We start from the raw sequence: 458829 nt of genomic DNA on the forward strand, positions 1-458829 counted from the left end.
CGGATTCTGCACGATCACCGGCTGGCCCGAAGCGCTGATCTGGCCCGTATCGCGCGACAGTTGCATGGCGCGATCGATGTTCGGGTTGGCCGTGATGTCCACGCCGAATTTCTCCATCAGCATGCCCATCGGCTCCAGGTAGACCAACGGCGAGTAATGTGCGCGCTTGCCGCCCGGTTTGATGTCAAATTTGGGATAACCCTCGGGCGTCAGGCTGGTGTCGGCGCGCACGCCGGCGACAAAGGCGGCGCGTTCCGCTTCCGACACGTCGGGCGCGTAGTTAATGGCTTCGATCGCGGGGAAGTGCTGGCCGATGTTCAGGCTGGCGACGTATTGACGGAATTGCAGCCGGCTCAGCTTGTCCGTGGTCTGGAACAGCGCGACGAGGCCGCGCACCACATCCGAGTAGGACTTCACGCGCGCGGAAATGCTGTATTGCGTGGCGCGCGTGAGGTTATCGAAGCGCAGTTGCGCGTCGTCCTCCTCGCTATTGGCTGCCGCCGCGTAGAAAGTCATGCCCATGATCAGGGCCAGGGTCAGGCCAACGCCCCACAGCAACGAGCGTGTCGACAGCCAGCCCTTACTCAGGTCCCCAAGTGTTCGCATCAGGAAAAGTTCAATTTATATTGCATTGCAGCAGCATACTATTAAAGCGGCCGGGAACGAACCTCTTCAGCCCTCACTGCTCCAACGACCAGGCAGGAGGGAATGATCATGCGAGCCAGAACCCCTATATTACCGGCAAGCGGGCGCTCCCGGTATGTTCTTTGCACTGCGGCATTTTCGTTATTGACAGGCGGTAGTTTTGCGGCTCCGATCGACCATCAGGAGCTGGACGCCGTGCTCGTCGCGCCATTTTCCGCGCCTGGCGCGGGCGCGCGGACTATCACCATGCACTTTACCTGGCCTGGGACGCAGCGCGCGGCTGTGGTTTGGACGCTCGAATTGCTTTCTCAAGACGGCCGGCTGGCCAGGCGCTGGCAAGGCACGGCGCGCCTGACGCAGGGCGCTGCCAGGGTGCCGTTGCGATGGACGCCGCCGCGCATGCTGACGGCGGGGGTGTATACGCTGAGGCTGCTTGCGCGCTCAGGCCCTGAAGAAGTTGAGCAGAAAAGGCCGGTAGCGGTTGGCAAGCTGCGGCCCTTGGCTGTCGCGGGGCTGGTCGGCGTGCGGGTTTCCACAACAGGCCAGGTCACGGCGCAGGCGACAGGGGCGCTGGGTGCGACGGCGGAGCCGCGAGATGCGACGACTGGGACGGCGCAGGCGGCGCGGCCGGCGCAGGTGGCGGGGGAAATGACGGCGGCGGAGTCGGACGAGTTCGATGTCGTGCTGGGCAACCTGCATAGCCAGACCGGCCACAGCGACGGCGGCGGCGCCATCCCCGGCTGCCATGGCGCGCAAGAACCGCAAAGCGCGGCGGCGCGTCCGGCGGAGGCATATGGCTTCGCGCTGCGCCACGGGCTGGACTTCCTGCTCACGTCCGAGCACAACCACATGTACGACGGCAGCGAAGGCACAGACGCCAATGCCGATCCGGAGCAGGCGCGGGAACTGTACAGCGACGGACTGGCGCAGGCCACGGGTTTCAATGTTGCGCACCCGGGCTTCGCCGCACTGTACGGCATGGAATGGGGCGTGATCGCCAATGGCGGCCACCTGAACATCCTGAACAGCCCAGTGCTGCTGAACTGGGAGCGCACCGGCGCGGGCGACGTGATCGGCGACCTATTCGCGGCCAAAGGCGACTATGGCGCGCTGTACACGCTGATGCGGCAGCGCGGCTGGCTCGGGCAATTCAATCATCCCGCGCAGAATCAGTTCCGCGTCGACGGCAAGCCGCTGGCGTGGACCGAGGATGGCGATGCGGCGATGGCCTTGTGCGAAGTAATGAACAGCTCCGCCTTTTCCGCCAGCATGAACGAGGGCGAAACCCGCCACAGCTTCTACGAGGACAGCTGCAACCGCCTGCTGGAAGCGGGCTATCACATCGCCTTCAGCAGCAATCAGGACAATCACTGCGCCAACTGGGGCGCAGACTACGGCAACCGCACCGGCGTACTGCTGCCGCAAGGCACGGCTCTGACGCCCGCCAGCCTGCTCGAAGCCATCGCCGCGCGCCGCGTGTTCGCGACCATGGACAAAAACTCCCTACTCGCCCTCACAGCCAACGGGCACATCATGGGCGAGCGCTTCGACAACCGCGGCGTGCTGACGCTGTCCATCCGCTTCGCCAGCAGCAGCGGCCGCAGCGTGGCGGCGCTGGAAATCATGGAAGGCGTGCCGGGCCGCAATGGCGAGGTGAAGTCGCTGCCGGGCGTGGCCCGTGGCGAGACCACCATCACGCCCTCGCCCGGCCAGCATTTCTACTATGCACGGATCACGCAGGACGATGGCCGGCAGTTATGGTCCGCGCCGGTGTGGGTGAACCAGCTCGAATAGTCCTACTCCAGATGCACGGGACGGATCTGGCGATCGAGCACCTGCTGCACGGAATGGGCCTGCTGCGCGGCTTCGCTGCCGGCGCCCGCGCGGCGCTCGCATTCGCCGAGCAGCTTGCGCGCGACACCAGCGTCCAGCTTTGCGCCTGCGGGCGACACGGCAAGCTGGCCGAACTTCACGGCAACCCGGCACAGGCCCGCCGTGTCCGCGTTCGCCAGCAAATCTGACGCCGGCAGCTTCGCGGCCCAGGCAGTGTCGGCGGGCTTGCAGGAGCCGCCCAGCTTGAAATAGGCCTGCTCCAGCTCGCCTGCGCGCGGCAGCAGCGCTTCGGCGTCGGCGATCGTGAATTGCTGGCCATCGCCGCAATTGTCGAGTATGCGACGGATCGCGGCAGGGACGCCCGCCCGGGCGGCCTGGCGCGTCCAGTTGGCGGCGGCGGCACGGTCGCGCGATTCAAAATGCTGGGACAGGCGCAACATGGCGGCCGTGTCGCCAGCCTTGGCCTGCTGTTCGGCAAACGCGACGCATTTCGGCGGGTACTTTTCCGGGGCAAGGCGGGGACAATCGGGCTCCGGTTCGCGCAGGGCAAACACCAGCCCGCCAATGACCGCGACAACGCCCAGCAGGGCCACGCCCCAGTGCCATGATTTCACACGTCCCCCAACAGTAAGCAAAAATGCCAATTGTAAAGATTTTCAACAAACGCTGCGCCACGCTTGGTGCCCGTGCTATATAGTGAAACCAGACAAACAAAGGAGCAGCAAATGCGTTGGGACGGCAACAGGGAGAGTGATAATGTGGAAGATGTGCGCGGCGATGGCGGCGGCGGACGCGGTGGTTTCGGCTTCGGCGGCAGGTCCATCGGCATCGGCACGCTGCTGATCGCCCTGGTCGGCTCATACTTCCTTGGCGTAAGCCCGGCAACGCTGCTGAACCTGCTCAGCGGCGGCGGTCCGGTGGCCGTGCAGCAGCAACAGCGTCCGCATGCAACCGATCCGAACGACCGCCAGGCCAAGTTCGTGCGCGTGGTGCTGGCCGACACGGAAGACACCTGGGGCGAACTGTTCAAGCAGCAAGGCGCGCAATATGAGCGTCCGAAGCTGCAGCTGTTTAGCGGCCGCACGCAGACATCCTGCGGCGCAGGCCTGACCGCCACCGGCCCGTTCTACTGTCCGGCCGACCACAAGGTGTACATCGACCTGAGCTTCTATCGCCTGATGGAGGAGCGCTTCGGCGTATCGGGCGAGTTTGCGAAAGCCTATGTGATCGCGCATGAAGTGGGTCATCACGTGCAGAACCTGATGGGCATTGCCGCGAAAGTCGATGCGGCGCGCAGCCGTGGCTCGGAACGCCAGGCAAATGCGCTGTCGGTGCGCATGGAATTGCAGGCAGACTGCTTCGCCGGTGTGTGGGGCTATCACGCCAACCGCGCTCGCTCTATCCTGGAACAGGGCGACATCGAAACGGCGCTTTCCGCCGCCACCGCCATCGGCGACGATACGCTGCAGCGCCAGGCCGGCGGCGAGGTGGTGCCGGATTCCTTCACCCACGGCACCTCCGAACAGCGTGTGCGCTGGTTCACCAAGGGTATCAAGACGGGCGATATCGCCCAGTGCAATACCTTCGAAGCGCGTCAGCTCTGATTGCGCCGCGGCCCCTGACCGTCAGCGCGGAACCTTGCTGAATCTAACGGTCTGTTCCAACTCCCACTTGCCGCCCTTGAGAAATTCACTGGTGGCCTGGTAGCTGTTGTCGTCGATGCGCGTCCAGCTGGCGCGATAGGTCAGCTTCGCATTGGGCATCTGGAACTGGGCATCCGGGAAGACCAGGCGCTTGTCGTCGCCCATCATCAGGCCCCGCGAATAATTGCCGTTGTTCTCGTAGTAGATATAGGCAACCTGCTTGCGCTCATGGTCATAGTAGTAGAGCGACTCGCCCACATAATCCGGACGGCCGGCCGAGCGCACCACGTGGTGGTCGCGCAGGTAGTGGCCGTTCAGCAGCCAGTCGAAGCAATGCGTATCGGTAGTTTTCCCGTCGGGCATGGTGCCGCGCCAGCATTGGCCGGCGAGGAAGGCCATTGGGGCCAGTTTGGATGACGGCGCACCCGCGCCACCAGCCACTGCCAGCGCGACCGGTGCGACCGATGCCGACGGCGCGGCAGCGCCGGGCGGCCCGGCCAGGCAGTTCACAAGCTGCTTCAGCGACCAGTCATTTCCCTTGGCGAAGAAGTCATAGGTCTTATCCCATTCCGGCCCCGTGCCCCAGCCCAGCATCTGTGCCACCACGCGCGTGCCGCCGTCCGGCTGGCGTTCCAGGCGGACCACTTCCTGCAGGTTCCCGTCTTCGGCCTGCAACTGCTTGCTGAAGCTGTCCGTCAGCTTGATCTTGTAGGTCAGGAGCTCGTTTTCGATCACATTGGTGATGCCCAGGCGGATCGTGCCCGGCCCGCCCACGCCCACCTTGGCGTCGTAATTCGACTGCATGCTGCCGCCGTTGCGGAAATCGAGCTTCACGGCCGGCGCCACCCAGCAGCGCGCGCCCTCCTCGGTTGAAAACGCCTTCCACACGCGTTCGGGCGGCTGGGCGACTGTCGCCTCGACCAGCAGCACACGCTCGCCGGACGCCGATTTCTGGTGCGTGACCACGGTCTGCGCCTGCGCCGCGGCGGCCGCGGTTCCTGCGGCGGCGAGGAGAATAAGGGTGGGTGTTTTCATGCGGACCAGTCTATGCCGCTGAGTGCAAATTGGCAAGATTGGTGTACAGTACACACTCTGAATCGCGAAGGAGAAAGCATGCGTTCGTACCGAAAACTGGCCGGCGGCATGGTACTGGGACTGGCGGCTTTGGGCCAGGCCCACGCCCAGAAAACAGACCCCTATCAGTGGCTGGAAGACGTGAGCGGCGAAAAGCCGATGGCCTGGGTGAAGGAGCAGAACGCAATCGCGTTGAAGGAGTTGCAAACGCGGCCCGAATACCCGGCCGTCAACGCTCGCCTGCGCACCATCCTCAATTCCAAGGAGCGCATTCCCTTCGTCGCCAAACATGGCGACTACCTGTACAACTTCTGGCGCGACGCCGATCACGCGCGCGGCATCTGGCGCCGCACCACCATGCAGCAGTACCAGAAGCCGGAGCCCGAATGGGAAACCGTGATCGACCTGGACAAGCTGGCCGCCGATGAAAAGGAAAACTGGGTGTGGCATGGTGCGCACTGCATGTATCCGAAGGGCGACCGCTGCCTGATTTCGCTGTCGCGCGGCGGCGGCGATGCGCACGTGGTGCGCGAGTTCGACACCACCACGCGCAGCTTCGTCAAGGATGGCTTTACGCTGGCCGAAGCGAAAAGCGATATCGGCTGGATCGACAACGACACCATCTTTGTTTCCACCGATTTCGGCGAAGGCTCGCTGACCACGTCCGGCTATCCGCGCATCGTGAAGGAATGGAAGCGCGGCACACCACTCGCCTCCGCGCGCACCTTGTACGAAGCAAAGCCGGAGGATCTTGGCGTGGGCGCCTACAAGGATTTCACGCCCGAATACGACCACCAGTTCATCTCGCGTCAGATCGGCTTCTACAGCAGTGAACTCTTCCTGCGCGAAGGCGACAAGCTGACGAAGATCGACAAGCCGGACGACGCCACCGCCTACACCGTGCGCGACCAGGTGATCGTCGAATTGCGTTCGGACTGGACGTGGGCGGCCAGCGCTACCCGCAAGGCGCCCTGCTGGCCATGGACTTCCGCAAATTCCTGGCCGGCGAGCGCCAGTTCGAAGTGCTGTTCACGCCCACGCCCACCACTTCGCTGGACGGCGTGGCCGCCACGAAGGCCAGCCTGTTGCTGAACGTTCTCGATAATGTAAAGAACCGCCTGGTCGAATACACGCGCGCCGATGGCAAGTGGATACAGCGCACGGTCAACGCGCCCGCTTTCGGCACGCTGGAAGTGCATTCGGTGGATGCCATCGCTTCCGACGACTACTTCCTCACCGTGACCGATTTCCTGAATCCGACCACGATGTACCTGGCCCACAGCGGCAGCGACGAGCGCAGCGCGCTGAAGTCCCTGCCCGGCTTCTTCGACGCCAGGCCTTACACGGTGAAGCAGTTCCAGGCTACGTCCAGGGATGGCACGCAGGTGCCCTACTTCGTGGTCATGAACAAGGAAGCCAAATTAAACGGCAAGAACCCCACGGTGCTGTATGGCTACGGCGGCTTTGAAGTATCCATGAAGCCCTTCTACAGCGGGACCACGGGCGAGGCCTGGCTGAAGCAAGGCGGAGTATACGTGCTGGCGAATATCCGCGGCGGCGGCGAGTTCGGCCCGCGCTGGCACCAGGCGGCGCTGAAGGAAAACCGCCAGAAGGCTTTCGACGATTTCATAGCCGTGGCCCAGGACCTGATCAAGCGCAAAGTGAGCAGCCCGCGCCACCTCGGCATCATGGGCGGCTCCAACGGCGGCCTGCTGGTGGGCGCGGCGCTGACGCAGCGGCCGGACCTGTTCAACGCTGTCGTGTGCCAGGTGCCACTGCTGGACATGCAGCGCTACAGCAAGCTGCTGGCCGGGGCGTCGTGGATGGGCGAATACGGCAATCCGGACGATCCGAAGCAATGGGCCTATATCAGCAAATACTCGCCCTACCAGAACGTGTTCCAGGACAAGCACTATCCGCGCGTGCTGTTCACGACCTCCACGCGCGACGACCGTGTCCACCCGGGCCATGCGCGCAAGATGGTAGCCAAAATGCAGGCGCAGGGGCATGATGTCCTGTACTGGGAAAACACGGAAGGCGGCCACGCCGGCGCGGCAAATAACGACCAACAGGCACAAATGTGGGCCCTGACTTATACCTTCCTGTTACAACAGCTGAAATAAAACAACACCCTGTGCAAACGTGCGCAGGGCGTACTTGAATTGTTTTAGGCTTGTTCGGCTAAACTACACAAAATTGCCTTACTGACACTTTTGTTAACTTCGCGGCGCCCAACCCGGTATAAAGAAGGATCCCGCAAATGAACGATATGACCGAACTGCCAGAAGAGTTGGATCTGCGCCTGATCCTCTCGACTCTGATGGCACTCAAGAAGGGGCGATTTCTCCGCCCGCATGCCCTCCGACTGGACGGGCGTCTCCGGCAAGATCGCCGACACCCTCAACGAAATCATCGAAAACAATGAACGCATCGTGAAAGCGGTGACGGACGTGAGCCGCGTGGTAGGCCGCGAAGGCCGCCTGACGCAGCGCGCAGCAGTACCGAATGTGTCCGGTGGCTGGCAGACGATCATCAGCTCCGTCAACACGCTGATCGATGACCTGGTGCGCCCTACCACCGAGATGGCGCGCGTGATCGGCGCCGTGGCAAAGGGCGACCTGTCCCAGACCATGGCGTTGGAAGTGGACGGCCACCCGCTGAAGGGCCAGTACCTGCGCGCGGCAATGACGGCGAACACGATGGTGGAACAGCTGTTGTCCTTCTCCTCCGAGGTGACGCGCGTGGCGCGCGAAGTGGGTACCGAGGGCAAACTGGGCGGCCAGGCGCAGGTGAAGGGCGTGGCGGGCACGTGGAAGGACTTGACCGACTCCGTGAACTCGATGGCGGGCAACCTGACATCGCAGGTGCGTAATATCGCAGAGGTGACGACCGCGGTGGCGAACGGCGACTTGTCCAAGAAGATTACCGTGGACGTGCGCGGCGAGATCCTGCAGCTGAAGGACACCATCAACGTGATGGTGGACCAGCTGCGTTCCTTCGCATCGGAAGTGACCCGCGTGGCGCGCGAGGTGGGTACCGAGGGCAAGCTGGGCGGCCAGGCATATGTGCCGGGCGTGGGCGGCACCTGGAAGGACTTGACCGACAACGTGAACTTCATGGCGTCCAACCTGACGGGCCAGGTGCGTAACATCGCGGCGGTGACGACCGCGGTGGCAAACGGCGACCTGTCCAAGAAGATTACCGTGGACGTGAAGGGCGAGATTCTGGAACTGAAAAACACCATCAACGTGATGGTGGACCAGCTTTCCTCCTTCGCATCGGAAGTGACGCGTGTGGCGCGCGAGGTGGGTACCGAGGGCAAGCTGGGCGGCCAGGCGCAGGTGAAGGGCGTGGCCGGTACGTGGAAGGACTTGACCGATTCCGTGAACTCGATGGCAGGTAACCTGACCGGCCAGGTGCGTAACATCGCGGAGGTGACCACCGCCGTGGCGAACGGCGACTTGTCCAAGAAGATTACCGTGGACGTGAAGGGCGAGATCCTCGAACTGAAGAACACCATCAACGTGATGGTGGACCAGCTGAACTCATTCGCATCGGAAGTGACGCGTGTGGCGCGTGAGGTGGGTACCGAGGGCAAGCTGGGCGGCCAGGCAAACGTGCCGGGCGTTGCGGGTACCTGGAAGGACTTGACCGATGGCGTGAACTCGATGGCGGGTAACCTGACGGGCCAGGTGCGTAATATCGCGGAGGTGACCACCGCCGTGGCAAACGGCGACCTGTCGAAGAAGATCACCGTGGACGTGAAGGGTGAGATTCTCGAACTGAAAAACACCATTAACGTGATGGTGGACCAGTTGTCCTCCTTCGCGTCGGAGGTGACGCGTGTGGCGCGTGAGGTGGGTACCGAAGGTAAGCTGGGCGGCCAGGCGTATGTGCCGGGCGTCGGCGGCACCTGGAAGGACTTGACCGACAACGTGAACTTCATGGCGTCCAACCTGACGGGCCAGGTGCGTAATATCGCGGCCGTGACCACCGCCGTGGCGCGCGGCGACCTGTCCAAGAAGATTACCGTGGACGTGAAGGGCGAGATCCTGGAACTAAAAGACACCATCAACGTGATGGTGGACCAGCTGTCGTCCTTCGCATCGGAAGTGACCCGTGTGGCGCGTGAGGTGGGTACCGAGGGTAAGCTGGGCGGGCAGGCAAACGTGTCCGGTGTGGCGGGTACGTGGAAGGACTTGACCGAGAACGTGAACCAGCTGGCGGCAAACCTGACCAACCAGGTGCGAGCCATTGCGGAGGTGGCGACCGCCGTGACGCGCGGTGACTTGTCCCGTTCCATCCAGGTGGAAGCGCGCGGCGAGGTGTCCTACCTGAAGGACAACATCAATGAGATGATCCGCAACCTGAAGGAAACCACGCAGAAGAACGCGCAGCAGGACTGGCTGAAGACCAACCTGGCGCGCTTCACGCGACTGCTGCAAGGCCAGCGCGACCTGCAGGCGGTGACCAAGCTGATTCTGTCCGAGCTGGCGCCGCTGGTGTCCGCTCACCACGGTGTGTTCTACATGATGGACTCGCAGACTGCCGACGCGCGCCTGCGCATGATCGCCAGCTACGGCTACCGTTCGTCGCGCAAGCTGCCGACCTCCTTCCTGCCGGGCGAAGGCCTGGTGGGCCAGTGCGCGCTGGAGAAGGTGCGTATCTGGCTGACCGACGTGCCGCGCGATTACATCGTGGTGAGCTCAGGCCTGGGCGCCGCGCCGCCGACCAATATCGTCGTGCTGCCTATCCTGTTCGAACAGCAGGTGAAGGCGGTGATCGAGATCGCGTCGCTGGACCGCTTTACGGAAACCCACCTGTCCTTCCTCGACCAGCTGATGGAATCGATCGGCGTGGTGCTGAACACCATCGAGGCGAACAGCCGTACCGAATCGCTGCTGACCCAGTCCCAGTCGCTGGCGCAGGAGCTGCAGCAGACCAACCAGGAGCTGGCGGAGAAGGCGCGCCTGCTGTCCGAGCAGAACATCGAGGTTGAACGCAAGAACCGCGAAGTGGAACAGGCGAAACTGGCGCTGGAAGAAAAGGCGACCCAGCTGGCCCTGTCCTCCAAGTACAAGTCCGAGTTCCTGGCGAATATGTCGCACGAGCTGCGTACGCCGCTGAATTCCCTGCTGATCCTGGCGCAGCAGCTGGGCGACAACCCGGAAGGCAACCTGTCGTCCAAGCAGGTGGAATTCGCCAAGACCATCCACGGCTCGGGCTCCGACCTGCTGACGCTGATTAACGACATCCTGGACCTGTCCAAGATCGAATCCGGTACCGTCACGCTGGACGTGTCGGAGTACCGCTTCGCCAACCTGCGCAGCTATGTGGACCGTACCTTCCGCCACATGGCCGAAGCCAAGCACCTCGGCTTCACGGTGGACCTGGGCGAGAACCTGCCTACTTCCCTGATGACGGACGTGACGCGCCTGCAGCAGGTGCTGAAAAACCTGCTGTCCAACGCCTTCAAGTTCACCAACCACGGCCAGGTGTCCCTGGTCATCGGCACGGTGACCGCCGGCTGGAGCAGCGACCACCCGAACCTGGCGCATGCCGATGCCGTGCTGTCCTTCGCTGTCAGCGACACGGGCGTGGGTATCGCGTCCGACAAGCTGCAACTGATCTTCGAGGCATTCCAGCAGGCCGACGGTTCCACCGCACGTAAATACGGCGGTACGGGCCTGGGCCTGTCGATTTCGCGCGAACTGGCCCGTCTGCTGGGCGGCGAGATCCGCGTGGAATCGGTAGTGGGCAGCGGTTCGACCTTTACGCTGTTCCTGCCGTATAACCGCTCCGGCTTCGTATATTACGAGACCAGCCGCCAGCAGCCGCAGCGCGCGCCTGCCCTGCCGCAGCCGCCCAAGGTGATCTATTCGCCGGCGCAGGAAGCCGAGTCGGCGCCCGCTGCCGGATATGCGGAATCCGACGAATCCTACGGCACCACACTCGACGACCGCAACATCACAACGCCCGGCGACCCGTCGGTGCTGATCATCGAAGACGATGAACGTTTCGCCAAAGTGGTGCTGGACTTCGCCCGCGAGAAGAACTTCAAGGGCATCGTCACGCACCAGGGCGATTCGGCCCTGAGCCTGGCGCGCGACTATCTGCCGTCCGCCATCCTGCTCGACCTCGACCTGCCGGACATCGACGGCTTCACGGTGCTGGACCGCCTGAAGCGCGATCCGAGCACGCGCCATATTCCGGTGCATGTGATGTCCAGCATGCGCGAGCGGGAACGCGCCCTGCGCTGCGGCGCCATCTCCTACCTGAACAAACCGGTCAGCAAGGAAGCGCTGAACGAAGAGTTCATGCGCATCCAGCGCTTCCTGATGGGCGGCAAGCGCAGCCTGCTTGTGGTGGATGACGAAGAGGCGCAGCGCGATTCCATCGTCAGCCTGATCGGCGATACGGACGTGGACATCACGGCCGTCGGCACGGGCGAGGAAGCCCTGGCGGCGCTGCACAATAGCCGCTTCGACTGCATGGTGCTGGACCTGACCCTGCCCGACATCACCGGTTTCGACCTGCTGGACATCATCGGCAAGGATACCAAGCTGCGCGACCTGCCAATCGTGATCAACACGGCCAAGGACCTGAACCGCAAGGAAGTGACAAAGCTGAAGCGCTACGCCAAGACCATCGTCATGAAGGATGCGCGCTCGCCGGAACGCCTGCTGGATGAAACGGCGCTGTTCCTGCACCGTTCGCAGGCCAGCCTGCCGGAGGCCCAGCGCCGCATGCTGGAGGAAGTGCACGCGGCCGATGGCGGCCTGGCGGGCCGCAAGGTGCTGATCGTCGACGATGACCTGCGCATATCTTCGCGCTGTCCACGCTGCTGGAGCGCCAGAAGATGCAGGTGTCGTTCGCCGAGAACGGCCGCGACGGCATCGAGGTGCTGGAGCGAGATCCTACGATCGAGATCGTCCTGATGGACATCATGATGCCGGAGATGGACGGCTACGACACGATGCGCGCGATCCGCCGCATTCCGAAGTTCCGTTCGCTGCCCATCATCACGCTGACGGCGAAGGCCATGAAAGGCGACCGCGACAAATGTATTGCTGCGGGCGCATCGGACTACATCACCAAGCCGGTGGACGTGGCGCAGCTGTTGTCGCTGATGCGCGTCTGGCTGCATTGACGGACTGTCTTGATGGCGGGAGATATGGGAGCGATAGACCGGCTGCGGCGCAGCACAGCGCCCGAACTCGAAGAGCTGGAACTGGAACTGCTGCTGGAAGGGATGGTCCGCCGCTATGGCCACGACTTCCGCATGCACGAACGGAGCCAGCTCAAACGCAGGCTGTATGCGCTGATGCAGCAGCGCGGCCTGCGCACGCTGTCGCAGCTGCTGGACCGGGTGCTGCACGACCCGGCCACCTGCAGCGCGCTGCTGCGCAGCCTCTCCGTGCCGACCGCCACCCTGTTCGATGATCCGGCTGAAGCCGTGCTGCTGCGCGAAGCGGCGCAGGCCAGCCTGCTGCGCCACCGCCCTGCCGCGCGTGTGGCTGGCCGATTGCGCCGGCGCCGGCCAGGCGTGGACGCTGGCCATCATCCTGCATGAACTGGGACTGCTGGCGCGCACCGAAATCCACGCCACCGTGTCCAACGATGAACTGCTGAACGAAGCAGCCGACGCATCGCTGCCGGCCGAGGCGCTGGCAGCGGCGCAGCAGCATTATGTGCAGGCCGGCGGCAAGGGCGAGTTGTCCGACTACTTCACGATCCACGACGGGCGCGCCGTGCTGCTGCCGGCCATGCGCTGCCGCATCAGCTGGGCGCAGTACAACCTGGTGACGGACGCCTCCTTCAATGAATTCCAGATGATCGCCTGCCAGCGCGCCATGCCCGCCTTCGGACCGCTGCTGCGGGCGCGCGTACTCAATCTCTTCCACGAGAGCCTGTCCCTGTTCGGCGTGCTCGGCATCGACCGCAAGCTCGATGACACCGACGAACTGGCCAGGGACTATCAGTTGCTCATCCCGCCCCACCCCTGGTACAAGCGCCTGTATTGATGGCGCTGTGCGCGGCGCCGCAGCCTCGCGGCGTCCATGTGCAATTTTGCACAACGTTCGTGCATGCCCACGTCTTTAACTGGATTGTCAAACGGTGCACACTCGCCGGAAAACAACCATAGGAGACTTTGATGCAGACTCGGAAGTTCGTGCTGAAGCGTTCCGTCGCCGTCGTGATGATGGCCCTGCCCGGCTTTTCGGCGGGCCTGGCGCAAGCCCAGACCGCAGCTGGCGAAACAGCCACCGGCGACATCGACAGGGTGGTCGTGACGGCACGCCGCCGCGAGGAACTGATCCAGGATGTGCCGGGCTCAGTGACCGCGCTGTCCGGCGCGCAGCTGGAGAAGCTGGCCCTGCCCGACATCACGGCGCTGACTGACATCGTCCCCAACACCACGCTGAAGGCTTCGCGCGGCACCAACACCACGCTGACCGCCTTCATCCGCGGCATCGGCCAGCAGGACCCGGTGGCCGGCTATGAACAGGGTGTGGGCATCTACCTGGACGATGTCTATCTCGCCCGTCCGCAAGGTGCGCTGACCGATATCTACGACCTGGAACGCATCGAAGTGCTGCGCGGCCCGCAGGGCACGTTGTATGGCCGCAACACGATCGGCGGCGCCGTGAAGTATGTGACGCGCAAGCTCTCCAACAAGCCGACGCTGGACGCCAAGCTGACCTTTGGTAACTACAGCACGCGCGACCTGGTGGTCAAAGCCAGCTCGCCAGTTCTCCGATTCCTTCCGCATCGGCGCTACGCTGGCCACCTTCAACCGCGATGGCTTCGGCAAGAATGTGCTGAATGGCCGCGAAAACTACGACAAGGATGTGAAGGCCGGCCGAATAACGGCCGAATTCACGCCGAACGCCGACCTGTTCGTGCGCTTCGCGGCCGACCGCACGGAAGACGATACCCAGCCCAAGCAGGGCTACCGCCTGACGCCGGGCCCGGCCCCGGCCAATATCCAGCCGCTGGCTGGCGACTACGATACGCGCGCCAACCTGTACAAGGTGAATGGGCGCGAGCAGTCCGTCATTACCAAAGGCGCGTCGCTGCTGGTCGAGTACAACATCTCGCCGGTACTGGCCTTCAAGTCCATCACGGCCCACCGCTCCTCGGAATCGATCGCGCCGATCGACTTCGACTCGCTGGAAACCCCGCTGTTCGAAGCGCCGGCCATTTATAGGGACAAGCAGGACAGCCAGGAATTCCAGCTGACCTATACCGGCGACAAAATCCAGGGCGTGGCCGGCGTGTTCTGGATGAAGACCAATGCCTTCAATGAATTCGACGTGCTGTACAACGCGGCGGGCGGCCTGTCGCTGTACACGCTGGACGATATCGATTCGAAGAACTGGGCCGTGTTCGCGGACGCCAGCTACAACGTCACGCCGACCTTCAACGTCAACGTGGGCGGCCGTTATACCCGCGACGAACGCGAGGCGCGTATCTTCAAGCGAACCTACCTGGGCCTGGCGGGCTCGCCGACCCTGGGCAATCCCGCCGCCGTCGGCCTGCCAGCCAACACGGACCTGGGCAAGGGTGACCTGAACCGCACCGACTCGAAATTCACGCCCAAGCTGGGCTTCGGCTGGAGGTTCGCGCCGGAGCATAATCTGTACGGCACTTATTCGTCCGGCTTCAAGGGCGGCATGTACGATCCGCGCATGGACCTGGCGGCGACCGGCGGCCCGAATACCCCGGCCTCGCTGGAAAAGCGCCGCGGCGTCGATCCCGAGGAAGTGGACTCGGTCGAACTGGGCGTGAAGTCGTCGATGAACGGCGGACGCCTGCAGACCAATGCGGCGATCTTCTACACCGACTACAAGAATGTGCAGATCCCCGGCTCGATCCCGACCTTCGGCGCGAACGGCCAGGTGAACGGTTTCGCGGGCACGCTGACCAACGCCGGCAAGGCCAAGATCAAGGGCCTGGAACTGGAAGCCATCGCGCGCGTGACGGATGCCTTCACCCTGAGCGGCATGCTGAGCTACATCGATGCCGAGTACAAGGAATGGATGGTCGCCAGCGGCGCGAACCTGGTGAATATCGCGAGCAGCGCGGAATTCCAGAACACGCCGAAGAAGTCCGGCAGCGTCACGGCGGGCTACGACTGGCCGCTGGCTCTGGGCGGCAAGGGCGGTACGCTGTCTTTCGCCGGCACGCTATCGTACAAGAGCAAGGTGTACCAGGCCGAGATCATCCGGCCCAGCGGCGTGGCCTCGCTCGATCCGCTGGTGGCGCAGAACCAGATGCTGGCACAGGGCGGGTTCTCGCTGTGGGATGCGGGCATGGTGTGGACCAGCTCCGACCGCCGCCTCCAGGCCGGCCTGCACGTGCGCAATATCAACGACAAGCGGTATAAGGTGGCGGGGTATGCGTTCGGCGGGTTCTTCAACACCGTAACCACGTATTACGGCGATCCGCGGACCGTGAAGGCGACGTTGGCGTACAAGTTTTAGGCCGCGTGGGCGGCGGATCAATGATCCGCCCTACAGCCCCTTCGGGGCCCAAACAATGAATCGGCCGGGGTGCGTAGGGCGGGATCATTGATCCGCCGTGCGTCCCGTCACGCGGCCTTCGCGGGGGCCGCGGGCGCGTCGGCCGGCATCCCAAACAATTCCGGCCGCGCATCCGCGAAATCGCGCAACAGATTCCACACCGCGCGCACGCGCGGCAATCGGTACAGATCCACAGGCGCCACCAGCCAATACGCCCGTTCCGCAAACACCTCATCCTGCAGCACCGGCACCAGCCGCCCATCATTCGGCACCGCGTAAGGCGGGGCCATAAAGAGCCCCAGCCCCGCCGCGGCCGCCTCCGCCTGCGCCATCATCCCCGTACAGCACAAGCGCCGCCTCGGCACCACGCCCAATTCATCGATGAAGTTCAGCTCATTGGACGCCAGCCGGTCCTGCACATAATCGACAAAATCATGCCCCTCCAGGTCCGCGCGCGAGCGGATCGGCGCATGCCGCTCCAGATACGAACGCGAAGCGTACAAGGTAAGGCGGAAGGACGCCAGGCGCGTCATCATGTAGCGTCCCGTATTGGGCGGGTCCAGCGTCACGCCCAGGTCCGCCTCGCGGTTGGCCAGGTTGGCAAAGCGCGGCTGCACCAGCAAGTCCACCGAAAGATCCGGCTGGTCCTGCAGGAAGCGCGCCAGCAAGGGCGTGATCACGCGCACGCCCAGCACCTCCGGCACGCCCAGGCGCACCACGCCGCGCACCGCCACGTCATTGCCGCTCAACTGGTCCTGTGCAGCCAGGACGGCCGCCTCCATCGATTCCGCGTGCGGCAGGACCGCCTGTCCCATCTCGGTCAGCTCATAGCCCTCACGTGAGCGGTCGAACAGGGTCGCGCCCAGCTGCTGTTCCAGCCGGTCGATGCGGCGCGCCACCGTGGTGTGCTCGACTTCCAGGCGCCGCGAAGCGCCGGACAAAGTGCCGGAGCGGGCCAGCTCCAGGAAGAAACGCAGGTCGGTCCATTCAGGGAGGGATTTCATATTGCGCAATTGTGCATCAATGCACATTGTAATGACAATATTTTTACGCCCGGTCCGTGGCGGCTGTGCAAAATTGCACACGCATTGGGCGCTGCCGTCTCTTCAAAGCGGCCGGCAAATCCCGCACACTGCGCCAACCTAATCATGCGGAGGGCTTGCGCCACATGTATTCCAACATCAGCTTCCACAGCAGCGACGGACTGCGCCTGTATGCGCGCGACTACGCAGGCAGCGGCGGCGAAGCGCGCCTGCCGGTGATCTGCATCCACGGCCTCACGCGCAACTCGGCGGACTTCGAAGACGTGGCGCCATGGATCGCGTCGCAAGGCCGCCGCGTGCTGGCCGTGGACGTGCGCGGCCGCGGCAACTCGGAATACGACAAGAACCCCGACCGCTACCACCCGATGGTGTACGCGAACGACGTGGCCAAGCTGGCTCACGATCTCGGCATCGCGCGCGCCGTCTTCATCGGCACCTCGATGGGCGGCATCATCACCATGACCCTGTGCCTGCGCCATTCCAGCCTGATTGCAGCGGCGGTGCTGAACGATGTGGGCCCCACGCTGTCCACGCGTGGCCTGCAGCGCATCGCATCCTATGCGGGCCGTGGCGGCGAGCTGACCACATGGGCCGAAGCGGCAGACTACATGGCCGGCATCAACCGCCCTGCCTTCCCGGACAATAGCGACGACGAATGGCAACGCTGGGCGCGCCGCGCCTTCGCCGAAACAGAGAATGGCAAGCTGCGCCCGCGTTACGACGCCAATATAGCGCTGCCGATTCGCAACCAGAAATTAAAAGCGGATTCCTTCGCCGCGCGCATGGCTTTCCGCCGCCTGGCGCGCAAGCGTCCCACGCTGCTGATACGCGGCGCGCTGTCCGACCTGATCGAGCCGGAACAGGCAGCCGCCATGCGCGCCGCTGCGCCGAATATGCTGTACGCGGAGGTGCCCGGCGTGGGCCACGCGCCGATGCTCAGCGAACCGGCCGCGCAGGATGCGCTGCGCGCCTTCCTCGCGCAGGTGGATTGAACTATAGTTGTGGCACAAAAAAAACACAGACGGAGACTTCATGAAGAAACTACTGCCCATCGTGCTGGCGCTCGCACCGCTGTTCGCCGCCGCCCAGGACCTCAAGGTCGCCCTCATCGCCGGCAAGACCGGCATCCTCGAACCGTATGCGAAGGAAACCGAGACCGGCTTCATGATGGGCCTCGAATATCTCACCGGCGGCAAGATGGAAATCAATGGCCGCAAGCTGAAGGTTATCGTGAAGGATGACCAGAGCAAGCCTGACCTGGGCCGCGCCATGCTGGCCGAAGCCTATGGCGACGACAAGGTCGATATCGCCGTCGGCACTTCCTCCTCCGGCTCCGCCATCGCCATGCTGCCGGTGGCCGCAGAATACAAGAAGGTACTGGTCGTGGAACCAGCCGTGGCGGACGCGATCACGGCCGAGAAGTGGAACCGCTATGTGTTCCGCACCGCGCGCAGCTCCATGCAGGATGGCCTGGCCGCGGCGACCACGCTGAAGTCCGGCAGCGTGGGCTTCCTGGCCCAGGACTACGCCTTCGGCAAGGACGCCATCAAGGCCGGCAAGGAGGCGCTGGCCGCAACAGGCAGCAAGGCCAAGGTGGTGGCCGAAGAATACGCGCCGCAGAACGCAACCGACTTCACCGCGCCGGCCCAGCGCCTGTTCGATGCGCTGAAGGACAAGCCCCAGCCGCGGGTGCTGGCCATTGTGTGGGCCGGCCCCAATCCGCTGAACAAGATCGCGGACATGAAGCCCGAGCGCTACGGCATCGCCCTCGCCCCCGGCGGCAACATCCTGCCCGTGCTCAAGACGTGGAAGGCGTACGCGGGTACGGAAGGCACGATCTATTACTACTACGACTTCCCGAAGAACAATATGAACGACTGGCTGGTGGCCGAGCACATGAAGCGCTTCAAGGCCCCGCCTGACATGTTCACCGCCGGCGGCTTTACCGCGGCCAGCGCCGTCGTCACCGCACTGCAAAAAGCCGGCGGCGGCAACACGGACAAGCTGATCGCCGCGATGGAAGGCATGGAGTTCGATACGCCCAAGGGCAGGATGAACTTCCGCAAGGAAGACCACCAGGCCATGCAGCCGATGTACCACTTCCGCATCAAGAAGGACCAGAAGAATGAATGGGACTTGCTGGAACTGGTGCGCGAGATTCCGGCTTCCGAGCTGCCCCTGCCCATCAAGAACAAGCGCTGAACGATGGCGCTTGAGCATCCCCTGCTCGCCACGCGCGGGCTGACGATCCGTTTCGGCGGGCATGTGGCAGTGGACGGCGTTACCGCTGATTTCCACGCCGGCCAGCTGACCGTGATCGTCGGCCCCAATGGCGCGGGCAAGACCACCTATTTCAACCTGATGTCCGGCCAACTGCCCGCAACGAGCGGCCAGGTGTTGCTGCGCGGCGAGGACATCACGCGCCACGGTCCGGCCCACCGCACGCAGGCCGGTATTGGCCGCGCCTTCCAGCTGACCAATCTGTTCCCTAACCTGAGCGTGCACGAGAACGTACGGCTGGCCGTGCAGGCGCGCGCCAAAGCGGGCATGAAGCTCTGGTCGATCTGGTCCGCGCACCGCGCCCTGATCGAGCGCGCCGACCACTTTCTGGAGCGCGTGAACCTCGCATCGCGGCGCGACACAGCCGTCGCCGCCCTGCCCCACGGCGACAAGCGCAAGCTGGAAGTGGCCATCATGCTTGCGCTGGAACCTGATGTGATGATGTTCGACGAACCCACCGCAGGCATGAGCGTGGACGAAGTGCCCGTAGTGCTGGACCTGATCCGCCAGGTGAAGGAACAGCGCAACAAGGCCGTGCTGCTGGTCGAACACAAGATGGATGTGGTGCGCTCGCTGGCCGACCGCATCATCGTGCTGCACAACGGCGCCCTGGTCGCGGACGGCGAGCCGGCAGCCGTGATGTCCTCGGACATCGTGCAGGAAGCCTACCTGGGAAGCGCAAGCCATGACTGACGCACTGCTCAAGCTCTCCGGCGTGCACACGCATATCGGCGAGTATCACATCCTGCAAGGCGTCGATCTCGCGGTGCCGCGCGGCGGCCTCACGGTTCTCCTCGGCCGCAACGGCGCGGGCAAGAGCACCACGCTGCGCACCATCATGGGCCTGTGGAAGCCCAGCCGCGGCAGCATCAGCTTCAAGGGCCGTGAGATCGGCGGCATGTCCACGCCTGCTATCGCGCAGGGCGGCATCGCCTATGTGCCCGAATCGATGGCTGTGTTTTCGGCGCTGACGGTGCGCGAGAACCTCTACCTCGCGGCGCGCAGCGGGCCGATGGACACGGCCCGCCTGGAATGGATCTTCGGTTTCTTCCCGGCGCTGAAGAAGTTCTGGAACTACCCGGCGGGCAACCTGTCCGGCGGTCAGAAGCAGATGGTCGCGATTGCGCGCGCCATCATCGAGCCGCGCGAGCTGCTGTTGGTGGACGAGCCGACCAAGGGACTCGCGCCGGCCATCATCCAGAGCCTGGCCGATGCCTTCCGCCAGCTCAAGGAGAGCAATACCACTGTGCTGCTGGTCGAGCAGAACTTCAATTTCGTGCGCCGGCTGGGCGACAGCGTGGCCGTGATGGACGATGGCCGCATCGTCCACGCCGGCGCGATGGCCGAACTGGCGCAGGACCGCGCCCTGCAGGAACGCCTGCTGGGACTGGCCCTCGATTCACACCAATAAGGAGCGTCCATGAGCGACACAACGCTGCCTGCCGTCCCGCGCGATATTGCGCCGATGCTGCTGGTGCCGGCCCTGATGCTGGCCACCCTGCCCTTTGTCGGCAGCATGCCCACCTGGGCCACGCTGACCGTGGCGGGGCTGGCGATGGGGATGATGATCTTCATTATGTCCAGCGGGCTGACGCTGGTGTTCGGCCTGATGGACGTACTCAATTTTGGCCACGGCGCTTTCGTTTCCGTCGGCGCTTTTGCGGCCACGCTGGTGCTGATACCGATGCGCGGCTGGCTGGATGCCGATTCGCTGGCCGCGAACCTGGGTGCGCTGGGACTCGCCGCGCTGCTGGCGATGGCGGTGACGGCGGTGCTGGGCTGGCTTTTCGAACGCCTGATCATCATGCCCGTCTATGGACAGCACCTGAAGCAGATCCTGATCACGATGGGCGGGATGATCGTGGTCGAACAGCTGATTGGCGTGCTGTGGGGGCCGGAGCATCTGCCCATGCCGCTGCCGACGGCCTTGCGCGGCGCGCTGCTGATGGGCGACTTCGCGATCGAAAAATACCGCCTGCTGGCGGTCGTTGTTGGCCTCGTCGTGTTCGTGGCGTTGCTGCTGGTGCTGAACCGGACCAAGATCGGCCTGCTGATCCGAGCCGGCGTGGAGAATGGCGAGATGGTGGAGGCGCTGGGCTATCGCATTCGCAGGCTATTCGTGGCCGTGTTCGCGACGGGGTCCGCGCTGGCGGGGCTGGGCGGCGTGATGTGGGGGCTGTACAAGGAAACGCTGACGGCGTCGATGGGCGCGGAAGTGATTGTGATGGTGTTCATCACCGTCATTATCGGCGGCCTGGGTTCCGTCACCGGCTGCTTCATTGGCGCGCTGCTGATGGCGCTGACCACCAATTACGCGGGCTTCCTGGCGCCGAAACTGGCGCTGGTGTCCCATATCGTTCTGATGATTGCCGTGCTGCTGTGGCGCCCGGCGGGGCTGATGAGGAAATAAGATGCTGCATTCAATTCTGTCCGGCGATCTGCCGCGCAGCCGCGTGCTGGGCGGTCTGCTGGTGTTTTGCTTGCTGGGACTGGCGCTGGCGCCTTTCTTCACTTCCGGCGCGCGGCCCTTGAATACTGCGGCAACGATCTGCGTGTATATAGTGCTGGTCGCGTCCTATGACCTGCTGCTTGGCTATACGGGCATTGTGAGCTTTGCACATACGATGTTCTTCGGGATTGGCGCTTATGGCGTTGGCCTGGGCTTGTCCGGCGAGGAGGCCGGATGGGGCAGCATGGCGCTGGGACTGTGCGCCGCGCTGGCGCTGACGCTGGTGCTGGCATTGCTGATCGGCCTGTTCGCGCTGCGGGTGCGGGCCATCTTTTACGCGATGATCACGCTGGCGGTGGCGTCGGCGTTCGCGGTGCTGGCTTCGCAGCTGTCCGACTGGACCGGTGGCGAGGATGGCAAGACGTTCAGCGTGCCGGAACTGCTGTCGCCGGGCTTCCAGCTGATGGACGGAGAGCTGTTCGGTCGGTCGGTTGATGGAAAGCTGATTACTTATTACATCGTGTTTTTCGGTTGCGTGCTGCTGTTTCTGGCGCTGCTGCGGGTGGTGAACTCGCCGTTTGGGCGGGTGTTGCAGGCGATTCGCGAGAATGAGTTTCGAGCGGAGGCGCTGGGGTATCGCACGGTCGTGTATCGCATCTGGGCCAATGTAATCGGGGCGCTGGCTGCGGCGCTGGCGGGCGCGCTGCTGGCCTTGTGGCTGCGCTATGTGGGGCCGAAGACGACGCTGGGATTTGAGGTGATGACGGATATTCTGCTGATCGTCGTGATCGGCGGTATGGGGACCATGTATGGAGCGGTGCTGGGAGCGGTGCTGTTTATCCTGGCGCAGAATTATCTGAAGGTGTTGATGGGGCAGGCGTCCGAGGCGCTTGCGGGCGTGCCGGTGCTGGCGGCGGCGCTGCATCCGGATCGGTGGTTGCTGTGGCTGGGGGTTTTGTTTGTGCTTGCGATTTATTTTTTCCCGTCCGGGATTGTGGGTCGGTTGCGCAGCGGCAGGACGTTGGCCCGGCGCGCGACGGCCGGCCAGCGTCGCGTCAAGGTTTGACGTCGCCGGCGCGCATGCACGGCGGATCAATGATCCGCCCTACAGCCCCTTCGGGGGCCAGATCCGTTAACGGCGCGTAGGGCGGATCATTGATCCGCCGTGCGTGAGGGCGACGCGGCGGTCGGGACGGACGCGGTGCGCGCGGCGCCTCTCACGCGCCGGCGGTGGCGCTGGGGCGGCCGGCGATGCGGTCGCGCCAGGCCTGGAGGTTGTGCATGCCCTCCTCCGCCGCGCGGAACTTCATCAGGCCGCGGGCAAATTCGTGGGCGCAAAAGGCCGTGATGTCGGCGATGGTAAAGCGCTGCCCGGCGACATACTCCTGCCGGCCAAGCACCGTATCCAGCCAGCGCGCGGAAGACCGAAACCGCTCCCCCTGCGCCGCGCCAAACTCCGGCACCTGCGGCTGTTCAAGCGAAGCAAAACCCCGATGCGTATGGCGAATGCAATTCGACGCAGCCATGAACAGATCCAGCTCCATGCGCCGGTCCGCCATTTCAATGAAGGCCCGCTCCGCGAAATCCTCGCCCATCAAATTCGGCTCCGGCTGCAAGCCTTCAAGGTAAGTACAGATCGCCCGCGTCTCGCACAGATAACGGCCATCGTCCAGCTCCAGCGCTGGCACGCGGCCAAAGGGATTGCGGGACAAATACGCCTCGCCGCGATGCTCGCCCTTGCCGATGTCGATCATCACTTCCTCGATCTGCAAGCCCTTCTCGGCCATGAACATCGCCACACGGCGCGGGTTGGGCGCGCGGTGCGCCATGTACAGTTTCATGCGGTCTCCGTCTGCTGTTATCGGGATTGCCCCGTTTCCAGCATTTTGCGCGCTTCGGCCGCAAATTGCTCGGCTTTTTCCGCGCTGTCCGCACGGTCCAGCACATTCGACGGCGGCAGTTCGATGCCGCGCTGCACGGCGGGGACGCTCACGCACCTGGTCGATCCAGCGCTGCAGGTGCGGCATGCCATCCGTGTCCACGCCGGACCAGCGGTAAGTACGCACCCAGGCCCAGTTCGCGATATCAGCGATCGAATAATCGCCGGCCAGGTATTCGTTGTCTGCCAGCCGGTGATCCAGCACGCGGAACAGGCGGCGCACTTCGCCCTGGTAGCGGTCGATCGCGCCCTGCAGCTTTTCGGGGAAGTAGCGGAAGAACACATTGGCCTGGCCCATCATCGGTCCAATGCCGCCCATCTGGAACATCAGCCATTGCAGCACCAGCGAACGCCCCTTGGGGTCGGACGGCATCAGGCGCCCCGTCTTCTCGGCCAGATAGATCAGGATAGCGCCGGACTCGAACACGGCGAAGTCGCCATTGGCGCGGTCCACGATGGCAGGAATGCGGCCGTTCGGATTGATGGCGGTGTACCAGTCCAGCTTCTGCTCATTGCTTCCGAGGTCGAGCACCTTCATGTTGTATGGCAGCTCCAGCTCTTCCAATGCGATGGAAATCTTGTGGCCATTCGGCGTGGCGGCGGTGTAGAAATCGATCATGGCAATCCCTCACGAAATGATCGCCAGATCTTAGCCCGATTCCGGAATTCGCGTTCAGAGCACTCGTGCCCAGGTCTGGCCGACCAGGTCCTTGCCAAAGCTGTGGTGCGGTTCTTCCTCGATGAGCTCAAAGCCGGCCTGCTCGTAAATCCGGCGCGCGTCCAGCAGCACGCTGTTGGTCCACAGGATCATCCGGCGATAGCCGGCATTGCGAGCGAAGCGCAGGCACTCCTCGACCAGGCGGCGGCCGATGCCCAACCCGCGCGCAGACGGTTCGACGTAGAGCAGGCGCAGTTTGGCCGTTTCCGCGTCGTGGCGGACCACGAAGACGGAGCCGGCCACCTGGCCATCCTTCTCCGCGATCCAGCAACGGTCCGAGCGAGGGTCGAATTCGCGCACATACTTCGCGACGATTTCCGCCACCAGCGCTTCGAATTCCGCGCTCCAGCCGTATTCCTGGGCGTACAGGGCGCCGTGCCGGTGCACCACCCAGCCCATATCGCCCGGCTGCGGATCGCGCAGCAGCCAGCCGGGCGTCCCATCGCCCAGCAAGCCCTGGATGCGCATCATCGCGTCGACCAGCTGCTGCCGACCGCCGGCGGACAGCCGCTCCAGCATCGCCGTCACTTCACGCCGCGACGCTTCGTTCAGTGGCACGAAAGCGGCGCGGCCGGCAGCCGTCAGCTGCAGCTGGGTGGCACGCGCATCATCCGGCGCGCGCGACTTCTCGACCAAGCCCTTCTTTTCGAATCGTGCGATGACACGGCTGAGGTATCCTGAATCCAACCCCAGCTCGCGGCACAGGATGGACGTGGTCAGCGGCGGCCGATGCGCCAGCTCGTAGAGGATGCGGGCTTCCGTCAGGGAGAATTCGCTGGCCAGCAGGTGCTCGTCCAGCAGCCCGATCTGGCGCGTGTAGAAACGATTGAAGTGCCGTACTCCTTCGGCAAGATTTTGTGTGCTCATGGCACATTATTACCTGCTCCAGGCAGGCATATCAAGCATATGGACAAAAAAAACCGGCAACTCTGGAGGAAGCCGGTCAAAAACGCTTTTTAGGGCGCGGGGATTGGAGGAAGAAAGAGGTGACTCAGTAAATAACCTCTCGCTACGGGTTAGACTTTGCCAGCCGTTCCTTAGAGAATGCTTAGGACTTCCTTAGAATTCAATTAAGGAAAGTTTTACACTCGGGGTCAGGCACGAAATGGAACATGAGTCTGCTTCGTAAGCGAACTCATGTTCCATTTCGTGCCTGACCCCAAATAAAAAAAAGCCCGCTTTTGAGGCGGGCTGAAGGGATTCAAATCGGGAGAGATTTGAAAGTGCACAGAGATCATGACTCATCATTGTGACGGGCCAATGACCGGGGAAAAACAAGAATTCCAGTCATTAAGATAGTACAACTTTGTTAATATAAACTCTCCAATAGTCACAGATGCGAAAAATAATTTGGGTAGTTAACGCTGGTGCCATGCTATCCACGGTTTTGGCGCTTTCATCTTGCACTGGACCAACTATCATCCAGGCGCCGGCGACCGCTCCGGCGCAGCCGTCAAGCAGCGTTGCTCCGCCCTCTTCCGCCGATCCCTTTGCCGCATTCGAACAAGCGCGCGCTGCCGGCCAGGAGGTGCTGGCCATCGATCACGTGAAATCGGTGGTGGCAATTACGGTGCGGCGCGGCGGCACGCTGGCGCGCCTTGGGCACGACCATGTGATCGCGTCGCACACGCTGGACGGCTATGTGGCGGCCGGCATGCTGAAGGCGGTGCTGCGATTCAAGCTGAGCGAAATGTCGGTCGACGAGGCCCCGCTGCGCGCCCAGGCGGGCCTGCCGCCGCCACCGTCGGCGGACGCGATCTTCGCCACGCGGCGCAATATGCTGGAGCATGTGTTGGAGGCGGAAAAGTATCCCTGGCTGCTGGTGCAGGCCGAGCAGGCGCCCGGCAATCCGGCGCTGCTGAATGCGGACATCACGCTGCACGGGGAAACGCGCCGCTACAGCGTGCCGGTAACGCTGGAGCGCAAGGATGGCACGCTGCGCGCCACCGGCTCGTTCAACGTGAAGCAAACGGATTTCGGCATCAAGCCATTTTCCGTAATGGGCGGCGCGATGGTGGTACAGGACCAGGTCGAGCTGCGTTTCGATATCAGCGCGCGATAATCAGGCGCAGGCCGAGTCCCACGAAGATGGCGCCGGCCACACGGTCCAGCCACATGCCGGCGCGCGGATTGCGATTGATCCATTTGCCCACAGCGCCGGAGAAATAGCCCAGCAAGCCAAACAGGATGCAGGCCTGCAGTGTGAAGATCAGTCCCAGCTGGGCTGTTTGCCAACTGGCATCGCCGCGTGCGGTGACGACAAACTGCGGCAGGAACGACAGGAAGAACAGCACGACCTTCGGATTGATCGCATTGGCGAACAGGCCCTTGCCAAAAAGACGCAGCAGCGAGTCGTCCGGCATGCCGCTGCCCTCCACGCGTGCGCCGCCGCGGCTGCGCAGGGCGCCGATGCCGAGCCAGATCAGATACAGGCCGCCGAACACTTTCAGCGCCGTAAAGGCCAGCGGCGACGCGGCAATCAGCGCGGAAACCCCCAGCGTGGCAAGGATGGTGTGACTGAGGCAGCCCAGGGCGCAGCCAAGGCCGAAGACCATGCCCTGCTTGCGTCCACGCGACATGCCCATGCCCAGCACCATCAGGTTGTCCGGCCCCGGGGAAACGGTAATCAGCAAGGCGGCTGCGAGGAAGCCGGCAAATTGTTCTGGCGAGATCAGCATGGACACCCCTTTATTTTTATCGAAGCCGCATGATACCAGTGCGCCGGCGGGACCCGGAACCGCGCTCCCCTTGCGCCCGATGCGGCCGCGCGGCTACGATAGGCATATGACGACACAACGCGCCTGGGTGCGCATGCCATCCGGGCGGCGCCTTGACCTTCTCGATCCGACTCCCTTCGACTGGGACGATTCCGACCTCGCCCTCGGCCTGGCCCGCACCTATCGCTGGGGCGGCCATTCGAAGTGGCCGCTGCCGCTGTCCGTGGCGCAGCACTCTATTACCGTGATGCTGCTGCGCCGCGCCGCGTCGACAGAGCCGCTGTCGCCCCTGCAGGAATTGCGCGAGCTGCTGCACGATGCGGAGGAAGGCCTGGTCGGTTTCGACGCGATTTCCGTGATCAAGCCCTTCCTGGGCGAAGGCTTCAAGGTGCTGACCTCGCGCCTCGAACATGCCGTCTTCCTGCGCTACGGCTTGCCCGCCTGGACTGCCACCGAACACCGCCTGCACAAAGTGGCGGACCGCCTTGCCGCTGCCAGCGAGGCAGTGCATGTGGTGGGGTGGACGCCGACGGAAGTCCGCAAAACCCTGAAGATCACCGTCGATCCGCTGGAGCGCGATCCCCTGCAGGCAGCCTATGGCGGCACCGCCTGGGAGCCCTGGCCCCCCACCCTCGCCTGCGAGCGCTTCCTCGCCGAGCTGCATGCGCTGCTGGGCAAACTTAAAGGCTGATACACATGACAGTCAAACGCATGGACAATATCGGCATCGTGGTGGAAGACCTCGATGCCGCCATTGAGTTCTTTACCGAACTTGGCCTCCAGCTCGAAGGACGCGCCCCGATCCAGGGAGACTGGGCGGATGGCGTCACCGGACTGCGGGGCATGCGCGTCGAGATTGCCATGATGCGTACGCCGGACGGCCATAGCCGGCTCGAACTGTCCCGCTTTCTCGCGCCGCCCGTGGTGGCCGATCACCGCGTCGCCCCGGTCAATGCTCTTGGCTACCTGCGCGTGATGTTCGCCGTGGAGGACATTGACGATACGCTCGCCCGGCTCGGCAAGCGCGGCGCGCAGCTGGTTGGGGAAGTGGTCCAGTATGAAGACATCTATCGGCTCTGCTACATTCGCGGTCCCGAAGGCATTCTCATCGGGCTTGCACAGGAGCTGAGGTAACTTTGTTGCGCAACTGTGCATCGCCGCTCACGCCGCCGAAGATGTAGGAGAACGCAACGGTTAGTATCCGGCCCTGCTGCCTGCTGTAGTTGTACTGCCGTACCGTGCCGGTGATCAGTGTGTTCCTCGCCCGGTAGCTGTCAAAGATGTCGCGAATGCTGGACCTCAGCGTTAGCTTAGGCGCCAGGCGCCAACTCCACGACGCATTCGCCTGCCAATTCGGTTCACTCTCGCTGAGGCCAAGCAACTGACGGCCTGAATAGTTGCCATCCAGTTGCATCGTATGGTCCTTGAAGCCGTGGTATTGCGCCCTCAATTGCAGGTTCCGCGAAGCGACCTTGTGCTCGGTCTCGAGCGAAGCCAGGAAGATTTGCGTCATGCGCCTGAAGCTGGCCGTGGCATCGAGCTGCCAGTCACGCGATGGTTTGACTTGCAGGTTCCAGCTGATGCCGCCATTACTCTTGGCGCCGAAGTTGACCGCCTTGTTAATGAGGGTCACACTGTCCGGCACCGCGACGTAAACGCGGCCCAGCAACGGGCTGTCATTTTCCCGGAAAAGCGACAAATTGCTGTTGACCCAGGACCATGAGTCCGTATATTTGATCTCGTATTTGTCGTTGTGCGTAGGCGCCAGCCGCGGGTCACCCTGATTGTAATTCTGCTCGTTCACATACTGCAGGCTCGGGTAAAGGTCGCCTGGCGATGGGCGGGTAATCCGGCGCGAGTATGCCCCCGTCACAGCTGCGCCACGCTCGCCCCAGCCATATTGCAGGTGCAGACTGGGCAGCATTGAGCTGGTGCTGTCCTGCACCAATTTGACCTGATTCAGATAGTCAATCTGACGCCGTACCTCCTCGTAGCGCAGGCCCGGATCCAGGCGCCAGTGTTCACTGATGCGCAGATTCGGAGCGAAGTACAAGGCGTACGAGCGCTCAGTAGAATTGAAACCGCTGTTGCGGGCCTGGTCGAACACTTCCTCGCCCGTCAGCGGATCAATGTTGAAGAAGTCGGCATCCGTCCGGCCCCTGCTCCATCCCAGCTTGGCTCCCAGTTTGGCATTGAGGGCGCTACTGATTCGTTTAGTGTAATCGGCACTCAGCTCGGTCAGCCGGCTCGTTGTATCGTTACCGTAGATGCTATCCGGCCGCAGGCCCGCTGGCGGCGCTATCAGATAGCTGTCGCGATTGCGATTGCTGTTATCCGAGTCCGAACCCGAATTGCGCAGGTCGACCTTGAGTTCCTCGGAGGCGCTGAATTTGCGCTCCCAGCCAAGTGCCGCCTGGTAGCTGGTGTATTCCGAGTGCGAGTCACTGTGGCGCGTGTAGGCTTCGTAGGGGATGATGCCGTCGAGGTAAGTGCGGTAGTGGCCTTCCGAATTGCCGCCGAATCTTGTTCTGCTGAAGTTTAACGCGGCAGTAAGCCGGTTTGTCTCGCCCAGGTTGTAGCGGAATGTCGGACTCACGGCGAGCATGGTCGAAGGGGAATGACTCGTGTATTCGCGCTGAGTCTTCCACACGGAGATTCCATCGTCACGGCTGCTGACCGACGAGCCTTGCCGATCGAACACATTGCGCATCAAGCTAACAACGCCCTCCAACTGCGCCCGGCCAGTCACATAGCTGCCACTCAGCATCGAGCCGCCCCGACCTTCCGCTCCAACATTGATCGAAACCACGCCGTGCGCGGCAGGCGGACGCTCTCGCCGCGTCACCAGGTTCAGGATCGGCCCGCCGCCCCCCTGGGAGCCGAACTCTGCACCCGGCGTCGTAATCACCTCGACGCTTTTCAGCGCTGCGGCGGGATAGCTGTTCAAGGCATTGCCGGCGTTCGGGCCCGAGAACATGGCCGAGGGTTTTCCATCAACGAACACCTGGACGTTCTGGTTGCCGCGGATCGACACTTTTCCATCCAGATCGACACTCACGTTCGGGACGTTGGCAATCACGTCCGCCACCGATGCGTTCGGCGTAATCACTTCCGATTGCACATCAAAGACGGAGCGGTCGATTTGCTCGGTTGCTCGCCTGGCCGTCACGGTCACTGTCCGCATCTCGCGGCTTTCGACCCCTTGAGGCGCGGGATCGCCCTTCTTTTGCTCAGCCGACGTGGCCCTGACAGCGGGCGCGGCGCCCTTAGCATCAGATGCCGCAGCAGCAGGCTCACCACCGGAATTCCTTAGAACTTGCCGCGACGTAGCCGAATCTTGGGACTGCGCTTGCGCCATCGGCGCAAAACTTGGCTGGCCGATAAGGCTAACAAGCAGCAAGAAGCGCCTAACGGAACTGGAGGAATTCATCGATGACGTCATTGCGTGGCAATTTATTTATCTGATCCAGTAGCAAACTGCAGATACGGAAAGCACGGTAGCCCCAGCCGCGGAATCACTGCCCCGCCCTTACAAAAAACCTGGCAAAAAATGGAATTACAATCGATAGCGGTGCAGATGATGCCTGCCAAGGAAATATTAATAGCATTTAGGAGTTGCAAGATTAACATCGGAGCGCGCGTGTTTCTTGCTTCGCAATAAATAATCAGCAAGATGAACAAAATAATCATCGCGAGAACGACGGCACAATTCGTCTCTCGGGTGACAAAGAATGAATTTTGCAGATGGGCGGTATGTTATTTTGTGGAGTTAGCACTCCGCGAGAATCCGAGGATAGGCAAACATCCCCTTAAAAGGCTAACGGTGGCCCCACAAAATCTTGAATTTGCACTTGCTATGAGAGATGGCGGCACTAATGCGATGGCCGCATTGGATGCAGCATTGCGCGTTGCACTTGTCGGTATTTCAGAAAGTGATGCGATCGGAGTGTAAATCCTGAGGTATACGTTCAGATATGTAGCGACCTAACTAGCGTTGTTGGCCATTGGAACTACATTAACTACGTACTTCGAAGGGCAAAGGCCTGGTCATCCAACTGTTGCGCCAGGTGTAATCAGAGAGATTTTTTGCAGATGATTCCCTCCAATAAGCGAGCCGGGACGTTTAGCAAATCGGTGTTGGTGCTGAATCAGGATGCTAGAGTTATCTAAAACCGCAAACTCGGAGATTTTGGTATGAACGCGAAAGTCAAAGTGCTCGCCCTCCTCATGCTTGTTGCGTCTTCGTTGGGTATCGCTATCTGGGTAATGGCGCCTTGGTTTGAATCCGTTCCACAAAGAGACATGTGCCGGATGCCGGATTATAGTGAGCTGAAAAGGAGCAGCGCCGACGCGGTCGCCTTTCAAAACTGCGTGAATTACACGGCAAAGCTATTCCTGGAAAAGGACTATGCCGAAGTCAAAGATCTGGCGAAGACTTTCCTTACCCTTCTGTCGGCAGCACTTGTGGCGTCAATCACGTTTTCTGAGAAGATCGTCGACATTCACAGTGCAAAGAAGACACCTCTCGTGGCCATGTTCGGATGCTGGTTGTTGTTGATGCTTGCGATAGTGTTCACCAGCAGCGGTCTCGCAAGCATGGCGCTCGCTGCTGGCCTCGCGACCTATCATCCCGGTGCCGACTTCTGGCCCTTAGAGACCCATTCCCTTAGGCTGCTTATTTTCGCTAGCATTGCATTCGGCTCAGCGCTAGCCTCGCTTATAGTTGCTGGCGCCATATCGCTCTCCGACAAGAGGAGCGCCGCCGCCGTCGGCACGATGGCTCTTGCTACCGCGCGTTCCACAGGGGATGCGTTAGCCTATGAGGAGTGCAAGAATGCTGCGGATGTAGCCTAATCTCACTTTGCAGGTGACAGAGTTTAGCTGGCTTCAAGAACATCTGGCTGTAGTCGGCTGCCACACGCGGATAAGGCCGACCGAATTCTCGGGCACAAATTGCCTATGAAATCCCAGCGGATAACGGTAGCCTAAATTATGACTCAGGAGTATTTATGAGAGTGGTTTCAATTCAGAAATCTGCGCTACTCACTGAACTGAAAGACCAGAGCTCTTGCTGCTGGGTGATTTAAGGCACCGCTCGCTTGTGGCCAGGAGCGGACTGCGTGCAGCCCCCGGCGGTCACCAGTTCACGGCACCGAAGCCCCGCGCGAACTGGTAGGTGTAGTAGAGGCCGACCGTGTCGCGCCGCTGCTGCCGTTCCGGGACGCTCTCGAACGCGAACGTCCGGCGCGACGTCAGGTATTTGAGCGTGACAGCATGGTGGCCAGAGACCCGCCAGGTCAGCGAGGCGTCGCCGCGGAACACGCGGTCCGCCCCGTCCGGCCCCGGACTGGTCAGCTTGCCGTCGAAGAATTCAAGCGCCGCGAGTTCGAAGGCGAACCTGTCGATGCCGATCAGGCGCAGCGTCAGCATCGCTTGCGGCGCGAAACCGTAATGGTATTGCCCGCTCGTGCTGGCGAGATTGGTACCGATGGAGGTGTAGCCGATGCCGGCCGATACATGGCCTTGCAGCGCGTAGTGGTCGCTCAGCCACAACTGCGCATTGCTGCCCAGTGACAGTCCTGTGCTTGCCACCCGGAACACCTGCGGCGCCAGATAATCGTAGCTGCCGTACAGCCCCGCGATGCCGCGCAGGTTCCTGCCGGACCCGTAGGACGCGCCGAACAGCATGCCCCGTGACGTAAGGCTTTCGACACCCTGCACGTTCGACATCCTGACGCGGAACAGGAAGTAATCGAAAGGCCGGCGCCAGGTATAGTCGGGCTGGCCCGGCAAGCCGTAGTCGAGCGCGAAGTCGGCCGCGACCTCGTTGCGCCGAGGCGCCAGCGAGGGGCCGACGTTGTTGCTCGTGATTCCGCCTACGCCCAGCTGCAGGCGGCCCCAGATGGCCGGGCTTTTGCTCACCCACGGCGCGGCGCGACGGCCTCCGGCGACATGGCGGTTGAATCCGAGCGGCGGCGATACTGCGGCGGCCGCGGCTTCGCGCCATTGCGGCGAGAGTCCATACCCCTCGTCCAGCACCAGGTTCGCCATCCGGTATAAGGCTTCGCCCAGGAAGCTGCCGCCGAAGCTGGTCGTGATCTGGTCGTTGCGTGACGGCGTCGTCGTCTCACCGGCGATTTCCCAGACGGCGCTGCCGGCGAAGGCAAAGCCCATCGATTCCCAGAACGTCAGCCCGTTACTGCGCGCGAGGCCGAAGTAGACGGAGCCCTGGTAAGGATGGCCGAGTTGGTTGATCTCGAACGGGTCCCGGTCGACGACCCCAGCTGCTGCGCAGGTTGCGTCGGATCGATCCGACGCTCACGTCATAGTCGTCCGGCCGGACGAACGCATGGTCGACCCGGTTCAACACAAGCTGGAATCCCAAGATCTCCAGTGCCGCCGCGCCATAACTTTTATACAGACGATCATTCTGCGGCGGAGCCGGCGCGGCGTCCCGCACGATGTCCTGCTGCGGATCGTCGGCGGACGTGGCATTACCGGAGCCGGCGGCCAGCGCCAATAGCGCTACGCCGGCGCACCGGCGCGGTTCGAAACCGTTCCTCGATTTCTTCATGTCCTTCGCCACCAATTGAGGATTCCTCCAGCGATGTCGCCGGATGGGCTGTTAAATTAAATATATCGAATACTTACAGTCAATGGCGCACAGGACCGATAAGTCAGAACAACACGTCCCAGGTCGCGGTCAATATCTTCGCGTTCCTGGTGAAATCGTAGGCGCTGGAATCCTTGACCGAATCCCACTGCAGTCCATGCGGTTGCGGAGGTCCCAGCGCACGCACGCGAACCACCAGGCGGCACACCAGAATTAGTCATTTGTTCCTTCGCCGCCATCATTCCGGCGATGTAAGCCAAGGAGATCTCAGCAAAAATATTTCAAACAGGCGGGATTCAAGTCCCGTCGGCTATGGGGCAAAGCACTTGGAGTGACAAAGTGTGAACCTTTCAGATGGGCAAGATGGTACGCTGTATCACGTCGGCCGAGTACGGCCAGAACCGGACAACCTACTTCAGTCACCCGCGCAGGTACGGACATTAATGTTCATGCAAATTGCTAAATTGCCTTTCAAGTTTGCCATTGTGGTTGTATTCATATGGTCGATCAGCATGCTCTTCGCTTTGCCCGCGAACGCTGCGGAGCCAGAATATGCGTTCCATAAGCATCGGCTGTGCAAGCCCTGCGCGATGCCCGGCATTCCTGTTGCATTGCCGCGTCAAGGTATGGTATTTGCGCGTAGTGCTTTAATGAGTGACAGCACCTGGTGGTATTTAGTTGATATCCAACAAGGAGTGGTGATTCAGCTTCGCGTCCGCGTAGATACTTCCACGCCAAAGCAGAGCGCCGTCGAGCAGGTTAGTCGGCACGTGTCGGAGTCAGATCTGCTCGAAATCGCAAAGCTGACTAATCGCATCTGGAGTAGCGAGAAAATGCTGCCGACGCGCGTCGTGCCTGACATCGCTTGGGACTTATGGTTATTCGACAGCGATGAAGTGCGTCGAGATTTTGGACCTGGCTTACCCGACGGTCTGGCCGGTGAAGCTGAGCAACTCTTGCAGCGACTTGTCGATGGTCGCTAATCGACTCAGTTCGGCCATTTGCGAACTTTCCGATTTTCTTTTGAACAAGCATTTCATGAAGCGATATTTGGTTCTTCTCTTGGTGTTGATAGCTCGGTCGGCAATCGCTGAGCACGCAATAGCGGTGGACTCTGTTGCAGTTAAGTTGTTCTATCAGCACAGCGGCAGATTGTCGCCGCCTTTGTTGGAATCTGATTATTTGGTTAATGTTTTTATTGGTGAATACTCTCTAGAAAATGACAAAGCGGTCGAGCCTTCTAATACCGCAATCGTCGATGTATCCGTTTCACTTCCCGCTGGCGAGGATGCATTCGGTGACGTCGAGCTTATCGTCACTGATTTGGATACAAAGAAGGTAATGCTACGTCAAGTTCGTAGTACAGGAGCATTCGATAGGACCGGGATTTCTCATGTCGCATTTCTCTACCCTGAGATCGGATGTTCTCGCTTGCAGTTCGAAGCAAGTGCAAAAACAGCCAAGTTTAAGGATCGATCAAAACCTAGAAGTATTATTCTTCCATTCGGTTGTCATAGCGGCTAATAGGCCGAGACCGGCCATTAACGTACACCTGAGTATGTGAGCCTTACGGACCCTACTATGCTTAATGAGCTTGAGACAAAGAGGATCGATAACGTTGTAGGAGCCTTCATTGCGCGTCGACGTCCGCCTTTGCATTTTACGAAAAGAAGTTGATCTTGATTTCCGGCTCCGGGGCCAGAGCGTCGAAATATTCGAGATCCGGCCAGTGTGGCAAGGCGATGGCGAGATGCGTGAAATTCCAATCGCCAAGGCGACCTTTGTGAGAACGCGCGGCGTATGGCAACTGTATTGGCAACGCCAGGATATGAAGTGGCATATTTACGAACCATTGCCGGAGGCACGCTCCATTGAAGAGGTCATTGCTGCAATTGACGCAGACACCTACGCCTGCTTTTGGGGATGACTTGCAACGATTAACGCCGGTGTGCGTGCTTGGCCGTGTTCGGCCAGGAACGGACGCCGGCGCTGACACATGAAGCATCAACGCTAAGAATGAGTTATTCGAGAATCGTAAACTGTTACGACAAGTCGGTGACGCTTGCCGGTCGAACGATAAAAGCTGTTCATACCGAGTACAGTTTTGCAGCACTTCGGTTCGATAATGATGATATTACTTGCTTTGCTGTCGAAGAAGTCTCAGTGGGAAGGTGGTTCGAAGTATTCCCGCTCTGCCTCCATGAACTTAGGGGAGAATTACCCTTTCACTTGGACAGAACTGAGCATTTCGTTTACTGTTGTCTCTAGCGAATTGTTGTGGAGAGAGGAGTGGCTGGAACCAGCTTCTGATAATGCAGGTTTTCTGGGAACGGGGCCAGGATTCCCCCAGCATGCAGCTGCGCTTGGAACAGCACCAGCCGGAAACGAAAATATAGTTAAGGTATTGGCAGGAATCAAATTTTCCGCTTTGGATGGTCGTTCACTTGTTGTAAGCAGTTCGGAGAATACGCCTTTCAAGACCGATTTGGCGACGGACAACATCGAAGTTGAACAAATCATGCGATACCACACTTGCGGATAGCGGCCAGGAGCAGTTACCGCATTAGCCTAACGTAAGAACGACGCACTGCAATTCAATGACTAGACAACTGCTTATCCCGCTTTTGGCGGCTTCGCTTGCCATGTCTACTGCACCGCATTCTGTTCATGCGGAGGACAGTTTTGGCATTGATGACGGCAACTTGCGGCCAGTGCCATCTGCCGTAGCCGCGGCTCTGCGCATTCATCTTAGGAATACGGACTACGAAGAATGCGCAAATGGAAAGTTCATCGGAAGCGCAGTGAACCTAAAGGGGAGCGCTCGAAAACCCGACTGGATTGCGAAGACAGCTGATGGATGCGCCTGGGGGGCTGCCACTGCAAAAATTTGGATACTAAAACATGACAAGGCTCGATATCGCGTCGTGCTTGACGATGGCGGGCAAAGCGTAGTCCTGTTAAATACCAAGACGTATGGACTTCGAGACCTCAGAATGCCTAGCGGTACGGCCGGACATTATTCAGATGCGATACTAAAGTTCGATGGTAGGCGATACACAGTGTTCAGGTCGTGCGTCATTGATTTGCAGGATCCTGAGGAAAACAAGAGGCATCCCGATGGGCAATGCCATTTGAACTAACTTGAGGCCCGCAACGCCCAATTGCCGACGTAATGATTATTTTGAAGTTATATGCAGCTTAATCTGCCTAAATTTGTCCTTACACCAGCGCTCGTCTGCTGGACCCACCGCCCGATATGGTACCAGATAGACAATAGCTAGAACTATCCAAAAAATATGAGCGATTCCACTTTCTATGACCTTGCGTCCAACGCGCTTTGGGCCGACTTTCAAGAAGAATTATCTTTTCCATCATCACGCCCATTACTTGCTCACTATACCTCCATCCAAACATTCGAACAGGTCGTTACTAGACGGGAGTTCTGGTTTTCCAACCCTCTTTTCATGAATGATCTTGAAGAGCTGAAGTTTGGCATGATCGAAGGCGCAAGCGAGCTGCGTAAAAGCGAAGCAATTCGCACTGCATGCCGCACGCCTGAAAACCACAAGAAACTTTTAGAAAGCTTTGATTCCTTCTTCAATGATTATGAGTCCAAGCACGTTCTAAACACATACATACTTTGCTTTTCAGAGCACAACGCCGACGACAACGACGGATTACTCTCCATGTGGCGTGGCTACGGAAATTCAGGCTCAGGCGCTGCACTCGTAATCAATACTGCGAACATGAACGCAAACCTTGATTCGCCGCTTATTGTTGGCAAGGTACATTACGCATCAAAGGCCGAGCGAAAACGATGGATAAGCGAAAAGTTAGATAGTCTTGCAGAGGTGATCTCGACTTACGCGGAATCAAAAGATGACTTCTATAACGCAGCTTGGGCTTGGCTTCATCGTTTAAAGACGTTCTCCCTTTTCACGAAGCATCACGGATTTCATGAAGAGCGAGAATGGCGTATTGTCTATATGAACGATAGGGATAATGACCAAATCTTCAAAAAATACTTCGGCCACCTTGCAACCAACAGAGGAATTGAGCCTAAACTTAAGCTTCCCATCCAACCAATACCTGAACTAAAAGCAGAAGATATTTCTCTTGAGACTTTGGTTGATCGAATAATACTTGGTCCGTCCATATCCAGCGTGCTCGCCGCGAATTCTCTGCGACAAATGTTAAGGAATGTCGGGGAACATAAATTGGCGGAGCGAGTCGTTGCTTCAGAAATTCCTTTCAGGGCAACCTAGCTAGGGGTGTGAGGTGGCAGACGAATTGTTTCCGGCTGAAGCCGGCCAGTAGCGGACGACCACCGCAAGATCGAATGAGTTACATCGGACATGGCTTTCACGACAAAATATATGCATTTGGCCCTAGTTGCGGCATCACTTGTAACCTGTGCCCAACCTCGCCCAGTTCGCGCCGACGACGACTTCGGAATTGAAGACATAAACTTGCGCGCGGTGCCGCGAGCCGTATCCAAGGCCTTAAGTGAACATGTCCGACGCACCGACTACAAAGAATGTGCGCAGGGGAAGTTTGTCGGAACCGCTGTCGACCTGGTGGGCTTCGGTCAGAAAGGGGACTGGATTGTGAAAACAGCGGATGGATGTGCTTGGGGAGCCGCGACAGCGAAAATTTGGGTTTTGAAAAGAGAGAATGCCGGCTATCGTGTTGTGCTAGACAGTGGTGGTCAAGGCGTAATCCTGTTGAAATCGGAGGCAAATGGACTTCGTGACTTGAGAATGCCTAGTGGGACGGCTGGACATTATTCAGATGCATGGCTTAAATTTGATGGTTGGCGCTATAAAGTGCATAGATCTTGCGCCATTGACTTACAGGACGCTGAGGAGCTCAAAGTGCATCCCGATGGTCAATGCCACATAAATTAGCTTAGGGCCCGTAGCATCCAATGTCGGCCGGCCCAGACCGGCCAGGAGTGGTCGTTGACGCCAATCGTTTGGTACTGACCCGCACCGTTTGGTTTGGGATAAAGTCTGTGCTTATTTCACCCCTTCCATTCACGACGAAAAGAAAAGAATAACGGATGACAGAAGAAATTTCTTTTAAAGGCCCCTTCAAATTCGTTGGCGAGCCATGCATATTTGATGCAGGTCACAAAGTTAACGGCGTATATCTCTGGTGCGTGAAAAGCAGTGACAAGGTATTTCGGGTTTACTATGTTGGCGAAGCTGAGAACATCAACGTAAGAATGAACGTCCATTTGCAATATCAACTGAACGGGAAATACATTGCGCACTGTCCGGAGCGTCTGCGGGAAAATATCAAAGTTCTGATGCATAGAGCGGCCGAAGGGATGCTTCATAAATTTTCTCACATCGACGCGGGAGAATTTAATCGCAAGTTTATTCAGGAGTCTTGGATATTTTTTGCCGAACTTCCAGTGACAGGCAACAGCAGCGATGACAAATGGTTGAGGTGTAGATTTGAGACGGGCCTAGCTCGAATCATCGAGGATGGCGGTCAGAACATTCTGACAGTTGGTCATTTGCGGTATTGGAAAGGCGAAAAATCCAAGGTGCTGATAAACACGGGTGAAAGCACTATTGAATATCTATCTTCCGTTACCATGGATATTTAGCATTGGGCATCCACCGAATCCTTCCAGGCGTGGCCGGCTGGAAAGTAAAAAAGGGTTGATTTGGAACCACAGACTTAAAACCGAGACGAATTTTCAAAGATTTAATAAGACGTGGTCGTCTAATTTTCTGGATGATTCAATGTCATTTAATTCCCTCCTATGGCGTGATCGCTGCGCAGGCAACATACCAACCAATGGAGAGATTGAAAATTACTGTTTCGGTCCAAAAGCCAAAAGCATTGAAGAGCGATAAAACTTATGGCGGTGCTATTTCCCGATTTGGAAGCAGCTAAAGCTGCAAAACAGAAACCCACAGAAGGCGAAGTATTTCTCCTGGAATTCTTGGAAACGCATTTTGACGACCAAGTAGAGGTGTACTTTCAACCCTGTTTCAATGGAGATAGGCCGGACATTGTCCTCATGTCGCCCACTATGGGTGTCATCATCATTGAGGTCAAAGACTGGAATCTAGACCTCTACAGCATTGACACGAACAACAGGTGGGTCGTTAGCCTTTCTGATCGCCCAAAACAGATCAAGTCGCCATTCCAGCAGGCTTACCGCTACAAGAAAAATTTCTTTGAAATCCACGTCAACGGACTTTTGGAAAAGAGCCTAAAGAATGAGAAATTTTTCAGGCTGATCAAGACATACGTTTACTTTCATAATGGAAGCAAAGTAGATCTTGAGCGCCTATATCAACCGCACCTGGATCGCCTTCACGAGCAAGCCCGTGAGAATGAGCAACGGCTCAAAGCCAATCCCGATTACTTTGACTCCTACGAGAAGTCGCGTAAGTGGATTGAACGCGGCAAGTTCAGGTTTGAACGCGATCTAGCTTTGTCACTCCATAGAGACAAGCTCAAGAAGATTGCCTTCCCTATTGCAGCCAAAGGCAGCCTTTTTGAAGAGTCCGTCTACACGGAGTTCAAACGGCTGCTCAACCCGCCTTATCACTATGCCAGCGAAGGCAAGCCCCCCAGCTACTCAGACAAACAAGCCAAGTTGATTCAAAGCGAATCCAAAGCACGAGCTAAGATTTGCGGCCTTGCGGGATCGGGAAAAACCGTTGTGCTCGCTGGGAGGGCCGTCAATGCTCACAAGAGGCACGGCGGTAGAGTGTTGGTGCTGACCTTCAACATCACATTGGGCAGCTACATCCACGACAAGATCAGTGCAGTGAAGAGAAGACTTTCCCTGGTCTGCCTTTGACATCAACAACTACCACCGATTCATCACAATCGCATTGAACAATTCGGGAATTGATGTCGTCATTCCTGAACACCTGCAATATGAAGGCAAAGATCCTATTACTGCACGGCGGATTGCCACGGAGCGCGATCACTACCTAGAGGCAACCTACTACAGCAACCAGCAGGTCTTTGAACGCGATGAAATCAAGACGATCTATAACACCATCCTGATTGACGAAATCCAAGACTACAAGCCAGAGTGGATCAAGATTATCCGTTCAAACTTCCTCGCTGAAGATGGAGAAATGCTTCTTTTCGGTGATGAGAAGCAAAACATCTACAATCGTGCTTTGGATGGAGAGCGACGTTCTAAAGTCGTAGAAGGTTTTGGCACGTGGATCAAGTTGACCAAGAGCTATCGATATACCTTCCAATCCCCGATCATTCCTTTGGTTGACTCATTTCAAAAATCATTCCTGCTTAAAGACTACCAGCTTGATTCAGACGAGTCCTTTCAACTGAGCCTTACCAGCATTGGATTGCAGGCTTACACCACGTTTGATCGGAAAAAAATAGCCGAGCTCGCTGCTCATATCATTAAGATTGCTAAAGAGTACAGCATTCACCCCAATGACATCTCCGTCATTTCTTCCCAAGAGATTGTCTTGCGAGAACTTGACTATGTCCTAAGAAACTCTAATTCGCACAAGGAGCGCACCCTGTGTACATTTCCTTCACTGGAAGTATCAGAGCACCCGAAATATGTCAAGAAATATCAGGAAATCAGTGCCTCAAAAAAGAAAGGTTTCAATCTCAACAGCGGCGTTTTGAAGCTCAGTTCAACGCATAGCTTCAAGGGCTTTGAGTCCCCGCTGATCTTTTTGCTCGTCAATAATAATGACGCCCCTGAAATGGTCTTCACTGGCTTGACCCGTGCAAAGGAAAACGTGGTGATCTTCCTTGAGAACGGAAGCCGTTACTTTGACTTCTTCACTAAGCATATGACCAAGCTTGAGGGCAATGGCGACACCCGCATTCAATAAACGCAAAGCTCACGGGAAGATGAAAAGCTAGAACAGCGAAAAGACGCTTCGAGACAAGAAAATCTTCACTATCGCACGTTGCAAATCGTCGTAGGGTGCGGCCAATGGTGCGAACTTCCGCAATGGGGCGGGAGCGGCCGGTTGAATCCGCAGACGATAACAGAAGTTTGGCCATACAAGGCAATCATGAAAAAAGTATTTCTACTGATATCGATGCTATTAGCGTTTAAATATTCGTTCGCGGGCAACATTTACGAACAGAAGCTCTATAAACAGCTGAAGGAAGTTTCAGCGTCAGTGCATTCCGATAACAATTTCCCCATCTTTGCAAAAAACGTCGCAAACCTCACACAAGTTTTGGATCAATACAAACGTAGCGGTGGTGAAGATCAAAATCTACTGATGGCTAGCGACGAATTCCTGAAGGCATTGAACTCCTGGGCAAAAGCGAAATTAGGAGAGCGTTCACAAGAGACGTACGCGCAAAACATGCGTGTGCATCAAGCGTCGCTGAAAATAGCGACGGGCCAAATTTTATTATATGAGAACAGATTAAAGGCTATTCCAATACATTAATTGATTACAATACCATTTTATTAATATTTCATTATACTACTACGGGACATCAGAAGCGCCCCGCCTATCAATTTCCGCCAAGAGGCCGGGAGCGGACGGCCAGGACGGAGAGCAATCGGCCAAGAGTTGCCAAGCACTCGGATTTGGGGCAGCCCAGGGCTCCAAGCCCGCCATATCACTTCGATGCTTCGGTCTAATTTGCCATAAATGGCAATGGATCGGTCTAAAGAGGGCTCGACTGGCAGGGGCGCACGGTTTTGTAGACCGAATTCGTCCCTGCAAAGAAACTTCTCGACCGCTTTGGATTTTCGACCGTTCGGAATGGGACCGTGTTAGAGAGCTCGATTTGACTTTTAGACTGCCTAGACTGCGGTTCGCTGCACCTTACGCGCCACAGTTGAAGTCGGTCAGGACAGAACAGGCAGGTCGGCCAGGAACTGGTGAATTTGCGCGACGACGGCGGCGCCTTCGCCGACCGCTGCGGACACGCGCTTGGTCGACCCTGCGCGCACGTCGCCGATGGCGAACACGCCGGACACGCTGGTTTCCAGCGCGAGGCGCGCTTGTGCATCGGGTCCGCAGACTTCGCCGGTAAGGATGAAACCATTGCGGTCGACGGCCACGTCGGAGCCGGCCAGCCAGCCGGTATTCGGTTCGGCGCCGATGAACAGGAAGACGCGGCGCACCGGGTAGCTGGCCTCGTCCTTGCTGCGCAGATCGCGAATGCGCAACCTTTGCAAGCCGTTTTCATCGCCTTCGAGCGCGGCGATTTCCGCATGGGTGTGCACCACGATATTGGGAATGGACTGGACACGCTCAATCAGGTAGCTGGACATGGTCGAGGCCAGGCTATCCTTGCGGATCAGCATATGCACTTTCGCGGCATGGCCGGACAAAATAGACCGCCGCTTGTCCCGCCGAGTTGCCGCCGCCGACCACCACCACTTCCTCGGACTTGCACAGCTGCGCCTCCACGGAGGAAGCCCAGTAGTAGACGCCCTTCCCTTCGAACTGCGCCAGGTTGTCCAGCGCCAGCTTGCGGTAGCGCGCGCCGCAGGAAAGGACGACGGTACGTGCCTGCAGACCCGCAAGGCTGCCGCACAGTTCCACGCGCAAGGTTGCGCCGTCAGTGAGCAGACGACCCGCCGGCGCGGGGATGCGATCTCCACTCCAAAGCGCTCCGCCTGTACATAGGCACGGCCAGTCAGCGCAGCACCCGAAATGCCGGTCGGGAAGCCGAGGTAATTCTCGATGCGCGCGCTGGCGCCGGCCTGGCCGCCGTAGGCGCGGCCTTCCAGCGCCAGCACCGACAAGCCCTCGGACGCTGCGTACACGGCCGTGGCCAGTCCAGCCGGCCCGGCGCCGACCACGATTACGTCCCATACCTTGTCTTCACTCATGGGCCGCAAGGCGCCCACGCAGCGGCCCAGTTCCACCACCGTGGGATTTTTCCTGACGCCGAACTCCGGAACGATAACCAGCGGCCATTCTTCCGGCGTGGGCGCATACCCGGGCCGCTACTTGCGCGGCGCGCTCATCGTCCGCCGGATCGAGAACGGTATGCGGATGGCCATTCAAAGTCGAGAAAACTTTGCAGCGCGTGGATGCGGCCAAGGCCGCGCGGGCCGATGATGACCGGGCCGCCGGAATTGCGCGCCAGCCAGGATACGCTGCGCAGGATCAGCGCCCGCACCAGCAGCTCGCCCAATTCAGGGAAGGCCAGCACCAGCGCGCGGAAGGCATCGCAGGACACATGCAGCACATGCAGCTCGCCCACCGCCACGCCATCGCTCATGGCAGGACGGTCGGAAAGCTGGCCCACGTCGCCGGTGAACTGGCCGGGCAGCAGGGTCACCATCAACTGGTCGTTGTCGAAGCCATCGTGGCAATAGTCGCGGATTGCTCCCTGCAGCACGACCATGATGCCCGAGGTCAGGCGGCCGGCCCGGAATACGGTCTCGCCATCAGCGAAGCGGCGCTCGATGGCGTAGCGCCGCACATGCCGCATCTGCTGCTCGTTCAGAGTGGGATAGACCTGGCGACGGCGCCTCTCAAGATCCTCGGTCGGCAGCGGTGGCTGCGCATCGAACTCGTTGTTGGCCATGACGGCTCCCTGTGGCCGGCTTCAGCCGACTTTTTGCACACGCTCCGGCAGAGGCGCGGCGGATTCCGCAAGTTGGCGCGCCCTGCGGTGCATGGCGCGGCGGCCCAGCCAGAGCACGAGGCCGGTGATCATGAAGAGCAAGGGCGTAAGGCCGGTAATGGAGATCAGTATACGCCCCGGCAGGTGGAAGGCTTCTCCGGTATGCAGCGGGAACATCCAGTTCAGGAAGGTGTCGCCGGACGGCGCGGTCAGCGGGTTGCGCACACGCAGGACGGAGCCGCTGTAAGCGTCCACGCTGATGCGGGTATTGCCGTCGCCCTTGCGCACTTCTGCCGCCTGGCGCATGCGGATTTCGAAGGGCGCCTTGACCGTTCCGAGGGTGACGCGCGAGATGCGGCCTTCGGGCACGGCGCTTTGCGCGGCGGCCATGGCGGCCGAAGCGGAAATAAGTTTGCGTCCGTCAGCGTCGCCGTTGGCCAACTTCTCGTTCGCCTCCAGGGTGGACACGGCGCCGATCACGGGGCGCACCACGTCCGGCAAGTTCATCACCATGCCGGAGAAGCCGAGCATGGCCAGCATGGGCGTCACGAAGAAGCCGGCCGCGCGGTGGAAGCTGTAATTGAACTGGCGCGAGGTGAGATGGCCGCGCACGGTCAGCGACTTGCGGAAGGATGTCCAGTTCGCCTTCGGCCACCACAGCGCGAGGCCCATCACGGAGGTCAGGAACAGCATGCAGCCTGTTACGCCGGTCACCCATTTGCCGCCCTCGCCCGCCAGCAGGTAGCGGTGCAGGTGGAACAAGGTGGGCATCAACAGCGGCCGCGACAGGCCAAACTCGCCATAATTGCGCTCACCAAGCACTTCAAGCGTATATTGGTCCAGCATCACCTGGCGCTGCAGGTCGGTGCCGAACAGGGTCTTCTGACGCGCGGCGGGACGGTACCAGGCGACGAAGACATCATGCTCATCGTCCGGCAGCATCAGGTTGGTCGGCTTGCCGTAGCCAGGGAGCTTCGACAGGCGGGACAGCGCGGCTTCCACCTTTTCCGGCGTGACCGGTGCCGCATTGGCCGGCACAGCGCGCGACTGCAGCAGCGACGGGTTGAGCGCCGCGTCGAGCTCGTGATTCCATGCCAGCAGCACGCCGGTCGAACCTGCGGAGACGAACAGGACGCCGAACAGCAGCGCGAGATAGAGGTGGATATCGCGCAGCCAGCTGCGCAGGGAGCCTGAGATCATTCAGTCATTATAAATGCGAATCACTATCATTCACAACCTTTCTCACAAAGACGTGGTAGGCTGCTTGTTTTAAAAGGCTTTTCATGACTTATCCACTCCGCCTGTGGATAAGCATGTGGAAAACGGGGCCTTGACAAGCGATTTCGCCCTTAACTGCGCGGATTCCTACAGATTGCCCATTTCAAAGGCATAAATTTTCACCCATAAAATCAATGACTTAGCACAGGCATTTGTATGCTCCACTGCAACACTTCAAACTGCTGAAAAATATTTTAATAAGCGATACAATTCGCGCCTTTGTTTACTTTGACAAAAATGCTGCTGAGGAATAGTGTGGGCAGTAGGAAGACGCATTGATGATGACTATATTGCGGGAAAAACGCATGGACGTAAAAGTTCCTGAAGAAGATTCCAGCGAAGGCTGGATGATTGAAGACGATGCCCATTCCTCCCCCGACGAGCAGGCGCAAGCTGCCACGCCGGCGCCGTGGCGCGTGCTGATCGTCGACGACGATGTCGACGTGCACGTGGTCACCAAATTCTCCCTGAGCAATGCCTGCTTCCAGGGCCGCCGCCTCAGCTTCCTGCACGCCTATAGCGGCGAGGAAGCGCTGAGCACGCTGCGTAATAACCCGGACGTGGCCCTGATTTTGCTGGACGTGATCATGGAAACCAGCGATGCCGGACTGCGCGTCGCCAACCAGATCCGCTCTGACCTGAAGAACCAGCTGGTGCGCATTGTCCTGCGCACGGGCCAGCCCGGCCAGGCGCTGGAGCACGGCATCATCCTCGACTACGACATCAACGATTTCTGGTGCAAGACGGACCTCACCACGCGCAAGCTGTTCACCACAGTGATTTCTTCGCTGCGCAATTATGCCGAGCTGAAGAACTTGACGGAGCAGCAGGAAGATGCGGCCAAAGTGCTGAACGCACTGCAACATGGCGAAAGCTGGTCCGGTGAGCTATCGGTCGGCCTGCCGGCGACCAGCGTCAGCATCCAGGCGCGGCCTGGCGCCGAACCCGGCGATTTTTCCGTCCAGGGCAAAATCCTGAGCTAAGTTGCTGATTGTAAAGGTTTTCTGCGATTATCCACACTGTTTGTGGATATCTTTGTTGATAAGGTGCTATTGACAAGGCAAACAGGCTTTAATGGCGGCCTTTTCAACAAACTGCACGTTGCGCAGGCAGAAAACTTTCCCATTAAAATCAATGGCTTATATTCTCACCAATTGTTACACGGATACAATGGCAGAGCCACCGCGGACATTGCTGACAGTCAAGCGCTGTGCATAACCACCCGTTGCCGCTGTTTGCATTGCAGCATTACAAGATGGGAGCGACGGAGGGGAATTCAGTGAGAATTTTTCCGGCGCTGGGCCGGCTGGAGCAGTACGCGTTCAATGACGTCGGGCTGGATGTTGTGGGATTTCATGTACTCGATGGCGCAAAGCGTGCTGAAACTCTCCTGAACCTTGATACCGCGGTCCACGATCTGGCTGCTGAAGCGGTCTGCCCGCTGGGTCTGAAGTTGCAGGGTGTCCATGGGAATCCTTTGGCGTCAGGGTTGGGTGGTGCTAGTATTGCCTATTAATACTGAAAGTCAATGACAGGCTCCCAACTTCAACGGCCGAAATCTCTGGCTGACTTGTTTTTCTCCTTCACCGTGTTGGCGCTGCAAGGTTTCGGCGGAGTACTTTCTGTGGCTCAGCGCGAGCTGGTCGAGCGCAAGCGCTGGATGACGGACGAGGAATTCCTCGAAGAATGGGCGGTGGCCCAGATCATGCCGGGACCAAACGTGGTCAACCTGTCGCTGATGCTGGGTCATCGCCACTTCGGACTGCGCGGCGCGCTGGCGGCGCTCGCCGGCTTGCTGGCCGTGCCCAGCCTGGTCGTGCTGGCCGCGGCGACCATTTATACCCATCACTCGAACAATCCGCACCTGGTCGGCGCGCTGCGCGGCATGGCGGCCGTGGCGGCCGGCATGATTGCGGCCACCGGCATCAAGATGCTGCCGACGCTGACGCGTCATCCCCTGCCTTTGTGGATCACGTTGCCGCTGGTCGTTGCGGGCGTGGCGGCGGGCGCCTGGCTGCGCCTGCCCCTGCTTCCTACTTTGTTGGTGGTTGGCGGCCTTGGCTGCTGGCTGACCTATAGGAGGCTGCCCTGAGCGCGCCGCTGCACATCGTGCTGGCCTGGCACGACTGGCTGGACCTGTTCTGGCATTACTTCCTGCTGTCCTTCATGAGCGTGGGCGGCGCGATCTCGACCACGGCCGAGATGCACCGCTACCTGGTGGAGCAGCACGGCTGGCTGACGCAGGCGCAGTTCAATGAGTCGATTGCGATCGCCCAGGCGGCGCCGGGACCGAACGTGCTGTTCGTGGCGCTGATGGGGTGGAATGTGGGGCTCGATGCGGGGAGCCACGCGGCGGCTGTGCTGGGGGTGCTGTGCACGATGACGGGCATCCTGGTGCCGAGCAGCGCGATTACGCTGCTGGCGTCCGCATGGGGACACCGTAACCGCGAGCTGCGCGCCGTGCGCGCGTTCAAGCAGGGCATGGCGCCGCTGGTGATTGCGCTGCTGGTGTCGACCGGGATTGTGCTGGGGGCGGTGGATCGGGATTTTGCGGCGGATTGGCGGCTGTGGGTGCTGTCGATCGTGGCCGGGGTGGTGATCTGGCGCACGCGCGTGCATTTGCTTTGGCTGCTGGCGGTGGGGGCGGTTTTCGGGGTGGGTCGGGGTGGGTGTGACCGGCGCCGCGTGACGGGATGCACGGCGGATCAATGATCCGCCCTACACGCCTCGTCGGCGCCCGCGACCGTCATGCGCCCGGCGGCGCACGCGACCGAATCCAGGTTGACACGCCCCACGGACCGGTGCACCGGACGGCACCCGGTATGGGAATACATCGCACGCACGATCACCGTACGGCGGTCCTCGGCTGCGCTTGACCGACCGCGGTGCGTAGGGCGGATCATTGATCCGCCGTGCATGCGGTCACGCGGCCCGTTTATTTGGCGTTCTGGTAACCGCCGTACGTATTGACCGGGCTCCACTCCGGCAACACGGGCGGCATTTCCGGCGCGAACTGGCCGAAGTCCTTGCTGGCGTAGACCACCTTGCCATTGACGATGGTGAGCGCGCTTTCGAGGTCGCGGATCTCGATGCTCGGGATGCTGAAGTAATCCTTCGGCAGGATCACGAGATCGGCATACTGGCCCTTGGCGATGGTGCCCTTCAGCTTTTCCTCGCCGCTCATCCACGCGCTGCCCTGCGTCATCAGCTTCAGCGCCTCGTAGCGGGACAGAACATCCCTGCTCTGCCAGATCTGCAGCCCGCCCGCCGTCTTGCCGGTCACGGCCCAGTAGATCGACGGCCACGGTCCGTAGCTGGACACGCGCGTGCCATCGGTGCCCAGGCCCACGGGAATCTGCATCTGCAGCATCTTGCGGATCGGCGGCATCTGGCGCTGCTGGGGCGCCATACTGCTTCCAGTAATGCTCACCCTGGAAGTACATGCGGTTCTGCACGGCGACGCCGCCGCCCAGCTTCTTCACACGTTCCAGTTGCGCGTCCGTGATGGTTTCGGCGTGGTCGAAGAACCAGCGCAGGCCGTTCAGCGGGATGTCCTTGTTGACCTTTTCGATCACAGCCAGGTCGCGTTCGATCGATTCGCCGTAGGTGGCGTGAATGCGGAACGGCCAGCGGTTCTTGATCAGCAGGCGCAGTACGGCTTCCATCTCGTTTTCCATCTGCGGCGGCATGTCCGGACGGGGTTCGAGGAAGTTCTCGAAGTCGGCCGCGCTCCAGACCAGGTTCTCGCCGCCGCCTTCGGTCACGTAGCCGTTGGCGTAGAACATATGCTCGTTCTTGTCCGGCTTCGTCAGCGTGAGCCAGCGCTGGTAATCCTCCAGCTCCTTGCCCGGCTTTTGCGCGAACAGATAGTAGGAGGTGCGCACAGTCAGCTTGCCGTTCTTCGCCAGCTCCAGGCTCACGGAGTAATCGTCCGGATAGGCTTGCCCGCCGCCGCCCGCATCGATGGCGCTGGTCACGCCGAGGCGGTTCATTTCGGCGTAGTAGTGCTGGGTGGAGTTGACCTGCTGCTCGCGCGGCAATGCGCCGGTCTTGGCCAGCGTGGAGTACAGGATCAGGGCATTCGGCTTGGCGATCAGCAGGCCGGTGGGATTGCCCGCCGCGTCCAGCTCGACGACGCCGTCCTTGTACTGGGTGGTCTTGTCATACTTGAGGACCTCGATGCCCTTCTTGTTCAGGAAGCCGAGGCCATAGAGATAGAGGATGAAGACCGGCTTGTCCGGCACCGCTTCATTGATTTCGGCCAGCGTAGGCAGGCGCTTTTCCTCGAACTGGAATTCGTTCCAGCCGCCGACGACCTTGATCCAGGCGCCGTCCGGCGTGCGCGCGGCCTGCTCCTTCAGCATGGACAGCGCTTTCTTGAGCGAGGTGACGCCGTCCCAACGCAGCTCGGCGTTGTAGTTCAGGCCTTCGCGGATGATGTGCAGGTGGGAGTCGTTCAGGCCGGGGATCACGGTGCGGCCGCCCGCATCGATCACCTGGGTGCCCTGCTTCTTCAGTTTCATCACCTGGGCATTGCTGCCGACGGCCGTGATCATGCCGTCCTTCATGGCGACGGCCTGCGCGAAAGCGCCCTCCTTCACCATGGTTGCCACCTTGGCGTTAGTGACGATCAGGTCTGTCGCCATCGCCTGGGACAGGCCTGCTGCCAGCAAGGCAGCGGATAGTATCAGTCGTTTCACATTACTCTCCTCTGCATTCCCGGCGCGCAGGCCGGGAGGGTTACTCCTTGATCGATTCGATAGCGAACGTCAGGGACAGTTCATCGGCCACGTACGGTGCGTACTTGCCGGCGTTGAATTCGGAACGCTTGATGGTGGCAACTGCGTTGGCGCCGCAAGCGTCTTTCTTCAGGATAGGATGGGCCATGCACTGGAAGGAGGTCACTTCCAGCTTCACCGGCTTGGTCACGCCCTTAATGGTCAGGTTGCCTTCCACCGAAGCCAGCTTGTCGCCGTTGAAGTTGAACTTGGTCGACTTGTAGGTGATGGTCGGGAACTTGGCGGTGTCCAGGAAGTCTTCGCCCTGGATATGGCCATTGAATACCTGCGAGCCGGTGCTGACGGACTTGGCGTCGATGGTCACGTCCACGGAACCGGTCTTGGCGGCGCGGTCGATCTGGATCTTGCCGCTGGTGCTATCAAAGCGGCTCAGCTGGTTCGAGTAGCCGAAGTGGCTGTACTCGAAGCGCGAGAACGAGTGAGTGTTGTCGATGACATAGGTTTCGTTGGCGGCGTTGGCGGCGAGCGAGAAACCGGCGGCGAGGGCCAGGGCGATCAGTTTTTTCATTGTTAAGTGCTCCACTAGTTGAAGGATGGAGCGGATTATGCATGCGGCCTGATTGCGTGTAAAACGCATAAATTGCCTTCTATCAATCGAATAAATCGATAGTAAAGCAGGGCCACCGCGGCGGCAATTCCCCGTTCGGGGGATGCTGTGAAGGACGGGCACAGTAATTGCACACAGGAGACAATCAGACCCAAATTATCACCAAAATGAGCGCTTCTGCACCAAACATGGGCACTAACGGCTCCGCGCCGGTTCAACGCATCGTCAAGATAAGGCGCGACTACAACACCTGGGTGGCCAATGAAACCATCGAGGACTACGCCCTGCGCTTCACGCCGCGCGCCTTCCGCAAATGGTCCGTGTTCCGGGTCGCGAACACTGCCTTCGGCGCCATCTCCTTCCTTGTGCTGGAAGCGATCGGCGGCACCATCGCCGTGCACTACGGCTTCATCAACGCTTTCTGGGCCATCCTCGCGGTGGGACTGATCATCTTCCTGACCGGCCTGCCCATCAGCTATTACGCCGCCAGATATGGCGTGGACATGGACCTGCTGACGCGCGGCGCCGGCTTCGGCTACATCGGGTCCACCATTTCCTCCTTTGTCTACGCCTCCTTCACCTTCATCCTGTTTGCGCTGGAAGCGGCCATCATGGCTTATGCGCTGGAACTGTATTTCGGCCTGCCCCTGTGGCTGGGCTACCTGGTCAGCGCGCTGGCGGTGGTGCCGCTGGTGACCCATGGAGTGACCCTGATCAGCCGCATCCAGATGCTGACCCAGCCCATCTGGCTCGCGCTGATGGCCCTGCCCTTCATCGCCATCGCCATCAAACGCCCGGAGCTGCCGGCCGAGCTGCTGCAATTTGCCGGGACGGATCCGTCAAACGCCCACTTCAATACCCTCGCCTTCGGCGCCGCCACCGCTGTCGGCGTGGCCCTGATCACGCAGATCGGCGAACAGGTGGACTTCCTGCGCTTCATGCCGCCGCCACAGGGCCGGCGGCTGCGCTGGCACCTGGGCGTTCTGGCGGCAGGCCCGGGCTGGATCGTGCTCGGCATCCTGAAGATGCTGGCCGGCGCCCTCCTGGCCCTGCTGGCCATTGAGGGCGGCGCCTCGCTGGCACAAGCAGTCAATCCGACCCCAGATGTACCTGGCCGGCTTCAGGGAATTCTTTGGCGGCACGTGGGCCGCCCTGCTGGCAACCGTGGTGTTCGTGGTCGTCTCGCAGATCAAGATCAATATGACCAATGCCTATGCGGGTTCGCTGGCGTGGTCCAACTTCTTCGCCCGGCTGACGCACAGCCATCCGGGCCGCGTGGTGTGGGCGTTCTTCAATGCGCTCATTGCGGTGCTGCTGATGGAGCTGAACGTATTCCAGGCGCTGGACCAGGTGCTCGGGCTGTTTTCCAATGTCGCCATCGCGTGGATTGCGGCCGTGGTGGCGGACCTTGTGATCAACAAGCCCCTGGGTCTGAGTCCCGCCGGCATCGAGTTCCGCCGCGCCTACCTGTACGACATCAATCCGGTTGGCGTTGGCGCCATGCTCCTGGCTTCCCTGCTCTCGGTAGCCGCCTTCATTGGCATGTTCGGCGCCACGGCGCAGGCTTTCTCGGCCTTCATCGCCCTCGGCACCGCCCTCATTGCCTCGCCGCTCATTGCCGTCCTGACGCGCGGCCGCTACTACATGGCCCGCCAGCCGCATCACCCGGCGGCGCGCAGCAATACCTGCAGCATCTGCGAAAAGGAATACGAACAGGAAGACATGGCGCATTGCCCCGCTTACCAGGGCTCCATCTGCTCCCTGTGCTGCTGCCTCGACGCGCGCTGCGACGATGCCTGCAAGCCGCATGCGCGCATCTCGGTGCAGTGGCTGGCGGCGATGCGCTGGCTGCTGCCGAAGTCCGCCTGGCCTTATCTGGTGAGCGGCCTTGGCCACTACCTGCTGCTGATGGCCGTCACGCTGCTCTTCCTTAGCAGCCTGCTAGGTCTGCTCTACCTGCATGAATCGTCCGCCCTGATCCAGGCCGGCGACACAGGCTTGCTGCCGCCGCTGCAGCTGGCTTTCCTCAAGCTGTTCGGCGCGCTGCTGCTGGTCAGCGGCATTGTGGCCTGGTGGCTGGTGCTGAACAGCGAAAGCCGCCGCGTGGCGCAGGAGGAAGCGCAGCAGGCGAAAAAGCTGGCGGACCAGGCGAACCAGGCAAAGAGCCGCTACATCGCCGGCATCAGCCATGAAATCCGCACTCCCCTCAACAGCATCCTGGGCTACGCGCAGCTGCTGGACAACGATCCAGCCATGCCGGCGCACCGGCAGCAAGCCATCCGCGTGATCCGCGGCAGCGGCGAGCATCTGCTGTCGCTGATCGAGGGCACGCTGGATATCGCCCGGATCGAAGGCGGCAAGCTCAGTGTCGACATCCGGCCGCTGCGCTTCGAAGACTTCATCGGCCAGCTGGTGCGCATGTTTGAACAGCAGGCGGCGAGCAAAGGCCTGGCCTTCCGCTACGAGACGCAGGGCGCCATCCCTGCCGTGGTGCGGGCCGACCGCAAGCGGCTGGGGCAAATCCTGATCAATATCCTGGGCAATGCGGTCAAGTTCACCCGCCAGGGCAGCATCGTGTTCCGGCTGCGCTATCAGCGCGACATCGCCCATTTCGAAGTGGAAGATTCCGGTCCCGGCATTCTCGAAGAGGAAATGGAGCGCATCTTCGAGCCCTTCTCGCGCGGCAGCGCGGGCAATGGGGCCGACAGCACCGGCACCGGGCTCGGGCTGCCGATCAGCAAACTGCTGACCGAACTGATGGGCGGTGAACTCAGTGTGCGCAGCACCGTGGGCAGCGGCAGCACGTTCAGCGTGCGCCTGCTGCTGCCGCGCGTGCACGGCGAGGCGCCCGAGGGCGAACCGGCGCCGGTCCAGCGCTTTGCTTACGCGGGGCGGCGGCGCCGCATCCTGGTGGTGGACAATGACCGCAACGACCGCGAGCTGCTGGCCGAGATCCTGACGCCACTGGGCTTCATCGTCGGCCAGGTCGCCTCGGGCCAGGAATGCCTGCAGCACCATGCCACGTTCGCGCCCGACCTGATCCTGATGGACCTGGCCATGCCGGGCATGGATGGCTGGGAAGCCAGCCACCTGCTGCGCACCGAACACCAGTGCCAGGCGCCGATCGGCATCGTTTCCGCCAACGCCTACGACAAGGGCTTGCCCAATCCCGCCGGCATCGGCGCGGACGACTTTTTCACCAAGCCGGTGCAGGTGGCCGAACTGCTGGAATGGATCGGGCGGCGGCTGCAGCTTGACTGGCTTGGCCAGGCGGCGGCTGGCAGCGGCCCTATGGCGCATGCCGCGCCGCCTACCCGCGCCTCCGCCTCGCCTGTCTTGCCGCCGCCCGCCCAGCTCGACCCGCTGCGCGCGATGGTAAAGGCCGGCTATGTGCGCGGCATCAGCCGCCAGCTGGACGACATCGCCGCCCTGGGCGCCCCCTATCAGGATTTTGTCGACATCATGCGAGCCCACGCCCTGCGCTTCGAACTCGAAGCGATGGCGCGCCTGCTCGAACAAGGAGCCTGCCATGCTACAGCCGATTGAAAGACCACCCGGCCAACTGGTGCTGGTGGTGGACGACATGCCCGAGAATCTCGCCGTGCTGCACGACGCGCTGGACGAATCGGGGTACTCTGTGGTGGTCGCCAGCAATGGCGCCACCGCGCTGGAACAGGCGCATGCCCTGGCGCCGGACATCGTGCTGCTGGACGCCGTGATGCCCGGCATGGACGGCTTCGAAGTTTGCCGGCGCCTGAAAAGCGATGAGCAGACCCGCCCCATTCCCGTGATCTTCATGACGGGCCTGACGGAAACCGAGCATGTGCTGGCGGCCTTCCAGGCCGGCGGCACCGACTATGTGACCAAACCGATACGCCAGAACGAAATGCTGGCCAGGATCCAGACGCATATGCAGACCGCGCGCCTGGTCACGCAGGCGCGCAGCGCCCTCGACGCCTTCGGCTATGCAGCACTGGCGGTCGGCGAGGACGAGCGCATCATCTGGCAGACGCCGCTCGCGCGGCAATGGATGACGAGTTATTTCCCATCGCAGGGCAACGCTTTCATGCCGCCCCACGTGTCGCCCTGGCTGCAGGGCGCAGTGCGCTCGATCGCGCTGGGGGATGAGCCGCTGCCCCTGGTGATCGCGCAAGGCACGCGGCGCCTGATCCTCACCCTGGCCGAAGAAGTGGAAGCGGCGCAGTGGACCATCGTGCTGCGCGAAGAGTCGGACGCGGCCCAGGTCCAGTCGCTGATGGCCCGTTTCTCCCTGACGCAGCGCGAGGCCGAAGTGCTGCACTGGGTCAGCAAGGGCAAGACCAACCGCGACATCGGCGACATCCTCGGCACCAGTCCGCGCACGGTCAACAAGCACCTGGAGCACGTGTTTTCGAAGCTGGGCGTGGAGACGCGCACGGCGGCCGCTTCGCTGGCCATGCTGCGGCCTAGACCGACAGGTGGCGCTTGACGTCGTCGCTGTCCATCTGGGCCTGCTGGCCGGCCGCCACCACTTCACCGCGCGACAGCACCACGAAGCGGTCGGCCAGCGCGTGCGCGAAATCAAAGTACTGCTCGCACAGCAGGATGGCCATGTCGCCCCGTTCGCGCAGCAGGCGGATGACGCGCTCGATATCCTTGATGATGGAGGGCTGGATGCCCTCGGTCGGTTCATCCAGGATCAGCAGCTTGGGCCGCTGCAGCAGCGCGCGGGCAATGGCCAGTTGCTGCTGCTGGCCGCCGGACAGGTCGCCGCCGCGCCGCTGCAGCATGTCCTTCAGCACCGGGAACAGTTCATAGACCTCGCCGCTGATGCGCGCCGCCTCGCGCCCCGACAGCGTGGCCATGCCCATGCGCAGATTGTCTTCCACGCTGAGCCGGGCAAAGATTTCGCGCCCTTGAGGTACATAGGCGATACCCGCCGCGGCGCGGGCATGGGGCGCGAGCCGCGTGATGTCGCGGCCGGCGAAACGCACGGTGCCCGCCGCCAGCGGCAGCACCCCCATCAGGCATTTCAGCAGCGTGGTCTTGCCGACGCCATTGCGGCCCAGCAGCGCCAGGCACTGGCCGCGCTCAAGCCCCAGCGACACGCCGCGCAAGGTATGGGAAGAACCGTAGTACTGGTTCAGATTATCGGCTTGCAGCATCATCGTCCTAGCGTCCCAGATAGACTTCAATAACACGTTCATCGGCCTGTACCTCGTCCATGCGTCCCTGGGCCAGCACCGCGCCTTCGTGCAGCACGGTCACCTTGCCTTGCTGCGCGATCTCGGCGACAAAGCCCATATCGTGTTCCACCACCATGATGGAATGCTTGCCCCGCAGCTCATTCAGCAATTCCGCCGTGCGCGCCGTTTCGGCATCGGACATGCCAGCCACCGGTTCGTCGAGCAGGATCAGTTGCGGATCCTGGATCAGCAGCATGCCGATTTCCAGCCACTGTTTCTGGCCGTGCGACAGCAGGCCGGCCAGGCGCTGCGCCTCCCCTTCCAGCCGGATCAGGCGCAGGATGGCGCCGATCTTGTCGCGCTGCTCGCCGCTCAGGCGCGCTAACAGCGTGGGCCGCACACGCTTGTCCATCTTCATGGCCAGTTCCAGGTTTTCGAAGACGGTGTGCGACTCGAACACGGTGGGGCGCTGGAACTTGCGGCCGATGCCGGCCTGCGCGATCTCGTATTCCGTCAGCGCCGACAGGTCATGGCGCTGGCCGAACCACGCGCTGCCGGAGCTGGGCCGGGTCTTGCCGGTGATGACATCCATCATCGTGGTCTTGCCCGCGCCATTGGGGCCGATGATGCAACGCAGCTCGCCCACCGAGATATCGAGAGTCAGCTTGTTCAGCGCGCGGAAGCCATCGAAGCTGACCGTCACGTCCTCCAGGTAGAGGATGGCGCCGTGGCTGGTGTCCAGCCCTGTGTTCTGTGCGACCTTCATGCTGCTTTCTCCAGTTCTTTCTTCTCTTCCTTTGGCGCGGCGCGGCGTCCGGGCAGGCGCAGGCCAAGCATGCCTTTTTGCATCAGCAGCGTGACCAGGATGAACAGCATGCCAAGCGCGAACAGCCACAGGTCCGGGAAGGCGGCGGTGAACCAGCTTTTCAGCCCGTTCACCGTGAAGGCGCCAAGGATGGCCCCCAGCAGCGTGCCGCGCCCGCCGACAGCCACCCAGATCACCATCTCGATCGAATTCGCCGGCGACATTTCGGAAGGGTTGATGATGCCGACCTGCGGCACGTACAGCGCGCCGGCGATGCCGCACAGGATGGCGGACAGCGTCCACACGAAAAGCTTGAACCACAGCGGGTTATAGCCGATGAACATGAGGCGCGATTCCGAGTCGCGCACCGCCTGCAGCACGCGCCCCAGGCGCGTGGTCACGATCCAGCGGCACAGCAGCAAGGCGCCCAGCAGGCAGGCCAGCGTGACCAGGTACAGCACGGCCTTGGTGCCCGGTGCGGTGATGCCGTAGCCGAGGATGCGCTTGAAATCGGTGAAGCCGTTGTTGCCGCCGAAGCCGGTATCGTTGCGGAAGAACAGCAGCATGGCGGCATAGGTCAGCGCTTGCGTGATGATCGAGAAGTACACGCCCTTGATACGCGAGCGGAAGGCGAAATAGCCGAACACGAAGGCCAGCACACCCGGCACCAGGATCACCAGGGCCAGGCAGTACCAGAAACTGTCCGTCATCGCCCAGTACCACGGGTACTCCTTCCAGTCGAGGAAGACCATGAAGTCAGGCAGCGTGCTCTGATAGACGCCCTCGCGGCCAATCGCGCGCATCAGGTACATGCCGTGCGCATAGCCGCCCAGCGCGAAGAACAGGCCATGCCCGAGCGACAGGATGCCCGTGTAGCCCCATACCAGGTCCAGCGCCAGGGCCGCCAGCGCATAGCACATGAACTTGCCGACCAGCGCGATCATATAGCCCGGCACGTGCAGCGCATGGCCGGCCGGGAAGGCAAGATTCAGCGCCGGCAGCAGGGCCGCCAGCAGCGTAAAGCCGGCAACCGCGCACCAGGCGGGACGGGAAAACAGCGATGTAGTCATTCGACACTCCTGCCTTTGACAGCGAACAGCCCTTGCGGCCGGCGCTGGATGAAGATCACGATGAAGACCAGGATGCCGATCTTGGCCAGCACGGCGCCCGCCACCGGTTCCAGCAGCTTGTTGACTTCGCCCAGCCCCAGCGCGGCGATCACGGTGCCGGCCAGCTGGCCAACGCCGCCCAGCACCACCACCATGAAGGAATCGATGATGTAGGACTGCCCCAGGTCCGGCCCAACATTGCCCAGCTGGGACAGCGCCACGCCGCCCAGGCCGGCGATGCCGGAGCCCAGGCCGAAAGTGAGCATGTCGATGCGCCCGGTCGGCACGCCGACGCAGCCGGCCATGCGGCGGTTCTGCATGACGGCGCGCACGAACAGGCCAAGCCGGGTGCCGTTCAGCAGCAGCCAGACGCCGGCCGTCACCAGCACAGCGAACACGATGATGGCAATGCGGTTATAGGGCAGGACCAGCGAGCCAAGCACCGTCACCCCGCCGGACATCCAGGCCGGGTTGGCCACTTCCACGTTCTGCGCGCCGAACAGGGTGCGCACGGCCTGCATCAGCACCAGGCTGATGCCCCAGGTGGCCAGCAGGGTTTCCAGCGGACGGCCGTACAGCCAGCGGATCACGGTGCGCTCCAGCGCCATGCCAACCAGCGCCGCCACGACGAAGGCCGCCGGCAGCGCCGCCAGCAGGTACAGGTCCGCCGCTTCCGGCAGGTAGCGCCGGAACAGCGACTGGATCAGGTAGGTGGCGTAGGCGCCGATCATCAGCAGCTCGCCATGCGCCATATTGATGATGCCCATCAGGCCGAAGGTGATGGCCAGGCCCAGTGCCGCCAGCAGCAGCACGCTGCCCAGCGAAATCCCGTAGAACAGGTTGCCCACCAGCTCAGTGCGCGCCTGACGCCCGTCGATCGCATTCAGCGCCACTTCCGCGGCGCTGCGCACGGATGCATCAGCTTCGGCCGGGCCGCCGTCGGCGCCCTTGTCCAGCATGGCCTGCAGCAGCGGACGCTGGGCGCTGCCGCCCTGCTCTGCCAGCACCGTGGCGGCGGCGCGGCGCACCGCGGGGTCAGGCGCGTGCAGGTCCGCGATGGCGACCAGCAACTGCAATACCTGCCGCACATCTGCATCCTGCTCGGCCGCCATGACGCGCCGCGCCAGCGCCAGCTGGGCGGCGTCCAGTTCCTCGCCCAGCCAGGCGCGGGCTGCGGCCAGGCGGCGCTCCGGCTGCGGCGCCAGCAGGTCCATGCCGGACAAGGCTGCCGCAATGGCCGCGCGCAGGCGGTTGTTGACGACGATCGCTTCCGCGCCGGCGGGCGCCGTGGCGGACGGGCTGGCGACGATCACTTGTCCATCGGCTGCGGCATACAGCGCGCCGTCCTGCAAGGCACGCAGCACTGCCGCCGCTTCCGGCGTGCCCAGCGCCCCAATCGCCGCGACGGCTGCGACCCGCGCTTCGGGATCGTCGCCGGCCAGCGGCTGCAGCAGGGACGGCGCAATGGCCGCCTGCGCGGCGCCGGCCAGCACGATCAGCGCAATGCCGGCCAGCAGCCGGCGCAAAGCGGAATACATCATAAGGAAAATCTCCGGTGATCCAGACCACCGGGCGGCGCCGGGCCGCCCGGCCGTGTGACGCCTTACAGCTTCTGCTTGCCTTCGTTACCCGGAATGAAGGGGCTCCAGGGCTGGGCGCGGATCGGTTCCTTGGTCTTCCACACCACGCTGAACTGGCCGTCGCCCTTGATTTCGCCGATCATCACCGGCTTGTGCAGGTGGTGGTTGGTCGGGTCCATCGTCAGGGTGAAGCCGGACGGCGCGCTGAAGGACTGGCCGCCCATGGCCGCGATCACCTTGTCCGTATCGGTAGACTTGGCTTTCTCGACGGCCTGCGCCCACATGTGGATGCCCACATAGGTCGCCTCCATCGGATCGTTGGTCACGGCCGATTCGGCGTTCGGCAGTTTCTTGGCGGCGGCATAGGTCTTCCACTTCTTGATGAACTCCGAGTTGACCGGGTTCTTCACCGACTCAAAATAATTCCATGCCGCCAGGTGGCCGATCAGCGGCTTGGTGTCCACGCCGCGCAATTCCTCTTCGCCGACGGAGAAGGCCACCACCGGCACGTCCGTCGCCTTCAGGCCGGCATTGCCAAGCTCCTTGTAGAACGGCACGTTGGAGTCGCCATTGATGGTCGAGATCACCGCGGTCTTGCCGCCGGCGGCAAACTTCTTGATGTTGGCGACGATGGTCTGGTAATCGGCGTGGCCGAACGGGGTGTAGGTTTCCTGGATGTCGCTGTCCTTCACGCCTTTGCTTTTCAGGAAGGCGCGCAGGATCTTGTTGGTGGTGCGTGGGTAGACGTAGTCCGTGCCGAGCAGCACGAAGCGCTTGGCACCGCCGCCTTCCTTGCTCATCAGGTATTCGACGGCGGGGATGGCCTGCTGGTTCGGCGCGGCGCCGGTGTAGAACACATTCTTCTCCAGTTCCTCTCCTTCATACTGCACCGGATAGAACAGCAGGCCGTTCAGCTCCTTGAACACGGGCAGCACGGACTTGCGCGACACCGAAGTCCAGCAGCCGAAGACTGCGGCCACCTTGTCCTTGGCGATCAGCTGGCGTGCCTTTTCGGCGAACAGCGGCCAGTTCGAGGCGGGGTCCACGACTACGGGTTCCAGCTTCTTGCCCAGCACTCCACCCTTGGCGTTGATTTCGTCGATCGTCATCAGGGCCACGTCCTTCAGCGAGGTTTCGGAGATGGCCATGGTGCCGGACAGGGAATGCAGGATGCCCACCTTGATGGTGTCGGCGGCCTGCGCGGCGAAGCTCCCGCCCAGCAGCGCGGCGCCGGCGGCGATACGGGTCAGGGTGGCGATGAAATGACGGCGGTTTTGCATGATATTGCCCTCTTCTGTTTTGTAGATGGATGTGGTCAGTACTGGACTTGCAGCGCTACGACGAACTTCGACTGGTCGGCGGCGGCCACGGTCTTGGTCTTCGAATACGTTGCGCTTAACTGGGCGTTGTAGGCGTCGGTGATGTAGTTGACGCCGGCGTCGTACTGTTTGACGTCGAGGTTCGTATCCGGGTTGAATTTCTGGTAGCGCGCGAAGGGCTGCACCTTGCCCTGGCCCGGCGCCAGGTTGAATACGTAGCCGAGGCCCGTCGACCATGCCTTGCCCTGCTCGGCCAGGATCACGTCGCCATTGCGGTATTTGTAGTAAGCCGCTTCCACCGACACGGCGCCGCCGGGCAGGCGCTTCTCCAGCAGGAAGTCGACGTTCCACGCGCTGTAGTTGCCGGTCTTCGCCACGGTCAGCACGCCATCCTTCTGGTAACGGCCCGCGAGGCCGATGGCGAGAATATCGTTGCTGCCCAGGTAGTTGCCGGTGCCGTAGTAGCCCGGTTCCGCATCCCAGAAGTCAGTACTGCACACGGCCGGCGTACATCAGGTTGTCCTTGGCGTTGACGCCTGCCGCCTTGGCCTGGTTCTGCGTCAGGCTGCCGATGCCGAAGGTGTGGCCTTCAAAGGCGCCGAAGGAATAACCCAGCTTGCCCTCGGCGGCGTTGCCCCACACCGACTACGCCATCGTCGCGGCCGCGGAAGATGCCGCCGTTGTAGCCGTAGCGCGATGCCACGCCCGCCCAGTAGCCGCCGCCCAGCGAATAGTAGGGGCCGGCCATATTGGCGCGGTCGCTCGGCGACAGCAGGCGGCCCGCCCACACGTTCAGCTCCGGCGAAAAGGCAAATTGCGCCGCGGCGTCCAGCACGCGGATCTGGTCGCCGTCCCACTCGGTGTTGAGCATGCCCTTGATGTTCTTGTTCAGCGAGGCGCCGAAGAACAGGCGGGCGCTGTCCAGGTTGAAGTCGTTCGAACGCGACGTGCCGTTCGGCGCGCCGTCTTCGACGCTGGAATAGCTGCCGCGCGCGCCGAAGCCCACGGTGACGGATTTATCTTCGCCGATGGGGATCGTCGCTCCGGCGTGGGCCTGCGACGCCGCGATTGCGCCGAGCAGAATGGAGAGCTTGAACTTTGTGTGCATGCCTGTCCTCGTTTCACAAGTTTGAAAGTGTTGCTTCTTGTGAACGAGATTAACGAGGACAGGCTGGGAGGCCCATACGTCAAGTGACGTAGTGGCGGATTTGCCGCACACCCACGGCCTAAAACAGGTGTCTGCCACGATGTGGCAGACACCAGATTCACGCCTTGGGTTCTAATTACTGCGCCGGCGAGACGCCGGCCGGCGGCACGCTCTTGCTCACGCTGGTCACCTCTTCCGCCAGCAGCACGTTATAAATCGCCGCGCCGACGATTGCGCCTGCGATGGGCGCCACCCAGAATAGCCACAGATCTCCCAGCGCGCCAGTCTGTGCAAACAGCGCCGGGCCGGTGCTGCGGGCCGGATTCACCGAGGTGTTGGATACCGGTATCGACACCAGGTGGATCAGGGTCAGGCAAAGTCCGATTGCCAGGCCACCGAAGCCCGGCGCCGCGTTCCTGGCCGTTGCGCCAAGGATCACGAGCAGGAAGATCGCCGTCATCACCAGTTCGCAGACAAACACGGCGGCCATGCTGTAGCCGCCCGGCGAATTGGCGCCATAGCCGTTGGACGCAAAGCCGCCGGCGCCCGCAAATCCCGGCTTGCCCGAAGCGATCAGGTACAGCACTGCCGCCGCTGCAATCGCGCCCAGCACCTGCGCGATGATATAGCCCGGCAATTCAGCCGCCGGGAAGCGCTTGCCGATCACCAGTCCGACCGAGACGGCCGGGTTGAAGTGTCCACCCGAAATCGGGCCGAATGCATAGGCGCCGGTAACGACCGTCAAGCCGAACGCCAGCGACACGCCGAGCAGCCCAATGCCCAGGCCCGGAAACGCTGCCGCCAGCACCGCGCTGCCGCAGCCGCCCAAGGTCAGCCAGAAAGTCCCCAGGAACTCCGCCGACCACTTCTTCACATTACCCATCTCCGCCTCCTTGCTGGTTTACACCGGAACGAAACTTATGGTTATTAATAGATTAACACGTTCGCTGGCGGTTGAGGGGGTGCTATGTCGATCCGAGTCAGTCGGCCGTCTTGTCTCTTTTGGGCTGTTTATCGTGTCTCTTTCTGTCTCTTTTTGTCTCGGGTCCTCGCCGCCGGAAAAAGAGACAAAAAGAGACAAGAAGAGACAGGATGGGAAGGGCAAAAGAGACAAGACGGCCGACTGACTCCGGAACCAATCGGCATACCTGAAGTCTTACGGTCAGGGAGGGAGCCATCATGGACGAGACGAACCGCGATCCTTTGCCGTATGCCAGCTATTCGCAGCTGGCTATGTTCTTACGAACTTCCGGCAGCACGCTGAGCATCTCAGACGCCCTGGCGCGAGCAGTGCAGCTTTGGATCAAAACGCAGCAAGAGGCGGAGGCTCCGTTGACCGGCTACCAGTGGAAGTGCCTCTTCCTACCCACCGGCACACGCCTGCGCATGCGCTGCGCGGAGCAATTGTTTTACGCTGAAATAGTGGGCGACGAGATCGTTTTCCGTGGACGCGCGGTGTCGCCGCGACAGATGGTGACTGCGGCGGCAGGCGAGCCACGCAATGCCTGGCGGGATTTGTGGGTTCGCCGTCCACAGGACCACGCATGGACGCAGGCGGACGCAATGCGGCGCGCGGCGTGCAGGCAGGAAGCTGCAACCGTGTCCGCTCCGTCGCCAACGGAAGCGATTCAGCTTGCGGCGAAGAGCATGAGCGAAGCATTGCAGACCGCCTTGCTGCTTGTGGACCAGAGCAGGCGGCAGGCGGAACAGCAGGTCGAGCGCCGCGTGCCCAAGCACCGGCGGCGCGAGGACCAGTTGGCGGATGAATGCCTGGAAAACTAATCGCTGCGCGACTGGGCCTGGGAAACGTTGCTGTTGGCCGGCACGCTCTGCGTGAGCCAGACGTTGCCGCCGATGGTGGAGCCCGCGCCGATGGTGATGCGTCCCAGCACGGTGGCGCCGGCGTAAATGACCACATCGTCCTCGACGATCGGGGTGGCGCGGCGTACCCTTGATCAGGTTGCCGGAATCGTCCGCCGGGAAGCGCTTGGCGCCGAGGGTCACGTGCTGGTACAAGCGCACGCGCTCGCCGAGGATGGCGGTCTCGCCGATCACCACGCCGGTGCCGTGGTCGATGAAGAAGCTGGCGCCGATCTGGGCGGCGGGGTGGATGTCGATGCCGGTCAGCGAATGCGCGATATCGCTGATCATGCGCGCGATAAAGGGCGAGCCGAGGCGATGCAGGCTGTGCGCCAGGCGGTAATACAGGATCGCGATCGTACCCGGATAGCACAGCATGATCTCGGCAATCGAGGTCGCCGCCGGGTCGCCGGCATAGGCCGCGTGCACGTCTGACACGATCAGCGCGCGGATCGCCGGCAGCGACGCGGCGAACTTGCGCGTGATTTCGATTGCGCACTGCCCCTGGTACTCTTCATTGCAATCGGCCGGATCGGCGGTGAACAGCAGCCCGCGCCGCACCTGGTCGGCCAGCAGATCGAGCGTCGTGTTCAGCGTATCGCCGACGAAATAGTCGATGCTCTCGTCCGTCAGGTTGGGCCGTCCGTAATGCGTGGGGAACAGCGCCGCCGCCAGGCCATTCAGGATCTGCTCCAGGGCCGCCCGCGAAGGCAGCTCGCGCACGCGGCGCTGATGACGGATATTGTGCGTCGCCTCGCGCGACGTGCGCAGCTGGCGGACAACCTCGTCCAGGTCCCAGCGCGCTGCGCCGCTGGCGGCGCCATAAGAGTCGATAGCCATGGTGGGTCGGAATTCTTGTGCAATCGTTCAGCTTACCGAGCGCCTGCACGGAATTGAAAGAATAAATTCGCAGAAGCTTATGCCTCAAGCATATATAACGAGTTTCACTTAAAATATCGGCCTCACAAGAACAAGGCCCTGAATGAAGAATCTCCTGCTTACCCTGCTGCTGGCGGGATTGACGATGGTCGGCCCGCTCGCCATCGACACCTACCTGCCATCCTTCCCCGCCATTGCGCAAACCTTCAACGCCAGCCCGATGGCCATCCAGCAGACGCTGAGCCTCTTCCTGTTCACCTTTGCCTCGATGATGCTGTTCTACGGCACGCTGTCCGACTCGTTCGGACGCCGTCCCGTGATCCTGTGGTCGCTGGTGCTCTATGTGCTGGCATCGCTGGGCGGCGCACTGGCCGCCAACTTCGGCTTCCTGCTCACCTGCCGCGTGCTGCAGGGCCTCTCGTCCGGCGCCGGTTCCGTGATCAGCCGCGCCATCGTGCAGGACCGCTTCGACGGCCTGGAAGCCCAGAAAATCCTCGGCAACATCATGATGGTGTTCGGCCTGGCGCCCGCGCTGGCGCCGGTGCTTGGCGGCTGGCTGCAAGTGTCCTTCGGCTGGCGCTCGATCTTCTGGTTCCTCACGGCCTTCGGCATCGTCATGTTCCTGGCCGTGTGGCGCTGGCTGCCGGAAAGCCTGGCGCCGGAAAAGCGCCATCCACTGCATCTCGGCCAGATCGCCGCCAACTACTGGAAAGTGCTGCGCCACCGCCAGTTCCTGCTGCTCTCCGTCGCCCTGGGCCTGGCCTTTGGCGGCTTTGCGCTTTACATCGGTTCCGCAGCCTATTTCATCATGAATATCCTGCATTTGCCGGAGACCGCCTTCGCCTGGCTGTTCATTCCCCTGATTTCGGGACATGTGCTGGGCGCGATGCTGAGCGGGAAGCTGGCGCACAGAATGTCGCGCAGCGCGCTGGTTCGCCTCAGCTACTGCCTGATGTTCGTGGCGGCGCTGATCAATGTCGGCTACAACTGGTTCTTTGCGGCCGAAGTACCGTGGGCCGTGCTGCCGCTGTTCCTGTATTCCTTCTCGCTGGCGATTGCCATGCCGCCGCTGACGGTGATCGCGATGGAGCTCTTCCCGAATAACAGCGGGCTGGCTGCGTCGATGCAGTCCTTCATCCAGATGCTGCTGTTTGCGCTGGTATCCGGCCTGGTCGCGCCGCTGCTGTTCGACAGCGCGCTGCACCTGGCGGGTGGCGTGCTCGTGCTCCTGCTCCTCAGCTGGGCCGCCTACGCGCTGGCCCATCCCAACAAAGCCTGATCACGGCCAGGGCGCCGGCGTCACCTCGATATACTGCGGGCCGCCCTGCTCCGGTTCCGGCGCGGCCTGTGGCGGCGGCTGGCTGAGGCGCTGCGCCGGCGGCAGGCCCAGGCCCAGGATCTCCTTGCGGCCCTCCACGAAGTCGGACGTGGTCAGCGGATGCTCCTTGTCCGGCCAGTTGGCGATCGCCCAGTTCTGCACCTCTTCAAAGCGCCGCCATGCCTCCGCGACGAATTTGCGGCGTTCTTCCTCGAAATCCATTGCAGCCTCCCTTGCAGTTTTGTCTACTCTACACCAAGGACGCCAACTGCGCCGCCGGTTTGCCTTGACATTCTCTGCCTAGGCAATATACTTTAGTTCATCTCTGAAGGGTATCCAAAATGGAAGCAAGCTGGAACACGATGCGCGGAGGCTTTCTGGCCTATCTGCTGAACGAGTCGAGAAACGCTGTCATGCGCGAACTGGACAAGGAACTGGCGCCGATCGGCATTACCAACGCCCAGTTCCGCGTAGTGGTCGGCATCGCCCACGACCGCGCCCGCACCCTGAGCGAGTTCGCCCGCTTCCTGGACATCGATACCGGCGCCATGAAGCGCCTGCTGGACCGCGTCGAAGAAAAAGGCTGGATTCGCCGCACCCGCTGCCCGAACGATCGCCGCACCCTGATCCTGGAGCTGACCGAAGCCGGCCGCTCCATCTATCCCGAGATCATGGCGGTCGTGACGCGCGTGCACCAGCGCATGCTGGAAGGCCTGTCCCCGGTCGAGGAAACCCAGCTGCAATACTTCCTGCAAAAAATTACGGCCAACGCCGAGCGTTGATTTTTTTTAATCATATATCTGCCTAGGCAGCGTTATTCCCAAAGGAAAGACCATGAAAGCCCCCTTCTCCCTTGCCGGCATGGCTGCCATCGCGGCCCTTGCAGCCGGCTGCGCCAGCGACGGCGGCCTGAAATCGCAGGCGACTGTCGTCAGGGCCGATGCGCTGGCCGCCAGCGCCACCCTGGCCCAGGCCAGCGTCACTCCCGCCGCCTGGCCGGCCGCCGAATGGTGGACACGCTATGGCGACGCCCAGCTGGACCGCCTGGTGGATGAAGCGCTGAAGGGCAGCCCCACCCTGCGCATTGCCGAAGCGCGCGTACGCCAGGCCGTGGCCATCGAGGGCCTGGCCAATGCCAACCTCGCGCCCCAGCTGTCCGCCAACGCGCGCAGCACGCGCCAGCTGTACAGCGAAAACAGCAATGTGCCCAAGCCGTTGGCCGGCAGCTGGCAATGGGCCGAACGAAGCGACACTCAACTTCTCCTACGAGCTGGATTTCTGGGGCAAGAACGAAGCCAGCCTGCAGGCCGCCATCGGCCGCAAGAACGCCGCCCAGATCGACGAACACGCCACGCGCCTGGTCCTCATCGTCGGCATCACGCAAACGTATCTGCGCCTGTCGCAAGCCCACGCCCAGCTGGAACTGGCGCAGCAGGTGCTGAAGCAGCGCGAACACGTGCTGGACCTGACCCGCCAGCGCGTGAACGCGCAGATCGACTCCAGCGTGGACCTGAAACAGGCGGCGTTTGCGATTCCCGTCGCCCGCGAGCAGATCGCCGCGGCGAAGGAGTCCATCGCCCTGCTGCAAACCCAGCTCGCCGCGCTGACCGGCGCCGGCCCGGACCGAGGCCTCACGATTTCACGTCCGCAGCTGCAGGCCATCAAGCCTGCAGGGCTGCCGTCCGCCCTGCCCAGCGAACTGCTGGCGCGCCGTCCGGACGTGGTGGCCCAGCGCTGGCGCGTGGAAACCCAGCTGCAGGACATCAAGGCCGCCCGCGCCCAGTTCTACCCCAGCTTCAACCTGGCCGGCCTGATTGGCCTGCAAAGCCTGGGCTTCGGCAAATTCCTGCAGGGCGGCAGCCAGGTTTCCGCGCTGGGCGCCGGCCTGTCCCTACCCATCTTCGACGGCGGCCGCCTGCGCAGCAGCCTCGCGCTGCGCAACGCCGATTACGACGTGGCCGTCGAACAATACAACCAGACCCTGGTCGATGCCCTGCGCGATGTGGTCAGCCAGCTGACGTCCATCCAGTGGCTGCAGGAGCGCGCCGCGCAACAGGCGGAAGCGCTGGCTACCGCGAAGCAGGCCTACGACCTCGCCGTGCGCCGCTACGAATCGGGCGTCGGCAACTACCTGCAGGTGCTGGCGGCGGAAAGCCAGGTCCTGTCCCAGCAGCGCAGCCAGATCGATTTCGACGCCCGCGCTTTTGACCTCGATATGAATCTCGTCCGCGCGCTTGGCGGCGGCTACTGAAAGGAGCACATCATGAAAAAGCAGATCTTTGCAGGCGCCGCGGCCGTTCTCGTGGCCAGCATCGCCGGCGCAGCATGGCTGATGAACACCGAGCCGGCCAGGCAATCGACCGAGGACGCCTACGTCGAGGGCAATATCATCCAGGTCACACCGCAGGTGGGAGGCAGCGTGACCCAGATCGCGGCCGACAATACGGACTTCGTGAAGGCCGGCCAGCCGCTGGTGCGCCTGAACGACGTGGACTCGCAGCTGGCCGTGTCGCGCGCCGAAGCCCAGCTCTCGCGCGCCGTGCGCCAGGTGCGCGTGCAGTTTGCGAATGCCACGCAGAACAAGGCCAATGTGACGCTGCGCGCCACCGAACTGGCCCGCGTACAGGCCGACCTGGCGCGCCGCAGGCAGCTGTCGCAAAGCGGCGCCGTTTCCGGTGAAGACGTGCACCACGCCGAGGACGCCGTGAAGACCGCGCAAGCCGCGCTCACCGTCGCGGAGCAACAGCTGGCCAGCTCGCAGGCGCTTGTGGACGATACCTCGATCACCAGCCACCCCGATGTGCAGGCCGCCGTGTCCCAGCTGCGCGACGCTTACGTGACGGCTGCCCGGACCACGGTGCGCGCCCCGGCCAGCGGCTATGTCAGCAAGCGCAATGTGCAGATCGGCCAGCGCGTGAATGCGGGCAGCGCCGTGATGTCCATCGTGCCGCCCGAGCAGATGTGGGTCAATGCGAATTTCAAGGAATCGCAGCTGCGCCGCATCCGCATCGGCCAGCCGGTGCAGCTGGTGGCGGACGTGTATGGCAAGAGCGTGCGCTACACGGGCCGCGTGATCGGCCAGGAAGCCGGCACCGGCAGTGCCTTCTCCCTGCTGCCGGCGCAGAACGCCAGCGGCAACTGGATCAAGGTGGTGCAGCGCGTGCCGGTGCGCATCGCCCTCGACCCGAAGCAGCTGGCCGAGCACCCTTTGAAGATCGGCCTGTCCATGCATGTGGAAGTGGACACCTCGCAGCCTGGCAGCGCCACGCCGCCTGCCGCCACGACCGCCTACCGCACCGACGTATTTGAGCACGAACTGCAGGATGCGGATGTGGCGATTGCCCGCATCATCGCTGCCAACGTCGGCGGCAACAAGCTCGCCCGGGTGAACTGAAATGAACGCCGCCGCTCCGGCCCCGCGCATGAAGCTCCTGCTGGCTACGATCCTGGTGCTGAACTTCATCGAGTTCCTGCAGACGGGCATGATGTCCTTCGGCGCCAGCGCCATCCAGGGCCAGGTCAATGCCTCGCCCGAGGAATACAGCATCGTCACCGCCGCCTATGCCGCCGTGGCCATCGCCGTCATCGCCAATATGCGCTGGTTCATCGAACGCCTGGGCTGGCGCAAGTTCATTCACGGTTCCATCGTCATCTATATCGCCGGCGCCGTGATCTGCGCGCTGAGCGAAACCTTCCCGCAATTCCTGCTGGGGCGCCTGGTCATGGCCCTGGGCGGCGGCGCCTTCATGACCAGCGCGCGCATGCTGGTCAATGTGATTCCTCCCACTCCGGCGCGCATGAAGGGCATTCTCGCCTTCGTCACCGGGCTGACCATTGCCAACGCCGCCGGCGCATGGACCGTGGCCGAACTGTTCGAGGCGGACTGGTTTGCCGGCATCTTCATCGTGCTGATTACGCTGGCCCTGCTGGCCGCGCTGCTGGCCGCCTTTGGCGCACCGGACGAGCCGCTGCCCGAGTCCGAGCACAGCGCCTCGCATTTCGGCCCCCTGCTGGCTGTCGCCGCCGGCAGCTTCCTCTTGCTGTTCGCTTTCCAGCGTGCGCTGTATGACTTTTACAGCAGCCTGCCCTACCTGCTGGTGCTGGGCGCGGCCGGGCTTGCGGCGGTGCTGTGGTTCGTGCGCCACCAGCACGACAGTGAACGTCCGCTGCTGATGCTGAAGCGCCTGGTGCAGAAGCGCTACCTGGCGGCGCTGGGCGTGTTCACGCTGGCTTATGTCGTCCTGGGCGCCAACAATGTGATGCTGCCTTCGCTGATGCAGCGCGCCATGGGCTTCAGCTGGCATTCGGCGGGCATGGTGCAGTCGATCGGGCTGACGTCCGCCTTCTTCATCTTCATCGTGAAGATTCGCATCCTCAAGGTTTCGCCGGCGCCGCAGAAGTTCTATGCCGCGTCCTTCGCCTTCCTCGCGATCAGCGGCTGGCTGCTGTCCGGCCTGACCACGGAGGCCAGCCTGTGGCGCAATGTGCTGCCGGCCATCGCCTTCTTCGGCATGTTTGTCGTGGTGGTGCAGGCCACGACCGCGATCCACGGCTTCGCGGAACTGGCGCACGATGAAGTGGCCTTCATGCACGGCCAGCAGGTGAAGAACATGCTGGTGCAATTCGGCAGCGCGCTGGGCATTGTCGGCGCCACGCTGCTGCAGCAATGGCGTACGGCGGAGCATTTGTCCGTGCTGAACCAGCGCTTCGCCACCGGCGACCCGGAACTGGGGCATTTACTGGAACAGTTGACGGGCGCCTTCAGCGCTTCACAGGGTGCGCAAGCCGGCGCGGTGGCGCTTGGCCAGCTCGCGCAGTTGCTGAATCAGCAGGCGGCCCTGCTGTCCCAGCTGGAATACTTCCATATGCTGGCCCTGATGTCCGCCGTGATGGCGGTGGTCATGTACTTCCAGCGCACCATCACGCTCTTCAAACCGGCTTGATCACATAGGCGCAGCGGCGCGCGCCGGACAGGATGTGCTCCGCGCGCTCGACGCTGCAGTCCGGGCCGAGCACGCGCCGGAACACGTCCAGCTCCGAGCGGCAGAATTGCTGGCATTCGCGGGCGGCGGCGCAGATCGGGCAATGGTTTTCGACCAGCAGCAGCGTGCCGTCGTCGCGCTTCTCCACTTCAGCCATATAGCCTTCCACGTCGCGCGCCAGGGCCAGCGCGTTCACCCGTTCAGGCAGGGCGGCGTTATCGTCGATGGATTCACGGTAGAAGGCCTCGCTGGCCTGCTCGCGCGCGGTGATCAGCTTTTCCATGCCCTGCTCGCCGAACAGCGAGCGCACTTGCGTGATCAGCTGCAGCGTGAGATCGGCGTGGCGGTCGGGGAAGCGCGCGTGGCCCGCTTCCGTCAGCAGCCAGCGGCGCGACGGGCGCCCCACTTTCTCGGCCACGTCTTCATAGCTCACCAGGCCTTTTTCCTGGGCCGCTTCGAGATGGCGGCGCGCGCCCATCGAGGTCAGTTCCAGCATGTCCGCCAGTTGCTGGGCGGTCTTCGGGCCGCGCGTTTTCAGCAGGAAGAGGATTTGGTCGGCGGTGTTCAAATACTTGCTCCGGTTACGTTTTCGTTTGCTTTTGCGCCGGCGGGTGACGGCGCCAGCTCCCCGCGCCATCCGCGCAGGCGCCAGCCGGCCCAGATGCTCAGCACCGCGCCGAGCACCAGGATCAGGCGTGTGTCGGCCAGCGTCAGCACGGAGCCGGCAAGCGCCATCAGGATATTAGCAAAACAGAAGGTCATCGACAGCAATCCCATGACCGCGCCCTGCCCGTGCGCGGCGAAACGCTCGGCGCACCAGGCTTGCAGCGTGGCGTTATAGAAGGCGTTCGGGATGCCGAACAACGCGATGGCGACCAGGCCTGTCCACATATTACCGAGGGCGACGCCGGCCACCGCCGCGCCGACCAGCAGCGCAAACACGCTGGCGCGCTTGAGCGGATCGGCCTTGCTCGGACGGCCCGCGATCACAGCGGCCAGCGTCATGATCGCGCACAGCGCCATATTGGTGGTGGCGATGCCGCGCGCATCGTAGCCGCCCTGCTCCACCAGCCAGAGCGGGTAGTATTCATAGAAGGCCGTTACGCCGCAGGTGGCGGCAAGCTGGATGATGAACAGCGTGCGCAGGTCGGTGTGGCGCAGCAGCTTGACCACATGCCGGTCGCGCGCCACCTGCCACCACGACGGACCTTCCGCCGCGGCTTCCTGCCGCGGCACGGTTACCGCGACCAGCACGGCCGCCAGCACCAGCGCGGCGACGGCCGCCAGGAACGGCACCGCAATGCCGAAGCCCAGCGTGAAGCCCGCCATCACCGGCCCCACCAGCCAGCCCAGATGCAGCGCGCCATTCACCAGCGACAGTGCGCGCAAGCGCAGCGGTCCTTCCAGGCGCTCGGCAATCAAGGCCCGCGCCACGGCGGCATTCCCTTCCAGCAGGCCGGTCACGAAGCGCGCCAGCACGAACAGCGGATACGACTGCGCCACCAGCGCGGCGGCGGTCAGCGCGTGCCCCACCGCCGCGCCGAGCGCCGTCACCAGCAACAGCGGACGACGCCCGAAACGGTCCGACAGGGGACCGGTCAGCGCGGTGCCGATCAGCAGCCCGATCGGGTTGATGGTCAGCGCAATCCCGAACAGCAGCTTGGGCGGCAGGCCCAGGAAATTATTCAGCGCATTCGGCGCATCGCCTGCAAACAGCGGCGGCAAAATCGGATACGGCAGCGACGCGCCCACGGTCGATAACAGCGCCAGCAGGCAGGTGGCGGCGATGAGGAGGATGTTGTTCATGGGGTCCACTATAGGCGACAACCCACAATAAGTAAACAAAATAGATTACTTAATATCAAAGCGCCGCCGCAGCATCCTTAAACCAACGGCAAAAAGCAGGTGTCAGCCACGATGTGGCTGACACCAGGTTCACGCCTTGGGTTTTAACAGCCTTGCCAAACCGCTCCACAGTAGGCAATGTGGCGCCATGGAACTCCACATCACCATCGAAGGCCGCAAGGATCTGGCGGGTCAGCTTTACCGTCAACTGGCCGACGCCATCAAGACCGGCCGCCTGGCGGACGGGCAGCAGCTGCCGCCCTCGCGCCTGCTGGCAGAGCAGCTTGGCATCTCGCGCAAGACCGTCTCCGAAGCATACAGCCGGCTAACGCTGGACAAGCTGCTGGAAGGCCGCATCGGCGCCGGCAGCTATGTGCGCGCGCCGGCCGGGACACGCACCAGGCCCGAGGCCACAACCAAGCTGTCGGCCGCCGAAACCATCCGCAAGTGGGAAGAACTGTCCACGCCCCTGCGCCAGCCGCCCGAAAGCCGCTCCCGCTACGACTTTGTCGGCGGCCGCTCCACGCCGGGACACTTCCCGAAAGAAGAATGGCGCCGCTGTGTGCTGCACGCCCTGCGCGAGGAAGAAACGATGCGTGGCCGTTACAGCAGTACGGCCGGTCTGCCTGCGCTGCGCGAAGCCATCGCACGCCACATCTCCTTTTCACGTGGCGTGCGCTGCACGGCGGCCGACATCGTCGTCACCAACGGCGCCCAGCAGGCGCTCGACCTGCTCGCCCGCGTGCTGCTGGAACCGGGCAGCGTGGTCGCGATGGAAGACCCCACCTACCCCGTCGCGCGCCAGCTGCTGGCCAGCCACGGCGCCCGTATCGCCAGCGTGCCGGTGGACGATGAGGGCATGGTGGTCGATCAGATACCCGCCGATGCGCGCCTGATCTACGCAACGCCCGCCCACCAGCTCCCGCTCGGGATGCCCATGAGCGGGGAGCGCCGCCAGGCGCTGCTGGAGCGCGCCGCACGGATCGGCGCCATCGTCATCGAGGACGATTACGACAGCGAATTCCGCTACGAGGGCCGTCCCACCGATTCGCTGCAAAGCATGGACACGCAGGGCGTGGTCGCCTTTGTCGGCACGTTCTCTAAAGTCCTGCTGCCGGAGCTGCGGCTGGGCTATGTGGTGCTGCCGCCGGCGCTGCAGAATGCCGTGCTGAATGCGAAGCACCTGCAGGACTGGCATACGAACACCCTGAACCAGCATGCGCTGGCCAAGTTCATTGAGGACGGCTACCTGCAGAAGCATATCCGGCGCTGCCACGATATTTACAGCTCGCGCCGCGCGCGCTTGCTGCAGGTGTTCGAACGGGAGCTGTCAGAATGGTTCCGCGTTGTGCCGGCAACGGCGGGGTATCACTTGTCGGCGCTGGCGGTGGCGGACGTGGACATTAATTTGCTGATCCGCCTGGCGCATCGGGCGGAGGTGGGCTTGTATCCGCTTTCGGTCTTTTACCACGACCTGCCGCCGCGCGCGGGGCTGTTCATGGGGTATGGGGCGATTGATACGATGGATATCGAGACGGCATTGCTGCGCGTCAGGGATATATTGCGCCAATTGGGAGGCACGGCGGATCAATGATCCGCCCTACGCGTCCCGTGAACATTTCGAATCGGCCGCGCGTCCCGTGATCATTTGCGATTCGGCCACGCGTACCGCGATCATTTTCGATTCGGTCGCGCGTCCCGGGATCATTTTGCTAATCGGCCGCGCGCTCCGTAATTATTATGCGAATCGATGGTGCGTAGGGCGGATCATTGATCCGCCGTGCGTGCGGTCACGCGGCGCTGCGCGTCAATTGCGGCAACGACGCCATCAAATCCGAAAACCGCTGCCCCTGAATCATCACATGATCGCGCAACAACTCCGCCGCGCGTTCGCCGTCGCCGGACAAAATGGCCTTGACCACCCCATCATGCTCCGAATACGAATGCCCGATCCGGTTGCGCACGCGTAGCTGCAATCGGCGGTAAGGACGCAGCCGGCGGTACAGGCTGCGCGTCTGCTCCATCAGGAACTGGTTATGTGAGCAGGCGTAGATCGCCTCGTGGAAAGCCTCGTTGCGATAGTAATAGTCATCCGGCTCCTGCGCTTCGGCCGCGGCCTTGCAAGCCTCGTGCGCCGCCAGCAGCACCGCCTGGTCCTCGGGCGTCATGCGGCGAGCCGCCAGCCGTCCGCAGGTTGCCTCCAGCTCGGACATCACCTCGAACATTTCCAGCAACTGCTGCGGCCCCAGCTCAGCAACAATCGCACCGCGGCGTGGCCGGATAACCACAAGTCCCATCGACTCCAGCTGGATCAGCGTCTCGCGGATGGGGGTGCGGGACACGCCAAAGCGCGTCGCCAGCTCGGTTTCGTCCAGGTGCTGCCCCGGCTGCAGCTCGCCCATCGCGATCATTTCCTCGATGGTTTCTCTCAGGGTGGATGAGTGTTTCGTCATGATACTGGCCGTTACTCTGTATATGTAAGCTCATTATAAGACGTAAATATCGCTTGACAACGTATGCAGTGAATATATTCTTGTATACATAAAAAGCGTAACCGCATACTTACCCACTCCTTGGAGGATGACATGACGAATATGACCCGTAGGGCAATTCTTGGCGCGCTCGCAACCAGCCCCCTGTGGCTGCAAACGGCCTGGGCCCAGAGCGCGAACATCAAGATTTCCCACCAGTTTCCCGGCGGCACCCTCACCGAGGGGGACTTCCGCGACCGCCTGACCCGCATGTTCGCAGCGGAAGTTGAAAAGCGCACCAAGGGCGCGCTGAAGTTCGCAATCTATCCCGGCTCTTCGCTGATGAAGACCAACGCCCAGTTCTCCGCCATGCGCAAGGGGGCGCTGGACATGTCGCTGGTGCCGCTGTCCTATGCCGGCGGCGAAGTACCTGAAGTGAATATCGGCCTGATGCCCGGCCTCGTGACTTCCTATGAACAGGGCTACGGCTGGAAGAACGCGGAAATCGGCAAGGAACTGACCAAGCTCCTGTGGGACAAGGGCGTGGTGCTGGTCAGCTGGATCTGGCAGGCTGGCGGCGTGGCCTCGCGCACGAAGGCCGTGGTTGCCCCGGAAGACGCGAAAGGCATGAAGATCCGCGGTGGTTCGCGCGAGATGGACCTGATCTTGAAGGCCGCCGGCGCCGCCGTGGTGTCGCTGCCGTCCAATGAAATCTATGCCGCCATGCAGACCGGCGCGATGGACGCGGCCCTGACCTCCTCCACTTCCCTGATCTCCTTCCGCCTGGAAGAAGTGTCGAAAGCGCTGACCACCGGCCGTGGCGGCGCCTACTGGTTCATGTTCGAACCGCTGATGATGTCGCGCGCCGCCTACGAGCGCCTGCCGAAGGACCAGCAGGCCGCCATCATGGCGGTCGGCGCCGACCTGGAAAAATTCGCGCTCACCGCCGCCAAGGCCGACGACGACCAGGTCGCCGCCGTGTACCAGAAGGCCGGCGCCAAAGTGGTGGACCTGGACAAGGCCACCGTCAAGAAATGGCAGGACATCGCGCGCACCACCGCCTGGAAGGACTACGGCGAACGTAACGAGAACTGCGCCAGGCTGCTCAAACTCGCGGAGAAGACGCTGTGAGCCACGGTTTCGAGCTGAACCCGGCCAAAGGGCCGGCCCTGCCGACAGCGCCCGGGCTGTCCGCAGTGGGTGGTTTTATCAACAAGGTCAATAACGGGCTGGTGGCCTTGTCCATGATCGCCATGGTGCTGACGGCGCTGATCCTGACCTACTCGGTCGTCTCGCGCTACTTCTTCCACGCGCCAACCGACTGGCAGGATGAAGCCTCCATCTTCATGCTGGTCGGCGTGACCTTCTTCTGCTGCGCCTATGTGCAGTCGTATCGCGGCCATATCGGCATCGAAGCGCTGGCGTCCATCCTGCCGCCGAAGGTCAATGCCGTGCGCATGTTCTTCGTGGACCTGCTGTCCTTCGTGTTCTGCGCCTTCTTCTCGTGGAAATCCTGGACGCTGTGGCACGAAGCCTGGGGTGGATGGCCAGACCACCACCTCCACTTTCGCGCCGCCGCTGTGGATTCCCTATTCCATGATGGCCGCCGGCATGACCCTGCTGTCCCTGCAAATCCTGCTGCAGGTTCTCGCACGCATCACCGATAAAGGAAGTGCATCATGAGCGAGCTGTCCCTGGGCGCCCTGTACGGCGCCGTCACCCTGGTCGTGATGTTCTCCGGCATGCCGATCGCGTTCGCGCTCGGCGTGGTGGCTACGTCCTTCATGTACTTCTTCATGCCCGCCTCTTCCCTGGACACGATCACGCAGAACGTGTACGAGGAAATGGCGTCGATCACGCTGCTGTCGATTCCGCTGTTCATCCTGAAGGGCGCAGCCATCGGCAAATCGCCGGCCGGTAAGGACCTCTACTCCGCCATCCACACCTGGCTGCACAAGGTGCCGGGCGGCCTGGGTATCGCCAATGTGTTTGCCTGCGCCCTGTTTGCCGCCATGGCCGGCTCCTCGCCGGCCACCTGCTCGGCCATCGGTTCGGCCGGCATTCCCGAGATGCGCAAGCGCGGCTATTCGCCCGGTTTCGCGGCCGGCATCATCGCCGCCGGCGGCACGCTGGGCATCCTGCTGCCGCCGTCCATCACCATGATCCTGTACGCCGTGGCTGCCGAGCAGTCGCTGGGCCGCCTGTTCCTGGCCGGCATCGGCCCGGGCGTCCTGCTGGTGCTGCTGTTTGCCGGCTATGCCGTCTACCGTGCCCGCACCGAATACAAGCTGGCAAAAGAGATCTACGAAAAAGGCGGCGTGAAGTCGGCCTACCTCGAGGACGAACACTTCACGCTGCGCGAGAAAGTGGAAATGCTGCCGCGCGTGCTGCCCTTCATCGTGCTGTTGATCGGCGTGATGATTGCCCTGTATGGCGGCTTTGCCACCCCGTCCGAAACGGCGGGCCTGGGCGCCCTGCTGGCCATCGTGCTGATTGCCATCGTCTACGGCGCGTGGAGACCGAAGGAACTGTCGCCGATCCTGACTTCGACCATCAAGGAATCGACAATGCTGTTGCTGATCATCGGCATGTCGCTGCTGTATTCCTATGTGATGAGCTACCTGCACATCAGCCAGGCCGCCGCCAGCTGGGTGGTGGGCATGCACCTGTCGAAGTGGGTGCTGCTGGCGACCATCCTGCTGCTGGTGATCGTGCTGGGCTTCTTCCTGCCGCCCGTGTCCATCATCCTGATGACCGCCCCCATCATCCTGCCGCCGCTGCGTGAAGCGGGCTTTGACCTGATCTGGTTCGGCGTCGTCATGACCATCGTGATGGAAATGGGCCTGATCCACCCGCCGGTGGGCCTGAACATCTTCGTCATCAAGAACATTGCGCCGGATATACCGCTGAAGGATGTGATCTGGGGCGTGATGCCTTTCCTGCTGCTGATGGTGGCCGCGGTAGTCCTGCTGTGCATGTTCCCCGGCATCGCCACCGGCCTGCCTGATATGGTGATGGGAGCGAAATAATGAATGCCCCGACACGTGTATGGGACTCGTTGCAGCGTAACCGCGCCGATCGCCTGGCGCGGGCGCAGTCGGCTCTCGGCAGCGACCTGGCGGGCAAGGCCCTGCCGGCCGCGCGCATCGAAGACTTGCTGCACGCCGTGCTGGAATGCGGCGACCGCGTCTGCATCGAAGGCAATAACCAGAAGCAGGCGGACTTCCTGGCCGGCGCCCTGTGCCGCCTGGACCCGCAGCGCATCAACAACCTGCACATGCTGCAATCGGTGCTGACGCTGCCCGAACACCTCGATGTATTCGACCGCGGCGTCGCCTCGAAGCTGGACTTTTCCTTCTCCGGCCCGCAGGCGGGCCGCGTGGCGAAGCTGGCTTCGGCCGGCAAGCTGAATATCGGCGCCATCCACACTTACCTGGAACTGTTCGGCCGCTACTTCATCGACCTGCCGCCCGCGCGTGTCGCTGGTGGCAGCCGAAGCGGCCGACCGCAAGGGCAATATCTACACCGGCCCGAACACGGAAGATACGCCCGTCATCGTGGAAGCCACCAGCTTCAAGAATGGCATCGTCATCGTCCAGGTCAACAGGATCATGGACGAACTGCCGCGCATCGATATCCCGGGCGACTGGGTCGATTTCGTCGTGGAGTCGCCCTCGCCCTACTATATTGAGCCGCTGTTCACGCGCGACCCGGCCCAGATATCCGAGATCCAGGTGCTGATGGCCATGATGGCGATCAAGGGCATCTATGCCGAATACCAGATCCAGCGCCTGAACCACGGCATCGGCTTCGACACAGCCGCCATCGAGCTGCTGCTGCCGACCTATGCCGAGTCGCTGGGCCTGCGCGGCAAGATCGCCACCAACTGGGCTCTGAACCCGCACCCTGCCCTGATCCCGGCGATCGAGGCAGGCTTCGTGGACTCCATCCATTCCTTCGGCTCCGAACTGGGCATGGAAAACTATATCCGCGCCCGGCCGGACGTGTTTGCCGTCGGTCCCGATGGTTCGATGCGCAGCAACCGCGCCTACTGCCAGGCGGCGGGCCACTATGCCTGCGATATGTTCATCGGCTCCACCCTGCAGATCGACTTGCAGGGCAACTCGTCCACCGCCACACTGGGCCGCATCGCCGGCTTCGGCGGCGCACCGAACATGGGCGCCGATGCGCGCGGACGGCGCCACGCCAGCCCGGCATGGCTGAAAGCCGGCGAGCAGGCGCGCGCCGGCACCGGCGCCATCCCGCGCGGCCAGAAGCTGGTGGTGCAGATGGTCGAGACCTTCCGCGAGCATATGCAGCCGGCCTTTGTCGAGAAGCTGGACGCCTGGGAACTGGCCGAGCAGGCGAAAATGGCCATCCCGCCCGTGATGATCTACGGCGACGATGTCACCCACATCCTTACCGAGGAAGGCATCGCCAACCTGCTGCTGTGCCGCACGGCCGAAGAACGCGAACAGGCGATCCGCGGCGTGGCGGGCTATACGCCGGTGGGCCTGGCGCGCGACAAGCGCATGGTCGAGAACCTGCGCGACCGCGGCATCATCCAGCGCGCCGAAGACCTGGGCATCGACAAGCGCCTGGCCACGCGCGACCTGCTGGCCGCGAAAAACATGAAAGACCTGGTGCGTGCCTCCGGCGGCCTGTATGACCCGCCCAAGCGCTTCCGCAACTGGTAGGAGCCGATATGGAAACTCTGAATTACCGATTCGAACAGGGCACGCGCAAGCTGGCGGCCGAGCCAAAGGTTGTCGGCGTCGTCAGCTCGGGCAACCTGGAAGTGCTGATCGAAAGCGCCGCGCTGAATGGCGGCTGCGAGATCGCGATCCAGACGGCCGCCGTGGGCTTCGGCCCGATCTGGCAAGCCGTAATGCAGGACTTCCAGCAGCGCTGGCAGCTGGCCGATACGCGCATCGCCATCAACGATATGGGCGCCACGCCGGCCGTGGTCAGCCTGCGCCTGGACCAGGCGGTGGAAACCATGCTGGGAGAGGCCAAATGAGCAGCTACCTGGAAGCGAATGCGCGCGAGCGGCTGTCGCTCTTCGACTCTTTCGAGGAATTCATCGGGCCGGCGCAACGCGTGGTCAGCCCGCACCTGGGGCAGCTGAATGCGCCCGTGTCCTTCGATGACGGCGTGGTCGTCGGCCGCGCCACGCTGGCCGGGTCGACCGTGTTCGCCGCCGCGCAGGAAGGCGGCTTCATGGGCGGCGCTGTCGGCGAAGTGCACGGCGCCAAGCTGGTAGGCATGCTGCGGCGCGCAGTTATCGAGAAGCCGGACGCGGTCGTGCTACTGCTGGAAACCGGCGGCGTGCGCCTGCACGAAGCCAATGCGGGCCTGATCGCGGTGTCCGAAGTGATGCGCGCCGTGCTGGATGCACGCGAGGCGGGCATTCCCGTGATCGTGCTGATTGGCGGTTCGAACGGGGCTTTTGGCGGCATGGGCATTGTGGCCCGCTGCGCGAACACGCTGATCATTTCGGAGGAAGGCCGCCTGGCCATGTCCGGCCCGGAAGTGATCGAGACTGCCAACGGCGTCGAGGAATTCGATTCGCGCGACCGTGCGCTGGTATGGCGCACGACGGGCGGCAAGCACCGCTACCTGATGGGCGATGTGCATCGCATCGTCGACGACAGCATCCCGGCCTTCCGCGCTGCCGCCATCGAAGCCATCGCAGCCGCCCGCAACGGCACGGTCGAACTCACGCTGGAGGCAATGGAAGCCGAACAGGCCATGCTGGAGCAGCGCATCGCCCGCTTCGGCGCCCTGCCCGATCCGCTGGACGTCTGGGGCGCAATGGGCGTGTCCTCGCCCGCCGACGTGCCGATGCTCGACGTCGCAGCCTTCACGGCCGCCGCCAACCCACACCGCCAGGGAGTATGACGATGGACTGGAAAACACTGGCAAACGCGCTCTTCCCGCAGGGGCACGATATTGTCGAACATGAGCACTTCCTGAGCGGCACCGCGCGCGTGAACGGCGACACTGTGACCGTGATCGGCACCACCGAACACGCGCCGATCGGCGTGGAAATCGCACTGGCGCAGGCCAAGGCCATCCTCGCCACTGTGCGCTCGCATCCAGGCCGCGCGATCGTGATGCTGGTCGATACCCAGGGCCAGCGCCTGCGCCATCGCGACGAGATGTTGGGCATCAACAGCTATATGGCCCACCTGGGCAGGTGCGTGGATCTCGCGCGCCGCCGCGGGCATCGCGTGATCGGTCTGGTGTACGACCAGGCCTTGTCCGGCGGCTTTATCACCAGCGGACTGATGGCCGATGCCTGCTACGCACTGCCTGACGCCACCATCCGCGTGATGGGCTTGCCCGCCATGGCGCGCATCACCAAGGTGCCGGAAGAAACGCTGGTCGAACTGGCGAAGAGCAATCCCGTCTTCGCGCCGGGGCCGGAGAATTACCTGCGCATGGGCGGCTTGCAGGCGATCTGGGACAGCGATCTCGCTGCCTCCCTGGCGTCCGCTCTGGCCGGCGCTCCCCGCGCCGACGAGCGCAGCGCCCTCGGCCTGGCCCGCGGCGGCCGCAAGATGGCCCAGCCGGTCATCGACGCCATCATGAGCGGCAACCATGTTCGCGCGGCATGACCTGATCTGGCTCTCCGCCGCCGGCTGGTCCGCCCAGCTGGCGGCCCTGTCGCCCGTCGCGTCCTCCTCCCCCGCGTCCCCCGCCGGTGCTGCGCCCGACGCGCTGCTGCGCTGGCGCGACAATGACTGGCCGCTGATCGTCCGCCGCCGCGAGCCGGATGCGGCCGCCGACATCGTCTGCGCCGGCCTCGCCGCCCCGCCCGAACCGGCTACCGGCGCCAAGCTGCGCATTCCGTTGCGCGTCAACGCCAGCCACATCGCCCGCCACGAGCGCCCGCTGGCCCTGCTCGCCGCCCTGCATGCCGCGCCGTCCGCCTGGCAGTCCGCGTTCGCCACGCTGGCCGACCGCGCGGCCGGCTATGACATGCGCGTCTACGGCTCGTTCGCCCTGCAGGCCCTCACCGGCCTGCCCTACCTGCGCCCCAGCTCGGACATCGACATTGCCTTCTACCCGCGCAATGCTGCGCAACTGGACGCAGGCGTCACCCTGCTGGCCGCCTCCGCCGCCCATCTGCCGCTGGACGGCGAAATCATCTTCCCCAGCGGCCAGGCCGTGTCCTGGAAAGAATGGCACGCCGCCAGCGACAGCGCCGCGCGCGTGCTGGTCAAGGCCGCCAGCGCCGTGCACCTGCGCACGCCGGAAGCGCTGCGCGCCGAACTGGAGCCCGCATGACCACCGCCAGCATCGCCACTACGACCAGCGTCCGCACGACGCAGGCCGCGGCAGCAGGCGCGACTCGCCCCCACGCCGCGCTGACGGCCTCTGAAGCCACCGCGCGCCGCCGCACCGTGCGCGCCTTGTCCCGCGAAGTCGCCCTGCGCGCCGTGCGCGCCCTGTATATCGAACTCGCGCTCTACCCGAAGCCCGGCCTGGTCTCCTTCATCGACACCGGCAGCCACACGGACATGAACGCGCAAACCTTCCTGCGCAGCCTGTTTTCGCTGCGTCACTACTTTGCGCGCATCTGCGAAGCCGGCCATGAAGGCGCGCCGTTCGCGGAACTGAAGAAACTGGGCATGGAAGCCGAAAAGCGCATGCTCGCCGCCACCCGCGGCATCAACACCCACCGCGGCGCGATCTTCTGCGTCGGCCTGCTGTGCGCGGCCATGGGACGGCTGCGCGCCCAGAACATGACGCTCACGCCGGCCGCCCTGCGCACCGCCCTGCTGCTGCACTGGAGCGAGGAACTGTCAGCCCACACGCAGGCCAGCGGCGACTCGCACGGCCTGCAAGCGGCGGCGCAGCACTCAGCGTCCGGGGCGCGCGAAGAAGGCGCGCTGGGCTTCCCGTCCGTTTTCGAAGTCGCTCTGCCCGCGCTGCAACGCACGCTGTCCCGCGGCGCGCCCATGCTGCACGCCCGCATCGACGCGCTGTTCACGCTGATGGCCCACATCAGCGACACCAATGTCTACCACCGTGGCGGCGCAGAAGGAGCGCGCACAGTCCGCGACTGCGCCGAACGCTTCATCGGGCGCGGCGGAACCGAACATCCGCAATGGCGCGAGGCGGCGCTGGATTGCCATCAGCGCTTCGTCGAACGCCGCCTGTCGCCCGGCGGCGCGGCGGACCTGCTGGCTGCCACCTGCTTCGTTCACAGCCTGGTGAGCCTGCCGCCATGAGAAGCCGCCTGCTCATCCTCTGTCCCGGCCAGGGCGGCCAGAGCGCGGCCATGTTCGACCTGGCCCGCGGCGACGCACGCGCCGCCGCGCTGCTCGACGCGCTGGCCCTGCCGGCAGACGGGGACATCTTCAGCAACCGCCGCGCGCAGCCGGCCATTGTCGCCGCCGGGCTGGCAATGTGGACGGCCCTGCGCGACGATTGTCCCACGCCGGCGCTGGTTGCCGGCTACAGCATCGGCGAGCTGACCGCCTACGGCGTCGCCGGTGCGTTCAGCGCTGATACCGCCGTCGCACTGGCCGTCCGGCGCGCAGAATTGATGGACGAATGCGTCGGCGAGCCCCAGGCGATGGTCGCCATCACCGGCCCCCTCGCGGCCACCCTGCCGCCGCTGCTGTTGCCGCACGGCTTCCGGGCGGCGATCCAGACGTCCGAAGACAGCATCATCGCCGGCGGCCCGGCTTCCGCCATCCCCGCCCTCACGGCCGCGGCGGGGCCGGTCGCGCGGGTGCAGGTATTGCCAGTGGCCGTGGCGTCGCACACGCCCATGATGGCCGGCGCAGTCGTTCCCTTCGCGGAAACGCTGCTGGATGCCAGATGGGCAGCCATGAACGCGCCGGTGGTCGCCGGCATCGACGCGCAGCCGATGCTGGCGCGCGCCGGCGGCGCGGGAGTGGAGGATGCGATCGAGCATCTCGCCCGCCAGTTGGCCGAGCCGGTCAGATGGATGGATTGCATGGACGCCATCGCCGAACAGGGCATCACGGCCGCCCTGGAGCTCGGCCCCGGCAGCGCGCTGTCGAAGATGCTGTCAGCCCGCCATGCGCACATTGAGTGCCGCTCGGCGGCGGACTTCCGCACGCTGGACGGCATCAGGCGCTGGCTGGAAAGGATGGCTTAGCGGCGGTCGTTCTGCTGCACCCACGCCACGATATTGGTGGCGTCCATTGCGCCCGGCTGGCGCGCGATCTCGCGGCCATTGCGGAACAGGGCCAAGGTGGGGATGCTGCGAATGGCGAACTGGCCAGCCAATTGCTGCTCGGCCTCCGTATTCACCTTCACCACGCGGTAAGACGGCTCCAGCCGCACGGCTGCCTGCTCGTAGAAAGGCGCCATCGTACGGCAAGGTCCGCACCACGGAGCCCAGAAATCCACCAGTACCGGAATATCGCTGCGCTCCACATGCTTGAGGAAACGCGACGTGGAAAGATCGACCGGATGGCCGGTGAACAGCTCCTTGCTGCACTTGCCGCAAGTCGGACTTTCGCGCAAGCGTGCCGACGGCACGCGGTTGACCGCGTCGCAATGCGGACAGACGATGTGCAGGTTTTCCATGATTTATCCGCTTTCGTTCTTCAGGATGCCGCGTATATTGGTCACGGCCAGGCAGCAGTTTAATACGATCAGCGCCCAGGCGTCATCCTGCCAGCCCCACACTACCCACAGCACGTTACTGCCCAGGAAGACCCGGAAGCCCAGCATGCGCCGCTGCGCCGAACGCGAACCGACCAGCCACGCGGCCAGCAGGGACGCCGCCATCGCCGGCCATTGCAGCAAGTCGATCAGATCGCTCATGAAACGAGGATAGCGCAGCACGTGAATCGGCGGCGCATGGCTCGGCAGGCATATAATCGCTGAGTGCACCGGATACCGGAGGGAACATGCTGTTCGTGAATACCGAGCGTTTGCGCGTGGCCTATCGTGAGCATGGCAACCCCGATGGCGAGCCGCTGATCCTGCTGCACGGCTGGCCGGACGATGTCCACACCTGGAATCCCATCCTCCCCAGGCTGGAACGCTGGCGCGTGATCATGCCCAGCCTGCGCGGCTATGGCGAAACCCGCTTCCTGCAGCCGGACACGCCCCGCAGCGGCCAGCTGAGCGCCCTCGCCCAGGATGTGCTGGACCTTGCCGAAGCCATGGGCATCCGCCGCTTCCACGTGGCCGGCCATGACTGGGGTGCGCGGGCCGCCTACAACGCCAGCCTGCTCGAACCGGAGCGGGTAAAAAGCTGCGTGGCCATCTCGGTTGGCTGGGGCACCAACGACCCGGGGCAGGCTATCAGCCTGGTCCAGGCACGCAATTACTGGTATCACTGGTATATGGCCACGGAGCGCGGCGCCGAAGCCTTGCGCAAGGAACGCCGGGAATTCGCCCATCTGCTGTGGCGCACCTGGTCGCCCTCATGGCATTTCACGGAGGGCGAGTTCCATGACACCATGCACGCCTTCGATAATCCCGACTGGGCTGCGGTGACCATCCATTCCTACCGCCACCGCTGGGGCCTGGCGCCATCCGATCCTTATTACTCGGAGCAGGAGGAACGCCTGCGCCACGAATCCGTCATCAAGGTGCCGACCCTGGTGCTGCACGGCACGGAAGACGGCGCCAATTCGCCGCAAACCTCGGAACACAAGGAGCACTTGTTCAGCGCCACCTACCAGCGCATCCTGCTGAGCGGCGTCGGTCATTTCCCGCAGCGCGAAGCTCCCGACGCCGTCGCATCAGCCATTGTGGAGTGGCTGGACCAGTATTAAGCCGCCATGCCGGTGTGCTGCTCCACCAGCACGGGCACCCGCTGCCTGGCGTTGTGCATTATCCCGAGCTGGTTTTCAATGGCAACGCGCATCAGCCGCATGCTCATATCCAGCAGCGCCTGCGCCAGTTGCATGTTCAGGGTGCTGGCTTGCAGGGCGGACTGCAAGGAAGCGCGGGACATCTCGATCAGGTAGTCTGGATACATTTTATTCTCTCCCTACAGGTGGAAGGTGGACCGGTGAAAGATCCAAGACTACGGTCATGCGATCCTGCCGCGCTTGATATTTATCAATAGTGCGCCATGCGAATCATTTCGCCGACGGGAAGAACAGTTGCTGGCCCGCAGGCTTGAATGCCGCGATTTTCGCCTGCCCTTCCGGCGACGTGATCCAGTCGATCAGCTCGCGCGCGCCCTTGTAATTGATGCCGGGATGCTTCGCCGGGTTGGTCGCGATAATGCCGTATGGGTTGAACATTTTCGGATCGCCCTCCACCATCACTTCCAGCGCCGTCTTGACGCGATAGGCGCCATAGGTAGCGCGGTCGGTCAGCGTGTATGCCTGCATTTCGCCCGCCATCGTCAGCACCTCGCCCATGCCAACGCCGGCAGACACGTACAGCGCCTGCGGCGGCTGCGTTCCGACCTGCTTCCAGTAAGCCCTCTCCATGATGTCCGTGCCCGAATTGTCGCCGCGCGAAATGAACTTCGCCGGGCCTTCGGCCAGCTTGCGGAAGGCAGTCAGCACGTCCTTGCCGCCCTTGATGCGGTCCGGGTCATTGGAAGGGCCGACGATGATGAAGTCGTTGTACATCACGTCACGGCGGTCGATGCCCCAGCCTTCGGCCACGAACTTGTCCTCGGCCTGGCGCGCATGCACCAGGGTCACGTCCACGTCGCCGTTTTTCGAGAGCTCCAGCGCCTTGCCGGTGCCGACGGAAATCACGTGCACCTTGCTGCCCGTCTTTTGCTCGAACGCCGGCAAAAGGTAGGCCAGCATTCCCGAGTTCTCCGTGCTGGTGGTCGTGGAAAGACGGATCACCTGCTGGGCGTGGGCGGAGCCGCAAAAGACCAGCGCGGCGGCAAGGATGGACAGTATCTTCTTCATCTTATCTCCAGTCTGCCCTCGCGCAGCTTGAGCCGCCGCACCTCGGGCAAGTTGATCAAATCACGGTCATGGCAGGCCATCACCACGCTGCTGCCGGCGTGGATCAGCGTCGGAATCAGCGCGATCACCTGCTCGCGTGCTTCACCATCGAGATTGGCGGTCGGCTCGTCAAGCAGCAGCAGGCGCGGTTGCAGGACACGTGCGCGGGCCAGCGCCACGCGCTGCTTTTCTCCGCCGGACAGTGTAACCGGGTTGCTGGCCGCCAGATGGCGCACACCCGCCCATGCCATCGCTTCGTGCACCGCCTGCGCGATGGCGCCGCGCGCATCGCCGCGCGCCTTCAGGCCATATGCGATATTGTCCGCCACGCTGGTGCTGAACATGATCGGATGCTGGTGCACGTAGACGATGGCCTTGCGCAGCGCGGCCGGGTATGGCGACAGGCTTACGGGCTGGCCGTCGAACTGCACATCCTCCGCCTCCGCCGTGGCCAGGCCGGCCAGCACGCGCAGCAGGGTGCTCTTGCCGGCGCCGTTCACGCCCGTCAGCACATAGGCGCTGGCCCGGTCCAGCGCGAAGCCGTCCAGGTCAAACAGCGTATGGCTGTCGTAGCGCTTGACGAGGCGGCCGATCGAAAGCAGCGCACTCATGGCCGCCCTTTCGCCGCGTGGGCATCGCCCTGCAGCAGCATCAGCGCGCCATTCATCGCCAGCGCAATCGTGATCAGCACGATGCCCAGCGCAATGCCCTGCGCGAACTCGCCCTTGCTGGTCTCCAGCGCGATGGCCGTGGTGATGGTGCGGGTCTCGCCGGCGATGTTCCCGCCCACCATCATGGCGCAGCCGACTTCTGAAATCACGCGTCCGAAGCCGCTGATCACGGCCGCCATCACACCGAAACGCACTTCATACAGCAGCGTCGTCATCACCCGCCAGCGCGAGGCGCCGTGGGCGATGGCCGTTTCGGCGTAGCGCGGATCGGCGGCCTGCACGGCGGACAGCGTGAACGCCAGCAGCACCGGCATCGCGATCACGACCTGTCCGGCCACAATGCCGGACTGGGAAAACAGCCATTGCAATCCGCCCATCGGACCGTGGCGCGATAGAAGCATGTAGAGCAGCAGCCCAATCAGCACCGTCGGCAGCGACAGCGCCGCCTGCACCAGCCAGATCACGAGGCGCCGCCCGGTAAACTGCTTCATGGCGATGGCGTAGCCGCCGATGATGGCAAACGGCGTTGCGATCAGCAGGCCAAGCACGCTGGTGCTGACGGAGACCCAGATGATGCGCCACAGCACAGGGTCTCCGGTAAAAAGCATGATGAAGGCGGCTTGCACCGCATTCAGCAGCGCCATCAGTGCGCGCCCTCCAGCAGTTGTCCGCCGCCGAAGCTACCCTGCTCCGCCAGCGTGCCGCCGCGCGTCACGCGCACCGCGCAGTACTTGAATTCCGGGATCTTGCCAAAGGGATCGAGCACCGGGTTGGTCAGCTTGTTGATGGCCGCTTCGTAATAGCAGAACGGCACGAACACGGCGCCACGCGGCGAGCTCTCGTCGGCGCGCGCATACAGGCTCACACTGCCGCGGCGCGAGGCGATGGTGATCACGTCACCGGCCTGTGCGCCCATCTGCGCCAGGTCGAAGGGATGGACCAGGGCCACAGGATCGGGTTCGATGGAGTCCAGCACGGCGGCGCGGCGCGTCATGCTGCCCGTGTGCCAGTGCTCCAGCTGGCGGCCGGTGATCAGTACCAGCGGATAGTCGTGGTCGGGGCGTTCATCGGCGGGGATGATGTCCGCCGGGACGAAACGCGCGCGGCCCGATTCGCGCGGGAAGCTGTCCGTGAACACGACGGGCGTGCCCGGGTCGCCTTCTTCCGTGCAGGGATAGGTGACGGCGTGCTCGCGCTCCAGGCGCTGCCAGGTGATGCCGGCAATGCTGGGCATGACCTTGCGCATTTCATCGAACACTTCGGCCGGGCCTGCATAATTCCACTCCAACCCCACGCGGCGCGCGACCTCCTGGACGATCCACAGGTCCTGCCGTGCATCGCCCGGCGGCGGCACGGCCTGGCGGCCGATCTGCACCAGCCGGTCGGTGTTGGTGAAACTGCCCGTCTTTTCGGGGAAGGCGCTGGCGGGCAGGATCACGTCCGCCAGGTAAGCGGTTTCGGTGAGGAAGATGTCCTGCACCACGAGGTGGTCCAGCGCGGCCAGCGCGGCGCGCGCATGGTCGGCATCGGGGTCGGACATCGCCGGATTCTCGCCCATGATGTACATGCCGCGCACCGAGCCGGCCTTGATGGCGTTCATCACTTCGACCACCGTCAGGCCGGGCTGGTCGTCCAGCGTTCCCGGCGCCACGCCCCACGCCCGCGAGAAACGTTCCTGCACGGCGGGATCGGTCACACGCTGGTAATCCGGGAACATCATTGGAATCAGGCCCGCGTCGGACGCGCCCTGCACATTGTTCTGCCCCCGCAGCGGGTGCAGGCCGGTGCCGGGACGGCCGATCTGGCCCGTCATCAGCGCCAGCGCGATCAGGCAACGCGCATTGTCGGTGCCGTGCACGTGCTGGGAAATGCCCATGCCCCAGAGGATCATGGCCGCTTTGGACGTCGCGTAAAGCCGCGCCACGTAACGGATGGTCTCCGCATCGATGCCGCAAATAGGGGCCATCGCTTCCGGGCTGTAGCCTTCCACGTTCCTCGCCAGCTCTTCGTAGCCGATGGTGCGGCTGGCGATGAAATCCTTGTCCACCAGGCCCTCCGTCACGATCACGTGCATCATGGCGTTCAGCAGGGCCACGTCGGTGTCCGGCGTGAACTGCAGGTAGCGATGGGCCGTCCGCGCCAGGTCGGAACGGCGCGGATCGCAGACGACCAGCTTCATGCCTTCGCGCGCCGCGTTCTTGATCCAGGTCGCTGCCACCGGATGGTTCACCGTTGGATTGGCGCCGATCAGGATCACCACTTCAGCCTTCATCACGTCCCGCACCGGGTTGGAGACGGCGCCGGATCCTATGCCCTCCAGCAGCGCTGCCACCGAGGATGCGTGGCACAGGCGCGTGCAGTGATCGACGTTATTGCTGCCGAAGCCCGTGCGCACCAGTTTCTGGAACAGGTAGGCTTCCTCGTTGCTGCCTTTGGCGGAGCCGAAGCCGGCGAGCGCCTTGCCCCCATGCGTGTCGCGGATCTTCGCCAGGCCGCCGCCGGCCAGCGCCAGCGCCTCTTCCCAGCTCGCTTCACGGAAGACTTCCAGCACGCGGTCGGGGTCCATGGTGAAGTCGCCGGACTTGGGCGGCGCATCCTCACGGCGGATCAGGGGTTTGGTCAGGCGGTGCGGGTGATGGGCGTAGTCGAAACCGTAGCGGCCTTTCACGCACAGCCGACTGCTGTTGGCGGGACCGTCGCGGCCTTCGACGTACTGGATGCGGTCGTTGCGGATGTTGTAGGTCAGCTGGCAGCCGACGCCGCAGTACGGGCACACGGAATCGACCTTGCGCTCCGGCGCGGCCAGCGCGGCATCGCGGGCCGGCATCAGCGCACCGGTCGGGCAGGCTTGCACGCATTCGCCGCAGGCTACGCAGGTGGAGCCGCCCATGGCGTCGTCCATATCGAACACGATTTTCGCCTGGTCGCCGCGGTAGGCCAAGCCGATCACGTCGTTCATCTGCTCGTCGCGGCAGGCGCGCACGCAGCGGGTGCACTGGATGCAGGCGTCCAGGTTGACGGTGATGGCGGCGTGCGAGGCATCCTGTCGCGGCTGGGCGCGCGGGGCGAAGCGCGGCTTGCCTAAGTTCAGGCGCGCGGCCCATTCGTCCACTTCATTGTGGCGGGTGTGGCCAGCTTCTGGCATGTCCGACTGCAGCAGTTCCAGCACCATTTTCTGTGCCGCCAGCGCACGCGGACTGTCGCTGCGCACCTTCATGCCTTGCGCAGGCGCGCGGCAGCAGGATGGGGCGAGCACGCGCTCGCCATCGATTTCGACCATGCACGCACGGCAGTTGCCGGCCGTATCCATGCCTTCCTTGTAGCACAGGTGCGGGATGGCGATGCCTTCCCGCTGCGCGGCCTGGATCAGGGTCTCGCCCTCGCCTGCTGCTACCTCCCGGCCATTCAGTTCGAAGGCGATCATAGGCCGGCCTCGTGGGGGAAGTATTTGATGACGCAGTCGACGGGGTTCGGCGCCGCCTGCCCCAGGCCGCAGATCGAGGCGTCGCGCATCACCTGGCTCAGTTCCGCCAGCAGATCGGTATCCCATTGCTCATGCTCGATCAGCTCCACCGCCTTGGCCGTGCCCGCGCGGCATGGGGTGCACTGGCCGCAGGATTCGTTGCGGAAGAATTTCATCATATTGCGCGCGGCCGCGGCGGCGGTGTCGCGTTCATCGAGGATGATCACGGCGGCGGAGCCAATGAAGCAGCCGTAGGGCTGCAACGTGTCGAAGTCGAGCGGGATGTTGTTCATGCTGGCAGGGAGGATGCCGCCGGAGGCGCCGCCTGGCAGGTAGGCGTAGAGCTTGTGGGCCGGGTCCTGCATGCCGCCGCAGTATTCGTCGATCAGTTCCTGCACCGTGATGCCGGCGGGCGCCAGCTTGACGCCGGGCTGCTTTACGCGGCCTGACACCGAGAAGCTGCGCAGGCCTTTGCGGCCGTTGCGGCCCTGGCTTGCGAACCAGTCCGCGCCGCGCTCGATGATTTCACGTACCCAGTAAAGAGTTTCGAAGTTGTGCTCCAGCGTCGGCCGTCCGAACAGGCCGACTTGCGCCACGTACGGCGGACGCAGGCGCGGCATGCCGCGCTTGCCTTCGATCGACTCGATCATGGCCGATTCTTCGCCGCAGATGTAAGCGCCGGCGCCTCTTCTTAAATGGATTGCCGGCAGTGGCGCGAACGGCGGGTTCGCGCGCAGCTTGTCCAGCTCATCCTGCAGCATGGCGCGCGCGGCGTGGTATTCGTCGCGCAGGTAGATGTAGATTTCGTCGATGCCGACGGCCCAGGCGGCGATCAGCATGCCTTCAATGAAGCGGTGCGGGTCGCGTTCCAGGTAGTGACGGTCCTTGAACGTGCCCGGTTCGCCTTCGTCAATATTCACGGCCATCAGCCTTGGCCCCTCTTCGGCGCGCACGATGCGCCACTTGCGGCCCGCCGGGAAGCCCGCACCACCCAGGCCGCGCAGGCCGGAGTGTTCGAGTTCGCCAATGATCCCCTCCGGTGCGCGCATACCCGTAACGCACTCGCGCAGCAGCGCATAGCCACCGTTCGCCAGATAGCTTTCCAGCCCGATGTGCGCGACCTCCGCGTCCGACGCGTCTACCGCGCCCTCGCCGCCAGCGCGGTCCACATCCTTCGGCGCCCCCGCAAGCGTGCCACCCGCTTCCAGCGCCGCACCGTCATGTCCGCTGGCCGCCGGCCCAGTCGTCACAGCAGGCGCCCCGCTGCCGCCGACGATGTACTCTTCGCGGGGCTCAGCCGCCTGCAGCACGGAGGCCGCGGCGTTGTCCCCGCCGGCGGGCCGCGCTTCGGACGCCACGCCAGTCGGGCCGGCGGTATCGACGCGCGGACCGACAACTGCGTCCGCGCGCGAGGCGGCGGTCGCGTTGGCGGATGGCGCGGCGCCTGGGTTGGCCGGCGATGTGCCGGCTGCGTGGCCGGATGGCGCGGCGGCGGCTTCGCGCGTGGCGGCGGCTTCGCAGGTCGCGGCGGCGGGGCGGGCAACGGGCGGGCTCTGGGAAGCCGCTTGGGCGGTAGCATCGCGGGCGGCGTCGGCGAGAGACGCGCAGGTGGCGTGGGGAATCGCGCGCTGGCCGACGAGGGCGGCGGGCGCCTGCTCGCAGCGGCCGATGCAGGGCGCGGGAATCACGCGCACCGAAGGGCCGAGCAGCGCGGGCAGGCGCTCGAGCAGCGAAGCGGCGCCGGCGAGCTCGCACGAGAGGCCGTCGCACACGCGCACGGTCAGTGACGGCCGATCAAGCGAGGCGGAGGCTGAGGCGGTGGTGGCGGCAGGCGAAGCGGCAGAAGCGTCCTCGCGGACGATATCGAAGTGATGGTAGAAGGAAGCGACTTCGAAGACCTCGGCCTGCGACAGCCGCATTTCCTGCGCCAGCGCCGCCAGGTGCGTCGTGGACAGGCAACCGTAAGCGTCCTGGATCAGATGCAGATGCTCGATCAGCAGATCGCGCCGCCGCGGCGAAGAGCCGAGCAGCACCTGCACCTGCGCCAGGGCCAGGGGATCGACGCGCCGCCCCTTGGGCGCCTGCCGTTTTCGTTCGCGGCTTGGACCGCCGCCCTGCACTGCAATCGGAATTACCGGATGATTCACTGAAACGTCCCCATTCTGATTATGCTCTGCACAGCATATTGCTGACTCCGCTCCTGTTGACTGAGCGTATCATGCGCGACCTCGGGCAGGAATATGCTATTTTGAACATATTATGTTTAAAGTGAGAATCCAGCCGCACTGGGAAATTGCCTTCAATGCAGAAGCGCCGCTGGACACGGCCGCCCTGCTGGGATTGCTGAAGGAAATCCAGGAAACCGGCTCCATCGCCCAAGCCGCCAAATCGGTCGGCCTGTCCTACCGCTATGCGTGGGGACTGCTGCGCGATGCCGAACACCAGTTCAGCGAACCTTTGCTGGCCACGGGACGGGGCCGGGGCACCCATCTCACGGCCCTGGCCGAGAAACTGGTGTGGGCGGACAAGCGCATCAGCGCCCGCCTCTCTCCCACGCTGGACTCACTGGCTTCCGAACTGGAAGCCGAACTGGGCAAGATCGCCACCGACAAGCTGCGCACCGTGCGCATGGACGCCAGCCACGGCTTCGCAGTCGCCGAACTGCTCAACCACCTGCAGGAAATCCGCCTGCCCGTCGAACTGCGCTACCGTAATAGCACGGACGCGGTAGCCGCCCTCTCGCGCAAGGAGTGCGACCTGGCCGGCTTCCACGTGCCCACCGGCCGCCACGAGCAGGCCACGGTGGCTTGGTACCTGCGCTGGCTGGACCCGCACAAGCATTGCCTGATCCACCTGGCCGAACGCCAGCAGGGCCTCTTCGTCGCGGCGGGCAATCCGCTCGGCATCGGCCGGCTTGAGGACCTGGCGCGGCGCCAGGTGCGCTTCGTGAACCGCCAGGCTGGCTCCGGCACACGCATGCTGCTGGAAATGATGCTTGCCGAAGCGGGCATCTCCCCGCATGACATCAACGGCTACGCCAGCGCCGAATTCACGCATTCGGCTGTTGCCGCCTACATCGCCAGCGGCATGGCGGACGTGGGCATCGGCGTGCGCACCGCCGCCCAGCGCTTCGGCCTGGACTTCATCCCCCTGGTCAGCGAGCGCTATTTCTTCGCCTTGCCCCTGACTGCCGCCGACGATCCAATGCTGCAGCAGCTGATCGCCGTCCTGCAATCGCCCGGCTACCATCAGGTGGTGGACGCGCTGCCCGGCTATGACGCCAGGGCCACCGGCGCCATCCTCACGCTGGCGCAGGCGTTTGGCGGACACGCAGAATCTGCAAGGTGAGGAGGCGGCCATGCGATCCCTCCAGCTCGCAGTCACCGTCATCCTGGCACTGCACGCGCTGGCCCTCGTGCCGCAGTGGCAGCGCCACTACTTCCATCCGCGCCTGCTGCGGCGGACCATGCTCGGAATGATGCTGGGGATTGCGCAAGGCTTCGTCATCATCATCGCCATCCAGGAAATGCCGCGCGACCTGCGCTCCGTGTCGGACTGGCTGGGCGCGGGCGTGCTGCTGCACCTCTATCTGGCAATCCAGAATCTGCTGGCGTCCTACGCCTTTGTGCGCCTGCACCGTCCCAGCGCCGTGCTGGCGCAGCGCATGTATGGCGGCGTGAAGCCGCTGGCGGTGCTGAGTTCCGTATTTTCGGCGGTGGCGGGCATCGCCGCCTTCGGCCTGCTTTAATCGGCCAGTGGAACGATGAGGTGGGCGCCGTCGTTGCCGGCGCGGTTCAGCTCCGGGCTGACGCGGTGCCACTCGAAGTGTTCAGGACCGAGGGCCATGGTGCGGGCCAGCATCTCGGCCTGCTCGGTGCTCAGGTCCGGATCGAGCCAGGTGGCGGCGTCCGCCGCGTTCAGCACCAGGGGACGGCGGTCGTGGATATCGACCATGCCGCCGGACGCGTCGGCCGTGATCAGCACGAAGCCCGATTCCGCCTTGTGTTCCTTGAAGGGGCCGAAGTTGGCCAGCGCCAGCATGAACAGCGGTTCGCCGTCCTTGCGGTGGATGTGCCAGGGCTGGCGCGCGCCTTTTTCACCGGTCCATTCGTACCAGCCATGGGCGGGCACCACGGCGCGGCCGGTCCTGAGCAGCTTGCCCCAGTAGTTATTGGTGATCTTTTCCAGGCGGGCGTTGACGGCGATCGGGATCTTGCCGGCGGCCCAGGCGGCGCGGTAGCCCCAGTGCAGGTCGTCCACCTGGGGCTCGCCGCCCGTCATGTGCATCACGGGGCGGTAGGTGCCCGGCGCCGCGTTGTAGGTTGGCTCGGCCGCGCTACGGTAAGCCGCATCGGCCCAGCCAAAGGCTGCGATGTAGCGTCTTGCAATATCGTTCTGGTCGAATCGTCCGCACATGCGGACATCTTACTGCATGCCACCACCCGCCGCGCTGCTTGCGCCGCGCTCGGGCCAGACGATATCGTTATCCACCGTGTACAGCTGGCAGGGCAGCTTGCTGGCCGCATTGCAGGCGGCCAGCGCGCGCTCATTGGTGCCCTCGCCCTCCTCGGCCCAGCCCCAGGCGCCGGTCGGCGACACGGCGAAGGCGCGCGGCGAGTCTTTCTTCAGGAAGTCCAGGTACTGCTGGCGGCCACGCTCCGGCAGATAAGGCACGGCGCCGGCGTCATCCAGCGCGGCGTAATTGGTCGGCCGCTGCGGTGGCGGTTCAGCCACGGCATAGACCTCTTTCACCGGCATGCCGATATGGGCCAGGAACCGGTCCACCTCCGGCTGCCAGATCGGCTGGCCGTCGCGGCTGCCCAGCATGGTGTGGGCGTCGTGCTTGAAGGGGCCGTAGGCGATCAGCTGGGCGTGGCCGCCGGCCGCCGTGAAGGCGCCGTGCATGCGGCTGACCAGTTCTGGGCCGAAGTAGCTGTCGTTGGCGCCATACATCCACATCGATTCGATCTTGTTCTTGCGGCCATATTCGCCGAAGGCTTTTACCAGCTGGCTTTTCCAGTCGCAGGCATTGCCGTGGACTTTCAGGCCGCCGGCAAAGTTCATGATGCCGCGCACGCCGGGCAAGTCCTGCGTGCTCAGCGCCACGCTGGCCAGGCCGCCAAAGGATTGCCCGGCGATGACGATGCGCTCACGGTCGATCCAGTCCTGCTGTCGCGCCCAGGCCACCACATCCGCGATATCGCCGGCCTGCACATAGCCGTTGGCCGTCATGTTGCAGCCGTACTCGATGAATTTGCCGGTCGAATGGGCAAAGCCGGCGCGCATCGGCACCACGACGGCATAGCCCTTGCGCACGAAATGCGTGGCCATATAGACAAAGCGGTCTCGGTTCTGCAGCTTGGGATCGCCAGGCGCCTTGCCGTGGTTGATGATCAGCAGGGGGAATGGGCCATCGCCGGCGGGCTTGTATACCGTCGTTTCCAGCTGGACGCTCTGCTGGCGGCTGGCCGGCACCATGATCACCTGTTCGTGCAGGCGCGAATCCAGCGGGAGTTGCTGGGCAGCGGCAGGCAGCAGGAACAAACCGGCCACAGCCAGGCTGGCGAGACTGGAAAGCAGGAATTTGATGATTCGCTCCGGAACACTTTGCACGAGGAAAGAGTCCAGATTTTGGGGTTCTTGCTCAGCGATTGCAATCCCAAAATTTCAATGCTGCTGACGAGCTATTTACTTGTGAAAAAACCAACGGCGCAAAACAGGTGTCTGCCACGATGTGGCAGACACCAGGTTCACGCCTTGGGTTCTAATTTACTGCGCCAACTCGCCGATAACCTTGCGCATGGCGGCCAGGATCTCGTCGGATAAAGCGAGGTCGGATTTCATCACCGAGCGCGACACCGCCACGCCGCCAACCATGGCCGCGACGATGGTCAGCGCACGCGCATGGGCTTCCTCGTCGCCGAGCTTGCCGCCCAGTTCCTTCTCCACAAAGCGCACCATCTGCAGATAGCCTTCCCGGAACTTGCCGCTGACGGCCTCGTCCTGGCGCGCGACTTCGCTGGCGGCGGCGGCCATGGCGCATCCGCCGCTGAGGTTGTCGCGCTGGCTGCCGGACAAATAGAAATCCATCACTTGCTCCAGCGTGCGCGGCGTCGAGTACAGGCGCTCGCGTGCCTGGGCCGCGTTATAGCCCATCGCCTCGGCCGCCAGCTCATCTTTCGAGGAAAAATGCGCATACAGCGCACCGTGCGTGAGGCCGGCGGCCTTGCTGATTTCAGCCACGCCCACGCCGTCGATACCTTTTTCCTTGAACAGCCGCGACGCTGCCTCAATCAGCGCCTGCCGGTTCTCGGCTGCCTTCTCCTTGCTGATCTTCATGCGGAAAACTCCTTGACCTTAATAATTGCAGTCACTATGATACATTTAATTGCAGTCGCAATGTAAAACTTTTGACAGAGGCAGCCATGAATAAATTTCTGATAAGCATCCTGCTCGCGGCAGCGGCCGGTGCGGCCAGCGCGGCGGGTCCCAGTAACACCGCGACCGACTACGGCGCGGCCGTGGCGAATGGTCCAGCCAGCCAGCGCATCACCGTCGGGCCGGACACCCGCAGCGTCAACGTGACGGACGGCGACGTGGTCGAATTCGTCATCGGCGGCCAGAGCTATCTGTGGCACTTCCAGACCTTCCCGAATGTGAACGTCCTGACACTGGACCAGATCATCCCGGCAGCCAAAGGCGTCAAAGTGTATGTGGCCCGCAACCCTCTGTATAAAAACGGGTACTGAACCGCGGCGTTGCCATGCGGAATCGGGTAAACTGAGGCCTCTTGCCGAAGGGAAATTCGATCATGGCTATCTCAGCACTCAGCGCCGGTCTGTCCGGTCTCCAGGCCAATCAGCAGGCGCTCAATGTTGAGGCGCATAACGTTGCCAATCTGAATACCCAGAATTTCCAGCCGCAGCAAGCCAGCTTCCAGGAAGCCGCGCCGGCCGGCAACGGGACGGCGGTCACCATTTCCACCGCCGCGCGCGGCATGGCGGCATCGGAAGGCGCCACGCAAGCGCCTTCCGGCACCGATCCGGCCAGCTCCCTCACCAATTCCCTCGTCTACAAAGCCGGTTTCGAGCTGTCCGCCAAGGTGGTCCAGGCTGCCGATGAGCGCATCGGCACACTCCTGGACATCAAGGCATGACGCGGCCCTCCGTCCGCGCTATGCTGACGGAATGGACTTCGCACTTCCCCTGAAGGACCGCCAGCAGGCGGCTGAGCTGCTGGCCGAACGCCTGGCTGAATACCGGGGCAGGAACCCGCTGATCCTGGCGATCCCGCGCGGCGCCGTGCCGATGGGCCGCGTGCTGGCCGACCAGCTGGACGGTGAACTGGATGTGGTCCTGGTGCGCAAGATACCGTCCGCAATCGATCCGGAACTGGCCGTAGGCGCCGTCGACGAACACGGCAACCGCGAACTGGCGCCCTACTTCTCGCGCACCTACACCAGCATGGAATGGGTGGAAGTCCAGACGAAGGAACAGATGGAACTGATGCGGCGGCGCCGTGAAAGCTATGGCGCCGCGCGGCCGGCCGCCGATCCGGCAGGCCGCATCGTCATCATTGTCGACGATGGCCTGGCCACGGGCTCCACCATGGCCGCCGCCCTGCGCGCGCTTCGCAAGCAGCATCCGCAAAAGCTGGTCGCCGCCGTGCCGGTGGCCGCCGAGGATTCGCTGGACGTGATCGCGCCACTGGCCGACGACATCGTATGCCTGGCCACGCCGATGAATTTCATGTCCGTCAGCCGCCACTACAAGTCCTTCCCCCAGGTGGAGGAAGAGGAAGTGCTCCGGCTCCTCAACGCCTAAACCAGGGTGCCGCTCCCGATCAGGGTACGCAGCACCTCAGCCTTGCGCTGCGCATCCAGCGCCTGTTCGACATATTCCTCCGCAGCCCGCGTATGCGGTCCCCCGTGTGCGCTGCGCGCCATCTGGCGATACAGCTTTTCTTTCTCGTGCAGGGCGCGCACCGCGCTCCACAACGCATCCTCGACCTTGCTGAGCATGGAGTTGGACAGGTTGCGTTCCGAGAATGCGTGGCCGGTATGACAGCGGTAATGCGGCGGCAGCGTGCCATTGATCTGGAACAGGGCGCCGTTACAGTCCGGACAGGTGAAAGCGGATGGTTGGCCGATCTTTGCAAGTTCGTCCATGCCCATGTCCTCCGACACAAAACGGTTCTCAACATTGACCCACTCGGGCACCGGCGCCGCGAGTTGCGCGCCGGCGCGGTTGGCATCCACGATGGCCGACAGTATCGGGGCGATTTCCCTGGCGCGCATCACCCGATCCACGTCAGCGAATTCAATGGCGCTGGCCGGCATGTCCGGCGCCGCTGCGTCTTCCGGCAACTGGACGATGGCCTGGCCGCCGCAAGTCTTGATGGCCTGCATGCCAATGGTGCCGTCATCCAGCCGGCCGCTGAGGATCACGCCGATGGCGCGCGGCCCGAAGGCCGCCGCCGCGGAGCGGAACAGCGGATCGATGGCGGGGCGGCAATGGTTCTCGCGCGCGGATCGGCTCAGCAGCGCATACGCGCCGTGGCCGTCCCGCAGCACCATCAGGTGCCGGTCCGGCGGCGCCACCAGCACCCGGCCGGGCAGCAGCGCTTCATGGCTATGCGCATGCTTGATGGGCAGCTGGCATTGCTGCGCCAGCACCGAAGGCAGGATGCTGTCGCGCACGCCAATATGCATGACAATGAGAACTGCGGCGGGAAATCCGGCGGGTAGGCCGGAAAGGACTTGCTGCAATGGTTGTTGGCCTCCGGTGGAGGCCCCGATGACGACAATGTCATCCGTGAATTGTGCCGAGGGAGTCATTCCTCATACTGCGTCCCGCGGATGTGCCGGTCTGTGCGGCAGCGCACAGACCCCTCGTGACGGCCGTCTGCCAGGCCGGCGCTCAAGCCATGGGCGGCAGCAACCCCGCCAGCTTGCCGCACAGGACATCGAGCGACAGCGGCTTGTTCATATGGGCCGAGTAGCCGGCCGCCAGCGCCGCCTGCATATCCTTGTCGCGCCCGACGCCGCCGGTGGCGATGGCGGTCAGCGTGGCCATGCCCGGCATGGCGCGCACTTCGCGGATAAAGTCATGGCTGTCCATGCCCGGCAGGGCGACGTCCGCCATCAGCAGGTCGAAACGCTCCAGCTCCAGCAGCGCCAGCGCGTCGGCCGGCGTGCCCGCCAGCCACACGGCGCCGCCGTCCAGCTCCAGCAAGGTCTTGAACATGACGGCGGCATCGGCCTGGCCATCGAGCAGCAGGATGTTGCGGCCGGACACGCAGGACACCAGCGGCGACATCTCGCCGCTCACCGGCTGCGCGGCCGTGCGCGACAGCGGCAGCCATACGGTAAAGGTGCTGCCCTCGCCCAGGCCCGGCGAACTGGCGTCCACCCGGCCGCCATGCAGCTCGACGATCTGGCGCACCAGGGCCAGGCCGATGCCCAGGCCGCCCTTGTTGCGCGCGGCCGCCGCGCTGCTAAGGCTGTACATATCGAAGATGTGGGGCAGCGCTTCCGCGGCGATGCCTTCGCCCGTATCGCGCACATCCACGCGCGCCTCGCCCTCCTCCACCGCCAGCGCCACGGTGGCCGTGCCGCCGGCCGGCGTGAAGCGCAGCGCATTATGCAGCAGGTTGAGCAGCACCTGTTCGATGCGCACCGCATCCACATAGACGACGGCTGGCGTGGCCGGGCACTCGTAGCGCAGGTCCACGGTTTCCGTTTCTCGGCCGGAGCGCAGCAGGCCAATCAGGCGCTGGGAAATCTGGCCCAGGTCTTCATCGTGGCAGGACATGGCCAGCCTGCCCGTGTGCAGGCGCGACATATCCAGCAAATCGTCGATGATGCGCGCCTGGTTGGCCACGGCATTGCGGATGATGGCCGCCGAGCGCAGCGCCGGCGACGACTGCTGCACGGCGGGCATGCGCGCCAGCAGTTCGGCATTGATATAAATGAGGTTGAGCGGATGGCGCAGCTCCTGCGACATCACGGCCAGGAATTCGTCGCGCGCTTCGGCCATCGTGTGCAGCGGCACTCCTTCGGCGCCGGCCCTGCCGGCCGCCACGCGGCGTACCCATTCCTCGCTGGCGCGCAACTTCTCCTCGGCTTCCTTGCGGGTAGTGATATCGAAGAAGGTCATCACCGCGCCTTCGATCTTGTCCTCCGTGGTGCGGTAAGGCAGCAGGCGCACGATGTACCAGCGGCCATCGTTGCTGCGCACTTCGCGCTCGACCGGGCGCAGGGTCTCGAAGGTGGCCGACACGTCTTCGGCCAGGTTGGCGTAATCCAGCCGGTGCGTAATATCCAGCAACGAGCGCCCGATGTCGGACGGGATGATGCTGAAGATATCGGCGGCGCGCGGCGTGAAGCGCTTGATGCGCAAGGCGCGGTCGACGAAGATGGTGGCGATGTCGGTGGAGGCGATCAGGTTGTTCAGGTCATCGTTGGCCTTGCCCGTTTCCTCGACCTTGACCTTCAGTTCGTAGTTGACGGTGATGAGCTCTTCGTTCACCGACTGCAGTTCTTCCTTGCTGGTTTCCAGCTCCTCGGTGGCCGAACGCAATTCCTCGTTAATGGCCTGCATTTCCTCGTTGGAGGCGCGCAGCTCCTCATTCGAGATTTCCGCATGCTCGATGGTTTCCTGCAGCTTTTCCTTGCTGCGCTGGAGTTCCGCCTCCAGCTGGTTCAGCACCACGTCCTCGTGCTGCTCCTTCGCCTCCTGCGGCATTTCGTTCATGGTCTGTTCGATTTCCTCGAACAGGACCAGGGCGAAGTCGGACCCTGCCACTTCGTCGGTAAACGGGCGGCACGATAACGTTGACGATGAAGCCCTTGTTGTCTTCGCGCTTGACCAGCACGCGCTGGCCTTCCACGCTATTGCGGGTCTGCATCGCCTGGTACAGCGCCGTGCGCACTTCCAGCCGCAGCTCCGGCAGCACCAGCGCCAGCACGTTGCGCGATGGCTCGCCGCCTACATGGCGCAGGAAGCGGCCCGCGGAATCGGACATGTGCACGATGTTCGACTCCTGGTCCACCACCACGCTGGGCGGGGCAAACTTGCTCAGGGCGCGCTGGTGAACGTCCGAGTACGAAAACTGACGGCGGCCGGAGCTGACGGGCATCAGCAGCTCGGGCACGCGGTTGACCGGGCCCGTGGTCAGCGCCGGCAGATAGCGCATGGAGCGCGACAGCGGGCGGGCGCGGTAGATGCGGTTCTTCTTATCGAAGGGCACGAAGAATTCGGAGGCCGCGTCGGCCGATTCGGAACTGCCCAGGAACAGGAAACCGTCCGGCTTCAGGGCCGAGTGGAACATTTCCATCACACGCAGCTGCACATCCCGGTTCAGGTAGATCAGCAGGTTGCGGCAGGAGATCATGTCCAGCTTGGAGAACGGCGGATCGCGCAACAGGTTGTGTGACGCAAAGAGGATGCGGTCGCGCACCGCCTTGCGGATGCGGTAGCGGTCTTCCTCCTTGGTGAAGAACTGGCGCATGCGCGAAGTGGGCACGTCCATCACAATGGAGGCCGGGTAGACGCCGGCGCGCGCCACGGCAATCGCATGCTCGTCGATGTCGGAAGCGAAGACCTGGATCTCGGCCGGCTTGGCCAGCTGCGCCGCATGATCGGCCAGCATCATCGTCATCGAGTAGGCTTCCTGGCCGCTGGCGCAGGCGGCCACCCACACGCGCACCTGTTCGGAGGGCAGCTTGTCCCTGAACAGCAGCGGCACGACATCGCGCTCCAGTGCTTCGAACGATTCGCGGTCGCGGAAGAAGTTGGTCACGCCGATCAGCATGTCCTGCAGCAGGGCCTTGAATTCGCCCTGGTCTTTTTCCAGCAGCATGCAATAGTCCGGCAGCGACGTCACGCCGCGCACCTGCAGGCGGCGCTCAATGCGGCGCAGCACGGTGGCCCGCTTGTAGTGGCGGAAGTCATGGCCGGTGTTCGCGCACAGCATGGTGATCACGCGCTGCAGCGCTTCCTCGTCGTCCTGGCGGGCTTCGTCCATCGGCTCGGCGGCCACGGCGCCGTCGCCATCGCCCACGTCCGGCAAATGGATGTGGCGCGCGGTGCGCCACAGGTCGACCAGCTTTTGCGGGATATCCGCCACGGGCAGCACGAAGTCCACCATTTCGGTGGCGATGGCCGCGGCGGGCATGCCTTCGTGCTCGGCTTCCGCGGGGTCCTGGGCGATGGTGACGCCGCCCTGCTCCTTGATGCGTTCCAGGCCCACGGCGCCATCCGAGCCCGTGCCGGAAAGCACCACCGCCATTGCGCGCTCGCGGTGCACTTCGGCCAGCGTGCGGAAGAATACATCGATGGCGATGTACTGTCCGCGCGGCTTCACCAGTTCACTCAGGGTCAGCATGCCGTCGTTCATCGACAGGTGCTGGTTGGGCGGAATCACGTACACGTGCTCGCGCTCGATCGCCACGCGCTCCGTCACCTGCACTACCGGCATGCTGGTGGCGCGCTGCAATACATTGTCGGCCGAACTCTGGTGCGTGGGCGAGAGATGCAGGATGACGACGAAAGCCATGCCGTTATTGGCCGGCATGTGCTCCAGGAATTTGATCAGGGCGGGCAACCCGCCGGCGGAGGCGCCCAGTCCCACGACCGGGAAATTGAGATGGCTCGGAGTCAGTTGCTGCGTATTGCGCGGGCGGCCATCGTCGCTTTGGGGCATATCGTTTTCGTCAAAGGTGCTGAGATAGCAAGTCTACTCCATAATCGGGCGACTCAGCGCCCCGTCATGTGGTAAAACACTGCGTAAAAAGGAGCAGGTGATGAGCACAGGAGACCACGAGCCGCGCCGGCATGACCGCCGCGCCAGCGACCGCGAACACAATCGCCGCAGGGACGACACGCCGCGCTACCTGGATCCCGGCGACACGCCATGGAGCCTGTGGTGGCGGGTGATCAAGGCGCGCTACCAGCGCATCGCGGCGCGCGCCACGCGCCATGTGATGCAGCGCCCCCTGCGCATCGGCATTTCAGCCCGCATCTACCATCCCGAGCCGGGCGCCACCGGCCTGCGTTCGAAGAACCTGCAATACCTGGAGGAGTCCATTGCGCAGTGGGTGATGTCGCGCGACGTGCTGGTGTTCATGGTGCCCACCGTGAACACGGAAGGCCTGCTCCACCCGTCCAATATCCGCCTGCGCGACTACGCCAAGCACCTGGATGGCCTGGTGCTGCAGGGCGGCGCCGACGTGTCCCCCACCAGCTATGCCGAAGCGCCGACCCGCCCGGAATGGAGCGGCGACCGCGCGCGCGATATGTACGAGCTGGAACTGCTGCATGAATTCGTGGAAGCGGGCAAGCCGGTGCTGGGCATCTGCCGCGGCTGCCAGTTGATCAATGTGGCCTTCGGCGGCACGCTGTACCAGGACATTGCAACGGACGTGCCGGAAGCGCACGAACACGTATCCGACCTCTATGACCGGCACCGCCATGAAGTCACTTTTCCCGAGGATTCCTCGCTGGCGCGCATGTTCCGCGGCCAGGAGCGCGGGCTGGTGAACTCCATCCACCACCAGGCCGTGAAAACGCTGGGCAAGGATATGCAGGTCGAAGCCCTCTCGTGGCCCGACAAGATGATCGAGGCGATCCGCTACCGCAAGGCGCCATTCGTCATGGGCCTGCAATGGCACCCAGAGTTCCACCGCGCAGGGGGTGTGGAACTGCTGGACTGCACCGCCATCCTGGACAATTTCCTGCGCGTGGCGCGCGAGACGCGCTTCTGACCGCTGCCCTCAGGTGGCTTTGGCCTTGGCGCGTTTGCGCAACTTGCGCAACCGGCCCAACGTGACATCGGGTAGTTCCGGTTTCTCATGCTCCGTTTCATAGCGAGCATTGACGTAGACATTCAACCTATCACCACGCTTTGGATTGTGGTTTTCGTCCTCCGAGTCTGGCAAGCGGACGGACAAGCTTTTCAACGTAACATCCATAAGACCTCTCCTTCAAACTGCTGTACAGCGTAGAGGCTTCTGCATGTCCCTTCTGTTCGAACACGAACAGTAGCTGTCGAAAAATTTTACACCCGGAGACGATCCTTGGTTGAGGAAAATTTGTACTTGTTTGTCGTCAGGCAAAACCGCGGAACCGCCGCAGCGCAGCATCCACCACGCCCTCCACGCTGCCGCTGGAATTGAATTCCTCGCGCAGGTAGTGGGCATCGCTGCCCGTATGGGTTACCTGGACAAGATGATTCAATGCAGCACCGCCGCCCAGATTCTCTGCATAAACGTCCATCCGGCGCAACGTGGTGAGGATATCTTCTCGTAAGGAAAGACTTTCATAGGTTTTCGGGTGGACGATGGTGCCATCCAGCCCGAAGCGGCAAGCCTGGAAACGGTTGTAGTTGTATACAAGATAGTCGTCTTCCGCCGGCGGCGGTTCGCGCCGGTCCAGCAGGTAGGCGCACAGGGCTTGCAGATAGCAGGCCAGGGCCGCCGCCCTTTCCACCGTCAGCGGCGTATCGCACACGCGCAGTTCGATGGTGCCGTATTCCGGCTTGGGACGGATATCCCAGTAAAAGTCCTTCATGGACTTGATCACGCCCGTGTGCTCCATCTTGGAGAAGAAACTGTGCTCGAACTCGTCCCAGCTCAGCAGGAACGGCGCGCGGCCGCTCATGGGGAAAGCAAACACGGAATTCAGGCGCGCGGAATTGAACAGCGTGTCGGCGCCCTGCACATAGGGCGACGAGGCGGACAGCGCGATAAAGTGCGGCACATAGCGGCTAAGCGAATGCAGCAGGAACAGCGCATCGTCGCCGTTGCCGCAGCCAATGTGCACGTGCTGGCCGAAAATGGTGAACTGCTTGGCCAGGTAGCCGTACAGCGCGGAGACTTCCTTGAAGCGCGGCTTGGCAAAGATGCGCCGCTCGCGCCATTTCTGGAAGGGGTGGGTGCCGCCGCCGCAAATGCCGATATTCAGCTTGTCGGCCGCCTGCACCAGCGTGTCGCGTGTCTGGTGCAGTTGCGCCAGCAGCTCGCCGTGCTTCGTGTGCACGTCGGTATTAATCTCGATCATGCTTTCCGTAATCTCGGGCGTCACGTGGCCGGGGAACGGCTTGCGTTCCAGCAGGTGCAGCAGGTCCGGGCTGGCGCCCGTCAGGTCGTGGTCGGACAGGCTGACCAGTTGCATCTCCAGCTCCACGCCCATGGTCAGGGGTTGCGATTGCTTGAAGGGTTCGAGCGCCATCAGTCTTCCTCCTTGGCGGTTTCGCGGGCCCAGATCAGGGCCCACTGCGTGATGATGGGGCCGATCACTTCCATGAACAGCGTCATCGCGGCCAGCGCCGCCAGTTCATCGACCAGCACGATGCCCATGGACTTGGTCTGCTCCAGCAGCAGGATCACGAACACCGACATCGGCGACATCGCCACGCCAATCAGTGCGCCCTTGCGCCAGGTGATGCCGCCGGCGTGCGAGAACACGGCCACGGCCAGCGTCTTGACCAGGAAGCGCGCCAGCAGCAGGAAGCAACCCAGCGTGGCGCCGGACACCACACGCGCCCAATCCAGCGTGGACACGGCAAACACGAACAGCAGCACCGTCAGCAGCTCGCCGATCGCGCCGAAATTGCGCTGGGTGCGCGCGAAGCTCACGCGGCGGTGGCGCGCCGTCAGGCCAAAGGTCAGCGTCGCCAGCACGGGCGACAAATCATAGGCATGCGTGATTGCCACCAGCAGCACGACCACCAGGGCAAAGGCCACCGTGCCGTCGCGCGCCAGCGTACCGAGACTGCGCAGCACGGCCGGCACCAGCATGCCGAAGACTGCGCCCAGCAAGGCCGACGCCACCAGTTCGATCAGGCTGTGCGAGACCGCCTGCGGCAGGCTGCCGGAAGTCTGGAACACCCAGAAACCGACAATCACCTTGAACACGAAGACAGCGAGCACGCTGTTCATCGCCACCAGGTGCAGTACGCGTTCCGTCACCTGGCCGGAGCTGCGCTCCTCGTTGATCACGCGCAGCACGCCGGCCGGTGAACTGGACATGGCCAGCGAAGCCAGTAGCAGCGCGGTCAATGGCGGCATGTCCTGCCAGCTGGCGATCAGGTAGACCACGGCAAAGGTGGCGACCGATTCGACCAGGCCGCTGATGGCGATCCAGGGATTGACGCGCAGCCAGTGCAGGTTGACGCGATAGCCGAACTCGAACAGGATCAGGCCGAAGGCCACATTGGCCAGCATGGTGATGGAACTGGCGCTGTCCGTGGCGAACAGATCGGGGAAAGCCTGTGCCAGCAGAAAGCCAGCCAAGCCGTATACGCTGATGCGCGGTACGCCGGTCCAACGGTGAACAAACTCGCCTGCCAGCCACGCAAGCAGCACGGCGAGTGGCCATGCAAGTTCCGCAGAAATGATGAAAATGTCTGGTTGCATTGGTACCTCCGCCGAGCACTATATTTCATTTTGAAAAATCATGTCGCTCCTATTTCCAATCGAAAACACCTTTTCTGAATGATTGCGTTAGACTGGGCGCCTTTCGATATCTCCATGCCGAGATGGATGCATCCAACATTCCGGACGACGTGCGCCGCTATATCGTGCAGTGCGTGCCGTCCGTCCCTTATCTGGAAGCGATCACGCTGATGTCGGCGAATGCCGAGGCCACGTGGGATGCGCGGCTGCTGGCGCAGCGGCTCTACCTGGACGAGCCGCGCGCCGAGACGCTGCTGCAGGAGTTGCGCGCAGCGGGCATTGCCACGGCCGATGCGGACGGCCGCTGGCGTTATGCGCCCTCCTCTCCGCAACTGGCGGAATTGCTGGCGCGCGTGGTCGATATCTATGCGCGCCATCTGGTCGAAGTCAGCACCCTGGTTCATTCGAAGAGTAACCGCAAGGCGCGGCTGTTCGCCGACGCCTTCGTCTGGCGAAAGGATAAATAGAATGTCCGCCATTACCTATACGCTGTGCGCGATCACTGCCCTCGCCTGCGCCTGGCTGCTGTTGCGCGCCTACCGCCAGTCGCGGGAACGCCTGCTGCTGTGGAGCGGCCTGTGTTTCACGGGGCTTTTCATCGCGAACATGCTGCTGATCGCCGACCGCATATTCATCCCGGACTATGACCTGGCCACGCTGCGTCTGTGCGCCAGCCTGGCCTCGCTGCTGCCGCTGCTGTATGGCCTGGTGTGGGAGGACGACTGATGGATATAAACTCCCTGCTGTCCGGCGCCATCGTCATGGCCGCGCTGACGATTGCGCTGTTCTTCCTGCGCTTCTGGCGCGCGACGGGCGACAATTTCTTCCGCCTATTCGCGCTGGCCTTCACGCTGATGGCGCTGGAGCGCCTGCTGGCATGGCAGTTCCGGCTCACCAGCGAAGACGTGCCCCAGCTCTACCTGATTCGCCTGTTATCCTATGGCCTGATACTGATAGCCATCGTGCGCAAGAACCGCCGCACGAAATGAGGAGAAAAACTGCATGGAACTCACCAGCGAACATGCCTGCTTCGGCGGCATCCAGCGTTTCTACAAGCACGATTCCGATGCGATCGGCCTGCCGATGCGCTTCTCCGTTTTCATACCCGGCCAGGCCCAGGGCACGCGCCTGCCGGCGCTGTTCTACCTGGCGGGGCTGACCTGCACTGAAGAGACCTTTCCCACCAAGGCCGGTGCCCAGCGCTTCGCCGCCGAGGAAGGCATCATCCTGGTGTCGCCCGATACCAGCCCGCGCGGCGCCGGCGTGCCGGGTGAAACGGATTCGTGGGATTTCGGTGTTGGCGCCGGCTTCTACCTGGATGCCACGCAAGACCCGTGGTCGCGCAATTACCGCATGGAGAGTTATATCCTGGAGCTGCGTGCGATGGTATGCGACGAGCTGCCGGTGGACGATACGCGCGTCGGCATCTTTGGCCACTCGATGGGCGGCCACGGCGCGCTCACGCTGGCCCAGCGCCACCCGCAACTGTTCCGCAGCGTGTCAGCCTTTGCACCGATTGCCGCGCCCACGCTCTGCCCCTGGGGCCACAAGGCTTTCCGCGGCTACTTCGGCGAGGACAGCGCGCAGTGGGCACAGCATGACGCCAGCATCCTGATGGCGCGCGCCGAAGCCGCACCGTTCCCGCAGGGCATCCTGATCGACCAGGGCATGAGCGACAAATTCCTGGCCGAGCAGCTGTATCCGGAAATGTTCGAGGAGGCTTGCGCGAAGGTGGGCCAGCCGCTGGAACTGCGCCGGCATGCCGGCTACGACCACGGCTACTACTTCATTTCCACCTTCATTGCCGACCATCTGCGTTTCCACAGCCGGCAACTGAAGGCGCTCTGAGTTACTTGGACATGACCTTGCGGATGGTCTCGGCCAGGTCTTCAGCCACGAACTTGGCCACGTAGGCGTCGGCGCCCACGCCGCGAACGTGGTCTTCGTTGGTCTTGCCGGACAGCGAGGAATGGATCACGACCGGGATCTTCGCAAAGCGCGCATCCTGCTTCACCAGGCGGGTCAGCGTGAAGCCATCCATCTCGGGCATTTCGAGGTCGGTCAGCACCAGGGCTACGCGATCCTCGACGGGGATGCCTTCGGCCTTGCAGCCGTCGGCGATGCTTTGCAGCTTCTCCCACGCTTCCTTGCCGGTCTTCAGCATCACGAAGGGCGCGCCCCATCGCTTCCAGGCCGCGCTCGATCAGGTTGCGCGCCACCACGGAGTCGTCCGCGGCGACGATCATGGTGCCGGGCTTCATCGGCAGCTTGCCGACGGCGTCTTCATTGATGTCGTCGCCTTCCGTTGGCATCATGCGGCGCAGGATGGTTTCCACGTCGAGCACCTGGGCCAGGCGGGTGCTGTTCACGTCGCCGTCCAGGCGCGCGATGCTGGTGACCATGCCGCCGGCGTTGCTGCCTTCGGCGCTCAGCACCTGGCTCCAGTCCAGGCGCACGATTTCGTCCACCGATTCAACGGCGAAGGCCTGGGTGGTGCGCGCGAATTCCGTCACCAGCATGATGTTCAGACCCGTCTTCGGTTTCACGCCAACGATGGACGGCAAGTCCATCACGGGAATGATCTGGCCGCGCAGGTTTACCACGCCCAGCATGTACGGTTGCGAGCCGCCACCGCAGTCACCTGCGGCATCGCCACGATCTCGCGGATCTTGAAGACATTGATGCCGTACAGCTCGGAATGCTCGCCCTTGTGGTCGGCGCCCAGGCGGAACAGCAGCAGTTCGAATTTATTGGAGTTGGTCAGGTTACTGCGCTCGTCAACTTCCTGTTGAACGGAATTCATCTTGCTATGCTCCAATATTTAACGGGGTTCCGGCAGTATAGCGGGGATGCCGGGCAAAATCGGAGCGGTGAGGGGCGGATACAACGCTGGAAAGCAAAAAGGACGCACGCAGCGTCCTTTTCTGAAATCCTGGAGCGGGGAAAAGAGTCTCGAACTCTCGACCTCAACCTTGGCAAGGTTGCGCTCTACCAACTGAGCTATTCCCGCAGAAGAGGCACGATTATGACAGAACTATTTCGAAAATACTAGCTCTTTCAAGCTGGCAGGAATGGAAACATTTCCCACTATAATCTAGCGATGGATTCCATTGAAATTGTCTTGGCGATGCTGCTGGCTGTGATTGCCAGCGCTTACATGGTCCGGCTGCTGCCGGTCTCGCTCCCATTGCCTCTCGTGCAGATTGGCCTGGGTTTTGTCATCTCCGCCTTCACCGGCCACGGCGTACAGCTCGACCCCGAACTATTCTTCCTGCTGTTCCTGCCGCCGCTGCTGTTCCTGGATGGCTGGCGCATCCCGAACAGCGGCCTGTTCCGCGACCGGGTGATGATCCTGGAGCTGGCGTTCGGCCTTGTGCTGTTTACCGTGCTGGGGGCGGGCTACCTGATCCACCTGCTGATTCCCGCCATGCCGCTGCCGGTCGCGTTTGCGCTGGCGGCCGTGGTGTCGCCGACCGATCCGGTGGCAGTGTCGGCCATGAAGTCCGCGCGCGCCCATGCCCAAGCGCCTGATGCACATCCTGGAAGGCGAAGCGCTGCTGAACGATGCCAGCGGCCTGGTATGCTTCCGCTTTGCCGTGGCGGCGGTCGCCACCGGCACCTTTTCGGTGGCCGATGCCTCCCTGACCTTCGCCTGGCTGGCGGTGGCCGGTGTGGCGATCGGCGCCGGCCTGACCTGGACGGTGAGTGTCCTGCAGGGCAAACTGGCGATGCGCTTCGGCGAGCCTTCCGGTTCGCCCATCCTTATCAGCCTGCTCATCCCCTTTGGCGCTTATATGCTGGCCGAACTTGTCCACGCTTCCGGCATCCTGGCCGCGGTGGCGGCCGGCATCACGATGAGCTTCATGGAACTGGGCGGCCAGGTGCTGGCCGCTACCCGCCTGCAGCGCTCCGCCGTGTGGGACACCATGCAGTTCGCGCTGCACGGCGTGATGTTCGTGCTGCTCGGCGAGCAGCTGCCGGATATCCTGCGCGGCGCCGGCAACTCGATCGAGGAAGTGGGCCATGAGAGCCGCTGGTGGCTGGTGTATTACGCCTTCGCCCTCAGCGCGGGCCTGATCCTGCTGCGCTTCGCCTGGGTCTGGACCACGCTGCGCATTACCCTGTACCGCCGCAACAAGAACGATCCGGACAAGAGTGAACGTCCGCACTGGCGCCTGCTGCTGGCGACATCGCTGGCCGGCGTGCGCGGCTCGATCACGCTGGCCGGCGTGATGACCCTGCCCCTGGTGCTGCCCAACGGCGAGCCCTTCCCCGCCCGCGACCTGACCATCCTGCTGGCCAGCACCGTGATCCTGATTTCGCTGATCGCGGCCGGCGTCGGCCTGCCGCGCCTGCTGGGCGGCATGAGCTTCCCCGAGGAGCCGGCTGAGCGCCAGCAGGAAGACCTGGCGCGGCGGGCCGCCGCCACCGCCGCCATTGCAGCCATCGAAAAGGCGCAATTCGACTTGCTGCCGGCATCCGAAACGCCGGAATGCTTCCCGCAGGCGGCCGAGCGCGTGATTTCGCTGTATGAGCATCGCCTGAACGTGGCCAGCCAGTCGGAGGACGACAGCGCCGCCCATTACCGCGACCTGGACAAGGCCGAGCGCGTGCTGCGCCTGGCCGCCATCAAGGCCGAGCGCCGCGCCATCTTCGAACTGGCGCAGCACTATCACATCTCGGACGAGATCGCGCGCAAGATCGTGCGCGAGATCGACCTGGTCGAGGCGCGTCACCGCTGATGAAATCGCGCGCCCGCCTTTCGCTGGTCATCGCCTGGCTGCTGTTCTGGGCGATGATGATCGCGACGGCGGTGCAGGATTTCCTGCGCCACGACGCTGGCCCCCTGTGGCAGCCCTTCCTGTGGGAGAGCTCTTCGCTGCTTGTCGCCACGGCGCTGCTGGCGGTGCAGCGCTACTTTACAGCGCGCGACGACCACCTGGTCGCGTCGCCGCGGCGCTGGTTCCTGCGGCAGGCGCCCTGGCTGCTGATGTGGTGGACGCTGTTCGTGCCTATGGCCTTCGGCATCCGCCATGGTGTGTATGCCCTGGCCGGCCGCCAGTACCAGCACGAACCGTGGCCGCAGACTTATCTCTATGAGGATGTGAAGATCACCGTCTTCCTTTCGCTGTTTACCCTGGTGACGTTCGGCGTGCTGTCCTTCATCCGCGCCGAGCAGACGCGCGCATCCCTGCGCGAGGCACAGCTGGCACAGTTGACGCAGCAGATCCAGCCGCATTTCCTGTTCAATGCCCTGAACACGGTTTCCTCGCTGATGCACACCGATGTGGCGCGCGCCGATGCGGTGCTGATCCAGCTATCCGACATGCTGCGCGCGACGCTCGAAGTCAGCGGTTCCCAGACCGCGCCGCTGGCCACCGAACTGCGCCTGCTGCGCGGCTATGCGCGGCTGATGGAGGAGCGCTTCGCCGACCGCGTGGCGATTTCATGGTCGGTGGACGAGTCCCTCGCTGACTGCCCCGTGCCCGTCATGAGCCTGCAGCCGCTCCTGGAAAACGTCTTCAAGCACACCGTTGAACGCCGGCGCGACCTGACCCGCATCGCCATCACCGTCCGCCGCACCGCACCAGCTGCCCTCGTCCTCGCCATCGAGGACGACGCCGGCCGGCTCCCGCTGCCCAGCGCCACGTTCGCCGCACCCCACGGCGCGGACGCGCACGCATTGCGGGCCGGCGACGGCGTCGGCCTGAAGAACGTTCGCGAGCGGCTGGAAGCCCTCTATGCCGGCAAGGCCACGCTGGCGCTGACCCAGCTCGAACCGGCAGGCGTGCGCGCCGAACTGAGGCTCCCATGCGCATCCTGATCGTTGACGACGAGCGCCCCGCCCGCGACAAGCTGCGCCGCATGCTCGCGCAGGAGCCGGATGTCACGGACATCGAGGAAGCGCGCGACGGCATTGAAGCCATCGAACGCGCCGCCACCTTCGCGCCGGATGCCATCTTCCTCGACGTGCAGATGCCCGAAGTCAGCGGCCTGGAAGTCGCCGCCTCCCTGCCCGATCCCGCCCCGCTGATCGTCTTCGCGACCGCCTACGACGAATACGCCCTGCGCGACCGCTTCGCGGCCCGCCCCGCGCCCGGCCGCAGCCCCAGCCTGCCGCCGCCGGCTCAATTGATGGTCACGGAGCGGGGCGTCACCCATGTGGTGCGCGTCGCCGACATCTTATGGCTGGAGACCGCCGACAACTACGTCGTCCTGCACACGTCCACCGGCGCCCCGCTGCTGCGCCAGACGCTGGCGGGCTTGCTGGACGCGCTGGGCCCGGCCTTCCAGCGCTGCCACCGCCGCGCGGCGGTGCAGCTGCAATGGATCGAGCGCATCGAAGCCGGGGCCAAGGGCGACGGCGAAGTCCTGCTGCGCGGCGGCGCGCGTGTCCCGCTCAGCCGGCAGTTTCGCCAGGACCTGCTCGCCGCCCTCGGCTGACCTCTCCGGCTCGCCCCGCCGCCCGCCCTTCTCGCCCCATTTTGCTCGCCCGGCGCGCAGGGCGCGCGTACTCTGGCCCTACCAACAACAACCGGGGCCGCGGCAATGCAAACCAAGAGACTCTACTTCCTCGACTGGATACGGATCATCGCCTTCTTCCTGTTGATCCTCTACCACGTCGGCATGTACTACGTGACATGGGGCTGGCACGTGAAAAGCCCGCACGCCAGCGACGCCATCGAGCCGCTGATGATGCTGACCAATCCCTGGCGTATGAGCCTGCTCTTCCTCGTGTCCGGCGTGGCGGCCGCCTTCCTGCTGGACAAACTGGGTTCGGCCACCCTCGCGCGCCAGCGCAGCTTTCGCCTTCTGCTGCCGCTCGTCTTCGGCATGCTGGTCATCGTGCCGCCGCAGCCCTATTTCGAAGTCGTCGAAAAAGTCGCCTACGCCGGCAGCTACGCCGACTTCATGCAACTCTATGTGCGCGCCTACCACGGCTTCTGCAACCAGGACGGCTGCCTCACCCTGCCCACCTGGAACCACCTGTGGTTCCTGCCCTATCTGTGGCTCTACACGATGATCCTGGCCGCGATCGGCGCTGCCCGCGTGAGCCGCGCCGGCGACAAGCTGGCCCACGCGCTGCAAGGCTGGCGCCTGATCGTGCTGCCGGCGGCGCTGCTGGCTGCTGCCCGCATCGTGCTGCTTCCCTACTGGCCGCATACGAACAACCTGGTCGCGGACTGGCATAACCATGCCACGTACTTTCCCATCTTCCTGGCCGGCGCGCTGCTGGCGAAGCAGCCCTTGTTCTGGGAGCAGACGGAGCGCGCAAGGTTTGCGTCACTGGGCATTGCGCTGGCTTGCTGGGCGGGGCTGGTCTCCTACTATTCGCTGCCGGAGGCGATGCAGGCGCACCTGAACTTGCAGCGCGTGGCGTATGCGCTGCTGCAGTGGAGTGCGATCGTGACGGTGTGCGGGTTTGCGCGGCGGCATCTCGACTTCGATAGCCCGAAGCGGCAGTACCTGACGGAGGCGGTGTTTCCGGTCTATATCCTGCATCAGACGCTGATTGTCCGCTTTGCGCATGGGCTGAAGGTGGCCGGGATCGCTCCGGCGACCGAGGGGCTGGTGCTGGTGGTGCTGACTGTGACGGTCAGCTTTGGGGTCTTTGAGGTGGTGCGGAGGGTGGCCGTGCTGCGGCCGCTGTTCGGGCTGCCGATGGCGCCGCGTGACCGGACGCACGGCGGATCAATGATCCGCCCTACACGCCTGAGTAATGTTGAAACGTAAATATGTTCCGCCGCACAGCGTAGGGCGGATCATTGATCCGCCGTCTTAATTCAGCACCTTGCGCGTGCGCTTGGACCGGTACATCTCCGCATCGGCAATGGCCAGGGCCTCTTCCAGGTCATAGCCCGCCTTGCGCATGGCCATGCCCAGGGAAGCGCGCACATCGTACCCGGCGAGAGTCTCCTGCACGCGCAGCAGCATGGCCTGCGCATCGAAGTAATCGCATTCGACCATCAGCATCGCAAACTCGTCCCCGCCCATGCGGGCGACGACGTCGGAGCCGCGGGTGACATCCTTGAGCGCCTTGCTGCAGCGGATCAGCAGCGCATCGCCGGATGCATAGCCCTGGGTATCGTTATAGAACTTCAGGTCGTCGAGGTCGATGGACACCACGCAAGCCTGGTGGCCGTAGCGCCGGCAGCGCTCCTCTTCCCGTGAAATCAGCATCTCCCAGCCGCGCCGGTTGTACAGACCCGTAAGCTCGTCGCGGGTCGCATCGACATCCGCGTGTTCGGCCATGCGCTGGGCCTCGGCGGCGCTCAGCTCCGATTCCAGCAACACACCGAGCAAGTCCGCCATCAGCACCAGCATGTCGCGGTCCTCGCGGATGCGTTCGGGCTGCGGCTCGGGATCGATGGCGCACAGGGTGCCGAACAGGGTGCCGTCCGCGCGCCGCAGGGGCACGCCCACATAGGCGCCAATGTCCATTTTCTTGCTGATGGGGGCCTCCGCATAGGCTGCCTCCCTCATTGCATCGGGTGCGATATTCGGGCCCGAGCCTTCCACCATGCGTGAGCAAAGGGACTCGGCCCAGCTGAAAACTTTCCCAGGCTGGACGCCATAACCGTGATCGTCCGCGTACAGGACAATCCAGTCATCCCCGTCGGTACGGGTGACCATCCATAATTTGAAGCCCAGGCGCTGGCGCAGGAACTGCATCGTGGCCCGGGACGCTGTCGCGAAATCGTTGATCATGCTTGCCTCATCCATTGGGTTGGACTTGCGAAGACGGACCCCCATTATGCACCCAAAAAGGGCGTACGGAACTACTTAGTGAACGTCAGCACGTGACGGGCCGGTCCCGGGAGCAACGGACCGGCGCGTCCGGCCACCCAATCCTCGTGTCCCGCCAGGAAAAATGGGGACAGCGGATGGCCGCTCTGCCCGCCCGGCATATTGAACAGGCCCTGCTCCTCCTTGCCCGGACTGACCGTCATGCGCTCGGACTGGCCGAAGGTTGGACCGGCCACGCGCGGCATATTGCTGTCGCCCGCCAGCTGGTCCGCCGGCACGGACAGCCACTTGCGCAGCGCCGGCGCCGCCCCTGCGATCGGATGCGCGAAGGCGGCGGTATTGCGCTCGCCCCAGCTGCGGCCCGCCAGCGGCTTGCCGTCGCGCCCCAGGTTGGCGATGGTACGGTCGACGGCAGCAAGCTGCAAGGCTTTCCAGTCCGGGTACTGTTTCGGCAGCCACCCGGCCGGCTGCTCGTCCAGCAGGCGCGCCACGACGGCCGGCCAGCGGCGCGTGGCCGCGGCGGCATTGGCCTCGCCCTCGAAGTGGGCCAGCTCCCCGTTGGCGCCGCCATACAGCAATTCATACAGTGACCACATGAAGCTGCGCGCCGCGCGGTAGCCGGTGGAATCCACGCTGGCATGACCGGTCCAGCCGGTTTTCAGCAGGCCGGCCAGTTCGGCGCGCTGCGGCTTGCCGGCCAGCGCCTGCTCGTCCAGCACGGCCAGCGCTCGGTCGCGCCAATGCGTCATGAAGATGGCCCGATCATCCAGCGACACGCCGTAGACGCCCTGTTCATTGGTTTTCCCGCCCAGCGCCGCCAGGCTGTCACGCGCCTGGCGCGCCCGCGCCCCGAGATCGAAGCCGCCGTCGCCCAGCAGCTCCGAGCCGGCGCCCAGCAACTGGCGGTTGTTGGCCGTTACCAGTTGGCCGCTGGAGGGGTTGCGCAGCACAGGGTAGTCCTCCGGCGCGAGCAAGCCTTGCCAGCCGCCTGCACCGCCGTCCGCCAGCGGGAAGCTGGCATCGGCGCCCGCTTTCGCGCGGCGCGGCAAGGGGCCGGCGATGGTCCAGCCGATATTGCCTGCTGCGTCGCCCACCACGATGTTCTGCGCCGGGATGCCGGCCGTCGGCGCCAGGGCCAGAGCCTGGTCCACGGTGGTCACAAGTTCCATGCGGCGCAGGTTGAGGTTCACGGCCAGCAGTTCGTGCGCCACCCAGTGCACCGCATACAGCTTGCCGTCCGTTTCCAGCAGCGGGCCCTGCGAGCTTTCGCGCACGGTCATCGTCACCGGCGCCCCCCCCTTCACGGCGATGCTTTCTTCATGCATGGCGGGCTTTTCCCAGCCCGTGGCCAGGCGCACTTCGCCGGGGCGGCCCTTGTCCTCGCCCACCGGCACCAGGTCCATGAAGTCGCCATAGCTGTTGGTGAAACCCCAGGCCACGTGGCCGTTGCTGCCCGCCACCACGGCCGGCACGCCGGGCAGGGTCACGCCGACCACGCGGCGCGTGCCGCCATTGTCGCCAGGGATCTGCAACTGCATGCGGTACCAGGTGTTGGGCAGGCGGATCCCCAGGTGCATATCGTCGGACACGATGGCCGCGCCATTGGCGCTGCGGCTGCCCGCCACCGCCCAGTTGTTGCTGCCTACGCCATCCACGAAGTCGATCATTGCGATCTGCATGGGGTCCTTGGGCACATTCTGGCCCCACCATGCGGGCGCTTCGGCTGGCATCGGCGCGGCAGGCGGCGCCTCGGCCGCATCGAGCGGGGCATCCCATTTAGTGGATTCGGGCAGCAGGAAGGCCAGTTGTTCGGCACTGCCATGGTCGCGGAACCAGCCGCGCGCCAGTTCGCGCGCCGGTGTGGCGCCTTGCAGGTCGAAATACATGGCCCAGACCACGAGCAGCGAATCCTCGGGCTCCCAGGAACGCGGCGAGACGCCGATCAGGCCATATTCAAATGGCCGGGTGCCCAGCGCGTTCAGGCCATCGTTGACGCCAGCCGTATAGCGCTCCAGCAGCCGGCGGTCGGACTGCGGCAGCCCAATCAGGGCCAGTGCGGCACGCGCGCGGAAACGGTGCAGGCGGTGGCCCTTGTCGATTTTGACGGCCTTCTCGCCAAACAGTTCGGCCAGTTCGCCGGCCGCCGTGCGGCGCAGCAGGTCCATCTGGAAAAAGCGGTCCTGGGCGTGGACAAAGCCGGTGGCATAGGCTACGTCGTCGCGGTCGCCGCCCGCCACGGACGGCACGCCGAGGGCATCGCGCGACACGGTCACCGTGCCGCTCAGGCCAGGAACATTGCGCCGCCCATCCAGTTCGGCCAGACTGCCGCGCAAGAAGAACCAAAGCACCAGCAGCACCAGTGCCAGCAATGCCAATACTCCCATCAAGATCCGTTTGATCCAGATGCCCAGCTTTCCCATGCCACCCTCGTTGTTATCGTCTTGCCGCGAATCTTGCCAGAAATCCAATTGGAACAGGAAGTAAAAAAGTGTAAGCGCCTTTAACAGATTTCCCATGCTACATTTGATGACATGATTCCAGCTCCGACTCCTGAAAATGAAGCCGGCCGCATCGCGGCCCTGTATCTCCTGCTGTTGCTCGATACGCCGCGCGAAGAGCGCTTCGACCGGATCGTTGAATTTGCGGCGCGCGAGTTCGACGTTCCCATTGCGCTCATTTCCCTGATCGATAGCGAGCGCCAGTGGTTCAAGGCGGCCGTGGGCCTGGGCGATGTTTGCGAAACGGGGCGCGACATTTCATTCTGCGGCCACGCCATCATGCGCAGCGATATCATGGTCGTACCCGATGCGCTGGCCGATACCCGTTTTTCCGACAATCCGCTGGTCAGCGGCGCGCCCCACATCCGTTTTTACGCCGGTGCTCCGCTCATCCTGCGCAACGGCTATGCGCTGGGCACCCTGTGCCTGATCGATACCCGCCCGCGCCGGCTGGACGACGTGGAAATGGCCATCTTCTCCACGCTGCGCGGCCTGCTGATGCAGGAACTGGAGGGCGAACATGCCTGAACTGAACATGCTGCTGGTGGAGCCGGAAACCATGCTGCGCCGGACCGTGGCGCTCACCGCGCGCTCGCTCGGCATGGCCAATGTCCACGAAGCCGCCAGCGTGGTGGCGGCGCGCGATCTGCTGCGCCAGCAGCGCTTCGACGGCGCCATTCTGTCCATCGACGCCAACGGCGGCCATGACCTGGCCCTGCTGGACCAGCTGCGCCAGGGCCGCACCATCAGCAAGGCCAGCATCCCGGTCGCCGTGCTGGCCGCGCGATGCGACAGCGTGTTGCTGGAAGCGCTGCGCGAGCGCGGCGTCAACCGCATCATCATCAAGCCTTTCCGCGCCCGCGCCCTGCTCGATACCTTCGCCGCCCTGGCCCAGGGCTGAAGCGCCGGAAAGCGCATATCCATAGCGGATTTGATTAGTTCGCCGCCAAGCGCCGCCGGCTTAAGCTTCAGGATCCGAAGCTACCCGACGACCATCCCATGAATCCACGCCTTTACGCCGCAGCCGCGGCATCCGCCGCACTGGCCCTGCTGGCCGCCTGCACGCCCAGCGAAGCGCCACAGCCATCGATACAGGACATCATGGCCACCATAGTCGATCCCTCGGCCGATGCGCTGTGGACTCGGTCAGCACTGAAGTCACCAAGCTTGGCGTGGAAGAAAAACGGCCGCACGGCGACGCCGAGTGGCGCGCCCTGCGTGCCCGTGCCGCCACACTGATCGAGGGCGCAAAACTGCTGGCGGCCCAGGAACGGCCGGTCACGCATGGCGGCAAACAGGTGGAAGATGCCCATGTGGCGGGCGTGCTGAAGGCACATGAGGTCGAACAGGCCATCAAGTCAGACCGCCCCGGCTTTCAGGCACGCGCGCGCGACCTGCAACAGGCGGCAGGCGAAGCGCTGGCGGCCATCGAGGCCCGCAATGCCGACCGCCTGCTGCTTGCCGGCGGCCAGATCGACCAGGCTTGCGAGCGCTGCCACCAATCCTTCTGGTATCCATCCGCCGAGGGGCCAAAAGCAAAATGGCCGGCGCCCTTGAAGGCCGCCGGCCAGCCCTGAAGCGGCGCGGGGGCCGCTGAACCTAACGCGCCTGGCCGGCCTGCGCCGTGGACACGTTGCCGAAGCCGATATTGTTCTCGGCGCAGATCCTCTCGTAATGCTCGACCACCGGCGTCTTGCCGGCGTGATCGAGCGCCACCTGGTAGTGCCAGCCGTCCGCCGTGGAAGGATCGGTGTGGCGGCGCGCCGGAATCGTGGCCGTCCAGGGCCGCGTGTAGACCGTGGGGTCGGTAATGGTTGCCTTGTAGTTGTAGCGCTGCCCGTCCGGCGCGAAGACATAGCGCTCCGTCACCTGCGCATTCTCGCTGAAGAACTCCCCCGAGCGGCCGAACAGCGCCTTGCCGTTGTTATTGGTCGCGTCAACCACCAGCGTATTGCCCTCCCAGTGGCCGCGCGAATCGGCGTTCCACAGCTTGATCTTCTTGTCCAGGTGGGGCTTGCCGTCCAGGTGGATGATGCGCGTGCCCGAATCGAACAGGAACAGCACATAGCCGGGGTACTGGCGGATCTCGTAGCCGTGCCACATGAAGGATTTCGGCACGCCGCCCGGCGCGCAACGGGCCAGCGGCTCGATGTACTGCGGCGCGGTTGGATTGTGGAAGTTGGCCACGAACTCCTGCTGCTTGGCGCGCGCCCACGATTGGAACGGCACCTGGCCGTCCGGCGGGTCGGTAACGCGACTGGGCGCCCGCGTGTCGCGCGGCTCCACGGCGCGGCGGGACGGCTTCGGGTCACCCGGCACGCCGCCTTGCGGGTCGGTGAAGTTGCTGTGGTTGGCGATGGTGTTGGACCAGTGGCCCTGCACATCGGGTTGGCCGTCCGACGTGCGCGGTCCGGTCCACTTCCCTGAAGAGATATCGGTGTACGAGGATTCGAAGCCGATGCGGCGCGGGGCGGCATCCTGGGCGGTTGCCACGGCCGGCGCCACGGCGAGGGCGGCGTAGAGCAGAGTTTTCTTCATGGTGTCCTTTACGGCTTGGGTGGATAGTACTGCTCGTAGTCGAGCGTGTAGCGGTAGTCTTCGATCAGCTGGAAGTTCTTCTCGCGGTGGCGGTACAGGACCACGGCGATATCCCATGGCGCGCTGAATACCTTCGGGTCTTCGATGCGGGCCTTGTATTCGACGGTGTTCTCATCGAGATACTTCCAGCGCTCGACCACGTGCAGCGCATCGCTGTGGAAATTGCCGGCGCGGTCCAGCCAGGTCTCGTCGTTGAAGTGCGTGACATCGACCACCAGGGTATCGCCCTCCCAGCGCCCGCGCGAGTCGCCCAGCCAGAATTCCTTGTTCTCGCCTTCCGGGTGCGGCGTGCCGTTGGTGTGGATAGTGCGCACCGAATGGCCGAACTGGTGGACCAGGGTCAGGTCGCGCCCGCGCTGGAAGATCTGGAAGGGTTCCGGGTAATACACGGCGCGCGGTGTGCCAAGGGTCCAGCCCTTGCTGCGCGGATCGGCCTTGTCGCGGGCATCGAAATTTTTCTTCTTTTGCTCCAGCGCCGCAGGCAGGTAGGGAATGGCGCCGCCTTCCACGATGCCCGGCCCCGGCGGCGCATCCTTGCGCGCCGAATGCGGTTCCAGGTCATAGTCCGCCGCGCTGGTGGTTTGCCAGATGCCGGAGAAATCGGGCTTGCCGTTGGCCGCGCGCGGTATCTTGCCGGCAGCCTCCGCTCCGCCGGCCAGCAGGGCCGCCAGCAAGCCTGCCGAAATCAGTGACTTGTTATTCAATGGCGTCCCCTCTCAGCGTGCAAGGGGCGCCGCGGCGGTCGGAGCATCCTGCGCGCCGCCGGTCTGGAAAGTGCGCCCGTCGGCCAGCGTCACATACACGCTGTAGCCAAAGGCTTCGCCGCTCTTGGAGCGGTAACCCTTGATCTGCACTTCGTCGCCCGCTTTCAGGTCGGACTTGGTCAAGCCCTTGTTGGCCAGCGCATTCGGCGCACCGAACTCCACGCCCCAGTTGGTGACCTTGCCGTCCGGCCCCTTCACGTCGAAATAAAGCCAGCTATGTGGGTTGACCCACTTGGCCTTGGTGATCGTGCCTTTCAGCTCGATCGGCTGATTGGCATCGAATTCGGCGGCAAACGCATGGTGCGCCTGCGCGCTGTGCAACGCGCCCGCCGCTGCAAGCGCCAGCAGGACGGGAATGAACCTCGAGATACGCATTGATGACTCCAGTTGTTGAACGTACCCCTTTCGTTTGCAACCTTCGTGCCACGCGGTTTGGCGGCATTCCTGCGCCTTTTCTGCTGATCGCGCAACAGGACCCGCGCACGCCTGCTGCACCGGCAGCAATGCGGCGCCCGCTGTGCGCGCCCCGCAGCAGCAGCGAAAACAGGGCTTCGGCGTGACAAATCAAGCACTTGCCGGTGTGCCGCGGGGCACGGCGCGGCGCTGGCACGGCGCCTGCTATTGAAGATGCAACCCAACACCAACTCAAGGAGTTCACATGAAGAAGACCGCCACCCTGATCGCCGCCGCGCTGCTGTTTGCAACCGGCTCCGCATACGCCCAGCAGGCGCCGGCCGCATCGTCCGCACCGGCCGCCGAGCAGCAAGTCGCTGGCCGCCAAGCTCACGCGCCAGCAGCTCGATGGCTTCCTCACCTATCCGACCAGATCCTGATACTGGACGTGCGCCGTCCGGATGAAATCAGCAGCATCGGCGGCTTCCCTTCCGTATCTGAGCATCCAGGCCAAGGACCTCGAAGCCAACCTCGCCTTCATTCCACACGACCGCACCATCATCACCTTGTCCAATCACGCAGGCCGCGCCACCAAGGCCGCCGACCTGCTGATCGCCAAGGGCTACAAGGTCGCCGGCGCCGCGGGAGCGCAGGACTATGAGGCCGAAGGCGGCAAGCTGACGAAGATCGCGCCGCCGCAGCCGAAGGTTGCCAGCGCCAACCAGCAGGCCGCGTTGCCATGAACGAGCTGGCCCTTCAGTTGAGCGAATCCGCCTTCGGCACTTACCTGCGCGAGTCGCTCCATCCTGTTCCCGCTGATCGAAGGCATCCATCTGCTTGGCCTGGCACTGTCCTTCGGCCTGATCTTCTTCACCGACCTGCGGCTGATCGGCGTATTCCTGCCGCAGGTCCCGGTGTCGCAGATCCTCACGCAGCTGCGGCGCTGGATTTTCACCGGCTTCGCGCTGACCTTTGCCACCGGCATCCTGCTGTTCTGGGCCGAGGCGGACTCGCTGGTAAAGAACCCGGCCTTCCTGGTCAAGGTCCTTGCCCTGGTGGCGGCCGTGATCAATGCCCTGCTGTTCGAATTCAGGTGGGGCAAGCTGGGCGCAGTCTGGGTCGACCAGGCCGCCACGCCCCGCGCAGCAAGGCTGGCCGGCTGGCTGTCGCTCTCGCTGTGGGGCGTGGTCACCATCAGCGGCCGCCTGATCCCTTACTACTCTGCCTGAGGAAAGCCCATGCCGCTTGTTGATTTCGCCACCACCCTGCAATCCACCGCGCTCGGCGCCGCCCTGCGCGACGCCACGCCGGCCACCGTGCTGCTGATCCAGATCGGCCATGTACTGGGCCTGATCCTGCTATTGACCGCCCTGCTGCTGGTGAACCTGCACCTGCTGGGCTGGGGCCTGCGCCGGCAGCCGCTGCGCGACGTGGTGCGGGGCACGCGCTGGGCGCTGCGCCTCGGGTTGGTGCTGACCATCGGTTCCGGCAGCCTGCTGTTCCTGACTGCGCCCGTCAGCTACATCGCCAACCCGGCCTTCGTGCCCAAGATTGCGCTGCTGCTTGCCGCCCTGGCGCTGCAGGCCGGCCTCGCCCGGCGACTCGCCAGCGATGCGCCTCTGCCTCCCCTGCTGGCCCGCGGCAGCGCCGCCCTGGGCTTGACGCTGTGGTTCGGCGTCGGCCTCGCCGGCCGCGCCATCGGCTTCGTTTAATTCGTCCATTTCCAAGGAAACCGTCGTGAAAAAAATCCTGATCGTCCTCGCCTTTCCCCTCATGCCAGCCATCGCCCAGACCCAGCCCGCACCTCCTGCGCCGCCGGCACGCGGCCCGGCACTCGAACTGGCGCTGGAAGCGGCGCGCACCGCCCTCGATACCTGTACGGCCCGGCAGCAGAAAGTCAGCGTGAGCGTGGTCGATTCGGCCGGCGTGCTGAAAGCCCTGCTGGCAACGGACGGCGCCCACGCGCGCGGCGTGGCCTCCAGCACGAACAAGGCCATCACCGCACTGACATTCGGCAGCGCCACCAGCAAGCTGGGCGAACAGGCAAAGAGCGACAAGGCCCTGGCCGACAAGCTGGCAGCCAACCCGTCCTTCAATGCACGCGGGGGCGGCCTGACGATCTCGGTCGCCGGCACCGTGATCGGCGCCATCGGCGTGGGCGGTGCACGCGGCAGCGACGTGGACGAAGCCTGCGCCCAGGCCGGACTGGCGAAAGTACAGGACCGATTGCAATAACACGAAAGGATTTATGCAGCGCAGTTCTTTCCTTCACCTCGCAGTAACGGCCGCACTTACCCTGCCGCTTGCAGCCTCCGCCAACGATGCCGCTCCCCTGCTCCAGCAAATCACCGTGACCGCCGGCCACGGCGCCCTGCTGGGCGTGGCTGATTCGGCGGGCGAAGGCACGCTGGGCGCTGGGCAACTGGCGGGGCGCCCGCTGCTGCGGGCCGCGGAAGTGCTGGAAACGGTGCCGGGCATGATCGTCACCCAGCACTCCGGCGACGGCAAGGCCAACCAGTACTTCCTGCGCGGCTTCAATCTCGATCATGGCAGCGACTTCGCTACCAGCGTCGCGGGCGTGCCGGTCAATATCGTCAGCCATGCCCACGGCCAGGGCTATATGGACCTGAACTTCCTGATCCCGGAACTGGTGGCCTCGGTGCGCTACCGCAAAGGCGTTTATGCGGCTGAGGATGGCGACTTCGCCACGACCGGCACGGCGCGCATCGACTACCAGCGCAGGCTGGATGCGCCGCTTGCCGAGCTGGCCGCCGGCCCGCATGGCTTCCGCCGCGCGCTGCTGGCCGGCAGCAGCAGCGGCGCAGGTCCGGCCCTGCTCGGCGCCCTGGAACTGGCTGAAAACAATGGGCCGTGGGACCAGCCCGAGAGACTGCGCAAGGCGAACGGCCTGCTGCGCTGGTCCGAAGGCAGCAGCGCGAACGGCTATGCGCTGACCGCGCAAGCTTACCGCTCTCGCTGGGACGCCACCGAGCACGTTCCCGAGCGCGCCATCGACAGCGGCGAGATCGGGCGCTTTGGCGCCTTGTCCGGCGGCGACGGCGGCGAAACTTATCGCTATAACCTGTCCGGTCAGTGGGCGCGCGACGACGATGCGGGCGCCCTGCGGCTGGCAGCCTACCTGGTGCATTACGGCCTGAACCTGTTCTCCTCGGCCTCCGGCTTCATCGGCGGACCTGAAGGCGACCAGCACGAACAGGAAGACCGCCGCAATCTGTGGGGTGGCGAGATCCAGCGATCCTGGCAAGCCGGCCCGCACGAAGTGACGGCAGGCCTGCAGCTGCGCCATGACCGGGCAGGCACGCTGGGGCTATACACGACCGTCAACCGGCAGCGTACCGGCACGGTGCGGCAGGACCGCCTGCGCGAAACTGAAGCGGCAGCCTTCGCGGAACTGCGCAGCAGCTGGACTTCCTGGCTGCGCACCACGCTCGGCCTGCGCCAGGACCATATCCGCGCCAGCACCACCGCCACGGGAGGAGTCTACAACCTGCAGAACGGTGGCGACGCCTCGGCCAGCCAGACCAGCCCCAAGCTGGCCATCGTGCTGGCGCCATCGGCGCGCACCGAGCTGTACGCGAACTGGGGCTATGGCTTCCACAGCAACGATGGGCGCGGCGCAACGTCGAAAGTCAATCCCGCCGATGGCTCGCCCGCTGAAAAACTGGGCCTGTTCGCCCGCGCCAACGGCGCTGAACTGGGTCTGCGTACCGAGCCCCTGCCCGGCTGGACCAGCAGCGTCACGCTCTGGCGACTGGCGCTTGCCTCCGAACTGGTCTTCGTCGGCGACGAAGGCGTGACCGAGCCGCGTGGCGCCTCCCGCCGCCGGGGCGTCGAGTGGTCCAACTATTTCCGTCCCCGCGACGGCATTGTGATCGATGCCGACCTGGCGCTGTCGCGGGCGCGCTTCAAGGAGCCGGTCGAAGGCGGTGGCGATCGCGTGCCGAACGCCATTCCCTTCACCGCCTCGCTGGGCGTCAGCGCCGATCCGGGCGGGCGCTGGTTCGGTGGCCTGCATGCACGCTATATCGGCGCCTACGCGCTGGAAGAAACGGGCCGCGAAAGATCGCACCCCCTGTTCACCACCAATATCCGCGCCGGCTACCGCTTCAGCCGCAGCCTGCAACTGTCTGCCGACATCCTGAACCTGTTCAACCGCGCCGGCAACGACATCGAGTATTCGGGGCGCCGCCTGCAGCCGCAACGAGCAAGCCAGCGGCGCCTGCAACGGCGGCATCGACGGCCGCCTGGTCCATCCGGTGGAGCCGCGCACTGTGCGCCTCACCTTGCGCAACACCTTCTGATTTCATCAACCTATAGAAAGCCAGCCAATGCGAAAGACTATTCAACCAGCGACTGTCCCCAATCTCGAATCTGCGCGCCGCCGCAGCAGCCGCCATCGCGCTGTGCGCCATGGCCGCCGGGGCGCCGGCGCTGGCAGCGGGACAGCAGGCGCCAGCCGACGACGACAAGGTCGTCACCCTCGACAACGTGACTGTCACCTCGCGCAACCGCGAAGAACTGGCGCAGGATGTGCCGGTCCCGGTGTCCGTGGTCAGCGGCGCCACGCTCGAGCGCGACAATGTGGTCGGCATCGCCGGCCTGACGCAGAAGGTGCCCAACCTCGGCCTGTTCGGCAGCAATCCGCGCCAGACCAGCATTTCGCTGCGCGGCATCGGCAAGAACACCGCCAACGACACAATGGAGCCCAGCGTCGGCGTGATCGTGGACGGCGTGGCCAGCAGCTATGTGGGCCAGAACTGGACCGACTGGGTGGACCTGGACCGCATCGAAGTGATTCGTGGCCCGCAGGGCACGCTGCTGGCAAGAACACCACCCTGGGCGTCATCAATATCACGACCAAGGCGCCCAGCTTCACGCCGGGCTACACCTATGAAGCCCGCGTCGGCAGCTACAACGACCTGGAAGGCAAGGTCTCCGCCACGGGCCCGATCGAGGATGGCGTGCTGGCCTATCGCGGCTCCTTCTTCATCAACAAGAAGGATGGCGTACTGAAAAACGTGTGGCAGTCCGGCCGGAAACCTGGAACGAGACTTACCGCGTCGGCGGCCGCCTGCAATTCCTGCTCACGCCGAACAAGATCTTTCGGCCCGCATCATCCTGGACGAGATCCAGTCCTCGGAGAATGGCAACAAGTCGCTGCTGGTCGGCAACGGCCCGGCCAACTTCGCCGACGGGCCGGCCCGCACCACGACGTTTGCGAGCCGCCTCGCACGCAGCTACTTCAACAACGCGGACGGTACGCCTTACCGGCCGGTGTATGGCAACAATGAGATCGAGGATTCGCAGGCCCGTCCCCAGCGCACGCGCCAGAACGGTATTTCGGCCGAGATCAACGCGCAACTGGGGGATATACGCTGACCTCCATCACGGCCCATCGCAACCAGCACTTCGACATCAAGAACGGCGGCGTGACCCGCTTCGATATCGGCAACGGCGGCCAGCAACTGTGGAACAACCAGAGTTCGCAGGAACTGCGGCTGACTTCCCCGCTCGGCGCCGCCATCGACTATCAGGTCGGCCTGTACGGCCTGCGCGCCAAAGTCTACAGCGACGACCCGACATCCTTCGGCGCCGATGCGGGCGCCTTCAACGCCAGCAACGCACAGTACGCGGCCCTCAGCGCGCCACAGTACCGTGGCCTGCTGCGCGCCTCGCAGGATGGCGTTTACCGCTCCTATGTGCTGGAGCCGAAGACCACCAGCCTGGCCGCCTTCGGCCAGCTGAACTGGCATGTGGACGACAAGACCACCTTGACGGCCGGCCTGCGCGAAACGCATGAACGCAAGACGGGCCGCAACCGCAGGGAACTGGACCGCGCCGGTACGGGCCTGACCAATGCGGCGGGCAGCGACAACTCGAAAGCCGCACTGTATGGCCTGAACCTGAACAACGCCGCCGACCTGGCGGCCTGGAACGCGGCGAAGGCCCTGTACACCAATGCCATCGGTGGCTCCGGTGCGATCTACGACTGGAAGGAGGGTCAGGCCATCAGCGCCAATTCCCTGTCCTGGCTCCTCAGCCCCAGCTACAAGCTGAACGACAACGTGCTGCTGTACGCATCGGCCTCGCAGGGCGAGAAGTCGGGCGCGGTGGAATTCGTCACGGCTTCCGGCGCGCTGCTTGGCACGCCGCAGAATGTGAACCCGGAAAAGGCGCGCGACTATGAGCTGGGCGTGAAATCCCTGCTGCTGGGACGCAGCCTGCTGCTGAACGCCAACCTGTACCAGACCAAGGTCACGGACTACCAGGCCAACCTGACGGTGGAGGATCCTACCTCCAGCAGCGGCACGCGCACCTATCTGGGCAACATCCCCGGCGTGCGCGCACGCGGCCTGGAGCTGGAAGCCAACTACGCCGCCACGCGCAACCTCAAGCTGAATCTGAACGCATCCTGGAACCGCGCCATCTACCTGGATTTCACCACTACGGCGCCCGATACGTCGGTCACGACCATCGTCAACTTTGCCGGGCGCCAGCTGCACGGCGCGCCCAAGGTCATCGTCAACGCGGGCTTCGACTATACGCATCCGGTGGGCAGCCTGCTGGGGCGCGTTTTCCTGAACAATTCCTACCGCTCCGGCTCCTACCTCGCATCCAACCAGTCGGAGTACACTTACCAGCGCGCCTATTCCCTGACCGACGGCGGCATCTCGATCGGCAGCCAGAATGGACGCTATGAATTCTCGGTGGTAGCGAAAAACCTGTTTAACAAAGCGTATGCGACCGGCGCCGGCACCTTCAGCAGTTCGGGGGCGGTGACGATTCAACCAGGATATGAGCGCGCGTTGGCCGCGGTATTCCGCGCACGCCTCTGATGGAGACCGACACGATGACACGATTGACTGCAAAAGATTTTGACCCGGAAGTACTGAAGCTGTTTGACCAATACGTACACGGCCAGCTTAGCCGCCGCGATTTCATTTCCTCGGCCGCGCGCTATGCGGTGGCCGGCGCCACCGGCGTCAGCCTGCTGGCCCAGCTCTCGCCGGCCTTCGCGGCGCAGCAGGTGGCGCCCACGGATGCGCGCATCAAGGGCGGCTATGTGGAATATCCGTCGCCGCAGGGCTATGGCACGCTGCGCGGCTACCTGGTGCAGCCGGCCAATGCCAAGGACAAGCTGCCGGCCGTGCTGGTGGTGCACGAGAACCGCGGCCTGAACCCGCATATCGAGGACATCGCCCGCCGCCTCGCCGTGGACGGCTTCCTGGCCTTCGCGCCGGACGCGCTCTTCCCGCTGGGCGGCTATCCCGGCAACGAGGACAAGGCGCGCGAACTCTTCCCGAAACTGGACCAGAGCAAGACCCGCGCCGATTTCGTGGCGGCCGAGCAGATCCTGAAAACCCATCCGGCCGGCAACGGCAAGGTGGGCGTGGTCGGCTTCTGCTACGGCGGCGGCGTTGCCAACTACCTGGCGACCGCAGTGCCGGACCTGGCGGCGGCCGTGCCGTTCTATGGGTCCCAGCCGCCGGCCAGCGAAGTGGCAAAGATCAAGGCGCCGTTGTTAATTCACGACGCCGAGAACGACCAGCGCATCCGCGCCGGCTGGCCGGCATACGAGGCCGCGCTGAAGGCGGCCGGGGTGCAATACCAGTATTACGTCTACCCCGGCACGGAGCACGGCTTCAATAACGACACCACGCCGCGCTATGACGAGGCGGCAGCGAAACTGGCCTGGCAGCGCACGGTGGACTTCTTCAAACAGAAGCTGGCCTGATAGTTTATGTGAGATTTCTATAAGCTAGGCCGAATTAATTCGTTCAGTTCAGCGCCCGCTTTGCGTAGGCTGGGAAGCTCTATAAAGCGGGGCTAAAATGAATAAATTACTGACCTTCCCGGACAGCGCCGGCATGGCGCTGTCCATCCGTGCCAAGGCACTGCTGTTCCACGATCCCCTGTCATCGCGCCTGCTCGACCAGGTCGAGCGCATTGCCCGCACCGAGGCCACCGTGCTTGTCATCGGCCAGACCGGTACCGGCAAGGAGCTAATCGCGCGCCATATCCATACCCAGAGCGGGCGCACCGGCGCCTTTATCGCCGTCAACTGCGGCGCCTTCAGCGAATCGCTGATCGACGCCGAACTGTTCGGCCATGAGTCGGGCGCCTTCACCGGCGCTACCCAGGCGCGCGCGGGCTGGTTCGAAGCAGCCAACGGCGGCACCCTCTTCCTCGACGAAATCGGTGACCTGTCGCTGAACCTGCAAGTCAAGCTGTTGCGCGTGCTGCAGGAACGCCAGGTGGTGCGCCTCGGCGCGCGCAAGCCCATCCCGCTGGACGTGCGCCTGGTGGCGGCAACCAACGTCGACCTGCGCAAGGCCGTGGCGGCGGGCCGCTTCCGCGCCGACCTGTATTACCGCCTGAACGTGGCGCCGCTCGCGCTGCCGCCGCTGCACCAGCGCCCTGGCGACATCCTGCCGCTGGCGCGCCACTTCATTGGCGTCTACAGCGAAAAGATGCAGCTGTCGGGCATCGCGCTGGCGGCCGATGCGCGCGCCGCCTTGCTGAACTATGAGTGGCCGGGGAATATCCGCGAGCTGGAAAATGCGATCCATTACGCACTGATCGTCTGCACCGACGGTCAGATACGGGAGGCGGACCTCAACCTGGTTGGCGTCCTGCAGCGCGAGAGCGATGCGTCGTATGCGGCGCAGTCGGCCGGCCCCCAGGGCTGGCAGGCCCGCCTTGAAAGCCTGGTGGAGGAAATGATGGACGCGGACGAAGCGCAATTGTACGAGCGGGTGGAGGAGACGGTGGTACGCACGGCATTCGAACACTGCCGCCAGAACCAGGTGCAGGCCGCGCGCGCACTGGGCATCAGCCGCAACATCCTGCGCACCCCAGCTCAAGCGCTTCGGCATGATCGGCACGGAGTCCGAAAGCGCCGCGGCCTGAACCGGGTGCACGGCCATATCAGCCGCCTGTCGCCGTCAGCACCGACAGCTTGCTGATGCCGGCGCGCGAGATGGCGGCCATCGCCTTGGCGACGGGTTTGTAAGGCACCGCTTCATCGGCCTGCAGGCTCAGTGCCAGCTCGGGATTGGCCGCCGCCAGCTGCTTCAGTTCCTGCTCCAGCTGTTCGGCCGCCACCTCGCGCTTGTCGATGAACACCCTGCCCTCGCCATCGAGGCTGACTGTGACGGCTTTCACCGCATCCGGCGCCGCGGTGGTCGCCGTTTTCGGCAGGTTGATGCGCACGGCATTGTTCAGCAGCGGCGCTGTGAGGATGAAAACCACCATCAGTACCAGCATCACGTCCACCAGCGGCGTGATATTGATTTCGCCCAGCACTTCCGCGTTTCCGCTTCCGGTTGAAATGGCCATTATGCGAACGCCTCCCGCTGTTGCGCACCGCCGGCGTGCGGACGTGCGGCCTGCGTCGACGGCCGGGTGACGCGGTAAGCGCTCTTCTGCGCCAGGTTCACCAGGTCGTTGGCATAGTCGTCCAGCGACAGCGCCGCCACTTTCAGCCGGCGCACATAGAAGTTATAGGCCAGCACGGCCGGCACGGCAACGGCGATGCCGACGCCGGTGGCAATCAACGCCTCGCCGATCGGACCGGCCACCACGTCGATGCTGGCGGACGCGGACGCGCTGATCGCGGTCAGCGCGTGAATGATGCCGAACACGGTGCCGAACAGGCCGACGAATGGCGCCGTGCTGCCGACCGAGGCCAGCACGGCAAGGCCGCTCTCCAGCGAAGCGTGCTCGCGCTGGATCTGCTGGCGCAGGTGCCGCTCCAGCAGTTCCTTCCTGTCCCAGCTGTGTTCGAGGTCATGGCTGGCGTCGGCGTCGCTTACGTACAGCGCGTCGAAGCCGGTCGCGGCCAGGCGCGATTTCGGGCCGGCGTCGCGCGGCAGGGCCGCGGCCGCGTCCAGGCTGGGCGCACTCCAGAATTGGCCTGCAAATGCACGGTCCTGCCGTCCGACCCGCCAGTGCTGGATGCCTTTTATCGCAATCAGCGCCCAGGTCACGATGGAAAACAGCACCAGGGCATACAGCGAACCCTGGACGATCAGCTTGAGGTAAGTATCGTTCATTGACTTCCTTTCAGATTTTAAAATTGAGCGGGACCTGGACCCAGCCATCGACCGCGGTCTGGCCACGGCGCGCGGGATCGAAAGTCCATTGCGCGACGGCCTTCAGCGCCGCGTCGTCGAGAATGGCGTGGCCGCTGGAGCGCGCCACGGTGACGTTGTCCGGATGTCCGCTTGGCAGCACATGCACTTTCAGCACGACCTGGCCCTCCAGGCCCCGCTTCTGCGCGGCGGCGGGATAGTTGGGCGGCGGGTTGTTCAGATAGCCGGCATAGCCGCGCGGCTCGGTGAGCTTTTCCACCGGCGCGGTCGCCGGCGGGGCGGGCACGCTGGCCGGCGCAGTCGCCACCTGCACCGTGTCCGCCGATGCTGCCACCATAGGCGTGTCGCTCGCCACCACGGGCATGGACGGCGCGACGGGCGACGCAGCGGGGCGCGGTGCGGCCGGACGCGGCGTGGGCGACACGGCCTTCGGCCGCGGCGGCTGTACCTGCGGCTTGGGCGGCGGCGGTGGCTCCACGCGCGGCGTGACGAGGGCAATGGCAATCGGCGCCGGCGGCGCATGCACGGGCTGCGTCCGCGCCCCGCCGCTCAGGGCGACAATGGCGCCGCCGTGCAGCGCGGCAATCGCGGCCACCAGCCCAATCGTTGCTGCGCGGCGTCCAGGCAGGCGCGCCCCGGCCGGCGCGGATACTGCCAGCGGCGCCGCAGGCGGCGCGACGGCAGGGGTGTGCGGCGCCGGCTGCGCGCGACGCGACGGGCGATGGTGGGTGCCTGCGGAACGGGCAAAGCTATCATAGGTAAGCGTAGTCATGGCAAAACCTCCTTTGCCATGACAGCAGCAGGAAGCGTGCCACGCTATTTGAAGGCCAGTGCGCCGCAAATCTGCTGCGCCAGGCGCAAACGCCCAACAGCGCTGTTGCCAACGCCACAGCGGCGTGGGGATGCTCAGGCGGGTTCCGAAGTGGCGCCGCGCATCAGCGCGTGATAACGGAATGCTTCGCGCACGTTTTCGCGCAGGGTCTGGTCATCCCAGGGCTTGGTATAGAAGCGGTAGATCTCGCCTCGGTTGATGGCATTCAGCACCGTGTCCAGTTCCGTGTAGCCGGACAGGATAATCCGCACCGTGCCCGGATAGAGCTTCTTGACGCGGCTCAGGAAATCGGTACCGTTCATGGTGGGCATGCGCTGGTCGCTGATGACCACCTGCACGTCGTTGATGGCCAGCAGGGCGAACGCCTCTTCTGCCGTGTTGGCAGTGAGGATACGGTAGCCCTCGCGCCGCAGCAGGCGCACCAGGGCGGCGACGACATTTGGTTCATCATCCAGCAGCAGTAAGGTGCCGTTCGGTGCGGGCATGACAGGAGCATCGGCCCGCGCCGCGTCGCGGGCCAGGAATTCGGATAAATCGCCGGCGTCCAGTGGGCGGCTGAGGTGAAAGCCTTGCACCTCGTCGCAATGGCAGCGCCGCAGATAAGCCAGTTGGGCTTCCGTTTCCACGCCCTCGGCCACCACGCGGAAATCCAGGCTGTGGCCAAGCGCGATCACGCTGCGCACGATGGCCGCCACGGCGGGCGCGCCGAGCATTTCGCGCACAAAACTCTGGTCGATCTTCAGGTAATCGATGGGGAACAGCTTCAGATAGGCCAGCGACGAATAGCCGGTGCCGAAATCGTCGATCGACAGGGCCACGCCAACTTTCTTCAGGCGCCCGATCGTGGCCACCGACGTTTCGGCATCGTGCATCATCATGCTCTCGGTCAGTTCCAGCTCCAGGCACTTCGATTCCAGCCCCGTTTCCTGCAGCGCCTCCACCACGTCGTCGAGCAGACCGTGGTCGCGGAACTGGCGCGCGGACACATTCACCGCCACGCGCACCGGCGGCAAGCCCGCATCCTGCCACGCCTTGCACTGGGCGCAGGCAGTCCGGATCACCCAGCGCCCAATCGCGACGATCAGCCCCGTTTCCTCCGCCACGCCGATGAAGCGCCCCGGGGACACGAGACCCAGCAGCGGATGGCGCCAGCGGATCAGCGCTTCCACGCCCGTGACTTCGCCATTGTCCACGCGGGCCTTGGGCTGGTATTGCAGGAAAAACTCGCCGCGCGCCAGGGCGCCGCGCAATTCGCTCTCGATTTCCGCACGCTCCACGATGCGCGCATGCATGGCCGCTTCGTAGAACTGCACCTGGTTGCGGCCCGCTTCCTTGGCCCGGTACATGGCAATGTCCGCATGGCGCATCAGCACCTGCGCGTCCGTGCCGTCGGTCGGGTACAGACTGACGCCCATCGAGCAGCTGACGGCGACTTCCCGTCCCGCCAGCTGCACCGGTTCGGACACCGTGGCCAGGATCTGCTGCAACATGGATTGCGATGGCGCAGCCTGGGCGCCGGTCAGCAGGACCAGCACGAATTCGTCGCCGCCGAGGCGCGCCACGGTGTCCGTCTCGCGCAAGGAGCTGCGCAGCCGGCCCGCGATGGTGCACAGCAGCTCGTCGCCGGCGGCGTGGCCCAGGTTATCGTTGACCAGCTTGAAATTGTCCAGGTCAAGGAACACCACCCACACCGTGTGGCCATAGCGCTGGGCGTAACCGATGGCCTGGACCAGGCGGTCGCTGCACAGGTTGCGGTTCGGCAGGCCGGTGAGCGCATCATGGCTGGCCTGGTGCTCGAGCTGCGACTGGTAATCCATGGTCGCCGTCATGTCCGTCAACACGCAGACGCGGTGGCTGATCTCGCCGTCCTCGCCGCGCACCGGCGCCACGCGCAGCTGGGCCCAGTACAGCGACCCGTCGCGATGCGGGGCCCGCACCATCAGCGAGATTTCACACTGGGCGCGCATGGCCTCGTGCAGGGCGGCCATGTGGCCGTCGCCTTCGGTCGCCAGCAGCCGCTCCAGGCTGCGCCCCTGCACTTCCTCACGGTCGTAGCCGCACAGCTGGAAGAACGCGGCATTGGCATATTCGATGGCGTCGCTGTCGCCGCCGACAGCCGTGATGGCAATGGCGCTGGCACTGGCGTCCAGTGCCCGGTCATGCATGCGCAGCACGTGCTCGACCTGCTTGCGCTCCGAAACGTCCTCGATCGTTCCCAGCACGCCGATCGTTTCTCCATCCACGCCATGCATCGGCAGCTTGTTGATCAGGAACCAGTGCTGGGTGCCGTCGGCGAACGGCAAATGATCTTCCCGATTCAGCAACGGCTGGCCGGTGCGGATGATTTCCCGGTCCTCGGCGCGGATGCGTTCCGCGTTGTGCGCCCAGGGGAAATCGTCGTCGCTCTTGCCGGCCACTTCCTCACGCGTGCGCAAGCCGGCGGCGCGGGCGAAAACATCGTTGCAGCCACGATAGCGCAAGTCCAGCCCTTTCCAAAAGATCTGGTGCGGGATGTGATCGATGACCAGCCGGTTCATCTCTTCGGACGCATGCAGTGCGCGCTCGATCCTCAGTTTTTCCGTGACATCATGGGCGATCACGAAGCGCGCATTGCGGCCGGCCAGTACCAGCGGGTGGGAAGAGACTTCCACGCTAAGCACGCTGCCATCCTTGCGCCGGTGCGTCCAGTAGCGCGAAAAGTCGGGCGCACCGGGCGGCGTGTCGCGCAGGCTCTGCTCCAGCCGCGCAAGCTCGCTGCCGGGACGGATGTCGCGTATGGTCATGCCGAGGAGTTCATCTTCGGAATAGCCGTAGGTATCGATCATCGCCTTGTTTACGACAAGGAAGCGCAGCGTTTCCACGTCAAACACCCAGGCAGGGTGCGGATGCTGCTCGAACAGGCGCTTGAAGCGCAGGCGCGAGCCATAGGTGTCGTATTCGCGCCGCTCGTGCAGGGTTACGCGGTAGCTGTCCTGTTCACTGTCGCTGCCGGGCTGAAAGTCGACCGTGTGCGAGGCCGCCCACTCCTGGCTGGCGATACCGCGCAACACCAGCTCACCGCGCCACACGCCGTGCGCGCGCGCCTGAGGCAGCGCCTCATCGCGCAGTTCGCAAGCCGCCCACGGCAGGTACAGCTTGAACGCGTTTTCGAGTCTGCCCGGTTTCTTCGCAATAGGCGCGGGCGCGCGCGTTGAGCGCCAGCAGCGCACCGCTGGCATCCATAATGAAAGCGAGATAGGGACTGTCGCCAAACAGCGCGGCGAATGCCTCCTGCTGTGGTCCGGGCTCCATGCCGGGATGTTAGCACCACTGCTACTTCCGATCACGCACGATTTGCCCAGCGCAATGGCAGCGCATCCTCGCGCCAGACGATGCGGCGCGGCCTGAAGCGCCACAGTCGCTCGGCGCCTTCGAACCGCGCCAGTTCCGGGCCGTCCAGCACCACCTCGGCATCGCCGCTCATTTGCAGCAGGCCGCCGCTGGCGAAGTCCGGAAAGACCAGGCCCGCTTTCCCGTTCAGCAGGATGTTGCCGAGGGTGCTGAAGAAGCGATTGCCCGAATAGTCGGGAATGGTCAGCGCGCCATCGTCGTCCACGCGCACGAAGCCGGGCATGCCGCCGCGGTGCGACACGTCCACGCGCCGCGGGCCTTCGTCCGAATAGCTGGCGACGAAGAAGGTGCCGGCGCTTTCGATCAGGCGGCGCGCCATCGAGTCCAGCTTTTGGGTGCTGACGGGCGGCAGTCCCGAGGGCTCGTCCACGCTGCGCTCGTAGCGGTAGTCGCGCACGTGGATGTATTGCGGGCAGTTGCCGAAGGATTCGTCCACCAGGATCTCGGCTTCGCCGCCCTCTTTGCGCAGCAGTGTGCCGTTAAGACGGTTGCGGCGCCGGGTGTGCAGTTCGATGCCGAGCATGCCGATGGCGGCCCCATGGCCCATGCCCGCGTCGGCGGGATCGTCGGCCACGCGCGGCAAGGCGGCAAGCAGGCGTTGCGGGTCCGGCGAATACAGGAAGCCCTCTTCGCCCGCGCGCAGCGTGGCCCACACATCGCCCTGCGCATCGACCGCGCCGAACACGGCGAAGGGCAATTGTTCGAAGAACTGGCGGTGCTGGTCGGGCATGAATTCGCGTATGACCTTGCGGCCGATGGCGTCCATTTTTGCCGCCATGCCGACGCTGGACTGGATGGCCAGCTCGCCGGCATGCCAGGGTGATTCGCTGCGCAGGGCTTCCATGTCAGGCTCCTTAGATGGTTTTCACGAAGGGCACGAAGCCGGGCAGCGCTTCCACGCGCGCCAGCCAGGCGTTCACGTTCGCATAGTCGGCGAGGTTCACATCGCCTTCCGGGGCGCGGACGATGTAGCTGTACAGGGCCGACGTCAGCGATGGTCGGCTCTTCCGCGGCGATCCAGTTGCGGCCCTGGAGCTGGCCGTCGATCAGCGCCAGGATGCGATGGGCGCGCGCGATCGAGTCGGCCGGGTCTTGCGGACGGTTGAACAACTTGATGATGCGCGCGGCCGCGGGGCCGGACGCGATCTCGCCCGCTGCCACGGACAGCCAGCGCTGCACGGCCGCCGCGCCCAGCGCGTCTTCAGGCAGCCAGCGCGCATTGGCGTAGCGTTTGGCCAGGTAGACCAGGATGGCGTTTGAGTCGCTGATGATGTGGCCCTCGTCTTCCAGCACCGGCACCTGGCCGAAGGCGTTCCTGGCCAGGAATTCCGGCTGCTTGTGCTCGGCCTTCATCAGGTCCACGTCGACCAGCTCGACTTTCTGGCCCAGCAGGCCAAGAAACAGCTCAACACGGTGGCAGTGGCCGGAGATGGCGTGACGGTAGAGTTTCATCTGATGCTCCTTTCGAATTGTGTGAATCCGAAGTTTGCATCATCATCCAGGTGATGAGAATCACCGTTGACCACAAGAGTTTATTCCGTTTTTTGGAATAATCCACCCGCAAACGGCCAGCGCACGGGCCGCGTGTGCGGCGGACACGCGGCGCTTCAATCGGCCGCGCGGACCTCGAACAACAACAACTGCGTCACCTGCTTCGCGCCGAAATTATCGTCGGAGATGAGCACGAGGCTGCGGCGGCCGTTTTCGAGCACCGCCCCCCAAGAAATCCCCTCGACATTATCCAGCGCCGGCAAGCCCAAGGTATTCAGGTCCAGCACCAGCCGCTTGCGCGCGGGCGTGAACCGGGCGCCAACCAGCGCAGGAATGTCGCGCACATCGGTCGCGCCATCGATATCCATCGCATACACGCGGATATAGTTCTTATACAGCCCATCCGCGCCCTGCACCGCCGCCCGCTCCAGCACCAGCACTTCATGCGAATTCACAGCCAGGATCTCGGACACGCCATTATCCGCAGCCTTCCCTGGCGCCGGCGCAGCCGGGATAGCATCGATCTCATAGGCATACTGCCCCAGCACCCGCCCATCGCGGGCGAACCGGGTAATGCGCGTGACTGCGCCATGCGAAGGCGTCGGCTCCGGCCCGTCCTCATACAGCGGCGCCTCCAGCGACAGCCACAGCGACTGCCCATCCGGCGCAAAGGTGAGCCCCTCCAGCGACAGATTATTGCGCGAGCCCTTCTGCGCATCCTTCCACACCTTGAAGTTCTCCGGCAGCGGCATCTCGCCGATAAACGCCCCTTCGCGTGTGGCCTGCCGCAGCCAGGGATTCAGGCCGTAACGGCGATCGCCCTCGCTGGCATACCAGATGCTCCCATCGAGCGGATCGATGCGGATGGTCTCGATATCGGGCACGTCCCCTCCCTTGGTAGGGCCGGGATAGACGCTGCCGTCGGCCTGGCGGAAAAAGCGCACGCCGGTCAGCGTGACGGAGCGGAACGCCTGCGCGTCGTAATCCAGCTTCGCCGTGTAGAAGCGCGCAGGATTGATATTGGAACGGTCGTCGGACTCGATGAACCAGGTCTGGCTGGCGGGATCGTAATCGATGCCCGAGAAGCCGCCTGCCGTGGTGCCCTCCACTTCCATCCGCAGCGGAATGCGCTGTTCGCCGATGAAGCGCAGGCTGGCGACGCTGTATTCCGCCGCGCCCGCCGATGCAACCGCCGGCGCCCCCGGCCCGGGCAACGCAGCGCAGCCGGCGAGCAGCAAGCCCGCCGCCGCGAACACCAGATTACGCATGGTGCAGCTTCTTGTGCATGCTGCGCAGGCCAAGCCACACGCCCGCCGCGACGACCGGCACCAGCACGCCCATCACGACGTCCGGATTGCCGACAACGCCCACGGCCTTGCCGCCCTTGGCCGCATAGCCGATCAGGCCAATCACGTAATAAGAAATTGCCGCCACGGACAAGCCTTCCACCGCCTGTTGCAGCCGCAACTGCTGCAGCGCGCGCTGGTTCATCGACTGCAGGATGTGGCGGTTGTGCGCCTCCTGCACGATGCCCACGCGCGTGCGCAGCAGGTCGTTGTTGTTGGCGATGCGCCGCGCCAGCGCTTCCTGGCGCGCAGCCACGGCCTCGCAAGTCTTCATGGCAGGCGCCAGGCGGCGCTCCATGAACTCCTCCACGGTCGGCGTGCCCTCGATGCGCAGCTCGCGCAATTCATCGATGCGGGCGTTTACCAGTCCGAAATAAGCCTTCGACGCGGCAAAGCGGTAACTGGTTTCCAGCGACAGCTTCTCGATGCGCGCCGCCAGGTGGGTAATCTGGTCCAGCAGCATCTGCTCGATGGTGCCATCGTCCACACGGCCATCCGCCTCGACCAGGGCGCGGGCCAGGCCGGCCAGCTCGGATTCGACAGCGTTCAGCTCCGGCGTGGCGCTTTGCGCCGACGGCAGGCCAAGCAGCGCCATCATGCGATAAGTCTCGATCTCCAGCACACGCTGCACCAAACGGCCGGCCTGCTGCATGCGCATGCCCACGTCGCAGATCACGAAGCGCGAGAAGCCGTCCGAATGGATGGCGAAGTCCGACCACAGCTCGCCGCCCTGCATCACCTGGCTGCCGGCGACGGTGCCGCCGTCGAACACGCGCGACAGGCTGGCCGCAAAGGCATCCGGCGTGGGGCTGGAGCGGTCCAGCACCACATGGGCCGCCACCAGCACCTTGCCCTGCAGGCCAAGCAGCCACTGCTCCGGCAGATGGCGCGTGGGCATGGCCTGGAAAGCTTCCTCGGGCAGCGGCATCTTCTGCACACGTTCCGCAAACGTAAAGGTCGCGAACTCGGTGTGCAGCTCCCACTTCAGGCGGAAGCGGCCGAAATCATGGGTGAAGTAATTCGCATCGGCAGCCGGCGGCGACACGCCGAAGTGGCCGCACAGCTCCGTCAGCAGCGCAAGCTGGGCTTCCGCATTGGACGCATGGGGCGCGGGATCGCCATAGATCGCCAGATGGGACACCACCGAAGGCGCCTCCAGCTTCAGGAAAGGCCGCGAATGGATTTCCGCGGCAAGGGGAACGCGCTGCGCGTGATTCAGGCTGGCGAAAACGATGCTCATGTCAGTAGATTTCCTTTGCCGCCTTGCGCACCGCCTGCAACAGCAGGTTGGCGCCCGGCGACAGCAAGTGGTCGTGCTGGCGGATGATACCGAATGCGTCCATCTTGAACGGCAGTTCGATCGGAAGAATACTAAAAACGTTCAGCGATGCGTAATATTGTGCCACTTCCAGCGGCATTACGTGCAGGGAGTCGGTCTGCTGCAACAAGGAAGTGATCAGCAGCAGCGCGGTCGTATCAACTGTATTTGCGGGCGGCTCCAGGCCGGCGCGGCGGAACATCATGTCGCAGCGGTGGCGCAGGATGCTGCCCTGCGGCGGCAGGATCCAGGGTTGACCCGCCAGGTCCTTCACCTGCAGGGTCTTGTTCTCCAGCAGCGGATGGCCGTTGCGCACCACGGCGCAGGCCGGTTCCTCGGTCAGTTCCTCGTAAATCAGGCCGGTGGCGCCGTCCCGCTCCACGATGCGGCCGATCATGAAGTCCAGCGTGCCGCGCTCCAGCATATCCAGCAGCACATTGGACGGTTCCACATGCACGCCGATGCGCAGCAGCGGCGCATGCTGCTTGATGCGGGCAATGGCGCGCGGCAGCAGGGACATGGCCGGCGTCATGATCACGCCTACTTCCACCTGGCCGACGAGGCCCTGCTTCAGTGCGACCACGTCGTCGTGCGCCAGCGACAGGCTGGTGAGCGCCATGCGGGCATGGCGGATCATGGTTTCACCGTAAATGGTGGGTTCCATGCCGCGCGGCAGGCGCTCGAAAAGCTTCACGCCCAGCATCTCCTCCAGGTCCTTGATCTGCTTGGAGGCGGCTGGCTGGGTCATGTGCAGCGCTTCGGCGGCACGATGGATATTGCGTTGCTCATCGAGGGCGATGAGCAGGAGCAGCTGGCGGGTTTTGAGTCGGGCGCGAAGAAACCAGTTCGGGTTAAGTGTGTCCATTCCCGGATGATATCATCGACCGCAGGCCGGACTCGGATTCGGGGCCGGCCCTTCTCCGTTTGCGGCACGTGCTTGATCGTGCCATCCGCGTTGTAATGCAGTTCCTCCACGGCCACCGAGCGACGGTATTCGCCGCCGGTCGGCAGCTTGTCATTGTGATAGAAGATGTAGGACTTGCCGTTGAAATCGATGATGGCCTGGTGGATCGTCTTGACCACGCGGTTCTTGTCCATGATCACGCCGTGCTGGGTCCAGGGACCGGTGGCGCTTGGGCCGGTGGCGTACACCGTCTCCTCCGGGAAGTCGCGCGACCAGGTCAGGTAATACGTACCCTTGTGCTTGTGCAGGTAAGGCGCTTCGGTGAAGCGCTCCATCGGCACCACATTGATGGGGCCATCCAGCTCGATCATGTTCCGCTTCAGCTTCGCCCATTTCAGCACCTGGTTGCCCCAGTACAGATAGGCCTGGCCATCGTCGTCGACGAAGACGCCGGGATCGATATCGTCCCAGGAGATGCTGACCTGCTTCGTCATGTCGTTGGTGATCAGGGCCGAGCCGCGGGCATCCTTGAACGGACCGGTCGGGCTGTCCGACACCGCCACGCCGATCGACTTACCCGGAATGGTCGCATGTTCGACCGGCGCGTAAATATAGTACTTGCCTCCCACCTTGGCAATATCGCCGGCCCAGGCATCCTTCTTGGCCCAGGCGAAAGCTTTCACATCCAGCGGCGAGCCGTGCGACTGCCAGTTGACCATGTCGCAGCTGGAGTAGACGCGCCACTCCTTCATCACATAATCCTTGCCGCCTTCGGGCGTATCGTCCTTGCCCACGTAGAGGTAGACGCGGCCATTGTCCACCAGCGCGAACGGGTCGGCGGTGAAGATATCCTTGAACAGCGGGTTGCCGGCGTGCGCAACGAGGCTGGCCGCGCCGAGAGCGGCCGCCATCAGGGTCTTGCGGATCATGAAGTCTCCTTGGAGCGCACGGACAGCAGGCGCTGCACCACGCAGAAAATGAACAGCAGCGCGCCGATGACGATCTTCGTCCACCACGAGCTGAGCGTGCCGTCGAAAGCGATCAGGGTCTGGATGGCGCCCAGTACCAGCACGCCGGACAGCGCGCCGGCCACATAGCCATAGCCGCCGCTCAGCAGCGTGCCGCCGATGACGACGGCCGCAATCGCGTCCAGCTCCGTGCCCTGCGCATGCAGGCCATAGCCGGACAGCATATAAAACGAGAACAGCACGCCGCCCAGCGCCGCGCAGAAGCCGCTGATGGCGTAGATCACGACGCGGGTGCGGCCCACGGCCAGGCCCATCATGTGCGCCGACTGCTCATTGCCGCCGATCGCATACACGGCGCGGCCGAAGGGCGTGAAGTGGGCCACGAAGATGGCCAGCACCAGCATGGCGACGGCGATCAGCACGCCGGTCGATACGAAGCCATCGAAGATGCCGACCTGGAATTGCGACAGCGCGACAAAGGTCGGGTCCTCGATCGTGATCGAATTGATGCTGATCAGGTAGCACAGGCCGCGCGCCAGGAACATGCCGCCCAGCGTGACGATGAAGGCCTGCAGCTTGAAGAAGTGGATCAGGGCGCCCTGCAGCGCGCCGAATGCCGCGCCCATGGCCAGCACGGCCACGATCACTGCGGCCGGCGGCCAGTGCGCCGTCTGCAGCAGCCAGGCGGCTACCATCGTCGTCAGCGCCAGCACCGAGCCGACCGACAGGTCGATGCCGCCGGACAGGATCACGAAGCTCATGCCGATGGCGATCACCAGCAGGAAGGCATTATCGATCAGCAGATTGAGCATCACCTGCAGGGACAGGAAACCCGGATAGGCCGCGCCGCCGGCCAGCAGCAGCGCCAGCAGCAGGACCACGGTGACCAGGGCAGTGAAATAAGGCGCGGACGGCAGGCGTCGCGCATTGGCGATGATGGTGCTCATTTGCGGCGCTTCCACAGATTCTTGAACTCGGCCGATTGCGACAGGCAGACAGCAAAGACAACCAGCGATTTGACGACCATGTTCACTTCAGGCGGCACGCCCAGCGAGTAGATCGTATAAGTCAGTGTCTGGATGATCAGGGCGCCGATCACGCTGCCCGCCAGGCTGAATTTGCCGCCCGCCAGCGAAGTGCCGCCCAGCGTGACGGCCAGGATGGCGTCCAGTTCCAGCAGCAGGCCGGCGTTGTTAGCGTCCGCGCTCTTGATATTGGAGCTGATCATCAGGCCCGCCAGTCCGGCGCAGGCGGCACAGAACACATAGGTGAAGAAGATCAGCGTGGCCGTGCGCAGGCCGGCCAGGCGCGAGGCTACGGGATTGATGCCGACCGACTGGATGAACAGGCCAAGTGCCGTTTTCTTCATCATCAGCGCCACGACGGCGAACACCACGGCCACGATGTAGAGCGAGAACGGCAGGCCAAGCAGGTAGCCGCTGCCGATGAAGAAGAAGGGTTCGTAATAGACGGTGATGATCTGGCCATCCGTCAGCAGCTGGGCCAGGCCGCGCCCCGCCACCATCAGGATCAGCGTGGCGACGATGGGCTGCAGCTTCAGTGCGGCCACCAGCAGGCCGTTCCAGGCGCCGCACAGCAGGGCCGCGCCCATGGCGGCGGCCAGCGCAGCGGGCATGGACGTGCCGCCTGCGATCAGCATGCAGGCTACGGTGCCGGACAGCGCGACTTGCGCGCCGACCGAAATGTCGATGCCGCGGGTGGCGATAACCACGGTCATGCCAAGCGCCGCCAGCATCAGCGGTGCGGCGCGGTTGATGATGTCGATGACAGCGCCGTACAGGTGGCCTTCCTTGACTTCCAGGCTGAAGAAGCCGGGAATGAAGATCAGGTCCACCAGCAGCAAAGCGAGCAGCGCTGCGGACGGCTTGAAGAGTTGGTGATTCATGATGGCGCCGGGAATGGACGATGCCGACGGAGCGGCGATGGAGCGGGTGTTCATGCGGCCTCCCCTGCGATGACGTGCAGGACGGATTCCTCGTCCAGCTGTCCACGGGTGTATTCGCCGCAGGCGGCGCGGTCGCGCATGATGACCATGCGGTCGCTGCAGCGCAGGACTTCCGGCAGTTCGGAGGAGATGAACAGGATGGACATGCCCTTGCGGCACAGCGCCGTCACGTAATCCATGATTTCCTGCTTGGCCCGCACGTCGATGCCGCGCGTCGGTTCATCCAGGATCATCAGCTTCGGTTCCGTCGCCAGCCAGCGCGCCAGCAGCACCTTCTGCTGGTTGCCGCCGGACAGGGAGCCGATCGGCGTTTCGATGCTGGCCGTCTTGATGCCCAGCGCTTTCACGTATTCTGTCGCCAGTTGCTGCTGGCGTTTCATCGGAATGGCGCGCAGCATGCCGGCGCGGGCCTGCATCGCCAGGATCAGGTTTTCCCGCACCGACAGCGACAGGATCGCGCCTTCCAGCTTGCGGTCCTCGCTGCAGAAGCCGATGCCGGCGCCGATCGCTTCGCGTGGCGTGAGGAAGACGCCTTCATGGTTGCCGATGCGGATGCTGCCGCCGTCGGCCTTGTCGGCGCCGAACAGCAGGCGCGCCAGCTCGGTGCGGCCGGAGCCCAGCAGGCCGGCCAGGCCGAGGACTTCGCCTTCGCGCACCTCCATATCGATCGGCTGCAGCACGCCGCGGCGTTTCAGGCCTTGCGCGCGCAGCACGGTCGCCGTCTGCGCCGGAGCCAGTGGCAGCTCGCCCTGGGCCGTCTCGACGACCGGCTCGGCGGCCGGCGCATCGAGCGGCGCTGCATCGGCGGGCGCACCAATCATCTTGTTGACCAGCGCAAGCCGCGACAGCTCGCTGCAGGCATATTCGCCCTCGCGCTCACCATTGCGCATGACCGTAATCCGATCCGAGATCGCATAGGTCTGGTCGAGGAAGTGGGTCACGAACAGGATCGCCATGCCCTGCTCGCGCAGGCGGCGCAGCACGCGGAACAGCAGCTGCACCTCGGCTTCGTCCAGGCTGGACGTGGGCTCGTCGAGGATCAGCACGCGGGAGGAAATGTTCAAGGCGCGCGAAATCGCCACCATCTGCTGGATCGCCAGCGGATAGCGCGACAAGGGTGCGGCTACGTCGATATCGACTTCCAGGTCCAGCAGCAGCTTGCGCGCCTGCTCGCGCATGCCGCGCCAGTCGACCATGCCCCACTTGCGCGGATAGCGCCCGATGAAGATATTCTCCGCGACCGAAAGATTCGGGCAGAGGTTGACTTCCTGATAGACGGTGCTGATGCCCAGCTCCTGCGCCTCCAGTGTGGAGGCCGGCGAAATGTCGCGGCCTTCAAGCACCATGCGGCCGCGGTCCGGGGCATGCACGCCGGTCAGCACTTTGATCAGGGTGGACTTGCCGGCCCCGTTCTGCCCCATCAAGGTGTGCACCTCGCCGGGATAGAGCCGCAAGCCCGCGTCGTTCAGCGCTTTCACGCCGGGGAACTCTTTATGGATACCGGTCAGCTCCAGTACCGGCGTGATCGCGGACGCCATCAGTATTTGCGGTTCGGGAGTTCTTTCGCCGCCACTTCAGCTGGGAACACGCGTTCTTCGGTCACGATGCGCTTCGGCACCGGCTTGCCGGCCACCACGTCGCGCGCGGCCTGCATCAGCTGCGGGCCAAGCAACGGGCTGCATTCGACGGACACGTTCAGCTTACCGGCAATCATGGCTTCAAACGCGCCCTTCACGCCGTCGATGGAGACGATGATGATGTCCTTGCCCGGTTTCAGGCCCGCTTCCTCGATGGCCTGGATGGCGCCGATGGCCATATCGTCATTGTGCGCGAACAGCACATTGATGTCCTTGCCCTGGGCCTTCAGAAAGGCTTCCATCACTTCCTTACCCTTGGCGCGGGTGAAGTCGGCGGTCTGGGTGCGGATCACCTTCAGCTTCGGATTGCCCTTGATGACTTCCTCGAAGCCCGCCTTGCGGTCGATGGCGGGAGCGGAACCCACGGTGCCCTGCAGTTCAACGATGTTCAGTACTTTTTTCGGGGACTTGGCGGCGTAATCGGCCAGCCAGCGGCCGGCGCGGCGGCCCTCTTCCACGAAATCGGAGCCGATCAGGGTCACGTAGAGCGACTTGTCGGATACATTTACGTCGCGGTCCGTCAGGATCACGGGGATGTTGGCGCGCTTGGCTTCGCGCAGCACCGTGTCCCAGCCCGATTCAACGACCGGCGAAAACGCGATCACGTCCACGCGCTGGGCGATGAAGGAGCGGATCGCCTTGACCTGGTTTTCCTGGCGCTGCTGCGCGTCCGCGAATTTCAGCGTAACGCCTTCCTTCTTGGCGGCGTCCTTGATGGACGTGGTGTTGGCGGTGCGCCATTCGCTTTCGGCGCCAACCTGGGAGAAGCCGATGACGAGGGGTTTGGCAGCGAAGGCGCTGCTGCTGGCCAGGCCCAGGGCGATTGCGCTGGCGATAAAGGTCCTGCGAGTAAATGTCATGCCGGTCTCCTGAATTATTCTTTGGCTATGGTAGAAGAAACTACTATACCTAACTAATCATTTTTTTGAGTCGATCAATAACTTTTTTGTTATCGCAGCAGTCTCAAACCATATAAACCGCCCGCCATTGAGCCGGGATGGGCGACGAATCTGACTTCCAGCTTGCCGTTTTGGGCCGCACCGGGCGGCAGAACGATGTCGCGCGTATAGAACGAGGTGGCTTCGCGCGCCAGTTCCACGGTCTGCAATGGCTGGCCGTTCAGCAGGATATCGAATTTTCGGCCCGCGTCGGCGGACGAGAAAGTCAGGCGCAGGGTGCGTGCCGCCGCTTCCCGGTCGTTCAACTGGTAACTGAACCACTTGCTGGCGTGGCGCCAGTGGCGGCCGCTGTTGATGCCCGCATCCGCCCCCTCGCCCTTGAAGAAGTGGTCGGACTCGGGCTGCTGCTCGCCGGGCGCCACCTGGTCGATGGTCTGGGCGTCCAGCGCCAGGCGCTCGGCTTCGGCGGCGGCCGTGGCCTTCTTCATTTCCGCCAGCCCGGCATTGGTCGCGGTCTGCCAGTACAGCATGTAGCGCGAGTCATGCAGGCGGAAGAAGGGAATGAAGCGGATGGCGGCGGCATCCTTGCCCTGCACGAGGCCCGTGGCCGTGAAGGTCAGGGGTTGGCCTTTCACGGGCTTGAACTTGTCCAGGAAGTTCTTCGAATCGCTGACGAACAGTGGCGCGGCTTCCTGAGGACAGACCGGCCCGTTGGCGATGTGGCCCATGCGCGAGTCGTCGGCGAAGAAGTTCAGCTTTTCGTTCGCAAAGGGCTGGGTCTTGGCGGCCAGCACGATGGGGCCGTGCAGCACGGCGTAGTAATTCGAGCGGTCGGGCATCTGTTCGAGCGTGGTGCGCATCGGCAGGCGTACTTCGACCTTGTCGCCATCCTTCCAGTTGCCCGCTAGATCCACATAGCCGCCCGGCGTGGCGCGCACGGTTTGCGGCTTGCCGTTGACCCTTACTGTCAGCGCGCCTTTGGCGACCCACGAAGGATAGCGGATCTTCATCGTGAATTTGCCGCTGCCGCCGACGGTCAGGCGCGTGGTGTCGCTGTCCGGAAAGCTGTTGGCCTGGGTGATGCTGATGCCGCGCTCCTTCCAGTTCAGGCGCGAAGGGATGAACAGGTTGACGAACAGGGCGTCGCCTTCGTGGGCGTAGATGAATTCACCGTACTTGGCGTGGCTTTCGATGCCGGAACCTACGCAGCACCACATGCCCTTGTCGACTTCCGAGTATACGCGGTAGTGGTTCGCGCGCATCGGCGTGAAGTAGACCAGACCTCCCGTCTCCGGATTCTGCGAACCGAGGATGTGGTTGTAGAGCGCCCGCTCGTAGTAGTCGCCGTAGCCGGCTTTCGGCGTCTGCATGAACAGGCGCTCGGTCAGCTTCAGCATATTGTAGGTGTTGCAGGTTTCCGGGCCTTCGACTTCGCTGGCCATGGACGAGAAATCCTTGTCGTCGTGGAAGTGCTCCCTGACGCTGTTGCCGCCGATGGCGACCGTGCGGTGGTCGTGGACGGTCTGCCAGAAGAAGGCGGCAGCGTCATGGTATTTAGTATCGCCGGTCATTTCGGCGATGCGCTGGAAGCCGATCACTTTCGGGATCTGTGTGTTGGCATGCAGGCCCGTGAGCTGGTCGCGCTTTTCTTCCAGCGGGCGCAGGATGGCCTGGTGGCTGAAACGGATGGCCAGGTCGAGGTATTTCCTGTCTTTGGTGATTTCGGCGACGTCGGCCAGGACCTCGTTCATGCCGCCATGCTCGGCGCGCAGCATTTGCTGCATTTGCTCATCGCTCAGGTGCTGGCTTAGCTTCAGCGCCCAATCGGAGAGGGCTATCAGCATCTGTTTCGCCTGCTCGTTATGCGCGTATTTCCAGGCGTCGCGCAGGCCGGCGTAGAGCTTGTGCAGGTTGTACCAGGGTACCCATTTGCCGTTGACGCCGAAATTGTCGGCGTGGAGCTTGCCGTTGGCGATGTCGTTCCACGCTTGCGCGCCGCCGGGGATACCGCCCAGGTAGCCGTCTTTCTGCTGGCACTTGTGCAGCTCATCGACGAAGTAGTTCAGGCGGCGCAGGATTTCCTCGTCGCCGGTCGATGCGTACATCAGCGCGAGGGCGGACAGGTAGTGGCCGCCCATGTGGCCATCCAGGCCGCTCGATTCCCAGTTGCCGTAGGATGGTTTTAACTGCGGCTGCCCGCCTTCGCGGCGGAATGGCGCAAGCAGTTTGTCGGCGTCCAGCGCGAGGATGTAGCGCAGGTCCTTGTCCTGTGCTTCCAGGAAGGGGCTTGGCAGCAGGCGGACGTCCTGCAGCGGGAACAAGTCCGCCGCCGTTGCTGTCCCCTGCCCCGCCATCGCCACCAGCGCGGCGAGCGCCGCGGCTGCGAATGCACGCACGCCCGACCGGCGTCCAGCAGGAGGCCGGTGCGGCGCGCCCGGCGCCGGCTGCGGCACCGCCGTCGGACGCTGCACGGCGGAGGCGGGATGGGGGGCGGAGGCGCGGCGCGGCGAGGGAGACGCGGTGCGGCGGGGGGAGGATGGGCGTGCGGCGAAGGTGGTCATGGCTGCGCGGGAAGGAGGTTGCTCTGGTAGCGATTGAGGTTGGACGGGTCGACCACCGGCCAGCCGCTGGCGTCCCACTTCATTTCGAGGACTTTCAGCTTCTGGACATACTTGTCCGCCGTCTCATAGGCATGCAAGACCATGTAGTCCTTGCCGTCGAAGGTATAAGCCGAATTATGCCCGAGCGCTTTCCAGGCGCTGTCGCCGCGGATCACGTGCGAGCCGCCGCCTTTGGCCATATCCTTGCCATCCTTGTCCAGATAAGGCCCAGTGGCATCGCGCGAACGGCCGACGACCACGTGATAGGTGCTCTTCTCCTTCTGGCAGCACAGCCCCCAGGAAACGAAGAGATAGTAATAATCGCCCTTGCGGAAGATGAACGGCGCCTCGATCTCGGCCGGCTCCGGCGCAGCGTCCGGCGAGAACGGTGGGCGCTCGCGGGCCGCGATCGTCTTCCACTCCTGCGGCTCGGCGGGACGCGTCCAGTCGGCATTCAGCTTGAACATCTTGATTCCCGACCAGAAGGAGCCGAAGGACATCCAGCCATTGCCGGCAGCGTCCTCGATCACATTCGGATCGATCGCGTTCCAGTTATCGCGCCCCGGCACGGACTGCACGACAATCCCCTGGTCCTCCCACTTGTAATCCGGCGAGCGGGGATTCAGCGTCTTATTGACCGTGACGCCGATCGCCGACGTGTTCTTGCCGAACGCCGACACAGAGTAGTACAGGTAGTACTTGCCGTTATGATGCTGCACATCCGGCGCCCACACGTGGCCGTCGAAACTCTTCGCCACGCCCTTCGCCCAGGAAGGCTCGCCAGGGAAAACGCGGCCTTCGCGGCGCCAGTTCTGCATGTCCGTGGACGAGTAGAAGGTGATGCCCGGCCCCGTGCTGAAGACGTAGTACGTATTGCCCTCCTTCGCCATTACCGGGTCATGGACCTGTACCTGCGCGGCCTGCGCCGAGGCGGGGAGCGCGGCAAAGGTCGCCGCCGCCGTGAGCGCGGCGAACACGCCTGCGAGAACTTTCATCTTTGCCCTTTCAATTGCCCGTGCGGATGCCCCAGATCGACACGCCGTCGCTGTTCTGCGCTGTGAACGTAACCACGAAAGCATTCGCATTTGTATTCCACTGCCGCGAGAGCACGCCGTTATAGACCGCAGCCGTGCCGTCGATCGTGATGGTGACCTTGTTGGCGTCCTTATAGGTCCACTTGCCCGTCACCGCGCCGTTGACCGTGCCGTCCGAAGCCAGCCGGATTGCCGTCGACGGCTTGATCGTCGCGGAGATGTCCTTGCCGTGGTTGACCATCTTGTACGCACCCGCCGTATCAGCAGACGTGACCGCTGCGGCAACCGCAGGCGCCGCCTTGCTCAAAGGCGCATAGCGCAGCGGCGCCACCACCGGCCAGCCATCGTCGTTGATGAACATCTCGTGCACGCGCACTTCATGCACCTCGCCCTGGCCCGGGAAGCGGGTATGGAAGATCAGGTAGTACTTGCCGGACGCAGCGTCGTAATAGGCCGAGTTATGGCCCGGCGACACATAGCCCAGCGGCGTGCCGCTCTCGCCGTCCGCCAGCGCGAACTGGTGATTGCCCATCAGCTTCTGGCCATACGGCGCGATGCTGGCGTCATCAAACACCGTGTTGGGCGCACCCTTCACGTTCGCCATGTCCGTTCCTTTTGCATCGACATAAGGGCCGTCCGGCGACTTCGAGCGTGCAACGCGCAGGTTGTAGCCGCCAGTCGCATCCAGCCCGCCGAAGGACGTGAACATATAGTAATAGCCGGACTGCGGGCTATATAGTGCATAAGCGCCCTCGATGCGCGCATGGTTGCCGCCCATCAGATGCTTGCCATAGCCCTGCCCCGCCAGCGGCAGGCCGGTGGCCGCGTCCATCGCCATGATGAAGATGCCGCCTGAATAGGAGCCGTAAATCATCCACAGCTTGCCATCCTTGTCGCGGAAGACGTTCGGATCAACCACGTTCGGGTGCTTCGTCGCATCGTAGACCGTGCCATCCGGGCTCGCCTCGCCCCACATGCCGGACTTCAGCAGCAACTGCTTGTTGACGTAGGGGCCTTCGATCTTGTCCGCCACGGCCACGCCCAGCGCGGAGCGCGGCGAATCGCCCTTGCAAGAGTCGTAGTACATATAGAACTTGCCGTCGCCAAGCTGGATCACGTCCGGCGCCCACAGATCGGTGACCTGGGACCAGGCGAAGGTGTCAGCCAGCTGCTTCGTAACGTCCGCAAACAGGGGATTCGTGGCCGTGACGCCGTCGGCGATTTTCGTCCAGTTCATCAGGTCCGTGGTCTTCGCGGCAGCGAGGTGCGAACCGAAGATGTAGTAGCTTTCGCCGGTGCGCACGACCGAAGGATCGTGCACGGACGCGTTGGCGAAAGTCAGCGCCGCCTGCACCGGGGTAGCCGGCGTGGCAGGTACGGGAGTCTGCGTCACCGGCGCCGTGGTGGCGGCGCCGGAACCGCCGCTACCACCACCACAGGCCGTAAGGACGAGCAGCCCCGCTGCGGCCAGGCCGCAGGAGATTGCACTGAGCTTCATGGAAGCTTACTCGACGGCGGCGACGACGACCGACTTCGCAGGCAGCTTTACCACGACCTTGCCACCGCTGGCTGTTGCGCTGAACGGCGCAGGCTTCACGGCTTCAGGATTGGCAAAGGTGTTATGCGCGTCCATGGCGGCGGCAGTCAATACCTGGCCATTCAGCTTACCGGCCTTGGCACCGGACAGATTCACCGTCACGTCCACCGGCTTGTTCGGGTTGGTGTTGACCAGCGCCACGTAGATTTTGCCGTCCTTGGCCTTAGCCGCCGAAGCACTCACCTGCGGCACCGTGGTCTTGCCCATGCTGTAGGCGCCATTGTTCGAAATGGTCAGCGGCAGCGAGGTCGCGTCCTGGAACGGCACATACATCTTGTAGGCGTGGTAGGTCGGCGTCAGCAGCATCTTGTCCTTGTCGGTCAGGATCATAGCCTGCAGCACGTTGACCATCTGCGCGATATTGGTCATGCGCACGCGATCAGCGTGGGCGTGGAAGATGTTGAAGTTGAGCGCTGCCACGACCGCGTCGCGCAGGGAGTTCTGCTGGTACAGGAAGCCCGCGTTGGTGCCTGGCTCCACGTCGTACCAGGTGCCCCATTCATCGACCAGGAAACCGATCTTCTTCTGCGGATCGTTCTTGTCCATCACCTCGGTATTCTTCCGGATGAAGTCATCCATCTTCAGCGTATTCTTCATGGTGGAGATCCACTGATCCTCGGCGAAGCCGGTAGCGGCGCCCTTCTTCTCCCATACACCGGTCGGGATCGTGTAGTAGTGGAAGCTGATGCCGCTGATGTTGCTCTTCACCTTGCTCAGGCTATCGGTCCACTTGGTGTCGCTATCGTTGCCGCCGCTGGCAATGAATTTCGGGCGGTTGGCGGGCGGCGCCTTCAGGAAGGCAGTCGTGGTCTTGTACAGCTGCGTGTAGTGCTCAGGCGACATCTCGCCGCCGCAGCCCCAGGCTTCGTTACCGACCGCAAAATAGTCGACCTTCCATGGCTTGTCGCGGCCGTTCTTGCGGCGCATTTCAGCCAGCGTGGACTTGCTGTCCGACGTCATGTACTCGACCCATTCCGACATTTCCTGTGCGGAGCCGGTACCCAGGTTGCCGTTCACATAGACTTCAGCGCCCAGCAGCTCGGCCAGGTCGAAGAACTCATGGGTGCCGACGGCATTGCTCTCTTCCACGCCGCCCCAGTTGGTATTGACCTTCACCGGACGCTGCGCGCGCGGGCCAACGCCATCGCGCCAGTGGTATTCATCGGCAAAGCAGCCGCCCGGCCAGCGCACCAGCGGAACGTGCATATCTTTCAGCGCGCCGACCACGTCGTTGCGCCAGCCCTTGGTGTTCGGGATCTTCGAATCGGTACCGACCCACATGCCTTCGTAGATACCCGTACCCAGGTGCTCGGCGAACTGGCCGTAGATATTCTTGCTGATGACGGGACCCGGCTTGGCCGCGTCGATGGTCACGCTGACCTGTGCGAAAGCGGCGCCGCTGGCGGCGATGCTGAGGGCGAGGATAGTCTTTTTGATCATGCTGTCTCCTGATTTTATTTGAATGTGGCGACGAAGCCGCCATGAGGCTTGATGACAATTTGCGTGGCCTTGGCCGCGCTGATATCGGACTGGCTGAAGGCACGCTCTGTCGCGCCATCCGAGATGAGCTTCCCGCGTTTGGCGATGAAGCTGAGATCGAGGGTAAGGGTCTTGTCGCTGTCGCCTGCATTGAAGCCGGCCACGTACCAGGTCTTGCCGGCGCGGCGTGCGATCACGGCGTACTGGCCCGGATAGCCGTCGACGAACTTGCTGTCGTCCCAGCTGCGCGGCAGCTCCTGCAGGAAGCGCTTCACGTAACCAGGCGCTGTGGCCATGCCTTCCGGGATCTCGGCAAAGTGCTGGATGCCGGAGACAAACAGCACCGATTCCGCCAGCTCGAAGCCGTTACGGGTCACGCGCTTGATCTTAGGGATGTCGCCGAAGGCCATCGGCGTGAAATCCATCGGATCGAACAGGTTGCGGGTGAACGGAATCATCGCGGCGTGCGCCGGGATCGCGTCCTGGCCCGGCTGGTCGAAGGTGGTGAACTCGAAGCCGCGGATCGCTTCCATTGTCATCAGGTTCGGCCAGGTGCGCGACCAGCCGCGCGGCAGCGTGGCGCCGTGGAAGTTCACCAGCAGGCCGGCGTCGTAGGCATCCTTCAGGATGTCGACGTAGTAGGCGATCATCGACTGGCCATCGCCGCCGAAGAAGTCCACCTTCACGCCCTTGACGCCCATCTCGTGCAGGCGCTTGAACTCGGCCACGCGCGATTCGCGGGTGAGCAGCTTGTCCTTGGGCGTCATGTCGGTATCGTTCCACGGACCGGCGGAGTTGTACCAGACCAGGATGCCGATGCCTTTCGTCTTCGCATAGGCGGCCAGTTCACGCACCTTGTCGTAGCCGATCTTCTGGTCCCAGTACGCATCGATCAGCGTGTAGTCCCAGTGCATATCGGCTGCGTAGTCGATGAACTTCTTCTGCGTATCGTAGACGGTGAAGTCATCCTTCAGGATGGCCCAGCTCCAGCTCGAATGACCCGGCTTGATCCAGCCTGCCATCGGGCGCGCGGCCGGCGGCGCCAGATCGGTGCCGAGGGTCGAGTTGACGACGGTGTCCAGGCCGCCGATGGCCATCACGCGCCATGGCGAAACCAGTTCGCCTTCGGCATGCGCCAGCAGCGCACCGCCCGGCTTCACCTCTTCCGGTGCGGGACCGGCGATGCGATAGACGCCGCCTTCGCTTTGCGCGGCAAGGCGGGAAGCGTGGAAGCTGCCGTCCATGCCCGCTTCCGTTAGCGCTACCCAGGTATCTCCGGTGCGGAACAGGGCTGGGAAAATCCAGCCGGCCATCGGCGATGGCGTGCCAACCGGGACGTCCTTCTGCCAGAATTCTTCATACGAGGGATTGGTGCGCCCCCAGCCGGACTTGGCGACCGCCATCGGCTGCAGCCACGCCCGCGCATCCGGCGCGAAGGCGAAAGCTGTCGCTTCGGACTGGAACTTCAGCTGCGCGCCGCGCACGGTGTAGCGGAAAGCGACGCCGTCGTTCGACACGCGGAAGGTGACGTCGATGGCTTGCTGCTGCGGGTTGCGCAGCGTGTAGGTCTGTTCGTTGGCCGCGTAAGTGATATGCGAGCGCTTGCCGGTCGCCAGCGTGTAGCTGTCGCGCACGGGGCGCACCGGCGACGCCGCGGCGAGGGCCAACTGGCGCGACAGTTCCGCCCCTTCCAGCGTCATGCCCAGCGCGGAGGGCAACAGCACTTGCGCGCCATCGCGGCGCACGGCATAGGTTGCCGCGCCGTCGGGAGACACGCTCACGTCGACGGAAAGATGGCCATCGGGGCTGGCGAGCGGCGCGGCATAGGCCGCAGGGACAGCAGCGCACAACGCCAGCACTGCCGCGGCGTTAAGGTATGGGGCGCGCATGGCTTATACCCAGCCGGCGTCGACGATGAACTCCTGTGCGGTGCACATGGCGCTGTCGTCGGCGGCGAGGAAGAGGACCATGGAAGCGATATGTTGCGGCATCAGCATGCCCGGCAGGCACTGCATGCGGGTGATTTCCTGCTTGGCCGCATCGTCCACCCACAGGTCGAGCTGACGCTGGGTCATCACCCAGCCCGGCGTGACGGTGTTCACGCGGATGCCGGAGCCGCCCAGGTCACGCGCCAGGGAACGGGTCAGGCCGATCACGGCGGACTTGCAGGTCGCGTACACCGGATAGCCCGCGCCCTTGGCGTGGAAGGAAATGGAGCTGATGTTGATGATGGAACCAGTGCCCTTCTTCTTCATGCCAGGGATGACGGACTGGCAGGTGAAGAACATCGGGCGCTGGTTGATGGCGATACGGTTGTTCCAGTACTCGAGCGTGACTTCCTCGGCATTGTGGCGCTGGTCGTTGGCTGCATTGTTGACCAGCACATCAAAGTCGCCTATGTCGGCGGCCAGGTCGGCAATGGTCTTTTGCAGCGCAGGGATATCGGTGATGTCGCAGTGGCGGAACAGCGGCGCCGGATGGCCGGCCGCCTTGATCTTTTCCACCAGCGCTTCGGAAGGTTCGCGGACGATGTCCACGAACGCCACCTGGGCGCCCTGCTCCGCGAAAGCGGTGACGAGTGCCTCGCCGATGCCGCTGCCGCCGCCAGTCACAAATACCCGCTTGCCACGCAAGCTGCCAAACTTGGCCAATTCAGTCATGCTTTGTCTCCGTACTGTTCTTATCGCTTGTTACGTATTGACGCTGATTACTCTTTGGTCAGCGCGCCATCGCGGCGGCGCCAGATCTGCAGAGGATTGCCATCGCGCAGGGCCTCAGGCAGCAAGGCTTGCGGGATGTTCTGGTAGCACACCGGACGCAGGAAGCGGCTGATCGCTCCGGTACCGACCGAAGTGCTGCGGCCATCGGCCGTGGACGGGAACGGGCCGCCGTGCACCATGGCGGTCGACACTTCAACGCCGGTCGGGAATCCGTTGGCCAGGATGCGGCCCACTTTGCGCTCCAGCACAGGCAGCAACTGGGCAGCGGCCGGGTAGTCGGCTTCGTCCATCTGCAGGGTTGCGGTCAGCTGGCCTTCCAGGTTCTCGATCACCTGGCGCACTTCATCCAGGGATTGGCAAGCCACGATCAGGGACGCCGGGCCGAACACTTCATCCTGCAGCGCATGCGTCTTCAGGAAGTCCGAAGCGCCGGACTGGAACAGCGCCGGTGCGCCCTTGCCTTCTTCCTGGTTCGCCAGCGCCACGGTCTTCACGCAGGACTGGCCGGCCAGCTTGGCCACGCCTTCCTGGTAAGCGCCGGCGATGCCCGGGGTCAGCATGGTTGCAGGGCCGGTGCCGGCCAGTGCGGCGGCTGCGTCCACGGCGAACTTGTCCAGCTCAGGACCAGCCAGGCCAACCACCATGCCCGGATTGGTGCAGAACTGGCCGACGCCCATCGTCAGCGAGCCGGCGAACTGCTGTGCAATGCTGTCGCCGCGTGCTTTCAGGGCGTTCGGCAGCAGGACCACAGGATTGATGGAGCTCATCTCGGCATAGACCGGGATCGGCTGCGGACGTGCTGCGGCAACCGCCATCAGTGCGGTACCGCCGGCGCGCGAGCCGGTGAAGCCCACGGCCTGGATGGCCGGATGCGCGACCAGCGTGGTGCCGATGTGGCGGCCGGTGCCGGTCAGCAGTGCGAAAGTACCCTTCGGCAGGCCGCAGCGCTCAACGGCCTTGGCAACGGCGCGGCCAACCAGTTCGGAAGTGCCGGGGTGCGCGGAGTGCGCCTTCAGCACCACCGGGCAGCCGGCGGCAAAGGCGGATGCGGTATCGCCGCCGGCAACCGAGAAGGCCAGCGGGAAGTTCGATGCGGCGAAAACGGCAACAGGACCAACGCCGATCAGGCGCATGCGCAGGTCGGGACGCGGCGGGGTGCGGTCAGGGATCGGGCTGTCCAGGCGCGCGTCGCGCCAGGAACCTTCACGCAGCAGGTCGGCGAACATCTTCAGCTGGTTCACGGTACGGCCACGCTCGCCCTCCAGGCGGGCGCGCGGCAGGCCGCTCTCCGCCATGGCGCGTTCGATCAGCTCATCGCCGATGGCCAGGATTTCTTCGCCGATAGTATCGAGGAACTTGGCGCGCTCGCCGTCGGAGGTGGCGCGGAAAGTGTCGAAAGCGGCGCCGGCCAGGCGGCAGGCTGCGTCGATCTGTGCTTCGCTCACGGCGTTGAACGCCGGTTCCAGGTAGTCACGCTTGCTTGGATCGAAGGCTTTGACGCTGCTGCCTTCGCCTTTGACGGCAACGCCGCCGATGAGTGCTTCTCCGGTAATCGTCATAGTGCTTTCACTTTCGCATAAGAGGTTTCGAGAACGGCCAGCGGATTGCGCAGCGCTGGTCCAAATGCCGGGGCTTCGATTTCGAAGGTCTCGCCGGGCTGCACGCTGATGCCGTCTGCGAAGCTTAACGTAGCTGTGCCAAAGAAGTGAATATGCACGTCGCCTTTTCGCTTGAACAAATCGTATTTGAAGTGGTGATGTTCCAGGTTGGCGATGGTGTGGCTCATGTTCTGTTCACCGCTGACAAAAGCTTTTTCCCAGCGCACTTTGCCGTCGGCGCCGTACACACGGGATACGCCATCGATATGCTCGGGCAGTTCGCCCACCAGCAGGGCCGGGCCCACGCCGCAGGCGCGCAGCTTGGAGTGCGCGAGGTAGAGGTAGTTCTGGCGTTCGGTCACGTGGTCCGAGAATTCGTTGCCGATGGCGAAACCGAGGCGGTAAGGCTGGCCATCGTCGCCGATGATGTAGAGGCCCGCGATTTCAGGCTCTTCGCCGCCGTCCAGGGCAAAGTCCGGCATCTTCAGCGCTTCGCCGCTGGCGCAGACCACCGAGCCGTCGCCCTTGTAGAACCATTCCGGCTGCACGCCGGCCGTGCCTTCTGCCGGCTTGCCGCCTTCCACGCCCAGGCGGAACATTTTCATGGAATCGCTCAGCGCTTCAACGTCGCCGCCGATTTTCTTGTGCATGGCGTCGCGGGTGTCCGCGCTGCCCAGGTGGGTCAGGCCGGTGCCGGTGACGTAGCAGTGGGCCGGGTCTTCGTGGTCCAGCGGTGCAAGCCAGGTGACGGAGGCCGGGCTGACAATGGTGCTGCCGGCGCTGGCATCGGCCAGCGCGGCGAGGGATTTCTTTTCGGCGATGGCTGCTTTGGCCAGCGCGTAAGTGGTCTTGAAACCTTCGATGACGCGAATGCCCGCTGCTTCCAGCAGGCCTACGGCACGCTCGCCGGATGCGTTTTTGAATTGTACGATCAACATTTTGTTGTCTCCTTTTTTTTAAAACCCAATGCGTGAATCTGGTGTCAGCCACGATGTGGCAGACACCTGTTTGGGGCCTGGGGCTTCGATCGGGTGTCTGCCACATCGTGGCAGACACCAGGGTTTGCCTTGGGTTTCAGTGCGAATGCTTAGGCACAGCCGCCCCGCGGGTGCCGACGAGGAAGTCAAAATCGCAGCCCTCATCCGCCTGCAGCACGTGATCCACATACAGCTGCGCATAACCCGACTTCGGACGATCGCTCGGCAGCTCAGCACGCGCCTTCAGGCGCTGCGCCAGTTCCTCATCCGACACTTCCAGATTCAGTTTCCCGCCAGCGCAATCCAGCGAAATGTAATCGCCCTCCTGCACCACGCCCAGCGGACCGCCGGCCATCGCTTCCGGCGCCACGTGCAGCACCACGGTACCGTAGGCGGTGCCGCTCATGCGGGCGTCCGAGATGCGGACCATGTCCTTGATACCCTTGGCCAGCAGCTTGGGAGGCAGACCCATATTGCCCACTTCGGCCATGCCCGGATAACCTTTCGGGCCGCAATTCTTCATCACCAGGATGGAGTGCTCATCCACATCCAGCTCCGGATCGACGATGCGCTTCTTGTAATCGTCGAAGTCCTCGAACACCACGGCCTTGCCGCGGTGCTGCATCAGGTGCGGCGAAGCGGCGGACGGCTTCAGCACGGCGCCGCGCGGCGCCAGATTGCCGCGCAGGATGCAGATGCCGCCATCCTCGATCAGCGGCTTGTCGATCGGGCGGATTACTTCTTCGTCATAGATCGGCGCATCCTGCACGTTTTCCCACAGGGTCTTGCCGTTGACGGTCAGCGCATCCTTGTGCGGCAGCAGGTTGTTCTCGCCCAGGCGGCGCAGCACGCCCGGCAGGCCGCCGGCGTAATAGAACTCTTCCATCAGGAAGCGGCCGGACGGCAGCAGGTCAACCACGGTCGGCGTGCCGCGGCCGACGCGGGTCCAGTCTTCCAGTTCCAGGTCCACGCCGATACGGCCGGCGATGGCCTTCAGGTGGATCACGGCGTTGGTGGAACCGCCGATGGCGGCGTTGGTGCGGATGGCGTTTTCGAACGCTTCCTTGGTCAGGATCTTGGACAGGCGCAGGTCTTCCCACACCATTTCCACGATGCGCATGCCGGACATGTGGGCCAGCACATAGCGGCGCGCGTCCACGGCCGGGATGGCGGCGTTGTGCGGCAGCGAGGTGCCCAGCGATTCGGCCATGCAGGCCATGGTCGATGCGGTGCCCATGGTGTTGCAGGTACCGGCGGAACGGGAGTGGCCCGCTTCCGCGGCGAGGAAGTCGTGCATGCTGATTTCACCGGCCTTCACCTGCTCGTGCAGCTGCCAGACGGCGGTGCCGGAGCCGATGCTCTTGCCATTCAGCTTACCGTTCAGCATGGGGCCGCCGGTAACGACGATGGCCGGGATGTCGCAGGATGCTGCGCCCATCAGCAGGGCCGGGGTGGTCTTGTCGCAGCCGACCAGCAGGACGACAGCGTCCATCGGGTTGCCGCGGATGGATTCTTCCACGTCCATGCTGGCCAGGTTACGGGTCAGCATGGCGGTCGGGCGCAGGTTCGATTCGCCGTTCGAGAAAACGGGGAATTCAACCGGATAGCCGCCTGCCTCCAAAATGCCCTTCTTCACGTGCTCGGCAAGCTTGCGGAAGTGGGCGTTGCAGGGGGGTGAGTTCGGACCAGGTGTTGCAGATGCCGATGATCGGCTTGCCCTGGAATTCGTGATCTGGAATGCCCTGGTTTTTCATCCAGCTTCGGTACATGAAGCCGTTTTTATCCTGCGTGCCGAACCATTCGGCCGAGCGCAGTTTAATCTCCTTCTTTTTTTCAGACATGCATTCCTCCATTGCGATGGAAGAATGTTAAGAGGATTAATGATAGCGATCCAATGAATTAAAAATTGGGATTGATACGAAAAAAGATATCAAACCCACCCAAAAGCTAGTGGCTGGCACGATGTGCCAGCCACTTATTTATTGCCGCGGACTCCGAACAGGTGGCTGGCACATCGTGCCAGCCACCAGGGTTTGGGGTGGGTTCAGGGTTGGACGGTGAACCGATAGAGGGACTGGCTTTCGTACACTTCCCCCCGGCCGCAGAATAGTATTCGGATACTCCGCCCGATTCGGCGAATCCGGATAATGCTGCGGTTCCAGGCAAAGGCCGCAGCGGTAGCTGTACTGCCAGCCCTTGCCAACGAGTGACCCATCCAGGAAATTCCCGCTATAAAACTGCAGGCCCGGCTCCTGGGTATAAATCTCCAGCACGCGGCCCGATTCCGGCTCGCGCAGGAGGCAGGCCAGGGACATGGTATGCGGCTCCGCCTTGTTCAGCACGAAGTTATGGTCATAGCCCAGCCCATTATCCAGCTGCTCATCCTCATCGTTGATACGCTCGCCGATGGTGTGCGTGGTGCGGAAATCGAAGGGCGTGCCCGCCACATCGAGCAGTGGCCCGAGCGGAATCGACTTCGAATCGATAGGCGTATAGCGCTCCGCATTGATAAGCAATTGGTGATCGAGGATGCTGCCCTCCCCCGCCAGGTTGAAGTAGGCGTGGTGGGTCAGGTTGACGGGCGTGGCCTTGTCCGTCACGGCGTGGTACTTGACCAGCAGCTCGTTCGCATCATTCAGCTCATAAGTCACCGTCACATCCAGGTTGCCCGGGAAACCCTGGTCGCCATCGCGGCTGCGGCAAGTCAGCTTCAGCCCGATCAGCAGGTCACCCACGACGGGCACCGCATGCCAGGCCAGCTTGTTGAAGCCGCGCGGACCGCCGTGCAGGTGGTTTTCGCCGTCGTTGATATCCAGCTGCACCGACTCGCCATCCAGCACGAAGCGGCCGCGCGCGATGCGGTTGCCATAGCGGCCGATCAGGGCGCCGAAGTAGGTCTTGTCGTCGAAATAGGAGTCGGCTTTCGCATAGCCGCAAGTCACGTCCGCCAGGCGGCCGTGCTTGTCCGGCACATGCAGTTCGGTGATGATGCCGCCGTAATTGGTGATCTTGACGGTCATGCCGTTGCGGTTGCGCAGAGTGTACAGGCTGAGCGGCAACCCCTCAGGCGTTTCACCGAACGGCTCTTGTGTGATGCTCAGTTCCATTTATGCAATCGATGGGCGGCCGAAGACCGGCATGCCCTGCTCGTCCCAGCGCAAGGGTTTGACAAAGGTATGGCGGTCCGGATTCCACAGCGGATCGCCGACGATTTCAGTATAAGTCCTGGCATGATATACGAGGAGCACAGTTGCCCCGTCTTCCGCCACGGTGAAGCTGTTGTGGCCGGGGCCGTATACCTTGTGCTCGAAGCAGGTTTGCAGCACCGGCTGTCCGGACTTGTGCCACGAGGCCGGATCCAGCAGGTCCGCCTTCTCGTCCGCCCACAGCAGGCCCATGGCGTAGTTTTCGTCGGTCGCGCTGGCCGAATAGCTGATGAAGATCTTGCCGTTCTTCTTCAGCACGGACGGGCCTTCGTTGACCCAAAAACCGCGGATCTCCCAGTCGTATTCCGGCTTGCTCAGCATGACGGGCTTGCCCTCGATCTGCCACGGCGTTTTCATGGCCGCGATATAGAGGTTGGAATTGCCCTCGATTTCCTTGTCCTTCTGCGCCCACAGGTAGTACAGCTTGCCCTTGTGGGTGAAAGTGGTCGCATCGAGGCAGAAGCTGTCGATGCCGGTATCGACCTGCCCCTTGAACTCCCATTCGCCTTCCAGCGGATTGGGGCTCTCGTTGCGCAGCGCGTACATGCGGTGCTGGAACAGCTTGTCCTTGATTTCGCGGCTTGGCGCGGCGGCGAAATAGATATACCAGGCGCCCTGGTTGAAGTGGATTTCCGGCGCCCAGATCAGTTCACTGTATGGCCCCCGGTCAGGCTTGCGCCATACGTCGCGGGTTTGCGCGCTGACCAGCCCCTCGATGGTCTTGGCGCGGCGCAGTTCGATGCGGTCGTACTGCGGCACCGACGCGGTGAAGTAGTAATAGCCATCGGTATGGCGGTAGATATAGGGGTCCGCGCGCTGCTCGATCAGCGGTGTCAGGATATCGCCCAATTGATTCTCCAATTCGTAAAATTCAGCTTGCCACATAGCCGTGCGTACGCATTTCGGCCTTCACTTCGTCGTAATACTTGTCGCTGATGCGGTACTTGAACATCAGCAGGCCCATGACCAGGTGGAAGAAACCCGAGATCACGGACAGCATCAGCGCAATGCCGTTCAGCGCAAAAGCCGTCTGCTCTGCGTTGGGCCGGTAATCGAAATACGTCAGCAGGATGCCCACCAGGCCGCCGGCGATCGCCATGCCCGCCTTCTGGCAGACGGAGATGCCGCCGAAGGCGAAGCCGGACACGCGCTTGCCGGTTTTCACCTGGCCGTAGTCGATGGTCTCGGCAATCGCCGACCAGAACACGGGCGCATGCAGGTCCACGATGAAGGACAGCAGGAAGTACAGCACGAAAGCCAGCACGGTATCGCCCGGCTTCACGAACAGGTAGATCGCCACGCTCAGCGCCGCCACCATGATCTGCGTATAGCGGAACAGCTTGACTTTGCAATAACTCTTGGTGATCCAGGTCGACGCGACCATGGAGAGGATGGCCGCCGCCACGCCGGTGGACAGGAAGGCCGACACCATGCCCGTGTCGCCGCCCAGGTAGTACTTGGCGTAATAGATCGCCACCGAGCCGCGGATCACGTAGCCCACCGTGCCCGTCACGCAGACGCCGCACAGGATCAGCCACTGGTCGTTCTTCATCAGCACTTTCAGCTGCTCGGCGATGGACTGGCGCTCCACCACATGGCGCACGCGCTCGGTGGTGGTGAAAAAGCAGAACAGGAACATGGCCACGCCCACGGCAGCCATCACGCCCATCGCAGCCTGGTAGCCCGCCGCCGCATTGCCGTTGCCCCAGCGCTGCGCCAGGATGGGCACGATGATGGTGACCATGAAGGCGCCGATCTTGGCGAAGAACAGGCGGTAGCCGTTGGCGGACAGGCGTTCCTTCGGATCGCTGGTCAGCCCCGAGATCAGGGAGATATAAGGAATGCCTACGCCGGCCGTCATCAGCGTCGCCAGGATGTAGGTCGTGTACGCCCACACCAGCTTGGCGTCATAAGCCAGTTGCGGCGTGGTGAAGGCGAAGAAGATGCTCACGCCGTAAGGGACGGCGAGGAACAGCAGCCAGGGACGGTAGCGCCCCATGGCTGCGTTGAAGCGGTCCGTCAGCTGGCCCATGACCAGGTCGGCGATGGCGCCCACGATTTTCACGGCCACGAACAGCAGCGCCAGGTCGGCCGTGTGCAGACCGTAGATATCGGTGTAGAAGAATGTAATGATCAGCATCATCGACGAGATCACCACATTCAGCGCCATGTCCCCGGCGCCAAACCCCACCTTTTCCAGCACCGACAATTTTTGATTCGACATTGATTACCTCTTACAGCAAAAACGGCGGATCAATGATCCGCCCTACGCATTATTGGAACGCCACGCGGCGCGGCGAAACGTTGATCCGCCGGGCCGCGTAGGGCGGATCATTGATCCGCCGTGCGTGCTCAGTTCCTCCAGCTCAACGACAGCCCGATCGTGCGGTCATACCGGCGCGTATCGCGCGGATAAACCACCGGATCCTGCCAATAATCCTGGTACTTGAAGTTCAGCAGGTTGGTCCCGGTCAGGTTCACCGACATATTCGGCGCAATCTTGTAGCTGACCGAACCATCCAGCGTGGACATCGGCGCCGCGATCAGATCACGCGCAGGCGAAGTGCCCGCATTGCCCGGACGGTCGTTGTACACCTGGGTGAACTTCGAGCGCCAGTTGTAAGCCAGGCGGCCCGACCACGCATCGCGCTCATACAGCACCACGACGTTGTAGGACTGGCGCGACATGCCGGCGAAAGGCTTGCCGACCAGGGTCGGATCGATGGACGACGTCACGCCGCCTTCGGTGTAGGTGAAGTTGGCTTCCAGGCCCAGGCCTTGCAGGATGCCCGGCAGGCCGTCGTAGAACTGGCGGTATGCCAGCTCAACGCCCTGCAGGTGGCCCTTGTCCGTATTGAATGGACGGCTGGTCTGGTAAGTCACGCCCTGGAACACTTCCGGTACCGACTTGTTCATGATGTAGCCGTCGAAGTTATGACGGAACACGGTGGCGCTGGCATAGCCGGAACGCGAGAAGTACCACTCCAGCGACGCATCCGCGTTCTTGCCGGTGAAGGGCTTCAGGTCCGGATTGCCGCCGGAAGCGGTGGACTGCGTGGTGGTGCCGTTCGAGTTGACGTAGGCCGTGGCCGGGTTCAGCTGGGCGAAGTCCGGACGGGTCAGCGTCTTGGTCAGGGCCAGGCGGGCCATCAGATCCGGGCGCAGCGTCAGCTTGAAGTTCGCGCTTGGCAGGACATCGGTGCCGGAGCTGCTGGTATTGATCGGCACATACACGCCGTTGACGATGTTATTGCCAACCAGGTCAGCGTCGGTCTTGGTCACGCGCACGCCCAGCACGCCGTCCAGCGGGTAAGCACCCAGGTCCATGCCCACCTTGGTCTTGGCGTAGAAGGCGTAGTTCTTTTCCTTGTCCTCGAAGAAGGAAGCCGGATCGAGGGCCTTGGCGGCGGCGTTGCCGGTAACGGCCTTGCGCACAACACCGGTCTGGGCAACCATGAAGTCAGGGCACGGGGTGCTCCACTTCGGCGTGCCGTAGTCCGACGAGAACGGCTGGGTGGAGCAGGACAGGCCCGGGATGCTGGCCATGGTCACGTTTGGAGCGGCGCCCACGCTGCCTTCCAGCGACTTGATGGAATTGGCCTTGCGGTCGTTCACGCGCACGCCGCCGCTGAACTCCTTGAAGAAGCCGTCCGACTCCGGCGTCCAGCTCACATCGGCGCGCCAGTCGGTGGAGCTGCCGCGGTCCTGGCCGTAACGGTCGAAGAACTGGAACAGGTAGATCTTGGTCGGGTCGTTCAGGCCCGCGCCCTGGTACTGGGCGAAGGCGCCGCCGTCCACCACGGTCTTCACGTGCACTTTATCCACGTTCAGGTTGGTGTCCAGGATCGGGTTCACCCAGTCGTTGGAGCTGATGGTACGGGCGATTTCACTGCTTACCTTCAGGCCTTGGGTCGGACGCCAGTTGCCGCCGATCGCGTACTGCTGCGCGATGCTGGTCGAGGCGCGCGCCTGCGTCGAGAGGATGGTGAAGGTATTGGTCGAATCGATGGTGTCGGTCTGGTTCGTGCCCGGGATCTTGGTGACCTTGATCTGGTCCGGCGAGGTTGCCCACGGCAGGCCGACAAAGAAATCGGTTTCATCGTGGCCCTTGAATTTCGAGTACAGGCCTTCCGCATACATGTCGAAGTCCTTGTTCGGCTTCCACTGCAGGGCGAAGTTGGCGGCCTGGCGGGTACGCTTGCCGAAGATGTCCTGGATGCCGACCAGGTCCGGACCGGTCAGGTTCGGCGCGGCGAAGAATTTATCGATCGGGAAGGTTTCGAAGCCGCGCTCTTCGTGGAAGCGGTCGGCGATGTGGGATACGCCAAGCAGCGCGCCGAATTCGCCGGCGTCGGTCTTCCAGCGGTTGGAGATCATGCCCGCCACTTCAGGATCGGTGGCCTTGGCCTTGTCCTTGTTCTTGGCGCCGACCTGCGCGCTGGCCTGGAAGCCCTTGAAGTCGAATGGACGGTTGGTGCGCACGTCGATTGCGCCGGCGATGCCGCCTTCCACCTGCTCTGCGCTCTGCGACTTGTATACGTCGGCGCGCTGGAGCATGGTCGATGGGATGTCGCGCAACTGGATATAGCGGCCGGTGGTGGTGAACATTTCACGGCCGTTCAGGAAGGTCGCGATGCCTGGCAGGCCGCGGATCAGCGTGGTGTTGGCTTCGCCAGCGTCGCGGCGCACCTGGATGCCGGTCACGCGGGCCAGGGTCTCGGCCACGTTCGTGTCCGGGAACTTGCCGATGTCGTCGGCCACGATGGAGTCGATGACGTTGTCCGAGTCTTGTTTGATCTTCTGTGCGCTTTCAGCCGCCTTGCGCACGCCACTCACGGTAACAACGCTGACGTTTGGATCTGCCGCTTCCTGCGCCCAGACGGACGCACTGGTCAGCATGCCGGCAGCCAGCAGGCTGGCCACGGTTACTTTCAAAACAAAAGTGCTATTGATGGGCGCAATTTGGCCCAATGAAGAGTGCTTCATAGGTCTCCCGATGTTGTTATTAAAGCTACTACGACGTTTGTCTGAGACCCATGTTAGGGTTTGAAAGCAATTCAATCCAATTAATTTTTCCGTGGTTTCAATATCAAATTGGATATCGGTTCGCTGTGTGCAAAGCAACAAAAGTTCAACTGGTCGGTCACTGCTTATTGATTACAATCCGATTTGATAGAATGTTGGTTTCTTTCCTTGCGGCAAAAACCCAAATGCAGCGTCCGTCCGTTTCCTCGCGCTTGGCCCGTGTTTTTGGTCTCGCGGCACTGTTGTGCTGTGCATCAGTGCGCGCTGACGAAGCCGCCGAAATCAACAAGTTGTTACGCGCAGGACAGCTTCCGGCCGCGCTGGCCAAGGTTGATGTCGCCCTGACGCAACATCCCAAGGATGCGCAGTTACGCTTCCTCAAGGGAATGATCTTCAGCGAGCAGGGGCGGAGCGCTGAAGCGATTGTTGTTTTCCAGAAGCTGACCGAGGATTTTCCTGAGCTGCCGGAGCCATATAACAATCTGGCTGTTCTGTATGCCGGTTCGGGACAGTACGACAAGGCGCGCGCGGCCCTGGAGCGGGCCATCCGCACCAATCCGACTTATGCGACGGCGCACGAGAATCTGGGGGATGTGTACGCGAAGCTGGCGTCGCAGTCTTATGACAAGGCGATGCAACTGCTCGACTCTCCTGCTCAGACGCCGCCGCCCAAGTCGAAGCTGGCCATGGTGCGCACGCTGAAAACGCCGGCCAGCCAGGCGAGCGCGCCTGTCCTCGCCGCCACCGCGCCGTCCGCGCCCGCCCCGGCGCAAGCCGCGGCCACCCCGCCGCCAGCCAGCGCCCCCGCAGCCGCCCCGCGCCCGGCCGCCCCTGCACCCGCGCCAGCCGCTGCGCCTGCGCCGACCGTCGCCGCCAGCGCCCCCGCCGCATCGCGCCCGACGCCCGCTGCTGTCGCGCCGAAACCGGCCGCCCCCCCAGCCGCTGCGCCTGCGCCTGCGCCGACCGTCGCCGCCGCCAGTCCGGTCGCGCCACGCGCCGCGCCCGCCGCCGTCGCGCCAAAGCCGGCGGCGCCAGCGGTTGCGCCCACACAGGCAGCGACGGTGGCGACGGCGACGGCTGGAGCTATGGCGGCGAAGCCTGTCGCCCCGCCCGCGGCGCAGAACACTACTTTGCTTGCCGCAGCAACGCCAAACAAGCCCGCGGCGCCAGCAGCAAACACGTCGCCGCCGAAAGCGGCAGTATCTACCCAGCCGGCGTCGGAGCTCGTGCATGTGAAACCCGGCCAGTCCGCACCGGCAGCAAGCGCACCAGCGGTACAATTGGCAAAAGCCGAGCCAGCGAAAACCGACAGCAATGAAAAGGATGATGTCAGCAAGGCCGTCGACCAATGGGCCAAAGCCTGGAGCGCCCAGGACATGAAAGGCTACCTCTCCGCCTATGGCAGCAACTTCCAGACCCCGCGCGGCCAGAACCGCAAGGCCTGGGGAAGCCGACCGCAGTGCGCGGATCGAGGGCAAGGAGCACATCAAGGTCACGGTGGAAGCGCCGCAGGTCACGGTCAACGGCAGCACGGCGACGGTGAAATTTCGCCAGATCTACGTGTCGGACAAGCTGAAAGCGAACAGCCGCAAGACCCTGGTCATGGAAAAACACGGCGGCAAATGGCTGATCAAGCAGGAACAATCGGGGGGCTGATGAGAGCCGCGAAGCACAAACAGCGCATCAAGGCCGCAGCCGCTGCCCTGGCAGCGTGCGCCCTGCTCGTGCCTTGGGCGCCGCCGGGACAGGCAAAGTCCATTGCCCCGCGCGACAGCGCGCCGGCAAAACAGGACCCCGAACTGCTGCTCATCGACATCTACAAGGACTTGCGCGCCAGCCAGCTGAATGACGCCCAGGCCAAGGCCGACGCCCTCGTGCAAGCCTATCCGAACTTCCGCGTCGGACACCTGATCCGCGGCGACCTGCTGCTGATGCACACCCAGCCCGTGACGGCACTGGGCGCCGGCGTGCCCTCCAACGCGCCGCCCGACCGCCTGAAGGACCTGCGCGACGAAGCGCGCGTGCGCCTGCAGGCGCTGACTGCGCGCCCCGCCACCGGCCTGGCGCCGCGCTCCGTGCTGCAACTGCGCACCGACCAGAAACACGTTCTCGTGGTGGACGCCGCGCAATCGCGCCTCTACGTCTACCAGAACCAGAACGGCAGCCTGAAGTTCGTCACGGACTACTACATCACCCAGGGCAAGCTGGGCATCAACAAAGTGCGCGAAGGCGACCAGAAAACGCCGGTCGGCGTCTATTACATTACCGGCCGCGTAGCGGGCCGCAAGCTGCCGGACTTCTACGGCGCCAGCGCCCTGCGCATCAACTACCCGAACGAGTGGGACCGCGTGCAGGGACGCGGCGGCTCCGGCATTTTCCTGCACGGCACGCCGTCCGACAGCTACAGCCGCCCTCCTCTCGCCTCCGACGGCTGCGTGGTGTTAACCAATGCGGACCTGAAGAAGCTGGAAGGCACGGTCGATATCGGCAAGACCCCCGTGGTCATTGCGGACAAGCTGGAATTCGTCAGCAAGGCCAAATGGGATGCCGAGCGCGATACCGCCTCAAAGCTGATCGACAGTTGGCGCGGCGACATTTCCAGCATGGACCGCACGCGCGTACTGAAGAACTACTCGGCCAGATTCAAGTCCGCCAACGGCGAAGACCTGAACACCTGGTATGAGAAGGACATGCGCGCCCTCGTGGACGTAATCGGCCTGACGGTCAAGCTGAGCGACGTGACCCTGTTCCGCTATCCGGGCCGCGACGACATGCTGGTCTCCACCTTTACGATGGAAACGCTGATCGGTAAGAACAAAAGCTCCCTGCGCAAGCGCCAGTACTGGGCGCGCGAAGGCAAGGACTGGAAGATCGTGTTCGAAGGCCTGATCTAAGGCTTGCGGGCCGCCGCAGCGCGCTTGTCCAGCCAGGCCTGCACCTGCTCGAAGCTCACTTCTCCGCGGCGGCCGGTATCAATGGCCGCGAAATTCTCGGACACATAACCCAGCCCCGCGCGCTGCGCTTCCTGCTGCGTGAGCTTGCCGCTGCGGTCCGTGTCGGCGGCGTCGAACCGTTCGCGCAGCTTTTGCGCCACCTGGGCGTGCAATGCGTCGCCCGAGGCAGGGGGCTCGCGCGACGGGATGCGCTGTTCTTTCGGCACGTAAGGTTGCTGCGGAAGCTGCGGCTCGGCGCACGCGCAGCCGCTACACGCAAGCGCGGCGACGAGAACGGCGGCGGCGAAAATCTGATTCATATCGGCTCCTTCAGCGCGCGGACTGGTAGAAGGCCGCGAGATCGGCCTTGAGTGCGCGGCGCGCCGCATCGTCCAGGTAAGCCATATGGCCGCTGTGATAGTTGCGCACCGTGATGTTCGGGTTGGTGCCCAGCCGCGCCAGATCGCGCTCGGTCTGGTGGAAGGGGGTGGCCAGGTCGTAGTAGCCGCTCAGCGACAACACCTTCAACGCGGGATTCAGCGTCATCGCGGACGCGAGATCGGGGATGGTATCCGGCACGGTCTTGCCATCGTGGCTGAAGTTCCAGCGGTTGATGATGTCGTTGGATGTGAGGTAGGCCGATCCCGCCGTATAGCGCAGGGTATTGGCAATATAGCTGCGCGTGGTGCTCACGAAGGCATCGCTGATGGCAGCCAGCGAGGGATCACCGCCGGAGGCCAGCGGGCTGCCCTGCGGCGCGATCACACGGGCATCGTAGCGGCCCGTGAGCTGGCCTGAAACCACGCGCGACTGGAAAGAGCCGGGCTGCATGTCGAAATCCTGCTGCCAGGTCAGTATCGGGATGCCGGTGAAGCTGGTGAGCTGGGACGTTACGCCCGCCACGGGTTGCGTGCGGTTCGCCAGCCAGGGCGTCATCGCATTGCGGTAGGCGCCGGCCGCAAAGTCGCGCGCCTGCTGGATGTAGCTGCTGAAATCCGTCGGCAGCGGACTGGCCACGCGGTGGTAGGCGCCGATGGCGGCGTAAGTCGGCACATAGCCTTCGCAACTGACGGTGTTCGGATCGAACACGCCGCAGTTCGCGTTGTAGTCCAGCACCGGCGACAGCACCACGACGCCGCTCAGCTTCACGCCCGCGCTCTCCAGCAGGTTCGCCATCACGGCCGCGCGCGGTCCGCCGTAGGATTCGCCGAAGAGGAATTTCGGCGAGGCCTGGCGCCCGTTGGCCGCCACATAGCGCTGCACGAAATCGCGCAGGCTGGCGGCGTCCGCATCCACGCTCCAGAAGTCCTGGTTGGATGCAGGCGCAATCGCCTGCGAATAGCCGGTGCCGATGGCGTCCACGAATACGAGATCGGTGGTATCGAGCAGGCTTTCCTGGTTGTCCACCAGTTGCACCGGCTGCGGTACCGAGGTCGCGGGTTGGCCGGCCACGATGCGGCGCGGGCCGAAGGAGCCCAGGTGCAGCCACAAGGTCGATGAGCCCGGGCCGCCGTTGTAGAGGAAGGTGACGGGCCGGCTCGCTGCCGGCTGGTTGTCCGCCGTGTAGGCGACGTAGAAGAATGACGCGATGGGCTGGCCGGTGCGCGCATCAGTGGCGGTCAGGTGGCCGGTGGTTGCCGTGTAGTCGATGCGCGAGCCGTTCAGCGTGAGCGAGGCGCGCACCGTAGCCGCGCGCTCCTGGGCGGTCGGCAGCGAGGATGTGGCGGCGCCGGAGTAGACGACCGTGTCCGCCAGCGAGCCGTCGGGGGGCGTGGTCACGGGCGGTGTTGCGGGCGGCGCAGGGCTGGCCGGGGCGGGGCCGCCACCGCCTCCTCCGCCGCATGCCACGAGCGCCGCAGACAACGCGGCGGCCATCGCCAACCATGCCGCGCCACGCGGCAAGCATTCCGTCCGGCGTTCCATGCAAGCTCCCCGGGGTTGCACTCCTGCTGGGATTATACGGCTGCGTTAGCCCTTACGGCGAAACGCTTGCGGTAATCGCGCGGGGCCACGCCGAGCGTGCGCTGGAACACGGTGCGCAGGCGTTCCTCATTGCCGAAGCCGCACAGGCGTGCGATCTGGTCCACCTTGCGGGGCGAGCTTTCCAGCATGCGCCGCGCCGCTTCCAGGCGCAGGACCTCGACGCCCTTGGCCGGCGTGCGTCCCGTCTTCTGCTTGTAGACGCGGGCGAAATTGCGCGGGCTCATATTGACCTGCTCCGCCAGCACTTCCACAGTCAGCGGTTCCAGCGCCAGGTTATCCATGATCCACAGGTGCAGGCGGCCGAAGGTATCGACGCCCTCTTCCTGCGACTCCAGCAGCTCGCTGAATTGTGCCTGCCCGCCGGGCCGCTTGAGGAAGACCACCAGTTCGCGCGCGACCTGCATGGCCACATTGTGCCCGCAGTCGGCTTCCACCAGCGCCAGCGCGAGGTCGATGCCGGCGCTCACGCCGGCCGAGGTCCACACCGACTGTTCCTTGACAAAGATCGCATCGCTGTCGACCCGAATATCCGGAAAACGCTCGCCCAGCAGATCGCACATGGCCCAGTGAGTGGCCGCGCGTTTGCCGTTCAGCAGGCCCGCCTGCGCCAGCAGGAAGGTGCCGCTGCAGACGGACGCCGTGCGGCGCGAAAGGCTCGACGCCACATTCAGCCAGTCCGTCAAATCCTTCAGCAGGGTTTGCACGCGCGGCATATGGGGTGAGCCGGGCACGATGATAGTGTCGATTGAACCGGGAGCGAACGACGATAGCGCTTCGGTCTCCACCGCCATGCCCTCGGCGGTCTGCACCATGCCGCCTTGCAGGCTGGCCGTGCGGCGCTCGTAGCCAGCCAGGGAGCGCTCGCGCATGCGCTTGTCTGCGGCCCAGAACACGGTCTGAGGACCGGTGAGATCGAGCAGTCCGACTTCCTCGTAGGCGAGGAAAAGTATGAGGCGCGAAGCTGGCAGGAATTCAGGGTTATTCGTCATCTCGACCGATTGTTACAGTCCTAATATGAACTGTCAACACGACATCCACTTCTAAAGGATAGACCATGAGCCAACGTATCAATTACTTCCAGCAGTCTCCGGAGCTCGTCAAGAAGATGCTGGATCTGAACAACGCGATCCAGAATTGCGCCATCGAAGAAAGCATTCGTCACCTGGTGGAAATCCGCGCCTCGCAGATCAATGGCTGCGCCTTCTGCCTGGACATGCACATCAAGCAGGCCCGCATCTTCGGCGAGCGCGAACTGCGCATCTATCACCTTTCGGCCTGGCGCGAATCGACGCTGTTCTCGCCGCGCGAGCGCGCCTGCCTGGCCTGGACCGACGTCCTGACGCGCCTGCCCGAAGGCGGCGTTCCGGAAGAGATCTATGAACGCGTGCGCACGCAGCTGTCGGAGAAGGAACTGTCCGACCTCTCGTTCGTAGTCATGAGTATCAATGCCTGGAACCGCATCAATATCGGCTTCACCATGGTCCCGGGTTCCCACGACAAAGCCTTCGGCCTCGACAAGGCCGGCCTCGAATAAAGGAGAATGAAAGATGAAGATCGTCGTTATTGGCGGTACTGGCCTGATCGGCAGCAAAACGGTCAGGATCCTGCAGCAGAAGGGGCACGATGTGCGTGCCGCCTCCCCCGCATCGGGCGTGAATGCGGTCACCGGCGAAGGCCTTGCCGCAGCGCTGGCAGGCGCCGACATTGTGGTGGACGTCTCCAACTCGCCATCCTTTGCCGATGCGGACGTGATGGCCTTCTTTGAGAACTCCGCGCGCAATCTGGCCAGGGCCGAGAAGGAAGCTGGCGTGAAGCAGCACGTGGCGCTGTCCGTCGTGGGCACCGAGCGCCTGCTCGCCAGCGGCTACTTCCGTGCCAAGATGCGGCAGGAAGAGATGATCAGGGAAGCGGGCATCCCCTACACCATCCTGCGCGCCACCCAGTTCTTCGAGTTCATGGCGGCGATCGGGCAATCCTCGGTGCAGGGCGACGCGATCCGCCTGTCCGAAGCGCTGATCCAGCCGGTCGCCTCCGACGACGTGGCCGCTGCGGTGGCCGATGTGACGCTGGCTCCTCCGGTCAATGGCATGGTCGAACTGGCCGGACCCGAGCAATTCAAGCTGTACCAGATCGTGGGCCGCGCAATGGAAGCTGCCGGCGACAAGCGCGCCATCGTCGTCGATCCGAAAGCGCCCTACTTCGGCACGGAACTTAACGACCAGAGCCTGGTGCCTTCCGGTCCCAACCCGCGCCTGGGTACGATCCGCTACGAAGACTGGCTGAAGAAATGATCGCCAGCTGTCGGAAACTTTTACAACAGCGGTGATTCACTAGTGAAATGCGCGAATGGCATGATTGTTGCGTGACAGGGAGGAGCCATTAACAAAATTCATTAAATTTCTCGGAAGCATGATGAAGAGTATCGTTGCGGCATGTTTGCCTTCAATGTGTTGACGCTCGACCGCTTACACCAATGGCAGCGACGTTGGCAGCATCGCTTCCGAAAATGGGGACATGCGCATTTTCGAAGGACTCGGCAAGCAGTATGACTTCAGCTTCAGTCTTGCGCCGCGCGTCTGGAACGGCACGATTTATTATGACCCGCTGGAAAACGCCGTGGCGCCGGCTGCGGAAGTGCCGGAGCCGCTGTCCATCGCCATCGTCGGCCTCGGACTGACCGGGCTCGCCCTGGCGCGCCGCCGTCCATCGCGCTGATTGCCGCGCAGCCGCGTTATAGTGGTGGCCTCTCACCACGACGGAGCGGCGATGGAGGAACGGTACGGCCCAGGCTCGCAATGGCTGGTCTGCGCGATCATGTGCGCAGTGGGCCTGCTGCTGATGCGCTTTGCGCAGCACGCGCCCTTGCCGCAGGCGCTGGTGGCGGGCATGGACTGGCCGCTGCAGCTGGGGCTTGGCGCTGCGGGCGGCGCGGTGGTTGGTGCGGGATCGCTGTACACGGCGCTTTTCCAGTCCCGGCACAAGCTGGCCCGCCGCACCGCCGAAAGTTATGCGCTGCTCGACCTGCGCGGCCTCAATCCCGTCTGGATCTCCCTTGCCGCCGGCATCGGCGAAGAAACGCTGTTCCGCGCCGGACTGCAGCCCCTGCTCGGCCTGTGGCCGGCCGCCCTGCTCTTCACGGTGCTGCACCTGCGCGTTTATGATTTCAAGATAGCCGATCGCGTCAGCTGGATGCAGGCGGGCGGCGTGTTTGCAATGGGCGTGGCGCTGGGGCTCGTCTTCGAGCACGTGGGCCTGATCGCGGCCATCGCCGCGCATGCGGTCATCGATATCTTCGGACTTTATGCCGTGAAGATTGTCGATTCCCGCGACGCCGGCGCGCCGTGGGAGTAAGCAGAACCAACACCTTAAAGCTGGTGTCTGCCACGATGTGGCAGACACCTGTTTTATGCCGTGGGTTTTGTCGGCGTCACTGAAACGCCACCTCCGTAAAGCTGCGCAGCTTGCGGCTGTGCAGCTTCTCGGAGCCCTGCGAGCGCAGGCGCTCCAGCGCGAGGATGCCGATGCGCAGGTGCTGGTCCACGCGGTCGCGGTAGAACTGGTTGGCCATGCCGGGCAGCTTGATCTCGCCGTGCATCGGCTTGTCGCTGACGCACAGCAGCGTGCCATACGGGACGCGGAAGCGGAAGCCGTTGGCGGCGATGGTGGCGCTTTCCATGTCCAGCGCCACGGCGCGGCTCTGGCTGAAGCGGCGCTCCGGCGTACGCTGCGGCAGCAGCTCCCAGTTGCGGTTGTCGGTGCTGGCCACCGTCCCCGTGCGCATCACGCGCTTCAGCTCATGGCCATCCAGCTGCGTGACCTCGGCCACCGCGCTTTCGATCGCCACCTGTATTTCGGCCAGCGCCGGAATCGGCACCCACAGCGGCAGATCTTCATCCAGCACATGGTCCTCGCGCACATAGCCGTGGGCCAGCACGTAGTCGCCCAACTGCTGCGTATTGCGCAGGCCCGCGCAGTGCCCGAGCATCAGCCAGGCGTGCGGACGCAGCACGGCGATATGGTCGGTGGCCGTCTTCGCATTGGCCGGGCCCACGCCGATATTGACCATTGTGATGCCGGCGCCGTCGGCGCGGATCAAATGATAGGCAGGCATCTGCGGCAGGCGTGGCGGCACGGCGCCGAAGGCGTCCATCGGTTCGGCAGGCTGGCCGGCGCGGCGCGACACGATATTGCCCGGTTCGATGAAAGCGATATAGCCGTCGTCGCCCGGCTGGGACATCAGCTCATGGCCCAGCTTCACGAATTCATCGATGTAGAACTGATAGTTCGTGAACAGCACGAATTTCTGGAAGTGCGTGGGCGAGGTGCCGGAATAATGGCGCAGGCGTTGCAGCGAGTAGTCGACACGCGGCGCCGTGAACAGCGACAGCGGCATCGGCTCGCCCGGCGCCGGCTCGAAGGTGCCGTTGGCGATGCCATCATCCATCGCCGCCAGATTCGGCAGGTCGAACACATCGCGCATCAGCATGCGCCGCTCGGCGCTCATATTGCCTTCGATGTGGTCATGCTCGGCAAAGGAAAAATGGATGGGGATAGGCTGGGCGCTCATGCCCACTTCCAGCTGCATATGCTGCTGGCCGTGATTCTTCAGCAGCAGGCGGAATTGTTCGCGGTAATAGACTTCAAACAGGTCGGGACGCGTGAGCGTGGTCTCGAACACGCCGGGGCCGGCCACGAAACCGAAGGACAGGCGCGAGTCCGCGCGCGCCACGGTATCGGTCTGCACCCGCACATAGGGGTAGCAGGCGCGAATGCGCTCGGCCGGCGTTTCGCCCTCCACAAAGCGCTGCAGCGACTCCCTCAGGTAAGAAATGCTATCGTCATAAATCGCCTTGACCCGTGCAAACGCCGAGGCGGCATCGTCATGCAAGGTAGGCTCAACATAGGGACGGCTCTGCATGGTACAACTCCTTTCTGGTTGCTCCATACTATCATCTATAATCACTTCAAGAGTATTACGGATTTGCGCAATGAACCGACATTTTCTCGCCGCTTGTGTGGGACTGGGCGCGGCAGCCGGTGTGTTCGGCGCCGAATCGCTCACCGCGCCGCTCACGGTCGCGTGGCGCGAGAAGCCGCCCTACTCCTACACGGAAAATGGCGTATCCAAAGGCTTCCTGCTGGAGCAGGCGCGCCAGATTTTCGAAGCCGCCGGGATTCCCGCGCGCTTCGTCAATGAGCCGCAGAAACGCATCTGGGCAAACTTCCAGCACAGCGCCCGCAATTATTGTTCGTTCGGCTGGTACCGCCTGGCCGAGCGCGAGGCCGTCGCGCAGTACAGCATGGCGACGCATATGGACCAGCCGCATGTGGTGCTGGTGCGGCCCGCCGCGCTGGCGCGCGTGCGTGAACATGCTTCGCTCAAATCCCCTGCTCGGCGACCGCGAACTGACGCTGGGCCTGATCGATGGCGTCTCCTACGGCGCGGAACTGGATGCCCTGATCGCCGCCAGCAGCAACCGCGTGATGCGCCGCACCGTCGATACCGCCACGATGATACGCATGGTGGCCGCAGGCCGCGCTTCCTATATCTTTGTGGACCGGGAAGACTGGTATCACATGCGCGGCAGGGAAAACCAGCTGCAGGCGCTGGTGCCGCTCGATTTTGCCGACATGCCGGCCGGCCTGAAACGCTATATCGTCTGCAGCCGCGACGTCCCGGCCGATACGATGGACCGGCTGAACCGCGCCATTGCGGCGCGCACGCCGAAGTGAGGAAGCGCCGCTAGTCCGGAGCCAGTGCGCTGCGCACCGGGAATTGGACGCGCACCCGGGTGCCGCGGCCCGGCGCGCTGCTGATGTCCACGCTTCCACCGAGCTTCAGCGCCCGTTCGCGGATGCCCACCAGGCCGAAAGACTGATGCTTGCGCTCCTGCTGGTCGAAGCCAAGGCCATTGTCGCGCACTTCGAGCACATAACGTTCATCGTCCCGCGCCAGGGTGACATCGACACGGCTGGCCGCCGCATGGCGCCGTACATTGGTCAGCGATTCCTGCACGATGCGGAACAGCTCCACGGCGCGCGCTTCATCGAGCTCGATGCGGGTTTCATCCACATGCAGCTGGCAGCTGGCGCCGTCGTTTTCCATGAATTGCTCGATCAGCCATTCCAGCGCCGGCACGATGCCCATCGACAGCGCGCCGGGACGCAGGCGCGACACCACGTTGCGCACCACCTGGATGGTGGAATCGACCAGGCCGGTGAGCGCGCGCGTGCGCTCGGCCAGCGCCGGGTTATCGGAACCGAACTGCATCTCCAGCACGGACACGCCCATGCGCAGCGCGGATAGATACTGTCCCAGTTCGTCGTGGATTTCTCGCGTCAGGTATTTGCGTTCCTCCTCGCGCACGGCGTCGCTGTGCAGGGCAAGCTGGCGCAGCTGCTGCTGCGACTCGCTCAGGCGCCGTTCACTCTCCTTGAGCGCCGTGATATTGCGGCCGATCGCCAGCACGCCCACCACCTGTCCTTCCGTATTCCGCTCCGGCACCAGGTGGAAGGCGTAATCCCTGGCGTCGCGCCGCCCCTTGATATTGCGCACGAAGACCTCAGTGCCGCTACCGCTGTCCATCACCTGCTGCAGGATGACCTTGTAATCCTCGATCTGCATGTCCGCCTGCCACTGCACCATCTTGTTCGGTTCCATGTACAGCGCCTCTTCGGCGGGAATGCCGGTTTCGCGCACGAAGGCCGGATTGACATAGGTGCGGCGGCATTCGGTGTCGTAGCGGATCACCATGTCCGGCGCGTTTTCGGCCAGGGTGCGGAATTCCTGCTCGCGCCGGCGCAGTTCGGCCGTGCGCTCCACCACGCGCGCTTCCAGTTCGTCATGCGCCTGGCGCAGCGCGGCGCGCGACTGGCTGCGCTCCAATGCATAGCGGATGGCGCGCGCCAGCATGCGGCTGTCCACCTGCCCCTTGACCAGGTAATCTTCGGCGCCGGCCTGCACCGCCTGGATCGCCACATCCTCGTCATTCAGCCCGCTCATCACGATCAGGGCCGGCAGGGCCGCGCCGCAGCCGCGCAGGCGCAGCACGGTCTCGATGCCGCTGCTGCCGGGCAGATGCAGGTCCAGCAGCACCAGGTCGAAGCCGCCCTGCTGCAGCGTGGCGACGCCGTTCTCCAGGTCATCGATCCAGCACAGCTCCCAGCGCAGCCCCGCCGCTTCGCGCAGCAGCTGCTCCAGCAGGCGCGCATCGCCGCGGTTGTCTTCGATCAGCAGGATGCGGACAGGATTGCGCTGCATGGCTAATGCACCGGCAAGGTGGCAACGTGCAGCCAGAATTGTTCCAGGCCGCGGATCATGCCGAGGAATTCGGCATATTCGACCGGCTTCACGATATAGCAGTTGGCATGCAGGTGGTAGCAGTGGTTGACGTCACTTTCCGCATGCGAAGTGCTCAGCACCACGACGGGGATGCTGCTCAGGGAGGGATCGTGCTTGATCACATCCAGCACCTCGCGCCCGTTCCGGCGCGGCAGGTTGAGGTCGAGCAGGATCAGGTCGGGCCGCGGCACGTCGCTGTAGGGCGCGCGCCGGTACAGGAAGTCGAGGGCGCCTTCACCATCCTCGACCACGCTGAGGTGGTTCTCCAGTTCCGCCTCGCGCAGCGCCTCCACGGTCAGGCGCACCGCGCCGGGACTGTCTTCCACCACCAGGATTTCCACCGGGCGCGCGCTCATGATTTTTTCTCCGTGTCGCAGGCAGGCACGGTAAACACGAACTGCGTGCCGCCACCCGCCGCGTCTTCCACCCAGATGGCGCCGCCGTGGCGCTCCACGATCTTCTGGCAGATCGCCAGGCCTATGCCTGTGCCGGCATATTCGCGCCGGCCATGCAGGCGCTGGAACATGCCGAAAATGCGTTCGCGGTACTCGGCCGGCACGCCGATGCCGTTGTCGGCCACCCCGATGCGCCACATGCGGCCTTCGCGCTGCGCCGACAGGCGGATACGGGGCGGCTCCTGGCAGAACTTGATGGCGTTGGACAGCAGGTTCTGGAACACCTGCGTCAGCTGGGCGCCGTCGCCGCGCACCACGGGCAGCGCATCCGCCTCCACCACGGCCTGGCTCTCCTCGACCGCGATGCGCAGCGAATGCAGGGCCGAGGCCAGCGACTGTCCCAGATCCACCGGCTGCATGGGGCGCGCCTTGGTATCGACGCGCGAGATGGTCAGCAAATCATCGATCAGGGCCTGCATGCGCTTGGCGCCATCCACGGCAAAGCCGATGAATTCATGCGCATCCGCATCGAGCTGGCCCACATAGCGCCGCTCCAGCAGCTGTACATAGCTGGCCACCATGCGCAGCGGTTCCTGCAGGTCGTGCGAGGCGATATAGGCCATGCGTTCCAGCTCCGCATTCGAACGGGCCAGCTCGCGCGAGCGCTCGGCCAGCACCTGCTCGGCGCGCTGGCGCTCCTGCACCTCGCGCTGCAGCGCCTCGTTCTGTTCCTGCAACTGGCGCTGCATATTGCGCAGGCTCAGATGGGTGTTGATGCGCGCCAGTACTTCCTCGGCGTGGAAAGGCTTGGTGATGTAATCGACGCCGCCCGCTTCGTAGGCGCGCACCTTGTCGCCGATATCGGACAGCGCCGTCATGAAGATCACGGGAATGGTGCTGGTGGCCGGTTCGGCCTTCAGCCGGCGGCACGTCTCGAAGCCATCCCAGCCCGGCATCATCGCATCGAGCAGGATCAGGTCCGGGCAGCCGAAACGGGCCCGTTCCAGGCCTTCTTCTCCATCCTGGGCCACCGTCACGGTAAAGCCGTGGCCATCGAGATATTCGGCGAGCACCCGCACATTGGCGGGCGTATCGTCGACGATCAGCACGGTGGATGGAGAAGCGTTCATGGCACTCAAGCCGGCCTTGCCGGTACAGGTTTTCTCACGTTGTCATCATACCCTGTCCGCGTTGCAGGCGGGTAGCGCCAGCAATGCGTCGAAGGCTTCGCGCGGCATTGGCTTGCCGAACAAATAGCCCTGGGCCTGGCAGCAGCCATGCTCCGCCAGGTAGTCGGCCTGCTCCTCCGTCTCCACGCCTTCGGCGACTGTTTCCAGGCGCAGCGCGGCGGCGATGGACAGCATGGCTTTCACCAGCTCACTCTTGCTGCGGTCGGCCGGCACATCGCAGACAAAGGAGCGGTCGATCTTCAGCTGGCTCACGGGGAAGCGGTGCAGGTAGCTCAGGGCCGAGTAGCCGGTGCCGAAATCGTCGATCGAGATCGGCAGCCCCATGGCGGTCAGCTCGGCCAGCATGCCGGCCACCGCCTTGTCGCCATCGAGCAGCAGGCTTTCCGTGATTTCCAGCTTCAGCCACGAGGCCTGGCAGCCGGTCAGCTGCAGGTGGCGGCGTACTGTGCCCACCAGGTCGTTACGCAGGAACTGGCGCGGCGACAGGTTGACCGAGAGCTGCAGCGGTTCCGCCCTGCCCCGGTTCCAGCTGGCGGCGGTGGAACAGGCGGCGGCCAGCACCCATTCGCCGATGTCGATGATCAGGCCGCAGGCCTCGGCGATGCCGACGAAGTACTGCGGCGAGACCACGCCGTGGCCGGGCCGGTTCCAGCGCAGCAGCGCTTCCGCGCCCACCGTGCGGCCGGTGCGGATCTCGATCTGCGGCTGGTAATACAGTTCGAATTCCCGTGCCGCAGCGCCTTGCGCAGCGCCGCCTCGGTTTCCAGCCGTTCGGCCGCCTGCGCCGTCAGCTCCTGCATATAGAACTGGTAATGGTTGCGGCCCTGGCGCTTGGCGTAATACATGGCCGAATCGGCGTGCTTGTACAGGGTGGGAATGTCCCAGCTGTCGTCCGGATAGACGGCGATGCCGATGCTGCCCGGGACGAACAGCTCGCGTCCCTCGATCACGAAAGGCTCGTTCAGGGCTGCCAGGAACTTGGCCGCGATGCGCGCCAGGCCCACGCGCGGCACCTGCAGCAGCATGGCAAATTCGTCGCCGCCCAGGCGCGCCACGGTGTCTTCGGCGCGGGCGCAGGCCTGCAGGCGCCGCCCCACTTCGCACAGCAGCTGGTCGCCGGCCGAATGGCCCAACGTGTCGTTGATTTCCTTGAAGTGGTCCAGGTCCATGATCATCAGGCCGAAGGCGCGGCTCTGGCCGGCCGGCGCCGTGATCGCCTGCTGGATCCGCTCGCTGAGCAGGGTGCGGTTGGGCAGCCCGGTCAGCGCGTCGTAGAAGGCCTGGCGGTGGATGGTGCGGCGGTAGTCGTCGATTTCCGTGATGTCGCGCCCCACGGCCAGCACATGGGCCACGCGGCCGTTGACGTCGAACTCGGGCCGCATGCGCACCAGCGTGCAAAGCGGCTGCTCGCGGGTATGCCAGCGCAGCTCCATCTCGCGCTCCTGGCCGTCGGCAAAGACCGCGCTCAGCTCCTGCTCATACGGCGCCGTATGCGCGCCGCCCGGCACCTCGCTGGGCGTGCTGCCGATGGCCATCGCGGCCTTATCGCCCAGCAGCCCAAGCAGCGCGGGATTGGCGTACACCCGGCGCAGGCCGCGGTCATAGCGGCAGATGCTGTCGGGCGAATTCTCCACCAGTTCGCGGAAGGTAGCTTCGCGCTGCTGCAACTGGTGCTCCAGCTCCTTCTGCTCGGTGAAATCGCGGCCCAGCGAGATCACGCTGCGGGTATTGCCCTGGGCATCCGGCTCCGGCACGAGGTGCACGTGCTCGTGGCGGCAGCGCCCACGGTTGTCCGGGCCGCTGACGATGTCCAGTTCCACCGGCTTGCCGGTGGCGATCACCTGCCACAGCGCACGCATATAGCGCTCGATGGAAGGATGGTTCTGGCCCGCCAGCAGTTCCTCGACGGGACGGCCCCACACCTGGTGGCGCGCCAGGTTCAGCGTGCGCAGCATGGCGGGGTTGATGTAGATGACCTTGCCCTGCCGGTCCATGCGCAGGATATGGTCCGGTGAATGCTCCACCATCACCGCCATTTCCTCTTCGCGCGCACGCAGCACCGCCTCGGCCGCCTTGCGCACGGTGATGTCGTGGGCGATGCCGGCCACGCGGCAGATTTCGCCCTGCTCGTCGAACAGCGGCACGATGGCCACGGCAAAGGCGCGGCGGCGCACCGGACGCTTCAGTGTGCCCTCGTAATGCAGGGCCTTCCCCGTCGCCACGCAGCGGCGCCAGTGCACCAGGAATTCCATGCCCAGTTCCGGCGGCAGCACCTCCTCCACGCGGCGCCCGGCCAGCACCGTGCGGTGCACGCCCACCGCCTTCTCAAAGCTGGTGTTGACGGTGACGAAGCGCGGGCCCTCTTCCGTGCAGTCGAGCAGGAAGATCGCATCGGTGGCGTGCTCCACCACGTCCTGGTAGACGCGCGCCCCTTCGCGCAGGGCCGCTTCGCTGCGCTGGCTGGCGGCCAGCTGCTCCTCCGTCTCGCGCAGGCGGCGTTCCAGCGTATCGCAGGTGTATTGCAGGCGGCTGTACTCGGCGTGCAGTTCGTCGCGCACGGTGGAGGATGAGGGCTGGTCGTCGCGCACGACCTGCAGGCTGGCGCCGTTAGCCATGGCGCTCGCTCCGCAGCACGGTGTGCCAGGTGAAGGCACAGGCCAGCAGCATCGTTGCCATGGCCGACACCAGGGCGCCGGTCAGCAGGCGCCGCCCCGCGCGGCTGCTGTCGGCCAGCGCGCCATCGGCGCGGCGCTGGCCTTCCACAGTGGCTTGCGTGAGCGCGGCCAGCGCCATCGATACCGGCGCGCTGGCGCCGGCTGCACCGTGCACCAGCACGGCTGTCGAGCGTGGCGTCATCCTGCACGGCCGGCAGCCGTTGCAGGCGCAGCATCGCTGCCCGGTAGGCGGCGCCGGCATCTTCCAGTTCGGCCAGCAGGCGCTCGTCCTGCAACGACAGCCCGGCATTGGCGCGGTAGGCGCGCTGCACGCTGTCCAGCGCCCGGCCCACGCGTTCCAGGGCCGCAGTGCCGGCGGCCGGCGCAGCATGCGGCGCGAGCAGCATCAGGTCGGCGTCGCCCAGCACATTGCCGGCGCGCGCAATGGCGGCCTGCTTGCGGGCGCTCTCTTCGGTGAGCGCGCGCCAATCGGCGTGCGCGTCGTGCAGCTGGCGATTGCCCTGCAGCGCCGGCCACAGGGCCAGCGCGGTAAGCACGCCCAGCGTGCCGAGGGTCCATACGGGATGAAACTTGCGTTGCGGCATGATCTTGCTCTCTCGTCGCCGGGACGCGCCCGGCATCTTTCTTTTTTAACAGCATGCCAGCCTGGGCTGGCGGCCGGAATCAGCACTTCTTGATACTGGGGTCAGGATTTCCCTGCCTCTGTAGGGAAATCCCTGGCGCCATCCTTGTGGCGCCGGTGGCGCGCCGTCAGCAGCAACCCTGCCGCGCCGAGTGCGGGCAAGGCGAGCGCGCCCAGCATGAGGTTCAGCAGCACCAGCAGGCGCTGGCCGGCATCGGCGTGGGACAGCAGGGCCGTCAGCGCGGCCTCCAGTTCCGTGTCCGCCAGCAGGCACAGGCCCAGCAAGAGTGCGGCCGGCATCAGCAGGCTGAGCATTTGCCGGATCGTGATGGGCGCCTTGCGTCCCATGGCTGCCTCCTGCATCGTTTCACGCTCCCGCCACGGGGAGCGCCAGGGCCGCGCTGCGCGACGCCGGAGCGGCGCGGCCGGCCATTGCCGCTTGCGGCGCCTCCGCCGCGCCCAGCTGGAACACGCTGACCAGGCGCGCCAGGTCGCCGGCCTGTTCGCGCAGGCTGCCGGCGGCGCCGGCCGCTTCCTCGACCAGGCCGGCATTCTGCTGCGTCACCTCGTCCATCTGCTGCAGCGCCTGGCTGACCTGGGAAATGCCTTCGGTCTGCTCTTGCGTGGCAAGGGTGATCTCGCCCATCAGGGCGGTGACCGTCTCGATGCTGCCGACGATTTCGCGCATGGTGGCGCCGGCGCCGTCCACCAGCCGGGCGCCGGCCTCGGCCTGGGCGACCGAATCGCCGATCAAGCCCTTGATTTCGCGGGCGGCGGCCGCGCTGCGCTGGGCCAGGTTGCGCACTTCGGCCGCCACGACGGCAAAGCCGCGCCCCTGTTCGCCGGCGCGGGCCGCTTCCACGGCCGCGTTCAGGGCCAGGATATTGGTCTGGAAGGCGATGCCGTCGATGACGCCGATGATGTCGCCGATGCGGCGCGAGGCGGCATTGATGGCGCTCATGGTGTCGACCACCCGGGCCGTTACCGCTTCGCCCTTGCGCGCCACGGTGCAGGCCGACTGGGCCAGCTCATCGGCGCGGCGGGCGTTGCCCGCGTTCTGTTTCACCGTGCCGTTCAGCTCCACCATCGAGGCCGCCGTCTCTTCCAGCGCTGCAGCCTGCGATTCCGTGCGGCGCGACAGGTCGGCGTTGCCGGCGGCGATCGCGTCGGAAGCGGCATGGATGCTGTGCGTGCCGTCGCGCACCTGGCCCACGATGCGCGCCAGGCCGGCATTCATGCGGGCCAGCGCCCCCATCAGCTGGGCAATTTCATCGCGGCCATCCTGCCGGATCTGGGTGCCGAGGTCGCCCTCCGCCACCCGCTCGGCCAGCGCCACGGCCTGGGCCAGTGGACGCGTGATGCTCACCGTCGCGCCCCAGGCGCAGCCGCTGCCCACGGCCAGCGCCACCAGGCCCACCGTCAGCAGCATCATGGCCAGCTTGCGGTCGGCAATGGCCACCGTGGCGATCACCCGCTGTGCATCGGCGCGCAGCAGGGTTTCCAGCTGCTCCAGTTCGCGCAGCGCCGCCTGGTTGAGCGGATCGATCTTGCCGCTGATCAGCGCCGCCGCTTTTTCATTGCTGAAGGCCATGGCCAGTTCCAGCGCCTGCCTGGCCGGCGCATCCATTTCCAGCATGATGCGGCGCAGGCGCTCGACGCTGGCACGCTCTTCCGGAACCAGCTCAAACGCCATCATGCCCTGGCGCGCCGTTTCGAAGCGGGCCTTTTGCGCGGCCACATTCCGGTGTTCGCGTTGCATGGCCGCCACATCGCTGGACAGGCCAATGTTGCGGATGGCGATGCCGCCTTCCAGGATGGCGGTTTTCATGGCCACATCGTAGTCTTCCAGGCGGTCGCTGCGGCTCAGGCCGGCCAGCAGTTCTTCCTTGTGCTGCTCGTGCAGGAAATGCCCGGCCAGGCCGATCGCCACCAGCAGCGCCAGCACAATGCCGAAGCTGCACCACAGCCGCAGCCCGATCCGGAAATTTGCGATTCTCATGCCCCGTCTCCCTCGTTGCGGGAGGCCCCTCCTCCCTGACTTCAGGATAGGAAGCGGGCGGCGCCATCCATATCAGGCCCGGCTGATTTCCGGGTAGGGATGGGCGCGAAGATGTAGGGATATCCTGACGTGTCAGCCCGGCACATCGTGGGTGAAGACGTAGCGCATCAGTTCGGCGTTGTTGGCAAAGCTCATTTTCTGCATCAAGCGCGCCTTGTGCGTGCTGGCCGTCTTGTTGCTGATGGAAAGCTCGGCGGCGATTTCATTGACGGTGCGCCCTGTCCAGCAGGCTGAGGATGCGCTGCTCGCGCGAGGAGAGCTGCTCGTGCGGCGCCGCCGACTGCTCTTCCTCGCCGGCGAACACCATGCGCTCGACCAGGCGCGGATCGATGAAGCGCCCGCCCGCCGCCACCTTGCGGATGGCCATGGCCAGCATTTCTCCGCCGCAATCCTTGGTCAGGTAGCCGCTGGCGCCGGCCGCCAGTGCGCGGCGCGCGATCTGCAATTCATTGTGCATGCTCAGCACCAGCACCGGCAGCTCGCTGTGGTGCAGGCGCAACCGTTTGATCAGGTCCACGCCGCTGATGCCGGGCATGGCCATGTCCAGCAGCACCAGGTCGACGCCGCCCGTGCGCACATGCGACAGCACCTGGGCGCCGTTGATCGCCTCGCCGGCCACCTCAAGGTCGCTGCACAGCGCAAACAACTGGCGCAAGCCTTCCCGCACGATGGCATGGTCGTCCGCTATCAAGACTCTGATCATTTCTTTTTCTCCTGTATTCAGTATGCGCCGGATCGGCCCCTCAGGCAGCATCCGGATGCCAGTGCCGTTCCACCAGGCGGCGCAAGGCCTTGGACTGGTAGCTGCGCGCCAGCCGGCTGAGCTCCGCAGCAAAGGGCTGGTAGCGTGGGTCGAGCCGTTCCAGATGCTCGGCATGGCGCAGAATGGCGCGCATATTGCCGATCCGGACCAGGTGCATCAATTGCTCCAACTCCGCCGGCGGCGGCAGCGTCAGCGGTTCCGTCACGGCCGCCTCGGCCGGCGCCGGCAGCGCTTCCGCGGGCGGCGCGGCGGCCTCCGGCACCGGTAGTTCGAACCAGAACAGGCTGCCCACGCCCGGCTGGCTTTCGACGCGGATCTCGCTGCCCATCAAGCGCACCAGCTGGCGGCTGATGGCCAGGCCCAGCCCGGTGCCGCCAAAGCGCCGCTGCGCCTCCCCCACCTGCTCGAAAGGCTGGAAAATCGGTTTCCAGCTGGCCCGGCTCGATGCCCACGCCGCTGTCCTGCACGCTGAAGCGCAGCCAGCCCGGGCTGCTCACCGTCACCTTCAGCCGCACCGCGCCACGGTCGGTGAACTTGATGGCGTTGGACAGCAGGTTGAGCAGCACCTGGCGCAGCCGCTGTTCATCGGTCAGCACATCCGGCGGCAGGTCGGCGCCGCTTCGCAGGCGAAGTCCAGGCCTTTGTCCGCCATGCGCAGCCGCATCATGACGGCAATACTCTCGAGGAAGGGCGCCAGCGCAAAGCGCTCCGGATACAGCTGCAGCTTGCTCGCTTCCAGCTTGGCCGAGTCGAGCACATTATTGATCAGCCGCAGCAGGTGCTCACCGCTGTGGCCGATGCCTTTCACGCTGGACAGCTGATGTGGCGTCAGTCCGCCATCGCGCTGCAGCAACTGGACAAAACCCAGCACGGCGTTCAGCGGCGTGCGCAATTCATGGCTCATCTGGGCCAGGAAGTCGCTGCGCATGCGCGCCAGGCGCTGCGCTTCCAGCAGGGCCGCATCGCGCGCCGCCTCCGCTTCCTTGCGTGAACTGATGTCGCGCGCCAGCCCCACTGTGCCCAGCACGCTGCCATCGTCGTCGATCACGGGCGTCTTGAAGATTTCCACCCATACCGGCCCCTGCGGACCGATCTGCACTTCCTCCACCGTTTGCGGGCGCCGGCTCGCCATCACCTTTTTGTCATCCTCCTGGAAAACCTGGGCCACATCGGCAGGCTTCACATCGAAATCGGACTTGCCCACCATCGCATCCACCTCGGTGCCGAGGATCAGCGCGGTGGCGCGGTTGACGGCAAGGTAGCGGCTTTGCGTATCCTTGAACCAGACCCACCAGGGAATGGTATCGATCAGCACGCGCAGGTAGCGCGTTCTGCTGGCGCAGCTGGGCGGTGCGCTGCTGCACCATGAATTCCAGGTTGGCGTTCAGGGCGCGGATCTCATCCTCGGCCCGCTTGCGCTCGCTGATATCCGAGATCACCGCCACCGCGCCCGTCTGCAGCCCGGACAGGGGCCGCGCCGTCATGCGCAGCCAGCGCCCCTGCTCCGGCAGCGCCTCGCCCGCCATGAAGATTTCCGCGCTGGCCCCGCCCTCGCCCATGGCGCCGCGTACGGCGCGCTGCAGCGGCAGCTCTTCGCGGAAATAGGGCGTGATGCGGTCGGGCCGATAGAAGCGGCGGTCGTCCGGCCAGTGCGCGCCGTCTTCATCGCGCGTGATGCCGACGATGCGCTCGGCCGCCGGGTTGACCAGGGTCAGCCGGCCGGCCTGGTCGGTCACCGCCACGCCATCGCTCATGCTGTCCAGCACCGACTGCAGAATGCCGGACTGGCGCTGCAGGGCTTCCTGCGACAGGCGCAAGCCGCTGTTGGCGGCCGCCAGCATGCGGTGCGAGCGGCGCAGGCGCAGCATGAAGAAGGCCAGCACGGTCAGCACCAGGGCAATGCCGCCCAGCACCGTCCACAGCCAGCGCTGCTGCAAGGTGCGCTCACGCAGCTCGGCCTGCTGCCCGTCATAACGGCGCGTCAGTTCCGCGATTTCCCGCTGGCGCGCCTCCTGCTGGTAGCGCTCGGCCAGTTCCAGCACGCGCGTGGAAATCTTCTTGCGGTTGGCCTGGGCTACCATCTCGGCCGCCGCCAGCGAAATGCTCATAGGCTTGCCCGGAACTCGCCGCGCGCCGCGTCCACCTTGCCCAGCTGGCGTTCCGTTTCGCTCAGGTAGAGCGGCAGGTTCAGATCGCGCGCGATGGCCAGGGCCTGCTTCAGGTCTTCCTCCGCCGCCGCCAGCTTCTTCAGCGACAGGTAGTCGCCGGCGCGCGCCGTCAGCGCCCACCACTGGCCGGTCTTGTTGGGCAGGCGCTGGTAGGTTGCCACCGTTTCGTCCAGCAGCCGCACTGCGCGCGGCAGGTCGCCCTGCATGCGCGCCTGGCTGGCTTCCGCATACAGGCTGGCCGACAGGTAGAACGGCAGGCCGATGGCGCGGTACAGGCCGCTGGCCTGGCGTATCATCGCGTCGCCGCGCGCCACGTCGCCCTGCGAGGACACCACCCCGCCCTGCCCGCTCAGGGCCAGCGCCTCCAGCAGACGCGAGCCGGCGGCCCGCGCCTGGACCTGCATCGCACGGTAGTGCTGCAGCGATTCGACAAAATTGTCGCTGGCGTTATAGGAACTGGCCATGCACTGGTGGCCGTAGGCCAGGGCCAGCGCATTGCGGCTGCGGCGCGCCAGCTCCAGCGCGCGCTGGCAGGCGTCGACCGATTCCTCCAACTTGCCGAAACGGGTATAGGTCATGGCCAGGCGCAGCATCGCTTCGGCCAGCAGGTCGGCCGGTCCACCCCTTCCAGCACCTTGACCGCATGGTTGGTCACGCTGATCAGGCGTTCGAAGCGGCCTTCATTGACGGTATTCAGCGAGATCACCAGATCCGCCTCGGCCTGGCCCACGCGGTCGCCGATGCGCTCGGCCTCGGCCAGCGCCTCGTCCGCCAGCTTGCCGGCCAGCGGCGTCTCCGCCTGGTACAGGGCAATGCGGGCGCGCACATTCAGCAGGCGCACCCGGTCCGCCGCGCCGGCATCGGCCGGGAACATGGCGAACAGGCCGGCCGCCGCTGCTGCTGCCTGCGCCGTGTCGTTTTCCGCCAGCATGCGCACGCGCTGGGCTTCGCTGCGCCACTCGGCCAGCGGCATGGCGCCGGCCGGGCAAGCCAGCGCCCAGCACAATAGCAGTCCCCTTGTCATGCCCATGCTTGCCGCCACGCCCTGTTGTCCCTTCACAAGGGTCAGGATGACAGACTCTTCTGAGCCTGCCTATAAGGAAATCCCTATTTTCTATTTCCACTAGTAACGCATTGTTGCGCTGAACACAAGCTGGCGGTCATTCATCCAGCTGCTCTGGTGGCGCTCGGGCACACCGTACCAGGCCTGGCGCACCGTGCCCAGCAGGTTGTTGGCCTCGAGCGCCAGCGTCCACTGCTCATTCACTTTATAGCGCAGCGAGGCATCCAGCCAGCCATAAGCTTTGGTATACACCGGCACCGCGCCGATGCCGACGAAATTGCTGACGCTGCTCAGGAAGCGCGCACGCCAGTTATAGGCCGCCCGCGCCGACCAGGGACCGTAGTCATACATCAGCACGGCGTTAGCGCTCTGGCGCGAAAGGTTCTGCAGCGGCACTTCGCCACCCAGGATGGTGCTGGGGGTGCGGCTGTCCACCCAGGTGAAGTTGAGCTGCACGCCCAGGCCGCGCCAGGCGCCTGGCAGGCGGTCGAAGAATTGCTGGTAAGCCAGTTCGGCGCCCTTGATGCGCGCCGGGTTGGCATTTTGCGGACGGGTGATCTGGTAGCGCACGCCATCGATAATCTCGGGCGCACTGACACTGGTGACGAAGCCGTCCACATGCTTCCAGAACAGCGTGGCCACCAGCATGCCCTGGCCGGGCAGATAGCGTTCCCAAGCCAGGTCCAGGTTGTCCGAGCGCACCGGCCCCAGCGCGGGATTGCCGGCACTGCCCGTGTTGGCAGCCGGGTTGATGCTGTTGGGGATCAGCGTCAACGAAGGCGACAGCTGGTCGAAGTTGGGCCGGGTGATCGTGCGCGACACGGCCGCGCGCCAGGCCGTGTCGGCATCGGGCCGGTAGCGCAGGTTGGCGCTGGGCAGCCAGTCGGTGTCGCTGCCGGCGGTGGCAATCGGCCCCGTGCCGCCCGTGACAGAGCGGAAGCCGTTCGCCTCTTCCCGGTTGTGCACGGCGCGCACACCCACATTGCCGTCCAGCGGCAGGCTGGCGGCGCGGAAGCTGCCCTTCAGCCAGGCCGCCGTGCTGCGCTCGCTCAGCGACCACAACGTAAGCGGATTGGCGCCGGCCGGGACGGCGGCCGTGATGCCGAGCTGGCGGCGCAGCGCCAGCGGATCGCGTGCCAGCGCCAGGCTGCCGAACAGCAGGCCGTCCAGGTGCGTCGCGCCTTCGCCGGGGAACAAGGTGCCTGCTGGATTGGGCGCCAGCGTGCCCGGCAGGGTGGTCACCGTGGCGGACGCGTCGGCGAACACTGTCCCATTGCCATTGTCCGCCGCGCGCCGCGCCTCGCGCAGGCCGGCCGTGATCGACTGCAGGAAACTGCCGGGGCGCGACCATTCGGCATCGAAGCGCGCCGCATTCAATGCGCCTTCGAACGGACGCAGGCGGTAGGCCATGCCGGTGTAGCGGTAGCTGGCCGGATTGCTGCGGTCGAGCTGGGCCGAAGTGGAAGGAATGCCGCCAGTGCTGAATTCCTCGCTGAACTGCGAGGCCGTGGCCGCCACGATGGGACCGGAAAAGAACAGGTTATTGAAGCTGGTGGTCCGGCTGAGGTCGGCCTTCAGCGTCAGGGCGCCGCTGCGCCAGCTGCCGCCGACGGCCAGCTGGCGATTGCGGTCCACCGTATCGCGCGCAAAGCTCAGCAGCGATACGGGCGCGTTGCTCCAGCTGATGCGCTGCAGGAAATTGCTGCCGTCGAAGACCGCCGGGCTGCCGGCGACGAAGGCCGGCGAGGCGGCCACGTTGATCTGGTAGCTGTCCTGCAGGGTCTTCGAATTGCGCGTAGTTGCCTTCGGCGTAAAGCTCCAAATCCGGCTGCGGGCGCCACTGCAGGACCAGGCTGGCGGCCTCGCGCCGCCGCCGGCCGAAGCTGGACGTCTCGGTGTCGCCATTGGGCGCCAGCACCGTCTGGCCCGGCAGCAGATCGTTGCGCAGCCGCGGTTCGGCCGTGCTTTTCTGGTCTTCGCGCCAGGCGCGGCGCTGGCTCGACAGGCTGAGCAGCGCGCCGAATTCGCCGCCGCCCAGTTGCCAGCGCTGGCTGCCCAGCACGCTGAACTGGGGCGCGCTGCCACCGACCAGGTTGCCATACACGGTGCGCGCGGTGGCCGCCAGCACCCGTCCGTCAAAATCGAAGGGCCGGCGCGTGCGCAAATCGACCAGGCCGCCGACGCCGCCTTCCAGCTGGTCCGCCGTGGCGGTTTTGTAGACAGAGATCGCAGCCACCATATCGGCCGGCAGGTCGGCGAAGTCCACCGTGCGGCCGGTGCCAGCGGTGAACACTTCGCGGCCATTGATCGTGGTTTCCATCTGCGTCAGGCCGCGGATGGCGACGGCCGTGCCCTCGCCGCGGTCGCGCCCGATCTGCACGCCCGGCACGCGCTGCAGCGCATCGTTGACGGTGAAGTCAGGCAACTTATCTATATCGTCGGCTACAACCGCATCCACGATGGCATCGGCGTTGCGGCGGATCCTGCTCGCGGTTTCCAGGCTCGCGCGTTGGCCCGTTACCACAACCGTCGGCATTTCCGGCGGCACTTCCTGAGCGCGCGCCGCGCCTGCGAGACACCCCGACAGCGCCAGCCACACCACCGCGCAGTTTTCCCTGTCAGCCATGCACTACCCCGATAATTTTCATTTGTTCAGGCAATCTTTATCCAACAATCTTCGGGCACAATCGGCACTCAGGTCAACGATAAGGAGCTCTATGAAATTCACCCATCTGATCGCCTCCGGCGCCCTCTTCCTGTCCGCCAGCGCCTTTGCCGCCGACGCCCCCGCCCACTGGAGCTATGAAGGCGCGCACGGCCCGGCCAACTGGAGCAAGCTGCAATCCGATTTCAGCGCCTGCAAGCTGGGCCACCAGCAATCGCCGATCGATATCGTCAAAACGAAGAAGGAAAACCTGCCGGCGCTGGCATTCGCCTACCAGCCTTCGCCGTTGAAGATCATCGACAACGGCCACACCATCCAGGTCAATTACGCACCGGGCAGCGGCGTCGCCATCGACGGCGTGCGCTACGAGCTGCTGCAATTCCATTTCCATACTCCGAGCGAGGAACGCATCAAGGGCCGCAATTACCCGCTGGTTGCCCACCTGGTGCACAGGAACGCGGAAGGCAGGCTGGCCGTGGTGGCCGTGCTGTTCCGCAAGGGCGCCGAGAATCCCCTGATCGGCACGGTGTGGAATGCGCTGCCGAAGGAAAAGGGCCGGCAGCAGGAACCGGAAGGCGCGAGCATCGACATCGCCTCGCTGCTGCCGCAAGCCCATGGCTATTACAACTTCCCGGGCTCGCTCACCACCCCGCCCTGCAGCGAGGAAGTGAACTGGTTCGTGCTGAAGCAGCCGGTGGAACTGTCCGACGCCCAGCTGAAGCGCTTCACGCAGCTGTACAGGCACAATGCCCGTCCGGTGCAGCCGCTGAATGGCCGCACCGTGCTGGAAAGCGAGTAAGTCAGCGCTTGTAGACCCCGGCGCACACCACCGTCTCGTCCAGGCGCTCGCAGTACATGCGCTTGGGCAGGATGGATTTGCTCACGGGGTCGACAAAGCTGTAGTCCTGCCAGAAATTCGGTTTCGCCCTGGCCTGCTCGATGCGCTCGCGGATGAAGTATTTGCCGTCCGCGTCGCGCAGCTCGATCAAGTCCTTGCCCACCATTTTCGCGGTCTGTCCGTGCGCCAGCACTTTCCCCTGCATGTCGTAGACGACTGGATACAGGTCGCCACGCACCCAGGCCGCATCCTTGGCGGTAATGCCCGCGTACACCTTGGGCGCCCCCTCCTTGCGGATCGCGGCGACGGCTTTTCCTACGAGTTTTTCCGCTTCGCGCGGCGTGGCGTATTCATCGGCCGCCGCGGCGGCGGTCAGCGTGAGCAGCATGGCTGCGGTGATGATCCTTTTTTTCATTGGCGGTTCTCCCTATCCCGCGTTTCAGGATAGTGATCCCCTGCCGCAGCGGCCATCAGGCCATCCTGATTCTCGCGTCAGGACTTCCCGACAATCAGAAGCTGCGCGCCAGCGCCAGCACGACTTCGTGCCGCACCTTGCTCCTGCTCTCGCTGGCCTCACCGTAGTAGCCGCTGCTCACGCTGCGCAGGCGCACCATGTCCAGCGAGAGCTGCGCCTGCCAGCCATTGCTCGATGCCGCCAGGCCCACCCGCGCCTCCGGACGACTGGTCAGCGCATTGTCGCGCGAATAGAGATAACCGGCGTGCCAGAAGAAGTTCAGACGCTGCATCAGCGGCGTGCCGCCATTCGCTTCCGCATACAGGGTGCGCTCGCCGAAGCCCAGGTAGTCCGGCGCGTAATGCAGGCGCACGCTGAGCTTTTCGCCTGCCAGGCCCACATACAGCTCGCGGAAATTCCAGGACGGTGTGCCGGAATAGGCATAGGCCGTACCGCCCACTTCCCACGACAGGCCGGAGGACAGCCGCTGCGCATAGCCCGCATAGCCAAGCCATTGCGCGTAGCGGTGGGACTCCACGCCCAGCTGGCCGCTGACCACCTGGCCGCCCGCATACCAGCCGCTGGCCGCGTCATAGTTCAGGGCCAGGCGCGCTGCGGGCTTGTCGGCGCTGAGACTGACGCCGCGATACATATAATTGGAGAGGATGCCTGCGCTGCCGCTCAACTGGGCATGGGCGGCAGGCGAGAAAAGGCAGATCAGGGGGAGCGCACGTAACGATTGACGGAGCTTGACTGGCATGCGCATGAACATTTTCCTATAATGCGCATGATGGTGGCGCAAAGATCAATTCCCGTCAACGGTGCGTTGCCTTCATTGAGAACGATGCTTTCCTTCAGCTGGGCCGGCGCCATCTGCGGTTTCAGCTCCCCCAGCAGGGCCAGCATGCCGGAAACATGGGCGGCGGCATACGAGGAGCCGGACACCATGCCCCAGCGCCCGCCGGGCATGGTGGTCGGAATATCGCGCCCCGGCGCCAGCAGCGGGTGCAGCGCCGATTGCGGCGTGCCGTCCGCCGCCACGGCAAATACGCCCGGCCAGTTGGCGGGGAAGCCGCCGTCGGCCTTGGCCGGGTCGACTGCGCCGACCACGCGCACGCCGCGCGCACGGGCCACATCCACCAGCTGCTGCAGCAGACGGTCCTGCGGGCCGGATAGGCTCATATTGATTACCTGGGCATCGTGCAGCAAGGCGAAGTTGAGCGCCTTGGCCAGGGTGAAGCTGTTGCAGCGGGTTGCGCTGGACGCCTGCCAGCAGGCGCGCAGCGCCATCAGCCGTGCGTCCGGTGCGATGCCTTCGATGCCCACGCCATTGCCGGCGCGCCCGGCGATCACGCCCGCCACCGCCGTGCCGTGCATCTCCGGCGTATAGGACTGGCCGTCGACGAAGTTTTCTTCCACGGCGACCTGGCCTTCCAGATCCGGGTGTTTGCTTTCGATGCCGCTGTCCACCACGGCCACCAGCACCTTGCGCCCGGTCGTGGTCTTGCGCAGTTCGGCCAGCTGCCACGGGGCGGCGGCCGGCTGCACGCGGTACAGGGGATCGGGGCCCGCCTGCGCGTCGAATTCCTGGATGGCCTGGGCCCAGGCCACGCGCCTATCCTGGCCCAGTGCGGTCAGCACCGCTTCCGCCGTCTTGCCGGCGGGGACGCGCATGCGGAAGCAGTCCACGTTCACGACGGGCATGGCCCAGTCTTCCACCAGCTCCAGCTTGTACTCGCGCGCCACGGCGGCTGCAATGCGCTGGCGCGCGACGCGGCCGGCATCGTCGCGGTAACTGGCGCCGCCATAGCCATCGGCGCGGAAGTGCGGCGGCGGCAAGTGCAGCATAACGAGGATTTCGGCGCCCTCGGCCGCGTTATCTTTCGGCGCCGGGGCGACCGCGGAAGGTTGCGCGGTGGGGGCCCCCGGCGACGTCTGGGCGAACGCCGTCCCGGCCAGCAGGCACAGGGCCAGCGCAAATCGGATCATCACGGCTGGCTCCCCGCCAGCGATTCAGCCAGCTCCACGGACGGGGCGCCGCGCAGCGCGGCCAGCAATTGCGCGTGGCGCGCCTCGTCCACATCCAGCATGTAAGCGCCGGTCACCGTGGGGCCGCCCACGATGCGGGCGCCCTGGGCCTGCAGGAGATGCTGCACATCCTGCATGCGCGCTTCCGGCTTGAAGACCACCAGCACGTCCGGCGTGGCGGCCTGGCCGCGGCCCAGGGCTTGATAGGCGGGAGCGTCGTTGCGCGGCAGCGCCAGCACGGCCAGCACGCAGATCACGGCAAACTGGCCGGCCAGCGCCCAGCCCTGCCAGCCGGCGTGTGCACGCAGCCAGGTGAGTAGAATCCCTGGCAGGCGAGCCAGCGGCGTGGCGGGGCTGGCCGGTAGGGACGGCGCTGTATCCAGGCGCGGCATCAGGCGCGCCAGCGCGCCTTCCGGGTCGAGGCCGGCGGGCAGCGGCGGCTCGGTTTCGAGCAGCTTGCGCTGCCAGGCCAGGTCCCGCCGGCAGGCGGCGCAGCTGCGCAAATGTTCCTGCACGCGCGCCGCTTCGCTTTCCTGCAGCGAGCCCGCCGCGTACCAGGGCAGCATGTCCTGCATGGCCTGGTGGCCGGGGTCGGCCGATGGTTTTTGCGTATTCATTTCGTCTCTTCCATATGATCGGACAGCATGTCCCTCAGGCGCTGGCGCGCATGGAACATACGCGTCTTCACGGTATTGACCGGGCAGCCCATGGTTTCGGCGATCTCCTGGTAGGCCATGCCGTGGTAGTAGGTCAGGCTGACCACCACGCGCTGTTCCATGGGCAGCGCATCGAGCGCCTTGCTCACCCCGCGCTGCAGCTCGCGCGCGGCCATTGCGTGTTCCGGCTCATTCCATTCCTCGCCGGGCGGCTCCTCCGGCGCTTCCACCGGCTCGTCGTGACCCCGCAGGGCTTTCAGAGCCTGGCGGTAGGCGATGCCGAAGATCCAGGTGGAGACTTTGCTGCTGCCGTCATAGCTTGCCGCCTTCTGCCAGACCACCAGCATGGTGTCGTTGATGACTTCTTCCAGCAGGGGCACGTTGCGGGTCATGCGGTCGAGGAAGCGGGCCAGCCGGGGGAAATAGGCGCGGTACAGGCTCTGGAAGGCCAGGCGGTCCCCTGCCCCGACCAGGCGTACCAGTTCTCCCTCATCCAGCTCATCCGCCACTGCCGTCCTCCAGCCATTCCGCATCCACCCGTCTCCTTGTTTGCCGTGAATACACGGCTTGGGAGAAAAGGTTCAATCACCCAGGCAAAAAATTCCTGGAAATATTCTCTACAGATTTTGAACCATTTTCCGGCGGGCGGGTATTGACCGGTACAACATTGATAAATTAATCAACTGTGCGTGTGCAAATCGCCCTCAGCGGCCCTGCGGCCTGCATGCAGCAGACGCAGGGCACATTTTTTCGCCTGGAGAACCGATGAAACGCATTACAACCGTCTTCCTTGCCGCGCTGGCGGCGCTTGTGGCCCAGCAGGCATCCGCCCTGGAACCGGGCAAGCCGGCACCCGCCTTCGCCCTGAACGGCCCCGAAGGCACGATCAAACTCGAACAATATCAGGGCAAGCTGGTGTACGTGGACTTCTGGGCGTCCTGGTGCGGCCCCTGCCGCCAGTCCTTTCCCTGGATGAATGAAATGCAGGCCCGCTACGGCAAGCAGGGCCTGCAAATTGTCGGCATCAATGTGGATGCCAGGGCCGAAGAGGCGCAGAGCTTCCTCGCCACCACGCCGGCCCGTTTCACCATCGCTTTCGACCCGAGCGGCGTCGCGCCGCGCAGCTATGGCATCAAGGGCATGCCGAGCAGCGTACTGATTGGGCCGGACGGCAAGGTTCTGTTCGAACACAGCGGCTTCCGTCCGGCGGACCGCGAAGCGCTGGAGAGCCGCATCAAGGCGGCACTGGGGACGGTCAAATGAAGGCGCGCATCCTGCTTAGTGCTTGCGCCGCCGTGGCGGGCCTCTCTGGCTGCGCCCTGGCGCCGGTCCAGTCCTGGGAAAAGGGCGAGATGGCCCGGACGGACATGCTGATCCAGGGCGAAGCGCTCGAAACGCGATTCAATGAACACATCTACGCCAGCAAGGAAGCCTCGTCGGGAGGCGCGGCCATCGGCGGCGGCGGGCTGCGGCTGCAATTGACAGGGAAGAGAATGGACAAGCCTAAGAATAATTCCCCCCAGGCCCTGCTGGCGGCAGCCATGCTGCTGCCCGGGATGGGCGCCGTGCATGCCGAAACCCCGCCGGAGCGCGGCTCGGTCAGCGTGAAAGCACTGTATTACAAGGAAGACCAGCCGGGCCTGGACCGCATCTCGGTACGCTCCCCTTCCGTCTCCGTGCTGGCGCCCGTGGCCGGCGAATGGACGATTGCGGGCAGCGCGACGGTGGACGATGTGTCCGGCGCCACGCCGCGCTACCACACCGCCATTTCCGGCGCCTCCCGGATGGACGACTTGCGCAAGGCGGGCGACGTGATGGTGACGCGCTATCTGCCGCATGGCACGGTCAGCGTGGGCGGCGCCTACTCGAAAGAGCACGATTACCGTTCGCGCGCCCTGTCGCTGCAGGGTACCTACAGCAGCGACGACAAGAACACCACCTGGGCCTTCGGCATCAGCGGCACCGACGATGCGATCGATCCGGTCAACCGCCTGGTCGTCAACGAGAGCCGGCAGACGGTCAGCTTCCTGGCGGGTGTGACGCGCGTGCTCACGCCGGTCGATATCGCGGCGCTGACGCTGACCCACAGCAGCGGCCATGGCTATTATTCCGACCCGTATAAATTGCTGGACAACCGTCCGCGCAGCCGCGACCAGAGCACGGCGCTGCTGCAATGGAACCATCGCTTCATGGCGCAGGACGCCACCAGCCGCCTGAGCTACCGCTTCTACCGCGACAGCTTCGGCATCCAGGCGCACACGCTGGGCGCGGAGTGGGTGCAGTCGCTGGCGGGCGGCTGGACGCTCACGCCATCCGTGCGCCTGTACTCGCAGGGCAAGGCGGACTTCTATTTCGATCCGGTCTATGACCCGGTGTTCGGACCACCCTTCCCGCGCGGCTATGTGATCGGCAGCGAGGTATTCAGCTCGCCGGACCAGCGCCTGTCCGCATTCGGCGCGGTGACGGTCGGCTTCAAGCTGGCGAAGCAGATCGACCGCGACTGGAGCGTGGACCTGAAGCTGGAACGCTACGAGCAACGCGGTTCCTGGCGCATGTTCGGCAGCGGCAGCCCCGGACTGGAACCGTTGCGCGCCGTCAGCGTGCAACTGGGCGTGACGCGCCTTTGGTAGGAGCACACGATGCGGCACCTTCTCTCCTGGCTTTGCGCGAGCCTGCTCGTGCCTGGCTTTAGCCCTGCCCTGGCGGAGGATTTCCTGCCGCCGGAGCAGGCCTTTGTACTCAAGGCCGAATTGCGCGCTGCGCGTTCGGTATCGCTGCACTGGGTGATGCCGCCGGGGTATCACCTGTACCGCGAGCGGCTGTCCTTCAGCGGTTCCGGCGTGCAGCAGCCTTCCCTGCCGGCGGGCGTGCGCAAGTTCGACGAGAATTTCGGCAAGGGGATGGAGACTTATTACCGCTCGCTCGACCTGAGCGTACCGGTGCGCGGCGACGGGCCTTTCACCCTTACCGTCGGCTATCAGGGCTGTGCCGACGCTGGCCTCTGCTACCCGCCCGTCACCACCGTATTCCGCATCGATCCGGCGCGCCCCGGCGCCCTCGCCGCCCTGCCGCCCGCCGCCGATGCGCCTTTCGCCGCGGCGCCCAGCCTGGCGTCCGCCGCGCCGGACACGGCCAGTCCATACGCCGGCGTGCCCGCCCCGACCAGCGCGGCCGCCACGCCCCCGGGCAACAGCGCTTCAGAGCCGCGTCCCGACGCGACGTCCGCCCCCGCCAACGCCGCGGAAACGCTACCTTCTGCCGGCCAGCCCAACGCCGGCGCACCCGCAGCGCCCGAAGACGACACCTCGCTCGCCCAAAAGACGCTCCAGTCAGGCAGCGTCCTGAAAATCGGCGGCGCCTTCCTGCTATTCGGCCTGCTGCTCTCGTTCACGCCCTGCGTCCTGCCGATGGTGCCCATCCTCTCCTCGATCATCGTCGGCGAGAAGGAAGTCACGCGGCAACGGGGCCTGATGCTGGCCGCCGCCTACAGCCTGGGCATGGCCCTGGTCTACACGGCGCTCGGCGTGGCGGCCGGACTGGCGGGCGAAGGCCTGGCAGGCGCGCTGCAAAAACCGTGGGTCCTGCTCACCTTCGGCGCCCTGCTTTTCGCGCTGGCCCTGAGCATGTTCGATGTCTACCAGCTCCAGCTCCCAAGCGCCCTGCAGACGAAACTGACCGAATCGAGCGGCAAACAGTCCGGCGGCAAGCTCGCGGCGTATTCGCGATGGGCGCCCTGTCGGCGCTGATCGTCGGGCCGTGCGTGGCGGGTCCGCTGGCCGGCGCCCTGCTCTACATCAGCCAGACCGGCAACGCCGTCACCGGAGGCGGCGCGCTGTTTGCGATGGCCTGCGGCATGAGCGTTCCCCTGCTGCTGACAGGCCTCTCGGCCGGCAGCCTGCTGCCGCGCGCCGGCGGCTGGATGAACAATGTGAAGAAGATCTTCGGCCTGCTGCTGATTGCCACCGCTATCTGGATGATCTCGCCCGTGCTGCCCGTCACCGCCAACATGGCCCTGTGGGGCGCCTTCGCCATCCTGTGCGCGGCCTTCCTGCGCGTCGGCGAGGCGGTTGCACAAGGCGCGGGCTTGGGCGGTTACGCCAGCAAGGCGCTCGGCGTGCTGTTCCTGCTGGCCGGCCTGTTCGAACTGATCGGCGCCGCCAGCTCCGGACAGGATGTGCTGCAGCCACTCGCCCACCTGCGCGGCGGCGCCCCTTCCGGCACAGCCGCGACCAGCACGGACGCAACGTCCACCGCGCACGGCGGCCCCCGCTTCACCCGCATCCGCACTTTGGCGGAACTGGATGCCGCGCTGGCGTCCACCGACAAACCAGTCATGCTCGACTTCTACGCCGACTGGTGCGTCTCGTGCAAGGAAATGGAGCGCATGACCTTCCCCTCCCAGCCCGTGCGCAGCGCCATGCAGGGCATGCACTTGCTGCAGGTCGACGTCACCGCCAACAACGCCGACGACAAAGCCCTGATGAAGCGCTTCCAGCTCTTCGGACCGCCCGGCATCATCCTCTTCGACGCCAGCGGCAAGGAAGTCCCCCAGGCCCGCGTGATCGGCTACATGCCGCCCGAGCGCTTCCTGCGCCAGCTCCAGCGCGCCGCCGGCTGATCACGCGGACAGCTTCTGCATCTCCGCGTACAGATCCGCCTTGCCTTCGAAGCCGATGCCCGGCAAATCGGGCATGGTGATGTAGCCGTTGTCGACCTTCACGCCGTCCGGGAAGCCGCCGTAGGGCTGGAACAGGTCCGGGTAGGATTCGTTGCCGCCCAGGCCCAGGCCGGCGGCGATGTTCAGCGACATCTGGTGTCCGCCGTGCGGGATGCAGCGGCTCGGCGACCAGCCGTGTTCGCGCAGCATGTCCAGCGTGCGCAGGTATTCGACCAGGCCATAGGACAGCGCGCAGTCGAACTGCAGCCAGTCGCGGTCGGCGCGCATGCCGCCGTAGCGAATCAGGTTACGCGCATCCTGCATCGAGAACAGGTCTTCGCCCGTCGCCATCGGATTCTTGTAGTAGTTGCGCAGCGTGGCCTGCAGCTCGAAGTCGAGCGGATCGCCTGGTTCCTCGTACCAGAACAGGTCGTACTGCGACAGCGCTTTCGCGTACTTGATCGCGGTATCGAGGTCGAAGCGGCCGTTGGCGTCCACCGCCAGCTTTTGGCCATCCTGAAGCACGGACAGGATGCTGTCGATGCGGCGCAGGTCCTCGTCCAGCGAAGCGCCGCCGATCTTCTTCTTGACCACCGTGTAGCCACGGTCGATATAGCTGCGCATTTCATCCTTCAGCTTTTCGTGGTCCTGGCCCGGGTAGTAATAGCCGCCGGCCGCGTAGACGAAAATCTTGCGGTCCGGCTTGCCGTTGCCGTAGCGGTCGGCCAGCAGCTGGAACAGCGGCTTGCCCTCGATCTTGGCGACCGCATCCCAGATGGCCATGTCGATGGTGCCGATGGCGACCGAGCGCTCGCCGTGGCCGCCCGGCTTTTCGTTGGTGAACATGCAGTTCCAGATCTTGTGCGGATCCAGGTTGGCGCCCGCGTCGTTGACCAGCGAGGCCGGGTCGGCTTCCAGGATGCGCGGGATGAAGCGCTCGCGCATCAGGGTGCCCTGGCCGTAGCGGCCGTTCGAGTTGAAACCATAGCCGACCACGGGCTTGCCGTCGCGGATCACGTCGGTGACCACGGCGACCAGGCTCAGCGTCATCTTGCTGAAGTCGATATAGGCGTTGCGGATTGGCGAGCTGATGGGAACGGTTTTTTCGCGGATTTCTACGATCTTCAAGGGAGTCTCCAGGGCGGGCAGGTGTTGGGAAAGCCGTAGATTAATCCGCTCCCAGCGGCCTATAATTCACTTAAATTCAATTCTCAAGTGAAAATAAGTGAAAACCGAACCGACTTCGGACATGCAGTTCTTCGTGCTGGTAGCCCGCCACGGCAGCCTTGCCGCCGCCGCGCGCGCCATCGACCTGACGCCGCCGGCGGCCACCAAGCGCCTGGCCGCCCTGGAAAGCCGCCTGGGCGTGCGCCTGCTCAACCGGACCACACGCAGCATCAGCCTGACCAGCGAAGGCGAAACCTATCTGCAGCACGCAACGCGCATCCTGGCCGAAATAAAGGAAATGGAAGACGCGGTATCGCAAGCGCGCAGCACCCCGCGCGGCCTGCTGCGCGTGAATGCGACCCTGGGTTTCGGCCGCACCACGATCGCCCCGCTGGTGTCCGCGTTTGCGGCGCGCTACCCCGAAGTCGAGGTGCAGATGGAAGTGACGGACCGGCCAATCGATCTCGTGGAGAGCGGCTTCGACCTGGCGATCCGCTTTGGCGCCTTGCCGGACAAGCGCCTGAATGCCCGCCGCATCATGTCGAACCGGCGCTTCCTGTGCGCGTCGCCGGCCTACCTTGAGCGCAACGGGACCCCGTCCAGCCTGGCCGACCTGGCCCGGCACCGCTGCATCATCCACCGCCAGAACGATGACGCCTACGGCATCTGGCGCTTCATGCACCAGGACCAGTCCGAAGTCATCAAGGTGCACAGCATGCTGTCGAGTAATGATGGCGACATCGTGCTCGGTTGGGCGCTGGACGGCCACGGCATCCTGATCCGCTCGGAGTGGGACCTTGCCCGTTACCTGGACAGCGGCCGGCTGAAAGTCGTGCTGCCGGAGTTCGCCCTGCCGTCGGCTGACTTATACGTCTATTACCCCAGCCGGCGCAACCAGACTATCCGCGCGCGCGCATTTATCGATTTTCTCGTGGAACATTTCCAAATGCCAAAAGATCGCCCGCGCAAGCACAGCTTCACAAATAAAAAGTAATTTTCAAAAAAACAACGCGCACCACATTGCAGGGCGTAACACTATCGTTACATTACTTAGTCGGCTATCAAAATTGCTTTTCTATCAAATTAATAGTAACTCCCAATAAATCAATCACTTGCATTTACTTTTAGTTTATTCTGGGCACATACCGATTGCAAACGGTTAATATCTGCAGTTTTTCAGGCAACATCTGACAGCTACCGACAGCTAAAAAGCCGCCATTTTTAACGTAGAATTAACCATGAGCTAATTCTTGTTGCTTTCGGCCAGACGCGACTTTCGAACTGGAAAACCTACCATGGCGACCCAACTTATGCTGTTCAGGGATGTCGTTCATAATCTCGGCAATTTTCTCAGCGTCAGCCTGATTGTTTTTCATTTCCACAAGCATATTAAATTAATGCGGGTAATGTCCCACCCGCGTACACGACCTCTTGTAAGACGCCATCCGAAAATAGCCTATAAATACCTGGTTAAATATGCTGCGCTGAATCTGGCAACCCGTTGCCGCCTCGCGCTGGTCACTTCGCATTATTCTCTGGTGCAAAAGTTTTTCAACGACGCATTTTCCGATGAGGTATATGGCGACAGATTAAGCCTGTGGAAGTCGTCGCAGCCGGATTTCCCCCTCTCGATCGATCTCGACTTTCCCGCCCCCTTCCACACCGAAGGCGATTTGTGCGCCACCATGAGGCTGGGGGGATCGCGAGGTCTACCGCATGGTCTTCATTCTGAGCAGCGGGGCGACCTTTGGCCTCGGCGAGCAGAACGTCATCTTCATCACTTGCGTGCAAGGCTTGACCAACCAGGCGACACTGCGGGGCATTACGGCGGAGTGCAACGATGTCCACCCAGCCGATGTCCTGATGGCAGTCGTGCAAGGCATTGCGACCTCGCTGGGGATTGCCACCATGGTAGGCATTCGCGACGACCAGCAGATATGCAACTCGGGACGTACCTACTTTTCGTACGACAGCTTTTTCGACGAGTATGGCGCGCTTGATCAAAAAGTGAATGCGCATCTGATCCGGGTGCCGCTACAGAGAAAAGAGCTGGCGCTGATCCCGGCCAAACACCGCGCCCGGACAAGGCGCAAGCGCGCTTTCCGTGACGCCGTCAGCAACGATGTTCAACAGACGCTAAAGCCCTACCTTACCGGCGCCCACCTGTGACTACGCGCGCCGGTGCTTGCCGAAAAACTCCAGCATCATGCGGCTCGCGTCCGGCCCCGCTTTCGCATTGAATTTCAGGGCCGGATCGCCGCCGCTCCAGGCATGGCCCAGGCCGGCAATGCGGGCCACGCGCAGCAATACCTTGCGGCCGACCAGATAATCCCGGATTTCGTGCGCATTGCGGCTGCCACCCCGCCCCGCAGGCCTGGACGTGACCCTGGCCACCGCGCTGAGGGGAATGCCGTTCAGCTTCAGCCACTGGCGCGCCAGCTGCTGCTGGTTGACGGGATGGACGACCTGGTCGTCGTCGCCCTGGATGAGGAGCGCGGGCATCGGCGGCATCGGCTGCGGCGCCGATATTGCCCGCCGCCGCAGCAGGCTGCGGATCGCCTCATCGGCCTGTGTCCCGGCGCCATGGCGCATTACATGCAGTGCGCCCACCGGCGTATGTCCCGCGCCGAACACGGGCCCGGAATGCAGGCCGACGGCGGCAATCAGCTCCGGATGGTTCAGCGCCAGCACCGCCGCCATGCCGGCGCCGGCCGATATGCCGCAGACATAGATGCGGCGGCGGTCGATGGCATGCTGTTCACACATTTTTTCGATCAGTCCCGCCAGCACGGCGGTTTCGCCGCCGCCCTGCTGGTTCGACTGCACATACCAGCGCCAGCAGCGCTGCGCCTGCGCGCTGACCAGCTGCTGCGGATACAGCACCGCGTAGCCATTGTCCTCGGCCAGCCGGTTCATGCGCGTGCCTTGGGCAAATTGGGTGGCCGTCTGGTAGCAGCCGTGCAGCATGACGAGCAGCGGCCAGCCATCCCGCTTCACTGTGTCCGGCACCTGGTCCGGCAGGTACAGCCAGTAGCTCATTTGCTGGCCGGCGGCGTGCCCCGGTTGGATCGGCAGCGGATACTGCGCCATCAGCCACTTGCCGGGCACGGGCGGCGGCAGGTCGGGCCGGTTATGCTCGCGGATCTTCAGCACCGGCGCGGGGCTGCTTTTCGCTGCGGACTTGCGCGCCGGCTTGGCCGGCTTGGGCACCGCGGCGGCCAGCATATTCGTCACCATCTTCTGCTGCGCCTTGCCGGCGCGGGTCAGACTGCGCAGCAAGCGCACGCCTGGCGCAAGCTTGGCCATATCACCTCCAGCATGCTATGTTGCGGTGCAATATACCATGCTATGGCCTGCGCTCCGCGCACTGACGTAGAATCAGGCATTTTTATAACTAGCGGAAAGAGACATGAGTGAACTGAAACGGGGACTCAAGAGCCGCCATATCCAGCTTATCGCGCTGGGCGGGGCTATTGGCACGGGCCTCTTCCTGGGTATCGCCCAGACGATCAAGATGGCCGGCCCTTCCGTACTCTTAGGCTATGCAGTCGCGGGCGTCATCGCCTTCCTGATCATGCGCCAGCTGGGCGAGATGGTAGTGGACGAGCCGGTCGCCGGCTCCTTCAGCCATTTCGCGGACAATACTGCGGCCACCTGGCCGGCTTCATGTCCGGCTGGAATTACTGGGTGCTGTATGTGCTGGTCAGCATGGCCGAACTGTCCGCGGTCGGTATTTATGTACAGTACTGGTGGCCGTCGATTCCGACCTGGGTCTCCGCCCTCGCCTTCTTCCTGATCATCAATTCCATCAGCCTGGCCAACGTGAAGGCCTTCGGCGAAATGGAATTCTGGTTCGCCATCATCAAGGTGATTGCCATCGTCGGCATGATCGGCTTCGGCGCCTGGCTGCTGATTTCCGGCGCTGCCGGTCCCGAAGCGACTGTCGCCAACCTGTGGCAGCACGGCGGCTTCTTCCCCAACGGCGTGAACGGACTGGTGATGGCGATGGCCGTGATCATGTTCTCCTTCGGCGGGCTGGAACTGATCGGCATCACGGCGGCGGAAGCGGACAATCCTTCCGTGACCATTCCGAAGGCCACCAACCAGGCCATTTACCGCATCCTGATCTTCTACATCGGCGCACTGGGTGTGCTGCTGTCGCTCTATCCGTGGGAAAAGGTCGTCACCGGCGGCAGCCCCTTCGTGCTGATCTTCCATGCGCTGAACAGCAATGTGATCGCCACGGTGCTGAATATCGTCGTGCTGACGGCGGCGCTGTCGGTCTATAACAGCGGCGTGTACAGCAATAGCCGCATGCTGTTCGGCCTCGCCCGGCAGGGCAATGCGCCGAAGTTCCTGCTGACCGTGAACAAGCGCGGCGTGCCGCTGGCGGCGCTGGGCGTGTCCGCCTTCGCCACCGGCATTTGCGTGGTCGTTAACTACATCATCCCGGGCAAGGCGTTCGAAGTGCTGATGGGGCTTGTGGTGTCGTCCCTGATCATCAACTGGGGCATGATCAGCTGGATCCACCTGCGCTTCCGCGCGCAGAAGAAGGCCGAAGGCAAGGTGACCGCCTTCCAGAGCCTGGGCTACCCGATCACCAACTACCTGTGCCTGGTTTTCCTGGCTGGGATCCTGGTGGTGATGTTTCTGACGCCGGAATTGCGAATTTCGGTTTATCTGATTCCGGTGTGGCTGATTGCGCTGTGGATCGGGTATCGCAGCAAGCGCAATAACGGGGCCGTTGGCGGGTCCATAAAACCTACGGCTTAAAGCAGGTGGCTGCCACGACGTGGCAGCCACCAGGGTCACGCCTTGGGTTTTAATCGACGTTGGCGCCGCGCAGCTTGAGCGCCGCGCGCACGCCGGCGCCGTAGGCCGGATCAGCCTTGTCAAACAAGGCCAGCTGCCGCTGCAGGATCTCCTGCGGCACCTGGCTCAAAGGCCCGGCCAGGTTCGCGCACAGATTATCCTTCTCCTGCTGCGGCATCAGCCGGAACAGATTCCCCGGCTGCGTCCACCAGTCATCCTGGCCGCGTTCATCGTAGCGCGCCGCAGCACCCTCCAGCGCCAGGGCCGGCTCGCCCAGCCCCAGGTCGCCCGACCCGACGCCCTGCGACTCCACCGTCGCATAATTATCCTCAGCCCCGCCATTGGCAACGGCCATGAAGCCGTCGCGCTGCTGGTGATGTACCGGGCAGCGCGGCGCATTCACCGGCAGCTGCTGGTGGTTGGTGCCAACGCGGTAAAGCTGCGCGTCGTGATAGGCAAACAGGCGCGCCTGCAGCATCTTGTCCGGCGAGAAGCCCATGCCCGGCACCACGTTTGCCGGCGAAAGCGCGGCCTGCTCGACTTCCGCGTGATAATTGACAGGATTGCGATTCAGTTCCAGAACGCCGACTGGAATCAGCGGGAAATCGGCATGGGGGCCAGATCTTGGTCAGGTCGAAGGGATTCCAGCCGGTGCGCTTGCTCCACGCATCCAGTTCGGCCGGCGTGGCGACTTGCAGCTTCACGTCCCATTTGGGGCAGTCGCCGCGCGCGATCGCTTCGAATAGGTCGCGCTGCGCATAGTCGGGATCCTCGCCCGCCAGGCGCACAGCGTCGGCCGCCGCCAGGTTCCTGATGCCCTGCTGGGTCTTGAAGTGCCATTTCACGAAAACGCGCTCGCCGGCTTCGTTGACCAGGCTGAAGGTATGGCTGCTGAAACCGTCCATATGGCGGTAGCCGTCCGGCGTGCCGCGGTCGGAGAACAGCATGGTCACCTGGTGCAGGCTTTCCGGCGCCTTGCTCCAGAAATCGAACATCATCGTGGGCGACTTCAGGTTGGATTGCGGGCAGCGTTTCTGGGTATGGATGAAGTCCGGGAACTTGATGCCGTCCTTGATGAAGAACATCGGCGTGTTATTGCCGACCATGTCCCAGTTGCCCTCTTCGGTGTAAAAGCGCAGCGCGAAGCCGCGCGGATCGCGCTCGGTATCGGCGCTGCCCTTTCGCCGCCGACCGTGGAAAAGCGCAGGAAGGTTTCGGTGGTCTTGCCGATTTCGGAAAACAGTTTTGCCTTCGTGTACTTTCTGATGTCGTGCGTCACCGTAAACGTGCCATAGGCGCCGGAGCCCTTGGCGTGCACCACCCGCTCGGGGATGCGCTCACGGTTGAAGTGCTGGAGTTTCTCGATCAGGTGGAAATCCTGCAGCAGCAGCGGGCCGCGCGGGCCGGCGCTGATGGAGTTCTGGTTGTCGGCAACGGGAATGCCGGAGGCGGTTGTGATTGGTGTCGTCATGGCTTGCATTCGCAGTAGTTAATGGGATACTGCACAGAGGGGGGAATTTCATTTTAGACAGCAGTGGCCGATATTGCCTCCCTCAAACGAGGGAAGCGAAGAAACTTGTTTCCAAGGAAAATAACTACCTGTAATCAACGTTGGTCCGACATGCCCCAAGAAGCAATTTCAATTCCAACGCCAGCCTGGCTCGCGGTCATCCTGGCGCTGGCCACTATCGCCCTGGCGCTGGGCATCCTGCTATGGCGCGCCCTGCGCTCGCGCGCGCGCAGCCATGCCCAGATCCGGGCCCGCCAGATGGAGCGCGAACGCATTGCACGCGCCCTGCACGACACCCTGCTGCAGGGCCTGCAGAGCCTGACGCTGCGCCTGCAGACCGTGATCAATCCCCTGCCGCCGAAAGACCCGGTGCGCGTGGCGATCGAAGGCATCCTCGATGAAGCCGACCAGATGGTCGTGGCCGGGCGCGACCAGGTGATGGACCTGCGCGCCGGCATGGAATTCGGCAGCGACCTGGCCTCCACCCTGCGCGCGGCCGTGCAGGCCATGGCGGCCGAAAACGGCATGAAGTACAAATTCACCGTCGAAGGGGCGCCTGTGCACCTGCACCCGCTGGTCAGCGACGACATCTACTGCATCGCGCGCGAAGCCCTGTCCAACGCCTTCCGCCATGGCGACGCTACGCTGGTGGAAGTGATGCTCAGTTACGGACGCGGTGCATTTCGCTTGCATGTGCGCGATAATGGGCGCGGAATCGATGAACAAACTCTCGGTATTGGCGGCCGGCGCGGCCACTGGGGGCTGACGGGCATGCGCGAACGCGCGGCCTGCATCGGTGGCCAGCTCGACATCTGGAGCGGCATGGGCAGGGGCACGGAAATCGTGCTCACGCTGGACGGCCCGCTCGCATATGGCCAGGGCGCCACCGCAGGAACCAATCAGTGGCTGGACCGGATTTTGTTCAGGCACTTCTGATAATGCGAGGGATGATGATGGAAGCGATGGCGGAAGTAAGACCTATCCGCGTAATGGTGGTAGACGACCACCCCTTGCTGCGTGCCGGACTGGCGGAAGCAATCGCCAGTCAGGCGGACATGGAAATTTCAGGGGAAGCCAGCAACGGCCGCGAAGCCGTGCAGCGCTTCCTGGAGGTCAGGCCGGATGTGACGGTGATGGACATCGCCATGCCGGAAATGTGCGGCGTGACGGCGATGCAGGAAATCCGCCGCCATGCGCCGGATGCGCGCTTCGTGATGCTCACCACCTTCAAGGGCGACGCCCAGATCCTGCGCGCCGTGCAGGCGGGCGCCACGGGCTTCCTGCTGAAAAGCACCCTGCGCAAGGATTTGCTGGACACGATCCGCGACGTGCACGCCGGCCTGCGCCGCATTCCGCCCGATATCGTGATGGAGCTGGCGCAGTACATGGGCCAGGACCTCCTCAGCGGCCGCGAAACGGAAGTGCTGAAGCACGCCGCCGGCGGCAACTCGAACAAGCGCATCGCGCTGAAGATGGAAATTTCGGAAGAGACCGTGAAAGCTCATATGAAGAGCATCCTGTCCAAGCTGATGGCCAATGACCGCACCCACGCCGTGACCATCGCACTGCGGCGCGGCATCATCACCCTTTAGTCGGGCAGCGTGAGCAGGCGGCGCCCGTACAGGCGAGCATCGCAGGAATAGGCGCCGGGACCGAGCAGCAGGAGCAGCACGGGATCGGCCAGCAGCAGCGCGCCCGACAGCGTCCACGCCCCGCCCAGTGACGTTACCGCCAGTTCCGCCAGCATTGCGGCGGCGCTGGCGAGCGGCGTCACAAGCCCCAGCAGCAGGAGACCGGCGAGCAGCAGCAGGGCCAGCGACGCCAGTGCCGCGTGGTCGTGCGCCGCAGCGAGCGCGCACAGATGCACCGATACCGTTCCCCGCAGCAGGGCCAGGCCTGCGCCCGGCCAGCCGGAGGGAAAGATCGGATACAGGCGCTGCATGCCTACCCCGCCTTTTGCGGCGCGGCTGCAGCGGCGGACGCTGCGTCGCGGCCCGCCTGCCATGCGAGAGCCACCAGCACCAGCGCAACCGGCAGCAGGCCGAGGAAGCCGGCCATCAGCCAGGCTGCCGCGCCGGCCAGGGCGCCGATGCCGAAACCGCAGATCGGCCACGCCAGGCGGCGCGCCCGCGACTTCGCCTCGGCATCACCGCGCATCGCGTCGATCAGGGCGATGGACATCATCGTCACATTGCCAGTCATGACGGTGGTGGCGTCCTCCTTCCCCTGCAGCAGCTGCCGTAGGCATTCTGTACCGCCATGCCCGCCGCGCCCAGCATGCCCGCGGCGACGATCTCCGGGTTATTGAAAGCGCTGACCGGACCCGCCGCCAGCCCAAGCGCCATGCAGCCAAGCAGCAGCGCCAGTTGCAGCAGCATCGCATTGCGCAGCGCAGGCTTGCCGCCCTGCTGCCAGCCCAGCACCAGCAGGCGCGTGACCATCACGGAGAGAATGAAGACGGGGAAGACCAGAAGCTTCATCAGCAGGTCCTGCGAAGGATCGACCAGGGTGCGGCCTATCATCACGAAGTTGCCCGTCACGTGGGCCGTGAACAGCCCCGCCAGGCCGATGAAGCCCAGTGTGTCCACATAGCCGGCGATGAAGCCGAGGGACGTTGCCTGCAATGGGCGCGGTTCAGCCATGCTGCCCTCCTTTCCAGTCCTGCCAGGCGACCAGCAGAAATGCGCCGGCCAGCCCGATATGTTCGAAGAAGCCGTTTTCACTCATCATGCGCTCGTGGCCGCCCAGCTCCCAGAAGCGGTTTGCCAGGAAGGTGGCCATGACGGTGAACACGGCCAGCGCGCTCGCGCCCAGCCAGCGCTTCCAGCCGGAGACCACCATCGCCGACGCCGCCAGCTCGAAGGCGATGACGGCGGCGGCCATCGGCGCCGGCAGCGGCAGGCCGAAGTGCTGCATCTCGGCCACCGCGCCATGGAAATCCAGCAGCTTCTCCACGCTGCCCTGGATATAGGCAGCGCAGAGCATCAGCAAAAACAGACGCACCGTTACCAGACCGCCCAGCATGCACAACCCAGCGCGCCCCAGAAGTCCTTCAGGTCGGCGACCGGAATCTTGCTGGCCCAGGCCGTGGCGTGACGGTGGCCGTGCACATTGCAGGAGTGGGCGCAGGCGCAGGCTGCCGCAGCGGCATTGGCGGCGGCAGCGGCGCCGCCGGCGGACTTGCGCTTGCCCCAGGCTGCGTAGCCGCCGTACTGTCGGACGGGCGACCAGTCAGGCATCGCTGGTGGCGGCGCCTGATCGTAATCGCTGAATGGTCCCGCCGCGTACACCACCTTGCCGCCCACCATCGTGAACAGCGACGTGGTGTCGGCGATATCGGATTCCGGGCAATTGAAGAAGTCCCGGTCAGGCACGATCACGTCGGCCAGCTGGCCGGCCGCGATACGGCCCTTGTTGCCCTCCTCGTTGGAGAACCAGGTGACGTTCTCGGTCCACATGCGCAGCGCCTGGTCGCGGTCCAGGCAGTTCGCACGCGGGTAGAGCTGGGCGCCGCCAACCGTCTTGCCGGTGACGAGCCAGGACAGCGACACCCATGGATTGTAGGAAGCGACGCGGGTCGCATCCGTGCCGGCCGAAGTGCGCACGCCCGATTCCAGCAGTTTCTTCACCGGCGGCGTGGCTTCGGCCGCAGCTGCGCCATAGCGCTCGACGAAGTACTCGCCCTGGTAAGCCATGCGGTGCTGCACGGCCACGCCGCCACCCAGCGCCGCTACGCGGTCGATGGAACGCTGCGAAATGGTTTCGGCGTGGTCGAAGAACCAGTTCAGGCCCGTCAGCGGAATATCCTTGTTGACCTTCTCGAAAACGTCCAGCGCGCGGCTGATGGTCTCGTCATAGGTCGCGTGCATGCGCCACGGCCAGCGGTTCTGGGCCAGGATGCGCACCACGCCTTCCAGGTCGTCTTCCATATTCGCCGGCATATCCGGGCGAGGCTGGCGGAAGTCCTCGAAGTCGGCGGCGCTGAAGGTCAGCATCTCGCCGGCGCCATTGTGGCGGAAATAGTCGTCGCCCTGCTGGTACTTCACGGCCTGGGTCCAGTTCAGGAAGTCTTCCTTCTCCTGCTTGGGCTTTTGCGTGAACAAGTTGTAGGCCAGGCGGATGGTCAGCTGCTTGTCGCGCGCCAGCTGATCGATGATCTGGTAATCCTCGGGATAATTCTGGTTGCCGCCGCCCGCGTCGATGGCGCCCGTCACGCCGAGGCGATTCAGTTCGCGCATGAAGTGGCGGGTGGAATTGGCCTGGTATTCCGGCGGCAGCTTCGGGCCTTTCGCCAAGGTGGAATACAGGATCGCCGCATTCGGCTTGGCCAGCAGCAGGCCGGTGGGGTTGCCCTGGCCGTCGCGCAGGATCTGGCCGCCGGGCGGCTCGGGTGTGTCCTTGGTGTAGCCGACGGCGCGCAGCGCGGCGCCATTCAGCAGGGCACGGTCGTACAGGTGCAGGATGAACACCGGGGTATCCGGCGCCACCGCATTGATCTCTTCCAGCGTCGGCAGGCGCTTCTCGGCAAACTGGTGCTCGGTGAAGCCGCCCACGATGCGCACCCACTGCGGCGCCGGCGTGACCGCCACTTGCGCCTTCAGCATGGCCATCGCGTCGGCCAGCGAGGTGACGCCATCCCAGCGCAGTTCGAGGTTGAAATTCAGGCCGCCGCGGATGATGTGCAGGTGATTGTCGATCAGGCCTGGCAGCACGGAACGGCCGCCCAGGTCGATCTTGCGGGTGGCCGGTCCCGCCAGCGCCATCACTTCCTCATTGCTGCCGACAGCGGTGAAGCGGCCATCCTGGATGGCCACGGCCGCGGCGCGCGGATTGGCGCGGTCCAGCGTGGTGAACTGGCCGTTGTGCAGGATCAGGTCAGGACTTTGATGTTTGCTCATTTGCTGCGACTCCGTTTAATGATTTGTTGCAGTCGGGGCCATGCGGCAGCTCGCCGAAGCAGTGCGGCTTGACCTGCTTATCCAGCCACGACGTTTGCGTCTGGCCGGGCTGCCACAGCTGACGGATCAGCGGCGGCAGCTGCTCTCCTGCCAGGATCCCCAGCAGGCCGACCAGCGCAACGATGGGCGGCGCCGGGGAGCGCACGTTGAGAAAGCCGTAGATCAGGCCCACCAGGACGCCGGCGGCCAGCGATACGATATACATCTTCATGATACCCTCCCCGGCTGGCCCTTAGCCCTCGTGGGCGTTGAACATGGACTTGGCGTAGATGATGCCAAGGCCGTAGGCGCCGCCGTATTTCTTGGCGATGCCGGTGGTCATTTCATAGGTCTCGGTGCGGGCCCAGTCGCGCTGCAGTTCCAGCATGTACTGCAGCGAGGTCATAGGACGCACGCCGGCCTGGATCATGCGCTCCATCGCGCGCTCGTGGGCTTCGGTGGACACGTCGCCGCAGGCGTCGGCGATCACATACACTTCAAAGCCCTGGTCCAGCGCGGACAGGGTCGGGCCAACGATGCAGACCGAAGTCCACAGGCCGCCGAACACCAGGCGCTTCTTGCCGATCGCGTTCACGCGGGCGATCACGTTCGCATCTTCCCAGGTGTTCATCGAAGTGCGGTCGGTGATTTCCGCTTTCGGGAAGGCGTCCTTGATCTCATCGAAGATCGGGCCGGAGAAGCTCTTCTCCGCCACGGTGGTCAGGATGGTCGATACGCCGAAGCCCGCAGCGGCGTGCGCCACCAGCGCCGCATTGGTGCGCAGCGTGGTCGCGTCGATCGAGTGGGTGGCGAAAGCCATCTGCGACTGGTGGTCGATCAGGATCAGCGTGTGGTCCTTTGGGGTCAGCAGCAGTTTGCCGGGGGTTGGGGTTGCGTTCACAGTCATGATTGCTCCTTTCAGGCTTGGATGAAGGCCAGCAGGTCTTCGTTGAGTTTATCCTTGTGCGTATCGGTCAGGCCGTGCGGCGCGCCTGGATACACGATCAGCTTCGAGTTCTTCACCAGTTTGGCCGATGCACGGCCGGATGCGTCGATGGGAACGATCTGGTCATCGTCGCCGTGCACGATCAGTGTCGGCACATTGATTTTCTTGAGGTCTTCGGTGAAGTCGGTTTCCGAGAATGCGGCGATGGAATCATAGGTGTTCTTGTGGCCGCCCATCATGCCCTGCATCCACCAGCTGTTGACCAGGCCTTGCGACAGCTTGGCGCCCGGGCGGTTGAAGCCGAAGAACGGGCCGCTGGCGATGTTCAGGTAGAGCTGGGAGCGGTCGGCCAGCGCGGCGGCGCGGATATCGTCGAACACTTTCTTCGGCAGGCCGCCGGGATTGTTCGGGGTTTGCACCATCAGCGGCGGCACGGCGGAAATCAGGCCCGCCTTGGCCACGCGGCTGGTGCCGTGACGGCCGATGTAGCGCGCCACTTCGCCGCCGCCGGTCGAGAAGCCGATCAGCACGGCCTTCTTCAGGTCCAGGTGATTGATCACGGCGGCCAGGTCGTCGGCGTAGTGGTCCATATCGTTGCCGTCCCACGGCTGGCTGGAGCGGCCGTGGCCGCGGCGGTCATGGGCGATGCAGCGGTAGCCCTTGGACGCCAGGAAGATCATCTGCGATTCCCAGCTGTCCGAGCTCAGTGGCCAGCCGTGGCTGAAGACGATGGGCTGGCCGTTGCGCGGGCCCCAGTCCTTGTAATAGATTTCCACGCCGTCGCGCGTGGTGAGCGTTGCGCCGACGGCGGACTTCGATGGTGCGGGCTTCTGTGCGGCTGCCGCTTCCACCGCGACGCCGGCAACGGCAGCCACGGTAGCGGCGCCCAGCAGGACTTTGCGGCGGCGCGTGTTCGGGATGGCCGTCTTGTTTTGTTCTTCCATGTATTGCTCCTGAAGTGGGGTGAGATGCCCAGTCATCATAGGAGCATGGAGTCGGCCGCGAATCCCCGATTTGGGCACACGCCGCCTCCCCCGAACGAGGTAGGCGCCGCAGAAACAACTATTGCCGGCAGCCTGCCGGCTAATGCGCCAACGCGGCCGACGACGTCCTCTTCCAGGTTCGCTCAAGTTGCCGCACCCGCCCCTCCAGCTCCGCCGCCAGATACCCCCGCGCAAACCCCGCCTGCTGATCCAGCTGCGGATCGGTCCGATGAAAATGCTGCAGCAGCCCATCCGCCACGGCCACGTCATTGATCCACCCAGCTCATCCTGCAGCGCCGACATTCCTTGCAGCGCCCGTCGCACGCGCTTGCGCTTCTCCAGGCAAGCAAAGAACTCGGTCGCATACCGTAGCTTCTTCATCGCAATGCGCAGGCGGTGGCGCGAACGGGGCGTACCGTTCTGCAGCTTGCCACCGCGCTTTTCGACCCGCTTGCGCGCCTGTTTCAGCGCATTGTCCGCGAACTTCGGCGCCGCACGGGCCAGTCCCTTGACCTGGATATCGCTGGCGGCTTTGCGCCAGGCGGCGGTCTCGATGAAATGGTGGAGCGAATGCAGCAGCGTCTCGAAACGCTTGGACGACACCGCGCTGCCCGCCGCGCTGCGCATCTGCCGCGCATGCGAGCGCACCGCTTTGCGCAATGGACGCAGTTCGTCATTCTGCGGAAGATGCGTGCCCAGCACATCCCAGTCGCGCGCCGGCCCCAATTCATTGCCCAGCCACTCGATCTCGCGGCTGAGGCGGGAACCGGGCCGTATCACATCCTCGAAAAGGTCGAGCGCCGAGCGAAATCGGCGCAGGCCGACGCGCATCTGGTGCACTGATTCGGCGAATGCCCGCCCGCGACTTGTTCGCGGTTACCTTCGATCTGGTTGAGGCAATTAAGCAGGATGGCGTGGGCGGCCTGTTCGACCGTCATATCGTCCTGCAGCTCAAGGGGCCGGGCATGGACTGGTCTTTTCACTGTGCATTCCTCCGTTGGGCAATGATACGCCCGTGGAATTCAATGCTAGTGATTGCTGAACCACTGCTGTGCCAGAAGAGCCACTTGCTCAAGCGTGCCCATCTCTTCGAACAGATGGGTGGCGCCGGGGATGATATCGATGCGTTTCTCGCACTGCAGGGCGGAGAAGGCTTGCTGGTTGAGCGTGATCACTTCGTGGTCGTTGCCGCCAACGATGAGCAGGGTTGGCGCCGTGACTTTTGCCAGCGCCGCCGCGCCGGCCAGGTCCGGCCTGCCGCCGCGCGACACAAGGGCTGCGATATCGCCCAGCCGCAGCGCCGCCAGTTGCAGTGCGGCTGCGGCGCCGGTGCTGGCGCCGAACAGGCCGATGGGCAGGGACAGTGTCGCCGGTTCCGTTCGCAGCAGATCGCAGGCCAGTCCCAGGCGGTCGGTCAGCAGCGGTATATCGAAGCGAACGGGATAGTCGGCTTCCTCGGCAGGCGTCAGCAAATCCATCAGCAGCGTGCCGATGCCCGCCTTGCGCAGCTCGCCGGCCACATAATTGTTGCGCGAGCTGAAGCGGCCGCTGCCGCTGCCGTGCGCAAACAGCACGACCCTGCTGGCGCCATCCGGCACCTCCAGCATGCCCTCAACCAAGCCTGCGCTGAGCTTAACCGACACCAGCCGCTGCATGTCGCCCCCTCTCCTCACCCTCAGTCTACCCCCCCCCGCCCACCCGGCGCCACCATGGGGTCAGATCCGACATTCGGACACGATCTGAGCAATGGCCGGGGTTCAGAGGGAGAGTCGTCTGCAGCTCAAGCTGTCGAGCTTGCCCATCTCGCGCGAAATCTGCCCCGATTCGGCATATTTGCCGCAATTATTTGCTGCATTTGGCCATACGGCCAAGTTCGTGTCCGAATGTCGGATCTGACCCCACGGTTATTCGGGGGTGCAGGCGGGGCAGGCGAGGTTGGCGGTGAGGGGGCGCGGTGGGGGGTGTAGCTGCGGCCGTTCAGGGTGCGGACGGGGGGCCTGAAGTCGGCGCTCAGCAGGTCGCGGTCGGGCTGGTAGGAGGCGGTGCGGATGTCGAGCAGGCCGACGATGGTGTGGTCGAGCACGTCCGCCTGGTAGGGACGCGCTTCCAGCGAGTCGCGCGCGGCGGCGGTCACCTTGTCTTCGCGGTTGGTCCACATGATCAGCGGGATTTCGTAGCCGCTGGCGTCCGTGGCCGAGTGGCCGGAGAAATTGCGGCTGTGCCCCACCTCCTGGCCGTGATCCGAAACGTAGAGGAAAGTGGCCGGCTCAGGCCCAACGGACCGCTGCAGGTTGCTGAGCAGCGCATTCAGCACGTGGTCGCCGTACAGGATCGCGTTGTCGTACTCATTGCGCGCATTGCGGATCCAGAACGGCCGTGACGCCTGCTTCATCGACGCATGCACGCGATCGTCCGCATCCTTGAACTTGGCGAAGCGCTTCGGGTAGCGCAGGTCGTAGTGCAGGTGCGCGCCCATCAGGTGGACGACGATGAATTTCTTCGGCGCGGGACGATGCAGCACATTCTTCAGATGCGGAATCAGCCCTTCATCCAGGCTGGTCGCGTTGCGCCCCGTGCGCTGGTTGATGAACACCGCGTGATCGGCCTGCTCGGCCAGCATCTGGATCGGCCCATCGTTGCGCTGCTGGTTCGAGATCCAGTGCACTTCGTAGCCGGCCTGGCGTGCCTGCGTGAGCACCGTGGGCTTGGAGGGATTGAACCGGGGATTATTCAGCGTGGCCGGCGTCAGCATCTTCACCACGGACTGGATGGTCGCCGCGTCTGACGACACCACATCGCCGAACACCAGCAAGTCCTTGCGCTGCGCATCGAGATGCGGCGTGGTCTTGCGCTGGTAGCCATACAGCGACAGGTTGGCGCGGTTCACGCTCTCGCCCACCACCAGCACCACCGTATGCTTCTCGGGACCAGAGTAAGTAAGATCTTCGGTATCCTGCTGGCCCGCCATCTGCACGCGCATCGCCTCCAGCTGGGCGACCGAGTCGTGATACGTCGTGTAATAGCGCGGCCAATAGAAGAACGGGTTCTCGGCGCGCATCGTCGGATTGAAGTGCAGCGCGATGAACAGCAGCGCAATGCTGCCACTGGTGGCGCGCGCCCATGCATCGGACGGCGCAGTTTCAGGCAGACGCTTTTCCAGCCACGCCAGCAGCGCAAGCGCGGTGAGCCCGAACGCGCTCACCATGGCCATCGAAGGCCAGTAATGCACGAAGAATTCGAGGACTTCGTCCGTGTTGGTCGCGCCCAGCGCGTCCGCTACCACGGAGTCCTTGAAGGTCAGCCCGTACTGAAAATAGAGGAAGCCTTCGATACAGGAGTGGATGACGATGGCCGCATTAGCCGCCAACGCAAAGCGCGAGGCCAGCTTGCGCCCGCCCGCCATCGCCAGCAACGCCACCAGGCCGGTGTTTGCCAGCAGAATAAAAAAGAGTGATTTCGCCAGCGCCTTGAGGTCGGCCATGCCGGTTAGTGCGAACAGGCACAGCGCGGCCGCCACCAGGGTGGTGCGCGCCAGCGACTGCGCCATCGGCGTAGTGAGCTTGTCCAGCCAGGACGAGAGGGTCCAACGAAGATGCAACATGGATCAGATTGCGTAATGGGCAAAAAGTCAGCCTCGTGGGTGACTTTTGGGTTCGCAATTCTAACCCGTTATCTGATGCGCCGCGTAAAGTATCAATGCTGCAGCGCAGCTGAGATCAGAACTCTTCCCATTCACTCTCGGAACGTGGTGCGTTCGCCACCTTTTTTAACTTGCGGTGGCCGCACCGCGACGGCTGTAGACCGCTTCACGGCCGGCCGCGCTGGCGCCCGTGCCGGCGCTGCCGACGGGGCAATATTGCCGATCTTGAACGCGCTTACCGCCTGGGACAAGCCAGCCGCCTGCTCGCGCATCGCTTCGGAAGCGGCAGCCGTTTTCCTCGACCAGGGCCGCGTTCTGCTGCGTCACCTGGTCCATCTGCGTGATGGCCTGGTGCACCTGGGCGATGCCCGCATTCTGCTCGGTGGTGGCGGCGCTGATCTCGGCCACGATGTCCGTGACCTGCTTTATGCTGGCCACCACGTCGCTCATGGTGGAACCGGCCTGCTGCACCAGCTTCGTGCCCGATTCGACCTTGTCCACCGAGTCGCCGATCAGCACCTTGATTTCCTTGGCCGCGGCGGCGGAGCGCTGCGCCAGGTTGCGCACCTCGGTCGCCACCACGGCGAAGCCGCGGCCCTGCTCACCGGCGCGCGCCGCTTCCACGGCGGCATTCAGCGCCAGGATATTGGTCTGGAAAGCGATGCCGTCGATGACGGAAATGATGTCCACGATCTTGCGCGAGGATTCATTGATCGAGTCCATCGTCACGATCACCTGCTCCACCACCGAGCCGCCCTGCACTGCCACTTCGGATGCCGACTGCGCCAGCTGGTTGGCCTGGCGGGCGTTGTCCGAGTTCTGGCTCACCGTGGAAGTCAGTTCTTCCATTGAGGACGCGGTTTCCTCCAGCGAGGCCGCCTGCTGCGAAGTGCGCGAGGACAGGTCGCCCGTGCCGGCCGCGATCTGGTGCGAAGCCGAGCTCACCGCATCGGCGGATGCACGCGCCGTGCCCACCACGCCGGCGATCTGCGCCAGCAGCTTGTTGAAGGCCACGGCCGTGTGGCCGATTTCGTCCATGCGCTGCACCGGCACCTGGTGGGTCAGGTCCAGCGACTCGCTCACGTCTTCCAGCGTGCCGCGGATTGTAGTCAGGCTGCCGCTGATGATGCGGAACAGCTGGTAGCCCAGGGCCGCCGTCACCAGCACGGCCAGCACGATCACGACAATCAGCGTGGTCTGGGCGGACTTGTAGGCCGCATCGCTTTCGGTGCGCACCTGTTCGATCAGCTTGTTGTTATAGGCGATGTGGTCGTCCAGGCCTTTCTTCACGCCCGCCGCGCCGACAGCCAGCGGCGTGCCCGGCTGCAGCGTGGCGCGCACGGCATCCATGTCGCCGGCGTGCGAACCGGCCAGGAAAGGAATCAGGGCCTGGCGGTAGGTCGCCATATTGGCCTTGTCCTGCTCCAGCATCTTGCGGTCGGTCTCGTCGTAGAGACGCTCTTTTTCGTAGGACGCGATGATCTGGTCGAACTTGGCGTGGGCGTCGTTATAGGCTTTGTCCAGCGCCGTCTTGTCCGGCAGGTTGGAGAAGACGGACAGGCGGTAGCCGGCCAGGCGGCTGTCGGCCAGCGCGCCTTTCGCTTCATTCAGGCCGGCGATGCTGGGAATGAGGCGCGACTGCACGAGTGTCAAGCGCTGCTGCGCAGCAGAAATCTGCCAGATGCCGTTCGCGCCGACAAAAATCAGGGCGAGCAAGGCGACCGCCAGGGTCAGGGTTAATCGCTTCGTGATAGTCATGGTTTTGGTCTTTTTTGGACGCCGGATGTACAAGTATTGTTGATGATTTTTGCAAGCGCAAGTTGCTTGCCGCAATGCAGCAATAGTTTCTCACAGTTTGCAAAAAAAGTAACGTATCTTGCCGCGAAGGACGACGCGAATCAGACAGTTGCGGCGGCGGTGGAGGCGCGGACCCACGAGTTCCGGTTTCATGCGGATTTCCATGTCCGTGCCGGCGGACTGGTTCAGGCGCTGCAAAATCAGCTGGGCGGCCTGCACGCCCATGGCATGGTGGGAGATGCGGATGGTGGTCAGTGGCGGATTGACCATGTCCACGAAGGGCATGTCGTTGTGGCCGATGACCGACACGTCTTCCGGGCAGCGCTTGCCGGCCGCGCGCAGGCTGTCGTAGCAGCCCAGTGCCAGCAGGTCGTTGCCGGCCAGGATGGCGGTAGCTTTCGGATAGCGCGCCAGCGCCTCGTCGCAGGCGGCCTTGCCTGCGTCGCGCGAGTAGGCGCTGCAATCGACCATCCACAGGTCCTCGCGCTTCACGCCCTGCGCTTCCATGGCCCGCACGTAGCCTTCGCGGCGCAGGTGGCCGGTGGAGAGATTCTGCGGGCCGACCAGGTGCACGATGCGGCGGTGGCCCAGGTTGAACAGGTAATCGACGGCCATGCGCATGCCGGCCATCTCGTCATTCACCACGCTGGAGACGCGGCCAGCATCTTCGCCGCGGTTCACCGTCACCACCGAGATGCCCGCTTCCAGGCAGTGCGACACCACGGGATCGTCGCGTGTGGCCGTGGCCAGGATCAGCGCATCGCACTGGCGCGCCAGCAGCTGGTCCACCACGAAGCGCTGCTGCGCCGGGTCTTCGCCGGCATTGGTCACGAGGGCCACGTAGCCGTGCTTGCGCAGTTCATCCTCGATGCCCAGCACGATGGGCGGGAACACGGGGTTGGTGATGTCCGGCAGAATCACGCCAACGACATTGGAGCGGCGCGTGCGCAGGGCGGCGGCGATCTTGTTCGGTCGGTAGCCATGCTTGGCCGCCTCCTTCAGCACGCGCTGGGCCACGGCCTCGCCGACCATGTGGCGTGTGTCCGGGTCCATGACCCGGCCGACCGTCGAGGGATGGACGCCGAGAATCTGGGCCAGGCCCTTCAGCGTCATCTTCTTCTGCTCCATGCGCATTCTCTCTTGTGTACCTGCAATATTGCCAATTGTCGCACATGCGAACGATCGCACCAATAAACAACGTTTTTCGACGAACGGTAAAAATACTGTGTTGACTCAACCTGTAGAAATGCTAATCTAGATTTATGCGAACGATCGCATAAAGATTGCAGGAAGAATGCAAAGAGGAGACACATGAGCACCAACCATCTCATCGACGGGGAAGCGTCGATCACCCCCATCGCCATCGCGGCGATGGCGCAAACCACGGACCCGCGCCTGCGCCAGGTGATGGCCAGCTTCGTGCAGCACATGCATGCCTTCATCCGCGACGTGCACCTGACCGAGGCCGAATTCGAGCGCGCGGTGCGCTTCCTGGTCGACATCGGCCAGGCCACCAACGACTGCCACAACGAAGTGATCCTGGCGGCGGACGTGCTGGGCATCTCGACCCTGGTCGCCCTGCGCAACAACCCGGAACAGGAAGGCCAGACCGCAGCAGCCCTACTCGGCCCCTTCTGGCGCGCCAATTCGCCGGTCTGCCGGAACGGCGACGATATCGCGCGCTGCGATTTGCCGGGGCCGACGATGCTGGTCTCCGGCCAGGTGCGCGATATTGACGGCAAGCCGGTCGCCGGCGCCAAGGTCGATGTGTGGCAAGCCTCGCCCGTCGGCATGTACGAGAACCAGGACGAGCACCAGCCCGAAATGAACCTGCGCGGCCAGTTCACCACCGATGCCGAGGGCCGCTACCACTTCCGCACCGTGCGCCCGGCCGGCTATCCGGTGCCGACCCACGGCCCGACCGGCGTGCTGCTGCGCGCCCAGAACCGCCACTGCATGCGCCCCGCCCACGTGCATTTCATGGTGTCGCACGAAGGCTTCAAGACCCTGATTACCCAGGTCTTCGCCGACGATGCCGAGCACCTGCACAGCGACGTGGTCTTCGGCGTCACCAAACGCCTGGTGGGCCGGTTCGAGCCGCACCAGCCGGCGCCCGGCAGCAATGAACCCCACTACACCCTGCAGTACGACTTCGTGCTCGAGCGCGGCGTGTGCTGCTTCCCCGAACCACCGATCAAATAAGGAATTCCCATGAACGACAAGATCCATGGCCCGCTTGAAGGCCAGGTGGCCGTCATCGCCGGCGGTGCAGGCGCCATCGGCTACGCCAGCGCGCAGCGCTTCGCCCGCCTCGGCGCCCAGGTCGCGCTGCTCGGCCGCGAGAACGTCGCCGCGCTGCAGGAGAAGGCTGACGCCCTGCCCGGCCAGGGCCATGCCGGCGTGCAGGCCGATACCGGCGTCGGCGCCAGCCTGCGCGATGCGGCAGCCATCGTCCGCGAGCGCTACGGCCGCTGCGACATCCTCGTCAACTCGGCCGGCATGACGCGCGCCATTCCGCACCACGACCTGGAAGCGCTGACCGATGAAATCATCGACGAAATCTTTGTCGCCAACTGGCGCGGCGTGTTCTCCACCATCCGCGCCTTCGCACCGATGCTGAACGAAAGCGGCAAGGGGCTGGTGGTGAATCTTTCCTCTATCGCCGGCACCACGGGCATCGGCAGCAACGTGGCCTATGTGGGCGCCAAGGCTGGCCTGGACGCTATGTGCACGTCCCTGGCGCGCGCTCTCTCGCCGCAGATCCGCATGATCAATGTGTCGCCCGGCGTGGTGGACAGCCCCTTTGTCCCCGGCCGCGACGCGAACTTCAACGACAAGCAGGCCGCCACCACGCCGCTGCAGCGCGTGGGCCTGCCGGACGATATCGCCGCTGCCGTGGAAGCCTGCGCCACCACCCTGCTCTTCACCACCGGCAGCGTGATCCAGGTCGATGGCGGCCGCCACCTGGGAGCCAGGCCATGAGCACCATCATCACCTGCGCCATCACCGGCAATATCGTCAAGCCGGGCATGCATCCGGACCTGCCGATCACGCCCGAACAGATCGCGAAAGCCTGCCTCGACGCGGCGGACGCCGGCGCCGCGGCCGTGCACATCCACGTGCGCGATCCGCAGACCGGGATGCCCTCGATGGAACTAGGGCTTTACGCGGAAGTGATGGAACGCATCCGCTCGCGCAACCGCCACCTGATCATCAACCTGACCACGGGACCCGGCGGCCGCTTCATCCCCAGCGCGGACAACCCGCAAGTGGCCGCGTCGGGCAGCACCTTGATGCTGCCGGAGCGCCGCGTCGAGCATATCGCGGCCCTGCGCCCGGATATCGCCACGCTGGACCTGAACACCATGAATTCCGGGTCAGATGTGGTGATCAATACGCCCGCCAACGTGGCGCGCATGGCAAAGGTGATCCGCGATGCCGGCGTGAAGCCGGAAATCGAGATCTTCGATTCGGGCGACCTGAATATGGCGCATGACCTGATCAAGGAAGGCGTGCTGGAAGGTCCGGGCCTGTTCAGCTTTGTGCTGGGCGTGAAATATGGCTTCTCCGCCACACCCGCCACCATGGCCTACGCCGCCAGCCAGCTGCCGCAAGGCGCGCAGTGGACGGGCTTCGGCATCGGCCGCCAGGCCTTCCCCATGGTGGCCCAGGCCTGGCTGCTGGGCGGCCATGTGCGCGTCGGCTTCGAGGACAACCTCTTCATCTCCAAAGGCCAGCTGGCAAAGGACAACGCCGAACTGGTCAGCCGCGCGCGCCTCATCGTCGAATCGCTGGGCGGCGCCATCGCCTCGCCGCAGGAAGCGCGCGACATGCTCGGCCTCAAACAATTCTGATTTATCACCAAGGAGCAGTAATGAACACCATCCGCGTCAACGAAAAAGCACCACATATCGACCTGCTCGAACCTGTACTGCTGAACACTGCGCGCCCGAAGGCGCAGCCTGGCCAGTGCGTGATTGAAGTGCACAGCGCCGGCATCAATCCGAGCGACGTGAAGGCCGCCCTGGGCGCCATGCCGCACGCCGTGTGGCCGCGCACGCCGGGTCGCGATTATGCGGGCATCGTCATCGACGGCCCGGAAGCACTGGTCGGCCAGGAAGTCTGGGGCAGCGGCGGCGAACTCGGTATCCGCCGCGACGGCACCCACGCGCGCTACCTGGTGCTGGACGCCGAGGCCGTGCGCATCAAGCCGAAGAATATCTCCCTGCTGGAAGCGGGCGCTGTCGGCGTGCCTTTCATCACGGCCTACGAAGGCCTGCGCCGCGCCGGCCTGCCGCAAAAGGGCGACGTGGTGCTGGTCATGGGCGGCAACGGCAAGGTCGGCCAGGCCACCGTGCAGCTGGCCAGCCGCGCCGGCGCCCGCGTGGTTGCTGTCGAACGCGGCGCAGAGCCTTATATCGGCCACGTGAACGGTCAGGTGGACATGATCGCGGCCGAGCATACCGATATCGCGGCCTACGTGCGCGCGCAGACCAATGGCCACGGTGCGGACATCGTCTACAACACCGTCGGCAGCCCTTACTTCGAAGCGGCCAACAATGCGCTGGCTATCGGCGGCCGCCAGATCTTCATCTCGACCATCGACCGCGCCGTGCCCTTCGACATCTTCGCCTTCTACCGCGGCCAGCATACCTATGTCGGCATCGACACCCTGGCGCTGGATTCGCTGGCCTGCGCACGCATCCTGGACCAGCTCAAGCCGGGCTTCGAGGACGGCACGCTGAAGCCCTTCCCCGTGCCACAGGAAACGATCTTCCAGCTGTCCGACGCTGCCAAGGGTTACCGCGCCGTGCTGGGCGGAGCGCGCGAGCGTGTGGTGCTGCAGCCGGCGCTGTCCGAATGAACGTCACCCGTTTCGCGGAGGCGCAAGCCTATTTCCCGCCGAATCACGAGGACATGCGCTGCCTGCGGCTGCAGGGCCATGAGGCGGGGCCGTCGGACACGCTGTGGCTGGGCATGTCCCACCTGCTGCCCGGCGGCGGTACCACCCTCGACGGGTCCGGCGTCGAAAAGTTCTACGTCGTGCTGGAGGGGGAGGTAACCATCATTACTGAAGGAGGGGAACACACGCTGCACAAATACGACTCGTGCCGGCTCGCGCCGAATGAGAAGCGGGCGCTGAAAAACAAAAGCAACCAGCCAGCCACCGTTTTGCTCGCGATGCCGTATGCAACACAAAAATAGCCAGTAACGCAGCGCACACACGGCGGATCAATGATCCGCCCTACGCCAGCATCGACGCAACGCAACCTGCCGTCAATTAACCACGACGCGTAGGGCGGATCATTGATCCGCCGTGCACACCACTAACGTTTCTTTGGAGGAGAAGCACCATGATAACCACCGACGCATCGGTCACCGCGGCCGCCCCGCCGCGCAAGCCCTTCTACAAAATCCTGTACATCCAGGTCCTGATCGCCATCGCGATCGGCATCCTGCTCGGCCACTACAATGCCAAGCTGGCCATCGACATGAAGCCCTTCGGCGACGGCTTCATCAAGATGATCAAGATGCTGATCGGCCCCATCGTCTTCTGCACGGTGGTGCACGGCATCGCCGGCATGCAGGACATCCGCAAGGTCGGCCGCATCGGCTGCAAGGCCCTGCTCTACTTCGAGATCGTCTCCACGCTGGCCCTGTTCATCGGCATGGCGGTCGGTAACTGGATTCGCCCCGGCGACGGCTTCAACGTCAACCCGGCAACGCTGGACGGCAAGGCAATCAGCGAATACGTCGGCAAGGCCAAGACCCTGACCACCAGCGAATTCCTGCTGAACATCGTCCCCACAACCGTGGCGGACGCCTTCACCAAGGGCGACGTGCTGCAGGTGCTGTTGATCTCCCTGCTGTTCGGTTTTGCGCTGTCCGCCCTGGGCGAGCGCGCCAAGCCGATTACTTCGCTGATCGAAACGGGCTCGCAAGCCATCTTCGGCGTCATCAACTTCATCATGCGCTTCGCCCCGATCGGCGCATTTGGCGCCATGGCCTTCACGGTCGGCAAGTACGGCGTGGTCTCGCTTGGCCCGTTGGTAAAGCTGATCGGCACGTTCTACCTCACGTCCTTCCTGTTCGTGTTCCTGGTGCTGGGTGTCATCGCGCGCCTGTCTGGATTCAGCATTGTAAAATTCCTTGCCTATATCAGGGAGGAGATCTTCCTGGTGCTGGGAACCAGTTCGTCGGATACGGCGTTGCCGACCCTGATGTCCAAGCTGGAGAAGCTGGGCTGCTCCAAGCCGCTGGTAGGCCTGATCGTCCCAACCGGCTACACCTTCAACACGGACGGCACCAGCATCTATATGACGATGGCGGCCCTGTTCGTGGCGCAGGCGACCAATACCGACCTGTCGCTGGCGCAGCAGTTTGCCATCTTCGGCGTGGCCATGCTGACGTCCAAGGGCGCCAGCGGCGTGCAGGGTGCTTCGTTTATCGCGCTGGTGGGAACGCTGGCCGTGGTGCCGTCCGTGCCGGTGGCGGGCATGGCCCTGATCCTCGGCATCGACCGCTTCATGAGCGAAGCGCGCGCCCTGGTGAACATGATTGGCAACGGCGTCGCCACGGTGGTGATGGCGCGCTGGGAAGGCGAACTGAATCGCGACAAGCTGTCTGTAATTCGATAAAAGGGATTTGAGAGAATGAAAAAGAAAGTACTGACGGCCGCACTGCTGGCCACCTGCGCCGGTGGCGCGTATGCCCAGGGTTCCAACGTCCAGATCTATGGACGCCTGAACATCGCCATCGAAAACATGCGCACCTCCGCCAACTCCGCCGGCAAGGGCGTGACCATCACGCGCGAGGTGAACAACCGCTCCGTTATTGGCTTCAAGGGCACCGAGGATCTGGGCGGCGGCAACAAGGCGCTGTTCCAGATCGAGGGCACCGTGTCGCCGGACACCGGTGAAGGCGAGATTGCCCGGCGCGATACGCGCGTTGGCCTGGAAGGCGCCTGGGGCACGGCCTTTGCCGGCCACTGGGTGACTGCCTACAACGGCTCCACTTCCAGCCTCGATCCCTGGTATCCGACCACGGCGGGCTATATGAACCTGATGGCCAACGGCGCCGGTTCTTCGGTGGACAATGTCAGCAACGTATCATCCTTCGACCGCCGCCAGGCCAACAGCGTGCATTACTGGTCGCCGCAATGGAACGGCTTCCAGCTGCGCGTGACGCACGGCCTGAGCGAGGAGCGTCCGGCCAGCGGAGCCCATCCTTCGCTGACTTCCGCCGCCGGCATCTGGGAACAGGGTCCGTGGTATGTGACTGCCGCCTACGAGCGCCATCACGAGTACCAGGGCAAGGGATTCAACGACCAGGGCGCCAAGCTTGGCGTCGCCTACCGCTTCGGGGATACGCGCATCGCCGTGGTTGGTGAGCGGCTGGAGTATGAAACCGCCACGGGCGACCTGAATCGCAACGCCTTCTTCGTCGCCCTCACCCACCAGCTGGGCGCACACAACCTGCGCCTGACGGCCACCCGCGCCAACGACGGCAAGGGCAGCTCGACGGCGAAGATCGGCTTCGTGAAAAAGGGTTCCGCCACCGGCGCGACGCAGTTCACGCTTGGCGACGACTACAGCCTGTCCAAGCGCACCAGCGTGTTCCTGTATTACACGCACCTGAAGAACGAAGCGAACGGCGTCTACGATTTCCCGATCAACGCCCTGACGGTCAGCCCCGGCGCCAAGCTCCGCGGCGCCGCCCTCGGCCTCCGCCACTTCTTCTAAGCCCTCTCCGCCCTTCGCGCCTCCCCTTGGCGCGCGGGGCGCATTTTCCAGCGCCGCAGGCTGCGCCAGCACGGCGGATCAATGATCCGCCCTACACGCTACGCGCCCTCAAATGTCCCGTGTAACGATCCACCCCGCACGCTGCGCGGCCGCAAACGTCCGATGTTTGGCCCCGAAGGGGCTGTAGGGCGGATCATTGATCCGCCGCAGCTCAGTCGAGATGCCAACTCCCCCCTCTTTAGAGTGATCGCAATCCCCCCAATCCACGGCTACCCTGAAATCTTTAAGGAGCCGCCATGTCTCTCCCCTCCTACCCCCGCCAGCACACGGCGCTGCTGTTCGTCGATCCCTACAACGACTTCCTGGACGAAAAAGGCAAGATCTGGCCGCGGGTGGCGGAAGTGGCCGGCGAAGTCCGGCTGCACGAAAACCTGCGCAAAGTAAGCCAGGCCGCCCGCGCCGCAGGCCTGCCCGTCTTCATCGTGCCTCACCATCGCTCCGAGCCCAGCGATTTCGAAGGCTGGGACCACCCAACGCCCTATCAATTGCGCAGCAAGCAGGGGCAAGTCTTCGCCAAGGATGGCTGGGGCGGCGAATGGTTTCCCCGAATTCGCGCCGCAGCCGGGCGACACTATCGTCAAGGAACACTGGAGTTCCAGTGGCTTCGCCAACACTGACCTGGACATGCTGCTCAAGCAGCGCAGGATCAGCCACGTGATCCTGATCGGCATGATCGCCAATACCTGCATCGAAGCGACGGGACGCTTCGCCCAGGAGCTGGGCTACCACGTGACGCTGGTCAGGGACGCCACCGCCGCCATGTCGCACGAAGCCATGCACGCAGCCCATGAGCTGAACGGCCCGACCTTCGCTCATGCCATCCTGAGCAGCGAGGAACTGGTCCAGGCGCTGAGTTAGGCCAGTGCCACTGGCACGCCCGCAGCCGCACCGCGCCGTGCGTGTTTGACGGAATACATGGCCTGGTCGGCGATTTCGATCAGTTGCTCCATCTGCGTGCCGTCTTCCGGGCTGATGGCCAGCCCGATGCTGGCGCCCAGGCACAGCGGACGTCCTTCGAACTCGAACGGCGTGCGGATACGCTCAGCCATGAGCGCACACTTCTGCTCCACGCTCACCCGGTCCCGCACGCCGGACAGGATCACGCCAAATTCATCGCCGCCCATGCGGGCGGCCAGGTCGTCCGCGCGCAGCTCGGCCGAGATGCGCGAGGCCACTTCGCAGATGGCGGCGTCGCCCGCGCGGTGACCCAGATTGTCGTTGATCGCTTTCAGCCCATCCATATCGATGTTCAGGATGCCCACCTTGCAGTGCTTGCGGCTGGAGTGCGCCAGTTGCTGGCGCAGGCGGTCGAAGAACAGCGCCCGGTTGGCGAGCGTGGTGAGCGCGTCGTGGGTGGCGCGGTAGTACAGGTCGTCGGATGCGAACTTCACGGCGTGGTGAATGGCGGCGCCGATCAGGTCGGACAGCAAACCAAGCAATTGCTCGTCCTGCTCGCCGAATGCCGACACCTTCGCCGACATCACCTTCAGCACGCCTACCGTCTCCTCGTCATGCCGCAGCGGCACCACCAGCATCGAGCGCAGGCCGACCTTGCGGCAGGCAGCGCGGTCCACGCGGTCGTCCAGCTCGGAATCGTCGCAGCGCAGGATGTGGTCCTGGGCGACGCACAGGCCAGACAGGCTGCCATTGCGCTTCAGCCGCAGCCCCAGCGTGGACTCGGCAAACCCCGCAGCCGCGCGGTAGACCATTTCCTCGCCTTCGGCCAGCTCGACCACGGCGCCACCGGCTGCAATCAGGCCGCTCGCGCGCTGGCACACCAGCTGCATCACGCTGCCAAGGTCGACGCCAAGGCGCGCGATTTCCGTCTGGGTCTTGATGACTTCCAGCAGCAGCGCCGGGCTCAGGTTTGCTTCGTTCATTCTTAAAACTCACTGATTCTCACACCATAGTTTGAACGATAACTGACCAATAAGCAACGCGGCAAGTTGACTTCACAGCGGGAAACTGTATCGTTGCTGCATGGACTACGCGACCGCCAACCGCTGCCGCTATCGCCCCGGCATGGAGGGCGGACACTACGAAAGCTGGTTCCAGCGCGCCAACCATCCCGAGCGCCCGCTGGCACTCTGGCTTCGCTATACGCTGTTCCAGCCGCCCGGCCGCCCCGATGAGGCGGTCGGCGAAGTCTGGGCCATCTACTTCGACGGCGAACGCCAGCGCGTGCACGCCAGCAAGCAGCGCTTCCCCTTGCATGACTGCCTGCTCGGCAGTGAGACGCTGGCCATCGGCTACAGCACGCTGTCGGCGGCCACCGTATCGGGCAGCGCGGACGGCGCCGAAGGCGGCCTGTCGTGGTCGCTCTCGGTCACGGGCGGCACCCGGCCACTCCTGCTCCTGCCGCCCGCACTCTATGAAACCCGCCTCCCCGCCGCCAAGTCCCTCGTTACGCTGCCGGATGCCCGCTTCACCGGCAATATCGACGTCGGAGGACGCCAGGTGCCCGTGCATGACTGGCGCGGCAGCCTGAATCACAACTGGGGACGCCGCCACACCGACCGCTACGCCTGGGGCCAGGTGGCGGGCTTTGATAACGCTCCGGATGTATTCCTCGAATGCGCGACCGCACGCCTGCGCGTTGGCAGTATGTGGACACCGCCAATGACCCTGGTCGTGCTGCGCATCGGCGAGGAGGAATATCGACTGAACGGCATGCTGCGCGCGCTGCGCAACCGGGGCGACCTGAAGGACTTCGACTGGCGCATTGAAGCGCAGGAGCGAGGCGTGCGTGTGACGATCCAACTCGGCGCGCCGCGCGAAGCGTTTGCCGCACTGCACTACGACAATCCCGGCCGGCCGCAGAAGATTTGCCTCAATTCAAAACTCGCGACCTGCGAGCTGAGCGTGGAGCGCGCTGGCGAGCCGCCGCGCCATTACCGCAGCGCCCACGGCGCCGCCTTCGAGATCCTCAGCGACGAGCCGCCGCCGGGCGTGCGCCTGCTGCTGTAGCGTCTACTTCAGTTCGATCCACACCGGCGCATGGTCGCTCGGCTTTTCGCGGCCGCGCACTTCGCGGTCCACCTCGGCCGCCAGCAGGCGCCTGGCGGCTGGCGCATTCAGCAGGAAATGGTCGATGCGCAGGCCCGCGTTGCGGCCGAAGGCGTCGCGGAAGTAATCCCAAAAGGTGTAGATGACTTCGTCCGGATGCAGGTGGCGGATCGCGTCCGTCCAGCCCTGCTCCAGCAGCTTGTGGAAGGCGGCGCGCGTTTCGGGACGGAACAGCGCATCGGTCAGCCAGCGCTCGGGCTTGTAGACGTCGATGTCGGTCGGCATCACATTGTAGTCGCCGGCCATCACCACTGGCTCCTTCTTGCCGATCAGCTCCGTGCCGCGCGCAATCAGGCGGTCGAACCATTTCAGCTTGTAGTCGAACTTGGGACCGGGCGCAGGATTGCCGTTCGGCAGGTAGAGGCAGCAGATCATCACGCCATCGACCATGCACTCGATGTAGCGGCTTTGCACATCTTCCGGATCGCCGGGCAGGCCCCGTCCCATTTCCACCGGCTGCGTGCCGCGCGCCAGGATGGCCACGCCATTCCAGCTTTTCTGGCCGTGCCAGATGGCGCCATAGCCGGCGTCCTTCAGGGCTTCCTCGGGAAATTTCTCGTGGGGGGTTTTCAATTCCTGCAGGCAGACCACATCCGGCTTCGTTTCATCGAGCCATTGCAGCAGCGCCGGCAGGCGGGCATTCATGCCATTGATGTTAAAGGTCGCGATTCTCATCGGCACATGATACTCCGGACCGGCGCATCACGATGGCCGGCAGCCTTTTGTCGTGCGCGGCAAAATAATCGGGCACGGCGCCGATTTCGGCAAAGCCTTCCGAGTGGTAGATGCGCCGCGCGGCCTGCCATTCGGGATGGACGATCAGGATAGCGCTGCGCAGGGAACTGTGGCGCGCAAACATCGCCGACACCGCATCGCGGAACAGGCGGCGGCCCCAGCCAGTGCCCCGGGTGGCGGGGTCGACCACCATGGACGACACATAGACTTCCTCGCCATCCAGCCGGTGCAAGGCGGCGGCGCCGTGGTCTCGGGCAAAGCGCGCGGCCGGCGCTGCCGCATCGAGGGACCAGAACTCGGCACACAGGTAGCCGTAGAGCCGCCCTGCCCCGTCATCGAGGACCCAGCAGCCTTCGGGCGCGGCTGCGAGCCTTTCGCCGAAAGTAACTTCAGTTTCCTGGATTTCAGATGCGAAGCCGGCACGTTCGAGACGCATGATTTCGGCAAGTCGGCGGGGATGGCGGGACGAAGTTGCAAATTCATAGCCGCTACTTTACCAGTCCGGCGACCGGTAGTAGTATCGCCCCATGGTTTCCTGGTTACGCTTGTCGGCGGCAGCTGCCTTGCTTGTTCTGGCCCTGCCATGCCGCAGCGAGTGCGGCAAGTTGGTGCTGTCGGCTGATCCCGATTATCAGCCCTTGCATTGGTACGATGGTGCCCAGTTGCGCGGCGCCAGCATCGACCTCGCCACCCGCATCCTGGACGACCTGCAGGTTCCCTACGAAGTGCGCTACCTCGGGCCCTGGAAAAGAGTGCTCGCGTCCGCCGCTGCGGGCGACATCGATATGGTCGCCACCCTCAAGCGCCTGCCCGAACGCGAGCGCTACCTCAGCTATATTCCGACGGCCGCCTTTCCCAATCCCATCGCGATCTTCATTGACCGACAGCAGGGCTTCGTCTATCACCACTGGCACGACCTGAAGGACAAGCGCGGCGGCGTGGCCATGGGCAACCGTTCCGGCGGTGCCTTCGACCGCTTCGCCGAAGAAAACCTGCAGCTGCACGAGTCCGGCACGGTGGACAGCAATTTCCGCAAGCTGGCCATGGGCCGCCTGGATTACCTGGTCACCGGCCTGCTGACCGGAGAAACCTGGCTGGCACAGCATGGCCTTTCCGACCGCTACATGGCCGTGCGTCCCTTCGTGTCAAACGAAAAGAATTATTTCGCCTTCGTCAAGGGCAGCCCCTGCGCGCGCTATGCGGAAGCGTTCGATGCCCGGCTGAAAGAGCTGGTGAAAGCCGAAATCAACCTGCGCATCCTGCAGGCCCACCTGGCGCAGCTGGAGATCAAGGTCGACAACCGCGCCCTGAGCAACCGCTGATCACTGGCGCGCGGCGCATTCGTTGCGGACGCTGCGCACCGTGAAGGCGTTCACTTTCTCACCCTCGGCCACCACTTTCAGGCAGGCGCCGTCGTAGTCAACGAAGTAAAAAGTACAGGACGGCCGCTCCACGGTGCAGGAGCGCAGCTCCGCGTATTGCAGCTGGATCTGCTGCTCCCATGCCGACTGCGCCTTGCGGTGGTCAGGTCGCCAGCCGGCGTCGATGACTTCCTTGCGCGCCTTGGCATAGCTCTTCCCGATCAGGCCGTCCCACATGCCCGGTTGAGGCGTGGCATGCGCCGCGCAGGCCGCGGCGCCCAGGAGCGCACAAGCCAGGGTGAATTTCTTCATGTCTCATATAATATTTTTATTAACACGAAGAAATTATGCCATGCGGAAACTGTTTCCCCAAGTTAAACGATGCCAAATTGCTTCCAGCGGACCCTGGCTGTGGCGGCGCAGCCACCATGCGCTGAACCAGCCCTGCGCCAGCGCCAGGGCGACGCCGATCAGCAGGCTGAAGGTGGCGCCCGTGTATTGATACATGCCGAGCCCGAAGCCGTGGTAGATCACGGTGCCGGCGACCGATTGCATCATGTAGCTGGTAAGGCTCATGCGCCCCAGCGGCGCGAAGAAGTCCAGGGTACGGCGATAAAGCAGCGCGAAGGCGGAAACCAGGACCAGCATGAAGGCCAGATTCTTCCAGGCGATCAGGATGGTGGATGCGGGGCGGCGCAGGCCGTCGGCGGTAAACCAGGCGGCGTCTTTCGCGAAGTAGAGCGGCACGAAGGCCAGCGCGGCGAGCAGCAGCGTGCGCGCCCAGAAGCGGCGCGCGGCCGGTTCGAGGGCGAAGAGATTGCGCCGGCCGGCCAGCATGCCGAACATAAACAGGGCCGGAATCTGGAAGATGCGGCCCATCTCCCAGCTCCAGCGGATCACGCCGACTTTGCCGTTGGTGAGATTGCCCCACCACTCATCGAGTATCGAACTGCCTTTCAGGTAGGTTTCGGCGCGGCCGAAGTAGGCCCAGGAGGCAGGGTCCGGCAGTTTCAGCGCGGGGTCCGGCAAGGCGCGCAGCAGTTCGTACCACGCGAACGGCTGCAGCGTGAGCGCCACGGCTATCAGGAAGACGCTGCGGTCGCTCAGGCGGCAAACGGGAATCAGCGCCAGGCCGAGCACCGCGTACATGGAGAGAATGTCGCCCTCGTAGAACATCGAGTTGATAGTGCCGAAGCCGAGCAGCAGCGCCATGCGCCAGGCGAAACGGGCGCGGAAGTCTTCGCCACGGGCGGCGCGGCGGCTGTCCTGCAGCTGGAAGGTCAGGCCGAACAGCAGCGCGAAGATGGCGTAGGACTTGCCGCCGAAGAGGAAGAACAGCGTGTTCCAGACGCCTTTGTCCAGTGTGGACAGCCAGGCCGGCCAGCCTTGCGGAGTGAAGTAAAGATCAAAATGCTCGATATTATGGAGCAGCATGATCGACACGATGGCAAAGCCGCGCAGCGCGTCCGGCAGTGCCAGGCGCTGCGCGGATACCTGCTGCTGCGGCGGCATGCCGGTCATTACTGGCCGCCCTTCGCTCCGGCCGCAAATTCACGGCCTTGCAGGTGCACGGTGACCTTCTGCAGCGGCTTGTCGGATGCCTCGGCCAGGGTGACGATGTAGTCGCCCGGGGCGATCTTCCACTTGCCGTCGCTGAACACGGCCAGCATGCGCGGATCGATCTGCACCTTGGCGTCGCGGCTTTCGCCCGCGTTCAGGGCCAGCTTGTCCCAGCCGCCCAGGCGCTTGGGCGCTTCCCAGCCGCCCTTGGCCGGCGATACATACACCTGCGGCACGGCCTTGCCGGCGCGCTTGCCCGTGTTGCTGACATTGAAGCTGACGCTGATGCCGCCCGCTTCCGCCTTCGCAGCCAGCCCGCCGTAACCAAAGCTGGTATAGGACAGGCCATGGCCGAAGGCGAACAGCGGCTTGTGCTGCTTCAGGTCGAACCACTTGTAGCCGACGGCTGCGCCTTCGATGTTGTAGTCCGTCTTGAAGCGGCCATCCTTGCTGTTCGGATCACCATCGACCTTCGGGCGCGGCAGCTGCGATTCCGCCATCGGGAAGGTGGCGGGCAGGCGGCCGGATGCATCGACCTCGCCCGTCAGCACGCGCGCAATCGCTTCGCCGCCGGCCGTGCCGGGATACCAGGCTTCGACCACGGCGCCGACCTTGTCCAGCCACGGCATAGTGACCGGACCGCCCGTTTCCAGCACCACGATGGTGTTCGGGTTGGCTGCTGCCACGGCCGCGATCAGCGCATCCTGCGCATTGGGCAGGCTGAGATTCGGCGCGTCGATGCTTTCCGCCGTCCATTGGGTGGCAAAAACGATGGCCACATCGCTGCCGGCTGCCAGCTTCGCCGCAGCCGCGGCGTCCTTGCCGTTGTTGAAGCTGAACTGCGCCTTGCTGCGCGCCGCCAGCGACTTCATCGGCGAAGATGGGTGATACACGATCGGGCCCGGGAAGTGCTCCGGACCTTCGTTCGGCACGGCGCTGCCGCCCACCGGATATACCTGGGCCGAGCCGCCGCCGGACAATACGCCCACGTCGGCATGGCCGCCGATGATGGCAACCTTCTTCAGGCCCGCCGCCAGCGGCAGCAGGTTCTTCTCGTTGCGCAGCAGGACGATGCCTTCCTCCGCCGCACCTTGTGCGACCTTGGCGCTGGCCTTGAAGTCGATCTTGTCGCCCTCTTCCTTCGGCTGCGGCTGATCCAGCAGGCCGTTGACCGCCATCGTGCGCACGATGCGGTGCACCATATCGTCCAGCCGTGCCTGCGGCACATGGCCGTTCTGCACCGCTTCCTTCAGCGCGCCCTGGAAATATGGCGACTGGTCGAAGGGCCAGCCGGATTGCTGGTCCAGGCCATTCATCGCGGCCGGGATGGTCGAATGGGTCGCGCCCCAGTCGGACATCACATAGCCCTTGTAGCCCCAGTCGCCCTTCAGCACCTTGTTCAGCAGGTAGTCGTTCTCGCAGGCGTAGTGGCCGTTGACCAGGTTATAAGAGCACATCACCGAACCCGGATTGCCGCGCTCGATGGCGATCTGGAAGGCCAGCAGGTCGGACATGCGGCCCGGCGCGTCGGCAATGATCGTATCGATGGTGTTGCGGTTGGTCTCCTGATCGTTGAAGGCGAAGTGCTTCACGGTGGAGATCACGTGGTTGGACTGGATGCCGCGGATCGCCTCGCCGGCAATCACGCCCGCCAGCAAGGGATCTTCGCCCGTATACTCGAAGTTGCGGCCGTTGCGCGGTTCGCGCATCAGGTTCACGCTGCCGGCCAGCATTACGTTGTGGCCGGACAGGCGCGCTTCCTTGCCGATCATCGCGCCGCCATTGAAGGCGACTTGTGGATTCCAGCTCGCCGCCACCAGCAGGCCCGATGGCAGCGAGGTGCGCTCGCGCTTCGAGCCCGAAGGCTGGGTGGACACGCCGATGCCGGAATCGGTCTGCCACTGGTTCGGCAGGTTCAGGCGCGGCACGCCGTAGATGAAACCGGCCGTGTGGTTGACGCTTTCCTTGGGATGCTTCGTGTCCTTGAAGTCCGTTGCGAAATATCCGAAGACGGTGCCGATCTTTTCATCGAGCGTCATCTGCGACACCAGTTGTGCCGCGCGCTGATCGGGGTCGGCCGGGGCCGCGTGCAGCGGCAGGCTCAGTGCCGCCGCGATAGAAAATGCGAGTACTTTCATCGTTTGATCGTGACTTCCTTGCCTTCGTAGGTGACTTCTTTGTCCGCGACATCCATGCTGCCCGAGGTGGAAACACCCGGCTTGATGAAGTGGACCCTGAACGTGCGCTTGGCGACCATGCCCTGGTACTGGCCTTCGCGGTTGCCGATGGTGACGGTGCCGGACTTGTCGTCGTAGCGCAGCGGGATGCGGCTGTATTCGCCGCGGGTGTAGCCGTTGCTCACGCCATCGTCCTCATACAGCGAGAACTCGCCGTTGGCGCCCGTATAGACCTTGAGCGTGACCGGCGCATCCGGATGCTCGTCCACATACTGCTGCACCGGCAAGGTCGGCACGATGGCGCCGGCCTTCACGTACACCGGGATGCGCGCGGCCGGCGCGGCGGCGGTAATGGTGCTGCCGCCCTTATGCAGCGCGCCGCTGTCGAAGTCGTACCAGGAAGCGCCTTTCGGGAAGTAGACACTGCGTTCGCGCGCGCCATAGCTGGTCACCGGGGCCACCAGGAAGTCATGGCCGAACAGGTACTGGTCCTTGATGTTCTTCACGCGGTCGTCGTTCGGGAAGTCCATCACCATGCCGCGCATGATCGTGCCGGACTTGTAGTAAGTTTCGGACGCGGTCGCGTAAATATACGGCATCAGGCGGTAGCGCAGCTTCAGGTAGGACACCATAGAGTCGCGCATTTCCGACCCTTCCGGCGCGATATTGTAGATCTCGCGCTTGACCACTTCGCCGTGGGAGCGGAACAGCGGCGAGAAGGCGCCGAACTGGAACCAGCGCAGGTTCAATTCCTGCCATTCCTTCAGGTCGGCCGGGTCGATCTTGCCGCCGGTGGTGCTGCGGTTTTCCTGGGCCGAGCCTACGTCGCCGTACTGGTAGCGGTTTTCCTGGGCGTAGCCGCCGATATCGTGGGTCCAGTTCGGGATGCCGGACATGGACATGTTTACGCCGGACGCGATCTGGTCATACAGATTGTTCCAGCGGCTGGCAACGTCGCCGCTCCAGACGGCGGTGGCGTTGCGCTGGATGCCCGCAAAGCCGGAGCGGGACAGGATGAACTGGCGCTTGTCCGGCTGGTCGTGCTTCAGGCCATCGTACATGCCTTGGGTGTGCACAAGGCTGTACGGATTGAAGGTGACTTCGCCCGGGCCGTAAACGGTGGGGCCGATCAGCTTCTTGAAGTCTTCGGGACGCGTGTTGGACAGCACATCCGGCTCGGTATTGTCCATCCACCAGGCGTCAAAGCCCATGTCCACCAGCTTGTGCTTCATCTGGCGGTAGTAGATTTCGCGCGCTTCCGGCGCATACGGGCTGTAATGGCTGTTCTTGTAGCCGGGGCCGACCCAGTCCAGCGCGCCGTCTTCCACGTTCTTGGTCCACATATGGCCCTTGGACGCGAATTCCTTGTAGTTGTCCGTGGTGTCGTAGAATTTGCCCCAGATGGAAATCATGATGCGCGCGTGCTGGCGGTGCACCTCGTCCACCATGCCTTTCGGATCGGGGAAACGGACCTTGTCGAAATCGTGCGAGCCCCAGCCGTTTTCCGGCCAGTAGAACCAGTCCTGCACGATATTATCGAGCGGCCACTGGCGCTTGCGGTATTCGCTCAGCGTGTCCAGCAGCTGCTGCTGGGTCTCGTAGCGCTGGCGCGACTGCCAGAAGCCGTAGGCCCACTTCGGCATCATCGGCGCCTGACCGGTCAGTTGACGGTAGCCGGCGATGACCTTGTCCATGTTCTCGCCGCGGATCACGTAGTAATCGATGCCCTGCGCGATCTCGGAGGACAGCGTCAGCGAATGGCGCTCGGCATCCGGCAGCGGATCGCTGTGGGTCATGGCGACCATGCCGCCCGATGGCTTCCACTCCAGCTTCAGCTTCACCGGCTTGTTCTTCTCGAACTTCACTTCGAAGTTGTGATACCAGGGATTCCAGCCCTGGCGCCATACGTCCATCACCTGCTTGCCGTCGACGGTCAGCGTGGCGTAGTCGGACGCGTACAGCTGCATCTTGTGCACGCCCGGCTTGTCGCTCGCCATCGTGCCTTCCCAGACCACTTTCACGTCCTTCAGGTTCTTGATCGAGCCCAGTTCCTTGGGCCAGTTCTCGGCCACGTCCTTCAGGTACTGGTAGGCGATATCGGATTCCCGGCGTGTCAGGGCCAGCTTGCCATCCACGTAGTAGCGCGCGGTCAGGCCGCCTGGCTTGCCCTCGGCGTCCACCAGCTTCAGGTCGCGCTGCATCGGACCATAGGGCCGCGGATTGCCGAAGCGGGAGATGGCGTTGTTATCCCACAGCAGGCCGTAGTTCTTGTCCGAGACCACGAAGGGCACGGAGGCGATCATATTGTGCTGGGCCAGCAGCACGTCTTCGCCGTTCAGGTTCATCTGGGCGTTCTGATGCTGGCCCAGGCCGTAGAAGGCGTCCTTCGTCCCGTAATTGAAGCCCTGCTTGATGGCGACGAATGGCTTGCCGCCCACTTCGATCGGCTGGATCGATTCCGACGCCTGGTTCAGGAATGGCTTGCCGCCCGCGTCCGAGAACTGCAGGCTGCCCGTGGCCAGCGACACGGCGGCCGCGATCTTGTTGGCCTTCAGCGTGACCGTATCGCCCTTGCGGTTGACGGTGAACGTGCAGCTGCAAGGCTTGGCAACCGTCATCAGCGACGGTGTGAGCGCCTTGCCGCTTTGATCGAGCTTGAGGACGTGGATGATGTTATCGTCCATCAGCTCCAGGCGGATTTCCTTCGCCGCGCCGCTGTCCGGCTTGACCACGAGGCCATTGGCCGTCTGCTCGAACGTGCCGGCAACGGCGCTGCCGGCGGCCGCGAGAGCGATCAGCGTACCGCGGATGAATACCTTGCTCATTAAGTCTCCTTCGCTTTTTCTTTGCGCACCCAAAACCGCGTAACCCAAGTGGCTGCCACGATGTGGCAGCCACTAGATTTTGGCCTTGGGTTTTCTTTGCCGCTAACGGCGCTTTTGCTTAATACATTCCCAGGCGGACTTTCAAGACCACCGGATTGCCGGTGAAATTCAGTCCATAGTCCGTCTGGTCGCCGTTCCAGTTGCGTTCCATGACCCATTTGCCGGAGGCGTCGAAATAGCCTTCCTCCACGCGAGCATACATGGACCGCTTGTTCTCGCCGCTGATCTTCACGCGGGCGTACTGGCCGACGATGATAAATTCATTGTCTGCAATCTGCGCGATGGCCACGCCGCCGTTGGGCGACTCGGTATCGGCCGGCAGATCCTTCAGGTTCGGGAAGAAGTGCTTCTCGCCCATCTGCCACTCGCGGAAGGACACCGTCGCCTTCCAGCCCTTCATTTCGATGGTCTGCGGCGTACGCTCCTCGCTCTCGGCCACGCCATAGGTGCGGCCCTCGAAAGCCCATTTCGCCCACTGGCGCTGCATAGGACGGAAGACCTTGAACACCTTGCCGAAAGGCTCGGCCATCTTCTTGTCCTTCAGCTTGGAACCCAGCGGAAAGTTGCTGTAGTCCGCGTAATCCAGCCCGAAAGGCGCGAAGCCGATGCCGCCTCGGCCAAACACCAGGTAAGCGTAGCGCGCGTAATTCTCGGCGTTGCCGATTTCCGGCACCATCAGCGCATTGTCCGGACGCTGGAACTTCTCCACCGTGGCCGTAACCTTAGCCCACTCGGGCATGTAGATGTCCGGTGCGGCCACATCGATGTGCGGCGCGGCCGCCTTGTAGATGTCGATCACGTCGAAGGTCGGCCCGCCGCTGGCGAAGTTGTCCTTCCACGGCGCCATCGGCGCCAGCGGGTCGCGCAGCGCATTGTTCACATACATCGGCAGGTCATAGACGGCGCGGCCGGCCTTGGCGATTTCCTCGATATAGCTGGCCACGGCCCAGGCGTGGAAGTACTCTTCCGCATATGGGCCATAGACTTCGGACCAGGTGCCCGAAGCGGCGCCGGGCAGCGGCGACTTCTTGCGCGCCAGCACGGCCTGCGGCACAGGCTGGGCAAACGCCGCCTGCGCCTTCGCGCCATAGTCGCGCACCAGGTTATAGGTGCCGACTTCGTTCTCGACCTGCACCATGATCACGGTCTGCTGCTTTTCGTCGATCTTCTTGATGTGCTTCATCAGCTCGACGAAGGCCTTGCGGTCGGCCTTCAGCGTTTCCTCGCCAAACGGGGACAGGCAGTAGATGTCCTTGCCTTCCTTGTCCAGCATGCGCGGGAAGCGCTGGTTATTGAATTTCACCCATTCCGGCGAATAGGTGGCGCTCGTGTTCTTCCAGGTGCCAAACCATAACAGCACAAGGCGCACCTTGTTCTGGCGCGCCTCTTTTACGAGCGTGTCGACGAAACTGAAGTCGAAGCGCCCTTCCGTGGCTTCGATCTGCTCCCACGCCACCGGCACTTCAACGGTGTTGGCGCCCGCGTCGGCGGCCGCCGTCCACAGCGGCTTGAGCGCCGCCGGGTAGTTACTGGAATTGTGGGCCTGCCCGCCCAGCATCAGGAACGGCGCGCCATCGACCATCAGGGCGTGGCGCCCATCCTTGGTTACGAGGCGCGGCAGCTCACCAGCCAGGCCGCTTCCGGCCAGGCTGGCGATGCAGACGGAGAGCAGGACGCGACGAAAAATTCGCTTCATGCATCCGTCTCCTTAGAACGAGTAGCGCATTTTCACGGAATAACGCGGGCCGGAGACGAACCATGCACGACCCATCAAGCCGGTGTGCTGCTGCATCAGCTGGCGGTATTTGGCGTCCGTCAGGTTGGTACCTTCCAGGCCGATCGACATCTTCTCGTTGACCTGGTAGAACACCGATGCATCCAGCGTGCCGTAGGAATCGGCCCAGGTCGGGAGCGCCCAGCGCACCACGTGCTGGCCAAAGGTCGGGCTGTTCGGATTGGTGTCCGTAGCGTCGCCGCCATTGGTGCCGTTCACGTTCACAGCCTGCAGGTTCTTCGAACGCCAGCTGTATGCCATGCGGGCGGACCATGGGCCCTTGTCGTACAGCAGGGCGATGTTGTAGGCATTCTTCGACAGCAGCGGCAGCGGCAGGTCGCCGAAGGTCTGGCCATTGGTGTCGCAACCGTTCATATTGGTGTTCAGCGTAGCCGTCTGGCCGGAGCCGTTGCAGTATGCCGAGAACACTGGGCTGTACAGCTTCTGCTTGCTGTCCACGTAGGTGTAGTTCGCCTGCAGGCCGATACCGGACATCCAGCCTGGCAGCTTGTCGAAGTACTGCTGGTAAGCCAGCTCGATGCCGCGGGCGTGGCCCTTGGCGCCGTTCACAGGACCGGTGACAGCAAAGTTCTGCATATTGCCGGCGACGTCCGGAATCTGGAAGTTGAACGTCTGGTTGATGATGACATCTTTCAGCTGCTTGTTGAACACCGCCACGGTGAACGAGCCAACTGGCGAGAAGTACCATTCCGCGGTCAGGTCGGTCTGCTTGGAGGTGATCGGCTTCAGCTTCGGATTGCCCGCCGCGTCGCCCGACTGGTTCACGCTGTTGATGACGGTGCTGGTGCCGGTGTTGGTGATATCGGCGGTCTGCGACAGCGTAGTGTAAGCCTGCAGCTGCGAGAAGTCCGGACGGGACATGGCGCCTGCGAAGCCGAAGCGGAACTGCAGCTGGTCGGTCGCCTTCATGCGCAGGTTCAGGCTAGGCAGCACATTGTGGTAATCGTTCTCGAAGTCCTGCACCTGCTTGAAGGCCGGGATGTTCGCGAACTTCTGGCCAGTCACGGTATTGCCGGTCGGGATATTGATGCTCGGCGTGAAGGTGGTGTAGCCGTGCGCGGTCATGTCCGTCTTCACATAGCGCACGCCGAGGTTACCGTCGATCGGGAACTTCAGGTCATCAAAGCCGAAACGCACCTGGGTGTAGAAGGCCTTGCTCTTTTCCGACTGGTCGTTGGTACCGGCCGGATCGGTGCCGAAGGTGGCAGGAGTCCACGGTGCGCAGCTGGAAGAATCACCGCCATGCGCTTCTGCACACAGGATGTCGTGGTACTTGTGCAGGGCTGCGTAGGAGCTCGGATAGCCGTTCGCCAGCGCTACCGACGGGAACACCAGCGACGGCACAGCCATATTGCTGTTGAAGAAGTTGTTGAAGGTGTGCAGCTCGGTGTTGTTGTTGAAGCGAGGATCGCCCAGCGACGCCAGCTTGCTGATGTCCCAGCCCACCTGCCACGGTTGCGAAACCGCCGACCAGTTGTAGCTCGGGTTGGAATTCATCGTCACCGAATCCTTGTCGGACAGGCGGACGCCGAAGCGGATGTCCTTCAGGAAGGGGTGGTCTTCGAAGTCATAGATCGCATCGCCCTTCCAGGACTTGCCGGTGGCCTTTGCGCGGTCCAGGTGTTCCATGGTGAAGGCCCAGTAGTAATTCTTCGGGTCTGCCAGGTAAGCCAGGTCGCTCTGGTCGAAGATCAGGCGCGGCACGTCGCCGCTCAGGTCGATCTTCTCTTTTCGCCATCTGCACGCCGGTCGCCACAGTGGAATCGAAGCTGTGGGTCTTGGCCTTGATGTATTGCAGATCGGATTTCAGGGTCCAGCGGTCGGCCGGGCGCCAGGTGATGTTCCAGCCGATATCGGTGGTGTCGGACTTGCGGTTGGAGGTACGGGTATCGCCGCCGAAGTTGATGCCGCCGTCGGCCGGGTCGCTCATGGTGCCGGTCAGCAGGTTGCCGTTCGGGCCATACGTCGCGTCCGGGCTGACCTTGATGTTGTAGGGGCTGGCCTGCGAGAAGATTGCGCGCTCATCCCACTGCATCTGGTACTTGGACTTGAAGTAGGTCAGGTGCGACTGCAGGCTGGCGTCCTTCTTCCATTGCAGCGCGCCGTAGTAGCCTTCGCGCTTGCGGTCGAATTCCAGGGTACGCCATTGCGCGCCCTTCGGCACCCACACGGTCTTGCCATTGACGACGTCGTTGCGCGGATAATATGGCTCGACCTGGAAGGCGTCGGTACGTGTGGCGCTCTCGGAGTAGGCGAGGTCGATCAGGGCGCCGAATTCGCCGTAGGCGGTCTTCCAGCGGTTCGATGCCATCACGGAGCCGCCCGGCTTCTTCTTGCCGCCCAGCTCATTGTAGGTATAGTCCGCGCTCAGGGACAGCTTGGGGCCCTTGAAGTCGAAAGGCAGCGCGGTGCGCAGGTTGACTAGGCCGCCGATCGAACCTTCGATCTGTTCGGCGGACGGGTTCTTGTACACGTCCACACCGGCCATCAGTTCCGGCGGAACGTCTTCGAAGTTCAGCGAACGGCCGCCGTTGGCGGAGAAGGAGTCGCGGCCATTCAGTTCGGAACGCACATAGGTCAGGCCGCGGATGGTCACGCCGGAGCCTTCCACCGAGTAGTGTTCCGGGTCACCCTTGGCCATGGTGCGGTCGATGGCCACGCCGACCACGCGCTGCAGCACTTCGGTCACGGAGCGGTCGGGCAGCTTGCCGATATCGTCGGCAACGATGGAATCGACGATCTCGTCGGAATTACGTTTGATGTTCTGGGCCGATTGCAGCGCTGCGCGCTGGCCGGTCACGACCACCACGGCGGAGTCGGTTTTCGCGGCTGCCGGTGCGGCGGATTCAGTTTGCGCCATGGCCGCGCCAGCTGCAAGCAGCGCGAACTGCGCTGCGGCGATGGCGATGGCGGTTTTCTTGAGCTGATACTGGTTCACTCTTCTGTCTCCTCTGTCTTGTCGTTATCCACGTAGCTTTTGCCACGATATGTTCACAGTTTGCTTCTTCAATTACGCTGCCGCAATTATGAAATTCACCAACCGCGAAAACGTTTTCAAAGAAGCTCGCGCCTGAAGTGGCGCGACTCTCCCGGTTTTAACTGAAATGCAACTACTTTTGAGCCGTAACGGAGCTTGCCCTTGCCCTGCCCCGCTACCGCACGCACCGTAGCGCTTTCCAGCATTCCTTCAGTCCACACAAGGTCTACTTCGAAGCCGCCCCTTGCGCGCAGACCCCTTACTGAGCCGTTGCGCCAGGCAGACGGCAAGGCTGGCAGCAGGTGCAGCTCCCCTGTGTGGGATTGCAACAACATCTCGCATATCGCAGCGGTGGCGCCGAAGTTGCCGTCGATCTGGAACGGCGGATGGGCGTCAAACATATTTGCATAGGTACCGCCGGCGTTATTCATTTCTGAATGGGTGCTGCTTTGCTCTGCCGCACGCGCGCCCGGCGTGGCAAGCAGGCCGCGCAGCATCTTGTGGGCGTGGTCGCCGTCGTGCAGGCGGGCCCAGAAAGCGATCTTCCAGGCCATCGACCAGCCAGTGCCGGCATCGCCTCGCGCTTCCAGCGTGCGCTTCGCGGCCGCGGCCAGTTGCGGCGTTGTCGTGGGCGAGATCTGGCGGCCGGGATACAGCGCGAACAGGTGCGACACGTGGCGGTGTGTGTCGTTGGGGGTATCCAGCACCGGATCGTGTTTTTCGTCCATCCACTCCAGCAGCTGGCCCCAGCTGCCGATTTTCGGCGCCGCCAGTCTGTCGCGCGTTTGCGCCAGCTGCTTGCGCAGGGGCTTGTCGACGCTCAGCACGTCCGCCGCTTCAACCGTGTTGTTGAACAGGTCCCAGATGATTTGCTGGTCGTAGCTGACGCCATCTTCTTCCGGGCCATGCTCGGGCGACCAGCCGTTCGGCGCGACCAGGCGGCCGTCGGGCAGCTGCTTCAGGTGATCCTGCCAGTAGGCGGCGATATCCTTCATCAGCGGGTAGGCGACGCTGCGCAGGAATTGCTTATCCTGCGTGTAGGCGTAGTGCTCCCAGAAGTGGCGGGCGTACCACGCATTGCCGGTCTTGTTCCATTTCCAGCCCATGGCGCCGAACGGATTCGACTCCGTGCGCAGCGCCCAGCCGCGCACGGGGCGCTGCTCTTCGTTTTCCGTCTGCTGCTTGTAGAGCGGGCTCAGTTTCTGCACGAAGTCCAGGAATGGGACCGCCAGCTCGCTCATGTTCGCCGGCTCGGCGGGCCAGTAATTCATCTGGACATTGATATTCGTGTGGTAGTCCGAGTTCCAGGGCGGCGTGGGGCTGTTGTTCCACAGTCCCTGCAGGTTCGCCGGCAGCGAGCCGCGTGAGCTGGACGCCAGCAGGTAGCGGCCGAACTGGAAGAACTGCGCTTCGAGCACCGGGTCTTCGCCCTTTGCCGTGTAGGCCTCGATGCGCTTATCCGTCGGCAGCGCTGCGCGCGCCTCCCCTGCCTTGCCCAGGTCCAGCTGCACCCGGCCCGTCAGCGCCGCGAAATCGGTTTCATGCTCGGCTTTCAGGGCCTGCCAGCCACGCTTGGCCGCTGCTTCCACCTGCGCCGCCACACGCGCGCCTGGGTCGCCGCCATTGAAGTTCTTCGCAGGGTCCAGCACATAGCTCGTCCCCGCGCCCAGCACGATGGTCAGTGCGTCGCAATCCGTGAACACGATCCTGTCGCCTTCGACGGCCACGCTGCCGCCCTCGTTCAGCACCCGTACCCGGCTCGCGTAGTGCATCGTCGACGCCGGCATCGTACCCACGGCCGTCAGCTCGCCACCGCGGCCTGGCTGCGCTCCGCCGGACGCGCCATGGGCGCCGGTCGCCGCTGCGCCAACGCGTTCCGCCGCGCCCTGGTTGGAGCCTGACGGGGCCAGATCGCGGCCTGCCGACGCGGCGATGCGCGCGCCGTGCATGTCGGTCAGCTCGATGCTGCCGGTGTACTGCCCCGGCTTGTCCGCACTGAGGCGCAGCGCAATCACCTGCGCCGGATTGCTGGCAAACGCCTCGCGCTGGAAGACCACGCCATTGTGCTGATAACGCACTGCGTGCACGCCGCTGGCGATGTCCAGCCGGCGCTCGTAGCCGCTCGCCGCCGCATGCGCCGGCAGATTGACGTACAGGTCGCCGAATGGCTGGAACGCCCCCATCTTGCTGCTGTCGCCCGACCACAGGGTGATGTCGTTGAACTGCACATGCTCGCGCGCCGGCTGGCCGAACAGCATGGCGCCAATGCGTCCGTTCCCGATCGGCAGCGCCTCCTTCTCCCAACCCTGGGGCGTGTCCGCAGCGGGACGCTCATAGCGCAACACCATCTCTGGCCCCGCAATGGCGCCGCGCGCAACCATGCCCGTCACTCCGGTCGCCATGGACGCAACGCCCACGCCAGCCGGTGCGGTGATGCTGGACGCCGTAGCGGTCGGCGCGAACAGGGCGGCGGCGAGGCCGGCCACCAGCCACAATGCGGTGCGGCGCGGGAGGCGGGTCATTGCGCACCCTCGGCCGGCACGCCATAGACAATGCCACGTCCGGCGGTGCTCATGTAGACCACGCCGTAGCGGTTCATGTCGCCGACGATGAACTGCCCGTCGCCAGGCCCGCCGTACTGGTGTGCGTCATCGTTGATGCGGACCCAGGTCGAGCCGCCGTCGACCGAGCGGTGCACGCCGCGTACGCCGCCGACACTGCCCCAGACATAGACCGCAGGATAGGCAGCGCCCGGCGCGGCTTTGCCGAAGCCCACGGCGGCGCAATACGAAACGTTGGCAATAGAAACGAAGCTCGCCCCGCCATCGGTGGAGCGCGCCAGGCCGCCGCCGTAAAGCGGCACCCATACGTCCCCTTCCCTACCCGGCGCCACGCGGATCACGCGCGAGCCGCCGGCCGCGAGCCGCGCGCGCGGCGCGAACGAAACGCCGCCGTCCGTACTGACCTGCATCACTCCGTTGTCGTAGGCGTAGAAGACATTCGCCGCCACCGGGTCCGCGACGGGCCGCAGATTGGCGGCGCCAAGGCCGCGCACGGAAGTCCAGCTGGCGCCGGCATCGGTGGAGCGGAAAACCTCGCTGCTGCCGCGCGGCGCGTGCAGGATCACCGCGCCGTCGGCCGACAAGGCAACCTGTCCCTGCTCACCCTTGACCGAGCCGGCCAGTGACCAGTGTGCACCGCCATCAGTCGTCGTGTAGACCACCTTGCCGGCGCGGACCATTGCACCCGGCTTGCGCCCGGCAACCGCCAGGCCAAACGTCGTGCCCATTTGCGGCTGATGAATCGGCGAATACTTCGACGAATCGGCGTGCATGAAGCCGTCGATATCGCCGATCGCCGACACCAACGGGCCTCCAGGCAGGCTGACCGCATTCAGCGGCACCGTTTCCTCCAGGCCGCGCACATGGAAAGACCAAACGGCCGGCGTGGCATCAATGTCCGCCGTGCGGAAAATGCCGTTGCCGGACGTGACCCAGGCCGCCTTCGGATCGAAGGGATCGAATTCGAGGATGCTGGCCCAGTGGATGCCATGCCCCTTCATCCAGGACGCGCCCTGCAAATCCTTCGCGAAGCCGCGCGCAATCACGTCGGTCCAGCTCTCGCCGCCGTCATTGGAGACGAACAGGCGGTCGCCCTTGCCATCGCCCTGCGGCATATAGGTGCTGATGGTCGATGCGGCCAGGCGGCGCGGATTGCGGGGGTCCACGCTGATTCCGCTGAATGGAGTAGTGAAGCCGGATGGCGTCACATTCTTCCAGCTGCCGCTGTCAATGGCGTATTGCCAGATCTGACCCCGGTCCATGGGCTCGGGTTGTCTGTTGTTGGGGTGGGGGCCGGCGCCGTTGGCGTAGGTGATGTATAGCTTGCCGGCGCCGTCGAAGGCGGCGCGCTGGGGCATCAGCGTGGTCGGGGCGCCTGCGACCGGGGCGAAGGTGGCGCCGGCGTCGTTGCTGCGGTAGAAGCTGGGGCCTACGGAGCCGTAGCGCGAGACGCCGATGTACAGGCGCTGCGCGACGCCGTTCTTCACGCTGGCGGGATCGGGCAGCACGAAGCTGATGCCGGCGCCGTTGGGCGAGCTTGTGACGTCCAGGCCGGGCATACGCTGCCAGCTCGCGCCGGCGTCGGTACTCTTGAACAGGCCATTCCAGCGCGTGCCGACATACAGCACATCGCCATTGCCCGGATCGACGGCCAGGCGCTCGCCGTTGTTGCGGCCCATGCCGTTGCCGTGGGTCTTGAACTGGTTGGTGGTCTCGGTGACCGCCCAGGTCTTGCCGTAGTCCTTCGAGCGCAGGATGGCGGTGCGCCCGTTCTGCAGGTAGCTGATGCCGGCCAGCAGATAGACTTTGCCGGCGTTGTGCGGATCGATGGCCAGGGAGTCGATGCCGAGCAGGCCGGTGTCGGCGTCGGACAGCCAGTCGAGCATGGGCACCCAGCGCCCGGCGGACTTGTCCCAGCGGTAGGCGCCGCCCACGTCCGTGCGGGCATAGACCACCCCGGCCTCGCTGCGGCTGGGGATCACGGCGGAGACGAACCCGCCGCCGCCGATGGCCACGCTGTCCCAGACATAAGGCGCCGACGCACGCGGCGCCACGTTGCCCGCCGCAGCGAACGGCGCGGCACCAATGCAGCAGCCCAGCGCCGCAGTCAGCGCAGCGAGCGAGAACATCGGCTTCATGCGCTTACTCCCGCAGCATCTTGTTCAACTGAGGCGCCATGGCCTTGGCCCAGATGGCGTAACCCTTCTCGTTCGGATGCAGCAGGTCCGGCATGATGTCGCGCGACAGCACGCCGTTCTTGTCGAGGAAGGCCTGGTTGATGTTCAGGTAGTAGACATGCTTGTTGTCCGCAAAGCCGGAGATGATGCCGTTCACGCCCTCATTGATCTGGCGCAGGAAGTCGCTCGGCTTCTCATCGCGAGGGAAAATCCCCAGCAGCAGGATCTTCGCGTCCGGCAGGCGCGCGCGCAGTTCGTCGATATTGCGCTTGATGCCGGCGGCCGTGTACTTCGGCGCTTCCTGGCGGTGGCCGGTGTTATTGGTGCCGAACATCAGCACCACCACTTTCGGCGACGTGCCATCGACTTCGCCATGCTGCAGGCGCCACAGCACGTTCTCCGTGCGGTCGCCGCCAAAGCCCAGCGCCACGGCGTTGTACTTCGCGTAGTGGTTCGCCCAGACGTTCTTGCCATCCTTCTCCCAGCCCTCGGTGATCGAGTCGCCGATGAAGATCACCTCGCTGCGCTTGCCCTCGGCCTTCAGCTTCTGATTCGCTTCGAGCTTGGCCAGGTGGCGCGGCATCCACCAGCTGATGGACCACGATTCGTTCAGCGTATCGGGCGTTACCGACACGGTGCGGTAGTCCGGGCAGCTCGCCGTTGGCGTGCCGGACTTCTCGACGCGTACATTCGCCACTTCGACTTCGCCGCTGCCCATGCCGTCCAGCGAGAACGGCTTGCTCACAGCGCTGAAATCGTCGCCCTCGCGCATGAAGCAGGACACCGGCAGCGCCACACGCTGCCAGCCCTTGCCTTCCATAGCACGGGCCGGCAGCAGGAACGGCACCTTGCGCTCGCAGCGCTCGCCGCAATCCATGCGCACGGACAGGCCGCCGTTCGACAGGTCCTTCACATTCAGGTCAAACGACAGCACGCCTTGTGCCGCATAGGGCCGCAGGTCCACCGGCTTGCCTTCGATGCGCAGCGCCGAATACCAGGCGTCCTTCCAGCTCAGGTCCAGCGCATCATCGGCCGCGGCGCGGCCGGCGCGGGCAACGCGCACGGAATTGCGCGGCGACTCGATGGCGGCGCTGGCGCCCTCCAGCGGCTTCGAAGCGTCCGGATTCACGGCCGCCACCCGCAGGCCGTCGGCAGGTTTGGCGGCAAACAGCGGCAAATCAGCCTGCGCGGACGCCGCCCCGGCAGACAGCATCGTCACGGCCGCAAGGACGGCTGCGCTCAGGGTCTTCCTCATTACCTCGTCTCCTGAAATCGTTTTCAATTCTTTTACCAGTTTAAGCGCCATACCAGCCGGCGTCTACAAAATAGTCGCGTCCTGTACACAGTGCGGCGCTATCCGACGCAAGAAACAAGGCAAGTGATGCAACATCTTCAACTTCCACGCGCTTCGGCAGGCATTGACCGGCCAGGATGCGCTTCTCTTCTTCCGGGTTATGCCACAGCTTCATCTGGCGCGGAGTGCGCACCGCGCCCGGCACGATGCAGTTCACGCGGATGCCGTCCGGGCCCAGGTCGCGCGCCAGTCCGCGCGTGAGACCCTCGATGCCCGCCTTGGCGGTCATGTACAGCGTGAGCTTCGGCAAAGCCAGGTGCCAGGAGATCGAACCGAGATTCAGGATCACGCCCCTGCCCTGCTCGCGCATGCGCGGCGCCACGGCCTGGGCGCAGAAGAACTGGTGGCGCAGGTTGACTGCCAGCCGGTCGTCCCAGTAATTGACCGTGACGGCATCGACTTCATGGCGGTCGTCGTTGGCGGCATTGTTGACCAGGACGTCCACCTTGCCTGCTTCGCCTTCGATGCGGCGGAATGCCGACTGCAGCGCACCGGTGTCGGTCAGGTCGCAGCGCACGAAGGTTGGCGCGTGGCCACCGTATGCCGCGTGCACGTGTTCATCGACGAGGTCGATGTAGAACACGCGCGCTCCCTGCAGCGCGAAGGCATTCACCATGCCCGCGCCGATGCCGCTGCCTCCCCCTGTAACGACCACGCACTGGTCCTTCAGGTCCGGATAGCTCGCGTATTGCCTCATGCTTTGTCTCCTTGCAGGGAAAGTCGATAAATAGTGGTCTGTCGGTACACCTGGCCGGGTCGCAGGATCACGGCGGCGGCGTGCTCGCTGTTCAACTGGTCCGGATAAGCATTCGCTTCAAGGCAGAAGCCCGCGTGCCGCGCATACGGGTTCTCGCCGCGGCCCTGCACGCCTTCCAACGCGTTGCCGCTGTAGAACTGCAGGCCCGCTTCGGTGGTCGATACCTGCAGGCGGCGGCCGGAACCCGGGTCGTAGACGCGCGCCACTTCACGCAGCGGGCCGGAACGTCCCTTCACGTGCTCCTTTATGCAATAGCAGTGATCGAAACCGCCGGCGGTGCGGATCTGGGCATCGGGCCAGCGCAGACGCGGGCCGATGGCGGCAGGCTGGCGGAAGTCGAACGGCGTGCCGCCGACGCCGGAGACGCCGACGGGAATGCCGCTCGGATCGATCTCCATGTAATAGTCCGCATCGATCTGCAGCATGTGGTCGCCCACATCCGCGCTGCCGCCGTTCAGGTTGAAGTATGGGTGGGCAGTCAGGTTGATGGGTGTGGGCGCATCGGAAATCGCCTGGTAGTCGATGGTCAGGCTGCCATCGTCATCCAGCTGGTAATGCACCTGCACTTCGAGGTTGCCCGGGAAGCCCGCGCTGCCGTCCGGCGACGCCAGGTGCAGCGAGATGCCGGACGGGGAACGCGTGGCCTGCCACTGCGCCGCGTGAAAGCCTTCCGGCCCGCCGTGCAGGTGATTGCCGCGGTCGTTGACGGGCGCCTGCATCGGGCGGCCGTCCAATATGTATTTGCCGCCTGCGATGCGGTTGGCCCAGCGCCCGATCACGGCGCCGAAGTAAGCCTGGTTGTCGCGATAGCCTTGCGAATCACGATAGCCAAGGAGGATGTCGGCCATGCGCCCATAGCGGTCGGGCGCGAGCCAGGATACGAGCGCGGCGCCGCGTTCGCTGATCGTCACGCTCATGCCTTCGGCATTGCGCAGCGTGTAAAGCCTATCCTCCGAGCGCGTCGGAATGCTGGCTAGCGATTGGTTGATCATCATCGTTGTCGTTTTTTCTAAGTGGTGAATCTTCGCCCAGGGCGCGCCTTGCCTGGATGGCGCGGTCCTGGTAGGCGCGCGGCGTCAGGCCAAGCTCGCGCTTGAATACGGAATGCATATACTGGCTGGACGTGAAGCCGCAGCTCAGCGCAACATCATTCAGGTTGCATTCGCCCCGCTCAAGGATCGAGGTGGCTGCTTCCAGGCGCAGGCGCAGGATCTCATCGTGGACGCTGCAGCCAAGCTCCTGGCGGAAATGCGATTCGAGGGAAGAGCGCGAAATGCCCACATAATCGGCCACCTGCTCGGTCTTGATGCCCTGGCAGGCGAACTGGCGGATGAAGTGGCGCGCCCGCATCACATGCGGGTGCTTGGCCGGTTCATGCTTGCTGGACGCGAGCACATTGATGCCGGCCGGCGGCACCAGGATGCGCGTATCGGCCAGGCGCACGCCGTGCATGGCCTGGTCCAGCAAGTGGGCGGCGGCGCGGCCCATTTCCTGTGCGCCCTGGATCACGGAGCTCAGTGGGATGCGGGTCAGCATGCGCGCCAGCGGATCGTTGTCGATGCCGATCAAAGCCACCTGCTCCGGCACTTCGATGCCGGCGATCAGGCAAGCCTGCATCAGTTGGCGGGCGCGCGCGTCGGTGACGGCAATAATGCCCACTGGCTTGGGAAGGCTGTTCAGCCAGGCGATCTGCTGCTGCAACGCTTCATCCCAGGACGGGGCGCTGGTGCCCTGGCCGCGGTAGATCTCGCCCTCGATGCGGTCGCGCTCCATCAGGCGGCGGAAGGCATTCTCGCGCTCCTGCGCCCAGCGGTTTTCGCGCGCTTCGGGAAGGCTGAACAGCGCGAACTGGCGCAGCCCGGCGTCGATCAGGTGTTCGTAGGCCAGCTTCACCAGCTTGAAATTATCGGTGGCCACATAGGGCACGCCGGCCGGATAGTTGGATTCGTCCTCATACGAACCGCCCACCGCGACCACCGGAATCGAGCTGCGCTCCAGCGCGGCCGCCACGGCGGGATCGTCGAAATCCGCGATGATGCCGTCCCCTTGCCACTTCTCGATGCCGGGCAGGCGCAGGCGAAAGTCCTCTTCCAGGAAGAGGTCCCAGGACTTGCGAGTGCTCGACAGATAGGCGGCAATTCCGGCCAGCACTTCCCGGTCGAATATCTTATTAGCGTTAAATAACAGGGCGATTCGATGCGATTTTGGCATCAGCATTGTCTTCAGTCTCCATTGAGCAATGCTTTCATTTTACGTTTTCTCGACGCTCATTCTGCTATGCACGCGACTAGCCCGGCAATTGCGAAAATCACCAAATCGGATACCGATAATGCAGAAGAGGTGAAACTGGTATTACGTGATGTAGAAGCGGCCGATGAGGTTTTCGGACTCGGTCAGCGATTCGCACAGGGTATCCAGCGCATCGTATTCGCTGGAATAGCGCGATTTGAAGGCATCGAAATCGGCCTGGCTGGCCCAGTGGTCGATGGTGAGGAAGCGTGCAGGATCGGTGGCGTCCTGCAGCAGTTCGGTGCCGAGGTAACCTTCGGCCTTGGCAAACAAATGGGCCCAGCTGCCTTCGGGACCGTATTGGCGCGCGAAGACTTCCCGCGTGCTTTCAGGCACGCGGTATTCCCAGACGGTTTGGTATTCGGGCGTATCCATGGTGCGCCCATTGTATACCGTATCAGTGGACTTTTTCGTATGGCAGGCCCACGTAATTTTCGGCGATGGTACGGCGCCCTGCTTCAGAATTCGTGAAGTAATCCAGGTCCGCCAGCTGGATGCGCTGGGTGAACGGGTCGTCGCCGAACTTGTGCAGCAGGCTGGTCATCCACCAGGAGAATCGCTCGGCCTTCCAGATGCGGCGCAGGGCCAGTTCGGAATACTGCGCCAACACGTTTTCGTCGCCGGATTCGTACCGCTTACGCAACACCGTGGACAGCGTATGCACATCGCTGGCGGCCAGGTTCAGGCCCTTGGCGCCGGTCGGCGGCACGATGTGGGCGGCATCGCCGACCAGGAACATGCGGCCGAACTGCATCGGTTCCGCCACAAAGCTGCGCAGCGGCGCGATGCTTTTCTCAATTGAAGGACCTGTTTCCAGGCGCGCAGCCACATGCTCCGGCAGGCGCGCTTTCAGCTCATTCCAGAAGCGCTCATCGGACCAATCCTCGACCTTGTCGTCCAGCGAGCATTGCACGTAGTAGCGGCTCAGGTGATCGTTGCGCATGCTGCACAGCGCAAACCCGCGCTCGTGGTTGGCGTAGATCAGTTCCGGCGCCACGGGGCGCGTGCGGGACAGCACGCCCAGCCAGCCAAACGGATACACACGCTCGAAGCACTTGATCTTGTCGGCCGGCGCCGACTTGCGCGACACGCCATGGAAGCCGTCGCAGCCTGCGATGTAATCGCACTCCAGCGTGCACTCTTCGCCATCCTTGGTGAAGGTGACGCGCGGCTTGTCGCTATAAAAGTCGTGCAGCTGCACATTCTCCGCTTCGTACACGGTGACTGCGACGGCAGCCTTGCGCGCATCCATCAGGTCGCGCGTGACTTCGGTCTGGCCATAGACCATCACGGTCTTGCCGCCCGTGAGTTCCTTCAGGTCGATGCGCTCTTCGCGGCCGTTGAAGGACAGCGTGAAGCCTTCATGCACATGGCCTTCGCGGTCCATGCGTTCGGCGGCGCCGGCTTCGTGCAGCATGTCCACCATGCCCTGCTCCAGCACACCGGCGCGGATGCGGCCCAGCACATACTCCGGCGTGCGCGCTTCGAGGATCACGTTGTCGATGCCGTACTTGTGCAGCAACTGGCCCAGCAGCAGGCCGGAGGGCCCTGCACCGATAATGGCTACTTTCGTTTTCATGCAATGTCTCCTGATTGTTCGTGCTTCCATTGTGCGAGCCGGGCCCCTGCAAAGGAATGGACTTTTTCCGCGAATATTTGTACTTTTCGCAGATTCCTTATTGCGCGATGCCCTTGCGGGACACGTGCCACTCGGATTTCTTGCACAATCCGCAGTCGCTGCCGGCAAACATCTTCGCCGCGTTCTGGTCACCTTTCAGCTGCCAGTCCAGCCAGGCCACGGCCACGGGCGAAAACGCGCCGCCGTTCGGCTCGCGGTAGGTGCCGGCATGCGGCGTCTTTTCGCGCCAGGCGCGGACCACGGGGATGTGGTTGATGCGCTTGAAGTCATCTTCCGCGTTGTCGAAGGCGACGTCGGTCGGGTCGCCGGACACATACAGCACACTGCCGTGCAGCGAGGCCAGGTCCGCCTTGTCCGCATGGGCTGCCGCAATTTCCCAGCTGCGCCCCGTGGCCGGGAAGACCCCGCTGTTCCAGACGCCCAGCGTGGTCACGCGCGGATCGTGCGCCGCGTCGATCGCCTGCAGGCCGCCGCAGGACTGGCCGAACACCGCGATCTTCGTGGTGTCGATCTTGCCGAAATACGGGCTGCCAGCGCGGCTGTTCTCGGCGATGGCCCAGTCGATCGCGTGAATCAGCTGCTTCGCATATGTGAAGGGTGGGCGCGTTTCGCCTGGCGCCAGCGATGTCCTGTGCGCCAGTTCGGGACGCAGGGCGGCCGGCGAGCCAGGCGCAGGTTCACCGCTAGCCTGCTCGGCGCCCGGCGCCGGCGGCGCTTCCGCGCTCTCCGTTCCGATGGGACCGATGGCGATGGCCAGATAGCCGTGTGAAGCAATTTCCGTCAAGAAAGGACGGAAACGGTTTCCCAGATTGCGGCAGCCGCCGTTGGCAAAGGCGACGATGGGCAGCTTATTGCCATTGAGTGCAGCCAGGCTGGCCGGCCGATATACCGTGTGCGTCGGCAGGCCCTTGTCCATTTCCATCAGGGCCGGATGGGCGCCAGTGCCCCCGGGTACTTCCGCCATCGCCAGTGGCGCTACCGCCATCATTGCCAGAACCAGAACATCTGCTCGCATTGCGTCTCCTTCGCTTATGAACTATAGTAGTTTTAATTTATAATCATTTGCACATGGATGCAAGGACAATGAGACGAATTGCAACAGTACTGACTCTGTCGCTGCTGGGCTGCGGGCTGCTCGCCACGGCCCAGGATTACGTGACATGGTGGGAAGCCAACGAGAACCGGGAATTTCCGCAGGCCGTATCGGCGCCGAATGCCAACGGCACGCTGACCACGCTTAATGCATCCGGCGCCACGCCCACCAAGGGCCATCCCTTCTTCACGGCGCTGGGCGGGAACGGGCGCGCATGCATCACCTGCCACCAGCCCTCGGACGGCATGGCGCTCTCCGTCAACACCATCCAGCAGCGCTGGAAGACGCTCGGTTACAGGGATCCACTGTTCGCGTCCATCGACGGCGCCAACTGCCCCAACCTGCCGCCCGAGCGCGAGGAATCGCACTCCCTGCTGCTGACGCGCGGCGTGTTCCGCATCCCCCTCCCGTGGCCTGCACGCGACAGCAAGGGCCGCAGGATCGATCCGGAATTCACGATCGAGGTAGTGCGCGATCCGACCGGTTGCAACCGCAGCCCGCAATATGGGCTCACGTCCGCCGATCCACATATCTCTGTTTACCGCCGGCCGCGTCCCGCCACCAATTTGCGCTACATCATGGCCGTGGGCTTCCCCTTCGATCCCAAGAGCGGACTGCCGCTGCAAAGCGCGGACGGCAGGATGGTGAGCGAAGCGCTGATGGGCGACGCGCGCGTGCTGACGCTGGAGGGCCAGGCCGGCGATGCGATGCGCACCCACTTGCAGATGAACGGCAATCCGACGCCGGAGCAGATCAGGCAGATTGTGGTGTTTGAGTCAGGCCTCACGAGCGCACAAAGCCACGACCAGTGGGGCGGCAGCCTGGCGGCGGATGGCGCCCAGGGCGGGCCGGAAGCGCTGGCGGCCGCGCCGGCAGGTGAGCTGCAATCGTCGAAGGCGCCCATCTTCCGCGAGTTCTACGGGTGGAAAAAGGCCCCGGCCGGCGGCAGCGAGGAGCAGCGCAAGTTCCGCGAATCGGTCGCGCGCGGCGCGGAGCTGTTCAGCAAGCGCCAGTTCCTCGTCAAGGATACGGCGGGCATCAACTCCATGGGTTTCGGCAACCCGGTACGTAATTCCTGCGCCATGTGCCACAATATGCACGGTTCCGGCATCGATGTGGCGCCGGGCCGCATCGACCTCGGCACGACCAATGAACCCTACGCCAAGCCTTCACCGGACCTGCCTTTGTTCAAGCTGACGTGCAAGCCGGGCGCCAAGCCGCATCCTTTCCTCGGCCGCGTCGTGTATACCCAGGACCCCGGCTATGCACTGAGCACCGGCCGCTGCGAGGACATCGGCAAGATCACCACGCAGCAGATGCGCGGACTTTCCGGCCGCGCGCCCTACTTCGCCAACGGCTCCGCGCGCGACTTGCGCGAACTGGTCGACATCTACAACCGCCGCTACAACATCGGCCTGACCGAGCAGGAACGGGAAGACCTGATCAACCTGATGAAAGTGCTCTGATGCGCAAATTTGTTCCCGCGGCACTGGCCGCGGCCAGTGCATTGACCTGCGCTGCCGCGATTGCGGCCGAACCTGTGCGCTTCGTCGCCTGTCCGGTCTATCGCGATACGGATGCCGGCCGCAAGTCCGGTTGCTGGCTCGCCACGGACGGCGCCACCGGCACGCGCTACGATGTCAGCGATGCGCCTTACAAGCCATGGATAGGCCGCATGATCCTGGTCGAAGGCCAGCCTGCGGACTCCCCCGATATCTGCGGCGGCGTGCCTTTAGCGCCCGTGCGCGTGGCGGTGCTGGAGGAGACTTGCGCGGAGGTGCTTATCCCAGCTGAAGGCTATCCCAGCAAACCCTCGGTGCTTCCCAAGGACGTGATGGCCCCATCCAGCGTCCCGCGCGTGTTGCCCCCCGGCCCTTATTCGCGCCAGCAGTATGAGATCGAATTCAGCTTCGGCGATGACCGGCTGATGTACCAGCACGTCGAGACGACTATCGAGCGCGCGGCGCTCTATGCGCAGGCCAGCAAGGCGGGGCGGGTCGAAGTAATCGGCCGCGCGGACACGCCGGGCTTCACGGCGTCGCATCGCCCAATGCGCGAGCCGGGGCGGCTGGCGGCCGCGCGCGCGGGCATGGTGCGTGAGGCGCTGCTGCGGCTCGGCGTGCCCGCAGCGTCCATTGTGGTGCGGGAGGACACGCATCCGCAGCCGCTGGCCGATGCGCCGCCCGCATTGCGCGACGTGTCCAGGCGGCGCGCGACGATTGTTGTCACGCCGTAGCGCCAGAAGCCGCGTGACAGGACACACGGCGGATCAATGATCCGCCCTACGCCCTTGCGGGACAATAAGCAAGGCGCTTGCTATTGCTCCGAGCGCAGGAAAGGCGCGGGGCGGAAGTCCACCGTGCCGGGGATGGTGGTGTCCCAGTTGCCCTGCTCGCGGCGCCGTTCCAGCGCGCGCACGGCGGCTACCGTTTCCTCCGTGGTGAAATTGCAGTGGCCTACGCGGCCGATATAGGCTTCGCGCACCAGCGATGCGCCGCTGCGGCGCGCTATGCGGGCTGCGTAGTCGCCGCTCATCTCGACCAGGGTGACAGGGTCCGCCACCGTCTGCATCACCAGCACCGGCGCCTGCACCCGCCCGGTAGGGGCGTAGTTGCGCTGCATGTAGGCGCGCGCAGCAGGATCGGCGCCCACGCGCGGCGCGGCGGCGAGTCGGGCCAGGTCCGTCTCCAGATCCACGCCGGCAGCCCGGTACTGGGCCCGGACGAAATCCGCCCGGCCAGAACGGTCCAGCAACTGCGCATAGTCGATGCCGGTGTTCCATGAGAAGTTGCCGCCTGCGCGGCGCTGCTGGTCGTCGCGCGGCAGCAGCGTGGCCGCCACGAAGCCGCGGTACAGCGCTTCCTGCTGGGCGGCGGCGTCCTGTGGCGGAGCGCCTGTGCCTTCGCGCCACAGCGGCACCTGCGCCAGGGTTGCCGCCAGCGCGATGCGGGCGCGCCCGGCAGGCGTGGACTGTTCGCGGTCCAACGCCGCCTGCCATGCCGCCAGGTCGGCGCGCATCCCATCGCCGCCACTGGCCAGCAGCACGGGCAGTTCTGGCGGCAGACCCGCCAGCGTGCGCAGCACCCACGGCCCGTCCAGCGCCGCATTCATCATGGCCGGCGCACCGCCTGCGGACGCGCACATCACGATACCGCCGTCGAAGCGCTGCGGCGCGCGCTCCAGCAGGGCGATCGTCACCAGTCCGCCCATCGAACTGCCCCAGGCATAGGTGCGCTGCGGCTTGCCGACCTGGGTGGCGAAAGCATCCAGGGTCGCCAGCTGGTCGGGCACCGCCTCCTCCAGCGCCCAGCCGACCGACGCGTACGAGGAACCGGCCAGCGCATAGCCCTGTTTCAGCAGATCGTCCTTTTCGTTGCGCGACACATTGCGCGCCGGGTTCGCCGGGCCGCGCGCGTAGCCGTGACTGAACAGCAGCAGGCGGCCGTTCCAATCGGCCGGCACATCGATCACATAGGCCGCGCCACTGGGCAGGCGGCCTTCCAGGTGGCTGGCCGCCGGCTGGGCGGCGGCCAGCAGCGGCAGCGCGGCCAGCACGCAGATTGCGGTGCGCATGGCCCCTCCTCAGAACCGGTAGTCCAGCGTGAAAGCGCCGAAGCGGCCGATCGCGCTGAAGTTTTGCGGGTCGAAGGCCAGGGTGGAGTTCTGCACATAAGGCGGCTTGCGGTCGAACACGTTCTGGATGCTGAGCGAAGCACGCAGGGTTTCCAGACGGCCGCCAAACAGCTTGCCGATGTCGTACTGCGCGGTCAGGTCCCAGGTCGTCGAGGAGGCGATCTTCGGCGTGCCGGCCAGCGTCGTATTCTTGTACGAGTTGGTGAAGTTGGCGAAAGCGGTCACACGTACATCCGCGCCGCTCCAGCCAAACTCGCCGCGCGCACGCAGGCGCACCGGGTTGTTCAGGGTGTTCAACAGGCCATCGACCACCGGCGTGGTGGGCGTGAACTGCTGCTTGTAGGTGAGCACATAGTTCGTGGTCAGACCCGAAGTCAGGCGGCCGATGCCGGTCGTCCAGTCGTAGCGCACGGCCACGTCCACGCCGCTGGTCTTCACAAGGCCGGCATTGTAACGGCGTCCGTCCTGGATGAAGCGGATGCCGCCCACCGGTTCGGCGGCATTGCCGGTGAAGGTAGGCATGGCCAGCAGTGCCGCTACCTGCGCCGTTGTGGGCGCGCCGTTCAGGTAAGGCGCCAGTTCAGGCTTCTGGAAAATCGCGGAATCGTTGCCCGGCGTTAGGATACGGTTTTCGTACTTGACGTTGAAGTAGTCCACCGTCACGCTCAGTCCTTGCACAGCCGCCGGTTTCAATGCGCCGCCGAGCGTGAAGATCTTCGCTGTTTCCGGCTTCAGGCCGTCGCGGCCACCCAGCAGCACCAGGCCGTGGATCATCGTCTTGCCATCCGCACCGATGCGGTCTACCACATTGATCAGGCCAGCGTTGACCGGATCCAGGTCGCCGAGGGTCGGGGCGCGGAAAGCTTCGCCATAGCTCGCATAGATCTTGTTGCCCGGCGCCGCTGTCCAGTCCACGCCGACGCGCGGATTGGTGGTGCGGCCGAAATCGCTGTAATCGTCGGTACGCACAGCCAGCGACATATTCAGCTTGTTCACCACCGGCACCTGCGCTTCCGCATACAGCGAGCGTACAGTGCGCTGAGGACGCGCGGAAGAGTTATCGATGTGGAAGACGGTGGCGTTGTCCGGCGTGGAGTTGTTGCGGTCCTCGTAGTAGTCGATCGTATCGTGATGGACCTCGCCGCCGATTGCCAGCTTAACCTTGCCGGCCGGCAGGTCGAACAAGGGACCGTCGAACTTCACGCCGCCGTCGATCATGCGGTATTGCGAGTTGCGGTCGTTGAAGGCCTTGATCTTGGCCAGCGTTGCCGGGTTGTTGCAGGTGAACGCCGCCGCATCGCAGAACAGGTTCAATGCGGTGGCAGGATTGCGGTCGGCCAGCGCGGCATTGAGCGCATTGCCGTTCAGGTTCTGGCTCATCGCCTTTTCCGTCGTGCCGCTGCGGGCGAGGAAGGCATTGCCGCTCCACGTTTCGGATACGTCGAATTCGAGATTGGCCGATACGCGGTGCGTACGTTCGAAGCCATTGCTGATCGAAATGCCGAGGTCATTGATAAAGGAATAGTTCACTGCCGCGGATGTCGCCGTGGCGTTCGGACTCACGAAGAATGGGTTCGTGTTGCGCACCGTGGCATTGGTGGTCTGAGCCGACGTGTGGCGCAGGTAATCGCGCTGCGAATAGAAGGCTTCCACGCTCAGGCGCGCACTCTCTCCCAGTTGCTGGCTCACGCTGCCGGCCAGGCTTTCGCGCTCCTGCCCCGGCAATGCGTCCACGCCCTTGTAGATGCTTTGCAGGTTGGGCGAGCCGGCCACCAGGGCGCTGCGCTGCAGGCCGACCCCATTCTGGCCAGCCGGGATGGCGTAACGCGCGCTGCCTACCTGGATATTGCCGGGGCTTGCATTGAAACTACGCAGGTCCGGTCCGCCCCAGCGGCGCATATCATCGGTATAGAACTCGCGGTCGCCGGCGGCGAGATTGCTGCGGCGGTACTTCTCGCCAGCGATCATGACGTTGCCGCCCTCCCACGACTTACCGGCAATGACGCCGACCTGATTCTGCGTCATGCCATCGGCCGCGCCGTGACGGGCCGAGATGCCGATGCCGTCGTAGCGCTTGCGCAGGCGGATGTTCACCACGCCGCCTACCGCATCCGAGCCGTAGGTGGCGGAACCGCCGTCCGTGATGACTTCAATGCGTTCGATGGCGATGGCGGGAATCGTTGAAGGATCCGTGTATTGCGCCGCCAGGCCGCCAGGCGCCATGCGCTGGCCACTGACCAGGGTCAACGTGGATTCCGGTCCGAGGCCGCGCAGGTTGATGCCGGAGCCGAGCGTAATGTTCTGGTTGGCGTTCTGCGCTGCGTTGGTATGGCCTTCATCCGCGCCGAGATTCTGGATCTGCGGCAGAAGGCGCAGCAGTTCGCCCGTGCTGGCCACACCGGACTTCTCGATGGCTGCCCGGTCCAGCCGCTGCACGGGTGCGCCAACCGGCGCCGCCCCGCGAATCAGCGTACCCGTTACTTCGACGGACTGCATCTTTTCCTGCGCCTGCACGCCACCGAATGCACCACCTGCCACGAGCGCCGTAATCACCTGAGCCAACTTGTTGCGTTGAACCGCCATCGAATGCCTCCATTTGTTTAATTTATATAATGCTTATAGTCTATAATCAGATTGGAGGGAAAAGCAACGACAAATCCGCATGGCGTCCCCACCATGCGCCGAATGTGCAACAATGCAAGTACAGCACGGAGAAGATATGCAGCACGCGCAACAAGCCAGCGTTCCAACTTACAAGCTGTTCGGCGAACAGGCGCCCTGGCCTACGCCGGAAATGCTGCACTGCGAGTCCATCGCGGCCCGCAGCGCTTCGCATAACTGGCAAATCACCCCACACCGCCACAGCGGCCTGTTCCAGATTCTCTACCTGGCAGCCGGGAGCGCCGAGGTGCATATCGACGGCAACAGCAATCGCCTGGTCGCGGGTCAGCTGATGCTGGTGCCGCAGATGTGCATCCACGGTTTCCGCTTCGAAAAAAACGCGCAGGGCTGCGTAGTGACACTCGCTTATCCTCTGATACGGAAACTGGCTCCGCAGGCTGGCGATGCGCTGGTTGGATTGACCAGTCCCGTGGCGTGCACACTCGGGGATGGCGAGGCTTACCTGCCGGACGCCTTCGAGGCGCTGGAGACGGAGTACCGCGGTGCAGCGCCGCACCGCAACCAGCTGGTGGAGTCGCTGCTGTCCGTCATCCTGCTCATGGTGTCACGCCGTTGCGCGCAGACGCAGCCGCCAACCGCCCTCGCCCGCCGCGCCGATTGCTTCCCGGCCTTCTGTGAACTGATCGAGAAGCACTATGCGGAGCACAAGCCGGTGTCCTTCTATGCGAGCAAGCTTGGCGTGACCGCGGCCCACCTGAATTCCCTGTGCCGCCAGGTGGTGGACCGCTCGGCGCTGGAGCTGATCCACGAGCGCATGATCCTGGAGGCCAAGCGCAATCTGGTTTACACGTCCATGACGGTCAGCGTGGTGGCGGATACGGCGGGATTTGCGGACCCGGCCTATTTCACGCGTTTCTTCAAGCGCGAAGTCGGCATGTCGCCGCGCGAGTTCCGGCAGCAGGCGGGGACGCTGCAGGTCTGAGCTTCTGCCAAAACCGGAGAAGCTGGTGGCTGCCACGATGTGGCAGCCACCTGTTCAGCGGACGTGGAGTAATTGCTGCAGCGGCTCATCGCCAGCGCATTAAACCAGGTGGCTGCCACATCGTGGCAGCCACCAGGGGTTGCCTTGGGTTTGGAGCACAAAATGGAAATCGACGCCATCGCCAGCCTGATACGCCAAGCCAGCGCGAAGCTTCCTTCGTCGCCGACGGTGGAGCAGATGCGCGCATGCTCCATCGCCCTGCACGACAGCCTGCCCCTGCCCGAAAATGTGCAATTCACGGAATCGTCCGACCCGCCCGGCCTGTGGTCCCGCCCTCCTGAACGCGAACGCAATGCGGTGATCCTGTACCTGCACGGTGGCGGCTATGTCCTCAACTCGCCAAACCAATACAGGATGCTGACCGGCCAGCTCTGCCTCGAAACGGGCGTGGACGTATTCGCGCTGCAATACCGGCGGGCGCCGGAGGCGCCGTATCCCGCGGCCCTGGAAGATGCGCTGGCAGCCTACCAATGGCTGCGCCGCAGCCAGCACGGCGCAGAAGTCGCCATCGCCGGCGACTCCGCCGGCGGCGGCCTGGCGCTGGCCCTGATGCTGCGCTGCAGGAAACATGGCGCCGCCGAGCCCCGCTCCGCCTTTCTGATGTCCCCCTGGGCTGACCTGACCATGAGCGGGACGACGCTGCACAGCAAGGCCGGCGTGGACCCGGTCGTTACACCCGCAGCGTTAGCCTTCTATGCTACGCAATACCTGCATGGCGCCAATGCGCGCGATCCGTCGGTATCGCCCATATTCGGCGACCTGCGCGGCCTGCCGCCGCTGCTCATTCACGTCGGCAGTGAAGAAGTGCTGCTTGACGATTCCCTGCGTCTGGCGGCAGCGGCCGGAACGGCCAAGGTCGAAGTGACGCTGAAGGTGTGGCCCCATATGATCCACAAGTGGCATATCTGGCATAGCCGCCTGCCCGCCGCGGCAGCGGCGCTAAGGTCGGCCGGGACCTTTATCCGCGAGCACTGGCAGTAAATTCCTCGGTATCGATTTCCGCCTGCGTGGCCGCACTGTAGCGCGGGCCGGACACGGTGCGCTCGTTGACCAGCGCTTCAAGTCGCGCGAACAGGTCCGGCGTGAGCGATACGCGCGCCGCGTGCAAATTTTCTTCGAGGTGCGCGAGCTTCGTGGTGCCAGGGATTGGCAGGATATGCGGCGCCTTATGCAGCAGCCAGGCCAGGGCCAGCTGGGCGGGCGTGCAGTCGGCTTCGGCCGCCAGCGACAGGTAATCCGGCAGCCAGCGCAGATTGGCTTCCAGATGCTCGCGCTGGAAACGCGGCATGCCGCGGCGCAGGTCCTTAGCAGTCCACGCATCGACGGCGCCGGCATCGCGTATCGCGCCGGCAAGGAAGCCGCGCGCCAATGGGCTGAACGCGACGAAAGCCGCGCCAACGTCACGGCATGCGTCCAGCACCGCGATTTCGGCATTGCGCGACCACAGCGAATATTCCGACTGCACGGCCGCAATCGGATGCACGGCGTGCGCGCGGCGCAGCGTGACGGCCGATACTTCGGACAGGCCAACCGCGCGGATCTTGCCCTCGCGGACCAGGTCCGCCATGGCGCCCATGCTGTCCTCGATGGGCACGGCCTTGTCCCAGCGGTGCAGGTAATAGAGATCGATGATATCGGTCTGCAGGCGGCGCAAGGCTTCCTCGCAGGTGCGCCTGATCGCCTCAGGACGGCCATCGATCACGCGGCGCTTCACGCCATCGTCGCCGGCCCTGCCCTCCAGCGCGCACTTGCTGGCCAGTGTGAAGCGCGAACGGTGACGGGCCAGAGCCCGCCCCACCTGCGTTTCACTGGCGCCGAAGCCATACAGCGCAGCGGTATCGAAATGGTCGACGCCCAGCTCCAGGGCGCCGAGCAGCAGGCGTTCGGCTTCCGCATCGGACAGCGGCTCGCCATAGGCATGGCACAGATTCATGCAGCCGAGGCCAATGGCGCCGACGCGGAAGGGACCGAGCGCGCGCTGTTCCATCTCAGTCAGCCTTCAGCTGCTGTTCCAGCTGATGCAGCACGGCGTAGCAAGGCAGCACCTGCGCCACACTGGCATTCGGCTCGCGGCCTTCGCGGATGGCGGCGAAGAATTCGCGGTCCTGCAGTTCGATGCCGTTCATCGACACGTCCACTTTCGACACGTCGATCTTCTCTTCCTTGCCGTTCACCAGGTCGTCATAGCGGGCGATATAGGTGCCCGTGTCGCCGATATAGCGGAAGAAGGTACCCAGCGGACCATCGTTATTGAAGGACAGCGACAGCGTGCAGATCGCGCCATTGGCGGCCTTCAGCTGGATGGACATGTCCATGGCAATGCCCAGCTCCGGATGGATCGGGCCCTGGACGGCGTTGGCCTTCACGATCGGGCTGCCGCACTGGTAGGCGAACAGGTCGACGGTGTGCGCGGCATGGTGCCACAGCAGGTGGTCGGTCCAGCTGCGCGCCTGGCCCAGCGCGTTCATGTTCGTACGGCGGAAGAAGTAGGTCTGCACATCCATCTGCTGGATATTGAACTCGCCCGCTTCGATCTTCTTGTGCACCCACTGGTGGCTCGGGTTGAAGCGGCGGGTGTGGCCGCACATGGCGACCTTGCCGCTCTCGCGCTGGGCGGCAATCACGGCCTCGCCATCGGCGAAGGCGTCGCACAGCGGAATCTCGACCTGCACGTGCTTGCCCGCCTTCATGCAGGCGATGGCCTGCTGCGCGTGCATCTGGGTCGGCGTGCACAGGATCACCGCATCCACTTCAGGCAGCGCCAGCGACGCCTCCAGATCGGTGGTCACGTGCGGGATGCCGTACTGCTTCGCAACGGCCGCAGTCTTTTCCAGATCGCGGCTGATGAGGGACACGACTTCGACGCCGTCGATCTTCGCGATCGCGTCCAGGTGCTTGATGCCGAAAGCGCCGGCGCCAGCCAGTGCCACTTTGATGGTTTTCATTCAGGATTCTCCATAATCAGATGGCCGACGGCAGTATTCGATGCCGGCACATGATAGAAACGGTGCTTGACCACAGGTGCGGGGCCGCCCTTGACGTCCGCCATGGCGCCGCGCGCGATCAGCCACATCACCAGTTCGATGCCTTCCGAGCCGGCTTCGCGCACATAGTCGATATGCGGAATGGCGGCTGCGGCTTCAGGATCGGCGATCAGCTTGTCGAGGAAGGCGTTGTCCCATTCGCGGTTGATCAGGCCAGCGCGCGGACCTTGCAGCTGGTGGCTCATGCCGCCCGTGCCCCAGATCTGCACATTCAGGTCCGCATCGAAGGATTCAACGGCGCGGCGGATGGCCTGGCCCAGCTGGAAGCAGCGGCGGCCGGACGGTGCGGGGTACTGCACCACGTTCACGGCAAACGGAATCACCGGGCAAGGCCAGGCATCGGGCTGGCCGCACATCAGCGACAGCGGCACGGTGAGACCGTGGTCCACTTCCATGCGGTTGACGATGGTCAGGTCGAAATCGTCCTGGATCACGCTCTGCGCGATGTGCGAGGCCAGTTCCGGCTGGCCTTCCACCGCCGGTACGGGGCGCGGGCCCCAGCCTTCGTCGGCGGGCTTGTAGTTCGCCGCAGTGCCGATGGCGAAGGTGGGAATCATGTCCAGGCTGAAGGCCGTGGCGTGGTCGTTGTAGACGAGGAAGATCACGTCCGGCTTGTTATCCTTCATCCACTGCTTGGAATACTCATAGCCCTCGAACAGCGGCTGCCAGTATGGCTCCTGGGTCTTGCCCAGGTCGATGGCGGCGCCGACGGCCGGCACATGGGAGGTATAAACGGAGGCGGTAATGCGGGCCATATCAGTGCTTCCCCTGCGGCTGGTTCTTTTCCTGCGCGTCGCCTTCTTCGCCGACGTAGCGGTTGCCTTCGGCCGATCGGCCGCCGTGGATCATCATATTGCGGTATTCCTCTTCCGTCATGCCGGTCATGCTGCCGGCCATCTGCTGGAAACTCTTGCCGTCCGTGGCGCCCAGCTTGGCCAGGAAGTAGATGTTGCCGCCGGTGCGCATGCACCAGTTCAGGTCACGCGCCAGCACGGCCTGCTTCTGTTCCTCCGTCATCGGCCATTCGTCCAGGTAGGCTTTCTCGTTCGCCTTGAAGCGCTCGCGGTTCTCCGCCTTCATCAGCGACATGCAGAATTGATTGAGCCAGTAGCCCTTGCGGGACTGCTCAGCATCGAAAATAATGGTTCCCGGAATATCCAGGTAGGGCTTATCGAGCGCCATTGCTCGTCTCCTCCGGCCAGTACAGGCGCATTGGGTTCTCCACCAGTAGTTTATGCTGAAGTTCGGCGGCTGGGGCGATATGCGGAATCAGGTCCACCAGCAATCCATCGTCCGGCATATGGTCTTTCAGGTTCGGGTGTGGCCAGTCGGTGCCCCACAGCACGCGGTCCGGGAATTCCTCGACCACGCGGCGGGCAAACGGGATCACGTCGCGATAAGCCATGCGCTCACCATCGAGCGCCTTGGGGCCGGTAACCGACAGTCGTTCCGGGCAGCTTACCTTGCTCCACACGTTCGGATTCTCGCGCATGAACTTCAGGAAGAGCTGGAATTCCGGGCCGTCGATATCCTTGCTCACGTCCGGGCGGCCCATGTGGTCCACCACCACGGTCGTCGGCAGAGAGGTGAAGAAGTCCCACAGTTCCGGCAGGTCCACGGCTTCGAAATAGATCACCACGTGCCATCCCAGCTTCGCCACGCGGCCCGCGATTTCCATCAGCTCATCGCGCGGCGTGAAATCGACCAGGCGCTTGACGAAGTTGAAGCGCACGCCGCGCACGCCGGCTTCGTGCAGGGACTGCAGTTCTTCATCGGTGACACTGCGGCGCACCGTAGCCACGCCGCGCGCCTTGCCGCCGGAGGAAAGGCAGGCATCGACCATGGCGCGGTTGTCGGCGCCGTGGCAGGTGGCCTGCACGATCACGTTGCGGCTGAAGCCGAGGTGGTCGCGCAGGGCGAACAGCTGGGCCTTGCTTGCGTCGCAGGGGGTGTACTTGCGCTCGGGCGCGAACGGGAATTCGTCGCCGGGGCCGAACACGTGGCAGTGCGCGTCGACGGCGCCTGCCGGCACCTTGAATTCGGGGCGGGACGGGCCTTCGTACCAGTCCAGCCAGCCGGGTGTCTTGGTGAATGGGGTTTCCTGTTTCACGATTGGGCTTTCACATGTTTGAGTAATCGGTCGGCTTCATCGCGCCAGTCGGCGCTGCGGGCAAACTGCGGCGTGCCGCGCTCGCCGAAAAGCCCTTCGTCCGCCAGGTCGGCAACCCAGTCCTGGCGTTTGGAGATGGCCGCTGCGGCGTGCGGCTCCATGCCTGCGTCGCGCACGGTATTTGCCACTTCGCGCAATTCCTCGGCGCGGCGGCGGCCATGCTCGATCACGCGCTGGAAGAAATAGCTGCCCTGCTTTTCCCAGTCCATGCCGGGGAAGGTTTCGTACAGGGAGGCGATCACTTCGTCTTCCACGCCATAGGCGCGGGCGGTGCTGAAGCTTTCGATGACCAACGCTTCCAGGCCCTTGATCATCACGCTGCGGCACATCTTGGTGGCCGAGGCGACACCCAGCCTGTCCGATGCGTGCTTCGCCTTGAAGCCGATGGCGTTCAGCTGCGGCAACACATCCGCTGCGTGCGGGCCGCCCAGCAACATTGGCACGGCGATGCGATATGGCGGCACGGAGGTCATCACGGCGCCTTCCACGTAGCGGCCGCCCGCCGCCTCGATCGACGCTGCGGCACGCTGCTTGGCGTTCGGTGAAGCGGAATTAAAGTCGAGGAAAATGGCGCCCTGCCGCACGCCCGCTGCCACGGCTTGCGCCACGGCCTCGGTCTGGCTGGCGGTGACTGCGGAAACGATCAGGTCCGCCCGGTCGGCCAGTGCGGCGTGGCTGGCGGCCAACGCAACGCCGTGGCGCTGCGCATGCTCGCGCATGGCCGCGCCGGCGGCAGCGTCCTGGCGCAGGTCGTAAGCCGCGACTTCGAAGCCCTGGGCGCGCAGGTCCTCGGCCAGGATGCGGCCGACTTCACCGTATCCGACCAGGCCGATGCGCCAGGTTTTCGAATCAGTCGACATACTTCAGCCCTGCTTCGGCCAGCGGGCCGCGCATATTGTACATATCGAGCCCCAGCACGCCGGAGGCCAGCTTGGCGCGCTTCTCGCTTTCCAGCGCCTCGCGCTTGGTCGCCACTTCCAGCACGCGGGCCGCATCGGCCGCCGGCACCACGGTGACACCGTCGTCATCGGCCACGACCACGTCGCCCGGGTTGACCAGGGCGCCGGCGCACAGCACCGGGATGTTCACCGAACCGATGGTGGCCTTGATCGTGCCCTTGGCGCTGATGCACTTGCTCCACACCGGGAAGCCCATCTCAGTCAGCACGCGCACATCGCGCACGCCGGCATCGATGATCAGTGCCTTGGCGCCGCGCGCCATGAAGCTGGTGGCCAGCAGGTCGCCGAAATAGCCGTCCGTGCATTCGGCGGTGATGGCGGCGACCACGATGTCGCCCGGCTGGATCTGCTCCGCCGCCACGTGCATCATCCAGTTGTCGCCCGGGTGCAGCAGCACGGTCACGGCCGTGCCGCCGACCGCTGCACCGGCGTAGATCGGGCGCATATAAGGCTTCATCAGGCCCATGCGGCCCATCGCCTCGTGCACGGTGGCGCTGCCCAGCTGGCCCAGTTTCTCGGCCACGGCGCCGTCGGCGCGCTCGATACTGCGCTTGACGATGCCAAGCTGGTTGTAGGATGGGGTGGTCATTTCAACGTCCTTTCTGTTTCAGGGCTGCATCCAGGCGCGGATATACGCGGCGTGCATTGCCTTCGAAAATCTTGAAGCGGTCCTCGTCGCTCAGGGCGGCCGAGTCGATATAGCGTTTCGTGTCGTCGTAGTAGTTGCCGGTTTCCGGATCGATGCCACGCACGGCGCCGATCATTTCGGAGGCGAACAGCACGTTCTCGACCGGGATCACCTTGGTCAGCAGGTCGATGCCAGGCTGGTGGTAGACGCAGGTGTCGAAGAAGATGTTGTTCAGCAGGTGGTCCTTCAGCAGCGGCTTCTTCATCTCCTGCGCCAGGCCGCGGTAACGGCCCCAGTGATAAGGCGCCGCGCCGCCGCCGTGCGGGATGATGAACTTCAGCGTAGGGAAGCGGCTGAACAGGTCACCGGTCAGGCATTGCATGAAGGCCGTGGTGTCGGCATTGATGTAGTGGGCGCCCGTAGTGTGGAAGCAGCTGTTGCAGCTGGTGCTGACGTGGATCATGGCTGGCAGGTCGTACTCCACCATCTTTTCGTAGATGGGGAACCAGTGCGGGTCGGTCAGCGGCGGGGAATTCCAGTGGCCGCCGCTCGGGTCCGGATTCAGGTTGATGGCGACCGCGCCATATTCCTTCACGCACTTTTCCAGCTCAGGGATGCAGGTGGCCGGATCGACGCCGGGCGACTGCGGCAGCATGGCCGCCGGGATGAAGCTGTCCGGGAACAGCTGGCTCACGCGGTAGCACAGCTCATTGCAGATAGCGGCCCAGGTGGACGAGACTTCAAAGTCGCCGATATGGTGGGCCATGAAGCTGGCGCGCGGCGAGAAGATCGTCAGGTCCGAACCGCGTTCCTTCATCAGGCGCAGCTGGTTGGCTTCAATGGTCTCGCGCAGCTCGTCGTCGCTGATGCGCAGGTCGGACACGCGCGGTTTGGCGGATGGATCCTTGATGCCGGCGATCTGCTGGTTGCGCCAGTCTTCCAGCGCCTTCGGGGCGGTGGTGTAGTGGCCGTGGATATCGATGATCAATGGCTTGCTCATTGTTTGCCTTTGGAGATGAAGTTCTGTTTTGCGATCAGTGCGGCCGCTGCCAGCAGGCCGGGAATGGCCAGCACCGTCAGGATGGCGCTGAAGCCAAGCTGCATGGCGGCCAGCTGGGCGACGAGGAAGGAGCCGGCGATGCCGCCAACGCGCCCTGCCCCCAGCATCCAGGCCACGCCGGTGGCGCGGCCCGAGGTCGGGTAATACTGCGCGGCCAGGGCCGGCAGCGAGGATCGGGAAGTGTTCATCAGCGTGCCGGCGACCAGCACCACGACCACCAGGGCGCCCAATTCACCGACCACCTGGCCGATGGCGAAGATGGCGAAGGCGGTGAGGGCGAAGCCGATGGCGATCACCTTGTCCGGGTTGTAGCGGTCCATCAGCCAGCCGAAAGCCACGGCGCCGACGCCGCCCAGCGGGAACAGCGCTGCCACCATGGTTGCGTCCTTCGGCGACAGGCCGGCTTCCTTGAACAGGATAGGCATCCAGTTCACCAGGGCGTAGAAGATCACCAGGCCCATGAAGTAGGTCAGCCACAGCATGACGGTGCCGAAGGCGTAGCGGCGGGAGAAGATCACGCGCACGCCGCCCTGCTTGTCTTCCGCGGCGCGGGTTTCGGCCAGGTAGAAGGACTGGAAGGATGCGATTTCACCGATACGCGACAACACGTTTTTGATCTGTTCAGCGGGCCAGGCGCGCGCCACCATGAATCGCACCGACTCGGGAAGGCTGAGGAGCAGCGCCACCGCCAGCACCAGCGGCATCACGCCGCCAGCCAGCAGGATGCTGCGCCAGCCCCACTGCGGAATCATCCAGGCCGCGATGAAGCCGCCCAGCGCTGCGCCAAGCGGGAAGCCGCAGAACATGGCATTGGTCAGCGTGGCGCGGCGCGCACGCGGGCAGTATTCGCTCATCAGGGTGACGGCGTTCGGCATGGCGGCGCCGAGGCCAATGCCGGTAATGAAGCGGAAGATGGTCAACTGTTCCAGGCTTTGCGCCTCGGCGGCAAACAGGCTGGCTATTGCAAACAGCAGGACGGAACCGGCCAGGGGACGCCGGCGGCCGAAACGGTCGGCCAGCGGACCCGCCGTCAGCGAACCGCAGGTCAGGCCGATCAGGGCGGCGCTCAGCACGGGCGCCAGCTGCGGCTTGCTCAGGCCCCACTCGCCCATCAGCGATGGCGCGATATAGCCGATGGCCGCGGTATCGAAGCCGTCCAGCAGGACCACTGCGAAGCACAGTGCGAACACCAGCCACTGATAGGCCGAGAAAGGCTGCTGGTCCAGGAACTCCTGCACGTCTAAGGCGCGCTGATTATCCATATTGTCTCCTCCGTCTCTTTATATTTACTGCCAGGCCGCGGCGGGCACCATCACTTCACCACGCATGATCAGTCTTGCGGTGCGCAGCAGTGCGGCGCGCGTGACCTTGCCTTCCCGTTCCGGATCGGTTTCCAGTTCCACGCTGAATTCACCGGTCGGATGCTCGACCGAGATGGTGCGGCGCTGGCCGGCCGGCACCACCGCAACGCCATCGGCCACGGTGCCCGGCAGCACGCAGGCCGTGCCCACGGTGACAGCCGCCAGCACGCCGATCGCGTCGTGGCAAACGTGGGGGATGAAGCTGCGCGTGCACAGGTTGCCGCCATCGCGCGGTGGGGCGATCAGCGTCATCTTCGGGTAGTTCTTGCTGGTGACGTCGCCCAGGCCCATGGCGTGGCCGCAGGCGATGCGCAGGCGTTCGATGCGGGCTTTCAGTTCGGTGTCCGCATTCAATGCGTCCACGCTTTCGTAGCCCGTGCGGCCAACGGCTTCGGCGCGGAACAGCACCAGCGGCATGCCGTTGTCGATGCAGGTGACTTCAACGCCATCGATCTCGTCGCGCACATTCCCCGTCGGCAGCAGGCTGGAACAGACGGAGCCCTCGGTGTCCAGGAAATTGATGGTGATCGGGGCGGAGGTGCCGGGCACGCCGTCGATGCGCGCCTCGCCTTCATAGCTCACCTGGCCGCCGGGCGTCTGCACCGTGATATCGCACTGCATATCCGTGTTCAGGGTCAGCACGCGCAAGGTGGTGGTATCGCCCTGCGGCGGCACCAGGCCGGTCTCCAGCGCGAAGGGCACGACGGCGGCGAGCATATTGCCGCAGTTCGGCGTGGTGTCCACGGTATCCTTGTTCGGCTGCAGCTGGGCGAACAGGAAGTCGAGATCCACTCCAGGCACAGTGCTCTTGCGCACGATGCCAACCTTGCTGGTCAGCGGGTGGGCGCCACCCATGCCGTCGATCTGGCGCGGATCGGGCGATCCCATCACCGCCAGCAGCACGCGATCGCGGGCTGCGGTATCGGCGGGCAGGTCGGACTCCAGGAAGAAGGTCCGCGGGAAGTGCCGCCGCGCATGAAGAGGGTTTTGAGAGGTTTTTGCATGGTTTCATTCTGCGCCTGGACGCCGTGATGTCCCAGAGGGCGGCGCTTCTAGCTGTTATCGCATTTTGTTATATCATCTGAACTGCCCTCAACTTTTCATGCAATCGGATGGACCTCAAACAGCTTAGCTATTTCGTGCGCGTGGCGGAACTCGGTAGTTTCAGCCGCGCCGCCACCCTGCTGGATATTGCCCAGCCGGCACTGAGCCGCCACGTGCGCTTACTGGAAGTCGAGCTGCGGCAAACACTTTTGGTACGCAATGGCCGCGGCGTCACGCTGACCGAGGCCGGCAAGGTGCTGCTCGAGCATTCGCGCGGGGTGCTGCATCAGGTGGAGCGGCTGCGCGAGGAATTGTCCCGCGTGCGGGGGTCGCTGGCGGGGAGCGTGGCCGTTGGCTTGCCGCCAACTATTGCCAAAATACTCACGGTACCGATCACGCGCGCGTTCCGCAAGCAGCTGCCGGATGCGACGTTGTCGATTACCGAGGGCTTGTCCACGACCATGCAGGAATCGCTGCTTTCGGGACGGCTTGATATCGCAATGCTGTATAACGCGAATTCTTCGCCTGACCTGGACCTGCAGCCTGTTATCGACGAGGAGCTGCTGCTGGTGCAGCGCGCCGTTGATGCGCCGCCGGCGCCGCTCCCGTCAAATTGGCGCAGATTGCGGAGATGGCGCTGGTGATTCCCAGCCGTCCCAATGCCATTCGCATGGTGGTGGAGGCGCGCATGCTGGAACTGGGGCTGCGTCCCAGGATTGCGGTGGAGATTGATGGCGTGGCGGCGATCCTGGAGCTGGTCGCCGATGGCGCTGGAGTGGCTGTCCTGCCCCGCAACGCCGTCAGTACCGCGCCGCAGCCGGAACGGTTTGCGGTGCGGCGGGTGGGGGATCCGCCGTTGATGTCGCGCTTGTCGCTGGCGACGCCGTCGCGGCGGCCAGCGACGGATACGCAGAAGGCGATGCTGGTTTTGCTCGATAGCCTTGCGCGTGAAATCTTGACCCGCTAGCGAAAACCCACGGCGGGAACCTGGTGTCTGCCACATCGTGGCAGACACCTGCTTTGGGCCTTGGGTTCTAAAGAGTCAGCGGCCCGCCGCTGTCTGAGGGGCGACGCACGCGGGCAGGGCCTGCCCGGGCAAGCGCACGGGATCGGCCTTGGCTTGCTGCAGGTCGCGCAGGAGCTGGCAGCTGTCGTAGCTGCGCTGGAAGCGCGGCGGGGTGTAGTCGACGAAGCGGGACGCGCCAAGCTGTGTGGCTTGAGCCGCCTGCGTCATCGACGAAGCATTGGTCTCGGGCCATTTGCCGCTGTCAATCCGCTGCATCAGCGTGTGCACGCTGGCGACCGTTTCCGCCGGCGTAAAGCCGCAATGCCCGGCGCTGTTGGTATAGACCTGGCGCAGCAAGGCGCCCTTCCCCGCCGCGCCCACGGCGCCTTCGTAGAAGGACTGCGAGGCCGGCGGCGAGATCGCGTCGCCGAGAGCGCTCAGCGTAAGAACGGGCATGGCGAGGCGGCCATCGAACACGCCGGTGGCGACGAAGGCCTTGGCCGCCGGATCGGCGCGCAGGCGGGGCGCGCGGGCCAGACGGGCAAGGTCGTCGGCCAGATCGAGGCCGGCCTCGCGGTACAGCGAGGCAATCAGTCCATCGCCATCCAGCGCTGCCAGCAGCGCGCCATAGTCAACACCTTCGTTGGACGAGATATTGCCGCCGCTAAGGCGCTCGATCTCGGAGCGGCTGCTCATGGCCTGGCGCAGCAGGCTGCGTACCAGGCTGTCTGCAAGGCCTTGTGCGCGGGCGTGTGCGTCGCCGGACGCCGGCTGCGGCTTGGCCGGATCGGACCATTCGGGCAGCTGGGCGATGCGCGCAGCCAGAGCGATGCGGGCCAGGCCGGCGGGCGTTTTTTCGGCCGCGTTAAGGGCCTCCGTCCACGCGGGCAGCGCGGTCTGCTGCCAGTCGGCTGCGATGCCGGTCACCGGCAGCGACGATTGCGGCGCGATCAGCATTTTTGCGACGAACAGGCCGTCCAGCTTGGCCTGCCACTGGCCGACGGAGCCGGACAGGCCGCCGCATTTGACCACGGCACCCGCCCAGCGCGCCGGGTAGGCCTGCATCGACACGGCAGCCGTATGGCCGCCCTGCGACTGGCCCAGTTCGACGGCGTGCTTGGCCTTGCCGTACTTCGCTTCGAAGAGATCCAGGGTCTCGATCGCGTTGGCGGCCGACCGGTGGATCGCCCAGCCGGTGACGGTGCGCGTGGTGCCGGCCAGCGCATAGCCCTCGGCCAGCAGCGCCGTTGCATCCGCGCCAGGCGGACGGGATGCGTAATCGAGGCCGATCAGCACCACGCCATTCCAGCGCTCGGGATAGTCGATGCGGTAAGGCGTGCCGTCGCGCAGCGCACCCTGCGTAGTCTGCACGGCAGCCGGGATGGCAGCCGTGGCCGAAGCGGCTGGTGCAGGCGACGCAGCGGACGCCGGCTGGGCGGATGCCGAAGTGGCGGCGAACGAGCTCGCAAATGCGAGGGCAGAGGCGAGACCGGACACGGCGCGGGTAGGCAGGGATTTCAGCATTGCTTGGCCTCCATCATCGCAGCGTGGCGCGCCAGGCGTGCGTTGTTGCGGTCCGCGTAACCCTTGAGGAACAGGATCAGGCAAGCGGCGAAGGCTGCCACGCCGGTCAGCGCATACCAGCCGGCCGTGAAACCGCCGGACCAGTCGCGCAGCCAGCCCAGCGCCTGCGGGCCGAGATAGCCGAAGATGCCGCCGCCCAGCGCGGTAATGCCCATCAGCGGGCCGACGTCGCGGCCGCGCATCAACTCGGCGATGGTCGGATACAGCTGGTTGGTCGAGGCCAGGCCCAGCGAGATCAGGCCAGTGGCGCAGATCTGGAACACGAGGATATTGTGCGACATCATGCCCAGCGAGGCGGGAATCATCATCAGCATCATGCCCGCCAGGACCAGCCAGCGGTTGAAGCGGTCAGCCAGGTAGCCGCACAGCGGGTTGACGAAGATCGCGACGATATAAGCGATGCTGATCACCCCTGCCGCGGCCGTGGCGTCCATATTGAATTCCGCCTTCAGCACCGAAGGCAGGAAGAAGGTCGCAGCGAAGCCGCCGGCATTGGTCAGGCCCAGCAGGGGAATCGTCCAGACGATGGGCACACGGAAGGCGGAGAACGCGCCGCGCTTTTGCTCGCTGCCGCCGGCGCCCGGCTTCGTCACTTCAGCGCGCTGCTTGTAGAAGGACACAAAGACCAGCATGCCCACGATCGCCATCGCGCCGAAGCCCATGATGGCGTGGCGCCAGCCAAGGGTCTTCGCAATCTCGGCGCAGAACGGCGCGCCAACCACGGTCGCCAGCGCGGACGCAGCGCCGAGGACGCCCATTGCCCTGCCCTTCAGGTTCGGCGGCGCGGTCAGCGCAATGGCCGTCATCACACAGACGAATGCCAGGCGGTAGCCGAAGATCCACACGGCGCGCGCCGTGATCGCTTCACCGAAATTCTCCGCGAACGAAAGTCCCAACAGGCCGAGCGCGAGGATGAACAGGCCGACAGCCAGCACCTTCTTCTCGCCATACTGCTTGGCCATGATGCCGGCCGGGATGCTGACGATCAGCGCCACGATGCCGTAGATGCCGGTAAACATGCCCATCTGCGAGAAGCTCATCTCGAATTCGCGCTGGATGTCCGGCAGCAGCGGAGAGAAGCCCAGGCTGGACATCTGCATCGTCATCATGGCAAATACGGTCGCCAGGTAGAACACTACCCATCGCCGGTGGACGGCCATTTGAGAAACGGAATCGTCGGTCATCATGATGTCTTGTCTCCCTGGTCAGACTACGCCGTCGCGTTTCAGCTCGGCCAGTTGTTCGTCGCTGTAACCGAGCATGGTGCGGTACACGTCCTCGTTGCTGGCGCCCAGCGTCACCGCCGGCTTGTCGAAGCCCGTGAAGGCGCCGGACATGCGGATCGGCAGCCCGCCGACCACGATATCCTCCACCGCGCCGTATTGCGGGTGTTCCAGCTTGGTCGTTTCGCCGCGCATCAGCAAGTTCGGATCGCGCATTGCGTCGCCCGGATTGCGCACTGGACCACTCGGCACATCGTAATCGGCAAGCAAGTCGGCTGCCTGTTCGGTGGTCATGGTGCGGGTCCACTGGCTGACCATGTCATGAAGCTCGATGTGGTTGCGGACGCGGGCATCGCGCGTGCCGTAGCGCTCGTCGCCAAGCAGTTCTTCGCGCTGCATGGCGCGGAACAGGCCACGCACGAATTCATCCTTCGGCGCACAGATCGAGATATAGCCGTCGCTTGTAGGGAACACGCCGAACGGCGCCAGGCGGGCCATGAAATTGCCGGAACGCGTTTCGCGGCCCAGCTTCTGCATCATGTCGAAAGGCTCGGCCGCCACCAGGGCGGACAAGGCGCCCAGCAGGGACACGTCCACATGCTGGCCGCGGCCCGTCTGGCGCGCCTGCATGAGCGCGGCCAGCGTGCCGATAGCGGCAAACAGCGGCGCACTCAGGTCGCCGAACGGGATGCCCACGCGCACCGGCGGTTCGCCCGGATTCCCGGACGCCATCATCATGCCGCTCATCGCCTGCACGATATTATCCATCGCCTTGTTCTGCTTCGGATTCACGTTGGCGCCGAAGCCGCTGATGGCGGTGAACACGATGCGCGGATTCACCTTGGCGCAGTCTTCATAGCCGATGCCCAGGCGGTCCGCCACGCCGGCGCTGAAGTTTTCCACCACCGCGTCCGCGTGCTTGACCAGGTCAAGGAAGATCGCGCGGCCCTCCGGATGCTTCATGTTAAGCGTAATCGCTTCCTTGTTGCGGCCCCGTTCCAGCATAGCCAGCGAGTAGTCGTCCTCATGTTCGCGCGCCACCTTGATACCGTCGCGCCCCAGGTAGGGCGAGTTGGTGCGGGCCGAATCCGGGTTCTTCGGGTTCTCGACCTTGATCACGCGTGCGCCCAGGCCGGCCAGGATCAGCGTGGCGTACGGGCCGGCCAGCGCGGTCGTCAGGTCCAGGATGGTGATGCCCTCGAGTGGCCGGGGCAGTGCTGAAATCTCTTCGTTCATGTCTCTCTCACTTTTGCGCCAGGCGCGTTTCTATGAATTCTTCGACGGTGCGTTTCATCTTCTCGTCATCCCACAGGCGGGCATCGACCATATTGGCGTGCAGTTCCACCACGGGAATGCCGGCCTTCTCCAGCGCCATGCGCGTCAACCGGGAGCCGAAGGAGGCCATGCGGTCGTGCTGCGGCACCAGCATCACGGCGCCGTCCGCGCCGTAGATGCGGGCCTGTTCGACCACCCAGTCCGCCATCCACGGCGGCTGGTGCAATTGCTCGTTCATGCTGATGTGGCGCGAAGCCAGCGCGCGCAGCGCATCGCCCTGCCCTTCGCCGAAGTAGCGGCGGTAGCCGTCCGACAGGAAGTTCGAGTACATGGACCACACGAACACGGCGCCGTATTTTTCCTCGAAGGCGCGGTAGAAGCTGGTGTTGAACCACAGGCCATTGCCCACCCACAGCAGGCGGTACTTCTCGTTCGGGCAGGCGCCGACACCTTCAGCGATGCGCTGCTTTACTTCGTCGCGATAGGCTTTCAGGTGGTTCACCGACCACTCGCTGCCGCGGTCCCAGGTCGGCGCCATCACATTGGACAGCTGCTCCGTCAGCGGCACCGGCAGCGGACGGGCCTGGGCGATCATGTCGCGGATCTCTTCCACGATTTCGCCCGCTTCGTTAATGCGGTGCATCTGGCGCACGAACTCGGACTGGCTGAAACTGCGGCCGGACAGGGTTTCCACCGTGCGGATCAACTGCTCCAGCTGCGCCACCTGGAAGTCCAGGCGGTGGGTTTCGTACAGCGTTTCCCAGTCGTGAAAGGAGCGGCGCCACCATTCTGGGCCGAGCTTCGTACTGGACGAGGACTCCAGCGGGAACACGGGCACGCCACCGAAGGCGCGCGACCAGGTTTCGGTGATGCGCTGGCAGTAGTCGTCGCGGAAGCGGGACAGGAACATCATCGGCTTCGGCAGGCCGCCGTAGGGTGCGCGTTCCGGGTCGCCGTCCAGTGTGGTCATCAGCGGCAGGCTGGTGTAGCGCGGCAGGCGGTCGTGGTAACCCAGATTGTCCATCAGCGAGAAGTAATGCGGCGACAGCTGCTTGGCGGCGATAATGGCCGAGTACCAGACTACCGGCACCGCGGGGATGTCCATCGCGTGCAGGATTTCTGCCGGCGCCACGGCGTCCGAGATTACATACGGCTCCCCCGCTTCCAGCACGCGCTTGCGGAAGTTGATGAAGTCCTGCTTCTGGTGCTCGTTGGCGGCCAGCGTCGATTGCAGGCGGTCGTTGGCAGGCCGGCTCATTTGGCGATCCTCGCAATCAGGTTGGCGACGGCGGCTTGTTGCGCTTCGCGGTCGGGGCGGTGGTAGGACTGGCGGTCGAGCATTACGTATGGGATGCCGCGGTCTTCCAGGATGCGCTTCTGGGCGGGCCAGTCCCAGCCCATGGTGTCGTCGAATTCGTCGTGCAGGATGATCACGCCCTGCACTTTCGCTTCTTCCAGCAGCTCTTCGAAGCGCTGGTCCTGCCTGGCTTGCGGGTACGACCGGATCGTTGGGACGTTCAGCTGGTAGTGCTCGGCGAGTGCTGTCACGGGGTCGGCGTCCTCGCTGATCATCTTTTCGAAAACCCGCTCGCCAGAGAAGTGGTCGTCGGCGACGATCGCGGCGCCCTGCGCTTCGACCAGGTCGTAGAAAGCGGTGTTGTCGTGGGCGGCACCCTTGATCATCAGGCGCGGGCCTTGCGGGGCGACGGCTGGCTCGGGCGCGGCGCCGGCCAGCGCGTCGAGCAGGCCGGCGTGGGTGGCGAGGTCCATGGCGCCGCCGGCGCGGATGGCGAGCAGCATGTCGCTGCCGGAGAAGCACGGCTCCGACTGGCGGCGCAGCGCATTCAGCGTCTGCAGCCGGCGGCGGGTGGCGTTGCTGGACGAGACAGCGGCGCGCAGCGCGGCAGCGTCTAGCGCGGCGGCGGATTCGGCGCCGTCGGACGCGGGGCGGCCGGGCGCATCGGCGAGGGATGCGAGCGTTGCGGCGAGCGCGGTGATGCGGCCCTGGAGGTAGACGCCGGTGGAATGGAACGGCGTGTTGAGCACGTCGAAAAGTTCCACGCGCGGGACAGGCAGCGAGGGCTCGATGCGGGCGATCTCCAGCAGGAAGTAGTAGAGGTGCAGCAGCTCGTTGGAGGCGCGGGGCACGATGAGCAGGTCGAGGAAGTCGCACTGGCCGGCCAGCAGCTGCTGCAGCAGCGAGCGTGTGGCGCCGTCGAAGTCATCGTCGAGGAAGCGGTCGGCGAGCTCGGTCGGCTGCGTCGGGTCGCCGGACAGCATCACCGGGAAGCACCCGGCGGCTTCGATCAGCTCCACCGGGACGGAATGGCTGATGTAGCCGACCACTTTGCGTCCGGCCGCGCGGGCGGCGCGGGCGGAGGCATAGGGATCGGCGCAGGCGGCGCGCAAGGCAGCACGCGCGTCGGCGGGCGAGATCTCCGTTGTGCGATGTGTATTCATTATTCTCTTCAGTTCGGAGTGACGACAACGCGGTCGCCATCCCAGTGGAAGCCGGTCTGGAAACCGGCAGCACGCGAAATGTCGCGGAAGTAGTTCACGACGGACTCGCCGCGGGCATCTGGCCCCAGCACTTCCGCTTGCCCGCTCTCCATGATCCAGCACGGCAGGAAACCGGCGCTGAGAGACCCGTCGGCGCGCACACGCACATCGGCGATCATCGTATTGCGCGACTCCGGATGGAAGGGATAGCAAGGCATGCGCGGGTCCGGCTCGAAGCCGAACAGCTTCTTGCGGCGCTCGGCCCAGGCGCGGCGCGCCGGATGATCGTTGCCCTCCACATTCAGCGCGCGCGTGACCGTCACGAAGTTGCCTAAACCGTGGAACACCGGCTTGCCTTTGTAGATTTCAATGCCGCGTGCAATGTGAGGATGGTGGCCGATCACCACGTCCGCCCCGGCTTCGATGGCGGCTTTGGCCACAGGACGCTCGTACATGGCCAGCGTAGCAGGCGTATGCACCAGACCCTTGTGCAAGGCGACGACCAGTACGTCGACCTGTCCGCGCAGGCGCTCGATATCCTGCTGCATGGCGTCGATCGTGGCGGGCACGGGGAAGGTATAAGTCAGCGGCGGGCCACCCGGGTTCGCGCCTTCCTGCTCATAGTGCGAAATCACATGCACATAGGCGCAGCCGCCCTTCTTCGGACCGGCCCAGGAATCCTTCGGCCCCACGCAGTTATAACTGAGGAATCCGAAGCGCACACCGCGCTTTTCCAGCACCGCCGGCAAGCGCGCTTCTTCCAGGTTGGAACCGGCGCCAAATGGCGCGATGCCGTTGGCGCGCAGGCCGGCGACGGTGTCCGCCACGCCTTCATCGCCGCAGTCGTACACATGGTTGCCGGCCAGGCTGGCGGCGTGGAAGCCGGCACGGGACAAGGCCGAGAGCTTGTCCGGATCGGCCGCTTCGGCCGGGATATCGGACTTCAGCTCGGTGCCGCGCCGCGTATATGGCGTTTCGACATGGCCGACCACCAGGTCGCCGGACAGCAGCGTTTCGCGTGAAGGCGCGAAAAAAAAGTCCGGATCCGGCTCGTCCATCACCAGGTCGCCGACCATGAGCAGTTTTACGTCAGCCATTGCGCTTACCTCACGACGGGCAGTTCGATGCGCGAAGGATGCGCGCGGTCGTAGATAGACTGTCAATACCGGTGCAGGCGCAACTTCGTGGCGCAGCTTCTCGCGCGGGTCGGCGCCCGTCACCGTCACCCGGTAGCGGTGGCCGGCCTTGAACACATAGGATATGGGCAGCATGTCGAACACCAGGCGAGCGGGCTGGCCGGGAACCATCGGCTCCGCATCGGCAGCGCGGAAGCTGTGCCAGGGGATGCCCGGCAAGGCGTACGGCGGCGCGGACAGCTTGCGCTGCGAAGCCTGCAGGCGGCCTTCGCTGACCATCGTGATGGCGCCATCCGGAGCAATATCTTCAAGATAGGCGAAAACCGGGCCGTCTGTCGCACTGGAGGAGACCCACAGGTCAGCCAGCGGGTGGCCTGTGACTTCCATGTCCGCCGCCAGCGGGGCGCTGGTAAAGGTGGCGCCTTTGTCGTCCTGCGGGCAAGTTGGGCCAAGGCCGGTGCCTTGCGCGCAGCTCACCTTGTAGTCGACCTGGAAGGTCGCCTTGCCGGCTGCGGTGGATGGCACCTGGGTGGCGAGCGCCTTGCCATCGGACAGATACACGGTATCGCGGGCGGCTGCAGCCAGCGGCCACACATTGGTCGTGCGCCAGGCGTGGGAACCGGCCGGCGCCGCGTTCACGGTTTCGTAATGGATGCGCGGCTCGTCCATGATGCCGTTCGCCTCGCCCTTCAGCCAGTAGTTGAAGTAGCGCAGCGCTTCGGCCGTCATCGCGAAATCGTCGCTGGTGCAGTGCTTCCAGTTGCCGACAATGAGCTTGACCGGCTGCTTCAGGTTGACGAAGGTGATGAAGCCCTGGGCGTTGAAGTCATCCTGCCAGCCGCCCTGGATATAGACCGGCACACCGGATTCGCGCACCTTGTCCGCGTAGGTGCCGATGCTGCCCTCTTCCCAGAATGCGGTCTTGGTCAGCGGCGACACGGTATCGCGATATGGCATGCCGGACCACAGGTCCAGCAGCGGTGTGTTGGCGCTGTGCTGCATCGCCGCCTGGCGCAGCAGCACGCGTTCTTCGTCGCCATCGACAGGCGTGGCCTTCATGTCCTGCTCGAAGCTCGATTGCGGACCGGTGCCCCAGTTGGCCAGCACGCCGCCGCGGCGTCCGCCGCTGTACTTGTCCCAGTTGAAGCAGCCCGCGAAGACGGCTTTCAGCTGTGGGGCCGCATTGGTCAGGAAGTGCATGGCCGCGTCGCCGGTATTCGAGCAGCCATATACACCCACCTTGCCGGTCGACCAGGGCTGGCTGGCCGCCCATTCGGTCAGGTAGCGCGAGTCGCCCGCTTCGGTGCGGTCATGGTAGCCGCGGCGCACGCCGAAGGAGGCGCCCAGGCCGCGCCGCTCGACCACCATATAGTTGTAGCCGTGGTTGGCCAGGTTGATCATCTGGGAAGAGAACCGGCCAGCGCCCGAGCGGTCCGCCTTGTCGTCCAGGCGGCTACGGGCTGCAGCCGCGTGCAGGATCACCGGAAATTTGCCGGGCAGCGGCACGCCGTTCTTCGCCGGCCGGTACAGGTCGGCCGCAAGGCGCGTGCCGTCCGCCATCGGGATATAGAAGGAGGTGCGCACCGCTTCGTTCTGGTCCGGCGGCAGCGGCTGGCCGAATCCGCCCTGGGCGGCAGCCGCGCTGCCTGTCGCGACCAGGGTCGCGGCGATGGATGCAAGAATCAGTTTCATGGGCGCTCAGTCAATATTCTTTTTTCGGATATGCCACTCGGGTTGCTTGCACAGGCCGCAGTCCGGCCCTGTGAACATCTTTGCCGCCTGCGGGTCGCCTTTCAGCTGCCAGCGCAGCCAGGCCACGGCTACGGGGCCGAAGGCGCCGCCGTTCGGCTCGCGGTAGGTGCCGGCGTGCGGCGTTTTTTCGCGCCACAGGCGCACGGCCGGCAAGCCGTCGACGCGTTCGAAGTCGTCGTCCGCATTCTTGAAGGCCTGGTCGCTGGAATCGCCCGTCACCCAGATGGCTGGCGTGCGCAGGGTCTTGATGCTGGACTTCGGACCGTTGGCGGCAGCGATATCCCTTACGTGCTGGGCATCGGTGAACAAGCCGCTGTTCCATACGCCGAGTACGGTGGCGCGCGGATCGTGGGCGGCGTCGATGGCCTGCAGGCCGCCGCAGGACTGGCCCATCACAGCGATCTTCGTGGTATCGAGCTTGCCGTAATATTTGCTGCCGGCGCGGCTGTTTTTCCGCCACCGCCCAGTCGATCGCGTCCACCAGCTGCGATGCGGTGGTATCGGCCGGGATGTAGCTCGGCTTCGGGCCGTTCGGGTCCAGCTTCGCGGCAGGCGAGTTGGCCGCCGGCTTGCCGCGCACGGAGCTGCTGGGCGTTGTGCCTTCCGCTTCCGGCGGCCCGATCGGGCCGATGGCCAGGGCCACGAACCCGTAGGAAGCCAGCTCGGTCAGGAAAGGCCGGAAACGGTTGCCCACATTGACGCAGGCGCCGTTGCCCCACACGATGATGGGCAGCTTTTCCTTGCCTGGCGCAGCCAGGTCGGCTGGCCGGTAGACGGTATGGGTTGGCAGGCCGGAATCGGCTTCCATCAACGCCTTGTACGGACCGGTGCCCATCGGGGTAGCCGGCGCTACGTAGGCGTTCTGCGCGGCGGCGGGCAGCAGGGCCGCCACGCCGAGCACGGTCAGGATCGACGATTTCGTCATCAATACTCTCCTCAGAAGCGCTTGGTCAGGCCAACCGAGATGATGCGGCCGGTCGGGTTGGTCAGGGTCGGATCGAAGCCGCCGCCGCCGTTGGTGCTCTGGGCGATGTTGACGAAAGGCGGATTCTTGTCGAACAGGTTCACCACGCCGGCGGACAGGGTCAGGTCCTTGGCCCAGCGGCCGTTGAAGGCGGAGCCCATGTCGTAGTTGAAGCGCAGGTCGAAGGTGGTGCTGGACGCAACCTTCTGCGTCGGAGCGGCCAGGTTGTTGTCATACGCATTGATGTAGTTGACGAACACACTGGCGTTATACGGACCGTAGTTCCAGGTCGTATTCAGGCGGGCCTTCAGGCGCAGCGGGTTGAAGATCGTGTTCAGCTGGTCCACCATCGGCGCGCCCGGCGCGATGGCGTAGGCGTACTTGGTGAAGTACGTGCCATTCAAGCCGAAGGTAAAGTCGCCCCAGTTCTCGGTCTGCATGCGGTGGGTGGCGCTGAAGTCGAAGCCCTTGCTGATGGACTGGCCCAGGTTCTTCGGGCTGCCGTCCACGAACAGGGTCACGTTCTGCGGAACGACGTTATTGACCGGGTACTGGGCCAGCATCTGGGCGATGAAGGCCGGCGACGGATTGCGCTGGATGATGCCGGTGCCGGCCAGCTGACCTTCGCGGTTCAGGATCGTCAGGTCGGACAGGTAGCCCACGATCTGGTTGTCGTAATTGATCGTGAAGTAGGTCAGGCCGAACTTGGTGCGCTCCAGGAAGGCCGGCTCCCATTCCACGCCCAGCGAGCGGGTGGTGGCCGTTTCAGGCTTCAGGTCCGGGTTGCGGCCGGCGGACAGTGTCAGGCCAACGCGCAAGGCGCCGCCGATGGTCGGGTCGGAGTAGTTCTGCACGAACAGGCCGCCGCGGCCGCCGTTGGTGAAGCCCTGGATATTCGTCAGGCCCGGCGCGCGGAAGGATGTGCCGTAGCTGCCGCGCACGGTCAGGCCCTGGAACGGCACCCAGTTCACGCCATACTTCGGATTGTTGGTCGAGCCCACGTCGCTGTACTTGTCGTAGCGGATGGCGGCGTTCAGGTCCAGCTTTTCCACGCCCGGCAACGCGTTGGCGGAACCGATGATGGGAGCTGCCAGTTCGGCGAACGCGGACTTCACGGTACGGGTAATGACTACCGAACCCGTGCTCGGATTGTCCGCGGGGCCGGTGGTCTGGCCGCCTTCGGTGCGCACATCCTGGTGCTCAAAACCCACTGCCGCGCGCAGCTTGCCCGCCGGGAGCTGGAACAGGGGACCGTCCGCCTTGACGGCGGCGTTCTTGAAGATGGTTTCGCCCGGAGACAGGCCGATATTGTTGGAGATCTTCGCCAGCGTAGCCGGGTTATTCGCGCCGCCGAACACATTCAGCGCCGTGGACGGATTCGTGTCCGCCAGCGCCGTGCTGATGGCGGCGTTGTTCAGGCCATGCAGGCTCTCGGCCAGGTCCTCGTTCTTGCCCCAGGTATAGAGCACCGTGGTCTTCCAGTCCATCGGCAGCGCGATATCGAGGCCGGTGGTCAGTTCAACCGTGCGCGACTTGCCGCGGGCGATATTGGGCGGCAGGTCGTTCAGGAAGGAATATGCAACGGTTTCGTTGGTACCGGCCGGCGCGCCGGGAGGACGCACGTAGAAGGGGTTCGCCTGCGGCACGGTCAGGTTGGCAGCCAGAATGGTCGGGCTGAGGCGATAGGTGCGGCGGGTTGCGAAGCCGTCGGCAAAGAACTTGATGCCCTTGGTGAGTTCCTGGTTGAAGGTGATCACGCCGCTGTTGCGCTCCTGGCGCGGGAACAGGTCCGCATATTTCAGGTTGTCGCACTTGTTCGACGTATTCGGCGCCAGGGAGCCTGCGGTGGCCTTGGTCACGCCGCCCTGCGGAATTGCGTAGCTGGTGCCAGCAATGACGATATTGCCCGGTGCGCACTGGGTCGACCGGAAGTCGCCGCCACCGAACGCCCGCAGGTCGCCAGTGTAAAAATCGCGGTCCTGGCCGTTCAGTGCCGAGTGATAGGTGTGCTCGATGGCGGCGGTGACCTGCCCGCCCTTCCATTTGTGGCCCCACAACGCACCCGCCATGCGCTCGTTGTAACCGTCGGCATGACCGTAACGAACTGTCGCCTCCAGTGCTTCCTGGTTACGGCGCAGGATCAGGTTGGCCACGCCGGCCACCGCATCCGAACCGTAGATTGCGGACGCGCCGTCCGCGATGATTTCAACGCGCTGCAGGGCCAGCGCCGGGATGATCGAAGGATCCACCGTGGCGCCGGTGGTGCCCTGCGCGACTACACGGTGGCCGTCCACCAGGGTCAGGGTTGCGAAAGGACCAATGCCGCGCAGGTTGATGGCGGATGCGAAGGTGATATTGCCTGCGCCGCCGGCCTGGCCGCGCGAGTTTTCGGACACGCCCAGATTGAACACCTGCGGCACTTCCTGCAGGATCTTGGCCGTGGACACGGCGCCCGACTGTTCGATGTCGCTGCGGCCGAGTGTCACGACCGAGGAGCCCACCGGGGCGATGCCGCGAATGCGGCTGCCCGTGATCACCACTTCAGGCGCTGCTTCCTGAGCCGGTGCCGGCGCCGCTTCCACCGCCGGTGCGGCTACCGGTGCCGCTTCCGATTGGGCAATTGCCGGCGCCATCGCACCGAATGCGCACAGCATGGCCACTGCCTGAGCAATGACGTGCATGCGCGGATTGCCGCTGTTCTTTCCCACCTGTGCTGCTGTTGCCATTTCGTCTCCTCCGCGCGGGGCGCGTCCTTAAGTTTGCAAAGGCATGGTGTTATTTTTATTTTTTAATGCTTCTACTTTATAACTAATTTTTGTCGAGTACAAGCGCTTTCGCTGCCTCTTATCGAGGCGGCAGGCGCAGGGCCCCATCCAGGCGGATAACCTCGCCGTTCAGCGACAGATTCTGCAGGATGTGTAGCGCCAAAGACGCATATTCGGCCGGCTGGCCAAGCCGTTTCGGGAACGGGATCGAGGCCGCCAGCGACTGCTGCACTTCTTCCGGAAGCTTGTAAAGCAGCGGCGTGAGGAACAGGCCCGGCGCGATGGTCATTACGCGCACGCCAAACTGCGCCAGGTCGCGCGCCAGCGGCAGCGTGAGCGATGTCAGGCCGCCCTTGGACGCGGCATAGGCCTCCTGCCCTACCTGGCCGTCATAGGCGGCTACCGACGATGTCATAACGATCACGCCGCGCTCCCCGTCTTCCATCGGCTCCAGCGCCGTCATGGCGGCTGCGGCCAGGCGGATCACGTTGAAGGTGCCGATCAGGTTCACCTGGATCACGCGGCTGAAGTCTTCCAGCGGCATGGCTGTGCCATCGCGGCCGACGATGCGCTTGGCGCCGCCGACGCCGGCACAGTTGACCAGGGCGCGCGCCGGACCGTGGGCCTCAGCTGCCGCGGCCAGCGCCTGCTCGATGCTGGCGGTGTCGCCGATGTCGCAGCGCAGCGCGATGCCGCCCACTTCCTCGGCCAGCGCCTGGCCGGCTTCCATATTGATGTCCAGTATCGCCACTTTTGGCGCCAGCGGCCGCCAGCTGGCGCACGGTTTCCGCGCCCAGGCCGGAAGCGCCGCCGGTAACGAGTACTGCCTTTCCTGCGATTTGCATTTCAGTCTCCTTTGTATTCAGTGTTCTCGACCAGCACGGCGATGCCCTGTCCGCCGCCAATGCAGGCGGAGGCCACGCCGTAGCGCAGCTTGCGTTCCTGCAGTGCACGCGCCAGCGTGATGGTCAGGCGCACGCCGGTGGCGGCCAGCGGGTGGCCCAGGGCGATGGCGCCGCCATTCACGTTCAGGCGGCCGATGTCCAGTTCCAGCTCACGGGCAACCGCAAGCACCTGCGCACCTTGCGCTTCATTGATTTCGAACAGGCCGATGTCGCCCAGCGACAGGCCGCTGCGTTCCAGCAGCAGGCGGATCGCCGGCGCCGGGCCGATGCCCATGATTTCGGGCGGCACGCCGACCACCGCGCAGGCCACGATGCGGGCCAGCGGTTTGACGCCGGTGCTGCGCACATAGTCGCCACCGGCCACGATGGCCGCCGCCGCGCCGTCCACCAGGGCCGAGCTGTTGCCGGCCGTCTGTACGCCGTTCGGGTACAGGGCTTTCAGGCCCGCCAGCACTTCCACCGGCGACGGACGGGCGTGTGTGTCGGTTGCAAGCTCTTTCTGCTTTCCGGTCACACGCATTTCACGTGGCGCATAGCCGTCCAGCTCGAACTTCTCGTTGTGCAGGGCGACGATCTCGCCGGCATGGAAGCCGCGCTCCTGCGCCTCCACGGCGCGCGCGAAGGATTGCGAGGCGTAGGCATCCACTTCTTCGCGGCGGATGCCGTAGCGCACGGCCAGGTTTTCCGCCGTCTGCGGCATCGTGACCAGGGCGGCCGGATCGAACAGGGCTTCCCACATGAAGTCCTTGAAGTCGACCGGCACGCCGAGACGGAAACCGGTGCGGTGGCTGAAGGAAGCGATCGGGTTGCGCGTCATCGATTCGCTGCCGACCACCAGCGCGGTCTGGGTGTAGCCCAGCTGGATCTGGTCGGCGGCCTGGCGGAACAATTCGAAGCCGGTGCCGCAGATGCGCTGCACGTTCACTGCCGGCACGGCCTGCGGCACACCGGAATACATGCCCACATGGCGCGGCAGGAAGTACTGGAAGCAGTCGCCGGGCGCCATATTGCCGGTGATGACGGTGCCGATGTCGGAAGGCGCCACTCCGGTGCGGGCGAAGATCTCGCGCGCCACTTTGATGCCCATGTCCGTCGGCGATACGCTGGAAAGCCCGGTGCAGTAGTCGATGAAGGGCGTGCGGACGCCATCCAGCATCCAGACACTGTCATACGAGGCGAAAAATCCCTTGTTCATGATTTGATCCTGTTCGGTTGAATGACGGCAGGCGAACCTGCATACAGTTCGGTGACCGCTGCAGCGCGGTGGGTCAGCATGGCGCGCTGGTTGATCGAGCCCTTGTCCGTGATTTCGCCCCGGTCGAGGGACGGTACCTCCGCCAGCAGCAAGGCGCGCGCCACGCGGGTCGCGCTCCCCGTGCCCTGCGCATACAGGCGGTCGACCAGGGCCTGGAAGAAGGCTCGCACGGGCGGCGCGGCCAGCACTTCCTTCGCATCCGCATCCGGGCTCAAGGTACTCAGTTCATGGCAGAGGCTCAGGCGGGGGATGATCAGCAGGCCGACTTCGGAAAGATCGTGGCCGGTGATGACCACATCCTGCAGGTAAGGCGCGCCTTCGCGGATGGCGCGTTCGCGCAGCGGCCCCACGCTGACCCAGGTACCGGTATTCAGCTTGAAATCCTCGGCCACGCGGCCATCGAAGACAAAGCCCAGTTCCGGATGCTCGCTGTCCAGCCACTTGATGGCGTCGCCCGAGCAGAGGAAGCCTTCCTCGTCGAACATGGCGGCCGTTTCCTGCGGCGCGCGCCAGTAGCCGGGCATGACGTTCGGGCCGCGATAACGGATTTCCGTCTTGTCGCCGCATGGCACCAGCTTCACTTCGATGCCGGGGGAAGGCGTGCCCAATTCACCCGCTTTCGCTTCATTGCGCAGCACAAACAGCGCGCAGGGTGCGGTTTCCGTCATGCCCAGGCCCGTGGTCATCACCACGCGCTCGCCGCATTCGAGTTCGGCGCTGGCGTGCAACTGGTCCCATACCGGCTGGGACAGGGCCGCTCCACCATAGAACTGCATTTTCAGGCGGCTGTAGTAGTTGCGGCGCAAGCCTTCATCCTTCAGCAGCGCCTGGGCGATTTCTTCCCAGCCTTTGGGCACGTTGAAGTAGATCGTTGGTGCAATTTCGCGCAGGTTGGCCAGCGTGGCGGCAATGCCCTGCGCCGTGGGTTTGCCCTCGTCGATGTACATCGTGCCGCCGCTGAACAGCACCATGTTAAAGATCTTGTTGCCGCCGAACGTGTGGTTCCAGGGCAGCCAGTCGAGCAGCACGGGCGGCTCCTCGGCCAGGAAGGGCCAGGATTGCTGCAGCATCTGCATATTGCTGCACAACATGCGCTGGGTCGTCACCACGGCCTTGGGCAGCTTGGTCGAACCGGAGGTGAACAGGAACTTGACGATTGTGTCCGGTCCCGTGGCATTGCGCGCCTGGTCCACGGCCGGCGTTGGCTTCGTTTGCAGCAGGTCGCCAAACAGGCTGACGGCCCGGTCGGCATTCACCTGGCGCGACAGCAGCCATTCGGCGCCACCGCAGGCTGCACGCATCGCCGGACCGAAAGCCTTGCCGTCCGCAGCGAACACCAGGCCTGGCTGCAGCACCGACATCACATGGCGCAGCTTGGAGAAATCGTCCGCCATCAGGGAATACGCCGGGGACACCGCCGCGTAAGGCACGCCCACATACTGGCAGGCCAGCGACAGCATCGCATGTTCCAGGTCATTGCCGGACAGGATAGCGACCGGCCGCGTAACGCCCAGTCCGCGGTCGAGCAGCGCCTGGCCCAGCGAACGCGCGGCCTGCAGCGCCTGCGCATAGCTCAGGTGGCGCCACTTCCCGTCAGGGCCGCGCGCAGCCATGAAAGTGCGGTCCGGCGCCACGCTGGCCCAGTGCAGCAGACGATCAGTAGTGCGCTCGGCATAATGGTGCAGCGGCTGGGTGGAAGCGACATAAGCGACCTTGCCATCCGTGCGCACCTTCACCGAAGGATCGCCGAAAAGCAGCTCGCGATAGCGCTTATGGATTGCCATGATGGTCGGCTCCTTAGTTGCCCGCGCGGACCTTGTTGGTTTTCGCATCCAGGAATGCGGCCAGGCGGTCGCGCGTGGCGGGGTCGCTGGATGCGACAGCTGCCATCAGCGCTTCCGTCATCAGGCCATCCTGTACCGACTGATCGGCGATACGCGGCAGCACATGCATTACGCCGTAATTGGTCATCTGCGAATTGCCCGCGATTTTCCCGGCCAGTGCCATCGCGCGCTCCAGGCCTTCACCCTCGCCCACCAGGTACTGGCTGATGCCGGCCGCATGACCCTCCTCGGCGGTGAGCACACGGCCCGTCAGCATCAGGTCCGTCATGCGCGACACGCCGATCAGGCGCGAAATGCGCGCCGAACCGCCGCCGCCCACGAACAGGCCGCGCGAACCTTCCGGCAGCGCGTAGAAGGCGGAAGATTCAGCCACGCGCACATGGCAGGCACTGGCCAGTTCCAGGCCGCCGCCCACCACGGCGCCGTGCAGCACCACCACGACCGGCACGCGGCCGAAACTGATGCGCTCGAAGGCCGCATGCCACATGCGCGAGTGATGCACCGATTCCGGCGTGCTCAGTTCACGCACGGCCGACAGATCCAGCCCGGCGCAGAAGGCGCTGCCCTGCCCCGTCAGCACGGCGGCGCGCGCTTCGGGCGGCAGGTTGTCGAAGCACCATTGGAGCTCAGCAACTAATTCATCGCTCAGGGCATTGCGCTTGTTCTCCCTGCAGATCGTCACCTTCGCGACCGCCCCCACCATCTCCACTTTCACCAGGTTCAACTCTTGTAGTTCTTTCATCATGCTCGCTCCCGCTGCCCGCAATTAACCAACAAATTTAATGGTTATACCTTATAACGATATTTTGAGACGCGCAAGCGAAATCGTCGCTTTACTTATGCGGCGACATAGTTATACTTAATAATCATTTGAATTTGGAGAGGAAGCAATGAAAGTCATCACAGCCAGCGAGGCGGGTAATCTGATCAAGGACGGCGACACCATCTTCCTGGGCGGGCTCGCCATGATGAGCCTTGCCGAGGAAGTCCTGCGCGGCATCGAGCAGCGCTTCCTGTCGACCAGCCATCCACGCGACCTGACCACCTGGGCCTGTGGCGCAATCGGCAACAGCGGCGACGGCGGCATGGTGCACTTTGCCCACCAGGGCATGTTGCGCCGCACCGTGGCAGGCCACTTCGGCCAGACCGGCAAGGAATTGATGGGCATGATTTATGAGGACAAGGTGGAAGCCTACAACTTCCCCCAGGGCTCCCTCTCCCACCTGACGCGCCAGATCGCCAGCAAGGGTCCGGGCCTGCTGACCAAGATCGGCCTGGGCACCTTTGTCGATCCGCGCCAACAAGGCGGCAAGCTGAATGCCAGCGCGCGCGAAGACCTGGTGCGGCTGGTGGAATTCAATGGCGAAGAGTGGCTGCACTACCCTTGCCCGCACGTGAACGTGGCCATCATCCGCGGCACGCTGGCCGATGAAGACGGCAACATCACGCTGGACAAGGAAGGTGTGCACCTCGAGCAGCTGGCACTGGCGCAGGCAGCCCGTGCCTGCGGCGGCATCGTGATCGCCCAGGTCGAGCGCGTTGTGCAATCGGGCAGCCTGCATCCGAAGGCGGTGAAAGTGCCGGGCTATCTTGTCGATTTTGTGGTGCTGGGTCAGCCGCAGCACCATATGCAAACCATCACCACCCAGTACAACCCGGCCTTGTGCGGCGACATCCGCGTGCCCGTCAGCTCACTGAAGCCGATGGCGCTGGACGAACGCAAGGTCATCGCCCGGCGCGCAGCCCTCGAACTGCGCCCCGGCGCCGTGACTAACCTGGGCATCGGCATCCCGGCCGGCATTCCTTCCATCGCGGCCGAGGAAGGCGTGGCGGATTTGCTCACGCTCTCGATCGAAAGCGGCGTGAATGGCGGCATTCCCGCCCAAGGCGGCGATTTCGCCCTCGCCTACAACGCGGAATCCATCATCGAGCAGTCGGCGCAATTCGATTTCTACGACGGCGGCGGCCTCGATGCCAGCTTCCTCGGCCTGGCGCAGACGGACAACCAGGGCAACGTCAACGTCAGCATGTTCAATGGCAGTCCCGTGGGCTGCGGTGGCTTCATCAACATCACCCGCTCCACCGAAAAGCTGGTCTTCTGCGGCACATTCACCGCGGGCGGACTGGAAGTGGCCATCGAGGATGGCGCGCTGCGCATTGTGAAAGAGGGCCGCGCGAAGAAATTCATCGGCCAGGTCGAGCAGATCACCTTCAACGGCGCCGATGCGGCCCGCCGCGGCCAGCAGGTACTGTTTGTCACCGAACGCGCCGTCTTCAGGCTCACGCCCGATGGCCTGGAACTGACCGAAGTGGCGCCCGGGGTCGATATCGAACGCGATGTGCTGGCCCATATGGACTTCAAACCCATCATGCGCGATGTGCAGCGCATGGACGAAGGCCTGTTCCGGCCAACCTGGGGCGGGCTGGCTGCGATCATGGAGGGGCACGTCTAATTTGCGGCGTGCCGACAGGCTTTGAAATATAATAGTTTCTTTTGATCAGCATATAGAACGCATGCCACCGAAATCAAAAGACTCTAAGCTGGCCGAGGCGGTGCAGGAAGCCGCCGGCCAGCCGCTCAACCAGGACCTGCTATTAAGCCTGGTCGGCTACAATTGCCGCCGCGCCTACCTCACCATCATCCCGCACTTCGATGCGCGGATGAAGAAGTTCGACCTGCGGGCCGTGGACTTTTCCGTCCTCAGCCTGGTGAACGCCAATCCTAACATGACGCAGAAGCGCCTGTCCCAGGCGGTCAACGTGTCGCCGCCCAACCTGGCCATCCTGCTGGACAAGCTGGAAGAGCGGGGATTGATCATGCGCCAGCGCAATCCGCTGGACAAGCGCTCGCAGACCCTGATCCTGACGCCCGAAGGCACCCGCCTGTGCGGCCGCGCCGAGAAGACTGTCAGCGAACTCGAAGCCGATGCGACTTCCATGCTGAACGTAGAGGAGCGCAGCCAGTTGCTGCATCTCCTCCAGAAGATCTTCCTGCCCCAGGACGAATAAGGACAGGGGGCGGCCGCACGCCCGCGCCCGTCGATTCAAGCAAATTGCTGCCCGATTAGCTGTTCCAGCCTGGCCGCAAGGCGCGCCTGGGCATTCTCGCTGGCCCAGGCCACGTGAGGTGTGACCAGCAAATTCGGAATATCCGCCGCGAGCAGCACGTGATCGGCCGGCGGCGGCTCCACATCCAGCACATCGATTGCTGCGCCAGCAAGGCTTCCCTCGCGCAAGGCGGCCACCAGCGCGGAAGCATCGACCAGCGCGCCGCGGCCGGTATTGATGATCACCGCGCCGGGTTTCATGCGCGCCAGCGCTTCCCTGCCAATCATGCCCAGCGTGGCCGGGGTCAGTGGCACATGCAGGGTAAGCGCATCAGCGACCATCAGCAACTCCTCCAGCGGCAGTTCATCGATGCGGCAGGCCATACCGGGCGTTTGCGCAAACCGCACCTCCATGCCCAGGCCACGGGCCAGCCTGGCGGCCGCCTCCCCGATCCGTCCTCGTCCCACCACACCAAAGACGCTGCCACCCACATCGCGGATGCGTGGCCCGTTCCAGCAGAAATGCTCGGATGCCGTCCAGCGTCCATCCAGTGCGGCCGCGGCATAGGTGACGACGTGACGCCGCAGTGCGAACAAAGTGGCGATGACATGCTCCGCCACCGAATCCGAACCGTAATCAGGCACGTTCGCAACCCGGATGCCCAGCTGCGCGGCGGTATCCAGGTCGATATTGTCCGTGCCGGCCGCCGCGACGGCGACCAGACGCAATTGTTTGGCGGCGCGCAATTCCTCGGCGCCCAGTCGGACCTTGTTGGTGATCACGGCCGTCGCTTCGCAGATGCGGCTGATGACACTATCAGGGCTGGTCGACGAGTAAGGCAGGTACTCAATTGCCGGGTTGGCGAAGGACAGCGCAGTGGGCAGCGTCGCAGCATCCAGAAAAACTACTTTCATGTTCTTTTCCTCGATCAAGAGATGGTGCTGCTTAGGCGGAACGGGACAGCTCACGCTGGAAGGTGGCTTCGTCGAACTGCTTGTCCCATTTGGAGATCACGATGGTGGCGATGCCGTTGCCGATCACATTGACCAGCGCCCCGCCCTCTGAGATGAAGCGGTAGACTCCGAGCACCAGCACCAGGCCGGCCACCGGGAATCCGGGCATCGAGCCGAGCGTCGCAGCCAGCACGATGAAGGCGCCCCCGCTCACGCTTGCCGCGCCTTTCGACGTCAGAAGGAGAATCAACAATAGCGAGACTTGCTGGCCAAGCGACAGATAGGTATCGGTCGCCTGTGCGATGAACACTGCCAGGACGGTCATATTGATGCAGCTGCCGTCGAGATTGAAGGAATAGCCCGCCGGAATAACCAGGCCCACTGCCGATTTGGCGCAGCCCAGGCGTTCCAGCTTCGCCATCATGCGGGGCAGCACGGATTCCGACGAAGATGTGCCCAGCACCACCAGCAACTCTTCGCGGATATAGCGCAGGAACCTCCACAGGCTGAAGCCGGCCAGCCGGCACATGGTGCCGAGAACGACCACCACGAACAGCACGGCGGTCAGGTAATAAGTTCCCAGCAACTGCCCATAGGCGGCCAGCGAGGACACGCCATATTTCCCGATCGTGAAAGCGATCGCGCCAAAGGCGCCGATGGGCGACAAGTACATCACGATACGCACCATATTGAAGAAGGTGTGCGCGGTAACATCGATCACATTCAGCAGGGGCTTGCCGCGCTCACCCAGCATTTGCAGTCCGAAGGCCAGCACGATCGAGATGAACAGCACCTGCAGCAGGTCGCCATCAGCGAAGGCGCCAAATACAGTCTTGGGGATGATATTGGACAGGAAACCCACCACGGACTGGTCGTGCGCGGCCTTGGTGTAGGCGGAGATCGCCGAGACGTCCAGCGTCGCCGGATCGATGTGCATGCCCTCCCCCGGCTTCAGGACGTTCACGATGACGAGGCCCAACACCAAGGCCAGCGTGGTCATCACCTCAAAGTAGATCAGCGACTTCACTCCGATGCGCCCGACCGCCTTGATATCGCTCATGCTGGCGATGCCATGCACCACCGTGCAAAAGATCAGCGGCGCCACCATCAGCTTGACCAGCTTCAGGAAGTTGTCGCCCAGCGGCTTCATCGCCGTTCCCAGCTCGGGGTAGTAGTGCCCCAGGGCGATGCCCAGTGCGACGGCGACCAGCACCTGCACGTACAGGTGCCGATACCACTTCTTTCTGCTTGCCACCGCGATGGGCATGGCGGATTGAGTAATAGTGTCCATGCGATTGTCTCCGTTATAGATGTTTGCCTGATGCGCTGGTCAACTGATCATTTCCGATATTTCTATGAGGTTCAGGTCAGGATCGCGTATGTAGACCGACCGAATCCTGCCTGTGGCGCCCGTACGTTCAACCGGCCCTTCCTTGATGGGCCAGTTGCAATCGCGCAGATGGCGGATTACCGCTTCGAGCGGCACGGAGGCGATGAAGCACAGGTCGAGCGCTCCCGGCACCGGCAGATGCGCCTTTGGTTCGAACTCGGCCCCGCGTTGGTGCAGGTTGATCTTCTGGTTGCCGAAGCAGAAAGCGATCCGGCCTGCGCCGAACACTTCCTTCCGCAATTGCAAGACCCTGGTATAGAAATCCGTGGTGGCATCTACGTCGGTGCAGGTCAGCACCAGGTGATCGAGGTGGGAAATCATCATTTCCCCTTTCACGCGAATGCACGTTGCTTGGGCATGCCGTCGCATTCCGGCATGCCATGCAGGTCCAGGCGCCGGCCCGCCTTCAGCAACTGGCTCGGGACGTCGTGGCCGATCAGTCCCGGCAACTGCGATGCCGCAGTCAGGATTCCCTCCAGGTCCACACCGGTATCGAAACCTTCCAGCTCGAGCATGTGCACCAGTTCTTCGGTGCAGACATTGCCGGTGGCGCCCGGCGCATATGGGCAGCCGCCAAGCCCGCCCAGCGACGAGTCGAAACGGTCCACGCCTGCGGAAAGCGCGGCCAGCGTGTTGGCCAGCGCAAGCCCGCGCGTGTTATGGAAGTGCAGGGTCAATTCCAGCGCAGCGAAACGCTCACGCGCCATCGTACTCAGTGCCTTCACCTGCGAGGGATATGCCATGCCTGTGGTGTCGCACAGCGTGACGCCGTGCACGCCCAGGTCGGCGAAGCGCTGCATCCAGCCGAGCACCTCGGCCGCCGGCACATCGCCCTCCATGGGGCAGCCCATGGCGGTGGATAGGGAAACATTGATGGCCACCGGCGATTGCCTGACCACGCCGATCACCTCGCGCAACTGCGCGAACGAGTCCTCCCGTGTCATGCGCAGGTTACGGCGATTGTGCGACTCGCTGACCGACATCACCAGGTTCACCTCGTCCACACTGCATGACAAGGCCCGCTCGGCACCCCGGATGTTCGGCACAAGCACCGTGTAGACGACACCTTCCTTGCGCACGATGCGGTGCATGACCGCCTCCGCGTCCTTCAAGGCAGGAATGGCCCTGGGTGAAGTGAAGGACGTCACTTCAATCTTGGCATAGCCGCACTCGCTCAACTCATTGATCAAAGCGACCTTCGCATCCGTATCCACGAATACGGCTTCGTTCTGGAAGCCGTCACGGGTCGCGACTTCCTGGATGTACAAACGTTGTTTGCTCATGTTGTCCACCGTTCAGATGATGCCCTGCTCGCGCCACGCGCGGCGGGTATTGGAATCGATGCCGATATCACCCAGCACCGCATCGGTGTGCTCACCAAGCGACGGCGCTGCGTGCCGCACTCCGCCGGGAGTCGCGCTTAATTTGGGGACGATGCCCGGCACCTGCACGGGCGTGCCATCCTCAAGCTGCGTGTCGAGGATCATGCCGCGCGCCTTGTAGTGGGGATCGGCGGCGATATCGGCGATGTCGTAGATCCTTCCGGCGGGGATGCGCGCCTCATTCAGCTGGTTGAGGACATCATCCAGCGTACGTTCACGCGCCCAGTCGCCGATTGCCGCATCCAGGCGCTGCACCTGCCTGACCCGTCCATCGTTCTGTGCGAGTTCCGGATCGTCACGCAAGTCTTCACGGCCGATCAGTTCCATCAAGCGGCGGAAGATGCCGTCGCCATTGCCGGCGATCAGCGCATATTTGCCGTCCGCACAATGGTAAGCATTGGTCGGCGCGATACCCGGCAGGCTGCTGCCGGCCGGCTGGCGCACAGCGCCAAATACCGAATATTCCGGCAGCAGGCTCTCCATCATGTTGAACACCGACTCGTACAGCGCCACATCGATCACCTGTCCCTCGCCGCCATTCTGGTCGCGGTGCCGCAATGCCAGCAAGATGCCGATCACGCCGTGCAGGGCGGAGAGCGAATCGCCGATCGAGACGCCGGCGCGGACCGGGGTATGCCCCGGTTCGCCGCACAAGTGCCGCAAGCCTCCCATCGCCTCGCCCACCACGCCAAAGCCGGGACGGTCGCGGTATGGGCCAGTCTGACCGTAGCCGGAAACTCGCAGCATCACCAGTCGGGGATTAATCTCTTTCAGGACATCCCAGCCAAGGTTCCAGACTTCCATTGTGCCGGGGCGGAAATTCTCGATCAGGACATCGCTTTCAGCCACCAGCCTGCGCACGACTTCCTGGCCTTCCGGTGTCCGCAGATCCAGCGACACCGATTGCTTGTTCCGCGACTGCACCGCCCACCACACTGAAGTTCCCTCATGCAGCAGGCGCCATTTGCGCAAGGGATCGCCGGTGCCGGGAGGTTCGATCTTGACGACATGCGCACCGAATTCAGCAAGCATCTTTCCTGCAAACGGGCCTGCGATAAGCTGCCCGAGCTCAATGACCCGCAGGCCATCTAATGGTCTTGCCATCCTTGTCTCCTAAGTGGTTCACATCGTGGAATCAATGTTAGGACCCGGCAGGAGCTTTGGACATCGGCGATTACTCAAGCATCCTTTCCATTCCGGAAAAGCAGGATGCGCCATTGACAAGGGCAGGCGCCGGGATTTAGCCTCTTAAGCATTTCATACCCGGGTGCAATCTGTGATCAACCCAAACCACTTCGATCTGCAGTCGCTGCGTGTCTTTCTTCAGGTGGCGCAAACCGGGAGCCTGACCAAGGCTGCGGAAAAGTCGCATATGACCCTGTCCGCCCTGAGCAAACGTATAGCGGAGCTGGAAAGGATCGCCGACTGTGCCCTGTTCGTGAGGCTGCCGAGGGGCCTGGAGTTGACGCCTGCGGGTGTGGAACTGATCCACCACGCACGCTCGGTGCTGAATTCCGTCGCCCGAATGGCTGATGCGATGGGCGACTTTGCCATCGGCGTGCGTGGACATGTACGCATTTGGGCCAACACTTCCGCAATCACTCAGTTCCTGCCGCGGGACCTTGCCACGTTCGGCCGCGAACAGCCCCTGATCCGCATCAGCCTTGAGGAAAAGCTGAGTGAGCAGGTGATTTCGGCGATTGCCTCGGGTGAGGCGGATATCGGTATTTTCGCCGACAACGTTCCTTCAGTCGGCCTGGAAAAGTATTTATACCGGCAGGACCATCTGGTGCTGGTGGTCCCTGCCGATCATCCCTTGGCAACGCTGGATCAAGTCTCGTTTGCCGAAACGCTGGACTACGATTTCGTCGGTCTGAACCAGGGCAGTTCCCTGTTGCAGCGCTTGAATGACGCGGCGGGCGCGCTGGAGCGGACCATGCGCCTGCGCATCCAGGTTTCCAGCTTTGATGCAATGTGCCGCATGATTGAAGCTGGCCTCGGCATAGGCGTGCTGCCGGATGGGGCGGTAAGGATTGCGGTTACTGGATTGCGCGCAATTCCGCTCAGCGATCCCTGGGCCCTGCGCTCGCTCTGGCTGGGGGTGCGAGCGACGGCGGCGCTCATGCCGGAGGCAGTAAAGCTACTGGATCACCTGCGGCATGCGAGCACGAACTAGTCCTGCTATTTTCAGCGCACGAAGCTCGGGCGCTTGTTGTCGAACTTCCAGCCCGGGAAGAAGTACTGCATCGCCACGGCGTCGTCGCGCGAGCCCAGGCCCATGTTCTTGTAGCGCTCATGGGCGGCTTCGACGGCGTCCATGTCGAGCTCCACGCCCAGGCCCGGGGTCGTCGGCACGGCGACCTTGCCGCCCACGATCTGCATCGGGTTCTTCGTCAGGTACTGGCCATCCTGCCAGATCCAGTGGGTGTCGATTGCCGTGATCTTGCCCGGCGCAGCAGCAGCCACCTGGGTGAACATCGCCAGCGACACGTCGAAGTGGTTGTTCGAGTGCGAGCCCCAGGTCAGGCCCCAGTCGCGGCACATCTGAGCCACGCGCACGGAACCCTGCATGGTCCAGAAGTGCGGGTCGGCCAGCGGAATATCCACTGACTGCAGCGAGATCGCATGGCCCATCTGGCGCCAGTCGGTCGCGATCATATTGGTGGCGGTCGGCAGGCCGGTGGCGCGGCGGAATTCGGCCATCACTTCGCGGCCCGAATAACCGTTCTCCGCACCGCAGGGATCTTCCGCATAGGCCAGCACGTGGTGCTGATCGCGGCACAGGCGGATCGCTTCTTCCAGGCTCCAGGCGCCGTTCGGGTCCAGCGTGATGCGCGCATCGGGGAAGCGCTCCGCCAGCGCGGTCACCGCTGCAATTTCCTCTTCGCCGCGGAACACGCCGCCCTTCAGCTTGAAATCGTTAAAGCCATAGCGCGCGCGTGCCGCTTCGGCCAGGCGCACCACCGCTTCCGGTGTTACGGCTTCCTCGTGGCGCAGGCGCAGCCAGTCATCCTTCTCTTCCGGCGCGCTGTCATATGGCAGGTCCTTCGTGACATTGCGGTCGCCCACGTAGAACAGATAACCCAGCATCTCCACTTCCGTGCGCTGCTGGCCCTCGCCCAGCAGTGCGCAAACCGGCACCCCGAGGAATTTGCCCAGCAGGTCGAGCAGCGCCGCTTCCATTGCGGTGACGGCATGAATCGCGATGCGGAGGTCAAAGGTTTGCAGGCCGCGGCCGCCGGAGTCGCGATTGGCGAAGGCGGCGCGCATGGCGTTCAGCACGGCCTGGTAGTTGCCGATGGACTGGCCCACCAGCAGGGTGCGCGCATCTTCCAGCGTCTGGCGGATCGCCTCGCCGCCAGGCACCTCACCCACGCCGGTGTTGCCGCTGCTGTCCGTCAGGATCACCAGGTTGCGGGTGAAGTAGGGACCGTGGGCGCCGCTCAGGTTCAGCAGCATGGAATCACGGCCCGCGACAGGGATGACGCGCAGCGATACGACGGTGGGTGTGGAATTCATGACTATCTCACTCCGATAATGATTGAAAATGATATTTAGTGCGCATTTCTGTGCTTTCAATGATACATACCCATCAGTCATAGCGCAACTTTCGCCAAAGAAACGCTGCAACAACGCCGCAAATTAGCTTGCGTTTACTTTTTGATAGACGCTATCATTTTCTTACAAATTAAAATCAATTGGAGATCGCATGAGCACCGCCAAGGCCACCCGGGTCCGCTGGACCATCCTCGCCATCCTCTTCCTCATCACCACCATCAATTACGCCGACCGCGCCACGATTTCGATCGCCGGTCCGGAATTGAAGAAGGTGCTGGGACTGAGCTCCGTCCAGATGGGCTATGTATTCTCGGCCTTCGCCTGGTCCTATGTGATCGCCCAGCTACCGGGCGGCTGGCTGCTGGACCGCTTCGGCTCCAAGATCACCTACTTCTTCAGCATATTCTTCTGGTCCCTTTTTACGGTGGCGATGGGTTGGGTGGGCTTCTTCACCGGCGGCGCGGCGGTGGCTGTGCTGTTTTGCTTGCGCCTGCTGGTGGGTGCGGCCGAGGCGCCCTCCTTCCCCGGCAACAGCCGCATCACGTCCGCCTGGTTCCCCACGCGTGAACGGGGCACGGCTGCGGCGATCTTCAACTCCGCCCAGTATTTTGCCACCGTCCTGTTCGCACCCCTGATGGGATGGCTGGTGCACAGCTTCGGCTGGCAGAGCGTGTTCTATGTGATGGGCAGCCTGGGCATCGTCATGTCCTTCGTCTGGATGAAAACGATCTATGGCCCGCGCCTGCACCCGCGCATCAACAAGGCGGAACTCGATTTCATCGAAGCCGGCGGCGCTCTTGTGGACGTGGAAGGCGGCGGCAAGCCGTCCACCGCGCCGCGCATGGCCACCGGCCCCGTTATCAGGCAGTTGCTGGGCAACCGCATGCTGCTGGGCGTGTACATCGGCCAGTACTGCATCACCACCCTCACCTATTTCTTCCTGACCTGGTTCCCCGTGTACCTGGTCAGCGAGCGCCATATGACCATCCTGAAGGCCGGCTTCGTGGCCGCACTGCCGGCAGTGGCAGGCTTCCTGGGCGGCATCCTCGGCGGCTATATTTCGGACCGCATGCTGAAAGGCGGCTCCTCGCTGTCCAAAGCCCGCAAGACGCCTATCGTGGCAGGCATGCTGCTGGCCATGAGCATGGTGTTCTGTAACTATGTGACGCAGGACTGGCTGGTGGTCGCCATCATGTCGCTGGCCTTCTTCGGCAAGGGCATCGGCGCGCTGGGCTGGGCCGTGGTGTCCGACACCTCGCCGAAGGAAGCGGGTGGCCTGAGCGGTGGCCTGTTCAACACCTTCGGCAATACCGCCGGCATCACCACGCCCATCGTCATCGGCTACATCATCGAAGGCACGGGCTCCTTCGCCGGCGCCCTGGTCTTCGTTGGCGCCAACGCCCTGGTGGCCATCCTGTGCTACCTGTGCATGGTGGGTGAAATCAAGCGTGTGGAACTGAAGCCGATGGAAGACGGCGCAGCGGCGCCCCAGCCGAGCGGCGCGGGAGTGCGTTGAGCCGGCGGCGCAGGTTACAATCTGCGCATGAAACCAAAGAAACCAGAATTGCGCCTTCTCAAGACCGATACCGGTGATCTTCCCGTCAGCGGGGCCACCCTGATCGACGTGGCCCGCGTGGCGGGGGTGTCGCCGATTACTGTGTCGCGCGCCCTGAACCAGCCGCAGCTCGTGCGCCCCAACACCCTGGCCAAGGTTCAGGCGGCGATCGAGGAAACCGGCTATATCAAGAATATGCTGGCCGGCGCGCTGGCCATGAGCCGCAGCAAACTGGTTTCCGTGGTAATGCCCAATGTGGCCAACCCGATCTTTGCAGATATGGTGCAGGCGGCCAGCGATACCCTCACCGACGCCGGTTACCAGGTGCTGCTGGGCCTCTCCGGCTACGAAACCTGGCGCGAAGAGCTGCTGGTGGAGACAATCCTCAGCCGCCGTCCCGATGGCGTGATCCTCACCGGCACCCTGCATACAGACAGCACTCGCCACCGCTTGCAGAAGTCCGGCATCCCCGTCGTGGAGACCTGGGACATGACGCCGGCGCCTATCGATATGGTAATCGGCTTCTCCCACGAGGAAGTGGGACGCGCCGTGGCCGGCCACCTGATAGAACGCGGCTATCGCCGTATCGCCATTCTCTCTATGGACGATGGCCGCGCCGCACGCCGCCGCCAGGGTTTGCAGGTGGCGCTGGCGAAGCAGGGCCTGTCCGTGGTGGCGAGCGAGATCATGCCCGGCGCGGCGACCTTGCAACGGGGACGCGAAGGCACGGCGCGGCTGCTGGCGGCCCGACCGGATATCGATGTGATCGTGGCAAGTTCCGACACGCTGGCGCACGGTGTGCTGATCGAGGCTGCCGCGCGCGGACTCCAGGTGCCACAGCAGCTGGCGGTCATCGGCTTCGGCGACCAGAATTTTGCGGCACATGTGCACCCGGCTCTCTCCACCGTGCGGGTGGATGGGGAGATGATCGGGACGCTGGCGGCGAAGGCGATCCTGCAGCGCTTGAATCCCCAATCCGACACCAAAGTGGCCGCCGTCACTGACACCGGCTTCCAGCTCGTGCACCGCGCCAGTACTTAGAACCCACGGCGTAACCCTGGTGTCTGCCACATCGTGGCAGACACCTGCTCCTTGCCTTTGGTTCTAAGAGCGTCCACGGCCCCTCTGCAAAACTGCAATACATCATTGCGGATTTCGGCCTTCTGCCAGCGAAAGATGACGACTAACATGATTTCCATGCGCGCCGGACTGGCCGGCGCTTCCCACCATGGAGAACATCATGCTAGGACTCAGCCCCCTCGGCGCCGTGCACACCGCTATCAGCCTGATAGCACTTGCGGCAGGCATCACGTCCCTTTTCCGCTCCGGCGCGATCGCCTGGAACAGCGTAACCGGCAAGCTTTATATCTGGGCCACGGCCATCACCGCCCTCACCGGCTTCGGCGTCTTCAACCGGGGCGGCTTCAATGAAGCGCATGCGCTGGGCGTCGTGACCTTGCTGGTGCTGGGCGTAGCCTGGGCCGGGGCAAGCTGCAAGTTCGGCGCGCGCTCGGGCGCCGTGGAGACGGTGGCCCTGTCCCTCACTTTCTACTTCCACCTTATTCCGGGCATCACCGAGACTTCGCTGCGGCTGCCGCTCGGCGCGCCGCTGGCGTCCAGCCCGGACGAGCCCTGGCTCCAGGCCGCCGCCGGCCTGCTCTTCCTCGGCTTCCTAGTAGTGGCATGGCTGCAGGTACGCGCACGGCGCCGCGCAGTGCCGGCGGGCGCCGCCGCCTGACCCGTCAACCGCGCCGTGCAGGCTCCATCTGGTGCAGGAAGCGGGTGAACAGGTCGCGCGGCGGGGGTACGCCCCGGTCGCGCAGCATCTGTCCCACATTGCCGCGGTGATAGCAGCCATGCGTTGTGATGTGCTGCAGGATCTCTTCACGCGACATCGTGCCCGTGTCGCCATCCGTGAAGCGGAAGTGGATCTTTTCCTCCAGCTGCTCCGGCTTCAGGGCGGACACGTATTGCAGGTACCACTCGTCCGTCTCCTCCACCTCGCGGCGCAGCTCCGCCAGCGCGGGAATCTCCTGCAGGTGCGGCGAAGTGAAAGCATGCGGCTCGCCCGTGAGGTGGGCGCGGAAGATGCGGTCGGTCACATAGATATGCCCCAGACTGCGCAGCATCGGCGTCAGCTCAGCGGTCGCCGGCAGACCGGCCAGCGTATCGAACAGCTCCTTGTCTGACCAGCGCTTGAAAGCGAACAGGGACTTCAGCATATCGACAGACATGGCGGGCTCCTAAGGAAGCTGAAGCCGCTATTCTAAACCCCTCAATTGCACGGCAGCCATCCGTTGCGATTTCATCCAGTCTGCGACCTTCTGAATCGTGCGCCACCTGCATCGTGCTAACGTGGCGGTTCACCTACAGGAGGTGCCCCCATGCACTCCAGACTGCTTACCCTGCTTTTCCCTTTGTTGCCCCTGCTTGCGTGGGCCGACACCATGATGGAAAAGTCGCCAACGGGAGCGGCCGCTACGCCATCACATCCGACAATGGCAGCTTTGACTTCGGAAGCGCGCGTCCGGCCCGCTTCGGCTGGTATCACGGTACAGGTTCCGTGCCCTTGTGGGGCTACAGCGACTATATGTACCTGACCGCATACCTGGATACCTATTCAGGCGCCTACCACCAAGTCACGCTCCTGCTGGGATGGAACAAACCGCTGGGCGACCTCACTGACATGACGGTCCCGCGCACGCTCACGCAGGGTGATCTCTACACGGCGGATATTTACCTTAAGGATTATGAAGGCGGAGAGGAAGCGGCGCGGGTAATGCTCTGGCCCTCGACCTTCCAGTTCGTCAGCAGCGTTCCGGAGCCCGGAAACTACGCCATGCTGGCCGCCGGGCTGGGACTGGTCGGTGGCGTGGCACGAAGGCGCAGTCGGATATAGATTCAGGCAATCATTTGATGGGAATTGGCAAACCCAGCTCCCGGGGCCTGCATAAAATTGCTCCGTTTTGCGATAAACCCGGGAGCAAGCATGACCACGTTGACCATCAACGGCAAAGCCACCAAGGTGGATGCCGATCCAGACACCCCTCTGCTGTGGGTCCTGCGCGACGAACTGCAGATGACCGGCACCAAATACGGCTGCGGCATGGCGCTCTGCGGCGCCTGCACCGTGCACATGGACGGTGAGCCGATCCGTTCCTGCAGCACGCCCATCTCCGCCGTGGCCGGCAAGCGCATCACCACCATCGAAGGCGTGGACAAGGCCCGTGTCGGCAAGGCCATGCAGGAAGCCTGGCAGCGCCTGGACGTGGTGCAGTGCGGCTACTGTCAGTCCGGCCAGATCATGAGCGCCGTGGCCCTGCTGGAGAAAAACCGCAAACCCACCGATGCCGACATCGACGGCGCCATGGCCGGCAATATCTGCCGCTGCGCGACCTATGTGCGCATCCGCGCCGCCATCCATGAAGCCGCCAGATCGCTGGCCTGATGAGGAACAAGCCATGACGATCGAAAACGTAAGCCGCCGCCGCTTCTTCCATAATGCCGCCGGCCTCACGCTGGCCATCTATCTCCCGGGCGCCCTGGCCGCGCCGTCCGCGCAAGGCGCCACCGCGTCCTTCGAACCAAATGCCTTCCTGCGCATCGGCGAGGATGGCATCGTGACGGTGACTTCCAAGCACCTCGAAATGGGCCAGGGTGCCTACACCGGCCTCGCCACCATCGTGGCCGAAGAGCTGGACGCCGACTGGTCGCGCGTGCACGTCGAATCCGCGCCAGCCGACAACAAGCGCTACGCAAACCTGAACTGGGGCGCGCAAGGCACGGGCGGCAGCTCGGCCATCGCCAACTCCTGGAAGCAGCTGCGCACGGCGGGCGCCTCGGCCCGCGCCATGCTGGTTGCCGCCGCCGCGCGCCAGTGGAAAGTGCCCGCGGCGCAGATCACCGTCGACAACGGCGTGGTGCTGCACAAGGCTTCCGGCCGCAAGGCGACGTTCGGCCAGCTCGCGCATGCCGCTGCCGCCGAAACGCCGCCGGTGGACGTAAAGCTGAAAGACCCGAAAGACTTCCGCCTGATCGGCAAGCACATTCCGCGGCGCGACAGCCAGGCCAAGACCACCGGCAAAGCCGTCTTCACGCAGGACGTGCACCTGCCCGGCATGCTGACCGCGGTTGTCGCCCACCCTCCTCGTTTTGGCGCGAAAGTAAAATCCTTCGATGCCTCGAAGGCCAAGGCCATCAAGGGCGTGGTGGACGTGGTGCAGATTCCGTCCGGCATGGCCGTGCTGGCGAGGGACACATGGACAGCGCGCAAGGCCCGCGATGCGCTCGCCGTCGAATGGGACGAAAGCGCGGCTTTCAAGCTGGGGTCCGCCGAAATCATGTCTCGCTACCGCGAGCTGGCGAAGACACCTGGCATGCCGGCCGTCCGCAACGGCGATGCGGATGGCGCGATCGCCGGTGGCGCTAAGGTGCTGGAAGCAAGCTATGATTTCCCCTTCCTTGCGCATGCGTCAATGGAGCCGCTGAACTGCGTAATCCGGCTGGACAAGGAAGGCTGCACTGTCTGGAACGGCGAGCAATTACAGACCGTGGACCAGGCGCGCCTGGCTGAATTCTTCGGCCTCGCGCCGGAGAATGTACGCATCAACACCCTTTACGCGGGCGGCAGCTTTGGCCGCCGCGCCGCCAAGGATTCGGACTACATCCTCGAAGCCGCGCAGATCGTCAAAGCCATCGGCGGCCGGGCGCCGGTCAAGCTGGTATGGACGCGCGAGGATGATATGCGCGGCGGCTATTATCGTCCCATGTTCCATCACCGCCTGTGGGCGTCGCTCGACGCGCAGGGCAATCTCACCGGCTGGAAACACCGGCTGGTGGGCCAATCCATTCTCGCCAATTCGCCGTTTGCCGCGCGGGTGAAGGATGGCATTGACGATACTTCGGTGGAAGGCGCCTCCAACCTGCCGTATGCGATTCCGAACGTGCAGGTCGAGCTGCATACGCCGACCGATATCGGCGTGCCGGTGCAGTGGTGGCGCTCCGTGGGTTCGACTCACACCGCTTTCTCCACCGAGGCTTTCATCGACGAACTGGCCGCTGCCGCGGGCAAGGACCCGGTAGCGTGGCGTTTGGCCATGCTGGAGAAGCAGCCGCGCCATGCGGGCGTGCTGAAACTGGCTGCCGACAAAGCCGGCTGGGGGCAACCGCTGCGCGCTTCCACGATCTCCGGCGAGCGTCGCGGGCACGGCGTGGCTGTGCACAAGGCATTCGGCACCTTTGTTGCGCAGGTGGCCGAGGTGACGGTGAAGGCGGATGGCAGCTATCGTGTTGACCGTGTTGTATGCGCGGTGGATTGCGGTATAGTGGTCAATCCGGATGTGGTGAAGGCACAGATCGAAGGCGGGATTGGCTATGCGCTGTCCGCCGTGCTACATGGTGCGATTACGCTGACCGATGGGCAGGTGGACCAGTCCAACTTCCACGATTATCAGCCGATCCGCATTACGGAGATGCCGGTGGTCGAAGTCCACATCGTGCCCTCGGCCGAAGCGCCGACCGGCATTGGCGAGCCCGGCGTCCCGCCCCTTGCCCCCGCCATCGCCAACGCCCTCGCCAACGCTACTGGCGCCCGCCGCCGCGCACTCCCCATCACGTCGGTTTAAGCCAACACTGCTCACGGCGGATCAATGATCCGCCCTACAGCCCTGCGGGGCCAGATCCGCCACACGGCCCTTCGCGCCATCGATCCACCGTACGTTCCAACGGTTCGGTGGTTACCCACCGACGCGTAGGGCGGATCATTGATCCGCCGTGTTTGCGTCATGTTGACAAAAAACCCCACCTCCGATGCTAGAATTGAACCAAGCCGTCCAGTTCGTTCCACCTGCTATCGAAGGGCGCCATGAACTCCACGCACGACGACTCCGGGAGCCTGGGTGCTCCCGAACTGGCATCAGCACTACAGTATGTCCCCGTAGGCATAACGCTGATCGACCGCCAGCTCTCGGTACGCTTCTGGAACCGCGCCTTCTGCGCAGTGCAGGACTTCCCGGCTGAACTGATGCGTCCCGGCGTGCCGATGGCAGACCTGTTCCGCTACATAGCCCGCCGCGGCGACTACGGTCCCGGCGACACCGAACAACAAGTCAACCAGCGCATCGCCCTCGCGCTGAAATTCGAACCGCACCACTTCGTGCGCACGCGCGCCGACGGCGTCGTCCTGGAAATCATGGGCCGTCCCATCGCTGGCCCCGGCGGAGACCCCGTCGGCTTCGTCACTATCTATCAGGACGTCACCACCGAAAAGCGCTACAAGGACCAGCTGGAATCGAAAAACAACGAACTGCTGACGGCGCTCTCCGACCTGCGCATGGCGCTGGACGGCAACGCGGCCCTGCAGCAGGACCGCAGCAAGTACTACCAGCTTGCAGTACGCGACCCACTGACCAATATGTTCACGCGCTACTACATGGAAGATACCGTCACGCGCATGATCGAGTTGCACGAGCGCAGCGACTCCGACAAGCTGGGCGTGCTGGCTTTCGACATCGACAATTTCAAGGCCATCAACGACACGTATGGCCACCTGGCCGGCGACACCGTCCTGCAGCGCGTGGCAAGCCTCTTCCTTGGCCAGATGCGCAAGGTGGACGTGCCGGTTCGCCTGGGCGGCGACGAATTCCTCATCTTCCTGGCCGGCGTCGGACAATCCGCCTGCGCCGTCTTCGCCGAGCGCATGCGCAACGCCTGCGCCGCGCTGCAGTTTGAAGGCGAGCTGGCCGGGCTCTCCGTCACGGTGAGCGTCGGCGTGACCGAGCACCGCCACGGCGAATCCCTGCGCACCCTCATCGAGCGCGCCGACACCGCCCTCTACGCCTCCAAGCGCGAAGGCCGCGACCGCGTAACCACCGCCGCCTAAACCCGCGGCCTAAATTCGGGGTCAGCTCTGTCATTCGGACACGCGCGCACGCTCTTTGATCTTTCTCAATACGCGATTTCGGCCATTTTCGCGTATTGATCTATCTCAAACGTTAGCGCTAGCTGTCCGAATGACAGAGCTGACCCCGAATTGGGTTAGCGTTTGGCGGGGCGGCGGTCGTCCATGCCGGCTTCGTCGACGTCGGGAGAGGAGGAGCGGGAGCGCTTGTATTCGAGGGCGCTGGTGTCTTCGGGGAGTGCGGGGCCGGTGTAGAGCACCGCCACGTCGGCCAGGGCGCTGCTGCGGTCGGCACCGAAGCCGGAGAGCGACGTCAGGCGCAGGTGGCGCGCGGTGACGGGCTGCGCGAAGCGGATGGTTTGCGGGTCGAAAGTGGAGCCCAACGTGGCGCGCGCGGCTTCGCGCCATTGCTGGCCGTCGCCGCTGACTTGCACCAGCCACTCGCGCACGTCGCCTTCGTGGTCGCGGTGGTTCTGGCGCGGCATCAGGACCAGCCCCGCAAACGGCACGGAGCGCGCGAACTCGATATTCAGCTCGGGCTGGGGACGAGGATCGGCGGCCTTCACCAGCGAGTAGGTATTCGGATCGCCATCGATGGTGTTGGCCGCATCCGGCCAGCCACTGGCTTTGGCGCCCAGCTTCTTCATCACGCGCGTATCGAACAGGGAAGCGCGGAACTCGGACGGCGCCACCTGCACGGAGGGCTGGAACGCGGCGCTTGCCATGTAGTCGAGCACTGACTTGCGCAACTGGCGCGCCACCACGCGCTCGTCCAGTTTGTTTTCCAGGTCGGCGGTGGACACCATCAGGCGCCCATTGCCCACCCGCGCTTCGAACAGCATGCCCAGTTTGTAGTTGCGGTTCCAGTCGTCGATCGGTTGCACGATGGGCTGCAGGCCGCGCGGCAGGCGGTCGAGGTTCACGGCCCGCGCGCCGGCCGCCAGCTCGGTCCACTGCCAGGTGAAATTGGATTCGCTCGGGAAGCCCGCCAGCGCTGGATGTCTGCGGTCGATCCAAAGCCCGAGCATGCGCCCCCAGCCCGGGTTCATCAGGCGATTCCAGAACACGGGGACGTCGGCCAGCGGCGGCGAGGTCCAGTCGAGGTCCGCCTTGTGCGGCATGTAGAGCACCGTGCCGCCGGCAGACAAGCGCTGCTCGGCTTCGTCCCAGGAGTGCGTGACCAGGACTGACGGCGGTACAGATTCAGCCACTTCGGAGGGATAAAGCCAGAACGTCCAGTCATTGCTCACGCGACCGCCTTCGAGTCCGACTTCGAGCTTGTACTGCGCCGGTGCAGGCAGAGACGCCAGCGGCACGTTGATGCGGCCCAGCATCGTGTTCTTTCCGATCGGGATAGATGTGGCGGCAAACGATCCGGAAGCAACCGCCCTGCCCTGCGCATCCAGCACGCGCCAGTAAGGACGGGCCGCAACCAAAGGCACAGCGCCGTAATGCGCGATTTCGACCGGCACGTCGAGCGTCTCGCGCGTGGTCCACGTGGCACGGGTCAGGCGCGCCAGCGGCACGGTCTCGCCATTGAAGCGCCTGAATTCTTCGGCCGTCGCATAGCCTTTCGGCTCCCAGAACGTATCAAGCAGACCGACCAACGCCGTACCCTGGCCCAGATAATCGTGCAGGTCAAGCAGCTGGTAGCCACTCATGCCGCGCGTGCGCAGGGTGGCTTCGATTTCTTCCTTGTAGCACAGGTACTGGTAGCGGCCGGATGCCAGCGCGAATTCCCGGTTCTTTTCCAGCACACCATGGGCGCGAGCCGAATCGCGGAAGATTTCGTAATTCCCGGGACGCAGATAGCCGGTGAATTTGTCGATCACGCTGAAGTCGGGATACGCCACCCACTGCCCCGTTTCATGCGACAGCACGGGCACGGTGATGCCCTCCAGCGAGGCCGAGTAATCGCGGCCGAACCAGCCGGTCTTGTTGCGCAGTGGCTTCGGTCCGATGCGCTGGATAGCGAGATAGTCGGTGCCTTTGTCCACATCCGGCACGGAAGGCTCGGTGTGGCCGGTGCCGTTGGTGTAGAGGCGACGCGGATCTTCCGACCGGTAATGCGCGATCCATTTGTCGAAGATCGGCTTCCAGGGGCCGGACGGCTCATTGCTGGGACTAAGCAGCAGGAAGGACGGGTGGTTGCCGTAAGTGCGGATCATGCGCTCCGTCTCTTCGTACAGCATCGTTTCGTTTTCCGGCGCCGAGAAGTTATTCCACATGCCGGGCTCCGGCTGCAGGTAGATGCCCACTTCGTCCGCTGCCTGGAAGGCCGCTTCGGGTGGCGTGAAGGAGTGGAATCGCACGTGGTTGATGCCCCAGTCCTTATTGATGCGGAAGATCTTCTTCCAGTAGGCGACGTCGGTCGGCGGGTAGCCGGTCAGCGGGAAGTCGCCGCCGTGGTGGGTGCCGCGCCAGAAGGTCGGGCGGCCGTTGACGAGAATGTCCATGCCCGCGGTCTTGATTTCGACAAAGCCGAAGGAGAGTTCGCGTTTGTCGTCCGCTCCCGCGCCGCTAAGGCGCAAGGAGAGCTTCTGCAGCACGGGCTGGAATTCATCCCAGGTTTTCGCGTTCTTCGGGTACTGCACGCGGAATTCGGCGCTGCCGCCCTGCTCCGTCCACGTCACCGGAATACGCTTTCCATTCGCGGTTAGCGCACCAGCGCCAGCACGGCCGCCGGCATTGGCGATGCGCACGCGAACGAGTGCCGAGCGGTCTTCAACGCGCGGATAGACTTGCGCGTCATCGATATACACCGGCGTGGTCGCGCGCAGCTCCACCTTGCCGACAATCCCGTTCCAGCTCATGCCCAGCGAGTCGGACACGCTGTGCGCATCCGGACGGTACTTCATCAACAAGCGGCTGTCCACGCGCACCGAGATGCGGTGCTTGCCCGGCGTGAGCTGGCCCAGTTCATAGGCGTGTTCCGCCACCAGGCTGCGATTGATGCCGATCTGGCGGTCGTCCACCCACACCGTCGATCCCCAGCGTGGACGCTCCATGAACAGCTGCACGCGCTTGCCTTTCCACGCGGCCGGCACGTCGACCTCACGTTGGTACCAGGCGGCGCCGAGGTAGTGGCGCGGGGGCTGGCTGAGGAAAGGCACCTTGACCTTGCCGGGTGTGGTGTAGGCCTTGTAATCCTCGCGCAGGCTCCAGCTCTTGTCGTACAGGGAGAGCACCCACGGCGTTTGCGTGCTGATCTCGTCGCCATAGCCTTGCGCGTTCAGGATGCCGGGCAACTGGATGCGCTCATCGAGCGTGCGGCCATACCAGCGCTGGCTCTCGCCCTGGTCTTCGCGGTCCAGCGCGAAGCGCCAGGTGCCGGACAGGTTGATCACGTCCGCCGCCCATGCGGGCAGCACGAGGAAGGCGCTGGCGGCCAGCGCGGCGAGGAGCGGTTTTCGGGTCATGCGGGGGATGGTAATACAGCTTTTGCGCTGTATTTGAGCATGATGGTGATTGATTACATGGCGTAGCAAGTGCTTTGCCCGCCGGCCCGTTTATCGTTATTGTCCGCCGGCCTATAGTGGACTCACCAACTTCACTAACCGAAAGGAAGAATCATGAAAAAGGGATACTGGACCGTCGCTTACCGCAATATTCCGGATTTTGCATCCGTGAAGGCCTATGCGGCTGCTGCCAATCCGATCATCGCATCTTATGGCGGGAAGGTGCTGGGGTTTGCGGGCGACGATATTGTGGTACATGAACAGGGGATGCCGCTGTTGTCGGTGATCGTGGAATTCGACAATGTGCAGAAGGCGCGCGAGGCCTATAACGATCCGGCTTATCTGGCCACCCTCGAAATGTTTGCGCCGGGGACGGAGAGGGATTTCCGGATTTTCGAGGGTGCGGTTTAAGCCGCGGACACGCACACACGGCGGATCAATGATCCGCCCTACGCACCGTCGATAACATCACCTTTTTTGGCCCGAAGGGCTGTAGGGCGGATCATTGATCCGCCGTGTGTGCGTCGACGACGACGTCACCTCCTCCCACCGGCTTCTCGCCAAAACTGGCAATAAACGCATCGCGAGCCGCATGATGCGGAATATCGCGGCGCCACACGAGCAAGGTTTCCACTTCGGCCACCTCCGGCGGCAAGGTGTGGCACTGAACGGTCCGTCCCAGCCCACGCTGCCTGAGCACTTCGCGCGGCATCATGGCCACGCCCATGCCGGCGGCAACGCACCCGATGATGGCCTCAAACGTCCCAAACTCCGACACCCGCGCCGGCGCGATGCCCGCATCGGCAAACCACCACTCCAGCCGTCGCCGGTAAGAGCAGCCGCTGCGGAACCCCAGCAGCGTGCGCCGCGCCACGTCGGACGGTTGCGTGACCGGCCCCTGCAGAGCATCCGTCAGCAGCACCAATTCTTCGACAAACACCGGCACCTGTTCCAGCTCCGGCCTTTCGATCGGCGCGGCCACCAGCGCCACGTCCACCTTATGGTTGAGCACTGCCTGCACCAGGTAATCCGTCGGCCCTGTATCGAGCACCAGGTCCACCTGCGGATACTTGCGGTGGTAGCCGCCGAGTATCCGCGGCAGGCGCGCCGCGGCCGTGGTTTCCATCGACCCGATGCGCAGTTGCCCCGAAGGCTCCTGCTCGCCGCGCACCGAGGATTGCGCCTCATCGGCCAACGCCAGCAGACGGTCGGCATACTCCAGCAGCCGCGTGCCTTCGGGTGTGATCAGCATGCGCCGCCCGGAGCGGTGAAACAGCGTCACCCCCAGCGACTCTTCCAGCTGGTTCAGGCGCGCCGACACGTTCGACTGCACGCGGTGCAGCCGTGCCGCAGCCTGGGTCACGCTGCCCTCTTCGGCAACCGTCTTGAAAATGCGCAGGGAGGAAAGTTCCATTTCGTTCTCCATTGAAGATGGATTCCTTCATTATTATTCATTTTTATTGATAGGTGAAACCCCCTATAGTGCTATCAATAGAAATCGGGAGTTCACCATGAAAAAGCCTTCCCTCGCAGTCCTATTGGCGACCAGTTTCGCCTTCATCATCGTCCAGCTGGACGTCACCATCGTCAACGTGGCCCTTCCGGAAATCGGCCGGGAACTGGGGGCGGACGTGAGCCAGCTGCAATGGGTAGTCGACGCTTACACGCTGGGCTTCGCCGTCTTCCTGCTCTCTGCCGGCGTGCTGGGCGACCGCTTCGGCTCGCGCCGCGTCTTCCTCGGCGGTTTCGCTCTGTTCGCGATGGCTTCCCTTGCCTGTGCCGTGGCGCCCAGCGTGCTGGCGCTCAACCTGGCGCGCGCCGTCCAGGGCGTAGGCGCGGCGCTGCTGGTTCCCAGCTCGCTCGCGATCCTGAACACCACGTATGCGCATGACCGCGCCCAGCTGGCCAAGGCCATCGCATTGTGGACGGCGGCCGGTGGCGTCTCCATCGCGGCCGGCCCGGTGCTGGGCGGCGTACTGATGTCCTTCTCCGGCTGGCGCAGCATCTTCTGGGTCAATGTGCCGATCTCCATCATCGGCTTCTGGCTGACTTTACGCGTGGTGCCTGCCCTGCGCGGCAAGGACCCCGGCCGCACTTTCGACCTGCCGGGCCAGGTGCTCGCCATTATCGCGCTGACAGCCTTCATCGGCGCCGTGATCGAATTCAATGAACTGGGCCTGTCCAGCCATCTGGTGCAGGGCGCGCTGCTGGTCGCCCTGGTGGCGGGCGCGCTGTTCATCCGCGTAGAGCAGCGCAGCGCCGCGCCCATGCTGCCGCTTGGCCTGTTCCGCCAGATCGGCTTTTCCGGCGCCGTGCTTTTTGGCGTCTTCGTCAACTTTGCCTACTACGGCATCATCTTCGTGCTCAGCTTCTACCTGCAGAAAGTGCGCGGCTTTTCTGTGCTGCACGCGGGCCTGATCTTTCTGCCACTGACGGGCACCTTCATCTTCTCGAATATCGCCAGCGGCAAACTGCAGGGAAAGATGGGCTCGCGCGTTCCGATGATCGTGGGCGGTCTGATTGGTGGCGCGGGCTATGCGCTGCTGGGCGTGTTCGGCGTATCCGCCAATGCCAGCTTCCTCGAAATGCTGCCGGGACTGGCCCTGATCCCTGCCGGCATGGGTCTCGCCGTGCCCGCGATGACCACGTCCATTCTTTCAGCCGTGGACAAGAGCCAGGCCGGCACCGCCTCGGCCGTGCTGAATACCGCGCGCCAGGTGGGCGGCGCCATGGGCGTGGCCATCTATGGAGCCCTGATTGCGGGGTCTGACCCCGACACGGCGATCCACGGCATTCAGCTGGCCCTCGTGATCTCCACCAGCCTGCTGCTGCTGGGCGCCCTCGTCGCCTGGCATTCGATCGCCGCGCCGCGCGCGCAGGCCCCACTTATTACATCAGGTAGCAAGTGAAGTGCGCAATTCCATCTTTATTGATGGGTGAGTCGGTCATATAGTGAATCCAACGAAACACACTTCGCAGGAGCAAGCAAAAATGGCTACTCACCCTGAAATCATGAACCTGGTTGACCGCTACTTCACCGGCGTCTTCAACGGCGACACTGAACTGCTGGCCACCCTGTTCGATCCGGCTGCCCAGGTCTACGGCGTGATCGACGGTGCGCCTTACCACAAGACTGCTTTTGACTACATGGCTGGCGTAGCCAAGCGCCAGAGCCCGGCCTCGCTGGGCGAACCCTACCGCATGCGTACCCTGGCGGTGGATGTACTCGGCGACATCGCAAATGTCCGCCTGCACTCCCCGATGCTGGGCTTCGATTACCACCTGTACCTGACGCTGGCCAAGCGCCAGGATGGCTGGAAAATCGTGAACAAAACCTTTACTCATCCCTCTTCAAACTAATCAAGGAGATTCACCATGCCATACGTAAACATCCGCGTCACCAAGGAAGGCGTGACCCCCGAACAGAAACTGGAACTGATCAAAGGCTCCACCGAACTGCTGCAGCGCGTTCTGAACAAGAACCCGGCCACCACCTTCGTGATCATCGATGAAGTGGAAACCGACAACTGGGGCATCGGCTACGACAACGTCACGACCCTGCGCGCGCAAGCAGCCGCCGCGAAGGCCAAATAGAATGAGCTTCCTTGATTTCTTCCGCAATAAGGACATCACCATGAAGTCGAACATCGTCATCGTTTATCACAGTGGCTACGGCCACACCTCCAAAGTGGCCGAGGCAGTGGCCGCAGGGAGCGGCGGCAAGCTGCTCGCCATCGACGCCGACGGCAACCTGCCGGAAGGCGGCTGGGAAGTGCTGGACAGCGCCAAGGCCATCATCTTCGGCAGCCCGACCTATATGGGCAATGTGAGCTGGCAGTTCAAGAAGTTTGCCGACCAGTCGTCCAAGGTGTGGTTCAGCCAGGGCTGGAAGGACAAGCTGGGCGCCGCCTTCACCAATTCCGCCTCCGTGGCTGGCGACAAGCAAACCACGCTGTACACCATGTTCACCCTGGCGCAGCAGCACGGCATGCTGTGGGCCGGCACCGGCATGATGCCCAGCAACGCCAAGGCGGCCAAGCGTGACGACATCAACTATCTGTCCTCCTTCGCCGGACTAGCCACCGCTTCGCCTTCCGACGCTTCGGTGGATGAAGTGCCGCAGGGCGACCTGGCCACCGCGAAGCTGTTCGGCGAGCGCATCGCCGCCGCCGCCCAGCGCCTGGCAGCGTAGTCTAACGCTGAAGCGCCCCCAGCCCCCTTAGAACCCAAGGCAAAAATCAAGTGTCAGGCACATCGTGCCTGACACTAGGTTCACGCCTTGGGTTTTACGCATCCAGAAACGGCAGGTTAATAGTAAACCTGCCTCCCCCTCCCCGCCCCTCGCTAAAGGCCGACACCCGCACCCATGGAGCGCGCCACTCGAATTGCCTGTTTCTAGTTCGGGCTGGCGTCCCGTCAAGATTTGATAAACGCGAGGAGGTCGGGGTTGAGTACGTCTGCGTGGGTGGTCAGCATGCCATGCGGGAAGCCAGGGTATGCCTTCAGCTTACCGTTCGCGAGCAGGTCGACCGCGCGCGGCACCGCACTGGCGAACGGGACGATCTGGTCGTCTTCGCCATGCATAACCAGGACTGGCACAGTGATCTTCTTCAGATCTTCGGTGTAGTCCTCCAGCCAGGAGGAGACGGTCTCGTAATGGGCCAGGGCGCCGCCGGCCATGCCCTGGCGCCACCAGTTGGCGATCACCGCCTCAGACGGCTTGGCACCCGGACGGTTGAATCCGTAGAACGGACCCTCCGGGACTGCCCGGTAAAACTCCGACCGGTTGCCAAGCATTCCTGACTTAACCGCGTCGAACCACTCCCTCGGCTGACCGGCAGGATTCTCGTTGGTTTTCACCATGTTCGGCGTCAACGAGGCCACCAGCACTGCCTTAGCGACCCGCTCCTGGTGGCGAGCGACGTAGCGGGCCACCTCGCCGCCGCCGGTGGAGTGCCCGATGTGGATCGCGTCGCGGAGGCCGAGGTGTTCGGTCAATGCAGCGAGGTCGGCGACCCAGTGGTCCATGTCGTTGCCGGTGCCGACTTGCTCGGACCGACCGTGCCCACGCCGGTCATGGGCGATCACCCGGTAGCCGTGCTGAAGGAAAAACATCATCTGGGCGTCCCAGTCGTCGGCCGACAGAGGCCAGCCGTGGCTGAAGACGATCGGCTGACCGGTCCCCCAGTCCTTATAGAGATCTTTACGCCGTCCGGAGTGGTGATCGTAGGCATCGCTGGTACCTCCAATAAGAGAGTGATTGAAGTGTTGGTGCTCCTGGCGCCTGAACGCATCGAATACAAGAATCGGCCTATGATTGAGCACTCGGAATGGAGGTCATAGGGTACACCCGCTGGTGGACTCGTTGTGAAATTTGGGTATGTTTTTTGATTGCCAGGGCGGATGTGCCGTAGCCCATCTTGCCGCATCGAAGGTGATGCTGCATGCAAGAACAACGTGTCGAGAAGGTCTGTTAGCTAGGGCCGATTCTAGTGCGCATTTCAAACCAGCGCGGCTTGCGCCTGCCTCGAATGCCTAAGCGACAATGCACATTGGTCTAGCAGGCTGTGGCGCCAACTCCACGTGGCTATCCTGGCTCCATGTCCGCTTTCGGCCGGGTCCGGTCAGCTTAGCAACGCAGTCCGATCACCTACACATATATCAAAGATCTGCTTCAAATTTCTCTTTTACCAGCGACAGGAAACGTTCGGCTACAAACCATCGCGTGAAGCCGCAAGTTCCGCAGACGACTATTCGATATTTAGCGCCATGGAGGCTGCCAACGGGGAGTAGTTCACCATTTGCGCCAGGAGCGATTTCTTTCGAAAAATGCTCGTTGCCACCACATTCTGTACATGATTTCGCACTTGCCATCGTTTTTGCTCCTCCAGTCGTATGGCCTGATCATGAGCATACCATCTTGCCCATTTGAAAATGCGCAGAATCCCACCTCTTAAAGTGCTGTATGCGCTGCGGCGGCTTTCGAGAGCGAGCGGCGGTAGACTCAAAATACTGCATGCTAATATGCCCACTTCGAACAATCGACGAACGGAGCTGACCTATGTTTAGAATCCTGTTTGCCTCTCTGCTGGCCGTCAGCGCCGGAAGCGCGCTCGCAGGCGCCAAGTGCGAGAAGCACCCCAAGGAAGAATGGATGAAGGAAGCTGACGCGAAGGCCAAGCTGGAAGCGGAAGGCTACAAGATCAAGAAATTCAAGGTCGATGGCCAGTGCTACGAGATCTACGGCCATAACAAGGAAGGCAAGAAGGTCGAAATCTATTTCGACACCAAGACCCTGGCCATCGTTAAAGCGGAAATCGAAAAGTAAGGGCCGCCGCGCATCATCATGGTCAAGGTCTGGGACCGCGTTGTGCGCTGCACCCATTGGAGCGTTGCCGCGCTGGTCTTTTTTCAGTTCCTGAACGAGGACGGCGCAGCGCTGCATCGCTACGCCGGCTACCTGGCCGGCGCCCTGGTTCTCTTGCGGCTGGCGTGGAGTACGCGCGCGTCCGGCTTTGCGCACTATTCCAAGTGGCTGCCTTCAGTGACTCGGATAAAGACCTATCTGCGCGCCGCCCGCCATGGCCGCGCGCCGCGCATGCTGGGCCTGAATCCGCTCGGCGCCTGTATGGCCCTGCTGATTTGGTCGCTGATCCTGCTGCTTGCAGCCAGTGGCTGGATGATGGGATTGGACATGTTCTGGGGCGACGAATGGCTGGAGGACATCCACGCCCTGCTCGCATGGAGCCTGCTCGGCTGCGTCGCCATCCACGTCACGGCTGTTATCGCCACCAGCGTGCGGCATAAAGAGAACTTGCCCAAGGCAATGCTCACCGGCCGCAAGCGCCCACTCGACTGAAGAAAAAAGGCTCTTCGCGGATGCACGGGGAAACGCCTGCAGGCTCGCCCATCACCCCACACCCGCATTGCGTGTATAGGGAGGGGTACTTGGTTTTTCGGTTTTTACTAAAACGCGATATCCCTTACTACTCCATGCTGGTTGTCGCTATTTCGTCGGGGTTTTCGCGATCCGGGGAACGAATTCGCGCTGCCCCCTCCAACGAACACAGGCCACGAACATTTAGTGCCGATTCGCGTTCTGAAGCGCAATTTTAGTAACAACCAGGGCGTTCTAGCAGGCCTTGGAAGGAAGTAGTACCGCTTAGTAAAAACCGAATTTCGGAGACCCACCATGTCTAAGCTCCATTACCCGATTCGCGTGCCCAGCGACGTGCTTGAAGCCCTGGGCGAATTCACCGGCCAATGCTGGTCGGACTTCTTTATCCCTGGAGCCATTTATTTGCGAGGCGATACGCAACTACGTACGGCCGGCAGCCGCGGCCGAGGCGCAGCCAGCGGCAGCTTCCGGGACGGGATACCAATGGAAGCAGGTCTTCCTCCCCGATGGAACACGGCTGCGCGCCAGTTTTGGCGGCCACAACTATTTCGCCCAGGTGGAGGGCGGCGAGATCAAATACGGCGAGCATGCGATGTCGCCGTCGCGCTTTGCCAACCTTCAGGGCAGCGGTAACCGCAATGCGTGGAAGGCCGTCTGGCTCTGCCTTCCCGGCAGTGAGGAATGGCTGCTGGCCGATGTCTGCCGGGCAGCGCGGAATGCGGCGATAGCGCGCCTGATTGGAGACATTGCTCCGGCCGAGCGCCAGTCACAAGAGCGAGCGCGCGAGCGGCGCATTGCGGAACGCCGCACGGCCCGCGGCACGGCTAACACCAAGCGCCCCTGTGACCGCCGTCAGCCCGCCGAGCGCGAAAGCGCCACCTTGCGACAAACGGCCTTGCCGGAAATCCGTGAAGAACTGAAAAAATCCCGGCCGCAGCCGGGACAAGGGGGATTAAGACGGTACTCTCCTACTTCTTGAACGCGGCGGTGCGTTTGCCGAGATCCTTGTAGATGGACGAGTCCTTCTGCAGGCCCTGCTTCACCAGCGCGCCAACTCGTTCCTGCGCGGCGGGACGCTGCACGGTGCTGATGAAGGCATTCCAGTTCGGCGTCATTTCCGAATCGGGCGGCAGGCTGGCCAGGTTCACCAGCTTCTTGGTTTCGACTACGGCGGTGCGGTCGAAACCGGCGATGCGGGTAGCCAGGGCGTCGACGAAACCATCGAGTTCTGCGTCGGGCAGCGCGCGGTTCACGTAGCCGTATTTTTCGGCCAGATCACCGTTGATGTCGTCCGAGCCGATCAGGATTTCCATCGCGCGGCCGCGGCCGACGAGTCGCGGCAAGCGAGCCATCGGGCCGCCGCCGGGCGCAAAGCCCGCGCCTACTTCCCATTGCGACAGCACGGCCTTCTCGCGGCTGGCGAAGCGCATGTCCGCCGCCAGGGCCAGCTCGCTGCCGATGCCGGTGGCGCGGCCACGGATGGACACGATCGTCACCGGCGCCAGGCGGGCGAAGCGCACCATGAAGTCAGGCACAGGATGCATGCCGGTCGGGCCGGGCGCCATGCCGGTGGAATCTTCCAGTGGCTTCAACAGGTCGTAGTGCGCTATGAACTGGTCCGGCACGGCGCTGTCTACAACCACCACCTGCACATTCGGATCGGCTTCGATCTGTTCCAGGATCTTCACCAGCTCACGCACTTCGGTCGGGCCGACGATATTCAGCGGCGGATTGTTCAGCGTGATCTTCCAGTAGGCCGGGCTTTTCTTGATCAACTGGATCCTGGCGGATGCCTCCGAAGCGGCGGACGCCTTCTGCGCCGGAGCACTTTCAGCCAGCGCCGCACCAGTTGCCGAGAGGGCCACGCCTGCGGCAACTGCCGCGATGATGGACTTCAGTTTCATGACTTTCTCCGTTTAATTACGGGCCATGGCTGCGCGCAGCTGCTGGTCAACCTGCTGTGCGTGTGCGTAGCCGGGGCTTACTTCAACGATTTCCTTGCCGGTGTCCAGCAGCAGCGCCGGGAAGCTGTTCACACCCAGGCGGCGTGCCTTGACGAAGTCATTACGCGCTTCCGCGATGGTGGCCGCGTCGCTGAACTCAGCGAAGAAGGACTCTGCGCTGACGTCAAAGCCTTGCTTGCGCAGCGCCGCGGAACCGACTTCGGACAACACCTTGCCGTCGGTCGTATTACGGCCTTCGGCATAGAAAGCGTTCTGCAGCGCGCGGAATACGGCCAGCACGTCGGCATCAGGATGCAGGCGGCGGGCGGTGACGACGGCGCGGCACACAGGTTCGGTGTCGTACACGAAGTCTTCCAGCGCCATGAAGGCTTCGCGGTTGAACGGCAGGCCGCTCGCCGCTTCCACGCGCGCCCAGTGCATCAGGCGGAATTGCTTGCCTTCGTTGGTCAGCAACTCGGTGCCGCCGGCGCGCAGGCCACCCACCACGATTTCGAGCTGCAGGTCCGGATGCATGGCCTTCAGCTCCGTCATCTCCTTGCCGAAGCCGTAGCACCAGGAGCACATTGGGTCTGCCACATAAATCAGTTTCATGATCTGTATTCCTTTATTGATTACCAAGTGCCGGTGGCCATGCCGCCGTCTACAGCCAGCACTGCGCCGGTGGTGAAATTCGAATCGGTCAGGTAGAGCACTGCGTCGACGATGTCCTGGTCGCTGCCGATGGTATTGGTCGGGGACAGCGCCTTCAGGAAGTTCTGCGTGCCTTCATCCTTGCCGTGCATCGGGGTCTGGATGATGCCGGGAGCCACGGCGTTCACCTTCACGCCGGAAGCAGCAAGTTCAAGCGCCAGGCCGCGCGTCGCCTGGTTCAGGCCACCCTTGATCAGCACCGGCAGGATGGCCGGCACTTTCATGTTCGGGTTCAGACTGATGCTGGCGGTGATGTTCACGATATGGCCGGACTTGTTCGCCGCCATATGCTCTGCCGCCGCCTGCGACGGGTAGAAGAAGCCCATCAGGTTGGTGCCGACGATGGTGTTCACATCGTCTTCCGTGTACTCGGTGATTGGCTTCGGAATGAAGACGCCGGCGTTGTTGATCAGGATGTCCACCTTGCCGAAGGCGTCAACGGCACGGGCAAACAGTTCCTTGGCGGTGGAAGGTTTGGCGATGTCGCCAGCCACCGTGATGAAGTTGGCCGGGTTGCCCAGGCGGGCGGCGGCTTCCTTGAGTCGTTCGACGGTGCGGGCATTGCCGACAACGTTATAGCCGCGTTTCAGATAGGCTTCCGCGATGGCAAAACCGAGGCCACTCGATGCGCCGGTAACGATGACAGTTTTCTTGCTCATTTTGATGCTCCTGGTGAGGTGTTCGATGAGCTCACTATACTTATGCGCCTGCGGTTGATAAATGAGGCAACATGCAAGACAATAAGTACATGATGTAATGAATCAGGGAGCGAAAGATGAAACGTCAATTCGATGACGTGCTGCTGGGGAGCATTGAACTGTTCTGTCTCGCGGCCGAGCTGGGGGGATTTACGGCGGCCGCCACTTCTGCGGGCGTAACGCCGGCGGCTGTCAGCCGCTCGGTGGCCCGGCTCGAACAGAGGCTGGGCGTGCGCCTGTTCGTGCGCACCACCAGGCAGATCCGCCTGACTGATGGAGGACGCACCTATTTCGAGCAATGCCGCCAGGCGCTGAACCAGTTGGCGGATGCCGAGCGTGAAGTGACCGGCGGCCAGGCCATGCCCGCCGGCCCGCTGCGCATCAGCGCCCCCACGCCCTACGCCCATTACCGCCTGCTGCCCCTGCTCGGCGAATTCCGCTCGCTCTATCCCGAGGTCACGCTGGATATCCACGTCAGCAACCGCAATATCGACTTCGCCGACGAAGGCTTCGACCTCGCGATCCGCGGCCGCACGCCGCCCGACTCCAGCCTGGTCGCGCGCAAGCTGGAAGATGCGGAACTGGTGCTTGTCGCCTCCCCTGCCTATCTGAAGCGCGCCGGCCGTCCGAAGACGCTGGATGAGCTGGCGAAGCACGAATGCATCCAGTTCGAGCTGCCCAGCACCGGCAAGCGCATCCCCTGGCCCTTCATGCGCAATGGCGAACGCGAAGAGATCCTCACCGAAGGCGGCTTGTGCTGCGCGGAAGACGTGCTGGGCATCGTTACGCTGGCGCGCACCGGCGCCGGCATCGTGCAGACCTACCGCTTCATCGTGGAACTGGACCTGGCGCGCGGCGACCTTGTCGAGCTGCTGCCCGAACACAGCGGCACTTCGCGTCCCTTCATCCTGCTCTATCCGCACGCAAGGCACCTCTCGTTGCGTGCCCGCACTTTCGTCGAATTCCTGGTTGCCCACCTCAACAAGCCGCTGCGCAAATCGTGAGCACGGTAGAATTCCCGTGACGAATCAGGCACTTGTGATTTGTGCGGGTGCCTTGTTAACAGACTTGTCCACAGAAACCGTTAACAACTCCGGGATTTGCTAAACTGCGCCCTTTGCCTGTTTGAGATTCGAAAATGGAATTACGCGGCTGGGCGCTGCAATGCCTGATTGAGCCCGATCCTGCCAGTAAAGTGGCTGCCGTCGCCGCGATGGCCGCAGCCAGCGCGGAGGGCCGCTGTGCGCTCGATGCCGCCGTTACGCTGCAAGCTACCGGCGAGATCCCCGGCCGCCCCGCGCGCCCTGAACTGGTGGCGCCGCGCCTCGTTGGCCGCCGCTCGATGGCGACCGTGGAAGGCCGCGCGATGCTCGTCCACGCCCTCGCCCACATCGAGTTCAACGCCGTCAACCTGGCGCTGGATGCGATGTGGCGCTTCCCCGGCATGCCGGAGCAGTATTATCTGGACTGGCTGCGCGTGGCGAAGGAAGAGGCATATCACTTCTCGCTGCTGTCCGCCCATTTGCAGACGCTGGGCAGCGCGTATGGCGATTATTCCGCCCACGGCAGCCTGTGGGAGATGGTCGAAAAGACAACAGGCGATGTGATGGCGCGCATGGCCCTGGTGCCGCGCACGCTGGAAGCGCGAGGGCTGGACGCCATCCCTCCCCTGCGCGCCAAACTGGCGCAGGCCGGCGATGAAGATGCCGCGAAGATCCTGGATATCATCCTGCGCGATGAAGTTGGCCACGTCGAAATCGGCAACCGCTGGTATGCCCATACGTGCCGCCTGCGCGGGCTCGATCCGATTGCGACCTATGATGGGCTGGTGGGTGCAATACAAGGCCACCGTGCGCGGTCCCTTCAACATGGAAGCCCGCCGCCGCGCGGGCTTCACCGAAGCCGAACTGGCAGCCCTCTCTCAGTCTCCCGACCTGCCGGAGAGCCAGCGCCCGAACTGAAGCCGCTGGCGCCATGTGAAGCCGGCTGCGGCCAGGCCCGCAACGCATGCGGCAAAGCCGGCCAGGCCAAAGAACCCGTAACTGGCCGCTCCGGCCAGCCAGGCATACAACACAAACCAGCCCGCGCCGCGGCCGTTCTGCGCCCTGCTCCCGATCAGGGCGGCCGGCGACGCAATCAGCAATCCTGCAATCAGTTCAAGCAATCTGGTATCTCCTTTGGTCAGTCGGCGCAAGCGCAATGAATGCGTTGCCGATCGCCCCCAGTATCCAGGCCGCCAGCGCGACCCAGATCGATCCCGTCAACGCGCCCACCGCAATGCCGAAAGCGCCCCAGGCCAGGTTGGCGATAATGCTGCGCGCCGGTCCTTCATCCATCGACTGGATCTCGTATAGTACCAGCGACCAGACGAGAATGATGGTAATCGCGAGCGCGATGACAGGGCCGGTGAGCACAGCCAGCATCAGGCCAAATGGCAACAGCCCAAGTGCGAGGTTCAGTCCCATAATAGCTTGCGTGATCGCATCGCCGGCAGCATCGGAGCCGCCGCCGTTGGTACCGCCGGCTACCTTGTAGGCGCCCGCGCCGGTATCCTGGTCAAGGATGATGTAGCCGGCGCCGGTCCAGCCTTTGACTGTCACGTTCTTTTCGTGGACGACCACGTCTCGCCCGACCGCCACAGCCGCCTCGATTTCCGCCCGCGAGCCGGAATCGATGCTCAGGGCGGCCAGGATCGCCCCATGCTGCGCGGTGTTGTTGTGATCCAGGCTGAAGATGCGCTGGCCCTCGCGCGCTGCTATCTGCAGCGCCGACACGGCGGAATAGCCAAGCGGCTGGCTTGGGTCGGTTGGCGGCAAGGCAGGTTTGCGCAGCAGCTGCACGGGAACGCTGCCTTCGGCCAGCGAACCGGCCATGCCGGCCTGGCGCAGGTAATCGCGGCGCACGGCGTTGTCGCCATTGTTCGCTTCCACGTGATAGCGCAGGTAGTCCACGTCCATGCCCACGCCGCTGAAGCCCACGCTGCGTACGATGCCGAAGAAATAGCGCGGCGCCGCGGTGGTGAAATAGCGGCCGTAGCTCGGCAGCCTGTATGTGGTTACTGCGCCGGACATGCGCGCCAGGCGGTTATCGGTGGCATCCACCTGGGCGAAGTAAGTCAGGATGCCGTTGTAGACCATATCGCCGGTAAAGTCCTCTTTGCTCAGGCCAGCCAATGGCGACTGGTCGCCGGGGTTGGCCTGGTATTGCATCAAGCGGGCGCGCAGGCCCTCCAGCTTGGTCTGCAGCGACTTCAGCTGCGCCTGGCCCACGCCCTGCAGGTCCACCCCGATGGCATTGTATTCACCGACAGTGATGTCGCTGTCGTCGCCGCCTTCCCAGTCGCCGCGCGAGGGATTGAAGTAGGCGTTGGACTGGCGTACGTCGCTGCCCATGCTCATGCTGCCTGCCGATTGCGCAGCCAGTTGCCCGTCGACCCGCAACTCCGCCTTCATATTCAGCAGGTAGCCCGGCAGCGTCGCCGGCAGTTCGCTGAGCTGGATCGGGCTGCCGTCGGCGTGGGCCTTGGGCATGTAGGTGTTGACCAGGTCCTGGTCGGCCTTCGAGGCCGGTACGAAGCTCAGCGTGATCTTCCTTCCCGCCAGTTGAGCGGTCGGCTGGTTGATCTCGATCAGCGGGCTGCTGCTGTCGCTGAAGCCGTCAGCCGGATAAATATTGGTGCGGAAGCGCCAGCGCAGGCGGTCCGGCAAAGCGGCCATGGTGCTACCCACCGCCACCGTCTTGTAAGGCAGCGCGCCTTGCAGCAACGGCCGGTTCTCAGGCAGCACCGTTTGCGCGCCCAGCGCTTCGGTCACTGTGGCGTTGGACTTCTGGCTATCCATATAGGCAATGGCGCGGTTCTGGTATGCGGCGTACGCCGACTGCAGTTTCGCCAGATTCAGGTTCTGCATGGTGCCCTGGGCGGGATTCAGCACACCGCCCTGGGTCAGATCTGCCAGCAGTGCGGCGCCATCGACCTGCACATTGCTCGCCAGGTCCATGCCGCGCGAATACTGATACTGCTTGAAACTGGCATCCATCGGTACCCAGCCATTGCCCGCGTGGCCGGCTGCGCCCCGGCTGGGCGATAGGTCCACGTGCGCCTGGACCCACACATGTTCCATGCGGATCGCATCGATGCGGCCGCCCGAGACCAGGCCCACATTCGGAATGCCGCCCTGCCCCAGCAAACCCTGCGCCGCCTCAGGCTTGCTCACGCCGCCCACCCAGTTCATGACCTTGTCCGCAGGGACCTCGATCGTGCCATAGACATAGCGCGCGGGGATGCCGCTCGCGCGATACAGCGCCACCAGCAGCGAGGCCGTGTCGAATGCGTTGCCGCGCCGGTTCTGCAAAGTCAGCTCGCTGCCCTGGATACTGCCGTAGGAAGGAATGAAGGCGATATTGTTGCGCACCCATGAATAAATTCGCACGGGATTGTTGCCCAGCGCCGCAGCCTGGCTGCGGATGGCCGGCGTCAGCTGCACATCCACGGTTTCAGCCAGGTCGGCCGCTTCCGGCGTGGCGGCCGGCGCGGCAGCGGAGAGCGACAGGCCCTGTGGGATGGCCCCAGCCAGTTGCACATCCTTGAAGCGCGGCTGGAACAGGCTGGCCTGGAATTCCGACGGGCTCACGTACGGCGCGCGCACCTTGCTGTCCGGGGCGCCGAACGGCAGCTTGTCCGGATTGGTGAACTGGTGGCGCCGTCCGTGCTGGTACTTCGTCATGAAGGCCGCGAGCGCGGACAAGGCGTCCGCCTGCTCCGCGCTGCCATCCACGCTGGCATCCACGCGCGCCGCGAGGCTGTCGAACTCGGCCCGGCGCGCCTGCCAGCGCGACTGGGCCAGTGCCTGCCGGTCCAGCATTTCCTGCGGCAGCTTCGCTTCGCGCAGGCGGCGGTTGCTGTCTTCAAAGCCCAGGTCCACCGTCGCATACAGGGCCTTGAGATCCTTGTAGCGCTTGCGGATGCCCTGGGCTCGCCTGGCGTTGTCCTGCCCCGGCGGCGCGGCTTTTGCCTGCTGCGCGGCGGCGCCGCCGGCGCCCCGCAGTTCGCCGGCCACTTCCTGCAGCAGCAAGGAGAAGCGCTGGTCGGCATCGGCTACCTGGGCGCTGCCGGCCGATTCGCCTTCGCCGGCCAGCAGCTGGCGCGCATGGGCCAGCGGCGACAGCACCAGGCTGGTAAAGGTCACGAGCACGGCGGCGGCCGTGGAACGCTGGAATTTACGGTTTCGTAACATGGTCTCTTTCCACTCGAATCAGTATTTCATTACTGGGCCAGGCTCCAGCGCCACTGGGCTTCACGCAGCACGCGGCCCATGGCATCGTGCGCGGCGCGGGTGTCGACCGTCGTGAGCCCCGGCAGCGCATCGGCCACTCCCACCAGCTTGCCGATGGCGCTTTCATAGCCGGCCGGCGTGTTGAGCTGGAATGCGGCCAGGGCGGCACGGATGTCTTCCACCATCTGGTCGCGCAGGCGGTCGTCCTGGCGGCTGAGCGAGGCCATCGCGTTCAACGCATCGATGGCGTTGTTGGCGCTCGCCGATGCGGACACCACGACGAACTGCTGCTGCAGCGGTGCGCCATACGGGTTGCGCGTGCCGGTCGCTTCGTCCATGGTGCTGACGACTGTGCGCAGCGTGAAATTGCCGGCCTCCTGTGGCAGCTGCAGGCCGAACGCGCCCTTCCACTGCTGCTGCACCGCGAGCGGCTGCTGCCACGCCAGCGCGTGGAGTTCGGCGTCGTACCTCGGCTGCGGGTCGGCGTCCGCATACGTCGAGCCTGAAGGCAGCACGCTTTCCACAGCGATCGCCGTGGCCGGGCCGCGGTTGCTGACGGCAAGGCGCACCGGCAGCAACGCACCCGGCGTCAACGTCGCTTGCAGCGCAGGCAGCAGATACTGCATGCTGCCAGTCAGCACGCCCTGCCACTCCGGCACTGCTTGCAGGCTGGCCGGCAGGTCGAAGGCATACTGCAGCGCCTTGCCCGCGCCGTAGCCGTTGCTGACGATGGCCGGCGTCTGGTCCTTCTTGCCGCCCGCATCGAGCAAGCCCTGCGCCGCACCGCCGGTCAGGTCCATGCGGTCGGATCGCCCGCTAGTCAGCAAGCGGCCGGTCAGGCCCATGCTGCCGCCCAGGTCCACGGCCAAGTTGGTCGGACCGAACTTGCCGCGCCAGCGCACACCGGCCAGTGCGTCCAGATCCTTGTTGCGCTGGTCATGCTCGCCGTCTATCAGGATGCCGTCGCCGGCGAACACGGCTTCGCGCAACTCGCTGGCCAGTGTGCCCTGCAGTTTGTCCTGCTTGCCGGACACCCAGTAGATGTTGTACTGGCCGGAGCGGAAGGCGCGGCGGAATGCATCGGCATCGCCGGCGATCGTGTGTGCCAGGCCGGCATCGTCCAGCGCCTTGTCCATGATCGCTGCGCGCTCGCTGCTGCAGTTTGCGCCGGACTGCTCCACGTCGCAGGACACCATGCCAAGAACGCGGCCGGCCGCGCGCAGTTCCTGGCTCGCTTCCAGCGTATATACCGTCAGGGGCGCCTGCGCCAGCACCAGATCTTTGCCGCCGACAGCCGCACTCAGCACGGCGGCGAGGCGCCCGCTGTCGCCGCCGGCCGCCTTCCATTCGGCGCTGCCGCTATAGCCCGCGCCCACGGCCAGCGTGGCGGCATAAGTGAAGCGCGCCACTACGCGCTCCGTATCCGGCTCCACGATTGACAGCGTGAGCGGCAGGTTCGCCAGTGACGCATTGCCGCCGTTGGTGGCTGTGAACGACAGGCGGACCGTCTGGCCTGCATTCGGCGCCGACGGCGATGCGCTCAGCACACCCGTCACGCCCGCCGCGTTTTCGGCGCTGGACGCGACCTTGAATCCGGCGGACGCCTGCGCCATCACGCTGCCATCGGCGCGCAGCAGTTCAAGCAAAACGCTGTAGTCGCCGGGCACTGCAGCGCCCAGCGGGAAGGCGTAGGCGAGCTCCCTGCTGCCGCCGGCCGGCAGTTGGGCCAGCGCTTCGGATTTGCCGGCGCGCGCCGTGCCGTCCGCATTCAGCAGCGTGGTGCGCAGCGTGACGCCATCCAGGCTGGCATTGCCAAGCAGGTTGCGCACATGGTCGCTGACGCGCACGGTCTCATTCGGATTGTAGGCCGGCTTGTCGGTCGCAACGCGCACCTCGGCCTGCGGGCCTGGCGCGGCCGCAACACTGAAGCTCTGGCGTCCTGTCGCCTGTACCCTGCCTGCGCCGTCCACCAGTTCTGCCAGCAGTGTGTAGCTGCCTGCATACAGCGAGGCGGTCAGGAATTGCAGGTTCGGGAACAATTTGCTGCCGCCTGCCGCAATGGCGTCGGCCGCCGTGACACCCGCAACGGCTACTGCCGCATTGTTTGCATCGAGCACAGTCACGCGCACGGCGCCGCTGCCCTCCGCCACGCCGAGATTCTTCACCAGGTTGGAAATCAGCACGGTTTCGCCAGGGCCATAGACCGGCTTGTCGCTGCTCGGTGCGACCTGGAATACCGACGGGTAGACCGTGATGAATTCCTGCCCCAGTTCGGAACGTACCGGATTGCCGTTGACGTCCTTGTACTGCAGCTCCAGTCTGGCCACCAGCTGGCGCCGTTCGCCCGGCACGGGATTACGGAACATCACATCGAAGCTGAGATCCTTGGTCAGGTCGGCCGGGAAGGAGGGGAACTCCCATTCGATACGGGTTTGCCCGTTGGCGCTGGTCACGCTGGTGGGCGCCGTCTGGAACGAGGCCATGTCCAGCGTAATGTCGCTGGCGTTCAGCGTTTCCGTCAGGTGCACATTGACCAGGTTCGGCGTGCGCGGCGGCGTCGGCGTTCCGCCGCGAACTTCGAAACGCCACACGCCGGGCTGGCCGGCATTGCTGCTGTCGACCAGTTGCAGGATGGCCGCGGTGCTGGAATCCGGATGGCGGTAGAAATTCTTGCCGTCGCCGGCGTCATACCCCATCTGGGCCGGCGTGCCGCCCAGGCCGTTGGAGCCGCCACTGGCGCTGCCCGTGGTCCATTGCAGCTGCTCGTAGCGGTATTCGATGTCGAAATCGCCCTGCCCCACGTCGCTGCGGTCGGTCAGGATGATCTGGAAGGAGTTCAGCTTGTTCGTCGCGCCGGAGTAATAGCCCACATAGTTCCAGGTGACGATGAACTTCCCCGGCACCGCGGTGCTGTAGTACACATTGTTCTGCGCCGGGTCGGCGGTCCCACCGCGCGTGTCCACGTCACCCCACCATGCGGCCAGCATCGGCAGGTTGGTGATCGGGAACGGCGAGGGCGTGTAGGTGCCGAGCGCTCCGCGGAAAGTGATATTGCCGTTGTTGTTGATATACAGGGTGTTGTAGCTGCCGGAGAACAGCTTGATCCCGTAGGGGAAGCCGCTCCCCATCTGGATGACGGCCGACGAGCCGTCGTCGTTGCGTCCCATGGCCAGCTGGCCAAAGCCGGAGGTGCCGCCCAGCCCTGTGATCAAAGGCGCGGCATGCGCCGCCAGGGGCAGCAGCGCGAAGCAGCCGATAGCGGCGAGAGTTGCGGTCAACAGCTTCCTCATTTTTGCTCCACCCCTTTCAGTTGCAGTTGGATGCGGATGCGCTTGTCGCCATCCGGGGTCACCGTATTGGGAGTGACCTGCTGGCTCGCTTCAACGCGAATGCCAGGCGCCACCTCGATCTGGCTGCCAGCCAGCGTCTCGGCTTCCGCGCCGCCGGCAGGGCTCAGCTCCAGGCGGTAAATGCCGCTGGCGTTGAACTGCTGGGTGAACGGCCCCAGCTCGACGCTGCCGAGCACCTCGTGCGCCAGCATGCTCACGGCGCCCGTCTCTTCCCGGATCAGCGAGCCGTCCGGCGCCTTGAGCGCCAGCCTGAAACTGGTGCTGGCCGGCAGGTTCGACTGCTGCGTAGCCTCGACGCGGAAGCGCAGTTGCTCCGATGCGCCAAGGTTGCTGTAAGCCGGCAGCGGCGTTACGCCCAGGCGCAGTACTCGGGTCGTAGGTTCAATGGTGAAGGCTGCAGTGCGTTCGGAAAGGATGGAACGCGATCCGCTGGCCACGTTTTCAGTCATGGTGCGGACCTTCACCAGGTACTGGCCGGGCGCATACGACTGGGTCGACCACTTCACGGCGATCGCAGTGCTGCCGCCGGCCGGGAAGGTGAACAGGTTCTGCGCCACGCCATCGGCATCGATGCGGATTGCCTGCTGCGTGCTGACAACCTGGCCGTCCGGCCCGAAGATGGTCACGTCCACCACCGCATCCTGCACCGGCTGCGCCGCGCTATTGCTCACTTCCATTTGCACGGTGACCGGCTCGAAAGCGCGGTAGCTTGGCTTGTCGGTCGCCAGCATCGAGAACGATGGATTGGCGCCGCTATCGAGTTGCAGCGTCTTGTCCAGCCGGTATTCGCCGGCTGCACTGAATGTGGCGCTGACGGTTTCCGTGCCGTAGCCCGGTGCGCTGAAGCGGATGGTGGCGTCGCCGGCTGCCAGGGCGTCCACGCGGTAGCCGCCCGCCGCATCGGTACGACGGCCTGCGCGCCGCTGACGGCAACGGTGGCCTGCGCAACAGGCTTGCCGCTTACCTTGTCGCTGACAGTGCCCACCAAGCTGATGCTGGTAAGCGCTTTCGCAAGCGGCACCTGCTGGAAATCGGTAGCGCTGCCCGCAGCCACCAGCACGGCGCTGTAATTGCGCTCGGCATAACCGGCCGCCGCGAAACGCACGGCATAGGCGTCCGGCGCCAGGCCCGCCAGCAGGAAGCGGCCATCGGCGCCGGTGACGGCGCTGGCGCCGATGGCCGTGACCACCGCGACGCCCGCCAGCGGCGAACCAGAGACGCTGTCCACCACCTGGCCAATCATGGAACCTTTGCTGTCGCCGCCCTGGCCTGCAGGCGGCAGCGTTGGACTGAACACCATCGTCATGCCGGCGGCAAGCGTACCGCCGGCGCTGATGGTGGCGAAGCCAGGCTTGCTGACGACGATGGCCAGTGCACCCGGGGTCAGGCCGCTGAACGCATAGCTGCCGTCCACACCCGTAGCGGCGGTAGCTGCCGCTGCGCCGCTGATGGCAACGGTCGCGTCACTGACGGGATTGCCGCTGCCGTCCTTCACCACGCCTTTCAGCACGCCGGTCGTTGGCGCAACGGTCATCGAGAACACCCCAAGGTCGCTGGTGGTTCCAGCACGCAGCGTGAACGGCATGCTCAGGCCACCGTAGCCGGGTGCGCTCACGGCCACAGTGTAAGGACCGGCCGGCACGTCGTTGAAGACGATGCGGCCGCGGGCATCGGCCACGGCCGGCGCAATGCTGCTGCCGACGAATTGGGCAATGGCGCCCGCAATGCCAGCACCGGCCTGGGCATCGATGGCCTGCAGCGTCACCGCGCCGGTAGTGGGCACCGGCTTGGGCTGCGCGGCTACCGCGCGCAGGGCCAGGGCCGTGACGTAAGGATCTCCGGACCAGGCGCCGTCCGCCCCCTGCTGCGCCAACAGGTTGGCGCGGATCGCCGCCTGCTGGCTGGAATCATTGCCGGCGCCAAGCAGCGCCAGGTGGGCCAGGCTGGTGTCGATGGCGCTGCCCCAGCCGGCATCCGCCTGCTGGCGGGACAACAGCCAGGACGATGCGCGCTGCAGCGTATTCAGCACGGCCGGCGTCTGGTTGCCGCCTTCCAGCGCAAGCATGGCCAGTGCCGTGACATAAGCCTGGGAGGCGCCGTCAATCAGGCCATAGCCCCCGTCCGCCTGCTGCTCCGCCAACAGGTAGGCCTGGCCGCGCGCTTGCGCGTCCGTGCCGGGACTGCTTTGCCGCTTGCAGCGCGAGCAGGGCCCAGGAGGTGTCCAGCGCACTGCCGGCGTAGCCGGGCGCATTGGCAAAGCTACCGTCCTGGTTCTGGCGTGCCAGCAGTGCGGCCACAAGCGGCGCCGCGTCGCTGCCGGAATCGGCCTGCACGATAAGACGCCGCGCCAGGTATTCCGTGTTGTCGTCGACATCCGCCGCGAGGTTGCCCGCCAACCCGGCAGGCATCGTGGCCAGGCCTTTCAGCGTCTGGCCCACCTCGGTCCGCACTTGCGTGGCCGTGGCGGCGCTCGCATTCTCATTCGCGATACTGCCGGCCGGTTGAACCTGCGCCTGGAGCCAGGCCAGGCCACGGGTTACGGCAGTATCGTTTTGCGCCAGCACGGTCCCTGCTGCGGTCAGGACCAGCAAGGCAAGTATGGCGCTCAAACATCTCGCAAAAATCTGCGTCACGATTCGTCCCTTTGCTAAAAAGGCAATGATGCCAATAGACAATATTCCGATCAGCGTGGGAGGCTAGCACGTTATGCAAGATTAGCAAATATTTAATATAACTATCAAAAAGAAAGTTTCCTTAAAGCATTATCTGCTTAAAAATTTGCAAGATGTTGATTTGGCTGGCGAATTCGAACCGCCGCAGCGTGGTGGCTGCCCGCTGCTCGTTGTTGCGTTGCAACAGGAAATCAGGGCTTGCGGGTCTGCGAAAACAGCTCGGCCACCGTGCGCCGCAGCCAGACGTTGCCCGCGTCCGCGTGATACCGCTCATGCCAGTGCTGCTTGACTGAGTAGGAAGGCAGCTTGATCGGCGGATCGAGCAGCTGGATGTTTTCCTGGGACGCCAGCATCTCGCCCAGCCGGCGCGGCACGATCACCAGCAGCTCGGTCTGGGCCACGATGCGCGCCACGCCGAGGAAGCTGGGCAAAGTCAGCGCCACTTCGCGCCGGATGCCGTGCTTGTCCAGCGTCTTGTCGACAATGGAGTGGCCCGTGCCGGAACTGCTCACGATGATATGAGCTTCCTTCAGATAGGCCGCCTTACTGACTGAATCCCTGATACGAGGATGGCTGGCCGCAGCCAGGCACACGAAATCCTGCCTGAACAGGGTGTGCTGGTAAAAGCCGGCTTCCAGCTGCGGCATGAAACCGACCGCGATATCGACCTCGCCGCTTTCCAGCCGCCGCGGACTCTCGGGCGAAATCTTCTCAATCCCGATCTGCACCTTCGGTGCAATGCGGCGCAGATGGTTGAGCAGCGTGGGCAGCATCACGATTTCGCTGATGTCCGTCATCGAAATGCAGAATTTGCGCTCCGCCGTGGCGGGATCGAATTCATCGCGCTCGCCGCGGGCCTGCTCCAGCAGATCCAGCATCGCGCGCAGCGACGGATACAGCTTTTGCGCATGCGGCGTGGGCTCCATGCCCCTGGACGTGCGGCTGAACAGCTTGTCCGCAAAATGCGTGCGCAGCTTGTTCAGCGCAATGCTGGCCGTTCCCTGCGCCAGGCCGCGCCGCTCGGCCGCGCGCGACACGCTGCCCGTCTTGTAGATCTCATCGAAGAGATACAGCCATTCCACATCCAGCGCCGCCATCGCCACCCCATTATTGAAAAACGCAATACGCAGAATTCCGCTACGCGCTTGCTGAAATAGTACTCCAGGCCGAAACTTAGGTCCAGGCGACAGAACTTCAAGCAAGGAGACACTATGAACACCACCCCCCTCCCCATTCTCATCGCAGGCGGCGGCATCGGCGGCCTGGCTGCGGCGCTCGCTCTGGTACGCCAGGGCTTCGCAGTCACCGTGCTGGAACAGGCGCCCCAGCTGGGCGAGATCGGCGCCGGCATCCAGCTCGGCCCCAACGCTTTCGCGGCATTCGATGCACTGGGCATCGGCGACAAGGCGCGCAGCCGCGCCGTCTACACGGACGAAATGGTGATGCACGACGCGCTGGACGCGGCGCTGGTTGCGCGCATTCCCACCGGCGAAGCCTTCCGCCAGCGCTTCGGCAATCCCTACGCCGTGATCCACCGTGCCGACGTGCACATGGCCCTGCTGGAAGCGGCGCGCGAATCGGACCGCGTGCAAGTGCTCACCTCCACGGTCGTGCAAAGCATCGAGCAGGATGAACATGGCGTGGTCGTCCACGACAGCAAAGGCGGCACGCATCGCGGTATCGCCCTGATCGGCGCGGACGGCGTGAAATCGGCCGTGCGCAGCCAGTATGTGGGCGACGAGGCGCGCGTCTCCGGCCACGTGGTGTACCGTGCCGTGGTCGATAAGAAGGACTTTCCTGAAGACTTGCGCTGGAACGCCGCCAGCATCTGGGTCGGCCCCAACTGCCACCTGGTGCACTACCCGCTGCGCGGCGGCGAGCAATACAACGTGGTCGTTACCTTCCACAGCCGGGACAAGGAAGAATGGAGCGTGCGCGAGGGCAGCCGCGAGGAAGTGCAGAGCTACTTCGAAGGCATCTGCCCGCTTGCGCGCCGCCTGATCGAGCTGCCGAAGGACTGGAAGCGCTGGGCCACGGCCGACCGCGAACCGATCGGCCAATGGACCTTCGGCCGCGTCGCCCTGCTGGGTGACGCCGCCCACCCCACGCTGCAATACCTGGCCCAGGGCGCCTGCATGGCGATCGAGGACGCGGTCACGCTGGGCGCAGCGCTGCGCCGCCACGGCAACGACCTGGATGCAGCCTTTTCCGCCTACCAGCAGGCCCGCGTAGCCCGCACGGCGCGGGTGGTGCTGTCCGCCCGTGAGATGGGCCGCATCTTCCACGCCAAGGGCGTCGAACGCCTGGTGCGCAACGACCTGTGGAAGGGCCGCACGCCCGAGCGCTTCTACGACGCCATGGAGTGGCTTTACGGCTGGACCGTGGACAACTGCCTCGCCGCCTGAGACAACCATACAATCAAAGAAGGAGAAAGCGCCATGCAAGAACTTGGCCGCCTCGAAGACTTGCCCGAGGATTACCGCAACGCTCTCGCGCAGCAGAACCTGGTGCCGTTGTGGCCCAGCCTGCGCGCCCTGCTCCCGCCGGGAAAACCGCGTCCGAACACGCGGGCCACGCACTGGTCCTACGAAGCACTGCGCCCGCTGCTGCTGCGCGCCGGCGAGCTGACGCCCATCGAGAAAGCCGAGCGCCGCGTGCTGGTGCTGGCCAATCCCGGCCACGGACTGGAAAAGATGCAGGCCAGCGCCGCGATGTACCTCGGCATGCAGCTGCTGCTGCCCGGCGAATGGGCGCCGTCGCACCGCCACACGCCGAATGCGGTGCGCATGATCGTTGAAGGTGAAGGCGCCTACACCACGGTCGATGGCGAAAAGTGCCCGATGCGCCGCGGGGACCTGATTCTCACGCCCACGGGGCTGTGGCATGAACATGGCCACGATGGCGACCAGCCCGTGGTCTGGCTCGATGTCCTCGACCTGCCGCTGGTGTATTACATGGAGGCTTCCTATCACGTGGACGGAACCGCGCCAGACCGTGAATCCGGGCGACAGCAGCCGCGCCTACGCCAGCGGTGGCGTGCTGCCCACTCCCGTCTTCGAACGAGAGCGCAAGGCTTACCCGATGCTGCGCTACGCCTGGTCGGATGTGCGTGACGCACTGGAAGCGCTGGCAGCGGACCAGCCGGAACGCGAAGCAGTGCAGGTCACCTACGTCAATCCCGAAACGGGAGGCGATGCGCAGAATATCCTCGGCTACTACGCCCTGATGCTGCGCCCCGGCCAGAGCCTGCAACTGCCGGTGCGTTCGCCCGCCATGGTGCTGCACCTTATCGAGGGCAGCGCCGAAACGCGCATCGAAGACCAGGCTTTCATGCTGTCCGAGGCCGACACCTGCTGCGCGCCCGGCTACAGCGCCGTCACGCTGCGCAACGGTTCGGCAAGCACGCCCGCCTTTATCTTCATCGCCGACGAAACGCCACTGCACCGCAAGCTGGGCGTGTTCGAGAACCGCGGCTGAATTCATCACAAGGAAAAGTCATGACCTATCTCTGGAATCCCCCTGCCATTCAATCCCTGCCAGTGCGCGGCAAGCAGGAGCGCCTGCCCGTCAACCGCCTGTTCTTCGTCGGCCGCAACTACCATGCGCACGCCGTCGAGATGGGCCGCCCGGTGGACAAGGCCGTCGAACGCCCCTTCTACTTCACCAAGTCGCCGCAAACCCTCGTGGAATCGGGCGCCACGGTCGCCTACCCTCCCGAAACCGCCAACTTCCACCACGAGATGGAACTGGTGGTAGCGATTGGCGCGCCCGGCTTCCGCGTTACCGAATCGGACGCGCACACGCTGATCTACGGCTACGCCTGCGGCCTCGATATGACCCGCCGCGACCTGCAACTGGTGGCGCGCGACAAGGGCCGCCCTTGGGATCTGGGCAAGGATGTCGAGCAATCGTCCGTGGTATCCGAAATCGTGCCGATGCCCGGAACGGTGCTGGAACGGGGCGAACTCGCGATGACGGTCAACCGCGAGCCGCGCCAGAAGTCCGACCTGGATATGCTGATCTGGAATGTGCGCGAGATCATCGCCGACCTCTCGAAGTTCTACCACCTCCAGCCCGGCGACCTGATTTTCACAGGCACGCCGGAAGGCGTGGGCGCCGTGAAGCCGGGCGACCGTATCGACGGCCATATCGCCGGCGTCGGCGAAATCGTGCTGCACATCGGGCCGGCCTAATGAAGCTCTACAGCTTTTTCCGCAGCGGCAGCTCGCACCGTCTGCGCATCGCCCTGCGCCTGAAGGGGCTCGACGCCGAGTACATGACGGTAGACCTGCGCAGCGGCCAGCACCAGTCGTCGCAATACCGGGCGCTGAATCCGCAGGCGCTGGTACCCGCGCTGCAGCATGAGGACCAGGTGCTGATCCAGTCCCCTGCCATCATCGAATGGCTGGACGAGCGCTATCCCGAGCCGCCGCTGCTGCCGGCGAATCCGGACGACCGCGCCCGGGTGCGTGCGCTGGCAGCCATCATCGGCTGCGATATCCACCCGGTCAACAACAAGCGAATACTGGAATACCTGCGCTTGCACCTGGGACGCGACGAAACGGCTGTGAAAGCCTGGTGCGCACACTGGATCAGCGCCGGTTTCGATGCGCTGGAAGCCCTGCTGGCGGTTGACACCCGGCGTGGCGCCTTCTGCTTCGGCGATGCGCCCACCATCGCCGACATTTACCTTGTGCCGCAGGTCGAGACGCGCGCGCCGCTTCGAAGTGGACCTGTCGCCATGGCCGCATATCCGCGCGGTAGACGCGGCCTGCAGCGAACTGGAAGCCTTTCGCCTGGCGGCGCCGGCCATGCAGCCGGACGCCATCTGAAGCCTCAAAAGAATACGAGGAGACATCATGCACGCCCCATCCATCAATGTCAGCGATTTCATCAACTCGCACAAGCTGGCGCCCTTCCAGATCCTGATCGTTGCGCTTTGCTTTCTGATCGTCGCCATTGACGGCTTCGATACCGCCGCCATCGGCTTCCTCGCGCCGGCCATCCGTGCCGACTGGAACCTCACGCCGGCCCAGCTGGCGCCCCTGTTCGGCGCCGGACTGGCAGGCCTGATGGCTGGCGCCTTCCTGTTCGGGCCCCTGGCAGAGAAATACGGGCGCAAGACCATCCTGCTGTGCTGCGTGCTGTTCTTCGGCGCCGCCAGCCTGCTGTCCGCCTGGTCGCCGTCGCTGTGGGTGCTGGTCCTGCTGCGCTTCCTCACGGGCCTGGGTCTGGGCGGCGCGATGCCGAACGCTGTCACGCTGACGTCCGAATACTGCCCGAGAAGCACCGGTTGTTCCTTGTGACGACCATGTTTTGCGGCTTCACCATCGGCTCCGCGCTGGGCGGGCTGGCGTCGGCTCATATGGTCGAGGCCTACGGCTGGCGCTCGGTGCTGCTGCTGGGCGGCGTACTGCCCCTGTTACTGCTGCCGCTGATGCTGTGGAAGCTGCCGGAATCGGTGCGCTACCTGGTCCAGCAAGGCAAATCACTGCATCGCGTTGCCGCCACGCTGAAGCGCATCGCGCCCCAGGCGAACCTCGACAAGGCGACCTTCGAGCTGCCCACGCAAAAGGCGAAAGGTTTCTCGGTCAGCCACCTGTTCAGCGCCGACCTGGTGCGAGGCACCATGCTGCTCTGGCTGACCTTCTTCATGAGCCTTCTCATCATCTACCTGCTCTCCAGCTGGCTGCCCACGTTGATCAAGAGCACCGGCGCCTCGCTGAAAACGGCGTCCCTGGTGACGGCCATGTTCCAGGTTGGTGGCACCGTGGGCGCCATCATCCTCGGCTGGCTGATGGACCGCTTCAAGCCGCACCGCGTGCTGGCAAGCAGCTATGTCCTGGCTGCGCTGTTCACGGCCGCCATCGGCAGCACCAGCCACTCCGCCTGGCTGATGGGACTCGTGGTGTTCTGCGCCGGCTTCTGCATCTCCGGCTCGCAGGTCGGCGCGAACGCCTTTTCCGCCAGCTTCTACCCGACCGACTGCCGCGCCACGGGCGTCAGCTGGGCCAATGGCGTGGGGCGCATCGGCTCGATCCTGGGTTCGGTGGGCGGAGGAGTCATGCTGTCGATGGACCTGCCGCTTTCCACGGTCTTCCTCATCGTTGGGGTACCCGCCTTGTTTGCCAGCGCCGCGATGGCCGCCATGGGCATGCGGGCGGTCAAGCCCTCGATCAAGATGCAGAGCGCTGCAAGCGCATAGCCACCGCAAAGCGGTCGGCCGGGTGCACAGTAACTGAGACTTCGAACATCTGGCCGGCCGCGTCCAGGTATTGACGTACGATTTCCAGGCCGGGCATGCCCGGCTGCACTTTCAACATCTCCGCCACCGGTCCCGCGATAGCAATCGCGCGCACTACCTGGCGGATCTCGGCCACGCGGCGGCCGAAACGGCGCTCGATCAGGGTGCTGATCAGCGCATCCGGCTCGGAGCGCACGGTTTCGGCGATTTCCGCGTACTGCGAATCCAGGTAAACATCCGTCCAGCCGACCGGCTGCTGCTTGCCGCTGTCCACGCGCAGGCTTGAAATCTTCAACCAGCTACTGCCCCGCGTGGCGCCAAGGCCTCGCGCCAGGTCGGCGTCCAGCGTGACCGTTTCGATAGCCTGCACCTCGCGCACATTGCTGCTGCCGAACTGGATCAGGTCTTCCAGCGAATCGAGCGAAGGCCGGAACTCGTTGCGCGGCTCTGCCGACTCCACGCGGGTTCCCGCATTTTTCTTGCGCGACACAAGCCCCAGCTGCTGCAGCTCGTGCAGCGCCGCCCGGATCGTGTGGCGGCTGGTGTTGTACATCTCACACAGTTCCAGCTCGCCCGGCAACACCGAGCCGACCGGATAGCGGCCGGCAGCGATGGCTTGCGTCAGGTCCTGCGCGATGTCGGCGAAATGGGGCTTGGCTTGGGGATTCTTCATGGTGGCGGATTTTACATCAAATGAGTCCTTGCAAAATATGTTCGGACATTTACATTGGACTCATATGTACGAACATATCTAACCAAAAAGGAGATTCTGATGAGCAACTTCATTCCCGCCGCCAGCACCGTAGTCGATTCCATCCTGTTCCGCGACGCCTTCGGCACCGCCGAAATGCGCACCCTGTTTTCCGACCAGGCCCTGATTCAGCGCTATATCGATACCGAGGTGGCGCTGGCGAAGGCCGAAGCCCGTGTCGGCGTCATCCCGCGCGAAGCGGCGGACATCATCGCCCAGGAGTCGCGCCTGGAGCGCCTGGACTTCGACCATATGCGCCACGAAACCGACATCGTCGGCTACCCCGATCCTGCCGCTGGTGCACCAGCTCTCAAAGATGTGCGGCGAAGCGGGACGTTATGTGCACTGGGGTGCGACCACGCAGGACATCATGGATACCGCCGTCGCCCTGCAGGTGCGCGACGCCCTCGACGTAATCGACCGTGAAATCCGCGACCTGCGCAAGATCCTGGCCGACCTGGCCGTCAAGCACCGCGATACGCCAATGGCCGGCCGCACCCACTTGCAGCAGGCGCTGCCCGTGACCTTCGGCTACAAGGTCGCCATCTGGCTCGCCATGTTCGACCGCCACCAGCAGCGCATCGCCGAACTGCGTCCCCGCGTGGCCGTGGTCGAATTTGCCGGCGCGGCGGGCACCCTTGCCTCTTTGGGCGACAAGGGCTTCGAAGTGCAGCAGGCGCTGGCGGAAGAACTGGGCCTGGGCGTCCCGGCCACCACCTGGCATGTGGCGCGCGACGGCTTTGCCGAAGCTGTCAACCTGCTGGCACTGGTCACCGGCTCCCTGGGCAAGATCGCGTTGGACATCATGATCATGGCCTCCACCGAATTCGCCGAGGTGTATGAGCCCTTCGTGAAGGGCCGCGGCGCCAGCAGCACCATGCCGCAGAAGCGCAATCCGATCTCCAGTGAACTGATGCTGGCCGCATCGAAGGCCGTGCGCCAGCATGCGGGTCTGATGGTGGACGCCATGGTGCAGGATTTCGAGCGCGCCACCGGTCCATGGCACGCGGAATGGATCGCCATCCCCGAGAGCTTCATCCTCACGGCCGGCGCACTGCACCAGGCGAAGTTCGCCCTGGGCGGCCTGATTGTCGACACCGAAAAAATGAAGTCCAACCTCGGCATCAGCAAGGGCCTGATCGTGGCCGAAGCCGTGATGATGGGCGTGGCGCCGCACATCGGCCGTCAGAATGCGCACGACGTGGTCTACGACGCCTGCCGCGTGGTCAATGAGCAGGGCGGCACGCTGGCCGAAGCGCTGGCTGCGTCGCCGGAAGTGACGCGCCACTTTGACCGCGCCGCCATCGAGCGCCTGACCGACCCGGCCAATTACCTTGGCCTGGCTCCGCAGATGGTGGACCGCGCCATCGAAAAGTCGACGCAGATCGACGCCTGAGCCAGCATAAAGAGGAGACAGCAATGAGCACCGCACAGAACAAACTACCGTGGTACCGCAAGCTGGGCATGCAAGTCCTGGCAGCACTGATACTGGGCATCGTGACCGGCTTCGTATTTCCGGGCTTTGCCGCGAAACTGAAGCTGCTGGGCGATATGTTCCTGTCGCTGATCAAGTGCGGCGTGGCGCCGCTGGTGTTCCTTACCATCGTGCACGGCATTGCCTCGGCCGGCGATGTGAAGAGCGCGGGCCGCGTCGGCTGGCGCGCCATCGTCTACTTCGAAGTGGTGTCCACCTTTGCCCTCATCCTCGGCCTGGGCGCGGGCAATCTGCTCGAAACGGGCAAGGGCATGGCTGCAACCGCCGGCAGCGCTGCCCTCCCTGCTGCGGCGGCCAAGGCGGCGCCGCAAGGCTTCCTGGAGTTCATGGCCCACATCGTGCCGGACAATTTCATCGGCGCCTTCACCAAGGGCGAGCTGTTGCAAGTGGTGGTGCTGGCCGTGATGGTCGGCATTGGCATCCTGGCCATTCCCGAGCATCGCCGTACAGCCGTCAATGCGGGCCTTGACCAGATCTCCGAAGTGCTGTTCTCCTTCATTAACCTGGTGATGAAGCTGGCGCCCATCGGCACCTTCGGCGCCGTCGCCTACTCGGTGGGCAGCAGCGGTGCGGCGGTGCTGATCGCGCTGACCCAATTGGTACTGAGCTTCTATGCGGTGGTGGCCGTGTTCATCTTCGCCGTGCTTGGCCTGGTCGCACGCCTGGCGGGCTTCAGCCTGTGGCGCTTCCTGAAGTACATCAAAGACGAAATCATCATCGTAATCGGCACCGCGTCCTCCGAAAGCGCCCTGCCACGCCTGCTGGTCAAGCTGGAGCGGCTCGGTTGCGCCAAGCAGACCGTGGGCCTGGTGCTGCCGACGGGCTATGCCTTCAACCTGGATGGCACTTCGATCTTCATGTCCATGGGCGTGATGTTCATCGCCCACGCCTGGGGCGTGCCCATCTCGCTCGACCAGCAGATCGGTATCCTGCTGCTGATGCTGTTGACGTCAAAAGGCGCAGCAACCGTATCCGGCGGCTCCTTCGTGGTGTTCGCGGCCACGGTAACGTCCACCGGCATCCTGCCGATCGAAGGCCTGGCCGTGATCTTCGGCGTCTACCGCTTCATGTCGATGGCCATCGCCACCTGCAACACCATCGGCAACAGCGTGGCGACCGTGGTGATCGCGAAGTGGTCGGGCACCTTCGATACGGCAGCCGCCGAGCGCTCGCTGTATCCCGAGCGCACCCTGATCCATCAGGTTCCGGCAGCGGCCAATGCGGCAACACCCAGCGCCGGATCGTCGGTGAAGAATCCGTCGATGCCGGTGGCAAGGTAACGGCGGATCTCGGCGATGGAACCCGCTTCGTTGCGCGCATGCTCGCCGCGGCCATCGCGGAAGTCTGCCGCAAGGAAGCGGTTCTCCGGACGGAAAGTCCAGGTTTCCAGGCGCAGGCCCGCGGCGTGGGCATCCGCCACAATCGGCAAGGGCTCGGCCAGGCGGCCATCCTTCTGCAGCGGGATCACGCCGCGCGTAGGCGGCGCTACAACGTCCGCGTACTTTGCGATGTCGCGCAGGCCGGCCGGGGTGCACATCTGGGCGTAGGTCAGGCTGCCGCCGGCGGCCACCACATCACGCGGCCGCACATCGCCAACGCCCACCAGCTGCATCAGGCGTACATTGGCACGCCTGCCCAGCTTCTCGCGCACATATTTCAGGTTAGCGATCTCGAAGGACTGGATCTCCACCGGCGCACGGCGTGTGTATTCATGCGCCGCCAGCGTGGCGATGAAGCGGTCCTCCAGCGGCAGTCCGACGCCGGCGAAGTAGGTGGAACTCTTCAGCTCTGGAACGAGGCCGATCACGCGACCGATCGTGGCCGATTGCGCGGCCACGAAGTCGATGATCTCTTCGAAAGTCAGCACCTGGAACATGCCGTCGTAGGCGGCGCTGCCGGGACGGTCCTGCGGCAGGCGCTCGATGGCGCGCAGCGTCTTCAGCTCGGCCAGCTTGAAGTCATCCACGAACCAGCCTTCATGCGCTTCGCCGTCCGGCGCCTTGCGCGTGCGGCGGCTGGCGAATTCCGGGCGCCGTGCGACATCCGTGGTTTCGCTCAGGTTGGCCTCATGACGCGCCACCAGCACGCCATCCCTGGTGCAGACCAGGTCCGGCTCGATGTAGTCGGCGCCGTCGGCAATGGCGCGGGCATAGGATGCCAGCGTGTGCTCGGGACGCAGCGCGCTGGCGCCGCGGTGGGCGAACACCAGCGGGCGGGCGCCCTGCCCCGCTGCGGCAAACAGCGCCGACGGTGCGAGCGCCAGCGCGCCCGCGGTTGCAGCCATGCCACCGACAAAGCGGCGGCGCGACAGATAACGGTGGATGGATTTCATCAGAAGTCTGCCGAAATGGTGACGAAGCCCTGGCGTGGCGCGATCGGATAGGTGTTGTAGGTGCCGCTGGCGGCGCCCACGACCACCTGCAGGTCGCCCTTGCGGTCCGCCAGGTTGCTCACATTAACACGATAACGCGCATTCTTGATCCAGCCGCCGTCCAGGAAGGGCAGCTTGCCGGACACGCCAAGGCTCATCAGGAAGTAGCTCGACACCTTGAGGTCATTGGTATAGGTTGCGTAGCGCTTGCCGACGTAATCGCCGATCAATTGGAATTCGGTGTCGGCCACGTTCAGCGTGGCGACGAACTTGTTCATCCATTCCGGGCTGCCCGGCACGGACTTGCCGGCAGTGCGCACGATCGACGTGCCGGTCGCGTAGTCGTCTTCGTACTCGGAGCGGTTGTAGGAAATCGCATCGTAGAACGAGAAGGTGCGGCCGAAGTGCAGTGTGCCGGAGAGGTCGATGCCATTGGTCTTCACATTGCCCACGTTGGACAGCACGGCCAGGTTACCACCGATGATGGAGGTGATCACCGGCGTTGGGCTGATCTGCAACAGGCGGTCGCGGAAGTCCACGCGGTACAGGTTGACCTGGCCGTCGAAGCCTGTCACCATGCCCCAGTCCAGCTGGCGGCTGGTGCGCAGGCCTGCTTCATAGGTCACCGAGGTTTCAGGTTTGGCGCTGGCCTTGAACAGGTCGAATGCGCCCTGGTTGGACAGGCTCCATGGCGAGGTGCCGCCACCGCCATAAGTCACGAACTGGCGCATATTCTTCTGCACATTGAAGAAGGCCTGGTCGCGGTTGGTGATGTCCCAACGGCCGCCCAGTTGCGGCAGGAACCACTTCTTCGTATCGATATCGCCCACCGGCAGCGCGGTCGAGCCGCCCGCGATGGCCCCCACTTTCGGCTGCACGGGGAAGGCGCCGCTGGCGAACTGCAGGCTGGATTTGAAGCCGGCCTGCAGCACCAGGTCCGGGCGCACGCGCCATTCATCCTGCAGGTGCAGCTGAACGACTTTGTTGTCGATTTCGCTGCCGTACTGGGTGATCAGCGGATTGACCGGACGATCGTATGGCGAAGAAGGATTGTTCACATCCAGCGCATACCAGCGGCGGTAGGCCGAGGACTCATTCTTCTCGAACCAGATGCCGCCCTGCAGCTGGTGGTCGCCGATTTCCTTGCGCAGCGTGGAGAGGAAACCGGCGCGGTTGATTTTGTACTCGGTAGTGCGGGTCGCATAGCCGGCATTGCCGAACACCTTTTTCAGGTCCTGGTTCGGGTAATACACGGCAAACAACGCAGGCAGGCCGGCCACGCCGATCGGACCGGCCACCACGCCTACGCCCTGGTCGTTGTGGTAGTAGACCTGGTTGCTCCAGGTGGTCGTGTCGTCGATGTTCCAGTCGTACTTCAGGTAGGCCAGGTGGTCGGTGCGCTGGGCGTCGCTGTAGTAGTTGCGGTAGTTGTTGCCGTCGGCGGCCGGCGTGGCGCCAGTGGGCGACAGGTAGGACAGCGCAGTCTGGAAGTCAGGATAGATGAAGGGACGGGTGTACGGCGTGCTCTTCTCGCCCGCCACGTGCACGATCGCATCCTCGTTCGGCTCGATCTTGTCGTTGAAATTGTAGTAGAAAGTCAGCTTGCCGCTGTCGCCCTGGTGCACCCACTTGGCGTTGAACTGGTCGCCGCCCTGACGGCCGCGGAAGTCCCAGGCGCGCTGTTCCTGGTGCATGGCGGATACATAGGCGCTGTTGCCGCCACCGAGATCGCCCGTGTCGTAGCGCAGGAAGGTGCGCGAAGTCCTGTAGCTGCCTACGGTCTGCTGCGCCGCGAAGTTGCGCTGGCTGAGCGGATCGCTGGTGAAGGTCTCGATCGTGCCACCCAGGTTGCTGGTGGACGCGGTGGACAGGTCGCCCGCGCCGGTGGAGAGGATCACGCTCGCTACGTTCTCGCTGGTCACGGCGCGCTGCGGCGACAGGCCGTTGTAGTTGCCGTACTGCTGGTCGCCCAGCGGCACGCCATCCAGCGTATAGCCCAGTTGCTGGCCATTGAAGCCGTGCACGAACAGGGACAGGTTCTGTTCATTGTTGCCCCACGGGTCGGCGGTCTGGAAGCTCACGCCTGGCAGGGTTTGCAGGGCCTTCAGCGGGTTAATGCCCGGCAGGATCTTCTGCATATCGCTCTTCGTCATGGCGACGGCGGAACGGGTCTTATGGGTGGCGATTTCCACGGTAGCCACGGGGCCGGCTGCGGCAGCGGCGATTTCGCTGTCTGCGGAGCTGTCGGCTTGCGCGTGCGCCAGCACAGGAATGTACGCGAACACGGATGCGACGGCGGCCGCGCTGATCTTCTTTTTCATGAGGATTGCCTATCGATTAAGGTGTAGGTAAACACAACGACAGGCAGCGTAGTGAGTAACTATTACGCCTTGATGACGTGCGATTTGTAACATGCACGCAAAAGTCTTGATCCGCCGCGTCTCTTCAAACGCAGACAGGGAAAGCCTACATTGGACCCATCGCAACCCACACTGATGGAGAACAAAATGAGCTCTTCCCAAAAAGTCGCAATCGTTACCGGTGCATCGCAAGGCCTCGGCGCAGCAATCGTCAAAGCCTATCGCGAGCAGGGCTACCGCGTGATCGCCACCTCGCGCAACATCCAGCAATCAGATGATCCGAACGTGATCGCCGTGGCCGGCGATATCGGCCAGCGCGAAACCGCACAGCGCGTGGTCAGTGAAGCCGTTTCCCGCTTCGGCCGCGTCGATGCACTGGTCAACAATGCCGGCATCTTCATCGCCAAGCCTTTCACTGCTTATACACAGGAAGACTATGACGCGATCACCAGCACCAACCTGAATGGCTTCTTCCATATCACCCAGCTGGCGATTGCCGAAATGGAGAAACCAAAGAGCGGCCACGTCGTCAACATCACCACCACACTGATCGAACATGCAATCGACGGCGTGCCTTCCGTGCTGGCCTCGCTGACCAAGGGCGGCATCAGCGCTGCCACCCGTTCGCTGGCGATCGAATACGCGAAGCGCGGCATCCGTGTGAACGCTGTTGCTCCCGGCATCATCAAGACCCCGATGCATGCGCCGGAAACCCATGCCGCGCTGGGCGCCCTGCATCCCGTGGGCCATATGGGCGAAATGAGCGACATCGCGCAAGCCGTGATCTATCTCGAAAACGCGCCTTTCGTCACCGGCGAAACCCTGCACGTTGACGGCGGCCAGATCGCCGGCCACTAAGCGCTCCCCTCGGCCCGCCCTGCTCATGCTGCATGGCGGGCCGCACGGTTACTTTCATAAAAACTCAGTTCTTTCCATCGCGCCGGCAGAAGTCTATGATCCCGTAGTCTGAATTCCCCGGAGGAATGGTCATGGCGCGCTTGTCCGACTTTAGCATTGGAACCCGTCTGCGCTTTGGCTTCGGCGCGATTGTCGCAATGCTTGTGATCCTCGCTTCCGTATCGTTCCTCAATGGCCGCCGCACAGCGAGCGCCAACGAATGGAATGTGCACACTTACGAAGTGCTGGCCGAATCGCACCAGGTGCTGGAAGCCCTGATCAACGTGGAAACCGGCGAGCGCGGTTTCGCCCTCACCGGCAAGGATGCATGGCTGGACCCTTACAACAAGGGCCAGGCCGAGGTCACCGAACATCTCGGCAAGCTGCGCAAGCTCACGGCCGACAATCCCGCGCAGCAAAAGCGCCTCGCCAGCATCGAGGAGGCTTACCGCGGCTGGCTTTCCGGGGCCATCGATCCCGTGATCCAGTTGCGCAAGCAGGTGGTTGCCGGCGCCGCCGGCATCGATGCCGTTTTGGCGCTGGAATCGAAAGGCGCCGGCAAGACCAGCATGGACGCGATGCGCTCGCTGCTCGGCGATCTCGAGAGCGACGAACGCTCCCTGCTCACGAAGCGCAGCGAGGAAGCGCTGCACCTGCAGGCGCTGACCGAAAATACCCTGGCCATCGGAGGCCTGCTGGCGGCGGGTCTGGCCTTCTGGCTGGCGCTCTGGCTGGAGAGGAATATCACCGGACCGCTGCAGGAAGCGGTGGGCTTTTCGCAGCGCGTGGCGCGCGGCGACCTTACCAGCAGCATCGAAGTCCAGAGCCGGGATGAAACGGGCACGCTGATGAAGGCGCTGGGCGACATGAACCAGTCGCTGGTGAAGATCGTGCAGGAAGTGCGCGGCGGCACCGGCATGATCAATACAGCGGCCGGCGAAATCGCCAGCGGCAATAACGATCTGTCCAATCGCACCGAACAGCAAGCCAGCGCGCTGGAGGAAACGGCATCCTCGATGGAGGAGCTGACCAGCACCGTCAGGCAGAATGCGGAAAACGCGCGCCACGCGGACAGGCTTGCGCGCACCGCTTCCGAAGTAGCAACGCGCGGTGGCGAGGTCGTGTCGCAGGTCGTGCAGAAGATGGCGGCGATCAATGAGTCGGCGCAGAAAATCGTGGACATCATCGCCGTGATCGATGGCATCGCTTTCCAGACCAATATCCTCGCGCTGAATGCCGCCGTTGAAGCAGCGCGTGCCGGCGAACAGGGGCGCGGCTTTGCCGTTGTCGCATCCGAAGTGCGCAACCTGGCGCAGCGCTCGGCCACGGCCGCCAGGGAGATCAAGGCCTTGATCGATACCTCCGTCGGCGAAGTTGAAGCGGGCAGCAGGCTGGTAGGCATGGCGGGCGACACCATGGGCGAAGTGGTGGACAGCGTGCGGAGGGTGAGCGATATCATCAACGGCATTTCCTCCGCCAGCGACGAGCAGCAGGCCGGCATCGAACAGGTCAACGCCGCAATCATCCAGATGGAACAGGTCACGCAGCAGAATGCGGCCCTGGTGGAACAGGCAGCGGCCGCCGCCAGCGCAATGGAGGAACAGGCGAGTCGGCTGTCGGACCTGGTGCAGGTGTTCACGCTGGCCGGCAGTGCCCCGCCCTCGCGGCAGCGCCCTACTGCTGAAAGGCGCCTCATCACGCAGTAAGGCGGCTTTCGCTACAATGCGGGCCTATGAAAAAACTGATTCTTGTGGCGGCGCTTGCCGCGAGCCAGGCTCTGGCCCAGGAAGCCCCTGTGGCACGTGCCAACTGGGCAGTCGCACGCGCCGGCGGCAATGTGTACACCTTCTACGGCCTGGGCGCCGGCAAAGCATATAGCGACATCGAGCGCGATGTGCATGCGCTGGACCTGCGCAGCGGTAAATGGAGCAAGGTGGGAGACATCCCCGTCGAACAAGGCCGCCTTGCCAGCGCTGCGGTCACGGTGGCCGGCTCGGTCTACCTGATCGGCGGCTACACGGTGTCCGCTAAAGGCGAGGAAGTATCCACGCCTGAAGTCATGCGCTTCACGCCGGACAACGGCCGCTTCGAAGTCGAATCGCGCATGCCCGTGGCGGTGGACGATTCCGTGGCCCTGCCATGGCGCGACCGCTGGATAGTGCTGGTCAGCGGCTGGCACGACACGGGCAACGTCGCCGACGTGCAGATCTACGATACGCAGACAAGGCAATGGAGCGCCGCCACGCCCTACCCCGGTAAACCTGTATTCGGCCACGCCGGCGGCCTGGTTCAGGACACGATGGTCGTCTGCGACGGCGTGACTTCCGCCAAGGGGCCGGGCGGCAAGAACCAGTTTGCAATCTCGAACGAATGCTGGCAAGCACGCTGGATGCGCAGCAACTGGGCCGCATCAGCTGGCGCCAATTGCCCGCCCATCCCGGCGCACCGCTGTACCGCGCTGGTGCTGTCGGCGATGAAGGCCGCATCCTGTTCGCAGGCGGCAGCAGCCGACCGTACAACTACAACGGCATCGGCTACGACAAGCAGCCATCCGAACCGTCCGACGCGGTCTTCAGCTACGATCCGGCGCGCGGCGCATGGCTGTCGCATGAGCCGCTGCCGGAATCCGGCATGGACTTCCGCGGCCTGATTCCACTTGGCGGCGGCGAATATGGCCTGTTTGGCGGCATGCGCGCCGGCCAGCGGGTCAGCGGCGGCGTGATTCGCTTCAAGCCAAGCTATACGAAATAACCATGGCAGTATGCCGATAAAGAATAGATAAGACTTCTGGACAGCTTTTAAGATAGCGTACCCGCAATCTAACTGTTGTTCGGAGGAGACTTGAAACAACTGCGTCAACGGTGGCCCGGCCTGGTGCTGGCCGCCGCAATGCTGGGCGTTGCGCCCGGCGCCTTCCACCAGGTATTGGCTGCACCGCAGCAGTCCGCCGACAATCTCGTGCCGCGCCAGCGCATCCTGTTCAACGACGGCTGGCGTTTCCAGCTGGGCGACCCTGACGGCAATTCCGCACCTTACCTCTACGACATCCGGCCCGAAGTCAAGAAGTCCGCCGACGGCAAGGAAGCGGACGCGATGCCGGAGGAAGCCGTTCGCGTGGCGCGCGCCAACACGCCGCTGCTGCGCGCATGGATACTCCCGACCGGCAATGCCTTCATCAAGGACCCGTCCAAACGTTATACGCGTCCCGCGCAGCCGCCCGCCGTTGAGGCGCCCTACGCAAGGCTGGATTTCAACGACAGCGCCTGGCGCTCCGTGCAACTGCCCCATGACTGGGCCATCGAAGGCCCCTTCCTGACCACTGGTCCATACGGCGGCATGGGCCGCCTGAAAACCTGGGGCCCGGCCTGGTACCGCAAGAAGCTCACCCTGCCCGCGGGCGACAAGGGCAAATCCATCTTCCTCGATGTGGATGGCGCCATGTCCTACGCCAGCGTGTGGGTCAACGGGCAGTTGGCCGGGGGCTGGCCTTACGGCTACAACTCCTTCCGCATCAATCTCACGCCTTATGTGAAGCCGGGCGCGGACAACCAGATCGCGATCCGCCTCGATAATCCGGCCGAATCGGCGCGCTGGTATCCGGGCGCAGGCCTTTACCGCAATGTGTGGTTGACGAAGACCGAACCGGTGCACGTCGGCCAATGGGGCGTGCATGTCTCCACTCCCAAGGTCTCGCGCGAATCGGCGCAGGTGGCCTGGCAGGTCACGCTGGACAACGATGGCAGCGCCGCCGCCGAAGTGGACGTGACCACCCAGCTCTACGCGCTGGACGAGCAAGGGCGTACCACCGGCAATGCCGTCGCCACTGTCGCCTCGCCGCGCACCAGTGTGGCCGCTGGCGCCAGCGCCACCCTGTCCGGCGACGCCACGCTCGCCAATCCGCGCCTGTGGGGTCCGCTGCCCACGCAGAAACCTAACCGCTATACGGCCGTGACCACGGTGCGCCAGGGCAGCCGCGTTGTCGACCGCTACACCACGCCATTCGGTATCCGAACCATTCGCTGGGACGGCGAAACCGGCCTGTCCGTGAACGGCGAGAAGATAAAGATCCAGGGCGTGAACAACCACCACGACCTCGGTTCGCTGGGCGCGGCATTCAATGTGCGCGCCGCCGAACGCCAGTTGGAAATACTGCAGGAAATGGGCGCAAACGCCGTCCGCATGAGCCACAATCCGCCGGACCCGCAACTGCTGGAGCTGACCGACCGCATGGGCATGCTGGTGGTGGACGAAGTATTCGACTCCTGGGAGCGCAAGAAAACACCGCTCGACTTCCACCTGACCTTCCCCGACTGGCATGAACAGGATTTGCGTGCCATGCTGCGCCGCGACCGCAACCACCCGTCCATCGTCATGTGGAGCGTGGGGAACGAGGTGGGCGAACAGTATGGCGGCGAAGCCGGCGCCGCGATCGGCAAGCGCCTGGTGCAGATCACGCGCGAAGAAGACAGCAGCCGTCCCGCCACCAATGCGATGAACTGGGCCAAGGCCGACATGCCGTTGCCGGCAGCGATGGACGTGATCAGCCTGAATTACCAGGGCTCGGGCATCCGCACCCTGCCCGGCCAGTTCCCCGCCTTCCACGAAAAATTCCCGGACAAAGCCATCCTGCACACGGAAAGCGCGTCGGCGTTGTCCAGCCGTGGCGAGTACCAGTTCCCCGTCCCGGGCGTAACCAGTGCAGCCGTGCGTCCCGGCGCCGGCGGCGATCCGAAGACGCAGCAGGTGTCCGCCTATGAACTGTTCGCCGCGGACTTCGGCAGCTCAGCCGACCGCTCCTTCGCATCGCTGGACCAGAACCCTTACACGGCCGGTGAATTCGTCTGGACCGGCTGGGATTACATCGGCGAACCCACGCCCTACTACGGCGCGCGCAGCTCCTACTCCGGCATCATCGACCTGGCCGGCTTCAGGAAGGATCGCTATTACATCTACCAGTCGCGCTGGCGCCCCGAGCTGCCGATGGTGCACATCCTGCCGCACTGGACGTGGCCGGACCGCGTTGGCGAAGTCACGCCGGTGCACGTGTTCACTTCCGGCGACGAGGCGGAACTGTTCGTCAACGGCAAATCGCAGGGCCGCCTGAAGAAGGCGCCTTACGCCTATCGGCTGCGCTGGGATTATGTGGTGTACGAGCCGGGCGAGATCTCGGTCGTCGCTTACAAGGATGGCAAGGAATGGGCGCGTTCGTCGGTGAAGACGGCCGGCGACGCCGCAGCCCTGCAAGCCAGCGCCGACCGCAGCGCCATCGATGGCGACGGCCGCGACCTCTCCTTCGTCAGCGTGCGCATCGTGGACAAGGACGGCATTCTCTCGCCGCGAGCAAAAAACCGTGTCCGCTTCACGGTGGAAGGCACGGGTGAGCTGGTTTCCACCGACAACGGCGACCCGACCAGCTTCGAATCCTTCCAGTCCCCGGAACGCGCAGCCTTCAACGGCATGGTCCTCGCCATCATCCGCGCCAAACCCGGCGCGGACGGCGCAATCACCGTGCGCGCCAGCGCCGAGGGATTACGTGGCGCCGTCGCTACAATCCAGGCACGCAAGCAACGCTGAATCAGAAGAAGGGCCAGCGCAGGATGCCCTTCACATGCAGGATCGGGCGGGCCGTGAAGTAGGCGATGACAAGGCCGAACGCGGCCAGCGCCGACGGCTCGCCCATGAAGGCCAGGAATACGCCGCCCACTGTGGCGGCGGCCATGGCGATCATCAGCCACACCTCTATGCTCTTGAAATATCCGCTGGCTGCACGGCATGCACGGGCGAACAGGGCGAGCAAGTCCCTGAGCGATCTGACTTCGGGTTCCATGTTGATTTTCTCAATAATGCGATTTGAGCAATAAATTGACGGCTTCTCAAATATCGTCATTATTTCACAGTGCCGGCAATCGCGCTGGAACGCGGCGGCCAGGCGACCATACGAAGGTATAGTTGCCGCGCAATTGGTGGAAGCACTACATTCAATGTCATACGATACAGCGGAGCCAGACATGACCTCCCTAGCCGATGACGTTTTAGTGACCGCCCTCCACCAGGAGCGGCTGCGCGTTGCGCGCAATCTTCACGACCTGGTGTTGCAGGATCTGACCGCCGTCCTGCTTCAACTGCGGGCCGCCAGCCGCAATCCCTGCACGGACAGCCAGAGCGGCTATCTGGGACAGGCCACCAGTGCCGCCGAACAGGGACTCGCCAGCGCGCGCAAACTGCTGCGCGAGCTGCGTTGCGAGAGGCCGGCGGCGCGAAGCTATGGCTGCGTCGCGCTGGCGCCGATGCTGCATGAGGCGGCAAGCTTCGTGCCGCGTAGCAGTGAAGCCTCGGTCCTGTGCGAATTCAGCGAGGGCATCGAGCAGCCGCCATTCGTCTGCGACGAGGTTGCGCTGGTGATGCGGGAGGCGCTGTCCAACGCGCTGCGGCATGCGCAGGCGCGCGAGATTGTGTGCGAGCTGCTGCCGCAGCGTGACATGTTCGAACTGCGCGTCAGCGATGACGGACGGGGATTCCTGCCCGGCCGCCGCAACGGCGGCTACGGCCTGCGCGGCATGAGCGAACGCGCCGCGCTGCTGGGGCGGCGCACTGGCCGTGCACAGCGTTCCGGGCAGCGGCACCATGGTGCGCCTGCGCCTCCCACTCGCATCATGAAGCCTGTCTCCATCCTGCTGGTCGACGATCATCCGCTGGTGCGGCTGGGCCTTGCCATGCTGCTTGGGCACGACGCGCGCTACGACGTGGTCGCCGAGGCATCCAACGGCCAAGAGGCGGTGGAGGCCTTCCTGCGCCTTCGCCCCGACCTGGTGCTGATGGATGTGATGATGCCCGTGATGAACGGCATCGACGCCACACGCCTGATTCGCAGCGCCGATCCCCACGCGCGCGTGGTCATCCTGAGCAGCTCCGATGGCGAAGAGCACATCTACCGCGGCCTGCACGCCGGCGCCAGCGCCTATCTGCTGAAAGATGCGCCGGAACAGCAGGTCAGCGAATGCCTGGCTGCCGTGATGGATGGCCGAAAATTCATCCCTGCAGCGATTTCCGCCAGGCTGGCGGCAGGCGTGGGCGGCGAGCGCCTGTCCCCGCGCGAACAGGACATCCTGTGCCACCTCAGCAAAGGGTTGTGCAACAAGCTGATCGCGCGCGCAACCGGCATCGCCGAGGGCACGGTCAAATGCCACGTCAGGAATATCTTTTCCAAGATGGGTGTCAGCACCCGCACCGAGGCCGTGCGCGAGGCGATGAAGCGCGGGCTGATCGACCTGTCGGCCTGAAAACCCGAAGCGTGGACCTGGTGTCAGGCACGATGTGCCTGACACCTGCTTTTTGCCTCTGGTTTAAAAAAAAAGCCAGCGGCAGTGCCGCTGGCGAGGGGAAGCCCGTGGCAGCGGGCAGAGGAAGTCAGAATCCTTCGATGAGGTAGAGATCGGGGCGCGGCGGCAGCTCGCCGCTGGCCTGTCCGCGGCCCGAGAATTCGCGCAGCACGAACTTGCTCAGCGATGGACGGCCGCGCGAACGGCGGCGGTAGGCGTAATGTCCGCGGTAGGCGTAGCCGTCTTCGAACTTCACTTCAAAGTCGACTGCGAAATCCTTGACCCCGTCGGCCCAGGCGGAAAGCAGCCTGTCGGCCGCACGGAACTCACCCAGCACGGCGTTGTGGCAGCCGGCCTGGGTGATACGGATTTGGGTGACATCGATTTTTTCGTCCGGGTGAGGTTTCATCGCTGCTCTCCTTAACTGATGTCTTATTAGACCAGCAGCGATACCCCTTCGTCGTCCCCCAAAAGAGCTAGACGAACCTGACCCAAAGTACGATGCGCCGCCTAATGCGCGGCGATCCACTCATCGACGACCTGCTCCAGCACCGGCAGCGGCACGCTGCCCGTGGAGAGCACGGTGTTGTGGAACTCCTTGATGTTGAAGCGCTCTCCCAGGGCGCGCTGCGCCTTGGCGCGCAGTTCCAGGATGCGCATCATGCCAATTTTATAAGCGCAGGCCTGGCCGGGCATGGCCACGTAGCGGTCCACCTCCGCAGGCGGCACCCCGTAGTCGATCGCTTGCTGGCGCGTCCACTTCATCGCGTGCAGGCCGGTGTCAGCCACCAGACGGCGGGCTCGGAACAGTTCCTGGTCCAGCTGGCCCAGATGACCTTTCACGTCGCCCTCGTACCAGCCATTTTCCGCCGCCAGCTGCTCGGCATACAGCGCCCACCCCTCAGAATAGGCGGATCCGGCCGGGAACACACGCTCGCGGCGGTAGCGCGGCAAGGCGGCGTTCTCCTGCTGCAGCGCGAGCTGGAAGTGGTGGCCGGGCACGCCCTCGTGATAGACCAGGGTGCGCATGGTATTGATGCGGAACTGCGGTCCAGGCAGAGGCGCCCAGAAGATGCCGGGGCGCGTGCCGTCCGCCGCGGGCGGCGTGTAATGAGCGGCGGCGGTCTTCTCGGTGAAGAGCGGTTCGCGCTGGACGATCACCGGCGGCTTCGGGCGGATATCGAACAGCGGTTTCGCACGTTCCTCGGCGTCGCGCAGTACAGAGTCGTAGCGCGCCAGCAGGGCCGCACGCGGGTCGGCTTCCTTAGGCTGCGAATCAGACTCCAGGCGGGCGAAGCGTTCCTTGATACTGCCCTGGGTGTAACCCAGCGCGGTAAGCATGCCGTCCATCTGCTTTTCGATGCGCGCCACTTCCTGCAGGCCGATCTGGTGGATCTGCTCCGGCGTGTAATTGGTTGATGTCATCTGGCGCAGCAGCACGGCATAGGCCTTGTCGCCCTTCGGCAGGCGCCACAGGCCCGCGTCGCCGGTGGTGCGCGGCAGCTGCTCCTGGAGCAGTGCACGTACGCGCTGGTAGGCCGGGATGACCGAACGGCTCACGACGATGGTTGCAGCCTTGACCAGGTTGGCCTTGTCCGCTTGCGGCACATCCTTCAGCGCCTCCAGGCGCTGGGCAAGCGTGACGACAAAGACGTTTTCCTCCGGTTTGGCGGCCAGGAAGCGGTCCAGCTGCCCGATAGCTGCCTGCGTGAGGAAATCCGGCATCAGGATACCCTTCGCGGCAGCCTCTTTGGACAGGCCGATGCCCGTGTCAATCTTGCCCGCCACGGCGCCCAGGCGCACCAGGTAGTTCTCCGCATCGCGGCCGCTGCGAATCGGGTGAGTCTGGGTCAGGAAGTTCACCAGCTGCACATGCAGGCCGTTGAACTGATTAAACACGAAGTCGTAATCGGCGTAAGGATCACTATCGATCGCGCCATTCATGCTCCAGGCGATGGTGGCGGCGCTGGCGCGCTGCTGCGGCGTCAGGCTGCGCTGGTCGATGCGCGCCAGGTCGGCCAGGGCCTTGGTGGCGGAGGCCACCTCCTTAGCGCGGAAAGCGCGCGAATTGTCGGTGAGCTTGCGATCCAGCTGGTCCTGCTCGCTGCCGCTGAAGTACTGCTTCTGCGTGGCCTGCTGCGGGTTGTTGCGCATCTTCTCGTTCGCGAGCCTGTCGGACCAGTCGTCGAATGGCGCGGCCACCGCCGCCAGGCTCAATGAAACGCCCGCCAGCAGTGCGGCCGGCCGGAAAATCAGCTTCATACATGTCCCCTCTTGTTATGGTTGAGTGGACACGAGTGTAGCAGTCAGCCCGCGGCTGCGCCCAGCCAGTAATGCAAGTAGTCGACCGAGCTGACGCCGGACAGGTTCTCGCCGCCCTCCGCTGTCAGGTATGGCACGCCGCCCAGGCCGGCTGGCGCTTCCCGCCGGGCCTTATGCGGCAGGCGGGCGCGTGCCGCCTCGTCTTCCAGCCAGCCTGGCAGGCCGGCGGTGGACGGCAGGCTGACGCCCGCGATTTCCAGCAGCGACAGACGGTTGCCGATATCCTTGCCCTCGTTGAAGTAGGCGCTGAACAGGGCCTCGAGCAGCGCAGCCGCACCGCCCCGCTCGCGGGCGAAGTCCACCAGCCGGTGGGCCAGCAGGGTATTCGGCATCAGCCTGATCCTGTCGAAGCCGAACGGCGGTACGATGCCCTCCCCGCACGCTGGACTTGCGCCCGCCGATGCGCCAGCGCCGCTGGATCGCGGAAGCGGAGCGAATAGAACTCGTGGTAATCGACACCGGCCGCAGGCAGTTCCGGCAGCAACGGATAGGAGCGGAAATCCACCTGGACGTCGATCCCAGGATGCGTCTCCTTCAGGCGCGCTTTCGCGCTCTCAAGCTGACGCAGTGCGATCCAGCACCATGGGCAGACCAGGTCGAAATAGAAAGCCAGGCGCAGCACCTTCATGCCGCCTCCGGCCGTGCCGCCACGCCGCTCATCGCGGCCTGGTAATGGCGGCGTCCCAGGGCGAAAACCACTGCCGCCGCCAGCGCCACCAGGGCCGCCAGCTGCAGCGCGCCGGCCAGGCCGAGGCGGTCGGCCAGCGCGCCAGTGACGAAGGGGCCGGGCGCCAGGCCAAGCAGATTGTTCACCAACGTGAGCAGGGCAAAGGCCGCGCCGTGGCGGGCTGGCGGCGTGAGACCGGCGACCATGGCGCCGGCGGGACCCGAGGTGCCGGCGGCGACCAGCATGCCGGCGCCCAGCAACGCCAGCTGCAGCGGTCCCGGCCCGACACTGAAGGCTGCGCCCAGCAGCAGGCAGCACAGCAGGCAGAAGGCGATCGCGCAATCCCATTTCCGGCGCGGGTTATCGCGGCCCACGCGGTCCGTGATCATGCCGCAAGCGATCATCCCCGTGCCGCCCAGCAGCACGAAGACGGCTGCCGCTGCGCCGCCCCGGGCTGCGTCCAGCGCGTAATAACGGTTGAGGAAGCTGGGAATCCAGGCCAGCGCGCTGCCCATCACAAACAGCTGCAGGCCACTGCCCGCGTAGGCGCACAGCACGGCGCGGCTGCCCCCCAGCTGACGCAGCGTGTCGCGCCAGCCCTGGCTTTGCGCCCGGGCCGCGGGTCGCGCCACGCCGAGCCGGCGCTCGGAAACGATCAGCAGGTAGAGCAGCACCAGCACCATGCCAAACAGCGCCATCGCGCCGAAGGACCAGCGCCATCCCAGCACCTTGGCCACTGCGCCGCCCAATCCCATGCCCAACACGGAGCCGAAAGCGCCGCCGGCCATGAAGGCGCCGGTCAGCGTGGCCCGCAGGTGCGCCGGGAAGATGGAGAGGATCAGCGCAATGCCGACGCTGCCATAAGCCGCCTCGCCGATGCCCACGCACAGGCGCGCCGCCAGCATGCTGCCATAGCCGGTGGCCATCGCGCAGCCCAGCGTCGCCAGCGACCATAGGGCCGCCATCACAACGATGCTGCGCACCCTGCCCCAGCGGTCGGCCAGGATGGACAGCGGCAACGTGAGCAGCCCCACCATCAGCGCGACCACGCCGGACAGCGCCCCCAGTTCGGTATCCGACAGCCCCCAGTCCTGCTTCAGCAGCGGGAATACGGCATTCAGCACCTGGCGCGACATATAGTCGGACAGCAGCAGGCCGAAGGTGCAGGCAAATACGATCCATGCATAGCCGCGCGGCGGCAGCGTGGCGCCCTCCGGCGACGCCGGCTGGTGAACGGACAGGCCCATGGCGCCTCCTCAGAACGGCATGTCGCCGATAATGCCCGCGCGCTCCATCTTGCGCACGGCGGGCCAGTAATCCTGCACGGCGTAGTGCTGGGTGCAGCGGTTATCCCAGATCGCCACGCTGTTCTTCTGCCAGCGCCAGCGCACCTGGTACTCCGGAATCGCGGCCTGGCTGACAAGGTAGTTCAGCAGGTCGCTGGCGCCCGGTGCAAAGTCCTGGCCGAAGCGCACATTGGCCGGCGTGTGGTAGTTGACGAAGTGGGAAGTGAAGGCGTTCACGAACAGGATTTTCTCGCCCGTATCCGGATGCGTGCGTACCACCGGATGCTCGGCCACGGGATAGGTTGCGGCAAGTTTCGCGCGCTGTTCCGGCTCCATCGCGGCGCCGAAGGTATGTTCGATGCTGTGCTTTGCGCGCAGCCCGTCGATGCGGCGCTTTACGTCTTCCGGCAGGCGCCGGTAGGCTTCGACCATATTGACCCAGATCGTATCGCCGCCCACGGCCGGCGTTTCGATGCAGCGCAGGACGCAGCCGAAGGGCGGCGCCTGGCGCCAGGTGGCGTCGCAATGATAGGCGTTCTCGTAGTGCTCGGGCTTGGAGTCCAGGTCCTTGTAAATGCGCACCAGGCCTGGATGTTCAGGGTCGCTGCCGGCCACCGGATGGTCTTCCAGTTCGCCGAAGCGGCGCGCGAAGGCCACATGCTCGGCGCGGCTGATTTCCTGGTCGCGCAGGAACAGCACCTTGTGCTTCAGCAGCAGCATGCGCAGTTCGCCAAAGAGGCCGTCGTCGCGCGCTGCATCGCCCAGGTTCACGCCCATCACTTCAGCGCCGATACTGCAGGTCAGTTGTTCGACACGCATCCCGCTCTCCTCAGATGACAAAGATGGATGAACCTACCGTGCGCCCCGCTTCCATATCCTCGTGCGCCCGCACCGCGTCGCTCAGCTCATAGCGCTGGTTGATGCCGATCTTGATGCGGCCGGCCATCACATGCTCGAACAGTTCGCCGGACAGTTCGGCGCGCTCCATCGGGTCGGCGATATAGTCGGCCAGCGCCGGGCGCGTGAAGAACAGCGAGCCGCGAATCGCCAGCTGCAGCGCCTCGATCGGCGGGAAGGGGCCGGAGGAAGTGCCCACGCCAATCAGCAGGCCGCGCCGCTTCAGGGAATTGAGCGAAGCCTGGTAAGTGTCCTTGCCCACGCTGTCGATCACCACCTTCACGCCTTCGCCGCCGGTCAGGTCGCGCACGCGCTGGGCCACGTCTTCGCGGCGGTAGTAAATCACATGGTCGCAGCCGTGGGCACGCGCCACTTCGCCTTTTTCTTCGCTGGACACGGTGCCGATCACATTCAGCCCGAGCAGCTTGGCCCACTGAGTGACGATCAGGCCCACACCGCCGGCCGCCGCATGCAGCAGGAAGGTGTCGCCGGCCTGCCAGCGATAGATGCTGCGCATCAGGTAGGCCGAGGTCAGGCCGCGCATCGTCATCGCAGCCGCCGTTTCAAAGGAAATCCCGTCCGGGAGCTTGATCAGCGACGCCACCGGCATGACCCGCACATCGCTGTAGGCGCCGAGGGGGCTGCCGGTGTAAGTCACGCGGTCGCCGACGGCAAAGCCGCTGACGCCCGGCCCCACGGCTTCGATAGTGCCCGCGCCTTCCACGCCCATGCCGGCCGGCAGGGCCGCCGGGTACATGCCGGTTCGGAAATAGGTGTCGGCCATGTTCAGCCCCACGGCGGCGTGGCGCACGCGCACTTCGCCCGCCCCCGGCTCGCCCGGTTCATATTGCTCGAATTGCAGCACATCCGGTGCGCCGGTCTTGTACATTGTTACCCTGTGGGCCATTTTCGTCTCCAATATTGATAGTGTAATCCCATGTTAGTCCGCTCCCGGCGGACCGCCCCACCCCTGACGGGGGGCTCAGATTTCCGGCCAGCGGTAATGGCCGAACTGCCGCCGCAGGGTGGCTTTCTGCAGCTTGCCGGTGGCCGTATGCGGCAGGCTGTCGACAAAGGCCACGTCGTCCGGCAGCCACCATTTCGCTACCTTCCCGACCAGGAATGCCAGCATTTCCTCGCGTTCCAGTGCCTGCCCCTGCTTGCGCACGACCACCAGCAGCGGACGTTCCTGCCATTGAGGGTGGTGCAGGCCGATCACGGCCGCTTCCGCAACGGCCGGATGGCCCATGGCCGCGTTTTCCAGGTCGATGGAGGAAATCCATTCGCCGCCGGACTTGATCACGTCCTTGGCTCGGTCGGTGATCTGCATATAGCCTTCGGCATCGATGGTGGCGACGTCGCCCGTGTCGAACCAGCCGTCGGCGTCCGTGGCGTGGCCGCAGCCGTAGTAGGAGCCGGCCACCCACGGCCCTTTGACCTTCAGCAGGCCGGCGCTGGCTCCATCGCGCGGCAGCTCACGCCCCTCGTCGTCCACAATCTTCATGCGCACGCCGAAGACCGCCCTGCCCTGCTTGAGCTGGATCTGGCGGCGCGCTTCCGGCGGAAGTGCCGCGTGCTCGGGTCGCAGGCGGCTCACCGTCCCCAGCGGACTCAGTTCCGTCATGCCCCAGGCCTGGATCGCTTCGCAGCCGAAGTCCTGCTCGAAACGCTCGATCATGGCCTGCGGCGCAGCCGAACCGCCAATAATGCAGCGCTGCAGCACCAGCTCGCGCTGCGGCGCCAGGCGCTGCTCGTCGACGTGGCGGAACAGCATCAGCCACACGGTGGGCACGCCGAGGGCCAGCGTCACCTTTTCATCGCGCAGCAGCGCATACACGCTGGCGCCGTCCAGCGCAGGTCCTGGCAACACCAGCTTTGCCCCGCTCATGGCGCCTGCATACGGCATGCCCCAGGCATTCACATGGAACATCGGCACCACCAGCAGGGCCGTATCGGCGGAGCCCACGCCCAGGCCATCCACACCGCAGGCGGCGAAGGCATGCAGCACGGTGGAACGGTGCGAATACAGCACGCCCTTCGGATCGCCCGTGGTGCCGGAGGTGTAGCACAGCGTGGCCGCCGCGTTCTCCTCCACCTCAGGCCAGTCGACAGGCTGGATGTCCAGCAGGTCTTCGTAGCAAAGCAGATCAGGCAAATCGGCATCCGGCATGTGCTCGCGTGGACACATGGCGACAAAGGCGCGCACCGTGGGCAGTCTTGGCCCCAGCTTCTCCAGCAGCGGCGCGAAGCCGGGTGCGAAGAAGATGATGCGGTCCTCGGCGTGGTTGACGATGTATTCGACCTGCTCCGCGAACAGGCGTGGATTGATCGTATGCAGCACGGCGCCCATGCCGGACACCGCGTAGTACAGCTCCATATGGCGATGGTCATTCCACGCCAGCGTGGCCACGCGTTCGCCGCGGTCGATGCCCATGCGCTGCAACGCAGCCGCCAGGCGCCGGGCGCGTTCACTGACAGCACCATAGTTCGTGCGCACCAGGCCTTCCGGGCTGCGCGACACGATTTCGCGCTCGGGGTGGCTGCGCGCCGCGTGTTCAATCAGCGACGAAATCACCAGGGGCTGCTCTTGCATCAATCCGCGCATGGAATGCTCCTTACGTTACGCAACAGGAAATGGGACAGGGCCGGAATCAGCACCAGTGCGCCAACCATGTTCAGCACGAACATGAAGGTCAGCAGGATGCCCATGTCGGCCTGGAATTTGATTGGCGAAGCGGCCCAGCACACCACGCCCGCGGCCAGCGTGACGCCCACCAGGGCGACCACCTTGCCCGTGAACTGCACTGCGTGGCGGTAGGCTTCGGCCAGCGGCACGCCGGCGCGCTGCTGCGCCAGCTGGACGGACAGCAGGTAGAGCGCATAGTCCACGCCGATGCCCACGCCCAGCGCAATCACCGGCAGCGTGGCCACCTTCACGCCCATGCCCAGAGCCACCATCAGCGCTTCGCACAGGATGGACGTCAGCGCCAGCGGCAGCACCGCTACCAGCACGGCGCGCCAGCTGCGGAAGGTCACAAAGCACAGCAGAACAACCGCGCCATACACCCACAGCAGCATCGTACGGTTGGCCTGTCTGACGACGATATTGGTAGCGGCCTCGATACCCGCGCTGCCGGCCGCCAGAAGGAACTGGCGCTCGCCGCTGCCATGCTCCCTGGCGAAGGCGGCGGCGCCGGCCACCACTTGCTCCAGCGTGCCCGCCTTGTGGTCGGCCAGGTAGGCGATCACCGGCATCAGAGAACAAGCGCGGTCGAACAGGTCCGGATTGCTGGTGGACGCCTGCTGGGCGCCGTAGTTCAGCACATCCTGGTTGCGCGACAAGGTCAGCCACTTGGCATTGCCCTCGGCGGCGCCGGCCGTCACCCGGCGCACAGCGTCCGCCAGCGACACGGTGGTTTGCACGCCAGGGATCTGGCGCAGCTCCCAGGCCAGGCGGTCCGCCGCGACCAGGGTTTCATATTTCAGGCAGCCTTCGGGCGCGGTCTTGACCATCACCGCAAACTGATCGGAGGACAGCGAGTAGTTCCTGGTGATATAGGCATTGTCCTGGTTGTAGCGCGAGTCGGCACGCAGCTCCGGCGCGCCCGGATCGAGGTCGCCGATCTGCAGGCGGAAGCTGGCAGCCAGGCCACCGGCGGCCAGCAGCACGGCCACCGTCAGCGCGACCACGGCCCAGCGCCGTTCGGTGAAGCGGTCCAGCAACAGCCACAATTTGCCGAGACCACGTCCTGCGTCGGCCTTGCGGTCCAGCTGCATGCTGCGCTCCGCCGCCGCCTGCGACACGCCCAAATAGGACAGCAGCACGGGCAGCAGCATGAGGTTGGTGAAGATCAGCACCGCCACGCCGATGGACGCCGTCAGCGCCAGGTCGCGGATCACGGGGATGTCGATGACCATCAACACGGCAAAGCCCACAGCGTCCGCCAGCAGCGCGGTCAGGCCGGCCAGGAACAGGCGGCGGAAAGTGTAGCGCGCGGCCACCAGCTGGTGGATTCCGCGGCCCACGTCCTGCATGATGCCATTCATTTTCTGCGCGCCGTGCGACACGCCGATGGCAAATACGAGGAATGGCACGAGGATGGAGAACGGGTCCAGCACATAGCCCAGCATGGCCACGATGCCCAGCTGCCAGATCACGGCCACCAGCGAGCAGGCCACCACCAGCAGGGTCGAACGCACGCAGCGGGTGTAGGCGAAAATTACCGCCGCAGCCACCAGGGCAGCCACACCGAAGTAAGCCAATACCTGCTGCATGCCCGCCAGCAGCTCGCCCACCAGGCGCGCAAAGCCGATGACGTGGATGCGTACAGGATGAGCGGACGTGGCATGGCGTGCCACGGTGGCGTCGATGGCGGCGGACAGCGCGCTGTAGTCGATGGCCTGGCCGGTGGCAGGGTCCTTGTCCAGCAGCGGCACGAAGATCAGGGCGGATTTGAAGTCGTTCGCCACCAGGCGGCCGACGATGCCGGCGCGGGCGATGTTCAGGCGCAGCTGCTCCACGCTGCGCGCGCTGCCGTCATAACTGTCCGGCATGACGGGGCCTCCCGTGTACCCGTCTTCCGTGACTTCGTTCCAGCGCACGGACGGGGTCCACATCGATTTCATCCAGGCGCGATCCACGCCTGGCGTCAGGAACAGTTCGTCGTTGATCTGCTTCAAGGTTTCCAGGTAGCCGGCGTCGAAGATGTCGCCCTTCGGGTTTTCCACCACAACGCGCAGCGCATTGCCCAGGCCACGCAGGCCGGCCTTGTTCTGCAGGTAGTTCTGGATGTAGGGATGTGACTGCGGCAGCATCTTCTCGAAGCTGGCGTTCAGCGTCAGCTTCGTGAAGGCCTGCTGCGCGAACAGCAGCGTGAGCGCGGTGCACAGCAGCACCAGCCAGAGGCGGTGATTGAAGACCAGGCGTTCCAGCAGGTTGCCGGAGCGGCGGTCGAACTGGTCCAGCGTGCGCACCACCGGCATCGCTTGCTGGACGGGGGATTCCATATGCATTTTCTTGCCTTTCCGGTTAGCGGCGCTGCAGGACATGCACGCGCACTCCGCGCACGCCGCCCGTTACCATTTCGCCCGTCGCGCCCAACAGCGCCGCGGTCACGGGTTCGGGCTGCGGGGCCGGCTGCGGCGCGAACTGGCGGCCGCTTTCGCTGAACAGGAGCTGGCCCGTCTGGCTGACCAGCACAAAGCCGTTCGGCAGCGCCAGGCCGGCAGCCAGGCCGCTGCGCAGGCCGGTCGTCGACTGCTCCCAGGTGGCGCCGCTGTCGGCGCTGAACCAGGCATTGCCGCGCAGGCCGAAAGCCAGCAGGCGCGGGCCGTCGCCGACCACCCCAAACAGGCTGCCGCGGTAAGGCAAGGCCAGCGCAGAGAAGCGCCCCGCCCCGCCGGCGCTGCGCAGCAGCAGGCCTTGCTCGCCCGCGATGTAGAGGTTGTCGCCAATGGCGCGGATGGCATTCAGGTGCAGGCCTTGCGGGTTGTCCAGCCGATCCTCGCAGGCCAGCCATTGCCTGCCGCCGTCCCCGGTGCAGCGCGCCAGGCCGAAGGCGCCGACGGCCATGCCGCGCAGCTTGTCCGCCATACGGATATCGAGCAAGGGACGGTCGTCCACTTTGCCGCTGCCACCGTTGCGGCCATCGGCCTGCAACAGCCAGGTTTCGCCACCGTCCGCGCTGTGCAGGATGGCGCCATCGTGGCCCACCGCCCAGCCCTCCTGCGGCGTGGCGAAGCTGACGGCCGTCAGGTCCACGCTGACGGGCACACTGGCCTGGCGCCAGTTGCGGCCCGCGTCGTCGCTGTACAGGATGTGCCCACGCTGGCCCACCGCCACGATGCGGCGGCCCGCCATGGCCAGGCCGTTGACGGGCGCATGGGCCGCCAGTGCACTGGGCCGTGCCGGCCTTGCCAGCGGATCGTCGAAGGCTGCTGCGTGGCCGCAGAGGCACAGGCAGGCGGCCAGCGAAGAGAGAATTCGTTTCATATTGCGCTCACCGAAAAAAGACTGCCGGAACGGGAAAGGGTCAGGCAAACCGTCCCGGCAGTGAACGAGACACCTGTCCGGCCCCTTAACGGATACCCGCTCCAGCCAGGCTGTCGGGCGACCATTCGGCCGCTTTCAGTGGCGCGATGTAGCGCGTGCCGCCATGCGGGCCTGCCACACCGGTGATGTTGTAGGTGCCGCTGACGAAGTCGTAGATCATGTGGTTACCCGTCTGCAGCGCCTGCACGTCGTAGCTGAAGGTCATGTGATCGAAGGAGGCGCGGTACAGCTGGCCGCGCGCATCGTAGGCATCGGAAGCCAGCGCGGTCCAGCTGTCTTCGTCGATGTAGAACACGCGCTTGCTGTAGATGTGGCGCTTGCCCGGCTTCAGCACCGCTTCCACCACCCACACGCGGTGCAGTTCCCAGCGCACCATGTCCGGATTCACGTGATTGGGCTTGACGATGTCCGCAGGATTCTTGTGGTAGGTGATCTTGTAGTTGTTGTAAGGGACGATCATCTCCTTCTTGCCCACCAGCTTGAAGTCGTAGCGGTCCAGCGCACCATTGAAGACCCAGGCATCGTCATAGGTCGAGGTGCCGACCGAGGCCGGATTCGGCGTGTCGTAGGCCACGTCCGGCGCCAGCTTCACGCGGCGCTGGCCCGGCAGGTATTGCCACACCTTGCGCGGCTGGACCGCCGGATTGACCGCGTCCAGCGTCAGCAGGGCTTCGCCGGCGCGGCGTGCAGGCGCCGAGTAGGACAGCTTGATGCGGAAGAAGACATCGTTCTGCTTCGCCGGCTCGCTGACCTTGGGATCGGACAGCGGGAACTCCTGGAAGATCTCGCCGGTGGAGGCCAGGGTCGGCACACCGGAGGCATCCACGTTCCAGGAATCGAACTTGGTGGCGAAGGCATGGCCCTGGTAGCGCAGCAGGTGGTTCCACATCACCTCATTGCCGCTCTTCGGGATCGGGAAAGGCACGCCAGCCAATGCGCCCTCCACGCCCACGCCGCCATCGGTAGTCTTGGCGCTCAGGGCATTCTTTGCCGTGTTGTCCAGTTGCTGCTTGGGCAGCACCACGCTGCGGTGAGTCGGATAAACGTCGACGCGAAAGGTGGCGAAGCGCTTCAACAGCTCCTTGGTGCCGGCGGTGAGCTTGTCCTCCTGGCCGGCCAGGTTCTTGCCGGTGATGCTCAGGCGCGGCTTGTCTGCTGCGAAGGGGTCTTCACGCATGCCGCTGCCCTTGGCCACGGCGGGGCCGTTGGTCAGGCCGCCCGTGTATTCGGGGATGGTGCCGTCCTTGTTGCCGGTCTTTTCGGCGCCGACGGCAGTCAGGGACTGGCCCAGTTGCTTTGCCTCGTCCGGCGAAACCGCGGCCTGCGCTGCGGTGGCGGCCAGCAGCATGGCGGCCATTGCGATGTGCTTGATCTTCATGATCTTCCCCTCAGAAGGTGGTCTTGATGGAAGCGGAAATGAAACCGCGGTCTTTCAGCATCGGCGACACGCCGGCATTGGAGGCCACGGCGCCGTTGGCGTCGAAGCCCAGCGGGCCGAAGAAATCGCTCCACTTGATCTCGATCTTGTACTTGGCCCTTACATCGAAGCTCAGGCCCACGCTGTAATTGCCGGCGTTCTTGTTGCCGCCGACGAGAATGGGCGAATTGCCCTTCAGGCCATAGCTCACGGCCAGCGGCGCCGAAAGGTCCACGCCCGGCAGCACCTGGTACCAGGTCGGCGTGAAGTTGACGGCCAGGCCGACGTAGTCGCCATCGACCTTGTCCACGCCCGTATAGTCGGCGCGGCCCTTGTAGAACTGGGCGCCGCGCTTCACGCTGGTGGCGCGGTTCCAGGTCAGTTCACCAATCCAGGTGGCGGCATCGAACAGCGGGGTCTTTGCTGTCACGCCGAAGACATTCAGCACGCCGTGCAAGGTATTGCCCACGGCGCCGCTGACTTCGCCCTGGCCCGGCAAGCCTGCCGCGGTGACGACCAGCGGCGTGGTCTTGCCGAGGGCGCCGTTCAGCGCCGCGACCACCGGTGCGGCCGTCCCGGCTGGCATCAGCAGCACGGGAGAACTGGTCAGCGGCATATTGCGGCGATAGGAGACTTCCGCGCCCACCGAAACACCGGCAATGCTCTTGGCCAGGGATAGGCCAAACACGTCCACATCACCGCCGTATTCCAGCTGGTATTTGCTCGATGCGCCCAGCGCGGCCGGATAGAACAGGCAGTTATTGCCCGCCACCGCGGCGCCGGGGATGAAGTTGCGGCACACGGCATTGCCGGCCGTTGCGCCGCCCGCCCCGCCCAGCATGGGCAGCGGCAGGCCGGCCAGGCGCAGGTTCGCCTGCGGCAGCAGGTCGCCGGTGCGGCGGGCATACAGGCCGATGGTGCCGTCCAGCCAGTCCGGGCTCCAGCGCACGTTCACGCCCCAGTCGCCGCGCTGCTTTGGTTCGCTGTCCGCAATCTTGCCGGCCACGCCGAGGGCGCCGAGGTTAAAGCTTTCCGCGCCCTGGAAGCCGTAGTCATAGAAGCCAAGGAAGGAACCCGACTCCGGCAAGCGCGCCGGCTTCCATTTGAAGAAATACTGGGCGCCCACCGACCAGCCTTCGGCCGGCGAAAACTGGGCGTAGGCGGCGGAACGCGGCAGGAACAGTTCCTTCGCTTCCGTTCCCGGCACCGTATAAGCCTTGATCAGGTCCAGCGCGGACTGGCCATAGTTCACGCCATGCACAGGCGTCAGCAGGCTCTCGCCCCACACCTGGGTATGGCGGCCCAGCTTCAGGTTCAGCGGGCGTTCGGCGATCTCCGTGTTGTAGAAGACGAAAGCATCCAGCAGTTCGCCGCTGCCCTTGTGATAGCGCTTCGTGTAATTCGACAGGCCCAGCGCCGGCTTGCCGTTCTCCAGGTGGTTGGAGGTGGCGACATTGTTGTTATCCAGGCTGTCATAGGCAAAATCGCGCCAGGCCGCGCCGGAAACGCGCATGCCCATGGACTTTTGCCAGACCACGTCCAGCTCGGATAGCAGGTCGAAGCGGTTGGACACGGTGCCGCGTCCGAAATTGCGGTCGCCGTCGTCGAAATTCGGATTCTTCAGGATGCCCTGGTGCTGCGCGTTCAGGCGGTTGGCGTAGTTATATTTGACAGTATTGTCGAATCGTACAGACAGGTCCGGATTTCCGGTTTCGATCTCCGTCGCAAACGCGGTGCCGCCCTGGGCGCACAATGCCGCGGCCAAGGCCAGGGCGCTGCGCGCGAAGCTGCGCTGGTGTGGAAGCTTGCTCATGCTGCGGGTTCTCCTCCAATGGATTTTTTTTGTGTGTGCGGGTTTTTCCCGTTCTTGTTGGATTTCATCCTAGGCCGCTCCCGTCCCGCCGCCCCCACCCCATAAGAGGGGGAACACCCCACCCTCCCCCCGAAATGCCGCCGTATAATCAAACGCACAACGACTGCCGAACCGACCGACATGCTCTTTCAATCCGGCGCCAGCGACACCGCCACCGAACTCGTTCTGAAAACGACGCCGCCCCGCGCGCCGCGCCATATGCTCACGCGTTCCCGCCTGCAGCTGGCCGACCCGCAGTTCAGCGGCTGCCCCGTGATCGCCCTGCAGTCGCCGGCCGGCTTCGGTAAAACGTCCATGCTGGCGCAGTGGCGGCGCGAGGCCCTGGGCTCAGGCGCCGCCGTGGCCTGGCTGCTGGCCGACGAGGGAGATGAGCCGCAGCGCTTCGTGCGCGCGCTGGTGCAGGCGGTGCGCGCCGGCTGCGCGCGCCCCGCTTTCGGGCGCCAGCTCGTCGACGGCGCTGCCGCATCGGCCAATCCCCTCGATGCGCTGACCGCCTTCCTGGCCGAAGTGGCCGCCACCTCACTGGACCTGGTACTGATGGTGGACGATGCCGAGCACCTGCCGCCCGCCAGCGCCGAGTTGCTGGGCTACCTCCTGCACAACACGCCGCAGAACCTGCGCGTGGTCGCGGCCGGGCGCAGCGGCCTGCAGCCGCTGGCGGAAGACTTGATGGCTTACGGCGATTGCGTGACCGTGGGCCCGGAACTGTTGCGTTTTTCCTACGATGAGACGCGCAAGCTGGTGGCCGTGCGCTTCGGCACCGCGATCGATGCGGACAGCAGCGCGCGCCTGCATGAGCTGACGGAAGGCTGGCCCCTGGGCTTGCAACTAGCGCTAGCTGCCATGGAACAGGGCCGTGATCCCGGCGCAGCACTGGCCGGGCTGGTGGAGGGCAGCGGCGACCTGCGCGAGCGCGTGATCGGCATGCTGCTGGCGCGCTTGGCGCCGGAAGACAAGGATTTTCTCGTCACCGCGTCGATCACGGACACGCTCCATCCGGAGCTGTGCAGCGCCCTGACCGGCCACGCCGACTCGGCCGCCCGGCTGGCGCGGCTGGCGCGCGAAACGCCGGTCTTCGTGGTTGCGGAGGACAGCGCCTGGTGCCGCATCCATACGCTGGCGCGCGATCTGCTGCGGCGCCGCCTGGCCGACCGTGACCCGGACCAGTTGCGCCAGCTGCATTTGCGCGCCGCGCACTGGCTGGCCGACCATGGCATGCTGCAGGAAGCGGCCCATCACGCGCTGGCCGGCGGCGAACACGCCCAGGCCTACGACTGGGCCGAGCAATGCCTGATGGAGGCCGTGCGCCAGGGGCAGCTGCAGGCGCTGGAGCAGTGGCGCGCCCTGTTGCCGGAAGAGGAACTGGAGCGCCGTCCCGCCTGCGTCTTGCCGCCGCCTGGGTGCAGGCGCTGGGCGAGCATCACCGCGACAGCGAGCGCCAGGTGGCGCACATCCTCGCCGGGGCGGGCGACAATACGGCGCTGCGCTATGAATGCACGCTGATCGCTTGCGCCGCCGCTTTCTATGCCGACGAGATCGACCGCTTCGTCGACCTGTTCGAGCCCTGGGCCTCGCAACCGCCACCCACCAGCGATCCGTGGCTGCTGCAGGCCCATGCCAACCGGCTCGCGGCCAGCGCCCTCTATCGCGGCGACCCGGCGCTGGCGCGGCGCCAGCAGCAGCGCGCCCCGCAATCCCTGGCACAGGACAGCAGCTATGTGCGGCGCTGGGGCGAATTCATCGTCGGTCACAGCTATTTGTGGGAGGGCCAGGTGCGGCTGGCGCAGGACACCGTGCGCCCCGCATTGCTGCGCGCCGATGCCGACCTGGGACGGCGCCATCCCCTGTCCGCCATGTTTGCAGCCCTGCTGGCGGCCATCGTGTTCGACACGGGTGAGGTGGAGGAGGCCCAGGCCCTGCTGGCCAACCGCCTAGATGTGCTGGAGCGCACCGGCACGCCGGACAGCCTGCTGCTGGCCTATCGCACCGCCGCCCGCTGCGCTGCCGCCGAAGGCCGGGAGCACCGCGCGCTGGACTTGCTGGAGGCGCTGCACGCCCTCGGCGCGGCACGCAAGGCGCCACGCCTGTGCGCCGCGGCCGCGGTTGAGCAGATCCGCCTGCACGCGGCCCACGGACGCTGCGAAAGTGCGCGCGCCCTGTTGCCACGCCTGGAATCCGTCACGCCGGACGGCGCCGGTCCCTTGTGGCGGCAGTGGATCGCCTTGTTCCAGTCAGTGGGCACTGCCTATGCCGCCATCGCCTGCCGCGACTGGCGGGGCGCCCAGGCGCCGCTGGCTGCCGCGGCCGACACGGCGTCCGCCGTGCGGCTGGGGCGACACGGGGTGGAGCTGATGGCATTGCGTGCACTGGCACGCCAGCAACTGGGCGAGGATGGCGCGCCCTTGCTCGACGAGGCGCTTAACCTGGCGTGCACCTACGGCTTGCAGCGGGCGGTGACGGATACGCATCCTCTGCTGGCGGACTGGGTGGCGCGCCGCGCCGGCGCCGTCAACCCGGCCGCGCCGGCGCCCGTCACCGCCGCCGTGTCCGCGCCGCGTGCGCCGGCCGCCTCGCCGCGCGCCTTGCCCAGCATGGTGCTGACGCCCAAGGAAAGGGAAATTCTCGAACTATTGGCGCGCAACCTGTCCAACAAGGAAATCGCCCTCGCCCTTGGAGTGGGCGAGGAGACGGTGAAGTGGCACCTGAAGAACCTGTTCGGCAAGCTGGACGCAGCCTCGCGCAAGCACGTCGTGCGCCGCGCCCAGCTGCTCGGCCTCCTGGAAGGCGTCTGACCGCCGACGCATACCGTGCGCCGCTCCTCCGCGCCGATTACCATGCGCCGATTCGAAGCGCCAATGCCGCGCACCGACGGTCCGCGCGGCTGGTACGCGTCGAAACTGCTCTCCGATGCTGCGCGCCGATGCTGTGCGCCGATTGCTGCGCGCCGATTGCCCTGCCCCGATTGCCGTGCCCCGATTGCTGTACGCCGATTGCTATGTCCCGACCGCTGCGCGTAGGGCGGATCATTGATCCGCCGTGCATGTGCCGTCGAGACGCAAACACGGCGGATCGATGATCCGCCCTACGCGGCAGTGGCAACGGTTCAGCAGTGGCATTGGTTCAGAAGTGGCAATGGTTCAGCGGTGGCAACGGTTCTGATCAGGATACGCGCAGCGCCGCAATCAACCCCTCGGCCAGCCGCCATTCGCCATAGCCGGACGCCGGGTTGAGGTGCCCCACCTCGCCCAGCGGCACAATATGACTCCCCCCACCCCAGCGCCAGCTCCTCAACCCGCGCCAAACGTCCCAGCGGATCATTGCTGCTGATCGCCGCAATGCTGGGAAACGGCAGAGGCCCTCGCGGCACCGGCAGCCAGCCCGCCTGACCCAGTTCATCGAGCGTAGGAAAACCCCGGTGGCATCGCCTCCTCGAAATCGGGCGGTGTCGCCATCAGCACGCCCTGCACCGGGCGCCGGCTCTGCTGCGCCCAGTGCGCGACCATGATGCACCCGCCGCTGTGTGCAACGAGGATCGGCTCGCCGTCGATGCCGGCAACCGCCTGTTCGATCGCCTCCACGCGCGCCGCACAGGAAAGGTCCGCCCGCCCCATCGGCGGCACCGTGTGCACCGGCTGGCCGGCGGCTTCCAGACGGGCGGCCAGCAAAGTCTGCCAGTGGGCTTCCACATGGTCGCGCAGCCCCGGCACAATCAACACGGTAGCCAGCGACATCAGGCCACCTTGCGGCGGTTAGGGGCAAAGCCATTGCGCGCCAGGGCCTCGTCCGCGTTCCGATAGAACTCGCCGATGCGGTAGATGCGGCGCGCTTCGTTGCCGTCCGCGATTTCGCGGCCGAATTCGCGCGAGATACGCACCAGCTGCTCGATCTGGCGCACGGAGCTCATCTTCTCCTTGCGGTCCTGGGTCCAGATATTGTCCTCGATGCCGCAGCGCACATGCAAACCCATGGCGATCGCCATCATATTGATCGGCAGGACATTCAGCATCGACGATTCCAGCGTCAGCACGGAACCATCTGGGCAGGCGCGCACGAAATTGGCCAGGTTGTAGATGTTCGGCGCATCGAAGCCGCCGCCGATGGCGACCCAGGTCAGGATCAGCGGCACATTGGCCGCGCCGCGGCGCATCATGCGCTCCACGGTTTCCAGCTGGGTGATGTTCGCCAGCTGAAAGTGCGCCTGGATGCCCTTGGCCGACAGGCGGCGGATGTGCTCCTCCAGCCATCCGGGGCCGGCCGGAATCGTCATTTCACGGTACGCCTGGTACAGGGCCGGATCGGCGATCGAAGTGCCGCGCAGGTCCGCATCGCACATCTGCTCGACGATGTTCATCTGGTTGGAATTGACGGCCACCGTCACCTGGTCCGGCGCCGGGGTCAGCTCGGCCAGCATGTGGCGCGTATCGTCGCTCAGCCACTTGGCCGCTTCGCCCTCGCTCTCGGGGGCGAAGGAAATCGAACCGCCGACCTGGATGATCATGTCCGGCACGCGGGCGCGCACGCCGGCAATCAGCTCATTGAACTTGGACAGGCGCTTGGAGCCGTGGCCGTCCATTTCGCGCACATGCAGGTGCAACACAGTGGCGCCGGCGTTGTAGCAGTCCACCGCTTTCTGGATCTGCTCTTCCATGGTCAGCGGAATATCTTCCGGGAAGTCGGCCGGCATCCATTCCGGTCCATAGGGTGCGCAGGTGATGACCAGCTTTTCCTGGTTTTCGGGGAACAGGGAACCGTCGAGGAAATTCATGGGGAATCCTTTGCTGATTGGGTAAGTGGGACGAATCGTTACTGCCATCCTCAAAGAATTCGCGCGCCAACGCCCCCCCACCGCCGAGGGGGGCCGCCCTCCCCGCCGGCGCGCACAATCGGCCCGTCTACAGAGCCATTTGCGAGCCCACCATGAACGACACCACTCTCGCCGTCCCCGCCTCCACCTCCCGCCTGCGCGCCGCCTTCGACCGCTACTCGCCCGGCCTGCTGGTGAGCGGGATCATTGCGGCGGCATCCACCTTCCTGTCCGACCACTACGGCGCCTCGGCCATGCTGTTCGCTCTCCTGTTGGGGATGGCGGTCAACTTCCTCTCGCAGGAGGGCCGCTGCATACCAGGCCTGGAGCTGGCAGCCAAAGGCGTGCTGCGCACAGGCGTCGCCCTGCTGGGCATGCGCATCACCTTCGGCCAGATCGGGCAGCTGGGCAGTTTTCCGCTGCTGCTTGTGCTGGGCAGCGTGGTACTGACGATTGCCTTCGGGCTGCTGGGCGCGCGCCTGGCCGGCTTCAAATACGCCTTCGGCATGCTCAGCGGCGGCGCCACCGCCATCTGCGGCGCGTCCGCGGCGCTGGCCATCGCGGCCGCATTGCCCGCCCACCCGCTACGCGAGCGCGCCACCATCTTCACGGTAATCGGCGTATCGCTGCTTTCCACGGTGGCGATGGTGGCCTATCCGCCCATCGTCAACGCGCTGGGCCTGGACCCGCAGCAGGCCGGCATCTTCCTCGGCGCCACCATCCACGACGTGGCCCAGGTGGTGGAGCGGGCTACAGCATGTCCACTGAAACAGGCGACACGGCCACCGTGGTCAAGCTGCTGCGCGTGGCCATGCTATTGCCGGTGATCTTCACCGTTTCCGTGGTGATCCGCATGCGCAGCGACGGCACGGGCAGCAAGGTGCCGATGCTGCCCTGGTTCGCCGTGGCCTTCGCCGTGCTGGTGGCCATCAACAGTACCGGCTGGATTCCCCACATCGTGCAGGACGGCGGCAACGCCCTCGCGCGCTGGTGCCTGGTCACGGCCATCGCAGCCATCGGCGTGCGCACGCGGCTGCAGGAAATCGTCAGCGTCGGCATCAAGCCGGTGCTGCTGATGCTGGCGGAAACGCTGTTCCTTGCCTTGCTGGTGTTGGCCGCGCTGCTGTGGCACGGAGCCCGCTGAGGGCCGCGCCTAGTGCGCGGCGGCGTGCGCGGCCAGCTGCATCAGCTCCTGCGCGTTCAGGTCGGACACCAGCGTGTACTGCATGCCCTCTCCATGCCACTGCACCAGCTGGAAGCCGCGCCGGCTGGCAAGATGGCGGGGCGGCGCGTTTGCAGCGGCCGTCGGCTGGATGAACATATTGATCCAGTGCAGGCGGTGGCGGTACACCAGCACCGCCACCGTGCGGCCCTGCAGGACTTCGAGCCGCGCGCCGGCCAGCGGGAAGCCTTGCGCTGCGAAGTCGCGCACGGGCGGGGTGTAATCGAGCTTGCCGGCGAACCAGGGCTTGACGGTGTGCTGGTCCGTGGACGCCACGTCAGTCAGGTGATCCACTTGCAGCGAACGCAGATGGCTGTCCACCAGCAGCGCTGCCGTATCGGCAGGCGCCGGTGCCAACCAGAGCAGCGCGAGCCACAGGGCCAGCGCACCGGAGGCGAAACCGCCCGCCAGCCAGGCCGCGCGGGCGCGCAGCAGCTCGGGCCAGCGCCAGGAGCGCGGCGGCGGCGCCGATTCGCCGATCTGCTTCAGGATCGCCTGGCGCAGCGCAGTCGGCGCGGTGTGATAGCTGGCCCGCTCGCGCAGCAGGGCGCTCAGTTCATCGTCTGTCGGCTTCATGATGCCTGTTCCTCATCCAGTCCGCCCAGCGACTGGCGCAACAATTTCCGCGCGCGCGACAGCCGCGACATCACGGTCCCCAGCGGCACGCCGGTGATGCGGGCGATGTCCTCATACGATAGCGCCTCCAGTTCGCGCAGCACGAGCGCCTCGCGGAAAGCCCAGGGCAAGCCGCGTATCGCGCCGTCCACCTGTTCGCGGCGCACGCGCACGAGCAGCAGCTGTTCCGGCCCGTCCGCCTCGTCGGGGTACTGCGCTTCAACTTCTTCGTCGAGCGGCAGCATCTCATGCTTGCGGGCGCGTAGGTAGTCGAAGCAGGCGTGGCGTACGATGCTCAGCAGCCAGGGCTTGACCGCTTCGCCGCGCAGGCTGTCGAAGAAACGCCAGGCGCGCAGGCAGGCATCCTGCACCACGTCCTGGGCAGCCTGCTCATCGTGCAGCAGCCAGCAAGCGAGGTTGTATGCCGCATCCAGGTGCGGCAGCACTGTCGCTTCGAATCGCGGCCTGTTGGCAGTCAAAGAGTCCTCCTTCTTCAACCAGACGTAGTGAACCCTCAGTTTATTCCCGTCGAAGGCCGGGAATATTTCACGGCGCTCACGCGTCTGATAGTCATGTCCCCCCTCTTAAGGAGCATGCCATGATCACGCGACGCGACTTCCTTCAGCTTGCCGCCCTTGGCGGCGGAGCGGTGTTTGCTTCCGGCCTTGCCGGCTGCGCGCAAACGGCGCGCGGCGGCAACGCCGATTTCTATTTCGTCCAGCTGTCGGACACCCACTGGGGCTTCAAGGGCGCCGCCAATCCTGACGCCGCCGTCACCTTGCCCAAGGCGGTGGCGGCAGTGAATGCCCTGCCGGTGCAGCCCGACTTCATCGTCTTCACCGGCGACCTGACCCACACCACCGACGACCAGGACGAGCGCCGCCGCCGCATGCGCGAATTCCGCCAGATCGTCGCCGATCTCAAGGTAAAACAGCACTACTACCTGCCCGGCGAACATGACGCCTCGCTGGACCATGGCGCCGCCTTCATCGAATTGTTCGGCCCCACTCACTACAGCTTCGCCCACCGCGGCGTGCATTTCATCGCAGTCGACAATGTCTCGGATCCCGGCGCCAGCGTCGGCGACGAGCAGATCGCCTGGCTGCAGGGCGAACTGGCCAAAGTACCCACCGGCGCGCCTATCGTGATCCTGACCCACCGCCCCTTGTTCGACCTGGCCCCGAAGTGGGACTGGGCCACGCGCGATGGCGAAAAAGTCATGGCCGCGCTGCTGCCTTATCAGAACGTCACCATATTCTACGGCCACATTCACCAGGAACACCATCACCAGACGGCCCACATCCAACATCATGCGTCGAAGTCGCTGATCTTCCCCCTGCCGGCACCAGGGTCGCAGGACAAGCGCGTGCCCCTGCCGTGGGACGCGGAGCACCCATACCGGGGCCTGGGATTCCGCGAAGTGCGCACTGCCCAGCCGCTGCCCTTCACCCTGAACGAGCTGACGGTGTAAATCATGAACGGGATCAAGGCTTTAACAGCGGTGCTGCTGAGCGGCGCCCTTCTGGCGGGCGCCGGCGCGCGCCATCGTCTGCACGAACCTGGGGATGAGACTACAATCCAGATCACTGCCCAGCGCTTTCATTACAGTCCTGATGAGATAACAGTAAAGCGGGGCACACCGGTGGTGTTGGCGATTACGTCCCTGGACTTCGTGCATGGCTTCAAAGTGCCGGAACTGGGAATCCGCGTTGACCTGCCGCCTGGCAGGGTGACCGAGGTGCGCTTTACTCCGCAGAAGACCGGCAGGTTCGATTTTTTATGCGATAACTTCTGTGGCAGCGGGCATGAGGAAATGTCAGGGCGGATCGTGGTCGTCGACTGAACAATAACTCTGCAAAGGAGATACGCCATGCGCATCCTGCTCCTGCTGCCCTTCATCGGGCTGCTCCTTACGCCGCTCTACAATTTCGAAAATCCCAGGCTATTCGGCTTCCCCTTCTTCTACTGGTACCAGTTCGCCTGGGTACCGGTGACTTCCCTGCTGATCTGGCTCGTCTACAAGAACGGCAAGAACAAGGGAGAAGAATGATGGACATGCAGATCAACTGGACGGCGCTTGGCGTCTTCATCTTCTTCTTTGTGCTCGTCACCGTAATGGGCTTCCTGGCCTCGCGCTGGCAAGGCGGCGGCACCGAGCATGGCGGCGGCGACCTGCAGGAGTGGGGCCTGGGCGGCCGCAACTTCGGCGCCTGGATCACCTGGTTCCTCGTCGGCGGCGACTTCTACACGGCGTACACGGTGATCGCGGTTCCCGCGCTGGTGTATGCGGTGGGCGCCTACGGTTTCTTCGCCCTGCCCTATACGATCATTGTCTACCCCATCGTCTTCATCATCATGCCCAAGCTCTGGCAGGCCGCCCAGCGTGCCGAACACGTGACGGCGGCTGACGTGGTCTACGGTCGCTACAGTTCGCGCGCACTGGAATTCGCCGTCGCGCTGACGGGCGTGGTGGCGACCATGCCCTATATTGCGCTGCAGCTGGTGGGCATGGAAGTGGTGATCAAGGCCCTCGGCCTCACGGGCGAGCTGCCGCTGGCGGCGGCCTTCATCGTGCTGGCCCTGTACACCTACTCCGCCGGCCTGCGAGCGCCGGCGCTGATCGCCTTCGTCAAGGACCTGATGATCTATGTCGTGGTGCTGGTGGCCGTGGTGCTGGTGCCGGCGAAGCTGGGCGGCTATGGCGCGGTGTTCAGCGCCGCGCAGGACGCATTCGCAGCCAAGGGCGGCGCCACCGGCGTCACGTTGAAGCAGTCGCAATTGCTGCCTTACGCCACCCTGGCGCTGGGCTCCGCGCTGGCCGCCTTCATGTATCCGCACACGCTGACCGGCATCTTCGCGGCCAACAGCGCGGACACGATCCGCAAGAACGCTGTCTTCCTGCCGGCCTATACCATCCTGCTTGGCCTGATCGCGCTGCTGGGCTTCATGGCTCACGCGGCCCACCTGCCGATCGCCACCAATAACGATGTGGTCCCGGCGCTCTTCAACGCCCTCTTCCCCAGCTGGTTCGCGGGCTTCGCCTTTGCGGCGATTGCCATCGGTGCGCTGGTGCCGGCTGCCGTGATGTCGATCGGCGCAGCCAATCTGTTCACGCGCAATTTCTGGAAGCCTTACGTCAATTCGAATGTGACCCCTGAGGGCGAAGCGAAAGTGGCGAAGATGGTGTCCCTGGTGGTGAAGGTGGGCGCGCTGGTCTTCATCATCTTCCTGCCGACCAAGTTTGCGCTGGATCTGCAGTTGCTGGGCGGCGTGTGGATCCTGCAGACCTTCCCTGCCGTGGTGTTCGGGCTGTGGGTCGGTTGGTATCGCGCCCCGGCCCTGCTGGCCGGCTGGGCGGCCGGACTGATTTCCGGCAGCTGGCTGGCACTGGCTGATGGCATCAAGCCGGTGCATACCTATATGGTCGGGGGCGTGGGGTACACCATCTACACCGGCCTGGTGGCATTGCTGATTAATGTGGCGGTGGCTTCGGTGGTGCAGGTGGCGATGGGATCGCAGAAGGCTGCGGCTCCGGCCAAGGCTTGAAACCCAAGGCAGATGCTGGTGGCAGGCACGATGTGCCAGCCACCTGGTCCGAGGCGCGTAACGGGTGTCAGGCACATCGTGCCTGACACCCGGGTTTGCCGTGGGTTCTTACTGGCCGTCCACCGCAACCTTCAGCGGACTGCGCTCGCGGGCAATAAACTCCGCCACCGCGGCCCGCCACTGGTCCATGCGCTTGAACTCTGAAGCGCGATCCCACGCAGCGCCCATCAGGTAGCGCAGAGGTTCGCCCGACTTCACCTTGGCCAGCACCAGCGAATTCCGCTCGTCCTCGGCAAAGGTGGCGCCGCCGGAAGGAATGGCAACGGCCGTGCCGAAATCGCCGTTGGACTTCTGGTGCACCCACTGCAGCACAGCGCCGCTGGCAGCGTCGTTGGCGGCATCCACCCTGGCTTCCTGCCCCTTGTCGGCAGGCGTCTTGTTGACGCCGACGGCCACCGTCAACTCCGGACGACCGCCGAACTGGAAGGTGCTGCTGACGCGGTCGAACTGCTGGCCCGCGTCCAGCGAAATGCGCTTGGTTTCGGAAACGGCCACGCCGCCGCCATCCCAGGTGTCGTAGGTGACTTCGAACACCGTGCGCACGGGGCCGTTCGCCAGCACTTTCCAGGTGGCGTAGTTACGGCCAGTCCACAGGCGCTGGCCATCCCAGATGCCGGTGCCGCCCAGGCCGCGCGTGGTGCCCACGTTGTACATGTCCATGCCCTCGCCTTCATCGACGTGGTAATGGTCATGGCCCTTGTTGTACCAGCGGTCCACGATCGGATAGCTGACCTTCTTGAACCAGATATCGATGCCGCTGGTGACCAGCACCTCCTTGCCGGAACCGGCGGGCGCCGGGGCGGCAAGCGCCGGGCCATACATGCGGTGGCCGATGCGGTCGTTCTCCCAGGCGAAATCGTCCAGGCGCTCCGGCACGTAGCGGCCGAAGGTCTTCGCCGGGAACACCGGCGCCATGCCTTCGATCTTCTCGACCGTGAAGCGCGCGGATTTCTCGCCCTTTGCGAAATTGTGCTGGAACAGCAGCTCGCCATAAGCCGCGCCCACATTCTTCGGGTCCTTCAGCTGCGGCGCCACATTCGTGACCTGGTAAGGCAGCGCCTGGCCCTTTGCATCCTTCACCACAATCTGCTGCAGGCGCGCGCCGGGCAGCGCCGCGTTCACGGACGTCCAAGGCACGGAGATGGTTTCGGACGGCCGCGCCGCATCGAGATCGTGGCTGACGGTGATCGTCATGCGCTCAGCGGCATTTGCGGTACCCACGGCGCCGGCGGCGATTGACAGGACCAGGAAGAGTTTTCTGCGCATCGTTTGTCTCTCAGGTTATGGGCGCCGGGTTGAAGAGCACCAGCGCGTTATGAAGCCGATGATGTTCGGCCCAGGTCTTCTTCCCGCTCGCCACATCGAGCATCAAGTGGAAGAGTTCCCAGCCGACGTCCGCGATGGATGCCTCGCCGCTGGCGATGCGGCCCGCGTTCACGTCCATCAGGTCGTGCCAGCGGCGCGCCAGGTCGTCGCGGGTGGCGACCTTGATCACGGGGACAGGCGCCAGGCCATATGGCGTGCCGCGCCCCGTGGTAAAGATATGGAGGTTCATGCCTGCCGCCGCCTGCAGCGTGCCGCAGATGAAGTCCGAAGCCGGCGTGGCGGCGTAGATCAGGCCCTTCTGCTTCAGCTTCTCGCCCGGCGGCAGCACACCCGCAATCGGCGCGGAGCCGGACTTCACGATCGAACCCATGGCCTTCTCCACGATGTTCGACAGCCCGCCCTTCTTGTTGCCCGGCGTGGTATTGGCGCTGCGGTCAACCCCGCCGCGCTTCAGGTATTCGTCGTACCAGGCCATCTCGCGGATCATGGCTTCGGCCACTTCCGGCGACACGGCGCGCGAAGTCAGCTGGTCGATCCCGTCGCGCACTTCCGTCGTTTCCGAGAACATTACGGCGGCGCCGGCGCGCACCAGCAGGTCGGTAGCATAGCCGACGGCCGGATTCGCAGTCACGCCGGAAAACGCATCGCTGCCGCCGCACTGCACGCCGACCACCAGCTCGGAGGCAGGCACGGTTTCGCGACGGCGCTGATCCAGCACTTTCAGGTGTTCCTCCGCCTGCGCCATGATGGACTGGATCATGGATTCGAAGCCGACATGCGCCGCATCCTGCAGGCAGACCACCGGCACGTCCGCATCCAGGCTGCCCTTGATGGGAATCACGCCGCGCGGCAGCAGGCGTTGCGGCTGCAGCTTCTCGCAGCCCAGGCTCACGATCATGGCTTGGCCGCCGAAATTCGGATTCAGGCTGATATTGCGCAGCGTGCGGATGGGGATCACGCCGTCCGGCGCATCGATGGCCACGCCGCAGCCGTAGCTGTGCTCCAGCGCCACCACGTCTTCCACATTTGGATACTTGGGCAGCAGTTCGGTGCGAATGCGGCGCGCCGCGTGTTCCACTACGCCCGCCACACATTGCACGGTGGTCGTAATAGCCAGCAGATTGCGCGTGCCCACGCTGCCATCCGGATTGCGGTAGCCCTGGAAGGTATAGCCTTCGAGCGGCGCCATATGGGGCGCGGGTGCGTTGGCAATGGGCAGATCGTCGAGGGCGCGCGCTTCAGGCATTTTCACCAGCGCTTCGCTGATCCAGCTGCCGGCCGGGATGTCGCGCGCGGCGAAGCCAATGGTGACGTTGTAGCGGCGGATCGGGTCGTTCTCTTTCAGGTCGGCCAGGGCCACCTTGTGACCCTGCGGCACGCCATCCTTCAGAACCAGGCCGCTTTCGAGCACTGTGCCACTGGTCAGGCCACCGTCATTTACCACGATTGCAACATTATCATTGTCATGCATCAGAATGATGCGGGGACGGAAGATGTCATAAACTGTTGATTTTCAGGGGCGGCAGGACCGGAACTGTGGGTTTTCTTAAATTCAGTATGGCCGAAATAAATCATTTTGGCTAGTCCGCATTGCTTATTTGGTCTGACCGCTTTAGAATCCAACATACCACTTACGCGAAAAGAATGCAGATGAACGCGACACCAAAAAAATTGCCAGAACTGGTCGCACCGGAAACCCGCCTGTACCGCCAGGTGGCGGACAAGATCCAGGTCATGATTGCCGAGGAAGGCATTGCCGCCGGCGAGCGCCTGCCCTCCGAGCGCGACCTTTCCGCCAAGCTGGCCGTCAGCCGTGCTTCACTGCGCGAAGCGCTGATTGCGCTGGAACTCTCGGGTGTCGTGGAAGTGCGCGGCGGTTCGGGCGTTTATGTCGCCGCCAAGTCGGAAGAACCGAAATCCCTCTCCGAAGAAGGACCCGGCCCGTTTGAAGTGCTGTCCGCGCGCCGCCTGATCGAGTCCGAAGTCGCCGCCATTGCTGCGCGGGTAGCCACCGACGGCGCGATCGACGCGATCCTGCGCGCCGTGGAAGAGATGGAAAAGCACCACGACAATTACTCCACCAACGAACACCTTGACCGCAACTTCCACCTGGCGATCGCCGCCGCCACCGGCAACAGCGCGCTGGTAGGCGTGATGACTTATCTGTGGGATCAGCGCGGCCGCCTGTGGCACAAGCTGAAGGAACACTTCCGTACCGAAGAACTGCGCAAGGAAACCCTGAGCGACCACCGCCAGATCTTCCTTGCCATTGCCAATCACGATCCCGCCGGTGCACGCCAGGCCATGCGGGCTCACCTTGAACGGGTTACGCGCACCTTCTCGCGCGGTTGATAACAATAAGATTGACCGTGAGACCACGGCCGCCTGCGCGCGGCCCCTGTCGATAACGGCACGGAGTACGCGAGGTGCTCTACATAAAACAGATGGAGACTCTGACTTATGACCTCGCGTTCTACGCGCTGGCTGGCCACGTTCGGCCTGGCCCTTGCCGCCTCCTCCGGTTTCGCCGGCTCTGCCTCCGCGGCTGATGTCCGGGTAATCCTTGTCGGCGATTCGACCATGGCCACCCGCAGCGGCTATGGCGACGCCCTCTGCGCTCGCTTCACAGCCGCTGTCGACTGCATCAACCTCGCCAAGGGCGGCCGCTCCACTTCGTCCTTCCGCGCCGAAGGCCTGTGGGACAAGGCGCTGCAGCTGGTGCGAGAATCCGCCGGCAAGCCGACCTATGTTTTGATCCAGTTCGGCCACAACGACCAGCCAGGCAAGCCTGGCCGCTCCACCGACCTGGTGAAGGAATTCCCCATCAATATGGCCCGCTATGCGCGCGAAGTGCAGGAAGCGGGCGGAACGCCGGTGCTGGTGACTCCCCTCACCCGACGCCAGTTCAAGGGCCAGTGGCTGAGCAATGACCTCGCCCCCTGGGCTGCCGCCACGCGGCTCGCCGCGGGCGAAACGAAGGCGCCGCTGCTCGACCTGAACACGGACAGCCAGGCCGCCGTGCAAGCGATGGGCGAAGCGGAAGCCGACACGCTGGCCGAAGCCCCGAAGCCTGAACCGAAGTTCGACCGCACCCATCTCGGCGACAAAGGCGCGCGCCTGTTCTCGGGCATCGTGGCCGATGAATTGCACCGCGCGGTGCCGGCACTGAATAAATACTACAACTGAGGAGACACATGCAGGTTTCGAATTTTTCCCGCCGCGGGATGCTGAAACTCGCCGCCGGCGCCGGCGCAGCGCTCGCACTGCCCGTGCGTGCAGGCGTTTCCGGCGATCCCTGGCTGGTGGCCGACGCCATTGTCAACCGCCTGAAGCGGCCCATGAACTTCCCCAAGCGCGACTTCGTGGTCACCGAGTTCGGCGCGGCGCCCTGCGCCACGCGCAAGGTGAAAGCCTGGGCTTCGCACGATGACCAGGAAATGCTGCCGACCCAGGCTGAAAACGCGAAGGATTGCTATGCCGCCTTCAAGGCCGCTATCGACGCCTGCGTGGCGGCAGGCGGCGGCCGCGTGGTGATTCCGAAGGGCGACTGGTTCTGCGCCGGCCCGATCGTGCTGCGCTCGAACGTGCACGTGCACCTGCAGGCTGGAGCCCACATTTTCTTCTCGCAGAAGCCGGACGACTATGCCAGGTACGGCGACTACGACTGCGGGCCGAATGGCAAGCTGACTCTGTCGCGCTGGCAGAGCAATGATTGCCTGAATTACTCGTCCATGATCTACGCCTTCAACGAGGACAATATCGCCCTCACCGGCGAGGACTGGACTTCCGTGCTGGATGGCCAGGGCGGCGTGCCATTCAACGCCGAGGGCGAATGCTGGTGGACGTGGAAGGGCCGCAACCGCACGATGAATGCGGTGTCGCAGAACACCATTCCCGGCCATCGCGCGGGCCAGCTGTCGCAGGTTACGCCAAACCCGAGCAATAAGCCGCTGGCGCAGGTAGCACCCTGGCTGAGCGAGGCCGAACGCAAGCATATCGAGGGTGAAGGCAACAAGTGGAGCCATGACGAGCAATACTTGCCGGCGCTGTCCGAGGCGGGCGTGCCGATCGGCCAGCGCGCCTTCGGCAAGGGCCACTACCTGCGTCCGCCCATGATCCACATCGTCGGCTGCACCAATGTGCTGCTGGAGAACTACCATGTGATCAACACGCCGTTCTGGCAGCACCACCCTGTCCATTGCCGCAACCTGGTGATCCGCAATGTACATGCGGAGAGCCTGGGCCCCAACAGCGACGGCTTCGACCCGGAAGCCTGCGACCATGTGCTGGTGGACCGCTGCACCTTCGATACGGGCGACGACTGCATCGCCATCAAGGCCGGCAAGAACCGGGACACGCAATTCGGCCCGTCGCAGAACATCGTGATCCAGGGCTGCACCATGCAGAGCGGCCATGGCGCCGTGACGCTGGGCTCCGAAATGGCCGGCGGCATCGAGAACGTGTTTGCGCGCGACCTGGTCTTCGAGAACAAGAACTGGGCCTCCAATCCGCTGAACACGGCGATCCGCCTGAAAACAAATATGAACCGCGGCGGCTACCTGCGCCACTTCTACGTGAAGAATGTGCGCATTCCGAACGGCGTGCAGATCAGCCCATCGTTCTATGCTTCCCTGCCCGGATCGCCGATCGCTTCGCGCACCGTGGCCACGGCCGCCGGCGCAGTTGTCACCTTCGACTGCGATTACACGCCGACTGCGGACAATATCCGCGTGCGGCCGCCGGAAGTTTCGGATGTCCATATTTCCAACGTGACCGTGGGCAATATCAGCAAGGGCGGCAAGAGCGGTTCCTGCTACCAGGCCGTAGTGATCCTCGGTCCTGTGGCTTCCGACTACAACGGCCCGCAACCGATGCCGAGCGTGCTGCCGGTGCGCCGCGTGACCATCAGGGACTGCGACTTCGGCAATCCCGTCAACAAGGACCAGCCGCTTTACCTGTACAACGTGCAGAATCTGAAACTGGAGAATGTGACCATCTCCGGCAAACGCGTGGATGCCGCCCTGTCGGCCTGATAGTGAGGAATGCCTTGAAACTGAAAACCAGTCTTATCGTGATGGCCGCCGTGCTGGGCATGTCGGCAAGCACCGCCTTCGCTGAAGGTCCGTACCGCAATCCGGACAACAAGAACCAGAACGATGCCGGCGAAGGCACTTATCCAATTCCCTACAAGATGCCGCAGGTGGCCGAGATCACGGAATCGCTGAATCGCGTGCGCGCCTACCTGGACAAGGTCACGCCGACCCAGGTGGTCAGCAAGAAGACCGGCCAGCCGATCACGGACTTTGGCACGCCGGTGGCGGATGCCACGATCGAGCCGTCCAAGGGCGATTTCGGCATCATGGTATATGAAATGGGTGTGGTGCACGCGGGCCTGATCAAGGCGCGCCAGGTCACTGGTGACGCGCGCTTTACCGCGATGACGGAGCGCCACCTGAACTTCATCGGCCAGATGTACCCCTACTTCAAGAAGCAGGAGGAGCAGTTCAAGCTGGAACGCAACAACGCTTTCTCGCGCCTGATCGACCCTCGCTCGCTGGACGATGCCGGTTCCTACTGCGCGGCCATGATCCGCTCCCGCCTGAACCAGATCGGGCCGGACCTGTCGCCCATCATTTCGAGCTGCACGGACTGGGTGGCCAACAAGCAGGTGCGCCTGAAGGATGGCACGCTGGCGCGCAACCGTCCGCAAGCCTGGTCGCTGTGGGGCGATGACTTCTACATGGGCGTGCCGGCGCTGGCCGAAGCGGGCCACCTGACCGGCAAGCAGGCTTACTACGATGACGCCGTGAAGAATGTGCTGAACATGTCGAAGTACCTGTTCAACGATCAGCTGAACCTCTACACCCACGGCTGGAACGCCAACCATACGGATGCGCCGCGCTTCTACTGGGCGCGCGCCAATGGCTGGGCGGTGCTGGCGATGTCCGACCTGCTGGACGTGCTGCCGAAGAATCACCCCGGCTATCTGAAAGTGCTGGCGCAGCTGCGCAAGTCCATCAAGGGCATCGCCGAACTGCAATCCGGCGCGGGCCTGTGGCACCAGATGATCGACCGTAACGACTCCTACCTGGAGACTTCGGCCAGCGCGATGTTCACCTATGTGATCGCGCACGCGATCAATGAAGGCTGGATCAACCCGACCACCTACGGTTCGATTGCGCAAGCAGGGTGGAACGCCCTCTCAGCCCGCATTAACGCCGAAGGCCAGGTGGAAGGCACCTGCGTCGGCACCACCTTCGCGGGCGACCAGACCTACTACTACAACCGTCCAACCAGCGTGCACGCCCTGCATGGTTATGGTCCCACGCTCCTGGCTGGCGCCGAGATGATCCGCCTCATCACGAATCCGAAGATCGCCGTCGACTACAAGGTACGCACCTACCATTACATGGACAAGGGCACCCAGGCCGACTACCGCGAGCACCACTAAAATCCGCGGCGTTACCCCAGGTGGCTGCCACATCGTGGCAGCCACCAGCTTCCGCCCCTGGTTCAAGGTTTGCGCGTCCAGGCCTCAAAAGCCTGTTTAGCTTTGGCTGGTCCGTTACTGAACCAGCCATAGCCTTTTTGCCTCTCCTCGCTCAGTTCCTTCACATCATCGTGGATGCTGCGGTCACGATCCCCAAAGATCGGCCTCATCGTCTTCAGGTCATAGTAGCGCGCCCAGACATTCCCCGGCAGCGCCACCTTCTGCAGCCAGGACATCCCCGCATCGATTGACGCCTTCAGCTCCGGGCTAGGATCGGACAGCTGCATCAGCAGCACCAGCAGGCGCGCGCTTTCCGTGCTGGTCAGCGCGGCCGGTTCGAAATTGCGCGCGCCGACCGGGGCCAGCGTGATTGCGTCATGCTGCTGGCACCAGGCGGTGCGCACGCCGTCAACCATGATCTGGCTCGCCAGCAGGACTCGGATCGCCTTGTCAGCGGCCGTGCGGGCATCCGCCGCTACAGTCTCAGGTACGAAGGCATAGTCGCTCCTGCGGTTCGCCACTTCCAGCAGCACTTGCAGGACATTGGCGAAGGCATCGTCGTTGAAGGTGATGGCGTCGTGGTAGCCGCCTTGCAGCGGATAGACTTGCGGGAAGCCGCCGTTGGGATATTGTGAGTTCAACAGGTAGCTGACGCCGCGCAGGGCTGCCTTCCGGTATTCGTCGCCTGCAGCGCCGGGCGTTTGCGCCTGGACGCGCGCGAGGAATTTCAGCTCACTCGTAGTGGCGTTGTTGTCGATGGTGCCGATGAAGTTCCAGGATTCCTTGCCATCAAAGGAGACGTAGTGCTGTCCGCGCTGGCGCACGGGTCCCGTGCGGTCCACGTTCTTGCCCCAGCCGCCGGAAGGGGTCTGGAAGCTGACGATATTATCTGCAACATGCCGCGCTTCCGGCGTCCCATACCACGCAGCCGGACGGTTGCGCGCCATCCCGCCATCGCCGCCACCGTGCGGCGGCGCGGGCGGGATCGCCGCAGCCGGCATGTCCGCGCGTTCAGCGGCCAGCGCGCCCTTGTCGGCGTCCATGGCCGCGCGGGAGCGAGCGAGGTAGGCCTGCCAGGCGCCCTGCTCCGACGCCGGCAGCGCAGCAATGCGCGCTTCGGTCAGCGGCTGCGCAGGCGTCATATACCCCAGCACTGCGCCATGCGCCGCAGCCGGAGCGGCGGCCAGCAGAACGATCACGCCACGGTTCATGGCACCCTCACCAGCCGCACCGCCATATAAGGACGCCCCGGCAGCGGAATGCTGCGCCCGTCCTTATCGGCGAAGTAGTAATCGTCATGCTTACGGATCTCGAACACGCCATCAACCGGCGCCACCGTCATATTCCAGGTGTCGATGACTTCGGCCCGGAACTTCATCCCATCCTTCAAATCGGTCTTGAACAGCATTACCGGCCAGCTCGCAGGTTTCTGCGTACCGAAGTAGCCAAGGTAGTACTGGGCGTGTTTGCCTGCAAACGGATAATTCTGCCACTTGTCGATCGGCTCCAGCCCCTCGGCTGGGCTCTCGCTGAGGATCTTGCGGAAGAAAGCCAGCCGCGGCGGGCTTTGTCCGCGCATCGTTCCGCCGCGCCCAAGCCACATCATGCCATTCGGCTCCTGGTAGCTTTCGCTGTGGCCGACATAGGTGCCGGCAATCGCGCCTTCCCAGAAGCGCAGCACCAGCTCCTCCGGCTTCAGTTGCCCCCCAGCGGCGCGTAAAGTCGCCTTCGTATTTGACTTCGTCATACACCACAGGTTTGTTGTACACATCGCGGAACAGCACCGCACGCTCGAAGTCTTCGGCAATCGCACCGCTTTGCACGCTCACGTGCGTCACCCACGGCTTGGTGTGGTTGTAGATCACGAAGGCATTGTGGATGGAACGCAGGTGGTTGTATGGGTCGCTGGACTGCACGATCTGGAAGTAGCTGTCCCAGTCCGCCATCGTCTTCTCTTTCAGGAAGTCGAACTCGTTCGCCATCGACCACCACACATTGCGATAGGCCGACAGGCGCGCGACGACGTACTTCAGGTAGCGCTCATTGACAGCGGCGGGCATCCGGTCAAAGCCCCAGTAGCCTTTGTCGTAAGGGTGGAAGAGGATCAGGTCCGCTTCAATGCCGATATCGCGCAACTGCGCCACGCGCTGCTCAAAGTTGCGGAAAAACTCCGGGTTGAAGCGCGTGAAATCCCAGGCTTTCGGCGGCTGGCCAGCAAAGGGGTAGCGCGGCGGAACGCTCTTGTCGTCATGGTTCGGGAACACGGCCATGCGGATCTTGTTGAACGGGGATGCGGCCAGGGTGCGCAGGGTTTGCTGCTGCAGCGCCTCGGGCTGGTGCGTCCACGCATAACTCGTAGTGCCGACCTGCCAGTATGGGGTGCCGTCTTCGTAGGCGAAGTGCCAGGTGTTCTTCACGCGCACCGGACCGTGGTTGCCTGCAGAAGGCGCGACGGCGGTAACGCTGCCCTTCTTGCCATTCAGCTCGGGACGATTGCTCTGCGTTTCGTACTGCCATTCGCCGAGGGCGTCCGGCATGAAACGGATGATGTATTTGCCGTCGCCGTCATAGAAGCCCGGCACCTTGACGGTGCGGCTGCCCTGGCGGAAGGTCGCCGCGAAATCGACTTCCATGAACGGGTTGCCGGCGCTGGGACCGGACAGCGTAATCTCGGGCGGTGCCCCAGCGCTCGACGGGAGCCGCGCGGGCAAGGCCGCAGAGTACCAGCCCGCACAGGGCCAGAAGCAAAAGACGCAGCCGCTTCATACGTTGTACTCCTTGCCATCGATGCGCACATTGCGCAGCTTGAGTCCCTGCACGTTGTAGGCGAACCAGGGCTCAGCGCCGTTGCGCGGCGTGCCGAAGTCCGAGTCGCTGACGGTGACATTCGTGATCGGCAGGATGGCTGTGCCGGGCGCGCCGTTGAAGCTGGCCGCCACGGGACCGAGCAGCACCATGGCCTGATAGCAGGAGAACGACCCTTCGGCCACTTTCACATTGCTGACGCGGACATTCGAGATATGCACGTCGGACACCTGCGGCGGCCGCACGCGCACGCTGTCGTCATTGGGCGCGTAATCGCAGTCGATGGTGATCACGGCGCCGCCGCTGGTGGAGACCTTGCCTGCCAGCGGAGATCCCGGCAGGGTTTTGTAGAAGCCGCCCTTGGTGCGCACGCCGTTCGGCAGCGTCACATCGCGCACATAGAAGTGGCGCAGGTAGCCGCCACGATTCATGTTCGTTTTCATGCGGATGGCAGTGCCCAGCGGGTCGTGGTCCCAGAACGCGTTGCGGAATTCGATCTTCTGCGCATAGATATGCTCGATACCGCCCGCCATTTCGCTGCCCAGCGTAACGCCGCCGTGGCCGCGGTTCATGATGCAGTTCTGGACCACCATATTGCGCGTTGGGCCGTATTGCGAGTCGCGGTTCTTGCCGGATTTGATGGCGATGCAATCATCGCCGGTGTTGAACAGGCAGCCTTCGACGAGGATGGTGTCGCAGGACTCGGGATCGAAACCGTCCGAATTCGGGCCGATGCTTTCCATGCGCACTTTGGAGAAGTGGATGTTGCGCGAGTTGACCGGATGGTGAATCCAGAACGGCGTGTTGATGACCTGGTAGCCCTGCATCAGCACATCCTCGCAGTCGACGAATTCGACCATCGACGGGCGCAGGTAGTGGCCCAGGCCGAATACGCGGCGCTCGGCGGGCACGCCGGCTTCGGACAGCAGCGGCAGGTACTTGTCGTCGGCGCTCCAGTTGGCGTGGCGCGTGGGCAGTCTGGCGATCGGCTCCTCGGCGTTGTTCGGATTGGCCGCGCCCTGGTGCGTGGTGCTGCCGGGCGCCGCGCCGGCAGGGTTCATGCCCCACCAGCCGTTGCCGCTGCCGTCTTCGAAGGGCACGCCGGCCTGGCCGTTCAGGATGCTGGTCCAGTCTTCACCGGTAATGGCGATATTCTTTTGTCCGCGCGCGTAGACCATGGGCGAGAAGTTCAGGCAGTCATTGCCTTGCCAGCGCGAGAGCACCAGCTTTCCGTGGTCGCCGCAATCGTAGTCGCCGTCGCGGGCGAAGTCCTTGGCGTTAGCGCTGAAGTAGACTTGCGCGCCCTTGGCAAGGTGCACGTGCACGTCGGACAGCAGCACGATGGGACCTTTGCAGTACCAGTTGCCGGCAGGGATCAGCACCCGCCCTCCTCCGGCCTTGCTCGCTGCGGCGATGGCGGCTTTAATCGCCGGGTAGGCGTCCGGCGATTGCGGCGCGGGCGTTTCGAGTTCGCCTTTGACTTTCACTTCGACCAGGCCCTGGATTTTTACCCGTTTGCAGGGTTTGGCGCCGAAATCGGTGATCGGGAAATCCTTGTTCGGGAAGCTGAGCGGCTTGGCGAAGCGGTCGATGATCTGCTGGGCGCGGGCCCACGGGTCGGCGGCTTGCGCGGCCTGTGCGGCGGCCAGGGCGGGCCAGCCGGTGCTGGCGATCGCGCCGGCGCTGGCGGCGGCTTTCAGGATGGTGCGGCGGGTTGTGGTCATGGCCTTACTCGGAAGTAGTCAACGTCAAGGTAGCCGGCGCCAGGTTGGACGCCGGTGCTGAAAAGTCCCATCTGCGCACCGACCCAGCGTCCTTTGGAGGCGCCGAATTGTTGGCCGGCCGGCGTGTAGGTTTGTCCGTCAGTGCTGTAGGCGAATTCGGCCTGGGCGCCTGGCTTGATTTGCATGCGCAGGTGAAGCGCTGCCGGGGCGTTGTCCATGACGACTGTTGCCTGCTCCGTGCAGCGCATCGCGGCTGGCGTGCACGTTGTGTAGACCAGCTGATTGCGTCCTTCATGCTTGCGCAGGCCGAGCCAGGCGTAGCTCATGGCGTTCAGGATCAAGCCGGCGCGGTCGCCGTTTTCTGCTTTTGCGAGTTCTATGCGCGTGTCGACGGTAAATTCTTCGGCCGGGAGTTTTTGCGTGAGGATGTTCGGAGCGGCCCGCACATAATCGTTGGCCGCGGGCGCCGCCTGCACTGGAAGGCGCAGCCAGCCGGGATGGACGGTCAGCGAGGCCCAGTTTTGCTGCGGGTTGGCGTTCCATTGCCATTGCGGGCCGAGACCCGTTTCACTGAATTCGTCGCTCGCCGCCGGAGCATCGGCCGGCGCGTTGAGAGCTGCGTCGGCTCGCAGGACAGCCGGCGCGCGAGGACGGTCGGTCGGCGTCGCTGTTGGCGCGGCTGCGATGGCGCCAGCTGATGCAGGCGTTGGCGCGATCGCCGCGGAGGGCTGCGCGGACACGGGCGCACGAGCGAACGCGGTCAGAGGGGCGGACGCGGGGACGGGGGAGCGCCAGGCGGCGACTGGGTTGCCGGTGCCGGGTTTAGGGCCCGGGGCGCCGATCAGGGGCCAGCCGTCGCGCCACTGCATGGGTTGAAGGTGGGTGATGCGGCCGTAGGCCTTCTTGTCCTGGAAGTGGATGAACCAGTCGCTGCCATCCTGCGCGCGGACCCAGGCGCCCTGGTGCGGGCCGTTCGTGGAAGCGGCGCCCTGCTCCATGACGACGCGGTCCTCGTAGGGACCGTAGATGCTGCGCGAACGGAATACGGCCTGCCAGCCCTCCTCCACGCCGCCGGCCGGCGCGAACACGTAGTACCAGCCCTCGTGCTTATAGAACTTGGGGCCCTCAAGCGTCTTGTAGCCGGCGAGCTTGTTGCCATCGATGACCACGGGACCCTTGTCGTCCAGCAGGCGGCGCCCATCAGGCGACATCTGGCGCACGGTCAGCACATTGTTGAAGCCGGCGCGGCTCTTGGCCCAGGCGTGCAAGAGATAGGCGCGGCCATCGTCGTCCCACAACGGCGTGGGATCGATGATGCCTTTGCCCGGCAAGAGCAGGTGCGGCGCGCTCCAGGGACCGGCGAAATTCTCGGCCGTGATCACATACACGCCGAAATCCGGATCGGGATAGAAGATCCAGAACTTGCCATCGTGATAGCGCAGGCACGGCGCCCACACGCCATCGCCATAGCGCGGCGTGGAGAAATGCGCTTCGGGCACAAGACGCGGCAAGGCGTGGCCAACCAGGGACCAGTGCACGAGGTCTTTTGACGTCAGCAGCGGCAATCCAGGAACGCTGTTGAAGCTGGACGCAGTCATGTAATAGGTATCACCGACGCGGATCGCATCCGGGTCCGAATAGTCCGCGTGCAGGATCGGATTGCGGTATTCGTCCACCCGCGGATTCCAGCCCTTGCCATTATCGAAGCCCGCAAACACGGCTGCGCGCGAGGAGAAGCGCTCGGCTTCGGCGGCGCTCAGCGCACTACCGCCCTTGCGCGCGGACAGGTCGAGCGGCTTGCCGCCCAGGTCCATGCTGTTGTACTCGAACCAGCCCGTACCGCCGCGCGGCTCGCCCTGCCAGCCGGCGGGCGCAATGTGCCTGTCGATACGGCTGTTGATGTGGACGACCTTGTCCCACGCCGTCGGCACGCCGAAGCGGGCCAGGTAGATCGAAGCGGGTAGCGTGTCGTTGCCGGCCGGGCCGGGACCGTGCGTGAAGCGGCTGTTCAGGAAGACGAAGCCAGGATCGTCGGCGCCGACCGTGCGCGCCTGCACCACATAGCCGCCCTTCTCCGAGCCGCCGCTGTGGCCAAGCGAGCGCAGTTCGCATTCCTCGAACAGCGCTGCACGGTTGTAGCCCCAGATGAAATCGATGGTTCCCGCGATCAGGCTGCGGTAGAACCATGCGTAGCCGTTGGTGCGGATCGTATCCTGCTCGCTGATGAAGTTCGAATAAGTGGCTACGAAACGCCCCTCGCTGTTGAAGTTCACGGCTTCGGCCTGGCCGCCGATGGTCTTGCTGTTCCAGGTCGTATTGTGGACGGTCAGCGTGTCCAGCTGCAGCATGTCCGTGTCTTCCACGAGGAAGACCGAGCGGCCGCCGCTTGCGCCGGGCGCCAGCGGCGCAAGGCCGGTGCCGCTGCCTGCGTTGCGGCCGTCGCTGTTCTCGGCGGCGATCACCACGCCGTCGCGGCTCTCGCCGCGCAGCGTTACATTGTCCTTGCCGCGCAAGTAAAGCAGCTCTTCATAGCGGCCATTGGCGATGCGGATCGTCACCGGCTCGGCCCGCGGCACATTCTTCATCACGTGGTTCAGGGCGCCCTGCACGGTGCGGAAGTCGGCCTGGCCGTCGTCGTCCACACTGAACGAGCGGCCTTTCGGTGCGGCGGCGCGGGTGCGGAAGCGCCAGCCGGCAGCCTTGCCGATGCCGTCGAAACGCTTGCCCGCCAGGCTGGCGTTGGCGAACAGCTTGCCGTCAACGGAGGCGTAGTATTCGGCGCCATACGCGAGTCGGTTGTCGTGCAGGCGGATGGTGGCCTTGTTGCCGTCCAGCTGGATGGGCTGCCAGCGCACCACGCGCTGATAGCCGTCCGGCGTGTCGCCGATGGCGTTGACTTCGTGGCCGACATGGATTTCGTCAACCAGCTTGTTGTCGGATGCGCGCCAGACGCGTACGGTGCCTGTGGCGCCCAGCGTGGGCGCGCCGTCGAACCGGAGCCGCAGCACGCTGTCCACCGGCACATCGCGCGCGCCCACTGCCGGCTCGACCCGGCCTTGCAGCGCGTAGGACTGGCGCGACTCCGCGAATGGCGGCGCCACGTTTGCGCTGAGCGTGAGTCCCACATTGGCGTCGTTGACGGCCCTCAGCGTAATGGCCGCCTTGCCGCCGCGCTTGGGTGTGACGACCAGCATATGGCCCTGCACTGCCACGCCGGCGATGGCGGGGTCGGAGGAGCGTGCGGTGAACGCGCTGGCGGCGATGCCGTCGCGCGTCAGGGTTCGCACCGGGTAGCGCTGGGTGGCTCCGCCCGCCTGCAGGCTCAGTTGCAGGCCGCGCCGCGCGAGGCCGATGCTGACCGGAGCTACCTTCATGTCGCCAATACGCAAATCGTCCACTTCGAAATCGCCGCCGGTGGACATAACGCCAACCCGAGCGGGCGGTAGCGAGGGTTCGTCCATGCCGATGGTGCGGAAGCCGTTCACATGCAGCGTGAGCAGATTGCCGTCCCGGTCCAGGCGCATGGTGTAAAAGCTGCCTGCGGGATCGGCTTCGCGGCCAACACGCTTCAGGGAGCGCAGCTTGCCATCCTCCATGCGCACGACCACGAGATTGAGACGGTCGCTGCCCGGCTTGACGTCCAGGCCGAATCCGAGCCAGTTACGTTCGTCGGCGTAGGCGGCGATGATCAGGCCCTGTCCTATGCCCTGGGCTGGCCGCAGGCGAGCTTCGACAAAGTGCGCGCCCTGGCTCACCGCCTGCGTTTCGGCGGCCGGGACCAGGTGCGCAACGCCGTCGGCGCGGGAGAGCAGCAGCTTGTTGGGCGCTTCGGATTGGGCGCGAGTCGAGGGCGCGGGCGCGGCGGTGTCCCACGTGCCGCTGCCCTGTTCGAAGTCGCGGCACCAGCTGGCGCCGCCGGGACATGCCGCGCCGGCGGCGAAAGACAGCGTTGCCGCGAATGCCGCGGCGATCAGTTTCAGGTTCATGGAATGCGAATGATGCGCAGGGCCATGTAGGGACGGCCCGGCAAGTTGATGCTGCGCTGGTTCCTGTCGGCGAAGGTGTATTCGTCACGCTTCCTGATTTCGAATACGCCATCGACTGGCGTGACCGTCATGTTCCAGGTGTCGATCACTTCGGCGCGGAATTTCATGCCGTCTTTCAGGCCGGTCTTGAACAGCACGAAGGGCCAGGACGTCGGCTTTTCGGCGCCGAAGTAGCCAAGATAGTATTCGGCGTGCTTGCCGGCGAAGGGATAGTCCTGCCATTTGTCGATGGGGTTGAGTCCTTCGGACGGGCTCTCGCTCAGGATCTTGCGGAAGAAAGCCAGGCGCTGCGGGCTTTGTCCTTTCAGCACGCCGCCTTTCGACCACCATGCGATTTCGTTCGGGTCCTGGTAGGTTTCGCTGTGGCCAACGTAAGTGCCGGCGATGGCGCCTTCCCAGAAGCGCAGCACCATTTCCTCCGGCGTGAGCTGGCCCCAGCGCTGCTTGAAGTCGCCCTCGTACTTCACTTCGTCGTAGACGACAGGCTTGTTGTAGACGTCGCGGAACAGCACCGCGCGTTCGAAGTCTTCGGTGATGGCGCCGCTTTGCACGCTCACGTGCGTGACCCAGGGCTGGGTGTGATTGTAGAAAACGAAGGCGTTATGGATGGAGCGCAGGTGCTGCCACGGGTCGGTGGCCTGCACAATTTTGAAGTAGCTGTCCCACTCGGACATGGTCTTGCTCTTCACGAAGTCGAATTCGTTGGCCATCGACCACCATACGTTGCGGTAGGCGGCCAGGCGCGCGACGACGTAGCGCAGGTAGCGCTCATTGACTTCGGGCGGCATGCTGTCGAAGCCCCAGGCACCCTTATCGTAAGGGTGGAAGAGGATGATGTCCGCTTCGATGCCGAGCTCGCGCAATTGCGCTACGCGCTGTTCGAGATGGCGGAAAAATTCCGGATTGAAGCGGTTGAAGTTCCAGGTTTTCGGTGGCTGGCCTTCGAAGGGGTAGTAGCGCGGTTCATTCTTGTTGTATTCGTAGTGCTTGGGGAAGACGCCCATACGCAACTTGTTGAAGGGCGCGGCTGCCAGCGTGCGCAGGGTTTGCTGCTCGAGTTCTTCGGTCTGGTGGGTCCAGGCGTAACTCGTGGTGCCGACTTGCCAGTACGGCGTGCCGTCTTCGTAGGCAAAGTGCCAGGTGTTCTTGACTCTGACCGGGCCGTGGTTGCTTTTACTTGCTGGCGTCGCGGTGATTGTGCCTTTTTGGCCGTTCAGGCTTGGGGCGTTGCTTCGCGTCTCGTAGGTCCAAGCGCCTTCTTTGTCTGGCATGAAGCGGACGATGTAGCGGCCGTCGCCATCGTAGAAGCCAGGGACTTTCAGCGTGCGGTCGCCGTTGCGGAAAGTGGCCGAGAGGTCGACTTCCAGGAATGGGCTGCCGGTGCTCGGGCCGGACAGCACGATGTCGGTGCTCGACCAGCGCTCGACGGCGGCAGGCGCGGATGCAGCGGCGGCCGCTACGACTGTCGCTGCCGCAGATCCGGCGGGCACGAACGCGATGGTGGCGGCGGAGGTGGCGGTGGCGGCGGGCGCAGAGGCGCCGGCTGGCGCGGGGGCGGCGCTGAGGGCTAGCAGCAGCGGGAGGAGCTGGCGAAGGGGGAGCAGGCGATTCATGGTGGCTCTCATGGCAGTCGTTTGAAGCCTTCGGCGCGCACGGTCCAGCGGCCGTCGGAGGGGAAGCCGGGTGCGGGCCGGTTGGGGGCGCCGTCCCAGCCGCCGGCCATCAGCGCGACGGCGGCGAGCAGCGCGCCGTTACCGGGCAGGTAGACGGGCAGGCCCTTGTTGGGATTATGGCCGGCGGCCGTGTAGCCATTATTCGGCCCATCGGACTTGAGCAGCACGTCGACAGCCTTCTGCGTTTCGCCCAGGCGCGCGGCGGTCATGGCAATCATCGGGTAGTCCCAGCCCCAGATCTTGGTAGCCCAGTCCCAGTTGGCAAGCACCGCGTCCAGCGTGCGGCGCATGATGGCGGGATCGACGCCGTCACCCGGCAGTTGTCCGAGCGCCATCAGGAAGGATGGGTGGTCGTGGCGGCTGTCGACGTTGTCCCAGGTGTCGGGGTGCGATTCCAGGGCGACGTATTTGCCGTCCTTCTGCGGCAGCGCTGAGAGATGCATGCGGCGATCTTCCCACTCGGGATTGCGCGCCATGCCCAGGCGTTCGCGCCAGCGCTGGGCGGTTTCCAGGCCCCAGGCCCAATAGCTCAATTCATACGCGGGGTTCATGCTGGTGGACTGGTCGTAGATTTCCTGTGCGATCCATAGGGGCGGACCAAGCACGTAGCGCTTGCCGTCGGCGTCCCAGTGCAGCATGGACGACATGGCATCCGTCGTTTCGAATACCAGCTCGCGGTAGCGCTCGAGCGTGGCGGGCGACGGGTCGGCGCGGTACATCAGCTCCGCAAGATGGATGACGTGCGGCTGGTTCCAAACGATGAGCGGGTTACCGCCCGGGCTCTCCCTGCCCTCAGGGCCTGTCATCTTCATCCAACGGGCGCCTTTCAGGCCGCGCTCTTCCGCCACGGCTCGGGCGGATGGCAGGATGCGCTGGTACCAGCTCAGCGTGCGCGCCGTGTATTGCGGGCGTCCCCACAGGGCGAAATGGGCGGTGTGCCACCAGACCATTTCCGTGTGGTGCTTGCCGTACCAGGTGGCGGTGGTCAGGCCGCTTTCCTGGGCGGGGATGGTGTCGCCCAGTTGCAGCGCTGTCAGGTATTGGGATAGCACGACGCGGCGTTCGAGTTCCTTCGCGCGCGGGTCGGTGCTGCCTCTGAAGTCTACGGCGGCGCCGGATTGCCAGTAGGCGCGCCAGTGCTTGTCACTGTTGGAGAAGACTGCTTCGGCGTTTTGTACAGGGGCGCGGGCGTTTTCCGCGAAGGCTAGCGTGAGGTCCAGCGTGTCGCCTTTGGCGGGCAGGATTTCGAAGGTGTGGTCGCTGGTGCGGCTGATTTTTATTGGCGCGGCGGCGGACAGGGTCATGAAGTAACGGCTGGCGTCGCGGCGGTGTTCGATGACCAGCGTTCGCGCGGTCTGGTCAAGGATGGTGGTGCTGTGGGCGTCGGGCTGCGACCAGTCGCGGGGTGGGTTGTGGCGGACGCCTAAGTCGTAGCCCAATGGGAGGGCGATGCGGACGGCCAGTTTGCCTGCAGCCAGTGCGCTTGATTTGATGCGGAGCGCCAGTGTGTCGCTGTCGGGGCTTGCGGCGCTGGTGACGATGACCGGATGGCCGAGCAGCGCGGTGCGGCTGGTCAGGCGGCCGGACCAGAGGTCGAGGCGCTGGTCTACGGCGGTGATGTCGGCCAGCGTCAGCGGGCGCCCGGCGGGCGCGGGAATGACGAAGCCGATCTGCGGCAGCGGCTGGGTGTGGGGGTTCTGGCGCAGCCACTGGCCGGCTGGGGAATTCTGTTGCGTGGCGTAGCCAAGGGTGCGGCCATAGGCGGTGTAGTCGCGGTTGGCGTCGGACAACTTGTAGCGGTTCGGGTTGGCGTTGCTGTGCCACGACCAGCGCGCCTGGGTTTCGACTGGCGTGCCGGTTTTCCAGTAGTGGTCCGGCAGCGACTGCAGGCCGGTGACGTCGGCGGTGAAGGCGAAGCGGCCATTGCCTACGCTGAGCGGCGCCATTGTGTCGATGGCCGTAAGGTGGGGATTGTGGCGAGTGACCAGCGCGCGGCGGTCGATGTCAGCAGCGGCAGCGGCAAAGCTGGCGGACAGGGCAAACACTGAGACACAAACGAGCAGGCGTAGCGTCATAGGGCGCTCAGAGGAAGATGCCGCGGACCCGGCAAACCGGGCCCGCGGCGAAGGGACACAAGTCTTAGAACTTGTATTCCACGGAGAGGCGATAAACGCGACCGAGCATATCGGCCAGGCTGGTGACGTAACCACCGCTGTAGATGGTGTTGGCGGTCAGCGGCGGCCATTCCTGCGTGATGTTATTCACGCCGAACGAGACCACGGTGTTCTTGATGCCGCTGTAACGCACGTTCACGTTGAACTGGCTGTATGCATCCACCTTGGTGTAGGTCGAGCCGGCGCGCGGGGTCAGGTCGGTCAGGCCAGTGTTATAGCGCTGCGACAGCGTGCCCTTCCAGTCGCCGTAGCCGTAGGTCAGCGACGCAGTGTGCTTCCAGCGCGGGTTAATCTGCGGCATGCCTGCCAGGCCGGAGTTCGGACCTGCGCCACCATAACGGCCATCGTTGGTGATGATGCCGACGTTCGACAGCCATGCACCATCCTTCTCGGACTGGAACTCATATTTGTGATACCAGGTGCCGTCCAGCTGCGCATCGAAAGTACCCCAGCTGGTTTTCGGGAAGCGGTAGCTTGCCGACACGTCAGCACCGCGGATGCGGGTCTGCCCGCGGTTCGCCTGGCTGGCCACAATGTGATCGATGGTGCCGTCGGCCTTGCGCACGAAGAATTCGGCGTACTTGGCCGGATTCTGCTGCACTTCCGCGATGGTTACGGCGCCCAGCACGTCGCGCAGCTTGATGCCCCAGTAGTCGACGGTGATCGACAGATCCTTCACCGGCTCCAGAGCGAAGCCGAAGGAGAAGCCGCGCGATTTTTCCGGCTTCAGGAAGGAGTTGTTCGGCGACTTGGTCCAGTAGGCGGTTTCCACGTTGCAGACCTGGTCCGCGGTGAACGGCGCCTTTGGCGTACCGGTGCCGGCAACGGTCGGCTGCGAGCTTGGGCACAGCACCGGATCGTCCATCACCTGGGTACGCACTTCCGGCGTCGGGTTCTGGATATCGATGATGGACGGCGCACGGAAGCCGGTCGATACGGAGCCGCGCAGCACCAGCGGCTGGATCGGCTGGTAACGCAAGGCCAGCTTCGGATTGACGGTGGTCTGCTTCAGGTCATCGTAGTGGTCGGCACGCACGGCGCCGTTGACGAGGAACTTGTCGGTGATCGGAGCATCGACCTCGAACATCAGCGAAGTAATCTGGCGCTTGATCTTCTTGCCTACGCCCTGCGGGGTTTCGCCCACCAGGTCGGACTGCACCACGTTGCCGGCCTTGTCGATGTTGTAGGAACCATCGGCCTTCTTCAGCACATAGTCCAGCGGAGCGTCGAAAGTACGTGCAGAGTCTTCACGCGCTTCGGCGGACACTGCCAGCATCACGTCGCCGCCCGGCAGTTCCCACACCTTGCGGGTTACGGTGGCATCGACGCTCTTGTTGTAGGCCTTGTTCAGGCGGTAGGTATAGTCCAGCGCCTGCGCATTCTTCAGGTATTCCGTGCCGGCGGCGTCCTGCAGGCCGAATGGATTCAGGATGCCCTGGTCGAAGCCCTGCTGGATCTTGGAGTACAGCACATAGCCTTCGCCAGCGCGGGTATCGCGCTTGGACTGGCCGTAGTTCAGGCCCACGCGGTAATCCCAGCCCAGCACCTCGCCTTCCGCGGACAGCACGATACGGTCGTTGGTCTGTTCATCGTTACGGTAGGCCGGGCCCAGTTCAGCAGGACCCCATTGGAAGTAGATGCTGCGGTTGTTCATGTTCAGATTGCTGACCGTGCCCGGAGTCTTGGCCTGGTCGATGAACATGGTTGGCGTGTTGCTGCCGGTATTGCTGCCCACCACCTGCACGGCCGGGGTGATGCCATTGCCCGGATAGTACTTGTTGGTCGGGGACAGCGAATACGTGGTGAACGGATTAGTGGAACCCGGAACTTGCATGCCGCGGTACTTCTGCACGGTGAAGTTCGCGTGCAGCAGGTCCAGGTCGATCTTGTGGCCGCCCGGCAGATTCAGGCTGGCGCGGCTGCTGACGGTGGTGATGTCGCTGCCGTCGGTAACAGCGGTCCAGTACAGCGGATTGCGTGCGCAGCCCGGCGCATAGGTTGGCGTTGCGGCGGTACTGTTATTGCCCAGGGTCGCCATCGAGTAAGGCGCGACGCAACCGGAGGCGAAGGTCGGGTTGTAGTTGGTGTTGGCAGCGCGGGTGAAGCCGAAGTTGGCGATCGGCGAAGCATTGCGCGCGTCCGGCGTGATGCCCAGGCCCAGCGTGCGCAGGATGGCCGGGTCATGCTGCTCCGGACGGTCCTTCTGGAACAGCGCATTCTTTTCCTGGTGGTCGACCGCAATGTAGGCGTTCCAGCCGTCGGAGCTCAGGTTACCGAAACCGGCGATGGCGCCAATGCTCTTGGTGGTGCCGCCGCCGCTCATTTCCGGCGTGGCGTATTCGCCCTTGATATTGAAGCCCTTGAAGCCGCGCTTGGTCAGGTAGTTTTGCACACCGCCGATCGCGTCCGCACCGTAGGTCGATGCCGCGCCGCCGTTCAGGGTTTCAACGCGGTCCAGCGCCATGCGCGGAATCACGTTCACGGACACATACTGGTCCTGCAGCGGCTCGTTCGCCAGGCGGCGGCCGTTCAGCAGGGTCAGCGTACGCATCGGGCCAAGGCCGCGCAGGTTGGTGATCGGACCGGCAGCGCCGGAGTTGGTGCCCAGGGACAGCGATTGCGGCTGCTCCAGCACGAAGTCCTTCAGTTCAACGTTACCGCGGGCTTCCAGGTCGGACGCCTTGGTGGTAACGAGAGGGGTTGCGCCTTCGTCAGCTACGCGGCGAATCAGCGAGCCCGTCACCACCACTGCCTGGACCGGCTCAGCCTTGGTCTCGGTCTGGGCGTGTGCCTGGCCGGCCATTTGCAGGACGGCGGCAGCGACGGCAGACGCCAGCGCAGCACGTTGGAAATCGGGTCGGCGTGCAGAATTCATTTGTCTCCTCCGGTTGACGATCGAATTGGCTCGATCACTTATTTTCTCTGGTACAGCCAAATACTAAACTGGCCGGACCACTTTGAACAAGCGAAAATTACAACTCTCGGTCTGGCCGGACCAGATCCAATCAATTCGTTGCGTTTTTGCACCACCCAATCGGAGTCGCGTGTAGCAGTTGCTGTGCCGCAGGTGTGTCAAACCTGCACCCGGTCGAATCACCTGGCCTTACCACCTTCCGTGGTTTTGCAGTGATGCGAACTGAACATGCCCCGCTTTAACGAGGATGTACGGCGTTCCGCAACGCCATGCTCCCCCTCTTGCGGCGAGCAAGTGGCCGGCCCAGTGCGGCCGAATCAAGCGCGCTATCGCCGCCTGGTCAGGCCAGACGATGCGCGGACGAGTTCGTGTCCGAATGTCGATCTGACCCCGGTCTAGACCCCGGTCAGGGAACGCCGCCTCAGGCGGTGTGGGTGGTGGGGTGCAGTGCGGCGGAGATCAGGTCGGCGCCGACGCCGGCGGACTTCATGTATTCGACGGCGGCGCGGGTGCCGATCGATTCCTGCAGGGCCTGGGCCTTGCAGACGATGGCTTCGCTGTCCTGCTCGGGGAAGACAGGGACGAAGCGGGTGTATTTGACGGGCGGGTTCATGGTGAGTCCTTAATCAGACAGGCACACGCAGTTGCGGCCACTGCGCTTGGCGCGGTACAGGGCCTGGTCGGCGCGGCTGTAGGCTTGCTCGAAGGTGCTGCCGCGCGCATTCCAGCTGACGCCAACGCTGGCCGTAACGGGGCGGAAGATAGGCGCGGGGTGAAGCTGGGCTTCGATCGCGGCGCGGATGAGTTCGGCCAGCAGGCGGCCTTCGGTGGCGGTCAGCCCGGACCACACGACGGAAAACTCTTCGCCCCCTACCCTGCCGATGGCCGCGCCATCGCCCAGCAGCTCGCTCAGGCAGCACACCACGGTCTGGATCACGGCGTCGCCGGCCGGGTGGCCGAAGGTGTCGTTGACTTGCTTGAAGTGGTCGATGTCCAGCACGATCAGCACCACGTCTTCCTGCATCAGCAGTTCGCTGGCGTGTTCGATCACCGCGGCGCGGTTCAGGGCGCCCGTGAGCGGATCGTGGCTTGCGCGGTACTCCAGCTGGCTGGCCAGCTCCTGCAGGCGCAGGTTCAGCAGATTCATATTGCGTTCGGCGCGGTCGCTGCGCTGCACCAGACGGCGCGTTTCGCGCAGCAGCCTTTCGTAATGCAGCAGCAGCTCGCCCAGCGCCTGCTGCGCATCGCCGTTGCCGGCATGCGCGGCGCGTGCGGCATCCAGCGCGGCCTGCTCACTGGCGAACAGGTCCGGCGCGTCAGACGCCACGGCGCTTACAGCTCTCATCATATGGGCCGGTCGTTGAATTGCAGCGCGGGGAAATCGTCACGCAGCTCTTCGCCGAATTCCTGGATGGTGTCGTCTTCCTCGTCGCGATACCAGTTCAGTTCAACCGAGTTGCCGGCCTGCGCGGCATCGTTCAGCGCTTCGAACAGGGAGAACAGCATCTTGGTGCTGGAGCTGTTGAAATAGGCCAGGGAGACGTTGACGGTGATGTCGGCGTCATTGCACTCGGCCAAGTAGGCACGCAGGCGCTCGATGACCGGGCCATAGAAGGCGGCCGCGTTTTCGGGATAGGACTCGCCCTTGAGCGACAGCGTGTTCTCTGCAAAGCGGAAGTCGACTTCCGGGGAGGCTGGCGAGGCGGCGATGAACAGGGATTCCATGGTTCAGATGATCGCTTTGATGCAAAAGATGGTGGTGTCCGGGTCGTTGGGCGCCGGGACAAATTCAAATTCCAGTGGCTCGCTGGCTTCGCGCGCCATCGTCAGGAAGCCCAGGCCTGCGCCTTTGCTGTCCTCGGGCGCGGGATCGCGCAGCGCCTTCTTGTAGGCGCTCTTGATTTCATCGACCGTCATCGTGCGCAGGGGCTCCAGGCGCGCCCGGATCGATTCAACCTTTTCCGTCCGCACCGGATTGGCACTGAGCAGGAAGAAGTGGTCTTCGCGGTTGCCGATGCAGAAGGAGCCGCGGCGCATCTGGTGCTCGCGCTCCGCCGGCGGCGTCAGCGCCTCGGACGAGTAGTGCATGATGTTCTGCGACATTTCCACGAAAGCCGAGAAAATGCGGCGGCGCGTCGGCCCCGCGGCGCCGGCCGTATCCAGGCGGGCGCGGATGGTTTCGGAGATCGCGGCGACAACGTGCTGGGAGAAATACCCAGTGTAAAAGAAAATAACGTGGCGCTTTTGCGCCACCTGCCAGAAATCTTCGAACTCTTCGTACAACAAGGGAATGCTCCTCATGGGCGGAAACAGAAGAACGTGAGGTCGTCGCGGCGCGGCTGTTCGCCCTGCCAGTCGCGCAAGTCGTTGAGCAAGCCTTCGGAGGCGACAGCGGCGGACTCGGTGCGGCGCGCCAGCAATTGTTCGCGCACGCGCCGCTTGCCGTAGGCGATGGCCTTGGGGCCGCCGATCTGGTCGGTCAGGCCGTCGGTGGTCACGAAGACCATGCTGCCCGGGGCCAGCTGGATCGTGTGGTTGGGCCAGACCTGCTGCGCCGGCGTATCGACGTAACCGAGGCCCGCGCGCTCGCCTTCCCAGATGCTGGAGACTTCCTGCTCCGGCGTGAATACCTGCAGCGCCAGCCGCGCGCCCGCATAACTGAGGCGGCGCTCGGCGCGGTCATACCAGAGGAAGGCAGCATCGAGGCCATCGTCCGATTCCGCCATCGAGCGGCGTTCCTCGGTCTGGCCCAGCATGGCTTTCACGCCGCGGCTCGTTTCAGTCATCAAAGCGCCCGGATCTTTCGGGCCCATCTGCTGCAAGGCCTGGGTCAGCACGGACGATGCGATCAGGGTCATGAAGGCGCCCGGCACGCCGTGGCCGGTACAGTCGGCAATGGCGGCGAACCACCCTTCCGGGTGCTCCTGCACCAGGAAGAAGTCGCCGCCGACCATATCGCGCGGCTGCCATTCAAGGTGGGCGTCCGTCATCGCGGTGGCAATGGCTTCGCGCGAGCTGCGCAGCAGCGAACGCTGGATCACGCTCGCATATTCGATGCTGTGCATGATCTGGCGGTTGCGCTCGGCCTGCATATTGGCGACCACGTTCATCAGCTGCAGGCCGAAACCTACGCCGGCCAGTTCGCCGCCGTCGCGGGTGATGATAAAACCGTCGGCCAGCGCTTTCTCCCCGGATTCCACGGCGCGGAAAGTCAGGGATTCGATGCTCAGCTCCGCATCGACGATCAGCGGGTCCTTGTCCATGAAGGCGATGCAGCTCTTCTTGCCGTACAGCTCGTGGTAGTAAGGCTTGGACATCTGCGACATGAAGATGTTGCGGCTGATAAGCCCGATCGGCCTGCCCTCTTCCAGCACGGGCAGGCTCATCAGGTCACGTCGTTCAGTAAATAATTCGTGCACAGCGCTGTTGCTGGTGTCCGAAGGCACGGCGACCGTCGCCACGCACAGGTCGGCGGCAGTCGATTGGCGGAAGCGCGGCAGGTGGCGGCGGGAAGCGTCGAAGTCCACGGCAGGGGATCAGAGTTAACTGGCGAGCGTCATCATATCTCTCGTATGTGACGAGAAGATGACGAGAAGTAAATTGAGTTTCCGTTCAGCCAATATCAGCCAGCACAGGCAATTCCGTGGTCGCCAGGCGCAGGGCCATGTCCGCCGCGGGTTCCGGCCGTCCCACGTGGTAGCCCTGGGCTTCGTTGCAGCCCAGTTCCTTCAGCAAGGACAGCTGTTGTGCCGTCTCCACACCTTCCGCCACGACCACCATGCCCAGCGCACGCGCCATTGAAATGATGGCCTGGAAGAAAACCTTACCCTCGGATGAACGTTCCAGCTCGCTGGTGAAAGCCTTGTCCACCTTCAGGCCGTCCAGGCGCAGCTTCTGCAGCTGGGACAGCGAGGAATAGCCGGTGCCGAAATCGTCCACATACACCCGCACGCCCAGCGAGCGGATCGCCGCCAGTTCGGCCTGCACTTCCGGCTGGTCGGCCACCATGGCGGACTCGGTGATCTCTACCTCAATCAAGTGGGCCGGAATCGCATAGCGCGCCAGTTGCAGCGCCAGTTGCGAATGGATGCTGCCATAGCTGAACTGCCGCGGCGACACATTCACCGACACCGGCACCAGCGGCAAGCCCTGCTCGCGCCATGCGGCCAGCTGGGCGCAGGCGCGCTCCATCACCAGTTCGCCGATGCGCACGATCAGGCCGCTGCTTTCGGCCAGCGGGATGAATTTGGCCAGCGGCACCATGCCCAGCTCCGGATGCTGCCAGCGCAGCAGCGCCTCCATACTGGCCAGGCGGCCCGTGGACAATTCCACGCGCGCCTGGTAGTGCAGCTGCAGCTGGTCGGAGTCGATGGCGGCGCGCAGACTGTGCTGCAACTGCGCGCGCGCCGTCAGCACCACGTACTGCACGGGGTCGAAGAAGCGGTACTTGCCCTTGTTTTCGTTCTTGCTGGAGTACATGGCGATGTCGCCGTGGCGCAGCAGGGTTTCGTGGTCCCTGCCGTCGCGCGGATAGAGCGAAATGCCAACCGAGGCGCCCACGCTGACCGTGCCGCCGTCCACCGAGAACGGGCGGGCAAACGCTGCCAGCACGCGCTCGGCCATGCCGGCCGCTTCGTCTTCGTTCGCCAACGGATCGAGCAGCACGACGAATTCGTCGCCACCCACGCGCGCCAGTTGGCTGCCCGCACGCAGCAAAGCTTCCAGGCGGCGCGCCGCGGTCTGCAGCACCAGGTCGCCGGCGGCGTGGCCCAGGGTGTCGTTGACTTGCTTGAAGTCGTCCAGGCCGATGAAGAGCAGGCCAAGCTGCGCCTGGCGGTCGGCCGCCGCGGCAATAGCGCGCGGCATGAAGCGCTGCAGCCAATGGCGGTTGGCGAGGCCGGTCAGCATGTCCTGATTGGCCATGCGTTCCAGGTCGCTTTCGTACAGCTTGCGGGCGCTCATGTCCTGCAAGGTGATGGCCAGGCTGTCGCCGACGCGGATGATGCGGCGGTAGCCCCAGCTGATGTTCATGTGGGCGCCGGGCGCCATCTGGCGCTCGTCCTCGTAGAAGCCAGACGCCATCGCGGCCTGGTAAATGGGCAGCAGCGAGCTGCCGAACACCGCCGCATCGAGTTCCGACACGCGGCGGCCAACCAGCTCGCCGCGGTTCAGGCCATAGAAAAAGGCGCCGCGCTCATTGCAGTCGGCCACTTCGAAATCGACCACTTCATCGCGACTGTTGCGGATAGCGCTGGCGAGGTAGAAACCGTCGTTGGCCTGTTCGGTGGCGGTGCGGTAGGCGAGCTGCACCTCCTCGTCACGGCGGCGCGAACGCACGCTGCGCGCGGCATGGCGCCATCCCAGCGCGCCCACGGCCAGCGCCAGCGCGGTGAACCACCAGGCCCCTTCCCTGCGCGCGGACCAGTCGGCGCGGGCCGGGGCCAGCGCTTCGTCCGCCGTCATGCCCGCCATCGCCAGCACCGGATAGGCGCTCGAATGGCGCCAGCTGAGAATGCGCTCCGCGCCGTCGTGGAAGGCCGAACCCTGGACCAGCGAAATGCCGCTGGCGCCACCGAAGTCCGGCGCCATGCTGAACAGCGATTCGCCCGCCTGTATGTGGACGCTGCCGCCGTGCTGCTCCAGGCGCAGGCCAGAGTTGTCGCCGGAGACGGCAATGAAGCCGCCGTTGCCCAGCACGCGGCGGTTGTAAAAAGACGTCAGGTAACGCGCATCCACGTAAAGGGCCAGTACGCCGGCGAAACCATCCTGCGCATCGTCCAGGCGGCGCGTGAACTGCACGAGGGGCTGGTTGGCGCGCACATTCCCGGCCGGGACATCGATGCGCAAGGCGCTCGAAATATTCTTCTGGTGGTAGCTGAACGACGAAGGCAGGTTCTCGCCGCGGCGGCTGTGGCCCGCGCTGCTCAGCAGCTTGCCTTCCCGGTCGAACACGCTCGCTTCGATGAACGCAGGGTCGGTGAACATGCCATCCCGGTACAGCGCTTCCAGTTGCAGCTTGCCGTCCGACTTTTCCCAGCTGTGCTTCAGCTGCATGGTGACCTGGTCCATCTGGGCGATGGTGCGGGTCAGGTACTGCTCATAAGCGTCGGCGTGTGCGCTGACCTCGCGCCGCGCAGCCTGTTCCGCCTGCGTCGCCACATTACTGGCGCGGCTGAACGCCAGCAGCCAGAAAGCGGCAACCGCCAGCAGCGCCAGAACGGGCCAGGCCAGGGGCCAATAGCGGTCGGAAATAAGTTTTGACATCGGGTAACAACGGCACGCAAATGTGGCGCATCATAGGCGCGCCGAATGTCAGGAACATGACATGCGGTGATATAGTGTCCAGATATGTTGACAAAAATATCTCCCTTCCTGCTTTGCGCGCTGTGCGCCGCTCCCGCCTGCGCCGCCGACTGGAGCGATACCGCACTGGGCTACCGCGTGGGCCGTCACTATGCCGAGCCCTTCAACCCCTCTTATATAGGCAAGAATATTGTCAGCCTCACCCACGTGCGGGGCGGCGCCTATGGCAGCGACTATGTGAACCTGGATGTGCTGAAGTCCGACCACGTGGACAGCCACGCCACCGAGGCCTATCTGTTGTACCGGCACACCTTCAGTCTCGGCGAGCGCTTCGGTCTGACCGCCGGCGCCGATTTCAACTGGAAGAACGATCCGGGCTATGGCTCGAAGAAGCGCATGCTGGTGCTGGGCCCCACACTGAAGGTGCCCGTGAACGGGCTGCTGAACGTGAGCATCTACGCCCTGTGGGAAAGCAACCGCCCGGTCGGCGTCACGGAGCGCTACCACTACGACACGCATCCGATGCTGAACGCCGTGTGGGCGCTGCCGGTGGAGAGCGGCTGGACCTTCGAAGGCTATATGAACTATATCGCCGCCAAGGGGCTGGACGAATTCGGCACGCAGACGTCGCCCGAGCTGAATATCGATGCGCAGCTGATGTATGACTTCAGCAACGCGGTGGGAATGAAGCCGGGGCGAGTGAAGGCCGGCTTCGAATACCAGTACTGGCGCAACAAGTTCGGCAACCCGCACCGCATACCGGGCAGCACGGCGAAAACGCCGATGCTGCGCGCGGAATATCACTTCTGAGCCAGCACCCTCCCCAGCCTTTCCAGGCCCTGGTTCAGGGTGATCAGCATCAGCGCGAAGCTGAGGATGGCCACGCCTGTGCCGGGGTCGAACACGCTGTGTGCGGCCACGGCGCCCACCAGCCCTGATGCGGCGACGACCAGCAGGGCCAGCGCCAGCACCACCAGCAGCAGCCCACGGGCTGCGAGGCCGTTCATGATTTGCTCCTGTCGGTAACATAGGACGCCAGGCCATTCCCGAACGACCAATCTTCCTTGCCGACCGGGATCAGCGAAATCATCACGTCCTCCTTGCGCAGGCCCGGCGCCTGGAACAGGTTGTTCGCAATCGCCGCGTACAACTTTTCCTTGGTCGGGATATCGCGCCAGTTGCCCGCGCTGATCTGGATGATGACGAGATCGTCGGTGCGGTGGATGCCGAAATAGTCGGCGTCATAGATGAAACTGTCCGCGTCGTGCTGGTGGATCAGCTGGAAGCGGTCGTCGGCCGGCACGTTGAAGGCATCGGCCAGCGCCTTGTGGACGCCGTCGGCGACGGCCTTGATGTATTCACGGGACTTGCCCTTGATGAGGTTGATCTGAACGAGAGGCATGATGTTTTCTCCTGCGGTTGGTTGACAACTGCATCGTAGAAGAGAACAATACTTTCGTAAATTTGAAATTTTAAAACCAATACTTCACGGAAATCGAACAATGGCTAGCCGCACCAATCTCGACATGGATGTGCTGCGCACTTTTGCCACCGCCTTTGAGCTAGGCAGCTTCGCCCGCGCCGCCGACCGGCTGGGCCGTTCGCAGTCGGCCGTCAGCACCCAGCTGCGGCGGCTGGAGGAACAGGTCGGCCAGGACCTCGTGCAAAAATCCGGGCGTGGGCTGGTGCTGACCACCGCCGGCGAAGCCATGTTCAGCTACGCCAAACGCATCCTGGACCTGAACGACGAAGCGGTGGAAACGGTGCGCGGCGGCGAAGTGGAAGGCTGGGTTCGATTCGGCATGCCGCAGGACTTTGCCGAAACCTGGCTGCCGGCTGTGCTGGCGCGCTTCACGCGCGCCCATCCGAAAGTGCGGGTGGAAGTGCGCGCCGAGCGCAACGCCCACCTGGGGGAGCAGATGCGCAAGGGCGAACTCGATCTGGCCCTCGGCTGGGGCAGCGGCGAGATCGCGCCCAATGCGGTCAAGGTCGCCGAGCTGCCGATCGTCTGGGTCGGCCGGCCGGACTGGCGCCTGGCGCCGGGAGAAAAATTGCCCTTGCTGGCTTTCGACCAGCCCTGCGAATTCCGCAGCGCGGGCATCGCCGCGCTGGATGCGGCGGGCATACCGTGGCAGCTGGTGTTTGTCAGCGCCAGCCTGGCGGGCCTGTATGCAGCGGCGGAAGCGGGACTGGGCATCACTTTGCGCACCGCCTTCGGCATGCCCAAGTCCCTGCAGGCGCTGGACCCGGCCACCTACGGCCTGCCCGCCCTGCCCCGCGTTTCCCTGTCCCTGCACCGCGCCGGCAGCGACGCCAATCCGGCGGTGCGGCGCCTCAGCGAAATCCTGCTCGATACGCTCGCCGAGGCGCTCGGCCCTACTGCCACTTGATCGGCGTGGCCGTCTTGGACAGCATCCAGCGTCCCAGCATCTGCCCCAGCATGCGCACGGTGCCGACGTTGAACATCACATAGCGCTGGTAGGACCACAGGTAGGCCAGCTTTGCCACAGCGCCGCTGACATGCACGTTGCGGCTGCCGATCGCGCGCAGCAGGATGCCCACCGTGCCGAACGGGCCGAGCGAAACCATGGCGCCATAGTCGCGGTAGCGGAAGGAGCGCATGCGCTTGCCCTCCGGCCGCAGCAGGTGGCCGGCCAGGTAGATCGCCTGCTGGCGCGCGGCCTGCGCGCTGGGCGGCACCATCGCGCGCCGTTGCGGATTGACGATATTCGAGCAGTCGCCCATCGCGAATACCTTCGCGTCGTCCATCGTTTGCAGGTGCTTGTCGACCAGGATCTGCTGGTTGCGGCTCAGGGCCAGGCCCAGATGCCCGGCCAGCGCCGCACCCTGCACGCCCGCCGCCCACACGGTGATGGCCGATGCGAAGCGGCGCCCGTCCGTCGTGTAGACGGCGTTGTCGGTCACTTCCGCGACTGCGGTATCCGTGCAGATCTCCACGCCGATCGAGGCCAGCTTGCGCGCCACTTCGGCCGACACTTCCGGATCGAGGCCCGGCAGCACACGGTTGGCGCGCTCCACGATGCGGATGCGCACGTCACGCTTGAATTCCGAGTGGCTCACACGGAAGCGCACCAGCGTTTCCACGGTGTGGCGCAAGTCCGCCGCCAGCTCGACGCCGGTGGGGCCGGCGCCGACGATGACGATGTCCAGGCTCTGGCGCGCCATGTCGGCGGACAGGCAGCGGTCCAGGAAGCGCTTGCGGAATGCCTCCGCCTGCGCCACCGTGTCCAGCGACAGGCAGTGATCGGCGGCGCCGGGCACGCCGAAGAAATTCGTCACCGCGCCGTAGGACAGCACGAGACGGTCATAGGCCAGCACAATCTCGGTCGATGCCGCATGCGGCAGGTGGCGGCGCACGGTTACCGACTGGCCGTTCCTGTCCACATTCATCACATCGCCGCACACAAACTCGAAGCCGTTATCCATCGCCTGCCGCGCATAGTCTATGTGGTGCACGGCGGGATCGATCGTCCCGGCAGCCACCGAATGCAGCAAGGGTTTCCAGAAATGAGTGGGAGCGCGATCCACCAGCACAACGCGGCCCTGGCCTTTCTTGCCGAGAGTGCGTCCCAGCCGGGTTGCCAGTTCGAGTCCCGCTACACCGCCACCAACGATAACGATAGATTGCATGCTGTCCTCCACGGGTTGGTTTGCTTTAAGGTCCGCTGATATTCAGGCGCGCGCTATGGGCTGCCTTGCGCGCCAGGGGTGAATCGGTAACGGCCAGGGCGTCTTCCGGCGCCACGTCCAGGATGCGCAGCACGGTTTCAAAGGGTGCGCTGCTGTTGAAATTGGCGCCCGCCAGCACGACCGAGAAAATGTGGTGCGCCGAATCGCCGAACATCGATTGCAGCCGCTGATCGGCTTCGCGATGGGGCAGTTCGGAGATCAGTGCGCAATGGGAACCATCGTCCTGCGCCTGCTGCAGCATGCCGGGTTTGAATGTCGCCAAATCGAAAATTACCGCCTGTGTTGCCATAACCGACTCCCTCGCCTGTAGTGATAACGATTTGACTATAGGGGAATATCCCATAAAATAAAAATAAAAAATCTCTGAACATTAATAAGGTTTGACTTATGTATCCGACGAGCTTCAAACAGCTGCAGGCCCTGGTCCAGGTGGCCCGCCACGAGAGCGTTTTCGCGCGCCGCCGAAGCACTGCACGTGACCCAGCCCGCGATCTCGCTTCACCTGAAACTGCTGGAGGAAGCGGCCGGTATGCCGCTCACGCGCAAGCAGGGACGCAACATCCAGATGACGGCGGCCGGCGAAGTCCTGGCCGGCTACGCCGAGCGCCTGCTCACGCTGTGGGAGGAAGCGGGCGACGAAATCGCGGCACTGAAAGGCGTGACCTCCGGTACCTTGCGCATCGGCGCGGTGATGACGGCGGAGCACCTGCTGCCGGCCATGCTGGTGCGCTTCACCACGGGCCGTCCGCATGTGCGCATCAAGCTGCAGGTGGGATCGCGGCCGGAAGTGATCGGCATGTTGAGCCGCAATGAGATCGACCTCGCCATCATGGGCACGCCACCGCGCGAATTCCCCACCCATGCGGCGCGTTTTGCACGCCACCCCATGGCTTTCTTCGTGGCGCCGACGCATCCACTGCTGACGAAAAAGGATCTGGCGCTGTCCGACCTGGCGGACTACAACCTGCTGGTGCGCGAGCGCGGTTCGGGCACGCGCACGGCCATCGAAAGGCTGTTCAGCACGGCGGGCCTGCCGCTGTCGATCGGCTCCGAGCTGTCCAGCAACGAGGCAATCAAGCGCATGACGGCGGCGGGGCTGGGCGTGGCCTTCCTGTCCCTGCATGCGTGTACACTGGAACTCAAGAACTGGCTGCTGACGCCCCTGCCCGTGCCGGGCATGTCGGTGCAGGCGGACTGGCACGTGATCCACAAGATCGACCGCCCGATGCCGACCGTGGCCGCCTCGTTCCAGGAATTCATCGTGCAGCACGGGCAGGAGGTGATCTCCGAGGAGCTGGAGAGCCTCGCCTGATCCTTGCGGGGAAGATCATGATCGTTCGGCCTATGCAAAACTGGTTTCGGATGCTGTTCATCTGGAATGGCTCGGTGCTGCTGTCGATCATTCCGCAGCTGATCGTGGTGGCGATACTGAGCACCATCGCAGCGTTCACGCATGGCCGGGTGTTCGGGGAAAAGATTCCTCTCAGCCCCGCGCCCTTTACGCTGTTCGGCCTCACGCTCGCCATCTTCCTCGCTTTCCGCAACAACGCCAGCTATGCGCGCTACACGGAAGCGCGGCTGCTGTGGGGTGGCATTCTGGTGTCCTCGCGCATACTGGTGTCGCAATCCCTCAGCTACCTGCCGCAGCAGATCCGCGTGGCCGACCACCTGATCGCCTTTGCCTATGTGCTGAAGCACCAGCTGCGCGGCACCGACCCTGGCGCCGATCTCGCCCGCTGCCTTGGTGCCGAGCGTGCCGCTGAATTGCGCGGCAAGCAGTACCTGGGCGCTGTCATCCTCAGCGACATCCGCACTCTCCTCGCACCCGGCCCGGATGGGGTGCGCTGGATGATGGACGCCCAGGTCAACGAACTGCAGAAATGCCTGGGCGGCTGCGAGCGGATCGCCTCCACGCCCATTCCCTTCGCCTATAGCGTGCTCCTGCACCGGACCGTCTACGCCTACTGCGCACTGCTCCCCTTCGCCCTGGTCGATTCCACGGAATTCTTCACGCCCCTGCTGTGCTTGTTCATTTCCTACACCCTGATCGCGCTGGAGGCGATCGCCAATGAAGTGGCAGAACCTTTCAGCCTCGCGCCCAATGCCCTGGCGCTGGATGCGATGACGCGCACCATCGAGCGGTCGGTCCTCGAACTGCGCGGGCGGCCGATTCCGAGCGAAATTGAGCCGGTTAAGCCGTACCAGTACACCTGAAGCGCCGCAGGCTCCCTTTAGAACCCAAGGCGTGAACCAGGTGTCTGCCACGATGTGGCAGACACCAGCTTTACGCCGTGGGTTTTTGCTAGCCGCAGCGGCACTTCAAAGCTGTATCCCTCCCCCAGCCCCCAGACTGTACTGCCCGGTCCACTGGTCCCGGGGCTAATCTGTACCCCATGAAAACCCCAGAACTCCTCGATAGCCGTGGCCGTCCGCTGAAAGACCTGCGCTTGTCAGTGATCGACCAGTGTAATTTCCGCTGCCCCTACTGCATGCCGAAGGAAAGCTACGGGCCGGATTTCCCTTTCATGACATCGTCCGAACGCCTGTCTTTCGACGAACTGGCCCGCCTGGCGCGCACTTTCGTCAGCCTCGGCGTGGAGAAAATCCGGCTCACCGGCGGCGAGCCCCTGCTGCGCAAGGACTTGCCAAGGCTGATCGAAACCTTGGCCGCCATGCGCACGCCGTCCGGCCGCGAACTGGATATTGCGCTGACCACCAACGGTTCCCTGCTGGCGCGTCAGGCGCAGTCGCTCAAGGATGCGGGACTGAAGCGCATCACGGTCAGCCTGGATGCGCTGGACGACAAGCTGGCAGGCCGCATGAACGGCGTCGATTTCCCCGTGGCGCGCGTCCTGGAAGGCATTGCGGCGGCGCAGCGCGTAGGCCTGGCGCCTGTGAAAGTGAACACGGTGATCGAGCGCGGCGTGAACGAGAGTCAGATCCTGCCGCTGGTCCACCACTTCCGCGACAGCGGCGTGCAGTTGCGCTTCATCGAATACATGGACGTCGGCGGCGCCAGCCGCTGGAATTCCGGCCAGGTGCTCACGGCGGACGCCATCCGCGCCATCGTCCAGCAGCACTACCCGCTGGTGCCGGACAGCGCGGCACGCGGCCACGACACGGCCGAAGTCTGGCACCACGCCGACGGTTCGGGCAGCGTTGGCTTCATCGCCAGCATGTCCCATCCCTTCTGCGGCGACTGCACGCGCGCCCGCGTGGCGGCGGACGGCAAGATCTATCTCTGCCTGTTCGCCATCGAAGGCACGGACCTGCGCCCCTGGCTGGGCTCCGGCCAGGAAGCGGCGCTGGCCGAGCGCGTACGCACGCTGTGGCAGGCGCGCGGCGACCGTTACTCAGAATTGCGCGGCCCAGCCGCCCGCGCGCACCGGGTTGTGCGCATGTCTTTGGTAGGAGGTTGAATGCTAGTACGAATCCGTTACTTTGCCGGCTTGCGCGAGCAGGCCGGAATGAGCACGGACCAGATTGAAATTGCCGAGCCGCGCCTGAGCGTGGCGCAGTTGCAGGAACGGCTTGCTGGGCGCAGTCCAGCGCTGGCCGAGGCCTTTGTGGCGCAGCGCCTGCTGCGCGTGTCTGTCGATTACCGCATGTGCGGTCCTGAATTCGAGCTCACCCGCGACTGCGAAGTCGCCTTCTTCCCGCCGGTCACCGGCGGTTAAAAACCCACGGCGTAAAACTGGTGTCTGCCACATCGTGGCAGACACCTGCTCTTTGCCGTGGGTTCTAATCAGTTCCGCGGCAGGTCAGCGCAAAACCGCCGCCCCTCACCGCTCAGCCGAACAGTCGACGCCTCCAGATCCCGCTCCACCAACCCCATTTCCTCCAGCGCCGCCAGCTCCCGCAGCAGCCCGCTCATCGGCCTTCCCGACTGCTTGGCCAGCCGCGCCAGCGAACAGGGACGCTCCGCCTCCAGCTCCGCCAGCTTCACCAGCAACTCCGTCAGCGCCATCAACGCGTCTTCGTTCATAACAATTCCCCAATCACGCGCCCCAGCGTGCGCAAGGCATCCTCGATCTCCTTCGACCACGGATAGCTGTAGTTGAGCCGAATGTAATTCGTGTAGCTGCCGCGCGCCGAGAACATATGGCCGGGACCGACCGTGATCTTGCGTTCCAGCGCCTTCGCGTACAGCTGCATCGCGTCCACGCCGGCCGGCAGTTCCACCCACAGCACATAGCCGCCCTGCGGATCGGACACGCTCGTCCCTTCCGGGAAGAAGCGCAGCACGGCAGCCGCCATCATGCGCGCCCGCTGCGCATAGCCCTTGCGCACCTGGCGCAGGTGGCGGTCGTAACCGTCGTGCTGCAGGTAGTCGGCGATGGCCAGCTGCGGCAGCGAGGGCGTGGTCAGCGTGTTGAGGAACTTCAGCTTTTCCACTTGGGCGGTATAGCGTCCCGGCAGTGCCCAGCCGATGCGGTAGTTGGCGGTCAGGCTCTTTGAGAAGGAAGAACAGTACAGCACCAGGCCCTTGGTATCGTAGGCCTTGAGCGAAACCGGATGGCTGTCGCCGTAATACAGCTCGTCATACACGCCGTTCTCGATGACGGGAATATCGTGCTGGGACAGGAGCTCCACCAGTTCGCGCTTGCGCGCATCCGGCATCAGGAAGCCCAGCGGATTCTGGAAGTTCGGCATGACCATGCAGGCCGCCACGCGCTGCTGGGAAAGAATGCTGCGCAGCGCTTCGATATTGATGCCTTCGTTCGGATCGGTGGGCGCCTCCAGCGCGCGCATGCCCATGCGCTCGATCGCGTGCAGCATGGCGTAAAACGTTGGCGACTCGACCACGATGGTGTCGCCCGGCTTTGCCACGGCCTGCAGGCACAGATTGATCGCTTCCGTGGCGCCCACTGTCACGATGATTTCGGACGGGTCGATGGCCAGTCCATTCTCCAGGTGGCGCCGCGCGATCTGGCGGATCAGTTGCGGATTCCCCGGCGGCAGGTCATCCATCACCGACCAGTGCTGGTTGCGGCGCGCGATGGCGTTCGCGTACTGGCTGATGCGCGTCCAGGGAAAAGGCGCCGGGTCCGGATATGGCGAGCCAAGGGGTACAGCATTCTGCGTGCGGATCGTGCGCAGCGTGGAGAGCACAAGGCGGCTCACGTCCACTTCGGAAGACAGCACCAGCGCTTTCGGCGCTTCCGCCGGACGCGCCGACGCCTTGGGCCGCGGCCGCACGAAGAAGCCCGATTGCGGGCGGCTCTCGATCACGCCGCGGCTTTCCAGCAGCGAGTAGGCGCGCAGCACGGTGCTGATGCTAAGGCTGCGGCGCTGACTGGTCTGCCGCACGGACGGCAGCTTTTCGCCTTCCAGCAGCACACCGCGTGCGACCTGGCCTTCAATGTCGGCAGCTAGGGTTTCATACAGGTTCATGAAAATCAGTATAACGCAGCAGTACAGTTTCCTGCGGATGGCTGCCACTGTATTCCCCAGGCGCTCGCAATTCTGTACACGCCGCGAAACACCCCCAGGAGGGACACTGGCGACACCTAGCGAAAGGAGTCGTATCAAATGGCTTACAAAGAAAACGAGGGCTATGTCGCCCCTTACCACAACGCCGCCGGCGGCTGGGGCGCGCTGAAATATGTGGCCCTCAACCTGTACCGCGAGCGCGTCAGCGCCGGCAACCTGAACACCCTGCTGTCGCAGAACCAGCCGGATGGCTTCGACTGCCCCGGCTGCGCATGGCCCGACCGCCACCATGCTTCCACCTTCGAGTTCTGCGAGAACGGCGTGAAGGCCGTCGCAGCCGAAGCCACCAGCAAGCGCGTGCGTCCTGAGTTCTTCGCGAAACACACGGTAACGGAACTGATGCAGCAGACCGATTATGAACTGGAGCAGCACGGCCGCCTGACCGATCCGATGGTCTACGACAGCAGCAGCGACAAATACGTGCCCATCGCATGGGACGAAGCCTTCGCCCTGATCGGGCGCCACCTGAACGCGCTGGAAGATCCGAACCAGGCTGCGTTTTACACCTCAGGCCGCGCCAGCAACGAGGCGGCCTTCCTGTACCAGCTTTTCGTGCGCATGTACGGCACTAACAACTTCCCCGACTGCTCGAATATGTGCCACGAAGCCACCAGCCGCGGCCTGCCTGGCACCGTGGGCATCGGCAAAGGCACCGTGACGCTGGATGATTTCGAACTAGCGGACACCATCATGATCTTCGGCCAGAACCCGGCCACCAATCACCCGCGCATGATGGGCGAACTGCGCGAGTGCGCCAAGCGCGGCACTTCCATTGTGTCCATCAATCCGCTGAAGGAGCGCGGCCTGGAGCGCTTCCAGGACCCGCAAAGCCCTCTCGAAATGATGACCAATGGCGCCACCCGCATCAGCTCCATGTTCGTGCAGCCGAAACTGAGCGGCGACTTCGCCCTGATCAAGGCCGTCGCCAAGCGCGTCGTGGAACTGGATGATGAAGCGGTGGCCGCCGGCCGTCCGCGCGTGCTGGATACGGACTTTATCGCGAGCCACACCATTGGCTTCCACGAATTCGCACGCGACCTGCGCGACGAAAGCTGGCACGTGCTGCTGGAGGAATCGGGCGTTGAGCGCGAGCAGATCGAGCGTCTGACCCGCCTTTACGTCAGCAGCGAGCGCGTGATTGCCTGCTGGGGCATGGGCCTGACCCAGCACAAGAATTCGCTGGCGACCATCCAGATGCTGTCCAACCTGATGATGATGCGCGGGAATATCGGCCGCCCCGGCGCGGGCCTGTGTCCCGTGCGCGGCCACTCCAATGTGCAGGGCGACCGCACCGTGGGGATCGAGGAACAACCGACACAGGCCTTCCTCGACCGCCTGCAGCATGTATTCGGCTTCGAGCCGCCGCGCCATCACGGCTACGATGTGGTCTCCACCATCCAGGCCATGATCGATGGCCGCGTGAAGGTCTTCGTTGGCCTGGGCGGCAACTTCTCCAGCGCCACGCCGGATACGCCCTTCACCTGGGCCGGCCTGCGCCAGTGCGAGCTGACCGTGCATATTTCGACCAAGCTGAATCGCAGCCACCTGGTGCACGGCCGCGACGCGCTGATCCTGCCCACGCTGGGCCGCACCGAGATTGACCTGCAACAGGGCGTGGCGCAAGGCGTGACCGTCGAGGATTCGATGAGCATGGTGCACATTTCCTTCGGCATCAACCAGCCGGCATCGCCGCAACTTCTGTCCGAAATCGCCATCGTGGGGCGCATGGCCCAGGCCACGCTGGGCAGCGAAAAGTTCGACTGGATGTCCCGCGTGAATGACTATGCGCTGATCCGCGACGATATCGAGAAAGTCTTCGATGACTTCTACGACTACAACGAGCGCGTGTCCAAGCCCGGCGGCTTCCATCTGAAAGTGGCTTCGCGCGAGCGCGAATGGGTGACGGACAGCGCCAAGGCGCAATTCGTGGTCAATGCCGTCGACCGCGATACGGCCGTGCACCGCGCCCGCGCCATCCACGGCAAGAAGCTGTTGACCATGATGACCACGCGCTCGCACGACCAGTACAACACCACGATCTATGGCCTGGATGATCGCTACCGCGGTGTGTTCGGCCTGCGCCGCGTGGTCTTCATCAACAAGGACGACCTGGCAATGCTGGGGTTTAAGGCTGGCGACCGTGTCGACATCACCAGCGTGTGGGACGACGGCGTCGAGCGCCGGGCGGACAATTTCCTGCTCGTCGAATACGACATCCCGCGCGGCTGCGTGGGCGCCTACTACCCGGAGACCAATCCGCTGGTGCCGCTGGCCAGCGTGGCGGTCGGCGCAGGCACCCCAACGTCCAAGTCCATCCCTGTGCTGCTGCACCCAGCCAAGGGAGGCGATAATGCATGAAACTACGCTGCTGCTGTCGCGCGCCCAATTCGCGCTGACCGCCATCTTCCATATCCTGTGGCCCATCCTGACCATCAGCCTGTCCGCCTTCATTCTCGTGATGGAAGCGCTGTGGATACGCAAGGGCGAAGTGGTCTACTACCATCACGTGCGCTACTGGAGCAAGCTGCTGGTGCTTAACTTTGCGGTGGGCGTGGTCAGCGGCATTCCCATGGAATTCCAGTTCGGCACCAACTGGGCGCCCTTCTCCAAGTTCACCGGCGCCTTCATCGGCAATATCCTCGGCTTCGAAGGCGCGATGGCCTTCATGCTGGAGGCGGGCTTCATCGGCGTGATGCTGTGGGGCTGGGGCAAGGTGCCGCGCGGCGTGCACCTGTTCGCGACGGCGATGGTGGCGCTCGGCTCCAGCATCTCGTCTTTCTGGATCATGGTCGCAAACTCCTGGATGCAGACGCCGGCCGGCGTGGTCGTTGAAAACGGCCGCGTGGTCGTGGTGGATTACCTGGCTGCGATCTTCAATCCCGGCATGGCGCATGGCGTGGCCCATATGTGGCTGGCCGCGATGGAAACGGGCCTGTGTGTTGTGGCCGGCATCTCGGCATGGCATCTCTACCGCCACCGCAATATGGGCTTCTTTGCCCGCTCGTTTAAGATCGCCCTGGGCATGCTGGCCGTGGTGGCGCCGCTGCAGGTGCTGGTGGGCGACTCCGCCGGCGCGGCCATCTTCGAAAACCAGCCGGCCAAGGGCGCAGCCATCGAAGGCCACTGGGAGACCAATGCTCCGGGCAAGGGCGCTTCCTGGTCCCTGCTGGCCTGGCCGAACAAGGCCGAACAGCGCAATGACTGGTCGATCGAAGTACCGAATGCACTGAGCATGCTGGCCACGCACACGGTGGACGGCAAGGTCACGGGCATGCGCGATATTCCGCTGCAGGACCAGCCTCCCGCGATTCCGCTGCTGTACTACGCCTTCCGCGTGATGGCCGGTATTGGTGTGCTGTTTGCGGCTCTGGCCCTGTGGACGGCATGGGCGATGCGCCGCGCACGTGGCCAGCTGAGCGCCCTGCTCTCCAGCCGCAAGCTGCTGCTGGCCTGGACGCTGGCGATTCCCCTGCCCTATATCGCCGTGGAATGCGGCTGGATAGTGCGCGAAGTCGGCCGCCAGCCCTGGTCGGTGTACGGCCTGCTGCGTACCAGCGACGCCGCATCCTCGGTAGCTTCAGGAGCCGTGCTTTCCAGCTCCGCCATGTTTATCGTCTTCTACGCCGTGCTCCTTGCCGCGTTCTTCACTTTTGCCCGCAAGTGGCTGCGCACCGGTCCCGATCTGGCGCTGCAACCTCCTGCTATCTAAGGAGTCATCATGCATGAAATTCTGACCAACGCCTGGTTCGGCCTCATGGGCCTGATGCTGGTGTTCTATGTGATTACCGACGGTTTCGACCTCGGCGTGGGCATCCTTAGCCTCTTTACGCGGCGCGAAGAGGACCGCGACCAGATCTACGCGTCCATCGGCCATGTTTGGGATGCGAACGAGACCTGGCTGGTGTGCCTGGGCGGCGCCATGTTCGGCGCCTTCCCGCTTGCCTACTCGGTGTTGATGGAGCAGCTGTACGTGCCCGTTATGCTGCTGATCGCTACCCTGATCATGCGCGGCGCGGCGATCGAGTTCCGCCATGCGGCCTCGAACAAACGCGGCTGGGATATCGTGTTTGGTCTCGGCAGCCTTGGCGTCGCCGCCTGCCAGGGTGTAGTGCTGGGCAAGGTCATCACCGGCCTGCAGCCGGGCGCTCTCGCCAACTCCTTCACGGCCCTGTGCGCGCTGGGCGTGATCGCCGGCTATGCGCTGCTTGGCGCGACTTACCTGGTGAAGAAGGCGCATGGCGAGCTGGTGGAAGTATCGCGCCGCCAGGCCGTGGGCGCGCTGATGGCGACGGTCGCTGCGGCCATTCTGCTGTCTGCCGGCACGATGCTGTACAGCGAAATCGGCCATGAACGCTGGATGCAGGCGAACGTGCTGGCCTTCCTGATTCCGCTCGCCCTGCTGGCCGCCTTTGCCGGCGCCTACATCCTGTATGCGCTGCATATCGGCTCCAGCCATGGCCCCTTCCGCGGCGCCATCGGACTGTTCCTGGCATCGTTCACGGGCCTGGCGGTCAGCCTCTTCCCGGACCTGGTACCTGGCAAGCTCTCTCTGGCCGAGGCGGCGTCCGACAGCGCCACCATGACCTTCATGTTGTGCGGTATCGCCCTCGTGTTCCCGGTCATGATCGGCTACAACCTGTATCAGTACTACGTGTTCCGTGGCCGTGTTCAAGTCCAGCACTAAGGAGTTGTCGTGATTGTCCGTCCTCAAAGCAACTGGTTCCGCATGCTGCTGGTGTGGAATGGCTCGGTGCTGCCATCCATCCTGCCGCAGCTTGGCGTGATCCTCGTGATCAGCCTTGTGGCGCTGCTGGGGGACGGACGCGTGTTCGGCGAGCGCATTCCGCTCGACACCGAACCGTTTCCCCTGCTGGGCGTGAGCCTCGCGATCTTCCTCGCCTTCCGCAATAACGCGAGCTACCAGCGCTACCTGGAAGCGCGCCAGCTGTGGGGACGCGTGCTGATCGCGACGCGCACGCTGACGTCGCAGGCGCTGGCCTACCTGCCGGCCAACCGCCTGGACTACCGCGGCTTCGCTTTCCGCGTGATCGCTTTTGCTCACCTGCTGCGCCACCAACTACGCGGCAGCGATCCACGGCAGGACCTGGAGCGTCTGCTCCCACCGGAGGCCGTCGATGACCTGACGCAGCATGCTTATCGTCCCATCGCTGTGCTGAATGAGTTGCGCCATACGGTGCATCAGGCGGCGCCGGATGGGCAGACGCTGTGGATGCTGGATGCACAGCTGAATTGCCTGTCCGAGTCGGTGGGCGGCTGCGAGCGGATCGCCAGCACGCCGATTCCTTATCCCTACGGCGTGCTGCTGCACCGTACGATCTACGCTTATTGCTTCCTGCTGCCGTTTGGGCTGGTGCACGCCATCGGCGCGGCTACGCCGCTGATTTCGGTGTTTGTGGCCTATACGCTGTTTGCGCTGGAGGCGATTGCGCAGGAGATTGGCGATCCCTTCGGGCGTGCGTCCAACAGTTTGGCCCTGGGGGCGATCAGTTGCACGATCGAGCGTTCCGTGCTGGAGTTGTGCGGGTTGCCGATGCCGGCGGAGGCAAGGGCCAGCGAGAAGTATCGGCTGGATTAGACGCCGCCTTCGTCCACCGCTCGCGGCGCCGGCGACGCATGCACGGCGGATCAATGATCCGCCCTACGCACCTCGACGGAGCACCGCGCGGCATCGGAGCCCGCGCGCACGCGCGGCGGATCAAGGGATCGTCAGTGGCGCCTCGAGCCGGATGTCGTCGGATGCGCTGCCGACCATCAGGCGGAACTCGCCTGGCTCGACGCCCCATTTCAGCTGGCGATTGAAGAACGCGAGCTGCTCCGGGCCGATGGCAAACTGGATGCGCTTATGCTCGCCGGGCTTGAGCAGCACTTTCTGGAAGCTCTTCAGCTCCTTCAGCGGACGCACGACCGAAGCGACCATGTCGCGCACATAGAGCTGCACGACTTCTTCGCCCGAGCGCGCGCCGGTGTTGGCGAGGTCGAAGGACAGCATGGAACCGGCGCCGCTGCGCTGAAGTTTCAGGTCGGTGTAGGCAAAGCTGGTGTAGCTCAGGCCATGTCCGAACGCGTAGCGCGGCGTGTTGGGCGAATCGATGTAGGCGGACTTGTAGACCACATTGTTTTCGTCCGTAACCGGCCGCCCGGTCTGGTACTGCGCGTAGGAGAGCGGAATCTGGCCCACGCTGCGCGGGAAAGTGATCGGCAGCTTGCCGGACGGGTTGTAGTCGCCAAACAGCACGCTCGCCACGGCGTTGCCGCCTTCGCTGCCGGGGAACCAGGCATAGACGATGGCATCCGCCTGATCGGCAATCGTGTTGAAGACCAGCGGACGTCCGGCCAGCATCACCGCCACGATCGGCTTGCCGGTCGCTTTCAGCGCTTCGAACAGCTTTTCCTGCTGACCTGGCAAGGAAATGTCCGTGCGCGACTTGGCTTCACCGCTCATGTCCCAGGTTTCGCCGACGGCCAGTACGATCACGTCCGACTGCTGCGCGACCTTCACTGCCTGCTCCAGCGAGGCGGCGTCCAGCGTGGCGCAACCGGGCGCGCAGGCCTGGGCGTGGACGATTTCCGTCGCGCCGGCGCGGCGGCGAATGCCTTGCAGGATACTCACCACGGGCGCGCGCTCGCCCTGCACCACCCAGCCGCCCTCCAGGTCGCGCTGCGAGTCGGCGAGCGGGCCGATGACCGCGATCCGCTTCAAGCCGCGCGCCAGCGGCAGCGGCCCCGGCACCGCCGCACCAGCCAGCGGCCGTGGGCCGTTCTTGAGCAGCACGATCGACTTTTGCGCCATCTCCAGCGCTGCCGCCCGGTGCGAAGAATCCGCCAGCACGGCCTTCTCGCGCGCGGCATCGGAGAACTTGTACGGATCGTCGAACAGCCCCAACTCGAACTTCTTGTACAACACCCGCCCCGCCGCCTCGTCCACGGCCGACATCTTCACCTTGCCCGACTTGACGGCCTGCTCCAGGTGGGCCGAGTAAGCATACCCCTCCATATCCATGTCGCTGCCCGCATTCATCGCCTTCACCGCGGCGTCAGATAAGTCGGACGCATACCCATGCGGCACCATCTCCCGCACCGATCCCCAATCGCTGACAACAAAGCCGCGGAAGCCCCATGAACCCTTGAGGATATCGCGCTGCAGCCACGCGCTGCCGGTAGCCGGCACGCCGTTCAGCGTATTGAAGGAGTTCATGAAGGTGGCCACGCCCGCGTCCAAAGCCGCCTTGAACGGCGGCAGATAGACTTCGAACAGCTGGTGCTCGCTCATATCGACAGCGTTGTAATCGCGCCCAGCAATGGCGGCGCCATAAGCCGCGAAGTGCTTGGCCGTCGCCATCACCGCGTCGGTGCCGCCCAGCTTCGCGCCCTGGAAGCCCAGCACCCGCGCACGCGCAATCTGCGAGCCGAGATAAGTATCCTCGCCCGCCCCCTCCATCACCCTGCCCCAGCGCGGATCGCGCGACACATCCACCATCGGAGCGAAAGTCCAGTGGATTCCCGAGGCAGCGGCCTCGCGCGCCGCGATGTGGGCGGATTGCCGGATCGCGTCCATATCCCAGGACGCCGACTCGCCCAGCGGCACCGGGAACACCGTCTGGTAGCCATGGATCACGTCCAGCCCGAACAGCAGCGGGATTTTCAGGCGCGACTGCAAAGCCAGCGCCTGGATCTCGCGCGTGTCCGCCACGCCCTTCACGTTCAGCATCGAGCCCACGCGGCCGGCGCGGATATCGGCCAGCTTGTCCGCATAATCGCTGCTGGTCGGGCCGGTGAACTGGCGGCCGGACAGCTGGTGCAGTTGCCCCACTTTTTCGGCTAGCGTCATCTGCTTCAGCAAGGCTGCAACCTTGCGCTCGATTTGCGCATCCTGCGCGGACGCCAGCAATGGCGCGGCCAGCAACAAGCTCGCCGCGGCGCGGGCCAGTGCAACGTGAGGAGAAGTTTTCATTTGTATTGTTGCTGTTTCTTGTCGTAGTAAGCCTTCAGCGTATCGAAGGCCATCTTCTTCTTGCCGCTCTGGGTCAGCAGGCCCTTGCGGTTCCAGAAGTCCTGGAAATAGGGATGCGGCCGGCGTGGCGAACGGAAATCGACCAGCACCCACGGCGTCATGCCGCGCAGGCCCGGAATCGCGTCCAGCATCTTGAACTGGTTGCGATAGAGCTGGTCCTGGTATTCCTCGCTCCAGCGCGTATCCGAGTCGCCGTGATAGCCGCCCAGCGCATCGGCGCCGAATTCCGTGATCAGCACCGGCTTGTTGGCAACGATATTGAAGCGGTAATTCAGCATGTCCGCATTGCTGGCCCAGTACCAGCCCGCATACTCGTTGAAGCTGACGAGATCCAGCTTGTCCGCCAGCGGATCTTCCAGCGTGATTTCGGCGCCCTTGCGGTGCACCTCCAGCGCGGCGCCGACCAGGCGCGTAGTATCCAGCGAGCGCACGGTATCGGCCAGGCGGCCCATGAAGTCCGTACGCACCGGGCTAACAGGCGTTTCATTGCCGATGGACCAGATCACGACGCTGGCGCGGTTGCGGTCGCGCACGATCATGTCCGTCAGCTGCTGCTTCGCATTGTCGAACACCGCGGGGTTCTGCCAGGAGATCGTCCAGTAAACCGGGACCTCCGCCCATACCAGCAGGCCCATTTCATCGGCCAGCCGCGTCATCTCCTCGCTGTGCGGATAGTGGGCCAGTCGCACGTAATTGCAGTTCATCTCCTTGGCCCATTGCAGCAGCATGCGCATATCGCCTGTGCCACGCAGGCGGCCTGGAATCAGGGGATTCTCGTCATGCACCGATACGCCGCGCAGGAAGACCGACTTCCCGTTCAGCAGGATGTCCTGCCCCTTCGTGACGATAGTGCGGAAGCCGATGCGGTCCTCGACGCGGTCGCCCGCAGCAGCCAGCGTTACGCCATACAGCTTCGGATCGTCTGGCGACCAATAGCGCAGCTGCCGGCCCGCGAGCGGAATGCTGATCGCAGCGCGGCCATCTGCGCCGGTGCGCACCGTCGTCCTGATGCCGGCTTCGGGAATGGACACCGTGATCTCCTGCGCGCGCTGCGGCCCATCCACCTGCACGAAGCCCTCGATGCGGCGCATATCGCCTTTCGCCAGCTGGATCTGGTAATCCGCAATATGCGTTTCCGGCACCTCGGCCAGCAGCACATCGCGCGTGATGCCGCCGTAATTCCACCAGTCCGTGCTCACGGTCGGTATGTCATCCTGATGGCGCGTATTGTCCGCCTTGACGATCACAGTGTTCTGGCCCGGCTTCAGCTTGCCCGTCACGTCAAACTGGAAAGGCGTGAAGCCGCCCTTGTGGCTGCCCAGCTTCTTCCCGTTCAGGTAGACGTGCGCCTCGTAATTGACGGCGCCGAAGTAAAGGAAGTAGCGCTTGCCGTCCCTGGGCGCGGCGTTGAACTGCTGGCGCATCCACACCGTGCCTTCGTAATTCTCCAGCTTCGGGTCCTGCGAATTCCAGTCGCCCGGGATGGCCATTGTGGGCGAGCCATCGAAGCTGTATTCGACGATATCCCCTTTGTCCTTCGGCTTGCGGTCGTCGTAAAAACCGCCGCTGCCTCCTTCCAGCTGGTCGTAGGGCTGGCGCCGATAGTTGAAGTAGCCCGTTTCATACGGATCCACGATATAGCTCCAGCGCCCATCCAGCAACTGGTGCTGGCGGCCGTAGATGTTATGCAGCGTAGGGTCGGCGGACGCGCTGCCGCATATGAAAACAGCCGCCAGCAACAGGGACTTCAAGGGGAAACAACGCATGTGCGCCACCTTTCACTTGGAAAACGTTTAACGGATGGTAGTTTATTTGACCACAGACGTAAAGCGGCATCTGTTGACGCGCCCGGGATTTTAGTGCTAACTTTAGTAAAACGTTTAACTATAACTGGAGACACCAAACGATGGGCCATCATCCTGTGCTGCTGCGCGCCGCCGTGCTCGCGGCGCTGTCCGTAATGCTTCCCTCTTATGCCGCGCATGCGGCGGGCGTCACCTCCGCCACGCAGCAGGCTTCCGCCGAAGCGCCGAAGGCCGTGCTCTCCGTGATGGAGCGGGTGGCCGACTGGCAGCTGGCCAATGCCAGCAAGCACCGGCCGAACGACTGGACCCAGGCCGTAGGCTACAACGGCATGATGGCCCTCGTCGGCATCTCGGGCGACCGCAAGTACCGCGATGCGATGGTGCAGATGGGCGAAAAGAATGGCTGGAAGCTCGGCCCCAATCACTACCACGCGGACGACCATATCGTTGGCCAGACTTACGCCGAGCTTTACCTGGATCTGCGCGAACCGAAGATGATCGCGCCGATGCGGGCGCATATGGACGACATCCTCGTCAACCGCCGCAACGGCACGCTGGACTTCACCGTCAAGGGAAACCAGGACCGCTGGTCGTGGTGTGACGCGCTGTATATGGGGCCGCCCTCCTGGCTGCGCCTGTGGGCCTCCACCGGCGACCAGCGCTACCTGGACTTCGCTGTCAGCGAGTGGTGGGTCACCTCCGACTACCTGTACGACAAGGAAGAACATCTCTACTACCGCGACTCCACCTACTTCGCCAAGCGCGAAGCCAATGGCAAGAAGGTGTTCTGGAGCCGCGGCAATGGCTGGGTGATGGGCGGCCTGGTGCGCATGCTGCAATACCTGCCGGGCAAACACCCAGAACGAGCACGCTTCGAGCAGCAGTACCGCGAGATGGCGGAAAAGATCCTGTCGCTGCAGCAGGACGACGGCCTGTGGCGCGCCAGCCTGCTCGATCCTGCCAGCTATCCGATGAAGGAGTCCAGCGGTTCCGGCCTGTACACCTACGCGCTGGCCTGGGGCGTGAACCAGGGCATGCTGGACGCGAAGCGCTACGGCCCGGCCGTGCACAAGGCCTGGCAGGCGCTGGTGGCGAACGTGAATGCGGACGGCAAGCTGACCCACGTGCAGCCGATCGGCGCAGCGCCCAAGATCTTCGACAATGAGCTGACCGAGGTCTATGGCGTGGGCGCCTTCCTGCTGGCGGGCAGCGAGATGTATCGCATGGCCGTGCTGGATGGCGCTAAGCCGCGCGTGGTCACCGTGCGCAACGACAGCGATGTATTGCGCGGCGACGAACTGGCCGAAGTCGCGCTGGGCCGCGGCGCAAAGCCGGTGGTGATGGACGCGTCCACCTCCGCCGTGCTGACGTCCCAGCAGATCGGCTCCAACCTGCTCTTCAGCGTGAACGTGCCTGCCCACGACTCGCGCCGCTACCTGTTGCTGCCGTCGAACCGCCTGCCGGCCGTGCCGCCGCCGGACGTAAAAACTCACGCCCGCTTCGTGCCCGAGCGACTGGACGATTTCGCCTGGGAGAGCGACCGCATCGCGCACCGCGTGTACGGCCCTGCCATCATCAAGGACCCGAAGGAGCAACTGGTCAGCAGCGGCGTGGACGTATGGGTCAAGCGCGTGCGCTACCCGGTGGTGGACAAGTGGTACCGCAGCGGTGACTATCACAAGGACAATGGCGAAGGCCTCGATTACTACAAGGTTGGCCCGGCACGCGGCTGCGGCGGCACCACCATCTATGCGGACGGCAAGCTGCACAACTCCTCCAACTTCACCGGCTGGAAGGTATTGGCGGACGGTCCGCTGCGCTCCGTATTCGAACTGCGCTTTGCCGGCTGGGATGCAGGCCAGGGCCGCCAGGTATCGGAAGTGAAGCGCTTCTCGATCGACGCCGGCTCGAACATGACGCGCGTGGAAAGCCGCTTCACCGGCAAAGCGCCGCTGACGGTCGGAGTTGGCATCGTCAAGCGCGATGGCGACGGCAGTTACGCCAGCGACGCGGCGCAAGGCTGGAGCAGCTACTGGGAGCCCGCACACGGCGAGGACGGCAGCACCGGCTGCGCGGTGATCCTGCCGTCCGGCGCCAGCGGCATTGCCGAAGCAGAAGGCCAGCAGCTCACGCTCGGCAACGCGCAGCCGGGCAAGCCCTTCGTCTATTACCTCGGCGCCGGCTGGAGCAAGAGCGGCGACTTTGCGGACGGGGCTGCATGGCAAACCTATGTGCGCTCCTATGCCCAACGCCTGCAGCAGCCACTGAAGGTCAGCATCAGCAAATAGCAGTACCCGGGCCGGAAGACCACCTCCGGCCTTTTTAAAAATCGAAATTGGAAACGTTACCAATCATAAAACCGGAGACCCACATGCGCCCCTACCCCACCCTTCGCCCATTACCAGCCGCTCTTGCGCTGGCATTCCTCACGCTCGCCCTGCCCTCCCATGCCGACGAAACCAGGCTGGAAACTGTCGTGGTTACCGCCAACAAGCGCGCCCAGAACCTGCAGGACGTGCCAGCCTCGATCACCGTACTGGACGACGCGGCCCTGCAGCGCAATAACGTGCGCGACCTGGAAGACGTGCCCTCGCTGTCGCCGGCGCTGACCCTGTCCTACGGCACGCAGCCCGGTAACTTCAGCATCAATATGCGCGGCATCGGCACTTTCTCGCTGGGCATCGGCGTGGAGGCCGACGTGGCCGTGATCGTGGACGATGTGCCGCTGGGGATGCAGGCCAACGCCTTCCGCGACCTGGCGGACGTCTACCGCATCGAAGTGCTGAAAGGCCCGCAAAGCACCCTGTATGGCAAAAGCTCGATTGCCGGCGCGCTGAATATCACGACCAAGCCCATTGGCGGCCCGATTAAGGCCACCGCCTATGCCTACGCGACCAATGACGATGAATGGCGCGGGGGCTTCAGCATCTCCGGCGCCGTGTCCGATACGCTGCGCATGCGCCTTGCCGCCAGCAAGACCAGTTATGGCGGCACGCTGAACGACCTCACCACCGGCGGCAAACTGAATGGCAGCAAGGGCGACAACATCAGCGGCAAGCTGGAATGGCGCCCGCTCGACCAGCTCACGCTGACCATGACGCCGCACTACAACCGCACCGAGAAATTCTGCTGCTCGACGGCCTACACGGCGATGTCGCCCGGCGCGATCTACCGCAACGCGCCGCAGCTTCCAGCCTCGCTGGTGCTGGCCGGGATCAATATCGGCCCCGGCAACCGCTCCGTGCGCAACGACTATCCCACCGGCGGCAAATTCCACGATGCCGGCACCGGCATCAAGGCCGATTGGGGTTTCGAGAACGGCCACACGCTGAGCATGATCTCGTCCTACGACAAATACCATATGGACGATTACCAGGACAACGACAATACCGATGTCGACATCCTTCCCTTCCTGCTGCTGCCGAACGGCCAGCCCACCGGCATGCATGGCGGCCTGTATCAGTACGGCTTCTTCGATGTGGCTTCGGTCACCCACGAACTGCGCCTGACATCGCCGGACAAAGGTCCGCTGCGCTATGTGGCCGGTCTTTGGTACGGCAAGAATGCGCTGACCCGCGAACTGACCAAGGTGCCGCTGATCCAGTCCTACGGCACGTCCTACGGTGCGGACGCCTACAACACCAACAAGGCCATCTTCGGCCAGGGTAGCTGGGATTTCCGTCCCGATACGAGCCTGATCTTCGGCGCCCGCTTCAACCTGGAGGACACGGGCTATGTGTTCCGCCGATACACGGTGCCGCCACAAGCCTTCGCGCTGACCGAGTTCTATACCAAGGACGATTCGAACAGCAGCCGTACGGGCAAGCTGGGTCTTGAACACCGCATCAATGCGGACACGATGGTCTATGGCATGGCGTCCACCGGCCACAAAGGCGTGGCCTATGACCTGACCAGCGGCTTCACCGCGGCCACCGCCAAGCTCCCCGCCGTAGCGCCGGAAAGCGCGCGCAGCTACGAGCTGGGGCTGAAGCAAAGCCTGCTGGGCAACCGCATCATGTATTCGCTGGCCCTGTTCCGCACCAACTTCAAGCACTTCCAGCAATCGTCCAGCTTCTTCGATGCAGACGGTACCTTCCGCACCGGCCTGAACAGCATCGGCGGCCTGCGCACACAGGGTGTGGAGCTGGAGGGCAGCGTGCGCGTGAACCGCGACCTGCAGCTGAACGGCAGCTTTGCCTACACCGAGGCGACCATCCGCTCCTTTGAGAATGGGCCGTGCTACAACGTGCTGAATCCGCAGGGCACGGGTTCGATGCCGGGTCCGGGCTGCGTGAAGGACCCGCGCTTCAACAATACCAATGTGCAGAACCTGGCCGGCAAGACACTGCCGAACGCGCCGAAGGTGCGCCTGTCGCTGGGCGGCCAGTATGACCTGCCGCTGGAGGGCCGCAGTTTCAAGCCCTTCGCGTCCTTCAACACCCGCTTCCAGAGCCGCACCCAGTATTCGCTGAGCCAGGATCCGATGACCGTGCAGGGGGCCTACAGCATCACCAACCTCACGCTGGGCGTGAAGGATGTGCGCGACCGCTACAAGATCTCGCTGCTGATGAATAACCTGTTCGACAAGCGCTATGCTGCGGGGCTGAACAACGGCATCGCCAACAGCAACTGGAGCAGCCGCGCGCCAAATCCGGTGGTGGTCGTGAATACCACCGAGTGGCTGCCGCCACGCGACTTCCACCGCTATTTCGGGGTGCGGGTGGATGGGACTTTCTAACTGAGCATGCACGGCGGATCAATGATCCGCCCTACGCACCTCGACCCGCATACGTTTTGCGCACGTATGCGACAATCGCGCCATGAAACTATTCGACCAACGGCGCGACCGTTTTGAGCTGTTCAACAACATGGACAGCCCCGCCCTCAATATCACCTTCACGCTGGACCTGCCTGACTTCCGTCCCTGGTGCAAAGCTCACACCCTGCCGCCCTTCCACGTGATGCTCTACGCCGTCCTGTGCGCAATAAAGAAGATCGAGAACTTCCGCTACCGCATCCTCGACGGCGAAGTGATCTGCGTCGACCACCTCACGCCCTCCTTCACGGTAAAAAACCAGAACAACGACCTGAATTTCGCGCAATTCGAATGGACCGACGACCTGCGCGAATTCGCCGCACGTGGCCAGGCAGCGCGCGAGGAAGCGTCCAACATGCTGGAACTGAACCAGAAATACCGCACCATGTCCCCGCGCGCGGCCAAGGAGCAGATCTTCATCACCTGCATCCCCTGGCTCGACTTCACTTCCATCCAGCACCCAACCGCCAGCCTGGCTTCGCCGGACATCCCCTCCCTCGCCTCGGGCAGATTCCGCGACGCGCCTGACGGGCGCATGCAACTTCCCTTCTCCGTCCAGGCCCACCACGGCTTCGTCGACGGCTTCCACATCCACCAACTGGCACAGCAGATCGAGGCGGAGTTGACGGCGCTGATGAGCCCAACGCCAGGCGTGGCACGCTGACACCAGACTTTCCGCGCCCAAGGCATACTCACAAAAATCCCAACAAAGCGTTCGCCTTACATTGTGCCTAACGCAGGCAATGTAAGGAGGACGCAAAATGAAACTCTCGCAGAATCTCTGCTTAAGCTTATTGTGGCTGGCGGGCCTCGCCCTGTTCCTGCTGCCGGTGTATGGAGTCGTCCATGGACTATGACTTCATCATCTGCGGCGCCGGCTCCGCGGGCAGCGTGGTCGCCGCGCGGCTAGCGGAAAATCCGGCAGTGCGCGTGCTGCTCATCGAGGCGGGTGGCACGGACGAAGTTCCTGAGGTGATGGAACCCGCCCTCTGGCCGCACAATCTCGACTCGGAGCGGGACTGGGGCTTCACCGCCGCCGCCAATCCCTGCCTGAATGGACGCGCAATTCCCATGAATATGGGCAAAGTGCTGGGCGGCAGGCTCCAGCATCAACGTGATGCTGTGGGCACGCGGCCATCAGAACGACTGGGACGACTTCGCGGCCGAAGCAGACGATCCGGCCTGGGGCTACCAGTCCGTGCTGGAGATCTATCGCCGCATCGAAAACTGGCAAGGCAGCCCGGACCCGGCCAGGCGCGGCGCGGGCGGCCCCGTTCATGTGATTCCGGCCCCGCAGCCGCAGCCGGTCGCACTGGCTTTGCTGGAAGCAGCACAAGGCATCGGCATTCCCGCCTTCGAAAGCCCGAATGGCGCCATGATGGAGGGGCGCGGCGGCGTCGCGATCAATGACCTCATTATCAAGGATGGCCAGCGCAACTCCATCTTTCGCGCTTACGTACGGCCGATGATTGCGGCCGCCAACCTCACGGTGCTCAGCAACACGCTGGTAACGCGCCTCCTTTTGCGCGGCTCCACTGTCATCGGCGTAGAAACTGTCCGCAACGGGCAGCGGCATAACTATTACGCCGACCAGGAGGTTGTACTCTCGCTTGGAGCGGTACATACACCAAAAGTCCTGATGCAGTCCGGCATAGGCCCGGCGGTGGAGCTGCAGGCGCATGGCATCGACGTGGTCCAGCATCTGCCGGGCGTCGGCCAGAACCATCAGGATCACGTGGCCTTCGGCTGCATCTTCGAATACACGCAGCCGCAGGCAGTGGGCGCAGGCGGCTCGGAGGCGACGCTGTACTGGAGCAGCGACCCGTCCCTGCGCTTGCCCGACATGTTCCACTGCCAGCTCGAGTTCCCCGTCCCCAGCGCGGAAACTGCCGCAGGCGGCGTCCCGGAGCATGGCTGGACAATGTTTGCAGGGCTGGCGCATCCGAAAAGCCGTGGCGTCTTGCGCCTTTCCGGCCCGGACCATTGCGACCCGATACGCATCGAAGCCAACACGCTCTCCCATCCGGACGACATGGCGAACGCGCTCGCCAACATCGAGCTTTGCCGCGCGCTCGGCAACCACCGCGCGTTCGGCAAGCTGGTGAAGGGAGAGGCGCTGCCCGGCCGCCTGAGCGCCGTCGAAATGCAGAATTTTGCCCGCAACGCAGCCGTCACCTACTGGCATCAGTCCTGCACCGCCAGGATGGGACGCGACGCGCTTGCCGTCGTTGACAACCGCCTGGCCGTCTATGGCATCCAGGGACTGCGCCTGGCGGATGCTTCGATCATGCCTCATGTCACCAGCGGTAACACGATGGCGCCTTGCGTGGTGATCGGCGAGCGCGCCGCGGAAATCATCAAAGCCACCTACAACATCTGATCAGAGGGGGATCATCATGGCAACACCTGTATCCGGCGCCGCTTTCATCGACGCCCTCAACCAGACCTTCGGGCGGCACGAAGCGAAGCGTGCTTCGCACCCCAAAGGAGTCTGCTGCAAAGGCAAGTTCATACCCGCGCGTTCGCTAGAGGAATTGGTGGACGCACCGCTGTTCCGTGCGAACTCCCTGCCCGCCGTAGTGCGATTCTCCATCGGCGGCGGCAACCCGAATGTGTCAGACACGGCACGCGTGATCCGCGGCCTGGCCATCTCGGTATCGGACCACGCCGAACGCTATGACCTGATCATGCTTTCCGAACCCGTGTTCTTTGCCGCCACCACGGAATCCTTCTTCAGCTTCCTGGCAGCCCGCGTTCCCGATCCGGAAACCGGCAAGCCCGATCCGGCAAAAATCGCCGGCCATAATGCCCGCTACCCGGACGGCGCCCGTCAGCCTGCAATGCTGGCATCGCATCCGCCCAGCGCGTCGTTTGCGACATCCAGCTACTTCTCCAACAATGCCTTCTGCTTCCGGGCTGCGAATGGCGCCGTGACCACGGCCCGCCTTGTCATGGAACCACAGACCGGCGTGCATTATCTCAGCGAGCAGGAAGAGAAGTCTTTCGCTCCGGATTATATGAGCACCGAGCTGCAGCACCGCCTTGCGGGAGGGCCGCTGGCCTTCACGCTGTTCGCCCAGCTCCCCGACCCGCAGGATTCCTTGCTCGATCCCAGCCAGGAATGGCAAGGCCAGCGCCGCATCGAGATGGGCACGCTGCTCGTCCAGGAAATGCACGCGCCCGACGCTTGCGACGGCATGAGCTTTATGCCGCTGAATCTGCCCAAGGGCATTGAACCATCCGATGACCCCATCCTTGCCGCGCGGCCAGGCGCCTATGCGGTATCACTCACCCGTCGCCGTAACAATTGATCTCAGAAAGGCATGACCATGGACGCCACCATTCAATCCGCCCCGGCCCAAGTGGCCGAACCGGCAGCAATCGTTGCCGCACTCAAGACCAATGCAGGAAATCCCAAAGGCGTGCGCGCCAGTTTCGCCAAGGGTCAATGCGTGCTTGGCCGCTTCACTTCCGCCAGGGAAGCGGCCAGCGTGACGAAATCAAAAAGCTTTACCGCGCCCTCGAAAGTGCTGGGCCGCTTTTCAGTTGGCGGCGGCAATCCGAAAGTTGCGGACAGTAATCGCGTTGTGCTGCGCGGGCTCAGTCTTCACATCGGCAACGGAAAGGACGCCACCGACATGTTGTTCGAGAATGCCCCGGTCCACTTTGCAAAATCGACGGGGCAGATGCTTGAATTCCTGACCGTGCGCGCGCCGGGCCCCGACGGCAAGCCCGACGCCCAGAAGGTCAAAGCCTTTTCCGCTGCCAATCCGGAAACCCTCAACCAGGCCAACTACGTCGCCGGCAAGCCGGTACCCGGCAGTTTTGCAGGCGTCACATATTTCGGCATCCACGCCTTTCCGGTGACGAACGCCCGCGGCCTTACGCGCTTCGTCAAATTCGAGCTGATCCCGGCCGGAGGCGAAATCAGCCTCTCCGACGAGGAAGCGAAAACCAAAGCCGATGACTTCCTGCAGCAGGACTTGAAGGCCAGGATTGTTGGCGGCGGCATCAAATTCAGGATGGTCGCGCTGCTGGACCAGCCGGGCGATCCGACCATGGACGTCACGTTGCGCTGGCCGGGTGAAGACGATCGCCAGCAAGTCACGCTCGGCACGATCGAACTCAACGCCCTGAGCGATAACGAGCCATGCGACGAAACCATCTTCAATCCCGGCACCCTGGCTGCAGGCGTCGCTGAACCGCCGGACGAAATCTTCGCCGCCCGCAAACTGGCTTACGCGATTTCGCTGGCACGCCGGCGAAGCGAGATTGCCCAGCCATGAAACGGCAGCCTGCCCGGTGCGCACTTAATGCGGGCCGGGCAGCCTCGTCACGCACTGCAGCATCGACTGCACATTCGGGAAGCCAGCTCTATCGCTGATCTCCTGCAGGGACAAATGCCGGAACGATGGGGCGCGCAGCATGCGCAGCGAGATTTCGCCGCGCATCCGGTTCAACAAGTCCGCGAAAATTTGTCCGCTTGCCGCCAGCGCATCGTGCAACTCATGCAGGGGAATCCGCAGATCGCTGGCCACATCGCCGGAACGCAAGCCGGGTTCCGCGCAGCGCTGGCGCATGACGGCCTCGATGGCATCACGCAGGCCGGCAACCGGGCGGCGAGTGCCCCCGGTGCGGTCGCTGCCCGCCAAGGCCAGCATGGCGCCGAACTGCTCCGCCAGGTCCGCCGCCGGAAGGGGCGACGCCAGCAAGGTGTGAGGCGACAACTGCGCCGCAAACAGATTCAGGGCGCGTCCCAGCCCTGAATCGCGGGTAAACTGGCAGCCGGCCAGGTCAGCGCCTTGAGGAACCCATCGCTGCAGCCATTCCTCGCTCATCTTGATATGGACCACTTCGAAATCGGCCGGCATGGAGAGATGGAAGGCGTAAGCCGAATCGACCAGGATACCCTCGCCGGCAGCGAGCCTTATATCGCCATGATGGCTGAGCGTCCAGCCGGCGGCACGGTTGATGAGGAAGTGGTAAGTGTGCGCCTCGCTGCGGGCAAGCTCGCTCCGGCCGCGAAAGGATTGATGCGCGGAGCCGGTCTGGTGCAGGAAGGAGACGCCCTCTTCCAGCTCCATGCACGCCATATGAAACTCGAAGTCGCGCGGATCGTCGATGGAGACATTGACCGGCACGATGGCCTTGCCCAACGCCTCGACCACGCTGGTGCAGCGGTCCTGCTGCGGCAGGAGATCCGTCGACCATCTCGCAACGGGCGGCTGTTCCATAGCTTTCATCATACCTGCTCCTCGCTGTTTGTCCTGGCGCCGGAATCCCCCGTGCGCCGGATCTGGCTGGGCGTATGCCCGGTGCGCGAGTGCACCACGGCGCTCAGGTGAGAGGCATCGCAGAATCCTGCACGGAAGGCGATCTCGCCGATGGTCAGCCTTTTGTACAAGGGCGACTGCAGCATGCGGACAGCATTGGTGCAACGCATATCGGTTAACGTGCGGCCAAATGTCGTTCCGGAGCGCGTAAAGCATCGATGGAAAGTGCGCAGCGGCATGCCGACAGCCGTGGCTACATCGGATGCAGTCAGCGCGGGCGAGCAGCACAGCTGCCACATCGCGTCACGGATACGGTCGATTTGGGGCAATGCCGGCTTTTGCTTCTCGGCTGGCGCCCCGCTCATCTCCTGCGCGGTCAGGGCCAACAGCGATCCCAGCTGGTCTACGATCAGCGACAGGGGCAGCGGGGATTGCTGCAGGAACTGCGGCGTCATTGCCGCCGCGTAGGCGATCAGCGCACGTCCCCAGGCAGTGGCCGACGAGATGCGGGCGCCAGTCAGCGCGGATGGCGACGGCAGCCATTGCCGCACCCAGCCTTCCGACAATTTCAGGTGCAGGTAATCGTAGTCAGAGGGACTGTCGAAATCGACGACGAATTGGGAATCGACGAAAAGCGCATCGCCGCGCTCCATGCGCATGCGACCGCGATGCTCGACATTCCAGGAGGTCTCGCGGTTCAGGATCAGGTGGAAGTTGCGGCCGCTGCTGCGGGCGATATCGCCGCTGTCCGTAAAACAACGGTGGGCGCTGCCCTGCTGCCGGATGCAGGAAAGGCCGCCCAGCTCCAGGGCATCCATATGCGCGGCAAAATGATCGGCGCCAGGGGCCGCCAATTGCGCGGGAACGATGGCAGTGCTCAGCGCCGCCGCGTAATAATCCAGACGTTGCAAGGCCGGCACATCATCGGTCGACCAGCGCGTTACAGGTAGCGATCCCATTCTTTTTCGCCCTCCTCGGATGCCAGCATTCATGCAGTATGCACCACGGAACGGGTCAGATTGTGATCAAAGTGCCACTTTTCCTGCCAACCAGATCGCGACGTATATCAAAAACGATATAGCTCAACCGGTTTTAGTTATTGGGAATGAAACGGGGAAGGATGTACGATGACCGGCACCCCCACCGCGTTCGGAGTTTATTTGTATGCCAGGTCCAGTTTCCGCCTCCTCCCCCGTGCTCGAGTCCCAGTCCGCCGCGAAAGCCAGCTATGCCGCCGTGATGTCCCTGCTGGCGAGCCTGTTCTTCACCTGGGGCTTCATCACCGTCATTAACAATACGCTGCTGCCGCACCTGCGCAGCGTGTTCGAACTGAATTACACGCAGACCACGCTGATCGAATCGGTGTGGTTCATCGCCTACTTCGTCGCCTCCATCCCGTCCGCAAAGCTGATCGAGCGAGTCGGCTACAAGAAATCGCTGGTCACCGGCCTGGCAATCATGGCAGTCGGCGCGCTGATGATGATTCCGGCGGCGCGTTTGCCATCCTATGTGGTCACGCTGTGCGCCCTGTTCGTGATCGCCTGCGGCATCACGCTGCTGCAGGTTTCGGCGAATCCTTATGTGACCGTGGTCGGATCGCCGCAGACGGCGTCCTCGCGACTGAACCTTGTGCAGGCGTTTAATTCGCTGGGCACCACGCTGGCGCCCCTGTTCGGCGCCTACCTGATCCTGGGGCGTTCCAACTCCGGCACCGCTGAAGCGAGCCGCGTGCTGACCCAGGCCGAGCGCCTGGCGGACGCGCAGGCCGTGCAGCTGCCCTACCTGATCGTGGCCGCCGTGCTGGTGGTGCTGGCAATCGTGATCGCGCGCTTCCCGCTGCCGTCGCTGCACCACGCTGCGATGAACCGCGCTTCGAAAGAGGAACGCGCGAAGATGTCGCTGTGGCGCCACCGCAACCTGGTGTTCGGTGTGCCGGCCATCTTCATTTACCTGATCGCTGAAATCGGCGTCGCCAACCTGTTCATCAACTTCGTGTCGCAGCCGGAGATTGGCAACGTCAATCACGAACAGGGCGCGCACTACCTGTTCCTGCTGTGGGGCGGCATGATGGTGGGACGCTTCATCGGCAGCGCGGCAATGCGCAAGACCAGCGCCGAACGCGTGCTCGCCTTCTGCAGCATCGGCGCCTGCGTCGTCATGCTGGTCGCCGCCCTGGGCACCGGACACCTCGCCATGTGGGCGCTGATTTCCGTGGGCCTGTTCCACTCCGTGATGTTCCCCACCATCTTCACCCTCGGCATCAAGGGCCTCGGCCCGCTGACCGAAGAAGGCGCCGGCCTGCTGATCATGGCCATCGCCGGCGGCGCGCTGGTCGTGGTGCAGGGCTGGCTGGCAGACACCTTCGGCCTGCAGATCTCCTTCCTGCTGACCGCTGCGTGCGAACTGTATGTGCTGTTCTACGCTATGTGGGGCGCCAAGCCAACCAACGCTTTCGCCGACGAACACGCGGAATAATCCGCGTGCCGCGGCGCGCAGCGCCTGAATCAGGCGCTGCGCAGCTGTTCGCCGACGGGCAGCTTACGCAGGCGCTTGCCCGTTGCGGCATGCACCGCGTTGACCAGCGAAGGGAACAGTGCAGCCGTTCCAGGCTCGCCCATGCCGCCCGGCGCTTCGGTGCTCGGCACGATATGCACTTCGATCGCCGGCGTTTCGCCCATCCGCATCACCCGCACGTCGTGGAAGTTCGACTGCAGCACGCGGCCCTGCTCCACTGTCGCCTCGCCCCACAGGGCGGCCGAGATACCGTAGATCACAGCGCTGGTGATCTGGGCCTTGATGGTATCCGGATTCACCGCGACGCCCGGGTCAACGGCTGCCACTACGCGCTTGACGGTCACTTCCCCGTCCGCGCCGACCGCCACTTCCGTGATCAGCGACAGATACGTGCCAAATACATATTGCAGCGATACGCCGCGTCCCTGGCCGGCCGGCAGCGGCTTGCTCCAGGCGGATTTTTCGGCCGCCAGCTGCAGCACCGTCCTGGCCCGTGGATTTTTGTCCAGCAGCGCCGCACGGTAGGCAACCGGGTCCTTGTTTGCCGCTGCCGCCAGTTCGTCCATGAAGCTCTCGACCACGAACACATTGTGGGCCGGACCCACGCCGCGCCAGAAGCCGGTCGGCACCGGCGGTTCGTAGCTCACATATTCGACCAGGAAGTTTGGCACCGCATAAGGAATCTCGGCGGCGCCTTCCACCGTCTCGGAATCGAAACCGTTGACGAAGGCTGGCGGGAAGAAGCGCTTCAGGGTTGAAGGCCCGGTCATGCGATGGCTCCATGCCACAGGCATCCCTTCCGCATCGACCACGGCACTGAGCTTGTCGACAAAAGCGCCGCGATAGATGTCGTGCTGGATGTCTTCTTCCCTGCTCCAGGTCACTTTGACGGGGCCTTTGACCTGCTTGCCGATCTGTACGGCCCGTGCCACCATGTCCGGCTCCAGGCGCCTCCCAAAGCTGCCGCCGAGATAATGGTTGTGCACCACGACTTTATCGGTCGGCAGGCCGGCAACTTTTGCCGCCACCGCCTGCGCGATCGTCATGATCTGCGTGCCAACCCAGATTTCGCAGCTGTCTTCCTTCACGTGAACGGTGCAGTTGACCGGCTCCATTGCGGCGTGGATCAGGAAAGGCTGCTGGTAGACGGCCGCAATCCGCTTGCCGGCCGCGCTGGCGGGATCGCCTTCCTGCTTCACTTTCGCGCCCGGCGATTCGGATGCAGCCATCATCGCGTCCAGGATGGAGGCGTTGCTGACGCCCGCGTTGGGGCCCGCGTCCCACTCAATGACCAAAGCGGCCAGGCCCTTGCGCGCCGCGCCCGTGTGGTCGGCGATCACGGCCACGCAGTCATCCAGCTTTACTACCTGGCGCACGCCCTTGACCGCCAGCGCCTTGCTGTCGTCCACGCTGCGCAGCTTTCCGCCGAAGGCTGGCGCCTGAGCCAGCGCCGCGAACTTCATGCCCGGCACCATTGCATCGATGCCGTATTTGGCGCTGCCATTCACCTTGAGCGGCGAGTCCAGGCGTTTGACCGGCTTGCCGAGCAGCTTGAAGTCGGCCGGTTGCTTGAGGGGGACATCCTTCGGCACCGGCAGGGCGGCGGCCCTGGCCGCCAACGCGCCATACTTCAGGCGCTTGCCGCTGGGGCGATGCACCACTTCGCCATGCTCCGCGTAGCAGTCCGACGGATTGGCTTTCCACTGCCCCGCCGCCGCCTCGATCAGCATCACGCGCGCGGCAGCACCGGCCTGGCGCATCGGCAGGTAGGCGCCGCGCATCGTCGTCGAACCGCCGGTCATTTGCAGCTGGAAGATCGGGTTGGCATACAACTTGTCGCTGGCGGGAGCGTGGCGCAGCCTGACGTGCTTCATGTCCACTTCAAGCTCCTCGGCCACCAGCATCGGCACGGAAGTATATGTGCCCTGCCCCATCTCGATATAGGGCATGGTGATCGTGACCTGGCCGTCCGCCCCAAGCAGGACGAATGCGTTCGGTTCGAACCTCGCATGCGCATCTGCGGCCTGGGCAGCCGCGGCGACGCTCGGCGTAATGCCGAAGGAGATTCCGAGCAACAGGCCGCCGCCCGCGGCGCTGGCCGCCAGGAAGGAGCGGCGCGACAGATTGGGCTGGTCGTCCTTACGCATGCTTGCCTCCCAGTGCTTTGGCAGCCGCCTTGATGCCTTCGCGGATGCGTGGATAAGTGCCGCAGCGGCAGATATTGCCGTTCATCGCCGCATCAATATCGGTGTCCGTAGGCGCCCTGTTCGTCTTCAGCAGGGCCGCCGCCGACATCAGCTGGCCGGACTGGCAATAGCCGCACTGCACCACGTCCAGCGCCAGCCAGGCATTCTGCAGGGCCGTGCCGATCTTCGAATCACCCAGCGCTTCGATGGTACTGATCTTCTTGTTGCCGACCATGTCCACGCTGGTCAGGCACGAGCGGGTCGGCTGGCCGTCGACATGCACCGTGCAGGCGCCGCACAGGCCCTGGCCGCAGCCGAATTTGGTACCGGTCATGCCCAGCACATCGCGCAGCACCCACAGCACCGGCGTATCACCATCGACGTCGACCTTGTGGTTCTTGCCATTCACATTCATTTTCATTCCTCGCTATGAAAACACCGTCCAATGTTCTCAGAACGCCACCTGTTAAATGGGACGTAAATCCCACCATTCCGGCCTTGATGCAAGATGAAAGAACCACGACCTCGCCGCCCTCCCTGGCACGCTCAACCGCTCTGTGGAAAAGTAAGCTGCCCATAAATTACGCAGCAAAACTTTCCCCTTACAAATCATTGACTTGCAATTTAGCAACGCCCATTGTTAACAGACTTGTCCACAAATTCTGTTAACAATTAACCGCCAAAAACCGGGGTCAGCTCTGTCATTCGGACACGCGAGCAATCCCTTTGATCCAGCTCAATACGCGAAATCGCTCGATTCGGCGTATTGATCTGGATCAAATGGTAGCGCTGGCTGTCCGAATGACAGAGCTGACCCCGAATTGGGGGTTATTTGACGCGCTGCTTTTCGAGCTTGCGGGCGAGGGTGCGGCGGTGCATGCCGAGGCGGCGGGCGGCTTCGGAGATGTTGAAGTCGGTTTCGGCGAGCACGGCGTGGATGTGCTCCCACTCGAGCGTCTTGACCGACGTGGTGCGGTTGGTGACTTCGATGTCCGAGGCGCCGGCGACGTGGTCGAAGGCGGCTTCGATGTCGTCGGTGGTGGACGGTTTGGCGAGGTACTGGATGGCGCCGAGCTTGATGGCTTCGACCGCCGTATTGATGCTGGCGAAGCCGGTCAGCACGACGATGAGCATGTCCGGATCGTGGGCGTGCAGCGCCTGCACGCAGACCAGCCCCGATGAATTGCCCTTCAGTTTCAGGTCAACCACGGCGTAGCCGGGCGAATGGTCGGCCAGCAGCGCGCTCGCTTCGTCCACGTTTTGCGCCAGCAGCACCTTGTAGCCGCGGCGCTCGAATGAACGGCCCAGCGTGCGGGCGAAGGCCGCATCGTCTTCCACGATCAGCAGAACACGTTCTTCTTCAGTCGTCATTCGTCGTATTCCTCAGGTAAAGCGATGGCGGACAACGGCAGCGTGAGGCGCACATTGGCGCCGCCTTCGGCGCGGTTGCTGGCCGTGACCGAGCCGCCCAGCATGCGCGCCACGTTCACCACCAGGAACAGCCCCAGTCCGCGGCCCGGCTGGCCTTTGCTGGACTGGTAGGGCTTGCCGAATTGCGCCAGCATGGCCGGATCGAAGCCGGGGCCGGCGTCCGTCACCAGAAGCTCCAGCATATCGCCATTAATGCGAGCCTGCATGCGCAGCCACTCGGGCGACGCTTCCAGCGCATTGTCGAGCACATTGCAGATCATCTGCTGCAGCGTCGAATCAGCCACCACGCGAACATCCTGCTCGATCTGGTTCTCGAATTCGAAGGAAGCCACCGGCCGGCTGGCGCGCCATTCGTCCACCAGTTCGGACAGGAAGGTGTTGATGGTGGTCGCTTCGGACGATTCGCCGCGCGTCTCCCCGGCCGACAGCAGAATGCCGCTGACAATGGATTTGCAGCGCTGGAGCTGGGTCTGCATTTCCGCAATCTCTTCCAGCAGGTCCGGACTGCGGCTGAATTCGGGCATGCGCCGCCAGTCACCCAGGATCACGGCCAGCGTGGCCAGCGGCGTACCCAGTTCGTGCGCGGCGCCGGACGCCAGAAGCCCCATCCGGACGATGTGCTCTTCCTCCGCGGCGCGCTGGCGCAGGTCGGCCAACTTGCTGGCACTGGCGCGCGAGTTCTCCATGATGCGGCCGGTGAAGAACACCAGCAGCGCGGCATTGAGCACAAAGCACAGCAGCATGCCCTGGATATAAAGGCTGAAGATGCCGCGTTCATGGTCAAGCGGGACTTCCAGCGGCTTGGAGAAGATCGCCAGCCCGGCCACGCAGGCCGTGGTCACGCCGACAATCAGCCAGGTGGATTTTTTCTCCAGCAGGACCACGCTGAGAATGACCTGCAACAGGTAGAGGAAGACGAAGGGATTGGTGGTGCCGCCGCTCTGGTACAACTGCAGGGTCAGGCTGGCAACGTCCACCAGCAATGCCAGCAGCAGTTCGTTGTTGGACACCGGCAGGTTTTCCTGCCAGCGCAAGGTGCTGGCGATGTTGAAGGCGACCAGGCAGACCAGCACGCTCAACATGGCAGGCAGCGGCAACTGCACGCCGAAGACCAGCGCCGTCACGGAGATGGTAACGACCTGCCCTACCACGGCCAGCCAGCGCAGCTGAATCAGCTGCTGCATGTTCTTGTGGCCCGCCGCGTGCGTGATATTGCTGACGACATTGGCGGCGGCGCGCGCTGCTCCGCCTACTTCGCCTATCGCCTGGCTCTCATTGCCACTTGCCATTTCCACCTTTCAAAATCAGTTCAAGCACCCTTCTTGCGCAGCGCGCGCTCGTTGCGGACAACCCAGTAACAGGCCCATGCCACCATCAGCGCCAGCGCATACCAGGTGAGAGCATAAACCAAATGGTTGTTATGGAAGGAAACGACAGTCAGTCCCCCCACCGGTTCGCCGACGGCGGCGCCGGTCGCGGCGTCGGCATCGACAAAATACGGCGCCACTTGCGCCAGCTGGCGCGAGTCGGCAATGGCTTGCACATCACGCGAGTACCAGCGGTCGCCCGCCGGGTCGTTCTTGCGCAGGAAGCCGCCTTTCGCTTCGCTGATGCGCAGCAGCCCGGTGACCGAGGTGGCAGCGCCCTGCGCCTGCGCGCAGGAGACCGAGGCAGCCGGATGCGCACCGGCCGGGCCGCTCGCAGCGACAAAGCCGCGGTTGACCAGCACGACGCTGCCATCGTCGCGGCACATGGGTGTCAGCAGCCAGTAGCCGCTGCCCAGGGCCGTGGACGCCTGAACGCGCGCGGTCAGCTCATGAAGAAATACGCCGCTGAGGCGCACATGGCGGTACTCATCCTTCTCGACGCTCACGCCCGGCCATTCGGCCACGGCGGGAGCTTCGACGGGCGTGGCGTGCACGCGCTGTTCCACGCGTGCGATCAGCGCCTCTTTCCATTGCAGGCGCTGCACCTGCCACGTCCCTAAAGCGAAAAAGCCCGCAAACAGCAGGCTTCCGATCGCTAGCAGGAGGTACCGCAGGCCGGCCGAACGGCGCCGCGGCGCCGCATCCAGCGCCGCCGCAGCGGCATCCGGTTGCGGCGCGGCTTGCTCTGCCGGGCCTTGCGGTCTGTTCATCATGGCATCTCGTGAGTCATCCCGGGCATCATCCCCGGCATCATATTGTGATTCATATGGTACATGACCCAGATCGAACCGCTCAACATGATCACCACCAGCATGACCGTGAAGATCAGCGCCAGCATATTCCAGCCGCCTTCCGACTTCGAATTCATGTGCAGGAAGTAGACCATGTGGACCACGATCTGCACGGCGGCCAGGCCGAGCAGCACCAGGCCGGCGGTGCTGGACTTGTCGATGACTTTGCCCATCACTAGCCAGAATGGAATGGCGGTCAGGATCACTGCCAGAACGAAGCCGGTTACATAGCTCTTCATGCTGCCGTGATCGTGATCGTCGTGGCCATGGTGGCCGTGACCGTGGTCGTCGTGCGCGCCGTGGTCGTGGTGGTTATGCTCGCTCATGGCAGGACTCCCATCAGGTAGACAAAGGTGAAGACGCCGATCCAGACCACGTCCAGGAAGTGCCAGAACATGGAGAGGCACATCAGGCGGCGGCCGTTTTCATGGGTCAGGCCGTGCTTCTTCAGCTGGAACATCAGCGTGACCAGCCATACGATGCCGAAGCTAACGTGCAGGCCGTGGGTGCCGACCAGGGCGAAGAAGGAGGTCAGGAAGCCGCTGCGCTGCGGGCCTGCGCCTTCGTGGATCAGGTGCATGAATTCATACAGTTCGAAGTAGATGAAGCCAGCGCCCAGCAGGCCGGTAACGGCCAGCCAGAACATGGTCGGCTTCAGCTTCTTCTTTTGCATTTCCAGCATGGCGAAGCCATAGGTGATCGACGACAGCAGCAGCAGCGAGGTGTTGATCGCCACCAGCGGCAGGTCGAACAGTTCCGCGCCGGACGGGCCGCCGGCGTAGTTGCGGCCCAGGACCGCGTAAGTCGCGAACAGCACTGCGAAGATCAGGCAGTCGCTCATCAGGTAGATCCAGAAGCCCAGCAGGGTGCCGTTCTCCGGATGGTGCTCGCGCACGAAGAAGCGCGAGCTTTGATCGGCAACCAGCGCGCCGTCAACAGTTGGAGTTTTCGTGGTCATGGCGTTATGCAGCTTCCAGCAGACGGGTGCGCGCATCTTCCGTGCGGGTGACTTCTTCCGCAGGGATGTAGTAATCGCGCTTGTAGTTAAAGGTGTGGATGATGATTGCAGCCATCAGCACAACAAAGCCCAGCACGGCCGGCAGCCACATTTGCCAGATCAGCGCGAAGCCGACCACGAAGCTCAGGGCCGAGATGATGAAGCCGGCGCCGGTATTCTTCGGCATGTGGATGGACACGAAGCCTTTCAGCGGACGCTGGTAGCCATTCTTCTTCATGTCGGCCCAGGTGTCGTTGTCATGCACGCGCGGGGTGAAGGCGAAGTTGTAGTCCGGTGGTGGCGACGAAGTCGACCACTCCAGGGTACGGCCATTCCACGGGTCGCCGGTGATATCGCGCAGCTGCTCGCGGCGCATGTAGCTGACGGCGAACTGCACGATCATCGCGCCAATACCGACGGCGATCAGCACCGCGCCGGCGGCGGCGATCACGAACCAGATCTGCAGCGAAGGATCTTCGAAGTGGCTCATGCGGCGGGTCACGCCCATCAGGCCCAGCACGTACAGCGGCATGAAGGCCAGGTAGAAGCCGATGGTCCAGCACCAGAAGGAAATCTTGCCCCAGAACTCGTCCAGCTTGAAGCCGAAGGCCTTCGGGAACCAGTAGTTGATGCCGGCGAACAGGCCAAACAGCACGCCGCCGATGATCACGTTGTGGAAGTGGGCGATCAGGAACAGCGAGTTATGCAGCACGAAGTCCGCAGGTGGCACGGCCAGCAGCACGCCAGTCATGCCGCCGATGACGAAGGTGATCATGAACGCAATGGTCCACATCATCGGCAGTTCGAAGCGGATGCGGCCGCGATACATGGTGAACAGCCAGTTGAAGATCTTGGCGCCGGTCGGGATCGAGATGATCATCGTAGTGATGCCGAAGAACGAGTTGACGCTGGCGCCCGAACCCATGGTGAAGAAGTGGTGCAGCCATACCAGGTAGGACAGGATGGTGATCACGACGGTCGCATACACCATGGAGGTGTAGCCGAACAGGCGCTTGCCGCAGTAGGTCGATACGACTTCCGAGAAGATGCCGAAGGCCGGCAGCACCAGGATGTAGACCTCGGGGTGGCCCCAGATCCAGATCAGGTTCACGTACACCATGGCGTTGCCGCCCAGGTCATTGGTGAAGAAATTGGTGCCGAACATGCGGTCCAGGGACAGCATGGCCAGGACGGCGGTCAGTACCGGGAAAGCAGCAACGATCAGCACGTTGGTGCACAGCGAGGTCCAGGTGAACACAGGCATCTTCATCATGGACATACCCGGCGCGCGCATCTTCACGATGGTGACGACCAGGTTGATACCGGATAGCAGTGTGCCCACCCCGGCAATCTGTAGCGACCAGATATAGTAGTCGACCCCGACGTCCGGACTTGCCAGGATGCCGGACAGCGGCGGATACGCCAGCCAGCCGGTACGGGCGAATTCACCCACGAACAGGGAAGCCATGGTCAGCATGCCGCCGAACACCGACATCCAGAACGAGAAGTTGTTCAGGAACGGGAAAGCCACGTCGCGAGCGCCAATCTGCAGCGGCACCACGTAGTTCATCAGGCCAGTCACCAGCGGCATCGCCACGAAGAAGATCATGATCACGCCGTGGGCGGTGAAGATCTGGTCGTAGTGGTGCGGCGGCAGGAAGCCGGCGGCGTCGCCAAAGGACATCGCCTGCTGTGCGCGCATCATCAGCGCGTCGGCAAAGCCGCGCAGCAGCATGATCAGGCCGAAGATCATGTACATGATGCCGATCTTCTTGTGGTCGATGCTGGTGATCCAGTCGCGCCACAGGGTGCCCCACAGTTGGTACTTGGTGATCAGGGCCAGCAAAGCTGCGCCGCCCAGTGCCACCATAATGAAGGTGCCCAGCAGGATGGGCTCATGGAACGGAATCGCTTCCCAGCTTAGCCGTCCGAATATCAGCTGCGTCAAATTCAGGTCTTGCATGGTCAGTTCTTCTTCGTTTCAGGGGTGAGGCACACTTCTTCGGTGCCGGCCACTGCCAGGCGGCGCTCGGTGCGCTTGGCGGCCAGGGCCTCGGTGCTGGCGCCGCGGGCGCGCTCTGCGTCCTCGGCCATCATGTCGCGGATGCAGGTGGCGTTGCGGTCCACGCAGCGGTTGACGATAGCGTCGTACAGCTCGTGATCAACGGAACCGAAGTGGCGTACTTTGTCTTTGATGCTGGGCTTTTCCAGCACGGTGTAGCTGGCGCGGTCCAGCTGCTCGGCGCTGGCCTTCGTGCTCTGCACCCACTTGTCAAAATCAGCCTGAGTCATGCCGTGGAACTTGAAGCGCATGTCCGAGAAACCGGCGCCGCTGTAGTTGGCGGAGAAGCCTTCGTACACGCCCGGCTTGTTGATGACCGCGTTCAGCTGGGTTTCCATGCCGGCCATGGCGTAGATCTGGCCGGCCAGCGCGGGAACATAGAAGGAGTTCATCACGGTCGAAGCGGTGATCTTGAAGCGCACCGGCACATCGACTGGAGCCGCCAGTTCATTTACGGTCGCGATGCCCTGCTCCGGATAGATGAACAGCCACTTCCAGTCCATCGCCACCACTTGCACTTCCAGCGGCTTGACGGACGCGGCAACCGGGCGCTGCGCGTCGATGCGCTGCAGCGGGCGGTATGGGTCCAGCGTATGGGTGCTGATCCAGGTCAGCAGGCCAAGGACGATGATGATGAGCAGCGGCGCGCCCCAGATCACGAGTTCCAGGCGGGTCGAGTGATCCCAGTCCGGCTCGTATTTGGCGGCCTTGTTACTCTGGCGATAACGCCAGGCGAACAGAATGGTCAAAGCGATAACAGGCACGATGATCAGCAGCATCAGCAGTGTTGACACCGTAACAAGGTGCGCCTGCTGTGCGGCGATATCGCCGGAGGGGTTCATCACCACGGTATCGCAGCCAGCAAGCGCGATAAGTGGTGCAGCGAACAGCCCGCGTCGAAGGAAGGTAGATAACATGCGGTTGAGTGCTATGTGGATTGAGAGAAACAGCGCACTGTAACTCTCCAGACAGTATTTGGACATTGGACACTTTGTCCTCCCCGGGGCGGAGAAGGCGCGTCAGGCGCGACACAAAGGCAATGTTTACCTGCGATAAAGTACTGTACAGAGCGGGCAAAACCTGCCAATGTAGCTCTACCGTCTGATTTTGGACATTGGACACTTTGTCCTACCCACTGTGTCCAAGGCCATGATCAGGCGAAAGCAGCATTATTAAAAGACAGAGATGAGTGAGACAAAGATATGGCCAGCATGAATACCACGCATGGAGGCAGCATTCCTGCCGATTTTCCACCTCGTGCCAGCGCAGAAGACGCACGGCGCATCAATACGGACAATCGTCCCATTTCACCGGGTGAAATAGCGGTCGGCGTCGTTATCGGGCGCGCTTCCGAATATTTTGATTTCTTTGTTTATGCCATCGCTTCGGTACTGGTGTTCCCTTCCCTGTTCTTCCCCTTCGAAGGACGGCTGGAAGGAACGCTGTACGCATTTACCATTTTCTCGTTTGCCTTTATTGCAAGGCCGATCGGCACCGTGCTGTCGATGGCGATCCAGCGGCGCTACGGGCGCGAAGTCAAACTGACGATCGCCCTCTTCCTGCTGGGCTCGACGACGGCCGGCATCGCTTTCCTGCCGCCCTATTCGGAACTGGGCTTTAACGCGATCATCATCCTGTCGCTGTTGCGCATCGGGCAAGGCCTGGCCCTGGGCGGTTCCTGGGACGGCCTGCCGTCGCTGCTGGCCCTGAATGCGCCGGAAAACAAGCGCGGCTGGTATGCGATGCTGGGCCAGCTGGGCGCGCCGGTGGGCTTCTTCATCGCCGCCGGCCTCTTCTGGTACCTGATCTCCGCGCTGGACAACCTGGACTTCATGGAATGGGGCTGGCGCTATCCCTTCTATGTGGCCTTCGCCATTAACGTGGTCGCGCTGTTCGCCCGCCTTCGCCTGATTTCCACCAACGAATTCACGCACCTGCTGGAAGAACGCGAACTGCAGCCTGTCAGCATCAGCGAAATGACGCACTCGCAGGGCCGCAACGTACTCATCGGCGCCCTGGCTGCGTTGGCCAGCTATGCGCTGTTCCATCTGGTGACGGTGTTCCCGCTGTCCTGGATCAGCCTGTATTCGCCGCGTTCGGTGGAAGGTTTCCTGGCAACCGAGATGATTGGCGTTGGCCTGATGGCCGTCGCCGTGGTGGCGTCCGGCCTGATTGCCGACCGCTTTGGCCGACGCCGCACGCTGGGCACGCTGGCGATGCTGATCGCCCTGTTCAGCGCCTTCGTGCCGATGCTGCTGAATGGCGGCGAAGCGGGACAGGATGCCTTCATCCTGCTCGGCTTCACCCTGCTCGGCCTGTCTTACGGACAGGCCGCCGGCGCTGTGACTGCCAACTTCCCGGCCAAGTTCCGCTACACCGGTGCGGCGCTGACATCCGACCTGGCATGGCTGGTCGGCGCGGGCTTCGCGCCGCTGGTCGCGCTGGGCGTATCGGCCAAGTTCGGCCTGGCTTATGTCGGCCTCTACCTGCTGTCCGGCGCAGTCTGCTCGCTGGCGGCCCTGAGCCTGAACCGGGCGCTGGACATCAAGAACTAAGCCGCGCCCCTTCGCGACGCCACAAAAGCCGGGTTCGTCCCGGCTTTTTATTTGTCAGAAGCGGTGCTGGATGCCAGCCACCACGCCGCGCTGGGTATCGGCGAAGCCTGGATCGTCGCGCGAAATGGCGACCAGCCGCGTATTTTTTGCTTTCGCGTAGGCCGCGGTCAGGTACAGGTCGGTGCGCTTCGAGAGCGCATGTCGCAGCGAAGCCACATACATGATCGGGTCCGCATCGGCAGGCGGCGCAACATTGCGCACGTCCTGGTAGTAGACCGCGCCGATCAAGGTATTCGCCGGCGTTACGCGCCAGTTCGCACCGACCCAGTACAGCACGGCCCGGACTACCGGCACACCGGCCTTGCCCGCGGTGAGTTTGTAGTCGCGCGCGGCGAGCTGGAACTTGTAGGGACCCGAGTTGTACATGCCGCCGGCATGCCACACGGTGTTAACGTCGCGCTGCCCAGTCGCGGCGACCGTCGTGCCATTGCTGCGCTCCCACGTGCCCACCACGGACCAGGGACCGTACGCATATTCGAGCGCCACGGCGCCCTTCGCGCCATCAGCCGTACTGCCGGCCACTTCACCCGCACCATACGATGCGCCGACGGTGAGGCCGCCGACCTTGCCCGTGTACTTGACCATATTGTCGAAACCGGTGGTCATACCGTATTTGCTCGCGCCGCTGGCACTGCCGGACGTTCCCCATGAATAGAAGGGAGCGAAGCCCATCGGGTCGTAGCGGATCATGAAGTCGTAGACGGAAGTGAAAGAACGTCCAAAGACGATGCGCCCGAACCCACCCTCGAAGCCGACGTTGGCCTGGCGCTTGAAAAGCGCTGCGTCCGAAGCGCCGGTATCGGTCTGCACCGCTGCTTCCAGCTGGAACACGGCCTTCAGGCCGCCGCCAATCTCCTCGCTGCCCCTGAAGCCGAGTCGTGAAGTGTTCATGCCACCGGAGCTGACACGCCAGACCGTGTGGCCGGCGCTATCGGCCTTGTCGTTGGCGCCGAGGTTCACGTCCAGCAAGCCATAAACGTTGACGTTCGATTGCGCGCTGGCGTTGGCTGCGCTAAGGACGAAAAGGGCCTGCACCACAGCGCGCATGCGCTGTATGCGAAGAGTATTCAAAGGAGTCTCCTGGTTGTAGTTCTGCGTAAGCGACTCGTCAGCCCGGCCGGGCTTTAGTCGCGCAAGCAATATTAGGAGTACTCGCCCGCTTTGAATATTCGCTATTTTTCAAGCACCATTCCGCGTTTGGAAAAGCGGGGACTTGCCTAGTCCGCGCCGGACTTCCCTGTGAGGTTTTCACGCACGTGCTGCAGCAGCGACTGCAGCATGGTGCGATCCTCCGCGCTCAATCCGGCGAGTGCCAGTTCGGACAAGCGATCACCCTGCACATGCACTTCATCAAACATCGCCTGCCCTTGCCGCGACAGCGAGAGGCGCGTGATGCGCCGATCCACGGGGTCAGCGTCGGCGTCAACCAGCCCGGCGTCGCGCAGGCCGCGCAGCAGCCTGGCGACCTGGCCCTTGTCCCGCCCTGAATGGGCGACCAGATCGCTTTGCGTGCAAGCCGAATGGCGTGCGATGAAGTGCAGCGCCCGAAACTCCATAGGCCCTAATTCGTGCGGACCTTCACGCAGGGAACGGAACTGCTGCGATCGGTAAAGATGAGTGATCGAATGGATGGTTTCGAAAATTTCGCTGGCGGCGGATGATCTGGATTTGGTTGACATAATCAACTAATATCGGAATAATGGATGACATTATCAACCATCTGGGACAAATATGGAACTTTCCGCCAAAACCGGCGTTCAGCGCGTGCGCCATGAAATCCGTCAGCGCGACATTACGGTCACGCGCATTGAACAACTGGCGCCTGATTACCTGAGCATCACCTTCAGCGGCGAGGCGCTGGAGGGCTTCACTTCGCTTTCTTTTGACGATCACCTGAAATTCATCCTCTCCAATGACGAGGAATCACGTGTCTGGCGCGACTACACGCCGCGGCACTTCGATCCGGCCAAGCGCGAGCTGACGCTGGAATTCGCCCTGCATCATGATGGCGCCGCAACGGACTGGGCGCGTGCGGCGACGGTAGGCACGTCCGTCACGATTGCCGGTCCGCGCGGCTCCATGATGATCCCCACCGATTACGACTGGCATTTGCTCGCAGGTGACGCCACCGCACTGCCGGCTATTCGCCGCCGCCTGGCGGAGTTGCCTGACAGCGCGAAAGTG

Annotated in this window: 383 protein-coding genes, 1 tRNA gene and 35 pseudogenes (2 of these 419 cut by a window edge); 175 read left to right on the forward strand and 244 right to left on the reverse strand. The window is 64.0% G+C overall.

What is annotated here, in order from left to right:
* A protein-coding gene (locus ACHMW6_RS19630; protein ID WP_395399118.1) for a CHASE domain-containing protein crosses the window boundary here: on the reverse strand, positions 1–606 show its 5' portion. 2484 nt of this gene lie to the left of the window's left edge; only the first 606 of its 3090 coding nucleotides appear in the window; it begins with the start codon at positions 604–606; its stop codon lies beyond the left edge, outside the window.
* Positions 607–945: 339 nt separating this feature from the next.
* Between ACHMW6_RS19630 and ACHMW6_RS19635 the strand changes: the two genes are divergently transcribed.
* Positions 946–2439, forward strand: coding sequence for a CehA/McbA family metallohydrolase (locus ACHMW6_RS19635; RefSeq protein WP_395399120.1), 1494 nt, complete (start codon positions 946–948; stop codon positions 2437–2439).
* A 2-nt stretch (positions 2440–2441) separates the two neighbouring features.
* Here ACHMW6_RS19635 and ACHMW6_RS19640 read toward each other — a convergent pair whose 3' ends face one another.
* On the reverse strand, positions 2442–3092 hold the full coding sequence (locus ACHMW6_RS19640) for a hypothetical protein (protein WP_395399122.1): 651 nt from the start codon (positions 3090–3092) through the stop codon (positions 2442–2444).
* Between the two features lie 111 nt (positions 3093–3203).
* Here ACHMW6_RS19640 and ACHMW6_RS19645 point away from each other — a divergent pair, with 111 nt between their 5' ends.
* Positions 3204–4082 carry a neutral zinc metallopeptidase gene (locus ACHMW6_RS19645; protein WP_395399124.1) on the forward strand — a complete coding sequence of 293 codons (879 nt, stop codon included), beginning with the start codon at positions 3204–3206 and terminating at the stop codon, positions 4080–4082.
* Between the two features lie 21 nt (positions 4083–4103).
* Here ACHMW6_RS19645 and ACHMW6_RS19650 read toward each other — a convergent pair whose 3' ends face one another.
* Positions 4104–5156 (reverse strand): SRPBCC domain-containing protein, encoded by a 1053-nt coding sequence (locus ACHMW6_RS19650; RefSeq protein WP_395399126.1) that lies wholly within the window; start codon positions 5154–5156, stop codon positions 4104–4106.
* 78 nt (positions 5157–5234) lie between these two features.
* Between ACHMW6_RS19650 and ACHMW6_RS19655 the strand changes: the two genes are divergently transcribed.
* From ACHMW6_RS19655 to ACHMW6_RS19685, 7 genes and pseudogenes are all read left to right on the forward strand, one after another.
* Positions 5235–6287 carry a hypothetical protein gene (locus tag ACHMW6_RS19655; RefSeq protein WP_395399128.1) on the forward strand — a complete coding sequence of 351 codons (1053 nt, stop codon included), beginning with the start codon at positions 5235–5237 and terminating at the stop codon, positions 6285–6287.
* Complete coding sequence (locus ACHMW6_RS19660) at positions 6176–7318, forward strand: prolyl oligopeptidase family protein (protein ID WP_395408662.1); 1143 nt, start codon at positions 6176–6178, stop codon at positions 7316–7318. Before ACHMW6_RS19655 ends, ACHMW6_RS19660 begins: the two co-directional genes overlap by 112 nt.
* Before the next feature lie 137 nt (positions 7319–7455).
* Positions 7456–12345, forward strand: a pseudogene (locus tag ACHMW6_RS19665) (HAMP domain-containing protein).
* Between the two features lie 24 nt (positions 12346–12369).
* Positions 12370–12768, forward strand: coding sequence for a hypothetical protein (locus ACHMW6_RS19670; protein WP_395399130.1), 399 nt, complete (start codon positions 12370–12372; stop codon positions 12766–12768).
* The gene (locus ACHMW6_RS19675) at positions 12707–13219 is read left to right on the forward strand and encodes a CheR family methyltransferase (RefSeq protein WP_395399132.1); all 513 of its coding nucleotides are present in this window, start codon (positions 12707–12709) and stop codon (positions 13217–13219) included. The genes ACHMW6_RS19670 and ACHMW6_RS19675 overlap by 62 nt, the downstream gene beginning before the upstream one ends.
* A gap of 179 nt (positions 13220–13398) precedes the next feature.
* Positions 13399–13782: pseudogene (locus ACHMW6_RS19680) on the forward strand (TonB-dependent receptor plug domain-containing protein); the annotation flags it as partial.
* A gap of 232 nt (positions 13783–14014) precedes the next feature.
* Complete coding sequence (locus ACHMW6_RS19685) at positions 14015–15682, forward strand: TonB-dependent receptor (protein ID WP_395399134.1); 1668 nt, start codon at positions 14015–14017, stop codon at positions 15680–15682.
* A 107-nt stretch (positions 15683–15789) separates the two neighbouring features.
* Here ACHMW6_RS19685 and ACHMW6_RS19690 read toward each other — a convergent pair whose 3' ends face one another.
* The gene (locus ACHMW6_RS19690) at positions 15790–16725 is read right to left on the reverse strand and encodes a LysR family transcriptional regulator (RefSeq protein WP_395399136.1); all 936 of its coding nucleotides are present in this window, start codon (positions 16723–16725) and stop codon (positions 15790–15792) included.
* 164 nt (positions 16726–16889) lie between these two features.
* On the opposite strand from ACHMW6_RS19690, the gene ACHMW6_RS19695 reads away from it, so the two are divergent.
* The 6 genes from ACHMW6_RS19695 to ACHMW6_RS19720 are packed head-to-tail and all read left to right on the forward strand — an operon-like array spanning position 16890 to position 22559.
* Complete coding sequence (locus ACHMW6_RS19695; protein ID WP_395399138.1) at positions 16890–17756, forward strand: alpha/beta fold hydrolase; 867 nt, start codon at positions 16890–16892, stop codon at positions 17754–17756.
* Between the two features lie 40 nt (positions 17757–17796).
* Positions 17797–18966: a substrate-binding domain-containing protein gene (locus ACHMW6_RS19700; protein ID WP_395399140.1), complete on the forward strand. Its 1170-nt coding sequence runs from the start codon at positions 17797–17799 to the stop codon at positions 18964–18966.
* 21 nt (positions 18967–18987) lie between these two features.
* On the forward strand, positions 18988–19737 hold the full coding sequence (locus ACHMW6_RS19705; protein ID WP_395408663.1) for an ABC transporter ATP-binding protein: 750 nt from the start codon (positions 18988–18990) through the stop codon (positions 19735–19737).
* Positions 19730–20455, forward strand: a complete 726-nt coding sequence (locus ACHMW6_RS19710) for an ABC transporter ATP-binding protein (RefSeq protein ID WP_395399141.1) — start codon at positions 19730–19732, stop codon at positions 20453–20455. The genes ACHMW6_RS19705 and ACHMW6_RS19710 overlap by 8 nt, the downstream gene beginning before the upstream one ends.
* 9 nt (positions 20456–20464) lie before the next feature.
* Positions 20465–21454 carry a branched-chain amino acid ABC transporter permease gene (locus tag ACHMW6_RS19715; RefSeq protein WP_395399143.1) on the forward strand — a complete coding sequence of 330 codons (990 nt, stop codon included), beginning with the start codon at positions 20465–20467 and terminating at the stop codon, positions 21452–21454.
* Position 21455: 1 nt separating this feature from the next.
* A complete protein-coding gene (locus tag ACHMW6_RS19720; RefSeq protein ID WP_395399145.1) occupies positions 21456–22559 on the forward strand; it encodes a branched-chain amino acid ABC transporter permease in 1104 nt (367 codons plus the stop codon).
* A gap of 151 nt (positions 22560–22710) precedes the next feature.
* Here the strand turns inward: ACHMW6_RS19720 and ACHMW6_RS19725 are convergent, their stop codons facing one another.
* Together ACHMW6_RS19725 and ACHMW6_RS19730 are read right to left on the reverse strand one after the other, a co-directional pair.
* Positions 22711–24051, reverse strand: a complete 1341-nt coding sequence (locus ACHMW6_RS19725; RefSeq protein ID WP_395399147.1) for a glutathione S-transferase family protein — start codon at positions 24049–24051, stop codon at positions 22711–22713.
* 54 nt (positions 24052–24105) lie between these two features.
* Complete coding sequence (locus ACHMW6_RS19730) at positions 24106–25017, reverse strand: GNAT family N-acetyltransferase (RefSeq protein WP_395399149.1); 912 nt, start codon at positions 25015–25017, stop codon at positions 24106–24108.
* A gap of 661 nt (positions 25018–25678) precedes the next feature.
* Here ACHMW6_RS19730 and ACHMW6_RS19735 point away from each other — a divergent pair.
* A complete protein-coding gene (locus ACHMW6_RS19735) occupies positions 25679–26212 on the forward strand; it encodes a YceI family protein (RefSeq protein ID WP_395399151.1) in 534 nt (177 codons plus the stop codon).
* On the opposite strand, the gene ACHMW6_RS19740 is transcribed toward ACHMW6_RS19735, so the two are convergent.
* Entirely contained in the window at positions 26199–26828 is a 630-nt protein-coding gene (locus tag ACHMW6_RS19740; protein ID WP_395399153.1) for a LysE family translocator, read from the reverse strand. The two genes, ACHMW6_RS19735 and ACHMW6_RS19740, sit on opposite strands and share 14 nt — an antisense overlap.
* Before the next feature lie 106 nt (positions 26829–26934).
* Between ACHMW6_RS19740 and ACHMW6_RS19745 the strand changes: the two genes are divergently transcribed.
* Together ACHMW6_RS19745 and ACHMW6_RS19750 are read left to right on the forward strand one after the other, a co-directional pair.
* Entirely contained in the window at positions 26935–27558 is a 624-nt protein-coding gene (locus ACHMW6_RS19745; protein ID WP_395399155.1) for a phosphohydrolase, read from the forward strand.
* 5 nt (positions 27559–27563) lie between these two features.
* A complete protein-coding gene (locus ACHMW6_RS19750; RefSeq protein ID WP_395399157.1) occupies positions 27564–28001 on the forward strand; it encodes a VOC family protein in 438 nt (145 codons plus the stop codon).
* On the opposite strand, the gene ACHMW6_RS19755 is transcribed toward ACHMW6_RS19750, so the two are convergent.
* Positions 27973–30267 carry a TonB-dependent receptor gene (locus ACHMW6_RS19755; protein ID WP_395399159.1) on the reverse strand — a complete coding sequence of 765 codons (2295 nt, stop codon included), beginning with the start codon at positions 30265–30267 and terminating at the stop codon, positions 27973–27975. The two genes, ACHMW6_RS19750 and ACHMW6_RS19755, sit on opposite strands and share 29 nt — an antisense overlap.
* Before the next feature lie 273 nt (positions 30268–30540).
* Between ACHMW6_RS19755 and ACHMW6_RS19760 the strand changes: the two genes are divergently transcribed.
* Both ACHMW6_RS19760 and ACHMW6_RS19765 read left to right on the forward strand, forming a co-directional pair.
* Entirely contained in the window at positions 30541–30819 is a 279-nt protein-coding gene (locus ACHMW6_RS19760; protein WP_395399161.1) for a hypothetical protein, read from the forward strand.
* A gap of 242 nt (positions 30820–31061) precedes the next feature.
* Positions 31062–31721 (forward strand): hypothetical protein, encoded by a 660-nt coding sequence (locus tag ACHMW6_RS19765; protein WP_395399163.1) that lies wholly within the window; start codon positions 31062–31064, stop codon positions 31719–31721.
* A gap of 282 nt (positions 31722–32003) precedes the next feature.
* Here the strand turns inward: ACHMW6_RS19765 and ACHMW6_RS19770 are convergent, their stop codons facing one another.
* On the reverse strand, positions 32004–33122 hold the full coding sequence (locus tag ACHMW6_RS19770; protein ID WP_395408664.1) for a DUF3943 domain-containing protein: 1119 nt from the start codon (positions 33120–33122) through the stop codon (positions 32004–32006).
* A complete protein-coding gene (locus tag ACHMW6_RS19775) occupies positions 33064–33456 on the reverse strand; it encodes a hypothetical protein (RefSeq protein ID WP_395399165.1) in 393 nt (130 codons plus the stop codon). The genes ACHMW6_RS19770 and ACHMW6_RS19775 overlap by 59 nt, the downstream gene beginning before the upstream one ends.
* A 365-nt stretch (positions 33457–33821) precedes the next feature.
* Between ACHMW6_RS19775 and ACHMW6_RS19780 the strand changes: the two genes are divergently transcribed.
* The 10 genes from ACHMW6_RS19780 to ACHMW6_RS19825 all read left to right on the forward strand — a co-directional run bounded on the left by ACHMW6_RS19780 (position 33822) and on the right by ACHMW6_RS19825 (position 41909).
* Positions 33822–34463 (forward strand): hypothetical protein, encoded by a 642-nt coding sequence (locus ACHMW6_RS19780; protein WP_395399167.1) that lies wholly within the window; start codon positions 33822–33824, stop codon positions 34461–34463.
* A gap of 55 nt (positions 34464–34518) precedes the next feature.
* The gene (locus tag ACHMW6_RS19785; RefSeq protein ID WP_395399169.1) at positions 34519–35004 is read left to right on the forward strand and encodes a hypothetical protein; all 486 of its coding nucleotides are present in this window, start codon (positions 34519–34521) and stop codon (positions 35002–35004) included.
* A gap of 109 nt (positions 35005–35113) precedes the next feature.
* Complete coding sequence (locus ACHMW6_RS19790; protein ID WP_395399171.1) at positions 35114–35407, forward strand: DUF3024 domain-containing protein; 294 nt, start codon at positions 35114–35116, stop codon at positions 35405–35407.
* 198 nt (positions 35408–35605) lie between these two features.
* Complete coding sequence (locus ACHMW6_RS19795; RefSeq protein ID WP_395399173.1) at positions 35606–36022, forward strand: hypothetical protein; 417 nt, start codon at positions 35606–35608, stop codon at positions 36020–36022.
* Positions 36023–36776: 754 nt separating this feature from the next.
* The gene (locus ACHMW6_RS19800; protein WP_395399175.1) at positions 36777–37745 is read left to right on the forward strand and encodes a DUF2971 domain-containing protein; all 969 of its coding nucleotides are present in this window, start codon (positions 36777–36779) and stop codon (positions 37743–37745) included.
* Between the two features lie 90 nt (positions 37746–37835).
* Positions 37836–38387 (forward strand): hypothetical protein, encoded by a 552-nt coding sequence (locus ACHMW6_RS19805; RefSeq protein WP_395399177.1) that lies wholly within the window; start codon positions 37836–37838, stop codon positions 38385–38387.
* Positions 38388–38542: 155 nt separating this feature from the next.
* Positions 38543–39097, forward strand: coding sequence for a hypothetical protein (locus ACHMW6_RS19810; RefSeq protein ID WP_395399179.1), 555 nt, complete (start codon positions 38543–38545; stop codon positions 39095–39097).
* A 258-nt stretch (positions 39098–39355) separates the two neighbouring features.
* On the forward strand, positions 39356–40309 hold the full coding sequence (locus ACHMW6_RS19815; RefSeq protein WP_395399181.1) for an NERD domain-containing protein: 954 nt from the start codon (positions 39356–39358) through the stop codon (positions 40307–40309).
* A gap of 34 nt (positions 40310–40343) precedes the next feature.
* Entirely contained in the window at positions 40344–41333 is a 990-nt protein-coding gene (locus ACHMW6_RS19820) for a UvrD-helicase domain-containing protein (protein ID WP_395399183.1), read from the forward strand.
* Between the two features lie 186 nt (positions 41334–41519).
* Positions 41520–41909: a hypothetical protein gene (locus tag ACHMW6_RS19825; RefSeq protein ID WP_395399185.1), complete on the forward strand. Its 390-nt coding sequence runs from the start codon at positions 41520–41522 to the stop codon at positions 41907–41909.
* Positions 41910–42316: 407 nt separating this feature from the next.
* Here the strand turns inward: ACHMW6_RS19825 and ACHMW6_RS19830 are convergent, their stop codons facing one another.
* From ACHMW6_RS19830 to ACHMW6_RS19840, 3 genes are all read right to left on the reverse strand, one after another.
* On the reverse strand, positions 42317–43348 hold the full coding sequence (locus ACHMW6_RS19830) for an NAD(P)/FAD-dependent oxidoreductase (RefSeq protein ID WP_395399187.1): 1032 nt from the start codon (positions 43346–43348) through the stop codon (positions 42317–42319).
* 95 nt (positions 43349–43443) lie between these two features.
* Positions 43444–44013 (reverse strand): Crp/Fnr family transcriptional regulator, encoded by a 570-nt coding sequence (locus ACHMW6_RS19835; protein ID WP_395399189.1) that lies wholly within the window; start codon positions 44011–44013, stop codon positions 43444–43446.
* Between the two features lie 21 nt (positions 44014–44034).
* Positions 44035–45252, reverse strand: a complete 1218-nt coding sequence (locus tag ACHMW6_RS19840; protein ID WP_395399191.1) for a PepSY-associated TM helix domain-containing protein — start codon at positions 45250–45252, stop codon at positions 44035–44037.
* A 383-nt stretch (positions 45253–45635) separates the two neighbouring features.
* Here ACHMW6_RS19840 and ACHMW6_RS19845 point away from each other — a divergent pair, with 383 nt between their 5' ends.
* Positions 45636–46313 (forward strand): hypothetical protein, encoded by a 678-nt coding sequence (locus ACHMW6_RS19845; RefSeq protein WP_395399193.1) that lies wholly within the window; start codon positions 45636–45638, stop codon positions 46311–46313.
* Positions 46314–46606: 293 nt separating this feature from the next.
* On the opposite strand, the gene ACHMW6_RS19850 is transcribed toward ACHMW6_RS19845, so the two are convergent.
* A complete protein-coding gene (locus ACHMW6_RS19850; RefSeq protein WP_395399195.1) occupies positions 46607–46798 on the reverse strand; it encodes a hypothetical protein in 192 nt (63 codons plus the stop codon).
* A 60-nt stretch (positions 46799–46858) separates the two neighbouring features.
* Between ACHMW6_RS19850 and ACHMW6_RS19855 the strand changes: the two genes are divergently transcribed.
* Both ACHMW6_RS19855 and ACHMW6_RS19860 read left to right on the forward strand, forming a co-directional pair.
* Positions 46859–47422, forward strand: a complete 564-nt coding sequence (locus ACHMW6_RS19855; RefSeq protein ID WP_395399197.1) for a chromate transporter — start codon at positions 46859–46861, stop codon at positions 47420–47422.
* A 17-nt stretch (positions 47423–47439) separates the two neighbouring features.
* Positions 47440–48042, forward strand: coding sequence for a chromate transporter (locus ACHMW6_RS19860; protein WP_395399199.1), 603 nt, complete (start codon positions 47440–47442; stop codon positions 48040–48042).
* Positions 48043–48265: 223 nt separating this feature from the next.
* Here the strand turns inward: ACHMW6_RS19860 and ACHMW6_RS19865 are convergent.
* Both ACHMW6_RS19865 and ACHMW6_RS19870 read right to left on the reverse strand, forming a co-directional pair.
* Positions 48266–49976, reverse strand: a pseudogene (locus tag ACHMW6_RS19865) (amidohydrolase).
* A gap of 94 nt (positions 49977–50070) precedes the next feature.
* A complete protein-coding gene (locus ACHMW6_RS19870) occupies positions 50071–50637 on the reverse strand; it encodes a YceI family protein (RefSeq protein WP_395399201.1) in 567 nt (188 codons plus the stop codon).
* A 206-nt stretch (positions 50638–50843) separates the two neighbouring features.
* On the opposite strand from ACHMW6_RS19870, the pseudogene ACHMW6_RS19875 reads away from it, so the two are divergent.
* Together ACHMW6_RS19875 and ACHMW6_RS19880 are read left to right on the forward strand one after the other, a co-directional pair.
* Positions 50844–54222: pseudogene (locus ACHMW6_RS19875) on the forward strand (ATP-binding protein).
* Complete coding sequence (locus tag ACHMW6_RS19880; protein ID WP_395399203.1) at positions 54206–55144, forward strand: response regulator; 939 nt, start codon at positions 54206–54208, stop codon at positions 55142–55144. The pseudogene ACHMW6_RS19875 and the gene ACHMW6_RS19880 overlap by 17 nt, the downstream one beginning before the upstream one ends.
* On the opposite strand, the gene urtE is transcribed toward ACHMW6_RS19880, so the two are convergent.
* From urtE to aqpZ, 9 genes are all read right to left on the reverse strand, one after another.
* Positions 55122–55820 carry an urea ABC transporter ATP-binding subunit UrtE gene (gene urtE / locus ACHMW6_RS19885; RefSeq protein ID WP_395408665.1) on the reverse strand — a complete coding sequence of 233 codons (699 nt, stop codon included), beginning with the start codon at positions 55818–55820 and terminating at the stop codon, positions 55122–55124. The two genes, ACHMW6_RS19880 and urtE, sit on opposite strands and share 23 nt — an antisense overlap.
* 7 nt (positions 55821–55827) lie before the next feature.
* Positions 55828–56607, reverse strand: a complete 780-nt coding sequence (urtD, locus tag ACHMW6_RS19890; RefSeq protein ID WP_395399205.1) for an urea ABC transporter ATP-binding protein UrtD — start codon at positions 56605–56607, stop codon at positions 55828–55830.
* Positions 56604–57716 carry an urea ABC transporter permease subunit UrtC gene (urtC, locus tag ACHMW6_RS19895; protein ID WP_395399207.1) on the reverse strand — a complete coding sequence of 371 codons (1113 nt, stop codon included), beginning with the start codon at positions 57714–57716 and terminating at the stop codon, positions 56604–56606. Before urtC ends, urtD begins: the two co-directional genes overlap by 4 nt.
* Positions 57713–59296: an urea ABC transporter permease subunit UrtB gene (urtB, locus tag ACHMW6_RS19900; protein ID WP_395399209.1), complete on the reverse strand. Its 1584-nt coding sequence runs from the start codon at positions 59294–59296 to the stop codon at positions 57713–57715. The genes urtC and urtB overlap by 4 nt, the downstream gene beginning before the upstream one ends.
* A 62-nt stretch (positions 59297–59358) precedes the next feature.
* Positions 59359–60615: an urea ABC transporter substrate-binding protein gene (gene urtA, locus ACHMW6_RS19905; protein WP_395399211.1), complete on the reverse strand. Its 1257-nt coding sequence runs from the start codon at positions 60613–60615 to the stop codon at positions 59359–59361.
* 35 nt (positions 60616–60650) lie between these two features.
* A complete protein-coding gene (locus ACHMW6_RS19910) occupies positions 60651–61154 on the reverse strand; it encodes a hypothetical protein (protein ID WP_395399213.1) in 504 nt (167 codons plus the stop codon).
* On the reverse strand, positions 61141–61296 hold the full coding sequence (locus tag ACHMW6_RS19915; protein WP_395399215.1) for a hypothetical protein: 156 nt from the start codon (positions 61294–61296) through the stop codon (positions 61141–61143). The genes ACHMW6_RS19910 and ACHMW6_RS19915 overlap by 14 nt, the downstream gene beginning before the upstream one ends.
* Positions 61244–61762 carry a hypothetical protein gene (locus ACHMW6_RS19920; protein WP_395399217.1) on the reverse strand — a complete coding sequence of 173 codons (519 nt, stop codon included), beginning with the start codon at positions 61760–61762 and terminating at the stop codon, positions 61244–61246. The genes ACHMW6_RS19915 and ACHMW6_RS19920 overlap by 53 nt, the downstream gene beginning before the upstream one ends.
* A gap of 175 nt (positions 61763–61937) precedes the next feature.
* The gene (aqpZ, locus tag ACHMW6_RS19925) at positions 61938–62684 is read right to left on the reverse strand and encodes an aquaporin Z (protein ID WP_395399219.1); all 747 of its coding nucleotides are present in this window, start codon (positions 62682–62684) and stop codon (positions 61938–61940) included.
* Positions 62685–62980: 296 nt separating this feature from the next.
* On the opposite strand from aqpZ, the gene ACHMW6_RS19930 reads away from it, so the two are divergent.
* Positions 62981–63583: a hypothetical protein gene (locus ACHMW6_RS19930; protein WP_395399221.1), complete on the forward strand. Its 603-nt coding sequence runs from the start codon at positions 62981–62983 to the stop codon at positions 63581–63583.
* Here the strand turns inward: ACHMW6_RS19930 and epsC are convergent.
* Positions 63580–64501 (reverse strand): annotated as a pseudogene (gene epsC, locus ACHMW6_RS19935) (serine O-acetyltransferase EpsC). The gene ACHMW6_RS19930 and the pseudogene epsC overlap by 4 nt on opposite strands.
* Before the next feature lie 142 nt (positions 64502–64643).
* On the opposite strand from epsC, the gene ACHMW6_RS19940 reads away from it, so the two are divergent.
* Positions 64644–65819 (forward strand): multidrug effflux MFS transporter, encoded by a 1176-nt coding sequence (locus tag ACHMW6_RS19940; protein ID WP_395399223.1) that lies wholly within the window; start codon positions 64644–64646, stop codon positions 65817–65819.
* On the opposite strand, the gene ACHMW6_RS19945 is transcribed toward ACHMW6_RS19940, so the two are convergent.
* Entirely contained in the window at positions 65820–66080 is a 261-nt protein-coding gene (locus tag ACHMW6_RS19945) for a hypothetical protein (protein ID WP_395399225.1), read from the reverse strand. It abuts the gene before it with no gap.
* Positions 66081–66199: 119 nt separating this feature from the next.
* Between ACHMW6_RS19945 and ACHMW6_RS19950 the strand changes: the two genes are divergently transcribed.
* The 4 genes from ACHMW6_RS19950 to ACHMW6_RS19965 all read left to right on the forward strand — a co-directional run bounded on the left by ACHMW6_RS19950 (position 66200) and on the right by ACHMW6_RS19965 (position 70801).
* Entirely contained in the window at positions 66200–66640 is a 441-nt protein-coding gene (locus tag ACHMW6_RS19950; protein WP_395399227.1) for a MarR family winged helix-turn-helix transcriptional regulator, read from the forward strand.
* A 419-nt stretch (positions 66641–67059) separates the two neighbouring features.
* The gene (locus ACHMW6_RS19955) at positions 67060–68109 is read left to right on the forward strand and encodes an efflux transporter outer membrane subunit (RefSeq protein ID WP_395399229.1); all 1050 of its coding nucleotides are present in this window, start codon (positions 67060–67062) and stop codon (positions 68107–68109) included.
* Between the two features lie 12 nt (positions 68110–68121).
* Positions 68122–69252: an efflux RND transporter periplasmic adaptor subunit gene (locus tag ACHMW6_RS19960; protein ID WP_395399231.1), complete on the forward strand. Its 1131-nt coding sequence runs from the start codon at positions 68122–68124 to the stop codon at positions 69250–69252.
* Between the two features lies 1 nt (position 69253).
* Complete coding sequence (locus tag ACHMW6_RS19965; protein ID WP_395399233.1) at positions 69254–70801, forward strand: MFS transporter; 1548 nt, start codon at positions 69254–69256, stop codon at positions 70799–70801.
* On the opposite strand, the gene ACHMW6_RS19970 is transcribed toward ACHMW6_RS19965, so the two are convergent.
* On the reverse strand, positions 70788–71408 hold the full coding sequence (locus ACHMW6_RS19970) for a helix-turn-helix transcriptional regulator (protein ID WP_395399235.1): 621 nt from the start codon (positions 71406–71408) through the stop codon (positions 70788–70790). The two genes, ACHMW6_RS19965 and ACHMW6_RS19970, sit on opposite strands and share 14 nt — an antisense overlap.
* Positions 71405–72646 carry an MFS transporter gene (locus ACHMW6_RS19975; protein ID WP_395399238.1) on the reverse strand — a complete coding sequence of 414 codons (1242 nt, stop codon included), beginning with the start codon at positions 72644–72646 and terminating at the stop codon, positions 71405–71407. The genes ACHMW6_RS19970 and ACHMW6_RS19975 overlap by 4 nt, the downstream gene beginning before the upstream one ends.
* Before the next feature lie 187 nt (positions 72647–72833).
* Between ACHMW6_RS19975 and ACHMW6_RS19980 the strand changes: the two genes are divergently transcribed.
* Positions 72834–74279 (forward strand): PLP-dependent aminotransferase family protein, encoded by a 1446-nt coding sequence (locus ACHMW6_RS19980; protein ID WP_395399240.1) that lies wholly within the window; start codon positions 72834–72836, stop codon positions 74277–74279.
* 196 nt (positions 74280–74475) lie between these two features.
* Here the strand turns inward: ACHMW6_RS19980 and ACHMW6_RS19985 are convergent, their stop codons facing one another.
* On the reverse strand, positions 74476–75138 hold the full coding sequence (locus ACHMW6_RS19985; RefSeq protein ID WP_395399242.1) for a GntR family transcriptional regulator: 663 nt from the start codon (positions 75136–75138) through the stop codon (positions 74476–74478).
* A 132-nt stretch (positions 75139–75270) separates the two neighbouring features.
* Here ACHMW6_RS19985 and dctP point away from each other — a divergent pair, with 132 nt between their 5' ends.
* The 10 genes and pseudogenes from dctP (at position 75271) to ACHMW6_RS20035 (ending at position 84295) form a co-directional block, all read left to right on the forward strand.
* Positions 75271–76287 carry a TRAP transporter substrate-binding protein DctP gene (gene dctP, locus ACHMW6_RS19990; RefSeq protein WP_395399244.1) on the forward strand — a complete coding sequence of 339 codons (1017 nt, stop codon included), beginning with the start codon at positions 75271–75273 and terminating at the stop codon, positions 76285–76287.
* Between the two features lie 56 nt (positions 76288–76343).
* Positions 76344–76839: pseudogene (locus ACHMW6_RS19995) on the forward strand (TRAP transporter small permease).
* Positions 76836–78185, forward strand: a complete 1350-nt coding sequence (locus ACHMW6_RS20000) for a TRAP transporter large permease (RefSeq protein WP_395399246.1) — start codon at positions 76836–76838, stop codon at positions 78183–78185. Before ACHMW6_RS19995 ends, ACHMW6_RS20000 begins: the two are co-directional and overlap by 4 nt.
* A pseudogene (mdcA, locus tag ACHMW6_RS20005) lies at positions 78185–79853 on the forward strand (malonate decarboxylase subunit alpha). The gene ACHMW6_RS20000 and the pseudogene mdcA overlap by 1 nt, the downstream one beginning before the upstream one ends.
* An 8-nt stretch (positions 79854–79861) precedes the next feature.
* Positions 79862–80176, forward strand: a complete 315-nt coding sequence (mdcC, locus tag ACHMW6_RS20010; RefSeq protein ID WP_395399248.1) for a malonate decarboxylase acyl carrier protein — start codon at positions 79862–79864, stop codon at positions 80174–80176.
* The gene (locus ACHMW6_RS20015) at positions 80173–81057 is read left to right on the forward strand and encodes a biotin-independent malonate decarboxylase subunit beta (RefSeq protein ID WP_395399250.1); all 885 of its coding nucleotides are present in this window, start codon (positions 80173–80175) and stop codon (positions 81055–81057) included. The genes mdcC and ACHMW6_RS20015 overlap by 4 nt, the downstream gene beginning before the upstream one ends.
* A gap of 2 nt (positions 81058–81059) precedes the next feature.
* The gene (mdcE, locus tag ACHMW6_RS20020; RefSeq protein ID WP_395399252.1) at positions 81060–81776 is read left to right on the forward strand and encodes a biotin-independent malonate decarboxylase subunit gamma; all 717 of its coding nucleotides are present in this window, start codon (positions 81060–81062) and stop codon (positions 81774–81776) included.
* Positions 81760–82449, forward strand: coding sequence for a malonate decarboxylase holo-[acyl-carrier-protein] synthase (gene mdcG, locus ACHMW6_RS20025; protein WP_395399254.1), 690 nt, complete (start codon positions 81760–81762; stop codon positions 82447–82449). The genes mdcE and mdcG overlap by 17 nt, the downstream gene beginning before the upstream one ends.
* Positions 82446–83396 (forward strand): triphosphoribosyl-dephospho-CoA synthase MdcB, encoded by a 951-nt coding sequence (gene mdcB, locus ACHMW6_RS20030; RefSeq protein ID WP_395399256.1) that lies wholly within the window; start codon positions 82446–82448, stop codon positions 83394–83396. Before mdcG ends, mdcB begins: the two co-directional genes overlap by 4 nt.
* Positions 83393–84295, forward strand: a complete 903-nt coding sequence (locus tag ACHMW6_RS20035; RefSeq protein WP_395399258.1) for an ACP S-malonyltransferase — start codon at positions 83393–83395, stop codon at positions 84293–84295. Before mdcB ends, ACHMW6_RS20035 begins: the two co-directional genes overlap by 4 nt.
* Here ACHMW6_RS20035 and trxC read toward each other — a convergent pair.
* Together trxC and ACHMW6_RS20045 are read right to left on the reverse strand one after the other, a co-directional pair.
* On the reverse strand, positions 84292–84732 hold the full coding sequence (gene trxC, locus ACHMW6_RS20040) for a thioredoxin TrxC (protein ID WP_395408666.1): 441 nt from the start codon (positions 84730–84732) through the stop codon (positions 84292–84294). The two genes, ACHMW6_RS20035 and trxC, sit on opposite strands and share 4 nt — an antisense overlap.
* Positions 84733–84969, reverse strand: a complete 237-nt coding sequence (locus tag ACHMW6_RS20045) for a hypothetical protein (protein ID WP_395399260.1) — start codon at positions 84967–84969, stop codon at positions 84733–84735.
* Positions 84970–85055: 86 nt separating this feature from the next.
* Here ACHMW6_RS20045 and ACHMW6_RS20050 point away from each other — a divergent pair, with 86 nt between their 5' ends.
* Complete coding sequence (locus ACHMW6_RS20050) at positions 85056–85931, forward strand: alpha/beta fold hydrolase (RefSeq protein WP_395399262.1); 876 nt, start codon at positions 85056–85058, stop codon at positions 85929–85931.
* Here ACHMW6_RS20050 and ACHMW6_RS20055 read toward each other — a convergent pair.
* From ACHMW6_RS20055 to ACHMW6_RS20080, 6 genes are all read right to left on the reverse strand, one after another.
* Positions 85928–86137 carry a hypothetical protein gene (locus ACHMW6_RS20055; protein WP_395399264.1) on the reverse strand — a complete coding sequence of 70 codons (210 nt, stop codon included), beginning with the start codon at positions 86135–86137 and terminating at the stop codon, positions 85928–85930. The two genes, ACHMW6_RS20050 and ACHMW6_RS20055, sit on opposite strands and share 4 nt — an antisense overlap.
* Before the next feature lie 103 nt (positions 86138–86240).
* Positions 86241–87038 (reverse strand): substrate-binding domain-containing protein, encoded by a 798-nt coding sequence (locus ACHMW6_RS20060; RefSeq protein WP_395399266.1) that lies wholly within the window; start codon positions 87036–87038, stop codon positions 86241–86243.
* A complete protein-coding gene (locus ACHMW6_RS20065; RefSeq protein WP_395399268.1) occupies positions 87035–87688 on the reverse strand; it encodes an energy-coupling factor ABC transporter ATP-binding protein in 654 nt (217 codons plus the stop codon). The genes ACHMW6_RS20060 and ACHMW6_RS20065 overlap by 4 nt, the downstream gene beginning before the upstream one ends.
* The gene (locus ACHMW6_RS20070; protein ID WP_395399270.1) at positions 87685–88392 is read right to left on the reverse strand and encodes an ABC transporter permease; all 708 of its coding nucleotides are present in this window, start codon (positions 88390–88392) and stop codon (positions 87685–87687) included. The genes ACHMW6_RS20065 and ACHMW6_RS20070 overlap by 4 nt, the downstream gene beginning before the upstream one ends.
* The gene (gene fdhF, locus ACHMW6_RS20075) at positions 88392–91172 is read right to left on the reverse strand and encodes a formate dehydrogenase subunit alpha (RefSeq protein ID WP_395399272.1); all 2781 of its coding nucleotides are present in this window, start codon (positions 91170–91172) and stop codon (positions 88392–88394) included. Before fdhF ends, ACHMW6_RS20070 begins: the two co-directional genes overlap by 1 nt.
* Positions 91169–93358, reverse strand: a complete 2190-nt coding sequence (locus tag ACHMW6_RS20080) for an NADH-ubiquinone oxidoreductase-F iron-sulfur binding region domain-containing protein (protein WP_395399274.1) — start codon at positions 93356–93358, stop codon at positions 91169–91171. The genes fdhF and ACHMW6_RS20080 overlap by 4 nt, the downstream gene beginning before the upstream one ends.
* Before the next feature lie 112 nt (positions 93359–93470).
* Between ACHMW6_RS20080 and ACHMW6_RS20085 the strand changes: the two genes are divergently transcribed.
* Positions 93471–94559 carry a substrate-binding domain-containing protein gene (locus tag ACHMW6_RS20085; protein WP_395399276.1) on the forward strand — a complete coding sequence of 363 codons (1089 nt, stop codon included), beginning with the start codon at positions 93471–93473 and terminating at the stop codon, positions 94557–94559.
* 10 nt (positions 94560–94569) lie between these two features.
* Positions 94570–94959 carry a hypothetical protein gene (locus ACHMW6_RS20090; protein WP_395399278.1) on the forward strand — a complete coding sequence of 130 codons (390 nt, stop codon included), beginning with the start codon at positions 94570–94572 and terminating at the stop codon, positions 94957–94959.
* Here ACHMW6_RS20090 and ACHMW6_RS20095 read toward each other — a convergent pair.
* From ACHMW6_RS20095 to ACHMW6_RS20105, 3 genes are all read right to left on the reverse strand, one after another.
* Positions 94956–95627, reverse strand: a complete 672-nt coding sequence (locus ACHMW6_RS20095; protein WP_395399280.1) for an SOS response-associated peptidase — start codon at positions 95625–95627, stop codon at positions 94956–94958. The genes ACHMW6_RS20090 and ACHMW6_RS20095 overlap by 4 nt on opposite strands.
* 9 nt (positions 95628–95636) lie before the next feature.
* Entirely contained in the window at positions 95637–96824 is a 1188-nt protein-coding gene (locus tag ACHMW6_RS20100; protein WP_395399282.1) for a dienelactone hydrolase family protein, read from the reverse strand.
* Positions 96825–96980: 156 nt separating this feature from the next.
* Complete coding sequence (locus ACHMW6_RS20105; protein WP_395399284.1) at positions 96981–97550, reverse strand: TetR/AcrR family transcriptional regulator; 570 nt, start codon at positions 97548–97550, stop codon at positions 96981–96983.
* Positions 97551–97636: 86 nt separating this feature from the next.
* On the opposite strand from ACHMW6_RS20105, the gene ACHMW6_RS20110 reads away from it, so the two are divergent.
* From ACHMW6_RS20110 to ACHMW6_RS20120, 3 genes are all read left to right on the forward strand, one after another.
* Positions 97637–97960: a CzcE family metal-binding protein gene (locus ACHMW6_RS20110; protein WP_395399286.1), complete on the forward strand. Its 324-nt coding sequence runs from the start codon at positions 97637–97639 to the stop codon at positions 97958–97960.
* 62 nt (positions 97961–98022) lie between these two features.
* A complete protein-coding gene (locus tag ACHMW6_RS20115) occupies positions 98023–98367 on the forward strand; it encodes a flagellar basal body protein (protein ID WP_395399288.1) in 345 nt (114 codons plus the stop codon).
* Between the two features lie 31 nt (positions 98368–98398).
* On the forward strand, positions 98399–99034 hold the full coding sequence (locus ACHMW6_RS20120) for a phosphoribosyltransferase (RefSeq protein WP_395399290.1): 636 nt from the start codon (positions 98399–98401) through the stop codon (positions 99032–99034).
* Here ACHMW6_RS20120 and ACHMW6_RS20125 read toward each other — a convergent pair.
* The 3 genes from ACHMW6_RS20125 to ACHMW6_RS20135 form a co-directional block, all read right to left on the reverse strand.
* On the reverse strand, positions 99031–100047 hold the full coding sequence (locus ACHMW6_RS20125; protein WP_395399292.1) for a chemotaxis protein CheB: 1017 nt from the start codon (positions 100045–100047) through the stop codon (positions 99031–99033). The two genes, ACHMW6_RS20120 and ACHMW6_RS20125, sit on opposite strands and share 4 nt — an antisense overlap.
* Before the next feature lie 82 nt (positions 100048–100129).
* Complete coding sequence (locus ACHMW6_RS20130; RefSeq protein WP_395408667.1) at positions 100130–101956, reverse strand: PAS domain-containing protein; 1827 nt, start codon at positions 101954–101956, stop codon at positions 100130–100132.
* Complete coding sequence (locus ACHMW6_RS20135) at positions 101838–103916, reverse strand: CheR family methyltransferase (protein ID WP_395399294.1); 2079 nt, start codon at positions 103914–103916, stop codon at positions 101838–101840. Before ACHMW6_RS20135 ends, ACHMW6_RS20130 begins: the two co-directional genes overlap by 119 nt.
* A 100-nt stretch (positions 103917–104016) precedes the next feature.
* Between ACHMW6_RS20135 and ACHMW6_RS20140 the strand changes: the two genes are divergently transcribed.
* Positions 104017–104976 (forward strand): gamma-glutamyl-gamma-aminobutyrate hydrolase family protein, encoded by a 960-nt coding sequence (locus tag ACHMW6_RS20140; RefSeq protein ID WP_395399296.1) that lies wholly within the window; start codon positions 104017–104019, stop codon positions 104974–104976.
* A gap of 9 nt (positions 104977–104985) precedes the next feature.
* Here ACHMW6_RS20140 and ACHMW6_RS20145 read toward each other — a convergent pair whose 3' ends face one another.
* From ACHMW6_RS20145 to ACHMW6_RS20155, 3 genes are all read right to left on the reverse strand, one after another.
* Positions 104986–105183 (reverse strand): hypothetical protein, encoded by a 198-nt coding sequence (locus tag ACHMW6_RS20145; RefSeq protein WP_395399298.1) that lies wholly within the window; start codon positions 105181–105183, stop codon positions 104986–104988.
* A gap of 136 nt (positions 105184–105319) precedes the next feature.
* Entirely contained in the window at positions 105320–106441 is a 1122-nt protein-coding gene (locus ACHMW6_RS20150; RefSeq protein ID WP_395399300.1) for a YbdK family carboxylate-amine ligase, read from the reverse strand.
* Positions 106441–107628 carry a cation:proton antiporter gene (locus tag ACHMW6_RS20155; RefSeq protein ID WP_395399302.1) on the reverse strand — a complete coding sequence of 396 codons (1188 nt, stop codon included), beginning with the start codon at positions 107626–107628 and terminating at the stop codon, positions 106441–106443. Before ACHMW6_RS20155 ends, ACHMW6_RS20150 begins: the two co-directional genes overlap by 1 nt.
* 122 nt (positions 107629–107750) lie before the next feature.
* Here ACHMW6_RS20155 and ACHMW6_RS20160 point away from each other — a divergent pair, with 122 nt between their 5' ends.
* From ACHMW6_RS20160 to fghA, 4 genes are read left to right on the forward strand one after another with little or no spacing between them, the layout of a single operon-like run.
* Positions 107751–108134, forward strand: coding sequence for a hypothetical protein (locus ACHMW6_RS20160; protein ID WP_395399304.1), 384 nt, complete (start codon positions 107751–107753; stop codon positions 108132–108134).
* A 1-nt stretch (position 108135) separates the two neighbouring features.
* On the forward strand, positions 108136–108393 hold the full coding sequence (locus ACHMW6_RS20165; RefSeq protein ID WP_395399306.1) for a DUF5985 family protein: 258 nt from the start codon (positions 108136–108138) through the stop codon (positions 108391–108393).
* Positions 108393–108656 carry a DUF5985 family protein gene (locus tag ACHMW6_RS20170; RefSeq protein ID WP_395399308.1) on the forward strand — a complete coding sequence of 88 codons (264 nt, stop codon included), beginning with the start codon at positions 108393–108395 and terminating at the stop codon, positions 108654–108656. The genes ACHMW6_RS20165 and ACHMW6_RS20170 overlap by 1 nt, the downstream gene beginning before the upstream one ends.
* Positions 108657–108669: 13 nt before the next feature.
* Positions 108670–109515: an S-formylglutathione hydrolase gene (fghA, locus tag ACHMW6_RS20175; RefSeq protein WP_395399310.1), complete on the forward strand. Its 846-nt coding sequence runs from the start codon at positions 108670–108672 to the stop codon at positions 109513–109515.
* 1 nt (position 109516) lies between these two features.
* Here fghA and ACHMW6_RS20180 read toward each other — a convergent pair.
* Together ACHMW6_RS20180 and ACHMW6_RS20185 are read right to left on the reverse strand one after the other, a co-directional pair.
* Positions 109517–110470 (reverse strand): annotated as a pseudogene (locus tag ACHMW6_RS20180) (chemotaxis protein).
* Between the two features lie 130 nt (positions 110471–110600).
* Positions 110601–110677, reverse strand: a tRNA-Gly gene (locus tag ACHMW6_RS20185).
* 147 nt (positions 110678–110824) lie between these two features.
* Here ACHMW6_RS20185 and ACHMW6_RS20190 point away from each other — a divergent pair.
* From ACHMW6_RS20190 to ACHMW6_RS20210, 5 genes and pseudogenes are all read left to right on the forward strand, one after another.
* Positions 110825–111106, forward strand: a pseudogene (locus tag ACHMW6_RS20190) (cation:proton antiporter); the annotation flags it as partial.
* Positions 111107–111182: 76 nt separating this feature from the next.
* Entirely contained in the window at positions 111183–112409 is a 1227-nt protein-coding gene (locus tag ACHMW6_RS20195; protein WP_395399312.1) for a cation:proton antiporter, read from the forward strand.
* Positions 112409–113491: a sensor histidine kinase gene (locus ACHMW6_RS20200; protein WP_395399314.1), complete on the forward strand. Its 1083-nt coding sequence runs from the start codon at positions 112409–112411 to the stop codon at positions 113489–113491. Before ACHMW6_RS20195 ends, ACHMW6_RS20200 begins: the two co-directional genes overlap by 1 nt.
* Positions 113479–114111, forward strand: a complete 633-nt coding sequence (locus ACHMW6_RS20205; RefSeq protein ID WP_395399316.1) for a LytR/AlgR family response regulator transcription factor — start codon at positions 113479–113481, stop codon at positions 114109–114111. The genes ACHMW6_RS20200 and ACHMW6_RS20205 overlap by 13 nt, the downstream gene beginning before the upstream one ends.
* 105 nt (positions 114112–114216) lie before the next feature.
* Entirely contained in the window at positions 114217–115401 is a 1185-nt protein-coding gene (locus ACHMW6_RS20210) for an acyltransferase family protein (RefSeq protein WP_395399318.1), read from the forward strand.
* A gap of 45 nt (positions 115402–115446) precedes the next feature.
* Here the strand turns inward: ACHMW6_RS20210 and ACHMW6_RS20215 are convergent, their stop codons facing one another.
* On the reverse strand, positions 115447–116376 hold the full coding sequence (locus ACHMW6_RS20215) for a GGDEF domain-containing protein (protein WP_395399320.1): 930 nt from the start codon (positions 116374–116376) through the stop codon (positions 115447–115449).
* A 71-nt stretch (positions 116377–116447) separates the two neighbouring features.
* On the reverse strand, positions 116448–118835 hold the full coding sequence (locus ACHMW6_RS20220) for a penicillin acylase family protein (RefSeq protein WP_395399322.1): 2388 nt from the start codon (positions 118833–118835) through the stop codon (positions 116448–116450).
* Positions 118836–118946: 111 nt separating this feature from the next.
* Here ACHMW6_RS20220 and ACHMW6_RS20225 point away from each other — a divergent pair, with 111 nt between their 5' ends.
* The 3 genes from ACHMW6_RS20225 (at position 118947) to ACHMW6_RS20235 (ending at position 120490) form a co-directional block, all read left to right on the forward strand.
* The gene (locus ACHMW6_RS20225) at positions 118947–119441 is read left to right on the forward strand and encodes a GAF domain-containing protein (RefSeq protein WP_395399324.1); all 495 of its coding nucleotides are present in this window, start codon (positions 118947–118949) and stop codon (positions 119439–119441) included.
* The gene (locus ACHMW6_RS20230) at positions 119434–119814 is read left to right on the forward strand and encodes a response regulator (protein ID WP_395399326.1); all 381 of its coding nucleotides are present in this window, start codon (positions 119434–119436) and stop codon (positions 119812–119814) included. The genes ACHMW6_RS20225 and ACHMW6_RS20230 overlap by 8 nt, the downstream gene beginning before the upstream one ends.
* A gap of 235 nt (positions 119815–120049) precedes the next feature.
* Positions 120050–120490, forward strand: a complete 441-nt coding sequence (locus tag ACHMW6_RS20235) for a cytochrome c (protein WP_395399328.1) — start codon at positions 120050–120052, stop codon at positions 120488–120490.
* A gap of 22 nt (positions 120491–120512) precedes the next feature.
* Here ACHMW6_RS20235 and ACHMW6_RS20240 read toward each other — a convergent pair whose 3' ends face one another.
* Genes ACHMW6_RS20240 through ACHMW6_RS20250 form a run of 3 tightly spaced genes read right to left on the reverse strand, consistent with a single transcriptional unit; the run spans position 120513 to position 122650 of the window.
* A complete protein-coding gene (locus ACHMW6_RS20240; RefSeq protein WP_395399330.1) occupies positions 120513–121451 on the reverse strand; it encodes a hypothetical protein in 939 nt (312 codons plus the stop codon).
* Positions 121452–121459: 8 nt separating this feature from the next.
* Positions 121460–122215 carry a hypothetical protein gene (locus ACHMW6_RS20245; RefSeq protein ID WP_395399332.1) on the reverse strand — a complete coding sequence of 252 codons (756 nt, stop codon included), beginning with the start codon at positions 122213–122215 and terminating at the stop codon, positions 121460–121462.
* A 12-nt stretch (positions 122216–122227) separates the two neighbouring features.
* Complete coding sequence (locus ACHMW6_RS20250) at positions 122228–122650, reverse strand: DUF6152 family protein (RefSeq protein WP_395399334.1); 423 nt, start codon at positions 122648–122650, stop codon at positions 122228–122230.
* A 479-nt stretch (positions 122651–123129) separates the two neighbouring features.
* On the opposite strand from ACHMW6_RS20250, the gene ACHMW6_RS20255 reads away from it, so the two are divergent.
* The 9 genes and pseudogenes from ACHMW6_RS20255 to ACHMW6_RS20295 all read left to right on the forward strand — a co-directional run bounded on the left by ACHMW6_RS20255 (position 123130) and on the right by ACHMW6_RS20295 (position 131655).
* The gene (locus tag ACHMW6_RS20255) at positions 123130–123411 is read left to right on the forward strand and encodes a hypothetical protein (RefSeq protein WP_395399336.1); all 282 of its coding nucleotides are present in this window, start codon (positions 123130–123132) and stop codon (positions 123409–123411) included.
* Positions 123412–123546: 135 nt separating this feature from the next.
* A complete protein-coding gene (locus ACHMW6_RS20260) occupies positions 123547–123897 on the forward strand; it encodes a hypothetical protein (RefSeq protein WP_395408668.1) in 351 nt (116 codons plus the stop codon).
* A 9-nt stretch (positions 123898–123906) separates the two neighbouring features.
* Positions 123907–124380: a hypothetical protein gene (locus ACHMW6_RS20265; RefSeq protein WP_395399338.1), complete on the forward strand. Its 474-nt coding sequence runs from the start codon at positions 123907–123909 to the stop codon at positions 124378–124380.
* Between the two features lie 25 nt (positions 124381–124405).
* Entirely contained in the window at positions 124406–124903 is a 498-nt protein-coding gene (locus ACHMW6_RS20270) for a heme-binding protein (protein WP_395399340.1), read from the forward strand.
* Positions 124904–124916: 13 nt separating this feature from the next.
* Positions 124917–127181 carry a TonB-dependent receptor gene (locus tag ACHMW6_RS20275; protein WP_395399342.1) on the forward strand — a complete coding sequence of 755 codons (2265 nt, stop codon included), beginning with the start codon at positions 124917–124919 and terminating at the stop codon, positions 127179–127181.
* Positions 127100–127702 carry a TonB-dependent receptor plug domain-containing protein gene (locus tag ACHMW6_RS20280; RefSeq protein ID WP_395399344.1) on the forward strand — a complete coding sequence of 201 codons (603 nt, stop codon included), beginning with the start codon at positions 127100–127102 and terminating at the stop codon, positions 127700–127702. Before ACHMW6_RS20275 ends, ACHMW6_RS20280 begins: the two co-directional genes overlap by 82 nt.
* Positions 127703–128034: 332 nt before the next feature.
* Positions 128035–129525, forward strand: a pseudogene (locus ACHMW6_RS20285) (TonB-dependent receptor); the annotation flags it as partial.
* Between the two features lie 14 nt (positions 129526–129539).
* A complete protein-coding gene (locus ACHMW6_RS20290) occupies positions 129540–130424 on the forward strand; it encodes a dienelactone hydrolase family protein (protein ID WP_395399346.1) in 885 nt (294 codons plus the stop codon).
* A gap of 97 nt (positions 130425–130521) precedes the next feature.
* The gene (locus ACHMW6_RS20295; protein ID WP_395399348.1) at positions 130522–131655 is read left to right on the forward strand and encodes a sigma-54 interaction domain-containing protein; all 1134 of its coding nucleotides are present in this window, start codon (positions 130522–130524) and stop codon (positions 131653–131655) included.
* On the opposite strand, the gene ACHMW6_RS20300 is transcribed toward ACHMW6_RS20295, so the two are convergent.
* The 27 genes and pseudogenes from ACHMW6_RS20300 to ACHMW6_RS20430 form a co-directional block, all read right to left on the reverse strand.
* Positions 131618–132028 carry an ExbD/TolR family protein gene (locus ACHMW6_RS20300; RefSeq protein ID WP_395399349.1) on the reverse strand — a complete coding sequence of 137 codons (411 nt, stop codon included), beginning with the start codon at positions 132026–132028 and terminating at the stop codon, positions 131618–131620. The genes ACHMW6_RS20295 and ACHMW6_RS20300 overlap by 38 nt on opposite strands.
* On the reverse strand, positions 132028–132744 hold the full coding sequence (locus tag ACHMW6_RS20305) for a MotA/TolQ/ExbB proton channel family protein (RefSeq protein ID WP_395399351.1): 717 nt from the start codon (positions 132742–132744) through the stop codon (positions 132028–132030). Before ACHMW6_RS20305 ends, ACHMW6_RS20300 begins: the two co-directional genes overlap by 1 nt.
* Positions 132745–132754: 10 nt before the next feature.
* Positions 132755–133555, reverse strand: a complete 801-nt coding sequence (locus ACHMW6_RS20310) for an energy transducer TonB (RefSeq protein ID WP_395399353.1) — start codon at positions 133553–133555, stop codon at positions 132755–132757.
* A 134-nt stretch (positions 133556–133689) separates the two neighbouring features.
* Positions 133690–136824 carry an EAL domain-containing protein gene (locus ACHMW6_RS20315; RefSeq protein WP_395399355.1) on the reverse strand — a complete coding sequence of 1045 codons (3135 nt, stop codon included), beginning with the start codon at positions 136822–136824 and terminating at the stop codon, positions 133690–133692.
* 113 nt (positions 136825–136937) lie between these two features.
* Complete coding sequence (locus ACHMW6_RS20320; protein WP_395399357.1) at positions 136938–137849, reverse strand: pyridoxamine 5'-phosphate oxidase family protein; 912 nt, start codon at positions 137847–137849, stop codon at positions 136938–136940.
* Positions 137850–137859: 10 nt separating this feature from the next.
* Positions 137860–138457 (reverse strand): annotated as a pseudogene (locus tag ACHMW6_RS20325) (glutathione S-transferase family protein).
* Positions 138458–138612: 155 nt separating this feature from the next.
* Positions 138613–139764 (reverse strand): esterase-like activity of phytase family protein, encoded by a 1152-nt coding sequence (locus tag ACHMW6_RS20330; protein WP_395399359.1) that lies wholly within the window; start codon positions 139762–139764, stop codon positions 138613–138615.
* Positions 139757–141082, reverse strand: a complete 1326-nt coding sequence (locus tag ACHMW6_RS20335; RefSeq protein ID WP_395399361.1) for a DUF3422 family protein — start codon at positions 141080–141082, stop codon at positions 139757–139759. Before ACHMW6_RS20335 ends, ACHMW6_RS20330 begins: the two co-directional genes overlap by 8 nt.
* Position 141083: 1 nt before the next feature.
* Positions 141084–141971 (reverse strand): LysR family transcriptional regulator, encoded by an 888-nt coding sequence (locus ACHMW6_RS20340; protein WP_395408669.1) that lies wholly within the window; start codon positions 141969–141971, stop codon positions 141084–141086.
* Positions 141905–142993 carry a glycoside hydrolase family 43 protein gene (locus tag ACHMW6_RS20345; protein ID WP_395399363.1) on the reverse strand — a complete coding sequence of 363 codons (1089 nt, stop codon included), beginning with the start codon at positions 142991–142993 and terminating at the stop codon, positions 141905–141907. Before ACHMW6_RS20345 ends, ACHMW6_RS20340 begins: the two co-directional genes overlap by 67 nt.
* Positions 142990–143979 (reverse strand): galactofuranose ABC transporter, permease protein YjfF, encoded by a 990-nt coding sequence (gene yjfF / locus ACHMW6_RS20350; RefSeq protein WP_395399365.1) that lies wholly within the window; start codon positions 143977–143979, stop codon positions 142990–142992. The genes ACHMW6_RS20345 and yjfF overlap by 4 nt, the downstream gene beginning before the upstream one ends.
* On the reverse strand, positions 143976–144938 hold the full coding sequence (locus ACHMW6_RS20355) for an ABC transporter permease (protein WP_395408670.1): 963 nt from the start codon (positions 144936–144938) through the stop codon (positions 143976–143978). The genes yjfF and ACHMW6_RS20355 overlap by 4 nt, the downstream gene beginning before the upstream one ends.
* Before the next feature lie 50 nt (positions 144939–144988).
* On the reverse strand, positions 144989–146536 hold the full coding sequence (locus ACHMW6_RS20360; protein ID WP_395399367.1) for a sugar ABC transporter ATP-binding protein: 1548 nt from the start codon (positions 146534–146536) through the stop codon (positions 144989–144991).
* On the reverse strand, positions 146536–147495 hold the full coding sequence (locus tag ACHMW6_RS20365; RefSeq protein WP_395399369.1) for an ABC transporter substrate-binding protein: 960 nt from the start codon (positions 147493–147495) through the stop codon (positions 146536–146538). The genes ACHMW6_RS20360 and ACHMW6_RS20365 overlap by 1 nt, the downstream gene beginning before the upstream one ends.
* A gap of 89 nt (positions 147496–147584) precedes the next feature.
* Complete coding sequence (locus ACHMW6_RS20370) at positions 147585–150095, reverse strand: beta-L-arabinofuranosidase domain-containing protein (RefSeq protein ID WP_395399371.1); 2511 nt, start codon at positions 150093–150095, stop codon at positions 147585–147587.
* Positions 150092–151129 carry an arabinan endo-1,5-alpha-L-arabinosidase gene (locus tag ACHMW6_RS20375; RefSeq protein WP_395399373.1) on the reverse strand — a complete coding sequence of 346 codons (1038 nt, stop codon included), beginning with the start codon at positions 151127–151129 and terminating at the stop codon, positions 150092–150094. Before ACHMW6_RS20375 ends, ACHMW6_RS20370 begins: the two co-directional genes overlap by 4 nt.
* Before the next feature lie 10 nt (positions 151130–151139).
* Complete coding sequence (locus ACHMW6_RS20380) at positions 151140–152666, reverse strand: glycoside hydrolase family 43 protein (protein ID WP_395399375.1); 1527 nt, start codon at positions 152664–152666, stop codon at positions 151140–151142.
* Positions 152667–152672: 6 nt separating this feature from the next.
* Complete coding sequence (locus ACHMW6_RS20385) at positions 152673–154205, reverse strand: alpha-N-arabinofuranosidase (protein ID WP_395399377.1); 1533 nt, start codon at positions 154203–154205, stop codon at positions 152673–152675.
* Positions 154206–154219: 14 nt separating this feature from the next.
* Complete coding sequence (locus ACHMW6_RS20390; RefSeq protein WP_395399379.1) at positions 154220–156133, reverse strand: glycoside hydrolase family 97 catalytic domain-containing protein; 1914 nt, start codon at positions 156131–156133, stop codon at positions 154220–154222.
* Between the two features lie 3 nt (positions 156134–156136).
* Positions 156137–156904 carry an SDR family NAD(P)-dependent oxidoreductase gene (locus ACHMW6_RS20395; RefSeq protein ID WP_395399381.1) on the reverse strand — a complete coding sequence of 256 codons (768 nt, stop codon included), beginning with the start codon at positions 156902–156904 and terminating at the stop codon, positions 156137–156139.
* A 47-nt stretch (positions 156905–156951) separates the two neighbouring features.
* On the reverse strand, positions 156952–158523 hold the full coding sequence (locus ACHMW6_RS20400; protein WP_395399383.1) for an aldehyde dehydrogenase (NADP(+)): 1572 nt from the start codon (positions 158521–158523) through the stop codon (positions 156952–156954).
* Entirely contained in the window at positions 158520–159500 is a 981-nt protein-coding gene (gene araD1, locus ACHMW6_RS20405) for an AraD1 family protein (protein WP_395399385.1), read from the reverse strand. Before araD1 ends, ACHMW6_RS20400 begins: the two co-directional genes overlap by 4 nt.
* Positions 159501–159636: 136 nt before the next feature.
* A pseudogene (locus ACHMW6_RS20410) lies at positions 159637–161380 on the reverse strand (IlvD/Edd family dehydratase).
* A gap of 138 nt (positions 161381–161518) precedes the next feature.
* The gene (locus ACHMW6_RS20415; protein ID WP_395399387.1) at positions 161519–162646 is read right to left on the reverse strand and encodes an aldose epimerase family protein; all 1128 of its coding nucleotides are present in this window, start codon (positions 162644–162646) and stop codon (positions 161519–161521) included.
* Positions 162647–163630 carry a family 43 glycosylhydrolase gene (locus ACHMW6_RS20420; RefSeq protein WP_395399389.1) on the reverse strand — a complete coding sequence of 328 codons (984 nt, stop codon included), beginning with the start codon at positions 163628–163630 and terminating at the stop codon, positions 162647–162649. It lies immediately after the preceding gene.
* Positions 163617–164969: an MFS transporter gene (locus tag ACHMW6_RS20425; protein ID WP_395399391.1), complete on the reverse strand. Its 1353-nt coding sequence runs from the start codon at positions 164967–164969 to the stop codon at positions 163617–163619. The genes ACHMW6_RS20420 and ACHMW6_RS20425 overlap by 14 nt, the downstream gene beginning before the upstream one ends.
* A gap of 128 nt (positions 164970–165097) precedes the next feature.
* Positions 165098–167668 carry a TonB-dependent receptor gene (locus tag ACHMW6_RS20430; RefSeq protein ID WP_395399393.1) on the reverse strand — a complete coding sequence of 857 codons (2571 nt, stop codon included), beginning with the start codon at positions 167666–167668 and terminating at the stop codon, positions 165098–165100.
* Between the two features lie 359 nt (positions 167669–168027).
* Here ACHMW6_RS20430 and ACHMW6_RS20435 point away from each other — a divergent pair, with 359 nt between their 5' ends.
* The gene (locus tag ACHMW6_RS20435) at positions 168028–170664 is read left to right on the forward strand and encodes a L,D-transpeptidase family protein (RefSeq protein WP_395399395.1); all 2637 of its coding nucleotides are present in this window, start codon (positions 168028–168030) and stop codon (positions 170662–170664) included.
* Here the strand turns inward: ACHMW6_RS20435 and ACHMW6_RS20440 are convergent.
* Genes ACHMW6_RS20440 through ACHMW6_RS20450 form a run of 3 tightly spaced genes read right to left on the reverse strand, consistent with a single transcriptional unit; the run spans position 170661 to position 173675 of the window.
* The gene (locus ACHMW6_RS20440) at positions 170661–171023 is read right to left on the reverse strand and encodes an EF-hand domain-containing protein (RefSeq protein WP_395399397.1); all 363 of its coding nucleotides are present in this window, start codon (positions 171021–171023) and stop codon (positions 170661–170663) included. The two genes, ACHMW6_RS20435 and ACHMW6_RS20440, sit on opposite strands and share 4 nt — an antisense overlap.
* Positions 171024–171033: 10 nt before the next feature.
* Entirely contained in the window at positions 171034–172605 is a 1572-nt protein-coding gene (locus ACHMW6_RS20445) for a S10 family peptidase (protein WP_395408671.1), read from the reverse strand.
* Positions 172606–172658: 53 nt separating this feature from the next.
* Entirely contained in the window at positions 172659–173675 is a 1017-nt protein-coding gene (locus ACHMW6_RS20450) for a GlxA family transcriptional regulator (protein WP_395399399.1), read from the reverse strand.
* Between the two features lie 65 nt (positions 173676–173740).
* Between ACHMW6_RS20450 and ACHMW6_RS20455 the strand changes: the two genes are divergently transcribed.
* The 4 genes from ACHMW6_RS20455 to ACHMW6_RS20470 all read left to right on the forward strand — a co-directional run bounded on the left by ACHMW6_RS20455 (position 173741) and on the right by ACHMW6_RS20470 (position 176037).
* Entirely contained in the window at positions 173741–174220 is a 480-nt protein-coding gene (locus tag ACHMW6_RS20455; RefSeq protein WP_395399401.1) for a carboxymuconolactone decarboxylase family protein, read from the forward strand.
* A 13-nt stretch (positions 174221–174233) separates the two neighbouring features.
* Positions 174234–174977, forward strand: a complete 744-nt coding sequence (locus ACHMW6_RS20460; RefSeq protein WP_395399403.1) for an SDR family oxidoreductase — start codon at positions 174234–174236, stop codon at positions 174975–174977.
* 223 nt (positions 174978–175200) lie between these two features.
* The gene (locus tag ACHMW6_RS20465; RefSeq protein WP_395399405.1) at positions 175201–175401 is read left to right on the forward strand and encodes a PEP-CTERM sorting domain-containing protein; all 201 of its coding nucleotides are present in this window, start codon (positions 175201–175203) and stop codon (positions 175399–175401) included.
* 51 nt (positions 175402–175452) lie between these two features.
* Positions 175453–176037: a type II CAAX prenyl endopeptidase Rce1 family protein gene (locus ACHMW6_RS20470; RefSeq protein ID WP_395399407.1), complete on the forward strand. Its 585-nt coding sequence runs from the start codon at positions 175453–175455 to the stop codon at positions 176035–176037.
* 76 nt (positions 176038–176113) lie between these two features.
* Here the strand turns inward: ACHMW6_RS20470 and ACHMW6_RS20475 are convergent, their stop codons facing one another.
* Together ACHMW6_RS20475 and ACHMW6_RS20480 are read right to left on the reverse strand one after the other, a co-directional pair.
* Positions 176114–177604, reverse strand: a complete 1491-nt coding sequence (locus ACHMW6_RS20475; protein ID WP_395399409.1) for an AMP nucleosidase — start codon at positions 177602–177604, stop codon at positions 176114–176116.
* Between the two features lie 55 nt (positions 177605–177659).
* Positions 177660–178058, reverse strand: coding sequence for a hypothetical protein (locus tag ACHMW6_RS20480; protein WP_395399411.1), 399 nt, complete (start codon positions 178056–178058; stop codon positions 177660–177662).
* Here ACHMW6_RS20480 and ACHMW6_RS20485 point away from each other — a divergent pair.
* Positions 178051–178419 (forward strand): hypothetical protein, encoded by a 369-nt coding sequence (locus ACHMW6_RS20485; protein ID WP_395399413.1) that lies wholly within the window; start codon positions 178051–178053, stop codon positions 178417–178419. The genes ACHMW6_RS20480 and ACHMW6_RS20485 overlap by 8 nt on opposite strands.
* 10 nt (positions 178420–178429) lie before the next feature.
* Here ACHMW6_RS20485 and ACHMW6_RS20490 read toward each other — a convergent pair whose 3' ends face one another.
* From ACHMW6_RS20490 to ACHMW6_RS20515, 6 genes are read right to left on the reverse strand one after another with little or no spacing between them, the layout of a single operon-like run.
* Positions 178430–179947 (reverse strand): response regulator, encoded by a 1518-nt coding sequence (locus ACHMW6_RS20490; RefSeq protein WP_395399415.1) that lies wholly within the window; start codon positions 179945–179947, stop codon positions 178430–178432.
* Positions 179948–179949: 2 nt separating this feature from the next.
* A complete protein-coding gene (locus tag ACHMW6_RS20495; RefSeq protein ID WP_395399417.1) occupies positions 179950–180384 on the reverse strand; it encodes a response regulator in 435 nt (144 codons plus the stop codon).
* Entirely contained in the window at positions 180381–181553 is a 1173-nt protein-coding gene (locus tag ACHMW6_RS20500; RefSeq protein WP_395399419.1) for an ATP-binding protein, read from the reverse strand. The genes ACHMW6_RS20495 and ACHMW6_RS20500 overlap by 4 nt, the downstream gene beginning before the upstream one ends.
* 45 nt (positions 181554–181598) lie before the next feature.
* Positions 181599–182288, reverse strand: coding sequence for a putative bifunctional diguanylate cyclase/phosphodiesterase (locus tag ACHMW6_RS20505; RefSeq protein ID WP_395399421.1), 690 nt, complete (start codon positions 182286–182288; stop codon positions 181599–181601).
* Positions 182195–184228, reverse strand: coding sequence for a diguanylate cyclase domain-containing protein (locus tag ACHMW6_RS20510; RefSeq protein WP_395399423.1), 2034 nt, complete (start codon positions 184226–184228; stop codon positions 182195–182197). The genes ACHMW6_RS20505 and ACHMW6_RS20510 overlap by 94 nt, the downstream gene beginning before the upstream one ends.
* Positions 184221–184469: a hypothetical protein gene (locus ACHMW6_RS20515; protein WP_395399425.1), complete on the reverse strand. Its 249-nt coding sequence runs from the start codon at positions 184467–184469 to the stop codon at positions 184221–184223. Before ACHMW6_RS20515 ends, ACHMW6_RS20510 begins: the two co-directional genes overlap by 8 nt.
* Positions 184470–184488: 19 nt before the next feature.
* Between ACHMW6_RS20515 and ACHMW6_RS20520 the strand changes: the two genes are divergently transcribed.
* Positions 184489–184965 (forward strand): hypothetical protein, encoded by a 477-nt coding sequence (locus ACHMW6_RS20520; RefSeq protein ID WP_395399427.1) that lies wholly within the window; start codon positions 184489–184491, stop codon positions 184963–184965.
* An 8-nt stretch (positions 184966–184973) separates the two neighbouring features.
* Here the strand turns inward: ACHMW6_RS20520 and ACHMW6_RS20525 are convergent, their stop codons facing one another.
* The 11 genes and pseudogenes from ACHMW6_RS20525 to ACHMW6_RS20575 form a co-directional block, all read right to left on the reverse strand.
* Positions 184974–185258 (reverse strand): hypothetical protein, encoded by a 285-nt coding sequence (locus tag ACHMW6_RS20525; RefSeq protein WP_395399429.1) that lies wholly within the window; start codon positions 185256–185258, stop codon positions 184974–184976.
* 19 nt (positions 185259–185277) lie between these two features.
* Positions 185278–186909, reverse strand: a complete 1632-nt coding sequence (locus tag ACHMW6_RS20530) for a methyl-accepting chemotaxis protein (protein WP_395399431.1) — start codon at positions 186907–186909, stop codon at positions 185278–185280.
* A 132-nt stretch (positions 186910–187041) separates the two neighbouring features.
* Positions 187042–187672, reverse strand: a pseudogene (locus tag ACHMW6_RS20535) (response regulator).
* A 40-nt stretch (positions 187673–187712) separates the two neighbouring features.
* Entirely contained in the window at positions 187713–188132 is a 420-nt protein-coding gene (locus tag ACHMW6_RS20540; protein ID WP_395399433.1) for an ATP-binding protein, read from the reverse strand.
* A 58-nt stretch (positions 188133–188190) separates the two neighbouring features.
* A pseudogene (locus ACHMW6_RS20545) lies at positions 188191–188328 on the reverse strand (ATP-binding protein); the annotation flags it as partial.
* A complete protein-coding gene (locus tag ACHMW6_RS20550; RefSeq protein ID WP_395399435.1) occupies positions 188322–189047 on the reverse strand; it encodes a PAS domain-containing protein in 726 nt (241 codons plus the stop codon). The pseudogene ACHMW6_RS20545 and the gene ACHMW6_RS20550, both read right to left, overlap by 7 nt.
* Positions 189048–189153: 106 nt before the next feature.
* Positions 189154–189840, reverse strand: a pseudogene (locus ACHMW6_RS20555) (PAS domain-containing protein); the annotation flags it as partial.
* The gene (locus tag ACHMW6_RS20560; protein WP_395399437.1) at positions 189837–190493 is read right to left on the reverse strand and encodes a tetratricopeptide repeat protein; all 657 of its coding nucleotides are present in this window, start codon (positions 190491–190493) and stop codon (positions 189837–189839) included. The gene ACHMW6_RS20560 and the pseudogene ACHMW6_RS20555, both read right to left, overlap by 4 nt.
* Complete coding sequence (locus tag ACHMW6_RS20565) at positions 190475–190930, reverse strand: hypothetical protein (protein WP_395399439.1); 456 nt, start codon at positions 190928–190930, stop codon at positions 190475–190477. Before ACHMW6_RS20565 ends, ACHMW6_RS20560 begins: the two co-directional genes overlap by 19 nt.
* Before the next feature lie 93 nt (positions 190931–191023).
* Positions 191024–192598, reverse strand: coding sequence for a TonB-dependent receptor (locus tag ACHMW6_RS20570; protein WP_395408672.1), 1575 nt, complete (start codon positions 192596–192598; stop codon positions 191024–191026).
* Complete coding sequence (locus ACHMW6_RS20575; RefSeq protein WP_395399441.1) at positions 192504–193589, reverse strand: TonB-dependent receptor plug domain-containing protein; 1086 nt, start codon at positions 193587–193589, stop codon at positions 192504–192506. Before ACHMW6_RS20575 ends, ACHMW6_RS20570 begins: the two co-directional genes overlap by 95 nt.
* A 91-nt stretch (positions 193590–193680) precedes the next feature.
* Between ACHMW6_RS20575 and ACHMW6_RS20580 the strand changes: the two genes are divergently transcribed.
* Positions 193681–194427: a carbonic anhydrase gene (locus ACHMW6_RS20580; protein WP_395399443.1), complete on the forward strand. Its 747-nt coding sequence runs from the start codon at positions 193681–193683 to the stop codon at positions 194425–194427.
* 1 nt (position 194428) lies between these two features.
* On the opposite strand, the gene ACHMW6_RS20585 is transcribed toward ACHMW6_RS20580, so the two are convergent.
* The 5 genes from ACHMW6_RS20585 to ACHMW6_RS20605 form a co-directional block, all read right to left on the reverse strand.
* The gene (locus tag ACHMW6_RS20585) at positions 194429–194881 is read right to left on the reverse strand and encodes a cache domain-containing protein (RefSeq protein WP_395399445.1); all 453 of its coding nucleotides are present in this window, start codon (positions 194879–194881) and stop codon (positions 194429–194431) included.
* Between the two features lie 94 nt (positions 194882–194975).
* The gene (locus ACHMW6_RS20590; protein ID WP_395399447.1) at positions 194976–195686 is read right to left on the reverse strand and encodes a TorF family putative porin; all 711 of its coding nucleotides are present in this window, start codon (positions 195684–195686) and stop codon (positions 194976–194978) included.
* Positions 195638–196909, reverse strand: a complete 1272-nt coding sequence (locus ACHMW6_RS20595; RefSeq protein WP_395408673.1) for a S8 family peptidase — start codon at positions 196907–196909, stop codon at positions 195638–195640. Before ACHMW6_RS20595 ends, ACHMW6_RS20590 begins: the two co-directional genes overlap by 49 nt.
* Positions 196909–197565: a zf-HC2 domain-containing protein gene (locus ACHMW6_RS20600; protein WP_395399449.1), complete on the reverse strand. Its 657-nt coding sequence runs from the start codon at positions 197563–197565 to the stop codon at positions 196909–196911. The genes ACHMW6_RS20595 and ACHMW6_RS20600 overlap by 1 nt, the downstream gene beginning before the upstream one ends.
* Positions 197562–198137: an RNA polymerase sigma factor gene (locus ACHMW6_RS20605; protein ID WP_395399451.1), complete on the reverse strand. Its 576-nt coding sequence runs from the start codon at positions 198135–198137 to the stop codon at positions 197562–197564. The genes ACHMW6_RS20600 and ACHMW6_RS20605 overlap by 4 nt, the downstream gene beginning before the upstream one ends.
* Positions 198138–198369: 232 nt before the next feature.
* Here ACHMW6_RS20605 and ACHMW6_RS20610 point away from each other — a divergent pair, with 232 nt between their 5' ends.
* Genes ACHMW6_RS20610 through ACHMW6_RS20625 form a run of 4 tightly spaced genes read left to right on the forward strand, consistent with a single transcriptional unit; the run spans position 198370 to position 202222 of the window.
* Entirely contained in the window at positions 198370–198867 is a 498-nt protein-coding gene (locus ACHMW6_RS20610) for a TlpA family protein disulfide reductase (protein ID WP_395399452.1), read from the forward strand.
* Entirely contained in the window at positions 198864–200234 is a 1371-nt protein-coding gene (locus ACHMW6_RS20615) for a DUF3570 domain-containing protein (protein ID WP_395399454.1), read from the forward strand. Before ACHMW6_RS20610 ends, ACHMW6_RS20615 begins: the two co-directional genes overlap by 4 nt.
* A gap of 9 nt (positions 200235–200243) precedes the next feature.
* A complete protein-coding gene (locus ACHMW6_RS20620) occupies positions 200244–201350 on the forward strand; it encodes a protein-disulfide reductase DsbD domain-containing protein (RefSeq protein ID WP_395399456.1) in 1107 nt (368 codons plus the stop codon).
* A complete protein-coding gene (locus tag ACHMW6_RS20625; RefSeq protein ID WP_395399458.1) occupies positions 201329–202222 on the forward strand; it encodes a thioredoxin fold domain-containing protein in 894 nt (297 codons plus the stop codon). Before ACHMW6_RS20620 ends, ACHMW6_RS20625 begins: the two co-directional genes overlap by 22 nt.
* On the opposite strand, the gene ACHMW6_RS20630 is transcribed toward ACHMW6_RS20625, so the two are convergent.
* Positions 202223–203389: a mandelate racemase/muconate lactonizing enzyme family protein gene (locus tag ACHMW6_RS20630; RefSeq protein WP_395399460.1), complete on the reverse strand. Its 1167-nt coding sequence runs from the start codon at positions 203387–203389 to the stop codon at positions 202223–202225.
* Positions 203390–203486: 97 nt separating this feature from the next.
* Here ACHMW6_RS20630 and ACHMW6_RS20635 point away from each other — a divergent pair, with 97 nt between their 5' ends.
* From ACHMW6_RS20635 to ACHMW6_RS20645, 3 genes and pseudogenes are all read left to right on the forward strand, one after another.
* The gene (locus ACHMW6_RS20635) at positions 203487–204422 is read left to right on the forward strand and encodes a LysR family transcriptional regulator (protein WP_395399462.1); all 936 of its coding nucleotides are present in this window, start codon (positions 203487–203489) and stop codon (positions 204420–204422) included.
* A gap of 316 nt (positions 204423–204738) precedes the next feature.
* A pseudogene (locus ACHMW6_RS20640) lies at positions 204739–205107 on the forward strand (DUF535 family protein); the annotation flags it as partial.
* Between the two features lie 37 nt (positions 205108–205144).
* Positions 205145–205597, forward strand: a complete 453-nt coding sequence (locus ACHMW6_RS20645) for a DUF535 family protein (RefSeq protein WP_395399464.1) — start codon at positions 205145–205147, stop codon at positions 205595–205597.
* Here ACHMW6_RS20645 and ACHMW6_RS20650 read toward each other — a convergent pair whose 3' ends face one another.
* Entirely contained in the window at positions 205598–206734 is a 1137-nt protein-coding gene (locus ACHMW6_RS20650) for an alpha/beta hydrolase family esterase (protein ID WP_395399466.1), read from the reverse strand.
* 103 nt (positions 206735–206837) lie between these two features.
* Here ACHMW6_RS20650 and ACHMW6_RS20655 point away from each other — a divergent pair.
* Positions 206838–208201 (forward strand): annotated as a pseudogene (locus ACHMW6_RS20655) (amino acid permease).
* Between the two features lie 49 nt (positions 208202–208250).
* Here ACHMW6_RS20655 and ACHMW6_RS20660 read toward each other — a convergent pair.
* A pseudogene (locus ACHMW6_RS20660) lies at positions 208251–209720 on the reverse strand (catalase).
* Positions 209721–209861: 141 nt separating this feature from the next.
* On the opposite strand from ACHMW6_RS20660, the gene ACHMW6_RS20665 reads away from it, so the two are divergent.
* Positions 209862–210686 carry a sensor histidine kinase gene (locus tag ACHMW6_RS20665; protein ID WP_395399468.1) on the forward strand — a complete coding sequence of 275 codons (825 nt, stop codon included), beginning with the start codon at positions 209862–209864 and terminating at the stop codon, positions 210684–210686.
* 2 nt (positions 210687–210688) lie between these two features.
* Entirely contained in the window at positions 210689–211342 is a 654-nt protein-coding gene (locus ACHMW6_RS20670; RefSeq protein ID WP_395399470.1) for a response regulator, read from the forward strand.
* On the opposite strand, the gene ACHMW6_RS20675 is transcribed toward ACHMW6_RS20670, so the two are convergent.
* From ACHMW6_RS20675 to ACHMW6_RS20730, 12 genes and pseudogenes are all read right to left on the reverse strand, one after another.
* Positions 211339–211692 carry a hypothetical protein gene (locus tag ACHMW6_RS20675; RefSeq protein ID WP_395399472.1) on the reverse strand — a complete coding sequence of 118 codons (354 nt, stop codon included), beginning with the start codon at positions 211690–211692 and terminating at the stop codon, positions 211339–211341. The two genes, ACHMW6_RS20670 and ACHMW6_RS20675, sit on opposite strands and share 4 nt — an antisense overlap.
* Positions 211693–211694: 2 nt before the next feature.
* Positions 211695–212392 (reverse strand): annotated as a pseudogene (locus ACHMW6_RS20680) (YoaK family protein).
* A complete protein-coding gene (locus tag ACHMW6_RS20685) occupies positions 212385–212774 on the reverse strand; it encodes a DoxX family protein (protein WP_395399476.1) in 390 nt (129 codons plus the stop codon). The pseudogene ACHMW6_RS20680 and the gene ACHMW6_RS20685 overlap by 8 nt, the downstream one beginning before the upstream one ends.
* Positions 212756–214648, reverse strand: a complete 1893-nt coding sequence (locus ACHMW6_RS20690; protein ID WP_395399478.1) for an amidohydrolase — start codon at positions 214646–214648, stop codon at positions 212756–212758. Before ACHMW6_RS20690 ends, ACHMW6_RS20685 begins: the two co-directional genes overlap by 19 nt.
* Entirely contained in the window at positions 214626–214919 is a 294-nt protein-coding gene (locus ACHMW6_RS20695; protein WP_395399480.1) for a XapX domain-containing protein, read from the reverse strand. The genes ACHMW6_RS20690 and ACHMW6_RS20695 overlap by 23 nt, the downstream gene beginning before the upstream one ends.
* A 21-nt stretch (positions 214920–214940) precedes the next feature.
* Entirely contained in the window at positions 214941–215594 is a 654-nt protein-coding gene (locus ACHMW6_RS20700) for a hydrolase (RefSeq protein WP_395399482.1), read from the reverse strand.
* A gap of 11 nt (positions 215595–215605) precedes the next feature.
* Positions 215606–216577: an alpha/beta fold hydrolase gene (locus ACHMW6_RS20705; protein WP_395408674.1), complete on the reverse strand. Its 972-nt coding sequence runs from the start codon at positions 216575–216577 to the stop codon at positions 215606–215608.
* 327 nt (positions 216578–216904) lie between these two features.
* Positions 216905–217465: pseudogene (locus ACHMW6_RS20710) on the reverse strand (CHAD domain-containing protein); the annotation flags it as partial.
* 179 nt (positions 217466–217644) lie between these two features.
* On the reverse strand, positions 217645–218271 hold the full coding sequence (locus tag ACHMW6_RS20715; RefSeq protein WP_395399484.1) for a dienelactone hydrolase family protein: 627 nt from the start codon (positions 218269–218271) through the stop codon (positions 217645–217647).
* A gap of 125 nt (positions 218272–218396) precedes the next feature.
* Positions 218397–220217 (reverse strand): phosphoethanolamine transferase, encoded by a 1821-nt coding sequence (locus ACHMW6_RS20720; protein ID WP_395399485.1) that lies wholly within the window; start codon positions 220215–220217, stop codon positions 218397–218399.
* Positions 220218–220348: 131 nt separating this feature from the next.
* Positions 220349–222014: pseudogene (locus ACHMW6_RS20725) on the reverse strand (methyl-accepting chemotaxis protein).
* A 90-nt stretch (positions 222015–222104) separates the two neighbouring features.
* A complete protein-coding gene (locus ACHMW6_RS20730) occupies positions 222105–223181 on the reverse strand; it encodes a LacI family DNA-binding transcriptional regulator (RefSeq protein WP_395399487.1) in 1077 nt (358 codons plus the stop codon).
* Positions 223182–223364: 183 nt separating this feature from the next.
* On the opposite strand from ACHMW6_RS20730, the gene ACHMW6_RS20735 reads away from it, so the two are divergent.
* The 9 genes from ACHMW6_RS20735 to ACHMW6_RS20775 all read left to right on the forward strand — a co-directional run bounded on the left by ACHMW6_RS20735 (position 223365) and on the right by ACHMW6_RS20775 (position 230713).
* Positions 223365–224255 carry a dioxygenase gene (locus ACHMW6_RS20735; RefSeq protein ID WP_395399489.1) on the forward strand — a complete coding sequence of 297 codons (891 nt, stop codon included), beginning with the start codon at positions 223365–223367 and terminating at the stop codon, positions 224253–224255.
* 9 nt (positions 224256–224264) lie between these two features.
* On the forward strand, positions 224265–225035 hold the full coding sequence (locus ACHMW6_RS20740; protein WP_395399491.1) for an SDR family NAD(P)-dependent oxidoreductase: 771 nt from the start codon (positions 224265–224267) through the stop codon (positions 225033–225035).
* The gene (locus ACHMW6_RS20745; protein ID WP_395399493.1) at positions 225032–225907 is read left to right on the forward strand and encodes a 3-keto-5-aminohexanoate cleavage protein; all 876 of its coding nucleotides are present in this window, start codon (positions 225032–225034) and stop codon (positions 225905–225907) included. Before ACHMW6_RS20740 ends, ACHMW6_RS20745 begins: the two co-directional genes overlap by 4 nt.
* A 20-nt stretch (positions 225908–225927) precedes the next feature.
* Positions 225928–226917: a zinc-binding alcohol dehydrogenase family protein gene (locus ACHMW6_RS20750; protein ID WP_395399495.1), complete on the forward strand. Its 990-nt coding sequence runs from the start codon at positions 225928–225930 to the stop codon at positions 226915–226917.
* Complete coding sequence (locus ACHMW6_RS20755) at positions 226914–227258, forward strand: cupin domain-containing protein (protein ID WP_395399497.1); 345 nt, start codon at positions 226914–226916, stop codon at positions 227256–227258. The genes ACHMW6_RS20750 and ACHMW6_RS20755 overlap by 4 nt, the downstream gene beginning before the upstream one ends.
* A 149-nt stretch (positions 227259–227407) precedes the next feature.
* Complete coding sequence (locus tag ACHMW6_RS20760) at positions 227408–228691, forward strand: dicarboxylate/amino acid:cation symporter (protein WP_395399499.1); 1284 nt, start codon at positions 227408–227410, stop codon at positions 228689–228691.
* A 15-nt stretch (positions 228692–228706) separates the two neighbouring features.
* Entirely contained in the window at positions 228707–229795 is a 1089-nt protein-coding gene (locus ACHMW6_RS20765) for a porin (protein WP_395399501.1), read from the forward strand.
* 296 nt (positions 229796–230091) lie between these two features.
* A complete protein-coding gene (locus tag ACHMW6_RS20770; protein WP_395399503.1) occupies positions 230092–230472 on the forward strand; it encodes an isochorismatase family protein in 381 nt (126 codons plus the stop codon).
* On the forward strand, positions 230375–230713 hold the full coding sequence (locus tag ACHMW6_RS20775; protein WP_395399505.1) for an isochorismatase family cysteine hydrolase: 339 nt from the start codon (positions 230375–230377) through the stop codon (positions 230711–230713). The genes ACHMW6_RS20770 and ACHMW6_RS20775 overlap by 98 nt, the downstream gene beginning before the upstream one ends.
* Here the strand turns inward: ACHMW6_RS20775 and ACHMW6_RS20780 are convergent.
* Entirely contained in the window at positions 230710–231735 is a 1026-nt protein-coding gene (locus tag ACHMW6_RS20780) for a diguanylate cyclase domain-containing protein (RefSeq protein WP_395399507.1), read from the reverse strand. The two genes, ACHMW6_RS20775 and ACHMW6_RS20780, sit on opposite strands and share 4 nt — an antisense overlap.
* 100 nt (positions 231736–231835) lie before the next feature.
* On the opposite strand from ACHMW6_RS20780, the gene ACHMW6_RS20785 reads away from it, so the two are divergent.
* Positions 231836–232822, forward strand: coding sequence for a hypothetical protein (locus ACHMW6_RS20785; protein ID WP_395399510.1), 987 nt, complete (start codon positions 231836–231838; stop codon positions 232820–232822).
* A 3-nt stretch (positions 232823–232825) separates the two neighbouring features.
* On the opposite strand, the gene xth is transcribed toward ACHMW6_RS20785, so the two are convergent.
* On the reverse strand, positions 232826–233596 hold the full coding sequence (gene xth, locus ACHMW6_RS20790; RefSeq protein ID WP_395399512.1) for an exodeoxyribonuclease III: 771 nt from the start codon (positions 233594–233596) through the stop codon (positions 232826–232828).
* Positions 233577–234092 (reverse strand): GNAT family N-acetyltransferase, encoded by a 516-nt coding sequence (locus tag ACHMW6_RS20795; RefSeq protein WP_395399514.1) that lies wholly within the window; start codon positions 234090–234092, stop codon positions 233577–233579. Before ACHMW6_RS20795 ends, xth begins: the two co-directional genes overlap by 20 nt.
* A gap of 127 nt (positions 234093–234219) precedes the next feature.
* On the opposite strand from ACHMW6_RS20795, the gene ACHMW6_RS20800 reads away from it, so the two are divergent.
* A complete protein-coding gene (locus tag ACHMW6_RS20800) occupies positions 234220–234978 on the forward strand; it encodes a substrate-binding periplasmic protein (RefSeq protein ID WP_395399516.1) in 759 nt (252 codons plus the stop codon).
* Here the strand turns inward: ACHMW6_RS20800 and ACHMW6_RS20805 are convergent, their stop codons facing one another.
* The 16 genes from ACHMW6_RS20805 to ACHMW6_RS20880 all read right to left on the reverse strand — a co-directional run bounded on the left by ACHMW6_RS20805 (position 234979) and on the right by ACHMW6_RS20880 (position 258203).
* Positions 234979–235329: a hypothetical protein gene (locus ACHMW6_RS20805; RefSeq protein ID WP_395399518.1), complete on the reverse strand. Its 351-nt coding sequence runs from the start codon at positions 235327–235329 to the stop codon at positions 234979–234981.
* Positions 235330–235362: 33 nt separating this feature from the next.
* On the reverse strand, positions 235363–236538 hold the full coding sequence (locus ACHMW6_RS20810; RefSeq protein WP_395399520.1) for a DUF418 domain-containing protein: 1176 nt from the start codon (positions 236536–236538) through the stop codon (positions 235363–235365).
* Positions 236538–238715: a beta-glucosidase gene (locus ACHMW6_RS20815; RefSeq protein ID WP_395399522.1), complete on the reverse strand. Its 2178-nt coding sequence runs from the start codon at positions 238713–238715 to the stop codon at positions 236538–236540. Before ACHMW6_RS20815 ends, ACHMW6_RS20810 begins: the two co-directional genes overlap by 1 nt.
* Entirely contained in the window at positions 238712–241579 is a 2868-nt protein-coding gene (locus ACHMW6_RS20820; protein WP_395399524.1) for a TIM-barrel domain-containing protein, read from the reverse strand. The genes ACHMW6_RS20815 and ACHMW6_RS20820 overlap by 4 nt, the downstream gene beginning before the upstream one ends.
* 118 nt (positions 241580–241697) lie before the next feature.
* Complete coding sequence (locus ACHMW6_RS20825; RefSeq protein ID WP_395399526.1) at positions 241698–243335, reverse strand: DUF5597 domain-containing protein; 1638 nt, start codon at positions 243333–243335, stop codon at positions 241698–241700.
* Between the two features lie 12 nt (positions 243336–243347).
* Complete coding sequence (locus ACHMW6_RS20830; protein ID WP_395408675.1) at positions 243348–245063, reverse strand: TonB-dependent receptor; 1716 nt, start codon at positions 245061–245063, stop codon at positions 243348–243350.
* On the reverse strand, positions 245002–246372 hold the full coding sequence (locus ACHMW6_RS20835) for a TonB-dependent receptor (RefSeq protein WP_395399528.1): 1371 nt from the start codon (positions 246370–246372) through the stop codon (positions 245002–245004). The genes ACHMW6_RS20830 and ACHMW6_RS20835 overlap by 62 nt, the downstream gene beginning before the upstream one ends.
* A 116-nt stretch (positions 246373–246488) precedes the next feature.
* Positions 246489–248933, reverse strand: coding sequence for a glycosyl hydrolase family 95 catalytic domain-containing protein (locus ACHMW6_RS20840; RefSeq protein WP_395399531.1), 2445 nt, complete (start codon positions 248931–248933; stop codon positions 246489–246491).
* The gene (locus ACHMW6_RS20845; protein ID WP_395399533.1) at positions 248930–251110 is read right to left on the reverse strand and encodes an exo-alpha-sialidase; all 2181 of its coding nucleotides are present in this window, start codon (positions 251108–251110) and stop codon (positions 248930–248932) included. Before ACHMW6_RS20845 ends, ACHMW6_RS20840 begins: the two co-directional genes overlap by 4 nt.
* A 4-nt stretch (positions 251111–251114) precedes the next feature.
* Positions 251115–252404 carry a GDSL-type esterase/lipase family protein gene (locus ACHMW6_RS20850; RefSeq protein WP_395399535.1) on the reverse strand — a complete coding sequence of 430 codons (1290 nt, stop codon included), beginning with the start codon at positions 252402–252404 and terminating at the stop codon, positions 251115–251117.
* Positions 252405–252444: 40 nt separating this feature from the next.
* Positions 252445–253200: an SDR family NAD(P)-dependent oxidoreductase gene (locus tag ACHMW6_RS20855; protein WP_395399537.1), complete on the reverse strand. Its 756-nt coding sequence runs from the start codon at positions 253198–253200 to the stop codon at positions 252445–252447.
* Complete coding sequence (locus ACHMW6_RS20860; RefSeq protein ID WP_395408676.1) at positions 253197–254252, reverse strand: aldose epimerase family protein; 1056 nt, start codon at positions 254250–254252, stop codon at positions 253197–253199. The genes ACHMW6_RS20855 and ACHMW6_RS20860 overlap by 4 nt, the downstream gene beginning before the upstream one ends.
* A complete protein-coding gene (locus ACHMW6_RS20865; RefSeq protein ID WP_395399539.1) occupies positions 254206–255477 on the reverse strand; it encodes a XylR family transcriptional regulator in 1272 nt (423 codons plus the stop codon). Before ACHMW6_RS20865 ends, ACHMW6_RS20860 begins: the two co-directional genes overlap by 47 nt.
* Positions 255478–255612: 135 nt before the next feature.
* Positions 255613–255924, reverse strand: coding sequence for an antibiotic biosynthesis monooxygenase family protein (locus tag ACHMW6_RS20870; protein ID WP_395399541.1), 312 nt, complete (start codon positions 255922–255924; stop codon positions 255613–255615).
* Positions 255925–255946: 22 nt separating this feature from the next.
* Positions 255947–257128 carry a 4-hydroxybenzoate 3-monooxygenase gene (gene pobA, locus ACHMW6_RS20875; RefSeq protein WP_395399543.1) on the reverse strand — a complete coding sequence of 394 codons (1182 nt, stop codon included), beginning with the start codon at positions 257126–257128 and terminating at the stop codon, positions 255947–255949.
* A 97-nt stretch (positions 257129–257225) separates the two neighbouring features.
* On the reverse strand, positions 257226–258203 hold the full coding sequence (locus tag ACHMW6_RS20880) for an alpha/beta hydrolase (RefSeq protein ID WP_395399545.1): 978 nt from the start codon (positions 258201–258203) through the stop codon (positions 257226–257228).
* Positions 258204–258271: 68 nt separating this feature from the next.
* Here ACHMW6_RS20880 and ACHMW6_RS20885 point away from each other — a divergent pair, with 68 nt between their 5' ends.
* Together ACHMW6_RS20885 and ACHMW6_RS20890 are read left to right on the forward strand one after the other, a co-directional pair.
* Entirely contained in the window at positions 258272–259747 is a 1476-nt protein-coding gene (locus ACHMW6_RS20885) for a hypothetical protein (RefSeq protein ID WP_395399547.1), read from the forward strand.
* Positions 259747–260517 (forward strand): hypothetical protein, encoded by a 771-nt coding sequence (locus ACHMW6_RS20890; RefSeq protein ID WP_395399549.1) that lies wholly within the window; start codon positions 259747–259749, stop codon positions 260515–260517. Before ACHMW6_RS20885 ends, ACHMW6_RS20890 begins: the two co-directional genes overlap by 1 nt.
* An 80-nt stretch (positions 260518–260597) precedes the next feature.
* Here ACHMW6_RS20890 and ACHMW6_RS20895 read toward each other — a convergent pair whose 3' ends face one another.
* The gene (locus ACHMW6_RS20895) at positions 260598–261854 is read right to left on the reverse strand and encodes a serine aminopeptidase domain-containing protein (RefSeq protein ID WP_395399551.1); all 1257 of its coding nucleotides are present in this window, start codon (positions 261852–261854) and stop codon (positions 260598–260600) included.
* A gap of 9 nt (positions 261855–261863) precedes the next feature.
* Positions 261864–264497: a TonB-dependent receptor domain-containing protein gene (locus tag ACHMW6_RS20900; protein WP_395399553.1), complete on the reverse strand. Its 2634-nt coding sequence runs from the start codon at positions 264495–264497 to the stop codon at positions 261864–261866.
* Between the two features lie 136 nt (positions 264498–264633).
* Between ACHMW6_RS20900 and ACHMW6_RS20905 the strand changes: the two genes are divergently transcribed.
* Entirely contained in the window at positions 264634–265518 is an 885-nt protein-coding gene (locus ACHMW6_RS20905; RefSeq protein ID WP_395399555.1) for a helix-turn-helix domain-containing protein, read from the forward strand.
* Between the two features lie 162 nt (positions 265519–265680).
* Positions 265681–266559, forward strand: a complete 879-nt coding sequence (locus ACHMW6_RS20910) for an alpha/beta hydrolase (RefSeq protein ID WP_395399556.1) — start codon at positions 265681–265683, stop codon at positions 266557–266559.
* Here ACHMW6_RS20910 and ACHMW6_RS20915 read toward each other — a convergent pair.
* From ACHMW6_RS20915 to ACHMW6_RS20960, 10 genes and pseudogenes are all read right to left on the reverse strand, one after another.
* Positions 266537–267565 carry an aldo/keto reductase gene (locus tag ACHMW6_RS20915; RefSeq protein WP_395399558.1) on the reverse strand — a complete coding sequence of 343 codons (1029 nt, stop codon included), beginning with the start codon at positions 267563–267565 and terminating at the stop codon, positions 266537–266539. The genes ACHMW6_RS20910 and ACHMW6_RS20915 overlap by 23 nt on opposite strands.
* A 1-nt stretch (position 267566) precedes the next feature.
* Positions 267567–268523, reverse strand: a complete 957-nt coding sequence (locus ACHMW6_RS20920; protein WP_395399560.1) for a Gfo/Idh/MocA family oxidoreductase — start codon at positions 268521–268523, stop codon at positions 267567–267569.
* Complete coding sequence (locus ACHMW6_RS20925; protein ID WP_395399562.1) at positions 268520–269377, reverse strand: class III extradiol dioxygenase subunit beta; 858 nt, start codon at positions 269375–269377, stop codon at positions 268520–268522. The genes ACHMW6_RS20920 and ACHMW6_RS20925 overlap by 4 nt, the downstream gene beginning before the upstream one ends.
* A gap of 1 nt (position 269378) precedes the next feature.
* On the reverse strand, positions 269379–269804 hold the full coding sequence (ligA, locus tag ACHMW6_RS20930) for a protocatechuate 4,5-dioxygenase subunit alpha (RefSeq protein WP_395399564.1): 426 nt from the start codon (positions 269802–269804) through the stop codon (positions 269379–269381).
* Complete coding sequence (locus tag ACHMW6_RS20935; RefSeq protein ID WP_395399566.1) at positions 269791–270732, reverse strand: amidohydrolase family protein; 942 nt, start codon at positions 270730–270732, stop codon at positions 269791–269793. Before ACHMW6_RS20935 ends, ligA begins: the two co-directional genes overlap by 14 nt.
* Positions 270729–271652: a DUF1932 domain-containing protein gene (locus ACHMW6_RS20940; RefSeq protein WP_395399568.1), complete on the reverse strand. Its 924-nt coding sequence runs from the start codon at positions 271650–271652 to the stop codon at positions 270729–270731. Before ACHMW6_RS20940 ends, ACHMW6_RS20935 begins: the two co-directional genes overlap by 4 nt.
* Positions 271642–272340 (reverse strand): 4-carboxy-4-hydroxy-2-oxoadipate aldolase/oxaloacetate decarboxylase, encoded by a 699-nt coding sequence (gene ligK, locus ACHMW6_RS20945; protein ID WP_395399570.1) that lies wholly within the window; start codon positions 272338–272340, stop codon positions 271642–271644. The genes ACHMW6_RS20940 and ligK overlap by 11 nt, the downstream gene beginning before the upstream one ends.
* A gap of 1 nt (position 272341) precedes the next feature.
* Positions 272342–273367, reverse strand: coding sequence for an amidohydrolase family protein (locus tag ACHMW6_RS20950; RefSeq protein WP_395408677.1), 1026 nt, complete (start codon positions 273365–273367; stop codon positions 272342–272344).
* Between the two features lie 8 nt (positions 273368–273375).
* Positions 273376–274701 (reverse strand): MFS transporter, encoded by a 1326-nt coding sequence (locus ACHMW6_RS20955; RefSeq protein ID WP_395399572.1) that lies wholly within the window; start codon positions 274699–274701, stop codon positions 273376–273378.
* A 24-nt stretch (positions 274702–274725) separates the two neighbouring features.
* Positions 274726–275804 (reverse strand): annotated as a pseudogene (locus ACHMW6_RS20960) (4-oxalomesaconate tautomerase).
* Positions 275805–275912: 108 nt separating this feature from the next.
* Between ACHMW6_RS20960 and ACHMW6_RS20965 the strand changes: the two are divergent.
* Positions 275913–276811 (forward strand): annotated as a pseudogene (locus ACHMW6_RS20965) (LysR substrate-binding domain-containing protein).
* 75 nt (positions 276812–276886) lie between these two features.
* On the opposite strand, the gene ACHMW6_RS20970 reads toward ACHMW6_RS20965, so the two are convergent.
* From ACHMW6_RS20970 to ACHMW6_RS21025, 12 genes and pseudogenes are all read right to left on the reverse strand, one after another.
* A complete protein-coding gene (locus tag ACHMW6_RS20970) occupies positions 276887–278374 on the reverse strand; it encodes a hypothetical protein (protein WP_395399574.1) in 1488 nt (495 codons plus the stop codon).
* Positions 278368–279621 (reverse strand): nitrate/nitrite transporter, encoded by a 1254-nt coding sequence (locus ACHMW6_RS20975; RefSeq protein ID WP_395399576.1) that lies wholly within the window; start codon positions 279619–279621, stop codon positions 278368–278370. The genes ACHMW6_RS20970 and ACHMW6_RS20975 overlap by 7 nt, the downstream gene beginning before the upstream one ends.
* 18 nt (positions 279622–279639) lie before the next feature.
* Positions 279640–280893, reverse strand: coding sequence for a CaiB/BaiF CoA transferase family protein (locus ACHMW6_RS20980; protein ID WP_395399578.1), 1254 nt, complete (start codon positions 280891–280893; stop codon positions 279640–279642).
* A gap of 7 nt (positions 280894–280900) precedes the next feature.
* On the reverse strand, positions 280901–282190 hold the full coding sequence (locus ACHMW6_RS20985; protein ID WP_395399580.1) for a 2-hydroxyacyl-CoA dehydratase: 1290 nt from the start codon (positions 282188–282190) through the stop codon (positions 280901–280903).
* The gene (locus ACHMW6_RS20990; protein WP_395399582.1) at positions 282187–283392 is read right to left on the reverse strand and encodes a 2-hydroxyacyl-CoA dehydratase; all 1206 of its coding nucleotides are present in this window, start codon (positions 283390–283392) and stop codon (positions 282187–282189) included. The genes ACHMW6_RS20985 and ACHMW6_RS20990 overlap by 4 nt, the downstream gene beginning before the upstream one ends.
* 8 nt (positions 283393–283400) lie before the next feature.
* Positions 283401–286259, reverse strand: coding sequence for a CocE/NonD family hydrolase (locus ACHMW6_RS20995; RefSeq protein ID WP_395399584.1), 2859 nt, complete (start codon positions 286257–286259; stop codon positions 283401–283403).
* Between the two features lie 6 nt (positions 286260–286265).
* A complete protein-coding gene (locus tag ACHMW6_RS21000) occupies positions 286266–286712 on the reverse strand; it encodes a hypothetical protein (protein WP_395399586.1) in 447 nt (148 codons plus the stop codon).
* Between the two features lie 543 nt (positions 286713–287255).
* On the reverse strand, positions 287256–290009 hold the full coding sequence (locus ACHMW6_RS21005) for a TonB-dependent receptor domain-containing protein (RefSeq protein ID WP_395399588.1): 2754 nt from the start codon (positions 290007–290009) through the stop codon (positions 287256–287258).
* A gap of 118 nt (positions 290010–290127) precedes the next feature.
* Positions 290128–290893, reverse strand: a pseudogene (locus ACHMW6_RS21010) (SDR family NAD(P)-dependent oxidoreductase).
* A 1-nt stretch (position 290894) separates the two neighbouring features.
* Positions 290895–292148 carry a thiolase family protein gene (locus tag ACHMW6_RS21015; protein ID WP_395399590.1) on the reverse strand — a complete coding sequence of 418 codons (1254 nt, stop codon included), beginning with the start codon at positions 292146–292148 and terminating at the stop codon, positions 290895–290897.
* Positions 292145–293992, reverse strand: a complete 1848-nt coding sequence (locus ACHMW6_RS21020) for a feruloyl-CoA synthase (RefSeq protein ID WP_395399592.1) — start codon at positions 293990–293992, stop codon at positions 292145–292147. Before ACHMW6_RS21020 ends, ACHMW6_RS21015 begins: the two co-directional genes overlap by 4 nt.
* Positions 293993–294005: 13 nt before the next feature.
* Complete coding sequence (locus ACHMW6_RS21025) at positions 294006–294794, reverse strand: crotonase/enoyl-CoA hydratase family protein (RefSeq protein ID WP_395408678.1); 789 nt, start codon at positions 294792–294794, stop codon at positions 294006–294008.
* A gap of 148 nt (positions 294795–294942) precedes the next feature.
* Here ACHMW6_RS21025 and ACHMW6_RS21030 point away from each other — a divergent pair, with 148 nt between their 5' ends.
* Positions 294943–296505: an acyl CoA:acetate/3-ketoacid CoA transferase gene (locus ACHMW6_RS21030; protein ID WP_395399594.1), complete on the forward strand. Its 1563-nt coding sequence runs from the start codon at positions 294943–294945 to the stop codon at positions 296503–296505.
* A gap of 61 nt (positions 296506–296566) precedes the next feature.
* Entirely contained in the window at positions 296567–297061 is a 495-nt protein-coding gene (locus tag ACHMW6_RS21035; protein WP_395399596.1) for a MarR family winged helix-turn-helix transcriptional regulator, read from the forward strand.
* Between the two features lie 35 nt (positions 297062–297096).
* Here the strand turns inward: ACHMW6_RS21035 and ACHMW6_RS21040 are convergent, their stop codons facing one another.
* From ACHMW6_RS21040 to ACHMW6_RS21060, 5 genes are read right to left on the reverse strand one after another with little or no spacing between them, the layout of a single operon-like run.
* On the reverse strand, positions 297097–298014 hold the full coding sequence (locus tag ACHMW6_RS21040) for an NAD(P)-dependent oxidoreductase (protein ID WP_395399598.1): 918 nt from the start codon (positions 298012–298014) through the stop codon (positions 297097–297099).
* Positions 298015–298045: 31 nt separating this feature from the next.
* Complete coding sequence (locus ACHMW6_RS21045; protein ID WP_395399600.1) at positions 298046–299344, reverse strand: dicarboxylate/amino acid:cation symporter; 1299 nt, start codon at positions 299342–299344, stop codon at positions 298046–298048.
* 39 nt (positions 299345–299383) lie between these two features.
* The gene (locus ACHMW6_RS21050; protein WP_395408679.1) at positions 299384–299764 is read right to left on the reverse strand and encodes a VOC family protein; all 381 of its coding nucleotides are present in this window, start codon (positions 299762–299764) and stop codon (positions 299384–299386) included.
* Between the two features lie 11 nt (positions 299765–299775).
* The gene (locus tag ACHMW6_RS21055; RefSeq protein WP_395399602.1) at positions 299776–300726 is read right to left on the reverse strand and encodes a hydroxymethylglutaryl-CoA lyase; all 951 of its coding nucleotides are present in this window, start codon (positions 300724–300726) and stop codon (positions 299776–299778) included.
* 12 nt (positions 300727–300738) lie between these two features.
* Positions 300739–301929: a CaiB/BaiF CoA transferase family protein gene (locus tag ACHMW6_RS21060; RefSeq protein ID WP_395399604.1), complete on the reverse strand. Its 1191-nt coding sequence runs from the start codon at positions 301927–301929 to the stop codon at positions 300739–300741.
* A 172-nt stretch (positions 301930–302101) separates the two neighbouring features.
* Between ACHMW6_RS21060 and ACHMW6_RS21065 the strand changes: the two genes are divergently transcribed.
* Positions 302102–303001, forward strand: coding sequence for a LysR family transcriptional regulator (locus ACHMW6_RS21065; RefSeq protein ID WP_395399606.1), 900 nt, complete (start codon positions 302102–302104; stop codon positions 302999–303001).
* A gap of 11 nt (positions 303002–303012) precedes the next feature.
* Here the strand turns inward: ACHMW6_RS21065 and gudD are convergent, their stop codons facing one another.
* Entirely contained in the window at positions 303013–304344 is a 1332-nt protein-coding gene (gene gudD / locus ACHMW6_RS21070) for a glucarate dehydratase (RefSeq protein ID WP_395399608.1), read from the reverse strand.
* Positions 304345–304534: 190 nt separating this feature from the next.
* On the opposite strand from gudD, the gene ACHMW6_RS21075 reads away from it, so the two are divergent.
* The 3 genes from ACHMW6_RS21075 to ACHMW6_RS21085 all read left to right on the forward strand — a co-directional run bounded on the left by ACHMW6_RS21075 (position 304535) and on the right by ACHMW6_RS21085 (position 307676).
* The gene (locus tag ACHMW6_RS21075; protein WP_395399610.1) at positions 304535–305899 is read left to right on the forward strand and encodes an MFS transporter; all 1365 of its coding nucleotides are present in this window, start codon (positions 304535–304537) and stop codon (positions 305897–305899) included.
* Between the two features lie 27 nt (positions 305900–305926).
* Positions 305927–306979 carry a LacI family DNA-binding transcriptional regulator gene (locus ACHMW6_RS21080; RefSeq protein WP_395399612.1) on the forward strand — a complete coding sequence of 351 codons (1053 nt, stop codon included), beginning with the start codon at positions 305927–305929 and terminating at the stop codon, positions 306977–306979.
* Positions 306980–307178: 199 nt separating this feature from the next.
* Positions 307179–307676, forward strand: a complete 498-nt coding sequence (locus ACHMW6_RS21085; protein ID WP_395399614.1) for a hypothetical protein — start codon at positions 307179–307181, stop codon at positions 307674–307676.
* 4 nt (positions 307677–307680) lie between these two features.
* Here the strand turns inward: ACHMW6_RS21085 and ACHMW6_RS21090 are convergent, their stop codons facing one another.
* Positions 307681–308172: a DinB family protein gene (locus ACHMW6_RS21090; RefSeq protein ID WP_395399616.1), complete on the reverse strand. Its 492-nt coding sequence runs from the start codon at positions 308170–308172 to the stop codon at positions 307681–307683.
* Positions 308173–308747: 575 nt separating this feature from the next.
* On the opposite strand from ACHMW6_RS21090, the pseudogene ACHMW6_RS21095 reads away from it, so the two are divergent.
* The 4 genes and pseudogenes from ACHMW6_RS21095 to ACHMW6_RS21110 form a co-directional block, all read left to right on the forward strand.
* A pseudogene (locus ACHMW6_RS21095) lies at positions 308748–308837 on the forward strand (PEPxxWA-CTERM sorting domain-containing protein); the annotation flags it as partial.
* Between the two features lie 90 nt (positions 308838–308927).
* Positions 308928–309386 (forward strand): (2Fe-2S)-binding protein, encoded by a 459-nt coding sequence (locus tag ACHMW6_RS21100; protein ID WP_395399618.1) that lies wholly within the window; start codon positions 308928–308930, stop codon positions 309384–309386.
* A gap of 13 nt (positions 309387–309399) precedes the next feature.
* Positions 309400–311562, forward strand: a complete 2163-nt coding sequence (locus tag ACHMW6_RS21105) for a molybdopterin cofactor-binding domain-containing protein (RefSeq protein ID WP_395399620.1) — start codon at positions 309400–309402, stop codon at positions 311560–311562.
* Between the two features lie 239 nt (positions 311563–311801).
* Positions 311802–312818 carry a diguanylate cyclase gene (locus tag ACHMW6_RS21110; RefSeq protein ID WP_395399622.1) on the forward strand — a complete coding sequence of 339 codons (1017 nt, stop codon included), beginning with the start codon at positions 311802–311804 and terminating at the stop codon, positions 312816–312818.
* 155 nt (positions 312819–312973) lie between these two features.
* Here ACHMW6_RS21110 and ACHMW6_RS21115 read toward each other — a convergent pair whose 3' ends face one another.
* Positions 312974–316255, reverse strand: coding sequence for a sugar-binding domain-containing protein (locus ACHMW6_RS21115; protein ID WP_395399624.1), 3282 nt, complete (start codon positions 316253–316255; stop codon positions 312974–312976).
* Between the two features lie 153 nt (positions 316256–316408).
* On the opposite strand from ACHMW6_RS21115, the gene ACHMW6_RS21120 reads away from it, so the two are divergent.
* Positions 316409–316705, forward strand: a complete 297-nt coding sequence (locus ACHMW6_RS21120; protein ID WP_395399626.1) for a DUF1330 domain-containing protein — start codon at positions 316409–316411, stop codon at positions 316703–316705.
* A 91-nt stretch (positions 316706–316796) separates the two neighbouring features.
* Here ACHMW6_RS21120 and ACHMW6_RS21125 read toward each other — a convergent pair whose 3' ends face one another.
* Entirely contained in the window at positions 316797–317708 is a 912-nt protein-coding gene (locus ACHMW6_RS21125; protein ID WP_395399628.1) for a LysR substrate-binding domain-containing protein, read from the reverse strand.
* Between the two features lie 97 nt (positions 317709–317805).
* Here ACHMW6_RS21125 and ACHMW6_RS21130 point away from each other — a divergent pair, with 97 nt between their 5' ends.
* The 4 genes from ACHMW6_RS21130 (at position 317806) to ACHMW6_RS21145 (ending at position 320486) form a co-directional block, all read left to right on the forward strand.
* A complete protein-coding gene (locus ACHMW6_RS21130; protein WP_395399630.1) occupies positions 317806–319203 on the forward strand; it encodes an MFS transporter in 1398 nt (465 codons plus the stop codon).
* Between the two features lie 82 nt (positions 319204–319285).
* A complete protein-coding gene (locus tag ACHMW6_RS21135) occupies positions 319286–319654 on the forward strand; it encodes a nuclear transport factor 2 family protein (protein WP_395399632.1) in 369 nt (122 codons plus the stop codon).
* A gap of 15 nt (positions 319655–319669) precedes the next feature.
* Positions 319670–319888, forward strand: coding sequence for a 4-oxalocrotonate tautomerase family protein (locus tag ACHMW6_RS21140; RefSeq protein ID WP_395399634.1), 219 nt, complete (start codon positions 319670–319672; stop codon positions 319886–319888).
* A gap of 1 nt (position 319889) precedes the next feature.
* Entirely contained in the window at positions 319890–320486 is a 597-nt protein-coding gene (locus tag ACHMW6_RS21145; RefSeq protein ID WP_395399636.1) for a flavodoxin family protein, read from the forward strand.
* A 224-nt stretch (positions 320487–320710) separates the two neighbouring features.
* Here ACHMW6_RS21145 and ACHMW6_RS21150 read toward each other — a convergent pair.
* Both ACHMW6_RS21150 and ACHMW6_RS21155 read right to left on the reverse strand, forming a co-directional pair.
* Positions 320711–321528, reverse strand: a pseudogene (locus tag ACHMW6_RS21150) (alpha/beta fold hydrolase).
* 427 nt (positions 321529–321955) lie between these two features.
* Positions 321956–322168, reverse strand: a complete 213-nt coding sequence (locus ACHMW6_RS21155) for a hypothetical protein (RefSeq protein ID WP_395399638.1) — start codon at positions 322166–322168, stop codon at positions 321956–321958.
* 187 nt (positions 322169–322355) lie between these two features.
* Between ACHMW6_RS21155 and ACHMW6_RS21160 the strand changes: the two genes are divergently transcribed.
* From ACHMW6_RS21160 to ACHMW6_RS21170, 3 genes are all read left to right on the forward strand, one after another.
* On the forward strand, positions 322356–322622 hold the full coding sequence (locus ACHMW6_RS21160) for a PepSY domain-containing protein (protein ID WP_395399640.1): 267 nt from the start codon (positions 322356–322358) through the stop codon (positions 322620–322622).
* An 18-nt stretch (positions 322623–322640) separates the two neighbouring features.
* Complete coding sequence (locus ACHMW6_RS21165; protein ID WP_395399642.1) at positions 322641–323153, forward strand: cytochrome b/b6 domain-containing protein; 513 nt, start codon at positions 322641–322643, stop codon at positions 323151–323153.
* Positions 323154–323529: 376 nt separating this feature from the next.
* A complete protein-coding gene (locus ACHMW6_RS21170; protein ID WP_395399644.1) occupies positions 323530–324171 on the forward strand; it encodes a hypothetical protein in 642 nt (213 codons plus the stop codon).
* Here the strand turns inward: ACHMW6_RS21170 and ACHMW6_RS21175 are convergent.
* Genes ACHMW6_RS21175 through ACHMW6_RS21185 form a run of 3 tightly spaced genes read right to left on the reverse strand, consistent with a single transcriptional unit; the run spans position 324161 to position 326505 of the window.
* Entirely contained in the window at positions 324161–325096 is a 936-nt protein-coding gene (locus ACHMW6_RS21175; RefSeq protein ID WP_395399646.1) for an enoyl-CoA hydratase/isomerase family protein, read from the reverse strand. The genes ACHMW6_RS21170 and ACHMW6_RS21175 overlap by 11 nt on opposite strands.
* 12 nt (positions 325097–325108) lie before the next feature.
* Positions 325109–325747: a DsbA family protein gene (locus ACHMW6_RS21180; RefSeq protein ID WP_395399648.1), complete on the reverse strand. Its 639-nt coding sequence runs from the start codon at positions 325745–325747 to the stop codon at positions 325109–325111.
* A 20-nt stretch (positions 325748–325767) separates the two neighbouring features.
* Entirely contained in the window at positions 325768–326505 is a 738-nt protein-coding gene (locus tag ACHMW6_RS21185) for an SDR family NAD(P)-dependent oxidoreductase (protein ID WP_395399650.1), read from the reverse strand.
* A 116-nt stretch (positions 326506–326621) separates the two neighbouring features.
* On the opposite strand from ACHMW6_RS21185, the gene ACHMW6_RS21190 reads away from it, so the two are divergent.
* Both ACHMW6_RS21190 and ACHMW6_RS21195 read left to right on the forward strand, forming a co-directional pair.
* Positions 326622–327548 (forward strand): LysR family transcriptional regulator, encoded by a 927-nt coding sequence (locus ACHMW6_RS21190; protein WP_395399652.1) that lies wholly within the window; start codon positions 326622–326624, stop codon positions 327546–327548.
* Between the two features lie 134 nt (positions 327549–327682).
* A pseudogene (locus ACHMW6_RS21195) lies at positions 327683–328505 on the forward strand (ferritin-like domain-containing protein).
* On the opposite strand, the gene ACHMW6_RS21200 reads toward ACHMW6_RS21195, so the two are convergent.
* The 7 genes from ACHMW6_RS21200 to ACHMW6_RS21230 form a co-directional block, all read right to left on the reverse strand.
* On the reverse strand, positions 328466–328708 hold the full coding sequence (locus tag ACHMW6_RS21200) for a hypothetical protein (protein WP_395399654.1): 243 nt from the start codon (positions 328706–328708) through the stop codon (positions 328466–328468). The pseudogene ACHMW6_RS21195 and the gene ACHMW6_RS21200 overlap by 40 nt on opposite strands.
* Complete coding sequence (locus ACHMW6_RS21205) at positions 328701–331778, reverse strand: transglutaminase family protein (RefSeq protein WP_395399656.1); 3078 nt, start codon at positions 331776–331778, stop codon at positions 328701–328703. Before ACHMW6_RS21205 ends, ACHMW6_RS21200 begins: the two co-directional genes overlap by 8 nt.
* A gap of 29 nt (positions 331779–331807) precedes the next feature.
* Positions 331808–335107: a nidogen-like domain-containing protein gene (locus ACHMW6_RS21210; RefSeq protein ID WP_395399658.1), complete on the reverse strand. Its 3300-nt coding sequence runs from the start codon at positions 335105–335107 to the stop codon at positions 331808–331810.
* A complete protein-coding gene (locus ACHMW6_RS21215) occupies positions 335104–335898 on the reverse strand; it encodes a hypothetical protein (RefSeq protein WP_395399660.1) in 795 nt (264 codons plus the stop codon). Before ACHMW6_RS21215 ends, ACHMW6_RS21210 begins: the two co-directional genes overlap by 4 nt.
* The gene (locus ACHMW6_RS21220) at positions 335835–337307 is read right to left on the reverse strand and encodes a carboxypeptidase regulatory-like domain-containing protein (RefSeq protein ID WP_395399662.1); all 1473 of its coding nucleotides are present in this window, start codon (positions 337305–337307) and stop codon (positions 335835–335837) included. The genes ACHMW6_RS21215 and ACHMW6_RS21220 overlap by 64 nt, the downstream gene beginning before the upstream one ends.
* Positions 337267–337776: a hypothetical protein gene (locus tag ACHMW6_RS21225; protein WP_395399663.1), complete on the reverse strand. Its 510-nt coding sequence runs from the start codon at positions 337774–337776 to the stop codon at positions 337267–337269. Before ACHMW6_RS21225 ends, ACHMW6_RS21220 begins: the two co-directional genes overlap by 41 nt.
* Before the next feature lie 254 nt (positions 337777–338030).
* Positions 338031–338936 carry a LysR family transcriptional regulator gene (locus ACHMW6_RS21230; protein WP_395399665.1) on the reverse strand — a complete coding sequence of 302 codons (906 nt, stop codon included), beginning with the start codon at positions 338934–338936 and terminating at the stop codon, positions 338031–338033.
* A 114-nt stretch (positions 338937–339050) separates the two neighbouring features.
* Here ACHMW6_RS21230 and ACHMW6_RS21235 point away from each other — a divergent pair, with 114 nt between their 5' ends.
* The 5 genes and pseudogenes from ACHMW6_RS21235 (at position 339051) to ACHMW6_RS21255 (ending at position 344044) form a co-directional block, all read left to right on the forward strand.
* Positions 339051–340244: a 3-hydroxybenzoate 6-monooxygenase gene (locus ACHMW6_RS21235; protein WP_395399667.1), complete on the forward strand. Its 1194-nt coding sequence runs from the start codon at positions 339051–339053 to the stop codon at positions 340242–340244.
* Between the two features lie 33 nt (positions 340245–340277).
* A pseudogene (locus ACHMW6_RS21240) lies at positions 340278–341316 on the forward strand (cupin domain-containing protein).
* A gap of 20 nt (positions 341317–341336) precedes the next feature.
* Complete coding sequence (locus tag ACHMW6_RS21245) at positions 341337–342032, forward strand: fumarylacetoacetate hydrolase family protein (protein ID WP_395399669.1); 696 nt, start codon at positions 341337–341339, stop codon at positions 342030–342032.
* Positions 342032–342671 (forward strand): annotated as a pseudogene (gene maiA, locus ACHMW6_RS21250) (maleylacetoacetate isomerase). Before ACHMW6_RS21245 ends, maiA begins: the two are co-directional and overlap by 1 nt.
* A 27-nt stretch (positions 342672–342698) precedes the next feature.
* A pseudogene (locus ACHMW6_RS21255) lies at positions 342699–344044 on the forward strand (MFS transporter).
* Here ACHMW6_RS21255 and ACHMW6_RS21260 read toward each other — a convergent pair.
* Positions 344016–344756, reverse strand: coding sequence for a GntR family transcriptional regulator (locus tag ACHMW6_RS21260; RefSeq protein ID WP_395399671.1), 741 nt, complete (start codon positions 344754–344756; stop codon positions 344016–344018). The pseudogene ACHMW6_RS21255 and the gene ACHMW6_RS21260 sit on opposite strands and share 29 nt — an antisense overlap.
* A 99-nt stretch (positions 344757–344855) precedes the next feature.
* Here ACHMW6_RS21260 and pcaB point away from each other — a divergent pair.
* A pseudogene (gene pcaB / locus ACHMW6_RS21265) lies at positions 344856–346230 on the forward strand (3-carboxy-cis,cis-muconate cycloisomerase).
* A gap of 23 nt (positions 346231–346253) precedes the next feature.
* Positions 346254–347609: a cation:dicarboxylate symporter family transporter gene (locus ACHMW6_RS21270; protein ID WP_395399673.1), complete on the forward strand. Its 1356-nt coding sequence runs from the start codon at positions 346254–346256 to the stop codon at positions 347607–347609.
* Here ACHMW6_RS21270 and ACHMW6_RS21275 read toward each other — a convergent pair.
* Positions 347528–348613: a glycerophosphodiester phosphodiesterase gene (locus ACHMW6_RS21275; RefSeq protein ID WP_395408680.1), complete on the reverse strand. Its 1086-nt coding sequence runs from the start codon at positions 348611–348613 to the stop codon at positions 347528–347530. The genes ACHMW6_RS21270 and ACHMW6_RS21275 overlap by 82 nt on opposite strands.
* A gap of 47 nt (positions 348614–348660) precedes the next feature.
* On the reverse strand, positions 348661–351021 hold the full coding sequence (locus ACHMW6_RS21280) for a TonB-dependent receptor (protein ID WP_395399675.1): 2361 nt from the start codon (positions 351019–351021) through the stop codon (positions 348661–348663).
* 186 nt (positions 351022–351207) lie between these two features.
* Here ACHMW6_RS21280 and ACHMW6_RS21285 point away from each other — a divergent pair, with 186 nt between their 5' ends.
* The 4 genes from ACHMW6_RS21285 to galB all read left to right on the forward strand — a co-directional run bounded on the left by ACHMW6_RS21285 (position 351208) and on the right by galB (position 357531).
* Positions 351208–351918 (forward strand): SDR family NAD(P)-dependent oxidoreductase, encoded by a 711-nt coding sequence (locus tag ACHMW6_RS21285; protein ID WP_395399677.1) that lies wholly within the window; start codon positions 351208–351210, stop codon positions 351916–351918.
* A 131-nt stretch (positions 351919–352049) separates the two neighbouring features.
* Positions 352050–353663 (forward strand): methyl-accepting chemotaxis protein, encoded by a 1614-nt coding sequence (locus tag ACHMW6_RS21290; RefSeq protein ID WP_395399679.1) that lies wholly within the window; start codon positions 352050–352052, stop codon positions 353661–353663.
* 26 nt (positions 353664–353689) lie between these two features.
* The gene (locus tag ACHMW6_RS21295; RefSeq protein WP_395399681.1) at positions 353690–354607 is read left to right on the forward strand and encodes a Kelch repeat-containing protein; all 918 of its coding nucleotides are present in this window, start codon (positions 353690–353692) and stop codon (positions 354605–354607) included.
* Positions 354608–354798: 191 nt separating this feature from the next.
* On the forward strand, positions 354799–357531 hold the full coding sequence (gene galB / locus ACHMW6_RS21300; RefSeq protein WP_395399683.1) for a beta-galactosidase GalB: 2733 nt from the start codon (positions 354799–354801) through the stop codon (positions 357529–357531).
* A 1-nt stretch (position 357532) separates the two neighbouring features.
* Here the strand turns inward: galB and ACHMW6_RS21305 are convergent, their stop codons facing one another.
* A complete protein-coding gene (locus ACHMW6_RS21305) occupies positions 357533–357784 on the reverse strand; it encodes a hypothetical protein (protein ID WP_395399685.1) in 252 nt (83 codons plus the stop codon).
* 181 nt (positions 357785–357965) lie between these two features.
* Here ACHMW6_RS21305 and ACHMW6_RS21310 point away from each other — a divergent pair, with 181 nt between their 5' ends.
* Entirely contained in the window at positions 357966–359237 is a 1272-nt protein-coding gene (locus tag ACHMW6_RS21310; RefSeq protein ID WP_395399687.1) for a response regulator, read from the forward strand.
* Positions 359238–359364: 127 nt separating this feature from the next.
* Here the strand turns inward: ACHMW6_RS21310 and ACHMW6_RS21315 are convergent, their stop codons facing one another.
* The 12 genes from ACHMW6_RS21315 to ACHMW6_RS21370 form a co-directional block, all read right to left on the reverse strand.
* Positions 359365–359685 (reverse strand): hypothetical protein, encoded by a 321-nt coding sequence (locus ACHMW6_RS21315; protein ID WP_395399689.1) that lies wholly within the window; start codon positions 359683–359685, stop codon positions 359365–359367.
* A 101-nt stretch (positions 359686–359786) separates the two neighbouring features.
* The gene (locus ACHMW6_RS21320) at positions 359787–361538 is read right to left on the reverse strand and encodes a DUF885 domain-containing protein (protein WP_395399691.1); all 1752 of its coding nucleotides are present in this window, start codon (positions 361536–361538) and stop codon (positions 359787–359789) included.
* A 44-nt stretch (positions 361539–361582) separates the two neighbouring features.
* On the reverse strand, positions 361583–361930 hold the full coding sequence (locus tag ACHMW6_RS21325; protein WP_395399693.1) for a DsbA family protein: 348 nt from the start codon (positions 361928–361930) through the stop codon (positions 361583–361585).
* Complete coding sequence (locus ACHMW6_RS21330; protein ID WP_395399695.1) at positions 361930–362226, reverse strand: DsbA family protein; 297 nt, start codon at positions 362224–362226, stop codon at positions 361930–361932. Before ACHMW6_RS21330 ends, ACHMW6_RS21325 begins: the two co-directional genes overlap by 1 nt.
* On the reverse strand, positions 362223–363512 hold the full coding sequence (locus ACHMW6_RS21335) for an MFS transporter (protein ID WP_395399697.1): 1290 nt from the start codon (positions 363510–363512) through the stop codon (positions 362223–362225). The genes ACHMW6_RS21330 and ACHMW6_RS21335 overlap by 4 nt, the downstream gene beginning before the upstream one ends.
* Positions 363513–363521: 9 nt before the next feature.
* On the reverse strand, positions 363522–364370 hold the full coding sequence (locus tag ACHMW6_RS21340; RefSeq protein ID WP_395399699.1) for a TauD/TfdA dioxygenase family protein: 849 nt from the start codon (positions 364368–364370) through the stop codon (positions 363522–363524).
* Positions 364371–364380: 10 nt separating this feature from the next.
* Positions 364381–365355, reverse strand: a complete 975-nt coding sequence (locus ACHMW6_RS21345) for a quinone oxidoreductase family protein (RefSeq protein ID WP_395399701.1) — start codon at positions 365353–365355, stop codon at positions 364381–364383.
* A 75-nt stretch (positions 365356–365430) separates the two neighbouring features.
* Entirely contained in the window at positions 365431–367053 is a 1623-nt protein-coding gene (locus ACHMW6_RS21350; protein ID WP_395399703.1) for a long-chain-fatty-acid--CoA ligase, read from the reverse strand.
* A complete protein-coding gene (locus ACHMW6_RS21355) occupies positions 367041–369455 on the reverse strand; it encodes an RND family transporter (protein ID WP_395399705.1) in 2415 nt (804 codons plus the stop codon). The genes ACHMW6_RS21350 and ACHMW6_RS21355 overlap by 13 nt, the downstream gene beginning before the upstream one ends.
* A gap of 22 nt (positions 369456–369477) precedes the next feature.
* Positions 369478–370440 (reverse strand): WD40/YVTN/BNR-like repeat-containing protein, encoded by a 963-nt coding sequence (locus ACHMW6_RS21360; protein ID WP_395399707.1) that lies wholly within the window; start codon positions 370438–370440, stop codon positions 369478–369480.
* A gap of 85 nt (positions 370441–370525) precedes the next feature.
* Positions 370526–371878, reverse strand: coding sequence for a DUF1329 domain-containing protein (locus tag ACHMW6_RS21365; protein WP_395399709.1), 1353 nt, complete (start codon positions 371876–371878; stop codon positions 370526–370528).
* A gap of 10 nt (positions 371879–371888) precedes the next feature.
* Positions 371889–373730, reverse strand: coding sequence for a DUF1302 domain-containing protein (locus tag ACHMW6_RS21370; protein ID WP_395399711.1), 1842 nt, complete (start codon positions 373728–373730; stop codon positions 371889–371891).
* Positions 373731–373910: 180 nt separating this feature from the next.
* Between ACHMW6_RS21370 and ACHMW6_RS21375 the strand changes: the two are divergent.
* Positions 373911–376582 (forward strand): annotated as a pseudogene (locus ACHMW6_RS21375) (LuxR C-terminal-related transcriptional regulator).
* 367 nt (positions 376583–376949) lie between these two features.
* Here ACHMW6_RS21375 and ACHMW6_RS21380 read toward each other — a convergent pair.
* A pseudogene (locus ACHMW6_RS21380) lies at positions 376950–377521 on the reverse strand (RBBP9/YdeN family alpha/beta hydrolase).
* Entirely contained in the window at positions 377521–378555 is a 1035-nt protein-coding gene (locus tag ACHMW6_RS21385) for a 3-keto-5-aminohexanoate cleavage protein (RefSeq protein WP_395399713.1), read from the reverse strand. The pseudogene ACHMW6_RS21380 and the gene ACHMW6_RS21385 overlap by 1 nt, the downstream one beginning before the upstream one ends.
* Positions 378556–378707: 152 nt before the next feature.
* Here ACHMW6_RS21385 and ACHMW6_RS21390 point away from each other — a divergent pair.
* A pseudogene (locus ACHMW6_RS21390) lies at positions 378708–379738 on the forward strand (YeiH family protein).
* Between the two features lie 9 nt (positions 379739–379747).
* Here ACHMW6_RS21390 and ACHMW6_RS21395 read toward each other — a convergent pair.
* Together ACHMW6_RS21395 and ACHMW6_RS21400 are read right to left on the reverse strand one after the other, a co-directional pair.
* The gene (locus ACHMW6_RS21395) at positions 379748–380392 is read right to left on the reverse strand and encodes an anti-sigma factor (protein ID WP_395399715.1); all 645 of its coding nucleotides are present in this window, start codon (positions 380390–380392) and stop codon (positions 379748–379750) included.
* The gene (locus ACHMW6_RS21400; protein ID WP_395399717.1) at positions 380389–380910 is read right to left on the reverse strand and encodes a sigma-70 family RNA polymerase sigma factor; all 522 of its coding nucleotides are present in this window, start codon (positions 380908–380910) and stop codon (positions 380389–380391) included. Before ACHMW6_RS21400 ends, ACHMW6_RS21395 begins: the two co-directional genes overlap by 4 nt.
* 119 nt (positions 380911–381029) lie before the next feature.
* On the opposite strand from ACHMW6_RS21400, the gene ACHMW6_RS21405 reads away from it, so the two are divergent.
* Genes ACHMW6_RS21405 through mctP form a run of 4 tightly spaced genes read left to right on the forward strand, consistent with a single transcriptional unit; the run spans position 381030 to position 383977 of the window.
* The gene (locus ACHMW6_RS21405) at positions 381030–381902 is read left to right on the forward strand and encodes a metallophosphoesterase family protein (RefSeq protein ID WP_395399719.1); all 873 of its coding nucleotides are present in this window, start codon (positions 381030–381032) and stop codon (positions 381900–381902) included.
* A 3-nt stretch (positions 381903–381905) separates the two neighbouring features.
* Positions 381906–382274 (forward strand): cupredoxin domain-containing protein, encoded by a 369-nt coding sequence (locus ACHMW6_RS21410; RefSeq protein ID WP_395399721.1) that lies wholly within the window; start codon positions 381906–381908, stop codon positions 382272–382274.
* Between the two features lie 27 nt (positions 382275–382301).
* The gene (locus ACHMW6_RS21415) at positions 382302–382481 is read left to right on the forward strand and encodes a DUF3311 domain-containing protein (RefSeq protein WP_395399723.1); all 180 of its coding nucleotides are present in this window, start codon (positions 382302–382304) and stop codon (positions 382479–382481) included.
* Complete coding sequence (mctP, locus tag ACHMW6_RS21420; protein ID WP_395408681.1) at positions 382481–383977, forward strand: monocarboxylate uptake permease MctP; 1497 nt, start codon at positions 382481–382483, stop codon at positions 383975–383977. The genes ACHMW6_RS21415 and mctP overlap by 1 nt, the downstream gene beginning before the upstream one ends.
* A gap of 108 nt (positions 383978–384085) precedes the next feature.
* Here the strand turns inward: mctP and ACHMW6_RS21425 are convergent, their stop codons facing one another.
* On the reverse strand, positions 384086–385303 hold the full coding sequence (locus tag ACHMW6_RS21425; protein WP_395399725.1) for a DUF4861 family protein: 1218 nt from the start codon (positions 385301–385303) through the stop codon (positions 384086–384088).
* A 10-nt stretch (positions 385304–385313) separates the two neighbouring features.
* Positions 385314–386834: a galactarate dehydratase gene (gene garD / locus ACHMW6_RS21430; RefSeq protein ID WP_395399727.1), complete on the reverse strand. Its 1521-nt coding sequence runs from the start codon at positions 386832–386834 to the stop codon at positions 385314–385316.
* Between the two features lie 179 nt (positions 386835–387013).
* Between garD and ACHMW6_RS21435 the strand changes: the two genes are divergently transcribed.
* The 4 genes from ACHMW6_RS21435 to ACHMW6_RS21450 all read left to right on the forward strand — a co-directional run bounded on the left by ACHMW6_RS21435 (position 387014) and on the right by ACHMW6_RS21450 (position 391814).
* Positions 387014–387715: a FadR/GntR family transcriptional regulator gene (locus tag ACHMW6_RS21435; protein ID WP_395399729.1), complete on the forward strand. Its 702-nt coding sequence runs from the start codon at positions 387014–387016 to the stop codon at positions 387713–387715.
* A gap of 108 nt (positions 387716–387823) precedes the next feature.
* Positions 387824–388549, forward strand: coding sequence for a rhamnogalacturonan acetylesterase (locus ACHMW6_RS21440; protein ID WP_395399731.1), 726 nt, complete (start codon positions 387824–387826; stop codon positions 388547–388549).
* Between the two features lie 8 nt (positions 388550–388557).
* Entirely contained in the window at positions 388558–390396 is a 1839-nt protein-coding gene (locus ACHMW6_RS21445; RefSeq protein WP_395399733.1) for a glycoside hydrolase family 28 protein, read from the forward strand.
* A gap of 14 nt (positions 390397–390410) precedes the next feature.
* On the forward strand, positions 390411–391814 hold the full coding sequence (locus ACHMW6_RS21450) for a glycoside hydrolase family 105 protein (RefSeq protein WP_395399735.1): 1404 nt from the start codon (positions 390411–390413) through the stop codon (positions 391812–391814).
* A 62-nt stretch (positions 391815–391876) separates the two neighbouring features.
* On the opposite strand, the gene pelA is transcribed toward ACHMW6_RS21450, so the two are convergent.
* The 14 genes and pseudogenes from pelA to ACHMW6_RS21520 form a co-directional block, all read right to left on the reverse strand.
* Positions 391877–393064, reverse strand: coding sequence for a pectate lyase (gene pelA / locus ACHMW6_RS21455; RefSeq protein ID WP_395399737.1), 1188 nt, complete (start codon positions 393062–393064; stop codon positions 391877–391879).
* Positions 393061–393624, reverse strand: a complete 564-nt coding sequence (locus ACHMW6_RS21460; protein ID WP_395408682.1) for a DUF5605 domain-containing protein — start codon at positions 393622–393624, stop codon at positions 393061–393063. Before ACHMW6_RS21460 ends, pelA begins: the two co-directional genes overlap by 4 nt.
* Positions 393614–394486: pseudogene (locus ACHMW6_RS21465) on the reverse strand (DUF5060 domain-containing protein); the annotation flags it as partial. The gene ACHMW6_RS21460 and the pseudogene ACHMW6_RS21465, both read right to left, overlap by 11 nt.
* A 129-nt stretch (positions 394487–394615) precedes the next feature.
* The gene (locus ACHMW6_RS21470; RefSeq protein ID WP_395399739.1) at positions 394616–396382 is read right to left on the reverse strand and encodes a glycoside hydrolase family 28 protein; all 1767 of its coding nucleotides are present in this window, start codon (positions 396380–396382) and stop codon (positions 394616–394618) included.
* Entirely contained in the window at positions 396379–400368 is a 3990-nt protein-coding gene (locus ACHMW6_RS21475) for a pectinesterase family protein (protein ID WP_395399741.1), read from the reverse strand. The genes ACHMW6_RS21470 and ACHMW6_RS21475 overlap by 4 nt, the downstream gene beginning before the upstream one ends.
* A complete protein-coding gene (locus ACHMW6_RS21480; RefSeq protein WP_395399743.1) occupies positions 400365–402041 on the reverse strand; it encodes a DUF5060 domain-containing protein in 1677 nt (558 codons plus the stop codon). Before ACHMW6_RS21480 ends, ACHMW6_RS21475 begins: the two co-directional genes overlap by 4 nt.
* Before the next feature lie 8 nt (positions 402042–402049).
* Positions 402050–404176 (reverse strand): hypothetical protein, encoded by a 2127-nt coding sequence (locus ACHMW6_RS21485; protein ID WP_395399745.1) that lies wholly within the window; start codon positions 404174–404176, stop codon positions 402050–402052.
* Between the two features lie 64 nt (positions 404177–404240).
* Positions 404241–407150 carry a TonB-dependent receptor domain-containing protein gene (locus ACHMW6_RS21490; RefSeq protein WP_395399747.1) on the reverse strand — a complete coding sequence of 970 codons (2910 nt, stop codon included), beginning with the start codon at positions 407148–407150 and terminating at the stop codon, positions 404241–404243.
* A gap of 460 nt (positions 407151–407610) precedes the next feature.
* Positions 407611–407802, reverse strand: a complete 192-nt coding sequence (locus ACHMW6_RS21495; RefSeq protein WP_395399749.1) for a hypothetical protein — start codon at positions 407800–407802, stop codon at positions 407611–407613.
* Between the two features lie 9 nt (positions 407803–407811).
* Positions 407812–408534, reverse strand: a complete 723-nt coding sequence (locus ACHMW6_RS21500) for a GGDEF domain-containing protein (protein WP_395408683.1) — start codon at positions 408532–408534, stop codon at positions 407812–407814.
* On the reverse strand, positions 408534–408914 hold the full coding sequence (locus ACHMW6_RS21505; RefSeq protein WP_395399750.1) for a DUF1987 domain-containing protein: 381 nt from the start codon (positions 408912–408914) through the stop codon (positions 408534–408536). Before ACHMW6_RS21505 ends, ACHMW6_RS21500 begins: the two co-directional genes overlap by 1 nt.
* 3 nt (positions 408915–408917) lie before the next feature.
* The gene (locus tag ACHMW6_RS21510; RefSeq protein WP_395399752.1) at positions 408918–409475 is read right to left on the reverse strand and encodes a SiaB family protein kinase; all 558 of its coding nucleotides are present in this window, start codon (positions 409473–409475) and stop codon (positions 408918–408920) included.
* 11 nt (positions 409476–409486) lie between these two features.
* The gene (locus tag ACHMW6_RS21515; RefSeq protein ID WP_395399754.1) at positions 409487–410716 is read right to left on the reverse strand and encodes a SpoIIE family protein phosphatase; all 1230 of its coding nucleotides are present in this window, start codon (positions 410714–410716) and stop codon (positions 409487–409489) included.
* 85 nt (positions 410717–410801) lie between these two features.
* Positions 410802–413453, reverse strand: a complete 2652-nt coding sequence (locus ACHMW6_RS21520) for an EAL domain-containing protein (RefSeq protein WP_395399756.1) — start codon at positions 413451–413453, stop codon at positions 410802–410804.
* An 84-nt stretch (positions 413454–413537) separates the two neighbouring features.
* Between ACHMW6_RS21520 and ACHMW6_RS21525 the strand changes: the two genes are divergently transcribed.
* Complete coding sequence (locus tag ACHMW6_RS21525) at positions 413538–414302, forward strand: outer envelope protein (protein ID WP_395399758.1); 765 nt, start codon at positions 413538–413540, stop codon at positions 414300–414302.
* Here the strand turns inward: ACHMW6_RS21525 and ACHMW6_RS21530 are convergent.
* Positions 414293–414499, reverse strand: a complete 207-nt coding sequence (locus ACHMW6_RS21530) for a hypothetical protein (protein ID WP_395399760.1) — start codon at positions 414497–414499, stop codon at positions 414293–414295. The two genes, ACHMW6_RS21525 and ACHMW6_RS21530, sit on opposite strands and share 10 nt — an antisense overlap.
* Positions 414496–414894 (reverse strand): tautomerase family protein, encoded by a 399-nt coding sequence (locus tag ACHMW6_RS21535; RefSeq protein WP_395399762.1) that lies wholly within the window; start codon positions 414892–414894, stop codon positions 414496–414498. Before ACHMW6_RS21535 ends, ACHMW6_RS21530 begins: the two co-directional genes overlap by 4 nt.
* 100 nt (positions 414895–414994) lie before the next feature.
* On the opposite strand from ACHMW6_RS21535, the gene ACHMW6_RS21540 reads away from it, so the two are divergent.
* Complete coding sequence (locus ACHMW6_RS21540; RefSeq protein ID WP_395399764.1) at positions 414995–415882, forward strand: LysR substrate-binding domain-containing protein; 888 nt, start codon at positions 414995–414997, stop codon at positions 415880–415882.
* On the opposite strand, the gene ACHMW6_RS21545 is transcribed toward ACHMW6_RS21540, so the two are convergent.
* Together ACHMW6_RS21545 and ACHMW6_RS21550 are read right to left on the reverse strand one after the other, a co-directional pair.
* Positions 415869–417143: an NAD(P)/FAD-dependent oxidoreductase gene (locus ACHMW6_RS21545; RefSeq protein ID WP_395399766.1), complete on the reverse strand. Its 1275-nt coding sequence runs from the start codon at positions 417141–417143 to the stop codon at positions 415869–415871. The genes ACHMW6_RS21540 and ACHMW6_RS21545 overlap by 14 nt on opposite strands.
* Positions 417144–417168: 25 nt before the next feature.
* Complete coding sequence (locus ACHMW6_RS21550; RefSeq protein ID WP_395399768.1) at positions 417169–417465, reverse strand: hypothetical protein; 297 nt, start codon at positions 417463–417465, stop codon at positions 417169–417171.
* A 213-nt stretch (positions 417466–417678) separates the two neighbouring features.
* Here ACHMW6_RS21550 and ACHMW6_RS21555 point away from each other — a divergent pair, with 213 nt between their 5' ends.
* The 4 genes from ACHMW6_RS21555 (at position 417679) to ACHMW6_RS21570 (ending at position 420880) form a co-directional block, all read left to right on the forward strand.
* Complete coding sequence (locus ACHMW6_RS21555) at positions 417679–418515, forward strand: LysR substrate-binding domain-containing protein (RefSeq protein ID WP_395399770.1); 837 nt, start codon at positions 417679–417681, stop codon at positions 418513–418515.
* 17 nt (positions 418516–418532) lie between these two features.
* Positions 418533–419417 (forward strand): bestrophin family protein, encoded by an 885-nt coding sequence (locus ACHMW6_RS21560; protein ID WP_395399772.1) that lies wholly within the window; start codon positions 418533–418535, stop codon positions 419415–419417.
* Between the two features lie 179 nt (positions 419418–419596).
* On the forward strand, positions 419597–420622 hold the full coding sequence (gene moaA, locus ACHMW6_RS21565; RefSeq protein WP_395399774.1) for a GTP 3',8-cyclase MoaA: 1026 nt from the start codon (positions 419597–419599) through the stop codon (positions 420620–420622).
* Positions 420623–420880, forward strand: coding sequence for a MoaD/ThiS family protein (locus ACHMW6_RS21570; RefSeq protein ID WP_395399776.1), 258 nt, complete (start codon positions 420623–420625; stop codon positions 420878–420880).
* A 68-nt stretch (positions 420881–420948) separates the two neighbouring features.
* On the opposite strand, the gene ACHMW6_RS21575 is transcribed toward ACHMW6_RS21570, so the two are convergent.
* Entirely contained in the window at positions 420949–421188 is a 240-nt protein-coding gene (locus ACHMW6_RS21575) for a helix-turn-helix domain-containing protein (protein WP_395399778.1), read from the reverse strand.
* Positions 421185–422597, reverse strand: coding sequence for a PLP-dependent aminotransferase family protein (locus tag ACHMW6_RS21580; RefSeq protein WP_395399780.1), 1413 nt, complete (start codon positions 422595–422597; stop codon positions 421185–421187). The genes ACHMW6_RS21575 and ACHMW6_RS21580 overlap by 4 nt, the downstream gene beginning before the upstream one ends.
* Positions 422598–422735: 138 nt before the next feature.
* On the opposite strand from ACHMW6_RS21580, the gene ACHMW6_RS21585 reads away from it, so the two are divergent.
* From ACHMW6_RS21585 to ACHMW6_RS21600, 4 genes are read left to right on the forward strand one after another with little or no spacing between them, the layout of a single operon-like run.
* Positions 422736–425054 carry an FdhF/YdeP family oxidoreductase gene (locus ACHMW6_RS21585; RefSeq protein ID WP_395399782.1) on the forward strand — a complete coding sequence of 773 codons (2319 nt, stop codon included), beginning with the start codon at positions 422736–422738 and terminating at the stop codon, positions 425052–425054.
* The gene (locus tag ACHMW6_RS21590; RefSeq protein WP_395399784.1) at positions 425047–426405 is read left to right on the forward strand and encodes a cytochrome ubiquinol oxidase subunit I; all 1359 of its coding nucleotides are present in this window, start codon (positions 425047–425049) and stop codon (positions 426403–426405) included. Before ACHMW6_RS21585 ends, ACHMW6_RS21590 begins: the two co-directional genes overlap by 8 nt.
* 9 nt (positions 426406–426414) lie before the next feature.
* A complete protein-coding gene (locus ACHMW6_RS21595) occupies positions 426415–427380 on the forward strand; it encodes a cytochrome d ubiquinol oxidase subunit II (protein WP_395399786.1) in 966 nt (321 codons plus the stop codon).
* A gap of 9 nt (positions 427381–427389) precedes the next feature.
* The gene (locus ACHMW6_RS21600; protein ID WP_395399788.1) at positions 427390–428292 is read left to right on the forward strand and encodes a bestrophin family protein; all 903 of its coding nucleotides are present in this window, start codon (positions 427390–427392) and stop codon (positions 428290–428292) included.
* Positions 428293–428412: 120 nt separating this feature from the next.
* Here ACHMW6_RS21600 and ACHMW6_RS21605 read toward each other — a convergent pair whose 3' ends face one another.
* Positions 428413–430668, reverse strand: a complete 2256-nt coding sequence (locus ACHMW6_RS21605) for a glycoside hydrolase family 3 N-terminal domain-containing protein (RefSeq protein ID WP_395399790.1) — start codon at positions 430666–430668, stop codon at positions 428413–428415.
* A complete protein-coding gene (locus ACHMW6_RS21610; protein WP_395399792.1) occupies positions 430665–432494 on the reverse strand; it encodes a glycoside hydrolase family 2 protein in 1830 nt (609 codons plus the stop codon). Before ACHMW6_RS21610 ends, ACHMW6_RS21605 begins: the two co-directional genes overlap by 4 nt.
* 140 nt (positions 432495–432634) lie before the next feature.
* On the opposite strand from ACHMW6_RS21610, the gene ACHMW6_RS21615 reads away from it, so the two are divergent.
* From ACHMW6_RS21615 to ACHMW6_RS21640, 6 genes are all read left to right on the forward strand, one after another.
* A complete protein-coding gene (locus ACHMW6_RS21615) occupies positions 432635–434821 on the forward strand; it encodes a glycoside hydrolase family 88 protein (protein ID WP_395399794.1) in 2187 nt (728 codons plus the stop codon).
* A gap of 83 nt (positions 434822–434904) precedes the next feature.
* The gene (locus tag ACHMW6_RS21620) at positions 434905–437271 is read left to right on the forward strand and encodes a TonB-dependent receptor (RefSeq protein ID WP_395399796.1); all 2367 of its coding nucleotides are present in this window, start codon (positions 434905–434907) and stop codon (positions 437269–437271) included.
* 82 nt (positions 437272–437353) lie between these two features.
* Complete coding sequence (locus ACHMW6_RS21625) at positions 437354–438013, forward strand: CatA-like O-acetyltransferase (protein ID WP_395399798.1); 660 nt, start codon at positions 437354–437356, stop codon at positions 438011–438013.
* Positions 438014–438466: 453 nt separating this feature from the next.
* Positions 438467–439729: a GMC family oxidoreductase gene (locus ACHMW6_RS21630; RefSeq protein ID WP_395399800.1), complete on the forward strand. Its 1263-nt coding sequence runs from the start codon at positions 438467–438469 to the stop codon at positions 439727–439729.
* 16 nt (positions 439730–439745) lie between these two features.
* Positions 439746–440660 (forward strand): catalase family peroxidase, encoded by a 915-nt coding sequence (locus tag ACHMW6_RS21635; protein ID WP_395399802.1) that lies wholly within the window; start codon positions 439746–439748, stop codon positions 440658–440660.
* An 18-nt stretch (positions 440661–440678) separates the two neighbouring features.
* Positions 440679–441635: a catalase family peroxidase gene (locus ACHMW6_RS21640; protein WP_395399804.1), complete on the forward strand. Its 957-nt coding sequence runs from the start codon at positions 440679–440681 to the stop codon at positions 441633–441635.
* A 24-nt stretch (positions 441636–441659) separates the two neighbouring features.
* On the opposite strand, the gene ACHMW6_RS21645 is transcribed toward ACHMW6_RS21640, so the two are convergent.
* Positions 441660–442595: an AraC family transcriptional regulator gene (locus ACHMW6_RS21645; RefSeq protein WP_395399805.1), complete on the reverse strand. Its 936-nt coding sequence runs from the start codon at positions 442593–442595 to the stop codon at positions 441660–441662.
* Entirely contained in the window at positions 442592–443581 is a 990-nt protein-coding gene (locus ACHMW6_RS21650) for a helix-turn-helix domain-containing protein (RefSeq protein ID WP_395399807.1), read from the reverse strand. Before ACHMW6_RS21650 ends, ACHMW6_RS21645 begins: the two co-directional genes overlap by 4 nt.
* A gap of 205 nt (positions 443582–443786) precedes the next feature.
* On the opposite strand from ACHMW6_RS21650, the gene ACHMW6_RS21655 reads away from it, so the two are divergent.
* On the forward strand, positions 443787–445097 hold the full coding sequence (locus ACHMW6_RS21655) for a sugar MFS transporter (RefSeq protein ID WP_395399809.1): 1311 nt from the start codon (positions 443787–443789) through the stop codon (positions 445095–445097).
* A gap of 29 nt (positions 445098–445126) precedes the next feature.
* Here ACHMW6_RS21655 and ACHMW6_RS21660 read toward each other — a convergent pair whose 3' ends face one another.
* The 9 genes from ACHMW6_RS21660 to cyoA form a co-directional block, all read right to left on the reverse strand.
* Positions 445127–447283 carry a molybdopterin cofactor-binding domain-containing protein gene (locus tag ACHMW6_RS21660; protein WP_395399811.1) on the reverse strand — a complete coding sequence of 719 codons (2157 nt, stop codon included), beginning with the start codon at positions 447281–447283 and terminating at the stop codon, positions 445127–445129.
* On the reverse strand, positions 447276–447737 hold the full coding sequence (locus ACHMW6_RS21665; RefSeq protein ID WP_395399813.1) for a (2Fe-2S)-binding protein: 462 nt from the start codon (positions 447735–447737) through the stop codon (positions 447276–447278). The genes ACHMW6_RS21660 and ACHMW6_RS21665 overlap by 8 nt, the downstream gene beginning before the upstream one ends.
* A gap of 413 nt (positions 447738–448150) precedes the next feature.
* On the reverse strand, positions 448151–448693 hold the full coding sequence (locus ACHMW6_RS21670) for a response regulator transcription factor (protein ID WP_395399815.1): 543 nt from the start codon (positions 448691–448693) through the stop codon (positions 448151–448153).
* The gene (locus tag ACHMW6_RS21675) at positions 448690–450042 is read right to left on the reverse strand and encodes an ATP-binding protein (RefSeq protein ID WP_395399817.1); all 1353 of its coding nucleotides are present in this window, start codon (positions 450040–450042) and stop codon (positions 448690–448692) included. The genes ACHMW6_RS21670 and ACHMW6_RS21675 overlap by 4 nt, the downstream gene beginning before the upstream one ends.
* A 20-nt stretch (positions 450043–450062) precedes the next feature.
* Positions 450063–450890: an SURF1 family protein gene (locus ACHMW6_RS21680; protein WP_395408684.1), complete on the reverse strand. Its 828-nt coding sequence runs from the start codon at positions 450888–450890 to the stop codon at positions 450063–450065.
* Positions 450890–451297, reverse strand: coding sequence for a cytochrome o ubiquinol oxidase subunit IV (cyoD, locus tag ACHMW6_RS21685; protein WP_395399819.1), 408 nt, complete (start codon positions 451295–451297; stop codon positions 450890–450892). The genes ACHMW6_RS21680 and cyoD overlap by 1 nt, the downstream gene beginning before the upstream one ends.
* Entirely contained in the window at positions 451294–451929 is a 636-nt protein-coding gene (gene cyoC / locus ACHMW6_RS21690) for a cytochrome o ubiquinol oxidase subunit III (RefSeq protein ID WP_395399821.1), read from the reverse strand. Before cyoC ends, cyoD begins: the two co-directional genes overlap by 4 nt.
* 4 nt (positions 451930–451933) lie before the next feature.
* Positions 451934–453931 (reverse strand): cytochrome o ubiquinol oxidase subunit I, encoded by a 1998-nt coding sequence (gene cyoB / locus ACHMW6_RS21695; RefSeq protein WP_395399823.1) that lies wholly within the window; start codon positions 453929–453931, stop codon positions 451934–451936.
* A 2-nt stretch (positions 453932–453933) separates the two neighbouring features.
* Positions 453934–454947: a ubiquinol oxidase subunit II gene (gene cyoA / locus ACHMW6_RS21700; RefSeq protein ID WP_395399825.1), complete on the reverse strand. Its 1014-nt coding sequence runs from the start codon at positions 454945–454947 to the stop codon at positions 453934–453936.
* Positions 454948–455232: 285 nt separating this feature from the next.
* On the opposite strand from cyoA, the gene ACHMW6_RS21705 reads away from it, so the two are divergent.
* A complete protein-coding gene (locus ACHMW6_RS21705) occupies positions 455233–456585 on the forward strand; it encodes an MFS transporter (protein WP_395399827.1) in 1353 nt (450 codons plus the stop codon).
* 54 nt (positions 456586–456639) lie between these two features.
* Here ACHMW6_RS21705 and ACHMW6_RS21710 read toward each other — a convergent pair whose 3' ends face one another.
* Positions 456640–457716 carry a porin gene (locus ACHMW6_RS21710; protein WP_395399829.1) on the reverse strand — a complete coding sequence of 359 codons (1077 nt, stop codon included), beginning with the start codon at positions 457714–457716 and terminating at the stop codon, positions 456640–456642.
* Between the two features lie 146 nt (positions 457717–457862).
* Positions 457863–458324 (reverse strand): MarR family winged helix-turn-helix transcriptional regulator, encoded by a 462-nt coding sequence (locus ACHMW6_RS21715; protein ID WP_395399831.1) that lies wholly within the window; start codon positions 458322–458324, stop codon positions 457863–457865.
* Positions 458325–458376: 52 nt separating this feature from the next.
* On the opposite strand from ACHMW6_RS21715, the gene ACHMW6_RS21720 reads away from it, so the two are divergent.
* Positions 458377–458829: the 5' portion of a siderophore-interacting protein gene (locus ACHMW6_RS21720; protein WP_395399833.1), read on the forward strand. It continues 279 nt past the right edge of the window; only the first 453 of its 732 coding nucleotides appear in the window; it begins with the start codon at positions 458377–458379; its stop codon lies beyond the right edge, outside the window.

This window comes from Pseudoduganella sp. UC29_106 (assembly GCF_044055365.1).
In the GTDB taxonomy this organism is placed as follows: domain Bacteria; phylum Pseudomonadota; class Gammaproteobacteria; order Burkholderiales; family Burkholderiaceae_D; genus Rugamonas.

Excerpts from the sequence above, each read along its gene's own strand:
- ACHMW6_RS19645 (WP_395399124.1), top strand. The coding sequence starts at position 3,204 with ATGCGTTGGGACGGCAACAGGGAGAGTGATAATGTGGAAGATGTGCGC.
- ACHMW6_RS19650 (WP_395399126.1), bottom strand. The coding sequence starts at position 5,156 with ATGAAAACACCCACCCTTATTCTCCTCGCCGCCGCAGGAACCGCGGCC.
- ACHMW6_RS19655 (WP_395399128.1), top strand. The coding sequence starts at position 5,235 with ATGCGTTCGTACCGAAAACTGGCCGGCGGCATGGTACTGGGACTGGCG.
- ACHMW6_RS19660 (WP_395408662.1), top strand. The coding sequence starts at position 6,176 with ATGGACTTCCGCAAATTCCTGGCCGGCGAGCGCCAGTTCGAAGTGCTG.
- ACHMW6_RS19670 (WP_395399130.1), top strand. The coding sequence starts at position 12,370 with ATGGGAGCGATAGACCGGCTGCGGCGCAGCACAGCGCCCGAACTCGAA.
- ACHMW6_RS19690 (WP_395399136.1), bottom strand. The coding sequence starts at position 16,725 with ATGAAATCCCTCCCTGAATGGACCGACCTGCGTTTCTTCCTGGAGCTG.
- ACHMW6_RS19695 (WP_395399138.1), top strand. The coding sequence starts at position 16,890 with ATGTATTCCAACATCAGCTTCCACAGCAGCGACGGACTGCGCCTGTAT.
- ACHMW6_RS19700 (WP_395399140.1), top strand. The coding sequence starts at position 17,797 with ATGAAGAAACTACTGCCCATCGTGCTGGCGCTCGCACCGCTGTTCGCC.
- ACHMW6_RS19710 (WP_395399141.1), top strand. The coding sequence starts at position 19,730 with ATGACTGACGCACTGCTCAAGCTCTCCGGCGTGCACACGCATATCGGC.
- ACHMW6_RS19715 (WP_395399143.1), top strand. The coding sequence starts at position 20,465 with ATGAGCGACACAACGCTGCCTGCCGTCCCGCGCGATATTGCGCCGATG.
- ACHMW6_RS19720 (WP_395399145.1), top strand. The coding sequence starts at position 21,456 with ATGCTGCATTCAATTCTGTCCGGCGATCTGCCGCGCAGCCGCGTGCTG.
- ACHMW6_RS19725 (WP_395399147.1), bottom strand. The coding sequence starts at position 24,051 with ATGATCGATTTCTACACCGCCGCCACGCCGAATGGCCACAAGATTTCC.
- ACHMW6_RS19730 (WP_395399149.1), bottom strand. The coding sequence starts at position 25,017 with ATGAGCACACAAAATCTTGCCGAAGGAGTACGGCACTTCAATCGTTTC.
- ACHMW6_RS19740 (WP_395399153.1), bottom strand. The coding sequence starts at position 26,828 with ATGCTGATCTCGCCAGAACAATTTGCCGGCTTCCTCGCAGCCGCCTTG.
- ACHMW6_RS19745 (WP_395399155.1), top strand. The coding sequence starts at position 26,935 with ATGACGACACAACGCGCCTGGGTGCGCATGCCATCCGGGCGGCGCCTT.
- ACHMW6_RS19750 (WP_395399157.1), top strand. The coding sequence starts at position 27,564 with ATGACAGTCAAACGCATGGACAATATCGGCATCGTGGTGGAAGACCTC.
- ACHMW6_RS19760 (WP_395399161.1), top strand. The coding sequence starts at position 30,541 with ATGAACAAAATAATCATCGCGAGAACGACGGCACAATTCGTCTCTCGG.
- ACHMW6_RS19765 (WP_395399163.1), top strand. The coding sequence starts at position 31,062 with ATGAACGCGAAAGTCAAAGTGCTCGCCCTCCTCATGCTTGTTGCGTCT.
- ACHMW6_RS19785 (WP_395399169.1), top strand. The coding sequence starts at position 34,519 with ATGAAGCGATATTTGGTTCTTCTCTTGGTGTTGATAGCTCGGTCGGCA.
- ACHMW6_RS19795 (WP_395399173.1), top strand. The coding sequence starts at position 35,606 with ATGATGATATTACTTGCTTTGCTGTCGAAGAAGTCTCAGTGGGAAGGT.
- ACHMW6_RS19800 (WP_395399175.1), top strand. The coding sequence starts at position 36,777 with ATGAGCGATTCCACTTTCTATGACCTTGCGTCCAACGCGCTTTGGGCC.
- ACHMW6_RS19805 (WP_395399177.1), top strand. The coding sequence starts at position 37,836 with ATGGCTTTCACGACAAAATATATGCATTTGGCCCTAGTTGCGGCATCA.
- ACHMW6_RS19810 (WP_395399179.1), top strand. The coding sequence starts at position 38,543 with ATGACAGAAGAAATTTCTTTTAAAGGCCCCTTCAAATTCGTTGGCGAG.
- ACHMW6_RS19815 (WP_395399181.1), top strand. The coding sequence starts at position 39,356 with ATGGCGGTGCTATTTCCCGATTTGGAAGCAGCTAAAGCTGCAAAACAG.
- ACHMW6_RS19825 (WP_395399185.1), top strand. The coding sequence starts at position 41,520 with ATGAAAAAAGTATTTCTACTGATATCGATGCTATTAGCGTTTAAATAT.
- ACHMW6_RS19835 (WP_395399189.1), bottom strand. The coding sequence starts at position 44,013 with ATGGCCAACAACGAGTTCGATGCGCAGCCACCGCTGCCGACCGAGGAT.
- ACHMW6_RS19840 (WP_395399191.1), bottom strand. The coding sequence starts at position 45,252 with ATGATCTCAGGCTCCCTGCGCAGCTGGCTGCGCGATATCCACCTCTAT.
- ACHMW6_RS19845 (WP_395399193.1), top strand. The coding sequence starts at position 45,636 with ATGGACGTAAAAGTTCCTGAAGAAGATTCCAGCGAAGGCTGGATGATT.
- ACHMW6_RS19850 (WP_395399195.1), bottom strand. The coding sequence starts at position 46,798 with ATGGACACCCTGCAACTTCAGACCCAGCGGGCAGACCGCTTCAGCAGC.
- ACHMW6_RS19855 (WP_395399197.1), top strand. The coding sequence starts at position 46,859 with ATGACAGGCTCCCAACTTCAACGGCCGAAATCTCTGGCTGACTTGTTT.
- ACHMW6_RS19870 (WP_395399201.1), bottom strand. The coding sequence starts at position 50,637 with ATGAAAAAACTGATCGCCCTGGCCCTCGCCGCCGGTTTCTCGCTCGCC.
- ACHMW6_RS19880 (WP_395399203.1), top strand. The coding sequence starts at position 54,206 with ATGCTACAGCCGATTGAAAGACCACCCGGCCAACTGGTGCTGGTGGTG.
- urtE (WP_395408665.1), bottom strand. The coding sequence starts at position 55,820 with ATGCTGCAAGCCGATAATCTGAACCAGTACTACGGTTCTTCCCATACC.
- urtD (WP_395399205.1), bottom strand. The coding sequence starts at position 56,607 with ATGAAGGTCGCACAGAACACAGGGCTGGACACCAGCCACGGCGCCATC.
- urtC (WP_395399207.1), bottom strand. The coding sequence starts at position 57,716 with ATGACTACATCGCTGTTTTCCCGTCCCGCCTGGTGCGCGGTTGCCGGC.
- urtB (WP_395399209.1), bottom strand. The coding sequence starts at position 59,296 with ATGATGTATTCCGCTTTGCGCCGGCTGCTGGCCGGCATTGCGCTGATC.
- urtA (WP_395399211.1), bottom strand. The coding sequence starts at position 60,615 with ATGCAAAACCGCCGTCATTTCATCGCCACCCTGACCCGTATCGCCGCC.
- ACHMW6_RS19920 (WP_395399217.1), bottom strand. The coding sequence starts at position 61,762 with ATGCACACAAAGTTCAAGCTCTCCATTCTGCTCGGCGCAATCGCGGCG.
- aqpZ (WP_395399219.1), bottom strand. The coding sequence starts at position 62,684 with ATGGGTAATGTGAAGAAGTGGTCGGCGGAGTTCCTGGGGACTTTCTGG.
- ACHMW6_RS19930 (WP_395399221.1), top strand. The coding sequence starts at position 62,981 with ATGGACGAGACGAACCGCGATCCTTTGCCGTATGCCAGCTATTCGCAG.
- ACHMW6_RS19940 (WP_395399223.1), top strand. The coding sequence starts at position 64,644 with ATGAAGAATCTCCTGCTTACCCTGCTGCTGGCGGGATTGACGATGGTC.
- ACHMW6_RS19945 (WP_395399225.1), bottom strand. The coding sequence starts at position 66,080 with ATGGATTTCGAGGAAGAACGCCGCAAATTCGTCGCGGAGGCATGGCGG.
- ACHMW6_RS19950 (WP_395399227.1), top strand. The coding sequence starts at position 66,200 with ATGGAAGCAAGCTGGAACACGATGCGCGGAGGCTTTCTGGCCTATCTG.
- ACHMW6_RS19955 (WP_395399229.1), top strand. The coding sequence starts at position 67,060 with ATGTGCCCAAGCCGTTGGCCGGCAGCTGGCAATGGGCCGAACGAAGCG.
- ACHMW6_RS19960 (WP_395399231.1), top strand. The coding sequence starts at position 68,122 with ATGAAAAAGCAGATCTTTGCAGGCGCCGCGGCCGTTCTCGTGGCCAGC.
- ACHMW6_RS19965 (WP_395399233.1), top strand. The coding sequence starts at position 69,254 with ATGAACGCCGCCGCTCCGGCCCCGCGCATGAAGCTCCTGCTGGCTACG.
- ACHMW6_RS19975 (WP_395399238.1), bottom strand. The coding sequence starts at position 72,646 with ATGAACAACATCCTCCTCATCGCCGCCACCTGCCTGCTGGCGCTGTTA.
- ACHMW6_RS19980 (WP_395399240.1), top strand. The coding sequence starts at position 72,834 with ATGGAACTCCACATCACCATCGAAGGCCGCAAGGATCTGGCGGGTCAG.
- ACHMW6_RS19985 (WP_395399242.1), bottom strand. The coding sequence starts at position 75,138 with ATGACGAAACACTCATCCACCCTGAGAGAAACCATCGAGGAAATGATC.
- dctP (WP_395399244.1), top strand. The coding sequence starts at position 75,271 with ATGACGAATATGACCCGTAGGGCAATTCTTGGCGCGCTCGCAACCAGC.
- ACHMW6_RS20000 (WP_395399246.1), top strand. The coding sequence starts at position 76,836 with ATGAGCGAGCTGTCCCTGGGCGCCCTGTACGGCGCCGTCACCCTGGTC.
- mdcC (WP_395399248.1), top strand. The coding sequence starts at position 79,862 with ATGGAAACTCTGAATTACCGATTCGAACAGGGCACGCGCAAGCTGGCG.
- ACHMW6_RS20015 (WP_395399250.1), top strand. The coding sequence starts at position 80,173 with ATGAGCAGCTACCTGGAAGCGAATGCGCGCGAGCGGCTGTCGCTCTTC.
- mdcE (WP_395399252.1), top strand. The coding sequence starts at position 81,060 with ATGGACTGGAAAACACTGGCAAACGCGCTCTTCCCGCAGGGGCACGAT.
- mdcG (WP_395399254.1), top strand. The coding sequence starts at position 81,760 with ATGTTCGCGCGGCATGACCTGATCTGGCTCTCCGCCGCCGGCTGGTCC.
- mdcB (WP_395399256.1), top strand. The coding sequence starts at position 82,446 with ATGACCACCGCCAGCATCGCCACTACGACCAGCGTCCGCACGACGCAG.
- ACHMW6_RS20035 (WP_395399258.1), top strand. The coding sequence starts at position 83,393 with ATGAGAAGCCGCCTGCTCATCCTCTGTCCCGGCCAGGGCGGCCAGAGC.
- ACHMW6_RS20045 (WP_395399260.1), bottom strand. The coding sequence starts at position 84,969 with ATGAGCGATCTGATCGACTTGCTGCAATGGCCGGCGATGGCGGCGTCC.
- ACHMW6_RS20050 (WP_395399262.1), top strand. The coding sequence starts at position 85,056 with ATGCTGTTCGTGAATACCGAGCGTTTGCGCGTGGCCTATCGTGAGCAT.
- ACHMW6_RS20055 (WP_395399264.1), bottom strand. The coding sequence starts at position 86,137 with ATGTATCCAGACTACCTGATCGAGATGTCCCGCGCTTCCTTGCAGTCC.
- ACHMW6_RS20060 (WP_395399266.1), bottom strand. The coding sequence starts at position 87,038 with ATGAAGAAGATACTGTCCATCCTTGCCGCCGCGCTGGTCTTTTGCGGC.
- ACHMW6_RS20065 (WP_395399268.1), bottom strand. The coding sequence starts at position 87,688 with ATGAGTGCGCTGCTTTCGATCGGCCGCCTCGTCAAGCGCTACGACAGC.
- ACHMW6_RS20070 (WP_395399270.1), bottom strand. The coding sequence starts at position 88,392 with ATGGCGCTGCTGAATGCGGTGCAAGCCGCCTTCATCATGCTTTTTACC.
- fdhF (WP_395399272.1), bottom strand. The coding sequence starts at position 91,172 with ATGATCGCCTTCGAACTGAATGGCCGGGAGGTAGCAGCAGGCGAGGGC.
- ACHMW6_RS20085 (WP_395399276.1), top strand. The coding sequence starts at position 93,471 with ATGTTTAAAGTGAGAATCCAGCCGCACTGGGAAATTGCCTTCAATGCA.
- ACHMW6_RS20090 (WP_395399278.1), top strand. The coding sequence starts at position 94,570 with ATGCGATCCCTCCAGCTCGCAGTCACCGTCATCCTGGCACTGCACGCG.
- ACHMW6_RS20095 (WP_395399280.1), bottom strand. The coding sequence starts at position 95,627 with ATGTGCGGACGATTCGACCAGAACGATATTGCAAGACGCTACATCGCA.
- ACHMW6_RS20105 (WP_395399284.1), bottom strand. The coding sequence starts at position 97,550 with ATGAAGATCAGCAAGGAGAAGGCAGCCGAGAACCGGCAGGCGCTGATT.
- ACHMW6_RS20110 (WP_395399286.1), top strand. The coding sequence starts at position 97,637 with ATGAATAAATTTCTGATAAGCATCCTGCTCGCGGCAGCGGCCGGTGCG.
- ACHMW6_RS20115 (WP_395399288.1), top strand. The coding sequence starts at position 98,023 with ATGGCTATCTCAGCACTCAGCGCCGGTCTGTCCGGTCTCCAGGCCAAT.
- ACHMW6_RS20120 (WP_395399290.1), top strand. The coding sequence starts at position 98,399 with ATGGACTTCGCACTTCCCCTGAAGGACCGCCAGCAGGCGGCTGAGCTG.
- ACHMW6_RS20125 (WP_395399292.1), bottom strand. The coding sequence starts at position 100,047 with ATGACTCCCTCGGCACAATTCACGGATGACATTGTCGTCATCGGGGCC.
- ACHMW6_RS20130 (WP_395408667.1), bottom strand. The coding sequence starts at position 101,956 with ATGCCGCAGGAGGCGAAGGAGCAGCACGAGGACGTGGTGCTGAACCAG.
- ACHMW6_RS20135 (WP_395399294.1), bottom strand. The coding sequence starts at position 103,916 with ATGCCCCAAAGCGACGATGGCCGCCCGCGCAATACGCAGCAACTGACT.
- ACHMW6_RS20140 (WP_395399296.1), top strand. The coding sequence starts at position 104,017 with ATGAGCACAGGAGACCACGAGCCGCGCCGGCATGACCGCCGCGCCAGC.
- ACHMW6_RS20145 (WP_395399298.1), bottom strand. The coding sequence starts at position 105,183 with ATGGATGTTACGTTGAAAAGCTTGTCCGTCCGCTTGCCAGACTCGGAG.
- ACHMW6_RS20150 (WP_395399300.1), bottom strand. The coding sequence starts at position 106,441 with ATGGCGCTCGAACCCTTCAAGCAATCGCAACCCCTGACCATGGGCGTG.
- ACHMW6_RS20155 (WP_395399302.1), bottom strand. The coding sequence starts at position 107,628 with ATGCAACCAGACATTTTCATCATTTCTGCGGAACTTGCATGGCCACTC.
- ACHMW6_RS20160 (WP_395399304.1), top strand. The coding sequence starts at position 107,751 with ATGGATGCATCCAACATTCCGGACGACGTGCGCCGCTATATCGTGCAG.
- ACHMW6_RS20165 (WP_395399306.1), top strand. The coding sequence starts at position 108,136 with ATGTCCGCCATTACCTATACGCTGTGCGCGATCACTGCCCTCGCCTGC.
- ACHMW6_RS20170 (WP_395399308.1), top strand. The coding sequence starts at position 108,393 with ATGGATATAAACTCCCTGCTGTCCGGCGCCATCGTCATGGCCGCGCTG.
- fghA (WP_395399310.1), top strand. The coding sequence starts at position 108,670 with ATGGAACTCACCAGCGAACATGCCTGCTTCGGCGGCATCCAGCGTTTC.
- ACHMW6_RS20195 (WP_395399312.1), top strand. The coding sequence starts at position 111,183 with ATGCCCAAGCGCCTGATGCACATCCTGGAAGGCGAAGCGCTGCTGAAC.
- ACHMW6_RS20200 (WP_395399314.1), top strand. The coding sequence starts at position 112,409 with ATGAAATCGCGCGCCCGCCTTTCGCTGGTCATCGCCTGGCTGCTGTTC.
- ACHMW6_RS20205 (WP_395399316.1), top strand. The coding sequence starts at position 113,479 with ATGCGCATCCTGATCGTTGACGACGAGCGCCCCGCCCGCGACAAGCTG.
- ACHMW6_RS20210 (WP_395399318.1), top strand. The coding sequence starts at position 114,217 with ATGCAAACCAAGAGACTCTACTTCCTCGACTGGATACGGATCATCGCC.
- ACHMW6_RS20215 (WP_395399320.1), bottom strand. The coding sequence starts at position 116,376 with ATGATCAACGATTTCGCGACAGCGTCCCGGGCCACGATGCAGTTCCTG.
- ACHMW6_RS20220 (WP_395399322.1), bottom strand. The coding sequence starts at position 118,835 with ATGGGAAAGCTGGGCATCTGGATCAAACGGATCTTGATGGGAGTATTG.
- ACHMW6_RS20225 (WP_395399324.1), top strand. The coding sequence starts at position 118,947 with ATGATTCCAGCTCCGACTCCTGAAAATGAAGCCGGCCGCATCGCGGCC.
- ACHMW6_RS20230 (WP_395399326.1), top strand. The coding sequence starts at position 119,434 with ATGCCTGAACTGAACATGCTGCTGGTGGAGCCGGAAACCATGCTGCGC.
- ACHMW6_RS20240 (WP_395399330.1), bottom strand. The coding sequence starts at position 121,451 with ATGAAGAAAACTCTGCTCTACGCCGCCCTCGCCGTGGCGCCGGCCGTG.
- ACHMW6_RS20250 (WP_395399334.1), bottom strand. The coding sequence starts at position 122,650 with ATGCGTATCTCGAGGTTCATTCCCGTCCTGCTGGCGCTTGCAGCGGCG.
- ACHMW6_RS20255 (WP_395399336.1), top strand. The coding sequence starts at position 123,130 with ATGAAATCAGCAGCATCGGCGGCTTCCCTTCCGTATCTGAGCATCCAG.
- ACHMW6_RS20265 (WP_395399338.1), top strand. The coding sequence starts at position 123,907 with ATGCCGCTTGTTGATTTCGCCACCACCCTGCAATCCACCGCGCTCGGC.
- ACHMW6_RS20275 (WP_395399342.1), top strand. The coding sequence starts at position 124,917 with ATGCAGCGCAGTTCTTTCCTTCACCTCGCAGTAACGGCCGCACTTACC.
- ACHMW6_RS20280 (WP_395399344.1), top strand. The coding sequence starts at position 127,100 with ATGGCCGCCGGGGCGCCGGCGCTGGCAGCGGGACAGCAGGCGCCAGCC.
- ACHMW6_RS20290 (WP_395399346.1), top strand. The coding sequence starts at position 129,540 with ATGACACGATTGACTGCAAAAGATTTTGACCCGGAAGTACTGAAGCTG.
- ACHMW6_RS20295 (WP_395399348.1), top strand. The coding sequence starts at position 130,522 with ATGAATAAATTACTGACCTTCCCGGACAGCGCCGGCATGGCGCTGTCC.
- ACHMW6_RS20300 (WP_395399349.1), bottom strand. The coding sequence starts at position 132,028 with ATGGCCATTTCAACCGGAAGCGGAAACGCGGAAGTGCTGGGCGAAATC.
- ACHMW6_RS20305 (WP_395399351.1), bottom strand. The coding sequence starts at position 132,744 with ATGAACGATACTTACCTCAAGCTGATCGTCCAGGGTTCGCTGTATGCC.
- ACHMW6_RS20310 (WP_395399353.1), bottom strand. The coding sequence starts at position 133,555 with ATGACTACGCTTACCTATGATAGCTTTGCCCGTTCCGCAGGCACCCAC.
- ACHMW6_RS20320 (WP_395399357.1), bottom strand. The coding sequence starts at position 137,849 with ATGGAAGCCCTGCGCAGCGAATCACCCTGGCATGCCGGCGAGCTGGCC.
- ACHMW6_RS20330 (WP_395399359.1), bottom strand. The coding sequence starts at position 139,764 with ATGCGTAATCTGGTGTTCGCGGCGGCGGGCTTGCTGCTCGCCGGCTGC.
- ACHMW6_RS20335 (WP_395399361.1), bottom strand. The coding sequence starts at position 141,082 with ATGAGCATCGTTTTCGCCAGCCTGAATCACGCGCAGCGCGTTCCCCTT.
- ACHMW6_RS20345 (WP_395399363.1), bottom strand. The coding sequence starts at position 142,993 with ATGATCCGCAAGACCCTGATGGCGGCCGCTCTCGGCGCGGCCAGCCTC.
- yjfF (WP_395399365.1), bottom strand. The coding sequence starts at position 143,979 with ATGAGCACCATCATCGCCAATGCGCGACGCCTGCCGTCCGCGCCTTAT.
- ACHMW6_RS20355 (WP_395408670.1), bottom strand. The coding sequence starts at position 144,938 with ATGAATCACCAACTCTTCAAGCCGTCCGCAGCGCTGCTCGCTTTGCTG.
- ACHMW6_RS20360 (WP_395399367.1), bottom strand. The coding sequence starts at position 146,536 with ATGGCGTCCGCGATCACGCCGGTACTGGAGCTGACCGGTATCCATAAA.
- ACHMW6_RS20365 (WP_395399369.1), bottom strand. The coding sequence starts at position 147,495 with ATGACATTTACTCGCAGGACCTTTATCGCCAGCGCAATCGCCCTGGGC.
- ACHMW6_RS20370 (WP_395399371.1), bottom strand. The coding sequence starts at position 150,095 with ATGACCACCTTCGCCGCACGCCCATCCTCCCCCCGCCGCACCGCGTCT.
- ACHMW6_RS20375 (WP_395399373.1), bottom strand. The coding sequence starts at position 151,129 with ATGAAAGTTCTCGCAGGCGTGTTCGCCGCGCTCACGGCGGCGGCGACC.
- ACHMW6_RS20380 (WP_395399375.1), bottom strand. The coding sequence starts at position 152,666 with ATGAAGCTCAGTGCAATCTCCTGCGGCCTGGCCGCAGCGGGGCTGCTC.
- ACHMW6_RS20385 (WP_395399377.1), bottom strand. The coding sequence starts at position 154,205 with ATGATCAAAAAGACTATCCTCGCCCTCAGCATCGCCGCCAGCGGCGCC.
- ACHMW6_RS20390 (WP_395399379.1), bottom strand. The coding sequence starts at position 156,133 with ATGCGCGCCCCATACCTTAACGCCGCGGCAGTGCTGGCGTTGTGCGCT.
- ACHMW6_RS20395 (WP_395399381.1), bottom strand. The coding sequence starts at position 156,904 with ATGACTGAATTGGCCAAGTTTGGCAGCTTGCGTGGCAAGCGGGTATTT.
- ACHMW6_RS20400 (WP_395399383.1), bottom strand. The coding sequence starts at position 158,523 with ATGACGATTACCGGAGAAGCACTCATCGGCGGCGTTGCCGTCAAAGGC.
- araD1 (WP_395399385.1), bottom strand. The coding sequence starts at position 159,500 with ATGTTGATCGTACAATTCAAAAACGCATCCGGCGAGCGTGCCGTAGGC.
- ACHMW6_RS20415 (WP_395399387.1), bottom strand. The coding sequence starts at position 162,646 with ATGGAACTGAGCATCACACAAGAGCCGTTCGGTGAAACGCCTGAGGGG.
- ACHMW6_RS20420 (WP_395399389.1), bottom strand. The coding sequence starts at position 163,630 with ATGTGGCAAGCTGAATTTTACGAATTGGAGAATCAATTGGGCGATATC.
- ACHMW6_RS20425 (WP_395399391.1), bottom strand. The coding sequence starts at position 164,969 with ATGTCGAATCAAAAATTGTCGGTGCTGGAAAAGGTGGGGTTTGGCGCC.
- ACHMW6_RS20440 (WP_395399397.1), bottom strand. The coding sequence starts at position 171,023 with ATGAATCAGATTTTCGCCGCCGCCGTTCTCGTCGCCGCGCTTGCGTGT.
- ACHMW6_RS20450 (WP_395399399.1), bottom strand. The coding sequence starts at position 173,675 with ATGACGAATAACCCTGAATTCCTGCCAGCTTCGCGCCTCATACTTTTC.
- ACHMW6_RS20455 (WP_395399401.1), top strand. The coding sequence starts at position 173,741 with ATGAGCCAACGTATCAATTACTTCCAGCAGTCTCCGGAGCTCGTCAAG.
- ACHMW6_RS20460 (WP_395399403.1), top strand. The coding sequence starts at position 174,234 with ATGAAGATCGTCGTTATTGGCGGTACTGGCCTGATCGGCAGCAAAACG.
- ACHMW6_RS20465 (WP_395399405.1), top strand. The coding sequence starts at position 175,201 with ATGCGCATTTTCGAAGGACTCGGCAAGCAGTATGACTTCAGCTTCAGT.
- ACHMW6_RS20470 (WP_395399407.1), top strand. The coding sequence starts at position 175,453 with ATGGAGGAACGGTACGGCCCAGGCTCGCAATGGCTGGTCTGCGCGATC.
- ACHMW6_RS20475 (WP_395399409.1), bottom strand. The coding sequence starts at position 177,604 with ATGCAGAGCCGTCCCTATGTTGAGCCTACCTTGCATGACGATGCCGCC.
- ACHMW6_RS20480 (WP_395399411.1), bottom strand. The coding sequence starts at position 178,058 with ATGTTCACGCACGCGCGCCAGCGCGGCGGGCCGCACCAGCACCACATG.
- ACHMW6_RS20490 (WP_395399415.1), bottom strand. The coding sequence starts at position 179,947 with ATGCAGCGCAATCCTGTCCGCATCCTGCTGATCGAAGACAACCGCGGC.
- ACHMW6_RS20495 (WP_395399417.1), bottom strand. The coding sequence starts at position 180,384 with ATGAGCGCGCGCCCGGTGGAAATCCTGGTGGTGGAAGACAGTCCCGGC.
- ACHMW6_RS20500 (WP_395399419.1), bottom strand. The coding sequence starts at position 181,553 with ATGAACGCTTCTCCATCCACCGTGCTGATCGTCGACGATACGCCCGCC.
- ACHMW6_RS20510 (WP_395399423.1), bottom strand. The coding sequence starts at position 184,228 with ATGGCTAACGGCGCCAGCCTGCAGGTCGTGCGCGACGACCAGCCCTCA.
- ACHMW6_RS20515 (WP_395399425.1), bottom strand. The coding sequence starts at position 184,469 with ATGACGCCACGCTCGACAGCCGTGCTGGTGCACGGTGCAGCCGGCGCC.
- ACHMW6_RS20525 (WP_395399429.1), bottom strand. The coding sequence starts at position 185,258 with ATGGGACGCAAGGCGCCCATCACGATCCGGCAAATGCTCAGCCTGCTG.
- ACHMW6_RS20530 (WP_395399431.1), bottom strand. The coding sequence starts at position 186,909 with ATGAGAATCGCAAATTTCCGGATCGGGCTGCGGCTGTGGTGCAGCTTC.
- ACHMW6_RS20560 (WP_395399437.1), bottom strand. The coding sequence starts at position 190,493 with ATGCTGCGCCTGGCCATGACCTATACCCGTTTCGGCAAGTTGGAGGAA.
- ACHMW6_RS20565 (WP_395399439.1), bottom strand. The coding sequence starts at position 190,930 with ATGGGCATGACAAGGGGACTGCTATTGTGCTGGGCGCTGGCTTGCCCG.
- ACHMW6_RS20575 (WP_395399441.1), bottom strand. The coding sequence starts at position 193,589 with ATGGCTGACAGGGAAAACTGCGCGGTGGTGTGGCTGGCGCTGTCGGGG.
- ACHMW6_RS20580 (WP_395399443.1), top strand. The coding sequence starts at position 193,681 with ATGAAATTCACCCATCTGATCGCCTCCGGCGCCCTCTTCCTGTCCGCC.
- ACHMW6_RS20585 (WP_395399445.1), bottom strand. The coding sequence starts at position 194,881 with ATGAAAAAAAGGATCATCACCGCAGCCATGCTGCTCACGCTGACCGCC.
- ACHMW6_RS20590 (WP_395399447.1), bottom strand. The coding sequence starts at position 195,686 with ATGCGCATGCCAGTCAAGCTCCGTCAATCGTTACGTGCGCTCCCCCTG.
- ACHMW6_RS20595 (WP_395408673.1), bottom strand. The coding sequence starts at position 196,909 with ATGATCCGATTTGCGCTGGCCCTGTGCCTGCTGGCCGGGACGGCGTTC.
- ACHMW6_RS20600 (WP_395399449.1), bottom strand. The coding sequence starts at position 197,565 with ATGAATACGCAAAAACCATCGGCCGACCCCGGCCACCAGGCCATGCAG.
- ACHMW6_RS20605 (WP_395399451.1), bottom strand. The coding sequence starts at position 198,137 with ATGCGGAATGGCTGGAGGACGGCAGTGGCGGATGAGCTGGATGAGGGA.
- ACHMW6_RS20610 (WP_395399452.1), top strand. The coding sequence starts at position 198,370 with ATGAAACGCATTACAACCGTCTTCCTTGCCGCGCTGGCGGCGCTTGTG.
- ACHMW6_RS20615 (WP_395399454.1), top strand. The coding sequence starts at position 198,864 with ATGAAGGCGCGCATCCTGCTTAGTGCTTGCGCCGCCGTGGCGGGCCTC.
- ACHMW6_RS20620 (WP_395399456.1), top strand. The coding sequence starts at position 200,244 with ATGCGGCACCTTCTCTCCTGGCTTTGCGCGAGCCTGCTCGTGCCTGGC.
- ACHMW6_RS20625 (WP_395399458.1), top strand. The coding sequence starts at position 201,329 with ATGGGCGCCCTGTCGGCGCTGATCGTCGGGCCGTGCGTGGCGGGTCCG.
- ACHMW6_RS20645 (WP_395399464.1), top strand. The coding sequence starts at position 205,145 with ATGGTCTTCATTCTGAGCAGCGGGGCGACCTTTGGCCTCGGCGAGCAG.
- ACHMW6_RS20650 (WP_395399466.1), bottom strand. The coding sequence starts at position 206,734 with ATGGCCAAGCTTGCGCCAGGCGTGCGCTTGCTGCGCAGTCTGACCCGC.
- ACHMW6_RS20665 (WP_395399468.1), top strand. The coding sequence starts at position 209,862 with ATGCCCCAAGAAGCAATTTCAATTCCAACGCCAGCCTGGCTCGCGGTC.
- ACHMW6_RS20670 (WP_395399470.1), top strand. The coding sequence starts at position 210,689 with ATGCGAGGGATGATGATGGAAGCGATGGCGGAAGTAAGACCTATCCGC.
- ACHMW6_RS20675 (WP_395399472.1), bottom strand. The coding sequence starts at position 211,692 with ATGCAGCGCCTGTATCCGATCTTTCCCTCCGGCTGGCCGGGCGCAGGC.
- ACHMW6_RS20685 (WP_395399476.1), bottom strand. The coding sequence starts at position 212,774 with ATGCTGGGCGGTCTGGTAACGGTGCGTCTGTTTTTGCTGATGCTCTGC.
- ACHMW6_RS20690 (WP_395399478.1), bottom strand. The coding sequence starts at position 214,648 with ATGAGCAAACATCAAAGTCCTGACCTGATCCTGCACAACGGCCAGTTC.
- ACHMW6_RS20695 (WP_395399480.1), bottom strand. The coding sequence starts at position 214,919 with ATGAAGATGTATATCGTATCGCTGGCCGCCGGCGTCCTGGTGGGCCTG.
- ACHMW6_RS20700 (WP_395399482.1), bottom strand. The coding sequence starts at position 215,594 with ATGACTGTGAACGCAACCCCAACCCCCGGCAAACTGCTGCTGACCCCA.
- ACHMW6_RS20705 (WP_395408674.1), bottom strand. The coding sequence starts at position 216,577 with ATGGAAGAACAAAACAAGACGGCCATCCCGAACACGCGCCGCCGCAAA.
- ACHMW6_RS20715 (WP_395399484.1), bottom strand. The coding sequence starts at position 218,271 with ATGCAGCGGCTGGTGTCGGTTAAGCTCAGCGCAGGCTTGGTTGAGGGC.
- ACHMW6_RS20720 (WP_395399485.1), bottom strand. The coding sequence starts at position 220,217 with ATGTTGCATCTTCGTTGGACCCTCTCGTCCTGGCTGGACAAGCTCACT.
- ACHMW6_RS20730 (WP_395399487.1), bottom strand. The coding sequence starts at position 223,181 with ATGGAGCAGAAGAAGATGACGCTGAAGGGCCTGGCCCAGATTCTCGGC.
- ACHMW6_RS20735 (WP_395399489.1), top strand. The coding sequence starts at position 223,365 with ATGAGCACCAACCATCTCATCGACGGGGAAGCGTCGATCACCCCCATC.
- ACHMW6_RS20740 (WP_395399491.1), top strand. The coding sequence starts at position 224,265 with ATGAACGACAAGATCCATGGCCCGCTTGAAGGCCAGGTGGCCGTCATC.
- ACHMW6_RS20745 (WP_395399493.1), top strand. The coding sequence starts at position 225,032 with ATGAGCACCATCATCACCTGCGCCATCACCGGCAATATCGTCAAGCCG.
- ACHMW6_RS20750 (WP_395399495.1), top strand. The coding sequence starts at position 225,928 with ATGAACACCATCCGCGTCAACGAAAAAGCACCACATATCGACCTGCTC.
- ACHMW6_RS20755 (WP_395399497.1), top strand. The coding sequence starts at position 226,914 with ATGAACGTCACCCGTTTCGCGGAGGCGCAAGCCTATTTCCCGCCGAAT.
- ACHMW6_RS20760 (WP_395399499.1), top strand. The coding sequence starts at position 227,408 with ATGATAACCACCGACGCATCGGTCACCGCGGCCGCCCCGCCGCGCAAG.
- ACHMW6_RS20765 (WP_395399501.1), top strand. The coding sequence starts at position 228,707 with ATGAAAAAGAAAGTACTGACGGCCGCACTGCTGGCCACCTGCGCCGGT.
- ACHMW6_RS20770 (WP_395399503.1), top strand. The coding sequence starts at position 230,092 with ATGTCTCTCCCCTCCTACCCCCGCCAGCACACGGCGCTGCTGTTCGTC.
- ACHMW6_RS20775 (WP_395399505.1), top strand. The coding sequence starts at position 230,375 with ATGGCTGGGGCGGCGAATGGTTTCCCCGAATTCGCGCCGCAGCCGGGC.
- ACHMW6_RS20780 (WP_395399507.1), bottom strand. The coding sequence starts at position 231,735 with ATGAACGAAGCAAACCTGAGCCCGGCGCTGCTGCTGGAAGTCATCAAG.
- ACHMW6_RS20785 (WP_395399510.1), top strand. The coding sequence starts at position 231,836 with ATGGACTACGCGACCGCCAACCGCTGCCGCTATCGCCCCGGCATGGAG.
- xth (WP_395399512.1), bottom strand. The coding sequence starts at position 233,596 with ATGAGAATCGCGACCTTTAACATCAATGGCATGAATGCCCGCCTGCCG.
- ACHMW6_RS20795 (WP_395399514.1), bottom strand. The coding sequence starts at position 234,092 with ATGCGTCTCGAACGTGCCGGCTTCGCATCTGAAATCCAGGAAACTGAA.
- ACHMW6_RS20805 (WP_395399518.1), bottom strand. The coding sequence starts at position 235,329 with ATGAAGAAATTCACCCTGGCTTGTGCGCTCCTGGGCGCCGCGGCCTGC.
- ACHMW6_RS20810 (WP_395399520.1), bottom strand. The coding sequence starts at position 236,538 with ATGACCGGCATGCCGCCGCAGCAGCAGGTATCCGCGCAGCGCCTGGCA.
- ACHMW6_RS20815 (WP_395399522.1), bottom strand. The coding sequence starts at position 238,715 with ATGAAAGTACTCGCATTTTCTATCGCGGCGGCACTGAGCCTGCCGCTG.
- ACHMW6_RS20820 (WP_395399524.1), bottom strand. The coding sequence starts at position 241,579 with ATGAGCAAGGTATTCATCCGCGGTACGCTGATCGCTCTCGCGGCCGCC.
- ACHMW6_RS20825 (WP_395399526.1), bottom strand. The coding sequence starts at position 243,335 with ATGAAGCGAATTTTTCGTCGCGTCCTGCTCTCCGTCTGCATCGCCAGC.
- ACHMW6_RS20830 (WP_395408675.1), bottom strand. The coding sequence starts at position 245,063 with ATGGAACACCTGGACCGCGCAAAGGCCACCGGCAAGTCCTGGAAGGGC.
- ACHMW6_RS20840 (WP_395399531.1), bottom strand. The coding sequence starts at position 248,933 with ATGACCCGCCTCCCGCGCCGCACCGCATTGTGGCTGGTGGCCGGCCTC.
- ACHMW6_RS20845 (WP_395399533.1), bottom strand. The coding sequence starts at position 251,110 with ATGAAGCCGATGTTCTCGCTCGCTGCGCTGACTGCGGCGCTGGGCTGC.
- ACHMW6_RS20850 (WP_395399535.1), bottom strand. The coding sequence starts at position 252,404 with ATGAGGAAGACCCTGAGCGCAGCCGTCCTTGCGGCCGTGACGATGCTG.
- ACHMW6_RS20855 (WP_395399537.1), bottom strand. The coding sequence starts at position 253,200 with ATGAGGCAATACGCGAGCTATCCGGACCTGAAGGACCAGTGCGTGGTC.
- ACHMW6_RS20860 (WP_395408676.1), bottom strand. The coding sequence starts at position 254,252 with ATGATCAACCAATCGCTAGCCAGCATTCCGACGCGCTCGGAGGATAGG.
- ACHMW6_RS20865 (WP_395399539.1), bottom strand. The coding sequence starts at position 255,477 with ATGCTGATGCCAAAATCGCATCGAATCGCCCTGTTATTTAACGCTAAT.
- ACHMW6_RS20870 (WP_395399541.1), bottom strand. The coding sequence starts at position 255,924 with ATGGATACGCCCGAATACCAAACCGTCTGGGAATACCGCGTGCCTGAA.
- pobA (WP_395399543.1), bottom strand. The coding sequence starts at position 257,128 with ATGAAAACGAAAGTAGCCATTATCGGTGCAGGGCCCTCCGGCCTGCTG.
- ACHMW6_RS20880 (WP_395399545.1), bottom strand. The coding sequence starts at position 258,203 with ATGCGAGCAGATGTTCTGGTTCTGGCAATGATGGCGGTAGCGCCACTG.
- ACHMW6_RS20885 (WP_395399547.1), top strand. The coding sequence starts at position 258,272 with ATGAGACGAATTGCAACAGTACTGACTCTGTCGCTGCTGGGCTGCGGG.
- ACHMW6_RS20890 (WP_395399549.1), top strand. The coding sequence starts at position 259,747 with ATGCGCAAATTTGTTCCCGCGGCACTGGCCGCGGCCAGTGCATTGACC.
- ACHMW6_RS20895 (WP_395399551.1), bottom strand. The coding sequence starts at position 261,854 with ATGCGCACCGCAATCTGCGTGCTGGCCGCGCTGCCGCTGCTGGCCGCC.
- ACHMW6_RS20900 (WP_395399553.1), bottom strand. The coding sequence starts at position 264,497 with ATGGCGGTTCAACGCAACAAGTTGGCTCAGGTGATTACGGCGCTCGTG.
- ACHMW6_RS20905 (WP_395399555.1), top strand. The coding sequence starts at position 264,634 with ATGCAGCACGCGCAACAAGCCAGCGTTCCAACTTACAAGCTGTTCGGC.
- ACHMW6_RS20910 (WP_395399556.1), top strand. The coding sequence starts at position 265,681 with ATGGAAATCGACGCCATCGCCAGCCTGATACGCCAAGCCAGCGCGAAG.
- ACHMW6_RS20915 (WP_395399558.1), bottom strand. The coding sequence starts at position 267,565 with ATGGAACAGCGCGCGCTCGGTCCCTTCCGCGTCGGCGCCATTGGCCTC.
- ACHMW6_RS20920 (WP_395399560.1), bottom strand. The coding sequence starts at position 268,523 with ATGAAAACCATCAAAGTGGCACTGGCTGGCGCCGGCGCTTTCGGCATC.
- ACHMW6_RS20925 (WP_395399562.1), bottom strand. The coding sequence starts at position 269,377 with ATGGCCCGCATTACCGCCTCCGTTTATACCTCCCATGTGCCGGCCGTC.
- ligA (WP_395399564.1), bottom strand. The coding sequence starts at position 269,804 with ATGGCGCTCGATAAGCCCTACCTGGATATTCCGGGAACCATTATTTTC.
- ACHMW6_RS20940 (WP_395399568.1), bottom strand. The coding sequence starts at position 271,652 with ATGTCGACTGATTCGAAAACCTGGCGCATCGGCCTGGTCGGATACGGT.
- ligK (WP_395399570.1), bottom strand. The coding sequence starts at position 272,340 with ATGACCACCCCATCCTACAACCAGCTTGGCATCGTCAAGCGCAGTATC.
- ACHMW6_RS20955 (WP_395399572.1), bottom strand. The coding sequence starts at position 274,701 with ATGGATAATCAGCGCGCCTTAGACGTGCAGGAGTTCCTGGACCAGCAG.
- ACHMW6_RS20970 (WP_395399574.1), bottom strand. The coding sequence starts at position 278,374 with ATGCTGAAATCCCTGCCTACCCGCGCCGTGTCCGGTCTCGCCTCTGCC.
- ACHMW6_RS20975 (WP_395399576.1), bottom strand. The coding sequence starts at position 279,621 with ATGATGACCGACGATTCCGTTTCTCAAATGGCCGTCCACCGGCGATGG.
- ACHMW6_RS20980 (WP_395399578.1), bottom strand. The coding sequence starts at position 280,893 with ATGAACGAAGAGATTTCAGCACTGCCCCGGCCACTCGAGGGCATCACC.
- ACHMW6_RS20985 (WP_395399580.1), bottom strand. The coding sequence starts at position 282,190 with ATGAGCCGGCCTGCCAACGACCGCCTGCAATCGACGCTGGCCGCCAAC.
- ACHMW6_RS20990 (WP_395399582.1), bottom strand. The coding sequence starts at position 283,392 with ATGAATACACATCGCACAACGGAGATCTCGCCCGCCGACGCGCGTGCT.
- ACHMW6_RS20995 (WP_395399584.1), bottom strand. The coding sequence starts at position 286,259 with ATGAAACTGATTCTTGCATCCATCGCCGCGACCCTGGTCGCGACAGGC.
- ACHMW6_RS21000 (WP_395399586.1), bottom strand. The coding sequence starts at position 286,712 with ATGGGCCAGTCCTGCGGCGGCCTGCAGGCCATCGACGCCGCCCACGAT.
- ACHMW6_RS21005 (WP_395399588.1), bottom strand. The coding sequence starts at position 290,009 with ATGGCAACAGCAGCACAGGTGGGAAAGAACAGCGGCAATCCGCGCATG.
- ACHMW6_RS21015 (WP_395399590.1), bottom strand. The coding sequence starts at position 292,148 with ATGAACAAGGGATTTTTCGCCTCGTATGACAGTGTCTGGATGCTGGAT.
- ACHMW6_RS21020 (WP_395399592.1), bottom strand. The coding sequence starts at position 293,992 with ATGGCAATCCATAAGCGCTATCGCGAGCTGCTTTTCGGCGATCCTTCG.
- ACHMW6_RS21025 (WP_395408678.1), bottom strand. The coding sequence starts at position 294,794 with ATGAAAGAACTACAAGAGTTGAACCTGGTGAAAGTGGAGATGGTGGGG.
- ACHMW6_RS21030 (WP_395399594.1), top strand. The coding sequence starts at position 294,943 with ATGAAAGTCATCACAGCCAGCGAGGCGGGTAATCTGATCAAGGACGGC.
- ACHMW6_RS21035 (WP_395399596.1), top strand. The coding sequence starts at position 296,567 with ATGCCACCGAAATCAAAAGACTCTAAGCTGGCCGAGGCGGTGCAGGAA.
- ACHMW6_RS21040 (WP_395399598.1), bottom strand. The coding sequence starts at position 298,014 with ATGAAAGTAGTTTTTCTGGATGCTGCGACGCTGCCCACTGCGCTGTCC.
- ACHMW6_RS21045 (WP_395399600.1), bottom strand. The coding sequence starts at position 299,344 with ATGGACACTATTACTCAATCCGCCATGCCCATCGCGGTGGCAAGCAGA.
- ACHMW6_RS21050 (WP_395408679.1), bottom strand. The coding sequence starts at position 299,764 with ATGATTTCCCACCTCGATCACCTGGTGCTGACCTGCACCGACGTAGAT.
- ACHMW6_RS21055 (WP_395399602.1), bottom strand. The coding sequence starts at position 300,726 with ATGAGCAAACAACGTTTGTACATCCAGGAAGTCGCGACCCGTGACGGC.
- ACHMW6_RS21060 (WP_395399604.1), bottom strand. The coding sequence starts at position 301,929 with ATGGCAAGACCATTAGATGGCCTGCGGGTCATTGAGCTCGGGCAGCTT.
- gudD (WP_395399608.1), bottom strand. The coding sequence starts at position 304,344 with ATGAATTCCACACCCACCGTCGTATCGCTGCGCGTCATCCCTGTCGCG.
- ACHMW6_RS21075 (WP_395399610.1), top strand. The coding sequence starts at position 304,535 with ATGAGCACCGCCAAGGCCACCCGGGTCCGCTGGACCATCCTCGCCATC.
- ACHMW6_RS21080 (WP_395399612.1), top strand. The coding sequence starts at position 305,927 with ATGAAACCAAAGAAACCAGAATTGCGCCTTCTCAAGACCGATACCGGT.
- ACHMW6_RS21085 (WP_395399614.1), top strand. The coding sequence starts at position 307,179 with ATGCTAGGACTCAGCCCCCTCGGCGCCGTGCACACCGCTATCAGCCTG.
- ACHMW6_RS21090 (WP_395399616.1), bottom strand. The coding sequence starts at position 308,172 with ATGTCTGTCGATATGCTGAAGTCCCTGTTCGCTTTCAAGCGCTGGTCA.
- ACHMW6_RS21100 (WP_395399618.1), top strand. The coding sequence starts at position 308,928 with ATGACCACGTTGACCATCAACGGCAAAGCCACCAAGGTGGATGCCGAT.
- ACHMW6_RS21105 (WP_395399620.1), top strand. The coding sequence starts at position 309,400 with ATGACGATCGAAAACGTAAGCCGCCGCCGCTTCTTCCATAATGCCGCC.
- ACHMW6_RS21110 (WP_395399622.1), top strand. The coding sequence starts at position 311,802 with ATGAACTCCACGCACGACGACTCCGGGAGCCTGGGTGCTCCCGAACTG.
- ACHMW6_RS21115 (WP_395399624.1), bottom strand. The coding sequence starts at position 316,255 with ATGACCCGAAAACCGCTCCTCGCCGCGCTGGCCGCCAGCGCCTTCCTC.
- ACHMW6_RS21120 (WP_395399626.1), top strand. The coding sequence starts at position 316,409 with ATGAAAAAGGGATACTGGACCGTCGCTTACCGCAATATTCCGGATTTT.
- ACHMW6_RS21125 (WP_395399628.1), bottom strand. The coding sequence starts at position 317,708 with ATGGAACTTTCCTCCCTGCGCATTTTCAAGACGGTTGCCGAAGAGGGC.
- ACHMW6_RS21130 (WP_395399630.1), top strand. The coding sequence starts at position 317,806 with ATGAAAAAGCCTTCCCTCGCAGTCCTATTGGCGACCAGTTTCGCCTTC.
- ACHMW6_RS21135 (WP_395399632.1), top strand. The coding sequence starts at position 319,286 with ATGGCTACTCACCCTGAAATCATGAACCTGGTTGACCGCTACTTCACC.
- ACHMW6_RS21140 (WP_395399634.1), top strand. The coding sequence starts at position 319,670 with ATGCCATACGTAAACATCCGCGTCACCAAGGAAGGCGTGACCCCCGAA.
- ACHMW6_RS21145 (WP_395399636.1), top strand. The coding sequence starts at position 319,890 with ATGAGCTTCCTTGATTTCTTCCGCAATAAGGACATCACCATGAAGTCG.
- ACHMW6_RS21155 (WP_395399638.1), bottom strand. The coding sequence starts at position 322,168 with ATGGCAAGTGCGAAATCATGTACAGAATGTGGTGGCAACGAGCATTTT.
- ACHMW6_RS21160 (WP_395399640.1), top strand. The coding sequence starts at position 322,356 with ATGTTTAGAATCCTGTTTGCCTCTCTGCTGGCCGTCAGCGCCGGAAGC.
- ACHMW6_RS21165 (WP_395399642.1), top strand. The coding sequence starts at position 322,641 with ATGGTCAAGGTCTGGGACCGCGTTGTGCGCTGCACCCATTGGAGCGTT.
- ACHMW6_RS21175 (WP_395399646.1), bottom strand. The coding sequence starts at position 325,096 with ATGAAACTGAAGTCCATCATCGCGGCAGTTGCCGCAGGCGTGGCCCTC.
- ACHMW6_RS21180 (WP_395399648.1), bottom strand. The coding sequence starts at position 325,747 with ATGAAACTGATTTATGTGGCAGACCCAATGTGCTCCTGGTGCTACGGC.
- ACHMW6_RS21185 (WP_395399650.1), bottom strand. The coding sequence starts at position 326,505 with ATGAGCAAGAAAACTGTCATCGTTACCGGCGCATCGAGTGGCCTCGGT.
- ACHMW6_RS21190 (WP_395399652.1), top strand. The coding sequence starts at position 326,622 with ATGAAACGTCAATTCGATGACGTGCTGCTGGGGAGCATTGAACTGTTC.
- ACHMW6_RS21205 (WP_395399656.1), bottom strand. The coding sequence starts at position 331,778 with ATGTTACGAAACCGTAAATTCCAGCGTTCCACGGCCGCCGCCGTGCTC.
- ACHMW6_RS21210 (WP_395399658.1), bottom strand. The coding sequence starts at position 335,107 with ATGAGGAAGCTGTTGACCGCAACTCTCGCCGCTATCGGCTGCTTCGCG.
- ACHMW6_RS21215 (WP_395399660.1), bottom strand. The coding sequence starts at position 335,898 with ATGCTGGCGACCGACAAGCCAAGCTACCGCGCTTTCGAGCCGGTCACC.
- ACHMW6_RS21230 (WP_395399665.1), bottom strand. The coding sequence starts at position 338,936 with ATGGCGGCGCTGGATGTGGAATGGCTGTATCTCTTCGATGAGATCTAC.
- ACHMW6_RS21235 (WP_395399667.1), top strand. The coding sequence starts at position 339,051 with ATGAACACCACCCCCCTCCCCATTCTCATCGCAGGCGGCGGCATCGGC.
- ACHMW6_RS21245 (WP_395399669.1), top strand. The coding sequence starts at position 341,337 with ATGACCTATCTCTGGAATCCCCCTGCCATTCAATCCCTGCCAGTGCGC.
- ACHMW6_RS21260 (WP_395399671.1), bottom strand. The coding sequence starts at position 344,756 with ATGAAGAATCCCCAAGCCAAGCCCCATTTCGCCGACATCGCGCAGGAC.
- ACHMW6_RS21270 (WP_395399673.1), top strand. The coding sequence starts at position 346,254 with ATGAGCACCGCACAGAACAAACTACCGTGGTACCGCAAGCTGGGCATG.
- ACHMW6_RS21275 (WP_395408680.1), bottom strand. The coding sequence starts at position 348,613 with ATGGCTGCAACCGCGGGCGCGCTGGCGCTCGCACCGTCGGCGCTGTTT.
- ACHMW6_RS21280 (WP_395399675.1), bottom strand. The coding sequence starts at position 351,021 with ATGAAAAAGAAGATCAGCGCGGCCGCCGTCGCATCCGTGTTCGCGTAC.
- ACHMW6_RS21285 (WP_395399677.1), top strand. The coding sequence starts at position 351,208 with ATGAGCTCTTCCCAAAAAGTCGCAATCGTTACCGGTGCATCGCAAGGC.
- ACHMW6_RS21290 (WP_395399679.1), top strand. The coding sequence starts at position 352,050 with ATGGCGCGCTTGTCCGACTTTAGCATTGGAACCCGTCTGCGCTTTGGC.
- ACHMW6_RS21295 (WP_395399681.1), top strand. The coding sequence starts at position 353,690 with ATGAAAAAACTGATTCTTGTGGCGGCGCTTGCCGCGAGCCAGGCTCTG.
- ACHMW6_RS21305 (WP_395399685.1), bottom strand. The coding sequence starts at position 357,784 with ATGGAACCCGAAGTCAGATCGCTCAGGGACTTGCTCGCCCTGTTCGCC.
- ACHMW6_RS21310 (WP_395399687.1), top strand. The coding sequence starts at position 357,966 with ATGACCTCCCTAGCCGATGACGTTTTAGTGACCGCCCTCCACCAGGAG.
- ACHMW6_RS21315 (WP_395399689.1), bottom strand. The coding sequence starts at position 359,685 with ATGAAACCTCACCCGGACGAAAAAATCGATGTCACCCAAATCCGTATC.
- ACHMW6_RS21320 (WP_395399691.1), bottom strand. The coding sequence starts at position 361,538 with ATGAAGCTGATTTTCCGGCCGGCCGCACTGCTGGCGGGCGTTTCATTG.
- ACHMW6_RS21325 (WP_395399693.1), bottom strand. The coding sequence starts at position 361,930 with ATGCCGAATACCCTGCTGGCCCACCGGCTGGTGGACTTCGCCCGCGAG.
- ACHMW6_RS21330 (WP_395399695.1), bottom strand. The coding sequence starts at position 362,226 with ATGAAGGTGCTGCGCCTGGCTTTCTATTTCGACCTGGTCTGCCCATGG.
- ACHMW6_RS21335 (WP_395399697.1), bottom strand. The coding sequence starts at position 363,512 with ATGGGCCTGTCCGTTCACCAGCCGGCGTCGCCGGAGGGCGCCACGCTG.
- ACHMW6_RS21340 (WP_395399699.1), bottom strand. The coding sequence starts at position 364,370 with ATGCGTGTCGAACAACTGACCTGCAGTATCGGCGCTGAAGTGATGGGC.
- ACHMW6_RS21345 (WP_395399701.1), bottom strand. The coding sequence starts at position 365,355 with ATGGCCCACAGGGTAACAATGTACAAGACCGGCGCACCGGATGTGCTG.
- ACHMW6_RS21350 (WP_395399703.1), bottom strand. The coding sequence starts at position 367,053 with ATGCGCGGATTGATGCAAGAGCAGCCCCTGGTGATTTCGTCGCTGATT.
- ACHMW6_RS21355 (WP_395399705.1), bottom strand. The coding sequence starts at position 369,455 with ATGGAATCCCCCGTCCAGCAAGCGATGCCGGTGGTGCGCACGCTGGAC.
- ACHMW6_RS21360 (WP_395399707.1), bottom strand. The coding sequence starts at position 370,440 with ATGAAACGAATTCTCTCTTCGCTGGCCGCCTGCCTGTGCCTCTGCGGC.
- ACHMW6_RS21365 (WP_395399709.1), bottom strand. The coding sequence starts at position 371,878 with ATGAAGATCAAGCACATCGCAATGGCCGCCATGCTGCTGGCCGCCACC.
- ACHMW6_RS21370 (WP_395399711.1), bottom strand. The coding sequence starts at position 373,730 with ATGAGCAAGCTTCCACACCAGCGCAGCTTCGCGCGCAGCGCCCTGGCC.
- ACHMW6_RS21385 (WP_395399713.1), bottom strand. The coding sequence starts at position 378,555 with ATGAATTTCCTCGACGGTTCCCTGTTCCCCGAAAACCAGGAAAAGCTG.
- ACHMW6_RS21395 (WP_395399715.1), bottom strand. The coding sequence starts at position 380,392 with ATGAAGCCGACAGACGATGAACTGAGCGCCCTGCTGCGCGAGCGGGCC.
- ACHMW6_RS21405 (WP_395399719.1), top strand. The coding sequence starts at position 381,030 with ATGATCACGCGACGCGACTTCCTTCAGCTTGCCGCCCTTGGCGGCGGA.
- ACHMW6_RS21410 (WP_395399721.1), top strand. The coding sequence starts at position 381,906 with ATGAACGGGATCAAGGCTTTAACAGCGGTGCTGCTGAGCGGCGCCCTT.
- ACHMW6_RS21415 (WP_395399723.1), top strand. The coding sequence starts at position 382,302 with ATGCGCATCCTGCTCCTGCTGCCCTTCATCGGGCTGCTCCTTACGCCG.
- mctP (WP_395408681.1), top strand. The coding sequence starts at position 382,481 with ATGGACATGCAGATCAACTGGACGGCGCTTGGCGTCTTCATCTTCTTC.
- ACHMW6_RS21425 (WP_395399725.1), bottom strand. The coding sequence starts at position 385,303 with ATGCGCAGAAAACTCTTCCTGGTCCTGTCAATCGCCGCCGGCGCCGTG.
- garD (WP_395399727.1), bottom strand. The coding sequence starts at position 386,834 with ATGCATGACAATGATAATGTTGCAATCGTGGTAAATGACGGTGGCCTG.
- ACHMW6_RS21435 (WP_395399729.1), top strand. The coding sequence starts at position 387,014 with ATGAACGCGACACCAAAAAAATTGCCAGAACTGGTCGCACCGGAAACC.
- ACHMW6_RS21440 (WP_395399731.1), top strand. The coding sequence starts at position 387,824 with ATGACCTCGCGTTCTACGCGCTGGCTGGCCACGTTCGGCCTGGCCCTT.
- ACHMW6_RS21445 (WP_395399733.1), top strand. The coding sequence starts at position 388,558 with ATGCAGGTTTCGAATTTTTCCCGCCGCGGGATGCTGAAACTCGCCGCC.
- pelA (WP_395399737.1), bottom strand. The coding sequence starts at position 393,064 with ATGAACCGTGGCGTGATCGTTCTGCTGGCCGCCGCTCCGGCTGCGGCG.
- ACHMW6_RS21460 (WP_395408682.1), bottom strand. The coding sequence starts at position 393,624 with ATGTGTACAACAAACCTGTGGTGTATGACGAAGTCAAATACGAAGGCG.
- ACHMW6_RS21470 (WP_395399739.1), bottom strand. The coding sequence starts at position 396,382 with ATGACCACAACCCGCCGCACCATCCTGAAAGCCGCCGCCAGCGCCGGC.
- ACHMW6_RS21475 (WP_395399741.1), bottom strand. The coding sequence starts at position 400,368 with ATGAACCTGAAACTGATCGCCGCGGCATTCGCGGCAACGCTGTCTTTC.
- ACHMW6_RS21480 (WP_395399743.1), bottom strand. The coding sequence starts at position 402,041 with ATGAATCGCCTGCTCCCCCTTCGCCAGCTCCTCCCGCTGCTGCTAGCC.
- ACHMW6_RS21485 (WP_395399745.1), bottom strand. The coding sequence starts at position 404,176 with ATGACGCTACGCCTGCTCGTTTGTGTCTCAGTGTTTGCCCTGTCCGCC.
- ACHMW6_RS21490 (WP_395399747.1), bottom strand. The coding sequence starts at position 407,150 with ATGAATTCTGCACGCCGACCCGATTTCCAACGTGCTGCGCTGGCGTCT.
- ACHMW6_RS21495 (WP_395399749.1), bottom strand. The coding sequence starts at position 407,802 with ATGAACCCGCCCGTCAAATACACCCGCTTCGTCCCTGTCTTCCCCGAG.
- ACHMW6_RS21500 (WP_395408683.1), bottom strand. The coding sequence starts at position 408,534 with ATGAGAGCTGTAAGCGCCGTGGCGTCTGACGCGCCGGACCTGTTCGCC.
- ACHMW6_RS21505 (WP_395399750.1), bottom strand. The coding sequence starts at position 408,914 with ATGGAATCCCTGTTCATCGCCGCCTCGCCAGCCTCCCCGGAAGTCGAC.
- ACHMW6_RS21520 (WP_395399756.1), bottom strand. The coding sequence starts at position 413,453 with ATGTCAAAACTTATTTCCGACCGCTATTGGCCCCTGGCCTGGCCCGTT.
- ACHMW6_RS21525 (WP_395399758.1), top strand. The coding sequence starts at position 413,538 with ATGTTGACAAAAATATCTCCCTTCCTGCTTTGCGCGCTGTGCGCCGCT.
- ACHMW6_RS21530 (WP_395399760.1), bottom strand. The coding sequence starts at position 414,499 with ATGAACGGCCTCGCAGCCCGTGGGCTGCTGCTGGTGGTGCTGGCGCTG.
- ACHMW6_RS21535 (WP_395399762.1), bottom strand. The coding sequence starts at position 414,894 with ATGCCTCTCGTTCAGATCAACCTCATCAAGGGCAAGTCCCGTGAATAC.
- ACHMW6_RS21540 (WP_395399764.1), top strand. The coding sequence starts at position 414,995 with ATGGCTAGCCGCACCAATCTCGACATGGATGTGCTGCGCACTTTTGCC.
- ACHMW6_RS21545 (WP_395399766.1), bottom strand. The coding sequence starts at position 417,143 with ATGCAATCTATCGTTATCGTTGGTGGCGGTGTAGCGGGACTCGAACTG.
- ACHMW6_RS21560 (WP_395399772.1), top strand. The coding sequence starts at position 418,533 with ATGATCGTTCGGCCTATGCAAAACTGGTTTCGGATGCTGTTCATCTGG.
- moaA (WP_395399774.1), top strand. The coding sequence starts at position 419,597 with ATGAAAACCCCAGAACTCCTCGATAGCCGTGGCCGTCCGCTGAAAGAC.
- ACHMW6_RS21570 (WP_395399776.1), top strand. The coding sequence starts at position 420,623 with ATGCTAGTACGAATCCGTTACTTTGCCGGCTTGCGCGAGCAGGCCGGA.
- ACHMW6_RS21575 (WP_395399778.1), bottom strand. The coding sequence starts at position 421,188 with ATGAACGAAGACGCGTTGATGGCGCTGACGGAGTTGCTGGTGAAGCTG.
- ACHMW6_RS21580 (WP_395399780.1), bottom strand. The coding sequence starts at position 422,597 with ATGAACCTGTATGAAACCCTAGCTGCCGACATTGAAGGCCAGGTCGCA.
- ACHMW6_RS21585 (WP_395399782.1), top strand. The coding sequence starts at position 422,736 with ATGGCTTACAAAGAAAACGAGGGCTATGTCGCCCCTTACCACAACGCC.
- ACHMW6_RS21590 (WP_395399784.1), top strand. The coding sequence starts at position 425,047 with ATGCATGAAACTACGCTGCTGCTGTCGCGCGCCCAATTCGCGCTGACC.
- ACHMW6_RS21595 (WP_395399786.1), top strand. The coding sequence starts at position 426,415 with ATGCATGAAATTCTGACCAACGCCTGGTTCGGCCTCATGGGCCTGATG.
- ACHMW6_RS21605 (WP_395399790.1), bottom strand. The coding sequence starts at position 430,668 with ATGAAAACTTCTCCTCACGTTGCACTGGCCCGCGCCGCGGCGAGCTTG.
- ACHMW6_RS21610 (WP_395399792.1), bottom strand. The coding sequence starts at position 432,494 with ATGCGTTGTTTCCCCTTGAAGTCCCTGTTGCTGGCGGCTGTTTTCATA.
- ACHMW6_RS21615 (WP_395399794.1), top strand. The coding sequence starts at position 432,635 with ATGGGCCATCATCCTGTGCTGCTGCGCGCCGCCGTGCTCGCGGCGCTG.
- ACHMW6_RS21620 (WP_395399796.1), top strand. The coding sequence starts at position 434,905 with ATGCGCCCCTACCCCACCCTTCGCCCATTACCAGCCGCTCTTGCGCTG.
- ACHMW6_RS21625 (WP_395399798.1), top strand. The coding sequence starts at position 437,354 with ATGAAACTATTCGACCAACGGCGCGACCGTTTTGAGCTGTTCAACAAC.
- ACHMW6_RS21630 (WP_395399800.1), top strand. The coding sequence starts at position 438,467 with ATGCTGTGGGCACGCGGCCATCAGAACGACTGGGACGACTTCGCGGCC.
- ACHMW6_RS21635 (WP_395399802.1), top strand. The coding sequence starts at position 439,746 with ATGGCAACACCTGTATCCGGCGCCGCTTTCATCGACGCCCTCAACCAG.
- ACHMW6_RS21640 (WP_395399804.1), top strand. The coding sequence starts at position 440,679 with ATGGACGCCACCATTCAATCCGCCCCGGCCCAAGTGGCCGAACCGGCA.
- ACHMW6_RS21645 (WP_395399805.1), bottom strand. The coding sequence starts at position 442,595 with ATGATGAAAGCTATGGAACAGCCGCCCGTTGCGAGATGGTCGACGGAT.
- ACHMW6_RS21650 (WP_395399807.1), bottom strand. The coding sequence starts at position 443,581 with ATGGGATCGCTACCTGTAACGCGCTGGTCGACCGATGATGTGCCGGCC.
- ACHMW6_RS21655 (WP_395399809.1), top strand. The coding sequence starts at position 443,787 with ATGCCAGGTCCAGTTTCCGCCTCCTCCCCCGTGCTCGAGTCCCAGTCC.
- ACHMW6_RS21660 (WP_395399811.1), bottom strand. The coding sequence starts at position 447,283 with ATGCGTAAGGACGACCAGCCCAATCTGTCGCGCCGCTCCTTCCTGGCG.
- ACHMW6_RS21665 (WP_395399813.1), bottom strand. The coding sequence starts at position 447,737 with ATGAATGTGAATGGCAAGAACCACAAGGTCGACGTCGATGGTGATACG.
- ACHMW6_RS21670 (WP_395399815.1), bottom strand. The coding sequence starts at position 448,693 with ATGACGACTGAAGAAGAACGTGTTCTGCTGATCGTGGAAGACGATGCG.
- ACHMW6_RS21675 (WP_395399817.1), bottom strand. The coding sequence starts at position 450,042 with ATGGCAAGTGGCAATGAGAGCCAGGCGATAGGCGAAGTAGGCGGAGCA.
- ACHMW6_RS21680 (WP_395408684.1), bottom strand. The coding sequence starts at position 450,890 with ATGAACAGACCGCAAGGCCCGGCAGAGCAAGCCGCGCCGCAACCGGAT.
- cyoD (WP_395399819.1), bottom strand. The coding sequence starts at position 451,297 with ATGAGCGAGCATAACCACCACGACCACGGCGCGCACGACGACCACGGT.
- cyoC (WP_395399821.1), bottom strand. The coding sequence starts at position 451,929 with ATGACCACGAAAACTCCAACTGTTGACGGCGCGCTGGTTGCCGATCAA.
- cyoB (WP_395399823.1), bottom strand. The coding sequence starts at position 453,931 with ATGCAAGACCTGAATTTGACGCAGCTGATATTCGGACGGCTAAGCTGG.
- cyoA (WP_395399825.1), bottom strand. The coding sequence starts at position 454,947 with ATGTTATCTACCTTCCTTCGACGCGGGCTGTTCGCTGCACCACTTATC.
- ACHMW6_RS21705 (WP_395399827.1), top strand. The coding sequence starts at position 455,233 with ATGGCCAGCATGAATACCACGCATGGAGGCAGCATTCCTGCCGATTTT.
- ACHMW6_RS21715 (WP_395399831.1), bottom strand. The coding sequence starts at position 458,324 with ATGTCAACCAAATCCAGATCATCCGCCGCCAGCGAAATTTTCGAAACC.